Source organism: Micromonospora cathayae (genome assembly GCF_028993575.1).
GTDB classification, from domain to species: domain Bacteria; phylum Actinomycetota; class Actinomycetes; order Mycobacteriales; family Micromonosporaceae; genus Micromonospora; species Micromonospora cathayae.
Window position 1 is genome coordinate 3,354,000 of sequence record NZ_CP118615.1, and the last position, 459,956, is coordinate 3,813,955.

The 459,956-nt window shown below is 72.8% G+C and carries 390 protein-coding genes, 1 tRNA gene, 10 pseudogenes and 1 riboswitch (2 of these 402 cut by a window edge); of the genes and pseudogenes, 200 read left to right on the forward strand and 201 right to left on the reverse strand.

All coding sequences use genetic code 11. From position 1 onward, the window contains the following. Positions 1–571, forward strand: the 3' end of a protein-coding gene (locus PVK37_RS15495; protein WP_275034709.1) for a heavy metal translocating P-type ATPase. The gene continues 1,334 nt to the left of window position 1, outside the view; the window shows 571 of its 1,905 coding nt (coding positions 1,335–1,905); its start codon lies off the left edge, out of view; it ends in the stop codon at positions 569–571. A gap of 79 nt (positions 572–650) precedes the next feature. On the opposite strand, the gene PVK37_RS15500 is transcribed toward PVK37_RS15495, so the two are convergent. From PVK37_RS15500 to PVK37_RS15535, 8 genes are all read right to left on the reverse strand, one after another. Beyond that, the gene (locus PVK37_RS15500; protein WP_275034710.1) at positions 651–998 is read right to left on the reverse strand and encodes a hypothetical protein; all 348 of its coding nucleotides are present in this window, start codon (positions 996–998) and stop codon (positions 651–653) included. Positions 999–1,089: 91 nt separating this feature from the next. Next, on the reverse strand, positions 1,090–1,950 hold the full coding sequence (locus tag PVK37_RS15505; protein WP_275034711.1) for a universal stress protein: 861 nt from the start codon (positions 1,948–1,950) through the stop codon (positions 1,090–1,092). A 64-nt stretch (positions 1,951–2,014) separates the two neighbouring features. Then, entirely contained in the window at positions 2,015–4,408 is a 2,394-nt protein-coding gene (locus PVK37_RS15510) for a phosphoketolase family protein (protein ID WP_275034712.1), read from the reverse strand. A 133-nt stretch (positions 4,409–4,541) separates the two neighbouring features. Next, positions 4,542–5,372: a universal stress protein gene (locus PVK37_RS15515; protein ID WP_275034713.1), complete on the reverse strand. Its 831-nt coding sequence runs from the start codon at positions 5,370–5,372 to the stop codon at positions 4,542–4,544. 69 nt (positions 5,373–5,441) lie between these two features. After that, positions 5,442–6,290 (reverse strand): oxidoreductase, encoded by an 849-nt coding sequence (locus tag PVK37_RS15520; RefSeq protein ID WP_275034714.1) that lies wholly within the window; start codon positions 6,288–6,290, stop codon positions 5,442–5,444. Then, positions 6,287–6,847 (reverse strand): TetR/AcrR family transcriptional regulator, encoded by a 561-nt coding sequence (locus PVK37_RS15525; RefSeq protein ID WP_275034715.1) that lies wholly within the window; start codon positions 6,845–6,847, stop codon positions 6,287–6,289. The genes PVK37_RS15520 and PVK37_RS15525 overlap by 4 nt, the downstream gene beginning before the upstream one ends. A 112-nt stretch (positions 6,848–6,959) precedes the next feature. Then, positions 6,960–8,987: an endo-1,4-beta-xylanase gene (locus tag PVK37_RS15530; RefSeq protein ID WP_275034716.1), complete on the reverse strand. Its 2,028-nt coding sequence runs from the start codon at positions 8,985–8,987 to the stop codon at positions 6,960–6,962. A gap of 209 nt (positions 8,988–9,196) precedes the next feature. Next, positions 9,197–9,631, reverse strand: coding sequence for a VOC family protein (locus tag PVK37_RS15535; RefSeq protein WP_275034717.1), 435 nt, complete (start codon positions 9,629–9,631; stop codon positions 9,197–9,199). 93 nt (positions 9,632–9,724) lie between these two features. Between PVK37_RS15535 and PVK37_RS15540 the strand changes: the two genes are divergently transcribed. The 6 genes from PVK37_RS15540 to PVK37_RS15565 all read left to right on the forward strand — a co-directional run bounded on the left by PVK37_RS15540 (position 9,725) and on the right by PVK37_RS15565 (position 15,078). After that, positions 9,725–9,961 carry an HTH domain-containing protein gene (locus PVK37_RS15540; protein ID WP_275034718.1) on the forward strand — a complete coding sequence of 79 codons (237 nt, stop codon included), beginning with the start codon at positions 9,725–9,727 and terminating at the stop codon, positions 9,959–9,961. Next, the gene (locus PVK37_RS15545; RefSeq protein ID WP_275034719.1) at positions 9,961–10,530 is read left to right on the forward strand and encodes a Clp protease N-terminal domain-containing protein; all 570 of its coding nucleotides are present in this window, start codon (positions 9,961–9,963) and stop codon (positions 10,528–10,530) included. Before PVK37_RS15540 ends, PVK37_RS15545 begins: the two co-directional genes overlap by 1 nt. A gap of 114 nt (positions 10,531–10,644) precedes the next feature. Next, positions 10,645–11,649, forward strand: coding sequence for a diacylglycerol/lipid kinase family protein (locus PVK37_RS15550; protein WP_275034720.1), 1,005 nt, complete (start codon positions 10,645–10,647; stop codon positions 11,647–11,649). Then, positions 11,642–12,643: a YihY/virulence factor BrkB family protein gene (locus PVK37_RS15555; protein ID WP_275034721.1), complete on the forward strand. Its 1,002-nt coding sequence runs from the start codon at positions 11,642–11,644 to the stop codon at positions 12,641–12,643. Before PVK37_RS15550 ends, PVK37_RS15555 begins: the two co-directional genes overlap by 8 nt. A 78-nt stretch (positions 12,644–12,721) precedes the next feature. Beyond that, the gene (locus PVK37_RS15560) at positions 12,722–14,212 is read left to right on the forward strand and encodes a phosphatase PAP2 family protein (protein WP_275034722.1); all 1,491 of its coding nucleotides are present in this window, start codon (positions 12,722–12,724) and stop codon (positions 14,210–14,212) included. 68 nt (positions 14,213–14,280) lie between these two features. Beyond that, the gene (locus PVK37_RS15565) at positions 14,281–15,078 is read left to right on the forward strand and encodes an endonuclease/exonuclease/phosphatase family protein (protein WP_275034723.1); all 798 of its coding nucleotides are present in this window, start codon (positions 14,281–14,283) and stop codon (positions 15,076–15,078) included. Positions 15,079–15,093: 15 nt separating this feature from the next. Here the strand turns inward: PVK37_RS15565 and PVK37_RS15570 are convergent, their stop codons facing one another. From PVK37_RS15570 to PVK37_RS15580, 3 genes are all read right to left on the reverse strand, one after another. Then, positions 15,094–15,612, reverse strand: a complete 519-nt coding sequence (locus tag PVK37_RS15570) for a helix-turn-helix transcriptional regulator (RefSeq protein ID WP_275034724.1) — start codon at positions 15,610–15,612, stop codon at positions 15,094–15,096. 568 nt (positions 15,613–16,180) lie between these two features. Further along, positions 16,181–17,092: an alpha/beta fold hydrolase gene (locus PVK37_RS15575; RefSeq protein WP_275034725.1), complete on the reverse strand. Its 912-nt coding sequence runs from the start codon at positions 17,090–17,092 to the stop codon at positions 16,181–16,183. A gap of 10 nt (positions 17,093–17,102) precedes the next feature. Beyond that, positions 17,103–18,065, reverse strand: coding sequence for a TIGR03557 family F420-dependent LLM class oxidoreductase (locus PVK37_RS15580; protein ID WP_275034726.1), 963 nt, complete (start codon positions 18,063–18,065; stop codon positions 17,103–17,105). 248 nt (positions 18,066–18,313) lie between these two features. Between PVK37_RS15580 and PVK37_RS15585 the strand changes: the two genes are divergently transcribed. The 4 genes from PVK37_RS15585 (at position 18,314) to PVK37_RS15600 (ending at position 23,077) form a co-directional block, all read left to right on the forward strand. Continuing rightward, positions 18,314–19,684 carry a cellulase family glycosylhydrolase gene (locus PVK37_RS15585; RefSeq protein WP_275034727.1) on the forward strand — a complete coding sequence of 457 codons (1,371 nt, stop codon included), beginning with the start codon at positions 18,314–18,316 and terminating at the stop codon, positions 19,682–19,684. Positions 19,685–19,797: 113 nt separating this feature from the next. After that, positions 19,798–21,294: a hypothetical protein gene (locus PVK37_RS15590; RefSeq protein WP_275034728.1), complete on the forward strand. Its 1,497-nt coding sequence runs from the start codon at positions 19,798–19,800 to the stop codon at positions 21,292–21,294. After that, positions 21,284–21,985, forward strand: coding sequence for an NUDIX hydrolase (locus PVK37_RS15595; RefSeq protein WP_275034729.1), 702 nt, complete (start codon positions 21,284–21,286; stop codon positions 21,983–21,985). The genes PVK37_RS15590 and PVK37_RS15595 overlap by 11 nt, the downstream gene beginning before the upstream one ends. Before the next feature lie 123 nt (positions 21,986–22,108). After that, on the forward strand, positions 22,109–23,077 hold the full coding sequence (locus PVK37_RS15600; protein WP_275034730.1) for a sporulation protein: 969 nt from the start codon (positions 22,109–22,111) through the stop codon (positions 23,075–23,077). A gap of 132 nt (positions 23,078–23,209) precedes the next feature. Here PVK37_RS15600 and PVK37_RS15605 read toward each other — a convergent pair whose 3' ends face one another. After that, positions 23,210–23,605: a hypothetical protein gene (locus PVK37_RS15605; protein ID WP_275034731.1), complete on the reverse strand. Its 396-nt coding sequence runs from the start codon at positions 23,603–23,605 to the stop codon at positions 23,210–23,212. Positions 23,606–23,988: 383 nt separating this feature from the next. Here PVK37_RS15605 and PVK37_RS15610 point away from each other — a divergent pair, with 383 nt between their 5' ends. Beyond that, complete coding sequence (locus tag PVK37_RS15610) at positions 23,989–24,393, forward strand: hypothetical protein (protein WP_275034732.1); 405 nt, start codon at positions 23,989–23,991, stop codon at positions 24,391–24,393. Between the two features lie 153 nt (positions 24,394–24,546). Here the strand turns inward: PVK37_RS15610 and PVK37_RS15615 are convergent, their stop codons facing one another. Both PVK37_RS15615 and PVK37_RS15620 read right to left on the reverse strand, forming a co-directional pair. Beyond that, positions 24,547–26,772, reverse strand: coding sequence for a HelD family protein (locus PVK37_RS15615; protein WP_275035133.1), 2,226 nt, complete (start codon positions 26,770–26,772; stop codon positions 24,547–24,549). A gap of 271 nt (positions 26,773–27,043) precedes the next feature. Continuing rightward, the gene (locus PVK37_RS15620) at positions 27,044–28,198 is read right to left on the reverse strand and encodes a LolA family protein (protein WP_275034733.1); all 1,155 of its coding nucleotides are present in this window, start codon (positions 28,196–28,198) and stop codon (positions 27,044–27,046) included. A gap of 96 nt (positions 28,199–28,294) precedes the next feature. Here PVK37_RS15620 and PVK37_RS15625 point away from each other — a divergent pair, with 96 nt between their 5' ends. Beyond that, positions 28,295–28,984 (forward strand): response regulator transcription factor, encoded by a 690-nt coding sequence (locus PVK37_RS15625; RefSeq protein WP_275034734.1) that lies wholly within the window; start codon positions 28,295–28,297, stop codon positions 28,982–28,984. Between the two features lie 34 nt (positions 28,985–29,018). After that, positions 29,019–30,647 carry an ATP-binding protein gene (locus PVK37_RS15630; protein ID WP_275035134.1) on the forward strand — a complete coding sequence of 543 codons (1,629 nt, stop codon included), beginning with the start codon at positions 29,019–29,021 and terminating at the stop codon, positions 30,645–30,647. A 978-nt stretch (positions 30,648–31,625) separates the two neighbouring features. Here PVK37_RS15630 and PVK37_RS31900 read toward each other — a convergent pair. After that, positions 31,626–32,558, reverse strand: a pseudogene (locus tag PVK37_RS31900) (tetratricopeptide repeat protein); the annotation flags it as partial. A gap of 57 nt (positions 32,559–32,615) precedes the next feature. Continuing rightward, the gene (locus PVK37_RS15640) at positions 32,616–33,089 is read right to left on the reverse strand and encodes a MarR family winged helix-turn-helix transcriptional regulator (protein ID WP_275035135.1); all 474 of its coding nucleotides are present in this window, start codon (positions 33,087–33,089) and stop codon (positions 32,616–32,618) included. A gap of 50 nt (positions 33,090–33,139) precedes the next feature. Between PVK37_RS15640 and PVK37_RS15645 the strand changes: the two genes are divergently transcribed. Both PVK37_RS15645 and PVK37_RS15650 read left to right on the forward strand, forming a co-directional pair. Further along, positions 33,140–33,661: a VOC family protein gene (locus PVK37_RS15645; protein WP_275034736.1), complete on the forward strand. Its 522-nt coding sequence runs from the start codon at positions 33,140–33,142 to the stop codon at positions 33,659–33,661. 163 nt (positions 33,662–33,824) lie between these two features. Next, positions 33,825–34,814 carry a hypothetical protein gene (locus PVK37_RS15650; RefSeq protein WP_275034737.1) on the forward strand — a complete coding sequence of 330 codons (990 nt, stop codon included), beginning with the start codon at positions 33,825–33,827 and terminating at the stop codon, positions 34,812–34,814. A 55-nt stretch (positions 34,815–34,869) separates the two neighbouring features. Here the strand turns inward: PVK37_RS15650 and PVK37_RS15655 are convergent. The 4 genes and pseudogenes from PVK37_RS15655 to PVK37_RS15670 form a co-directional block, all read right to left on the reverse strand. Beyond that, positions 34,870–35,295 (reverse strand): annotated as a pseudogene (locus PVK37_RS15655) (potassium channel family protein); the annotation flags it as partial. A gap of 107 nt (positions 35,296–35,402) precedes the next feature. Beyond that, positions 35,403–35,588 (reverse strand): DUF4236 domain-containing protein, encoded by a 186-nt coding sequence (locus PVK37_RS15660; protein ID WP_275034738.1) that lies wholly within the window; start codon positions 35,586–35,588, stop codon positions 35,403–35,405. 114 nt (positions 35,589–35,702) lie between these two features. Continuing rightward, positions 35,703–36,158, reverse strand: coding sequence for an RrF2 family transcriptional regulator (locus PVK37_RS15665; RefSeq protein WP_275034739.1), 456 nt, complete (start codon positions 36,156–36,158; stop codon positions 35,703–35,705). Between the two features lie 7 nt (positions 36,159–36,165). After that, a complete protein-coding gene (locus PVK37_RS15670) occupies positions 36,166–37,050 on the reverse strand; it encodes a helix-turn-helix transcriptional regulator (RefSeq protein WP_423791044.1) in 885 nt (294 codons plus the stop codon). 192 nt (positions 37,051–37,242) lie between these two features. Here PVK37_RS15670 and PVK37_RS15675 point away from each other — a divergent pair, with 192 nt between their 5' ends. Beyond that, on the forward strand, positions 37,243–38,019 hold the full coding sequence (locus tag PVK37_RS15675) for a glucose 1-dehydrogenase (RefSeq protein WP_275034741.1): 777 nt from the start codon (positions 37,243–37,245) through the stop codon (positions 38,017–38,019). Between the two features lie 130 nt (positions 38,020–38,149). Here the strand turns inward: PVK37_RS15675 and PVK37_RS15680 are convergent, their stop codons facing one another. Further along, entirely contained in the window at positions 38,150–38,581 is a 432-nt protein-coding gene (locus tag PVK37_RS15680; RefSeq protein WP_007457244.1) for an SsgA family sporulation/cell division regulator, read from the reverse strand. 329 nt (positions 38,582–38,910) lie between these two features. Here PVK37_RS15680 and PVK37_RS15685 point away from each other — a divergent pair, with 329 nt between their 5' ends. Then, a complete protein-coding gene (locus PVK37_RS15685) occupies positions 38,911–39,420 on the forward strand; it encodes a TIGR02611 family protein (RefSeq protein WP_275034744.1) in 510 nt (169 codons plus the stop codon). A gap of 49 nt (positions 39,421–39,469) precedes the next feature. Continuing rightward, positions 39,470–39,541: transfer RNA gene (locus PVK37_RS15690), tRNA-Val, on the forward strand. 76 nt (positions 39,542–39,617) lie between these two features. Here PVK37_RS15690 and PVK37_RS15695 read toward each other — a convergent pair. The 4 genes from PVK37_RS15695 to PVK37_RS15710 all read right to left on the reverse strand — a co-directional run bounded on the left by PVK37_RS15695 (position 39,618) and on the right by PVK37_RS15710 (position 43,145). Further along, positions 39,618–40,838, reverse strand: coding sequence for a tyrosine-type recombinase/integrase (locus PVK37_RS15695; protein WP_275034745.1), 1,221 nt, complete (start codon positions 40,836–40,838; stop codon positions 39,618–39,620). Then, a complete protein-coding gene (locus tag PVK37_RS15700; protein WP_275034746.1) occupies positions 40,838–41,035 on the reverse strand; it encodes an excisionase family DNA-binding protein in 198 nt (65 codons plus the stop codon). The genes PVK37_RS15695 and PVK37_RS15700 overlap by 1 nt, the downstream gene beginning before the upstream one ends. After that, the gene (locus PVK37_RS15705) at positions 41,032–42,588 is read right to left on the reverse strand and encodes a replication initiator (protein WP_275034748.1); all 1,557 of its coding nucleotides are present in this window, start codon (positions 42,586–42,588) and stop codon (positions 41,032–41,034) included. Before PVK37_RS15705 ends, PVK37_RS15700 begins: the two co-directional genes overlap by 4 nt. Positions 42,589–43,001: 413 nt before the next feature. Further along, complete coding sequence (locus tag PVK37_RS15710; protein WP_275034749.1) at positions 43,002–43,145, reverse strand: hypothetical protein; 144 nt, start codon at positions 43,143–43,145, stop codon at positions 43,002–43,004. Between the two features lie 2,016 nt (positions 43,146–45,161). On the opposite strand from PVK37_RS15710, the gene PVK37_RS15715 reads away from it, so the two are divergent. From PVK37_RS15715 to PVK37_RS15735, 5 genes are all read left to right on the forward strand, one after another. Continuing rightward, positions 45,162–46,277, forward strand: coding sequence for a helix-turn-helix domain-containing protein (locus PVK37_RS15715; RefSeq protein WP_275034750.1), 1,116 nt, complete (start codon positions 45,162–45,164; stop codon positions 46,275–46,277). Positions 46,278–46,448: 171 nt separating this feature from the next. After that, on the forward strand, positions 46,449–46,613 hold the full coding sequence (locus tag PVK37_RS15720; protein ID WP_275034752.1) for a hypothetical protein: 165 nt from the start codon (positions 46,449–46,451) through the stop codon (positions 46,611–46,613). Next, positions 46,600–47,802, forward strand: coding sequence for a helix-turn-helix domain-containing protein (locus tag PVK37_RS15725; RefSeq protein WP_275034753.1), 1,203 nt, complete (start codon positions 46,600–46,602; stop codon positions 47,800–47,802). Before PVK37_RS15720 ends, PVK37_RS15725 begins: the two co-directional genes overlap by 14 nt. Before the next feature lie 3 nt (positions 47,803–47,805). Beyond that, the gene (locus tag PVK37_RS15730; protein ID WP_275034754.1) at positions 47,806–48,036 is read left to right on the forward strand and encodes a hypothetical protein; all 231 of its coding nucleotides are present in this window, start codon (positions 47,806–47,808) and stop codon (positions 48,034–48,036) included. 417 nt (positions 48,037–48,453) lie between these two features. Continuing rightward, positions 48,454–48,912, forward strand: coding sequence for a hypothetical protein (locus tag PVK37_RS15735; protein WP_275034755.1), 459 nt, complete (start codon positions 48,454–48,456; stop codon positions 48,910–48,912). Between the two features lie 61 nt (positions 48,913–48,973). On the opposite strand, the gene PVK37_RS15740 is transcribed toward PVK37_RS15735, so the two are convergent. Beyond that, entirely contained in the window at positions 48,974–49,732 is a 759-nt protein-coding gene (locus PVK37_RS15740) for a helix-turn-helix domain-containing protein (protein ID WP_275034756.1), read from the reverse strand. Positions 49,733–49,874: 142 nt separating this feature from the next. On the opposite strand from PVK37_RS15740, the gene PVK37_RS15745 reads away from it, so the two are divergent. Continuing rightward, positions 49,875–51,140 (forward strand): helix-turn-helix domain-containing protein, encoded by a 1,266-nt coding sequence (locus PVK37_RS15745; protein ID WP_275034757.1) that lies wholly within the window; start codon positions 49,875–49,877, stop codon positions 51,138–51,140. Positions 51,141–51,169: 29 nt separating this feature from the next. Here the strand turns inward: PVK37_RS15745 and PVK37_RS15750 are convergent, their stop codons facing one another. Together PVK37_RS15750 and rox are read right to left on the reverse strand one after the other, a co-directional pair. Then, positions 51,170–51,793: a hypothetical protein gene (locus PVK37_RS15750; protein WP_275034758.1), complete on the reverse strand. Its 624-nt coding sequence runs from the start codon at positions 51,791–51,793 to the stop codon at positions 51,170–51,172. Positions 51,794–51,802: 9 nt separating this feature from the next. Then, on the reverse strand, positions 51,803–53,245 hold the full coding sequence (gene rox, locus PVK37_RS15755; RefSeq protein WP_275034759.1) for a rifampin monooxygenase: 1,443 nt from the start codon (positions 53,243–53,245) through the stop codon (positions 51,803–51,805). A 340-nt stretch (positions 53,246–53,585) separates the two neighbouring features. On the opposite strand from rox, the gene PVK37_RS15760 reads away from it, so the two are divergent. The 3 genes from PVK37_RS15760 (at position 53,586) to PVK37_RS15770 (ending at position 55,318) form a co-directional block, all read left to right on the forward strand. Then, positions 53,586–53,927: a DUF6204 family protein gene (locus PVK37_RS15760; protein ID WP_275034760.1), complete on the forward strand. Its 342-nt coding sequence runs from the start codon at positions 53,586–53,588 to the stop codon at positions 53,925–53,927. A 56-nt stretch (positions 53,928–53,983) separates the two neighbouring features. Beyond that, entirely contained in the window at positions 53,984–54,622 is a 639-nt protein-coding gene (locus PVK37_RS15765; RefSeq protein WP_275034761.1) for a class I SAM-dependent DNA methyltransferase, read from the forward strand. 108 nt (positions 54,623–54,730) lie between these two features. Beyond that, positions 54,731–55,318: a hypothetical protein gene (locus PVK37_RS15770; RefSeq protein ID WP_275034762.1), complete on the forward strand. Its 588-nt coding sequence runs from the start codon at positions 54,731–54,733 to the stop codon at positions 55,316–55,318. 42 nt (positions 55,319–55,360) lie between these two features. On the opposite strand, the gene PVK37_RS15775 is transcribed toward PVK37_RS15770, so the two are convergent. Continuing rightward, entirely contained in the window at positions 55,361–55,627 is a 267-nt protein-coding gene (locus PVK37_RS15775; RefSeq protein WP_275034763.1) for a helix-turn-helix domain-containing protein, read from the reverse strand. Positions 55,628–55,718: 91 nt separating this feature from the next. On the opposite strand from PVK37_RS15775, the gene map reads away from it, so the two are divergent. After that, positions 55,719–56,537, forward strand: a complete 819-nt coding sequence (map, locus tag PVK37_RS15780; RefSeq protein WP_275034764.1) for a type I methionyl aminopeptidase — start codon at positions 55,719–55,721, stop codon at positions 56,535–56,537. Between the two features lie 33 nt (positions 56,538–56,570). On the opposite strand, the gene PVK37_RS15785 is transcribed toward map, so the two are convergent. Genes PVK37_RS15785 through PVK37_RS15810 form a run of 6 tightly spaced genes read right to left on the reverse strand, consistent with a single transcriptional unit; the run spans position 56,571 to position 64,193 of the window. Next, entirely contained in the window at positions 56,571–57,449 is an 879-nt protein-coding gene (locus PVK37_RS15785; RefSeq protein ID WP_275034765.1) for an amidohydrolase family protein, read from the reverse strand. Further along, positions 57,442–58,758 carry an amylo-alpha-1,6-glucosidase gene (locus PVK37_RS15790; RefSeq protein ID WP_275034766.1) on the reverse strand — a complete coding sequence of 439 codons (1,317 nt, stop codon included), beginning with the start codon at positions 58,756–58,758 and terminating at the stop codon, positions 57,442–57,444. Before PVK37_RS15790 ends, PVK37_RS15785 begins: the two co-directional genes overlap by 8 nt. Then, the gene (locus PVK37_RS15795) at positions 58,721–59,776 is read right to left on the reverse strand and encodes an aldo/keto reductase (protein ID WP_275034767.1); all 1,056 of its coding nucleotides are present in this window, start codon (positions 59,774–59,776) and stop codon (positions 58,721–58,723) included. The genes PVK37_RS15790 and PVK37_RS15795 overlap by 38 nt, the downstream gene beginning before the upstream one ends. Continuing rightward, positions 59,766–60,548, reverse strand: coding sequence for an RraA family protein (locus PVK37_RS15800; protein WP_275034768.1), 783 nt, complete (start codon positions 60,546–60,548; stop codon positions 59,766–59,768). The genes PVK37_RS15795 and PVK37_RS15800 overlap by 11 nt, the downstream gene beginning before the upstream one ends. Beyond that, on the reverse strand, positions 60,538–62,520 hold the full coding sequence (locus PVK37_RS15805; protein ID WP_275034769.1) for a DUF8034 domain-containing protein: 1,983 nt from the start codon (positions 62,518–62,520) through the stop codon (positions 60,538–60,540). Before PVK37_RS15805 ends, PVK37_RS15800 begins: the two co-directional genes overlap by 11 nt. Next, the gene (locus tag PVK37_RS15810; protein ID WP_275034770.1) at positions 62,517–64,193 is read right to left on the reverse strand and encodes an alpha/beta fold hydrolase; all 1,677 of its coding nucleotides are present in this window, start codon (positions 64,191–64,193) and stop codon (positions 62,517–62,519) included. The genes PVK37_RS15805 and PVK37_RS15810 overlap by 4 nt, the downstream gene beginning before the upstream one ends. Positions 64,194–64,279: 86 nt before the next feature. Here PVK37_RS15810 and PVK37_RS15815 point away from each other — a divergent pair, with 86 nt between their 5' ends. From PVK37_RS15815 to PVK37_RS15845, 7 genes are read left to right on the forward strand one after another with little or no spacing between them, the layout of a single operon-like run. After that, on the forward strand, positions 64,280–65,233 hold the full coding sequence (locus tag PVK37_RS15815) for an ABC transporter permease (protein WP_275034771.1): 954 nt from the start codon (positions 64,280–64,282) through the stop codon (positions 65,231–65,233). Beyond that, positions 65,220–66,167 carry a carbohydrate ABC transporter permease gene (locus PVK37_RS15820; RefSeq protein WP_275034772.1) on the forward strand — a complete coding sequence of 316 codons (948 nt, stop codon included), beginning with the start codon at positions 65,220–65,222 and terminating at the stop codon, positions 66,165–66,167. The genes PVK37_RS15815 and PVK37_RS15820 overlap by 14 nt, the downstream gene beginning before the upstream one ends. Positions 66,168–66,203: 36 nt before the next feature. After that, entirely contained in the window at positions 66,204–67,685 is a 1,482-nt protein-coding gene (locus PVK37_RS15825; RefSeq protein WP_275034773.1) for an ABC transporter substrate-binding protein, read from the forward strand. 4 nt (positions 67,686–67,689) lie between these two features. After that, positions 67,690–68,844: an FGGY family carbohydrate kinase gene (locus PVK37_RS15830; protein ID WP_275034774.1), complete on the forward strand. Its 1,155-nt coding sequence runs from the start codon at positions 67,690–67,692 to the stop codon at positions 68,842–68,844. Next, a complete protein-coding gene (locus PVK37_RS15835; RefSeq protein WP_275034775.1) occupies positions 68,837–69,589 on the forward strand; it encodes an HpcH/HpaI aldolase family protein in 753 nt (250 codons plus the stop codon). The genes PVK37_RS15830 and PVK37_RS15835 overlap by 8 nt, the downstream gene beginning before the upstream one ends. After that, entirely contained in the window at positions 69,586–70,887 is a 1,302-nt protein-coding gene (locus PVK37_RS15840; RefSeq protein WP_275034776.1) for a sialidase family protein, read from the forward strand. The genes PVK37_RS15835 and PVK37_RS15840 overlap by 4 nt, the downstream gene beginning before the upstream one ends. Continuing rightward, positions 70,880–73,438 (forward strand): hypothetical protein, encoded by a 2,559-nt coding sequence (locus PVK37_RS15845; protein WP_275034777.1) that lies wholly within the window; start codon positions 70,880–70,882, stop codon positions 73,436–73,438. Before PVK37_RS15840 ends, PVK37_RS15845 begins: the two co-directional genes overlap by 8 nt. 62 nt (positions 73,439–73,500) lie before the next feature. On the opposite strand, the gene PVK37_RS15850 is transcribed toward PVK37_RS15845, so the two are convergent. The 3 genes from PVK37_RS15850 to PVK37_RS15860 form a co-directional block, all read right to left on the reverse strand. Then, on the reverse strand, positions 73,501–75,024 hold the full coding sequence (locus PVK37_RS15850) for a S8 family peptidase (RefSeq protein ID WP_275034778.1): 1,524 nt from the start codon (positions 75,022–75,024) through the stop codon (positions 73,501–73,503). Between the two features lie 113 nt (positions 75,025–75,137). Further along, positions 75,138–76,646, reverse strand: a complete 1,509-nt coding sequence (locus tag PVK37_RS15855) for a SulP family inorganic anion transporter (RefSeq protein WP_275034779.1) — start codon at positions 76,644–76,646, stop codon at positions 75,138–75,140. 231 nt (positions 76,647–76,877) lie between these two features. Beyond that, complete coding sequence (locus tag PVK37_RS15860; RefSeq protein ID WP_275034780.1) at positions 76,878–77,288, reverse strand: hypothetical protein; 411 nt, start codon at positions 77,286–77,288, stop codon at positions 76,878–76,880. A 257-nt stretch (positions 77,289–77,545) separates the two neighbouring features. Here PVK37_RS15860 and PVK37_RS15865 point away from each other — a divergent pair, with 257 nt between their 5' ends. Continuing rightward, a complete protein-coding gene (locus tag PVK37_RS15865) occupies positions 77,546–78,472 on the forward strand; it encodes a bile acid:sodium symporter family protein (protein ID WP_275034781.1) in 927 nt (308 codons plus the stop codon). Between the two features lie 71 nt (positions 78,473–78,543). Here the strand turns inward: PVK37_RS15865 and PVK37_RS15870 are convergent, their stop codons facing one another. Beyond that, positions 78,544–80,169, reverse strand: coding sequence for a class I SAM-dependent methyltransferase (locus tag PVK37_RS15870; RefSeq protein WP_275034782.1), 1,626 nt, complete (start codon positions 80,167–80,169; stop codon positions 78,544–78,546). 187 nt (positions 80,170–80,356) lie between these two features. Between PVK37_RS15870 and PVK37_RS15875 the strand changes: the two genes are divergently transcribed. The 3 genes from PVK37_RS15875 (at position 80,357) to PVK37_RS15885 (ending at position 83,579) form a co-directional block, all read left to right on the forward strand. Further along, positions 80,357–81,649: a DUF1800 domain-containing protein gene (locus PVK37_RS15875; protein WP_275034783.1), complete on the forward strand. Its 1,293-nt coding sequence runs from the start codon at positions 80,357–80,359 to the stop codon at positions 81,647–81,649. 16 nt (positions 81,650–81,665) lie between these two features. Then, positions 81,666–82,904 (forward strand): DUF1501 domain-containing protein, encoded by a 1,239-nt coding sequence (locus PVK37_RS15880; RefSeq protein ID WP_275034784.1) that lies wholly within the window; start codon positions 81,666–81,668, stop codon positions 82,902–82,904. 102 nt (positions 82,905–83,006) lie between these two features. Further along, entirely contained in the window at positions 83,007–83,579 is a 573-nt protein-coding gene (locus tag PVK37_RS15885; RefSeq protein ID WP_275034785.1) for a DUF2087 domain-containing protein, read from the forward strand. Between the two features lie 97 nt (positions 83,580–83,676). Here the strand turns inward: PVK37_RS15885 and PVK37_RS15890 are convergent, their stop codons facing one another. After that, entirely contained in the window at positions 83,677–84,051 is a 375-nt protein-coding gene (locus PVK37_RS15890; protein WP_275034786.1) for a DoxX family protein, read from the reverse strand. A 208-nt stretch (positions 84,052–84,259) separates the two neighbouring features. After that, positions 84,260–84,913 carry a dihydrofolate reductase family protein gene (locus PVK37_RS15895; RefSeq protein WP_275034787.1) on the reverse strand — a complete coding sequence of 218 codons (654 nt, stop codon included), beginning with the start codon at positions 84,911–84,913 and terminating at the stop codon, positions 84,260–84,262. A gap of 253 nt (positions 84,914–85,166) precedes the next feature. Here PVK37_RS15895 and PVK37_RS15900 point away from each other — a divergent pair, with 253 nt between their 5' ends. Then, positions 85,167–85,607: a protein-tyrosine phosphatase family protein gene (locus tag PVK37_RS15900; RefSeq protein ID WP_275034788.1), complete on the forward strand. Its 441-nt coding sequence runs from the start codon at positions 85,167–85,169 to the stop codon at positions 85,605–85,607. Here PVK37_RS15900 and PVK37_RS15905 read toward each other — a convergent pair. Next, positions 85,582–86,823 (reverse strand): MFS transporter, encoded by a 1,242-nt coding sequence (locus PVK37_RS15905; protein ID WP_275034789.1) that lies wholly within the window; start codon positions 86,821–86,823, stop codon positions 85,582–85,584. The two genes, PVK37_RS15900 and PVK37_RS15905, sit on opposite strands and share 26 nt — an antisense overlap. A gap of 135 nt (positions 86,824–86,958) precedes the next feature. On the opposite strand from PVK37_RS15905, the gene PVK37_RS15910 reads away from it, so the two are divergent. Beyond that, positions 86,959–87,513: a type II toxin-antitoxin system PemK/MazF family toxin gene (locus tag PVK37_RS15910; protein ID WP_275034790.1), complete on the forward strand. Its 555-nt coding sequence runs from the start codon at positions 86,959–86,961 to the stop codon at positions 87,511–87,513. Positions 87,514–87,626: 113 nt separating this feature from the next. Here the strand turns inward: PVK37_RS15910 and PVK37_RS15915 are convergent, their stop codons facing one another. Next, a complete protein-coding gene (locus PVK37_RS15915; RefSeq protein WP_275034791.1) occupies positions 87,627–88,142 on the reverse strand; it encodes a 2'-5' RNA ligase family protein in 516 nt (171 codons plus the stop codon). A gap of 23 nt (positions 88,143–88,165) precedes the next feature. Then, on the reverse strand, positions 88,166–89,215 hold the full coding sequence (locus tag PVK37_RS15920; protein WP_275034792.1) for an NAD(P)-dependent alcohol dehydrogenase: 1,050 nt from the start codon (positions 89,213–89,215) through the stop codon (positions 88,166–88,168). Between the two features lie 221 nt (positions 89,216–89,436). Here PVK37_RS15920 and PVK37_RS15925 point away from each other — a divergent pair, with 221 nt between their 5' ends. After that, a complete protein-coding gene (locus PVK37_RS15925) occupies positions 89,437–89,778 on the forward strand; it encodes an SCP2 sterol-binding domain-containing protein (RefSeq protein WP_275035136.1) in 342 nt (113 codons plus the stop codon). Further along, complete coding sequence (locus tag PVK37_RS15930) at positions 89,775–91,844, forward strand: amylo-alpha-1,6-glucosidase (protein WP_275034793.1); 2,070 nt, start codon at positions 89,775–89,777, stop codon at positions 91,842–91,844. Before PVK37_RS15925 ends, PVK37_RS15930 begins: the two co-directional genes overlap by 4 nt. 75 nt (positions 91,845–91,919) lie before the next feature. Here PVK37_RS15930 and PVK37_RS15935 read toward each other — a convergent pair. From PVK37_RS15935 to PVK37_RS15945, 3 genes and pseudogenes are all read right to left on the reverse strand, one after another. Further along, a pseudogene (locus PVK37_RS15935) lies at positions 91,920–92,468 on the reverse strand (Pr6Pr family membrane protein); the annotation flags it as partial. A gap of 31 nt (positions 92,469–92,499) precedes the next feature. Further along, entirely contained in the window at positions 92,500–92,964 is a 465-nt protein-coding gene (locus tag PVK37_RS15940) for a DUF427 domain-containing protein (RefSeq protein ID WP_275034794.1), read from the reverse strand. 122 nt (positions 92,965–93,086) lie between these two features. Beyond that, complete coding sequence (locus tag PVK37_RS15945) at positions 93,087–94,043, reverse strand: hypothetical protein (RefSeq protein ID WP_275034795.1); 957 nt, start codon at positions 94,041–94,043, stop codon at positions 93,087–93,089. Between the two features lie 338 nt (positions 94,044–94,381). On the opposite strand from PVK37_RS15945, the gene PVK37_RS15950 reads away from it, so the two are divergent. After that, positions 94,382–94,645: a hypothetical protein gene (locus PVK37_RS15950; RefSeq protein WP_275034796.1), complete on the forward strand. Its 264-nt coding sequence runs from the start codon at positions 94,382–94,384 to the stop codon at positions 94,643–94,645. Positions 94,646–94,760: 115 nt separating this feature from the next. On the opposite strand, the gene PVK37_RS15955 is transcribed toward PVK37_RS15950, so the two are convergent. Then, entirely contained in the window at positions 94,761–95,270 is a 510-nt protein-coding gene (locus PVK37_RS15955) for a DinB family protein (RefSeq protein WP_275034797.1), read from the reverse strand. 151 nt (positions 95,271–95,421) lie between these two features. Between PVK37_RS15955 and PVK37_RS15960 the strand changes: the two genes are divergently transcribed. Then, on the forward strand, positions 95,422–96,321 hold the full coding sequence (locus PVK37_RS15960) for a DUF72 domain-containing protein (protein ID WP_275034798.1): 900 nt from the start codon (positions 95,422–95,424) through the stop codon (positions 96,319–96,321). Positions 96,322–96,367: 46 nt separating this feature from the next. On the opposite strand, the gene PVK37_RS15965 is transcribed toward PVK37_RS15960, so the two are convergent. The 5 genes and pseudogenes from PVK37_RS15965 to PVK37_RS15985 form a co-directional block, all read right to left on the reverse strand. Next, on the reverse strand, positions 96,368–97,597 hold the full coding sequence (locus PVK37_RS15965; protein ID WP_275034799.1) for a cytochrome P450: 1,230 nt from the start codon (positions 97,595–97,597) through the stop codon (positions 96,368–96,370). A gap of 48 nt (positions 97,598–97,645) precedes the next feature. Further along, positions 97,646–98,041 carry a hypothetical protein gene (locus PVK37_RS15970; RefSeq protein WP_275034800.1) on the reverse strand — a complete coding sequence of 132 codons (396 nt, stop codon included), beginning with the start codon at positions 98,039–98,041 and terminating at the stop codon, positions 97,646–97,648. Between the two features lie 139 nt (positions 98,042–98,180). Then, on the reverse strand, positions 98,181–98,819 hold the full coding sequence (locus tag PVK37_RS15975) for a hypothetical protein (RefSeq protein WP_275034801.1): 639 nt from the start codon (positions 98,817–98,819) through the stop codon (positions 98,181–98,183). A 100-nt stretch (positions 98,820–98,919) separates the two neighbouring features. Next, on the reverse strand, positions 98,920–100,137 hold the full coding sequence (locus PVK37_RS15980; protein WP_275034802.1) for a glycosyltransferase: 1,218 nt from the start codon (positions 100,135–100,137) through the stop codon (positions 98,920–98,922). A 273-nt stretch (positions 100,138–100,410) separates the two neighbouring features. Beyond that, positions 100,411–100,602, reverse strand: a pseudogene (locus tag PVK37_RS15985) (globin domain-containing protein); the annotation flags it as partial. A gap of 160 nt (positions 100,603–100,762) precedes the next feature. On the opposite strand from PVK37_RS15985, the gene PVK37_RS15990 reads away from it, so the two are divergent. Further along, positions 100,763–101,209 (forward strand): RrF2 family transcriptional regulator, encoded by a 447-nt coding sequence (locus tag PVK37_RS15990; protein WP_275034803.1) that lies wholly within the window; start codon positions 100,763–100,765, stop codon positions 101,207–101,209. Positions 101,210–101,374: 165 nt separating this feature from the next. On the opposite strand, the gene PVK37_RS15995 is transcribed toward PVK37_RS15990, so the two are convergent. After that, positions 101,375–102,631 (reverse strand): SGNH/GDSL hydrolase family protein, encoded by a 1,257-nt coding sequence (locus PVK37_RS15995; protein ID WP_275034804.1) that lies wholly within the window; start codon positions 102,629–102,631, stop codon positions 101,375–101,377. A 315-nt stretch (positions 102,632–102,946) separates the two neighbouring features. Here PVK37_RS15995 and PVK37_RS16000 point away from each other — a divergent pair, with 315 nt between their 5' ends. The 4 genes and pseudogenes from PVK37_RS16000 to PVK37_RS31705 form a co-directional block, all read left to right on the forward strand. Continuing rightward, positions 102,947–105,106 carry a DNA gyrase/topoisomerase IV subunit B gene (locus PVK37_RS16000; RefSeq protein ID WP_423791045.1) on the forward strand — a complete coding sequence of 720 codons (2,160 nt, stop codon included), beginning with the start codon at positions 102,947–102,949 and terminating at the stop codon, positions 105,104–105,106. Positions 105,107–105,162: 56 nt separating this feature from the next. Then, positions 105,163–105,570, forward strand: a pseudogene (locus PVK37_RS31695) (DNA gyrase subunit A); the annotation flags it as partial. Positions 105,571–105,582: 12 nt separating this feature from the next. Continuing rightward, positions 105,583–106,464 (forward strand): annotated as a pseudogene (locus PVK37_RS31700) (LAGLIDADG family homing endonuclease); the annotation flags it as partial. 393 nt (positions 106,465–106,857) lie between these two features. Next, positions 106,858–108,939, forward strand: a pseudogene (locus PVK37_RS31705) (DNA gyrase subunit A); the annotation flags it as partial. Positions 108,940–109,062: 123 nt separating this feature from the next. Here the strand turns inward: PVK37_RS31705 and PVK37_RS16010 are convergent. Then, on the reverse strand, positions 109,063–110,394 hold the full coding sequence (locus PVK37_RS16010; protein WP_275034806.1) for a uracil-xanthine permease family protein: 1,332 nt from the start codon (positions 110,392–110,394) through the stop codon (positions 109,063–109,065). Positions 110,395–110,524: 130 nt separating this feature from the next. After that, positions 110,525–111,133 (reverse strand): alpha-ketoglutarate-dependent dioxygenase AlkB, encoded by a 609-nt coding sequence (locus PVK37_RS16015; RefSeq protein WP_423791083.1) that lies wholly within the window; start codon positions 111,131–111,133, stop codon positions 110,525–110,527. 195 nt (positions 111,134–111,328) lie between these two features. Here PVK37_RS16015 and PVK37_RS16020 point away from each other — a divergent pair, with 195 nt between their 5' ends. From PVK37_RS16020 to PVK37_RS16040, 5 genes are all read left to right on the forward strand, one after another. Next, positions 111,329–112,669 carry an acyltransferase family protein gene (locus PVK37_RS16020; RefSeq protein WP_275034808.1) on the forward strand — a complete coding sequence of 447 codons (1,341 nt, stop codon included), beginning with the start codon at positions 111,329–111,331 and terminating at the stop codon, positions 112,667–112,669. A gap of 10 nt (positions 112,670–112,679) precedes the next feature. Continuing rightward, positions 112,680–113,153, forward strand: coding sequence for a hypothetical protein (locus tag PVK37_RS16025; protein WP_275034809.1), 474 nt, complete (start codon positions 112,680–112,682; stop codon positions 113,151–113,153). Between the two features lie 147 nt (positions 113,154–113,300). Next, the gene (locus PVK37_RS16030) at positions 113,301–114,113 is read left to right on the forward strand and encodes a hypothetical protein (RefSeq protein ID WP_275034810.1); all 813 of its coding nucleotides are present in this window, start codon (positions 113,301–113,303) and stop codon (positions 114,111–114,113) included. A 321-nt stretch (positions 114,114–114,434) separates the two neighbouring features. Further along, positions 114,435–114,577: riboswitch (cyclic di-AMP (ydaO/yuaA leader) on the forward strand. A 225-nt stretch (positions 114,578–114,802) separates the two neighbouring features. Continuing rightward, positions 114,803–115,651 (forward strand): C39 family peptidase, encoded by an 849-nt coding sequence (locus PVK37_RS16035; protein ID WP_275034811.1) that lies wholly within the window; start codon positions 114,803–114,805, stop codon positions 115,649–115,651. Positions 115,652–115,811: 160 nt separating this feature from the next. Then, positions 115,812–116,156, forward strand: a complete 345-nt coding sequence (locus tag PVK37_RS16040) for a hypothetical protein (protein ID WP_275034812.1) — start codon at positions 115,812–115,814, stop codon at positions 116,154–116,156. A 117-nt stretch (positions 116,157–116,273) separates the two neighbouring features. On the opposite strand, the gene PVK37_RS16045 is transcribed toward PVK37_RS16040, so the two are convergent. From PVK37_RS16045 to PVK37_RS16060, 4 genes are all read right to left on the reverse strand, one after another. Next, positions 116,274–117,965, reverse strand: a complete 1,692-nt coding sequence (locus tag PVK37_RS16045) for a CDP-glycerol glycerophosphotransferase family protein (RefSeq protein ID WP_275034813.1) — start codon at positions 117,963–117,965, stop codon at positions 116,274–116,276. Between the two features lie 33 nt (positions 117,966–117,998). Further along, positions 117,999–119,513, reverse strand: coding sequence for a bifunctional cytidylyltransferase/SDR family oxidoreductase (locus PVK37_RS16050; RefSeq protein ID WP_275034814.1), 1,515 nt, complete (start codon positions 119,511–119,513; stop codon positions 117,999–118,001). 157 nt (positions 119,514–119,670) lie between these two features. Next, positions 119,671–120,489 carry an ABC transporter ATP-binding protein gene (locus PVK37_RS16055; RefSeq protein ID WP_275034815.1) on the reverse strand — a complete coding sequence of 273 codons (819 nt, stop codon included), beginning with the start codon at positions 120,487–120,489 and terminating at the stop codon, positions 119,671–119,673. Continuing rightward, a complete protein-coding gene (locus PVK37_RS16060) occupies positions 120,482–121,378 on the reverse strand; it encodes an ABC transporter permease (RefSeq protein WP_275034816.1) in 897 nt (298 codons plus the stop codon). Before PVK37_RS16060 ends, PVK37_RS16055 begins: the two co-directional genes overlap by 8 nt. Positions 121,379–121,569: 191 nt before the next feature. Between PVK37_RS16060 and PVK37_RS16065 the strand changes: the two genes are divergently transcribed. The 4 genes from PVK37_RS16065 to PVK37_RS16080 all read left to right on the forward strand — a co-directional run bounded on the left by PVK37_RS16065 (position 121,570) and on the right by PVK37_RS16080 (position 127,136). After that, a complete protein-coding gene (locus PVK37_RS16065) occupies positions 121,570–122,205 on the forward strand; it encodes a TetR/AcrR family transcriptional regulator (protein WP_275034817.1) in 636 nt (211 codons plus the stop codon). Between the two features lie 85 nt (positions 122,206–122,290). After that, the gene (locus PVK37_RS16070; RefSeq protein ID WP_275034818.1) at positions 122,291–123,400 is read left to right on the forward strand and encodes a DegT/DnrJ/EryC1/StrS family aminotransferase; all 1,110 of its coding nucleotides are present in this window, start codon (positions 122,291–122,293) and stop codon (positions 123,398–123,400) included. Further along, on the forward strand, positions 123,397–124,434 hold the full coding sequence (locus PVK37_RS16075) for a Gfo/Idh/MocA family protein (RefSeq protein WP_275034819.1): 1,038 nt from the start codon (positions 123,397–123,399) through the stop codon (positions 124,432–124,434). Before PVK37_RS16070 ends, PVK37_RS16075 begins: the two co-directional genes overlap by 4 nt. Before the next feature lie 89 nt (positions 124,435–124,523). Next, positions 124,524–127,136, forward strand: coding sequence for a glycosyltransferase family 4 protein (locus tag PVK37_RS16080; protein WP_275034820.1), 2,613 nt, complete (start codon positions 124,524–124,526; stop codon positions 127,134–127,136). 81 nt (positions 127,137–127,217) lie between these two features. Here the strand turns inward: PVK37_RS16080 and PVK37_RS16085 are convergent, their stop codons facing one another. The 8 genes from PVK37_RS16085 to PVK37_RS16120 form a co-directional block, all read right to left on the reverse strand. Continuing rightward, positions 127,218–127,850 carry a hypothetical protein gene (locus PVK37_RS16085; RefSeq protein ID WP_275034821.1) on the reverse strand — a complete coding sequence of 211 codons (633 nt, stop codon included), beginning with the start codon at positions 127,848–127,850 and terminating at the stop codon, positions 127,218–127,220. Further along, on the reverse strand, positions 127,847–129,238 hold the full coding sequence (locus tag PVK37_RS16090; RefSeq protein ID WP_275034822.1) for a glycosyltransferase: 1,392 nt from the start codon (positions 129,236–129,238) through the stop codon (positions 127,847–127,849). The genes PVK37_RS16085 and PVK37_RS16090 overlap by 4 nt, the downstream gene beginning before the upstream one ends. 29 nt (positions 129,239–129,267) lie before the next feature. Beyond that, a complete protein-coding gene (locus PVK37_RS16095) occupies positions 129,268–129,816 on the reverse strand; it encodes a hypothetical protein (RefSeq protein ID WP_275034823.1) in 549 nt (182 codons plus the stop codon). Next, positions 129,816–131,048, reverse strand: coding sequence for a glycosyltransferase (locus tag PVK37_RS16100; RefSeq protein ID WP_275034824.1), 1,233 nt, complete (start codon positions 131,046–131,048; stop codon positions 129,816–129,818). The genes PVK37_RS16095 and PVK37_RS16100 overlap by 1 nt, the downstream gene beginning before the upstream one ends. A 123-nt stretch (positions 131,049–131,171) precedes the next feature. Continuing rightward, positions 131,172–132,260 carry a non-hydrolyzing UDP-N-acetylglucosamine 2-epimerase gene (gene wecB / locus PVK37_RS16105; RefSeq protein WP_275034825.1) on the reverse strand — a complete coding sequence of 363 codons (1,089 nt, stop codon included), beginning with the start codon at positions 132,258–132,260 and terminating at the stop codon, positions 131,172–131,174. Positions 132,261–132,442: 182 nt separating this feature from the next. Further along, positions 132,443–133,210, reverse strand: a complete 768-nt coding sequence (locus PVK37_RS16110; RefSeq protein WP_275034826.1) for a hypothetical protein — start codon at positions 133,208–133,210, stop codon at positions 132,443–132,445. Positions 133,211–133,225: 15 nt separating this feature from the next. Next, the gene (locus PVK37_RS16115) at positions 133,226–133,867 is read right to left on the reverse strand and encodes a class I SAM-dependent methyltransferase (RefSeq protein WP_275034828.1); all 642 of its coding nucleotides are present in this window, start codon (positions 133,865–133,867) and stop codon (positions 133,226–133,228) included. Positions 133,868–133,989: 122 nt separating this feature from the next. Continuing rightward, complete coding sequence (locus PVK37_RS16120) at positions 133,990–135,153, reverse strand: acyltransferase (RefSeq protein WP_275034829.1); 1,164 nt, start codon at positions 135,151–135,153, stop codon at positions 133,990–133,992. 242 nt (positions 135,154–135,395) lie between these two features. Here PVK37_RS16120 and PVK37_RS16125 point away from each other — a divergent pair, with 242 nt between their 5' ends. From PVK37_RS16125 to PVK37_RS16140, 4 genes are all read left to right on the forward strand, one after another. Beyond that, positions 135,396–136,967 carry a glycosyltransferase family 4 protein gene (locus tag PVK37_RS16125; protein ID WP_275034830.1) on the forward strand — a complete coding sequence of 524 codons (1,572 nt, stop codon included), beginning with the start codon at positions 135,396–135,398 and terminating at the stop codon, positions 136,965–136,967. Between the two features lie 179 nt (positions 136,968–137,146). Beyond that, the gene (locus tag PVK37_RS16130; RefSeq protein ID WP_275034831.1) at positions 137,147–138,721 is read left to right on the forward strand and encodes a glycosyltransferase family 4 protein; all 1,575 of its coding nucleotides are present in this window, start codon (positions 137,147–137,149) and stop codon (positions 138,719–138,721) included. Then, on the forward strand, positions 138,718–140,274 hold the full coding sequence (locus tag PVK37_RS16135; RefSeq protein ID WP_275034832.1) for a glycosyltransferase family 2 protein: 1,557 nt from the start codon (positions 138,718–138,720) through the stop codon (positions 140,272–140,274). The genes PVK37_RS16130 and PVK37_RS16135 overlap by 4 nt, the downstream gene beginning before the upstream one ends. Before the next feature lie 5 nt (positions 140,275–140,279). Then, positions 140,280–141,563, forward strand: coding sequence for a nucleotide sugar dehydrogenase (locus PVK37_RS16140; protein ID WP_275034833.1), 1,284 nt, complete (start codon positions 140,280–140,282; stop codon positions 141,561–141,563). An 81-nt stretch (positions 141,564–141,644) separates the two neighbouring features. Here the strand turns inward: PVK37_RS16140 and PVK37_RS16145 are convergent, their stop codons facing one another. Further along, positions 141,645–142,187, reverse strand: coding sequence for an acyltransferase (locus tag PVK37_RS16145; protein WP_275034834.1), 543 nt, complete (start codon positions 142,185–142,187; stop codon positions 141,645–141,647). Positions 142,188–142,445: 258 nt separating this feature from the next. Between PVK37_RS16145 and PVK37_RS16150 the strand changes: the two genes are divergently transcribed. Together PVK37_RS16150 and PVK37_RS16155 are read left to right on the forward strand one after the other, a co-directional pair. Beyond that, positions 142,446–143,102 carry a response regulator transcription factor gene (locus PVK37_RS16150; protein WP_275034835.1) on the forward strand — a complete coding sequence of 219 codons (657 nt, stop codon included), beginning with the start codon at positions 142,446–142,448 and terminating at the stop codon, positions 143,100–143,102. Between the two features lie 7 nt (positions 143,103–143,109). Then, positions 143,110–144,480, forward strand: coding sequence for a sensor histidine kinase (locus tag PVK37_RS16155; protein WP_275034836.1), 1,371 nt, complete (start codon positions 143,110–143,112; stop codon positions 144,478–144,480). A gap of 6 nt (positions 144,481–144,486) precedes the next feature. Here PVK37_RS16155 and PVK37_RS16160 read toward each other — a convergent pair whose 3' ends face one another. From PVK37_RS16160 to PVK37_RS16170, 3 genes are all read right to left on the reverse strand, one after another. Then, the gene (locus PVK37_RS16160; RefSeq protein WP_275034837.1) at positions 144,487–145,452 is read right to left on the reverse strand and encodes a TAXI family TRAP transporter solute-binding subunit; all 966 of its coding nucleotides are present in this window, start codon (positions 145,450–145,452) and stop codon (positions 144,487–144,489) included. 51 nt (positions 145,453–145,503) lie between these two features. Continuing rightward, complete coding sequence (locus PVK37_RS16165) at positions 145,504–146,172, reverse strand: hypothetical protein (RefSeq protein ID WP_275034838.1); 669 nt, start codon at positions 146,170–146,172, stop codon at positions 145,504–145,506. Between the two features lie 223 nt (positions 146,173–146,395). Further along, complete coding sequence (locus PVK37_RS16170; protein WP_275034839.1) at positions 146,396–148,456, reverse strand: cellulase family glycosylhydrolase; 2,061 nt, start codon at positions 148,454–148,456, stop codon at positions 146,396–146,398. 889 nt (positions 148,457–149,345) lie between these two features. Between PVK37_RS16170 and PVK37_RS16175 the strand changes: the two genes are divergently transcribed. Continuing rightward, the gene (locus PVK37_RS16175; protein WP_480212896.1) at positions 149,346–151,772 is read left to right on the forward strand and encodes a non-reducing end alpha-L-arabinofuranosidase family hydrolase; all 2,427 of its coding nucleotides are present in this window, start codon (positions 149,346–149,348) and stop codon (positions 151,770–151,772) included. Between the two features lie 117 nt (positions 151,773–151,889). Here the strand turns inward: PVK37_RS16175 and yaaA are convergent, their stop codons facing one another. Both yaaA and PVK37_RS16185 read right to left on the reverse strand, forming a co-directional pair. After that, positions 151,890–152,684 (reverse strand): peroxide stress protein YaaA, encoded by a 795-nt coding sequence (gene yaaA, locus PVK37_RS16180; protein ID WP_275035137.1) that lies wholly within the window; start codon positions 152,682–152,684, stop codon positions 151,890–151,892. 60 nt (positions 152,685–152,744) lie between these two features. After that, positions 152,745–154,475 carry a hypothetical protein gene (locus PVK37_RS16185; RefSeq protein WP_275034841.1) on the reverse strand — a complete coding sequence of 577 codons (1,731 nt, stop codon included), beginning with the start codon at positions 154,473–154,475 and terminating at the stop codon, positions 152,745–152,747. A 188-nt stretch (positions 154,476–154,663) separates the two neighbouring features. Between PVK37_RS16185 and PVK37_RS16190 the strand changes: the two genes are divergently transcribed. Together PVK37_RS16190 and PVK37_RS16195 are read left to right on the forward strand one after the other, a co-directional pair. Next, positions 154,664–155,656 (forward strand): App1 family protein, encoded by a 993-nt coding sequence (locus PVK37_RS16190; protein ID WP_341483448.1) that lies wholly within the window; start codon positions 154,664–154,666, stop codon positions 155,654–155,656. Positions 155,657–155,743: 87 nt separating this feature from the next. Next, the gene (locus PVK37_RS16195; RefSeq protein ID WP_275034843.1) at positions 155,744–157,798 is read left to right on the forward strand and encodes a family 10 glycosylhydrolase; all 2,055 of its coding nucleotides are present in this window, start codon (positions 155,744–155,746) and stop codon (positions 157,796–157,798) included. Between the two features lie 111 nt (positions 157,799–157,909). Here PVK37_RS16195 and PVK37_RS16200 read toward each other — a convergent pair whose 3' ends face one another. From PVK37_RS16200 to PVK37_RS16220, 5 genes are all read right to left on the reverse strand, one after another. Continuing rightward, complete coding sequence (locus PVK37_RS16200; protein WP_275034844.1) at positions 157,910–158,893, reverse strand: hypothetical protein; 984 nt, start codon at positions 158,891–158,893, stop codon at positions 157,910–157,912. Then, a complete protein-coding gene (locus tag PVK37_RS16205) occupies positions 158,893–159,378 on the reverse strand; it encodes a peptidase inhibitor family I36 protein (protein ID WP_275034845.1) in 486 nt (161 codons plus the stop codon). Before PVK37_RS16205 ends, PVK37_RS16200 begins: the two co-directional genes overlap by 1 nt. 111 nt (positions 159,379–159,489) lie before the next feature. Next, a complete protein-coding gene (locus tag PVK37_RS16210) occupies positions 159,490–160,515 on the reverse strand; it encodes an AraC-like ligand-binding domain-containing protein (RefSeq protein ID WP_275034847.1) in 1,026 nt (341 codons plus the stop codon). Positions 160,516–161,216: 701 nt separating this feature from the next. Next, positions 161,217–163,319 carry a 1,4-alpha-glucan branching protein GlgB gene (gene glgB, locus PVK37_RS16215; protein ID WP_275034848.1) on the reverse strand — a complete coding sequence of 701 codons (2,103 nt, stop codon included), beginning with the start codon at positions 163,317–163,319 and terminating at the stop codon, positions 161,217–161,219. Next, positions 163,307–165,400, reverse strand: a complete 2,094-nt coding sequence (locus PVK37_RS16220) for an alpha-1,4-glucan--maltose-1-phosphate maltosyltransferase (protein WP_275034850.1) — start codon at positions 165,398–165,400, stop codon at positions 163,307–163,309. The genes glgB and PVK37_RS16220 overlap by 13 nt, the downstream gene beginning before the upstream one ends. A gap of 80 nt (positions 165,401–165,480) precedes the next feature. Between PVK37_RS16220 and PVK37_RS16225 the strand changes: the two genes are divergently transcribed. Further along, positions 165,481–165,666 carry a hypothetical protein gene (locus PVK37_RS16225; protein WP_275034852.1) on the forward strand — a complete coding sequence of 62 codons (186 nt, stop codon included), beginning with the start codon at positions 165,481–165,483 and terminating at the stop codon, positions 165,664–165,666. Positions 165,667–165,683: 17 nt separating this feature from the next. On the opposite strand, the gene PVK37_RS16230 is transcribed toward PVK37_RS16225, so the two are convergent. Beyond that, positions 165,684–166,232, reverse strand: coding sequence for a hypothetical protein (locus PVK37_RS16230; protein WP_275034854.1), 549 nt, complete (start codon positions 166,230–166,232; stop codon positions 165,684–165,686). A 74-nt stretch (positions 166,233–166,306) separates the two neighbouring features. Continuing rightward, the gene (locus PVK37_RS16235; protein WP_275034855.1) at positions 166,307–166,534 is read right to left on the reverse strand and encodes a winged helix-turn-helix domain-containing protein; all 228 of its coding nucleotides are present in this window, start codon (positions 166,532–166,534) and stop codon (positions 166,307–166,309) included. A 195-nt stretch (positions 166,535–166,729) separates the two neighbouring features. Here PVK37_RS16235 and PVK37_RS16240 point away from each other — a divergent pair, with 195 nt between their 5' ends. From PVK37_RS16240 to PVK37_RS16255, 4 genes and pseudogenes are all read left to right on the forward strand, one after another. Continuing rightward, the gene (locus PVK37_RS16240; RefSeq protein WP_275034856.1) at positions 166,730–166,954 is read left to right on the forward strand and encodes a hypothetical protein; all 225 of its coding nucleotides are present in this window, start codon (positions 166,730–166,732) and stop codon (positions 166,952–166,954) included. A 70-nt stretch (positions 166,955–167,024) separates the two neighbouring features. Further along, positions 167,025–167,105, forward strand: a pseudogene (locus PVK37_RS16245) (hypothetical protein); the annotation flags it as partial. Positions 167,106–167,340: 235 nt separating this feature from the next. Beyond that, positions 167,341–168,162: a hypothetical protein gene (locus tag PVK37_RS16250; protein WP_275034857.1), complete on the forward strand. Its 822-nt coding sequence runs from the start codon at positions 167,341–167,343 to the stop codon at positions 168,160–168,162. A gap of 183 nt (positions 168,163–168,345) precedes the next feature. Then, positions 168,346–171,624, forward strand: a complete 3,279-nt coding sequence (locus tag PVK37_RS16255) for an NACHT domain-containing protein (RefSeq protein ID WP_275034859.1) — start codon at positions 168,346–168,348, stop codon at positions 171,622–171,624. A gap of 32 nt (positions 171,625–171,656) precedes the next feature. Here the strand turns inward: PVK37_RS16255 and glgA are convergent, their stop codons facing one another. Beyond that, positions 171,657–172,859: a glycogen synthase gene (gene glgA, locus PVK37_RS16260; RefSeq protein ID WP_275034861.1), complete on the reverse strand. Its 1,203-nt coding sequence runs from the start codon at positions 172,857–172,859 to the stop codon at positions 171,657–171,659. 96 nt (positions 172,860–172,955) lie between these two features. Here glgA and glgC point away from each other — a divergent pair, with 96 nt between their 5' ends. From glgC to wecB (PVK37_RS16275), 3 genes are all read left to right on the forward strand, one after another. Beyond that, positions 172,956–174,188 carry a glucose-1-phosphate adenylyltransferase gene (gene glgC, locus PVK37_RS16265; protein WP_275034863.1) on the forward strand — a complete coding sequence of 411 codons (1,233 nt, stop codon included), beginning with the start codon at positions 172,956–172,958 and terminating at the stop codon, positions 174,186–174,188. 67 nt (positions 174,189–174,255) lie between these two features. Next, complete coding sequence (pgm, locus tag PVK37_RS16270) at positions 174,256–175,899, forward strand: phosphoglucomutase (alpha-D-glucose-1,6-bisphosphate-dependent) (RefSeq protein WP_275034864.1); 1,644 nt, start codon at positions 174,256–174,258, stop codon at positions 175,897–175,899. A gap of 81 nt (positions 175,900–175,980) precedes the next feature. Next, positions 175,981–177,105: a non-hydrolyzing UDP-N-acetylglucosamine 2-epimerase gene (gene wecB, locus PVK37_RS16275; protein ID WP_275034865.1), complete on the forward strand. Its 1,125-nt coding sequence runs from the start codon at positions 175,981–175,983 to the stop codon at positions 177,103–177,105. A gap of 181 nt (positions 177,106–177,286) precedes the next feature. Here wecB (PVK37_RS16275) and PVK37_RS16280 read toward each other — a convergent pair whose 3' ends face one another. Further along, a complete protein-coding gene (locus PVK37_RS16280; RefSeq protein WP_275034866.1) occupies positions 177,287–180,391 on the reverse strand; it encodes a M14 family metallopeptidase in 3,105 nt (1,034 codons plus the stop codon). Positions 180,392–180,689: 298 nt separating this feature from the next. On the opposite strand from PVK37_RS16280, the gene PVK37_RS16285 reads away from it, so the two are divergent. Together PVK37_RS16285 and PVK37_RS16290 are read left to right on the forward strand one after the other, a co-directional pair. Next, complete coding sequence (locus PVK37_RS16285) at positions 180,690–181,988, forward strand: glycosyltransferase (protein WP_275034867.1); 1,299 nt, start codon at positions 180,690–180,692, stop codon at positions 181,986–181,988. An 87-nt stretch (positions 181,989–182,075) separates the two neighbouring features. Continuing rightward, positions 182,076–182,615 (forward strand): acyltransferase, encoded by a 540-nt coding sequence (locus PVK37_RS16290; RefSeq protein ID WP_275034869.1) that lies wholly within the window; start codon positions 182,076–182,078, stop codon positions 182,613–182,615. A 128-nt stretch (positions 182,616–182,743) separates the two neighbouring features. On the opposite strand, the gene PVK37_RS16295 is transcribed toward PVK37_RS16290, so the two are convergent. Next, positions 182,744–184,252, reverse strand: coding sequence for a hypothetical protein (locus PVK37_RS16295; RefSeq protein ID WP_275034870.1), 1,509 nt, complete (start codon positions 184,250–184,252; stop codon positions 182,744–182,746). Between the two features lie 206 nt (positions 184,253–184,458). Between PVK37_RS16295 and PVK37_RS16300 the strand changes: the two genes are divergently transcribed. From PVK37_RS16300 to PVK37_RS16320, 5 genes are all read left to right on the forward strand, one after another. After that, on the forward strand, positions 184,459–185,415 hold the full coding sequence (locus tag PVK37_RS16300; RefSeq protein WP_275034871.1) for an NAD-dependent epimerase/dehydratase family protein: 957 nt from the start codon (positions 184,459–184,461) through the stop codon (positions 185,413–185,415). A gap of 125 nt (positions 185,416–185,540) precedes the next feature. Then, complete coding sequence (locus tag PVK37_RS16305) at positions 185,541–186,824, forward strand: lipopolysaccharide biosynthesis protein (protein WP_275034872.1); 1,284 nt, start codon at positions 185,541–185,543, stop codon at positions 186,822–186,824. A 91-nt stretch (positions 186,825–186,915) separates the two neighbouring features. Then, on the forward strand, positions 186,916–187,926 hold the full coding sequence (locus PVK37_RS16310) for a glycosyltransferase (RefSeq protein WP_275034873.1): 1,011 nt from the start codon (positions 186,916–186,918) through the stop codon (positions 187,924–187,926). 20 nt (positions 187,927–187,946) lie between these two features. Beyond that, a complete protein-coding gene (locus PVK37_RS16315; protein WP_275034874.1) occupies positions 187,947–189,200 on the forward strand; it encodes a glycosyltransferase family 4 protein in 1,254 nt (417 codons plus the stop codon). Next, positions 189,197–190,492 (forward strand): glycosyltransferase, encoded by a 1,296-nt coding sequence (locus PVK37_RS16320; protein WP_275034875.1) that lies wholly within the window; start codon positions 189,197–189,199, stop codon positions 190,490–190,492. Before PVK37_RS16315 ends, PVK37_RS16320 begins: the two co-directional genes overlap by 4 nt. A gap of 126 nt (positions 190,493–190,618) precedes the next feature. On the opposite strand, the gene PVK37_RS16325 is transcribed toward PVK37_RS16320, so the two are convergent. The 3 genes from PVK37_RS16325 to PVK37_RS16335 form a co-directional block, all read right to left on the reverse strand. Further along, complete coding sequence (locus tag PVK37_RS16325; RefSeq protein ID WP_275034876.1) at positions 190,619–192,085, reverse strand: O-antigen ligase family protein; 1,467 nt, start codon at positions 192,083–192,085, stop codon at positions 190,619–190,621. Between the two features lie 88 nt (positions 192,086–192,173). Beyond that, a complete protein-coding gene (locus PVK37_RS16330) occupies positions 192,174–193,157 on the reverse strand; it encodes a dTDP-4-dehydrorhamnose reductase family protein (RefSeq protein WP_275034877.1) in 984 nt (327 codons plus the stop codon). Then, complete coding sequence (locus PVK37_RS16335) at positions 193,154–194,197, reverse strand: polysaccharide biosynthesis protein (RefSeq protein WP_275034878.1); 1,044 nt, start codon at positions 194,195–194,197, stop codon at positions 193,154–193,156. Before PVK37_RS16335 ends, PVK37_RS16330 begins: the two co-directional genes overlap by 4 nt. Before the next feature lie 288 nt (positions 194,198–194,485). On the opposite strand from PVK37_RS16335, the gene PVK37_RS16340 reads away from it, so the two are divergent. From PVK37_RS16340 to PVK37_RS16350, 3 genes are all read left to right on the forward strand, one after another. Then, entirely contained in the window at positions 194,486–195,229 is a 744-nt protein-coding gene (locus PVK37_RS16340) for a sugar transferase (RefSeq protein WP_275034879.1), read from the forward strand. Then, a complete protein-coding gene (locus tag PVK37_RS16345) occupies positions 195,226–196,194 on the forward strand; it encodes an NAD-dependent epimerase/dehydratase family protein (protein ID WP_275034880.1) in 969 nt (322 codons plus the stop codon). Before PVK37_RS16340 ends, PVK37_RS16345 begins: the two co-directional genes overlap by 4 nt. A 76-nt stretch (positions 196,195–196,270) precedes the next feature. Beyond that, complete coding sequence (locus PVK37_RS16350) at positions 196,271–197,545, forward strand: glycosyltransferase family 4 protein (RefSeq protein ID WP_275034881.1); 1,275 nt, start codon at positions 196,271–196,273, stop codon at positions 197,543–197,545. Here the strand turns inward: PVK37_RS16350 and PVK37_RS16355 are convergent. Then, positions 197,508–197,942 carry a hypothetical protein gene (locus tag PVK37_RS16355; RefSeq protein WP_275034882.1) on the reverse strand — a complete coding sequence of 145 codons (435 nt, stop codon included), beginning with the start codon at positions 197,940–197,942 and terminating at the stop codon, positions 197,508–197,510. The genes PVK37_RS16350 and PVK37_RS16355 overlap by 38 nt on opposite strands. A gap of 114 nt (positions 197,943–198,056) precedes the next feature. Here PVK37_RS16355 and PVK37_RS16360 point away from each other — a divergent pair, with 114 nt between their 5' ends. Beyond that, on the forward strand, positions 198,057–199,319 hold the full coding sequence (locus tag PVK37_RS16360) for a nucleotide sugar dehydrogenase (RefSeq protein WP_275034883.1): 1,263 nt from the start codon (positions 198,057–198,059) through the stop codon (positions 199,317–199,319). 105 nt (positions 199,320–199,424) lie between these two features. On the opposite strand, the gene PVK37_RS16365 is transcribed toward PVK37_RS16360, so the two are convergent. After that, the gene (locus tag PVK37_RS16365; RefSeq protein WP_341483436.1) at positions 199,425–200,615 is read right to left on the reverse strand and encodes a DegT/DnrJ/EryC1/StrS family aminotransferase; all 1,191 of its coding nucleotides are present in this window, start codon (positions 200,613–200,615) and stop codon (positions 199,425–199,427) included. Between the two features lie 193 nt (positions 200,616–200,808). Here PVK37_RS16365 and PVK37_RS16370 point away from each other — a divergent pair, with 193 nt between their 5' ends. After that, the gene (locus PVK37_RS16370; protein WP_275034884.1) at positions 200,809–201,765 is read left to right on the forward strand and encodes a DUF389 domain-containing protein; all 957 of its coding nucleotides are present in this window, start codon (positions 200,809–200,811) and stop codon (positions 201,763–201,765) included. A gap of 96 nt (positions 201,766–201,861) precedes the next feature. Here PVK37_RS16370 and PVK37_RS16375 read toward each other — a convergent pair whose 3' ends face one another. Further along, on the reverse strand, positions 201,862–204,282 hold the full coding sequence (locus PVK37_RS16375; protein ID WP_275034885.1) for a Tex family protein: 2,421 nt from the start codon (positions 204,280–204,282) through the stop codon (positions 201,862–201,864). A gap of 92 nt (positions 204,283–204,374) precedes the next feature. Between PVK37_RS16375 and PVK37_RS16380 the strand changes: the two genes are divergently transcribed. The 6 genes from PVK37_RS16380 to PVK37_RS16405 all read left to right on the forward strand — a co-directional run bounded on the left by PVK37_RS16380 (position 204,375) and on the right by PVK37_RS16405 (position 212,178). Next, complete coding sequence (locus tag PVK37_RS16380; RefSeq protein WP_275034886.1) at positions 204,375–205,886, forward strand: deoxyguanosinetriphosphate triphosphohydrolase family protein; 1,512 nt, start codon at positions 204,375–204,377, stop codon at positions 205,884–205,886. 435 nt (positions 205,887–206,321) lie between these two features. Further along, positions 206,322–207,776 (forward strand): O-antigen ligase family protein, encoded by a 1,455-nt coding sequence (locus tag PVK37_RS16385; protein ID WP_275034887.1) that lies wholly within the window; start codon positions 206,322–206,324, stop codon positions 207,774–207,776. After that, entirely contained in the window at positions 207,770–209,272 is a 1,503-nt protein-coding gene (locus PVK37_RS16390; RefSeq protein WP_275034888.1) for an oligosaccharide flippase family protein, read from the forward strand. Before PVK37_RS16385 ends, PVK37_RS16390 begins: the two co-directional genes overlap by 7 nt. A gap of 4 nt (positions 209,273–209,276) precedes the next feature. Next, positions 209,277–210,383 carry a glycosyltransferase family protein gene (locus PVK37_RS16395; RefSeq protein ID WP_275034889.1) on the forward strand — a complete coding sequence of 369 codons (1,107 nt, stop codon included), beginning with the start codon at positions 209,277–209,279 and terminating at the stop codon, positions 210,381–210,383. A 194-nt stretch (positions 210,384–210,577) separates the two neighbouring features. Beyond that, positions 210,578–211,507 (forward strand): methionyl-tRNA formyltransferase, encoded by a 930-nt coding sequence (locus PVK37_RS16400; RefSeq protein WP_275034890.1) that lies wholly within the window; start codon positions 210,578–210,580, stop codon positions 211,505–211,507. Then, complete coding sequence (locus tag PVK37_RS16405; RefSeq protein WP_275034892.1) at positions 211,504–212,178, forward strand: PIG-L deacetylase family protein; 675 nt, start codon at positions 211,504–211,506, stop codon at positions 212,176–212,178. The genes PVK37_RS16400 and PVK37_RS16405 overlap by 4 nt, the downstream gene beginning before the upstream one ends. A gap of 13 nt (positions 212,179–212,191) precedes the next feature. Here the strand turns inward: PVK37_RS16405 and PVK37_RS16410 are convergent, their stop codons facing one another. The 8 genes from PVK37_RS16410 to PVK37_RS16445 form a co-directional block, all read right to left on the reverse strand. Continuing rightward, on the reverse strand, positions 212,192–213,328 hold the full coding sequence (locus PVK37_RS16410; RefSeq protein WP_275034894.1) for an MBL fold metallo-hydrolase: 1,137 nt from the start codon (positions 213,326–213,328) through the stop codon (positions 212,192–212,194). A 206-nt stretch (positions 213,329–213,534) separates the two neighbouring features. Beyond that, on the reverse strand, positions 213,535–214,548 hold the full coding sequence (locus PVK37_RS16415; RefSeq protein WP_275034895.1) for a serine hydrolase: 1,014 nt from the start codon (positions 214,546–214,548) through the stop codon (positions 213,535–213,537). Between the two features lie 39 nt (positions 214,549–214,587). Beyond that, the gene (locus tag PVK37_RS16420) at positions 214,588–215,565 is read right to left on the reverse strand and encodes an SDR family NAD(P)-dependent oxidoreductase (protein WP_275034896.1); all 978 of its coding nucleotides are present in this window, start codon (positions 215,563–215,565) and stop codon (positions 214,588–214,590) included. After that, positions 215,562–216,746, reverse strand: a complete 1,185-nt coding sequence (locus tag PVK37_RS16425) for a zinc-dependent alcohol dehydrogenase (protein ID WP_275034897.1) — start codon at positions 216,744–216,746, stop codon at positions 215,562–215,564. The genes PVK37_RS16420 and PVK37_RS16425 overlap by 4 nt, the downstream gene beginning before the upstream one ends. A gap of 75 nt (positions 216,747–216,821) precedes the next feature. Further along, positions 216,822–217,262: a hypothetical protein gene (locus PVK37_RS16430; protein ID WP_275034898.1), complete on the reverse strand. Its 441-nt coding sequence runs from the start codon at positions 217,260–217,262 to the stop codon at positions 216,822–216,824. A 280-nt stretch (positions 217,263–217,542) separates the two neighbouring features. After that, the gene (locus PVK37_RS16435) at positions 217,543–218,304 is read right to left on the reverse strand and encodes a succinate dehydrogenase/fumarate reductase iron-sulfur subunit (RefSeq protein ID WP_275034899.1); all 762 of its coding nucleotides are present in this window, start codon (positions 218,302–218,304) and stop codon (positions 217,543–217,545) included. Beyond that, positions 218,301–220,238, reverse strand: coding sequence for a fumarate reductase/succinate dehydrogenase flavoprotein subunit (locus tag PVK37_RS16440; RefSeq protein ID WP_275034900.1), 1,938 nt, complete (start codon positions 220,236–220,238; stop codon positions 218,301–218,303). Before PVK37_RS16440 ends, PVK37_RS16435 begins: the two co-directional genes overlap by 4 nt. Before the next feature lies 1 nt (position 220,239). Next, the gene (locus PVK37_RS16445; RefSeq protein ID WP_423791084.1) at positions 220,240–220,971 is read right to left on the reverse strand and encodes a succinate dehydrogenase cytochrome b subunit; all 732 of its coding nucleotides are present in this window, start codon (positions 220,969–220,971) and stop codon (positions 220,240–220,242) included. A 29-nt stretch (positions 220,972–221,000) separates the two neighbouring features. Between PVK37_RS16445 and PVK37_RS16450 the strand changes: the two genes are divergently transcribed. Further along, positions 221,001–221,936 (forward strand): LysR family transcriptional regulator, encoded by a 936-nt coding sequence (locus PVK37_RS16450; protein WP_275034902.1) that lies wholly within the window; start codon positions 221,001–221,003, stop codon positions 221,934–221,936. Positions 221,937–222,086: 150 nt separating this feature from the next. Next, the gene (locus tag PVK37_RS16455; protein ID WP_275034903.1) at positions 222,087–223,445 is read left to right on the forward strand and encodes an FAD-dependent oxidoreductase; all 1,359 of its coding nucleotides are present in this window, start codon (positions 222,087–222,089) and stop codon (positions 223,443–223,445) included. Here PVK37_RS16455 and hrpA read toward each other — a convergent pair. Beyond that, complete coding sequence (gene hrpA / locus PVK37_RS16460; protein ID WP_423791046.1) at positions 223,412–227,449, reverse strand: ATP-dependent RNA helicase HrpA; 4,038 nt, start codon at positions 227,447–227,449, stop codon at positions 223,412–223,414. The two genes, PVK37_RS16455 and hrpA, sit on opposite strands and share 34 nt — an antisense overlap. Positions 227,450–227,790: 341 nt before the next feature. Between hrpA and PVK37_RS16465 the strand changes: the two genes are divergently transcribed. Then, the gene (locus PVK37_RS16465) at positions 227,791–228,216 is read left to right on the forward strand and encodes a cytidine/deoxycytidylate deaminase family protein (RefSeq protein ID WP_275034904.1); all 426 of its coding nucleotides are present in this window, start codon (positions 227,791–227,793) and stop codon (positions 228,214–228,216) included. A 49-nt stretch (positions 228,217–228,265) separates the two neighbouring features. Continuing rightward, entirely contained in the window at positions 228,266–230,209 is a 1,944-nt protein-coding gene (locus PVK37_RS16470) for a multicopper oxidase family protein (protein WP_275034905.1), read from the forward strand. A gap of 161 nt (positions 230,210–230,370) precedes the next feature. Here PVK37_RS16470 and PVK37_RS16475 read toward each other — a convergent pair whose 3' ends face one another. From PVK37_RS16475 to trmB, 3 genes are all read right to left on the reverse strand, one after another. Further along, positions 230,371–231,015: a hypothetical protein gene (locus PVK37_RS16475; RefSeq protein WP_275034906.1), complete on the reverse strand. Its 645-nt coding sequence runs from the start codon at positions 231,013–231,015 to the stop codon at positions 230,371–230,373. Positions 231,016–231,150: 135 nt separating this feature from the next. Beyond that, positions 231,151–233,655, reverse strand: a complete 2,505-nt coding sequence (locus tag PVK37_RS16480; protein ID WP_275034907.1) for a DEAD/DEAH box helicase — start codon at positions 233,653–233,655, stop codon at positions 231,151–231,153. A gap of 181 nt (positions 233,656–233,836) precedes the next feature. Continuing rightward, positions 233,837–234,559, reverse strand: a complete 723-nt coding sequence (trmB, locus tag PVK37_RS16485) for a tRNA (guanosine(46)-N7)-methyltransferase TrmB (protein WP_275034908.1) — start codon at positions 234,557–234,559, stop codon at positions 233,837–233,839. A gap of 144 nt (positions 234,560–234,703) precedes the next feature. Here trmB and PVK37_RS16490 point away from each other — a divergent pair, with 144 nt between their 5' ends. Next, positions 234,704–235,267 carry a hypothetical protein gene (locus PVK37_RS16490; protein WP_275034909.1) on the forward strand — a complete coding sequence of 188 codons (564 nt, stop codon included), beginning with the start codon at positions 234,704–234,706 and terminating at the stop codon, positions 235,265–235,267. A gap of 9 nt (positions 235,268–235,276) precedes the next feature. Beyond that, entirely contained in the window at positions 235,277–235,969 is a 693-nt protein-coding gene (locus tag PVK37_RS16495; RefSeq protein ID WP_275034910.1) for a class F sortase, read from the forward strand. Between the two features lie 10 nt (positions 235,970–235,979). Here PVK37_RS16495 and PVK37_RS16500 read toward each other — a convergent pair whose 3' ends face one another. The 4 genes from PVK37_RS16500 to PVK37_RS16515 form a co-directional block, all read right to left on the reverse strand. After that, complete coding sequence (locus PVK37_RS16500) at positions 235,980–236,300, reverse strand: antibiotic biosynthesis monooxygenase family protein (protein WP_275034911.1); 321 nt, start codon at positions 236,298–236,300, stop codon at positions 235,980–235,982. A gap of 137 nt (positions 236,301–236,437) precedes the next feature. Beyond that, positions 236,438–236,638 carry a flavin reductase gene (locus tag PVK37_RS16505; RefSeq protein ID WP_275034912.1) on the reverse strand — a complete coding sequence of 67 codons (201 nt, stop codon included), beginning with the start codon at positions 236,636–236,638 and terminating at the stop codon, positions 236,438–236,440. Positions 236,639–236,795: 157 nt separating this feature from the next. Then, on the reverse strand, positions 236,796–237,149 hold the full coding sequence (locus PVK37_RS16510; protein ID WP_275034913.1) for a hypothetical protein: 354 nt from the start codon (positions 237,147–237,149) through the stop codon (positions 236,796–236,798). Then, positions 237,146–237,583, reverse strand: a complete 438-nt coding sequence (locus tag PVK37_RS16515) for a hypothetical protein (RefSeq protein WP_275034914.1) — start codon at positions 237,581–237,583, stop codon at positions 237,146–237,148. Before PVK37_RS16515 ends, PVK37_RS16510 begins: the two co-directional genes overlap by 4 nt. Positions 237,584–237,676: 93 nt before the next feature. Between PVK37_RS16515 and PVK37_RS16520 the strand changes: the two genes are divergently transcribed. Both PVK37_RS16520 and PVK37_RS16525 read left to right on the forward strand, forming a co-directional pair. Next, complete coding sequence (locus PVK37_RS16520) at positions 237,677–238,444, forward strand: Scr1 family TA system antitoxin-like transcriptional regulator (RefSeq protein ID WP_275034915.1); 768 nt, start codon at positions 237,677–237,679, stop codon at positions 238,442–238,444. Further along, entirely contained in the window at positions 238,441–238,623 is a 183-nt protein-coding gene (locus PVK37_RS16525) for a DUF397 domain-containing protein (protein WP_275035140.1), read from the forward strand. The genes PVK37_RS16520 and PVK37_RS16525 overlap by 4 nt, the downstream gene beginning before the upstream one ends. A gap of 244 nt (positions 238,624–238,867) precedes the next feature. On the opposite strand, the gene PVK37_RS16530 is transcribed toward PVK37_RS16525, so the two are convergent. The 4 genes from PVK37_RS16530 to PVK37_RS16545 form a co-directional block, all read right to left on the reverse strand. After that, the gene (locus PVK37_RS16530; protein WP_275034916.1) at positions 238,868–239,599 is read right to left on the reverse strand and encodes a dienelactone hydrolase family protein; all 732 of its coding nucleotides are present in this window, start codon (positions 239,597–239,599) and stop codon (positions 238,868–238,870) included. A 187-nt stretch (positions 239,600–239,786) separates the two neighbouring features. After that, positions 239,787–240,416 carry a DUF899 domain-containing protein gene (locus tag PVK37_RS16535; RefSeq protein WP_275034917.1) on the reverse strand — a complete coding sequence of 210 codons (630 nt, stop codon included), beginning with the start codon at positions 240,414–240,416 and terminating at the stop codon, positions 239,787–239,789. A 55-nt stretch (positions 240,417–240,471) separates the two neighbouring features. After that, positions 240,472–241,287 carry an exodeoxyribonuclease III gene (locus PVK37_RS16540; protein ID WP_275034918.1) on the reverse strand — a complete coding sequence of 272 codons (816 nt, stop codon included), beginning with the start codon at positions 241,285–241,287 and terminating at the stop codon, positions 240,472–240,474. A gap of 134 nt (positions 241,288–241,421) precedes the next feature. Then, entirely contained in the window at positions 241,422–242,342 is a 921-nt protein-coding gene (locus PVK37_RS16545) for a proteasome assembly chaperone family protein (RefSeq protein WP_275034919.1), read from the reverse strand. Between the two features lie 455 nt (positions 242,343–242,797). On the opposite strand from PVK37_RS16545, the gene PVK37_RS16550 reads away from it, so the two are divergent. The 3 genes from PVK37_RS16550 (at position 242,798) to PVK37_RS16560 (ending at position 244,773) form a co-directional block, all read left to right on the forward strand. After that, positions 242,798–243,700 carry a peptidase M23 gene (locus tag PVK37_RS16550; RefSeq protein ID WP_275034920.1) on the forward strand — a complete coding sequence of 301 codons (903 nt, stop codon included), beginning with the start codon at positions 242,798–242,800 and terminating at the stop codon, positions 243,698–243,700. Between the two features lie 84 nt (positions 243,701–243,784). Beyond that, entirely contained in the window at positions 243,785–243,931 is a 147-nt protein-coding gene (locus tag PVK37_RS16555) for a hypothetical protein (protein WP_275034921.1), read from the forward strand. Between the two features lie 47 nt (positions 243,932–243,978). Then, positions 243,979–244,773 carry an EcsC family protein gene (locus PVK37_RS16560; RefSeq protein ID WP_275034922.1) on the forward strand — a complete coding sequence of 265 codons (795 nt, stop codon included), beginning with the start codon at positions 243,979–243,981 and terminating at the stop codon, positions 244,771–244,773. A gap of 58 nt (positions 244,774–244,831) precedes the next feature. On the opposite strand, the gene PVK37_RS16565 is transcribed toward PVK37_RS16560, so the two are convergent. Then, on the reverse strand, positions 244,832–245,695 hold the full coding sequence (locus PVK37_RS16565) for a GDSL-type esterase/lipase family protein (RefSeq protein WP_275028289.1): 864 nt from the start codon (positions 245,693–245,695) through the stop codon (positions 244,832–244,834). 73 nt (positions 245,696–245,768) lie between these two features. Continuing rightward, the gene (locus PVK37_RS16570) at positions 245,769–246,365 is read right to left on the reverse strand and encodes an antibiotic biosynthesis monooxygenase (protein ID WP_275028290.1); all 597 of its coding nucleotides are present in this window, start codon (positions 246,363–246,365) and stop codon (positions 245,769–245,771) included. Positions 246,366–246,528: 163 nt separating this feature from the next. Here PVK37_RS16570 and PVK37_RS16575 point away from each other — a divergent pair, with 163 nt between their 5' ends. From PVK37_RS16575 to PVK37_RS16585, 3 genes are read left to right on the forward strand one after another with little or no spacing between them, the layout of a single operon-like run. Next, positions 246,529–246,792, forward strand: coding sequence for a DUF6343 family protein (locus PVK37_RS16575; RefSeq protein WP_275028291.1), 264 nt, complete (start codon positions 246,529–246,531; stop codon positions 246,790–246,792). A gap of 12 nt (positions 246,793–246,804) precedes the next feature. Beyond that, positions 246,805–248,217, forward strand: coding sequence for an NADP-dependent succinic semialdehyde dehydrogenase (locus PVK37_RS16580; RefSeq protein WP_275028292.1), 1,413 nt, complete (start codon positions 246,805–246,807; stop codon positions 248,215–248,217). Positions 248,218–248,269: 52 nt separating this feature from the next. After that, positions 248,270–249,232 (forward strand): TIGR03885 family FMN-dependent LLM class oxidoreductase, encoded by a 963-nt coding sequence (locus tag PVK37_RS16585; RefSeq protein ID WP_275028294.1) that lies wholly within the window; start codon positions 248,270–248,272, stop codon positions 249,230–249,232. 64 nt (positions 249,233–249,296) lie between these two features. Here the strand turns inward: PVK37_RS16585 and PVK37_RS16590 are convergent, their stop codons facing one another. After that, a complete protein-coding gene (locus PVK37_RS16590; RefSeq protein WP_275028295.1) occupies positions 249,297–249,851 on the reverse strand; it encodes a GNAT family N-acetyltransferase in 555 nt (184 codons plus the stop codon). Between the two features lie 152 nt (positions 249,852–250,003). Here PVK37_RS16590 and PVK37_RS16595 point away from each other — a divergent pair, with 152 nt between their 5' ends. Beyond that, a complete protein-coding gene (locus PVK37_RS16595; RefSeq protein WP_275028297.1) occupies positions 250,004–251,215 on the forward strand; it encodes a snapalysin family zinc-dependent metalloprotease in 1,212 nt (403 codons plus the stop codon). 66 nt (positions 251,216–251,281) lie between these two features. Here PVK37_RS16595 and PVK37_RS16600 read toward each other — a convergent pair whose 3' ends face one another. From PVK37_RS16600 to PVK37_RS16610, 3 genes are all read right to left on the reverse strand, one after another. Next, positions 251,282–252,691 (reverse strand): glycoside hydrolase family 30 protein, encoded by a 1,410-nt coding sequence (locus PVK37_RS16600; protein WP_275028298.1) that lies wholly within the window; start codon positions 252,689–252,691, stop codon positions 251,282–251,284. Between the two features lie 293 nt (positions 252,692–252,984). Then, entirely contained in the window at positions 252,985–253,731 is a 747-nt protein-coding gene (locus PVK37_RS16605; protein ID WP_275028299.1) for a VOC family protein, read from the reverse strand. A 166-nt stretch (positions 253,732–253,897) separates the two neighbouring features. Next, a complete protein-coding gene (locus PVK37_RS16610) occupies positions 253,898–256,549 on the reverse strand; it encodes a glycoside hydrolase family 9 protein (protein WP_275028300.1) in 2,652 nt (883 codons plus the stop codon). 215 nt (positions 256,550–256,764) lie between these two features. On the opposite strand from PVK37_RS16610, the gene PVK37_RS16615 reads away from it, so the two are divergent. After that, a complete protein-coding gene (locus PVK37_RS16615; RefSeq protein WP_275028301.1) occupies positions 256,765–257,493 on the forward strand; it encodes a PP2C family protein-serine/threonine phosphatase in 729 nt (242 codons plus the stop codon). Between the two features lie 104 nt (positions 257,494–257,597). Here the strand turns inward: PVK37_RS16615 and PVK37_RS16620 are convergent, their stop codons facing one another. From PVK37_RS16620 to PVK37_RS16630, 3 genes are all read right to left on the reverse strand, one after another. Next, positions 257,598–260,276: an ATP-dependent RNA helicase gene (locus tag PVK37_RS16620; protein WP_275035141.1), complete on the reverse strand. Its 2,679-nt coding sequence runs from the start codon at positions 260,274–260,276 to the stop codon at positions 257,598–257,600. Between the two features lie 68 nt (positions 260,277–260,344). After that, positions 260,345–260,539 carry a DUF397 domain-containing protein gene (locus PVK37_RS16625; RefSeq protein ID WP_275028302.1) on the reverse strand — a complete coding sequence of 65 codons (195 nt, stop codon included), beginning with the start codon at positions 260,537–260,539 and terminating at the stop codon, positions 260,345–260,347. 39 nt (positions 260,540–260,578) lie between these two features. After that, entirely contained in the window at positions 260,579–261,421 is an 843-nt protein-coding gene (locus PVK37_RS16630) for a helix-turn-helix domain-containing protein (RefSeq protein ID WP_275028303.1), read from the reverse strand. A gap of 147 nt (positions 261,422–261,568) precedes the next feature. Between PVK37_RS16630 and PVK37_RS16635 the strand changes: the two genes are divergently transcribed. Continuing rightward, positions 261,569–262,189 (forward strand): GOLPH3/VPS74 family protein, encoded by a 621-nt coding sequence (locus tag PVK37_RS16635; protein WP_275028304.1) that lies wholly within the window; start codon positions 261,569–261,571, stop codon positions 262,187–262,189. 49 nt (positions 262,190–262,238) lie between these two features. Continuing rightward, entirely contained in the window at positions 262,239–263,780 is a 1,542-nt protein-coding gene (locus PVK37_RS16640; RefSeq protein WP_275028305.1) for an APC family permease, read from the forward strand. Between the two features lie 159 nt (positions 263,781–263,939). On the opposite strand, the gene PVK37_RS16645 is transcribed toward PVK37_RS16640, so the two are convergent. Next, positions 263,940–264,764 carry a SigB/SigF/SigG family RNA polymerase sigma factor gene (locus PVK37_RS16645; protein WP_275028306.1) on the reverse strand — a complete coding sequence of 275 codons (825 nt, stop codon included), beginning with the start codon at positions 264,762–264,764 and terminating at the stop codon, positions 263,940–263,942. Positions 264,765–265,084: 320 nt separating this feature from the next. Here PVK37_RS16645 and PVK37_RS16650 point away from each other — a divergent pair, with 320 nt between their 5' ends. Then, positions 265,085–265,771: a hypothetical protein gene (locus PVK37_RS16650; protein ID WP_275028307.1), complete on the forward strand. Its 687-nt coding sequence runs from the start codon at positions 265,085–265,087 to the stop codon at positions 265,769–265,771. 33 nt (positions 265,772–265,804) lie between these two features. Here PVK37_RS16650 and PVK37_RS16655 read toward each other — a convergent pair whose 3' ends face one another. Then, positions 265,805–267,394, reverse strand: a complete 1,590-nt coding sequence (locus PVK37_RS16655) for a phospholipase D family protein (RefSeq protein WP_275028309.1) — start codon at positions 267,392–267,394, stop codon at positions 265,805–265,807. 131 nt (positions 267,395–267,525) lie between these two features. Between PVK37_RS16655 and PVK37_RS16660 the strand changes: the two genes are divergently transcribed. Further along, the gene (locus PVK37_RS16660) at positions 267,526–267,657 is read left to right on the forward strand and encodes a hypothetical protein (protein WP_275028310.1); all 132 of its coding nucleotides are present in this window, start codon (positions 267,526–267,528) and stop codon (positions 267,655–267,657) included. Positions 267,658–267,732: 75 nt separating this feature from the next. On the opposite strand, the gene PVK37_RS16665 is transcribed toward PVK37_RS16660, so the two are convergent. Beyond that, entirely contained in the window at positions 267,733–268,719 is a 987-nt protein-coding gene (locus PVK37_RS16665; RefSeq protein ID WP_275028312.1) for a pirin family protein, read from the reverse strand. 243 nt (positions 268,720–268,962) lie between these two features. On the opposite strand from PVK37_RS16665, the gene PVK37_RS16670 reads away from it, so the two are divergent. Beyond that, positions 268,963–270,588, forward strand: coding sequence for an FAD-binding oxidoreductase (locus PVK37_RS16670; protein WP_275028313.1), 1,626 nt, complete (start codon positions 268,963–268,965; stop codon positions 270,586–270,588). A 64-nt stretch (positions 270,589–270,652) separates the two neighbouring features. Here the strand turns inward: PVK37_RS16670 and PVK37_RS16675 are convergent, their stop codons facing one another. After that, on the reverse strand, positions 270,653–272,203 hold the full coding sequence (locus PVK37_RS16675) for a multicopper oxidase family protein (RefSeq protein ID WP_275028314.1): 1,551 nt from the start codon (positions 272,201–272,203) through the stop codon (positions 270,653–270,655). 367 nt (positions 272,204–272,570) lie between these two features. Here PVK37_RS16675 and PVK37_RS16680 point away from each other — a divergent pair, with 367 nt between their 5' ends. The 3 genes from PVK37_RS16680 to PVK37_RS16690 all read left to right on the forward strand — a co-directional run bounded on the left by PVK37_RS16680 (position 272,571) and on the right by PVK37_RS16690 (position 277,706). Further along, positions 272,571–274,850: an MMPL family transporter gene (locus PVK37_RS16680; protein WP_275028315.1), complete on the forward strand. Its 2,280-nt coding sequence runs from the start codon at positions 272,571–272,573 to the stop codon at positions 274,848–274,850. A 269-nt stretch (positions 274,851–275,119) separates the two neighbouring features. Then, positions 275,120–275,443 carry a transposase gene (locus tag PVK37_RS16685; protein ID WP_423790821.1) on the forward strand — a complete coding sequence of 108 codons (324 nt, stop codon included), beginning with the start codon at positions 275,120–275,122 and terminating at the stop codon, positions 275,441–275,443. Between the two features lie 1,429 nt (positions 275,444–276,872). Continuing rightward, positions 276,873–277,706 (forward strand): AfsR/SARP family transcriptional regulator, encoded by an 834-nt coding sequence (locus PVK37_RS16690; RefSeq protein WP_275028316.1) that lies wholly within the window; start codon positions 276,873–276,875, stop codon positions 277,704–277,706. A 770-nt stretch (positions 277,707–278,476) separates the two neighbouring features. Here the strand turns inward: PVK37_RS16690 and PVK37_RS16695 are convergent. From PVK37_RS16695 to asnB (PVK37_RS16795), 21 genes are all read right to left on the reverse strand, one after another. After that, a complete protein-coding gene (locus PVK37_RS16695) occupies positions 278,477–287,902 on the reverse strand; it encodes a type I polyketide synthase (protein WP_275028317.1) in 9,426 nt (3,141 codons plus the stop codon). Positions 287,903–288,107: 205 nt separating this feature from the next. Next, positions 288,108–289,736, reverse strand: coding sequence for an FAD-dependent monooxygenase (locus tag PVK37_RS16700; RefSeq protein WP_275028319.1), 1,629 nt, complete (start codon positions 289,734–289,736; stop codon positions 288,108–288,110). A gap of 206 nt (positions 289,737–289,942) precedes the next feature. Further along, positions 289,943–290,158: a DUF5957 family protein gene (locus PVK37_RS16705; RefSeq protein ID WP_275028320.1), complete on the reverse strand. Its 216-nt coding sequence runs from the start codon at positions 290,156–290,158 to the stop codon at positions 289,943–289,945. Between the two features lie 60 nt (positions 290,159–290,218). Beyond that, positions 290,219–290,467: a DUF5988 family protein gene (locus tag PVK37_RS16710; RefSeq protein WP_275028321.1), complete on the reverse strand. Its 249-nt coding sequence runs from the start codon at positions 290,465–290,467 to the stop codon at positions 290,219–290,221. A gap of 12 nt (positions 290,468–290,479) precedes the next feature. Then, positions 290,480–292,006: a peptide MFS transporter gene (locus PVK37_RS16715; protein ID WP_275028322.1), complete on the reverse strand. Its 1,527-nt coding sequence runs from the start codon at positions 292,004–292,006 to the stop codon at positions 290,480–290,482. A gap of 7 nt (positions 292,007–292,013) precedes the next feature. Further along, entirely contained in the window at positions 292,014–293,090 is a 1,077-nt protein-coding gene (locus PVK37_RS16720) for a ketoacyl-ACP synthase III family protein (protein WP_275028324.1), read from the reverse strand. Continuing rightward, positions 293,087–294,775, reverse strand: coding sequence for an acetyl-CoA carboxylase carboxyltransferase subunit alpha (locus tag PVK37_RS16725; RefSeq protein WP_275028325.1), 1,689 nt, complete (start codon positions 294,773–294,775; stop codon positions 293,087–293,089). Before PVK37_RS16725 ends, PVK37_RS16720 begins: the two co-directional genes overlap by 4 nt. An 84-nt stretch (positions 294,776–294,859) precedes the next feature. After that, a complete protein-coding gene (locus PVK37_RS16730; protein ID WP_275028327.1) occupies positions 294,860–295,174 on the reverse strand; it encodes an antibiotic biosynthesis monooxygenase family protein in 315 nt (104 codons plus the stop codon). Continuing rightward, positions 295,171–295,503 (reverse strand): antibiotic biosynthesis monooxygenase family protein, encoded by a 333-nt coding sequence (locus PVK37_RS16735; RefSeq protein ID WP_275028329.1) that lies wholly within the window; start codon positions 295,501–295,503, stop codon positions 295,171–295,173. Before PVK37_RS16735 ends, PVK37_RS16730 begins: the two co-directional genes overlap by 4 nt. Before the next feature lie 2 nt (positions 295,504–295,505). Further along, positions 295,506–296,255 carry an SDR family NAD(P)-dependent oxidoreductase gene (locus tag PVK37_RS16740; RefSeq protein WP_275028330.1) on the reverse strand — a complete coding sequence of 250 codons (750 nt, stop codon included), beginning with the start codon at positions 296,253–296,255 and terminating at the stop codon, positions 295,506–295,508. Positions 296,256–296,283: 28 nt separating this feature from the next. After that, on the reverse strand, positions 296,284–296,742 hold the full coding sequence (locus PVK37_RS16745; protein ID WP_275028331.1) for an SRPBCC family protein: 459 nt from the start codon (positions 296,740–296,742) through the stop codon (positions 296,284–296,286). Positions 296,743–296,744: 2 nt separating this feature from the next. Further along, positions 296,745–297,002 carry an acyl carrier protein gene (locus PVK37_RS16750; RefSeq protein WP_275028333.1) on the reverse strand — a complete coding sequence of 86 codons (258 nt, stop codon included), beginning with the start codon at positions 297,000–297,002 and terminating at the stop codon, positions 296,745–296,747. A 35-nt stretch (positions 297,003–297,037) separates the two neighbouring features. After that, positions 297,038–298,255: a ketosynthase chain-length factor gene (locus tag PVK37_RS16755; protein ID WP_275028334.1), complete on the reverse strand. Its 1,218-nt coding sequence runs from the start codon at positions 298,253–298,255 to the stop codon at positions 297,038–297,040. Continuing rightward, a complete protein-coding gene (locus tag PVK37_RS16760) occupies positions 298,252–299,523 on the reverse strand; it encodes a beta-ketoacyl-[acyl-carrier-protein] synthase family protein (RefSeq protein ID WP_275028335.1) in 1,272 nt (423 codons plus the stop codon). Before PVK37_RS16760 ends, PVK37_RS16755 begins: the two co-directional genes overlap by 4 nt. After that, complete coding sequence (locus PVK37_RS16765) at positions 299,520–299,951, reverse strand: cupin domain-containing protein (protein ID WP_275028337.1); 432 nt, start codon at positions 299,949–299,951, stop codon at positions 299,520–299,522. Before PVK37_RS16765 ends, PVK37_RS16760 begins: the two co-directional genes overlap by 4 nt. Before the next feature lie 41 nt (positions 299,952–299,992). Beyond that, positions 299,993–300,316, reverse strand: a complete 324-nt coding sequence (locus tag PVK37_RS16770; RefSeq protein WP_275028338.1) for a TcmI family type II polyketide cyclase — start codon at positions 300,314–300,316, stop codon at positions 299,993–299,995. Positions 300,317–300,480: 164 nt separating this feature from the next. Then, complete coding sequence (locus PVK37_RS16775) at positions 300,481–301,356, reverse strand: NAD(P)-dependent oxidoreductase (protein ID WP_275028339.1); 876 nt, start codon at positions 301,354–301,356, stop codon at positions 300,481–300,483. Continuing rightward, a complete protein-coding gene (locus tag PVK37_RS16780) occupies positions 301,356–302,093 on the reverse strand; it encodes an SDR family NAD(P)-dependent oxidoreductase (RefSeq protein ID WP_275028340.1) in 738 nt (245 codons plus the stop codon). The genes PVK37_RS16775 and PVK37_RS16780 overlap by 1 nt, the downstream gene beginning before the upstream one ends. 74 nt (positions 302,094–302,167) lie before the next feature. After that, on the reverse strand, positions 302,168–303,082 hold the full coding sequence (locus PVK37_RS16785) for a hypothetical protein (protein ID WP_275028342.1): 915 nt from the start codon (positions 303,080–303,082) through the stop codon (positions 302,168–302,170). 41 nt (positions 303,083–303,123) lie between these two features. Then, positions 303,124–304,128, reverse strand: coding sequence for a methyltransferase (locus tag PVK37_RS16790; RefSeq protein ID WP_275028343.1), 1,005 nt, complete (start codon positions 304,126–304,128; stop codon positions 303,124–303,126). A 106-nt stretch (positions 304,129–304,234) separates the two neighbouring features. Beyond that, a complete protein-coding gene (asnB, locus tag PVK37_RS16795; protein WP_275028344.1) occupies positions 304,235–306,097 on the reverse strand; it encodes an asparagine synthase (glutamine-hydrolyzing) in 1,863 nt (620 codons plus the stop codon). 252 nt (positions 306,098–306,349) lie between these two features. On the opposite strand from asnB (PVK37_RS16795), the gene PVK37_RS16800 reads away from it, so the two are divergent. Then, on the forward strand, positions 306,350–306,817 hold the full coding sequence (locus tag PVK37_RS16800) for a DUF1772 domain-containing protein (RefSeq protein ID WP_275028345.1): 468 nt from the start codon (positions 306,350–306,352) through the stop codon (positions 306,815–306,817). After that, positions 306,814–308,355, forward strand: coding sequence for an MFS transporter (locus tag PVK37_RS16805; protein WP_275028346.1), 1,542 nt, complete (start codon positions 306,814–306,816; stop codon positions 308,353–308,355). Before PVK37_RS16800 ends, PVK37_RS16805 begins: the two co-directional genes overlap by 4 nt. 1,005 nt (positions 308,356–309,360) lie before the next feature. On the opposite strand, the gene PVK37_RS16810 is transcribed toward PVK37_RS16805, so the two are convergent. Genes PVK37_RS16810 through PVK37_RS16825 form a run of 4 tightly spaced genes read right to left on the reverse strand, consistent with a single transcriptional unit; the run spans position 309,361 to position 312,752 of the window. Beyond that, on the reverse strand, positions 309,361–310,299 hold the full coding sequence (locus tag PVK37_RS16810) for a DUF6410 domain-containing protein (RefSeq protein ID WP_275028347.1): 939 nt from the start codon (positions 310,297–310,299) through the stop codon (positions 309,361–309,363). A 43-nt stretch (positions 310,300–310,342) separates the two neighbouring features. After that, complete coding sequence (locus PVK37_RS16815; RefSeq protein WP_275028348.1) at positions 310,343–311,701, reverse strand: acetyl-CoA carboxylase biotin carboxylase subunit; 1,359 nt, start codon at positions 311,699–311,701, stop codon at positions 310,343–310,345. A gap of 41 nt (positions 311,702–311,742) precedes the next feature. After that, positions 311,743–312,234, reverse strand: coding sequence for an acetyl-CoA carboxylase biotin carboxyl carrier protein (locus tag PVK37_RS16820; RefSeq protein WP_275028349.1), 492 nt, complete (start codon positions 312,232–312,234; stop codon positions 311,743–311,745). Positions 312,235–312,284: 50 nt separating this feature from the next. Next, positions 312,285–312,752, reverse strand: coding sequence for a DUF1772 domain-containing protein (locus PVK37_RS16825; protein ID WP_275028350.1), 468 nt, complete (start codon positions 312,750–312,752; stop codon positions 312,285–312,287). 379 nt (positions 312,753–313,131) lie between these two features. Between PVK37_RS16825 and PVK37_RS16830 the strand changes: the two genes are divergently transcribed. Continuing rightward, positions 313,132–315,051 carry an acyltransferase domain-containing protein gene (locus PVK37_RS16830; RefSeq protein WP_275028351.1) on the forward strand — a complete coding sequence of 640 codons (1,920 nt, stop codon included), beginning with the start codon at positions 313,132–313,134 and terminating at the stop codon, positions 315,049–315,051. Positions 315,052–315,089: 38 nt separating this feature from the next. Further along, entirely contained in the window at positions 315,090–317,168 is a 2,079-nt protein-coding gene (locus tag PVK37_RS16835; protein ID WP_275028352.1) for a multicopper oxidase family protein, read from the forward strand. A gap of 98 nt (positions 317,169–317,266) precedes the next feature. Here PVK37_RS16835 and PVK37_RS16840 read toward each other — a convergent pair whose 3' ends face one another. Further along, the gene (locus PVK37_RS16840) at positions 317,267–319,165 is read right to left on the reverse strand and encodes a sigma-70 family RNA polymerase sigma factor (protein ID WP_275028353.1); all 1,899 of its coding nucleotides are present in this window, start codon (positions 319,163–319,165) and stop codon (positions 317,267–317,269) included. Between the two features lie 129 nt (positions 319,166–319,294). Here PVK37_RS16840 and PVK37_RS16845 point away from each other — a divergent pair, with 129 nt between their 5' ends. Next, positions 319,295–321,805, forward strand: a complete 2,511-nt coding sequence (locus PVK37_RS16845; protein WP_275028354.1) for a S8/S53 family peptidase — start codon at positions 319,295–319,297, stop codon at positions 321,803–321,805. Positions 321,806–321,922: 117 nt separating this feature from the next. Here PVK37_RS16845 and PVK37_RS16850 read toward each other — a convergent pair whose 3' ends face one another. Then, positions 321,923–322,597, reverse strand: coding sequence for a hypothetical protein (locus PVK37_RS16850; protein ID WP_275028355.1), 675 nt, complete (start codon positions 322,595–322,597; stop codon positions 321,923–321,925). 216 nt (positions 322,598–322,813) lie between these two features. Here PVK37_RS16850 and PVK37_RS16855 point away from each other — a divergent pair, with 216 nt between their 5' ends. Further along, positions 322,814–323,338 carry a DUF3592 domain-containing protein gene (locus PVK37_RS16855; protein WP_275028356.1) on the forward strand — a complete coding sequence of 175 codons (525 nt, stop codon included), beginning with the start codon at positions 322,814–322,816 and terminating at the stop codon, positions 323,336–323,338. A gap of 7 nt (positions 323,339–323,345) precedes the next feature. Here PVK37_RS16855 and PVK37_RS16860 read toward each other — a convergent pair whose 3' ends face one another. The 6 genes from PVK37_RS16860 to PVK37_RS16885 form a co-directional block, all read right to left on the reverse strand. Beyond that, positions 323,346–323,774, reverse strand: a complete 429-nt coding sequence (locus PVK37_RS16860) for a hypothetical protein (RefSeq protein WP_275028357.1) — start codon at positions 323,772–323,774, stop codon at positions 323,346–323,348. Between the two features lie 90 nt (positions 323,775–323,864). Continuing rightward, positions 323,865–325,061 (reverse strand): M24 family metallopeptidase, encoded by a 1,197-nt coding sequence (locus PVK37_RS16865; RefSeq protein ID WP_275028358.1) that lies wholly within the window; start codon positions 325,059–325,061, stop codon positions 323,865–323,867. Positions 325,062–325,071: 10 nt separating this feature from the next. After that, on the reverse strand, positions 325,072–326,121 hold the full coding sequence (locus PVK37_RS16870; RefSeq protein WP_275028359.1) for a PLP-dependent cysteine synthase family protein: 1,050 nt from the start codon (positions 326,119–326,121) through the stop codon (positions 325,072–325,074). A 95-nt stretch (positions 326,122–326,216) separates the two neighbouring features. Beyond that, complete coding sequence (asnB, locus tag PVK37_RS16875; protein WP_275028360.1) at positions 326,217–328,052, reverse strand: asparagine synthase (glutamine-hydrolyzing); 1,836 nt, start codon at positions 328,050–328,052, stop codon at positions 326,217–326,219. A 93-nt stretch (positions 328,053–328,145) separates the two neighbouring features. Continuing rightward, a complete protein-coding gene (locus tag PVK37_RS16880; protein ID WP_275028361.1) occupies positions 328,146–328,544 on the reverse strand; it encodes a SchA/CurD-like domain-containing protein in 399 nt (132 codons plus the stop codon). Between the two features lie 285 nt (positions 328,545–328,829). Then, complete coding sequence (locus PVK37_RS16885) at positions 328,830–330,413, reverse strand: multicopper oxidase family protein (protein ID WP_275028362.1); 1,584 nt, start codon at positions 330,411–330,413, stop codon at positions 328,830–328,832. Between the two features lie 154 nt (positions 330,414–330,567). Here PVK37_RS16885 and PVK37_RS16890 point away from each other — a divergent pair, with 154 nt between their 5' ends. Both PVK37_RS16890 and PVK37_RS16895 read left to right on the forward strand, forming a co-directional pair. Beyond that, positions 330,568–331,296 carry a maleate cis-trans isomerase family protein gene (locus PVK37_RS16890; RefSeq protein ID WP_275028363.1) on the forward strand — a complete coding sequence of 243 codons (729 nt, stop codon included), beginning with the start codon at positions 330,568–330,570 and terminating at the stop codon, positions 331,294–331,296. A 235-nt stretch (positions 331,297–331,531) separates the two neighbouring features. Then, on the forward strand, positions 331,532–332,632 hold the full coding sequence (locus PVK37_RS16895) for a threonine synthase (RefSeq protein ID WP_275028364.1): 1,101 nt from the start codon (positions 331,532–331,534) through the stop codon (positions 332,630–332,632). 153 nt (positions 332,633–332,785) lie between these two features. Here the strand turns inward: PVK37_RS16895 and PVK37_RS16900 are convergent, their stop codons facing one another. Then, a complete protein-coding gene (locus PVK37_RS16900; RefSeq protein WP_275028365.1) occupies positions 332,786–333,139 on the reverse strand; it encodes a DUF6059 family protein in 354 nt (117 codons plus the stop codon). Positions 333,140–333,376: 237 nt separating this feature from the next. On the opposite strand from PVK37_RS16900, the gene PVK37_RS16905 reads away from it, so the two are divergent. Further along, complete coding sequence (locus PVK37_RS16905) at positions 333,377–333,718, forward strand: PadR family transcriptional regulator (protein WP_275028366.1); 342 nt, start codon at positions 333,377–333,379, stop codon at positions 333,716–333,718. Between the two features lie 51 nt (positions 333,719–333,769). On the opposite strand, the gene PVK37_RS16910 is transcribed toward PVK37_RS16905, so the two are convergent. Further along, a complete protein-coding gene (locus PVK37_RS16910) occupies positions 333,770–334,432 on the reverse strand; it encodes a permease prefix domain 1-containing protein (RefSeq protein WP_275028367.1) in 663 nt (220 codons plus the stop codon). A 211-nt stretch (positions 334,433–334,643) separates the two neighbouring features. Here PVK37_RS16910 and PVK37_RS16915 point away from each other — a divergent pair, with 211 nt between their 5' ends. Further along, the gene (locus PVK37_RS16915) at positions 334,644–335,171 is read left to right on the forward strand and encodes a GNAT family N-acetyltransferase (RefSeq protein ID WP_275028368.1); all 528 of its coding nucleotides are present in this window, start codon (positions 334,644–334,646) and stop codon (positions 335,169–335,171) included. Positions 335,172–335,294: 123 nt separating this feature from the next. Here PVK37_RS16915 and PVK37_RS16920 read toward each other — a convergent pair whose 3' ends face one another. Beyond that, entirely contained in the window at positions 335,295–335,879 is a 585-nt protein-coding gene (locus PVK37_RS16920; protein WP_275028370.1) for a general stress protein, read from the reverse strand. Positions 335,880–335,992: 113 nt separating this feature from the next. Between PVK37_RS16920 and PVK37_RS16925 the strand changes: the two genes are divergently transcribed. Together PVK37_RS16925 and PVK37_RS16930 are read left to right on the forward strand one after the other, a co-directional pair. After that, positions 335,993–337,813 carry a glycoside hydrolase family 15 protein gene (locus PVK37_RS16925; protein ID WP_275028372.1) on the forward strand — a complete coding sequence of 607 codons (1,821 nt, stop codon included), beginning with the start codon at positions 335,993–335,995 and terminating at the stop codon, positions 337,811–337,813. Positions 337,814–337,931: 118 nt separating this feature from the next. Continuing rightward, entirely contained in the window at positions 337,932–338,711 is a 780-nt protein-coding gene (locus PVK37_RS16930; RefSeq protein ID WP_275028374.1) for a glucose 1-dehydrogenase, read from the forward strand. Between the two features lie 50 nt (positions 338,712–338,761). Here the strand turns inward: PVK37_RS16930 and PVK37_RS16935 are convergent, their stop codons facing one another. Next, positions 338,762–340,135, reverse strand: coding sequence for a glycoside hydrolase family 6 protein (locus tag PVK37_RS16935; RefSeq protein ID WP_275028376.1), 1,374 nt, complete (start codon positions 340,133–340,135; stop codon positions 338,762–338,764). Between the two features lie 151 nt (positions 340,136–340,286). On the opposite strand from PVK37_RS16935, the gene PVK37_RS16940 reads away from it, so the two are divergent. Then, positions 340,287–340,796 (forward strand): metallophosphoesterase family protein, encoded by a 510-nt coding sequence (locus PVK37_RS16940; protein WP_275028378.1) that lies wholly within the window; start codon positions 340,287–340,289, stop codon positions 340,794–340,796. A gap of 82 nt (positions 340,797–340,878) precedes the next feature. Continuing rightward, positions 340,879–341,817 carry an NAD(P)/FAD-dependent oxidoreductase gene (locus PVK37_RS16945; RefSeq protein WP_275035142.1) on the forward strand — a complete coding sequence of 313 codons (939 nt, stop codon included), beginning with the start codon at positions 340,879–340,881 and terminating at the stop codon, positions 341,815–341,817. 61 nt (positions 341,818–341,878) lie between these two features. Here PVK37_RS16945 and PVK37_RS16950 read toward each other — a convergent pair whose 3' ends face one another. Further along, on the reverse strand, positions 341,879–343,153 hold the full coding sequence (locus tag PVK37_RS16950; protein WP_341483449.1) for a cation:proton antiporter: 1,275 nt from the start codon (positions 343,151–343,153) through the stop codon (positions 341,879–341,881). A 136-nt stretch (positions 343,154–343,289) separates the two neighbouring features. Further along, the gene (locus PVK37_RS16955) at positions 343,290–345,413 is read right to left on the reverse strand and encodes an ATP-binding SpoIIE family protein phosphatase (protein WP_275028380.1); all 2,124 of its coding nucleotides are present in this window, start codon (positions 345,411–345,413) and stop codon (positions 343,290–343,292) included. 195 nt (positions 345,414–345,608) lie between these two features. On the opposite strand from PVK37_RS16955, the gene PVK37_RS16960 reads away from it, so the two are divergent. Beyond that, positions 345,609–346,457: a mechanosensitive ion channel family protein gene (locus PVK37_RS16960; RefSeq protein WP_275028381.1), complete on the forward strand. Its 849-nt coding sequence runs from the start codon at positions 345,609–345,611 to the stop codon at positions 346,455–346,457. 163 nt (positions 346,458–346,620) lie between these two features. Here PVK37_RS16960 and PVK37_RS16965 read toward each other — a convergent pair whose 3' ends face one another. Then, positions 346,621–346,977 (reverse strand): DUF6401 family natural product biosynthesis protein, encoded by a 357-nt coding sequence (locus PVK37_RS16965; protein WP_275028382.1) that lies wholly within the window; start codon positions 346,975–346,977, stop codon positions 346,621–346,623. 185 nt (positions 346,978–347,162) lie between these two features. Between PVK37_RS16965 and PVK37_RS16970 the strand changes: the two genes are divergently transcribed. Further along, the gene (locus tag PVK37_RS16970; RefSeq protein WP_275028383.1) at positions 347,163–347,615 is read left to right on the forward strand and encodes a hypothetical protein; all 453 of its coding nucleotides are present in this window, start codon (positions 347,163–347,165) and stop codon (positions 347,613–347,615) included. A gap of 146 nt (positions 347,616–347,761) precedes the next feature. On the opposite strand, the gene PVK37_RS16975 is transcribed toward PVK37_RS16970, so the two are convergent. After that, positions 347,762–347,974 carry a hypothetical protein gene (locus tag PVK37_RS16975; RefSeq protein WP_275028384.1) on the reverse strand — a complete coding sequence of 71 codons (213 nt, stop codon included), beginning with the start codon at positions 347,972–347,974 and terminating at the stop codon, positions 347,762–347,764. Between the two features lie 156 nt (positions 347,975–348,130). Here PVK37_RS16975 and PVK37_RS16980 point away from each other — a divergent pair, with 156 nt between their 5' ends. The 3 genes from PVK37_RS16980 to PVK37_RS16990 all read left to right on the forward strand — a co-directional run bounded on the left by PVK37_RS16980 (position 348,131) and on the right by PVK37_RS16990 (position 351,410). Continuing rightward, the gene (locus tag PVK37_RS16980; RefSeq protein ID WP_275028386.1) at positions 348,131–349,312 is read left to right on the forward strand and encodes an MFS transporter; all 1,182 of its coding nucleotides are present in this window, start codon (positions 348,131–348,133) and stop codon (positions 349,310–349,312) included. Positions 349,313–349,400: 88 nt separating this feature from the next. After that, entirely contained in the window at positions 349,401–350,621 is a 1,221-nt protein-coding gene (locus PVK37_RS16985) for an MFS transporter (RefSeq protein WP_275028388.1), read from the forward strand. A gap of 15 nt (positions 350,622–350,636) precedes the next feature. Then, entirely contained in the window at positions 350,637–351,410 is a 774-nt protein-coding gene (locus tag PVK37_RS16990; protein ID WP_275028389.1) for a MerR family DNA-binding transcriptional regulator, read from the forward strand. A gap of 107 nt (positions 351,411–351,517) precedes the next feature. Here the strand turns inward: PVK37_RS16990 and PVK37_RS16995 are convergent, their stop codons facing one another. The 4 genes from PVK37_RS16995 to PVK37_RS17010 form a co-directional block, all read right to left on the reverse strand. Further along, positions 351,518–351,781, reverse strand: a complete 264-nt coding sequence (locus PVK37_RS16995; protein WP_275028391.1) for a hypothetical protein — start codon at positions 351,779–351,781, stop codon at positions 351,518–351,520. Between the two features lie 122 nt (positions 351,782–351,903). Next, on the reverse strand, positions 351,904–352,365 hold the full coding sequence (locus PVK37_RS17000; RefSeq protein ID WP_275028392.1) for an SRPBCC family protein: 462 nt from the start codon (positions 352,363–352,365) through the stop codon (positions 351,904–351,906). A 52-nt stretch (positions 352,366–352,417) separates the two neighbouring features. Beyond that, positions 352,418–352,834 (reverse strand): DUF2795 domain-containing protein, encoded by a 417-nt coding sequence (locus tag PVK37_RS17005; protein ID WP_275028394.1) that lies wholly within the window; start codon positions 352,832–352,834, stop codon positions 352,418–352,420. A gap of 67 nt (positions 352,835–352,901) precedes the next feature. Further along, positions 352,902–353,882: a YihY/virulence factor BrkB family protein gene (locus PVK37_RS17010; protein ID WP_275028396.1), complete on the reverse strand. Its 981-nt coding sequence runs from the start codon at positions 353,880–353,882 to the stop codon at positions 352,902–352,904. A 147-nt stretch (positions 353,883–354,029) separates the two neighbouring features. Here PVK37_RS17010 and PVK37_RS17015 point away from each other — a divergent pair, with 147 nt between their 5' ends. Then, on the forward strand, positions 354,030–354,431 hold the full coding sequence (locus tag PVK37_RS17015; RefSeq protein ID WP_275028398.1) for a ChaB family protein: 402 nt from the start codon (positions 354,030–354,032) through the stop codon (positions 354,429–354,431). A gap of 56 nt (positions 354,432–354,487) precedes the next feature. On the opposite strand, the gene PVK37_RS17020 is transcribed toward PVK37_RS17015, so the two are convergent. Continuing rightward, a complete protein-coding gene (locus tag PVK37_RS17020; RefSeq protein ID WP_275028399.1) occupies positions 354,488–355,921 on the reverse strand; it encodes an aldehyde dehydrogenase family protein in 1,434 nt (477 codons plus the stop codon). Positions 355,922–356,005: 84 nt separating this feature from the next. On the opposite strand from PVK37_RS17020, the gene PVK37_RS17025 reads away from it, so the two are divergent. Beyond that, the gene (locus tag PVK37_RS17025; RefSeq protein WP_275028400.1) at positions 356,006–357,625 is read left to right on the forward strand and encodes a phytoene desaturase family protein; all 1,620 of its coding nucleotides are present in this window, start codon (positions 356,006–356,008) and stop codon (positions 357,623–357,625) included. A gap of 772 nt (positions 357,626–358,397) precedes the next feature. Here PVK37_RS17025 and PVK37_RS17030 read toward each other — a convergent pair. From PVK37_RS17030 to PVK37_RS17040, 3 genes and pseudogenes are all read right to left on the reverse strand, one after another. Continuing rightward, positions 358,398–359,156 (reverse strand): annotated as a pseudogene (locus tag PVK37_RS17030) (polyprenol monophosphomannose synthase); the annotation flags it as partial. Positions 359,157–359,310: 154 nt separating this feature from the next. Next, complete coding sequence (locus tag PVK37_RS17035; protein WP_275028401.1) at positions 359,311–360,312, reverse strand: SDR family oxidoreductase; 1,002 nt, start codon at positions 360,310–360,312, stop codon at positions 359,311–359,313. Continuing rightward, a complete protein-coding gene (locus tag PVK37_RS17040; RefSeq protein ID WP_341483383.1) occupies positions 360,309–360,737 on the reverse strand; it encodes an SRPBCC family protein in 429 nt (142 codons plus the stop codon). Before PVK37_RS17040 ends, PVK37_RS17035 begins: the two co-directional genes overlap by 4 nt. 200 nt (positions 360,738–360,937) lie before the next feature. Between PVK37_RS17040 and PVK37_RS17045 the strand changes: the two genes are divergently transcribed. From PVK37_RS17045 to PVK37_RS17080, 8 genes are read left to right on the forward strand one after another with little or no spacing between them, the layout of a single operon-like run. Next, positions 360,938–362,656 (forward strand): HAD-IIIA family hydrolase, encoded by a 1,719-nt coding sequence (locus PVK37_RS17045; protein WP_275028404.1) that lies wholly within the window; start codon positions 360,938–360,940, stop codon positions 362,654–362,656. Next, positions 362,653–363,627, forward strand: a complete 975-nt coding sequence (locus PVK37_RS17050; protein ID WP_275028405.1) for a glycosyltransferase family protein — start codon at positions 362,653–362,655, stop codon at positions 363,625–363,627. Before PVK37_RS17045 ends, PVK37_RS17050 begins: the two co-directional genes overlap by 4 nt. After that, the gene (locus PVK37_RS17055; protein ID WP_275028406.1) at positions 363,612–364,817 is read left to right on the forward strand and encodes a glycosyltransferase; all 1,206 of its coding nucleotides are present in this window, start codon (positions 363,612–363,614) and stop codon (positions 364,815–364,817) included. Before PVK37_RS17050 ends, PVK37_RS17055 begins: the two co-directional genes overlap by 16 nt. Continuing rightward, on the forward strand, positions 364,814–365,632 hold the full coding sequence (locus PVK37_RS17060; protein ID WP_275035143.1) for a D-sedoheptulose-7-phosphate isomerase: 819 nt from the start codon (positions 364,814–364,816) through the stop codon (positions 365,630–365,632). The genes PVK37_RS17055 and PVK37_RS17060 overlap by 4 nt, the downstream gene beginning before the upstream one ends. After that, positions 365,629–367,086, forward strand: a complete 1,458-nt coding sequence (locus PVK37_RS17065; RefSeq protein ID WP_341483384.1) for a PfkB family carbohydrate kinase — start codon at positions 365,629–365,631, stop codon at positions 367,084–367,086. Before PVK37_RS17060 ends, PVK37_RS17065 begins: the two co-directional genes overlap by 4 nt. Positions 367,087–367,097: 11 nt before the next feature. After that, positions 367,098–367,784 carry an SDR family oxidoreductase gene (locus tag PVK37_RS17070; RefSeq protein ID WP_275035144.1) on the forward strand — a complete coding sequence of 229 codons (687 nt, stop codon included), beginning with the start codon at positions 367,098–367,100 and terminating at the stop codon, positions 367,782–367,784. Next, the gene (locus tag PVK37_RS17075) at positions 367,781–368,779 is read left to right on the forward strand and encodes a glycosyltransferase family 9 protein (RefSeq protein WP_275028407.1); all 999 of its coding nucleotides are present in this window, start codon (positions 367,781–367,783) and stop codon (positions 368,777–368,779) included. The genes PVK37_RS17070 and PVK37_RS17075 overlap by 4 nt, the downstream gene beginning before the upstream one ends. Further along, positions 368,763–369,746, forward strand: a complete 984-nt coding sequence (locus PVK37_RS17080) for a DNA topoisomerase IB (protein ID WP_275028408.1) — start codon at positions 368,763–368,765, stop codon at positions 369,744–369,746. Before PVK37_RS17075 ends, PVK37_RS17080 begins: the two co-directional genes overlap by 17 nt. Before the next feature lie 241 nt (positions 369,747–369,987). Here the strand turns inward: PVK37_RS17080 and PVK37_RS17085 are convergent, their stop codons facing one another. The 5 genes from PVK37_RS17085 to PVK37_RS17105 form a co-directional block, all read right to left on the reverse strand. After that, the gene (locus PVK37_RS17085) at positions 369,988–371,034 is read right to left on the reverse strand and encodes an AraC-like ligand-binding domain-containing protein (RefSeq protein ID WP_275028410.1); all 1,047 of its coding nucleotides are present in this window, start codon (positions 371,032–371,034) and stop codon (positions 369,988–369,990) included. 286 nt (positions 371,035–371,320) lie between these two features. After that, on the reverse strand, positions 371,321–371,824 hold the full coding sequence (locus PVK37_RS17090; protein ID WP_275028412.1) for a hypothetical protein: 504 nt from the start codon (positions 371,822–371,824) through the stop codon (positions 371,321–371,323). 75 nt (positions 371,825–371,899) lie between these two features. Beyond that, positions 371,900–373,537 carry a RecQ family ATP-dependent DNA helicase gene (locus PVK37_RS17095; protein ID WP_275028413.1) on the reverse strand — a complete coding sequence of 546 codons (1,638 nt, stop codon included), beginning with the start codon at positions 373,535–373,537 and terminating at the stop codon, positions 371,900–371,902. Positions 373,538–373,681: 144 nt separating this feature from the next. Continuing rightward, positions 373,682–374,632, reverse strand: coding sequence for a TIGR03557 family F420-dependent LLM class oxidoreductase (locus PVK37_RS17100; protein ID WP_275028414.1), 951 nt, complete (start codon positions 374,630–374,632; stop codon positions 373,682–373,684). A 116-nt stretch (positions 374,633–374,748) separates the two neighbouring features. Next, entirely contained in the window at positions 374,749–374,892 is a 144-nt protein-coding gene (locus PVK37_RS17105) for a hypothetical protein (protein ID WP_275028415.1), read from the reverse strand. Positions 374,893–375,057: 165 nt separating this feature from the next. Between PVK37_RS17105 and PVK37_RS17110 the strand changes: the two genes are divergently transcribed. Beyond that, entirely contained in the window at positions 375,058–376,545 is a 1,488-nt protein-coding gene (locus PVK37_RS17110; protein WP_275028416.1) for a glycoside hydrolase family 3 protein, read from the forward strand. A gap of 273 nt (positions 376,546–376,818) precedes the next feature. Then, positions 376,819–377,106: a ribbon-helix-helix protein, CopG family gene (locus PVK37_RS17115; protein ID WP_275028417.1), complete on the forward strand. Its 288-nt coding sequence runs from the start codon at positions 376,819–376,821 to the stop codon at positions 377,104–377,106. Positions 377,107–377,117: 11 nt separating this feature from the next. Here PVK37_RS17115 and PVK37_RS17120 read toward each other — a convergent pair whose 3' ends face one another. Beyond that, positions 377,118–377,783, reverse strand: a complete 666-nt coding sequence (locus PVK37_RS17120) for a TOPRIM nucleotidyl transferase/hydrolase domain-containing protein (protein WP_275028418.1) — start codon at positions 377,781–377,783, stop codon at positions 377,118–377,120. Positions 377,784–377,959: 176 nt separating this feature from the next. Between PVK37_RS17120 and PVK37_RS17125 the strand changes: the two genes are divergently transcribed. Both PVK37_RS17125 and PVK37_RS17130 read left to right on the forward strand, forming a co-directional pair. After that, entirely contained in the window at positions 377,960–378,574 is a 615-nt protein-coding gene (locus PVK37_RS17125) for a hypothetical protein (protein WP_275028420.1), read from the forward strand. Between the two features lie 111 nt (positions 378,575–378,685). After that, complete coding sequence (locus PVK37_RS17130) at positions 378,686–379,096, forward strand: VOC family protein (protein WP_275028421.1); 411 nt, start codon at positions 378,686–378,688, stop codon at positions 379,094–379,096. Positions 379,097–379,150: 54 nt separating this feature from the next. On the opposite strand, the gene PVK37_RS17135 is transcribed toward PVK37_RS17130, so the two are convergent. Together PVK37_RS17135 and PVK37_RS17140 are read right to left on the reverse strand one after the other, a co-directional pair. Further along, on the reverse strand, positions 379,151–379,336 hold the full coding sequence (locus PVK37_RS17135; RefSeq protein WP_275028422.1) for a DUF397 domain-containing protein: 186 nt from the start codon (positions 379,334–379,336) through the stop codon (positions 379,151–379,153). Then, complete coding sequence (locus tag PVK37_RS17140) at positions 379,327–380,136, reverse strand: helix-turn-helix domain-containing protein (protein ID WP_275028423.1); 810 nt, start codon at positions 380,134–380,136, stop codon at positions 379,327–379,329. Before PVK37_RS17140 ends, PVK37_RS17135 begins: the two co-directional genes overlap by 10 nt. A gap of 239 nt (positions 380,137–380,375) precedes the next feature. Between PVK37_RS17140 and PVK37_RS17145 the strand changes: the two genes are divergently transcribed. After that, on the forward strand, positions 380,376–380,741 hold the full coding sequence (locus tag PVK37_RS17145; RefSeq protein WP_275028424.1) for a hypothetical protein: 366 nt from the start codon (positions 380,376–380,378) through the stop codon (positions 380,739–380,741). Further along, positions 380,738–380,989, forward strand: a complete 252-nt coding sequence (locus PVK37_RS17150; protein ID WP_275028425.1) for a flavin reductase — start codon at positions 380,738–380,740, stop codon at positions 380,987–380,989. The genes PVK37_RS17145 and PVK37_RS17150 overlap by 4 nt, the downstream gene beginning before the upstream one ends. A 16-nt stretch (positions 380,990–381,005) precedes the next feature. Here the strand turns inward: PVK37_RS17150 and PVK37_RS17155 are convergent, their stop codons facing one another. Beyond that, positions 381,006–381,290 carry a GNAT family N-acetyltransferase gene (locus PVK37_RS17155; RefSeq protein WP_275028427.1) on the reverse strand — a complete coding sequence of 95 codons (285 nt, stop codon included), beginning with the start codon at positions 381,288–381,290 and terminating at the stop codon, positions 381,006–381,008. Between the two features lie 15 nt (positions 381,291–381,305). Next, positions 381,306–382,514, reverse strand: coding sequence for a cysteine desulfurase-like protein (locus tag PVK37_RS17160; protein WP_275028428.1), 1,209 nt, complete (start codon positions 382,512–382,514; stop codon positions 381,306–381,308). 90 nt (positions 382,515–382,604) lie between these two features. Here PVK37_RS17160 and PVK37_RS17165 point away from each other — a divergent pair, with 90 nt between their 5' ends. The 7 genes and pseudogenes from PVK37_RS17165 (at position 382,605) to PVK37_RS17195 (ending at position 387,026) form a co-directional block, all read left to right on the forward strand. Beyond that, positions 382,605–382,967, forward strand: a complete 363-nt coding sequence (locus tag PVK37_RS17165; protein WP_275028429.1) for a hypothetical protein — start codon at positions 382,605–382,607, stop codon at positions 382,965–382,967. 82 nt (positions 382,968–383,049) lie between these two features. Then, complete coding sequence (locus PVK37_RS17170) at positions 383,050–383,871, forward strand: DUF1206 domain-containing protein (protein ID WP_275028430.1); 822 nt, start codon at positions 383,050–383,052, stop codon at positions 383,869–383,871. Positions 383,872–383,953: 82 nt separating this feature from the next. Next, positions 383,954–385,144, forward strand: a pseudogene (locus tag PVK37_RS17175) (mechanosensitive ion channel family protein); the annotation flags it as partial. Positions 385,145–385,464: 320 nt separating this feature from the next. Next, positions 385,465–385,899, forward strand: a complete 435-nt coding sequence (locus PVK37_RS17180; RefSeq protein WP_275028431.1) for a phage holin family protein — start codon at positions 385,465–385,467, stop codon at positions 385,897–385,899. Beyond that, positions 385,896–386,282 carry a DUF3618 domain-containing protein gene (locus tag PVK37_RS17185; RefSeq protein ID WP_275028432.1) on the forward strand — a complete coding sequence of 129 codons (387 nt, stop codon included), beginning with the start codon at positions 385,896–385,898 and terminating at the stop codon, positions 386,280–386,282. Before PVK37_RS17180 ends, PVK37_RS17185 begins: the two co-directional genes overlap by 4 nt. Further along, complete coding sequence (locus PVK37_RS17190; protein ID WP_275028434.1) at positions 386,279–386,551, forward strand: DUF4235 domain-containing protein; 273 nt, start codon at positions 386,279–386,281, stop codon at positions 386,549–386,551. The genes PVK37_RS17185 and PVK37_RS17190 overlap by 4 nt, the downstream gene beginning before the upstream one ends. Before the next feature lie 271 nt (positions 386,552–386,822). Beyond that, the gene (locus PVK37_RS17195) at positions 386,823–387,026 is read left to right on the forward strand and encodes a cold-shock protein (protein WP_007075740.1); all 204 of its coding nucleotides are present in this window, start codon (positions 386,823–386,825) and stop codon (positions 387,024–387,026) included. A gap of 110 nt (positions 387,027–387,136) precedes the next feature. On the opposite strand, the gene PVK37_RS17200 is transcribed toward PVK37_RS17195, so the two are convergent. Beyond that, positions 387,137–387,325: a hypothetical protein gene (locus tag PVK37_RS17200; protein ID WP_341483385.1), complete on the reverse strand. Its 189-nt coding sequence runs from the start codon at positions 387,323–387,325 to the stop codon at positions 387,137–387,139. 142 nt (positions 387,326–387,467) lie between these two features. Beyond that, positions 387,468–388,451, reverse strand: a complete 984-nt coding sequence (locus tag PVK37_RS17205; protein ID WP_275028446.1) for an aldo/keto reductase — start codon at positions 388,449–388,451, stop codon at positions 387,468–387,470. An 87-nt stretch (positions 388,452–388,538) separates the two neighbouring features. On the opposite strand from PVK37_RS17205, the gene PVK37_RS17210 reads away from it, so the two are divergent. Then, a complete protein-coding gene (locus PVK37_RS17210) occupies positions 388,539–389,345 on the forward strand; it encodes a trans-aconitate 2-methyltransferase (protein WP_275035145.1) in 807 nt (268 codons plus the stop codon). Next, the gene (locus tag PVK37_RS17215) at positions 389,342–390,367 is read left to right on the forward strand and encodes an adenosine deaminase (RefSeq protein ID WP_275028447.1); all 1,026 of its coding nucleotides are present in this window, start codon (positions 389,342–389,344) and stop codon (positions 390,365–390,367) included. The genes PVK37_RS17210 and PVK37_RS17215 overlap by 4 nt, the downstream gene beginning before the upstream one ends. A 255-nt stretch (positions 390,368–390,622) precedes the next feature. Here the strand turns inward: PVK37_RS17215 and PVK37_RS17220 are convergent, their stop codons facing one another. After that, entirely contained in the window at positions 390,623–392,023 is a 1,401-nt protein-coding gene (locus PVK37_RS17220; protein ID WP_275028448.1) for a HAMP domain-containing sensor histidine kinase, read from the reverse strand. Positions 392,024–392,043: 20 nt separating this feature from the next. Further along, positions 392,044–392,733, reverse strand: coding sequence for a response regulator transcription factor (locus PVK37_RS17225; RefSeq protein WP_275028450.1), 690 nt, complete (start codon positions 392,731–392,733; stop codon positions 392,044–392,046). Between the two features lie 73 nt (positions 392,734–392,806). Here PVK37_RS17225 and PVK37_RS17230 point away from each other — a divergent pair, with 73 nt between their 5' ends. Beyond that, the gene (locus tag PVK37_RS17230) at positions 392,807–393,730 is read left to right on the forward strand and encodes an ADP-ribosylglycohydrolase family protein (RefSeq protein WP_275028452.1); all 924 of its coding nucleotides are present in this window, start codon (positions 392,807–392,809) and stop codon (positions 393,728–393,730) included. An 81-nt stretch (positions 393,731–393,811) separates the two neighbouring features. Here PVK37_RS17230 and PVK37_RS17235 read toward each other — a convergent pair whose 3' ends face one another. Together PVK37_RS17235 and PVK37_RS17240 are read right to left on the reverse strand one after the other, a co-directional pair. Then, the gene (locus PVK37_RS17235) at positions 393,812–395,215 is read right to left on the reverse strand and encodes an RICIN domain-containing protein (protein WP_275028453.1); all 1,404 of its coding nucleotides are present in this window, start codon (positions 395,213–395,215) and stop codon (positions 393,812–393,814) included. 285 nt (positions 395,216–395,500) lie between these two features. Then, a complete protein-coding gene (locus PVK37_RS17240) occupies positions 395,501–396,349 on the reverse strand; it encodes a DUF1775 domain-containing protein (RefSeq protein ID WP_275028454.1) in 849 nt (282 codons plus the stop codon). Positions 396,350–396,624: 275 nt separating this feature from the next. On the opposite strand from PVK37_RS17240, the gene thrS reads away from it, so the two are divergent. Next, complete coding sequence (gene thrS / locus PVK37_RS17245; protein WP_275028456.1) at positions 396,625–398,634, forward strand: threonine--tRNA ligase; 2,010 nt, start codon at positions 396,625–396,627, stop codon at positions 398,632–398,634. 54 nt (positions 398,635–398,688) lie between these two features. Here thrS and PVK37_RS17250 read toward each other — a convergent pair whose 3' ends face one another. Further along, a complete protein-coding gene (locus tag PVK37_RS17250; RefSeq protein WP_423791085.1) occupies positions 398,689–399,384 on the reverse strand; it encodes a D-Ala-D-Ala carboxypeptidase family metallohydrolase in 696 nt (231 codons plus the stop codon). 303 nt (positions 399,385–399,687) lie between these two features. Between PVK37_RS17250 and PVK37_RS17255 the strand changes: the two genes are divergently transcribed. Both PVK37_RS17255 and PVK37_RS17260 read left to right on the forward strand, forming a co-directional pair. After that, on the forward strand, positions 399,688–400,206 hold the full coding sequence (locus tag PVK37_RS17255; protein WP_275035146.1) for an HIT family protein: 519 nt from the start codon (positions 399,688–399,690) through the stop codon (positions 400,204–400,206). Positions 400,207–400,364: 158 nt separating this feature from the next. Beyond that, positions 400,365–401,366 carry an aldo/keto reductase gene (locus PVK37_RS17260; protein ID WP_275035147.1) on the forward strand — a complete coding sequence of 334 codons (1,002 nt, stop codon included), beginning with the start codon at positions 400,365–400,367 and terminating at the stop codon, positions 401,364–401,366. Positions 401,367–401,491: 125 nt separating this feature from the next. Here the strand turns inward: PVK37_RS17260 and PVK37_RS17265 are convergent, their stop codons facing one another. Then, positions 401,492–403,630 (reverse strand): elongation factor G-like protein EF-G2, encoded by a 2,139-nt coding sequence (locus tag PVK37_RS17265; protein ID WP_275028458.1) that lies wholly within the window; start codon positions 403,628–403,630, stop codon positions 401,492–401,494. Between the two features lie 249 nt (positions 403,631–403,879). Between PVK37_RS17265 and pgsA the strand changes: the two genes are divergently transcribed. The 11 genes from pgsA (at position 403,880) to PVK37_RS17320 (ending at position 422,836) form a co-directional block, all read left to right on the forward strand. After that, positions 403,880–404,512, forward strand: a complete 633-nt coding sequence (gene pgsA, locus PVK37_RS17270) for a phosphatidylinositol phosphate synthase (RefSeq protein ID WP_275028460.1) — start codon at positions 403,880–403,882, stop codon at positions 404,510–404,512. Between the two features lie 7 nt (positions 404,513–404,519). Next, on the forward strand, positions 404,520–405,473 hold the full coding sequence (locus PVK37_RS17275) for a phosphatidylinositol mannoside acyltransferase (protein WP_275028461.1): 954 nt from the start codon (positions 404,520–404,522) through the stop codon (positions 405,471–405,473). A gap of 106 nt (positions 405,474–405,579) precedes the next feature. Beyond that, entirely contained in the window at positions 405,580–406,740 is a 1,161-nt protein-coding gene (locus PVK37_RS17280) for a glycosyltransferase family 4 protein (protein WP_275028462.1), read from the forward strand. A gap of 70 nt (positions 406,741–406,810) precedes the next feature. After that, the gene (locus PVK37_RS17285) at positions 406,811–407,314 is read left to right on the forward strand and encodes a hypothetical protein (RefSeq protein WP_275028463.1); all 504 of its coding nucleotides are present in this window, start codon (positions 406,811–406,813) and stop codon (positions 407,312–407,314) included. A 214-nt stretch (positions 407,315–407,528) separates the two neighbouring features. Further along, on the forward strand, positions 407,529–408,446 hold the full coding sequence (gene pdxS / locus PVK37_RS17290; protein WP_275028464.1) for a pyridoxal 5'-phosphate synthase lyase subunit PdxS: 918 nt from the start codon (positions 407,529–407,531) through the stop codon (positions 408,444–408,446). A gap of 2 nt (positions 408,447–408,448) precedes the next feature. Then, positions 408,449–409,057: a pyridoxal 5'-phosphate synthase glutaminase subunit PdxT gene (gene pdxT, locus PVK37_RS17295; protein ID WP_275035148.1), complete on the forward strand. Its 609-nt coding sequence runs from the start codon at positions 408,449–408,451 to the stop codon at positions 409,055–409,057. 289 nt (positions 409,058–409,346) lie between these two features. Beyond that, complete coding sequence (locus tag PVK37_RS17300) at positions 409,347–410,096, forward strand: YebC/PmpR family DNA-binding transcriptional regulator (protein ID WP_275028465.1); 750 nt, start codon at positions 409,347–409,349, stop codon at positions 410,094–410,096. 792 nt (positions 410,097–410,888) lie between these two features. Continuing rightward, a complete protein-coding gene (locus PVK37_RS17305; protein WP_275028466.1) occupies positions 410,889–414,230 on the forward strand; it encodes a LamG domain-containing protein in 3,342 nt (1,113 codons plus the stop codon). Between the two features lie 118 nt (positions 414,231–414,348). Further along, entirely contained in the window at positions 414,349–421,266 is a 6,918-nt protein-coding gene (locus tag PVK37_RS17310; RefSeq protein WP_275028467.1) for a polymorphic toxin-type HINT domain-containing protein, read from the forward strand. Next, entirely contained in the window at positions 421,202–421,765 is a 564-nt protein-coding gene (locus PVK37_RS17315; RefSeq protein ID WP_275028468.1) for an SUKH-3 domain-containing protein, read from the forward strand. The genes PVK37_RS17310 and PVK37_RS17315 overlap by 65 nt, the downstream gene beginning before the upstream one ends. A gap of 498 nt (positions 421,766–422,263) precedes the next feature. Beyond that, positions 422,264–422,836: a GNAT family N-acetyltransferase gene (locus PVK37_RS17320; protein WP_275028469.1), complete on the forward strand. Its 573-nt coding sequence runs from the start codon at positions 422,264–422,266 to the stop codon at positions 422,834–422,836. Positions 422,837–422,888: 52 nt separating this feature from the next. Here PVK37_RS17320 and PVK37_RS17325 read toward each other — a convergent pair whose 3' ends face one another. From PVK37_RS17325 to PVK37_RS17340, 4 genes are all read right to left on the reverse strand, one after another. Next, positions 422,889–423,725: a nitroreductase/quinone reductase family protein gene (locus tag PVK37_RS17325; protein ID WP_275028470.1), complete on the reverse strand. Its 837-nt coding sequence runs from the start codon at positions 423,723–423,725 to the stop codon at positions 422,889–422,891. Positions 423,726–424,091: 366 nt separating this feature from the next. Continuing rightward, positions 424,092–425,171, reverse strand: coding sequence for a hypothetical protein (locus PVK37_RS17330; protein ID WP_275028472.1), 1,080 nt, complete (start codon positions 425,169–425,171; stop codon positions 424,092–424,094). 5 nt (positions 425,172–425,176) lie between these two features. After that, the gene (locus PVK37_RS17335; RefSeq protein WP_275028473.1) at positions 425,177–425,764 is read right to left on the reverse strand and encodes a hypothetical protein; all 588 of its coding nucleotides are present in this window, start codon (positions 425,762–425,764) and stop codon (positions 425,177–425,179) included. 103 nt (positions 425,765–425,867) lie between these two features. Further along, positions 425,868–426,533, reverse strand: a complete 666-nt coding sequence (locus PVK37_RS17340; protein ID WP_275028475.1) for a hypothetical protein — start codon at positions 426,531–426,533, stop codon at positions 425,868–425,870. A gap of 307 nt (positions 426,534–426,840) precedes the next feature. Here PVK37_RS17340 and dnaE point away from each other — a divergent pair, with 307 nt between their 5' ends. The 8 genes from dnaE to PVK37_RS17380 all read left to right on the forward strand — a co-directional run bounded on the left by dnaE (position 426,841) and on the right by PVK37_RS17380 (position 437,157). After that, complete coding sequence (gene dnaE, locus PVK37_RS17345) at positions 426,841–430,377, forward strand: DNA polymerase III subunit alpha (RefSeq protein ID WP_275028477.1); 3,537 nt, start codon at positions 426,841–426,843, stop codon at positions 430,375–430,377. A 144-nt stretch (positions 430,378–430,521) separates the two neighbouring features. Continuing rightward, positions 430,522–431,559 carry an aminotransferase class V-fold PLP-dependent enzyme gene (locus tag PVK37_RS17350; RefSeq protein ID WP_275028478.1) on the forward strand — a complete coding sequence of 346 codons (1,038 nt, stop codon included), beginning with the start codon at positions 430,522–430,524 and terminating at the stop codon, positions 431,557–431,559. A 222-nt stretch (positions 431,560–431,781) separates the two neighbouring features. Next, on the forward strand, positions 431,782–432,579 hold the full coding sequence (locus tag PVK37_RS17355; RefSeq protein ID WP_275028479.1) for an ABC transporter ATP-binding protein: 798 nt from the start codon (positions 431,782–431,784) through the stop codon (positions 432,577–432,579). Continuing rightward, positions 432,566–433,258, forward strand: coding sequence for an ABC transporter ATP-binding protein (locus tag PVK37_RS17360; protein ID WP_275028482.1), 693 nt, complete (start codon positions 432,566–432,568; stop codon positions 433,256–433,258). Before PVK37_RS17355 ends, PVK37_RS17360 begins: the two co-directional genes overlap by 14 nt. 44 nt (positions 433,259–433,302) lie before the next feature. After that, positions 433,303–434,553, forward strand: a complete 1,251-nt coding sequence (locus PVK37_RS17365) for an ABC transporter substrate-binding protein (RefSeq protein WP_275028484.1) — start codon at positions 433,303–433,305, stop codon at positions 434,551–434,553. Between the two features lie 7 nt (positions 434,554–434,560). Beyond that, positions 434,561–435,442 (forward strand): branched-chain amino acid ABC transporter permease, encoded by an 882-nt coding sequence (locus tag PVK37_RS17370; protein WP_275028485.1) that lies wholly within the window; start codon positions 434,561–434,563, stop codon positions 435,440–435,442. Between the two features lie 5 nt (positions 435,443–435,447). Beyond that, positions 435,448–436,455, forward strand: coding sequence for a branched-chain amino acid ABC transporter permease (locus PVK37_RS17375; protein WP_423791086.1), 1,008 nt, complete (start codon positions 435,448–435,450; stop codon positions 436,453–436,455). Positions 436,456–436,533: 78 nt separating this feature from the next. Beyond that, positions 436,534–437,157, forward strand: coding sequence for a transcriptional regulator (locus tag PVK37_RS17380; RefSeq protein ID WP_275028486.1), 624 nt, complete (start codon positions 436,534–436,536; stop codon positions 437,155–437,157). Positions 437,158–437,196: 39 nt separating this feature from the next. Here PVK37_RS17380 and PVK37_RS17385 read toward each other — a convergent pair whose 3' ends face one another. Together PVK37_RS17385 and PVK37_RS17390 are read right to left on the reverse strand one after the other, a co-directional pair. Beyond that, the gene (locus PVK37_RS17385; protein ID WP_275028487.1) at positions 437,197–439,116 is read right to left on the reverse strand and encodes a helix-turn-helix domain-containing protein; all 1,920 of its coding nucleotides are present in this window, start codon (positions 439,114–439,116) and stop codon (positions 437,197–437,199) included. Positions 439,117–439,130: 14 nt separating this feature from the next. After that, entirely contained in the window at positions 439,131–439,913 is a 783-nt protein-coding gene (locus tag PVK37_RS17390; RefSeq protein WP_275028488.1) for a 3-hydroxybutyrate dehydrogenase, read from the reverse strand. A 172-nt stretch (positions 439,914–440,085) separates the two neighbouring features. Here PVK37_RS17390 and ruvC point away from each other — a divergent pair, with 172 nt between their 5' ends. The 8 genes from ruvC (at position 440,086) to PVK37_RS17430 (ending at position 449,466) form a co-directional block, all read left to right on the forward strand. Beyond that, entirely contained in the window at positions 440,086–440,613 is a 528-nt protein-coding gene (ruvC, locus tag PVK37_RS17395; RefSeq protein ID WP_275028489.1) for a crossover junction endodeoxyribonuclease RuvC, read from the forward strand. Further along, the gene (gene ruvA, locus PVK37_RS17400; protein ID WP_275028490.1) at positions 440,610–441,212 is read left to right on the forward strand and encodes a Holliday junction branch migration protein RuvA; all 603 of its coding nucleotides are present in this window, start codon (positions 440,610–440,612) and stop codon (positions 441,210–441,212) included. The genes ruvC and ruvA overlap by 4 nt, the downstream gene beginning before the upstream one ends. A gap of 43 nt (positions 441,213–441,255) precedes the next feature. Continuing rightward, positions 441,256–442,320: a Holliday junction branch migration DNA helicase RuvB gene (ruvB, locus tag PVK37_RS17405; protein WP_275028491.1), complete on the forward strand. Its 1,065-nt coding sequence runs from the start codon at positions 441,256–441,258 to the stop codon at positions 442,318–442,320. Between the two features lie 136 nt (positions 442,321–442,456). Beyond that, positions 442,457–442,801, forward strand: coding sequence for a preprotein translocase subunit YajC (yajC, locus tag PVK37_RS17410; protein WP_275028492.1), 345 nt, complete (start codon positions 442,457–442,459; stop codon positions 442,799–442,801). Positions 442,802–443,022: 221 nt separating this feature from the next. Then, complete coding sequence (secD, locus tag PVK37_RS17415) at positions 443,023–444,912, forward strand: protein translocase subunit SecD (RefSeq protein ID WP_275028493.1); 1,890 nt, start codon at positions 443,023–443,025, stop codon at positions 444,910–444,912. A 1-nt stretch (position 444,913) separates the two neighbouring features. Next, on the forward strand, positions 444,914–446,101 hold the full coding sequence (gene secF / locus PVK37_RS17420) for a protein translocase subunit SecF (RefSeq protein WP_275028494.1): 1,188 nt from the start codon (positions 444,914–444,916) through the stop codon (positions 446,099–446,101). 132 nt (positions 446,102–446,233) lie between these two features. Further along, the gene (locus PVK37_RS17425) at positions 446,234–446,800 is read left to right on the forward strand and encodes an adenine phosphoribosyltransferase (RefSeq protein WP_275028495.1); all 567 of its coding nucleotides are present in this window, start codon (positions 446,234–446,236) and stop codon (positions 446,798–446,800) included. A gap of 194 nt (positions 446,801–446,994) precedes the next feature. Then, positions 446,995–449,466 carry a RelA/SpoT family protein gene (locus PVK37_RS17430; RefSeq protein ID WP_423791087.1) on the forward strand — a complete coding sequence of 824 codons (2,472 nt, stop codon included), beginning with the start codon at positions 446,995–446,997 and terminating at the stop codon, positions 449,464–449,466. Between the two features lie 63 nt (positions 449,467–449,529). Here the strand turns inward: PVK37_RS17430 and PVK37_RS17435 are convergent, their stop codons facing one another. Continuing rightward, complete coding sequence (locus PVK37_RS17435; protein ID WP_275028498.1) at positions 449,530–450,366, reverse strand: peptidylprolyl isomerase; 837 nt, start codon at positions 450,364–450,366, stop codon at positions 449,530–449,532. Positions 450,367–450,433: 67 nt separating this feature from the next. Then, a complete protein-coding gene (locus PVK37_RS17440) occupies positions 450,434–451,318 on the reverse strand; it encodes a peptidylprolyl isomerase (protein ID WP_275028499.1) in 885 nt (294 codons plus the stop codon). A 287-nt stretch (positions 451,319–451,605) separates the two neighbouring features. On the opposite strand from PVK37_RS17440, the gene PVK37_RS17445 reads away from it, so the two are divergent. The 3 genes from PVK37_RS17445 to PVK37_RS17455 all read left to right on the forward strand — a co-directional run bounded on the left by PVK37_RS17445 (position 451,606) and on the right by PVK37_RS17455 (position 454,745). Beyond that, positions 451,606–452,322, forward strand: a complete 717-nt coding sequence (locus PVK37_RS17445) for an MBL fold metallo-hydrolase (RefSeq protein WP_275035150.1) — start codon at positions 451,606–451,608, stop codon at positions 452,320–452,322. A 76-nt stretch (positions 452,323–452,398) separates the two neighbouring features. Beyond that, positions 452,399–453,730: a histidine--tRNA ligase gene (hisS, locus tag PVK37_RS17450; protein WP_275028500.1), complete on the forward strand. Its 1,332-nt coding sequence runs from the start codon at positions 452,399–452,401 to the stop codon at positions 453,728–453,730. 73 nt (positions 453,731–453,803) lie between these two features. After that, positions 453,804–454,745: an acyl-ACP desaturase gene (locus tag PVK37_RS17455; RefSeq protein ID WP_275028501.1), complete on the forward strand. Its 942-nt coding sequence runs from the start codon at positions 453,804–453,806 to the stop codon at positions 454,743–454,745. Between the two features lie 149 nt (positions 454,746–454,894). Here the strand turns inward: PVK37_RS17455 and PVK37_RS17460 are convergent, their stop codons facing one another. Next, positions 454,895–455,413: a PaaI family thioesterase gene (locus PVK37_RS17460; protein WP_275028502.1), complete on the reverse strand. Its 519-nt coding sequence runs from the start codon at positions 455,411–455,413 to the stop codon at positions 454,895–454,897. A gap of 56 nt (positions 455,414–455,469) precedes the next feature. Between PVK37_RS17460 and PVK37_RS17465 the strand changes: the two genes are divergently transcribed. Beyond that, positions 455,470–455,946, forward strand: coding sequence for a winged helix-turn-helix transcriptional regulator (locus tag PVK37_RS17465; protein ID WP_275028503.1), 477 nt, complete (start codon positions 455,470–455,472; stop codon positions 455,944–455,946). A 63-nt stretch (positions 455,947–456,009) separates the two neighbouring features. Here the strand turns inward: PVK37_RS17465 and PVK37_RS17470 are convergent, their stop codons facing one another. Continuing rightward, positions 456,010–456,840, reverse strand: coding sequence for an SGNH/GDSL hydrolase family protein (locus PVK37_RS17470; protein WP_275028504.1), 831 nt, complete (start codon positions 456,838–456,840; stop codon positions 456,010–456,012). 247 nt (positions 456,841–457,087) lie between these two features. On the opposite strand from PVK37_RS17470, the gene PVK37_RS17475 reads away from it, so the two are divergent. Further along, the gene (locus PVK37_RS17475) at positions 457,088–458,140 is read left to right on the forward strand and encodes a S1 family peptidase (RefSeq protein WP_275028506.1); all 1,053 of its coding nucleotides are present in this window, start codon (positions 457,088–457,090) and stop codon (positions 458,138–458,140) included. A gap of 138 nt (positions 458,141–458,278) precedes the next feature. Beyond that, a complete protein-coding gene (locus PVK37_RS17480) occupies positions 458,279–459,868 on the forward strand; it encodes an MFS transporter (protein ID WP_275028507.1) in 1,590 nt (529 codons plus the stop codon). Here PVK37_RS17480 and PVK37_RS17485 read toward each other — a convergent pair. Beyond that, positions 459,837–459,956, reverse strand: the 3' end of a protein-coding gene (locus tag PVK37_RS17485) for a DUF998 domain-containing protein (RefSeq protein WP_275028508.1). Its footprint extends 573 nt past the window's final position; 120 of the gene's 693 nt are visible here — the last part of the coding sequence; its start codon lies beyond the right edge, outside the window; the stop codon is at positions 459,837–459,839. The two genes, PVK37_RS17480 and PVK37_RS17485, sit on opposite strands and share 32 nt — an antisense overlap.

The window sequence follows — 459,956 nt, forward strand, 5'->3', positions numbered from 1 at the left end:
GGAGGACCCGGTGCGGCCGGACGCCCGGCGCACCGTCGACCGGCTGCGGCAGGCCGGGCTGACCCGGGTGGTGATGGTCACCGGTGACCGGTCGGCGATCGCCGGGCAGGTCGCCCGGACGGTCGGGGTGGACGACGTGGTGGCCCAGTGCCCGCCCCGGGAGAAGGTCGAGCGGGTCCGGCAGGAGGCCCGGCGGGCGGTCACCGTGATGGTCGGCGACGGGGTGAACGACGCCCCGGCGCTGGCCGAGGCGCACGTCGGGGTGGCGATGGGCGCGACCGGGGCGCGGGCCTCGGCCGACGTGGCCGACGCGGTGCTCACCGTGGACCGGCTGGACCGGCTGGCCGACGCGGTGGAGATCGCCCGGTACGCCCGCCGGATCGCGGTGCAGAGCGCCACCGTGGGGATGGGGCTGGCGGTGCTGGCGATGCTGGTCGCGGCGGCCGGGCGGCTGCCGCCGGTGGCCGGGGCGTTTCTCCAGGAGGGCATCGACGTGGTGGTGATCCTCAACGCGTTGCGGGCGCTCGGCGGCGGGTTGGCCCGTCCGGAGGTGCCCCGCACCCCCGACTGATCACCGGTACGCCGGGCGGCACGTCGCCGAACGGGACGTGCCGCCGGGGCTGGGCCGACCGGTCAACCCGGGAGGTGGCCTACGGCCACTCGTACGGGTTGCAGTTCACCCCGCCGGTCTCGCTGGTGACGGTCACTCCGTCGGCGACGTAGCTGTAGAAGACCCGCAGGGTGCTGCGCGACGTGCAGTTCTGGAACAGGAAGCTACCAGCGGTGGTCATCGAGTAGGTGGAGCTCCCACCGGCGATGTACCGCTCGGTGATCGTCCAGGTGGTGGCGCCGGTGCTCGCGGCGTCGCAGATGAACGTGGACGCGCCGCTCTCGCAGAAGGGGGCGGGGGCGGAGGCGGCGGCGCTGCCCGGGACGGCGGCGAGCAGCCCCAGGGTGGCCAGGCCGGCGGCGGCCAGACCGGTGGTGACCTTTCGCATGCGGGTGCCCTCTCTCGGTGAATCCGGTGCGGAGACAGAGCGTATCCGTGGAATTTGCGCAGGTCGATTGAGTGAATCCCGTGAGTGGGACTCAGCGTTCCCGGACCACCGCCACCGGGCAGTGCGCGTGCTGCAGCACCTGCTGGCTGACCGAACCGAGCAGCGTGCCGCGCAGCCCGCCCCGCCCCCGGCTGCCGACCACCACCAGCTGCGCCTCCCGGCTCGCCTCCACCAGCGCGGACGCCGGGTTCCCGGGCCCCACCTGGGTGGTCACCGGCACGTTCGGGAAGCTCTCCCGCCACCGGGCCAGTTCCTCGGCCAGGGTGGTGCGTTCGGTCGCGTCGGCCTCGTCCGGGTCGAAGCCCTGCGTCCGCCACTGCGCCGCCGCCCAGGTACGGACCACGTGCAGCGGTACGCCCCGCTGCTCGGCGCGTTCCACCGCGAACCCGAGCGCCACCAGGGACAGCTCCGAGCCGTCCACCCCGACCACGATCCGCTTCCCGGTGGCGGTCGGCGCGTCGCCCCGGACCACCACGACCGGGCAGTGCGCGTGCGCGGACACCGACACCGCCGTGGAGCCGGTGAGCAGGCCGGTGAAGCCGCCGTGGCCGCGGCTGCCCAGCACCAGCAGGGCCGCCTCGGCGGAACGTTCCTGCAGGACCAGGGCGGGTGGCCCGTCGAACACCTCGCCGTGCACGGTCAGACCGGGGTGCGCGGCGGCGGCGTCGCTGGCCGCCTTGTGCACCAGTTCCTCCACCTGCCGGCGGGCCGTCTCGTCGGGCCACGCCCCGGGGGTGACGCTCGGCCCGACCCACCCGGCCACCGTCAGCCATTCGAACACGTACGCCAGCCGCACCGGCTGGCCGGTCCGGCCGGCCTCGTCCAGCGCCCAGGCCAGGGCGGTCGACGCGTCGGGGGAGCCGTCGTAGCCGACCAGGATCTCGTCGCTCATGGTTCCTGCCTCTCGTACGCGACGGTCGGGGGCGGTGGGCGCGGGCCCACCGCCCCCGACCGGGTCAGCGGTTCGTCGGGTCGGTTTCGCGGACCCAGCGCCACTCGGCGACCCGGGGGTCGTCCTCGCCGAACCGGCGGGTGTGGTCCCGGCACGCCTGCCGGGCGTCGACCATCTCCTGCCGCAGGTGCGCGGCGCGGGCGGCCAGCCCCGGCACCCGGTCGATGACGTCGATGACCAGGTGGAAGCGGTCCAGGTCGTTGAGCATCACCATGTCGAACGGCGTGGTGGTGGTGCCCTCCTCCTTGTAGCCGCGCACGTGCAGGTTGCCGTGGTTGGCGCGGCGGTAGCTGAGCCGGTGGATCAGCCACGGGTACCCGTGGTACGCGAAGATGATCGGCCGGTCCCGGGTGAAGATGGTGTCGAACTCGTTGTCCGGCAGCCCGTGCGGGTGTTCCGACGGCGGCTGGAGCCGCATCAGGTCGACCACGTTGACCACCCGGACCTTCAGCTCGGGCAGGCGCTGGCGCAGCAGGTCGGCGGCGGCCAGGGTCTCCAGGGTGGGCACGTCGCCGGCGCAGGCGAGCACCACGTCCGGCTCCGCGCCGTCGTCGGTGCTGGCCCAGTCCCAGATGCCCAGGCCGCGCCGGCAGTGCTGGACGGCCTCGTCCATGGTCAGCCAGTTCGGGGCGGGCTGCTTCCCGGCCACCACCACGTTGATGTACTGCCGGCTGCGCAGGCAGTGGTCCATGGTGGAGAGCAGGGTGTTCGCGTCCGGCGGCAGGTACACCCGGACCACTTCGGCCTTCTTGTTGACCACGTGGTCGATGAAGCCCGGGTCCTGGTGTGAGAAGCCGTTGTGGTCCTGCCGCCACACGTGGCTGGAGAGCAGGTAGTTCAGCGAGGCGACCGGCTGCCGCCACGGGATGCCCCGGGTCACCTTCAGCCATTTGGCGTGCTGGTTGACCATCGAGTCGACGATGTGGATGAACGCCTCGTAGCTGGTGAAGATGCCGTGTCGGCCGGTCAGCAGGTAGCCCTCCAGCCAGCCCTGGCACAGGTGCTCGGAGAGCACCTCCATCACCCGGCCGTCGGGGGAGAGGTGGTCGTCGCCGGGGACGGTGCGGGCCACGAACGCCCGGTCGGTGACCTCGAACGCCGCGCCGAGCCGGTTGGAGGCGACCTCGTCCGGGCCGAACAGCCGGAACGTCTGCGGGTTCGCGGTGATCACGTCCCGGACCCAGGGGCCGAGCGCTCCGGTGGCGCCCTGCACGGTCGCCCCCGGCTCGGGCACGTCCACCGCGTACGCCCGGAAGTCCGGCAGGTCCAGGTCGCGCAGCACCTGCCCGCCGTTGGTGACCGGGTTGGCGCTCATCCGCCGGTCCCCGGTCGGCGGCAGCGCGGTCAGCTCGGCCACCGGCGCGCCGGTCGCGTCGAACAGTTCCTCCGGCCGGTACGAGCGCAGCCAGCGTTCCAGTTCGGCCAGGTGCTCCGGGTTGTCGCGGATGCCGTCGACGGGCACCTGGTGGGCCCGGTACGTGCCCTCGACCTGTTTGCCGTCGACCACGCGGGGACCGGTCCAGCCCTTCGGCGTCCGCAGGATGATCATCGGCCAGCGGGGGCGGCTGACCGCCTCTCCGGAGCGGGCCCGGCGCTGGATGGCGGCGATCTCGTCGAGCGCCCGGTCCAGGGTGGCGGCGAGCGCCTGGTGCACGGTGGCCGGGTCGTCGCCTTCCACCAGGTACGGCTGGTGGCCGAAGCCGCGCATCATCGCCAGCAGGTCGTCGGTGCCGATCCGGTCCAGCACCGTCGGGTTGGCGATCTTGTAGCCGTTGAGGTGCAGGATGGGCAGCACCGCGCCGTCGCGGGCCGGGTTCAGGAAGACGTTGGACAGCCAGCTGCCCGCCAGCGGGCCGGTCTCCGCCTCACCGTCGCCGATCACGCAGGCGACCAGCAGGTCCGGGTTGTCGAACGCCGCGCCGTAGGCGTGGCTGAGCGCGTACCCCAGCTCGCCGCCCTCGTGGATGGAGCCCGGTACCTCCGGGGCCACGTGACTGGGGATGCCGCCGGGGAAGGAGAACTGCCGGAACAGCTTCGCCATGCCGGTCTCGTCCCGGCCGACCGAGTGGTACCGCTCGCTGTAGGTGCCCTCCAGCCAGGTGTTCGCCACCAGGGCCGGGCCGCCGTGGCCGGGGCCGGTGACGAAGATGGCGTTCAGGTCCCGGCCGACGATCACCCGGTTGAGGTGCGCGTAGAGCAGGTTCAGGCCGGGGCTGGTGCCCCAGTGACCGAGCAGCCGGGGCTTGACGTGCTCGACGGTGAGCGGCTCCCGTAGCAGGGGATTGTCCAACAGGTAGATCTGGCCCACCGTGAGGTAGTTCGCCGCCCGCCAGTAGGCGTCCAGTCGGCGCAGCTCGTCGTCGGTCAGCGGGCCGGGCAGCTCCAGAGCGGTGTCCATCTGCGCAAGCCTCTCGCGGGTCGGGGAATCCTGCATCCGGAACGGGAAATTCGTCCGGCGCGTTCAGCCTCGCCCACCCGCCAGGCGGGAGTCAGGGCCGTTGGTCCCGGGCCCGACGGGCGCTCCGGCCCGTTCACCGGCCGCCGTCGTCGGTGTCGACGACACCGCGGACGAAGAGCACCGGCGCGGGAGCGTGGTACAGCAGGGACTGGCTCACCGCGCCGAGCATGCCCCGCAACGGCTGGTCGCCGCGGGTACCGACCACCACCAGCCGGGCCGAGCGGGACTGCTCCACCAGCGTGTGGCCGGGGTCGCCGCGCAGCACCTCCCGCTCGACGGTGACCATGGGGAAACGCCGTCCACACCGGTCCACCGTCTCGGCGAGTTCCCGGTCGGCGCGGTCGTCGTCCGCGCCCGGCTCGACCACGCGGACCGCCCGCAGCCGGCCGTCGTGGCGGCCCGCGCAGTCCGCGGCGAAGTCCAGGGCGGACCGGGCGGTGGCCGACCCGTCCAGGCCGACCAGGACCGGCCCGGACGGCGGCGGCGCGAGCCGGGCCACCAGCGCCGGGCAGCCGGCCCGCGCGGCGACCTGCACAGCCGCCGCGTCGGCGGGTACGCAGTCCCGGCTGGACAGGCCGCCGTCGCCGACCACCACCAGGAACGCCGACTCGGAGCGGCGCAGCAGCCCGGCCACCGCCGCGCCCTCGACGAGCTGCCCGTCCACCCGCAGGTCGGGGGCGACCTCGTCGGCGACCGCGACGGCCCGCGCGATGGCCTCCTCCGCCTCGGCCCGGGGCCCGACGACGCTCGGGGCGGCCAGCGCCGCCTCCCAGTTGAAGGCGTGCAGCACGCAGAGCCGGCGACCGTGCTCGGCGGCCTCCCGGGCGGCCAACCGGACCACCGAGAGACTCTGCTCGGAGCCGCTCACCCCGACCACCACGGGCGCGTCGGCGGCTGCGCTCATCGTGGGGTCACCTCCCGCCTCGCCGTCCACCGCCGACAGTACTGGCGGGCCCGGTGGTGCCGGGGTGACTCAGCGGAACTGGAGCCGGTTGACCGCGTCGAAGACCCGCGCGCCGAACAGCCGGCGGCTGTGCACCATCACCCGGGCGGCCGCGGTGACCAGGTAGCGGGTGCGTGGGCGGCGGCTGGTCACCGCCCGTTCGATGACCCGGGCCACCGCGTCCGGCCCGGCGGCGAGCAGCGGGTTCCGGTACGACTGCGCCATGGTCCGGTCCACCGCGCCCACCAGCGCCGCGTACGGCCCGGCCGGCGCGTCGCCGGCACCGGAGGTCCCGGCGGCCACCGCCTGGAGCCGGCCGGCGGCGACCGCCCCGAACCCGGTACGGATCAGGCCCGGCTCGACGATCGCCACCTGTACGCCGAACGGGCGCACCTCCTGCCGCAGCGCGTCGGAGATCGCCTCCACCGCGTACTTGCTGGCGTGGTAGTAGCCGCCCCCGGGGAAGACCAGCCGGCCGCCCATCGAACTGACGTTGACGATCCGTCCCCGGCCGGCCCGGCGCATCCCGGGCAGCACGAGCTGGGTGAGTCGGGCCAGCCCGAACACGTTCGTCTCGAACTGGGCCCGGACCTGTTCCACCGGAACCTCCTCGACCGGGCCGTACTCGCCGTAGCCGGCGTTGTTGACCAGCACGTCGACCTGTCCGTGGGCCGCCTCGACGGTGGCGACGGCGGCGCGCATGGACGCCTCGTCGGTGACGTCCAGGGCGAGCAGCCGCGCGCCGGTGGCCGCCAGGTCGGCGATGGACTCGGTCTTGCGGGCGGTGGCGTAGACGGTCAGGTCGGGGCGGCGGGCGAGCCGTTCGACGGTGGCCCGGCCGATGCCGGACGAGGTGCCGGTGATCAGGACGGCGGTCATCGGGGGTCTCCCTGGGGGTGCAGGCCCGCGACGATCAGCGCGATGCCCTCGCGCAGCCGTCGGCGGGGCAGGTCGGGGTCGGTGAGGTCGGCTTCCAGGCCACGGGTGAGGGCCACCAGCACGTCGGCGACCAGTCCGGCGCGCGGACCGGCCGACGTGGTGAGGACCGAGGCCAGCAGGTCGGTGATCTCCCGGGTGTACGTCTCGACGAGGTCGCCGGTGAGCCGGGTGCTGGCGTCGAGCAGTTCGGCGGCGTGCGGGGAGTCCCGGTGCAGCCGGAGGGTGAGTTCGAGCTTGGCGGCGAGTACGCCGTGCAGCCGGCGGTCGAGCGGGCCGGTCGTCGTGGCGGCGGTCCGGGCCTCGGCCAGCGAGCCGGCGAAGAGGCGTTCGGCGAGTTGCCGGTACGCGTCGTCCTTGTTGCGGACGTGCAGGTAGACGGCGGGACGGGAGATGCCGGCGGCGGCGGCGATGTCGTCCATGGTGGTACGCCGGATGCCGTGCCGGGTGAAGCACTGGTAGGCGGCGTCGAGGATGACGTCCAACCGGTCCGTTGACATGCTGACATTCTGTGCGTGATCTGTCAGAGCGTCAAGGTGAGTCGGCTCACCGGGAAGCGGGAAGGGCCCCCTGCCGGACGGCAGGAGGCCCCTGGGAACCCGGTCGGGCGGCTCAGCCCACGACGCAGGGCAGCCGGTCGAGGGTGAACCCGATCGGCGGGTTGTTCGCCGAGGACCAGCTGCCGAGGAAGCCGACCTCGACCGTCCCGCCGGCGGGCAGGTTGGCGTTCCAGGACGCCGGGGTGACCGTCACCATGTCACCGTCCTGCCGGACCGAGCCGTTCCAGAGCTGGGCGACCCGCTGCCCGTCCCGGAAGAACCAGCGCAACGACCAGCCCGGGTGCGCCTGCACGCCGGTGTTGGTGATCCGGACGGTCGCCTGGAAACCGCCCGGCCACTGGTTGGTGACCGTGTACGTCACCCGGCAGGTGTCCAGCCCACTGGTCGGTGTGCTCGACGGGGTGTTCCCGGTGGGGTACGGGGAGCCGGTCTGCGACGGGGTCACCGAGGGGGTCACCGTCGGGCTCGGGGACGGCGTGGCGTCGATCCGGGTCGGGTCGACGATGCCCCAGTACGCCGGCTTGGCCTGCAACTCGGTGTCGAACAGCAGCGGGGCGTCCTTGCGGGCCACCGGGAAGGTGTCCAGCCAGGTGTCGTCGTCGGCCAGCCCCCACAGGGTCACCGAGGTCAACTCGTCGGCGTACCGGCGGTACAGGTCGAACAGGTCCCGGTACCGGTACGCCTGGGTGCGCAGCCGGTCGGCGGGCGGGGTGGGGAAGGACTCGGCCTCGTTGGTGTAGATGCTGACGTCCATCTCGGTGATCTGCTGTTCCACCCCGAGCGGCACGAACGCCTGGAGCATCGCCTCGGTCTCGGCGACCGACGGCCACTGGACGTTGACGTGCATCTGGTGCCCGACGCCGTCGACCGGCACCCCCTCGGCGCGTAGCTGGCCGACCAGGTTCCGCAGCTTGTCCCGCTTGGCCGGCACGTTGGTGTTGTAGTCGTTGAGGTACAGCTTCGCGGTCGGCGCGACCTCGCGGGCCACCCGGAACGCGGTGCGCAGGTAGTCCAGGCCGCTGATCTCGTACCAGCGGCTGCGCCGCAGCCCGTCGGCCTGGTTCTCGTCGATCACCTCGTTGGCGACGTCCCACACCCCGATCCGGTCGCCGTACCGGCTGACCACGGTGCGGACGTGCGTCTCCAGCCGGTCCAGCAGCAGGGCCTTGTCGGCCGGGTCGGCGGTCAGCGGGGTGCCGTCGGTGTCGGTGAACACCCAGGCCGGGGTCTGCTGGTGCCAGACCAGGGTGTGCCCGCGTACCGCCAGCCCGTGGTCCACCGCGAAGCCGACCTGGGTGTCGGCGTCGGTCCACCGGAAGCTGCCCTCGGTGGGCTGGGTGGCGTCCCACTTGAGCGCGTTGCCCGGGGTGACCGTGTCGAAGTGCCGGGTCAGCAGGGTCGCCTGGTCGCCGACGAGCTGCCGGTTGCCGACCGCAGCCCCGATCGGGAAGTCGTCGGCGAGCACCTCGCGCAGCGCCGGGATGTCGGTCTGCACCGGCGGGGTGGGCCGGTACGACAGCACGAAGTCGTCGATGTGCAGGTCGGCGGTGCCGCTGGCGGTCTCCACGTACGCCGACAGCCCGTCCACGTCGTGGGCGAGCACGTACGTGCCGGTGAGCTGGGTCCAGGCGTCGGCGGTGACGGCGGTGTCGCCGACCACCTGGTCGTAGGCGGAGCTGCCGTCGGCGTCGCGCTGCACGCTGAGCCGGGCCTGGCCGGGGGACTGGCCGGCGGCCAGCCGGACCCGGACCGACAGCGTGTAGCGGGTGCCCTTGGTCATCTCGTCCAGCAGGTCGACGGCGGGGCCCTGCCAGCTCGCGGTGCGGCCGGAGACGAGCAGGCTGTGCGTGCCGCCGTGGGCGGTGGCGGTGCTGACCGCGACGGTCTCCCCGCCCCGGGCCCGGAAGCCCTGGGTGGTGCCGTCCTCGAAGGTGGCCTCGCGTACCACGACGGGGTCGGCGGCGTGCGCGGGTGGGGTGGTCAGGGGGACGACGGCCGTCACGGCGGCGGTGGTGGCGAGGGCGGCCAACGCCAGCAGCGCGGGCAGCGTGCGGCGACGGCGCGTCCGGGGAGCGCGCATGGAGGGGTGTCCTTCCGGTACGGGGTGGCTGCGCGCGGCCCGTCGGTGCGGGGCGAACTCGCGGGGGTGGACCGCACGCCGGTCAGCCGGCATGAGCCCGCATGCCGGTGGTGTGGTCCCGCTCCGCGCGCGACGCCCGTGCCGGAGCGCCGCTGATCAGGATCGATGGTACGGCTGGTTGCCCGGCACCGGTGATCCGGTCGGCGGACTCAGTCCAGGCAGAACTCGTTGCCCTCGACGTCCTGCATCACCAGGCAGGACTCGTTGACGCCGTCGGCGCGCAGCAGCCGTACCCGGGTCGCGCCGAGCGCGACCAGCCGGGCGCATTCGGCTTCGAGCGCGGCGACCCGTTCCTCGCCCACCAGCCCGACGCCGACCCGTACGTCGAGGTGCACCCGGTTCTTGACGGCCTTGCCTTCGGGCACCCGCTGGAAGTACAGCCGTGGGCCGACCCCGGTGGGGTCGACGCAGGCGGACCAGGCGCCCTGCCGCTCGGGCGGCTGCGCGCGGTCGGCGTCGGCCCAGCTGGCGAAGCCGTCCGGGGGCGGCGGTGCGACGTACCCCAACGCCGCGCACCAGAACCGGGCGACCCGCCCGGGTTCCGCGCAGTCGACGGTGATCTGGAACTGCCGGACCGCTGCCATCGGCTCACCGTAGCGGCGGGTCGTTCCCCGCTCCACGGATTTCCTGTCAACCGGGGTTGACGTGAGCGGCGGTGTCAACGTACGTTGACAGGCATGAGTCAGGCGACGGAACTCGCGGCGGCGGCCGGCAGCACCGACCCCCGGGTCGGCCTGCGGGCCGTGCTCGCCCTGCGCCGGCTCCTCGAACGGCTGGAGGTGGTCCAGGTGGACAACGCCCGACGGGCGGGCTGGTCCTGGCAGGAGATCGCCGACGCGCTCGAGGTCAGCCGACAGGCGGTCCACAAGAAGCATGCCGGGCGACCGGCGGTCGAGAACTCCAGGGAGGCGTGATGTTCGAACGGTTCACCGACCGGGCCCGCGAGGTGGTCCGGCGGGCCCGGGACGAGGCCGGCGACGCGCCGGTCGACACCCCGCACCTGCTCCTGGCCATCGTCGCCGACCCCGACGCGCTGGCGACCCGGCTGCTCGCCCAGGCCGGCGTCCCCGCCGACGACCTGCGGGCCCGCATCGCCCGACAGCTCGACCGGACCGCCGTCCTCGGCGAGGCCGACGCCGCCGCGCTGCGCCAGATCGGCATCGACCTGGCCGCCATCGAGGCCCGGCTGGACGAGTCGTTCGGGCCGGGCGCGCTGCGCCGGCCGACCCCGCCACCGCGCCGACGGGGCTGGTGGCGGCGACGGCAACCGAACCACCTGTTCGCGCCCCGCTCCCGCAAGACGCTGGAACTGGCCCTGCGGGAGGCGCTGCACCTGCGGCACCGGCACATCGGCACCGAGCACCTCCTGCTCGGCCTGCTCCGCGAGGGCGACGGGACGGCGGCCCAGGTCCTCCGGGAGGCCGGCGTCGACCTGACCGACCTGCGGGGTCGGGTCGAGGAGGCGGTACGCGCGGTGACCTGACCGAACCGACAAACCGGACACCGCGTACCAGCGTCCGGCAAACCTGTTTGTGGCCTGTTCGACGGCGGTCGCCGCCGGGTCGCTGCCGGGGCCGCATTGCTGCACACTTGCGCCGTGGATGCTGGACAGGACACGCGGCACGCGGCGCGGCCGGGCGGGCTGCGATCCGCGGTGGTGGTCAACCCGGTCAAGGTCACCGACCTCGACGAACTGCGCCGCACCGTCGACGAGACCCTCGCTGCCGCCGGCTGGCCGGCCCCACTCTGGTACGAGACCAGCGTCGACGACCCCGGGCGCGGCCAGACCGAACAGGCGGTGGCCGCCGGCGTGGACGTGGTCTTCGCCTGCGGCGGCGACGGCACCGTGATGTCCTGCGTGAGCGGGCTGGTCGGCACCGAGGTGGCCCTGGCCGTGCTCCCGCAGGGCACCGGCAACCTGCTCGCCGCCAACCTCGGCCTCTCCAACGACCTGGCCGCCGGGCTGGAGGTGGCCGTCGAACGCGGTCGCCGCCGCCTCGACGTCGGCGCGGTCGACGACCACCACTTCGTGGTGATGGCCGGCATGGGCTTCGACGCCCAGATGCTCGCCGACACCTCCGAGACCACCAAGGCCCGGATCGGCTGGCCCGCGTACGTCATGGGGGCCGCCCGCCACCTGCGGGACCGGCCGATGAAGGTCGCCATCCGGATCGACGACCGGCCCCCGGTCCGGCGGCGGGTCCGCTCGGTGCTGATCGCCAACGTCGGCCGGCTCCAGGGCGGGGTCACCCTGCTCACCGAGGCCGAACCGGACGACGGTTACCTCGACGTCGCCGTGCTCACCCCGCGCACCCTGGGGCACTGGCTGGCGCTCGGCTGGGCGGTGCTGCGGCACCGCGACCGGGTACCCCGGATGGAGGTCTTCCGGGGCCGGCGCGTCGAGATCACCAGCAACCGGGCCCAGCCCCGGGAACTCGACGGCGACCTGATCGCCCCCGGCCGGAAGCTGCTCGCCGAGATCCGACCCGGGGCGCTGTGGCTCTGCGTACCCCGCCCGGCCGAGGACCCCGACCTGGCCGAGGACGCCGACGCGGTGGCGGAGCGGGGTGAACGCCTGGTCGAGGAGGCCCGCCGTGAGTAGCACCCGGATCGTCCCGGAAACCCGGTGCATGGCGGACGAGGAACTCTCCGCCGACGACGCCTGGCACACCCTGCGCCGCGAGGGCAGCTGGCATCTGCTGCGGGACGCCTTCATCCGGTTCCGCTACGGCGACGGGTTCAGCCACGCCCGCGCCTTCGCGTTCCAGCTCTGCCTGGCCGTGGTCCCGTTCATGATCGCGTTGACCGGGCTGATCAGCGAACTGGGGGTGGAGGAGGGCGGCGAGATCGTCGCCGACACCGTCCTCGCGCTCACCCCCGGTGCCAGCGAACAGATGGTCACCGAACTCCTCGACGACCGGGACCGTACCGAGAGCATCGGTGAACTGGCGCTGACCCTGGGCCTGCTCACCGGCCTGGCCGCGCTCACCTCCACCATGGCCCAGATCGAACGCGGCGCCAACCGGATCTACGGCGTCGAACGGGACCGGCCGGCACTGTGGAAGTACCTGCGCGCCGCCGTCCTCGCGGTCGTCGCCGGCCTGCCCGCGCTGGTCGGCTTCCTCATCCTGGTCGGTGGCGGCGCGGTGGGCGACTCGGTACGCGAGCACTACCGCTGGGGCCACACCATCGAGGGCGCCTGGAACCTGCTGCGCTGGCCGATCAGCCTCGCGCTGACCGTGCTCGCCGTCGCGGTGCTGTTCCGGCACACCCCCCGGCGTAAGCAACCCGGCCTGTCCTGGCTGGTCTTCGGCGCCATCATCGCCACCGTGCTGTGGTGGCTGGCCAGCCTGCTGCTCGCCGCGTACGTGGCGTTCGCCGACAACTTCGGCCAGACGTACGGCTCGCTCACCGGCATGATGGCCCTGCTGATCTGGGCGAACCTCACCGGCGTGGCGCTGTTCGGCGGGCTGGCCTTCGCCGCCCAGCTGGAGGCGGTCCGGATCGGGGTACAGGACCCGGCCCAACCCGACCTGTGGGAGCCCGAGGCCAAGCGTGAGGAGATCTACGACACCGGGGAGATGACCGCGCTGTAGACCGCCGGTTGCCGCATCGCGTGTGGCGGACCCGCCGATCGGGTAAAGCCGCACGCCAGATGGGAAAGGGAGGCAGCCGTGGCCGCGGTCAAAGAGGTTCTGCGTCGACCCCTGGGACACTTCACCGAACGGAGCCTCGCCGGCCTCGCGCTGGTGCTCGGTGCCGGGGTCGGCTTCGGGATACTGCTGGTGCTGGTCCGCAGCCAGTGGGGGCCGCTCTACGACGTCGACCACGGCATCGCCGCCTGGCTCAACGCCCAGGTCTCGCCGCACGGGCCGCTGGTCACCGTACTCAACGCGATCACCGACCTCGGTGGCCTGGCCGTCATCGGCTGGCTGGTCTCGGTCGGGGTGGTCGGCCTGCTGATCCGCAAGCAGGGCCGGCTCGCGGTCTACCTGCTGGTCACCGGGGCCGGCGCGCTGATCCTCGACCCGACGCTCAAGGCGCTGGTCGACCGGCTGCGCCCCGAGGTCGAGGTGCCGATCGGCAGTTACTCCGGGGAGAGCTTCCCCAGCGGCCACGCGCTCGGCTCCATGGTCGCGTACGGGGCGCTGCTGCTGGTGTTCCTGCCCGCCATGCGGCCCCGGTGGCGCAAGGCGGCGATCGCGGTGACCGCCACCATCGTGTTCCTGATCGGACTCACCCGGGTCGCGCTCGGCGTGCACTTCGTCTCCGACGTGCTCGGGGCCTGGCTGCTCGGCGCGGCCTGGCTCGGCGTCACCGCGTACGCCTTCCGGCTCTGGCGGCTGGAGCGGGGCCGGCCGGCCGTACCGCTGGGGGAGGGCCTGGAACCGGAGGCCGCGCACGACGTGGCGCCCGCGCCCGACGAGGAGAAACTGATCCCGCACGCCCGCGCCGGCGTGGCCGAGTTGATCATCGGCTGGGTGCTGATCCTCGGCCTGCTCTACGGCTTCGGCAGCTACGTGAGCTACCACGCCCAGGGCACCTTCTTCGCCACCCTGGACACCGCCGTGCCGAACTGGTTCGACACGCACCGCACCCCGGGGCGCGACGACTTCAGCTACTGGTGGAGCAAGGTCGGCGACACCCACGCCATCCTGCTGATCTCGCTGGTCTTCTGCCCGATCGTGCTGGCGGTCTGGCGGCGCTGGCGGCCGGTGCTGTTCGTGGCGCTGACCATGTTCGGCGAGCTGAGCCTCTTCCTGGCCAGCGCGGCGGCCGTGGACCGGCCGCGTCCGCCGATCGAGAACCTGGACGGCCCGATGCCGACCTCGTCGTTCCCGTCCGGCCACATCGCCGCCACGCTCTGCCTCTGGACCGCCATCGCGATCATCGTGTTCCCGCGCACCGACCGCTGGTGGCGCTGGGTGTTCGTGGCCCTGGCGGTGATCATGCCGGTCGGGGTGGCGGTCTCCCGGATGTACCGGGGCATGCACCACCCGACCGACTTCATGGGCGCGATCCTGCTCACCGCCTGCTGGATCGGCCTGCTCTACTGGGTGCTGCGCCCCAACGCCGACGTGGCGGAGGGCAACCGGCCGGCCATCGAGTCGGAGGACGTCGACACCCTCGACGACGAACTGGTCAAGGCGGGTCGGGTCGACTGACCGGGGCACCGACGCCGGCCTGGCACCGACGCCGGCCTGGCACCGACGCCGACCTGGGAGACGTGGCGATGCTGCGGGTGGTGACCTGGAACATCCGTACCGGCGGTCGGGACCGTGCCGGCCCCGACCGCTGGGACCGGCTGGTCCGGGTCGTCGTCGCGCAGCGGCCCGACGTGCTCGCCCTCCAGGAACTGCGCGGCTTCGACGACGGCGGGGTGGCGGACCGGTTCGCCGGGGCGGTGGGCCTGCGGGCGTACCTGGCCCGGTCCTGCTTCGGGCAGCCGGTGGCGGTACTGGTCCGGCCAGAATGGCGGGTGCTCGCCGCCGGCCCGGTACGCCGTCCGTTCCACCACGGCGCGCAGCGGGTCACCCTGGCCACCGCCGCCGGGCCGCTGACCGTGCTCAGCACCCACCTCGACCCGTACCGGGGCTGGCGACGACGGATCGAGGCTGGCTGGCTGGCCGCCGCCGTACGACGGTCCCCGGGCACGCTGGCCCTGCTGGGCGGGGACCTGAACACCCTCGAACCGGACGTCGACCACACCGCCCGGATCGCCCGGCTGCCGGCGGCGTACCGGCGGCGGCACCTGCGCCGCGACGGCCGGGCGGAGACCCGGGCGGTGGCCCGGCTGTACCGGGCCGGTCTGGTCGACCTGTTCGGCCGGGCCGGCACCGGCCCGCCCGAGACCGCACCGACCCGGCACGGCGGCGGCGTCGAGTTCTCCGGGATGCGGCTGGACTACCTGCTCGGCACCACCGCGCTGGCCGGGCTGGCTCGGGACTGCCGGGTGGTACGCGGCGGCGACACCGAGTACGCCTCGGACCACTACCCGGTCGCCGTCGACCTCGACCTCACCCCGGCCTGAGAGCCGCCGACCGGGCTACGCCGCCAGCAGATCGCTGAGCGCCGACAGGTGCTGCACCCGGTGGCGGTGCTTCCGTGCCTGCAGGATCAGGTTGGCGACGACAAGGGCCGGGTCCGCGTCCGGCACGTCGATGTCGAGATGGTGGCGGATCCACGGAGCCACCTCGCTCCAGCGGTAGAACAGCGTCCCCTCGCGGGACGGGTTGACCGGGGGCGGAAAGCCGCCGGGCCCGCGGGTGCCCGAAGCATAGCGGCGGATCGACTCCCTGCTCTGGCCGATCCGGTCCGCGATGTCGGCGAGGGTCAGCAGGTCCTGATCCAGCACGCGGGTGACCCCGAGACCCGCCGCCTCCAGGGAGCGCACGGCGGAGGCGATGGCGTCCGCCATCGTGGGTGCCTCCCGATCGAACTCGACGACTGCGAGGCTGTCCTCCATGCCGAAGGCGCCATCGTCGCAGCCCGCAGCCTGCAGCGTGGCTAGCTCGTCATCGGTGGGTTGCCGATCGAGCACGAGCGTGAAGACGTGGGATGTCACCGGCCTGCCCCTCCTTGCCGGAGTCTCTGCGACCCCTGGACACCTAATGCTTGTGGCCACTGACGAAACGGTCGATCTGCTTCGCGTGGGTGCCCGGGTCGCGCGGCGTGGACCAGATGTCCCGTGTCGAACCGCACGAACCACATCGAAGCTCACCCCAGCGGTGACCGCGGTGGACGACTTCCAGGAAGAAGCCGTTCTACTGCTCGGCGCAGGGCGTCGGCGATCTCCTTCTTCGGGTGCCGACCCCGGCTCACCATCTCGCATTCCCCACGCCGGCATCCCTCGACCTCGCCGTCGGGCCTCCGTTGGCCCCGGAGGCTGAACGGCTCAGCCGGGGATGTGGGCACGGACTGGCGGTGATGAGGTAGCACGCACGCAGGTATCACGAGTGGTGCAATAGTGCACCGCCCCTGGCATTGGGTCAGGCGGTTCGTCCGGTTGTCAGCCTTCGCCGACCGGTCAGAGCACGACGTTGACCAGGACGGTCAGCAGGATCGAGGCGAGCACCGAGAAGAGGATCATCAGCAGGCAGCCGAGGCCGCCCCCGAGCGGCCGGATCTCCGTGTTACCGATTCGCATGGGTCACCTGTTCCGGTTCAGGGGAGGGCAGCCGGGAGAGGAACGTCCGTACCGCCTCGGCCACCTGGGCCGGCGCGGTGGTGGCGACGTTGTGCGCGGCCCCGGGCACGGTCACCGAACGCGCCGCCGGGACCAGCCGGCCGACCGTGTCCCGCCACGGTCGCGGCACGATCGGGTCCCGCTCCCCGGTCACCACCAGGGTAGGGACCTCCACCCGGGCCAGGTCGGACTCGACCGCGTGACGTACCGAGTGGGTCAGCGTGGCGTGCACCCGGTGCGGCCCGGCGTCGAGGACGTCGCGGAGCAGGATCGGGGCCTGGAGTTTCGCCTCCCGGGTGGTGTCGACCAGGAACCGGCCGACCTGCCCCCACCGGGACCGGGCCGTCGGGTCACTGGTCGTCCCGGCCAGCACCAGGGCGCGCACCGCGTCCGGGTGCCGGGCGGCCAGCGCCGCCGCCACCTCCGCGCCGAACGAATGGCCCAGCACGCAGACCGGGCCGAGCCGGTACGCCGCCAGCCAGGCGGCCAGATGTCCGGCGTGCCGTACCGCGTCGTACGGCTGCGGCGGCGGGCCGCTCAACCCGAAGCCGGGCAGGTCCGGCACGTACACCGGATGGGTGTCGGCCAGCGCCACCGCCAGCGGGGTGAGGTACCGGTGCGACACGGCCAGGCCGTGCAGCAGCAGGACCGGGAGACGCCCGTCGACTGCGGCGGCGGACCGGCGGCAGTGCGTCCGGATTCCGTCCACCAGCCGCCACTCGCTGGTCAGCCCGGCGGCCGGGCGTGGCGCGGCCAGCGCCAGCCGCAACTCGGCCGGGCCGAACCGACCCGGGGCGGACGGTTCGGCGGGCCCGCCTCTGCCTGTCGAGAGGCGGCACCACCACGGCCGCGCCGTCACCTCCGCGTCCTCACAGCTGGCGCAGCCGGGGGAGCAGCTCCTCCCGGGCCCAGTCTAGGAACATCGGCTGGCTGCCCCCACCGACCTGCACGATCGCCACGTGGCTGAAGCCGGCGTCGACGAACTTCTTGAACGCGGCCACGTGCCGGTCGACGTCCGGGCCGCAGGAGATGCCCTCCGCCACGTCGTCCTCCCGGACGTACTGGCTGGCCGCCTCGAACGAGTCCGGGCCGGGCAGTTCGGCGTTCACCTTCCAGCCGAGGCCGAACCAGCGGAACTGGTCGTGCACGATCTTGCGGCACTCCGCCTCGTCGGGGCCGTAGCAGATCGCCACCTGCCCGTAGCGGGGCTGGCCCGCGCCGCCGGCGTCGTCGTACATCTCGATGATGTGCCGGTCCGGCTCGGTGGCGATGATGCCGTTGCCGTACTCGGCGGCGAGGGTGGCCGACTGCCGGCCCGAGGCGGCGATCGCCATCCGGACCGGCCGGTCCGGCCGGTCCCACACGTACGCGTCGGGCACGTCGTAGTGGTTGCCGGAGAAGGTCAGCGTCTCCCCGTTGAGCAGCGGCCGGATGATCTGCACCGCCTCCTCGAACATCTCGTGCCGCTGCTGCACGTGCGGCCAGCCGCCGACCACGTGCTCGTTGAGGTTCTCCCCGGCGCCCAGACCGAGGGTGAACCGGCCGTCGGAGAGGACGCCGATGGTGCTGGCCTTCTGCGCCACCACCGCCGGGTGGTACCGCCGGATCGGGCAGGTCACGAAGGACATCAGCTCCGCCCGGCTGGTGGCGTGCGCGACCGCGCCGAGCACCGACCAGGCGTACGGCGAGTGGCCCTGCGACTCCAGCCACGGGTAGTAGTGGTCGGAGATGACGAGCTGGTCGAAGCCGGCTGCCTCCGCGCGTACCGCGTAGTCGACCAGTTCCTTGGGACCGGCCTGCTCGCACATCAGGGTGTAGCCGACGTTGACCATCACACGTCTCCTTCTTGTCCGCGCGGATCCTCCCGGAGTACCCCGTGTGACGCGGGCCAACCGTCGACCGATTCTCTTAACCGGTTCAGGTTGCCTCCGGAGGATCCATCGGCCTACGCTGATCGCACGATCGGCCCGCGCGCCGATCGCGCGTCGACCGGAGCCGGGCGGCGGCTGTCGGGCTACAGCCGTGCCAACCTGTCGCACCCTTCACCCCCTCGGGCCGGGGGTCACTCCTGAGGAAGGCCATGAAGACACGACTCTCCGTCGTCGCCGCCACCCTGCTCACGTTCGTGGTCGGCCTGGTGGCGTTCGGCATGCAGCCGGCGCACGCCGCCGCCGGCTTCACCGTCGCCAACGGCAAGCTGTACGACGCCAACGGCAACGAGTTCGTCATGCGCGGGGTCAACCACGCGCACACCTGGTACACCCACCAGACCAGCTCGTTCGCCAACGTCAAGGCGCTCGGCGCGAACACCGTCCGGGTGGTGCTCTCCAGCGGGCAGCGCTGGACCAAGAACGACACCGCCGACGTCTCGAACGTCATCTCGCTGTGCAAGCAGAACAAGCTGATCTGCGTGCTGGAGGTGCACGACACCACCGGCTACGGCGAGCAGGCCGGCGCGGCCACCCTGGCGCAGGCGGTCGACTACTGGATCAGCGTCCAGAGCGCGCTGGCCGGCCAGGAGAAGTACGTCATCCTCAACATCGGCAACGAGCCGTACGGCAACCAGGGCTACGCCACCTGGGCGACCGACACGTCGAACGCCATCAAGCGGCTGCGTACCGCCGGCTTCGAACACACCATCATGGTGGACGCCCCGAACTGGGGTCAGGACTGGTCCTTCACCATGCGGGACAACGCCACCTCGGTCTTCGCCGCCGACCCGGCCCGGAACACCGTCTTCTCCATCCACATGTACGGCGTGTTCAACACCGCCGCCAAGATCAGTGACTACCTGGGCCGGTTCCGTACCGCCGGGCTGCCCATCGTGGTCGGCGAGTTCGGCCACAACCACTCCGACGGCGACCCGGACGAGGACGCCATCCTCTCCTACAGCCAGGCCAACGGCCTCGGCTGGCTGGGCTGGTCGTGGAGCGGCAACGGTGGCGGCGTCGAGTACCTCGACCTGGCCATCAACTTCGACCCGGCCAACCTGAGCAGCTGGGGTCAGCGGCTCTTCAACGGCGCCAACGGCATCAGGCAGACCGCCCGCGAGGCCAGCGTGTACGGCGGCACCACGCCGACCACCCCACCCACCACGCCGCCGACCACCCCGCCGGTCACCACGCCCCCGCCGACCACCCCGCCGGCCGGCAAGAGCTGCGCGGCGACGTACTCGATCGTCGGCTCCTGGCAGGGCGGCTTCCAGGGTGACGTCAAGGTGACCGCCGGCTCGGCCGCGATCAGCGGCTGGACGGTGACCTGGACGTTCACCGGCGGCCAGACCGTCACCCAGTCCTGGAACGCCACGGTGACCAGCAGCGGCTCGTCGGTCACCGCGAAGAACGTCGGCTACAACGGCAACCTCGGTGCCGGGGCCAGCACCACCTTCGGCTTCATCGGCTCCGCGTCGGGCACCAACACCGCCCCGACGCTGACCTGCACCGCCGTCTGACAGTTCGGTCCCACGACGCCGGTCGGCCAGCACAGCCGACCGGCGTCGTGCTTCTCCCTGGCGCGCCTCGGTCATCATCCACTGAGGACGTTCCGATCACTGGAGGAGCCGCCATGGACCGCTTCGACCCCGGTGCCCGCCCCACCCGGCTCGACAACCGGGATCTCGCCCGGGTCGCCGTCGTCGCCCAGTGCCTCGACAACCAGTGGGTGACCCAGGACCTGCTCACCGAGATGGTCACCCGACGCCGGTCGTTCCGGGACGTGGAGCGGCAACGCCAACGCGACGCCCGGGCCGAGTACCTACGCGCGATCCTCAACGCCGAACAGGTGGTCGTCAACCGGGCGTACTTCTTCAACAACCCGGTCGTCCACCGCGACTTCGTCGCCGACGGCCCGCAACGGGACGCGTTCCGCGCGCTGCTGGGCGAGTCCGTCATCGTCCCCTTCCTGCTGCGCGAACGCGACCCCAGCGAGGAACCGACGTTCGGTGTCGACCAGGCCGGCTGGAACGCGTGGCTGCGGGTCCTCGACGAGGTGGAGCAGGTCCGTTGCCTGCGGCTGTCCTGGCACGACGAGGAGAACGAGCGGCTCACCCAACGTCTCATGTACGCCGAGTTCCGCCGCTTCCTGCTCCAGTTGGTCGCCTTCGACCTGCCCCAGCTCGGGCGGGACCTGGGGCTGCCCGAAGCGGGCTGGCCGGTGCTCGGCGACCGGCTGCGTGACGTCACCCAGTGGGCGGCCGGGTCCGACGAGGTCACCCGCAACACCTTCTACCAGCGTTTCCTGGTGGAACCCGGCAGCAACCCGGCAGCGGGCCTGTTCCGTGCCGAGCCGCTGGTCGCCGAGCTCAAGCAACTGGTCGACCTGCGCTACAACACCACCCTCCCGGACGCCGTGGACGGGTACGCGCTCACCCCGACCGACTCGCTGCGCCGGACCGCGATGCAGGAGTACCGCCGGGAACGCGCGCCCGAGCACGACCTGGACGACCTGCTGGGGCTGGTCCGGACGCTCCGGCCACAGGTCTTCGACCTGGCCCAGCTGCCGCTCCGGCTCGACCTCACCGGACTGGAACTGCACCACGTCCGCCAGGCCCGGCGGACCGACGAGTGGCGCGCCTACGTGGTGGCCCTCCAGGGGCTGCTCGACGACCCGTTCGACTTCGTCGACCGGTCCCAGCGGGTGTACGACCGGTACGTCGCCCTGGCCCGGCGGCTGGCCGAGCTGGTCGGAACCCGGCGGGCGGCCCGGATGGACGTCTGGGATCCGACCATCCGGGTCAGCGTCGAGGTGCTGGGAGCTGTCGTCTCGGTGGTCTTCGACGGTGACCCGAGGATCGAACTGGTCGGCGAGGTGGCGACCGAGGTGGTCGCCCGGGGAGCGACCGCCGTGGTCCGGTTCGCCGTGGTCGGCCGGGACGAGCGGCGGGCCGCACGTGAGCTGAGCACCGGCATCGACGTCATGCGGGTACAACTGCACCGGGCCGGCGAGGATTGGCGGGAGCTGGTCCGGCGGTTCCAGGAGTTGGGTTTCCCGATCACCGCCGGGACCGGCCGGGACGACGAGCCGAACATCGACCGACCGCAGGGAGAAGACGGTGACCAGTAACTGGCAGCAGTACGCCGAGCTGCGGGAACGAAGGCCGGAGTACTTCGTCAACCCGCCGGACGCCGCCATCCACATCCTGTCGGAGCCCGCCGAGGTGGCGGCGGCCGAGAAGGCCAAGGCCGAGGCGCTGCGCCGCCGGGACCTGCCGGTGGAGTGGAGCCGGACCGGGGTGGTGTACCGGGACGAGTACGGCATCCTGCTGCGTGACCCGGTACGCTTCGCCGACGGCTCGCTCGGTACGTACATCCGGTCGATGCCCGGCAGCGAGGCGGACGGCGTGGTCCTGTTGCCGGTGCTCGACGGCGCGGTGGTCCTGGTGGAACACTTCCGGCACGCCCTGCGACGGTGGCAGCTCGAAGCCCCACGCGGGTTCGGCGAACGCGGTGTTCCGGCGATGGAACAGGCCGCCCGGGAGTTGCGGGAGGAACTCGGGGCGGTGCCCACCCGGCTGGTCGACCTCGGCACCCTGCACCCGGACAGCGGCACCGCCACCGACGAGGTCCGTCTCTACCTGGTGGAGATCGCCGAACTCGGCCCGTTGGACGCGCAGGAGGGCATCCGGGCCGCCCGGACCTACCCCGCCCACCAGGTCGGCGACCTGATCCGGGACGGCGTCATCACCGACGGCTTCACCATCGCGGTGTGGACCCGGGCGTGGCTGCGTGGGCTGCTGCCCACCGCGACCGGCTGACCGCCGTGCGCACCACGCCCGCGACGTCCTCCCAGGTAGTTCCCAGTGGAGGCCGATATCTTGCACAGGGTAACGGCCGGTTCCACCATGGAGAGCCGGTGCGACTTCCCGGGAGTTTGCGGCATGGTCTTCAAGAAGATGTTGAGCGCGTTCGGGGTGGGCGGGCCGAGTGTGGACACCGTCCTCGCCAACCCCAACACCCGACCCGGCCTCACCCTCGACGGTCAGGTGAACCTCGTCGGCGGCGACGCCCCGGCGAACATCGAGCAGGTCACCATCGGTCTGGTCACCCGGGTCGAGATGGAGAGCGGCGACGGCGAGTACGCCGGGGTGATGGAGTTCCACCGGATGGGCGTCAGCGGCCCGCTCCAGCTCGCCCCGAAGCAGCAGCTCGCCATCCCGTTCCAGCTGCCGGTGCCCTGGGAGACCCCGATCACCGACGTGTACGGCCAGCGGCTGCACGGCATGACGATGGGCCTGCGGACCGAGCTGGCGATCGCCCGCGCGGTCGACAAGAGTGACCTCGACCAGGTCAACGTGCATCCGCTGCCGGTGCACGAGCGGATCCTCGAGGCGTTCCAGCGGCTCGGTTTCCGGTTCAAGAACGCCGACCTGGAGCGCGGGCACATCTACGGCGTCCAGCAGACGCTGCCGTTCTACCAGGAGATCGAGTTCTTCGCCGCGCCGCAGTACGCCCACACCGTCAACGAGGTCGAACTGACCTTCGTGACCAGCCAGCAGGGCGTGGACGTGATCCTGGAGTGTGACAAGCGCGGCGGCTTCCTCACCCCCGGCCAGGACACCTTCGGTCGCTACACGGTGTCGCACGCCGACGCCGACCGGGTCGACTGGGCCCAGGTGGTCGACGGATGGCTGGGCGAGACGATCAACCGGTTCGGCGGGATGCGCGGCCACGGCTTCGCGGCACCGCACGGCCACGGGTACGGCGGTCACGGACACGGCGGCCACGGCCGTGGCGTCGGCATGGGCGGCGTGGTGGCCGGCGCGGCCCTCGGTGTGGCCGGCGGCATGGTCGCCGGTGAGCTGATCGAGGAGGCGTTCGAGGGCGACGAGGGCGACTTCGAGGAGTAGGGCCGCCGTCCCCCGGCGGAGGACGGCGGGGGACCAGGTCCCGGATCCCGTACAGGCGGTGGCCTCCGAGGAACCCCTCGGAGGCCACCGTCTTCGTTACGCCCGGTCAGCGGGGACCGGACAGCCGTTCCGTCAGCGACCGGTCATCCGCTCCGCGCCGCTGCGGAAGGCGCTGCCGGCCTTCGCCAGACCACGGCTACCCAGGTAGCCGATGGTCAGCAGGGTGATGAAGAACCACGCCTGCGGGGCACGGAAGATGTCCACCCCGGCCGCGTTCTGGCCGACCAGCTGCGACGCGGCCAGCACACCGACCACCGCAGCGACGTAGACCCAGAACTCGGTGGTACGGAACGCGTTCTTCGTTTCGGTGCCCGGTGCCAGCGCGGGCTCGCGCCGACCGTCGTGCATCGCCATGGGACGGGTGGGCGCCTCGGCCATCGCGCGGTTCGGCATGTCCTGCACCGCCCGGCCGGACATCTCCTGCGTCGGCCGGTTCTGCGGCCTGGTGCTTGCAGCCTGCGTGCTCATCTGGTCCTCCTCAGGATGCGATGAGTCCTCCACCCACGCCCCGCACCGCGTTCCGGTCACGGCACGGTCCTCGGCGGGGCACCGCCTGGCTACCCGGTGGGGGTGGGGCAGTAACGCCGATCCCCGGCCGGATAGCAGCGGATCCGGACCCGACAGCGGCACGCCATGAGGCATGCCGGATGGCGGTAGGCCATCGCAAGGTGCCGCGCCGATCGGGCCGGTGACGGCCGGTGGGGTAGCTCCTCCGTGCCGCCGCCCCCGCCGTTCGGGCGGGACGGGACCGGTGGCGCGGGTTTAGCCGCAGGCATGCCGGGGAGGCAGTCAGTTGCTGAACCCAGCGTTACCGAACCCAGCCCGTTACCGAATCTAGCGAGGTGATCGACATGCCCGAGAACAGCATGCGCGAGTCCGCCCGGCGGACCGAGGAACGCCTGCTCGCCGGCGTGTACGGCGAGGACGCGCTGGACGAGGTGAACGCGCCGCCCGCCGACGAGCGGCGGGTGCTCCAGCAGACGGACCCGGACGATCCGGCGGACGTCCCGATCGACCCGGAGGTACTGCGTGACGGCGGCCCCACCCGGGGCCAGGGGGCGGTCACCACCACCGGTGGCACGGCCGGCCCGGCGAGCGTCCGACGGGTGGCCCGGCAGCCGGAGCGGCACCCGGGCACGGTCGCCCCGACCACCACCGGGGACGCCACCACCGGCGGCCTGAGCACGCCGGCCGGCGCCAGCACCAGCGACCAGTCCAGCGCCGCCTCCCAGATCGGCGCCTTCACCGACGACTGACCCCCGGCCCGCTCCCGGCCCGCTCCCGGCTCCTCCGCCCCGTTGATCATGAAGTTGTCTGCACGACACGCCGGTACGCCGGACAACAACTTCATGGTCGACACGACGGGCGGGGGGCAGGGGGCAGGGGGGAGGGGGGAGAGGGCCGGGGGGTCAGTCAGGGGTGGGGCGGAGGATGCCTAGGCGTTGGGTGGCGCGGGTCAGGGCGACGTAGAGGTCGCTGTGGCCGCGGGGGGACTCGGCGACGATTCCGTCCGGGTCGACCAGCAGGACCGCGTCGAACTCCAGGCCCTTGGCCTGGGCCACGGTCAGCACCACCACCTGGCTCTCCAGTTCCGGGTGCTCGCCCACCGTTGCCTCCGGTAGCGCCCCGGTGACCGCCGCGCCGAGGTCGGCGACCCGCCCCGCCGGCACGATCACGCCGAGCCGGCCGGCTTCCAGCCCGGCCACCTCCCGTACCGTCGCCTCGACCAGTGCGCTGGGCAGCTGCCCGGCGGGCACCGTACGGTCCCAGGGGAGCACGCCGGTGCTGCGGACCGAGCGGGGCGGACGCAGGGTCGGGTCGATCTCGGCGAGCACGTCGGCGGCGACCGACATGATCTCGGCCGGCGTACGGTAGCTGACCGTCAGCTCCTCCAGCCGCCACCGGTCCGCCACGTACGGGGCCAGCGCCTCCCGCCAGGACGGGGTGCCGGCCAGCGCGCCGGTCTGCGCCACGTCCCCGACGATGGTCATGGACCGGCTCGGACAGCGCCGCATCAGCAGCCGCCAGCCCATCGGCGACAGCTCCTGCGCCTCGTCCACGATGACGTGCCCGAAGGCCCAGTTCCGGTCGGCGGCGGCCCGCTCGGCGGTGGTCAGCGAGTCCCCGGTCTCCTGCCGCTCCAGCAGCCGGTCGGCGTCCAGCAGGTCGGTGACGCCGAGGATCTCGCCGCCGTCGGCCTCGTCCTCGACGTCGATGGAACGGGAACCCCGCCAGATCTCCAGCACGCCCTCGGCGTACTCGCGGGCCTGCGCGCGGATCCGTTCCCGGCGGGCCGCCGCCGCCCGCTCGTCCTCGCCGAGCAGTTCGGCGGCCTCGTCCAGCAGCGGCGCGTCCGACGCCGCCCAGCCGCCCGGTTCCCGGTGCAGCAGCGCCCGCTCCGCGTCGGTCAGCATCGGCGCGGCGGTGGCGATCCGGTCCGGGTCGGCGTACAGGTCGGCGAGCAGCCGCTGCGGGGTGAGTACCGGCCAGAGCTGGTCCAGCACGGCCCGGACGCCGGGTTCCTCGCGCAGCTCCCGGCGGATCTCCGCCACGTCGGCCTCGTCGAGCAGGTTCTCCCCGCCCAGCGGGTCCGCGCCGATCCGGTCGGCCTCCTGGTCGGCGAGGGCGTGGATGATCTCGATGTCGAACAGGGCGCGGGCCAGGTTGTGCGGCCGGCCGGAACGCCGGGCCCGGTCCCGGGCGGCCCGGCAGACGTCCGGGGTGAGGGTGAGCACGTCCCGCTGCTCCAGCTCGATCCCGATCGGCTCGTCGGGCACCTGCTGCCGGTCCCGTACCGCGCCGGCCAGGACCTCCGTCATCACCAGTCGGCCCTTGAGCGCGGCGACCTGCGCCGGCTCCGCCCGGCGGGCGGTCACCCCGGGGAAGAGATCACCCGGGGTACGCAGCAGCACGCCGGTCTCCGCCAGGGTCGGCAGCACCTGGGAGATGTACCGCAGGAAGGTCGCGTTCGGGCCGACCAGCAGCACGCCCCGGGTGGAGAGTTCCCGCCGGTGGGTGTAGAGCAGGTACGCCGCCCGGTGCAGCGCCACCGCGGTCTTGCCGGTGCCCGGCCCGCCCTGCACCACCAGCGTCCCGCCCAGGTCGGCCCGGATCACCCGGTCCTGTTCGGCCTGGATGGTCTCGACGATGTCCCGCATCCGGCCGGTCCGGTTGGCGTTCAGCGCGGCCAGCAGGGACGCCTCGCCGGTCAGCTCGTCGTGGCCGGTGGGGGAGGCGCTGTCCAGGTCGAGGTTCTCGTCGTGCAGCCCGACCACCTTGCGGTCCCGGGTCCGCAGGTGCCGGCGTCGCCGTACGCCCTGCGGGTTGGCGGCGGTGGCCAGGTAGAACGGTCGGGCGGCCGGGGCGCGCCAGTCCATCAGCAACGGGTCGTAGTCGTCACCGGTGTCGAAGATGCCGATCCGGCCGATGTACCGGCGGGACCCGTCGTCGGCGTCCAGCCGGCCGAAGCACAGGCCCTGCTCGACGGCGGAGAACTGCTCGACCTGCTCGGCGTACATCCGTACGGCGGTGTCCCGCTGGGAGCGGGCCTGCATGGTGCCGCCGTCGCTGCGGAGCTCCTCGGCCAACCGGCGGGCGGCCTGGTCCCGCAGCCCGTCCAGCCGGCCGTACAGCATGGAGACGTACTCCTGCTCGTGGCCGATCTCGTCGGTGTGCTGCTGCTCGCCGGACTGCGTTGACAAGCCCTCTCCCAATTCGTTAAAATCGCGCAGAACGCCAATTCTTAATTGGCGTTCTTTTTGTGTGCCCTGAACTGAGAAAGATAGCGTGTCCCGACGGGGTCGACCAACTCCCGGAGAAAGGATTCGCGTCACCCGGACGAGGTCCCGGTGACGCGAATCGTGGTCCTGCCTGAAGTGGGTCAGCCGTTGGGCGACTGCCTGGGGATCACCGGTCAGCCGCGGCGACCTCGTAGAGCCGCTCCGGGGCGACCAGCCCGGCGAGCACCCGCCCGTCGTCGGTGAGCAGCACGCTGAACATCTTCCCGCTGAACAGCCGGCCGCTGCCCCAGTCACCGCTCACCTTCGGCAGCGAGCCCAGCAGTTGCGCCGCCTCGGCGGCCCCCTGCTCGGCGGCCCCCTGCTCCGGTGCCGCCTCGCCCGCGGGGCGCTGCGTCCCGGTCCCGGGCGTACCGGTCCGGGCGACCAGGACGGTGGCCCAGCCCTCGCCCACGGTGGTCACGTCCGGGTGGTCGTCGGCCTTCCCCGGCCGGTCGGTCTTCCCGGCCAGTCCTTCCGGCCGCTCGCCGACCGGCTTGCCCTCGTCCATCTTCACCCCGGGCGGCGGGTTGAAGGTGAACTGGTCGGCGTCCGGGCGGCTGAAGTCGACCTGGGTGAAGGCCACCTCGACCGTGGGCTCGTCCGTGCCGGCGGCGAACAGCTCGAACCGCAGCGGTACGTGCTCCTTCGCGTCCAGCGCGATCCGGACCTGGTCGACCAGGGACGCCTCGGCACGTGGCTTGAGCACCAGCTCGTACGCGTCGCGTCCGGCCACCGTCGCCGACCGGCCGACGCTGACCTCGGTGCTCGGGTCGATCGCGGCCAGCGCCCGGTCGGCGGCCTCGGCCGGGGTGACCGGCAGGTCGGCCGCCTCCTCCGGCCGCTGAGCCGCGTCGGCCGGCAGCGTGCGGTGGCTCGCCTCGTTGGTCCGGCTGTTCCAGACCCACAGGTCCGGGCCGTTGCGGATCACGTCCCGCTCGCCGAGGGTGTCCTTGAACGCGATGCGCGCCTTGTCCGGCCCCGAGTACCAGACCCGCATGGTGTGCGTGCCGGAGACCAGGGCGGTCAGGTCGTCCCGGCGCTCGGCGAGCTTGCCGACCAGCGGCGGCAGGCCGAGGTCGGCGCGCTGCACCACGGTGCCGGAGAGCCCCTCCAGCCGGGACGTCTGCAGGTCGACCAGGAGCTGGGCGGCGCTGCGCGGGGGCAGGGCCGGCTCGGCTTCGGCGGCGAACTGGCCGAGCGCCGCGCCACCGCCGATCACCGTGACCGCCGCGACCGCCGGCACCACCCAGCGCAACGCCGGACGGCTCGTCAGAACAGACATGTGCACCTCCTTGGGTATCCACTCTGCCCGATCGATGCTGAGAGGGCGCTGAGGAGGACGAACCGATCGTAGGCCCGCCGGTGGCACTCTTGACCGGTGCGACTGCTGGTGGTGGAGGACGAGACCCGGCTGGCCGGGGCGTTGCAGCGCGGGCTGGCCGCCGAGGGGTTCGCGGTGGACGTGGCCGCGACCGGCCCGGCCGGGCTGGACGCCGCCCGCTACGGCGGGTACGACGCCATGATCCTCGACGTCATGCTGCCCGGCCTCTCCGGCTACGAGGTGGTCCGGCGGCTGCGCGCCGAGGAACACTGGCTGCCGGTGCTGATGCTCTCCGCCAAGGACGGCGAGTACGACCAGGCCGACGGGCTGGACTGCGGGGCCGACGACTATCTCACCAAGCCCTTCTCGTACGTGGTGCTGCTGGCCCGGCTGCGGGCGCTGCTGCGCCGGGGCGCGCCGCAACGTCCCGTCGTGCTCACCTCCGGTGACCTCAGCCTGGACCCGGCCGGCCGCCGGGTGACCCTGGGCGACACCGAGATCGCCCTGACCGCCCGCGAGTACGCGCTGCTGGAGTACCTGATGCGCCGACCCGGCGAGGTGGTGTCCAAGACCGAACTGCTCGACCACGTCTGGGACGCCGCCGTGGAGACCGCCCCGAACGCGGTGGAGGTCTACGTCGGCTACCTCCGTCGCAAGATCGGCCGGGACCGGCTGGAGACGGTCCGGGGCGCCGGCTACCGTCTGACGGCGGGTCGGGAAGGGTCCCGGGGTGCGTCGTCCGCCTAGGAAGGGCTCCCGTCTCGCGCCGCCGACGCTCGGGCTGCGCGGCCGGTTGACCGCCCTCACCGTGCTGGGTCTGGTCGTCGGGCTGGCGGTGGGTGGGGCGGTCCTGTTCGTGGCCCTCGGGTACGTCCTGCAACGCAGCGTCGACGACGAGGCGTTCCGGACCGCCGACGCGGTCGCCCTGCTGGCCGCCGAGGACGTCCTGCCCGATCCGCTGCCGGTCGCCGCCGGTCAGGTCCGGGTGCAGGTGGTCGACCAGCAGGGCCGGGTACGCGCCGCGTCGATCGACGCCGACCGGCTGGTGCCGATGGTGCCGGTGGGGCGGATCGACCACACCGCACGGCAGCGCACCTTCGTCCGGGGCGAGCGGTTGGGGCTGCCCGGCCGGGTCCGGGTGGTGACCGTGCCGGCCGGCACGCCCGCCGAGCCGCTGACCGTACTGGTGGGCAAGTCGATGGCGGACGTCACCCACAGCGCCGAGGTGGTCCGGACCGTCCTGCTGGTCAGCTTTCCGCTGCTGGTGGTGCTTTTGGGTGGGGTGACCTGGCGGGTGGTCGGCGCCACCCTGCGCCCGGTCGAGGCGCTGCGCAGCGGTGCCGCGGAGATCACCGACCGGGCCGGCGGCGGCCGGCTGCCCGTACCGGCGTCGCACGACGAGATCCACCGGCTGGCGGTCACCCTCAACGACATGCTGGACCGGCTGGAGGCGAGCCGGGCCCGGCAACGGGCGTTCGTCGCCGACGCCGCGCACGAGCTACGCAGTCCGTTGACCAACATGCGTACCGAGCTTGAGGTCGCCGGCCGGCTCGGGGACCGTACCGACTGGCCGGCGGTGGCCCGGGACCTGCTCACCGACACGGAACGGTTGAGCCGCCTCGTCGACGACCTGTTGCTGCTGGCCCGGCTGGACGAGGCGGCCAGCGCCCGGCCCGCCGGTGTCGCCGGCCCGCCGAGCGGGGTCGACGGTGTCGCCGGCCCGGTGGTCGGGGGCGGTGTCGGCGGTCCGACGGCCGAGGGCGGTGTCGGCGGTCCGACGGCCGGGTCCGGCGGAACCGGTGGGCCGGGGGCCGGGCGGGTCCGGGTCCGCCCGACCGGGCCGGTCGAGCTGACCTCGTTGGTCCAGGCCGTCGCCGCCCGCTTCCCGACCCCGCCGGTACGGGTGCTGCCCACGCCGGAACCGGTGTGGACGGTCGGGGACGCCGACCAGTTGCACCGGGTGCTGGCGAACCTCCTCGACAACGCGGTCCGCCACTGCCGGGAGAGTGTCGTGGTCGCGGTGACCGCCGCCGGGACGACCACCACCGACCCGGCCGGTACGGCGGCCAGTGGCCCAGTCGGTACTGCGGCCACCGGCCCAGCCGGTACGGCGGCCACCGACGATGATCCGTATGCCGGCGGTCACCTGGTGACGGTGACCGACGACGGGCCGGGAATCCCGCCCGCCGACCGGGAACGGGTCTTCGACCGGTTCACCCGGCTGGACGACGCCCGGACCCGGGACGCCGGCGGGGCGGGCCTGGGGCTGGCCATCGTCCGGGAACTCGTCCGGTCGCACGGCGGCACCGTACGGCTCGGCGACGCCGGACCGGGACTGCGGGTCATGCTGCGCCTGCCGACCCTGGAACTCGGCCCGGACCCGGACCCGCCCGTCGACCCGGCGGCCTGACCGAGCCCGACCCGTCGACCCGGCGCTGACCGACCCGGCCGGCCCGCCCGGCGGGTCGAACGGGTGGCACGGCCAGGCTGGTCAGCTCCGCTTGGTGCAGACCGGTTTCGCCCGACCGACGGTGTCCGCCGAGTGGACGACCGCGACCGTGAAGCAGTAGTCGGTGTCGCGGTCGAGGCCGTAGACGATGTAGCTGGTCGAGCCGGCGGGCAGCTCCTGGAAGGCGCGCGGGTTCTGCCCCGTCCGCCCACCGGAGACGACCACCGGCCCCTCCGCGCCCGCCGGGTAGGCCCAGCTCAGGGCGACGCTGTCCCGGTTGTCGCGCAGGGTCACCCCGCTGGGTGCCGCGCCGGGCGGTGCGGTGGGCCGCTTCGTGCCGCTCGGCTCGGCGGCGGTGGGCGTACCGGGGGCTGGGGCCGGTGCCGGGTCGGCCGGATCGTCTACCTGGGCCACCCCGGCGATCACCGCGCCCGTACCGAGCAGCACCACGACCACACCCGCGACGACCAGCGGGGCGAGCCGGCGGGGCGGGTCGGCCGCTGGGCGCGGTACGTGCACCGGCAGCCGGGAACCGGCCCGTACCGGAAGGTGCGCCACCCGCCGTACGCCAGCTGACTCCTCGGGGTACGACCCGGTCAGCCCGACCACGGCGGGCGGCAGCGCGGGTTCGGCCGTCCGGGTGGTGGTGGTCGCCTCCTCGCCCGGCCGGACCACGTCGGCCTCCGGCGGCCAGAGGGTCCGGTCGTCGTCCGGACCGGTGTCGCCGTACCGTCCGCCGAAGTCGAACCGCCGCTCGTGCGCGTACGAACGGTCGGCGGTGCGGTGTCCGGGGTCCTCACCCCCCGGGTACGGGTCGACGTCAGCCGCGTACCGGTCGGCACCGGCATCGGCGGCGTATCCGGCACCGGGATCGGCGGTGTACCGGTCGGAGCCGGGGGCGTACGGGTACGGGTCGGCACCGGGGGGGTACGGGGACGGGTCGGCCGGCGGGCGGGGGTGCGGGACCGCCGTCGGGTAGGTCGTCGGGTCCGGGTGCGCCTGCCCCGCCACCGGGTACGCCGGGTCCGGGAGGTCGTGTCCGGAGGCCGGGGACGGGTGGACCGGGGAGGACTGGGCCGCAGACGGGTGGGCCGGCGGGCCGGTGGACCAGTCGTCGAGTTCCTCGTCGGCCGACGGGGTACGGGCCGCCGGCACCGTCGGCGCGTCCGGGCCGTCGTCGCAGGCGTGGTCGGGGTTGGCGGCGGCCCGCGCCAGGACGGCGACCTGGGTGGCGAGCGGATCGTCGGGGGCGAGGTACTGCCGGCACAGCTCCCGGGCCAGCGCCAGGTTGTCGTGCGCGTCGGCGAAGTGCCCGCAGTCGCGTTGCATGGCGCCGAGCCGGGCGAGCATCTTGATCCCGCTGACGTGCCCGTCGCCGTACACCTCGCGGTGCAGTTCCCAGGCGTCCTGGAGGCGTTCCCGGGCGATCGTGCACTCGCCCCGGGCGTACTCGACGGTGGCCAGGTCGGCGTGCGCGGCGAGCACCCGCAGCGACTCCGGGCCGTCCAGCGCGGTCAGCTCGATGATCACGTCCTGGTAGAGCCGCGCGGCACGGGCGTAGCTGCCGACCCGGTGCAGCACGGCGGCGAGCGTGGCGGCGGCGGCGACGGTGCGCTGGTCCGACGGGCCGTACAGCCGGGTCATCGCCGCGTACGCGAAGGCCGCCCAGCCCCGGGCGGAGTGTGGCTCGCCGAGGGTGACCAGCACCCGGGCCTGCAACCCGGCCGCGTCGGCCAGCTCGGGGGTGGCGTTCGCGGGGCGGGGGTCCGCGTCGGCCAGCGCGTCGGCGAGCAACTCCTGGGCGCCGGACAGGTCGCCGGAGGCCACGAGGTGGTGCGCCTGCGCGGTCAGTTCACCGAAGGGGGAGGACACGCCCCATCGTGCTCACTTCGCAACGGTATGTACAAGACCCGTCAGGTGGCAGTTTGGTCAGGATAGTGGTCGATCGGTGTCCAGGTGGTCCACCAGGGTTTCGCTGATCCGGCGGAGCTGGTCGACCTGGGCCGGGCTGAGCGCGTCCAGCAGGTGCCGGCGTACCCCTTCGACGTGGCCGGGCGCGGCGGCGGCCAGCGCGGCGAACCCGGCGTCGGTGAGGGCGGCGACCTGCCCCCGACGGTCGGTGGGACAGTCCCGGCGGACCACCCAGCCGGCCGTCTCCAGCCGGGCCACCGCGTGCGAGAGCCGGCTGCGCGACGATCCGCTGGCCCGCGCCAGGTCGGTCATCCGGAGTTGCCGCTGCGGGGCCTCGGAGAGCCGGACCAGGATCTCGTAGTACGCGTGCGGCATGCCGGCGTCGCGTTGCAGCTCGCGGTCGAGCGTCTCCATCAGCGCCCGGGAGGCGGTCAGGAACGCCCGCCAGGTGCGCTGCTCGTCGGGGTCCAGCCACCGGGTCATGACGCCCATCATACGGTGGATAGTTGAACGCTCAACAAAGTCGCGTTACCGTGGTCGGCATGGGAATCCACCGGCTCAACCACGCCGTACTCTTCGTCCGTGACCTCGAGCGCAGCGTCGCCTTCTACCGGGACGTGCTCGGCTTCCGTCCGGTGGCGATGACCCCGGACGGCTTCACCGGCGCGGCCTTCCTCCAGGCCCCCGGCTCGACCAACGACCACGACCTCGGGCTGTTCGCCATCGGCGCGGCGGCCGGGCCGTCCGGCGCGGGCCGCAGCACGGTCGGCCTCTACCACCTCGCCTGGGAGGTCGACACCCTCGACGAACTGGCCGCCACCGCCGAGCGGCTCACCGCGGCCGGCGCGCTGGCCGGCAGCTCCGACCACGGCACCACCAAGAGCCTGTACGCCCGCGACCCGGACGGGCTGGAGTTCGAGGTGGTCTGGCTGGTCCCCGCCGACCGGCTCGACGACGCGGCGCTGGCCGCGCGCAAGCGGATCGGCCGGCTCGACCTGGCCCGGGAACAGCAGCGCTACGGCGGGCAGACCCGCGGCGGCGTGGGCATCTCCGTCCCGGCCTGACCGGAGCGGCCGGGCCGCCGGGCGGAGCCGGGCCGCCTGACCCGGCGACGGCCCTGACCGGGCGGTCGCGTCGCCGGGTGGAGCCGGGCCGGCCGAGCCGGTGTCCGGGCCGACCGTGGGGCGGGCCGCCGGTCGGAGCCGGGTCACCTGGTACAACGACAGGATGTCCCACCACCCTTCCGACGCCGTCCTGGGCGAACTGCTCGTCCGCCACCTCGACACCTGGCTCACCGGGGCGCTGCGGCGGTCCCGCCGGGTGACGCTCGCGCTGGCGTACCCGGGGGTGGTGGGCGACAGCGCCGAGGCCGCGCTCCGCACCGTCGCGCACGCCGCCGACCGGGTACGCGGGCACCGGCTCACCGTCCTGGTGCTCGGCGTCGACCCGGACCGGCTCGGCACGGTCGGGTCCAGGTTGCCCGCCGAGGTGACCCTGCACCTCGTACCCGGTGATCCGGGCCGGCTGCCGGTGGTGCTGAAGGCGGCCGGCGCGGCCGGCGCGCCGTTGCTGACGGTGCTGTCCGACCCGACCGGCACGGACCTCACCGGCCCGACGGCCCGCGCGGTGGCCGCCGCCGGACGCTCGGCCGAGCTGCTGCTCGCCGTCGGCGCGAGCGCCCGGACCGACCTGACCTCGGCCGGGTTCCCGCTGGTCACCGAGGTCGACACAGCCTTCACCGACGGTACGTCGCCGGCCGTGTACGCCCTGGGCACCCGGTCGGACCGCAGCCTGGAGTCGTTCAAGGAGTCGCTGTGGCGGGCCGGCGCGGCCAGCGGGCTGCGGCACCGCGCCCTCGACGGGGCTGTGGCCGAGTTCACCGCCGAGCCCGACCCCGGGCCGCTGGCCGCCCTGCTCCACGCCGAGCTGGCCCGTTCTGGCCCGGCCACGGTGACCGAGCTGCGGCGGCACACGCTGACCGCGACCGGCTACCGGGCCGGCGACGCGGTCCGGGCGCTGACCGTCCTGCTGGATTCCGGGGCGGTGCGCCGCGACCCGCCGGACGGCCGGCTCGCCGGGGACGTGCTCATCGAGGCGGTGGCGGGGTCGGAGGCTGGGGCGGCTGCCCCGGAGACTGGGGTGACGGCGGGGCTGAGGGCTGAGGCGGTGGCGACCCCGGAGGCTGGGGCGGTGGCGGGGCCGGAGGCCGCTCGGTGAGCTGCTTGACCGCCAGCGACGCCCCGGTGGCGATGATCCCGATGCTGAAGACCATCTGCGCGCACACCGCGACCCGGGCGAGCTGCCCCTGGGCGTGCACGTCGCCGTAGCCGATGGTGGTCAGGGTGGCCAGCGTGAAGTACAGCGCGTCGATCCGGGTGCGCAGGTTGACGAACTGCGCCGGATCACTGATCGCGATCACGTAGTCGGCGAGGGCGAACGTCAGCACCCCGGCGACCAGCGCCACCGTCAGATGCCACACCGAGGTCGGCTCGGTGTCCTCGACGAGCTGCCGGCGCACCTCACCGGTGACCAGCCGGGCCACCCCGAGCACCAGCAGCGCGGTGCCGAGGGTACGCAACGCCAACCGTAGGCCGTTGACATCGGGCTCGACCGGCACCACGAAGTACGCCAGCAGGAGCAGCAGGGACGCCGTCACCGCCTGCCGACGTTCCCGCCGGTACGGTCGTTCGCTGCTCATGGGCCGATTGTCGACGCACACCGGACGGCACCGGAGGCGGAACCGCCGATCCGGACACGTCGAGGGGGCGCCGGCAGGTCACCGGCGCCCCCTCGAACGGTGGGTCGCTACGCGCGGGAGCGCGACTTGTCCTGCTTCCAGGACAGCGGACCGGGCAGGTCGACCCGGTGCGCCTTGGCGCGGGAGTTCCAGGACCAGCGGCCGATCTTGATGCTCCAGGAGGAGAAACCGTTCTCGGTGAAGTTGAGAATGATCGGACCGTACTTCTTCCGCTTGCGGAACATCAGGCCCATCGCGGGGCCTCCCTTCGTGACCAGCCGTCCGTGTCTGGCACCGAACATGCCCGGACGGTCGATTCACGAAACCCGGATGGTGCCGGACCGGTCGTCGCGTTGCTCCCCGAGGGGCTAGCGGGGCTCCCAGGCGTCCGGTCGGGCGGTGAGCCGCCGGACGTGCGCCGGCAGCCGGCCACCCGCCAGGTCGGCCAGGCTCACCTCGTCCACCACCTGCCGCACGGCCGCCCGGACCGCCACCCACAGCCGGGGGAGGTTCTCCGCCGCGCCCAGGTAGCGGGTCTCCTCGGGGCGCATGCCCCGGACCCCGGCCAGCGGCCCGTCCACCGCCCGCAGGATCGCCCCGACGGCGATCTCCCGGGGCGGACGGGCCAGGGTGTAGCCACCCTCGGCCCCCCGTTGGGCGCGGACGATGCCGGCCCGGCGCAGGTCGGCCAGGACGGCCTCGAGGAACTTGCGCGGCATGTCCTGCTCCGCGGCGATGGTCTGGGTGGAGAGCAGCGAGGGGTACGCGATGGCGAGGCTCAGTGCCGCCCGTACCGCGTAGTCGCCGCGAGCGGAGATCTGCACCGTGCCATCATGCCCGGTCGGTCCAATGCGGTGGCCGGGGGCGGGGGATCCGGGCCGGCGCCACCCGTCCGCCGGTGGCCCGGAAGGCTCCCGGACTCAGGCCGGCCTCCCGGCTGAAGAACCGGCCGAAGTTGGTGGGCTCCGGAAAGCCCAGGTGACGGCCGATCCCGGCGATCGGCTCGTCGGTCGCGGCCAGCAGGCGACGGGCCTGGAGCGCGACCCGCTCGTCGACGACCTGCTTGGCGCTGCGCCCGGTCACCGCCAGACAGGCCCGGGTCAGGGTACGCACCGAGCAGCCCAACCGGTCGGCGTAGTCCTCGACCCGGCGGGTACGCCGGTAGTGCCGTTCCACCTCCTGGCACAGCCGCCGGAAGGTGCGGATCTCGGTGCCGGTGGCGGGCGGGGTGGCGGTCAGCGCCAGCCGCAGCAGCAGGACGGCGAGCTGGTGCCGCAGCAGGCGCTCGCCGGCCGGGCTGCCGCGCCCGTACCGGCGGTAGTCCACCACGAGCTGGCTGACCTCGGTGACCACCGCCTCCTCGTCCTCGCCGTTGAGCTGGGTGAGAGTGGGGACGGGATCCGGCGGCAGGTCCAGCCCGTGCAGCGAGCCGGCCGCCCAGCGGACCACGTGCGCGTCCAGCGGGTCGACCCGGCGTACCGCCTGACCCGGGCGGATCCGCAGCAGGGAGCCCGGCCGGCAGGCCAGTGGCTGGAAGTCGACTTCGAGCGTGCCGTGTCCGCCGGTGACCAGGACGAGATGATCGGCCGGGACCAGGACCGGCCGCCGCCACGAAGGGTCGGTACTGAGATCACCGAGGGTGATCATGTGGATCCCGGTGGAAGATGGCGCGGGACCGGCGTCCGTCGCCTGCGTGCGGTGACCGGAAGAGACCATCACCAGCGACGGTAGCCCGGGACGCGGGCGAACGCATGTCGGCAGGCGCGGAACGGGCCGGGAGGGCTAGGCTACCGGTCGGTAGTGCCCGGTCGGTCGCGCCGCCTCTCCAGGCGTGCCGGGCGACGGGCCGACCCGGGAGGACCGCCGGCCACCGTGGCGGCCCCCGCCACCTGCGAGATGGGGGTGCCCATGACGGATCTGTTCTCGGTCGACGGCAAGACGGTCCTGGTCACCGGCGGCTCGCGGGGAATCGGGCTGATGATCGCCCGGGGCTTCGTCGCCGCCGGCGCGGACGTGATCATCTCGTCCCGGAAGGCCGAGGTCTGCCGACAGGTCGCCGACGAACTGTCCGAGATCGGGCGGTGCGTGGCGATCCCCGCCGACCTGAGCACCGACCAGGGCGCGCAGGAGTTGGCCGCCGCCGTGCGGGAGCGGACCTCCCGGCTCGACGTACTGGTCAACAACGCCGGAGCGACCTGGGGCGCACCGCTGGAGGAGTACCCGGAGAGCGCCTTCGACAAGCTCTGGGCGGTCAACGTCAAGGCGGTGTTCCGGCTCACCACCGCGCTGCTGCCCGCGCTGCGCGCGGCGGCCACCGCCGACGACCCGGCCCGCGTGATCAACATCGGGTCGGTGGACGGCATCAGGGTGCCGTCCATGGAGGTGTACGCGTACTCCGCCACGAAGGCCGCGGTGCACATGCTCACCCGCAGCCTCGCCCACCAACTGGCCGGCGAGCACGTCACGGTCAACGCGATCGCGCCCGGCCCGTTCGAGAGCAGGATGATGGCGTTCGCGCTGGACGACCCGACCACCCGGGCCGGCATCGAGCAGCAGGTCCCGCTCGGCCGCATCGGCCGCCCCGAGGACATGGCGGGCACCGCCATCTACCTGGCGTCGCGCGCCGGGGCGTACCTGACCGGCGCGGTGATCCCGGTGGACGGCGGCATCACCACGCACGGCTGAGCGGTCGCCGTCGTACCGGGCGGTGGTCTTCCGGCCCCGGCCCGGTCTTTCGTACCCGGTGGTGGTGGTCCTCCGGTCGGGTGCCGCGCGGATTCGGCAGCTCCGCGCGGCCCCCTTGGTGAGCCGTCGGTCAGCGACCGGCCAGCAGCCGGTTCACCGCCGTGTCGACGTCCAGGTGCTCGGCCTCCCGGCCGCGCGGAACGACGACGTAGGTGCGGCGCAGGAAGCGCACCAGCACGCTGCGCGGCACCTCGAACAGGGCGTTGCCGTCGGGCGACGACAGCGCCAGCGCGACGAAGTCGCCTCGTGGGGTGGCCCACGGCCACACCCGGACGTCGCCGATGCCGGCCGGCTCGTCGAGCCCGGTGACCAGCAGTTCACGGGCGAACGACCAGCTCACCGCCTCGCCGCCGGCAGACTCGGCATGAAACAGGACATGGACCGCGTACGGGTCCGCAGGGTCGTAACGCAGACTGGCGCGCACCGGCAAGGCGGTGGCGTCAGGCGCGACGAGCCTTAGCGACGTCTCGACCTCAACGGTCGTCGGTCGGATGACACTCATGGACGTTCTCCCCCCGGCACCGCTGCGGAACGCGCGTGTTCCGCTTTTCCATACTCAGGCGCTCCTGATGGCTACGCTCCGCCATACGCTGACTTCACCCAGTGGTGGGAAGGGGGTCGGAAACGCCGCTAGAATGTGAGAATTCATGTACGATATCCGGTTCTGCCCAGAAATTTCTTCCGCCCGGGATCGGGTGGTTCAGTCGTCGACTTACTCCGGTAACGTCCAGTCGTCGGTGGGGGTGACGGGCCAGAGGGACACTGGGAGGTGAGATGGTCACGAAACATTCCTCAGTGGAGCCGGTCCCGACGCCCCGGAAGCCGGGCGCGATGACTGGAAAGACCGAAAAGCGGGGGTACGGGGTGCCGGAGAACGGGCGTGGCCGCGACGGGCTGCGTGATCGCGGTGCCGAGGGCGCGGCAGGCGTACAGGTCGCCGAACGGCGGGTCCGCTGGCGGCGGCTACGGACGACGCTGGAGCTGATCCGGGCCAACCCGACCGGCCGGATCGCGCTCAAGGTCTTCATCTCGGTGGCCGGGGCCCTGGTGGTCGCCATCGGGGTGGTGCTGATCCCGCTCCCCGGCCCCGGCTGGCTGCTGGTCATCGCCGGCCTCGGCATCTGGGCCGTCGAGTTCCACTGGGCCAAGCGGCTGCTCGGCTTCACCCGACGGCACGTCCAACGCTGGACCAGATGGGCGACCACCCGGCCACTGCCGTTGCGGCTGGTGCTCGGCTCGGTCGGGCTGGTCTTCGTCGGCACCGTGGTCTGGCTGTCGCTCAAGTACAGCCTCGGCATCGACGTCGTCGCGCGGGCGCTGCACTACCTCGCCACGAACTGACCCGGATTCGCGGAGCCCGCACCCGATCAGGTAGAGTCAGCGGCGCTGAGGGCGATTAGCTCAGCGGGAGAGCGCTTCGTTCACACCGAAGAGGTCACTGGTTCGATCCCAGTATCGCCCACGCAGGTCAAAGGCCACTTCCCATCGAGGGAAGTGGCCTTTCTGCTACTCGTACAGCAGGTGAATACAGCAATACGTCAGTTGCCGAGAGAATCGCCGAGGCGTTTCAGGGCGTCCCGGGTCGCCGTGGACGTGACCTGGGTGTAGATCTCCATCGTCACGGAGAACCGGGCGTGCCGCAGGATCCGCATGGCGACCCGTGGGTGGACGTCCAGGTCGGCGAGGAGCGTGGCGCAGGTGCGCCGGGCGTCGTGGACCGTGATCGGCTTGACTCCCGCCCTATCGCACCGGGTCTGCCAGGAACGCTGGAAGTTGCGCGGCTCGATGGGTGTGCCGTAGCGGGTGGTGAAGACAAGTCCGGTCTCGTGCCATGCCTTACCGGCGGCTGCTTCGGCCTCGTCGCGTTGGTGCTGCCTGAGCTTGAGGGCGGTCAGGCAGATGTCGGGCAGGGGGAGGGTGGCGTCGGACGCCTGGGTCTTGGTGTCGCGGTGCAGGAGCTGGCCGCGTACCCGTTGAAGCTGGCGGCCGATGGTCAGCTCTCCGGCGTCCAGGTCGACGTCCTCCCACGTCAGTCCCAGGGCCTCGCCCTTTCGAAGACCGGTGACGAGGACCAGGGCGTAGGCGGCGTAGAGGGGGTCCTCGTCGGCGCGGGCCGATTCGAGGAACTTGCGGGCCTCGTCGCTCGACCAGGACTTGCCCCGGCGGCGGCGGACGGTGGCGAGGGTGACCGGTACGGCCGGGTTCTTGGTGATGAGGTCTTCGGCTTGGGCGTGGGTGAGGGCGGCCCGCAATGTGGCGCGGATGTCGCTGACCGTGCGCGTCGAGGGGACGGCCCGGCAGCAGCGGCCGACCGCGCAGCAACGGCGCTTTTCCTTGCGGCGTGCGGTGTCCTTACCCTGGGCGCAGCACTGGCAGGTACGGGCCACCTGGTTGATCCAGGTCTGCACGTCCCGCGACTGGAGCCGGTCGAGCCGCTTGGCCCCGAGGCCGGGGGCGATGTAGCGGCGGACGAACGTCTCGTAGGTGGCGTAGGTCAGGGGTGCGCGGTTCGGTTCGACGATCTCGGACAGCCAGTAGGTGAGGAAGCTGCCCACGGTCGGGACCTTGGTCGCCACCGGTCCGGCCTTGGCCTGCTGGTGCAGCTTGATCCACTTGTCGTGGACGGTTTCGCGGGTCTGGCCGTAGACGTACTTGCGGGTGCGCTTGCCGTCGGGCTTGGTGACCCAGACGTACGCGGCGAAGCCGTTGCGGTACGGGAAGATGGAGCCTTCGCCGTTGGCGCGGGTACGGGCGGGCATCAGGCGGCCTCCTGCCGGTCGACCTGGTCGCGGATGTACTCGTCGACCCATTCGGGGAGGATGCGGCGGTACTTGCCGTCCTTGATGGAGCGCAGTTCGCCGGTGGCGATCTTCATCTTGACCTTGGACAGGCCGAAGCCGAGCAAAACGGCGACCTCGGCGGGGGAGTACCAGCGCGGGGTGAGGTGTCGGGTCATGCCGCCACCTCCGACCACGTCTCGTGGGCGAGTTCTTCCCGGCCGACGCGTTGGCGTTCGCGGTGTTGGGCGGCGGCGGTGTTGGCGAGCAGGGCGTCCCCGTCGGTCAGCCAGCCGGAGCCGGTGAAGGCCAGGACGCCGACCGTGATGGTGTCGTCGTGCTCGGTGCGGCGGTAGGTGGCGCGGATGTCGCGCAGGTGGCCGAAGGTTACCGAGTAGCGGCGGGCCTTGGTGAGGAAATGGCCGCCGTAGCCGAGCATGTGCCCCCAGCGGCGCAGCCCGGCGTAGGGGTTCGGTTTGCTGTCAAGGTCGCCTTGACGCCCGCCGGTGGGGGCGGCGGTGTTGCTGGTCGGGGTGTGGGTGGGGCGGCCGAGTCGCCAGCAGGCGTCGATGAGCCGGGCGAGGTGGTCGCCTTCCGGGTCGGCGTAGGCGTCAACGGTGTCCGGGGTGAGTCGGGTGGAGCAGTGGCCGGTGACCTCGGTGGACTTGGTGGCGTACTTCGCCAGGTAGGCGGCTACCTTCCCGTCGGTCACGTCCCCGTCGCCGTTCCCGATGCGGCGTACGTCGACCTGCTCACCCCAGGCGATCGACCAGCCCTGCGGCCGGTCTGGGTGCGAAGGTGTGGTGACGGTGATCTGTTGGGCGGCGGCGTGGATGGCGGCGTCGAGGTCGTCGGCGGTGATACCGGCCGGCGGCGGGACGAGGGCGTGCCGGTCGTGGGGGTTGACGCCGTCGAGGCGGAGCAGGACGTGGAAGTGCACCGCGCCCCGACGCTGCATCTCAGCGACCTTCCCGTGCGACACCCGCACCGGAGGCACCCGACGGACCTTGCCGGAGTCAGTGACGGCCTGGACGTGACCGATGCCGCGTCGGCGGCACAGGGCGGTGAGGTGGCGTTCGATGGCCTGCTTGGTGCGCCGCCACAGCTCGCCGGAGAAGTAGTTCCAGACGGCCTGGTGGTCGTGGTCGTAGCAGTCCAGGCACAGCGGCCGACCGAGCTGCGGATCGTCGGAGTCGTGGCGGGCGAAGCATGCCACGGCCTGCCCGTGCGGGCAGGTGCCAGGGGCGCGGCGGGCGTGGCAGGGTGCCGGGCGGCAGTCGCAGCGGCGCCGTCCGGTGCAGGTGTGCCGGGGGATGTGTCGGTGGTGCACCGCCCCGAACGACGGCGCGGTCAAGGTGGCGAAGACGACCGGATGCGCGGCGATCGTGGTGGGGACGGTCTTGCCGCCGGTCAGACCGCACCGAACAACCTGGAAGGCGTCGCCCGCGTAGACCCAGGCGCAGTCGGGACACTGGGCGGCACGGCGGTTCCCGCACGCCTTATACAGCGTCCGGTCGGGCAGCTCGTCGGTGTGCCGCTCCCCGAGCATCCGGCCGGTGTCGGGTTCGACGGCGGTGAGGGTGCCGGTCAGGCGGATCGGGCGGGTGCAGCCGGCGGCGGCGCGGGTGTGCTCCAGCCAGCCGAAGAAGTCCGGCGTAGCGGCCCGGTGCAGGGCTTGGGCGTCGCGGCCGGCGGCGGGGCTGGGGCGGTGCAGGGTGAGCAGGGTGGACACGGGTTTCTCCTCAGGTGGTGGCAGGGACGGATACGAACTGCCACCGGTCGTCGGAGCGATGTCCGTTGGTGGTGTTCGTGGTGTCTCCTGGCACCGCCGGTGAGGGCGGCTAACGCCGGAGGGCGGAAGCGTGGCCGAGCCACCGACCGCCTTTCGGGGAAGTCCTTCGGTCCGGGGATCGTGGGTGTGATGCCGGGACGGGTGGGTGCCTGATCGTCGGCATCCGGCGGGTTGCCGCAGGCAGTCCCCACCCGTCGAAGTGTGCGAATCCGGGCCATCGTGGACGGCAGGAAGGCCGTGCTGGGCCGCTCAGCGGATTCCGGGACCGGCACGGCGGCCGGTGCGATCGAGAGTCGGCGGGACGTGACCCGCATCAGCGGCAGGACGGCCGCTCGGCAACTCCGAAGTCGAGGTCAGCGATCCGGCAGGAAGGCCGCGCTGGCGTGCTCGACGAAGACCACGGTAGCACCGAGCACCGACACGTCAACCCGCCGTGATCCCGCACAGGAGGCGATCCGGCCGAGCTGCCGGCCGGTGTGGGAGGACTTTCTGTACATCTATCAAGGCGGCCCTGAACGGGCCGCACGCGCCGCCGCCAGGGCGCGCGTCCGTCGCTCCGCTGGCGCTCCGACTCCGGCCACGCAACACGCCCGGCGGCTGGCGCGGAGGGCGGGTAGCCCGGTGGGCCGCCGGACGACGACAGGCCGTTTCCCGGTGGGGTGGTGGGGCCGGCAGCCGGCCGGGCCGCGCGGCCGACACCCGCGCGGCGTAGGGGAGCGCACGCCGGGTCCGTCGGCGGCTGCCGTGTCGGTGGCGGGGTGGCGGTTACTGCGCCTCCGGCGGGGGCGCTCCGGCTCCAGGATGGCCGGGGGGTCCGTCGGCGGGTGCCGAGCCGTGGGTGGTTGCGGTAGCTATCCCGTCTGCCGTCGACCCGGGCGAGCCGAGCAGACCACCGCCCGACCCGCCAGCGTCCGTACGGGCGTCAAGGCCGTGTTGACGTGGCGGGCCGGGCGGCGGCCCGCTCCACAGGAGTGCGGGTCGACGGCAGACGGGATGGCTGGAAGGTTAGTCGATCGGTCATGTTAGTTTGGCTCGCATGAATCCGGCTTGGTTCGCCCTAGCGATATCAGTTCTGAGCTTGATTGTCTCTATATTGACATGGGCGCGTGGTCGTTTGAAAGTGGAGGCCAACCTCCGGCAGATCGTTCGATCCCATCCTGACGGACGGCATTCCGAAGCAGCATTTGTGCAGGTACATAACCTCGGAAGTCCTATAAATGTGTCACACGTTTCCTTCGAATTTGTTGCCAAGGAAGCGCCTGTCGAGGGCTTCGGATGGGCACCCTACTATATCCCCCAACCGAAGGTTGGCGAGGACGTGGAGGAGCTTGCAATGAAGATGTTCCTCGCCGACAATCGATCAATTGCGCAGGGTGCGACTGAAGCATGGTTTTACGAATTGAATACGCGCGATAGAGAGTGGGCTTCTCGGCCAAGGGTTGTTCGGGCGAAAGTGACACTAACGTCAGGCAAGGTCTTCTTGACTAATCCTGCGACAATTCGAATGGGTTTCGCAAGTGATAGTGGAATAGAGTGGATAGCTGATTCACCTTAGGCGTTCCTCGGTTGCGGAGTCGTGTGTGGCGTTCGAGGTGCCCCCTACTTGAGGACTGCGAGAAGGCTAGAGATGGCACCTATGAGCGCCGCGATGCCACTGAGTAGTGCCGTCCACTCACCTATTGTTGTAGGCCCATCGCGGTCGGTTCGTCTCGTACGCCTATTCATCAGCCTGCACTTTCCTCGATGGTCGTAGTTCGGAGGGTGGCTCTGAGTCAACGGTGTCTGGGCACGGGGCAGGTGAGCGGCGACCCAGGTGGATAGACCATGCGTTGCCTCTGACCACCAAACCTTCGGCACGCCATGAAGTCTGCAAGGGCGGTATGAGGCATGCAATTTGCACGTCGACTTTTGCTGAAACCGCACCGCGGTCAAGCTGCGCTCACGGGAAGCCCTTGGGGAGTCAACTGGGTTGACGTACGAGACGAACGACGCCGGGCGCGCCGGACAGCTAAGGGGGCACCGTGCCCGGTGCGTGCCCGACGCAGCGGTCAACACCGGCTATCAGTGGTCAGTCGGCCGACCGTGAACCGGACTCTCTGTGCTTCGCGGGTCAGTCGGTAAGGCCACCGAGAGCACAGATCAACCCGATTCCCAAGCTGGCAGTCTGTCCCGGACGCACGTGGCTCTGTTGCTGTCGACAGCAACGGTGACAGCAACAGGGGCCAGACGTGGAGGGCCGGGTACGGAGGGCTACGGATCAGCGGCCGACGTCAGGGACGTGCGCGGACGCGCCCGGACGGAGCGCGCAGAGCTTACAAGCGAGGGGTCGGAGATCATCGGCCAGCCGCAGGCATCGAAGCGTCCTTGGCTTTGCGGGTGTAGCGCGGAGGTGTAGTCGAGCGAGCGCGGGGAGTTACGTGGTCGTGTGGTGCGGGTGTAGCGTCCTTTGTGGCGGCCCGTCGGGGTAGAGGCCGACGGGTCCGCCGCCCCAGCCCTCTACCTGGGAGTGCGTCGTGTCGCCTATTGCTGATCCGCGTTTCGGTGCGGAGCTTCGTCGGTTGCGTGCCGAGGCGCGGGTTTCGCTTCGTGCTCTCGCGCACGTGGTGTATCAGAGCAAGAGCCAGCTTCACGACCTGGAGGCGGGGCGTCGGCAGCCGAGTGATGATGTGGCGCAACGTTTGGACGATGCGTTGGGTGCGGGTGGTCGGCTTGTCGCGTTGGCTCGTCCGCCTGAGTTGCCGGACGACGGTGCCGACCGCATCGCCTTTGCCGTTCGTCATCCGACGCGGACTGATCCGGCTACGGTCGATGCCCTGGCGGACCTTCTGGCGAGTCAACGCCGCCTTGACGATGTTCTTGGCGCTGCCGCCGTCATGCCGGCGGTCCAGGCCAATCTTGATCTCGTCAGTCACCTGGCGAGTGAGGCGCATGATGACCTGCGTGGTCGGTTGGTGTTTCAGGCTGCGCAGTGGGCGCAGTTCGCTGGTTGGTTGGGTATCGCCGCTGGGGATCATGGCTGGTCGCGGCATTGGTTGAACCAGGCGTTGGAGTGGTCGGTCGAGAGCGGGCATGAGGCGCTGGTGGGGACGGTGTTGTCGTTCCGGGCGGATTTGGCCGGGCAGTCAGGCGACATCGGCGCGCTGCTCGGGGTGACGCGGGCGGCGTTGACCAGGCAGGGTATGTCGCCGGGGCAGTTGGCGTACGACCACTATCAACTGGCCCGCGCGTACGTCCTCGCTGGCGACGCGCAGGCGGCGGTCAGTACGGCGGTGGCGGCCGACGATCGAGCGATAGCCGCCCTGGAGTACGGGGGCGAGATGCCGCCGTGGGACTACTACCGGGACCGGGCGTTCTTCGACCTGGAGGCCGGTACCACCCGGGCCGCGCTGGGCCAGCACGAACGGGCGGTGGAGTTGTTGACCGCTGGCCTCGACGGCCTGGACGCGGACTCGGCTTCGGCCGACTGGACCGGCACATACGTGTGCCACTTGGCCGGTGCGCAACTGGCGATCGGTGAGCGCGACGGTGCGGCGCAGTCGGTGGAACGAGCGCGGTCTATCGCTGCCCGGAACCGGTCCGGCCGGTTGTCCGCTCTTGTCGGGGAGTTGGCCGTGTCCCTGGACGCATGACTGGACGTGTGCTACCTGGAGCGTGACCGTCTGATCACCCGATGCTGTGACCAGGTGGGTTCGTCCCGGTTGTCGTAGCCGGTAGTTCCGTGACCCGCCTGGAGCCGGGCGCGGCGGTGTCGGTCCTTCCCCAGCAGCATGCCGTCGCGCCCCTACCAAACGGAGGTGGGGATGAGCGACGATGCGCCGGCCGAGAGCCGAGGCGAGCAGATCCAGCAGGCGGAACGGGCAGCCGCCAGGCAACGAATCCTGGACCTTGCGGAGAAGGAACGCATACCGGTCGAGGAAACCACCCGCGCTGTTCCTGACCGGCGGTGGCGGCGTGGACAGTCCTGACCGGTTGCCGGTGGGGCGTCGGGTGGCGTACTGGCGTGGTCGGCGGAAGCTGTCGCAGCAGATGTTCGCTGACCGGCTGGGCAAGTCGAAGAGTTGGGTGGACAAGGTCGAGCGCGGTGTTCGGTCGCTGGACAAGTTGTCCACGCTTCAGGAGATCGCCGCGGTGCTGCGGGTCGATCCGGCGGTCCTGTTGGGCCGGGATGTCGAGCGGGTCGAGGTGGCCGAGCGGGCTGAGGGTGTGGAGCGGATCCGGGTGGCGTTGTCGCGGTACGAGATCCCGCTTGCCCGGCCGGCGGGCCGTCGCCCGGTGCTGCCCGTGGACCGGATGCTCCGGGAGGTGGGGTACGCGTGGACGACGTTCCAGTACGCCCGGTACCAGCAGGTGATCGATCTGGCCCCGGATCTGTTGACGGATGCGCAGCGCACCCACGCCCAGCAGCCCGGTCCGGGGCGGGTGCCGTTGGTGGAGGCGTACCGGATCGTCAGCGCGCTGCTGGTCAAGCTCGGGCAGGCGGAGCTGGCGTGGCTCGCGGTGGACCGGGCGATGCTCGCCGCGACCGGGGACAGGTTTCTGGTGGCCGCCGCAGCCGTGCAGCTCGGTCAGGTGTTACGGGTCGCCGGCCGGGTCCGGGAGGCGAAGTCGGTGATGCTCGCCGCCGCGTACCGGATCGCCCCGCCGGTGATCGAGTACGGCACCCCGCCTGAGCTGTCCCTGTGTGGAACGCTGCTCGTGCAGGCTGCTCTGGCAGCGGCACAGGGCGGGGACGATGCCACGACCGCTGAGCTGATCGGCGAAGCGGCCGGTATGGCGGCCCGGGTCGGGGACGGGCACGACTACCACCGGACCGGGTTCGGGCCGACCGCCGTCGACCTGGCCCGCACCGCCGCCGCCGTCGAACTCGGGGACGCGCGGGACGCGATCGGCTGGCACGAGAAGGCGACCGGTCGGGCCGGCTGGCGGTGGCTACCGGCCGAGCATCGAGCCGCGCATCTGGTGGACGCGGCCCGCGCCTACCTGCACGCCGATGATCCGGCCAGCGCCGCCCGGGTGTTGGTCGAGGCGGAACACACCGCACCGGCCGAGATCCGGCACCGACCGGTCGCCCGCGAGGTGCTCGCCGAGATCGCCCGCGATCCGCACGCCCCGACCAGCCTTACGCAGCTCGCCGTGACCCTCGGGGTGGGCTGACTGGTGACCGCGCCGTTCCTGTCCCTGGCACAGATCCGCAACCGGCTGATCCTCACCGCCCGTACCGTCCTCCGCCAGCACCGACCCGGACCCGACGGCCATTGCCGGACGCCGGACTGCCCGGTAGCGACCGCCGCCCGCAACGTCCTCCGTACCGCCGAGGAAGTACAGCAGCGAAGTACAGCAACCTCCCCGACCGAACCCGACCGGGACGACCCCCAGCAGGCCCGATGACCTCGGACGGCACCCGATCCGACCGGCCTGCCGACAGTTCACACCGAAGAGGTCACTGGTTCGATCCCAGTATCGCCCACCATAAATACGGCAAGCTCAAGGCCCCTCAATCGAGGGGCCTTGACTCGTTTCTGTCGACCAGTGCTGGCCCGGAGGCAGCGAGAAGGCAGCGAAGCATGCCAGCACCTGACGGTCAGATTCGGAGCACGTCGGCTGGAGCGCGGATCTCCCACCCGAAAGCGGAGCATGCGCTCTGCGGTACCTGGGCCGACGTCGAGAGTCCCCGTCCGCCGAGGTCTCCGGCCAGGTCCAGGGTCGATGGGCCTGGCTCCGGTCTCACCTGCGTGGCTCCGCCGTCGATGTAGGCGGATGTCGAAACCGGTGGACGAAGACCAGTGCAGTTCCGACACTCGGCGTGTGATCGACATTCGAGACGCCGGGGTGCGGGTCCGCGCAGGTGAGCTGGCGAGCGAGGAACTGCCGATGATCGCGGCAGAAGCGCTTGCCGAAGGGCTGGACACCCCATCGCTGCGGGAACTCGCCGGGCTCTCGGCAGGCGAGTACCGCGAGGCACGCGAGCTGTTGGACCGGGTGGTCGCCGAGTTGGGTCTGCCCGCGCTGCCGGACGAGGACCAGGCGGTCTGGGAGATGGCGGTCTTGGCTGCACGACGAATGGTGGCCGGGGCCGTCGCGCCGGTGGACGGCGCGCAAGCCATCGCGGCCTATGCCGGGTCTCTGGGGTTTCCGGAACCCCTTGCCACGTTCGCCTTCCTGGCCGACCTGTGGGAGGACAGCGCGGCCGATCGCGCTGGGCTCGAACATGACATGGTGCACGCGGCGGAGTCGATCGTGTGGGAAGCGGACGAGCTGGCGTGACCGGCGCGGCGACCGGGCAGCCACAGGCCGACCTGCCGTCGACCTGCCCCGCGAGCGGTCGCTACGTCGCCGGCGTGTTGTACCGGTCCAGCGTGGCCTTGGACGTGGAGGCGTCCTGGAAGACGAGTTCCCACGGGCCGGTGTTGACGTCCATGTCCTTGCCGAACCCGACCCACTTGCCGGCCATCCGTCGGCCCGTGGGCTCAGCCAGAAGCTGGATGGCACCGTGGTACCGGGCACCCCGGTAGTAGCCGGCCGGGTCGGTCTGCTCCACCCACGTGCCGGTGATGACTGCACCGTCCACGGTGAGGTCGAGTGACAGCGACGATGTCGCCGAGCCGGGCAGGCTTCGGACGGTCAGCCGGTCGCCGTGCTGGAGCACCACCACGAAGTGCTGCCCGGCGAAGGACTCTTCCCGACCGCTGGAGAAGTACTGGTAGCGGCTGAGCCAGACGCCCTCGTACGACCGGTAGGTGGAGGCCGGCCGGGACGTGGGCGTCGGTGTGGCCAGGCTGGACGTGGGAGACGTCAAATCGTGCCCACCGTGCTCGTCGTCGGCGACCTGGCCGTCGGGCACTGCCGCGAAGCCGAGCAGCGAGATGGGTAGGCCGGTGACGACCTCCAGCGCGCGGGCGTAGACAGGTCGCGGTGCGGCGATCGCCCCGGACTCCCACCGCTGGACGAGTCTCTTGTTGGCGTCGTTGGGTTCGCCGACCCGGTGGCCGGCGGCTTGGAGCGCGCGAGCGAAGTCGTCCTGGCTCATACGCATTCCGGTGCGGACAGCGCGCAAGGCGGTGTTCGGGGCGGTCATGACCGCCACTCTAGCGGTATGTCGTCTAGATGTCGCCGGCTAAGAGGCTGCTTTGTCGCTCTTTGAGTCGTCGCGATCGGCGACAAGTAGGCGTCATTGTGGACGCTGTGCGGCGTCGGCAGGTGCCGCCGCGTTGCCGACGGAGGTAGAGATGCAGGGTGCGGGCGACGACCCGGCGGTGAGCCGGGGAGAGCAGCTCCAGCAGGCGGAACGGGAGGCGGCGAAGCGTCGGCTGCTCGACTTGGCCGAGGCGGAGCGGATACCGGTGGAGGAGACCACCGGGCGGTACCGGACCGGCGGTGGCGTCGTGGACGACACTGATCGGCTGCCGGTGGGGCGGCGGGTGGCGTACTGGCGGGGTCGGCGGAGGTTGTCGCAGCAGTTGTTCGCCGATCGGCTCGGTAAGTCGAAGAGTTGGGTGGACAAGGTGGAGCGGGGTGTCCGGTCGCTGGACAAGCTGTCGACGCTTCAGGAGATCGCGGCGGTGTTGCGGATCGATCCGGCGGTCCTGGTGGGTCGGGGCGTGCCGCCGGTCGAGGTGTCCGAACGTGCTGAGGGTGTGGAGCGGATCCGGGCCGCGTTGTCCCGGTACGAGATTCCGCTTGCCCGGCCGGCGGGCCGTCGGCCGGTGCTGCCCGTGGACCGGATGCTCCGGGAGGTGGGGTATGCGTGGACGACGTTCCAGCGTGCCCGGTACCAGCAGGTGATCGACCTGGCCCCGGATTTGCTCACCGATGCCCACCGCACCCACGCCCAGCAGCCCGGTCCCGGGCGGGTGCCGTTGGTGGAGGCGTACCGGATCGTCGCTGCGCTGCTGGTGAAGCTCGGGCAGGCGGAGCTGGCGTGGCTGGCGGTGGACCGGGCGATGCTCGCCGCGACCGGGGACCGGGCTCTGGTGGCCGCCGCAGCCGTGCAACTCGGCCAGGTGCTGCGCGCCGCCGGCCGGGTCCGGGAGGCGAAGTCGGTGCTGCTCGCCGCCGCGTACCGGATCGCCCCGCCGGTGATCGAGTACGGCACCCCGGCCGAGCTGTCCCTGTGCGGCACCCTGCTCATCCAGGCCGCCCTGGCGGCGGCACAGGGCGGGGACGAACCGGCTGCCGTTGAGCTGATCGACGAAGCGGCCGGTATGGCGGCCCGGGTCGGGGACGGCCACGACTACCACCGGACCGGGTTCGGCCCGACAGCCGTGGACCTGGCCCGCACCGCCGCAGCCGTCGAATGCTGCGACGCCCGGGACGCGATCGGCTGGCACGAGAAGGCCACCGGGCGGGCCGGCTGGCGGTGGCTACCGGCCGAGCATCGGGCCGCGCACCTGGTGGACGCGGCCCGTGCCTACCTGTACGCCGACAGTCACACCCAAGAGGTCACCACCCCGGCTGCACGAGCCGCAGGGCGATGCCTGTACGGATCTGCTTGACCAAGCCCTCCTCGACCGGCACAGGCGTTTCAGCTCGGCGGCGGGATGTTCGACGTCCGGACAGGCATCGACACGTCGCGTGGCCAGTCTCCCAGGTGCGGGAACTGTCGAAGGTAGCGCTCGCATCCCGTGACGAAGTCACCTTGTTCAGGTGGCAGGCGGGTCGTCATGACGACGTCGCGTGGGACGGTCCCGCCGGGCCGCAGCATCCGAATCTGTTCGTCGATGAACGTCCCGCCCCCGAGTTCGGCGGCGGCCAGCGCCAGGGCCGTTGCGACGACAACGCTCACACACGTGCGATAGGGGCTGAAGACGGCCTCGACCTCGCCACCGGTCTCCGGAGCGTGGTCGATGACCATCAGCCGGACGCCGTCGTGGTAACCGGCGATGTCGATTTCATAGTGGATGGCGGCGGGTGAACCGTCGGTGTCGCGGGCAATAGGGTCACCGATGGTGGTGGACATCAGTTCGGCTCCATGAAGGTGCCGGCCGGCGGCGACGCGGCGTCCCCGTTCGTATCGGCGGTCGACGGCAACGTCCAGTTCGGGTGCCACCTCGACGCCGACAAGATCCGCCAGAGTGCTCCGTGCGGCGATCAGCACGGCGGCGAGCGGGATGGCTCTCGGCAACGACGCCTCAAGGTCGATCGACACGCAGAGACTCTAGATCTGTTGGTTGGGCTGGCCGAACCAGCGGGTGAGGTGGGCGTCCAGGTCCAGCTGATCGTCGCCGATCCAGGCGACGTGTCCGTCGGGGCGTAGCAGGAGGCCCGGCACGTCCAGTGCGTCGGTGGGATCAGCGAGGTGGTCGACCCGGTCCGACCAGCCGCCGACGGTCAGCCGTCCGGTACGGTCCAGCAGCAGGCCACGGCCGCGATGCAGCAGACCGTACAGGCGGCCCGGTGCCACGTCGAGGTCGCGCAGGCGGCGGCCGAGCAGGTCGGGGCCAGGTCCGAGGTCGTACCGGACGCCGATCCCGGTGATCTTCTCGATCAGGTGGCGGTTCACCTCGTCGAGGTCCATCAGTTCGGTGAGCAGCCTGCGTACGGCCTGTGGGCCCGGTTCGGTGGACGTGAGTTCCAGCTGGGCGCGGGTGTTGTCCAGCACGTCCGCGGCGACCGGGCGACGTTCGGCCTGGTAGGTGTCCAGCAGGGTGTCCGGTGCCCAGCCGTGCACCTGTGCGGCCAGCTTCCAGCCGAGGTTGACGGCGTCCTGTACGCCCAGGTTGAGGCCCTGCCCACCGATGGGTGGATGGATGTGGGCGGCGTCGCCGGCCAGCAGCACCCGCCCGACCCGGTACCGGTCGGCCAGCCGGGTGGCGTCCCCGAAGCGCGACAACCAGCGCGGGGAGTGCACACCGAAGTCGGTTCCGGCGATGGCCCGCAGCTGGTGCCGGAAGTCCTCGATGGTGGGCGGTTCCGCACGGTCGCTGACCCCAACGGCCGGGACGACGACGCGATAGGCCCCGCCGCCGAACGGCTGGAGGCTGAACCGTTTGTCGGTCGCGCGGATCTCGGCCACCCGGGCGGCGATCTCCTCCGGCGGCACACCCACTTTCATCTCGCCCATCAGCGTCTCGGTCCGCGCGGGTTCGCCGGGGAAGCCGACGCCGAGCACTTTGCGTACCGTACTGCGTCCGCCGTCGCAGCCGACCAGATATCGCGAGCGCAGCTGTTCCCCGTCGGCCAGTTCGACGGTCACCCCGTCGTCGTCCTGGTCGAGACCGGCCACCGTACGACCGTGCCGCACCTGTGCACCCAGTTCGATCGCATGTTCTTCGAGCAGGTGGACGAGGACCGGTTGCGGGATGCCCAGCAGATAGGCGTGCGCGGTGTCCAGGTTCTGGGGTGCGGGTTTGTCGATGGCGGCGAAGAAGCCACCGGCCGGACGTCGTCTGCCGCGTTCGAGAATCCGTTCCAGCAGCCCGCGCATGGCCATCAGTTCGATGCTGCGAATGTGCAGGCCGACGATGCGGACGAACGACACCGGTTCGGTTTCCCGCTCCAGGACGAGTACCCGCACATCGTGCAGCCGCAGTTCGGCGGCGAGCATCGCACCGGTCGGTCCGCAACCGGCAATGATCACGTCGTACGACAGAGAGCGCATGAGTGTTGCCTTTCGGGAGTGCCCTGTTGGTGGGGCGCTCCCGGCGACGGTTACGTCAGCCGCCCGGCCGTGACGGGAAGGGGGAGCGCCCACGTCGATACCGCGTTCATGGGTCTCACCTCCTCGGCCGGTGTCACGGTCGGCCGCAAACTACCGGGGGTCGTTCCGTCCGGTCCACCGGTTATCGACGGGGTGAACGGCAGCGTGGGTCCGCGCCGGTGGGCCGGTTCCGTCCGCCACAGAAAACCACCCCGCGTTTCCGGGTGCTCTCGATAGGGTGTCGCCCACAGTGCTGTGTCGACCACGCCGGGGGTCCGGCCAGAATCGGAGGTCCCTGCTCATGGCCGGTAAGTCGTATCAGGTCATCGTGCGCGGCAAGTTCCCGCCGTTGGACGACAGGCAACGGGCCGATCTGCTCGCCAGGGCCGACGATCACGACGTGTACCAGGCGAGGTTCACCGAGGAGGGCACCCTGACCTACGAGCGGTCCCTGCTCGGGTTCACCTTCCGTTGCCTGGTCCCGGCCACCGAGGAGGACGGCGAATCCGTCGTGACCGGTAGGGCGGAGGCGCTCGCCGGGGCGGCCGTCCGCGGGCTCGGTGCCGACTACCGCGACCTCACGTCGGTGGCGACCGACCTGGACAGCATCAAGATCCGTCGCCGGGGACACCCAACCGGGTGACGGTCGGGACAGGCCCGCACACCGGTCGCCCGGCCGGCGTCGTTATCGTGCGGCGCATGGCTGTTCCCGGTTGGCTCGACGACACCCGGACCTCGTACGACACGGTGGCGGTCAGCTACGCCGACCTGCTGCGCGACGCGCTCGCCGCCGAACCGTTCCAGCGGGGCATCCTCGCGCTCTTCGCCGAGCTGGTACGGGCTCAGGGGCCGGGCGTGGTCGCCGACGTGGGGTGCGGTCCGGGCCGGATCACCGGGTACCTGGACGGCCTCGGCCTGGACGTGTTGGGTGTCGACCTTTCACCCGGGATGATCGGGGTGGCCCGGCGGGACCATCCCGGCCTGCGGTTCGAGGTGGGCTCGATGACCCGGCTCGACCTGGCCGACGACTCGCTGACCGGCCTGCTGGCCTGGTTCTCCCTGATCCACGTCCCCGACGACGAGGTACCGGGGGTCCTCGCCGAGTTCCGGCGGGTGCTGCGGCCGGGTGGTGTGGTGCTGCTCGGGTTCCACGCCGGTGACGGCAGTCGACTGAAGACCGAGGGTTACGGCGGTCACCCGATGCACGTCCACGTGCATCGCCGCCGGCCGGAGCGGGTCGCGGCCTGGCTGGAGGCCGCCGGGTTCACCGTCGAGGCCGAGCTGACACACCGGCCGGCCCCCGACGTCGAGGGTGGTTTCGTCTTCGCCCATCGCTGAGCCGGGGGTGGCCGGGTCCGCGACTGCCGACCCGGCCGGCACCGGAATCCGGACGCCTGAACGGCCTGCGGTGTGTGAGTATGGCGGCCGTCCCGAAGGAGGTGGATCATGCTCGGCCCGGACGTGCGGGTGCCGGACCGGCTGCGGCACGCCGTGTTCGTGGCGAGGCCGTTGACCGTGGACGTGGCGACCCTGGACTATGCCGCCTACCTGGCCAGCCCGGATGTCATCCGGGTGCACAGCGACGGCCGGTGGCCCACCGACGGGTTCACCCTGCGGCGGGAACTCGAGCAGGTGGCGAAGCACCAGGCCGACCACGAGGCCCGCCGTGCCTTCACCTTCCTCCTCCTCGACTCTTGCGAGGAGGAAGCGCTCGGTTGCCTCTACCTGAACCCGCTCCACGAGTACCTGGGCCGGGTCCGGGCTGAACCCCGGACGGTGTGCGGCTTCCCGCCGGAATCCGCGATGGTCACCTTCTGGCTTCGACAGGATCGACAGGACGCCGCACTGGCGGAGGCGGTGGCGGGAGCCGTGAACGACTGGCTGGTCGACGACTGGCCGATCACCGCGCATCTGTTCCGGATCCTGCCGGACGAGTGGACGTCCCGTACGGCGCTGGAGCGACTCCCGCTGCGGCGGGTCGATCTGTCGCTGCCCGGGGAGCATCGTCCGTACCTGTGGTACCAGCCGCGCTAGCCGTCGTTCCGGGGGCGCTACCGGCCCGGTGGCACCGGGACGCTAGGACGCCTGGCGGACGGGCATGTCGGCCAGCCAGACGTCGGCCAGGTCGGCGAGGGGGACGTCGAGGGCCTGGCTGAGGCAGACCACGGTGCCGAACGCCGGTGCGGGCAGCCGGCCCGCCTCGATCTTGCGCAGCGTCTCGGGGGAGATGCCGGCCGCCAGGGCCACCTGGACCAGGCTGCGACCGGCCCGCGCCGCCCGGAGGGCGGCTCCGAGGCGCTGGCCGGCGGCGATCTGTTCGGCGGTGAGTGGTTGGCGGACCATGCCAGCAGGATAGCCCTCCGGCGTCCCCCGACCGGGCGTGGTATAAAAATGCCGGTATAAAAATACCGACACCGGGGAGAGGGAGGCCGTCGTGATCGAGCTCAAGTCCGCCGAGGAGGTCGACCGGATGGCGGTGACCGGCCAGTTCGTCGGCGAGCTGCTCGCCGAGCTGAGCGGGGTCGCCGCGGTCGGCGTCAACCTGATGGACCTCGAACACCACGCCCGCCGCCGGATCGCCGAACGCGGGGCCGAATCCTGCTACTGGGACTACGCTCCCTCGTTCGGTCGCGGGCCGTTCCGCAACGTGCTGTGCCTGTCGGTCAACGACGCGGTGCTGCACGGCCTGCCGCACGACTACGTGCTGCGCGACGGCGACCTGCTCAGCATCGACATGGCGGTCGGCATCGACGGCTGGGTCGCCGACTCGGCGGTCTCCGTGATCGTCGGCACCCCCGACCCGGAGGACCTGAAACTGATCGAGGCCACCGAGGTCGCCCTGGAGGCCGGCATCGCCGCCGCCCGACCCGGTGGCCGGCTCGGCGACGTCTCCGCCGCGATCGGCGAGGTCGCCCACTCCTACGGCTACCGCGTCAACGGCGAGTTCGGCGGCCACGGCATCGGCCGCACCATGCACGAGGCCCCGCACGTCGCCAACGACGGTCGTCCCCGCCGTGGCCTGAAACTGCATCCCGGCCTCACCATCGCCATCGAGCCCTGGTTCTGCCGCTCCACCGACCGGATCAGGTTCGACGCCGACGGCTGGACGATCCGCTCCGCCGACGGCTCCCGTACCGCCCACTCCGAACACACCGTCGCCGTGACGGAATCCGGCCCCCGGGTCCTGACCCGCCGCCCCACCCACGGCGTCACCCCGGCCGAACCCACCGGAAAGCCCGCCACCACGTCCTGACCAACCGTCACCCCGCCCGCTCGCCAGGACGGCTCATCCCGGTGCCGTCCCCGGGACTCCGGTGAGGTCCAGTCGCGGGTAGCAGCGGGCGGCCGACCGCCCGGCGAGATCAGCCGGTGCGGACGTGGCGGTGAACCCGCAGGCCCGGATCGCCCGGTCGATCGACTCGGACCAGGTGCCGGCCTGCCGGCAGACCGGCCAGTCACTGCCCAGCATCAGGTGCGCCGGGCCGAAGGTGTCGACCACCCGGGCCGCCGCCCGGTCGGTTTCCGCCCGGCCGCGATCCCGGTCCATGGTCAACAGCCCGGACACCTTGACGCCCACGGAGGACCGTACGGCCAGCCGGCCCGCGGCCCGTTCCCAGGTCGGCAGATCCGGTGACCTGGCGCCCGGGAAGCCGGCGAGGTGGTCGAGGACCACGTGCAGCGACGGTTCGGCACGGACGACGTCGGCGACGTCCGGGAGGAGCTCCACACCCACGTTGAATTCCCAGGTGAGCCGGTGGGTGGCGAGGGCTCCGGCCAGCGCGAGACGTTCGCTGCGGTCGAGTGCGGCGAACCGGCGGGCCGAGGTACGGATGCCGAGGAGCCGCTCGGAGCCGGGCAGGTCCAGGAGGCTGTCGACGGTCCTGCCCGGTGGTAGGTCGCCGACGACGCCGACGACGAGCGGGTCGTGCGCCGCGAGCCGGAGGTGCTCCGCGGTCTCGGTGCCGTCCGGGCCCCGGTCGGCCTCCACCAGGATCACCGCGACCTGCCGGAAGGGCGGAACGGGTGACCGGGCGGCGACCGCCTCCCGCAGGTCGCCGGGCGAGTACGGCCGTCGTAGCTCACCACTGAGCCACGGGTAGCCGAGCGCCGGGTTCCACAGGTGGGTGTGGGTGTCGAGGAGGAGGCCCGGTAGCTGGTCAGGCACGGGGAGACCCACCGGCCGGCGGGGCGTGGCCGGAGCCGGTGTCGCCTGACGGCCGGCTGAGCCGGGTGGGGTCGTGTCCGGTGGCGAGATCGGACGACAGCCGGGTGGCGAGCAGGTTCCAGCTGACGAAGTGCGGGTGGGCTAGGGGTCGGCCGGTTTCGGCGTCGTAGTACTCGTGGATCGCCCCGGTCCGTGCGAGGTCCCGGGTGAAGGTGGCCCGGAGATCGTCGGCGAGGGCGGTGGCTTCGGTGCGGTACCCGTAGCGGGCGAGACCGTACGCGGTGAGCGCGGTGTTCAGTCCCCACACCGGCCCCTGCCAGTTGGAGGGGTTCGCCATCACCTGGTTGTTGTAGAAGCGCTGGTCCGCCGGCGTCGAGCGGAGACCGTACCGGCTGCGGAAGCGCCGTTCGTCGAGTACGTGCCCGGTCACCAGCCGGTCGGCCCGTCGTTGGTCGGCGACGCCGGTCCAGAGCGGGAACAGGTTCGCCCAGGTCTGGGTGAGCAGCGGCACCTCCCAGGTGATCTCCTGGAAGGTCTTCCAGCGGTGCGGGGTCAGGTCCAGGTGGAAGTAGGTGCCCTGCGCCTCGTCCCACATGAAGGTGTTGATCGAGGCCCGCAGGGCGTCGGCCCGCTCGTGCCAGGTGTCCGCCCCGGGCGCGTCCACGAGTTCCGCCAACAGTCCCATCGCCACCAGTTCGCGGTAGTGGAAGCAGTTGACGTCGACCAGGGCGACGGTGTCCCCACCCCGGCCGTAGAGCGCGGGGTCGTTGTCGATGCCGGTCCCCGAGTCGCGGACCCAGCGGTAGAGGCCGCGCCGGCCGAGGGTGTGCCGGTCCCACCAGTCCCGTAGCCGCAGCAGGTCGGGCCACAGTTCGGCAGCCAGGTCGGGCCGGGCGAGCCGGGTGCACAGGGACACCGTCCAGGCGGCGTGGATCGGCTGCCCGACGTGCCGGAAGTCGGCCGACCCGTCCGGGTCTATCCGGGACGGCGGTCGGCCGTCGTCGGCGAGCCGTTCGAGCAGGTTGCGCAGCGAACCCACCTCGTGCGCGGTGAGGCTCGCCGGGAGGGCCATGCCCAGGAAGTAGGTGTCCCAGGTCCAGAGGGAGTGGTACTCGGCGCCCGGGACGAGATAGGGGTGCGGCAGGGCCGGCGAGGTCCGGCCCAGCGCGTCGACCAGCCCCTGGTAGTAGCTGTCGATCGTGGGTGTCACCGCCGCCGGGTGGTCGGTGCCCGGCAGGGCCCGGGGGTCGGGCGAGGTGCGAAGGTACCCCTCAAGGTCGTAGACCGTGGGGTGGAAGTCCGTGGTCATCGGGTTGCCGTTCGTCGCGGGGCCGGGTGGTCGCGGCCAGGGGTGGGTGCAGCGGTACGGGGGCGTCCTCGGGGAGCAGGCCGCGCGCCGTGAGGGCGGTCCAGAAGTCGGGGGGAATCGGTCGGCTCAGCGCCTCCACCATGGCGGTCACCTCGTCCGGTGACCGGACGCCGACGACGGTCGTACCGACGGCGGGGTGGCCCGACGCGAACTGGGCGGCGGCGGACCGCAGTTCGACGTCGTGGTCGTGGCAGACCTCGGCGAGTCGGCGGACCCGGTCGACGATGTCGGCCGGGGCCTTCCGGTAGTTGTAGAAGCCATCGGGGTCGCCGGTGGCGAGGATTCCGGAGTTGAACACGCCGGCGGCGATGATGCGGGTGCCCCGGTCGAGGGCTCTGGGCAGCAGCTCACCCAGGGCCGACTGGTCCAGCAACGTGTACCGGCCGGCGAGCAGGACGTAGTCCAGTTCGAGCCGCTCGACGAGGCGGAGGGCCAGGTCGACGTGGTTGCAGCCGACACCGATCGCCCCGACCACGCCTTCGGCCCGCAGTTCCCGCAGCCCTTGGTAGCCGGTGGTGGCGGCCAGGTCCTCGTGGGTCTCCGGGTCGTGCAGCAGGGCGACGTCGACGAACGTGGTCCGCAGCCGACGAAGGGACGCCTCGACCGATTCCCGGATCTCCCGGACCGACCAGCCCCGGTGCACCCTGCCGGGCCGCATCGACAGGCTGTCCGGATCGTCGAGGTCGACGTCCGGTAGCTCGTCCACGAGGGTGCCGACCTTGGTGGACAGCACGAGCGGCGCAGATCCGGTACGCCCCGCGAGGTAGCCGCCGATGCGGTGCTCGCTCAGCCCGTCGCCGTAGCCGGGCGCGGTGTCGACGTAGCGGATGCCGGAGCGCACCGCCCGCTCGATCGTCTCGGCGGCGGTCCGCGCCGACACGGGGGAGTACAGCCGGCCGAACGCGGCGGTGCCGATGCCCACCGCGGGCAGCCGTACCGGCGTCGGTTCAGGGTTCACGGTGGAGTCCGTCCCGGCTGGCCTCGAACTCCCGTCGGGTCGTCTCGGTGAGCGGGTAGTAGTCGCGCAGGCGGCCCCCGGCGCGGATCCGGTCCCGGCTGAACGCCTCCCACTCCTCGTGCTCGGCGGCCTGCGTGGCGACCGTGTCGGCGAGCCGGGCCGGGACCACGACGACCCCGTCGTCGTCGGCGACGATGATGTCGCCGGGCAGCACGAGGACCCCGCCGACCTGGACCGGGACGTGGTACCCCCAGGGGAACAGCTCGTCCTGGGAGGCGTAGTGCGGGGTCGAGCCGGTACACCAGATCGGGACCTGGCTGACCTTGAGCCGTGGGGTGTCGCGCACCCGGCCGTCGACGACGATCCCGGTGCCGCCCTGGTTGCGGAAGGACGCGACCAGGATCTCGCCGAGGCACCCGGAGCGGCGGGCCGCGTTCGCCTGGACCACCAGGAAGTCGGCCGGCGCGACGTCGTCGAAGACCCGCCAGAGGGCGGAGTGGCGTTCGACGTACTCCTGGGAGGCGCCGCTGACGATGTCCTCGCGTTGCGGCAGCAGCAGCAGGGTCCGGGCCACCCCGACGGTGTGCGGAACGGCCGTCAGCGGTTCGGGGCCCTCGATCCAGGTCCGTCGGATGCCGAGTTTGTGCAGGATGGCGCAGGCGGTCGCCGCGGAGATGGTGGCGAAGCGGTCCAGCAGCGCCGGGTCGGGCCTGGCGGGCGGCTCGCCCACCACGGGTAGCGGCCAGCCGAAGTCGGGAGTGTCAGTGGTCATCGGTGCCTGCCGATCGGGGGTGCGCCGCCGTCCGGTCGAGCGGCCGGTAGGTGGGGTGGGCGGCGTGGCGGTCGAGGTACAGCGTCAGGCGGACGTCGGCTCCCGGGGCGAGCACGACGTCCAGCGTGCCGGCCGCCACGTCCCGGTGGTGCCGGGAGGCCGGCGAGGTCGGGGCGAACTGGTCGGCGAGCCGGCCGGGCCAGGAGTCCACCGTGGACCAGGTCGCGGCGGCGATGACGTGTTCGCCGAGCGCCCCGCCGACGACGGTGACCTCGCGGGAGCCGGCCAGTGAGGTGTTCACCAGCTGGAGGTCGATCTCGTCGGCGGTGATCCGGGTGACCAGGGCCGCCACGTCGGGCGGGAGTCCGGGGGTCCCGTCCGGCCGGAAGTACCTGACCTGGGTCTGCAGGACGCCACCGTTGTAGATCACCTGCGGTCCGCCGCAGCAGAGCTGCAACAGCACCTCGGTCAGGACCGGGTTGAGGGCCTGGTAGTGCCACTCGGTCATGGCACGGGGATCGGTGGTGTCGGCCTCGATGAGGTCCAGGCGGCGGGAGAGGACGCTCAGGGCACCGGCGAGCGCGGCCTGCGGGTAGCCCGGGTTCTCGCCGTCGAGATAGGCCAGCCACGGTTCGCAGTGGCCGTCCTCACCCTTGTTCCGGAACAGCCGGAACTCCCGGGGGTCCGACGAGCTGGCCTGCCGTACCTGCCGGAGCCGCCGCCGGTCGTGGTCGTCCTGACTGACGTTCCACAGCGCGGTCAGCAGGTCGAGGTGGGGCGGCTGGTAGTCGAAGTGTCCGCCGTCGGTGTAGCGGACCGGCGCGAGGATCGTCGGCGCGTGCGGGTCGAGGCCGTGCCGCCGGACCAGTTCCGCTCTCATGTCGGGATGGATCCGGTCCGGGGTGGCCTCGACGGCCTGGTCCAGGCAGAAGTCGAGCTGGCGGCGGGCGAACTCCAGGTAGCCCCGGTCGGGGGCGACGAGATGACAGTTGATCGCCGCGATCAGGGCGGCGCTGCCGACGCTCTCCAGGCCGTGCGGGAACGACCAGCCGTAGTGTCCGCCGTACCACCGGCCGTCCATGAGTTCGCCGACGGTGCCGTGCGGGCCGACGTTGTCGGGGACGACACCGCCGTTCGCGGCGGCCCGTTCGACCCAGCCGTCGGTGTACCGCAGCATCCAGTCCCGGAACGTCTCGTCGCCGGTCATCAGGTAGGCGTTCAACGCCAGGGTGGTCGCGCCGAGGCTGACCACCGCGTCGCCGCGTCCCATCCGGTGTTCCATCTCCGCGCCGAGGCGGAGTTGCCGGGCCTCGTCGGCGAGCAGCGTCTCGTAGCTGTCGATGCCGGGCAGCCAGGTGATGGGCAGGCCGTACCGGTCCATGCTGCGCGTCCAGGGGTACCTGGCCGGCTGCTCGTCGCGGAGGCCGTAGCGGGGGCCGCCCGACCCGGTGTGGATGGCGCGCATCATGTTGCGGGCCGGATCGTAGTTGCCGGGTGGGCCGCCCAGGTACAGCCGGGCGAACCGGGCGGCCCGGTCGGCGAACAGCGGGTCCTGCGGCGACGCCAGGCAGACTCCGTAGAAGAGCAGGTTGCCCTCGCCCTGGTGGAACCAGTCGTAGCCGATCTCGTACTCGTCGTGCAGCCGGCCCAGGCCCTCGAGCATCCGGGTGGTGCCGGTCCAGTGTCGCTTGGCCGCGTCGAGCAGGTCGGTGGAGCCGGAGATGGTGGCGAGCACCGGCCAGTTGAAGAAGATCTCGTAGAAGTCGTCCACCGCGTCGCGGGAGCTGAGGTAGCCGGGGTTGTCGAAGCGGACGCGCCCGTCGGCCTCGGTGCACCGGTCCCGGAACAGCCGCCACGCGCGGTCGAGTTCGTCGAGCAGTTTGCGCTGGAGCACCGCCCAGCCGGGAAAGGCGCCGCCGCTGGGCGCGGCCGAGATGCGGGTTCTCGCGGTGGCCGGTGGGGAGGTGGTCATCGTCGTCCGCCCTTCGCGGCCCCGGTGGGCGGCAGGTGGGTGTCGACCCAGTCGAGCATGCGTCGGGTGGCGTCCGCACTGAAGGTGTGTCCGACCTTCGCCAGTTGGACGTGCAGCAACTCCTGGCCCCGGCCGGTCTCGTCGTAGAGCGGCCGGAGCCACTCCTCGAGCCGCCGTACGTCCTCGGAGGGGGCGACGTGGTCCAGTTGCCCGGAGACCAGCAGCAGCGGGCGGGTGGCCAGGTGCCGGCCGCGTTCCGCCGTCAGGGAGGCCTTCTCGACGCGCGGTTTGCCGCGGTACTTCCCGTACTCGCGGATGCGGGTGGGGAAGCAGATCGGCATCAGGGCCACCACGCAGCGTACGCGTTCGTCGCCGGAGGTCGTCAGCATGGCCTGGAGCCCGCCCCAGGACTGACCGACGACGGCGATCCGGTCGGGGTCGATGCCCTCCGGGAGGTCGAGGACGGCGTCGATGATGCTCGGCGCCTGGGTCCACGCGGTCTCCAGGACGTCCTCACCCTTGCCGCCCAGGCTGTCGCCGACGAGGCGGGCGGCGTCCTCCCACTCCCGCTTGCGTCCGCCGTGGCCCGGGTTCTCCACGACGAGGACGTGGTGACCGCGGTTGATGAGGGCGGTGGTGAGGCTCGGCATCTCGCGGTTCTCGGGAACACCCGGCGGAAGTGCCTGGGTCCGTGGGGCGCGATGCCCACCGAAGAGGACGACGAGGCTGGACGACGGCGTGTCCGGCGGCTGGGTCAGCAGGGTGGCCGGGATCGGGTCGTGACCGGGGAACGGGATGTGCACGTCCCGGAGGAACGGCCAGGGCACCCACGGTGAGGCGGGACCGTCGGCGACGAAGTGGGAGACGTCCCGGACCACCTGCGTGACGGAGTGCGCGGCGATGATCGACGCCAACTCCGGGGTGGAGCCCTGGGGGAGGGTCAGCACGTACTCGCCGGACTTCGGCACGCCGCTCGACCTGGTCCGGCTGATCAGCCCGATCGACGCCCCCCGGGCGCGGGCCGTCGCCAACGCCCGGCCGGCGTCGGTGCCGAGCTGGCCGTCGTCGCCGAAGAGCAGGACCACCGAGTCCGGGGGGAGGGCGCTGGCGGCGACGTCCCAGTGGCGGGGCTTGTTCGACCAGCTGGCCCGGACGCCGAGCCCTTTCAGTTCGGCGGCGAGCAGCTCGGCGCCCACCTCGGTGTCCGGTTCCGTCCAGACCTCCACCGCCGCGGCGTGCCGGATGGCCGCGCCGAGCATCGGCAGGTAGTCGTCGGCGACGAACTGGGCGGCTGCCTGGATGTCCTGCTCGGCGGGACCGTGGGACCGTCCCGGGGCGTCCAGGGCCCGGTCGTTGGCGAGGCTCAGCCGCAGCGCGGGGTAGCCCTCGAAGCCGACGTGCTGGGCGAACCGGGTCAGGGTCGCCTGGGCGACGCCGCACTTGGCGGCGAACTCCACGATCGACATGCCGATCGCGTCCGACGGGCCCGAGATGATCGCCTCGCCCACCCTGCGCTCGGCGGGCGACAGGTTCGGAAGATAGGCGTGGATGCGATCGATCGCACCGCTTCTTCGCCCTGGTTGGGGCACTTGACTGATGAGCACGGCTCTGAGAATAATTCTTCCGCCCACCCGGAAGCAACTTTCATCCTGAGCTTGGGAAGAAACTTTCATCGACCGACCCGCCCCGAGATCCCCTGCCTTCACGACGGCCTCTGCCGGGGGGAGCGGAGCACCACAGCAAAGTAGGTGAACGAGCCGTGCGAACAAGGACTGACGCCCAGCGGGCGTCGCGCCGGTCGCGCCGGCGACAGGCGGTGCGACGGGAGCTGCTGTACCTCGCGCTCTGCGCCCCCGGACTGGTCGCCTTGATCCTCTTCAACTACGTCCCGCTTTTCGGGGTGGTGCTCGCCTTCAAGAACTTCCGTCCCCGGCGGGGGATCTGGGGCAGCGAGAACGTCGGCTTCGACAACTTCGCCTACCTGTTCGCCGGGGACGCCTGGCGGATCACCCGCAACACCGTCGCCATGAACGCGCTGTTCATCGTCGCCACCCTGGTGGTGGCGCTGACCCTGGCGATCCTGATCAACGAGCTGCGGGACCGGTCACCCCTGCTGACCAAGGTGACACAGTCCGCGATGTTCCTGCCGTTCGTGCTGTCCTGGGTCGTCGTCGCACACCTGGCGACCGCGTTCCTCGACGCCCGCAGCGGCCTGCTCAACCAACTGCTCGACCTCGTCTCGCTGCCGGCCGTCAACTGGTACGCCGAACCCTCGTACTGGCCGGCCATCCTCACCTCGGTCGACCTGTGGAAGGGCGTCGGCTTCTGGGTGATCGTGTACCTGGCCGGCATTCTGGCGATCAACCCGTCGCTCTACGAGGCGGCGAGCCTCGACGGGGCCTCCCGCTGGCAGCAGACCCGCCGGATCACGCTGCCGCTGATCCTGCCGTTGATCACCATCAACGTCCTGCTCTCGGTGAGCAAGGTGTTCAACGCCGACTTCGGGCTGTTCTTCCAGGTCACCCAGAACAGCCCGGCGCTCTACCCGACCACCGACGTCATCGACACCTATGTCTACCGGGCGCTGACCACCACCGGCGACGTGGGCATGGCCGCCGCGGCCGGGCTCTACCAGGCCGTCGTCGGGCTGGTGCTGGTGGTCGGGGCCAACTGGTACGTGCGGAGGAGAAGTGCCGACAATGCTCTCTTCTGACGTCACCGACACCCGGGACACCACCACCGGCACCGCCGCCGCCCTGTCGGCACGGTCCGGACGACCGGCTCCACGGTCGGCGTCAGCCGTCCTGCTCCGGCTGGTGATGGCGGCGGTCGCCGCGGCCTTCATCGTCCCGCTGCTCGTCATGCTGTCCGCGTCGTTCTCCGAGGAACGGCAGCTCAACGAGCACGGGTACGCGCTCTGGCCCAGGGGCTTCACCCTGGACGCCTACCGGTTCGTGCTGGAGAACTCGGAACAACTGGTCCGCAGCTACGCGGTGTCCGTCGTGGTGACCACCGTCGGCACGACGGCGTCGCTGCTGATCATGTCGCTGATGGCGTTCGCGTTGTCCCGACCCGACTTCCGGCTAGCCAAGCCGCTGGCGTTCCTGGTCCTGTTCACGATGATCTTCAACGGTGGACTGGTGCCGCTGTACATCGTCATCACCCGGTACTACCAGCTCCAGGACACCATCTGGGTGCTGATCCTGCCGTACCTGGTCGCGCCCTGGTACGTCCTGCTCCTGCGCACCTACTTCAAGGGCCTGCCCGCCGACCTGTTCGACGCGGCCCGGATCGACGGCGCCGGTGAACTCCGGACGTTCTGGTCGATCGTTCTGCCGCTGTCGAAACCCGCCCTCGGCGCGGTCGGACTGTTCGTCATCCTCCAGTACTGGAACGACTGGTGGCTGGGACTGCTCTACATCCAGGACCGCTCGCTCATGCCGGTGCAGCTGCTGCTCTACCGGGTCGGCTCCAGTATCGACTTCGCCCTCGCCAACCCCGCCCTGGCCGGCCAGGCCGGTGACATCCCGGTGCAGTCGGCGCGGGCGGCCATCGCGATGTTGGCGATCGGCCCGATCGTCCTCGCCTTCTTCTTCCTCCAGAAATTCCTGATCAAGGGAATCACCCTTGGCGGCGTCAAGGACTGACCGACACCCCGCCACCACCGAAGGGACGCACAACCCATGGCAAAGATCAGCAGACGGTCCTTCCTGACCGCCACCGGTGCCACCGCCGGCGCGCTACTCGGCGGCTCCTTCCTCTCCGGCTGCTCCTCCGACGACGAGAAGTCCGGCGGAGCCGCGACGTTGACCTACAGCTTCATGGCCACCCGGGAACTGCCCGACGTCGGACTCATCCAGCAGACCCTGAACGACCTGCTCCGGCAGAAGGGCGCCACGTACTCCGTCCGACTGAACCCGCTCCAGGACTACAACAAGGTGATGGGGCTCAAGGTGGCCTCCGGCGACCCCGGAGACCTCTACTTCACCGCGCCCTGGTCCAACCCGTACGCCACCAACGCCTCCAGCGGCAACCTGCTGGCCCTCGACGACCTGCTGAGCCGGCACGCCCCCAAGCTCCAGGCCAGCATGTCCGCCGACACCTGGAACGCCGCCCGGGTCAAGGGCAAGCTGTACGGCGTCATCAACCAGCAGCGCTTCCCGAAGATGTGGGGATACCAGGCGAAGAAGGAGGTCGTCGAACAGCTCGGCCTGGACCCGTCGACGATCTCGTCGTACGCCGAACTCGAGCCCTACCTGGCCCGGGTCAAGCAGGCCGGGAAGCTGCTGCCGTGGTCCACGTCGAACGGCGGCCACGGCGCGCTGTTCCACCCGGAGATCCACGGCTACGACCCGATCGCCACCACGCTCGGACTCGCCGTCCGCTACGACGATTCGGCCCTGACCGCGCTGTCCTGGTTCGACACGCCCGAGTTCGAGGAGGCCGTGCGGACCGCCCGCCGGTGGAACGAGCGGGGGTACACCGAACCCACCCCGCCCACCCCGAACGACATGCAGGTGCGGTGGAACGCCGGCCGGACCGCCTTCGCCGACGCGCAGTACCTTCCCACCAACCCGCAGTACACCGACTTCCCCACCATCGGCGCCACCTTCGTCACGACGCCGCTGCTCAACACCGACGGGGTGCTGGCCACCCTGACCGGAATCAACGCCGACGCGCCGCACGCGGTGGAGGCGATGTCGTTCCTGGAGGCGCTCAACACCGACCAGGACATCTACCGCACCATCTGCTTCGGCATCGAGGGCACGCACTACCAGGCCAGCGCCACCGATCCGCAGGTCCTGGAAGCCGGCCCCAAGCAGGCCGCCTGGAACCCGAACACCGACTGGGTCTTCGGCAACCAGTTCAACGCGCCGTACCGGAACCAGGAGGACGCCACCGCCAAGCGGTGGGAGCGGGAACGCGAGCTGAACGCCACCGCCGTGCCGTCGAAGGCCATCGGCTTCTCGCTCGCCACCGACAGCATCCGCACCGAGGTCGCGGCGGTCACCGCCGCCATCCAGGAACACGCCAACCTGGCGATGATCGGGCAACTGAAGGCCGACGTGGCGCTGTCGAACCTCCGTACCGCCCTGGACCGGGCCGGCATGCCCCGGGTGCTGGCGGCCGCCCAGCAGCAATTGTCCGAGTTCAAGAACTCCTGAGTCGATGCCGTCACCCGACCCCGACACCCTGCTGGTCGACGTCGGCACCACCCGGGTCAAGGCAGCGGTCGTCCGCCGGGACACCCTGCTGACGCTGCCCGCCCACCGCACCGACCACCACTTCGACGTCCAGCGGTCCGGGCTCCGGACGACCTGGAGCGTCGACTCCGTCCGACGTGGCCTCGACGAGGTCGTCGAGCGGTCCACCGCCCGGCACGGCCCGTCGCCCGAACTGAGACTCAGCGCCCACATGCGCGGCTTCGCCATCGACACACCGGCCACCGGGTACCTCACCTGGCAGGACCGCCGCTGCCTGGAAACCGGCGGCGACGGCCGGACGGCGTACCAGCGGCTGGCCGCCGGGCTGCCCCGGGAGGCGTTCGCGCGCACCGGCACCCGGCTCCGGCCGGACTCGCCGCTCGCCAACGCCTACCAGGTCGCCCTGACCGCCGACCGGCCGCTGCGCGGACGGTTCCACACCCTGGGGAGCCTCATCCTGGAACACCTGACCGGGGAACACGTCACGCACGTGACGCTCGCCGCCGCGACCGGGCTGTACGACCTGGTACGCGACGAGTGGAGTCCGGAACTGCTCCACTTCACCGGACTGGACGGTCTGACCTTCCCGCAGGTCACCCACGACCTGCTGCCGGTCGGGGTCGCGGCGCGGACCGGGATGCGCGTCCACCCCGAACTCGGCGACAACCAGGCCGCCGTGCACGGGGCGGGCGCGGACGACGGCAGCACCGTCGTCGTCTCCGTCGGCACGGCCGGACTGGTCAGCCGGGTGTCAGCCGCACCGGCCCCGGCCCCCGGCGTCGAGGTCCGCCCGTACCTCGGGGCCAGCTACCTGCACGTCGTGTCGGGGCTTCCGGGCGGTTCCGCGACCGGCCCGGACCGGGCGGACGAGGCGGCTGCCCGTCCGTTCGCGGACGCCGTCGACCTGCTGGACCCGGCCCACGACGCGCGGCGGATCGTCGCCACCGGCGGGGCGGTCGACGCCACCCCCGGCTTCGCCGCCGCCCTGGGACGCCTGACCGGCCTGCCGACGACGGTGGACCCGACCCACGACCACTCCCTGCTCGGACTGGCGCGACTCGCCCGACCGGCGACGTTCCGGCCACCCGGGACCGGATCCCGGGCGCTGGTCCATGGCTGACCGTCGACCGCCGGCGTTCGGCACGCTGGTCGCGGAGTTCGCCGGCTCCGCCCTGCCAGCGTTGTTGCACAGCGCGGGACTCCGGTTCGCGGTGGTCGACTGCGAACACGGATCCTTCGACCCCGGCCAGGTGACCACCACGATCGCGGCCGCCCGCACCGACTTCGACGTCTACGTCCGGACCCCGGTCACCGACCGGAGCCGGGTGCTGGGCTTCCTCGACGCCGGAGCGGCCGGGATCGTCGCCCCGATGATCTCGACCCGGGCCGACTGCGAACGACTCGTCGAACACACGAAGTACCCGCCCCTCGGCCGCCGGGGGGTGAGCACCTTCCGGGCCCACACCGGGTTCAGCCGGGTCGACCCGGCCAGCTACCTCGAACACGCCAACCGTACGGTGCGCTGCTTCGGCCAGATCGAGACGGCGCGCGGTCTGGCGCTGGTGGACACGATCGCCTCGGTGCCCGGCCTCGACGGCCTGGTCCTCGGGCCGAACGACCTGCTCGCCGACCTCGGGGCACCCGGCCGGTACGACCATCCGGTGCTCGCCGAGGCCGTCGCGGCCCTCGCCGCCGCCGGTCGTGACCACGGCCTGACGGTGGGCGTCATGACCTCCGACCGTGGGCTGCTGACCACCGCCCTGGCGCACGGCTTCCACTGGATCGCCTGGTCGAGCGACTCCGCCCTGCTGCACCGGGCGGCGCGTGACGCGCACGCGTTCCTGGCAACGAAAGGTGCCCCATGACCGTCCCCGAACCGCTGACCGCCGAAGACCTGGACCACGCCGCGCGGCAGGCGCTGCGCGAACCGACGGTGGTCGCCGGACCGGCGTTGGCGCGCTACCCGACCGCCTTCGACTACGGCATGGCCCTCGGCATCGACGCGACCCGGGGCGGACGACTGTGGGCGGCGTCGATCGCGGGCGGCGACGACCACCGTGCCTTCGTCGTCCTGCGGCGCAGCGACGACGGGGGCGGCACCTGGTCGGACCCGGTCACCCTGGTCGACCCGGACGACCCGGACGACCCGGACGACCCGGACGACCCGCTGCGGCGGCGCAGCCTGGTCGGCGCGGTGTGGGTCGACCCCGCCAACCGGCTCTGGCTCTTCTTCGACCAGGCGGTCACCTACTTCGACGGGCGCGCCGGACTGTGGTGCATGGTGTCGCCCGACGCCGACGCCGACACCCTCACCTGGTCCGCGCCGCGCCGGATCGACGACGGCGCGCCGCTCAACAAGCCGGTCGTCCTCGACGACGGGACCTGGCTGCTGGCCGGATCACTCTGGGACCGCAGCCGGATCGAGACCCCTGCCCGCACGCCGCGCGAGTCGTGGCCGAGAAACCCCTACGCCGACAGCTTCCACGAACTCGACAGCCGGCGCGGCGTCACGGTGCTGCGCAGCCGCGACGACGGGGCGACCTGGCGGCGTCTCGCCACGGTGCGCTTCACGCCCCCCGACTACGACGAGCCCCGCCTGGTGCAACGACGCGACCGGACCCTCTGGATGACGGCCCGGGTGGCCAGCGGTGGCCTCGCCGAGTCGTACTCCCACGACGGCGGCGCGAGCTGGACACCGCCCCGACCCTCGCCGGTCATCCGCCAACCCAACTCCCGGCACGCGCTGCAGCGGTTGCGCAGTGGTGCCCTGCTCCTGGTCAAGAACGGCACCGAACTCGACCGGGCGGCCCCCGGGCACGGCCGCCACCAGCTCACCGCGTTCCTCTCCCGGGACGACGGCGTCACCTGGACGTCGGGCCTGCTGATCGACGCCCGCTCCAAGGTGGCGTACCCCGACGTCGCGCAGCTCCCCGACGGGGACGTCTGCGTGTCCTACGACTACAACCGCAGCACCCACGGCCACTTCCTGCTGGTCCGGCTCACCGAGGCGGACATCGCCGCCGGTCGGCCCGACCGCATCCACCGCACCGTCATCTCCCGGGCCGATCCCGACGCGCTGGCCCGTCGCCTGCGGCGGGAGGCCCTGGCCGACGGGGAACCACCACACCCGTCCCCCGCGAGGAAGGACCACCACCATGCCTGACTTCGACCTGAAACGCCGCACGCTGTTGCAGGCCGCCGGTGCCGCGGCAGCCGTCGGCACCGTCACCGGAACCATCGCCGGCACCGGACCGGCGCACGCCGCGGCACCGGTGGCCGCGCCGGCCAGCGAGCCCACCGAGCCACCGCGCTCCCGGGTCTCCATCTCGCACGTCACCGAGTCGGTCGACGACGGCTCCTCGATGGTGGTCGTCGGCGAGGGCTTCTCCTCCTCGTCCGAGGTGTGGCTGTTCAAGCTGCCCAAGGACACCAAGGACGCCGCGAAGGCGAGCCTCGGCCAGCCGAGCGCGCTGCCCGCCCGGCCGCCGACCGGCGCGGTCAAGGCGGCCATCGTGAACGGGACGCGTCCGCAGGCCCTGATCGTGGGCCACATCGGCTACCCGACGCCCGCCGCCGACCTGAGTGTCTTCCCCACCGCCGTGTGGGTCCGCGACGGCGACGACTGGTCGCCGCCCTACGTCGTCAACCGGGCCGGCATCTTCTTCCTGGAGACCGACCTGGTCGTACCGGGAGAGACCATCCGGGTCTTCGGCCGCAACCTGCTGCCGAACTACGTCTTCCGGGGCACGGACTACGACTACCCGATCGCGCTGCGGAAGGTCGGTGGCGGTGCCGTCCACTGGGCGCAGCTCTACGACGGGGAAGGCCAGACCCGGCCGAACTACAAGCCGTACGTGGCGCAGATCCGGATGCCCGAGGACCTGCCGGACGGGGAGTACGACCTCAGCCTGCACGGCCGGTTCGGGCTGGCGGACGGCTGGAGCAACGCGGTCCGGCTCCTGGTCCGGGCGAAGCGGACCCTGGTCAACCGGCTGGCCCGGCACGACCTCACCGACCAGGTCGGCGCGCCGGGCGGCCGGCCCCGGACCGAGGTCGTCAAGATCTCCGAGGGCGCGAGCTACGACGACAACTGGCGTCGCATCCAGGACCGGCTGGACGCGGTGGGGCGGCGGGGCGGCGGCATCGTCCGGCTGCCCAGCGGACCGATCGCGATCGGCCGTACCCTGCGGGTCCCCGACGGGGTGGTGCTCGAGGGCAGTGGGCGCGGCGCGACCCGGCTCACCACCCCGCTCGACGTGCCGTTCCAGGGCACCTTCCCGGTCGGCAACCTGTTCCCGTCGCCGGCCTTCCGCCGGGGCTTCGCCGGCGACTACACCCCGTACTGGGCCCCGCACCAGCCGCTGGTCTGGCTGGAGGGCGGCTCCGGCGTCTCCGACCTCGCCATCCAGGCCGGATCGCGGAACTTCACCGCCGTGCTGATCGGCAACTCCGACCCGGAGAAGGTGCTGGCGGACGCCTTCGTCAAGCGCGTCGACATCACGGTGCGGACCACGACGTACGCGTTCCAGAGCGGCTTCTCGCCGACCAACGGCGGCATCCACGTGGTGAGCCCGACCGCCCGGCTGGTGATCTCCGACTGTGTCGTCGATGCCCACGAGCCGATCTCGATGTACGCCGGCCGGCACGCGCACCACCACGCGATGATCGTCCGCAACTCGTTCTCCTCGCATCAGCGGCAGGACTCGAACATCGGGATGATCATGGGTTGGTCCGACTCGGTGTTCGAGGACAACGAGCTGTACTCCGGTGGCCGTGGCCTGATCTCCCAGATGAACATGACCCGGGTCTACCTCTGCGGCAACCGGATCCACGAGATCGGTGGCCGGGGCAACGCCAGCGAGGTGCTGATGGCCGAGGCCGGCGACGTGGGCGAGGAGGTGACGGTGACCGGGGCGACCGGTACCACCGTCCGGACCAGCTCCGCCCTGCCGGCGGGCGCGGCCCGGGCGACCTCGACCGAGCTCTACGCGTGGGTCGCCGAGGGGCGCGGCTTCGGCCAGTACCGCCGGATCGTCGACAACGACGGCAACGGCACCCTGACCCTGGACCGGCCCTGGCGTACCGTGCCCGACACCACCTCGAAGATCGACATCATCTTCAGCCCGGCGGTCAACAACCTGTGGCTCAACAACGTGTACAGCAACGGGCGGGGTTACCTGCAACCCTTCTACGGGGGTGGCTTCGACAACGTCATCGCCGGCAACGAACTGCGCAGCGCCGGTGGGCTCAGCATCTGGTCCGGCTTCAAGAAGACCGGCTTCGCGCGCCGCTCGGTGGGCGCGTACAACCTCATCTACAACAACATGCTCACCGGCTCGGACGCGCTGAACCTGTACGGCGGTGACGCCGGCACCGAGGACGTGCCCGGCGGGCTGTTCGCGAACACCGTACGGCGTAACCAGCTCTGGTCCCGTGGCTCGGCCACCCAGACCAACCAGTACTACAACATCTGGTTCTCCCGGCGGGACCAGGCGGACCCCGAACTCGAGGGCTCGATCAACCTGCGCCGCTGCGACTCCACCGTGGTCGAGGCGAACTACATCTTCCAGGACCGCAACGGCGTGCTCGCCCGGGGCGGGAAGAACAACGTGGTCCGCTACAACCGGATGGACCGGGTGGAGAACCGGATCCTGCGTCAGGAGGACCCGCGGGGGCTCGTCGCCACCGCGCCGCCGTTCGAGAACCCCTACTAGCCGGACCGTCAGGTCGGCGCCGGTACCGGCGCCGACCTGATCCGGGATGCCGGGCGGACGGCTCAGGTGGGCGGCACGTACAGCATCCGGCCGGTGGTGTTGGGCCGGGTGTTGAAGACGACGCCCGGGGTGGCGTCGGCGAGCACCCGGGCGTGCACCTGCGCCGGCGTCCAGGTCGGGTGCGCGGCGAGGATCAGCGCGGCGGCCCCGGCGACGTGCGGTGCCGCCATCGAGGTACCGGACTTCGTGGCCCACGCGGTGTCGGTGTCGTACCCGGCGGAGACGATGCTCTGGCCGGGCGCGAACAGGTCCACGCACGGACCCTGGTTGCTCAGCCAGGCGGCACCGTCGTCCGGCCAGGTCGACCCGACGGTGAGTACCGCCGGGATGAACGCGGGCGTCTTCACGCAGGCGTCCCCGCCGTCGTTGCCGGCGGACGCGACCACGGTGACCCCCGAGTTGATCAGCCCGGTGGTGGCCGCCTCGTACGCGCCGGGGTTGAGTGTGGTCGAGTTGCCGAAGCTCATGTTCGCCACGGCGGGGTGCTGGGCGTTCGCGGTCACCCAGTCGATCGCCTGGGTGGTGGTGGCGATGTCACCGGTGGCGTCGCACGCCCAGACCCGTACCGCGACCAGCGTGACGTTCTTCGCCACCCCGTACGTGCCGCCGCCCAGGGTGCCGGCGACGTGGCTGCCGTGGCCGTAGCAGTCGTCGGCGGTGCCGCCGTCCACCACGTCGACGCCGTTGACCACCCGGCCGCCGAAGTCCTGGTGGGTGAAGCGGATGCCGGAGTCGATGACGTACGCGTGCACGCCCTGCCCACCGCCGGACGGGTAGCTGAACGAGCCGTCCAGCGGCAGGGCGGCCTGGTCCACCCGGTCCAGGCCCCAGGACGGCGGGTTCGGCTGGGTGCCCAGCACGGTGACCGGTGCGGTGCCGCTGTCGGTGGTGGCCGGGGCGCTGCCGGGGGTGGCCGGGGCGTCGAGCCGGATCCGGCGGTTCTGTTCCACGAAGGCCACGGACCCGTCGGTGGCGATGCGCCGGGCCGCCGCCTCGTCGGCCCGGATGGTGAAACCGCGCAGCGCGGCACTGTACTGGTGACCCACGGTCGCCCCGTACCGGTGGGCGACGGCCCGCGCGGTTCGGTCCACCGCGTCCCGGGCCGCCTGCCGGGCCGACGCGGACAGGGCGCCGGCCGGCACCCGGCCGTTCCGGGTCAGGATGCTGGTGTCCCGCAGGACGACGCTGTCCCTGAGTACGACGATGTAGCTGCCCGGGATCGCGGTCGGCTGGTCGGCACCGAGGATGGTGACCGACCCGTCTACGGCTGCCGGGCCGGTCGCGCCGGCCGGTGCGGCGACGCCGGCCAGCGACGTCGTGCCGGCCAGCGACGTCGTGCCGGCCAGCGACGTCGTGCCGGCCAGCGACGCCGCTCCGGTCGCGCCGACCAGCGACGCTGTGCCGGTCGCGCCGGCCGGTGCGGCGACGCCGGCCAGCGATGCCGCCGTGGCCGTGACGGCCAGCGCGAGCGCGCCGAGCCGCCGCGAGGTGGCGTACCGGTGTGAACTGACCTGCGGTGTCCGCATCGCTGCCCTCCCGGTCGGTCCCCGTTGCGGTCCCCGTCGTTCCGCAGCGACACGAGGTATCGACCGATAGCGATGTTATGTGCTGTGGGCCGGACTGGCTGTCCCGGCCGGGCTCACTCGGTGGCCTCGACCGTGCGGGGCTGGTCGTCCCCGGCCGGACGCGGGGCCACGACGTGCACGGACACCCCCGTGTTGCTGTTGTGCGTCTCGATCCAGGTGTCCAGCGCCGTCCGGCAGGCATGGTCGACGTGGCGCAGGCCGCTCAGGTCGAGCCGTACGGTCCGGTCGGCGGGCAGCCCGTTCAGCGTGGTGAGAATGGTGGGCAGCCGCAGGAAGGTGGCGTTGCCGGTGATCGCGACGTCGATCGGGCCGGCCCCGGCGTCCCGGACGGTGACCCGCACGTGCGACGTCTCCCAGGCGGTCTTGACCACCGCCAGGCCCAGACCGACCAGCACCCCGGTGAACATGTCCGTGGTGAGGATGGCCGTCGCCGTCACCACCAGCACCACCACCTCGCCCCGGTGTCCCCGCCAGAGCTCCGGCAGGGCCCGCAGCGGCAGCAGCTTGAATCCGGCGTACACCAGCACGGCGGCCAGCGCCGGCAGCGGCATCAGCCCGATCAGGCCGGGCGCGGCGGCGGCGAACAGCAGCAGCCACAGGCCGTGCAGCACCCGGGACGCCTTGGTCCGCGCCCCGGCCCGTACGTTGGCGGAACTGCGGACGATGACCGCGGTCATCGGCAGGGCGCCGAGCAGGCCGCAGATGGCGTTGCCGGTGCCCTGGGCCACGAGTTCCTTGTCGAAGTCGGTACGCGGGCCCTGGTGCAGCCGGTCCACCGCCGCCGCGCTGAACAGGCTTTCCGCCGAGGCGACCAGGGTGAACGTGGCGATGGTGGCGAGCACACCGAGGTCGACCAATTCCCCCCAGTGCCCGAGGGAGGGCTGCATCGCCGCCAGCACCCCCTCCACCTGGATGGTGTCGACCGGCAGCCCGAACGCGGCGGTCACCCCGGCGGCCAGCACGACGGCGACCAGCGCGCCGGGGACGGTCCGCAGCCGACCGGGCAACGCGTCCCAGGCCACCATCACCACGATGGTCGACACGCCCACGGCGAGCGAGACCCGGGCCGGGTGGGAGACGACGATCCCGTTCAGCAGCCCCGGCAGCCCGGTGAACTTCCCGGTGCCGGAGTGCGGCACGGCGGCACCGGCCAGCACGTAGAGCTGCCCGGCGATGAGCAGCAGGCCGATGCCGGCGAGCATGCCCTGCACCACGGACACGGTGATGGCGCGGAACCAGCGGCCCAGCCGCAGCAGCCCCAGACCGACCTGGACCAGCCCGGCGACCAGGACGATCGTGCCGAGCCCGGCCAGCCCGTACCGGTCCACGGCCTCGGCGACCAGCACGGTCAGGCCGGCGGCCGGGCCGCTGACCTGGAGGCTGCTGCCGGGCATGAGTCCCACCACCAGACCACCGACGATGCCGGTGACCAGGCCCAGTTCGGCCGGTACGCCGGAGGCGACGGCGATGCCGACGCAGAGCGGCAACGCCACGAGGAAGACGACGACGGAGGCGGACAGGTCGGCCCGCAGCGCACGCCAGGGCGGGGCGGAAGACATCATGATTCACATCCGGGGGGAAGGCGGGGAGAACGGACCCGGTCACCGCCGCCCGCCGGCTGCCCGGCGGACCACCGGCGTCGACCGGGGGTGCGGGGCAGCGGCGGGCGGCCGGTGGCGACCGGAAGTGACAGTCGGGTGGGCGGGTACCGCCCGGTCGATGGTGGGGACGTCGTCAGCCGACGGCCGTACGGCACGGGGCGGCGGTCGGGACCGGCCCCCGGCGTACGTCGCTCAGCAGCGCAGGACGCTCAGCCGTACCGGACGGGCTCCGTCGCCGACGCTCGCGCCACCGTCCACGGTCGAGGTGCTCCGGCGGATGGCCCCGTCGGGCGGCGTCGGCCCGAGCTGGGGCACCGGGCTGCGCCGGTCGGTGCCCTGGTTGCCCCGTCCGGAGCGGGCGACCGACCCGCACGCCTTGGCGTCGAAGCCCGTGGTCACGATGGGTTTCGGGCGCTGCCCGTCGGGCCCGGCCAGGGCGCTCACGGCGCGGTACGGGACGGAGGTGAACGCCGGGACGCCGGCCGGGGCGGACGCGGGCGGCGGCCCGGCGGTGGCGGCGAGCGGGACCCGGCAGACCAGGCCGACGTGCAGCAGGATGGCCCAGGCGAGCAGCGGGGCGAGGACGACGAGTCTGCGCGGCACCGCTCACCCCCAGGCCGGTACGTCTACCCACGCGGGCCGCGTGGGTATACCGGGATCAACCCGTGGCGCGGGGGGTCGGTTACGCCTGTTCCGGCAGGTAGGGGATCTACGGGCCGGTCGGAAGGTGGGGTACGGGTCGGCCGGTCGGCGCGCGTCCGGCCGGCTGCTCCACTGAGCACGCCGCGAGATGACCGGCCGTCGACGGCGGTGTGATGATTCCACGCAATCAACTGACGTCGATCAAGGGTGTGGTCGTCATGAGTTCCGGACTGTCGATCGCACTCTTCCCGGTCGCGTTGGGCATCGTCATGCTCGGGATCGGGCTCAGTCTCACCACCGAGGACTTCCGCCGGGTGCTCCGGCATCCCCGGGTGGTGGCGATCTGCCTCGGCTGCCAGATGCTGGTGCTGCCGGCGATCGCCCTGGGGCTGGTGGTCGCCTTCGACCTGCGTCCGGAACTGGCGGTCGGCATGATGCTGCTCGCCGCCTCACCGGGCGGCAGCACCGCCGGCCTATACAGCCACCTCTTCAAGGGCAACGTGGCGCTGAACGTCTCGCTGACCGCGGTGAACTCGGTGCTGGCCCTGTTCACCCTGCCGGTGATCGTGAACCTGGCGGTGGCCGGTTTCGTCGGCTCGGACGACTCGATCGGGCTCCAGTTCGGCAAGGTGCTCCAGGTCTTCGCCCTGGTGCTGATCCCGATCGCGATCGGGATGTTCGTCCGGTCCCGGTACACCGCCTTCGCGCTCCGGATGGAACGCCCGGTCAAGATCCTGTCCGTGGTGGTCCTGGTCGTGATGATCGTCGGGGCGCTCACCGGCATCAAGGACGACGTCCTCGACACCCTCGGCGAGATCATCCTCATCGTCCTGGTCTTCAACGTGATCAGCCTGGCGATCGGGTACCTAGCGCCGCGCCTGCTGCGGATCGGGCACCGTGAGTCGGTCGCCTCCTCGTTCGAGATCGGCCTGCACAACGCCACCCTGGCCATCACCGTCGGGATGAGCCCGGCGCTGCTGGACAACAGCACCATGGCGATGCCGTCGGTGGTCTACGGCACCCTGATGTTCTTCACCGCCGCCGCGTTCGGCCTGGTCGCCGCCCGCCGGGCCCCGGCCGGCCCCGAGACGCCGGCCGCCGCTCCCGGTCCGGCCGGCCGGACCACCCGGCACCCCGCCGGATGAGCTGACCAGCCGAACCCCGGTGCCCCGGGGGACGGGCATCCGATGCTCCCCGAACCGGGCGACTCGCGGCCTCAGGTGTTGACCGGGCGGCGGGCGACCAGCAGCACGTGCGTGACCGGCCAGTCCAGCGGTGCGCCGGTCACCGTGCTGAGGGCGGCGACCGGGGCGAGCCGGTTGGTGACGATCCACTCGTTGCGGAACGGCCCGCTCGCCGGGTCGACCTCGAAACCGACGTCGGCGAGGAGCGCCTTCCAGTCGGCCCACTCCAGGCCGCAGAACTGCTCCTGGGTCTCGGACAGCCAGTTGTCGGGGTAGTCCTTGCGGGTGAGGAAGTCCATCGCCGCGCCCAGCGGCAGCTCGACGACCGCTCCGTCCGGGCCGTCCCCCGGGCTGTCCGGGCCGTCCACCGGGCCGACCGCGCCCTGCGCCGCGCCGACCGCGCCGTCCACCGGGCCGGCTGCGCTGTCCAGCGGGCGGTACGGGAAGGGGAAGCGGTAGTCGACCGCGAACTGGTCCAACCGGGCCCGGGTCGACAGCCCCCGCACGTGCCCGGCCACCTCGGCGGGCGTCAGGGACGCCAGGTCGGTGCGCGGCCGGGCCGGGTTCGCGCCGTCCGTCGTCGCCAGGCGCAACCGTACCGGCCGGTCCCGGCCGTCCGGCCCGCACACGTCACTGTTGATCCACACCCCGCCCGGCACCGTGTGGTCGTAGATGGCCTGCACGAACCGGCGCAGGGACGACATCCGGTCGCCGTACGACCAGATCTCGTGGGTGAGCGCGAAGGTCATCGTGGTGTCCACCGAGCGGGGCGCGAACACCGCGCCGCCGAGCACGTTGCGCCGGTAGAAGAAGACATTCGGGTTGCTGAACACCCCCTGCGCCTTCTTGTGCACGCACTCCTCGAACAGCTGGCGGGCCACCTCGACGCCGATCAGGTCGCTCTCCCGCAGGGCCGGATCCCGGTCGGCCAGCTCCAGCACGGCCCCCGCGCCGCAGCCGATGTCGACGATCCGGCCCGGCCGGACGTGTTCCCGTACCGCGTCCCACTTGCGCTGCGCGGCGTCGGTGAACGCCTCGGCGTACGTGCGGTAGTCGCGGGTGGCGGTCAGGCCGCCCTCGTCGCCGACCACCGGGTCGTTGACCACCGACCGGACCAGCTCGTCGAGCCGGTAGCGGGCGTACACGTCGAGGGTGGCCGGATGGGCGAGGTCCCGCCACGACGGGTCACCGTCGGCCAGCCGTAGCAGGACGTCCCACGGCCGGGCCGGCGTCGGCTCGACGTCCGCCTCCACCCCGGCGATCCGGAAGCCCAACCGCTCGTACATCGCGGCCACCTCCGGGGTGGAACAGGCGATCACGGTGTCCGCCGGGGTCAGCTCCAACCCGGTGGCCGCCGCCACGGTCTTGACGGTGACCTCGGCGAACCGGTCGGTCGGGGTGGTGTCGAAGATCGGCACCACCACCGAACGGAGCCCGGCGAGCACGCTGAAGCGTTCGATCGCCGCCTCCCGCCGGTGGTAGGGGACCGGGTTACGCCGGGTGTTCTCGTGGTTGGCGGAGGTGACCGCCCAGACCACGGTGACCTCACCACCGTCGGTCGGGCCGCCGTCACGCTGGGCCGCCAGCCGGCTCAGGTACTCGGCCTGGAACCGGGTCAGCAGGTGGTGGCGGCCGGGAAAGAGCAGGTAGCGGGGCATGCCACGTTCCTAGCCGATGCCCGCCGGGCGGCGCGCGGCAGGGTGCCAGAAGACTGATCGGACGGTCAGGACGGCCCGGTCGGGAGACGACGGACCGCGGACCGGGTCCGGGGCGTCCACCAGCTTTCGCCGGATCCGCACCGGGGACTTACCGTCCTCGTACACGGTGCGGCTAGCGTCAGGCCACATGACTGAGCGGGAAGCGGTGGCGCACCTGCTGCGCCGGGCGACGTTCGGGCCGACCGCCGACGAGGTGGACGACGCGGAACGGGTCGGGGTACGCGCCACCCTCGACCGGCTGCTGGCCCCGACCGGCCCCGACCGGACACCCGGGTTGCCGGACCTCGGCCCGGACCCGTACGCGGGACTGACCCGGTCCTCGACCCGGGAGCAACGCCAGCAGGCCAACCAGCGGCGCCGCGCACAGGTACGCGCGCTGACCTGGTGGTGGCTGGACCGGATGGTCACCAGCACCGACCAGGCCGGCGAGAAGCTACTGTTCTTCTGGCACGGCCACTGGGCGACCAGCGAACGGAAGGTCCGCTCGGCGACCCTGATGCTCCGCCACCTGGAAACGCTGCGCCGGTACGGGCGCGGGCCGCTGCCGCCGCTGGTCGACGCGATGGTCCGGGACCCGGCGCTGATCCTGTGGCTGGACGGGCAACGCAACACCCGCAAGGCCCCCAACGAGAACCTGGCCCGGGAACTGATGGAGCTGTTCACGCTCGGCCACGGCAACGGCTACACCGAGGACGACGTGCGGGAGGGCGCGCGGGCGCTCACCGGCTGGACGGTGGACCGCCGCACCGGCGCGGTCCGGTTCGAGCCCCGCCGGCACGACGCCGGCCCGAAGACCATCCTCGGCCAGCGGGCCGACTTCGACGCCGCGTCGTACGCGGGACTGCTCGCCGGACGGCCGGAGACCGCACGGCACGTCGCCGGCCGGCTCTGGTTCCGGTACGCCGGCCCGGACGTGCCACCACCGGCCGACCTGGCCGGCCCGGACACGGTGACCACGCTGCGCCGGATCCTCACCGCGCCGGCCTTCGCGCAGACCCGGGACACCCTGGTCAAACAGCCGGTCGAGTGGCTGGTCGGGGCGGCCCGTCAGCTCGGGGTACGCCCGTCGGGCCTGCCCGAGCAGGAGCGACGCCGGCTGCTCGCCGGGCTGGCCGCGCTGGACCAGGTGCCGCTGCGCCCGCCGAGCGTCGGCGGCTGGCCGGCCGGTACCGCCTGGCTGACCACCGCGTCCCTCCAGGCCCGACTGCGGACCGCCGACGCGCTGGCCGGGGCGGCGGCGCGGACGGTGCTGGCGACGCTGACCGCCGCGCCGCCGGCGGGCCGGCCGGACGCGCTGGCCCGGCTGCTCGTGGTCGACCGGTGGAGCGAACGCACCCGGGCCGCGCTGACCCCGCTGACCGGCGAGCCGCGCAAGCTGATCGCGGCCGGCCTGGTCAGCCCCGAGTACGCGGTCTACTGACCGGAGGAGACGACGAATGGACACCCTGACCCGACGGCGGTTCCTGGTGGCGAGCGGGGTGGTCGGCGCGACCGCCCTGGCGGCCGGGGCCACCGCCCACCGCCTGGACGACCTGTTCGCCACCGCCGGGGACCGCGACCCGCAGGCCCGTACGCTGGTGCTGATCACCCTGTACGGGGGTAACGACGGCCTGAACACGGTGATCCCGTACGCCGACCCGGCCTACCACGACGCCCGCCCCGAGTTGGCGTACCCGGAGGACGCGGTGCGGAAGCTGGACGACCGGGTGGGCCTCAACCCGGCCCTGGCCGGCCTGCACCGGTTGCACGACGCGGGCCGGCTCGCCGTGGTCCGGGGCGTGGGTTACCCGCAACCGGACCGCAGCCACTTCCGTTCGATGGACATCTGGCACACCGCCGAACCGGAACGTCCCGGCACCACCGGCTGGCTCGGCCGGTGGCTGGACCGGGCCGGTGGCGACCCGCGGCTGGCGGTCTCCTTCGAGCCGGCGCTGCCGCCGCTGCTGGCCGGGGAACGCAGCGCGGGCGCGGCGGTGCCGGTGACCGGACGGCGGACGGTCCGGGGGCTGCCGGAGTCCACACTGGCCGGGTTCGCCGCCACCGCCGGGGAGGACACCCCGGCCCGGGCCCGCGCGGCGGCCTGCTTCGCCGACCTGCGCGCGGTCGACGCGATGGTCCAGGGGGTCCGCGACGACGACGCGGCCGGGGAGGAGCCGGACGGCGAGCCGGAACCGGCCACCGCGACCGGTGGCGCGGGCACCCCGCTCGACGCCCAGTTGGACCTGGTCGCCCGGTGCGTCGAGGCGCGCGTCGCCACCCGGGTCTTCTCGGTCTCGCTGGGCGGCTTCGACACCCACGCCGACGAGAAGCGGCTCCAGGAGGTCCTGCTCGGGCAGGTGGACCGCGCGGTGAGTGGCTTCGTCGACCGGATGGCGGGTACCGAAGCCGGCCGGCAGGTGGTGGTGGTCGTCTACTCGGAGTTCGGCCGACGGGTCCGGGCTAACGGCTCCGACGGCACCGACCACGGCACCGCCTCGGACGTCCTGCTGCTGGGCTCCGGTGTGCGCGGCGGCCGGTACGGCGAGCCGCCCAGCCTCACCGACCTCGACGGCGGCGACCTGAGGTTCACCACCGACTTCCGGGACGTCTACGCCACCCTGCTGGAGCGGGTCCTGGACACCGATCCGGGCGCGGTGCTCGGCGGCTGGCGCGGCCGGCTCACCGGCCCGCTCTGACCCGACCGTTCCGCTCTGACGCGAGCCTGTCCCCGGCCCCGGCCGTGCCGGTGACCGCCGAAATCGGTTGATCCGGGCGGCCGGGCGGGAAGTAATGGGGGCATGACTCCTGAGACGGTGGTACGACTGCTGGCCGAGCCGGACCGGATGCGGGTACTCGGCGCGGTGGCTCTCGGGGCGGAGACGCCCGACGCGGTGGCGGCGGCGTCCGGCCTGCCGGCGCGGACCGTGTCGGTGGCGCTGCACCGGCTCCGGGAGCACGGGCTGGTGGTCGCCGAGGGCGGCGCGCTCCGGGTCGACCACGGCGCGCTGCGCGAGCTGGCCCGCGCGACACCGTCCACGGTCGCCCCGGACACCCCCGACGCCGGGCTGCGGCCGTTCGTGCGCGGCGACCGGCTGGTCAGCGTCCCGGCTCAGCTCAGCCGACGGGAGGCGGTCCTGCGGCACGTCGCCGAACGGGCCTTCGAGCCGGGTGCCGACTACTCCGAGCCGGCCGTCAACGACCGGCTGCGGGCCTGGTGCGACGGGGGCGGGGTCGACCACGTCACGATCCGCCGGTACCTGATCGACCTGGGGATCCTCTCCCGGACGGGCGGGGTCTACCGGCTCGGACCGGAGCCGTCCGGCGCGCCGGGCCCGGCGGAGCGGTACGTCCGGGCGATGGGCCTGGACTGAGCACGCGCCCCGACGACCCGCCCCGGCCGACGCGGTCGCGCCGTCCGCGACGAGCCCGCGCTCGTGCCGGGGACGCCCGCGCTCGTGCCGGGGTGGCTCAGAAGGCGTACGGGCCGAAGCGGCCCCAGGCCACCACGACCAGCAGCGCGACCAGCAGCAGGTTCCGCAGTACCGGCCCGACCTCGCGGCGCAGGGCGTGGGTGACGACCGCGCCGACCATGATGATCAGCAGGCCGACGGCGGCCAGTGGCACCAGCACCGGGGCGATGTGGAGCGCGCCGGGGAGGATCAGCCCGATCGCGGCCAGTACCTCCAGCGCACCGATGAGCTTGATCAGCCCGGCGGGGAAGGGCGCCAGCGCCTCCATGCCGGAGGTGAGCAGCTGCTCCTTCGGGCGGGCCAGCTTGAGGCCGCCGATGACGGCGAAGACGACGGCGAGCAGACCGGCGATGGCCCACAGGGCGACGTTCATGTCCGGGCCTTCCGCGGGAGCCATTCGAGATCGTGGATCAGCACGCGGAACGGTAACAGATCTTGACGGTGGTCGGGGCCCGCCGCGGTGCGGCCTGACGCGGTGGGCTTCACGGTCGTCAGGGCCTGACGCGGTGGGGCGCGGCGGTCGGTCCGCCGGCCGGGAACACGACCGGCGGCAAACCGGGCCGCACCCCACCGGGACGCGGTCAGGCGGTGGCGAGCCGCCGCTGCTGCTCCTCCTCGCTCGGCTCGGCCAGCGCGAACGAACCGATCTCGATCTCGCCGGTCGGCTGGTAGGTGACGATGAACGTGCCCGACGGCGAGATCCGCGTCGAGGCGACCTCGAACCGCCGGGGCAGGGTGCCGTCGCCGAAGAGACGCTTGCCGGCACCCACCACCACCGGGAAGACCATCAGCCGGAACTCGTCCACCAGGTCGTGCCGGAGCAGCGTCTGGATGAGGTTGCTGCTGCCGTGCACCTGGATCTCCGGCCCGTCCCCGCGCTTCAGTTCGGCGATCCGGGCCGGGGCGTCGCCGCCGAAGACGGTGGCCGGCCCCCAGGCCGGGTTCCGCAGGGTGGTCGAGGCGACGTACTTGTGGGCGGCGTTCAGCGCGTCGGCACCCGGGTCGTCCCGCACGTTCGGCCAGTGCGACGCGAAGATCTCGTACGTGCGCCGGCCGAGCAGCAGGTCGAAGGGCTGACCCATGATCTCGCCCATGGTCTCGCCGACCGCGTCGTCGAACAGGTTGACGATCCACCCGCCCTGGTGGAAGTCACCGGACGGATCCTCCTGCGGCCCGCCGGGTGACTGCATCACCCCGTCCAGCGTGAGGAACGCGTTGACGACAAGTTTTCTCATGAAATGTCCCTTCATGGGGCAGGCTGACGGCTCGGCCCGACGGGGCGACGCCGGGGGTGGAAGACGCCGGTCCGCCGGGCCGGGCCCTCACCCTCGGTACCTAACGAGCCCCGTCGGCGACCGGTCGCGGGTGGTCCCGGCCCTGGTAGCAGCCCGGGTGGCGACGGCTCGGCGGCGCGGGCCCGCCGTGACGGACAGTGCCCGGCGTGCCGGGGGCCACCGGCTGGAGGAAACCGCCCCTACCATCGGCGTCATGGGTACGTCATCGTGGGAGCCGACCACGCCCGGGGTGCTGCGCCTACCCTCGGGCCGCCTGGTCCGGGGACGCGGCCTGCGGGCCGGACCGCCGGCCGGGCCACCGCCGACCCTCGGGGTCTACCTGCTCGGCGCGCCGCCACCCGCCGTCGACTGGGAGAGCCGGTGGCTGCCCTGGCCGGACTTCCGGCTCCCCCGGGACCGGACGGCCGTCGCGCCGCTGCTGCGCGAGGTCTGGGCGCGGGCCGTGTCCGAGCGGGTCGAGTTGGCCTGCGCCGGTGGTCGGGGTCGCACCGGCACCGCCCTGGCCTGCCTCGCCGTCGTCGACGGGGTGCCGGCGGCCGAAGCGGTCGACTACGTGCGGCGGCACTACCATCCGCACGCCGTCGAGACGCCCTGGCAGAAGCGGTACGTCAGGCGGTTCCGTCCGGCACCGTGACGGCGGGTCCCGACGGCCGCCCCGGCGACCGCCCCGTAGACCGGCCCGTCGACCGGGGCCGCGTCCGGCCGGTCAGCAGCGGCTCGGCCAGTACGACCAGCAGCGCCACCACGGTGAGCAGCCCACCCACCGTGAAGGCCCCCCGTACGCCGAGCGGGGCCAGCAGCACCCCGCCGAGCAGCGCGCCGAGCGCGACGCCCACGTTGAACGCGGCGGAGTTGGCGGCGAAGGCGAGTTCGGTGCGCCCCGGCGCGACCTGGAGCATCCGGCCCTGGGTCACCAGGAAGACCGGGGCGGCCGAGCAGCCCAGCAGGGCCAGCAGCCCTACCACCACGACCTGCCCGGTGGCGAAACCGCCCAGCCCGAGCAGAGCGACCGCCTGCACCCCGACCGGCACCACCAGCGTGGCGTACGGGAACCGGTCCAGCAGGTGACCGGCCAGGCCCACCCCGGCGATCCCGGCCAGCCCGAACACGAACAGCAGCGGCCCCACCGTCTCGTCGGCGAAGCCGGTGACCCCGGTCAGCAGCCGGACCAGGTAGGTGAACCCGGCGAACATGCCGGTCATCGAGACGGCGGTCACCAGCAGCGTCACCACGAACCGGCCGGTGTGCGGGGCGGACCCGTACGCGCCGTGGCTCTCCTCCGGCCGGCTGGTCGGCAGCAGCCCGGCCACCACCACCAACGCGGCGACCGCGAGGGCGGCCAGCGCCAGGAACGGTGCCCGCCACCCGGCCTGCTGCCCCAGCCAGGTGCCGGCCGGCACCCCGAGCACGGTCGCCAGCGAACCGCCGACCGACATCACGGCGACCACCCGGCCCCGGACCCGGGGCGCGAACAGCCCCACCGCGACCGGGGCGGTCACCGCCCAGAACAGCGCCTGCGCCAGCGCGGTCGCCACCCGGGCGGCGAGCAGCACCCGGTAGTCGACCGCGACCACCGCGACCAGAGTGGACAGCACCAGGACCGCCAGCACGCCGGTGAGCGTGTACCGGCGGGGCAGGTTCCGGGTGACCTGCGCGAGCGGCAGCGAGACGACGGCCACGGTGAGGCCGTAGCCGGTGACCAGGTAACCCACCCAGGGCAGCGGGACGGCCAGGTCCGCCGACATCAGCGGGAGCAGGCCGATCGGCAGGTTCTCGGTGGTGTTGAAGGCGAACGCGGACGCCGCGAGCGCCAGCAGCACGGTGACCCGCCGCCAGGTGGGGGAGGACATCCGTCGACGTTCCTTTCGCGTCGGTGGTGCGGACCCAGATCAAGGACCCGCGGCTCGCCGGGCCGGCCCCCGGACCGGCGCGACCACACCGACCGGGGCCGGGCGGGGGACCGGTACAGCCGTTACGCTACCGGCGTGGCGGGTCTGTTGCGGGGCATGGCGGAGCGGGTCGGTCGGGTCGTCCGGGGCGGTGGCGTCGGCCGGTCGACCCCCACCGGACGCGGCGCAGCGGCCGGTACCCCGGCCGTACCCGGTGGGGCCGCCGGCACCCCGGCGCAGATCCCCGCGCAGGTGGCCCGGCGGCGGCAGGTGGCCGCGCTGCGCCGCCGCGAGCTGACCTACGCCCCGGAGCTGGACGGTCGGGCCGACCCGGGCGAGATCGTCTGGACCTGGGTGTCCTACGAGGACGATCCCCGGCAGGGCAAGGACCGGCCGGTGCTGGTGGTGGGACGCTCCAGCCGTACCCTCTTCGGTCTGATGCTGTCCAGCCAGGCCGACCGGGACGGCCAGCGGCACTGGTTCCCGCTCGGCGCGGGCGCGTGGGACGGCGGCAACCGACCGAGCTGGGTCCGGCTCGACCGGGTGCTCACCATGCGGGAGGACGGCATCCGCCGGGAGGGCGCGGTGCTGGACCGGGCCCGGTTCGACCGGGTCGCCGAGGTGCTGCGGGCCCGGTACGACTGGCGGTGACGCGCCCCGCTCGTACCGGGCCGACGCCCGCTACGACCGGCGGTGGACGGCCGGGGCGGCGGTGGACGGCCGGGACAGCGGTGAACGGCCGGGACAGCGGTGAACGGCCAGGGTCAGGGCAGTGACCGGGCGATGCCCCGGGCATGGTCGGTGACCGCCGCCCCGACCACCCGGGCCTCGATCGGCAGCACCTCCAGGCACCGGCGCACGGCGGCGGCCATCAGCGCGTTGGGCACCCGCATGGAGAGCGTGCAGTGCGGCACCCAGCGCCCCGGCTGGTAGTGCTCGGACAGCCCCACCCCGGCCCGGATCAGCCGGTCGTGCACCTGCGCGTGGTGGGCGAGCAGCTCCGGCGTCGGGGTCGGGCCGAGCCACAGCACCCGGCCGACGAACTGCCCGGCGTACCGGAACGACAGCGGCAACGGCGCGGCCACCGTCATCCCCGCCAGCGCCCCGGCCACCAGGTCCGGGTCCAGCCGGGGGGCCACCGCCAGCGACAGGTGCGGCCGGTGCCGCTGGTCCAGCAGGTACCGCAGGCTCTGCACCCCCTCGGCCTCCAGCGCGTCCCAGAGCACCCGGATCCGTCGGGTGGCGGCGGTGTCGAGATACAGCTCCAGCGCGGCGACCACCGGCCCACCCTAGGGCCGTGCGGTCAGGGCACGATCACCGCCCGGCCGGCCACCTTCCCCTCCTGCAACAGGTGGTACGCGTGCACCGCCTCGTCCAGCCCGAACGTGGTGATCTTCGGCCGGACCAGTCCCCGCGCGCCCAGGTCCAGCACCTCCACCAGCTCCGGCCGGCTGCCCCAGTAGGTGGTCTGGATGCTCACCTCGTACGGCACGGAGAAGAACGACACCGGCAGGGTGCCGCCCCCGATCCCGACGATGGTCAGGTCGCCGACGGTACGGGCGCTGGCCACGCCGAGCTTCAGGGTGGCGTCCGCGCCGACGAAGTCGAGCACCACGTCCGCGCCCCGCCCGTGCGGGGTGGCCGCCCGGATCCGGTCCACCGCGTCCCCGCCCGGGGTGAGGGTCAGGTCCGCCCCGCACTCCCGGCCCAGGGCGAGCGCCTCCTCACGGGTGTCCACCGCGATCACCCGGGCCGCCGTGGTGGCCTTGAGGATCTGCACCCCGACGTGCCCCAGACCGCCCACCCCGATCACCAGGGCGGTGCTGCCCGGGGGCAGCTTGGCCCAGGAACGCCGGACCGCGTGGTACGGGGTGAGCCCGGCATCGGTCAGCGGCGCGGCCTGCACCGGGTCCAGCCCCTCCGGCAGCGGCAGCACGTGCCGGGCGGCCGGGACCAGCAGGTACTCGGCCATTCCCCCGTCCATCCCCAGGCCACCGCCGCCGCCCGGCACCGGCGCGCCGGCCGGGTTCTCGCAGTACGTGTCGACACCCACCCGGCAGCGGGCGCAGGTGCCGCAGCCCCACGGCCCGTACACCGCGACCGGCTGCCCCACCTCCAGGCCGGTCACCCCGGCACCGAGGGCGTGCACCCAGCCGGCGTTCTCGTGGCCGAGCGTGAACGGCGGGTTCCACGGCACCGCCCCCGCCTCGAAGTCGTGCATCAGGTGCAGGTCGGAGTGGCAGGCCCCGGCCGCCCCGATCCGTACCACCACCTGCCCGGGGCCGGGGGTCGGTTCGTCGACCTCGACCAGCTCCGGTTCGGTCTTCCAGTCCCGCAGTCGCAGTGCACGCATGGTCGTCGCCTTCCTCGTCCGCCTCGGCTCCCGGCCCCGCCGAGTCCGTCTTGACTCCCGGCCCCGCCGACTACCCGGCTCGGGCGGGAACTCACCCGGCCGGATCTCACCCGGGTCGGGTGAGCCGGTCTCACCCGGGCGGATGCGACCGTGCGGGCGTGGACGCGTGTGAGAGGGCCGCCGGGGCGGCCACCCCGGCGAAGGACTACCTGGCGCACCGGATGGCCGGCCGGCACCCGGACCTGCCGGAGACGACGGCGGGGACGATCCGCCTGGACATGACCGAGGACGGGTGTACCGACCACTGGTACCTCACCCTCGCCGACCAGCACGTCCGGGTGACCCGCTCTGCGGAGGACGCCGAGCTGGTCATCCGGGCCGACCGGCAGGTCTTCGACGAACTGGCCACCGGCCAGGCCCGGATCGGTGCCACCCTGATGCGCAACGACCTCACCGTGCAGGGACAGCTGCCGCTGCTGATGTCGCTGCGCCGGTTGTTCCCGGGGCCGGCGGACGCCCGGCATCCCCGGGACGTGGCGCGCGGCGGAGGTGACCGCCGGTGAGGGAGGAACGCGTCCACGTCATGGTCGGCAACATCTTCGCGGTCAGCGACGCCGAGGGCGACATGGAGCACGACCCGCACCGCCCGGTGGGGTTGTTCTCCTTCGACACCCGGTTCCTGTCCCGCTGGGTGCTCACCATCGACGGCGAGCGCTTCCACGCGCTCTCCCGGGACGACATGAGCTACTTCGAGACCCGGTTCCTGCTGGTGCCCGGCACCGCGAGCCACTACGTGGACGCCGACGTCTCGGTGCTGCGGCACCGGTCGCTCGACGACAGCTTCAACGAGCGGATCACCGTGCTGAACCACTCGTCCGAGCCGGCCGCCTTCGTGGTCCGGCTGGAGATCGGCACCGACTTCGCCGACACCGCCGAGATCTCCGCGCCCCGACGCCGGCCGATCGAGATCACCGCACGGCCGGAGCAGCGCGAACTGCGCATGCGGTACGAGCGGAAGCGGTTCTCCCGGGAGACCGTGGTCCGCACCACCCAGCCGGCCGAGATCGACCGTACCGGGCTGACCTTCCGGATCGAGATCGAGCCGAACGGGGCGTGGGCCACCGACGTGCACGTGGAGATGCTGCTGCGCACCGGGGCCGGCCGGGACATGCGGACCGACCTCGAGGCGCACCGCCAGAAGATCCGCGAGGACATGCGGGAGGACCTGGCCCGGTTCCTGGACCGGGCGCCGACGCTGGTCGCCGAACGGTCGACGGTGTGCACCGCGTACCGGCGCAGCCTGCTCGACCTGGCCGCGCTACGGTACACGCCGCTGTCGTACACCGCCGCCGTGCCGGTGGCCGGGATGCCCTGGTCGATGACCCTGTACGGCCGGGACGCCCTGATCACCGCGATCCAGACGCTGCCGTTCGTGCCGGAGTTCAGCCCGGCCGTGCTGCGGATGCTGGCGCTGGCCCAGGGCGGTCAGCTCGACGACTTCCACGAGGAGGAACCGGGCAAGATCCTCGCCGGGGTCCGGTACGGCGAACGCGGCGCGTTCGGCGAGGACCCGACCACGATCTACTACGGCGCGGCCGACACCACCCCGCTGTTCGTGATCCTGCTCGACGAGTACGAGCGCTGGTCCGGTGACGCCGCCCTGATCCGGGAGCTGCGCCACCCGGCCCGGATGGCGTTGGACTGGCTCGACGAGTACGGCGACCCGCTCGGCGACGGCTACCTGCGCTACCAGCGCCGCAACACCGACAGCGGACTGGTCGACCAGTGCTGGAAGAACTCCGGGGAGGCGATCGTCGGCCAGGACGGCCGGGAACCCGGCTTCCCCCGGGCCACCTGCGAACTCCAGGGGTACGCGTACGACGCGAAGCTGCGCGGCGCCCGGCTGGCCCGCGAGTTCTGGAACGATCCGGCGTACGCCCGTCGGCTGGAACGCGAGGCGGAGCAGCTGCGGGAACGCTTCAACCGGGACTTCTGGCTGCCGCACCGGCAGGCGTACGCGCTGGCCCTCGGCCCCGACGGCGAGCCGGTCGACGCGATCGCCTCGAACCTGGGGCATTTGCTCTGGAGCGGCATCGTCGACGCGGACCGGGCCGACGCGGTGGTCGGGCACCTGCTCGGGCCGGAACTCTTCACCGGCTGGGGGATCCGCACCCTGGGCCGCCGGCAGCGCCGGTACAACCCGGTCGGGGCGCACGTCGGCGCGGTCTGGCCGTTCGACAACGCGCTGGCCGCCGCCGGCCTGCGCCGGTACCGGTTCGACGCCGAGGCGGCCCGGGTCGCCGAGGGCGTGCTCGACATGGCCGTGCACTTCGACGGCCGGCTGCCCGAGCTGATCGCCGGGTACGACCGGCAGGTGACGAAGTATCCGGTGCCGCTGCCCGCCGGGGGCTCCCCGCAGGCGTGGTCGGCCGGGGCGGCGCTGATGATGCTGAGCACCCTGCTCGGGCTGCGCCCCTGCGCCGGGAACCTGCTGGTCGACCCGGCGCTACCGGAGGGGTTCGGCCGGGTCGAGTTGCTGGACATCCCCGGCCGGTGGGGTCACGCCGACGCCTACGGGCGGGACCGGGCGGCGGTGCCCGTCGGCGGTCCGGCCCGGTCGCCGCGCTGACCGCCGGGCCAACGCCCGGTCGAGGCCGACGAAAGCCAGCCCGAGCAGCCAGAACGCGACCGCGAAGGCGAGCGCGCTGACCGCCACCCCGTCGTACCCGAGCTGCCCCGCGTCCACGAACGGGTACGGGTACGCGTCCACCACCAACCCCCGGACCAGGGCGAACGCCAGGTAGGCCAGCGGGAAGGCCAGCCACCAGACGGCGTACCGGGGGCGCAGCCGGCCCCGGACGTCGAACAGGACCCAGTCCGCCAGCGCCAACAGCGGCACGACCGTGTGCAGCAACTGGTTGCCCACCGCGTCGGCGGGGGACCGGTCGGGCTGGGCCATGGCGAACGGGCTCGCCGGGTTCGCCAGCACCAGGTGGTACACCACGGCGGTGATGGTGACGTAGAGGGTGACCGCGCCCCGGAGCACCGGCGGCGGATCGGGCCGACCGCGCCAGACACGCCATCCGGCGTACCCGGCGAGCAGCCCGACCGCGACGTTGCTCTGGATGGTGAAGTACGGCAACAGGCCGGTCACCGTGGCCGGGCCGGCGGCGGTGAGCAGTATCCCGGCGAGCACGGCGCCCACCACCAGCAGCCGCAGCAGCACCGCCAGGTGTCGACGCCGCAGAGTCATCAGGGCACGCTAACAGCCGCCCCGCCGACCGTCACCAGCCGAAGGTGCCCGGCCCGCCCTTGAACGGGCCGACGATGTCACCGGTGATCCAGCCACCGTAGAAGTCACCGGGCTGGGCGACGACCCGCTCGCCGTCGACCCGGCACTCGTCCACCCGACCCGGGTAGAACGCCACCGCGCCGGCCAGCTCCGCGTACGCCCCGGTCGGGTGGTCGTACGACCAGGCCGCCTCGGGGACCCGGTCGGAACCGACCACCAGGTCCCAGTACCGCGCCTCGCCCTTCCACTCGCACCACGACCGGCGGACGGTGGGTTCCAGCCCGACGTCGTCGGCCACCGCGTCCCGGGGGACGTAGTAGACCGGCGGATGGGAGGTCTCCAGGACCCGCCAGCAGTGGACGCTGTCGACCACCGTCACGCCGGCGTGCCGGACCGTCACCCGGCGGGTCGTCCGTTCCAGCCGGGGCGGACGCGGATAGTCCCAGACCGACTCCATCCCCGTACGTTATCCCGCCCACCGGTCCGGCAGCCGGTGCCCGGTCGACCGCCGGGGCCCGACCCGACCCCGGTGGAACAGGCCGGGGCTGGACCGTCGGCCTCGCCCAGGAGGCCGTGCCGTCAGGATCGGCGGGTGGGGCCGGCCCGGACCTCCGCTGCGGCCCTGGCCGCCGGATCGGTCGGGGGCGGGTCGGTCGGGCCTCCGGGGTGCTCCGTCGGCACCGGCGGCAGCTGGACGTCCGGTACCGGCGGCAGCTGGACGTCCGGTACCGGAGGGGGCGGGGCGTCCGGTACCGGAGGTGGCGGGGCGTCCGGTACCGGCGGCGCGACGGTCGGGGTCGGTGGTGCCACCGACGGGTGCGGCGGGTGGTCCGGTCGTCCGCTCGGCCGGGGGCCGGGGGTGCCGGTGGGATCGCCGTGGTCGGTGGTCGGGGTACCGCCCGGGACCGCCGGGGGAGCCGACGCCTCCCGTTCCACCGCGGCGCAGTACCCGTCGACCCGCTCCCGGCCGCCGGCCCCGGCGACCAGCCGCCGACCGGCCGGGCTGCGCAACACCCGGTCCCGCTCGTCCGGACCGGCCGTCCGGTACGTCCGGCACAGCTCGGTCAGGGCCGGTGCCGGCGTCCACCCGTCCACCCCGCCGGTCGGCGGGGTGCCCTGCGGGTCCCGGTCGCCGGGCCCGGTCGGCCCGTGGGTCGACGTGGCGGTCGGTCCGTCGGTCGGCACCGGAACCGGCGGGCGCAGCGGACCGGGGAGAACCCCCTGCACGGCGGCGAGCGCCACCCCGCCGGTGGCGGTGAGGGCCACCGCGGCGACCGCCGTCCGCACCGTCAACCGGGCGAGGAGACCCCGGCGTGCCGGGCGGTCCCGCCGGTGCCCGGCCGGGTCGCGCCGCGCGGTGCGGAACGCGCGTACCGCGGCGGGTTCCCCGGCGAGCTCGTGGGGCAGCGGGGCGGCACGCACCGCGCCGAGCAGCCGGACCAGCCGCTCGGAGGCGCCGGTGGAGCCGTCGGTCGATCCGTCGAGCAGCCGCTCGACGGTCTCCCGGTCCATCTGGTGCTGGCGGTGTGGGTTCATCTCGTCCCCATCAGCGCCACCGGACCGCGCGCCGTCACATCCCGACCGGCCGTCCCGCCGCGCCGTCACACCCCGACCGGCCGTCCCGCCGCGCCGCCACACCACGACCGGCCGTACCGTCGTACCCCGACCGGCCGTACCGTTCCGGACGGCCGAGCGGTACGGTCGGGACGGCCGACCGGTCGATCGTCCGCCTGACCTCCGGAACCGACCGGAGGTCATCCGTCGGGTCACCGGCAGACCGGACGGATCGGTACCCGAAGGTCCAACCGGGGCGGTACCGGTCGACGGACCGATGGATGAGGCGTCACGGTCAGCGACAGGAGACGATGGGTGTCATGAAGGTGCTTTTCCTCGGTGGTCCCTGGCACAACGAACGTCATGAGGTGACGCCCAGCCGATCCGCTTCCGCCCTGCGGTCGCTCCCGGTCAGCTTCACCGTGCCCCTCCCGCCGGAGCAGACCGCTCCGGCCGATCACGGCCTGACCCCCCTGCCCGGTCCGGGCGGGCACGTCACCTACACCCGCCGCTACGCGCGGGCCAACGGCGAGCGTCTGCCGGTGTACGTCGCACCCGGCTACCAGGGCCCGCCCCGGGCCTGACCCGCGTCACCGCCGGGCGGTGGCCAGGGCCCGCGGGCCCCGGTCACCGCCCGCTCATGTCAGCACCGCCACCGGTCCAGGTCCGGTGTTGCCGGTCCGCCGTGGTCCGGGCCCCTCAGCCCATCGTCTTCGCGCCGTCCAACGACTCCCGGATGATGTCGGCGTGCCCGGCGTGCTGGGCGGTCTCGGCGATGACGTGCAGCAGCACCCGACGGACCGACCAGCGCGCGCCCGGCGTGAACCAGGGCGCGGCCGGCAACGCGTGGGAGGCGTCGAGGTCGAGGGTCGCCACCAGGTCGTCGGTGCGCCGGGCCACCCGTTCGTACGCCGCCAGCAGGTCGGCGAGGGTCTCGCCGGGCAGCATCCGGAACTGGTCCGCCCAGGCGGCCGGGTCGCCCTCGGCCATCGCCGAGGTGCCCTCGACCGCGAAGCTCAGCCACCGCTGCTCGACTCCGGCGACGTGTTTGACCAGGCCGCCCAGGCACAGCTCGCTGACCGTGGTGCGGCGGGCGGCCTGCTCGTCGGTGAGCCCCCGCGTCGTCTGCCGCAGGAATCCCCGGTGCAGGGCCAGGGACTCGAGCAGGTCGGCGCGTTCACCGGTGGGGTGGGCCTCGGTCGTGGTCACGGCACTGTCCTCTCCGGAGGGTTCGATGCGGACACGCTACGACCGGCCACCGACACTTTCCGGTACCACCAGGGGCCTCCGGGGTCACCGTCGCACCCGCTGTCCGTCGTTCCCGGTTGCCGAACGGCCGGTCCGGGAGTGAACTGTTCTCATGGGTGTGATCAAGGTGGGCACGTCGTCCTGGGCGGACCAGATGCTGCTGCGCTCCGGCTGGTACCCCCGGTCGGTGCGGACGCCGGCGCAACGGCTCGCCCACTACGCCGGGCGGTTCGGTCTGGTCGAGGTGGACACCTCCTTCTACGCGGTGCCGGCCCCGGAGACCGCCGAGGGGTGGGCGGCGGCCAGCCCGGCCGGATTCACCTTCGACGTCAAGGCGTTCAGCCTCTTCACCAGCCACCCGACCCCGGTGACCATGCTGCCCCGGGACCTGCGCCCGGCCGACGCCACCGGCCGGGTGACCCGGCGGGACCTGCCCCGGGAGGCGTACGACGAACTGTGGGCGCGGTTCCGGGCGGCGCTCGCGCCGATCGCCGCCGCCGACCGCGCGGGGGCGGTGCTGTTGCAGTTCCCGCCGTGGTTCGCCCACGGTGACGCGGCGAAGCGGCGGATCGCCGACGTCGCCGAGCGCTGCCGGCCGTGGCGGGTCGGGGTCGAGCTGCGGCACCACTCCTGGTTCACCGACGCGACCGTGCTGGACACATTGGACTTCCTCCGCCGGCACGACCTCACCTACGTGTGCGTCGACATGCCCCAGGGCCATGCCTCCTCGGTCCCGCCGATCCTCACCAGCACCACGCCCGGGCTGGCGATGATCCGGTTCCACGGGCACAGCGACGCCTGGGAGAGCGGTGACAAGCAGGAGCGGTTCCGGTACGCGTACGGGGAGCGGGAGCTGGCGCACTGGGCGGAACTCCTCACCGAGCTGGCCGGCGAGGTGGACGAGCTGCACGTCCTGATGAACAACTGCTGCGGCGACCAGGCCCAGCGGGACGCCGCCCGGCTGGCCGGGTTGCTCGGGGTGACGGCCCACCGGCCCGCCGCCGTCCGCTGATCCCGGCGTCCCCGCCGTGGCCGGCAGTCGGGGGGTCCGGGGCCGGTCAGCGCGGTGGCCGTACCGTCATCAGCACGCCGCTGCGCGGCCGGGTCGGGACCCGGTGCAGCGGGATGGTCAGGTCCTGCGCGGGCAGGGTGTGGTCGAGGCGGGCCAGCCGCACAGCGAGGGCACGGAGCAGGGCCACGGTGATCATCTCCCCGGGGCAGCGGTGTCCGGTCGCCGGGTCGCCACCGCCCTGCGGCAACAGCTCGTACGGGTCGATCTCCCGGCCGACGAAGCGTTCCGGGTCGAACCGGTACGGGTCCCGCCAGAACCGGTCGTCGTGGTGCTGGCCGTAGATGTCGAGCAGCACCATCGTCCCGGCCGGGATGGGTTCGCCCTGCCACTCCAGGTCCCGTGCCGCCGTGCCGCCGACGAACGGGGCGAACGGGTAGAACCGGCGGACCTCGTGCGCGAACGCCTCGGCGTACCCGGGGTCACCGGCGCGGAGCTGTTCCCGCTGCCACGGCCACTGGTGCAGGGCGTGCCCGGCGAACGCGACGTACCAGCTCACCGCCACCGTCGGGCGCAGGATGTTGAGCAGTTCCACGGCGGCGGTGGGTCCGTCCAGGGCGGTGCCGTCGGCGTCGTGGTGCCGGGCCACCGCGTCCACCGCCGAACCGGCCGGGGCGTCCCGCCGGTCGACCAGCCCGGCCAGCCACGCCTCCCGACGGCGCCGGGCCCGGCGGGCCCGCCAGTGCCGCGGACCGACGGTGCCGAACCCGTCCACCAGGGCGACCAGGTCCGCCGCCAGGTCCGGCACCTCGGCCGGGGCGACCGGCACCCCGGCCCACCCGCACACCGCCCGGGTGAGCACCCGCGCGGTCTCGTCGAACAACACCACGGGGGAGCGGGCCGCCCACTGCGGCACCGCCTCGTCCCAGGCCGCCTCGGCGCGTTCGACCAGCCCGTCGATGCCACCGGCGTCGGTCAGCAGGGCCAGGAACATCGCCTTGCGGACCCGGTGGGCCCGGCCGTCGAGGGTGTGCACCGCGCCGTTGCCGAACAGGGTGCTCCGGACCGGTTCGGGGAGCGCGCCGTGCCGCCGTACGTTGCGCTCGTCGTAGAAGAACCGGGCCGCCGCCGGGCCGCGCAGCGCCACCGCGGGTCGGCCGAGGAGCCGGGTCGGTACGACGTCCGCCCCGACCCGCCGTCGCCGGTTCGGCAGCCAGGCGTACCCCTCGAGGGCGAGCGGCACGGTGTTGTCCAGACGGAGAGCAGGGTGGAACGCCATGCGTTCCACGTGCCCGTTCGTCCCGTTCCCGAAACGTGTTCGCCCCGGTCAGCGGCCCGGTGGCCGGGTCTCCGGATGCATGCCGGTCGCCTCCTCGAGCGCGTTGTCGGGCAGGTCACCGCCGGCGGTGTCGTCCGGGAAGGTCCGCCGCGCGGGCGCGGGGTCCGGCGGCGCGCCCGGACCCGCCACCGGGGGACGGCCCGGCTCGACCGGGCCGAACCCGTGCCGGCCGGCGGGGCGGGACTCCCCGGTCGGCTCGCCGGCCCGCCGCTCGCCGCGCCGACCCGGCGGTACGGCGGTGTCCTCGCTGCCCTCGTCCATCGGCGAGTCCTCGCCGGCCCCCCAGGGCGGTTCACCCTGGTACTGGCCGGTGGTGCCCCACGGTCCCGGCTGCTGCGGCCCGCCCCGCTCGACGTCCCGTTCCGGTCGCTCCTGCCCCGTCATGATCACCTCACTGGTCGTCGGACCTCCGCCGGCCGTCGCCGGCACCTCCGCGCGGCACGCGACGGCATGCGACGGCCCGCGACGGCCCGCGACCGTACGGGTGCCGGTCGCGGGCCGCAGGTCGTCGCGGCCTCCGCCGTCAGCGGTGGGCCATGACGCGGTGCATCCGCCCGTGGCCGTTGCCGGCTGCGAGCATCCCCACGCCCATTCCCCTGGCACCGTTCATCATGCCGCCGGCCCGGCCGAGGACCCCTCGGAGCACCTGGCCGGGTTTCTGCTGCTCCCCGGCGTAGCTGGTCACCACGATCAGCGCGCCGGTGATGGCCGGGACGGCCCACTGGAGCACCCTCATCTGCCGCTGTGAGGCGGCGACCTCCCGGGGTGTGTCGGGCCGGGGCTCGGTGACCCCGGCGACCGGCGGGTGGCCGGCCTTCTCCAGCCGCATCCCGAGCATCTTGCTGTAGCCGGTCACCGCCAGCGCGGCGACCGTCAGCACGGTCTTGACCGCGCTCATCCGGCCGACGCCCCGTTGGGTGAGCACCCGGGGGCTCTCGGTCACCAGTTCGCCGACCGCTCCGGCCAGGTGGGCCCCGATCGCCGCCGCGTTGACCGGCGTCCACCGGGCCCAGCCCGCCGAGGCCGTCGGCAGCCGTTCGGTGTCGTCCCTGATCTGCGCCGCCGCCCCGTTGACACCGGTGGCTCCCATCAACGAGCCGCCGAACCAGGCCGCCAGGCCCAGATCGTGCATCGAGCGCAGTACGGTGTGCCGTTCGGACATCTGATCCCCTTCCGCCGTGTGGGCGGTGCGGCATACCCCGCCCCTGAGCGGCTATTCGTGCCCACGCCCGACCGATCGCGCCAGCGGGGCGCCGAAGGGGTCAGGCCACCGCCTGCGCCGAATGGTGCATCGCGGTCAGCGACGCGTAGACCGCGCCGAGCTGCTGGGCGGCCCGCTGCCAGGAGTAGCCGCTGCGGATCCGGTCCAGCGCCGCGGTGGCGTACGAGAAACGGCGCACGTTGTCGCGGAGCAGCCGGCGGATCGCGGTGCCCAGCGCCCTGGGGTCCCGGGCCGGGACGAGGTCACCGGTGAGCCCGTCGACCACCGACTCGGCGACGCCGCCGACGGTGGTGCCGACCACGGGCACCCCGCAGGCCATCCCCTCCAGCGGGGTCAGGTGCGCCGGCTCGTGCCACGGCGCGGCGACCAGCACGTCGGCCGAGCGGTACCAGCGGCCCAGCTCCTCGCGGGGCACCGCGCCGAGCAGGCGGACCCGGTCGGCGACCCGGCAGGCGGTGGCGAGCGCCGTCAACCGGCGGGCGAAGCCGTCGGTGGGGAGCCGGTCGGCGGGGGGACCACCGATCACCACGCACTCGGCCTCCGGCACCCCGGGCAGCGCCCGGACCAGGTCCGGGAGGCCGTCGTGGGCGACCAGCCGGCCGACGGTGAGGATCCGGGGCCGGGCGGGGTCGCGGGGCGCGACGGGTCCGTCCGGCCGGAACAGCTCCTGGTTGACCCCGCCGGGCACCAGGGTCATCCGGGACCGGGGCACCCCCATCCGGAGCAGCTCCCCGACCTCGGTCTGGCCCTGCACGACCACCCGGTCGACGGCCCGGCCGATGGCCCGCTCGTATCCGATCCGGCCCGGTGGGCTGGTGTCGCGGTTCCCCTCCTGGCGGCGGGCCACCGTGCCGAGGCCGTGGTACGTCTGCACCACCGGCACCCCGGTCCGCCGTCCGGCGTGCAGGGTGGCCAGGCCGGACGTCCAGTAGTGCGCGTGCGCGACGTCGGGCAGCCAGTCGTCGGCCTGCCACTGCCCGGCCAGCCAGCGCCCGAACTCGCCCATGTACGGCAGCAGCTCGTCCCGGGGTATCCGTTCGGCCGGTCCGGCGGGCACGTGGCAGACCAGGTAACCGTCCCGGGTGGAGACCGCGTCCGGCACCGTGTCGGAGTCCCGCCGGGTGTAGACCCGCACGTCGTGGCCCTCCGCGACGAGTGCGGCGGCCAGTTCCGCGACGTGCGCGTGCTGGCCGCCGGCTGTGCCGTCGGGCAGGACGGCGAGCGGGCTGGCGTGTTCCGAGATCAGCGCGATCCGCATGGTTCCTCCTCCATCAGCCGGTCCCGTCGTTCGGGAGACGGTCGTCCGTGATCCGTCACCCGTGTCCGCGCGCCGGGTCGGCGGCCCCCGCATGGGCAGGTCCCTACCCTCAGCCATCCGGCCTAACCAACTCGCCGCCGACTTCCCGCCGGCCGGTCGGTCACCGGTCGTCGCGCAACATGCCCGGACCGAAGACCTCGTACGCGATCCGGTCGGCCGGTACGCCCCGGCGCAGCAGCCCGCCGCGTACCTGGTTCATGAACGGCACCCGCCGTACACGCCCACGGCACCGGCGAGGGCGGCCCGCTGCCGGCCGGTCGCCTGGTTGCCCCGGTTGAACAGGTCGAGCAGCTCCGGGTGGGCGGCGAACATGCGCTGGTAGAACCGGCCGGTGATCTCCTCGCCGTGCGCCTGGACGGCGGGCAGGGTGGCCTTGACCACCGCGGTCGATGACTCCGTGAGCACGGTGTACTCCTCTGCAGACGGTCGGACCCGTCCAGCAAACAGGTAACCGAAATACCTCTTCAGGGTCGAAAGTCCCGGTTCCCGGGTCGCCGGAATCACATCCGTCCCAGGTCGCGGCGGTCATGGTGATGGCCGGGTCACCCTGGCTAGGGTCGGTGCCGTGAAGCTGAACCGGTCCACCGACATGGCGCTGCGGATCGCCATGCTGGCCCTGGCGTCCGCGGACCGGACGACGGTCGACGAACTGGCCGCCCGGCTCGCCCTGCCCCGCAACCACGTCGCGAAGGTCGTCCAGCGGCTCCAGCGGCTGGGCGTGCTGGTCACCATCCGGGGCCGGGCCGGGGGAGTGGTGTTCGCCGAGGAGGCGGCGGCGCTCACCGTCGGCGCGGTGGTCCGGGCGTTCGAGGGCGACGACGAGGTGGTGGACTGCGACCGGCCGGCCTGCCCGCTGCGCAGCGCGTGCACGCTGCGCGGGGAGCTGCGTCGCGCCCAGCGCGCCTTCCTGGACGTACTCGACCAGGTCCGGCTCGGTGACCTGGTCAGCGGCCCGGCCAGCCCGATGCTGCTCGCCCTCGGTGCGGTGCGGAAGGGCCCCGTCCCCGGGTAGCGGACCCGGCGGCCCGGGGCATGGCGGAAGACGACGGAACCCCGCCCGGGACGGGCGGGGTTCCGGTGGACCAGCTCACGGAGCTGTTCGGTCGGCGTCCGGGTCGCTCCTACCGCGAAGCGACACGAACGGCACGTCGGATGGTCCTGGTGGGTGGGGCGGTGGTCAGGAGACCCGGACCGTGCCGTCCGACCCCCGTACGCAGGCCACGTCCCGGCTGCCGGTGCTGGCCGCCCCGGTCAGGCACTGCCCGAGCACCTGGTGCCCAGCCGCGTTCGGGTGCCACGACTCCTGGCAGGTCTGGAAGTAGGTGCCGCAGGTGTTGGCGATCTTCTGGATGGCGATCTTGTCCTTGCCGGCGAGGCTGGTCACGAAGACCCCGGTGGGACCGTCCTGGAGCCGGATCGGGGTGGCCAGGGAGCCCGACGGGCTGGTCGGCTGCTCGCACAGCCGGGCGCCGTCGAAGGCCCGCTGCACGTTCAGGTAGACCAGGTCCGCGCCGGGGAACTCGACGGCCAGCGCGTCCCGGGCCGACTTGACCAGGGTGCCGAGGCCCGCCGAGAACCGGTGGCCCGGGGCCAGGCTGGCCCGGTGGATCGGGCAGCCGGCGGCGTACCGCTCCGCGCCCAGGTCGCGGAACTTGTCCCGGTCGTCGGCCCGGCCGTCCTCCTCGTGGAAGGTCGGGTACAGGTCGAGCGGCAGCGGGTTGGTGTAGTCCTGGAAGACCACCCGGTGCTGGCCGTCGGCGTCGATCTGGGCGAGCGTGGTGAGGATCTGCCGCACGGCGGTGGTGGTCTCGCCGATCGCCGCCGAGAGCTGCGCCCCGGTGGCCAGGTCCGCGTCGCTGCACGGCTCCTGCGGGACCGGCCCGCCGAGGTACGCCCAGAACTCCCACCAGCCGGTCCAGGCGTCGGCGATGAACCGGTTGGCGCACTTCTCGGCGACCGAGCCGAAGGTGAACGAGCTGTTGTTCGAGCCGAGGCCGATCAGCACCAGGTCGATGTCGTGGGTCCGGCCGACCGCGCGGAGCTGGTCGAGCTGGGCGGCCACCTGGCGGCCCTTGGTCCGGCTGGCCGAGGCGGCGGTGATGTCGTACGGCTGCCCACCGGAGCAGGCCAGGTTGAACCGGTCCTGGATGCCGGGCAGGCTGGCCCGGTGCAGCGAGGCGTTGGCCGAGCGGTGGCAGAAGAACGCGTTGGCGTTCGGCGCGGACCAGCCGGGGAAGCCCTGGGCCACCCCGTTGACGTCCACCACCGGGGTGTACGCGCCGGCGCCCTCACCGCTGATGAAGCTGTCGCCGAGCGCCACCGCGGCGGTGGGCAGCGCGGCCGTCGCCGGAGCCGGTGGCGCGACCGCTGCGGTGAGCCCGGCCGAGGCCACGGCCAGCGCCGCGGCGAACGCGGCGCGACGGAACACGGACATCGGTTCCTCCATCCATTGATGGAAATGTGAGAGATTCTTTCGAGAGCGCGATCAGATCACGCCCGTCTTCCGGGCGTCAACGGCTCGTAACAATTTCCATCGATTAAGCGCGGGGTCGGACCGGCTGGTCGGGCCGGTCGGGCCGGTGCCCGGCGAGCGCGTCGCCCAGCTCACGACCGGTCTGTGAGGGGCCGCTCCGCGCGGGGCGGCGGCGACGTGTCGGTCCGCCCGGCTAGGCTCGCTGCGGCGCGCCGCCCACCGGCGATCTTCGCCGGGGGTGGCCCCGCACCGCCGAGACCTGGGAGTACGACCAAGTTGACCGCAGAGCTTGAGCCTCTCTACGGGGCCGACGACCTCACCCACCTGGAGGGGCTGGACGCCGTCCGCAAGCGCCCCGGCATGTACATCGGCTCCACCGACAGCCGTGGCGTGGGTCACCTCGTCAACGAGATCCTCGACAACTCCACCGACGAGGGGGTCGCCGGGCACGCCACCCGGATCGACGTCGTCCTGCACGCCGACGGGTCGGTGCAGGTCGACGACGACGGCCGGGGCATCCCGACCGACGTGCACGCCAAGTCCGGCATCTCCGGCGTCGAGCTGGTGCTGACCCGGCTGCACGCCGGCGGCAAGTTCGGCGGCTCCGGGTACAAGACCTCCGGCGGCCTGCACGGGGTGGGCGCGTCGGCGGTCAACGCCCTCTCCCGGCGCTTCGACGTCACCGTCCGGCGCGGCGGCAAGGTCCACGCGATGTCGTTCCGGCACGGGGTGCCCGGGGTCTTCGACGGCGACGGCCCGGACGCCCCGTTCACCCCCGGCCCCGGCCTCCAGGTGGTCGGCGCGATGAAGCGCGGCCAGCGCACCGGCACCTCCATCCGGTACTGGTACGACCCCCGCTACTTCGAGACCGGGGCCCGGCTGGACGTCGACGCGGTCCGCACCAAGCTGCGCAACACCGCCTTCCTGGTGCCCGGGGTCGACTACCGGCTCCGCGACGAGACCGGGACGGGACGCCCGGCGGACGGCGCGGACGAGGCGGGCCGGGCGGCGGACGGTGCGGACGGGACGGACGGGACCGGGGACGGGACCGGGGACGGGACCGGGCCCACCGCGCCGGCCGAGGAGCGGTTCCACTACCCGAACGGGCTCACCGACATGGTGGAGTTCCTCGCCCCGGCCGGCGACCGGCCGGTCTCCGGCACCCTGCTGGTCACCGGCGAGGGCAGCTACCGGGAGAACGCCGCCGACGCGCACGGCGTCATGCAGTCCAACGTGCAGCGGCGCGCCGAGATCGAGGTGGCGTTCCGCTGGGGCACCGGCTACGACCGCACCGTCGAGTGCTTCACCAACACCATCCGCAACGCGCACGGCGGTACCCACCGCAAGGGCTTCGAGCGGGCCCTGGCGCGTACCCTCGCCGACGCCGTCCGCGCCACCCGCGGCCTGCTGAAGGCCAAGGAGGACCCACCCACCCTGGACGACGTCCTGGAGGGGATGACCGCGGTGGTGCACGTCCGCATCCCCGAGCCGCAGTTCACCTCGCAGACCAAGGACGAACTCTCCACCGCCGGCATCACCAAGGTCATCCAGTCCCTGGTGGAGCAGCACCTGAAGGCGTGGCTGGACGACCGGCGGACGAAGGCCGAGGCGCGGACCGTCCTCCAGAAGATCGTCGACGCGGCCCGGGTCCGGCTGACCCAGAAGCAGCAGAAGGACGCCGCCCGGCGCAAGACCGCCCTGGAGGGCGCGGCGATGCCGGCCAAGCTGGTGGACTGCCGCTCCACCGGGTTGGACCGCAGCGAGCTGTTCATCGTGGAGGGCGACAGCGCGCTCGGGTCGAGCCGACTGGCCCGGGTCGCCGAGTACCAGGCCCTGCTGCCCATCCGGGGCAAGATCCTCAACGTGCAGAAGGCCAACCTCCAGCAGGTGCTGGACAATGCCGAGTGCGCCGCGATCGTGCAGGTGCTCGGGGCCGGCTCCGGGCGTACCTTCGACCTGTCGGCGCTGCGGTACGGCCGCGTCCTGATCATGGCGGACGCCGACGTGGACGGCGCGCACATCCGGACCCTGCTGATCACGCTCTTCGCCCGGTACATGCGTCCGCTGATCGAGGCGGGCCGGCTCTACGCCGCCATGCCGCCACTGCACAAGATCACCACGAAGGGCCGGAACCCGCAGACCGTCTACACCTACACCCAGGCCGAGATGGAGGCGACCATCCGGAAGCTGGAGAAGGCCGGCAAGCAGATCGTCACCCCGGTGCCCCGGTTCAAGGGTCTCGGTGAGATGGACGCCGACGAGCTGTGGGAGACCACCATGAACCCGGCCACCCGGGCGGTGCGCCGGATCACCCTCGACGACGTGGACGCCGCCGAGCGGATCCTCGACCTGCTGATGGGGGAGAAGGTCGAGCCGCGCCGCAACTGGCTGATCGAGTCCGCCGACCGGGTCGACCGCGAGGCGATCGACGCATGAGGACCCGCGACCGGCACCGCACGACCACGGGCCCGTTGGAAAGGGAACGCTGAACCATGGCACGCCGCAAGAACACCGGCCCCCGCGCCGACCTGGCCTCCTTCGACCAGGCTGGCGCGCGGGTCTTCGACAACCCGCTGGTCACCGAGGTCTCCGACTCCTACCTGGAGTACGCCTTCTCGGTCATCCACTCCCGGGCGCTGCCCGACGCCCGCGACGGCCTCAAGCCGGTGCACCGGCGCATCCTCTATTCCATGCACGAGTCCGGCTTCCGGCCGGACCGGGCGCACGTCAAGTCGGCCCGGGTGGTCGGCGACGTGATGGGCCGGTACCACCCGCACGGCGACACGGCCATCTACGACGCGCTGGTCCGGCTGGCCCAGGACTTCTCCCTCAACGTCCCACTCATCGACGGACACGGGAACTTCGGGAGTCCGGACGACGGCCCGGCCGCGGCCCGCTACTGCCTCACCGGTGACACCCGGATTCGGTTGGTCGACGGCACCAGTCCTCGGCTGGCGGACCTTGTGGATCTGCCGCCGGACAGCGAGGCTGACGCCGACTTCGAGGTCCTCGACAAGGACGGCAAGGCCGTCCGGGTCGACCGGGTCTTCAACTCCGGGGTCCACCCGACGATCAGGATCGAGACGGAGACCGGATTCTCGCTCCGAGGCAGCGAGAACCATCTGGTCCTCTGCCTGGAGTCACCGATGGGCGTGCCACTTTTCCAGTGGCGGCGGCTTGACGAGATCACCACCGGCACGGTGGTGTGTATCGCCCGTAACGCCTGGTCGCAGGTCGTGCCGACCGCGCGGGAGTACATGCTGGGCCTCCTCGGTGGAGCCTGGGCGTCGGAAGGGTTCGCCAGCGAGTCCCGGGCGGGATTCAGCAACACCGACGACCACTTCTTTGACGAGGTTCTGCACGCGTACGACCAGGTCGTCGGCGGTCGACGGTACGTCAATGACCGGCAGACACGCCGTGACCGAAAGCGCATCCGGGACATTGACGTGCAGGAGTCCTCCGGAGGGATGGACGCGTTCCGGGCGAGTCCGTTGGCCGAGTTCATCGGTCACCAGGCGCGGGACAAGTTCGTACCGCAGTTCGTCTGGGGCGGGGGATGGGGGGTGAAGCGGGCCTTCCTGATGGCCCTGTTCGAGGGCGACGGCGGGGTTCGCGTGGCGAATGGCAGCTTCACCATTCAGTACACCAGCTACAGCGATCGGTTGAGTCGGGAGGTGCAGGAACTCCTCGCGGAGTTCGGGGTCGTCGCCTGTCGTCGGCAGTACACGCGTCCCAGCGGCTCGGTCGAGCACCGTCTGGTCGTCTCGGGGCTTCGCAACATCAAGGCGTTCGCCACGCGGGTGGGCTTTCTGCGCACGAAACAGTCGATGCTGGCGGAGACGCTGAAACATGCGCCGCTGCGCGCGCACCGGCTGAGCAAGGACCGCGTTCCGTTCGTCGCCGAGTACGTCCGTGGCGCGCTCGACTTCGACCGTCGGGGCAGTGGCCGTAAGTGGCTGACCCAACACAACTTCGACCGCGTCGAGCGGTGGGAGACCGAGCGTCTGCGTATCATCGACCGGATCAAGGACACCGAGATACTGGCGACAATTCTGCCGATCATGGACTCGGGGTACCGGTTCGAGCAGGTGACCAGCGTCGAGGAAGGCGAGCGCGCCGAGGTGTACTCGGTACGGGTACAGTCCTCCGATCACTCCTTCCTCGCCGGTGGTTTCGTCAACCACAACACCGAGGCCCGGCTCTCCCGGGAGGCGGTGCTCCTCGTCGGTGAGCTGGGCGAGGACACCGTCGACGTCGAGCCGAACTACGACGGCTCGCTCACCCAGCCCACCGTGCTGCCGGCCGCCTTCCCGAACCTGCTGGTCAACGGCGCGTCCGGGATCGCGGTCGGGATGGCGACCAACATGATCCCGCACAACCTCGGCGAGGTCGTCCAGGCCGCCCGCTGGCTGATCCGGTACCCGGACGCCACCCTCGACAAGCTGATGGAGTTCGTCCCCGGGCCGGACCTGCCCACCGGTGGCCTGCTGCTCGGCCTGGACGAGGTCCGCCGGGCGTACGAGACCGGCCGGGGCGTGGTCCGGATGCGCGGCAAGGTGGAGATCGGCCCGGTCGAGGGCAGCCGGGGCCGGCAGGCGATCACCGTCGTCGAGCTGCCGTACGGGGTGGGCGCGGAGAAGGTCATCGCGGCGATCACCAACGAGGTGACCAAGACCAAGCGGCTCACCGGCATCGCCGACGTCAAGGACCTCACCGACCGGGAGAGCGGCACCCGGCTGGTCGTCGAGTGCAAGGTCGGCGTCAACCCGCAGGCCCTGCTGGCCGACCTGTACCGGCTCACCCCGCTGGAGCAGTCCTTCGGCGTGAACAACCTGGTCCTGGTGGACGGGCAGCCGCAGACCCTCGGGCTGAAGGCGCTGCTGGAGGTCTTCCTCGCCCACCGGTACGAGGTGGTGACCCGGCGCAGCGCGTACCGCCGCCGCAAGCGCGAGGAACGGCTGCACCTGGTCGACGGTCTGCTGATCGCCCTGCTCGACATCGACAAGGTGGTGCGGCTGATCCGGGCCGCCGAGGACGCGCAGGACGCCAAGGACGGCCTGATGCGCCGGTTCAGGCTCTCCGAGATCCAGGCCACCTACATCCTCGACACCCCGCTGCGCCGGCTCACCAAGTACGACCGGATCGAGCTGGAGGCCGAGCAGGAGAAGCTGCGCGGCGAGATCGCCGAGCTGTCCCGCATCCTCGACGACGAGAAGGTGCTGAAGAAGCTGGTCTCCGACGAGCTGGCCGCCGTCGCGAAGCAGTCCGCCACCCCGCGCCGCACCACCCTGGTCGACGGTGACCTCAAGGAGGTGCTGGCCGCGTCGGTGCCGGCCGGGCCGCTGGAGGTCGCCGACGACCCGTGCCAGGTGATCCTCTCCGCCACCGGGCTGATCGCCCGGACCGCGGCCGAGTCGGAGGAGGCCGTCGAGGGGCGCGGCCGGCGCGGCCGGGTCAAGCACGACGCGGTACGCGCGCTCGTGCACTCCACCGCCCGGGGCCGGGTGCTGCTGGTGACCAGCGCCGGCCGGGCGTTCAAGGTGGACGTGCTGCCGCTGCCGGTGCTGCCCGAGCAGACCGGCACGGTCTCGGTCAGCGGGGGGATGTCCGCCGCCGAACTGGTGCCACTGGAGTCGGGGGAGACGGTGGTCGGCCTGGCCCCGCTCGGCCCGACCGTCGAGGGCTCGCCCGGCCTGGCCCTGGGCACCCGGCAGGGTGTGGTCAAGGTCTGCGCCCCGGAGTGGCCGGTACGCTCCGACGAGTTCGAGGTGATCAGCCTCCGCGACGGTGACGAGGTGGTCGGGGCGACCTGGCTGACCGACGGCGCGGAGACGCTGGCCTTCGTCTCCTCCGAGGCGTCGCTGCTGCGGTTCCCGGCGACCCTGGTCCGCCCGCAGGGCGTCAAGGGCGGCGGGATGGCCGGCATCAACCTGCCGGCCGGCGCGCGGGTGGTGTTCTTCGGCGCGGTCCGTACCGACGACCCGGAGCACGGCGCGCCGATGGTGGTCACCTCCACCGGGGCCACGGTGAAGGTGACGCCGTTCGAGGCGTACCCGGCGAAGGGCCGGTCGACCGGCGGGGTGCGCGCGCAGCGCTTCCTCAAGGGTGAGACGGACCTGGTGGTGGCCTGGGTGGGTCCGCGTCCGGTCGGCTGCACCGCCACCGGCGACCCGGTGGACCTGCCCGCCGAGGATCCCCGCCGCGACGGCTCCGGTTTCGCCGTCCTCCTCGGCCCCACCCTCCTAGGCCACCACCTCTCCCGCGCCTAACCCCCCCCACCCCCCCACCCGGGTCCCCCCCCGGGCCCCCGGCCCCACCGCCCCCGGGGCCCGCCCCGTTGATCATGAAGTTGTTGTCCGCGACACGCCGTGCGCGCGACAACAACTTCATGATCAACGCGACGGATCGGGTGGGGGTGGGGTGCGGAGGCGGGTGATGGTGCGGAGGGTGTGGTACGTGAGCAGGGCGGCGGCGGTGCCCAGGGCGATGCCGTTGAAGGACAGGTCCCCGGCGGTCAGGGTGTAGTCGGCCGCGCCGATGATCACCGCGACGGCGGCGGTGAACAGGTTGACCGGGTCGTGGAAGTCGACCCGGCTCTCGATCCAGATCCGGGCGCCCAGGACGGCGATCAGCCCGTACAGGACGGTGGTCGCGCCACCGAGCACCCCGGCCGGCACGGTCAGGATCAGCGCGCCGAACTTCGGGCTGAGCCCGAGCAGCACCGCCGCCACGCCGGCCACCCAGTACGCGGCCGTCGAGTAGACCCGGGTCGCCGCCATCACGCCGATGTTCTCCGCGTACGTGGTGGTGCCGGAGCCGCCGCCGGACCCGGCCAGCACGGTTGCCAGGCCGTCGCCGAGGAACGCCCGACCCAGGCTCCGGTCCAGGTTGCGGCCGGTCATCGCGGCCACCGCCTTGACGTGCCCGGCGTTCTCCGCGACCAGGACCAGGATCACCGGGATGACCAGGATCGCCGCGCGCAGACTGAAGCTCGGGGTGTGGAACTCCGGCAGCCCCACCCAGGCGGCCTCGCGCAGCCGGGTCAGGGTCGCCGGGTCCAACCCGCCGGTGACGGCGGCGAACAACCAGCCGACCACCACGCCGAGCAGGATGGACAGTCGGCCGAGGAAACCCCGGAAGGCCACCGTGGCGAGCAGGATCGCGGCCAGCGTGACCACCGCGACCAGCGGCTGGGCCTTGACGCCCGTACCGCTGCCGTTGCCGTCCCAGGCCACCGGGGCCAGGTTCAGCCCGATCAGCGCGACGATCGCGCCGGTCACCACCGGCGGCATCAGCGCGTCGATCCAGCGCGCCCCGGCCACCTGGACCACCAGCCCGACCAGCGCCAACGCCACCCCCGCGACGACGATGCCACCCAACGCCGGGCCGATGTCGCCGCCGGCCTTCGCGGCCAGCACCGGCGCGATGAAGGCGAACGACGAGCCCAGGTACGACGGCAGCCGGTTGCCGGTGATCAGCAGGAAGAGCAGCGTGCCCAGCCCGGAGAAGAACAGCGTGGTGGCCGGCGGGAAACCGGTGATCAACGGCACCGTGAAGGTGGCCCCGAACATCGCCACCACGTGCTGTACGCCGACGCCCACCGTACGCGGCCAGGACAGCCGCTCCCCGGGGTCGACCACGTCGCCGGGGCGTACGGTGCGGCCGTCGCCGTGTAGCCGCCACGGCGACCAGCGCGACGGTGTCTCGGTGGGTGACTGGGTCATGGCGCTGCCCTTCGCGTCGGGAGACCGGCGGGGACGGCGGACGACCCTGCACGTTTCTAGCAGAGTGCCGCCGACGCGGGTGGACGGCCCGGCGGCATCCCGCAGACGTGAGTGGGCGGCCCGGCGGGGGTCAGGCGACGCCGGCGGGGCGGAACTGGACGCTGACGCGGGGCCCGACCGGGCGGCTGGTCTTCGGCACGGCGTGTTCCCAGGTGCGCTGGCAGGAGCCACCCATCACCACCAGGTCGCCGTGCCCGAGCGGGAACCGCAGCCCGGCCCCGCCGCCGCGCGGACGCAGCAGCAACGGGCGCGGTGACCCGAACGAGACGATCGCCACCATCGTGTCGACCCGCCCGCCCCGGCCCAGCGTGTCCCCGTGCCAGGCCACGCTGTCCCGGCCGGAGCGGTACAGGCACATTCCGGCGGTGACGAACTCCTCACCCGGTTCGGCGGCGTAGTGCCGGTTGAGCGCGACACGGGCCTGCGTCAGCACCGGGTGGGGCAGCGGCCGCCCGGCGGCGTACCAACAGAGCAGCCGGGGCACGTCCACGTCGGCGTCGTACATCCGGCGGCGCTCGGCCCGCCACGGCACCTCGTGCAGCAGCGTGACCAGCACCGGGTCGGAGCCGCGTACCCAGCCGGGCAGGTGGTCGACCCAGGCCCCGTGGCTCAGCTGGTGCCGGCGTACCCGGCCGGCGAGCGGCCCGAGGGTGCTGCCCTCCTCGGCCAGGTCCAGCATCGACGGCTGGTACGCCACGTCTCCCACGTCGCCGATCCTACGCCGCTGTCGAACACCCGTACGAGTGGCGGTCGGGGTAGGGTGCCCGGCGGGCGGCACCCGTGCCGCTCCGGGCGACCACCCCTCCGGCGTACGCCGGCCGACCGACGGGAGAGACCGTATGCCGATCCGCGAGCCGTACCCGCGGGCGGTGTCATGACCAGCCTGGCCCCGGCGGCCGGGGTGGACCGGTCGTTGCACCGGCTGCCCTCGCTGACCGGTCTGCGGTGGATCGCGGCGATGCTGGTCTTCGGCTTCCACGTCGGGACGATGCGGATCATCGTCGAACCGGGCCACAAGGCGGTGGTGGACCAACTGTTCACCCTGGGCCTGTCCGGGGTGCAGTTCTTCTACATCCTCAGTGGTTTCGTGCTGGTCTGGTCGGCCCGACCGCAGGACACGAAGTGGGGGTTCTGGCGGCGGCGGCTGGCCAAGATCTATCCCAACCACGTGGTGCTCTGGGCGCTGGTGCTGCTGGTCGGGCTCTGGTTCGCCGACCCGTTCAACGGCTCGGCCGCGATGCAGAACCTCTTCCTGATCCAGGCGTGGAACCCCACCCCCGGCTACTTCTACAGCGTCAACACGGTGAGCTGGTCGCTCTCCTGCGAGCTGTTCTTCTACCTCTGCCTGCCGTTCGCGCTGCCGGTGATCCGCCGGATGCGGCCCTGGGCGCTGTGGGCCGTGGTGGTCGCGGTGCCGCTGGTCATCCTGGCGCTCTGGCCGGGGCAGCTGCTGGTGCCGGAGCAGGACCGCTGGTGGTTCACCCAGGTCTTCCCGCTGGTGCGCTCCACCGAGTTCTGGATGGGGGTCGCCGCCGCCGAGCTGATGCGGCGCGGGCACTGGCGCGGGCCGGGTCTGCCGCTGGCCAGCCTGATCTTCGTGGTGACGTGGCTGGTCGCCGGCGAGTGGATCCGCGCGGAGTTCTGGGCGGCGCTGCTCTCCGTCGCGTACATCCTGATCATCACCTCGGCGGCGCGGGCCGACGTGCGCGGCCTGCCCTCGCCGTGGCGGTCGCGGCCGATGGTCTGGCTCGGTGAGGTCTCGTTCGCGTTCTACCTGGTGCACGTGTTCGTGATGATCACCGTGTTGCGGCTCACCGGCCACCACGGCGTCGGGTTCACCGGCTGGACGGGTCTGCTGGTCGTGGTCGGGTTCCTGCTGGTGAACCTGCTGCTGGCCTGGCTGCTGTACCGCTGGGTGGAGACCCCGATGATGCGTCTGCTGGCTCCCGCCCGGAAGCGGTCCGCCCCACCGGGTGCGCCGTCGACGCCGGCCGGCGGCACCGACCGGCCCCGGCAGTCCACACCGGCTCCCGGGTCGGCGCCGGAGCCGGCGGCGTCGGCATCCGGGCCCGGGTCGGAGGTAGCGGTATCGGCCCCCGGGGCGGGGGCAGGAGTGGCGGTACCGCGGCTCGCGGTGCCGTCCGCCCGGCGGCCCGGCAACGGGACGGATCCCGACACGCGCGGCATCGATGCGGGTACCCGACGTTCGGGGTAATCTGCTTTTCGTGCCCCCTGTCGCGTTCGACCGCCCCCGGTGGTGGTTGGCGCGCTGGGTGTCCCGGGTGTTCACCAGCCTGGCCGTGACGGTGGCCCTCGCGCTGAGCGGCGGCGCGCTGGCCGGCAACCTGTCGGCCTGGTCCGAGCCGGTTCCCGGCTCCGTCGACCGGTTGGTGGTGTTCGACCCCACCGTGTTCGGCCCCACCGCGTTCGACTCCACCGCGTTCGACTCCACCGCGTTCGACCCCAGCATGTTCGACCCCACCGCGCTCCGCGCACCCGCCGACCCGGCGTCGAGCGCCGGGGCGGGCTGGTCGACCACCCTGGACGACACGGACCGCACGGCGGTGCCGGTCCGGTTCCCCGCCGGGCCGGGCGATGCCGCGCCGGACGGGGGAGCCACCGTCGGCGTCGCCCCGGTCCGGCCGCTGGTCGGTACGCCGGCGGGTGCCGTCGGCTCGCGGGCGCCACCACCGTGCTGAGCCGTCCACCCCGGTGACCTGCCCGGGGGCGGGACGACCTGACGAACCTCACCCCGTACGCGCCCCGTGCCCGGCGTCCCCCGAGACGCCCCGCGCCCGGATGCCGGTACGGCCCCCGCCCGCTTCCTGTTCCGTGAGGTGCCGACGATGGACGTCGTTCTCTACGAGTTCCTGATCGATGTGCCCCGGGCGGCTGCCATCTGGTCCGCCCTGCTCCTGCTCGCCCTGACCGTGCTGACCGTCCTGGTGGCCCGCCCCGAACGGGAACCCACCCCGGCCGCACCCTCACCCCTTCCGGCCGGCCCGGACGCGGCGGCCGGTGGGCCCGCCGGCCCGGAGGCGGCGGCCGGTGATCCGGTCGGGCCGGATCTGGCGGACCTGCGCCGGTACGCCGAGGAGGTGGCCGTGGCGGCGGCCGGTGCGGCGCAGACGGCGCGTCGTCGCCGGGCGGACTGGCTGACCGCTCAGGAAGAGGTGGAGACGGCCTGGCAGGCGTACGACGAGGCGGAGAGCGCCGCCCGTCGGTTCGCCGGTGCCGCCGCCCTGCCCCTCCTGGCCACCCCGCACACCCCTGCCGAGTACGCGGCCCGGGAACGTTACCTGCACCGGGCCGCGATGGCGGCGTACTGGCGGGGTGACCTGTCGGTGCGGCAACTCAGCGACGTCTTCGCCCGGCGGCACGGCTGGGATCCGCGGTTGCACCCGGTGGTCCAGGAGGCCGTGCTGCACCGGGTGGTCCGTGACCTGCGTCGGGCGGACTACCGGGTGGCCGCCGAGCGGGAGCGGGTGGCCTGGCAGGACGCCGAGGTGGCGGCCACTGCGGCGCGCAGCCTGGCCGAGGAGGCGTACGTGGCCGCGGAGCGCCTGCGGGCGGCGGTCCGTCCGGTGCCGGTGGCGACGCGGCGGATGACCGGCACGGTCCGCACCGTCACCCGCTGGCGTCCGGCCCGGGTGGGCTGAACACCTGCCCCGGTGGCCCGGGAACCTGGTCGCGTGACCGGATCGTGACATGATCCGGGCGGCCGTCGGGCCGGTGGGGTCTTCGGGGTCGGTTGTCCGGTCTGGGGCCACCCGGCCCGGACCGATTCCGCCGACAAACGACCGGTTCTCGCCCGACGATTCCCCGGTAACTGGTCGTCCCATTGAGCGACGACAGTTCGACAACGTGCCGCGCTGACCGGCTCGGGATGATGTTCTGGCTGCTCAGCAGGGTTGGCAGTGGAGTGCTCAATCAGTAATGTCGGCCCGTCTGGTGCGGTAGTCGATCGCAGAGGGCGAGGCCGCGCCGACCCGCCGAATCGTGAAGTACGAACCGGGGACCCACCTGTACGTCCGGGGTGAATCCGTGGGCATCGTCCCGCGGTAGGGCGACCTTTCCCGCCCGAATCCGTCAGCTAACCCGGTAGGCGGTCGAGGAATGGAGTCGTTCGTGCCGTACCGCCCCGCCCCCCGGTACCTCCACGGTGCCGCGCTGCCACCGGCCACCCGCGTGGGACACCCGCGCTGATCCCGGCGTCCGCGCCAGGTGGCTGACCCAGCCGTCGCCCGAGCGGTCGCCGTCCCCGGCTGAGCCGGCCGGACTCCTGACGCGCGGTCTGATCCGCGTGCCGGTGCGCCGCTCTCCACCCCCGTACCGTGGAGGACCCCCCGTGAAGAAACCGATCAAGTTGCTGTCCCGCCGTTCCCGGCAGGTCGCCCTCTCGGCGGCGGTGCTGGTGGCGGCGTCCACCGCCGGTGTCCTGGTGGCCCGCCCCGACGACCCGGCCCGGCCGGACACCACCGCCGCCAGCGTCGCCGAACTGAGCCGGTCGGCCGCCGCCTCGCGGGCCCAGGAACGCCTCCCGGCCGCGCCGGCCAGCCCGTCGGTCAGCCCGTCCACCGCCGGCAGCACGCCGTCGGCCGGCGCGCCGGCCGCGTCCCCCGCCGCGCCACGGACCACCACGGCACCGGACCCGGACCTGTCGGCCAGCCCGACCCCCGCCCGCCCGCCGGCCACCAAGGTGCTCGACATCGAGTACCAGGAGCAGAGCACCTACTACTACTGTGGGCCGGCGGCCACCCGGATCGCGTTGACCGCCCGGGGGATCGTCCGCAGCCAGGACGACCTCGCCCGGCGGCTGAACACCACCGAGTTCGGCACCAACTCCGCCGAGGACACCACCCGGGTGATGAACGACCTGGTCGGGCGGGACGTCTACCAGACCCGCATGATCCCCGGTTCGGCGGCCACGGCGGCCCAGACGGACCGGCTCCGCGCCGACGTGGTCGAGACCGTGGGCAGCGGGTACGCGGTGGTGGTGAACGTCGCCGGCACGGCCACCGACGTCGCCGGCGGCTGGCACTCCTTCCCCGGCGGTCACTACGTGGCCGTGGTCGGCTACCGCGACGGCGGCCGGACCGTCAAGATCGCCGACTCGGCGAGCGCCGCCACCAGCTCGTACTGGATGAGCATCGACGCGGTGGCGGACTGGGTCGCCACCCGCGGCTACTCCGCCTGATCCGCGCACGACGATCCCGCCCTCGGCTCCTGCGGCCGCCGGGCACCGACACCCGACCGGTGCCCGGCGGCACCCCGCTGCGGTCGTACCGTCGGTAGCGCCCCGCCGGGGTCGTAGCCGTGGGCGGGGGCGCTGGCGTCGGCCGCCTACACTGCCCGCCATGCCCGCCGACCGACCGGACAGCGCCGGCCGCGAACGCTTCGCCGGGGTACGCGGGGTCGTGTCGCGGCATCGTGCCCCCATCCTGCGTACCCTCGCCGGGCTGGCCCTCGGGCTGGCGGCGCTGTTCCATGTCGTCGGTGACGGGGTTCCGCCCAGCCCGGACCCGGGATGGCGGGGCTGGGCCGTCGACCACCTGCACACCCTGGTCTGGCTGGTGCTGGCCGTCGCCTGCTGGCTCGCCGCGTCCCCCCGGCCGGCGGGACGTCGGTGGGCGTCCCGGGTCAGCCTGCTCGCGTTGGCGCTGTACGTGACGTTCCGACTGGTCCTGCACGGGGTGGTCTGAGAGCAGGCCCACCGGACGCGGCCCACCATAGGCGCGGGTCGACCGGACGCGGCCCACCGTGACCCGCGGGCCCATCGTGGGTGAGGGCCGGTCGGGGGTGCGGCCGGTCGGTGGTCGTCAGTGCGTGGGGGCGGCGACCGGGCCGGTGGGCTGCTCCGGGACGGTGGGTGACGCCGTCAGGTGCGCCCGCGCCGCCGACAGGAACCCCTCGGCGTACGACTCGACCGGGAAGTCACCGAGGTAGTGCGTCCGCATCGCCCACCGCGCCCCGGCCAGCGGGTCGGTGCCGAGCAGCCGGTCCAGTACCTCGTCCACGTCGGCCAGGTCCCGCCGCAGCACGTAACCGGAGCGGGCCAGCGGGAACCGCTCGGTGAACCGGTCGCCGTCGGCGCCCATGTCGGTCACCGCGTACGGCTTGCCGGAGTAGAGGTAGTCGGAGATCACTCCGGACACGTCGGAGACCAGCGCGTCGGAGCGGTTGACGCAGTCGACCAGGCTCATCGCCCGGCTGGCGTCGGCCCCCCAGACGTGCTGCCGTCCGGTGCGGGACCGGTCCGCGGCGAGCAGTTCCTCCACCCGGGCGAGCTGCCGGGCCGACTCCGGGTTCTGCGCGGTGTACGGGTGGGCCCGCAGGATCACCGTCGCGCCCCGGGCCAGCAGCCGGTCGACCAGCGTCGCGGCCACCGGCAGCGAGCAGTAGTCGGCGTCGGCGTGGTGCCCGGTCCAGGTGGGGGTGTAGAGGACGGTCGGGTTCGCCGGCAGGGTCAGTGGCGGGCGACGTACCTCGATCGCCTCCACCTGGGGGCGGCCGACGATGACGAACTTCTCCGCCGGGATCTGCACCCCGGCGCGGGCGTACCGGTCGATGGCGGCCTGACCGGCGACGAAGTTCCGGTCGAAGATGGCGGTGACCGGGTTGGCGCTGGGGGCCTTGTCGCTGTCGCCGTGGTGGATCTGGATGTGGGTGAGCTGGGTGAACCGGATGCAGTGCGCGTTCTTCGCGCCGTGGTTGACGTAGAACGCCACCTTCAGGCTCGGCACCAGCGTCTCGTCCATCGCCTTGAGGGTCGGGCAGTACACCACCGGGGCGGTGGTGGCCGCCGCGATCGGGGCCAGGAACTCCGGCTCGCGCAGCAGCACCAGGAACGGCCGGCCGATCCGCTCCAGGTAGGGCAGCCACATGGTGACCTGGTACTCGGAGCCGGGCGGGGCGGAGAAGTAGAGCAGGAACTCCGGCTGGTGCCGGCGCAGCGCGCGGGCCACCGGGCTGTTGGCCGCCGTCGACGGGCGGAACCGCCGACCGGCCAGGCGCGTCCCGACCAGCCCGGCGAGGCCGCCGACCAGCAGGCTGACCAGCAGGGCGTACCAGCTGGGCAGGGCCAGCAGCGCACCGAGCGCGACCGCGCCGAGCAGCACCGGGATGGCGGTGCCGACGTGTGCGGTGGTCAGCCCGGTGCGGACCGGCAGGTTGGCGGTCCGGATCTCCAGCCCGCCGGCGACGCGCAGCGGCCCGTCCAGCAGCACCAGGGCCAGCAGCACCAGTCCGGCGGCGGCCAGCGCCGGGTCGAAGCCGGCGTCCAGGCGGCGGGTGTACCCGATCAGGACGCCCGCCGCGACCAGCACGGACTCGGCGGCGAGGTCCGCGTCCGGGCGGACCCGGCGCTCCCACGCCCCGGCGGCCAGGGCGGCGACCGCCAGCAGCAGCCCCGGCACGGTCGCGCCGGTCAGCAGCAGGACGAGGAACGCCAGCACCGCCAGGCCCACGGTGAGGCCCCGGGCGAGCAGTTTCCGGACCAGGGTGCCACGCATGTCGCCGACGTCTCCTGACTGGTGCGGGTGGGTTCAGTTGGTGGCCGGCAGACCGGCACGGTCCGGGCCGGGCTGGGTCGGCAGCACCGGTTCGTCGGCCGTCGCCGGGACCGCCTGACCGCCGGACCGGCGGACGTCGATCACCTGGCCGGTGAGGTCGGAGAGGAGCACGTCCAGCGAGGCGCGGGCCACCGTCTCCGCCGCGAGCAGGGTGTGTTCGGGTTCCGCGCCGAACGCCCGGGTACGCATCGGGGTGGCGGTGCGTTCCGGGTTGACGCAGTTGACCCGGACGCCGAACTCGGCCCACTCGTCGGCGAGCGCCTGGGTGAGGTTGACCAGCGCGGCCTTGGTCGCCGAGTAGAGCGCGTACCGGGCCCGCCCCCGGGTGTACGAGCTGGAGGTGTAGAGCAGCAGCTGACCCTTGGTCTGTTGCAGGTACGGCAGCGCGTACCGGGCCACGGTCACCGGCCCGACGAAGTTGACCTGGAGCAGCCGGTCGATGGTGGCCTCGTCCATCTCGGCCAGCGCGCCCTTCTCCAGGATGCCGGCGGTCACCACCACGTGGTCGATCCGGCCGGTGGCCTCGTACGCGGCGGTCAGCGCGGCCCGCACGTCGGCGTCGCGTTCCACGTGGGTGCCGGTGGTGGAGCGGCTGACCGGGAAGACCTGTGCGCCGTGCCGGCGGGCCAGCTCGGTCAGCTCGTGCCCGATGCCGTAGCTGCCGCCGAAGACGACCATGGTCCGGCCGGTGAGTTCCTCGGTGTAGCGGGCCTCGTCGACCAGCCGGGGGACGCGGGCGGCGGCGAGCTGGAACAGCTTGTCGACCAGGTGCACGTCGACCGGGTGGGTGACCTTGATGTTCTCGTCCGCGCCGTCGATCACCTTGATCGGTACGTCCGGCAGGTAGCGCAACACCACCCCGCAGTCGTCGGTGGCGGCGAAGTGCGGGTCGTCGGCGGCGAGCCGGTACGCCTGCCGGATGGTGGGGGAGCGGAACGCCTGCGGGGTCTGGCCGCGCCGCAGCCGGGACCGGACCGGGATGCCGGTGATGCAGTCGTCGTCGTCGACCTCGACGATGGTGTCGGCCGAGGGGATCGCCACGTCCACCGCCGCGTACGTCCAGAGCGCGTTCACGCACTCCCGGACGATCCGCCCGCTGACCAGGGGCCGGACCGCGTCGTGGAAGAGGACGTTGCAGTCGTCCGGGCCGATCAGGTCCAGCGCCAGCCGGGTGGTGTCGCTGCGGGTGTCGCCGCCGGCGACGACCCGGCGGACCTTGCGGAAGCCGGCGGCGTCGAGGATGCGCCGGGCGTCGTCGACGTACCCCGGGGCCATCAGCACGAGGATGTCGTCGATCTCGGGGGCCGCCTCGAACACCGCCACGGTGTGCTCGATGATCGGCTTACCGGCGATCTTGACGAGCTGTTTGGGGATGCCCAGGCCGACCCGGGAGCCTGTCCCGCCGGCCAGCACCACCGCCACCGTCCGCGCGGGCCGCCACGGTGCCTCCGTCGCGGTGCCGGATCCGGTCGGGTGGTCCTGCGTCATGGTCGATCCTCACTGATCCACGTCTGGTGCTGCGGTACGGCTGGCTCCGGCGTCCGGCTGCGGCGTCCGCCGGGGTGGGGCGTCGGTACGGCCCGCGACGACCAGTGGGCGTCCGACCGGCCACGCGGTGACCGGTCGGACGCCCACTGGCGGTGCGTCAGCGGCCGGCCATGTAGTCCTCGTACGCCCGGGTCACCTCGTCGGTGGGGCCGTCCATCCGGATCACCCCGGACTCCAGCCAGATCGACCGCTCGCAGGTGTCCCGGATCGAGCCGATCGAGTGGCTGACCAGGAAGACGGTACCCGCGTCGGCGCGCAACTGGCGGATGCGCTGTTCGCTGCGGCGGCGGAACCGGGTGTCACCGGTGGCCAGCGCCTCGTCGATCAGCAGCACGTCGTGCTTCTTCGCGGCGGAGATGGAGAACCGCAGCCGGGCCTGCATGCCGGAGGAGTAGGTCCGCATCGGCAGCGAGGCGAAGTCGTCCCGGTCGTTGATGCCGGAGAAGGCGAGGATCTCCGGGGTGACCTTCTTGACCTGTTCCGGGGTCATGCCCATGGCCAGGCAGCCGAGCGCCACGTTGCGCTCGCCCGAGAGGTCGCCGAGCAGGGCGGCGTTGACGCCGAGCAGCGAGGGCTGGCCCTGGGTGTAGATCGCCCCCCGGTTGGTCGGCATCAGCCCGGCGATGGCCCGCAGCAGGGTCGACTTGCCGGAGCCGTTGCTGCCGATCAGGCCGATCGCCTCGCCCCGGTACGCGACGAAGCTGACGCCCTTGACCGCGTGCACCTCGCGCAGGGTGGGTCGCTGCTGCTGCCGGGTGACGATCCGCTTGAGGGCGGCGACCGGGGAACCCGCCCCGCCGCTGCCGGCCCCGTACACCCGGTAGATCAGGTGCGCGTTGTCCACGATCACCGTGGGGATGCGCTGCCCCACCGGCGTGGTGGTGGCACTCACCGGAACCGTGTTGAAATCAACCACGACCGTACTCCTGTTCGCCGCGCCAGAAGTAGACAAAGCCGCCCAGACCGACCAGTACCGCCCAGGCGGTCGCGAGCAGCCAGAGACGCGGCGCGGACGAGGTCAGCGGCGCGCCCTCCAGCAGCGCGTGCCGGACCAGCTCGATGTAGATCAACAGCGGGTTGAACTCCACCAGGGTGGCCAGCGCGCGGGGCAGGTTCTCGGCGAACGCCGCGACGCTGTACAGCACGCCGGAGGCGTACATCCAGGTCCGCATGACGAACGGCATGACCTGCTTCAGGTCGGTCATCTTGGCGCCCAGTCGGGCCAGGGCCAGGGCCAGCCCGACGTTGAAGATCGTCTGGAGCAGCATGGCCGGTAGCACCAGCAGCCACTCCAGGGTGATCGGCTCCCCGGTCACCAGCACGATCGCGACCAGCACGACCATGGCGGAGACCAGGTGCTGGAACTGGGTCAGGGTCACCGCGAAGGGCAGCGAGGCGCGGGGGAAGTGCAGCGCCCGGATCAGCCCGAGGTTGCCGGTGATCGCCTGGGTGCCGCCCAGCGCCACGCTCTGGGTGAAGTTGAACACGAACAGCCCGACGCAGAGGTACGCGATGAAGTTCGGGATGCCGGCCTTGGTGTTCAGGATCACGCCGAAGATCAGGTAGTACACCGCCGCGTTGGTCAGCGGGGTCAGCACCTGCCAGAGTCGGCCCAGGCGGGCCTGGCTGAACGAGGCGACCAGCTTGGCGTTCGCGTACGCCGCGATGAAGTGCCGGTAGGACCACAACTGCCGTGTGTACGCGGCGAAAGAGGGCCTCTTTCCGGCGACGCTCAGTCCGTACCGGGCGGCAAGCTGTGCCCCGGTCAGTCCTGAATCGGCGTCGGCCACCGCCGTGTTGGCCATGGTTGGGCGCTCCGATCTGTTCGGCGTTACGGGACCCGCGACGGCAGAGAGCGTGACCGGGACATGAACCGTCTTCGCTCCGTCGCTGCGTGGACCGTAGTGGAAAACACGTCGGGACGCAACCGTACCGTCGCTGCGCTACATTGTCTCATGTGACGACCGAGAAAAGGCGTGCTCCAGCGGGTGCGGCGGTGCTCCGTGGTGAGATCACCACGGCGATCCGCCGTGCCGTGATGCAGGAACTCGCGGCGGTCGGCTACGGCCGGCTCTCGATCGAGGCGGTGGCCCGGCGGGCCGGGGTCAGCAAGACCGCCATCTACCGGCGCTGGAGTTCCAAGCTGGAACTGGTGCTGGAGATCGTCTCGGCGGCGGCCGGCAAGAGCCTGCCACTGCCGGACACCGGCGACCTCCGTGGTGATCTCGAACTGCTCTTCATGATCATGGCACGTGCGTTGCGTCACCCGTTGGCCGCACAGATCATTCCCGATCTGCTCGCCGAGGCCGCACGCAACCCCCAGATCGCCCAGACGCTCCAGACCGCGCTGCGGGCCAACCAGCGCGACATCGCCGGGCAGCTGCTCGGCCGGGCGATCGCCCGTGGGGAGCTCGCCCCCGACACCGACCTCGACATCGCGGTCGACCTCATCGTCGGTCCGCTGTACTGGCGGCTGGCGGTGTCCCGGGCGCCACTGGCCGTGGAGGACCTGCCACGGATGGCGACGGCGGTCACCGCGGCCCTGGGGGTAGCATGCCAACCGGCTGGCCGGTCCGAACCGGACCTGACGTTGTCCAGTGTCGCCCCGAGTGCCGAATCCGGCCGGTCATGACCTGTCCCGTGCCCCTCATCCCGGTTGCAGCGTGACCCGTTAGCATCCCGATCCGAACGAACGCCCCGTCGACAGGAGGAAGCCCATGTCCGGGCTGAACGCAGAATTCATCCCACCAGCCCGCCCGGTAATCGGCGAGGCCGAGATCGACGCGGCGGTGCGGGTACTGCGCAGCGGACGCGTGGTGCAGGGCCCGGAGGTGGCCGCCTTCGAGGAGGAGTTCGGCGAGCTGGTCGCCGGCCGGCACTGTGTCGCGGTCAACTCCGGCACCTCGGCCCTCCAGCTCACCCTGATGGCCCTCGGGTTCGGCCCGGGTGACGAGATCATCGTCCCGTCGTTCTCCTTCGCCGCCAGCGCCAACAGCGTCCGGCTGGTCGGCGCGACGCCGGTCTTCGTCGACATCGAGCCCGGCAGTTTCTGCGTCGACCCGGCGGCGGTGGCCGCCGCGGTCACCCCGCGCACCGTCGCGATCATGCCGGTCCACCTGTACGGCCACCCCGCCGCGATGGACCGGATCATGGAGATCGCCGAGAAGCACGGCCTGGCCGTCGTCGAGGACGCCGCCCAGGCGCACGGCGCGGCGCTCAACGGCAACCCGGTGGGCGCGTTCGGCACCGCCGGCTGCTTCAGCTTCTACCCGACCAAGAACATGCACTCGCTCGAGGGCGGCATGGTCACCACCGCCGACGCCGAGCTGGCCCGTACCCTGCGGCTGCTGCGCAACCAGGGCATGGAGCAGCGGTACGCCAACGAGATCGTCGGCGCGAACATGCGGATGACCGACGTCGCCGCCGCGATCGGCCGGGTCCAGCTCCGCCAGCTCGCCGACTGGACCGAGCAGCGGCGGTCGAACGCCAAGTTCCTCGACTCCAAGATCACCTCGATGGTGACCCCGCCGGTGGCCGACAACGCCCGGCACGTCTACCACCAGTACACCGTCCGGGTGACCGGGGACCGGGACGCCGCCCAGCAGCGCCTCACCGAGCTGGGCATCGGCAACGCGGTCTACTACCCGACCCCGATCCACCGGCTCAAGCCGTACCTCACCGAGGACGGCAAGCCCGGCCCGTGGGAGCTGCCGGAGACCGAGCGGGCCGCCGCCGAGGTCGTCTCGCTGCCGGTGCACCCGTCGCTGAGCCCGGCCGACCTGGAGCGGATCGCCGAGGGCGCGAACATCGCCGGGGGTGCCCGATGAGCCAGGGACGCAAGCTGCGCGCCGGCCTGATCGGCCTCGGCGCGATGGGCCGCAACCACGGCCGGGTCCTCTCCGGCCTCGACGGCGTCGAGCTGGTCGGCATCGTCGACCCCGCCGGCGACCCGAACGGCGTGCTCCGCGCCCCGGTCGTGCCGCAGCTCGACGACCTGCTCGCGCTCGGCATCGACTACGCGGTCGTGGCCTGCCCCACCGCGCTGCACGAGCAGGTCGGTCTGGAGCTGGCCCGTAACGGCGTCTGCGCGCTGATCGAGAAGCCGCTGGCCCAGTCCGTCGAGGCGGCCAGCCGGCTGGTGGACGCCTTCGAGAGCGCCGGCCTGGTGGCCGGGGTCGGGCACATCGAGCGGTACAACCCGGCCCTGCAGAACCTGCGGACCCGGCTGGAGGCCGGCGAGCTGGGCGAGGTGTTCCAGGTGGTCACCCGACGCCAGGGGCCGTTCCCGCACCGCATCGCCGACGTCGGCGTGGTGATGGACCTCGCCACCCACGACATCGACCTCACCGCCTGGGTGACCGGCCACGACTACGCCTCGGTCTCGGCCCGCACCGTGTCGCGCAGCGGCCGGCTGCACGAGGACATGGTCGCCGTGGTCGGGCAGCTCACCGACGGCACGATGGTCAACCACCTGGTGAACTGGCTGAGCCCGCTCAAGGAGCGGTCCACCGTCATCACCGGTGACAAGGGCTGCTTCGTCGCCGACACGCTCACCGCCGACCTGACCTTCTACGCCAACGCGGCCATCGACACCGAGTGGGAGGCGCTGCGGGCCTTCCGGGGCGTCGCCGAGGGCGACATGGTCCGGTACGCCATCCCGAAGCGCGAGCCGCTGCTGGTCGAGCACGAGCGGTTCCGGGACGCGGTCGAGGGCAAGGAAAGCGACATCGTCACCCTCCGGCAGGGCCTGCGTACCGTCCAGGTGGCGGCGGCGCTGCTGCGCTCGGCGACCGACGGCAGCACGGTCGACGTCCGTCGCGGTGACCCGTCCGTCGCCACGGAGGTCGTCGTCCCGAGCTGACCGGGCGGCGGCACCCACCCGGGACGGCCGGCGCGGGCCAGGTACCCCCGGACACCAGCGTCAACCTCTCGCTACAGAAGGGACCGTGCATGGCACCGTCCGCTCGTCGACCCCGGCTCGCGGTCATCGTCGCCAACGGCATCACCGGGGACTCCCGGGTCCAGAAGATCGCCATCGCGGCGGCCCGGGACGGTTGGGACGTCACCCTGATCGGCGCCGGGGGCACCCGCGTCAAGCGGACCCGCATGGGTCCGATCGAGGTCGTCCGACTGCCGGTCCGGTCACACATGCGGCAGGAGTTGACCGGGCACCCGCTACGGCGCAAGGTCACCCAGTTCGGCATCAGCGACAAGCAGGCCCTGGCCCGTCGCCGGGCCATCCACCAGGCGTGGGTACGCCAGGTGACCGCCGAGATCGGCTGGCTCCGCGGCGACCAGCGCCAGTCCGGCGCCCGGAAGCTGCTGTCCCTGCCGCCGAGCCGGGCACTGGGCGCGGTGGTCCGGGTCCGCCGGGCCGCGCACAAGTTCCGGGAGCGGGCGTTCGGCTGGGAGCAGGCGCAGGCGAAGAACCCGAAGCCGACGGGCAACTGGCGGCGGGACTGGCCCCAGCTGCTCGACCTCGACCTGGCCTTCGGCCCGTTCATCGAGGAGCTGAAGCCGGACCTGATCCACGCCAACGACATCACGATGATCAACACGGCGGCGCTCAGCGTGGCCCGGATGCGGGCCCGTGGCGAGAAGGTCGCCTGGATCTACGACGCCCACGAGTACGTGCCGGGCGTCGACTGGCCCAAGCCGGAGATGTCCACCGCGTTCCCCGGCGTCGAACGCGAGTACATCCGCCGGGCCGACGCGGTGGTCACCGTCTCCCCGGAGATCGCCGAGCGGCTCCGGGCCGACTACAAGCTGCCCGAGCCGCCGCTGGTCGTCCGGAACACCCCGATCCGGGAGTCGGTCGGCGCGCTGTCCGACCGGCCCTCGGTCCGGGCCGCCGCCGGGGTGGGCGAGGACGTGCCGCTGCTGGTCTACTCCGGCTGGCTCTCCGCCGAACGGGGCCTCGGCACGGCCGTCAACGCCCTCACCGACCTGCCCGGGTTCCACCTGGCGATCGTCTCCGGCCGGACCAGCCCCGAGCTGGAGTTCCTGCTCAACCGCGCGGAGGAGATCGGCGTCCGGGACCGCATCCACGTGGTGCCCTATGTGGCCCAGCACGCGGTACCGGACTACCTCTCCACCGCCGACCTCGGGCTGATCTGCTCCAAGCGGACCCTCAACTACGAGCTGTCGCTGCCCACCAAGCTCGCCGAGTACCTGCACGCCGGCATCCCGGTGGTCGCCAGCGACGTCAAGACCCTCGGCGAGTTCGTCTCCCGGCACCAGGTCGGCACGGTCTTCCGCTCCGACGACCACGCCAGTTTCGTCGCCGCCGTCGGGCAGGCCATGGCCGGCCGGGACGAGCTGCGGGCCCGGATCGTCGAGCCGATCCTGCGCGAGCTGTCCTGGGAGGAGCAGAGCGCCGGGCTGATGCGGCTCTACCGGCAGGTCGCCGCGGTCGCGCCGGCCGAGCCGCGGCCCGAGGTGCCGTGGACGGTGGAGGAGCACGCCGGCCCACCGCCGGTCGACACCACCGTCGCCGACCGGCCGCTGGACGCCTGGCGGCCGCTCGGCCAGACCCGGGTACGGCTCGGGCTCGGCCCGGCCAACTACGCCGGCCAGGCGGCGGCGTTCGCGCAGGCCATCTGCCAGAGCAACCCGGACGTGTCGGCCGAGGTGGTGATGCGCAAGGGCCCCACCACGTTCGTCTTCCCGGCGGACGTCTACCTCGACCTGTCCCGGATCAACGACGTGGACTTCCAGGTCGAGCAGGTCCAGCGGATCGTCGGCCGGTACACGCACCTGGTGGTGGACGCCTTCCTGCCGGTCTTCGGCTACCTCAACGGCGACAACATCGAGGGTGACCTGCCGGCGCTGCGCCGGGCCAACATCAAGGTGGCGCTGCTCGCCCACGGCAGCGAGATCCGGCACCCCGGACGGCATCTGGAGCGGCACGAGTTCTCGCTGTTCCGGGACGCCCCCGAGGGGGTGGCCGAACGCCTCACCAAGCGGGCCGAACGCAACCGCCGGGTCGCCGAGGAGAGCGGGCTGCCGCTCTTCGTGACCACGCCGGACCTGCTGGAGGACCTGCCGACGGCGACCTGGGCACCCCAGGTGGTCGACGTGGCGAGCTGGGCCAGCGACCACCCGGTGATGGAGCGGCCCCGTCCGGTGGTGCTGCACGCGCCGTCGGCCCGGTGGACCAAGGGCACCGACCGGATCCTGCCCACCCTGCAGGAGCTGCACGACAAGCGGGCCATCGAACTGAAGCTGGTCGAGGGCGTCCCCTGGGAGGAGATGCGGGAGCTGGTCCGCACCGCCGACATCGTCCTCGACCAGTTCGCCACCGGGGCGTACGGGACCTTCGCCGTGGAGGCGATGGCGGCCGGCCGGCCGGTGGTCGCGTTCCTCAACGAGGCGATGCACGCCCGGTTCGGCGCGCACCCGCCGATCGTCAACGCCACCCCCGGTTCGTTGCGCAAGGCGATCGAGTCGCTGCTCGACGACCGGGACCGGGCGGCCGGCATCGGTGCGGCCTCCGTCCGGTACGCGCGGGACGTGCACGACGGCCGGCGTACCGCGAGTGTCTTCGAGGACTTCCTGACCTGACCGGTTCCACCCATACGAAACGGGGGCGGCCAGCGGTGACGCTGGCCGCCCCCGTCGCGTCGTGGCGCGGGAAACGACGGGTCAGAGTTCCAGACCGGTGGTGACCCGCACCGACGGGTGCAGCCGGGCCAGCCGGGCGGCCAACGTCACGGTGTACACGTCCGCCGCGACCACCAGGTCGACGGTGCCGAAGTCGATGCCGCGCAGCGCCTCGTCGAACCGGGTGGCCAGTAGCCGGGGCCGCAACGCCCGGTAGGTCGGCATGAACAGGCGCTTGTGGACCGCCCCGGAGACCTTGGTCTGGGCCCGGGAGACCACCTCGGCCGGGCGGCGCAGCGGGCGTCCCCAACGCTGCCCGGCGACCAGCCCGACGACGTTGCTGACCGCCCGGGGACCCCGGAACACCAGCGCCCGCTCCACCCGGCGGACCAGCAGCTGCTCCTCGGGACGGTCCAGGGGGTGCAGCCGGATCCGGGGGTCCAGGTCCTCTATCTCCTGCCAGTGCTCCACCCTGGACACGAAGACGTGTACGTCGTCGCCGCGCCCGGCCAGGTTCTGCACGTAGTTCACCAGCCGCAGCTGCGGTCGGTGGATCAGCGACAGCACCAGCACCCGCTTGGGGCGGCCGGTGGTCACCTCGGCGCGTGGCGCGTCGTCGACGGCGGTCACCACGGTCTCGGCCGTCTCGACCCTGTCCTCCTCGTACGAACTCACGCCGACACCACCTCCTGCTCCTCGCGGGACGCCGCTCCCGCCAGTTGACGCAGTTCCGCCTCCAGCGGGCCGAGCACCCGCTGCCGGGTGTACCGGCTGGCGTGCCGGATCGCGGCCTCCCGGGCCTCCGGGGTGAGGTCCCGGGCCGCCTTGCCCGCCGCGATCATCGTCTGCGCGATCTGTTCCGGATCGAGACTGTCGGCGTTGAACCACAACGGGTAGCCGGCCAGCACCTCGGTGGCCGCGATGCCCGGTGCGTGCACCGACACGATCGGCCGACCACTCGCCATGTACTCGAAGATCTTGCCGGAGGTGACGTACCGGGCGCCGCCGGCGAGGAAGACCAGCACGTCGCTCTCCGCGTACGCCGCCGCGACGTCGGTCTTGGCGACCGGTCCCCGGTACCGCACCCCCGAGGCCGGGTCGTCGGTCTGCCCGGCCGCCGGGTCGAGCCCGAGCCGTTCCAGCAGCTGCACGTCGCTGCCCTTGAAGAAGCCGAGGTGCCCGAAGACGTTCAGCACCGCGTCGTCCAGGTCGGGATGCTGGCGGGCCAACCGGAACGCCTCGACCAGCTCCTCCACCGGCTGGTTGTTGGTGACCGTGCCGAGGTACGAGAAACGCAGCGGTCCGGCGGCGGTGCGTGGCCCGGCACCGGGCGCGTCGTCGAGCACGGTGAGCAGGTCCGGGTCCCAGCCGTTGGGGACGACACGCATCCGGTCGGCGACCTCCGGGTACCGCTCCGCGTGCCAGCCGCGCAGCGCGTCGTTGACGAAGACCGCCCGGCTGGCGCCCCGCAGCACCCGCCGCTCCCAGGCCCACACCGGGTGGTCGTCCTCGTAGGCCGGCTCGTCGGCGAACAGGTCCAGGGTCCACGAGTCCCGGTAGTCCACCACGTACGGCACCCGCGCCAACCGGTGGAACAGCCAGGCGGCGGCGAAGGACGCGAACGGGTTGCCGGTGGCCAGCACCACGTCGAACGGCCGGCGGGCGTGCAGCCGCAGGGCCCGGCGTACGCAGGCCCAGCCCCACGAGGCGTAGTGCTCCGGGAAGATCCGCTGGCCCAGGTCGTAGATGTACCGGGCGGTCACCGGCATGGTCTGCCGGAAGCGGCTGAACCGCCGCACGTCCCGTTCCCAGACGAACTGGTTGAGCCGGGGCCGCTCGATCCGGATCCGCTCGTCCACCGTCTCGGCGAGCTTCTCGTCCACCGAGCCGATCGCCTCGTGCAGGAACTTCAGCGGGGCCGCCATGACCGTGACGTCCCAGCCCTCCGCGGCCAGGTGGTTGGCGGTGGCCCGGGCGCGGTACACGCCACTGGCACGGGACGGGGGAAAGTAGAACGACAGGTAGAGCACTCGCGGCTGTCGTCCCCGGTGTCGGCTTGTCATCAGGTTCTCCGCGATTCGGTCTGGCGCCGTCAGGCCGGCGGCGGCGTGCCGCTCGGTGCGGCGGTGTCGAGGCCGTACGAGATGTTCGGGCAGATCCGGTCCTCCAGGACCAGGCGGGCGGCCACCGGAATCGACACCGGGTCGGCGACCACCAGCAGGTCGACGCCTTCCCGGGCGATCTGGCGGCGCAGCAACCGGTGGCGGACGTCGCCCCAGAGCCGGTGGTAGACCGGAAGGAAGAGCCGGCGGTGCACCCGGCCGGCGATCCGCCGGTCGTAGGCCCGGCTGGCCCGCTGCGACCAGCCGGTGAGGCGACCCCGCCCGACGACGCGCAGCGCCGCCCGGGGGGCCCGGTGCACGATGAGCTGCTCGGCCGCGACGGGCAGGTGCGCGCGTTGCAGCCGGGCCAGCTCGACCACCCGGACCCCGGGGGCGAACCGCTGGCCCCGCCACGCGGTCAGCTCGTCGACGACGACGGTGGCCCGGCCACCGCCGGCGACCACCCGGGCGGACTCCTCGACGACCACCCGGGCCCGGTTGCCGCCGAGAGCGAGGAAGATCGTGCGCTGTGCGGCCATCAGTGTCCCTGCTCCGGAGCCGGGTCGGTGGTGACGTGGTCGGGGAACCAGGCCCGCCGGTGCGCCTGCGCCACCGCCGGATAGCCGTACCGGGCGGCCAGCTCCCGGCGGGCCAGGCCGAGGTCCATCCCGGCGGTGAACCGGTCCCGCAGCCGACGGTAACCGGCGGCCAGCGACTCCGGGTCGTCCTCCACCGGCACCAGTTCACCGGCGGCGTCCTCGATCCCGGCCAGGCTCTCCTCCGGGCCGCCGCACCGGGTGACCAGCACCGGCATGCCGGCCGCCGAGGCTTCCACGACGGTCATCCCGAACGTCTCGAACTGGCTGGGGTGTACCAGCAGGTCGTGCTCCCGCATCAGCCCCAGCGCCTGCTCGGGCGGGACGGCACCGGTGAACCGGATCGCCCCGGTCACCCCCAGTTCCGCGGCGCGGGCGGTGAGTTTCTCCTGCAACGGCCCCTCGCCGACGAAGGTCAGGGTCAGCGTCGGGTCGTCGGCCCGGCAGAGCGCGAACGCCTCCAGCAGCCGCTGCACCCCCTTGCGGGGGATCAGCCCGCCGACGAAGAGCCAACGGCGCAGCGCGGTGACCGGGGTGGCGCGCTCGGCGGCGAAGGAGACCGGGTTGGGGATGATCCGCACCCGGTCGGCGTACTCGGGGAACGCCTCGACCAGCGGGTCGCGTACCGCGCGGCCCACCGCGAACACCCCGGCGCAGCGGCGCAGCAGCTCCGCGTACATCTCGCGGGCCTCGGGCTGGGCCAGCACCGCGTCGAGGAAGGTGGCGTGCTCGGTGACGAAGACCCGGGCGTCGGGACGGGCGTTGCGCAGGGCCGCCCAGCCGCCGGGGAGCCCGACGTGGGCGTGCACCACCGGGGCGTCGATCGGCTGCCCGCCCAGGGCGGCCGAGACGGTGGCCGAGTGCCGCTGCGCGATCTCGGCGTACGACAGGCCCACCGGCAACGGCACCGGCAGGTGCAGCCGGGTGGCCCCACCTACGGTCGGGTACCCGCGCAGGGCGTGGGGGAGCAGGGCGTGGTGGGCGCGGACGATCTCGGCGTCCTCGGCTGCGGAGTGCCGGCCGGCCCACTCGTCGCACTGGTAGACCGTCACCCGCTCGTAGCCCGGGGCGGTCGCCTCGACCATGGCCTTGACGAACGCGCCCAGGAAGGGACGCTGCGTGCTCGGGTACCAGGGGGTGAGGATGGCGACGCTGCTGGGAAAGGCGGTCGTCACGCGAGTGGTTCCTCCTGAGGCGTGGCAGCAGCGGTGAATGCTACCAGTCTGACCTGTACGGACACGGCGTGCACGGTGAAGCGACGCCGGGCGGCCGCTGGTCACCCGGCGTCTGCCTGTCGTTCAGCCGAGGCGCTCCGCCAGGATCCGCACCACCCGCTCGGCGGCCCGGCCGTCACCGTACGGGGTGCCCTGCTCGCTCTGCGGCGCGGGCCGGGTGGCCGTCTCGATCCATGCCGGGCGGCCCAGCGCGTCCGGGTCCGGGACGAGCCGGTTCCAGTCGCCGGCCAGGGTCTCCACCCACTCCGTCTCCGGCCGCAGCGTGGTGCACGCCCGGCCGAGCAGGTACGCCTCCTTCTGCAGGCCGCCGGAGTCGGTGACCACACCGGCCGAGCCGAGCACCGCGGCCACCAGGCCGGCGTACCCGAGGGGCTGCCCGGTGTGCACCGCGCCCTGGTCGAGCTTCAGACCGTGCGCCTCGGCGCGGGCCTTCAGGCGCGGGTGGGCCAGCAGCGCCACCGGCACCGGCAGGTCGGCCATGGCCGCGATGATCGACGCCAGCCGGGCCGGGTCGTCGGTGTTGTCCGGCCGGTGCAGGGTGGCCAGCAGGTACGGCTGCTCCGGGTCGATGCCCTCGGGCAGCGTCGGCCGGGGGTGCTCGCCGGCCAGGACGGCGTCGCGGACCCGCAGGCAGACGTCGACCATGACGTCCCCGCTGAGCACCGCCCGGCCGGCCAGGCCCTCGTTGGCCAGGTGGCGCAGGGCCTCCTCGGTGGGGGCGAGCAGCAGGTCGGCGGCGTGGTCGGTGAGCACCCGGTTGTGCTCCTCGGGCATCCGGCGGTTGAACGACCGCAGGCCGGCCTCCAGGTGGGCCACCTTCAGGTGCTGCTTGACCGCGCTGAGCGCGCCGGCGAGCGTGGAGTTGGTGTCGCCGTAGACGAGCACCCAGTCGGGCTGCTGCTCGGCCAGGACCGGGTCGATCGCGGCGAGCACCCCGCCGGTCTGCACGCCGTGGCTGCCGGAGCCGATGCCCAGGTGCACGTCCGGGTCGGGGATGCCCAGCCCGCTGAAGAAGACGTCGGAGAGGTTGACGTCGTAGTGCTGGCCGGTGTGCACGATCACGTGCTCGTAGCCGGTGCCGGCGAACGCGGCGGCGATCGGCGCCAGCTTGACCAGCTGGGGACGGGCTCCGACAACGCTGACGACCTTCACTGACCATCTCCTGCACGTCGTGGGTTCCGGGAAGGGGCGCGGCGATGCCCCGGTCGGGCGCGCTGGGCGGGGTGCCCGTGCGCGGGCACCGGATGCCGACGGTCGGTCACGTACCCGCGGCCCCGGCGCAAGACCTTACGGTACGTCTCCGTGTCGGGGCCGGACGCCCCGCGTGCCGGGCCTCACCGGCGTCGCCGTTCGAGCACCCGGCGCAGCCCCGCCCCGGCCCGACCGGTCCGGCCGAGGACCAGCCGGCCCAGCGCCGACGCCGACGGGGACTCCAGGGCGGCCAGGCGGGCCCGCGCCCCGGCCAGGTCCCGCTCGGCCGCCCGCAGCGCCTCGTCCCGCTCGGCCAGTTCCCGGGTGAGCGCGGCGACCCGGTCGTCCAGTTCGGCGAGGCGACGGCGGGCCGGCCGGGTGACGAGGTCGCCGAGCACGTACTCGTTCGCCATCCGGAGCAGTGCGGTGGTGTGGTCGGCGGATTCCCGGGGCGAATGGTCCTCGGGGCTCAGGTAGGGACGTGGTGTGGTGACCGAGGTCACCCGCTCCACGACGAGGGCGGCGTGCACCCCACGGATCGCCACCCGGTCCAGCGGGGCGGCGGTGACGACCTGGCAGCGGGCCGCGCCGAGCGGGTCGAGCAGCCGGTGGTACGGGATCGCGGCCACCGGCCAGCCGAGCAGCAGGAGCAGCCGGGCGCCGGGGGCCAGCCGGCCCAGCAGGGGCACCAGCGCCGAGGGGTCGGTGTGGCCCGGCGGGTTGGGTCCGGTCAGGGCCAGGGCCAGCACGCCGGCACCGAGGGGTCCGTCCGGGGCGTCGAGGTCGGCCCGCCGGTACGCCACCTCCTCCGGCGCGCGCAGGTGCCGGCGCAGCCGGACCTGCTCGTGGGTGACGTCGACGATCTCCCGTACCCCGTCGAGGAGGTGGGTGTCGATCTCGTGCAGGCGCATCCGGTCCTCCCCGGGTCAGCCGGTGCGGGTGAACGCGTGGAAGCCGATCGGGCTGCCCCGGAACCGGTACGGGTGCCAGCCGTCGGCCCGGAAGCCGGCTGGCGACAGCACCGACCGGTAGCGGTCCGGCCCGCGACCCACCTGGTAGTTGCCGTACACCCGTCGCCCGGGTTCGCCCTGGTCGGAGACGACCAGCCGGCCACCGAGCCGGACCAGCGCGGCCAGGTTCCGCAGCGACGCCTGCCACTGTTCCTCGTCGAGGACGTGGAACAGCACGTCGATCGAGACGACCGCGTCGTACGGCCAGGGGCTGTGCCAGTCGGCGAGGGTCGACTCGTGGTAGCGCGGGCCACCGCCGAGCGTGCGCCCCTCGGCCAGCGCCGACGGGCTGGCGTCGATCCCGTCGACCCGGTGCCCGAAGCGGGCCAGGGCCCGGCTGAACCATCCCTTGCCGCAGCCGGCGTCGAGCAGGTACCGGGGAGCCACCGGGTCGCTGTGCTGGCCGAGCAGGTCCAGCAGGATGCCGAGCCGCCGGACGTAGAACATCTCGTTGGTGGCCTCGTCGAAGGAGACGTCGCCACCGGACCGCAGGTCGCCCTCGCGTCGGTGCCGGTCGTCCCAGTACGCCGTCGTCTCGGCGGCGGAGAGCAGTTCCATCGGTCGGTCACCGTCCTCACCGTCGACGGATGTCCCGGGTGCGCGGACGAGGGTCACGCTAGCACGTATCAGGAGTATTGCCCGATTGGCACGTTCCGTCGCTTCTCCCGGCCGTCCCCAGGTCAGAAGATGGCCCGCAGGTACGGCACCCGGGCCGCCCCCAGCGACACCGCGAACGAACCGACGGTCACCACCGCGCAGGTGACCAGGGTGACCGACAGTGACTCGCCGATCGCCAGGTCCGGGACGGCCCACTGGATCAGGGCGAGCAGCAGCAGGTGCACCAGGAACACCCCGAACGAGGCGTCGGCGAGCCGGACCAGCCAGCCGCCCACCCGTGGCGACGGCCGCAACCGGTCACCTAGGGTGTTCGCTACCAGGAAGACACAGACGGCGGCGACCGCCACCGAAGCGCCCAGGTAGCTCACCGGGAACAACGCCTGCACCACCGGCAGGTCCGGCCGGGAACCCCACCGCCAGACCCCCTCGGCCAGCAGCGCCGTGGCCAGCAGCGCGGCCAGGACAGTCCGCCAGCCGCCCAGGCGTACCCGGGCCAGTGCCCAGCCGGCCAGGAAGTACCCCACGTAGGGCCACCACATCGTCCATGCGCCCAGGTGGATCGGCCGGGGGGTGCCGTTCAGGTTCGCCACCCCGGCGATCATGAAAGCGGCGAGGATCCAGCCCATCGCCACCGCCGCGGTGATCCCGGCCCGGCGCCCGTCACCGGCGGCGAGGAAGGTCGCCAGCACCGGGGCCAGCAGGTACAATCCGGCGATCAGCCAGAGGAAGTACAGCGCGGTGTAGATCCGCCCGTCGATGAGCAATTGGGTGAGCGCCTTGCCGCTGAGCTCCTCGCCCCGCAGCAGCATCCGGACCACGACCAGGTAGATCAGGTGCCAGGCGATCAGCGCCGGGAGGATCCGGGCGAACCGCTTGCGGTAGAAGGCGGCCGGACCGTCCCGGTGGGCACGGGGCGCCAGCACCAGCGCGCCACTGATCATCACGAAGACCGGCACGGTCCAGATCGCCCCGATGTCGATGGCGGTGGCGATCCACCAGTTGCGGCTGCCCCGACGGTCGTCGTTCGCCACGTAGGTGCCCACCACGTGGATCGCCACCACGCCGCAGATCGCCCCGATACGCAGCACGTCGAGGCCGTACCGGCGGGGCGGGCGGGCGTCCGGCGTGGCCCCGGCAGAGCCGGGCTCCGGCCCGGCGGCGGTGGCAGAGCCGGGCTCCGGCCCGGCGGCGGACGGAACGACGGGGGACTGGCTGGGCAGACTCACCGGCGTGATGCTAGCCGGGATTCCGCCCGCGCCCACACGCGCTCCGGCGCGCCCGACGCGACCCCGGGGGGCCGGTGCCCGGAGCCGGCGGTGGGATACCGTGCTCGGGCGGCGGCCGACGGGCGACCGCGGCCCCCACGCACCGGTCTGCGGCGTTCCCGCCTGCCTCCGGGCGTGTGTGCTCGGCAGCGTTGTCCCGCATCGGGTGGCCGCGGGCTCGGCGGAAGGCAGAGGAGATCGGCATGGGGTTCGACGGCGGCGCAGGGGCGGCAGCCTCCCGGGGCCGGGTGGTCATGCTGGTCGACAACGGGGTCAACGGTGACTCCCGGGTGCAGAAGGCGGCCCGGTCGGCCGCCGACGCCGGGTGGGAGGTGATCCTGCTCGGCCGGGCCCCGGGCGGTGTACCGCAGACCTGGCGGCTCGGTGGCGCCGAGGTGCGCCTGCTGGCCGTCGCCGACCCGCTGTCCCGCCGCCGGCACGAGTACCGCCGGGTGTTCCGCCGGGGGCCGCTGGCGTACCCGCCCAACGGCATCGCCGCGCACCGCAAGCAGGCCGTCCGGGCCTGGGAGACCGACCTGCGGCTGCGGGCCGCGGAGCTGGATCTGACCGCCCGCTCGGGCCGCCCGGTGCCCGGCTGGCGGCGGCGGGCGCTGGCCGCCGAGAAGGTCGCCGCCTCGGTCACCGGCAAGTGGGTCTCCTTCCGGTACTGGCAGCTCACCCGGGGCCAGAAGGACCGCCGCAAGCTGGCCGGCCCGGTGGACCGGTTCTACACCTGGTTCTGGGAGACGGTCCGGGGCGACGGCGCGTGGCGGCGGCTGGAGCCCGCGCTGTGGGACTGGGAGCTGGCCTTCGGCCCGGTGGTGGACCGGCTGCGCCCCGACATCATCCACGCCAACGACTACAAGATGCTCGGTGTCGGCGCGCGGGCCACCCTCCGGCTCCGGGCCGCCGGTCACCCGGTGCAGCTGGTCTGGGACGCGCACGAGTTCCTGCCCGGGTTGAACCCGGCGCTGAGCCGGGGCCGGTGGCTGCGCGCGCAGTGCGCCCACGAGCGGGAGCACGCCCCGGTGGCGGACGCCGTGGTGACCGTCTCGGAGGCCCTCGCCGACCTGCTCCAGCGCGAACACCACCTGCCCGAGCGGCCCACCGTGGTGCTCAACGCCCCGAACGCCGGCGCGGCCGACGCCACCGACGGCGGGCCCGTGCCCGACCTGCGGGCCCTCTGCGGGATCGGGTCGGACGTGCCGCTGCTGGCCTACTCCGGCGCGGTCGCCCCGGTGCGCGGGGTGGACGTGGTGGTGGAGGCGCTGCCCGCGCTGGCGGGGGTGCACCTGGCCCTGGTGTCGCTGCCCCCGGGCCGGTCGTCCACCCCGTCGATCGACGCGCTGCTGCGCCGGGCCGGCGAGCTGGGCGTGGCCGACCGGGTGCACGTGCTGCCGTACGTGCCGCACCACCAGGTCGCCGCGTTCCTCTCCGCCGCCGACGCGGCGGTCAGCCCGCTGGTCCACCTGCCCAACCACGAGATCGCGTTGAGCAACAAGTTCTTCGAGTACTCGCACGCCCGGCTGCCGATCGTGGTCAGCGACGTACGGACGATGGCCGAGACGGTCCGCTCCACCGGCCAGGGCGAGGTGTTCCGGGCCCAGGACGCGGCCGACTTCGCCCGCGCCGCGCGGGCGGTGCTGGCCGACCCGGAGCGCTACCGGGCCGCGTACGACCGGCCGGGCCTGCTGGAGAACTGGACCTGGGAGCGGCAGGCGGAGGCGTTGGACAGGGTCTACACCCGCCTGCTGGCGCCGGCCGGGGTCGGCTGAGTCCGGACCCCGGGGACCTGTCCCGGTCGGGGAGCCCCGCGCCCGGCCGAAGCGGACCAGTCGGGCGTTACCGTAAACTCGCCGGGTCATTCTGGGAGCAGACCCCGGCAACATCGGAGAGGCGGATAATGGAGCGCGACGGTGCGTCCGCGGTCCCGGTTTCCCGTGGACGGGTTGTCATGCTGGTCGACAACGGTGTCAACGGTGACTCCCGGGTGCAGAAGACAGCACGTTCGGCCGCCGACGCCGGCTGGGACGTCGTCCTGCTGGGCCGGTCCCCGGGGAGTGTGCCGCAGACCTGGCGGCTGGGCCGCGCCGAGGTGCGGCTGCTGGCCATGCCCGACCCGTTGGCCCGCCGCCGGCACGAGTTCCGCCGGGCCTGGCTGCGCTGGCCGCTGGCGTACCCGCCGAGCGGGATCGCCGCGCACCGGCAGCAGAGCGTCAAGGCGTGGCAGGCCGACCTGACCGTCCGGGCCGCCAAGCTGGCCCTGGCCGACCCGGCGACGCCCCGGCTGGCGCTGCGCCGCCGGCTGCTGGGCGTCGAGCAGGCCGCCGCGAAGCTGACCCGTACCTGGGTCTCCGGGCGGTACTGGATGCTCACCCGGGCCCGCACCCGCCGCCGGTTCCACAACCCCTGGGACCGGGCGTACACGCTGTTCTGGCAGAAGCTCAAGGGCGACGGCGCGTGGCGGCGGCTGGAGCCGGGGCTGTGGGACTACGAACTGGCCTACGGGCCGGTCGTCGACGAGCTGGCCCCCGACCTGATCCACGCCAACGACTTCCGGATGCTCGGCGTCGCCGCCCGCGCCAAGATCCGCGCCGCGCAGCGGGGCCGCGAGATCAAGGTGGTCTGGGACGCCCACGAGTTCCTGCCCGGCCTCAAGCCCTGGCAGGACAACGCCCGCTGGCTGCCCGCCCACCGCGCCCACGAGCGGGAGTACGCCCCGTACGCCGACGCGGTGATGACCGTCTCCGACGGCCTGGCCGAGCTGCTCCAGCGGGAGCACCGGCTGGCGACCCCGCCGGACGTGGTGCTCAACGCGCCGGCCGCCGACCACGGTGAGCTGGCCCCCGACGCGCCCGCGCCCGACCTGCGCGCCCTGTGCGGCGTCGGCCCCGACGTGCCGCTGCTGGTCTACAGCGGGGCGGCGGCCCGCCAGCGTGGCCTGGACGTCATGGTCGACGCGTTGCCGCAGCTGCCCGGGGTGCACGTCGCCCTGGTGGTCAACAAGCCCGCTGGCCCGTACGTGACCGGGGTGCTGGCCCGGGCCGCGAAGCTCGGCGTCGCCGACCGGGTGCACGCCCTGCCGTACGTGGCGCACTGGCAGGTGGTGCCGTTCCTGTCCGCCGCCGACGCCGGGGTGATCCCGATCCACCACTGGCCCAACCACGAGATCGCGCTGATCACGAAGTTCTTCGAGTACTCGCACGCCCGGCTGCCGCTGGTGGTCAGCGACGTGAAGACGATGGCCGGCACGGTCCGCTCCACCGGCCAGGGCGAGGTGTTCCGGGCCGAGGACGTGGCCGACTACGTGCGGGCCGTCCGGGCGGTGCTGGCCGCCCCGGAGCGCTACCGGGCCGCGTACGACCGGCCGGGCCTGCTGGAGAGCTGGACCTGGGAGGCCCAGGCCGAGGTGCTCGACGCCGTCTACCGGCGGCTGCTGCCGGGCCGGCCCGGCCCGGTGCCGGCCGACGCGGGGCAGCCGACCACCGGGGCGGACCAGACCCGCCCGGCGGTGGGGGCCGGCACGTGACCGTCCCCGACGTGACGGTGATCACCGCCGTCTACAACACCATGCCCTACCTGACCCGCTGTCTCACCTCGGTGATGGAGCAGACCATCGGGCGGGACCGGCTGGAGGTCGTCGCGGTCGACGACGGGTCCACCGACGGCAGCGGCCGGGAGCTGGACCGGTTCGCCCGCGCGTACCCGGGCACCGTGAAGGTGATCCACCAGGCCAACTCCGGTGGTCCGGCGAACCCGAGCAACCGGGCCCTGGAGGCGGCCACCGGCCGGTACGTGTTCTTCATCGGCTCGGACGACTACCTCGGCCCGGAGGCGCTGGAACGGCTGGTCGCCGCCGCCGACCGGTGGGACGCCGACGTGGTGCTCGGCCGGATGGTCGGGGTGAACAGCCGCTACATCCACCAGGCGATCTTCGAGTCGACACAGTCGGACGTCGACCTGTTCACCTCCCCGCTGCCGTTCTCGCTGTCGAACACGAAGCTGTTCCGGCGGGAGCTGGTCGAGCGGCACAAGCTGCGCTACCCGGAGGACATGCCGGTCGGCAGCGACCAGCCGTTCACCATCGAGGCGTGCCACCGGGCCCGGCGGATCTCGGTGCTGGCCGACTACGACTACTACTTCGCGGTCCGGCGGTTCAACGCCCGCAACATCACCTACAAGAGCCGGCACCTGGAACGGCTGCACTGCGCCGAGTCGATCATGGATTTCGTGGCCGGGCTGATCGAGGCCGGTCCCCGCCGGGACGCCGTGCTGCTGCGGCACTTCTCCTGGGAGGTGGCCCGGCTGCTGGAGAACGACTTCCTGGCCCTGGACCGCCCCACCCAGGCCAGCGTCCAGGCCGGGGTACGAACGCTCACCGAGAAGTACCTCACCGACCCGATCCGGGACCAGCTCGGCATCGAGACCCGGATCCGGCTCGCCCTGGCCTGGCACGGCGAGCTGGACGACCTGCTCGCGGTGATCCGCCAGGACGCCGAGCACGGCACCCCGCCGGCGATCGTGGAGGAGGGCCGCTGGTACGCCGACTACCCCGGCTTCCGTGACCCCCGCCTCGACATCCCGGACCACTGGTTCGAGATCACCGGCCGGGCCGCCGACTGGATCGCCCGCCTCGACACCGTCTCGGTGGTCTTCGAGGGCACCCGGGCGCTGGTCGTCACCGCCCGTAGCCCCCGCCCCGACCTGCCCCACCTGGCGTCGGCGTTGAAGCTGGTCGCGGGTGAGGTGGTGGCGGAGAACACCGAACTCGTCCCGGACATCACCGGTACCACCATCCGGGCCCGCTTCCTGCTGGCCGATCTGCTGGCGGCGATCGCCCCCGGGGGTAAGCTGCGACTCATCCAGGCGCGGATCGACGCGTTCGGTACGACCGGGACGGCCCCGCTGCGGGGTCCCCGGCGGGGGGTTCCCCAGCGTGTGGTGGTCCGGCGTGGTGCCCGCCTCCACGTGCTCAGCGCCACCACCAACCACAAGGGTCAACTGATCGTCGCCGTAGCGCCTGTGACGCCACGCCGGGTGATGGCCCGCCTGCGGCGTCGGCTCCCACTAGGAGGAAAGTAGCAGTCATGAACATCTGCGTCGTCGCCCTCGGAAAGATCGGACTGCCGCTGGCCGTGCAGTTCGCGACGAAGGGGCACCGGGTGATCGGTGCCGACGTCTCCGAGCGGGTGGTCAACCTGGTCAACGACGGTGCGGTGCCGTTCCCCGGGGAAGCCGACCTGGACGTCAAGCTCAAGGAGGTCGTCGCCGCCGGTCTCTTCTCGGCGACCACCGACACCGCCGCCGCGGTCGCCGAGAGCGAGGCCGTCGTGGTGGTCGTGCCGCTGTTCGTGGACGCCGAGGGCGTACCGGACTTCGGCTGGATGGACGACGCGACCCGGTCCATCGCCCGTGGTCTGAAGCCGGGCACCCTGGTCAGCTACGAGACCACGCTGCCGGTCGGCACCACCCGCAACCGGTGGGCGCCGATGCTGGAGCAGGGTTCCGGGCTCACCGCCGGCACCGACTTCCACCTGGTGTTCAGCCCGGAGCGGGTGCTCACCGGTCGGGTCTTCGCCGACCTGCGCCGGTACCCGAAGCTGGTCGGCGGCATCGACGAGGCGTCCGCCGCGCACGGCGTCAGCTTCTACGAGTCGGTGCTCGACTTCGACGAGCGCGCCGACCTGGCCCGGCCGAACGGCGTGTGGGACCTCGGCTCCGCCGAGGCGTCCGAGATGGCGAAGCTCGCCGAGACCACCTACCGGGACGTCAACATCGGCCTGGCGAACCAGTTCGCCCGGTTCGCCGACAGCGTCGGCATCGACGTGCTCAAGGTGATCGAGGCCTGCAACAGCCAGCCGTACAGCCACATCCACGCGCCGGGCATCGCGGTCGGCGGGCACTGCATCCCGATCTACCCCCGGATGTACCTGTGGAACGACCCGGCCGCCACCGTGGTCCGCTCCGCCCGGGAGGCCAACGCGGCCATGCCGGAGTACGCCGTCGACCTGCTCGCCGCCGCGTACGGCGACCTCACCGACGTCGAGGTGCTGGTGCTCGGCGCGGCGTACCGGGGCGGGGTGAAGGAGACCGCCTTCTCCGGCGTCTTCCCGACCGTCGAGGCGCTGCGCGCCCGGGGCGCCAAGCCGTACGTGTCGGACCCGATGTACACCGCCGAGGAGCTGGTCGCGCACGGGCTGCCGGCGTACTCCGGTGAGCGGGTCACCGCCGCCGTGGTGCAGGCCGACCACGCCGAGTACCGTTCGCTCGCCGCCACCGACCTGCCCGACGTGCGGGTGCTGGTGGACGGCCGGCGGGTGACCGACCCGGCCCGCTGGCCCGACGTCCGTCGCGTCGTCATCGGCGGCTGACCCGCCACCGACCGCGAAAGAGGGGATCCCGACCGCACCTGGTCGGGATCCCCTCTGCTGTTGCGGACGGCAGGGCCGGGGTCAGCCCTGGCCGAGACCCGGCGGCGGGGTGGCCGGGTCGCGGGAGACCACCTCGCCCTTCTCGTTGACCCAGCCCTTCGGCCGGGCCGGGTTGCCGGCGACCAACTGGTACGGGGCGACGTCCCGGGTCACCACCGAACCGGCGGCGATCATCGCGTACGAGCCGACCTCGATGCCGCAGACCAGGGTGGCGTTCGCGCCGATCGACGCGCCCCGGCGTACCAGGGTCGGGGTGATCTGCCAGTCCGGGTTCTGGGCCCGGGGCCGGAAGTCGTTGGTGAACACCGCGCACGGGCCGACGAAGACCTCGTCCTCCAGGGTCACGCCCTGGTACACCGAGACGTTGTTCTGGACCTTGCACAGGTCACCGATCACCACGTTGCTGTCGACGTACACGTTCCGGCCGATCACGCAGCCGCCACCGATCCGCGCGGTGGACCGGACGTGGGCCAGGTGCCAGACCTTCGTACCGTCGCCGATGGTCGCGCCCTCCTCCACCTCGGCGGTCGGGTGCACGAAGACCTGGTCGGTTCCTTGGCTCATGGGCTGGCTCCACTCACAGTGTTCGAAGGGCGGGTGCCGCGCCGGTTCTGGGCGGCTTGTGCCGAAAACGGTAGTGTGACGCACGGTCACGGCCGGCAGGGGGAGCATAACCGTCGCCGTACCCCGCGCCGCCCACCCCACCCTGCCCCGCCCGCCCCACCCACCCCCGCTCTCCCACCCACCCCGGCGGGGTGTCGCGGCGGTGGCGGAGTCTGGCACCATTCGCTGACCGGAGGCTCAACGGCGGAGGGGGTGCGGGTGCGGGTCCTGCTGGTGGAGGACGACCGACGGGTGGCGGCGGCCCTGTCGTCCGCGTTGACCCGGCGGGGTTACCAGGTGGAACACGCGGCGACCGTGGCGGCGGCGCTGGCCGCCGCGCCGTGCGACCTGGTCCTGCTCGACCTGACCCTGCCCGACGGCGACGGCACCGAACTCTGCCGGGAGCTGCGGCGGCGCAGCGCGCAGATCGGCATCATCGCGGTCACCGCCCGGGGCGAGGAACGGGACCGGGTGCTCGGGCTGCGCCTCGGCGCGGACGACTACGTGGTGAAACCGTTCTCCATGGTCGAGTTGCAGGCGCGGATCGAGGCGGTGCTGCGCCGGGCCGTCCGCGCCGCCCCCGAGCCGGACCGGCTCGTCGCCGGTGGCCTGCGCATCGACGTGGCCGCCCGGACCGTCACCGTCGACGACCGGCCGGTCACGCTGACCCGCAAGGAGTTCGACATCCTGGTCTCGCTGGCCCGGCAGCCCGGCACCGTGGTGCCCCGCGAGCGCATCCTGCTCGACGTCTGGGGCACCACCTGGGCCGACCGGCACACCGTCGAGGTGCACGTCGGGTCGCTGCGCGGCAAGCTGGGCGACGCCCGGCTGGTGGAGACCGTACGCGGGGTCGGCTACCGGCTGCGCGGGGAGTGAGGTCCCGGTGCGCCGCCGGCTGGTGATCAGCTACCTGCTGCTGATGGCCCTGGTGCTGCTCGCACTGGAGACCCCGCTCGCGGTGACGCTGGCCAACCGGGAGACCGACCGGGTACGCGCCGACCGGCTCGCCGACGCCACCCGGTTCGCCTCGCTCGCCGGCCCGGCCCTGCGCGGCGGTGGCACCGGCCCGCTGGAGGGCGAACTCGCCAGCTACGACAGCCTGTACGACATCGGCGCGACCGTGGTGGACCGGGAACTCCGCACGGTGGCGGTCTCGGCCCGGTACCGGTCGGGGCCGGTCGCCGAGGTGGCGGTCCGGGCCGCCCTGTCCGGGCAGCAGTTCACCGGCCCGGAGTCGGTGTGGCCGTGGGTGGACGGGCCGATCGTGGTGGCGGTACCGATCAACGACGGTGGCGAGGTGCTCGGCGCGGTGGTCACCACCAGTCCCGCCGACGCGGTCCGCCGGACCGTGACCGCCTGGTGGTTGCTGCTCGCGGCGATCGGGCTGCTCGCCGTGCTGGCCTGCGTGCTGACCGCGTTCGGGCTGGCCGGTTGGGTGCTGCGCCCGGTCACCGAGCTGGACGCGGTGACCCACGAGATCGCCGAGGGGGACCGGACCGCCCGGGTGCAGCACCGGCTCGGCCCGCCGGAGCTGCGCCGGCTGGCAGCCGGCTTCAACCACATGGCCGACGTCGTCTCGGACGTGATGGACCGGCAGCGGGCCTTCGTGGCGCACGCCAGCCACCAGCTCCGCAACCCGTTGACGGCGTTGCGGCTCCGGGTGGAGGAACTCGGCCCGAGCCTCACCGACCCGGAGGGCCGTGCCGAGCACCGGCTGGCGCTGGAGGAGACCGACCGGCTGGCCCGGGTGCTCGACGCGCTGCTCACCCTGGCCCGCGCCGAGCGGGAGCAGAACCGGCTGGTGACCGTGGACGCGGTGGCGGAGGCCGCCTCCCGGGTGACCGCCTGGGAGCCGCTGGCCCGCCGCCACGCGGTCACGCTGCGGCTGGCGGCCGTCCCCGGCCCGGCGTACGCCCGGACCGTGCCCACCGCCATCGACCAGGCCCTCGACGCGCTGATCGACAACGCGGTGAAGTTCAGCGGGGCCGACGGCGAGGTGACGGTGACCGTCGAGCCGACCGGGGACGGGGTGACCCTGGCGGTGTCCGACACCGGGCCGGGGATGACCGAGAGTCAGCTGGAACAGGCCACCGAGCGGTTCTGGCGGGCCCCGGACGCGCAGAACGTGGAGGGGGCCGGGCTCGGCCTGACCATCGTGGCCGTGCTGGTGGACGCCTCCGGCGGGCGACTCAGCATGCGCCAGGCGCAGCCCCGGGGGCTGGTCGCCGAGGTGTGGTTCCCGGCCCCCGCCTGACCGCCGTCAGGGTTTGCTGGCCCGGTACCAGGCGGCGGCGCCGGGGTGCAGCGGCAGGGGAGCGGTGGCGATGGCCGACCGCACACTCATCCGCCCGGCGGCCGGATGCGCGGCGGCCAGTTCCTCCCGCCGTTCCATCAGCAACCGGGTCACCTCCCGGACCAGCGAGTCCGGCACGTCGGCGGCGACCACCAGGTAGTTCGGGTTCGCCACCGTGGTCACCGGCTCCGCCCCGTACACCGAGCTGGGGATGTCCCGGGAGACGTAGACCTCCCGGTGGTCGCGGCGCAGCGGCTCGACCCACTCGCCCAGGTCGACCAGGCGGATGCCGGTGCTGCCGGCGAGCAGTTCGATCGCCCGGACGGGCAGCCCGCCGGAGAAGAAGAACGCGTCGATCCGGCCCTCGCGCAGCGCCGACACCGAGGCGTCCAGGCCGAGCCGTTCCCGCTGTACCGCCGGGCCGTCCAGTCCGGCCACGTCGAGCAGCCGGGTCGCGGTGATCCCGGTGCCGGAACCCTCCGCGCCGACGGAGACCCGCCGGCCGCGCAGGTCCGCCACGGTGCGTACCGGCGACTCGGCGGTGGTGACCAGGTGCAGCAGGTCGTCGTAGACCCGGGCCACCGCCACCACCTGCGGGTGGGCGACGCCGGGATCGGCGGAGAGCACGTCGGCCTGGGTGAAGCCGAGTTCGGCCCCACCGGACTCGACCAGTTGGACGTTCTGCGCCGACGCGGCGGTGACCACCACGCTGGCCCGTACCCCGGGCACCTCGCGGTTGAGGATGGCGGCCAGTGACTCGCCGAAGGCGTGGTAGACGGCGGTGGGGCTGCCGGTGGCGATCCGGATCCGGACCGGCTCGGCCGGCTCGTCCCGGCAGGCGGCCACCGCCGGCAGGGCCGCGCCGAGCAGGACGGTCAGCAGCGCGAGACGCGCCGTGGGTCGCCGGCCGGGAATGGTGCGGACGCCGTTCACAGCGAGCACTCTGCGCCGCGACGCCCGCCGTCCGCAACCCGTCGCCCGTTCTCAGGCCCCCTCGGCGGCTGCCGGGCCGGGGTTCAGCATGGCGCTGTCCAGGATCCGGGTGCGGTCCGGTCCGTCGGCCACGCTGACCACGAAGCAGCCGGCCCCGGGGAGCAGCGCGGCGGGCACCTCCAGCAGGGCGGCCCCCCGGACCAGGACGGCGGCCAGTTCCCGGTCGGTGAGCCGGACCCCGAGGATGTGCCGGCGGACGTGCCGTCCGCCGGCCAGCAGCGCGGACCGCCAGGCGGCGGCGGCCAGCCGGGTACGCCACATCCGGCGGGCCGAGGACGCGCCGGCGGTCGGGGCTCCCAGCAGTTCCCGGCGGCCCTGCCGCCAGCCGGCGTCGAGCAGTCTGGCGTAGGCGGCCCGGCCCGGCTCGGGCACCCGGAGCCGGTGCACCTCGTAGCGGCGGCGCAGCCCGCCGGTGCTGACCTCGTGTTCGACGGGCACGGCCAGCCGGGTGAGGAGCTGCCGCATCCGCAGCGCGGCGTCCTCCCGGTTGAACTCGACGGTGCTGCGACAGGGGTCGCCGGAGGCCCGTCCCCGCCGGTCGGCGGGTGGTGGCGTGCAGCGCAGCAGGCAGGCGACCTCGAACGCGTCGGCCATGGTCTGCCAGTCCAGCGGCGGTGGGTGGGCTGGCGGTCGGGGCCGGTCGAGCAGGGTGGGTGCCATCGCAGACCGTGTCTCCACTCGTCGGGGGTTGTCCCCTACCGTGGACGGCCGGCGGCCCGGGGGAAACCGATCCGGGCAAGCCTTGAGCAAAATTTGCGTTCCCGGCCGGGCCGGGGCGCGCCGCGTACCGCTGTGCGCGGCGCGCCGACCGGACCGCTGCGGCGGGCCCGGACCGTCGAGGGTGGCGGGTGCCGTGGCCGGCGGTCACGGCACCCGCCGCAGGTCAGGCGGGGCTACCGGTGACCGTGGTGCCGGACTTCGTCAGTCGGTACGTGATCTTCGTGCCGCTCCAGAAGTGGAAGGTGAGGGTGACCGGGCCGTCGTTCACCTCGGCGAAGAACTCCGGCTTCAACAGGATGGTGTTCGCGCTGTAGTCGGGCTGGAAGGTGCTCCAGAACTCCTTGTAGGGGGTCCAGTTGGCCGGTCCGGCGGGGCTGCCGTCGGCGTACGTGGCCTCCATGGTGGCGAGCTGGTCACCGCGGAACTGGGTGGGGATGGCGAACGAACTGGTCGTGCCGGTGGCCGTGGCCTGGGTCGGGGGGTCGTAGGTGACGATGCTGAGCTGCCAGGGCGCGCCCTGGGAGAAGTGGGCCTCGAGGGTGGCGTTGACGCCGTAGGCGCGGTTGCCGACCAGTCGGGTCAGGGCCGTGCCGGTCAGCGTGAGGGTGGTGCCGGAGACGGTGTAGTCGGTGCCGGCGACCAGCTCGGTGCTGCCCTGCCGCAGGCCCCGGAAGGTGGTGCCGTTCAGGTTGAGCGTGAGTGACCTGCTGGTGATGTCGCCGGTACGACGCACGTGGACCTGGTCCGAGGACGCGGTGCTGGAGCGGGTGGTCCAGCTCGCCTTCAGCGTCGCGAAGACGCCAGGGTCCCGCCAGCGCAGCTCGTTGCGGTCCAGGAAGGTGCCCGCGTCCCACAGCATGGTGGTGAGTTTCCTGGTGCGGGCGTGGTGGCCGACGGCCTCGAAGTACTTGAGCATCTCGCCCCGTTCGATGATGCCGGGCCGGGTGTAGTCGTACGCGAGCAGGGCCCACTCCCCGACGATCACCGGGATGCCCCGGGCCACGAAGGTGTCGTGTGCCCGGTCGAAACTGTCGACCAGGTCCTTCTCCACGTTGGCGTCGTAGTGGGTGCCGCCGGCGATGTTGACGCTGAACGGCCACCACCCGTAGAAGTGGACCGTCGCGGCGATGTTGGGGTCGTCCAGTTGGTCGATCGTGTCCGCCAGCGCGTCCAGCCGTGGCTGTTCGGAGCTGGTGTGCAGGGTGGGCAGCACCAGCAGCCGGGTGGCGTTGGTTCCGCCGGTCCGGCGTACGACGTGCACGAACTCGGTGTTGAGTTCGTGCAGCACCTGGTCGCTCTCGGCGTCGCCGGAGGTGCCGGTGAACTGCGGCTCGTTGATGCTCTCGAACACCAGTTTCGCCGAGTGGTCGCGGAACGTCGTGGCGAGCTGGGTCCAGAGCGCGGTGTACCGGTTCATCACGGTCGTCCGGTCACCGGGATAGCCGTTGATCCACTGCCAGGAGTCGTGATGGAGGTTGATCATCACGTAGAAGCCCTCGGCGAGGGACCAGTCGACGACCTCCCGGATCCGGTTCAGCCAGGCCGCGTCGATGGTGTAGGTCGGGGCCGGGCCGTGGTGGTTGCTCCAGGTCACCGGGATCCGGATGCTGTTGTACCCCTGCGAGCGTACGTAATGCAGGTGGGCCCGGGTGGTGAGCGGGTTGCCCCAGGCGGTCTCGTCGGGGATGGCGTCGAACGTGTTGCCCAGCCCCCAGCCGGGTTGCATCGCCGCCACCGTTTCCATCGCGTTCCCCGGCGGCGGGGGCGTCGTCGGCGACACCGTGGGGGACGGGGGGAGGGTCCCGGTGCACTCGACCCCGTTGAGCGCGAACGAGGTGGGCGCGGTGTTGCTGCCCGACCAGGAGCCGTTGAAGCCGAAGGACGCCTTCGCGTTCGTGGCGATGGCCGCGTTGTAGCTGAGGTTCGTCGCGGTGTACCGACCCTCCGACGGGGTGACCGTCGCGTTCCACGCCTGGGTGACGCGCTGCCCGGACGGGAAGGTCCAGGCCAGCTTCCAGCCGTTGACGGGTGCGCCGAGGTTGGTCACGTCCACGTTGGCGGTGAAGCCACCCGGCCATTCGGCCGAGACCGTGTAGGTCACCCGGCAGCCGGCGGCCGCCTGTGCGCTGACGGCGGTCATCATGCCGGCCGTCAGCAGCGCGGCCACCGCGCCGACGACGAGGCCGACCCGCCAGCGGGCTTTTCGGATCTGCTGCCAACTCATCAGGGAACTCCTCGCCATGATGGCGTTCGTGGGGACGGGGCGACCGGCGGATCGACCGACGGGTCGCGTCGACCGGGCGGTGGTCGAAATGAGGGGGTGGACCGCGTCACGACGGCCGCCAGCGAGGTCCGCACGGCACGTCGGCGCGGTCGGGCGAAACGGGGACGTGGGATTCCGGGCCCGCCCGCGCCAGGCACGTACGCCGCGCCGACCGGCGGCGACGGTGTATCCCGGACACGTGCCCAGCTGCGTGGGCGGAACCTGGAGAGGTCGCGGAGGCTGCCCAGGGCCTCCGCCGCGAGGAGCGGCTCCCATCGGAAACTTTCCCGGGCCGGAGGCCGAAAGTTTCCGAGCGGGATGTTACCCCTTTCTGTCGACCGTCGTCAATGAAGCCCCGGGCCGGTACTCCGGCGGGGCGGGATCGTCCCCCGGGGAGAGAGCTGACGGCGGCGGCCGAAACTATCGGTCGAAACTCTCGCTTGCCAAGCCGGTGAGTCTTTGTGAACCTGGATCTATCGATCAGTGTGAACGTTCACACGACCTGTTGATCCCGTTCCCTGCGAGGTGTCCGCGCGCCCACCACTCCTCGCGGCCGGCGTGCTGGTGCCGGCCGCCCGACTGACCCGCACCCACCACCACCGCCCCACCCCGCTGGTCACGTGGCAGGTACCGACCCGTCGCCGGGCGGACCTGGCATGCGCGTCGACCCCTCCGCTGCGCCACCGACCGTGGGCTGCGGTCCGACGCCGTCGGCTGGCCGGCACCACCCCCACCCCCGAACCGCGACCGTAGGTCGCCCCGTCCCTGTTGGAGGATCGGCATGATCTCCCGGCACCGTCCCCCCAGACGCCGGCTCAAGGCCCTGTCCGTCTCCGGAGCTGTCGCGATCGTGGCAGCTCTGCTCGTGTCGTTGCTGCCCAATCTCGCGCACGCCGCCGAGAGCACCCTCGGTGCGGCGGCGGCCCAGTCCGGCCGCTACTTCGGTGCCGCCGTCGCCGCGAACAAGCTCAGCGACGGCGCGTACACCACGATCCTGAACCGCGAGTTCAACTCGGTCACGCCCGAGAACGAAATGAAGATCGACGCGACCGAGCCGCAGCAGAACAACTTCACGTTCGGCAACGCGGACCGGATCGTCAACCACGCCCTCGGCCGGGGCTGGAAGGTGCGCGGCCACACCCTGGCCTGGCACTCCCAGCAGCCCGGCTGGATGCAGGGCATGGAGGGCTCCGCACTGCGCTCGGCGATGCTGAACCACGTCACCCGGGTCGCCAGCTACTACCGGGGCAAGATCCACTCCTGGGACGTGGTGAACGAGGCGTTCGAGGACGGCAACAGCGGCGCCCGCCGCAACTCCAACCTCCAGCGCACCGGCAACGACTGGATCGAGGCGGCGTTCCGGGCCGCCCGGACCGCCGACCCGGGCGCGAAGCTCTGCTACAACGACTACAACACCGACAACTGGACCTGGGCCAAAACCCAGGCCGTCTACCGGATGGTGCAGGACTTCAAGCAGCGCGGCGTACCGATCGACTGCGTCGGCTTCCAGTCGCACTTCAACGCCGGCTCGCCGTACAACAGCAACTACCGGACCACGCTGTCCAGCTTCGCCGCGCTCGGCGTGGACGTCCAGATCACCGAGCTGGACATCGAGGGCTCCGGCACCACCCAGGCCAACACCTACCGCAACGTGGTCAACGACTGCCTCGCGGTCGCCCGGTGCAACGGCGTCACCGTCTGGGGAGTCCGGGACTGTGACTCGTGGCGCAGCTCCGGCACCCCCCTGCTGTTCGAGTGCAACGGCAACAAAAAGGCGGCGTACGACGCGACCCTGGCCGCGTTGAACAGCGCCACCCCGAACCCCACCCCGACGGCCACCACCCCGCCGCCCACCCCGGACCCCACGTCCGGGCCGATCGACACGACCGCCTGGTACGAGGTGGTCAACCGCAACAGCGGCAAGCGGCTGGACGTGTGCGGGGTTTCCACGGCGGACGGCGCCTGCGTGCAGCAGTACGCCGCGTCGGGCGGCGCGAACCAGCAGTGGCAGTTCGTGGACGCGGGCGGCGGCTACTACAAGGTGCGCGCCCGGCACTCGAACAAGGTGCTGGACGTCAGCAACCAGTCCACGGCCGACGGGGCGGCGATCCACCAGTGGACCGACCACAACGGCACCAACCAGCAGTTCCGGGTGGTCACCACGGACAACTACGTCAAGCTGATCAACCGCAACAGCAACAAGGCCGTCGAGGTGCAGGGCGCGTCCACCGCGGACGGTGGAGCGGTGGTGCAGTACGCCGACTGGAACGGCACGAACCAGCAGTGGCAGCTGGTCCGGGTCGGCGGCACCACCCCGGCGCCCACCACCCCCGCGCCCACGACCACCACCACGCCGCCGCCGTCCAGTAACTGTGATCTGCCGTCGAGCTACCGGTGGTCGTCGTCGGGTCCTCTGGCGCAGCCGAGGTCGGGTTGGGTGTCGTTGAAGGACTTCACGCACGCGCCGTACAACGGTCGGCAGTTGGTGTACGCGACCACGCATGACACGGGTACGTCGTGGGGGTCGATGAACTTCGGTCTGTTCGACAACTGGTCGCAGATGGGTTCGGCGAGTCAGAACGCGATGCCGTTCTCGGCGGTCGCGCCGTCGTTGTTCTACTTCGCGCCGAGGAACCTGTGGGTCCTCGCCTACCAGTGGGGTGGGCCGGCGTTCTCGTACCGGACGTCGACGGACCCGACCAACGTGAACAGCTGGTCGGCGCACCAGACGCTGTTCACCGGCAGCATCTCCAACTCGGGGACCGGTCCGATCGATCAGGCGTTGATCGGTGACGACCAGAACATGTACCTGTTCTTCGCCGGTGACAACGGTCGGATCTACCGGGCGAGCATGCCGATCGGGAACTTCCCGGGCAGTTTCGGGTCGAACTACACGACGATCATGACGGACACCACGAACAACCTGTTCGAGGCGGTTCAGGTGTACAAGCTCCAGGGTCAGCAGAAGTACCTGATGATCGTGGAGGCGATCGGGGCGCAGGGCCGGTACTTCCGGTCGTTCACCGCGACCAGCCTGGGTGGTACCTGGACCCCGCAGGCCGCGACCGAGAGCAACCCGTTCGCGGGGAAGGCCAACAGTGGTGCGACCTGGACCAACGACATCAGCCACGGCGAGCTGCTGCGGACCAACGCGGACCAGACCATGACCGTGAACCCCTGCAACCTGCAACTGCTGTACCAGGGCCGTGACCCCAACTCCGGTGGCGACTACGGCCGTCTGCCCTACCGTCCCGGCCTGCTCACCCTGCAGCGCTGACGGACCGGACCCACCCGGGTGCGGCAGGTCGGGACGCCAGCACCGGCACCCCACGACCTGCCGCACCCGGCGGTCTACCCCACCGGCCGGGCCGCCACCACGAGGAGCCGGTGACCGCTACAGGGCGGTGACCACCACGTCCAGCCGGCGCGGGCGACCGGCCGCGACCGGCTCCTCCGACACCGTGTACTTCAGGTCCCGCAGCGCGGTGACCAGCTCGTCCACCCGGCGCGGCCGGGCTCCGGCGGTGAGCAGGTCGCGCACCAGCCGCCCCTTGGTGGCCTTGTTGAAGTGGCTGACCACCGACCGGGTCACCACCCCGTCGACCTCCCGTTCGTGCAGCACCCGCACGGTCACCGTCCGGGCCGCCAACTCGCCCCGGGGCGTCCAGGTCGCGGCGTAGGCGGCGGAGCGCAGGTCCAGCACCGGGCCGCCGGCCGCCGCCGACTCCAGCGCCGGTGCCAGCACCCGCTTCCAGTACGCCGACAGCGTCCCCGGGCCGGGCAGGCTCACCCCGATCGGGCAGCGGTACGGCGGGATCCGGTCGGTGAGGCGTACCGCCCCCCACAGGCCGGAGGCGACCAGCACCTGCCGGCGGGCCGCCCGCAGCGCGGCCGGCGGGAGGGTGGCGAGGTCGAGCGCCTCGTACAGCACGCCGGTGTAGACGGCCGCCGCCGGTGCGGTGGCGGCGCTGCGCAGCCGCGCGTTGCGGGTCAGTTCGCCGCGCTGCCCGGCGCTGAGGTCCAGCGCGTGCAGTCCCGCGTCGCCGGGTGCGGTGGCGAGGGCGACCAGCGCGTCCAGCACCTCCTCCCGGGCCGGGTTCAGCTCGGGCAGGCTGAGCCGGGTCAGGTCGAGCCGCCGCCCGGCCCGTACGTCGGCCTTCCGTTCCGAGGGCGGCAGCAGGATGAGCATCGGGTACCCCTCGCGGGTGGTGGGACGCTGGCCGGGCGAGCGTACCGGCACCCGGGCCGCTCACCGCCAGGGGCGCACCGCCGTCGCCGGGTGGTAGATCCGGTACCCGGCGACGTCGGTGACGGTGGCGGGCACGTTCCGTTGCGCCAGCAGTTCGGTCAGCCGCCGCTCGGCGGCCGAACCGGGTCGCATGACGTACCCGGGCCGTTCGGCCCGCGCCACCGCCCGCCAGTACGCCGGATAGCGGTTCTGCCCGGGGGTGAGCCGGTCGTCGAGGACGCCGCAGAGCACCTGCTCGGCGGTGTTGAAGATCAGCCGGCCGCAGGTCCAGTAGTCGCCGTACACCTGTCGGGGGCCGGTGGCCCGCAGCGTGTCGGCGAGCCGGCGGGCCTGCCGTTCCTCGGCCCGGATGCCGGCGGTGCCGGTGGCGAAGTGCCCGGTGACCACCAGCGCGGTGACGGTCAGCGCGGCGAGCGCGGCGGTGGCGACCGCCCCGCCCAGCCGCCCGGCCGCGCCCACCGTGCCCCGCCGGGCGGCGGCCGCCGCCAGCCAGAGCGGCCAGAGCACCGCCGGCAGGGACAGTTGGAGCACCGACAGGTACCGGGCGCTGGCCAGCGGGTCGGACGCGGCGAGCGGGCTGCGCAGGTACCCGAGCAGGGTCAACGCCGCCCCGGCGACCAGGGCGAGGTGGGTGACCGGCCGGACCGGGTGGCCGACGCCGCCCCCGGGCCGGGACCCACCCGACGCGGCTGGATCGCCCGGACCGGCCGGACCCGGTCCTGGACCCCCCGGTCCTGGACCGCTGTCCGGACCGGGCCTGTCGGACGGGCCGTAGCGGGCGGCCAGGGTGGGCCTGCGCAGCGCGACCAGCGCGAGCCCGGCGGCGAGCGCGAGCAGCAGCGGATACCCCAGGCCGAACCACTCCGGCCAGCGGGCGCAGCCCTCCGGCGGGCACAGCCCGGAGGCCAGCGGCACCCCCTCGGTGAGGCCGCCGCGCAGCCGCTCGACCAGCGGCGGCGGTGGCCCGCCGAAGCCCGCGTCGACGCGGCGGAACACCGACAGCGAGTCCTGGCCGGGCGGGGCGGTGAGATTGTCGTAGATCATCGGGGCGGCGCCGACGGCGAACCCGGCCAGCAGCAGCACCGCCGCCCGACCGAGCAGTTCCCGGCGCAGCGCGACCACCAGGACCAGCCCGGCCGCCGCCAGGTACGGCACGATCAGCCAGTCCGACCAGGTCGCCACCCCGGCCAGTACCCCGAACGCGGCCACCGCCAGCCGGCGGTGGCGGACGGTCCGCTCGGCCAACCCCACCGCGAGCAGCAGCATCGCCACCACCGCCACCTTGGCCTCCGGTCGACCGCCCACCGCGGTCAGCTGGTCCCGGACCACCCGTTCCGGGCCGAGCGCCAGCAGGCCCACCACCAGCACCGCGAACCAGGGCGAGCAGATCCGCCGGGTCAGCCGGTACGTCAGCCAGACGAACACGGCGTACAGCGCGAGCAGCGGCAGCCGCAGCGCCAGCCAGGACGGCCCGGCCACCGCGATCAGCGGGACGGCCAGGTACGACTCCAGCACCCCCATGTACCGCTGGCCGTAGAGGAAGACCGGATGTGAACGACCCTGGGTGACGTGCAGCGCGACCAGGCCGAAGGTCGCCTCGTCGCTGTTCGACCCGGGCACGTCGTGCAGGATCAGCACCAGCCGGTAGCCGACCCCGACGACGGCGAGCAGCAGGGCGACCCGGGCCGGCCGGTCCAGGGCCGGCACCCACCGTCGTACGCCTGTCGCCATCGCCGAGGCCCCCGTCGCCGCCTGCGACCGGAGTGTCGCACGCGTACCGGGGCCGGGGAGGCGGATCGGCGCAGGTGGGCGTGGGGTCCGCTCGCGTGGCCGCTTTCAGGTTGGTGTGGCAGGGTGGCACCGTGTCGACCCCACCCACGGGACAACTCGCCGTCTCCACGCTGCACCGGGCCGCCCGGATCGAGGACGCCGTGCACCGGCTGGTGGAGCGTAGGCTGCGCCGGACCGGCTGGCAGACCAACATCATCGCGTACACCGGGTACGGCGCGCCGGGTTGGGTGCGGGTGATGTGCCGGGTGCTGCTGGGGCGGCCGGACCGGCGGGAGCGGGGCGGCCGGCTGGAGAAGGTGCGCGGCTGGCGCAGTTTCACCACCCTGCCGGCCAAGCAGGTCACCGTCACCATCGAGGCGGGCGGAGTACGCCAGGAGGCGGTCGCGGACCGTAGCGGCTTCGTGGACGCCGTGGTGAAGGCGGACCTGCCGCCCGGCTGGGGGTCGGTGCGGCTGAGCCTGGCCGACGCCGAGCCGGTCGAGGCGCCGGTACGGATCCTCGACCCGCAGGTCCGGTTCGGGATCCTCTCCGACATCGACGACACGGTGATGGTCACCGCGCTGCCCCGGCCGCTGCTGGCCGCCTGGAACACCTTCGTCCTCGACGAGCACGCCCGTAACGCCGTCCCCGGCATGGCGGTGCTGTACGAGCGGCTGGTGACCGCGCATCCCGGCGCGCCGGTGTTCTACCTGTCCACCGGCGCGTGGAACGTGGCGCCGACGTTGACCCGGTTCCTGTCCCGGCACCTGTACCCGGCCGGGCCGCTGCTGCTCACCGACTGGGGGCCCACCCACGACCGGTGGTTCCGTAGCGGCCGGGAACACAAGCGGGCCACCCTGGCCCGGCTGGCGCAGGAGTTCCCGGACGTGAAGTGGCTGCTGGTCGGCGACGACGGGCAGCACGACCAGGAGATCTACCGGGAGTTCGCGGCCGCCCACCCGGGCAGCGTGGCGGGGGTGGCGATCCGCCGGCTCTCGCCGACCCAGGCGGTGCTGGCCGGTACGCTGCCCGCCCCGCTGGCGGGGCACGAGTCGTCCTCGGGGCCGGTGGGGCAGAAGTGGCTCTCCGCCCCGGACGGGGCCGGGCTGTGGAAGCTGCTCCGTCAGGCCGGCCTGGTCTGATCCCGTCCGTCCTGGTCTGGTCCGGCCCGGTCTGATCCCGGCCATGGTCCGTTCGGCGAAGGATACTTGCGCGATCTCCATGCATAGATGAACATCTCCTTCATGGTGGTGTCGCGTGTCCCGAACCTGGTCCGTACCGTGCTGGTGGCGGCGCTGCTCGTCGGCGCGGTCGCGGTCGCGCCGCAGGCGTCGTCCGACCCGGCCCGCGCCGGTACGGCTCCGGCTCCGGTGGTCGGTCCGGCGGTAGCCTGCCCGGTCGACCCGGCCACGCCGAAACGGCAGCTCCGGGCGATGTGGATCGCCAGCGTCGCCAACGTGGACTGGCCCAGCCGCACCGGGCTCACCGTCGCCCAGCAGCAGGCCGAGTACCGGTCCTGGCTCGACCTGGCGGTCGGCAACCGGATGAACGCGGTGGTGGTGCAGGTCCGGCCCACCGCCGACGCGCTCTGGCCGTCACCGTACGAGCCGTGGTCGCAGTGGCTCACCGGCACCCAGGGCCGGGACCCCGGCTACGACCCGCTCGCCTTCCTGGTCGCCGAGGCGCACGCCCGCAACCTGGAGTTCCACGCCTGGTTCAACCCGTACCGGGTCGCCAACCACGCCGACCCGACCCGGCTGACCGCCAACCACCCGGCCCGGGTCAACCCGGGCTGGCTGGAAAGCTACGGCGGGCAACTCTACTACAACCCGGGCATTCCGGCGGTCCGGGTCTTCGTGCAGGACGCCATGATGGACGCGGTACGCCGCTACGACATCGACGGCGTGCACTGGGACGACTACTTCTACCCGTACCCGGTCAACGGGGTGAGCTTCCCCGACCAGGACACCTTCGCCCAGTACGGTGCCGGCTTCGCCACCGTCGCCGACTGGCGGCGACACAACGTCGACCTGCTGGTGCAGGAGATGGGCCAGAAGATCCACGCCGCGAAGCCCTGGGTGAGCTTCGGGATCAGCCCGTTCGGCATCTGGCGCAACGCCGGCACCGACCCGCTCGGCTCGCGGACCAGCGGACTCCAGTCGTACGACGCCATCCACGCCGACACCCGCAAGTGGGTGCGGCAGAACTGGATCGACTACGTCGCCCCGCAGATCTACTGGCACATCGGCCACCCGGCCGCCGACTACGCCGAACTCGTCCGCTGGTGGTCCGGGGTGACCGCCGGGACGAACGTGCAACTCGTCGTCGGGCAGGCCACCTACCGGGCCGGCGCGTCCGGTCAGGACCCGGCCTGGCAGGACGTCACCGAGCTGACCGACCACCTCACCCTCAACCGCAGCCACCCGCAGGTGGTCGGGGACATCCAGTTCAGCGCCAAGGACGTCCGGGCCAACCGGATCGGCGCGGTGGCCCGGCTGGTCGCCGACCACTACCGCCGGCCGGCGCTGCTGCCCGTACCGCCGGCCCGGGGCGGGTCCGCGCCCGGCGCACCCACCCTGACCGCCGCCACCCGCGGGTCCGGCGGGGTCAGCCTGACCTGGCAGCGTCCCGCCACCGGCAGCACCACCGGGTACGCGGTCTACCGGCTGCCCGGCGACGGCCCGGTCGACGCCTGCGCGCTGGCCGACGGCCGGCACCTGCTGGCCACCGTCCGCGCCACCGGCAGCACCGGCACGTACCGGGACGCCACGGCGGCGGCCGGCAGCACCTACCGGTACCTGGTCACCGCGCTGCACCGGCTGCACCACGAGAGCGCGCCGAGCGCCGCGCTGCTGGTGCCCGGGGACGGTAGCGGCACGTTCAGCGTGATCGTGGACAACGCGGGCAGCGGCTTCACCGCCAGCGCCGCCTGGGGCACCTCGACGTACCTGACCACCCGGTACGGCACCAACTACCGGTTCGCCAGCCCGCAGGCGGTCAGCGACGTGGCCTGGTTCAGCGCGGCCATCCCGGCCACCGGCACGTACCGGGTGGAGGTGTGGCACCCGGCCGACCCCGGCTACCACAGCGCCGTCCCGCACCTGGTGGCGACCAGCACCGGCACCGTCACCGTCAACGTCGACCAGCGCACCGGCGGCGGCCAGTGGCGCACGCTGGGCAGCTACCCGCTGGCCGCCGGCACCCGCCAGGTGGTCGGCGTGAGCCGGTGGGTCGCCGGCACCGGGTACGTGGTCGCCGACGCCGTCCGGATCACCCGCCTCTGACCGTCACCGGGACGGATCCGCCGGTGACCGGTGGACCGCGACCGCGACGACGGCCCGGTCGCCGCGCCGGGCCGGTCACCCCGCCGGGCCGCGACCGCGACGGCGGGCCGGTCACCGGGGCGCGGCGGTGGCCGGGCCCGTGCCGGCGAGGACGGCCCGCGCGCGGACGATGGCGACGTCCCGTCGCGCCACCAGCGCGGTCAGTGTCCGTCTCTCCTCCGGTGGCAGGGTGGCGACCAGCCCACGGCGGGCGGTCAGCTCCGCCGCCGGTAGGTGGACCCGCGTCGCGCATTCCCCGTCGGCCACCGCGACGGCGATCTCCCGTCGCCGCAGCTCGGCGCGGTCACCCGCCCGTACGGTGTCGTAGGCGGCCCTGATCGCGTCGCGGGCCGCCCGGGGAGTGGGGTGGGGGTGCCCCCTGCCGGCCATGCACGTCCGCCATTCCGCCAGGACCGCCAGGTAGCCGGGTGCGGTCGACGCCCGGTCTGCCAGCCGGTCGTCGACGGTCTGCGGCAGGTAGGTCAGCCGGGCCCAGGTGGTGACGTCACCGGCGAGCGCGCGCCGGCTCTCCGCCAGGCAACCCTGCTTCGGCACCACGACGTGCCGACCGGCACCGAGGTCGACCCGGACACCCAGCGTCGACGAGCCGAACAGGGCGGCCCGGTAGCGCCGCTGATCCGTCGCCGAGAGCCGGTCGTGGTACGGGTCCGACGGCGCGAGTGTCGACGGTGCGTCACCGGCATCCGACAGGTCGGGGGCGAGCCCGTAGCCGTTGGCTCTCCGGTCGGCCAGCTTGATGCTGGCAGCCTCGTCCTCGGGTACCGGCTGGGCCGGAGGGGGTGCCGGCGGTGGGGTGAATCCCTGCGCCGCCAGGCATTTCCGGGTGGCGGCCTCGACGGCGGCCTCGAGTGTGTCCTGGGTGGCCGGCCAGCTTCCCGACCGGGTCGCCAGGTCCACCACGGATACGGCGGGGGAGCCCGCCGACGCCGACGGTACGCCGACCGGGCCGGTCTGCTGCGCGGACGCGCAACCGACCAGCCCGGCGACCACCACGGCCAGCGGGAAACCTGCTGTCCAGGGCCGGCGGCGGGTCATCAGTTCGGGGTGCACCAGTGGTTGGAGCTGATCGCGTCGTTGAAGGCCGCGTCGTAGTAGGGCGCGCCGGAGAAGTTCCCGACCTGGTCGCCCCGGCTCAGGCTGTGGTACCGGCCGTGGTAGTCGGCGTCCGTCCAGAAGTAGACCGTGCACTGGGTGCCGTCGTTGCGGATCGAGCTGATGCAGTCGTTCCAGGTGCCCGGAGCCTTCGTGCAGCCGCTGCTGTTGGACAGGTACCGGTAGTTCGGGTTGTTTCCCGCCACCCGGCCGCGGGTGCCGGTGAAGCCGCCGCCGACCCAGAAGCAGGCGTAGCCGGCCGCGCCGCAGCTCGCCAGCACCCCGACCGGCTCGTCCACGCTGGCGGACTGGACGGCAGCGGACACCTCGGACCGGGGCGCGGCGCCGGCCGGGCCGGCCAGACCGCCGGCCAGCAGGACGCCCACCATGCTGACCAGCAGGGCCAGCCTCGACACTCTCCGGATCATCACCACTCCATTCGTCTTCGGTGGTCCGCCGCTACCGGTCCGTCGGTCTGGCACGGTCCTCGGCGGAGCTGACGATTCGAGTGTGGAAGGCCGCCGGGCCACTGTCGTTGACTACGGACGCAGGGTGCTTGCCGACCCGTGCACGGCGGCCGGGTACGCGAGATCCCGGTACTCTCCCGGCGGCATGCCGTAGGTGGCACGGAAGAGCCGACTGAAATGGGCGCTGTTGGTGAAGCCCCAGCGGCGGGCGATCGCGTGGACGGGACGCCCGGACAGGTGTGGGTCCGCGAGGTCGGCGCGGCAGCGTTCGAGCCGGAGTTCCCGGATCCGTCCGGCCACGGTCATGCCCTGGTCGTGGAAGAGTTTGTGCAGGTGGCGCAGGGAGATGTGGTGGGCGGCGGCGATCATGCCGGGGCCGAGTTCGGGGTCACCGAGCCGTCGCTGGAGGAAGTCGTGGATCCGGGCCTGGACCACCCGGTGCCGACTGTCGATCGGTACGGCGGCCTCGGTGTCGGTGTACTGGGCGCAGAGCGCGGTGACCAGGTCGACGGTGACGGTGGCCAACCGGAGCGCGTCGGTGGGGCGGTACCGGTCGGCGTGCCGGACCAGCGTGGTGAGGTAGCCGGCGAGCAGCGGTCCCACGCCGTGCCGGGCCGGCATCGGGGTGACGGCGAGCCGGTCGATCTGCCGGGCCGGTAGCGGCAGCCGCGGCCGGGGAATGTTGATCAGGATGTGGCGGATGACGTCGCCGTCTCCCGATCCGCCGTCGTCTCCCGAGGCCCAGCCGACCAGCGGCCGGGAACTGTCGTAGAGGACGAAGTCGTCGCCCCTGACGAGGCTCTCCCGGCCGTCGGCGGCCACCCCGAGGTTTCCGCGCAGGCTGAGCGCCAGGTGGAGCGTCTCCGGGTCGGACTGCTGGATCAGCCGCCGGTCGCGGTGGTACCTGATCGACTGGAACTCGTGCTGGATCACCTCGACCGGGCCGAGGTCGATCATCCGGCACCGGGCGTGGAAGCCGTGGTGATCGCCGTCCCGGTCGATCACCGTGGGCATCATCGACTGCCGGGTCCATTCGCGCCACCAGTCGAAACGCTCCGCAGCGGGTAGATCCTGGCTGGTGAGATCCACGAACACCATTAGCTGAGGGTAAAGCCGGGCTTTCAGGATCATTGCCTTGAATGCGACAGAAGACGGGAAGTCCGATAGCCGACAAGCCGGTCCGTGCCGTCCGGGTCGCCGCTCACGTCGACCGGCAGGTCTCCGCTACCGGGCGGACTCGTCTGTTGGTCGTTTGGGTCGCGGTAAGCTCTGGTCGGCTTTGGCTTCGGTCGTAGTGGCGTCTCGGCTCCGGCGGGCTTGGGAGCAACGTCACCGTGGTTGTCACCTCCACGTCCCAGCCATGCTCAGGGCGAATGGAGTGCAGGGATGTGTGCGGCTTGTTCGGTGGGGCCACGTGTGTCGGTAACGCAACGTGAGGCCGAAAAGTGAGCTATCGGCCTTTGCTTGCGGCGGGGCTCAGGCCGGACCCCGAGCCGGGTCTTGCACTGATATGGGGAGGACTCATCATCGCGGTGGCCGTCCTCGGGCTTTTCAAACCGTCGATTGCCATCGGGAAAAGTCGGTTCTTCCCGGCGGTGGCTCTCGTCATGGGGCTGGCACTGGTTGTGGTGTCTCTAGTCAATCTTCCTGATTGATCGTTTCGCTGGTGCTGCGAGAGCCCAGGCCGCAAACCGGGCTCCCGCAACCTGTCATGGCTGCGGCCTGCAGGTCCGGCCGGCGAGGCGAGATCGTGGTGTCGAGCGGGCACCGTTCGACACCACGATCCACGGAGACGGGAGTCAGGCGGGGCGGAGCCAGAGGGTGCCGAGCGGGGGGACCTGGAGGGCGGCCGAGGCGGGGAAGCCGTGCCACGGGACGCTCTCCGCGTGCACCTGGCCCAGGTTGCCCACCCCCGACCCGCCGTAGTGGTGCGCGTCGGTGTTGATGATCTCCGTCCAGGTGCCGCCGGCCGGTAGGCCGATCCGGTAGTCGGGCAGCGGGCGGGCCGAGAAGTTCACCACGCACACCAGGGTCGAGCCGTCCGGGGCGATCCGCACGAACGACGCGGTGTTGTTGGCGACGTCGTCCCCGGCGATCCAGCGGAAGCCGGCCGGGTCGGTGTCCTGCGCCCACAGCGCCGGGGTGGCCCGGTAGACCGCGTTCAGGTCCTTGACCAGCCGTTGCACGCCGGCCCGCGCCGGGTCGTGCAGCAGGTACCAGTCGAGGCCGCGTTCCTCGCTCCACTCCCGCTCGTCGCCCAGCTCGCAGCCCATGAACAGCAACTGCTTGCCCGGGTGCGCCCACATGTACGCCAGCAGCGCCCGCACGTTCGCCAGCTTCTGCCAGGTGTCGCCGGGCATCTTGGCGACCAGCGAACCCTTGCCGTGCACCACCTCGTCGTGGCTGATCGGCAGCACGTAGTTCTCGCTCCACGCGTACGCCAGCGAGAAGGTGAGCTGATGGTGGTGGTGCTGCCGGTAGACCGGGTCCTTCGAGGTGTAGAGCAGGGTGTCGTGCATCCAGCCCATGTTCCACTTGAAGCCGTACCCGAGCCCGCCGCCGCTGGTCGCCCGGGTCACGCCCGGCCAGGCGGTGGACTCCTCGGCGATCATCACCACCCCGGCGTGGTGCTTGTAGACGGTGGCGTTGACCTCCTGCATGAAGGCGATCGCCTCCAGGTTCTCCCGGCCGCCGTACTGGTTCGGGGCCCACTGCCCCTCACCCCGGGAGTAGTCCAGGTAGAGCATGGACGCCACCGCGTCCACCCGCAGGCCGTCCACGTGGAACTCGTCCAGCCAGTACAGCGCGTTGGCGACCAGGAAGTTGCGTACCTCCCGGCGACCGAAGTCGAACACGTACGTGCCCCAGTCGGGGTGTTCGCCCCGGCGTGGGTCGGGGTGCTCGTACAGCGGGGTGCCGTCGAAGCGCGCGAGGGCCCACTCGTCCTTCGGGAAGTGCGCCGGCACCCAGTCCAGGATGACCCCGATCCCGGCGGCGTGCAGGGTGTCGACCAGGTGCCGGAACGCGTCCGGGTCACCGAACCGGGAGGTCGGCGCGTAGTACCCGGTGACCTGGTAACCCCACGACCCGCCGAACGGGTGCTCCATCACCGGCAGGAACTCCACGTGCGTGAAACCCAGGTCGGTCACGTACGCGGTCAACTGCTCGGCCAGTTCCCGGTAGCCGAGGCCGGGCCGCCACGAGCCGAGGTGCACCTCGTACACGCTCATCGGTTCCTGGTGCGGCTGCCGCTTCGCCCGCCGCGCCAACCAGTCGGCGTCCCCCCACTGGTACGTGGAGCGGTGCACCACCGACGCGGTGGCCGGCGGCACCTCCGCGTACGCGGCCATCGGGTCGGCCTTGTCCCGCCAGTGCCCGTCCGCGCCGAGGATGCGGTACTTGTACCGCTGCCCGACGGTGACGCCCGGCACGTACAGCTCCCACACGCCGCTGGACCCGAGTGAACGCATCGGCCAGCCGTCGTCCGGGCCCCAGCCGGTGAACTCGCCGACCACCCGGACGCCCTGGGCGTTGGGCGCCCACACCGCGAACGCCACCCCGTCGCCGTGTACCCGTGCGCCGAGCGCCTCCCAGAGCCGCTCGTGGCGGCCCTCGCCGATCAGGTGCAGGTCCAGCTCACCGAGGGTGGGGAGATGCCGGTACGGGTCGTCGTGCACCGTCCCGTCCACCTCGACCCGGTAGTCGGTGACGGTGCCCGGGACGACGGCCTCGAAGACGCCCGCGTCGTGCACCCGGCGGGTCTCGTGCCGGCTCCCGTCGACCAGCAGGGTCACCTGTCCCGCGCCCCGGCGCAGGGTCCGGATGGTGGTGCGGCCGTCGGCGGGGTGCGCCCCCAGCAGGGCGTGCGGGTCGTGCGCCACACCGGCGATCAACTGGTCCATTCCACATCCTTGTCAGCGGGAGCGACCGGGGCGGTACCGCCGGAGAGGTCGTCCGGTACCGCCTCGACGGTCAGCTCGGTCGGTACGGCCGGGACGGGCGTCGGTGGCTCGGCGGGCGTGGGACGCCGCACCGTGAACACGTGTGCGGGCTGAAGATACGGGTCCAGCCGAACGGCGTTGCGCTGCCCCCACTCGTAGCTGGTGCCGGTCAACTCGTCGTGCACGGTGAACCGCTCGTGCCAGTCGAAACCGAGCGCGGGCATGTCCAGCGTGGTGTTGCCCCACTGCACGGTCCGCGAGTCGAAGGAGCAGACCACCAGCACGGTGTCCCCGGTGTCGGCGTCCCGTTTGGACCAGCACAGCAACGCCGGGTTGTCCATCTCGTGGAAGACCAGGTTGCGGAGCTGGTGCAGGGCCGGATGCTCCCGCCGGACCCGGTTCAGGGTGGCGATGAACGGGGCGAGGGACCGGCCCTGCGCCTGCGCGCCGGCCCAGTCCCGGGGCCGCAGCTCGAACTTCTCGTTGTCCAGGTACTCCTCCGCGCCGGGGCGGGCCTCGTGCTCGAAGAGTTCGTACCCGGCGTACATGCCCCAGGACGGGGAGAGCAGACTCGCCAGCACCGCCCGGATCTTGAACATCGGCGGCCCGCCGTGCTGCAACGTCTCGTGCAGGATGTCCGGGGTGTTCGGCCAGAAGTTCGGCCGCATCCAGTCCACCGAGGCGACCAGCTCTTCGCAGTACTCGCGCATCTCGGCGGGCGTGGTCCGCCAGGTGAAGTACGTGTACGACTGGGTGAAGCCGATCTTGCCGAGCCCGTGCATCATCGCCGGCCGGGTGAACGCCTCGGCCAGGAACAGCACGTCCGGGTCGACCTTCTTGACCTCGCCGATCAGCCAGTGCCAGAAGTCGACCGGCTTGGTGTGCGGGTTGTCGACCCGGAAGACCTTCACGCCCTCGCCGACCCAGTGCAGCACCACCCGCAGGATCTCGGCCCGGATGCCCTCCGGGTCGTTGTCGAAGTTCAGCGGGTAGATGTCCTGGTACTTCTTCGGCGGGTTCTCCGCGTACGCGATGGTGCCGTCGGCGCGGGTGGTGAACCACTCCGGGTGCTCGGTGACCCACGGGTGGTCCGGCGCGCACTGCAACGCCAGGTCCATCGCCACCTCCAGGCCGACGTCGGCGGCGGCGGCGACGAAGTCCCGGAAGTCCTCCGCCGTACCCAGGTCGGGGTGGATGGCGTCGTGGCCGCCCTCGGCCGCGCCGATCGCCCACGGCGAACCCACGTCGTCCGGCCCGGCGACCAGGGTGTTGTTGCGGCCCTTGCGGTTGACCCGGCCGATCGGATGGATCGGCGGCAGGTACAGCACGTCGAAGCCCATCGCCGCCACCCCGGGCAGCCGGTTCATGGCGGTGACGAAGGTGCCCGACTGCGCGGGCGCGTCGACCGTCGCCGGCACCGCCCCCTCCGAGCGCGGGAAGAACTCGTACCAGGCGGAGAAGAGCGCCCGGGGCCGGTCCACCCAGAGCGGGTACTCGTCGGCGGCGGTGACCAGCTCGCGGACCGGATGGGCCCAGAGCAGCTCGACCAGCTCCAAAGCCGGGGCCACCCGACGCGGAACCGGCAGCGTCCCGTCCCGCAGGGTCTCTGCCGCGCCGCGCACCCGCTCGCGGTCGGCGGACGGCACCGTGCCGACGGCGGCGTCCAGCACCCGCGCCCCCTCGGCCAGGTCGTTCGCCAGCTCGGCCGCGCCCTGCCCAGCGGCGATCTTCTTGGTGACGGCGTTCTGCCAGGTCAGGTACGGGTCGGCGAACGCCTCGACGGTGAACGTCCAGCGGCCCACCGCGTCCGGACGGATGGTGGCGTGCCAACGGTCCTGGCCGGGCTCGCCGGGCCGCATCCGGACCGGTGGGCGGTCCCGCCCGTCCGGGCCGCGCCAGACGACCGTGCAGCCCAGCGCGTCGTGCCCCTCCCGGTACGCGCGGGCGGACACCGGCACGACCTCGCCGACGACCGCCTTGGCGGGGTAGCGACCGCAGGCCACCGAGGGGGTGATGTCTTCGATCGGGAACCGTCCAGTCACCCCGTCAACCTACTGCGCGAGATCGCTTCGCGCGCGGGCGAGTGAGGACCGGCATCACCATTCTGTGTCCCATGTCGTTGGTGTCCCCTGAGACGGAGGGCGGGGTGGACGTGGTCGACGACGGCAGGATGCTCCGTATCGTCCGGGTGCAGAGCGCCGAGACCCCAGGGCAGCGCCTCGTCCGCCACATGCGGGGGCGGGCCAGCGCGCAGGAGACCGCGCACCTGTCCACCGACGAGCTGATGGAACTGCTGCGTGGCGAGTGACCCGGCTCCGGGCCCGCTCAGCCGATGAGGCTTCCGGTCACCGGTCCACCGGCGTCCAGGTCGGCGACCTCGACCATGCCCGCCCAGCCGCCGTCGTAGCCGAGCACCACCCGGGAGGTGGGGGTGGAACCGTGCCCGCTCTCGCGTCGCACGATGTCCCGGACCGTGGCGGCCTGGGTGGCGTCCAGCTCGACGCCGTGCCCGGTGCTGGTCACCCGGACCGTGCCGAGGGAGCCGTTCAGCACCACGCACGATCCGACGCCGTTCACCTCGACGTAGTACGTGTCGGCGTCGCACATCCCGATGAACCGGCCGACGACGCCGGGCCGCTGCGCCGGGGCGATCACCGTGCTGATCTCGTCGTCCACCGTGTAGACCTCCACCGTGTGCACGCCCGCCGGTGGCGGTTGGTTGCCGTCGTGCGTCACGACGTACGCGGCGGCCGTCGCCGCCGTCGTCACCCCGACGGCGGCGACCGCGACCAGGCCGATCAGCCACCGCCGTCGCCGGGACGTACGGGGGCGCGGATCACGGTCCGGACGGTCGGACGAGGTCCTCGAAGTCATGGGCCCACCGTATTGACCGCCCTACGCCGCCGCGTGAGTCGTCGTACTCAACACGAGCGTGACTTTCGGGCAGGCTAGGCGGGCGGTTTCGCGGCCACGAACGACCCCTTGCCCTGGTGCACCTCGATCCACCCCCGCTCGTCGAGGATCCGCAGAGCGAACCTGATGGGGGTAGGGCTGGCCCGGTACTGCTCGCACAGTTCGGCGATGGAGGGCAGCTTGTCGCCGGGGTGCAGCGTGCCGGACTGTATCGACGCGATCACGTCGGAGATGATCTGCTCGTACACGGGTTGTCTGGGCATGGCAAGGCCGCCTCTCGTCAGCCCTTCGAGCATGCCACGAACACAACATGCTGTGTGTGTTGTGTTGACTGTGTATGCAGTGCACTCTACTTTGTGGGTGAGGGCCTCTCGTCAGCAGCGGAGTCCTCGACCCCCGGGGCGGGGTGGTTCTTCCCCGTGCCACCCCGCCCTCCCGCCGGCTTCGAGGAGGCACAGATGCGTGAACGTCCCCACGACGGGCCGCCGCCCAGGGCGTACCCGGTGCCCGGGGCCAGACCGCCGCATCCCGACGGCGACCGGGTGCCCACCCCGGCCCCGCACGAGCACGCGGCCCGAGCCGACCACCCGCAGCGTGCCCCGCTGACCGGGCGGCAGTACGCCTACGGCCTGACGGTCGCGCTGCTCGTCCTGGTGCTGCTGGTGATCGGGGTGCTCCGGTGAGCTGGCGGGGGCGGCGGTGAACGAGCTGCCGGTGGGTCGTCGGGTCGCCCAGTGGCGGGTCCGTCGGAACATGACCCAGCAGCAGTTCGCCGACCGGCTCGGCAAGTCGAAGAGCTGGGTGGACAAGGTCGAACGTGGCGCGCGCCGGCTGGAACGGGTGTCCAGTCTCCGCGAGGTCGCCGACGCGCTCCGGATCGACCTGGACGTCCTGCTGCCCGACCGGCCGGGTGGGCGACCGGACCCCGTGGGCGACGGGGTGGAGCGGGTACGGGCCGCCCTGACCCGGTACCACGTGGAGGCCGCGGCCCGGCCGCCCGACCTGGCCGGGTTGGCGGTCCCGGCTGGACCACGCCCGGCAGACGTACCGGCACGCCCGGTACCCGCAGTTGCTCGCGTTGCTGCCCGGCCTGCTCGATGCTGTCCACGCCGCGCGGGCCGCCCGCCCCGGTCGGGTGGCCGAGACGTTGCTGGTCCCGCTGTACGGGCTGGCCGCCCTGGTGCTGGTCAAGGTCGGCCAGGGATCACTGGCCTGGTTGGCCGCCGACCGGGGGATGGCCGTCGCGATGGCCACGAACGACCCGACGACGGTCGCCGCCGCCACCGTGCCGCTGGCCCAGGCCCTGCGGTGCGACGACCGGCCCCGCTACGCGTTGGAGACCGCGCTCGTCGCCGCCCACCGGCTCATGCCGGCGGCAGCCGATGGCGGGCCTGCCGGCCCGGCCGGCGCTGCCCTGCTCGGGACGCTGCTGATCCAGGCCGCCCTCGCCGCCGCCGAACGCGGCGACGAGGACGGTGTACGCACGTTGCTGGACCAGGCCGCCGAGCTCCCCCGGGAGTCCGGGGCCGGTGACGGCGGGTTCGGTCCGGCGGCGGTCGGGGCCGCCCGGGTGGTGGCCGAGGCGGCCCTCGGGGATGTCGCGGCGGCGGCGGTACGGCACGAGCAGCTGATCGCCGGCGAGCGGTGGCGGTGGCTGCCGCCCGAGCACCGGGCCGCGTACCTGGTCGACGTGGCCCGTGCGTACGCCCGGGTCGACGACATGTTCCCAGCCGGCCGGGCGCTGCTGCTCGCGGAACGTACCGCCCCGGGGGAGGTGCACGACCGTCCACCGGTCCGGACCCTGGTCGCCACCGTCTCCCGGTCCCCGGCCGCCCCGCCTGCCTTCACCCGCCTGACCATCTCCTCCCACCGTCCGCCTCGTTCAAGATGAAATCGGTGCGGCACCTTGTCCGAAGCTGATTCGGGAATCTGGCTGCGGGATTCCCATGGGTCTGGTCGCGGGTCGCACAATCGATCTTGAATTGCGACAGAGACCAGGTAACGACTTGGTCATCATCCGCAATCCGAATGTTGCGGGCTGGTCCGCTACTTGTGTCGTCCTGATAATCGTGAGGTGGTGGTCACTTCCCGAACCCGGTATTGGCGTACCGCTCTGCTGAGCTGTCTTGTGGTCGGCAGTGTCGGCTTCCTCGTCTGGGCCTTCGGGGCCGGCTTGGGAAGGGCGACTGAGGTCGCGACCGTTGCCGGGCTGCTGATCGCGGTTGCGGCTCTGGTGATCGCGATCACGCAGGCGTGGCCTGCCCAGCAGCCGCCGGTGGACCGCGTCGCGGCTGCCGCCGCGCTGGCCGTCGACGTGCGAGACCAGTGGATCAGAGAAGTCGCCGCCCGGTCCGTCCACACCGAGGGCTTTATCCTGCCGGTGACCTGGACGATTGAGAGCGCGCAGTTCACCGACCCGGATCAGCCTGACCATCCGTGGCGGCGGCGCAAACAGGGCCGGCTGGACGGTGACTTCGCCAGCGCGAGCGACGAGATCGCCGAGGAGTACCGGCGGGTGACCAATCGTCGGCTGGTGGTGCTGGGGGAGCCCGGTGCGGGCAAGACCGTGATGGCGATCCTCCTGACGGTGGGCCTGCTGAACCGACGGTTCCGCGACGCGGAGTCACCGCCGCCGAGCCAGGAGGACCCGGTACCGGTGCTTTTGGCAGCATCTTCCTGGGATCCGGTCCTTGAGTCGTTCGACGACTGGGTTGTCAACGCCGTCGCCCTTTCGCACTACAACGGTGACACCCGCATACCCCGCATGCTGCTCGATTCGCGGCTGCTACTGCCCGTGGTCGACGGCCTGGACGAGGTACCGGAGCCGTCCCGCCGCGAAGCGGTCGATCGCATCAACGGTGCCATCGGAGTCTCCAGACCGATCGTGGTCACCTGCCGTGCCAACGAGTACGAGCGCGCCATTCGCGGTGGGGCACCGGTCCTGCTCCGCTCACCGGTGGTTCGCATGAAGCGGATGCAGGCTGCGGAGACCATCCGGTATCTACATCACGTGATCGATGATCCGGATCGCGAGGGCTGGCAGCGGATCTTCGAGGAACTTCGTGAGCGGTCAGCCGGCCCGCTCGCAGAGGCCCTGTCGACCCCGCTCATGGTTTCGTTGCTGGTTGCCGAGTACGGCCGGGCGGACAGCCATCCCGAGGAACTGTTCGACTCGGCCGTCCACAAGACCCGGCACACGGTGGAGAACCATCTGTTCGACAACGTGGTCGCGGCCAGGTTCGCCGACTCGCCTGCCGGACGGTACGACCCTCAGCAGGCTGCCCGATGGCTCACCTTCCTGGCGAGGTACCTGCACCAGCACCAGGAGCGTGACCTGGCCTGGTGGCGGATGAGCGAGCGGTTGATGCCCCGTCTGGCTGTACCGGCTGTCGGCATCATGTTCGGTTTGCTACTGGCCATGGTGGTGATGACGGTCACGTGGTGGTTTCCGGACGTGTACACCGAAGACAAGCAGGAGCTGTTGGCGACTTCGCTGGCTTTCGGCGGTTTGTTCGCCATTATGTCAACCTTGACCTGGTATGCGGTCCCTGCCCGTATTCCCGGCCGTTTGGTGTGGGCACCAGTCGGGGCGTGGCCTCGGGTGAGGCGTGGCCTGTTCGTTGGCTTCGCGATCGTGATGATGCCGGTGATGGCCGCTCTACTTGCTGCGACGGCGGCCCAGCCAGTGATCCATGAACTGAAATACGCGTTTGTCAGAAACGCTGTCGCGATCGGGGTGGTGGCTGCGGCCATGGGCTGCGTGCTGGGGATCGGGCTGGCCGCCGATGCCCGGTTAAGTGCTCCCTCGGAGCGGTCCAGCCTGCCCAGCCCGGGTGCCTTCCTCCGGCACGATCGCCGCTCAGCGTTGGCTGGAGCGGCTGCGGCTGCGGTGTCGGTGATGGTCGCCGTTGTACCGATGATGCTGTTGGGTGCTGCGCTCGGCGACCGGTTGGGCCACAAGGTCGCGCCCGCAACCCGCCAACCCCGACCTGACGGGGTCTTGCCCTTCGAAGTCGACCTGGGCCTGAACGGGCCTGTCGCCGTGACTTTTGTGGTCGGTTTCGGCCTCTCGATCGGTGCTTTGGTGCTGCTGACCCGGGCCTGGCCCCGTTTCCTCCTGGTTCGCGCGTACTTGGCCGTACGCGGTAGGCAGCCATGGCGACTGCCCGCATTTCTGGCCGAGGCGCGGGACCGTAACCTGCTGCGTGAGTCCGGTGGCATGTGGCAGTTCCACCACATCGGATTGCAACACCGGCTGGCCAGCAGGCCACCGGTCGAGTCGCCATCCACGCAGACGCGGGAGTCCCCGCCTCTGCGGGACCGACGGCGGCGGGCATTGCTGCCCGCCGGCACTGCCGTTGCTGTCCTGATCGCACTCGCCCCCGTCGTTCTCGATCGACCATTGAAGCCCATGCACATACCCCTGGCGGCACCGACCGAGCAGGGGCTTCGGCTTAACGGAAGCCTCCCAACAGACTCGATTGGTTGGCGGCGCGTGGTGTTGAGTCGGGACGGCACGGTCCTGGTGCGATACCGTGAGGGCCTGCTGGACATCTGGGATATCGAACCGGAGAAGGGTACGAGCACGTACAGACATGTCCGTGTGTTTCCTCGGGCCGTGGCGCTCGCTGTCTCTGGGGACAATGAGAAGGTTGCGCTGGCTGGCCCTTTCGGGGTGTACGAGTACTTCATCGCGGCTTCGGGCAAAGGCCCACGTGAGGTGAGTAATGGGGATGCGAGTGGCCTTGTGTACGGCGGCCTTGCTTACGTGGGTGAAGAACTCGCCGCGATCTTCGGCAACGTGTCCGAGCCCGGTGTGCCTATCCGTACGCTGCGGATTGATGAAACGTTCGAAAGACCAATGCCGGATCCTCTGGATGGGGTGCCCGTACTGGATCCAGAAAACCCGACCGAGGCGGAGTTCGAGAAGATCGTTGAGAGGCTTGGCCGCCATGAACGGCTGGGGCCCTTCGCGTTCAAGCCCGGTGGAACGACGAAAGAGTTCGCTGCCCTGGTGAAAGGCGGGGGTGGCAGTTCTTTCAGAATCAACATCTACTCTGGATCGGAACTGTCGAGGATTCTGACGGGCTGCCGGAGCGACGACCTTACCGCAGTATCCTACAAGGATGACTCGAGCACCCTGGTGACTGGAAGCTCCAAAGGAACGGTTCGTTTCCCTCGTTCTGATGATTGCGAAGAAGAAGCCAGTGACCCGCTCACCTCGGAGAAGATTGTCGAAGTCACCGGTGTGGCCTTCCCGAAGATCGCTGCGAAGAGCGGTGAGGATCCCGTCCTGCTGGTAGGAGAAGGCGAAGATGATGGCGGGCTTCCTGTGGTTGAGGTGTGGCGCTGATCGTCGCCGCCCGCCACGTCTGCTGAACGGGACTATGTCAGCAGCGAGCGGTACACCTGCACGGTCTGGTCGGCGATGGCGGTCCAGGAGAAGTGGTCGATGGCGCGGCGGCGGCCGGCGCTGCCGAACTCGGCCACCCGGGTCGGGTCGGCCAGGAGGGTGTTGATCGCGGTTGCCAGGTCGGCGACGAAGCGGTTCGGGTCGAGTGGGGTGCCGGAGCCGTCGGTGGCCTGCTCGATCGGGACCAGCAGGCCGGTCTCGCCGTCGGCGACCACCTCGGGGATGCCGCCGGTGGCGGTCGCCACCACCGCCGTCTCGCAGGCCATCGCCTCCAGGTTGACGATGCCCATCGGCTCGTACACCGACGGGCAGACGAAGACGGTGGCGTGCGTGAGGACCTGGATCACGTCGGGTTTGGGCAGCATCTCGGCCACCCAGACCACGCCGGAGCGGGTGGCCCGCAGCTCGTCGACGAGCCCTTCCACCTCGGCGGCGATCTCCGGGGTGTCCGGCGCGCCGGCCAGCAGCACGAGTTGGGTGTCCGCCGGGAGGGAGTGCGCGGCCCGGAGCAGGTACGGCAGGCCCTTCTGCCGGGTGATCCGGCCGACGTAGACCACGCTGGGGCGGTCCGGGTCGATGCCGAGCCGGGCCAGCACGTCGGTGCCGTGGTCGGGGGCGTACTGGACGGTGTCGATGCCGTTGTGCACCACCCGGACCTTCGCCGGGTCCACCGCCGGGTAGGCGGCCAGCACGTCCCGCATCATGCCGGCGCTGACCGCGATCACCGCGTCGGCGGCCTCGATGGCGGTCCGCTCGCACCAGGAGGAGAGCGCGTACCCGCCGCCGAGCTGCTCGGCCTTCCACGGCCGCAGCGGCTCCAGGCTGTGCACGGTCACCACGTGCGGCACCCCGTGCAGCAGCTTCGCGGTGTGCCCGGCCAGGTTGGCGTACCAGGTGTGGCTGTGCACCACGTCGGTGCCGGCGCAGCCGGCGGCCATCGCCAGGTCGACGCCCATGGTGCGCAGCGCGGCGTTCGCCCCGGCCAGTTCGGCCGGCTCCGGGTACGCGGTGACGCCCGGCTCGGTGCGCGGCGCGCCGAAGCAGTGCACCCGTACGTCGGCGAGCCGGCGCAGCTCCCGGGCCAGGTACTCGACGTGCACCCCGGCACCCCCGTACACCTCCGGCGGGTACTCCCGGGTGAGCAGGTCGACGCGCAGCGGGGCGGAGTGGCTCATGACCCCGCACCCTAGTGCACCGCACGTCCCCGCACCCGACAGAGAAACCCGACCGTACGAGTGGTGAAGTCGCACGCGGCTGGTTAGCGTCTTCACATGGCTGACAAGGTGCTCGCGATCGTCCTGGCCGGCGGGGAGGGCAAGCGCCTGATGCCGCTCACCACCGACCGGGCGAAGCCCGCCGTGCCGTTCGGCGGGATGTACCGGATGGTGGACTTCGTGCTGTCGAACCTGGCGAACGCCGGGTTCCTGAAGATCGTGGTGCTGACCCAGTACAAGTCCCACTCACTGGACCGGCACATCACCAAGACCTGGCGGATGTCGACCCTGCTCGGCAACTACGTCACCCCGGTGCCGGCGCAGCAGCGTCGCGGGCCGTGGTGGTTCGCCGGCTCGGCCGACGCGATCTACCAGAGCTTCAACCTGATCTACGACGAGCAGCCGGACTACGTCCTGGTCTTCGGTGCCGACCACATCTACCGGATGGACCCCCGGCAGATGGTGGACGCGCACATCGCCTCCGGGGCGGCGGTGACCGTCGCCGGCATCCGGCAGCCGCTGGCGATGGCCGACCAGTTCGGCGTGATCGAGGTGGGCGAGGACGGCCAGCGGATCCGCGCGTTCCGGGAGAAGCCCACCGACGCGGTCGGCCTGCCCGACGCCCCGGACCAGATCTACGCCTCGATGGGCAACTACGTCTTCACCACGAAGGCGCTGATCGAGGCGTTGGAGGGCGACGCGGAGGACAAGACCAGCAAGCACGACATGGGCGGCAGCATCATTCCGATGCTGGTCGAGCGGGGCGAGGCGAACGTCTACGACTTCCGCGACAACGATGTGCCCGGCAGCACCGACCGGGACCGTGGCTACTGGCGCGACGTGGGGACGCTGGACTCGTTCTTCGACGCCCACATGGACCTGATCAACGTGCATCCGGTGTTCAACCTGTACAACTTCGAGTGGCCGATCTACACCGGGCAGCTCACGTACCCGCCGGCGAAGTTCGTCCACCAGTGGGGGGAGCGGGTCGGCCGGGCGGTCGCCTCGATGGTGTCACCCGGGGCGGTGATCTCCGGCTCGCTGGTGGAGAACTCGATCGTGTCGCCGAAGGTGAAGGTGCACTCCTGGGCGCACGTGGACGGCGCGGTGCTGATGGAGGGTGTCGAGATCGGCCGGCACGCGGTGGTGCGCCGGGCCATCCTGGACAAGAACGTGTACGTCCCGGAGGGCGCCGAGATCGGCGTCGACCTGGAGAAGGACCGCCAGCGGTACACCGTCTCCGACAACGGCATCGTGGTGATCGGCAAGGGGCAGCGGGTCGAGGTCTGACGCGCCGCCGTCCGCCGTCCGCCGGAGCACCCGTCCGTCCGTCCCGTCTTCTCAGGAGGTTCCCGAAGTGGTTCACGCCCGCGCCGGCAAGCCGGCCGAGCCCGCCGACCTGGTCGACGTGCCCCGGCTGGTCACCGCCTACTACGCCGAGCACCCGGATCCGGCCGACCCCGCGCAGCAGGTGTCGTTCGGCACGTCCGGGCACCGGGGGTCGAGCCTGCGTAACGCCTTCAACGAGCACCACATCCTGGCCGTCACCCAGGCGCTCTGCGACTACCGGCGGGCGCAGGGCGTGGACGGGCCGCTGTTCCTGGCCCGGGACACCCACGCGCTGTCCGCCCCGGCGGCGGTGAGCGCGCTGGAGGTGCTGGCCGCCAACGACGTGACGGTGCTGGTGGACAGCCGGGACGGCTACACGCCCACGCCCGCGTTGTCGCACGCGGTGCTGACGTACAACCGGGGGCGCGACGCCGGTCTGGCCGACGGCATCGTGATCACCCCGTCGCACAACCCGCCGGACGACGGCGGGTTCAAGTACAACCCCACCAACGGCGGTCCGGCCGACACCGACGCCACCCGGTGGATCCAGGACCGGGCGAACGCGATCCTGGCCGCCGGGCTCGGCGAGGTGAAGCGGGTCCCGTACGCGCGGGCGCGGGCCGCCGACACCACCGGGACGTACGACTTCCTGGCCGGCTACGTCGACGACCTGCCGGCGGCGATCGACGTGGCGGCGATCCGGGACGCCGGGGTGCGGATCGGCGCGGACCCGCTCGGCGGGGCCAGCGTGGCGTACTGGGGGGAGATCGCCGAGCGGCACAAGCTGGACCTGACCGTGGTGAACCCGGCCGTCGACCCGACCTGGCGGTTCATGACCCTGGACACCGACGGCAAGATCCGGATGGACTGTTCGTCGCCGAACGCGATGGCCTCGCTGATCGCGGCCCGCGCCGACTTCCAGGTCTCCACCGGCAACGACGCGGACGCCGACCGGCACGGCATCGTCACCCCGGACGGCGGGTTGATGAACCCGAACCACTACCTGGCGGTGGCGATCGCCCACCTGTTCCGGACCCGTACCGCGTGGCGGCCGGACGCGGCGGTCGGCAAGACCCTGGTCTCCTCGTCCATGATCGACCGGGTGGCCGCCGACCTGGGGCGGACGCTGCTGGAGGTACCGGTCGGGTTCAAGTGGTTCGTGCCGGGGCTGCTCGACGGCACGGTCGGTTTCGGCGGCGAGGAGAGCGCCGGCGCGTCCTTCCTGCGGCGGGACGGGAGCACCTGGACCACCGACAAGGACGGCATCCTGCTCTGCCTGCTGGCGGCCGAGATCATCGCCAGCACCGGCCGGACCCCGAGTCAGCACTACACCGACCTGACCGAGCGGTTCGGCGCGCCCGCGTACGCCCGGATCGACGCCCCGGCCAGCCGGGAGGAGAAGGCGGTGCTGGGCAAGCTCTCCCCGGAGCAGGTCACCGCGACCGAGCTGGCCGGTGAGCCGATCACCGCGACGCTGACCGCCGCGCCGGGCAACGGCGCGGCGCTGGGCGGCCTGAAGGTGACCACCGCGTCCGGGTGGTTCGCCGCCCGGCCGTCCGGCACCGAGGACGTCTACAAGATCTACGCCGAGTCGTTCCAGGGCCCGGAGCACCTGACCCGGATCCAGGAGGAGGCGAAGGACCTGGTATCGGCGGTGCTCGCCGGACGATGAGCGCGGGGCCGGCCGGCGGCCCCGTCACCGGGTGGTGCCTCCCTCGTTGACCCACGGTGGGCTGACGAGGGGAGCACGGCCATGACCAGGGTGATGACCGTGGTCGGTACCCGTCCCGAGATCATCCGGTTGTCCCGGGTGATCGACCGGCTGGACCGTACGGTGGAGCACGTGCTGGTGCACACCGGGCAGAACTGGGACCCGACGCTGTCCGAGGTGTTCTTCACCGAGTTGCGGGTGCGCCGCCCGGACCGTTTCCTCGACGTCGACACGTCGTCGCTGGGCCGGACCCTCGGTGGGGTGCTGGTGGGGGTGGAGCAGGCCATCGGCGACCTGCGTCCCGACGCGCTGCTCGTGCTCGGGGACACCAACAGCGCCATCGCCGTGCTGATGGCCCGCCGGATGCGGGTGCCGGTGTACCACATGGAGGCGGGCAACCGCTGTTTCGACCTGAACGTGCCGGAGGAGACCAACCGCCGGCTGGTCGACCACGTCGCCGACTTCAACCTCGTCTACAGCGAGCACGCCCGACGCAACCTGCTGGCCGAAGGGCTGCACCCGCGTCGCATCCTGCACACCGGCTCGCCGATGCGCGAGGTGCTGGAACACCATCGGGTGGACATCGAGCGGTCCCGGATCCTGGACCAGCTCGGCCTGTTCCCGGGGGAGTACTTCCTGGTCAGCGCGCACCGCGAGGAGAACGTGGACGCCCCGGCCCGGCTGGGCCGGCTGCTGGACTGCCTGCGGGCGGTCCGGGACACCTGGGGGTTGCCGCTGCTGGTCTCCACCCACCCGCGTACCCGCAAGCGGCTGGAGGCCCTCGTCACCGACCCGACCAGCCTGGACGGCATCACCTTCCACGAGCCGTTCGGCCTGTTCGACTACGTACGCCTCCAGCTCGCCGCCCGGTGCACGCTGTCGGACAGCGGGACGATCAGCGAGGAGGCGGCCATCCTCGGGTTCCCGGCGGTGACGCTGCGCGAGTCGATCGAACGCCCCGAGGCGCTCGACGCGGGGGGCATCATCCAGACCGGCCTCGACCCGGCCGGGGTGATCGAGGCGGTCGGGGTGACGGTGGACCAGGTGGCGGCCGACGGGGTGCCCTGTCCGGACGACTACCGGGTGCCGGACACCTCCCGGCGGGTGGTCGACTTCATCCTCTCCACGGTCCGCCGACACCACGAGTGGGCCGGTATCCGGCGCTGACGTCGCCGCCGGGAACGACGATCGACCCCGTTCCGCCGAACCGGTGGTGTCCGGCGGGCCGGACCGCACCGGGACCGGCGGAACGGGGCCGATCGGAACGGGGCCGATCGGAACGGGGCCGATCGGAACGGGGCCGATCGGAACGGGGCCGATCGGAACGGGGTCGATCAGAGCGGGCGGATCAGGAGCGCGGCCGGCCCAGCAGGTGGGTCAGCGACCGGGCGACCAGGTCGTCGCGGGCCGCCGGGGCCAGCCCTTCCAGGCCGAAGCCGAGGTACACGCTGTCCTCGGTGACCGTGGCCGCGCCCTCCTCGAAGGCGCGCTGGCTGCGCGACCAGTCGGTGGTGCCGGGCAGCGAGCCGGGCGGCGGACCGGCCACCGTCCAGCCACCCAGGTCGTCCGACTCGAAGCCGGTCTCGGTGACGGTCGCGCCGTCGACGACCACCCGGGCGTCGTCGAGGAAGACACCGAGCCCCTGGGTGCTCCAGTCGGAGACGTACGAGATGGCCACCTCGACCCGCTTGCCGGCGTACGCCGACAGGTCGACGGAGAACTCCTTCCAGCCGTTGGAGGAGCCGGTGGCCGCGTGCCACTGCCCGGTGGTGCCGGTCGGGGCGCAGTCCGCGCTCTGGTAGTGCGCCAGGAACGGGTGCAGTCCGGCCACCCCGCTCTCGCAGCTGTCCCCGGTGTCGGTGCCGGTGTTGCCGTTGCGGTCCGGCAGGGTCGTCCAGGCGTCGCTGCCCACCTCGTGCGCCTCGACGATCATGAAGTCCCAGCTCGACTCGATGTCGTACGAGGCGAAGAAGCGCAGCTCACCGCTGGTGGCGGCAGTCAGGTCGACGGTCCGGGTGAGCCGCTTGTACGACTCGTCGGCCCGCCCGCTGAACAGGTACCACTCGCCGGTGCGCGGGTCGAACGGCGCGCCGCCCGGCCGTACCCAGTCCACCGCCGCCGAGGTGGCGAACTGCGGGAACTGGTCCGGCGGCAGGAAGCTCGACGTGCTGAGGAAGGACGCGGTGTGGTCCTGGTTGCCCGCCGAGCCGGGCGCGTTGAGGGTGCCGGAGAAGCCGGCGAACGCGCCCTCGGCGCCCCGCACCGGGTACGGCTGCCCGTCCGCGCTGCCGCCGTCGCTGACGTAGTTGAACGCGCCCAGCCAGTACTGCTGGAAGTCGTTCGACAGTGGCAGGCAGGACGCGTCGTCCGGGTCGGTGCATTCGGCCGGGGGCGTCGGCTGGTACGCGTACGCCCCGTCGGCGGCCTGCGCGTACAGCGCGTACTTGCCGCTGACCAGCACCTTGCCGCCCTCGTTGAGGTAGTCCCGGACGGCCAGCTCGGTCTCCGCCGCCGCCCGCGCCGCGGTGCCCGGCACCTGGCCGACCGTGCGGGGGATGACGTCGTCGCCGGTCTCCCAGACCACCGCCCGGTAGTGCGACAGCACGCCCAGCGGGTGCGGGGCCTTCCGGCCCATCACGTCGACGTCGTACACGTCGCTGCTGCGCCGGGCGGCGGTCAGCGCGGCGACCACCCCGTCGGCGTACTTGGCGCGGGTGCCCTGCTGGGTGGGGCTGAGTCCGGTGACGTCCTCGGCGGCCAGCACCAGCACCTCGCCGCCGATGTCGGTGTGCACCCGGTAGGTGAACCGCTCACTGGCGACCACGCCCCGGCCGCGCTTGGTGCCGGTGAACCAGACCTCGACCCGGTCGCCGGGTTTCGCGCCGGTGACCGTGCCGCGCAGTTCGGCGTAGTAGTCGTCGTGGGTGTCGCCGTACCGTTCGCCGCCGCGCCACTCCCGCACGCTGACGGTCTTCGGCCGGCCGCCGTCGACCGCGTAGTGCATCCGGACGTTGGTCAGCGCCCGCCGGGTGATCGCCGCGACCTGCTGGTTCCGGCCGTACGAGGTGTCGAAGGTGTCCACCACGAAGTCCGGGGTGCTCCGGCCGACCACCGACACCGGGTCGTCCGGGTCGTGGGTGGACTTCGCCACCGCCAGCGCGAACGGCAGGTTCTTCGCCACCTCGGCGGCGATCAGCTTCTCGTCGTCCGGGAAGACGAAGCCGCTGACGCAGTCCTCCGGTCGCCACTGGTCGTCCGGGTCGGACTCGGACGCCGACTGGCAGGTGGACATCTCCGGGGTGAAGCCGAGCGTGCCGTACCTGACGGTGGCGTGGCTGTCGGTGTCGCCGTTGGTGGTGTACAGCTCGGCGGAGAGGTCCGGGTCGTAGCCGGGCACCGCCGGGTGGTCGTCGTCGCCGGCCATCGCCTGGTAGATCACGTCGTCCGGGGTGGGTGTGGCGACCTGCCAGCCGACCCCGTAGAGCAGCAGCTGCGCCGCCGAGTGGTAGTTGACGAAGAACTCGAAGCCGACCCGGCGGAAGAGGTTGTCCAGGGCCCTGGTCTCCGGTTCGGAGTTCGGGGCCGGCCCCCGGTAGGTGTCGCTGGCCGGGTCCGGCGAGGAGCCCTCGTTGTCGTAGCCCCACTTGTAGGCGAAGTTGCGGTTCAGGTCGACGCCGTCGGCGGAGGTGACCTTCCCGTCGCCGTCGTTGTCCCGCAGGTTCTTGCGCCACAGCCGGTTGCCGGGGGTGAAGGTGTGGTCGTACCCGTCGGGGTTGGCGACCGGCAGGAACCACAGTTCGGTGGTGTCCACCAGCCGGGTGATCTCCCGGTCCCGCCCGTAGTTGTCCAGCATGTGGTGCATCAGCCGCCGGGTCATCTCCGGGGTGATCCATTCGCGGGCGTGCTGGCTGCTGGCGTAGAGCACCGCGGGTCGCTTCCCGTCCGGTACGTTCCGGGCGTTCTTGGTGACCTTGACGGCGAGGATCGGCTTGCCCTGGTGGGTGCGGCCGATGGTCTCCAGTTTGGTCAGCTTCGGGAAGCGGGCCACCGTGGCGGTCAGCTCGTCCCGGATGCCGCCCGGCGCGGAGTACGACCGGAACGCCGACCAGCCGGCGGCGGCCTGTTCGCGCAGGACCTGCGAGGCGGCCTTGTCCTTGACCTTCTTGACCCGCAGGCGCACCCCCTGGCTGGCCAGCCGTTCCGCCTGGCGGGTGCTGAGCACCGTCTCGACCGTGCCGGCACCCGACGTGTCGGTCGTCTGGTGGTCGTGGCCGAGGTCGACGCCGGCCGCGCGCAGCTTCTCCCGTTGGGCCGCGTCGACCGTGCCGACGTACACCTCCAGGGTGTCCCGACCGGCGGCGTCGGACGGTGGCCGCGCACCCGCCGGTGTGGTCAGGGCCAACGTGCCGACCAGGATGAACACGCTGGCGAACGCCAGGCGTCTGTGCCTCATCGCGCCCCCTTCACTTGAGGATCCGTGCCGCGAGCCTGTCGGCAGAGCAGACGCATGTCAATGCCTGGATGGTTGTCGTGGCGGTTCGGGCCCGGGGCCTGCCGAATCGGTCGACGTACTGGCAGGGTGGTACGTCTGGGCGGGTCGGGCCGGTCCGTCGAGCGTCCGGCCCGGAGGCGTATCCCGGGGTGGCCCCTGGTCGTTGGTCGGGATGTCCGGTATCGAACGCCCGCCGGTGTTACCGTCCAGCGGCCTGCCGTGGCGAGGCCGTCTTCCGACGAGGAACGAGTCGATCGACATGCGGCCCCGACTGCTCATCATCACCTACTTCTTCCCGCCGTCGGAGTCCGTCGGGGCCCGTCGACCCGGCGAGCTGGCCACCTTCGCCGTCGACCGGCAATGGGACGTACGGGTGCTGACCGCGACCACGCAGCAGCCGGAGAGCCCCGGCACCGGATTCCCGGAGCACCGGGTCGTCCGGGTCGAGCCGGTGCCGCACACCGCACAGGTCTACTCCTCGGTGCGTAGGGCCGAGGCACGGTCCCGGCTGGGCCGGCGGCAGGTGCTGACGGTACTCGGGACGGCCGGACGGGAGATCCTGATCCCGGACGCCTACGTCAACTGGGTGGTGCCGGCCGTCCGGCGGTTCCTCCGGACCCGGCAGGGGTGGCGACCTGACGTGATCATGGTGACGGGCCCGCCGGCCTCGGTCTATCTGGTGGCCGCCCGGTTGGCCCGGCGGCTGGAGGTGCCGTGGGTCGCCGACTACCGGGACCTCTGGACCGTCGGCAACGACTACTGGCCCTACGGCCGGACCCGGCTGCGTCGCCTCGTCGACCACCGGTTGGAGCGCCGGCTGCTCCGTTCGGCGGCGGTCTGCGTGACCATCTCCGAACCGCTGGCCGAGGTCATGCGCGCCACGTTCGGCATCGACACCAGGGTCGTGATGAACGGCATCGACCGGCGTCCGGCGGGCCTGCCGGCGTCGACCGACGTCGGCCTGGTGGAGTCGGCCGCCGCGACCCTCACCCTGGCCCACACCGGACGACTGAACCCCGGAAAGCGTGACCCTTCGCCCCTGCTGGACGCGGTGGCGTTGCTCGGGCCGCAGGAGGCGGAGCGGGTCCGGGTGGTCTTCGCCGGTGAGGACAACGGGGTCGCCCGGGCGGCCGTCGAGCGGGCCGGGGTGGCCGGATCGGTGACCAACCTCGGCGAGGTGTCCGCCGAGAAGTCCTGGCACCTCCAGGCCACGGCCGACGTGCTGGTCCTGGTCATGTGGAACGACCCGCAGGACGCCGGAACGGTACCCGGGAAGTTCTTCGACTACCTGAGGGCCCGGCGTCCGATCCTGATGATCGGCCATCCCCAGGGCGTCGTGGCGGACCTCATCCGGACCCGACGGGCCGGTGTCGTGCTGGCCGACCCGCCCGCGATCGCGGATCAGTTGCGGACCTGGCTCGCCGAGAAGGACCGGCTCGGCCGGCTCCCGGACCTGCCCGCGTCCAGCCTGGACGGCCTGTACCGGGAGGACCAGCTGGAGCGGTACCTGGCGCTGCTCGCCGAGGTCGCCGCCACCCGGCGGGCACCGGGGTCGTGACCCGACCCCCGGTCGATCGTTGTCTGAGATGTCCGGGTCACCGTCGGCCCGAACCGTTCCCGTCCGCCCGGTGAGTGAGGTCAGAAGGTGCCCGGAAGCGCTCGTTACCTGATCCGGAGGGTCCGGGACCAGTTGACCGCCCTGCGTGACCCGGAGGCCTTCGTCCGTTCCCTGGGAGTGAACCTGACCGGTCGGGTCAGGTTCTACGGGGTGAACCGCGCGATGTTCGGTTCGGAGCCCTGGTTGATCACCATCGGGGACAATGTGTACGTCACCTCCGGGGTGCAGTTCGTGACCCACGACGGGGGCACCCTGATCCTGCGCAAGGACCACCCGGAACTGGACTGGACGGCTCCGATCGTCATCGGCGACGACGTCTACATCGGCATGCGGTCGATGATCCTGGCGGGGGTCACCATCGGCAACCGGTGCGTCATCGGTGCCGGTTCGATCGTCACCCGCGACATCCCGGACAACACCGTGGCCGCCGGGGTGCCGGCGCGTCCGCTACGGACCACCGACGAGTACCTCGAGCGGTTGCAGGCCAAGTCGCTGGGCATCGGCCACCTGCCGGTCCAGGCCAAGCACGAGGCGATCAAGCGGATCTACGGGGTGGCGACCTCCTGAGGGCGACGTGGTCGCGCCCGCGCGCGGCGTTACGCGACCAGAGCGGCCGGACGTTCGCGACGGTCCGGCGGGCCACCGGTCCGGTGGCGGTGGCCCGGGGCCGGGCCGCGGGGGACAGGCCGGGCCGCTCACCCGGTACCTGCGGCCGGCAGGTCCCCGGCCGGCACCCGGTCGGGCTCCGCGCGCCACATGCCGTAACCGGGGGACACCGGCACGCTGTAGGGGATCCCCTCGGCGGTGACCCGTGCCGGGACCTGGAGGTTCGTCGGTCCGGCCTGGACCAGCAGCCGGTTCAGCAGTCCCGGTGCCAGCATCCGGGCATTGGCGACGGTACCGACCCGCTCGATCATCACGAAGTCGTGGGTGCCGTCGGACACGATGATCTCGGTGGCGGTCGCGGGTGGGGCCAGGTAGCGGCGGTAGGCGGTGCCGGCCACCGACTGCCCGGCCTCCAGGGTGCGCCCCCACACCAGTTGCGGGTAGTTCTTCTTGAGGCTGGAGCTGATGAACCAGCCCTTCACCGTCGTGTACCTGACCCGGATGTCGGGACGCCCGTCGCCGATCGGCAGCACCCCGACGGCGATGCCCCACAGCGGGGTGCCGTTGCTGGCTACCGACCACTGGGTCATGCTGGTCGCCGGGTATGTCCGGTCCCGCAGGGTCGCCGGGGTGAAGTCGGTCAGTCGGGTCAGGTTGTCGATGTACGCCCAGCTCGACCAGTTCAGGCCACCGGCGAGCCCGACGTTCGGCATGAACTGCCGACGGACGCCGCCGCTGGGCGCGGTCAGCGGGAAGCACTGGGTGACCCCCATGTTCAGGGTGAACCGTTGCAGGGCGGTCACCTGTTGGGCGACCAGCAGGGTGGCCTCCGACCAGCGGTACAGGTTGGAGACCCGGCACAGCGCGGGGACCTGCGGCAGGATCGTGGCGACCGGGGTGCCGATCCGCGCCCGGGCCGTGTCGATCATCCCCTGGTACGAGACGATGACGTACGACTCCGACACGAACAGTTCCCGTCCGGTCGTCCTGCCGTTCGGCACCGACCGGCCGTCGAGTTCGACGGTCACGGTGTGTGAGTGGCTGGTCGGACGAATCTGGACGTTCGCCGTCACGTTCGTGATCGGTACGGTGGTCCGGTGGGTCGCCCCGGCCACGTGGGTGAGGGGCGCCTTCGGCGCGCCGGTCGTGCCCTGCGCGATGCCTCCCACGATCGTGTAGGGGTTGCCGAACAGCAGGGTGTTGGCGTTCGGGATGGCCAGCAGGGTGTAGACCCGGGTCCCGTCGGACCACCGCGAGCCCACGTCGACGGTCGTCTTGCCGTGGTTGGCCAGGGTGATCTGGGTGCCGACGCTGTAGCCGTGGTTGCCGCCGACGTACGACCAGCCGGTGTTGATGGGGCAGTTGTCGTCCGAGGTGTTGTGCACGTTCGTGCCCAGGCCGGCGGCGACGGTCGGCCAGACCTGGGCGTCGGTGGCGGTGGAGGGCACCAGCATGACCTGCTGAAGATTGGGGTGCCAGAGGCCGACCATGCTCTCCGGGTAGGCCAGGTTGACCGGCATCAGCAGGTCGCGGGTGGCGTCGAACCGGGATCGGACGGAGATCAGGGCGTTGTTCCGGTAAACGATGATATCGGCCATGTCGGATACCTCCGACATGATTGTGTGACCGGCCGCCCCGGTCCGCTGTCGGCAAGGCGACTTCCGTGGCCGTCGGGCGGGCCCGGATCGCCGGCGCGGTGATCGATCCTTGCCTCTTTGGGGCTTTTGATCGTTATTGTCCTGTTACCGTGGCCTGGTTCCACCCGTGACGTACCGGTGATTCGGTCCACACCGAGGGGTTGTCGATGCGCATTCTGATCACCGGCGGGGCCGGCTTCATCGGCTCGAACCTGGCCCGTGCCGCGTTGGTCGAACCCGCCGTGAAAGAGGTGACCGTCCTCGACGACCTGTCGGTGGGGCTGCGGGGCAACCTCGACGGGTTGGACGTCGACCTCGTCGAGGGGTCCATCCTGGACCCGGCCGCCCTGGACGCGGCGATGGCCGGCCGGGAGGCGGTCGTGCACCTGGCGGCGCTGCCCAGCGTGCCCCGCTCGCTGCGGGACCCGGTCGCGTCCCACCACGCCAACGCGACCGGCACGCTGATGGTCCTCGAAGCGGCCCGCCGGCACGACGTGGCCCACGTGCTGGTCGCCTCCTCCTCGTCGGTGTACGGCCTGAACCCGGAACTACCCAAGGCGGAGCTGACCTGGACCCGCCCGCTGAGCCCCTACGCGGCCAGCAAGCTCGCGACCGAGGCCTACGCCCTGGCCCACCAGGCGTCGTTCGGCCTGCCGACCCTGGCCTTCCGGTTCTTCAACGTGTTCGGCCCGGGTCAGCGGCACGACCACGCCTACGCCGCCGTCATTCCCCGGTTCGTCCACGCGGCCCTGCGGGGGGAGCCGGTCGTGGTGCACGGCGACGGCACCCAGTCCCGCGACTTCACCTACGTGGGCACGGTGTGCCGGGTCATCCTCGACGCGCTCCGCCGTCGGGTGTCCCACCCGCATCCGGTCAACCTGGCCTTCGGCTCCCGGGCCAGCCTGCGCCAGGTCCTCGACGAACTCGGTGACCTGCTCGGCCGGCCCGTCGAGCGCGGGTACGCGCCGCCGCGCACCGGTGACGTCCCGCACTCCCTGTCCGACGCCACCACCCTGCGGGAACTCTTCCCGGACGTCGTACCGGTCACCCGCCGCGACGGCCTCCGGGCGACCGTCGAGTGGATGGCCGGCCGGCTGGGTGTCGACCGTGTCACGCCCCGGTGACCCGGGCCGCGAGCCGGACCGGACGGCGGCCGGACCCGACCGCCACGATCGTCCCCGCCCACCCGCCGGCCGCACCGTCGCCCGCTCGGCGGAAACCGCCGCCGGGACGGGACCGCACGGTAGCGGTGGGCATCGCCACCGCCATGGTGGCGAAGGGGCTCGGCCTGGCCGCTCCGCTGGTCATCACCCCGGTCTGCTTCCGGTACCTCGGCGACCAGCGCTACGGCCTGTGGATGGCGGTCACCGCGCTGACCGGCATGGCCTGGTTCGCCGACCTGGGACTGGGCAACGGCCTGCTCACCCGGTTGGGGCACCTCGGCGACGACCCCCGACAGCAGGCCCGGGAGATCTCCACCGCGTACGCCACGCTCGGGACGGTGGCGGCGGCGCTGCTGGCGGGGCTGGTCCTGCTCGACCCGCTGGTGCCCTGGCCCCGGTTGTTCGGGGTCACCGACCCGACCGTCGCCGCGGAGGCGTCGACGCTGGTCCTGCTCTGCTTCGGGGCGTTCGCGGTGAACATCCCGCTCTCGCTGATCCAGCGGATCCAGTACGCCCGCACCCAGATCACCCAGAGCAACGGCTGGCAGTCGACCGGGGCGCTGGCGTCCATGCTGGCGGTGCTCGGCGCCATCACCGCCGGGTGGAGCCCGCTGGCCGTCATCGCCTGCGCGGTGCTGACCGTCCCGCTGACCAACCTGGTCAACACCCTGGTCTACTTCTGGCGTCAGGCACCGGCCACCCGGCCCGGCCCGACGCTGGTGCACCGCGGCACCGCGATGGGTCTGCTCCGGTTGGGCCTGCGGTTCTTCACCCTCACCACGATGTCGTCGATCGCGCTCAACCTGGACAGTCCGCTGGTCGCGCACGTCCTCGGCCTCACGGTGGCCGCGCACTACGCCGTGGTCGGCAAGCTCTTCGGCGTCCTGTCGGTGTTCGTCGGGCTGGTCGGCATGACCATCTGGCCGGTCAGCGGGTCCGCCCTGGCCCGGGGCGAGGTGGCCTGGGTGCGCCGCAACACCCGGCGCATGGTGCTGCTGTACGGGGTGATCGTGGGGACGACCGGGCTCGCGCTGGTCGGCTACGGCCACCGGTTGCTGGAGCTGTGGGTCGGCGGGGTGGACGTGTCGGTGGTGCCGGTCGGGGTCCTCGCCGCGCTCGCGCTCTGGTCGTTCCTGGTGGCGGTCTCCTCCCCGCTGATCGTGGTGCAGAACAGCGTCGGCCTGCTCCGGCCGCAGTTCTTCGGCTGGGCGGGGTTCCTGCTGCTGGCGACCGCACTCAAGGTCTGGGGGCTGCGCCACCTCGGGCTGGTCGGCCTGCCGTTGGCCGCCTGCGTCAGCTACCTGCTCACCATGTGGCCGGCCGTGCTCGTGGGATACCGGCGCGCGTTGCGCCGACCAGCTGGACCCTGACGTCGTCCTGACGTCCTGAACCGTCACCGCGCCGACCAGGGGGCCGCCACCTGGCCGACCGTTTCGCTGCGACAGAGGTGGGAAACCTGCGATGAGAAATGAATCGATACTGATCGACACTGCCGGCGGCTGGGGCGGCGGCGCAGGCCGCCTCAAGATCGAACTCGACGCCTTCCTCGCCGAGCACCGGCCGCCGGTCCGGGTGATCGGGCGGCACCGCCGGCTCACCCCGTCGTGGCTGGTCCGGAGGGAGGCCGCCGCCAACCTGCCGGTCGCGGTCTCGTTGAGCAACGTCTCGTTCCTGCGTCCCGGTACCGAACGGCGGGTGCTGGTGCACAACGCCCTGCACTTCCTGCACGACCGGGAGCGGTGGGTGCTCAGCCGGCTGCCCCCGTCGTTCCGGGCCCAGATCCCCGTCGTCCGTGGGTCGCTGTACCAGGCCGACGTGGTCGTCGTCCCCTGTTCGGAGATGGCCCAACGGGTCGTCGACCGGCTGCCGGCGGTCCGCGACCGGCTGCTGGTGCTACCCAACCCGGTCAGCCAGGTCGGTCCGCGCATCCCCACCACCGACGTGTCGATCCTGGTACCGATCGTGTGGTCGCCGTTCAAGAACGTGGCGAGCGAACTCCGGGTACTGCTGGCCGCCCTCGACCGACGCCGGCACCGGGCCCTGGTCCGGGTCACCGCGCACCCGCGTGACCTCCCCGGCGACCTGGTGTACCACCCCCGACTGGACCTGATCGGGCCGCTACCCCACCACCGGCTCGTCGCGTACTGGCGTCGGTCGACCGCCGTCTTCTTCCCGTGCGTGCTGGAGTCCTTCGGCTATCCACTCGCCGAGGCGCGGGTGTACGGGGTGCCCGTCCTCGCGCCGGACACCCCGCAGGCGCGCGAGATCGCCGGCCCGGCGCTGGTGCCGTACCGGCTGTCCGATGTCGACAGCCTGGCCGCGGCCCTCGACGGCCTCGACCGGCCGGTGGCCCCGGAGCCGCACGCGTTCGAGCGCGGCGGGTACTTCACCCGGCTGCTGGGCCTGACCCGCGACGACCGGCGGACGGGCCGGGCGGCCCGGGTCGCGGCCGGGACGTTGCCACCCCGATGAGACCAGCGGAGGAGAGTCGGATGCCGGGCTACGTGATCGACGCCGAGGCGGGCCGGGGCGGCCCCCTGACCGGGCCACGCACCGGCCACCGGTGCCGGGTCCTGCGGGTGGTCGGCGAGCTGAACTTCGGCGGTACCGAGGCGCGTACGGCGGAACTGCTGCCCCGGCTCGTCGCCGCCGGTACCGAGGTGCACCTGGTGACCCTCGCGGACCGGGTCGGGCCCGGACCACTGGCCGGGGCGATCGTCCGGCACGGTGGCTCGGTCAGCCCACTGCCCCTGGACGTCCGGTTCCCCGCCCGGTTCCGCCGCCTGCTCCGCCTGCTCCGGCCGGACGTCGTGCACGTCGACTGCGCGAACTTCTCCGGCGTGATCCTCTGCCTCGCCGGGCTCGCCGGCGTGCCCGTCCGGGTCGCCCACTTCCGGGGAGACGACAACCAGCACCGCAACCGGCGCCAACGCGTCTGCCGCTGGATCTGGGGACGCCTGCTCCGGATGTCCGCCACGGACATCCTCGGGGTCTCACCCAGCGCGCTCACCTGCGGATACGACCCGGCCTGGCGTGACGACCCCCGCTGCCGGGTGGTCCTCAACGGGCTCGACCTCGACCGGCTCCGCACGCCCACCGGCGACGACCTGCGGGCGGTGACCGGCGCCGCACCCGGCGACCTGCTCTGTCTGACCGTGGGCCGGGCCAGCCCGGAGAAACGGCGTTGGCTGCTGCCACCGATCCTGGCGGCACTGCGCGACCGGGGCGTGTCCGCGCACGCGGTGCTGGTCGGGCCGAGGGACGACGCGGACGACGCCCGGGTGCGCGGCGCCGCTGCCGCCGCCGGGCTCGCCGACCGGGTCCACCTGCTCGGCCCGCGTGACGACGTCGGCGCGCTGCTCCGGCAGGCCGACGTGGTGGTCCACCCGTCCTGCCTGGAGGGACTGCCCGGTGGCGTGCTGGAACCGGTCGCGCTGGGGGTCGGCACGGTGGCCGCCGACCTGCCGGGGGTCCGGTTCATCAGCGAACACCTGCCGGGCGTCACCGTGGTCGCCACCGACGCCCCACCGGCGGCCTGGGCGGCGGCCGTGCTCACCGCCGCCGGGCACACCGCGACGACCGATCCCGCGGCGGCGGCGGACCGCTTCGCACGCAGCGTCTTCTCGATCGAGGAGGCGACCGCCACCCATGTGGCGATCTACCGGCGGCCGGAGGGGCCGCCCCGGAACCGGGTAGTCGGAGACAGGAGCCGGCCACGGGCCGGCTCGGAACGGTGGGACAGATGAACGATCAGACCATGGTGCTCGACACGGAACCCTGGACCCACGCCGCGGTGTGGCGGCGGGCGGACCGGCCGCGCCCGCTCCTCGTCGGGGCCTACCAGTTCCCGTACGGTGACGCCACCTCCAACCGGCTGCTGCAACTGGCCCGGTGTGCCGCCCCCGAGGGTTCCCGCACCCTGGTCGTCAACGACTGGCCGTGCGACGGATCCCTCCCGCCCCGGCGCGACGAGGTGCCGGGAATCGACCTGATCACCCTGCGGACCAGGGGCGGCAACCGGTTCACCCGGATGTCGGCCCGGCTGGCCCGTCCGGTACGCGTGCTGCGGGCGGCCCGCCGCCGGGGCGTCGGACGGGGCGACGTGTCCGTGGTGCTGCTGCCGATGGCCATGATGACCCTCGGCAACTGGGCGGTGCTGCGGTTCGCGCTGCGGTGCCCGGTGGTGGTGGACGCCAGTGAGCGGCACGACCGCCGCCAGTTCCGGCACGGGTGGCTGACCCCGTACTTCGTGCGGCACCGCTGGTCGACGTTCCTGGCGACCCGGCTCGTCGACCGGGCCACGGCGGTGTCCACCACGTTGGCCGGCTACCTGGCGGGGCACGGCCTGGACGTGCTGGTGGTGCCACCCCAGGTGGACTGCGACGAGTTCGCCGCGCCCCGTCCGCCCTCGCTCGGTGACGGGCTGCGGCTGCTGTACGCCGGCACCCCCGGTCGCAAGGACATGCTCGACGTGATCCTGCGCGGGATCAGCGAGCTCGCGCCGGCGGACCAGCGGCGGGTCACTCTCACCATCGCCGGGATCACCCGCGAGGAGGCCACCACCCGGTCCGACCTGGACGTGTCGGTGCTGGCCACGGTGTCGGCCCGGGTGACCTTCCTCGGGCGGGTGCCGCGCGGGGTCGTGCTGACCCTGCTGTCGGAGTCGCACTTCTCGATGCTGGTCCGGCCCACCGGTGGGTACGCCGCCCACGGCTTCCCGTCCAAGGTGCCGGAGAGCCTGGCCGCCGGCTGCCCGGTGCTGCTCAACCACACCAGCGACCTGGCCGCCCACGTCCAGGACGGGGTGGAGGGTCTCGTGCTCGACGGCAACGGCCCGCAGGACGTCCGGCGGGGGATCGAACGGGCCCTGGCGCTGCGGGACGAGGACTGGACGGCGATGAGCCGGGCCGCGCGGTCGCGGGCCCGCCGGTCCTTCGACCACCGGGCCTGGCGGGACCGGGTGAGCGCCTTCGTGGCCGCCGCCGACGTCAGCCCGTCAGCCGCGGACCGACCGGGCCAGCCGCGCAGTCAGGGCTGACGGTCCCCGCACACGACGGCACCGCGTCCACGGACGCGGTGCCGTCGTGTGCGGGGAGGCCGCCGCAGCGCCTCCCGCACGATGTCCTGCTCGTCGCCGGCGGGCCCGCCGCCGGTCGACCGGTGGTCACCTCGGGGCGGCGGTGCCCGCCTCCCGGGCCGGTTGCCGCTGCTCCGGGTGGGACGGCACGGCTCCGCCACCGGCGCGCGCCGCCTGCGGAACCCCGGCGGGAACCCGGTCGGCGCGGTGGGGATCCGGCAGACCGAGCAGCACCGCGGCCACGGTGGGCCAGAACACGTACGGGTAGGGCTGGCCGGTGCCGAAGATGGCCGACTCGGTGATCTGGATCAGCAGGCCGGTGAGGACGAGCCAGACCAGACCCGGGTTGACCCGGGACATCGGTGCCCGCAGCACCACCCGCAGCGCAGCCAGCACCAGCACCAGCAGCGGTACGGCACCGGCCAGGCCCAGCTCCAGCAGCATCTGCAGGTAGCTGTTGTGCACCAGGCTGACCCCGACGGCGAAGAAGTCGTTGTCGCGGGCCTGGTCGAACAGGTACAGCCCGGAACCGTACCCGAAACCCAGCGCCGGCCGGCTCTGCCACCACAGCTCGACGGCGGCCTGCCACAACTGGGTCCGGCCGTTGGACAGCTCGCCGGTCTCCGGCGCGGTGAACCGACCCACGAACTGCTGGACCCAGGACGACCCGACGATGGCCGGGAGCAGGTTGAACGCCTGGGCCAGCAGGAACACCGTGGCCCCCACCGCCACCAGGCGCCGCAGCGGGCCCATACCGTGCCGCAGGGCGATCCAGAGCCCTCCGACGAGCACCGCGATGAGCCCGGTACGGGACTCGGAGAGGACGAGGGCGAAGGCCGCCGCCAGCGCGCCGAGCAGCTGGACACGCCGCCGGGACTGCCGGTGGACCGCCCAGCCCAGCGGGATCGTCAGCGCGCAGATGGCGCTCAGCAGGTTGGGGTTGTTGTACACGCCCCGGAACCGCTCACCGGAGGAGACCGCGGCGGCGACCGTACCGTCGACGAGCCCGTAGCCGATGCTGACCACGACGGAGAGGCTGAGGACCAGGTAGACCACGTACAGGTCACCGATCACGATCGCCTGGTCGGTCCAGCGGCGCCGGACCAGCGCGTGCACCAGCCCGGCCAGCAGCACCAGCGCGACGCCCTGCTGGAAGGTGTGCGCCGGGGTGATCGACCAGACTCCGCTCACCGTGGCCACGACGGCGGTGGCCCAGAGGGCGACGACGAACGCGCCGGTCCACCGGTCGAGCCGGGTCCCCGGCCGGCCCGGCAGACAGGCCGTCCAGGCGACCAGGCAGCCGACCGCGACGTACCGGGGGTAGAAGGCGGTGTCGGCCAGCGGTGCCAGGTGGGACGCGGCGCAGACCAGCAGGACCACGGTCAGCGCCAGCAGCCGCTGCCAGCCGTCCATCCGGGCCGCGAAGTAGACCAGGGCGAGCAGCAGAACCAGACCGGCCGTGATCAACGGATCGTGCACGGCGGCGCCGGCGGTGACCGTCACCAGGACGACCGCGCCGATGAGAAGGGCCAGACGGCCCGGATGACTTGTCACGTGACGTACCTCTGCTCGGGTCGACCGGCCCTGGCCGGCGGTGCTGCTGTCCTGATTGCCGGGGCACGGCCCCGTGACCCGGGGTCGCTCAGACCCGCAGGCCCTGCCGGTCCGCGCGGGGCTCCGGGATGGTCCACCGGGCACGGGCCGCGTGCATCGCCCGGATCATGTCCGGCCAGGCCGGCGGACGGTAGCCGGTGATCTCGGCCAGCGCGTCCGCGCGCATGGACCGGTCGCAGGTGAAACCGTCGTCCGGCACCAGCTCGCCCCGCCACCCGTACACGTCGGCGACCAGTCGCAGGAGGTCGTACTTGGTGATCGGGGTCGAGGCCACGTGGTACAGCCCGGTCAGGTCCGGCCGGGGCAGCACCACCGTACGGAGCAGCCGGGCGAACTCGAGGGTCGTCACGCCGCTGTAGACGGCCCTGGTCCAGCCGCGCACCTGGCCCCGCTGGCTGAGGAACCAGTCCAGCAGGGACCGGTTCGTGGTCAGCTCGTGCCCGATGATCGACGTACGCAGGGTCAGCGCCGGGGCCGGTACCTCCCCGAGCAGTTTGGAGCGTCCGTACAGGTCGCAGGGGTCGGGGAGGTCGTCCTCGAGGTAGCCGCCGCGCCGGCCGGAGAACACGCAGTCGGTGCTCACGTGGACCAGCCGGCTGCCCAGCCGGGCGCAGGTCTCGGCCAGCAGGTGGGGGAAGAGCGCGTTGAGGGTGACCGTCGGTACGGCGTCCCGCACGTCCGGCCGCTGCTTGATGACGCCGACGCAGTTGACCACGACGTCCGGCCGGAGGTCGTCGAGGAGCTGCCGTACCGGCCCGAACCGGGTGGCGTCCACCGCCGGGGTGATCCGGGCGCGCAGGGCGGCCGGATAGAGCCCGTCCCGACCCGCGAGGCTGCGCGCGGTGGCGTGCACGTCGAGCCGTTGGTCCTCGCTCAGCTCGCGGAGGAGGGCGTGCCCCAGCATGCCGGTGGCGCCGACGACGAGGACGCTCGACGGCTTGGTGGCCTCCGGTCCCGGCGGGTGGTCCCCGCCGGCCGTCGGGTCCGGTCGGCCGCCGGTCGCGGTGCTCACGCCGGTACGCCGGTCGCGGCGAAGGTGTCGAGCTGCGCCCGTACCTCCGGCAGGGACAGCAGCAACTGCTCGATCTCCGGTACGGAGAGACGTCGGGCGTTGTGCGAGTTGAAGTCGGCGAGGTTGCCCCGCTCGACGTTGCCCTCGTCGAAGTAGAGGGAGTAGTTCAGGTCGCGGCTGTCCACCGGCACCCGGAGGAAGTCGCCGAAGTCCTCGGCCCGGGACAGGTCCTCACGACTGGCGAGGGTCTCGTACAGCTTCTCCCCGTGCCGGATGCCGAGCACGTTGAACTTGGCGGGTACCCCGAACAGGTTGCACAGTGCCGTGGCCAGGTCGCCGATGGTGCAGGCGTCGGCCTTGCGGATGAAGACGTCGCCCGGCTGGCTGTGCCGGAAGGCGTGCTCGACCAGTTCCACCGACTCCGTCAGTGACATCATGAAGCGGGTCATGCCCGGCTCCGTGACGGTCAGTGGCACCCCCCGGCGGATCTGCTCGACGAACAGCGGGATCACCGAACCCCGCGAGTACATGACGTTGCCGTAGCGCACGCAGCAGACCCGGGTCCGGGCGGTGGGGTTGTTGCGGAAGTGCGCCTGCGCCACCTTCTCCATCAGGGCCTTGGTCATGCCCATCGCGTTGACCGGGTAGACCGCCTTGTCGGTGCTCAGCAGCACCAGCGCCTCGACCCCGTGGCGCTCGCAGGCGTCCACGACGTTCGCGCTGCCCAGCACGTTGGTCCGGACGGCCTCGAGGGGGAAGAACTCGCAGGAGGGCACCTGCTTGAGCGCGGCGGCGTGGAAGACGAACTCCATGCCCCGGACGGCCTTGCCCACGCTGTCGTAGTCCCGGACGTCGCCGACGTAGTAGCGGACCCGGTCGTCGCCGAGGCGGTGCCGCATCAGGTCCTGTTTGGACTCGTCGCGGCTGAGTACCCGGATCTCCGCGGCACCCGCGTCCAGCAGCCGGGTAACCATCGTCTGTCCGAAGGATCCGGTGCCGCCGGTGATCAGGAAGCGTCTGCCCGATAGCGAGGAAACCACATGTCCTCCCGTTTATCCCGTCGGTCCACCGTCAGGGCCGACCAGCTGTCGGATCGGACCATACAGTTCTATAAGCGGCGATGTGCTTATTTGTGTCGAAGCGGACCAGATAGCCCATTGTCTGAGTAGAACTCGATCTTCCGGCCGGCGGGACGGTCGAGGGTCCGTCCGGGCGCGTCAGTCTCGCGCCGGCCACCTGCGCCACGGTGGCGGACGGAGCTGTGGCTAGTCGGGCGTTTTCGTGGTGAAGGAGGGGTATCGGGACGCTTGGCCTGATATGAGTACATCATGACTCTTCGTGCTGCTCATGCCGATCGGCTGCGGGCGGGCGCGTCCGGTGTGCCGACCGACCGGCGGGCCACCGCCCCGGACGCCGGCACCCGGCGGCGGTACGACCCCTGGAAGCGGGTCCTCGACGTGGCCGGCGCGCTGCTCGTCCTGGTCCTCGGGGCGCCGCTGCTGGCCCTGGTGGCCCTGGTGGTCCTGGTGGCGTTCGGGCGGCCGGTGCTGTTCCGGCACACCCGTCCGGGGCTGCACGGCGAACTGTTCGAGGTGGTCAAGTTCCGGACCATGCGGCACGCCGACCCGGAACGGGGGCTGGTGACCGACGCCGAACGGCTCACCCCGGTGGGGCGCTGGCTGCGGGCCAGCAGCCTCGACGAACTGCCCCAGTTCTGGAACGTGTTGCGCGGCGAGATGAGCATCGTCGGCCCCCGCCCCCACCTGGTGCGCTACCTCGCCCTCTACAGCCCCGAGCAGGCACGTCGGCACGAGGTCAGGCCGGGAATCACCGGCCTCTCCCAGGTCCGTGGGCGCAACGCGCTGGACTGGGCCGCCAAGTTCGCGTACGACGTCGAGTACGTCGACCGCCGGTCGTTCCTGTTCGACCTGAGGATCCTGCTCGCCACCGTGTGGGTGGTGCTGCTCCGCAAGGGCATCTCCGCCCCGGGCGCGGCCACCTGGCACGAGTTCACCGGCAACCCGCCCGCCCAGCCGGGGGTCGGCGGCGCGGCCACCGTGAACCGCCGATGAACCGGGTCCTGCTGCTGGGGGCCAGCGGCTTCCTGGGACGGCACATCCAGGCCGCGCTGGCCCGACACCTGACCGTCCGGTCACCCACCCGTCGGGAGTGCGACCTGGTCGGGATCGACCTGCCGGAGCTGACCTCGCTGCTCGCCCGGGAGCGACCCGACGCGGTGGTGGTCGCGGCCGGTCGCATCGTCGGCTCCGGCTACGACTTCGTCCGGGCCCACGTGGCGACCACCGCGAAACTGATCGAGGCGATGGCGGTCGCCGTACCGGACGCCCGCCTCGTCCGGCTCGGCTCGGCCGCCGAGTACGGCATCGTGCCGCACGGCGTCGTCATCGGCGAGGAACTCCCGGCCGTGCCGGTGGGGGAGTACGGGCTCAGTCACCTGGCGGCGACCCGGCTGGCGGAGCTGGCCGGCGCGGCGGGCCGGGTCGACACGACGGTGCTACGGGTGTTCAACCCGGTCGGGCCGGGAATGCCGCCGGGCAATCTGCTGCGCCGGGTGGCCGCCCTGATCAGGGCGGCGGAGACCGACGGTGGGGACGTCGCGGTGGGCCTGCACGACACGTTCCGGGACTACGTCGACGTGCGGGACGTGGCGGCGGCGGTGCTGGCCGTGCTGCGCTGCGACCGGCTCACCGAGCGGGTCTTCAACGTGGGCAGCGGGCGGGCGGTGGCGACGCGGGACATCGTCCGGTCCCTGGCCGAGGTCGCCGGCTTCACCGGACGGATCCGGGACGGGGAGTTCGCCCCGGACGCCGCCCGGTCCTCGGCGGTGCCCTGGCTGTGCGCCGGCATCGAGCGGAGCCGGGAGGTGCTCGGATGGACCCCCCGGCACGAGCTCACGGAGTCGTTGACCACCCTGTGGCGAGCGTCCGACCCGCCCGCACCGCAGCCGGCCGACCCGGCGGAACCGGTACCGCCCGGTTGCGCGGCGATCAGGGTCCCGGCCGCTAGCATCCGGTAATCCACCCCTTGCTGTGCTGCTGGTCCGACGACCGGCCGTTCCGCGTGCCCGCTGTCGACGAGGTGAGGTGAGGGGTGTGCGCATCGGACTGCTCACCCAGTGGTTCGACCCGGAGCCGGGGCCGGCCGCGCTACCGGGGATGCTGGCCCGGGCCCTGGTCCACCGGGGTCACCAGGTGCAGGTGCTCACCGGCTTCCCCAACTATCCCACCGGCAGCCTGCCGCCCGGCTACCGGATGGCGCGCCGCCTCGACGAGGTCGACGGCGGAACACGGATCCGGCGGGTGGCCCTCTACCCCAGTCACGACCGCTCCGCCGCGCGCCGGCTGGTGAACTACGGCTCGTTCGCCCTCTCCGCGCTGGTCTCCGGCACCGGCGCGCTACGGGACCTGGACGCGATCTGGGTCTACAACTCGCCGATCACCGTGGCCCTGCCGATGTGGTTCACCCGGTACGTCCACCGGGTGCCGGTCCTGCTGCACGTGCTCGACGTCTGGCCGGACAGCGCGGTGGCGACCGGGTTCCTCGGCGGTGGCCCGGTCTCCCGGCTGGCCGAACGGGGCATGGCCGCCTGGTGCGGCGGGATGTACCGCGCCGCCGCCCGGGTCGCCTACGTCTCGCCGGGCGCCGGCGAGCTGCTCGCCCGGCGGGGCGTACCCCGGGAGAAGCTCGTGCACGTTCCGGTGTGGGCGGACGAGAGGTTGCCGGCCCGCGCCGCCGACCTGCGCGGGGAACTCGGCATCCGCGCGGACCAGGTGGTCCTGGTGTACGCCGGTGCGCTCGGCGAGGCACAGGGGCTCGACTCGCTGATCGACGCCTGTGCCCGGTTCCGTGATCCCCGGCTGGTGTGTCTGGTCGCCGGTTCCGGGACGACCGAGGGCCGGCTGCGGGACCGGGTGGCGACGGCCGGCGTGACCAACGTCCGCTTCCTGGGGCAGGTGCCCCGGGACCGGATGCCCGCGTTGATGGCCACCGGGGACGCCCACTACGTGAGCCTGCGTCCGGGTGGCATGTCGGCGTACACGATGCCGAGCAAGGTACAGGCCATCCTCGCCGCCGGACGGGCCCTGCTGGTCGCCGCGGAGGGCGACGCCGCCGCGGTGGCGCGCGACAGCGGCGCCGGGATCACCGCCCGGCCCGGCGACCCCGACTCGATCGCCGAGGGCCTGCGCGAACTGTGCGACCTGGGCCGGGAGAAGCTCGACCTGCTCGGTCGGGCCGGCCGGACCCACTACGACCGGTTCTTCAGCGTCGCGACCGGGGCCGAGCGGGTCGAGCGGGCGCTGGCCGGCATGGTGGCGGCCGGTCGTCCGGTCAGGGCCAGTCGTCGCCGGCGTCGAGCCGCCGGGTGAGCAGCGTCCGCAGCGGAACCGACTCGCCGTCCCGGCCGCCGGCCCCGACCACCAGCGGCGCGGGGTGCGGGCGGGGCGTCGCCCCGAACAGCCGGGACCGCAGGCCACCGGGGACGGTCAGGAGGTAGAACCGGCCCTCGACGTCCACCGCCCGGGTCCGGGCCCGGTCGACGTACCAGCCGGTCAGGCCGGTGCGGTACCGCCCGCCGCCGGAGTAGGAGCCGGCCAGCAGCGGGGCGGGGCGCAGCCCGCGCCGGGTCGCCTCGCCGAGGAACCAGGCGACCAGTTCGGCGGCCTCCGCCTGCTCGGCGACCCGTCGCCGCTCGTCGGCCGCGGCGTGCGCCCGCACCGCCGCCTGCCGCTGCTCCCGCCAGTCCGGGCCGTCGTCCACGTCCACCCGGTCACGGTACGCCAGCGGCCCGGCCGCCGATATCGACAAAGCGGACTAATGCTGACGAAACGTACATTATCCTCGCCGGGAGAGTATGTTCCTTCTCCTTCAGGAGCCCGGGTGAGTACTGAGAAGCTGGTCGTCATCGGCCAGGGATACGTCGGTCTGCCGCTGGCCATGCGGGCCGTCGAGGCGGGCATGGAGGTGACCGGCCTGGACACCGACTCGTACCGGATCAAGCGGCTCACCACCGGCGACTCGTTCGTGGAGGACGTCCCGGCGGACCGGCTCGGCCGGGCGCTGGCCAGCGGCCGGTACCACCCCACCACCGAGTACGCCGACGCCGAGGGCTTCGACGTCTGTGCGATCACCGTCCCGACCCCCCTGCACGACGGCACCCCCGACCTCAGCTTCGTCGAGCAGGCCGGTGCCGGCATCGGCCCGTACCTGCGCCCCGGCTGCCTGGTGGTGCTGGAGTCGACCACGTACCCGGGCACCACCGAGGAACTCCTCCGCCCGCTGCTCGAATCCGCCAGCGGGCTGCGCAGCCCGGACGACTTCCACCTGGGGTACAGCCCGGAACGCATCGACCCGGGCAATCCGTCCTGGCAACTGGAGAACACCCCCAAGGTGATCTCCGGGATCGGCCCCGCCGCCCTGGCCCGTACCGACCAGTTCTACCGGCGGATCGTGGCCCGTACCGTCCCGGTGGGTTCCACCCGGGTCGCCGAACTCACCAAGCTGATCGAGAACACCTTCCGGCAGGTGAACATCGCCCTGATCAACGAGCTGGCGGTGCTCTCCCACGACCTCGACATCGACGTGTGGCAGGCCATCGAGGCCGCCGGGACGAAGCCGTTCGGGTTCATGCCGTTCCAGCCCGGACCCGGGGTCGGCGGGCACTGCCTGCCGATCGATCCCTGCTACCTCTCCTGGCAGGTCAAGCGCCGCCTCGGCCGGCAGTTCCGGTTCATCGAGCTGGCCAACGACATCAACCACGAGATGCCCGAGCACGTGACGCGACGGATCATGGCCGGCCTCAACCGGACCGGCCACGCCGTCAACGGCGCGCGGCTGCTGCTGCTCGGCCTGGCGTACAAGAAGAACACCGGTGACCTGCGCGACTCGCCGGCGGTGGACGTGGCGCAACGGCTGTGTGACCTCGGCGCGGACGTCCGGGCCGTGGAACCGTACGCCGAGCCGCACCACCTCCCGGCCGGCGTACTGATCGTGCCGCTGACCGAGCAGGAGGTACGTGCGGCGGACGCGGTGGTGGTGGTCACCGACCACGACGTCTTCGACTACGACCTGGTGGTCCGGCACGCGCGCTACGTCTTCGACGCCCGTAACCGGTGCTCCGGCCCGGTGGTGGAGCGCCTCTGACCGGCGACGCCCGCAGGGCCGACCGGTCGGTGGGAACCGGCCGGTCAGCCGCGTGCCGGCCGGTCCGCCGCCGGGTCCGCCGTGTGCCGGCAGCGTGCCGGCCGGTCAGCCGCGTGTCAGGAAGTCCTCGACGGCCGAGGTCACCCGGGCGAACTGCGCATCTGTCATGTTCGAGCCGCTGGGCAGGGTGAGCCCGTGGGTGGCGAGCCGTTCGGCGACGCCGGACAGGGTCGCCCGTGCCCCGGCGAAGACCGGTTGCAGGTGCATGGGCCGGAAGACCGGACGCGTCTCGATGCCCCGGGCGGCCAGGTGTCCCGCCAGGTCGGCGGCCTGCCAGCCGGCCACCGTCGGATCGACCACGATGCTGGTCAGCCAACGGTTGGCGCCCGGGTCGCCGTCGGCGAGCAGGCGGACACCGGCAGCGGCGGCGAAGAGCTTCGAGTAGCGCTCGTGGTGGGCCCGACGACACGCCATCATCGACTCGAGCCGGCGCAACTGGGCCCGCCCGAGCGCGGCGAGCAGATTGCTCAGCCGGTAGGTGTACCCGACGGCCCGGTGTTCGTAGTGGGCGACCGGCTCCCGGGCCTGGGTGGCGAGGTACCGGCAGTGGGCGACCAGGTCACCGTCGTCGGAGACCAGCATCCCGCCACCGGAGGTCGTTGCGATCTTGTTGCCGTTGAACGAGAGCACGGCCGCCCGTCCGAACGACCCGGCGGCCCGGCCGTCCCGGGTGGCACCCAGCGCCTCGGCGGCGTCCTCCAGCACCGGGACCCCCGCCGCCGCGCACAGCGGGAGGATCCGCGGGTAGTCCGCGCACGCCCCGAACAGGTCGACGGGCAGCACGGCGGCCACCCGCCGACCCGCCCGGCGCAGGTCGCGCAACGTCCGGTCCAGCAGCTCGGGGTCGAGGTTGCCGGAACCCGCCTCGCAGTCCACGAAGACCGGCTCGGCGCCGGTGTACGCCACCGCGTTGGCGGTGGCGACGAAGGTCAGCGTGGGGACGACCACGGCGTCCCCGGGGCGGACCCCGAGGGTCACCAGGGCCAGGTGCAGCGCGGCACTGCCGGACGTCAACGCCACGGCATGACCGACGCCGACCCGATCGGCGACCTCACGTTCGAACGCCTCGAGGTCCGGACCCGCCGGGGCGACCCAGCCGGACCGCAGGGCCCGGATCAGGTACGACTCCTCCAACGGCCCGACGTCGGGCGAGGAGAGCAGGATCCGTCCGTCCGCGCCGGAAACCGCCGGTGTCGGCCGGCCGGTCGCTCCCGGATCTGCGCCGAGTTGGCTCATCCTCGCCCTCCCGCGGGTCCGCTGATGGTGACGGAAAGGTCAACGAGGTAGCCGCGCAACGGTGATGCGCGGACCGGCGTCCGGTGCCGCCCGACGCAGGCCCGTCGCCGCGGCGGACCCGGCGCGACCGGCGGCCGGTAGAGTGCTGCGGCCGGCGGCCGGGGTGCCGCCCCGGACCGCAGGGGGACCCGCCATGCTGCACCTGAGGATCATCGTGCCGGCCGACCGTTCGACGGCGGTCGCGGACCTGCTCGCCGCCGACCCGGGCGTCGCCCACCTGGCGGTGCTGCCCGGGGCCGCCCGGCAACCGGCCGGCGACCTGATCCTCTGCGACGTGGTCCGGGAGAGCGCCGACGGCGTGCTACGTCAGCTCCAGGAACTCGGTGTGGAGGCGCACGGCGGGGTCAGCGCCGACGACGTGGAGCTGACCCTCTCCGCCGCCGCCGAGCAGGCCGCCCGGGCGGCCCCCGGGCACGCCGACGACGCCGTGGTCTGGGACGAGATCGCGGCGAAGACCGGCGAACAGACCGAACTCTCCGGTACCTACCTGGTGCTGCTCGTCGTCGCCACGATGCTCGCCGGCATCGGGGTACTGCTCGACCAGCCCATCCTCATCGTCGGCGCGATGGTGGTCGGCCCCGAGTTCGGGCCGCTCGCCGCGCTCTGCGTGGCCCTGCTGCGCCGCCGGCCCCGGATCATCGTCCGGTCGGTGCAGGCCCTGGTGGTCGGGTTCCTGACCGCGATCGTGGTCACCATCCTGAGTACCTGGGGGCTGACCGCCGCCGACCTGGTCGGCCGGGACATGCTGCTCGCCGACCGGCCACTGACCGACTTCATCTGGCGCCCCGACGCGCTCTCCTGGGTGGTCGGCCTGCTCGCCGGAGTGGCCGGCATGCTCTCGCTCACCTCGAAGAAGTCCGGCAGCCTGGTGGGCGTGCTGATCTCGGTGACCACCGTGCCGGCCGCCGCCAACGTCGCGGTCGCGTTGGCGTACGGCGTGTGGCACGAGGCGGCCGGCTCCGCGCTCCAACTCCTGATCAACCTGTGTGCGATCGTGCTCGCCGGCCTGCTCACCCTGGTCGTCCAACAGACGTGGTGGTGGCGGGTGGCCCGACGTTCCCCCGGGCCGGGCCGGGCCGGCCGCCGCTGACCTCCCCGGCCGGGCGCTGACCCTCAGGCCGGCGGGAGTATCCCCGGCCGCCGGGGAGCGCTCCGCCGGGGGAGCGCTCCGACCCAGGTGCTCCCGTCAGGCCAGGCCGGCGCGACGGAGGGCGTCGGCCATCGCCCCGGACGGCGGTGGCGGGGTGGCCCCGCCCCGGCCCTGCCGCTGCGGGTTCCCGCCCCGGGAGCCGCCCCGGTCACCGCGCGGCGTGCCGCCGCCCCTCGGTCCGCCGCCCTGACCGCTCTCCCTCGGGCCGCCGCCCCGGCCGCCGCGCTCCCGGCGACCGCCGTCGGCCGGCCCGCGACCGGCCGGCGCGGCGGAGTCGTCCTCCAGCCGCAGGGTCAGCGAGATCCGCTTACGGGGCACGTCCACGTCGAGGACCTTCACCTTCACCACGTCACCGGACTTCACCACCTCGCGCGGGTCCTTGACGAAGGTGCGGGACATCGCCGACACGTGGACCAGGCCGTCCTGGTGCACGCCGACGTCGACGAACGCGCCGAAAGCCGCCACGTTGGTGACCACGCCCTCCAGCACCATGCCCGGGGTCAGGTCGCTGATCTTCTCCACCCCGTCGACGAACGTCGCCGTCCGGAACTCCGGTCGCGGGTCGCGGCCCGGCTTCTCCAGTTCGGCGAGGATGTCGGTGACGGTGGGTAGGCCGAACGTGTCGTCGACGAAGTCGGTGGCCCGCAGCCCACGCAGGATCGTGCTCTTCCCGATCAGGGCGCGCAGGTCCTGACCGGTGTGCGCGAGGATCCGCCGCACCACCGGGTACGCCTCCGGGTGCACGCTGGACGAGTCGAGCGGGTCGGCGCCGCCGGGGATGCGCAGGAAGCCGGCACACTGCTCGAACGCCTTCGGCCCGAGCCGGGCCACCTTCTTCAGTTCGGCGCGGGTACGGAACGGCCCGTTGGCGTCCCGGTGCAGGACGATGTTCTCGGCCAGCCCGGCCCCGATGCCGGAGACCCGGGTCAGCAGCGGCGCGGAGGCGGTGTTCACGTCCACCCCGACCGCGTTCACGCAGTCCTCGACCACCGCGTCCAGCGAACGGGACAGTTTCACCTCGGACAGGTCGTGCTGGTACTGCCCGACCCCGATCGAGCGCGGATCGATCTTGACCAGCTCGGCCAGCGGGTCCTGGAGCCGGCGGGCGATCGACACCGCGCCACGCAGCGACACGTCCAGCCCGGGCAGCTCCTGCGAGGCGTACGCGGACGCCGAGTAGACCGACGCGCCGGCCTCGGAGACCACCACCTTGGTCAGCGTCAGCTCCGGGTGCCGCTTGATCAGGTCACCGGCCAGCTTGTCGGTCTCCCGGCTGGCCGTACCGTTGCCGATGGCGACCAGCTCGACGCCGTGCGCGGCGGCCAGCTTCGCCAGGGTGTCGATCGAGGCGTCCCACTGCCGGCGCGGCTCGTGCGGGTAGATCGTGTCGGTGGCGACCACCTTGCCGGTGGCGTCCACCACGGCCACCTTCACCCCGGTCCGCAGGCCCGGGTCCAGGCCCATGGTGGGCCGGGTGCCGGCCGGCGCGGCGAGCAGCAGGTCCCGCAGGTTGGTGGCGAACACCCGGACCGCCTCGTCCTCGGCCGCCTGCCACAGCCGCATCCGCAGGTCCGCGCCGAGGTGGATGAGGATCCGGGTACGCCAGGCCCAGCGCACCGTGTCGAGCAGCCACCGGTCCGCCGGTCGGCCCGCGTCGGTGATCCCGAACCGGCCGGCGACGGCCGCTTCGTACCGGGTCGGGCCGGTCACCGGGGCGTCGGAGTCGCCGTCGGCCTCCGGGTCCATGGTCAGGTCGAGGATGCCCTCCTTCTCGCCCCGGAACATCGCCAGGATCCGGTGCGAGGGCAGCTTCGGGTACGGCTCGGCGAAGTCGAAGTAGTCGGCGAACTTCGCGCCGGCGGTCTCCTGCCCCTCGCGTACCCGGGCGACCAGCCGGCCCCGCGACCACATCTGCTCGCGCAGCGTACCGATCAGGTCGGCGTCCTCGGCGAACCGCTCGATCAGGATGGCCCGCGCGCCCTCCAGCGCGGCGGCGGCGTCGGCGACCCCCCTGTCCGGGTCGACGAACCCGGCGGCCCGCTCCCGGGGGTCCTGCGTCGGGTCGGCCAGCAGGGTGTCGGCGAGCGGCTCCAGTCCGGCCTCCCGGGCGATCTGCGCCCGGGTCCGCCGCTTCGGCTTGTACGGCAGGTAGATGTCCTCCAGCCGGGCCTTCGAGTCGGCCGCCATGATCTGCGCTTCCAGGGCCTCGTCGAGCTTGCCCTGACCCCGGATCGACTCCAGGATCGCGGCCCGCCGCTCGTCCAGCTCGCGCAGGTAGCGCAGCCGCTCCTCGAGGGTGCGCAGCTGCGCGTCGTCGAGGGCGCCGGTGGCCTCCTTGCGGTAGCGGGCGACGAACGGCACGGTCGCCCCGCCGTCGAGCAGCTCCACGGCCGCGCGTACCTGACGTTCGGCGACGCCGAGTTCCTCGGCGATCCGCTGGTGCACAGACTGGGTCACGTTCTGATCCGCCTTCTCCGGTGGGTTCCGTCCTGCATTGTGCCGTCCCGGCCCGGTCCCGTCGCCCGCCGGGCTGCGCTAGCGTGGCGATCATGGAACTACCTGCGGACCCACGGGCCCGACGGCTCTTCGGTGGCAGCGCCCGCACCCTGGGCGACCTGGCGGCCAGCCCGTTCCGGGCCGACCGGGACCGGATCGTGGGCTCGCCGTTCTTCACCCGCCTCGGTGGCGTCACCCAGGTGGTCAGCCCCGGCGGCTCCGGGCTGCTGGTGCACAACCGGCTCACCCACAGCCTGAAGGTCGCCCAGGTGGCGCGGGCCATCGCCGAGCGGCTCACCGCCGACGACCGCTACCGGGACCTGCTGGAGAAGCTGGGCGGCTGCGACCCGGACGTGGTGGAGGCCGCCGCGCTGGCCCACGACCTCGGACACCCGCCGTTCGGGCACCTGGGGGAGCGGGTGCTGGACCGGCTGGCCCGGCACCGGCTCGGCCTCGCCGACGGTTTCGAGGGCAACGCCCAGTCGTACCGGATCGTCACCTCCACCGAGATCGGCGGCGCGGCGACCACCGGCCTGGACCTGACCGCGGCGGTGCGGGCGGCGATGCTGAAGTACCCGTGGACCCGCCTGGACCACCCCGACCCGCACCCGAGGCACCTCGACCCGCCACCCCGGGGCGCCGCCGCGCCGCCGGACGACCCGGACAGCGGTTCGCTGAAGTTCGGCGCGTACCGCACCGAGCTGACCGACCTGCGGCAGGCGCGGGAACCGTTCGTGGGGCGGATCGCCGACTGGCAGCAGACCGTCGAGGCGTCGATCATGGACACCGCCGACGACATCGCGTACGCCATCCACGACGTGGAGGACTTCCACCGGGTCGGCGTACTCCAGCAGGGCGCGGTGGCCGCCGAGCTGATCGCCTGGCAGCGCGAGCACGGCCACTACCGGTCGGTGACCGACGCCGCGCTGGCCAGCACCGCCCGCCGGCCGGGCGCGGCGATCGAGAAGCTCCGCCGGCAGCTGCACCGCAAGGACGGCTGGATCGCCGACGACACGGCGTTCGCCGCCGCCGTCGAACACGTCCGGGAGGAGCTGGTCGAGGGCCTGCTCGCCATGCCGTTCGACGGGTCGATCGAGGCGGAACAGTACGTCGCCCGGTTCTCCGCCCGCTGGACCACCCGGTTCGTGGACGCCATCGGGGTGGTCGAGCAGCCGTCGGTACGGTCCGGGCACGTGCGGCTCGCCCCGGCGCAGTGGCACGAGGTGCAGGTGCTCAAGTTCGTCCACCACCGCTTCGTGCTGGCCCGCCCCGACCTGGCACTGCACCAGCGCGGTCAGGCCCGGCTGCTGGGCACCCTGGTCGAGGCGCTGTGGGAGTGGCTGCTCGACCCGGAGGAGGAGTCCCGGCTGCCGCGCCGGCTGCACGACCTGGTCGAACTGGCCGAGGCGGAACTGCACCCGCGTACCCCGGACCGGTCGGCGCGGGCCCGGGGCCGGGCCATCGTCGACTTCGTCGCGCTGCTCACCGACTCGCAGGCGGTGGCGATGCTCGACGCGCTCTCCGGCCGCTCCGGCGCCCTCTGGACCGACGCCTTCGTCCTCTGACCGCGCACGCCGACCGGCCGCGCCGGGTTCGGGCGGACGCTCCGGACCGGACCGCAGCCGGAACATCCGGACGCCCGGCCCCGGTAACCCGCTGAGCCGTCGCTCGTTGGGGCTGTGAGGGACGGGGGGCCTGCCTGCCGTGGCGGGCGGGGTGGCCCGCTCCCGCCGGAGCGGGATCCGCCACGTGCCGTGCCGGTTCGACCCGGCGTCAGCCACCCACCGATGGTCGACCTTGTCCCGTCCCCGACATGGAAGTGACGGTCCCGACAGGCGATGACTGACAGGTCAGCGGGAGTGCCCCGGCGTCGTCCCGGGACCGGCGCAGCCCCTCTCCGGCACACCGCCGCCGGTCCCACCCGCGGTCCCAGCCGGCCTCCCGGTGCCGGTCCCACCCGCCGCAGCGGCACCGGGCGCGGTCTCCGGACGGTCGCGGTGGTGCTGCTGTGCGTCGTCGGGGCGCTCGGTGTCACCGCCACACCGGACCTCGGTGAAGGCAGACTCCTGTACTACCTCCTCGTTCCCCCGCTGATCCCGCCGGCCCTGCTCCTGCTCGTCCGGGACCGGGACCGGGAACGCGCCATGGTGGCTCCCACGGCGCTGTGCGTGCTGCTGGGGGTCTGGCTGCTCTGGGCTCCGCTCAGCCTGAGGTGGAGCCCGGACCAGGTGACCGGGGCCGTGAAGACGGCCCACATCACCCTTGCCCTGGCCAGCGCGTTCTGTGTCCTGGGGCTGGCCGGCGGCCGCTGGGACAGCTCCGGTGCGCTGCGGACCGGATGGCTGCTCGGGTTCGGCGTCACCAGCGCCGTCGCCGGCTGGGAGTTGACCACCCAGCGGCACCTCATCGACGGTCCCTGGATGTTGGCCGGCAACCACGCTCTCACCAGTACCTTCTACAACCCCAACAACTACGCCGCCTTCCTGCTGGCCTGCCTGCCGTATCTGGTCTGGGGAACGGTCACGGCGCGTCGGTGGGCCAGCCGGCAGGCCCATCTGGTGCTGCTGGTGGTGTGGATCGGCCTGGTGATCGCGACCAAGAGCCGGACCGGGCTGCTGGGCGGGCTGGCGGCGGCACCACTGGTGGCGGTCTGGCTGGGCAGGTCGCCAGCGCTGCGGAGAAGCCCTCTCGCGGTACAGCTGCTCTACACGGCGGTCGGCGCCGGACTGCTGCTGTGGCTGGTGGCGGGGACGCCGATCGGGCAGCGGCTGGTGCTCAGCTACCAGTCGCCCTTCCACCCGGACCGGGCCACGCTCGAGTCGGACGGGGTGCGGGTGAACCTCACCCGCCTGGGGTGGGACGCCTTCCTGGAGTCCAGGCTGCTGGGCGAGGGCGCGGGCGCGTTCGAGGTGATCGCCGGGCAGAGCGGGGTGGCGGCTCTCGGCGGTCTGGTGAACGCCCACAACGGCTTCATCGAGGTGGCCGCCGAGTTCGGTCTCCCGGTGCTGCTGCCCCTGCTCGGCGTGATCGTCGCGGCCGGATGGACCGTCTTCGCGGTCCGGGTGCCCCGGCACCTGCGCGCGGCGGCCTTCGACCTGCGCATGGTGATCCTGTTGAGCCTGACGGCGATGCTCGCCGCCAGTCTCGCCGCCAGCTCGATCCTCTCCTGGCCCTGGTGGTGGCTGCTGGTCGGCCAGCTCGCCGTCCTGAGCTGGCGGCTACAGGCCATGGGCCGGTCGACGACCGGTCAGCGGGCAGGCCGACGCCCGGTCGTTCAGCGGGCAGGCCAGCGTCCGGCCGGACGGCGGAGGGCGGAGTCCGGTGAGCGGGCGGGCCAGCGTCCGGCCGGACGGCGGAGGGCGGAGTCCGGTGAACGGGCAGACCAGCGCCCGGCCGGCCAGCGGGCGATCCCACTGCCGTACCCCTCCGCCGTAGGCAGGCCGTCGCCGTGGTGACCGTACGGCGGATCCTCCCGGCCCGGCTCGGTGCCGCCACCTTCTACCGCCACGTCTCGCACCTCGCCCTCGGCACCGCGGTGTCGCAGGTCGTGCTCGTGGTGGCATCGGTGTTGCTGGCCCGGCTCTACTCCCCACGGGAGTTCGGCGAGTTCGCGGTGATCCTCGCCGTCTCGACGGTCGTCGCCACGGCGGCCACCCTCCGCCTGGAGTTGGCGGTGCCGCTGGCGGAGGACGACCGGGAGGCCCTCGCGGTCGCCACCGCCGCCGTGTGGACCGTGCTGGCGGTGGCGGCGGCCCTGACTGCTGCCCTGGTGGCGTTCGCGTTGTGGAGCCCGGCCGGCGTCGACTCGCTCGGCGCCGGGTCGGCCGCCTGGCTGATTCCGGTGACGGTGGCGGCGGCCGGGACCGCCGCGGTGGGGCGGATGGTGCGCAGCCGGGCGGGGACGTTCGGGGTGGTGTCCCGCTCCTCGGTCAGTTCGGCGCTGGTGCAGAGCGTCGGCCAGGTCGGCGCGGGCCTGCTCGGCTGGGGTACGCCCGGCCTCGCCGGGGGGTACGTCGCCGGACGCCTCTGGTCGGCGGTGGTGCTGCTGCGCGGTACGGGTGTGCGACGCACCGACGGCCCGCTCGCCTGGATCCGCACGGTCCGCCGGTGGCGGCGTTTCTGCGTCCTGTCGACGGTGCCCGCGGTCCTGAACACGCTGGGTGTCGCCGCGATCGCACCGGTGGTGGCCCTCTGCTACGGGATGACGGTGTCCGGCCTCTTCCTCTTCGCCACCCGGATCCTGACCCTGCCGGTGGCCCTGGTCGGCCAGGGCGTCAGCGCGGTGCTGTTCCCCCGGATGGCCGAACTCGAGCGCACCGGCGGTGACCTGCGGGGCGCGGTCGGTCGGACGGTGACCGGACTCACCATGCTCTCCGTGCCCACCTTCGGGCTCGTCCTGCTGCTGGGGCCGGAGTTGTTCGGCCTCGCCTTCGGTGCGCGGTGGCGCGACGCCGGGTTGACGGCCGCCCTGCTCGCGCCCTGGCTCACCGTGTCGTTCGTGTCCAGCCCGATCAGCACCCTGATGACGGTGAAGAACCAGTTGCACCGGCTGGTCGTGCTCTCCTTCGTGGAGACGGGTCTGCGTGTCGGGGCACTGTCGTCGGGGCTGCTCGGCGGCGGTCCGTGGCTGGGGATAGCGGCGTACTCGCTGGCGGGGACCGTCATCTGCCTGTACTCGGTGCGCTGGTGTCTGCGCCTGGTGGGGTCGGGGCTGCGGGACTGGCTGCGTCCCCGTCGCCGGTACGTGCTGACCACGGCGGTGGCCTATCCGGTGCTGCTGGCGCTGAAGGGGAACCTGCCCGTGGCGGCCTACCTGGTGCTGGTGGCCCTGCTGACCGTCGGCATGGCGGGTTGGGCGGCCCACTGGCTGTACCGCAACGCGCCGGGCCGGGGCCGGTCGGTGGGACGGGAGCCCGGTGCCGGACGAGCCGAGATGTCTGTAGCGAGGTGAACGGATGAGTGTGTGTCACGGTCCGGATTCCGGTACGACCGGTACGGTCACGCCGCCGCCCGGCGTCGGGCTCGCGATCGGGCCGGCGAACTACGCCGGGCAGGCCCATCAGTGGGCCCGTGCCGCCCAGCGGGTGCTCGGGGTGCCCGCCGTCTCCTTCGCCTTCTCGGACCGGCTGCCGGTCCTGCGGTCCGGCACCTTCGGGTTCCCCGTCGACTGCCGGCTCAGGCATCCGCGCCTGAGCACCCGCTGGGGGCGGGCGGCCCAGCTGCGCCGGGTCCTCCGCGACACCACCCATCTGGCCGTGGACGGCTTCCTGGCGGTGTACCACCGCGCCGGGCGCGGCATCAGCCTGGACTTCGGGCGGCTGCGGCGCGAGGGGTTCCAGGTGGCGCTCGTCGCGCACGGCACCGAGATCCGGGACCCGGAGCACCACCTGGCCCGGTACGACTACTCGTACTACCGTGACGCCCCGGCGGACTGGGTGCGTCAGGTGGGCCAGCGGGCCCGCCGTAACCGGAGCTTCGCCGCGCAGTGCGGGGCACCGCTGTTCGTGAGCACGCCGGATCTCCTGCTGGACGTCGACGGGGCGACCTGGCTGCCGGTCTCCATCGACCCGGCCGGCTGGGTGACCCGCCGTCCCGCGTTGCGGACCACGGTTCCCACCGTCCTGCACCGACCGACCCGTACCGTTCCACCGATCAAGGGCACCCGGGTGATCGACCCGATCCTGCGGGCGCTGGATGCCCAGGGGCGGATCCGCTACCTGGCCCCCGAGGTGGTGCCACACCACACGATGCCCCGGTTGGTCGCCGAGGCGGACATCGTGGTGGACCAGATCCTGACCGGGTCGTACGGCGTGACGGCGGTGGAGGCCATGGCGGCGGGACGGCTGGTGATCGGCAACGTCGCCGCCGACACGGTGGCGGTCATGCCGGAGGAGCCGCCGATCCGGAACGCCACCCCGGAAACCTTCGCCGCCGTGCTGGCGGAGATCCTGGCGGACCCCTCCGCGTACGCCGGGCAGGCGGCCGCCGGTCCCGGATTCGTGCGCCGGTGGCACGACGGTACGGCTGCGGCCGGGGCGTTGCGCCCGTTCCTGCTGGCGTGATCCGCCGGCCCGGGACCACCCGGGGCGGGCCGGCGACCCGGCCGGCCACGCGCCGCCGGCAGCATTGTGTGGCTCTTGTCCAATTTCCACCGTTTGGTGGATATCATTCTTCCGGCCGGCGCTGCCCCGGACACCTCGCGAGGTCCGGCCCGCGCGCTGCCCCGGCGACCTCGGAAGACACGAAAGGAAACGGCGTGGCGAAACGAATCGGGTGGATCAGTTTCGACAGCATCGGACGGTCCTGCCTGGAGGCTGCGGCCGAGGCGGGCGCCGAGGTGGCCGGCATCGTCACCCTCCCCGGCCCGCCCCGCCCGGAGGTGTCCGGCATGTGCCGCTTCGACGACATCGCCGAACGGTACGGCGCGGAACTCGTCGAGGCCCGCAACCTCAACGACCCGGAGTGTGTGGCCGCGGTACGCCGTTGGGAACCGGACAGCCTCTGGGTGGTGGGCTGGTCCCAGCTGCTCCGGGACGAACTGCTCGCCGTCCCGCCCGGCGGCACCTTCGGCATGCACCCCACGTTGCTGCCCCGGCACCGGGGCCGGGCCCCGATCCCGTGGGCGATCCTCACCGGGCTGGCCCGTACCGGGGTCACCCTGTTCGAGATCCCGGACGCCACGGCCGACTCGGGCGCGATCGTGGCGCAGGCCGTGGTCGACATCGCCCCCGACGAGACCGCCACCACGCTCTACGCCAAGTGCCACCAGGCCCACGTGGACCTGGTCCGGGAGTTCTTCCCCCGGATCGCCGCGGGCGACGCGCCCCGCATCCCCCAGGACCCGACCCGGGCCAGCCACTGGCCGAAGCGGACCCCGGCCGACGGCCTGATCGACTGGGAGACCCGCGCCGGCCACCTGGACGTCTGGGTGCGCGCCCAGACTCGCCCCTACCCCGGGGCCTTCACCTGGGCCGGTCACCGACGGGTGGTGATCTGGTCGGCCCGACCCGAGCCGGGCGGTCCGCCCGCGCCCGCCGGCACCGTCGTCGGACACCACCCGCAGGGGGTGCTCGTCGCCTGCGGTGACGGACACCTGCTGGTCCGGGAGGTGTCCGTCGACGCGGGACCGGCGTCGGCCGGCCCGGCCCTGCACCCGCTGCTGCCGGTCGGGACGGTGCTGGGATGAACCGGCGGGTACTGGTCTTCGCGGCGCACCCCGACGACGAGATCCTCGGCATGGGCGGCACCATCGCCCGGCACACCGATGCCGGCGACGCGGTCCGGATCTGTTGCGTGACCGACGGCTCGTCCACCCAGTACGCGGGCAACCTGGAGATCCTGCGCCAGAAGCAGGGCGAGGCGCGCAAGGCCGCCGAGACGCTCGGTGTCAGCGACTACGTCCACCTGGACCTGCCGGACATGCGCCTGGACACGCTGCCGCACGTCGACGTCAACCGGGTGGTCGAACGGCAGATCGCCGAGTTCCAGCCGGACACCGTCTACTGTGTGCAGGCCGACGTGAACCTCGACCACCAGGCCGTCTTCCGGTCGGTGGCGGTGGCCACCCGGCCGGTGCCCCGACAGGTGGTACGTCGGGTGCTCACCTACGCGCCGACCTCCAGCACCGAGTGGACCCCGGCCCCGCAGACCTGGTGGCAGCCGAACTGGTTCGTCGACATCACCGGCACCCTCGACCGCAAGCTCGAGGCGTTCCGCCACTACCGCTCCGAGTGGCGGGACTGGCCGCACCCGCGCAACGACCGGGCACTGCGGGTGCACGCCGAACACTGGGGGACGGTGGTCGGGTACGACGCGGCCGAGCCGTTCGTCCTGATCCGTAACGTCGAGGCGGGCTGACCCGCCCGCCTGCTCAGGCGACCTGGTCCCACCAGCCGTCGACCGGCGGCGGGTCGTCCGCCACCACCCGCTCACCCGGGCGGGGCACGGCGATCCGCACGTCGTGGGCCTTCGCCTCGGCCCAGAGCCGGTTCACCGGCTCGGCCCAGTCGTGCAGGGCCAGGTTGAAGGTGGCCCAGTGCACCGGGACGAGCAGCCCGCCGCGCAGGTCCAGGTGGGCGGCGACCGCCTCCTCCGGGAACATGTGGATGTTCGGCCAGGCCCGGTCGTACGCGCCGATCTGCATCAATGTCACGTCGAACGGGCCGTGCGCCGCGCCGATCTCCGCGTACCCGTCGAAGTAGCCGGAGTCGCCGGTGTAGAAGACCCGCCGGTGCGCCCCGGCCACCACCCAGGAACCCCAGAGCGTGCCGTCGCGGCGCAGGCCCCGTCCGGAGAAGTGCTGGGCGGCGGTGGCGGTGACGGTCAGCCCGGCGACCCGGTGGCTCTCCGTCCAGTCCAGCTCGACGATCCGCTCCGCCGGCACGCCCCAGCGGTCCAGGTGCGCGCCGATGCCCAGTGGCACCAGGAACGGCGCGGTCTGGGTGTCCCGCAGGCCGCGTACCGTCGCCATGTCGAGGTGGTCGTAGTGGTCGTGGGAGATCAGGATCGCGTCCACCGGGGGCAGCTCGTCGAGGCGTACCGGCGGGGCGTGCAGCCGGCGCGGGCCGACCACCTGCGACGGGGAGCAGCGGTCGCTCCACACCGGGTCGACCAGTACCCGCCGGCCCTCGATCTCGATCAGGGCGGAGGCGTGGCCGTACCAGACGATGCCGAGTTCCCGCTCGTCGGCGGTGACCGGGTCGGGCCGTAGCAGCGGTACCGGCCGGTCGGGCCGGCGCCGCTGCTTGCCGAAGATCAGTTCCCAGAGCAGGTTCCGGCCGGACTCGGTGCTGATCATGGTGCGGGCGTCGGCGCGGTTGTGGAAGGTGCCGTCGTGGAACTGCGGCGAGCGGTGGGCCCGTTCGGCGCGGTGGCCGGTCAGCCGGCCGCCGAGCGCCGCCGGCACGTCCCGGGCCGCCCAGGCCAGACCGGCCAGGGCGGCCAGACCGACCACCCCGGCCACTTGTCCGCCCCGGAGCCGTCGGGCCCGCTCCTCGCGTTCCACCATGCCGGTTCCCCTTCCGCCGTCGCGCCGTCCCGCTGGAAACGGTAGCTCTCCGACGCGACGACCGACGCGGCGACGGCCGATCACCCACCACGACCGACGGCGGCTCACCCCGCGACGCCCCGGCCCGGCGGAGGCCGATCACCCGCGACGCCCCGGCCCGGCGGCGGTGCGCCCGCGACGCCGGCCCGGAGCCCCGCCCGCGCCGGTCAGCCGCCGTTGCTGGGCCGTTGCCGCAGCGGCTGGTGGGTCGGGCCGGTGCCGGTCAGGCCGTCCACCGCGGCGAGGAAGCTGCGACCCATCGCCGCGCGGGCCGCGACCGCCGGGTGGGTCGCCCCGTAGTTGCCCGCGTCGGTCTGCCCCGAGGAGAAGGTGGCGTACGTCAGGACCGGCGCACCGGCCCCGTCGAAGATCACCCCGGCCTCGCCCCGGGCGTCGGCGTACCAGCCGCCCTTGGTGGCGATCCGGGCCCGCTCAGCCGACGACATGTTGTGCCGGATGCCGTCGGTGTAGGCGATCGGGGCGCGCAGCTGCCGCAGCAGGAACGCGGTGGACGCGGCGGAGAGCAGGGTGCCGCCGACCAGCGCCCGGAGCAGGTTGTGCGTCTCCCGGGGGGTGCTGGTGCCCAGGTAGAACCGGTTCGGGTTCGCCACCGGCTGGACCTGGGTGTTCGGGTAGCCCTTGGCCACCAGGATGGTGTTCAGCTCGGCGGCCGGGCAGACCAGCCCGCAGAGCCGTACGGCGGTGTCGTCGGAGACGGTGAGCAGGGCGGCCAGCGCGTGTCCCAGGGTCACCGAGCTGGGGTACGCCCCGTCCAGGCTGAAGATCCCGTCCCCGCCGGGAATGACGATCGAGCTGGTGACGTCGACCTGCTGGGTGAGTGCCAGCAGTCCCCGGTCGACCTTGTCGAGCACCGCCACCGCGACGGCGATCTTGTTGACGCTGTACGCCTCCAGCTTCAGGTCGGGCTCGTCGGCGACGGCCACCACCGGCGCGCCGGTCGACCCGGCCACGCTGACGTACCCCTGCCAGCTCCCGCCGGCCTCGGTGGTCCGCTGCTGGTAGGCGGCGGCCACCGGGGCCGCCGCCTGGGCCGGGGTACTCGCGTTCGTCCGCACCACCCGCTCCTTCGCCGTGGCCGGCGCGCCGGTGCCCAGCACCGCCCCGGCCGTGGCGGCGGTACCGATGCCCAGTGCGGTCCTGCGGTTCATCCTGGCGGTCACCTGATTCTCCTCGTCCCCCGGTGTGCCGTGCTCGTCCGGTCACCCTAAGCGATGAGATCGACGCCCGTCTGTCCCGAGCCGCCGGAGCAGGGCACGGCCCGCCCGGATCGGGGCGCGGACCGCCCGGACCGGGTCCGGCCGCCAGCCGCCCCGGAGCGCCTCGCCGGTCGGGTCCGGGGCGAACACCACCCCGGCGTGCGGCGCGACCGGCCGGCGGCTCAGCCCGGCGGCCCGCACCAACGGTCCGACCAGCACGTCGTACAGGCCGGGCAGGACGGTGAAACCGAACCGCAGCACCAGGTTCGCCTTTCCCACCGGGGTTTCCCGGCGCGGCCGGTCCACGCTCGCCACGATCGCCCGCGCCACCCGTTCCGGGGTGGTGACCGGCGGTGGTGGTCGCCCGATCCGGCCGAGGTAGTTGGCCGCCTGCTGGTAGACCGGGGTGTCCACGCTGCCCGGACTGACCAGGCAGACGTGGACGCCGGGCGTGTCCCGGCACTCCTGCTGCAACACCCGGACCAGCCCGCGCAGCCCCCACTTGCTGGTGACGTAGCCGCTCATGTACGGCGCGGTGACGTGCCCGAGCACCGAACCGGTGAACACCAGCGTGCCGCCGCCGGCCGCCCGGAACCGGCGCAGTGCGGTTCGGGCCACCGCCGCCGCGCCGAGCAGGTCGGTCCGGACCACCTGGTCGAACACCTCGGCCGGCAGTTCGTCGAACCGGCCGTACGCCATCACGGCGGCGGTGTGCACCCAGACGTCGATCCGGCCGAAGCGGGCCAGCGCCGTCCGGGCCAGCGCGTCGACCGCCCCCGGGTCGGTGACGTCGGTCGGTACGGTCTCCACCGTCACCGCGCCCGCCGCCGCGACGGCCGCCGCACACTCGGCGCGTACCTCGGCCAGGGTCTGCGGGGCGCGGGCGGCGAGCACCAGGTGGTCACCGCGCGCGGCGAACGCCAGGGCCGCCGCCCGGCCGATGCCGCTCGTCGCGCCGGTGACCACCACCACCCGGGTCACGGAGCCAGCACGACCTTGACGCAGCCGTCCTCCTTCTTCTGGAACATCTCGTACGCCTTCGGCGCGTCGGCCAGCGGCAGCCGGTGGGTGCGCAGGTCCTCCACGCCCAGCGGGTCGTCGTCACCGGCCAGCAGCGGGACGATCTCGTCGGTCCAGCGGCGGACGTGGCACTGCCCCATCCGCAGCTGGATGCCCCGGTCGAACATCTCCATCAGCGGCATCGGGTCGACCTCACCGCCGTACACGCCGGAGATCGACACGGTGCCGCCGCGCCGGACGGCCTTCAGGGCGGCCTTGAGCACGACGAGCCGGTCCACGCCGGCCTTGTCGACCATCGTCTGGGCCAGCTTGTCGGGCAGCAGCCCGGCGGCGGCCTGGGCGAGCTTGCCGGAGGTGGAGCCGTGCGCCTCCATGCCGACCGCGTCGATCACCGCGTCCGGGCCGCGCCCGTCGACCAGGTCGATCAGCGCGCCGGACACGTCGTCGAGCTGGGAGACGTCGAGGGTCTCGACGCCGTGCCGGCGGGCCATCGCCAGCCGCTCCGGCACCAGGTCCAGGCCGATGACCCGGTCCGCGCCCAGGTGCCGGCCGATCCGGGCACAGAACTGCCCCACCGGGCCGAGCCCGAACACGGCGAGCGTCCCGCCGGGCGGCACGTCCGCGTACTTCACCGCCTGCCAGGCGGTGGGCAGGATGTCGGAGAGGTAGAGGTACCGTTCGTCCGCGCCGGTCTCCGGCACCTTGACCGGCCCGAACTGGGCGTGCGGCACCCGCAGGTACTCGGCCTGCCCGCCGGGCACCGAGCCGTACAGCGACGTGTAGCCGAACAGGGCCGCGCCCTTGCCCTCGGCGGTGACCTGGGTGGTCTCGCACTGCGCGTAGAGCTGCCGCTGGCACATCCAGCAGGAGCCGCAGGAGATGTTGAACGGCACCACCACCCGGTCGCCCGGCTTGAGTCGGGTCACCCCGGAGCCGACCTCCTCGACGATGCCCATCGGCTCGTGTCCGAGGATGTCGCCGGGCTTCAGGTACGGGCCGAGCACTTCGTACAGGTGCAGGTCGGAGCCGCAGATCGCGGTGGAGGTGATCCGGACGATCGCGTCGGTCGGGTCCTCGATCCGCGGGTCCGGCACCTCCTCCACCCGGACGTCCCGTTTGCCCTGCCAGGTGAGCGCCTTCATGGTCGTCGTCCCTCCTCGGTGCCGTCGACAGAGACTGCTACCCGCGTTCGGGACGTTGAACCGGGGCCGCCCGGGTCAGCAGCGGGGCAGGTCGTGCGGCGGCTGGTCGCCGGGGACCTTGGGCAGGTCGGTCCAGACGTCGGGCAGCCACCGGCCGTCGACCAGCCTGTTCCAGACCGGCCAGTTGTCGGGCTGCCCGGCGACCGGATCGTCGTCCGAGTGCGGCTGGCCGTCCCGCTCCTGGCAGACCACCCTGACCACGTCACCGTCCAGGTAGCCCTCCCGGTACCGGCTGACGGTGGACGGCCCCCGGTAGGTGTACACGCCGTTGCCGCTGTTGACGATCCTGGCCTCGACGTAGCGTCGGGTGGGCGACGGGGCGACGCCACCGGGGACGACCGGTCCGTCCGGCGGGGAGGTGGTCACCGGCGGGGGGCCGTCCGGGGGCAGCCCGCTCCCGAGGTTGCCGCCGGTGGTGATCAGGGCGACCGCGATCGCGCTCAGCGTGCTCAGCACGCCGACCACGAGTGTGGCGACGGCCTCGTCGCTGACGCGTCGGCGTGCGCCGGACGCGCCTGGTGCTGCGGCGGGCGGATCGTGCGGTTCGGGTCCTCCGCCGGGACGGGTTGGCTCAGGGGTGTCCATGCGATCCTCTTTCGCGACCTGCGAGCCGTCAACGACGTGCTACGAAGCGTAGCGAGTCGGATGCGGCTGGTGCGGTTACGGATCGCGGTGGCCTGGCCGTTCAGTGGTCCCGGCCCTGCCGGAATGCCTACAAAGGAGACGTACCGGCCCGTCAGCTGCCCGGGACGTCGCCGCGTTTCACGGTGGCGGTGAGGTAGTCGCGGTTGAGCCGGCCGATGGTGCTCAGCGGGATGCCCTTCGGGCAGACCGCCGTGCACTCGCCGGCGTTGGTGCAGCCGCCGAAACCGGCCTCGTCGTGCGCGTCGACCATGCCGACCACCCGGGTGTACCGTTCCGGCTGGCCCTGCGGCAGCAGCGAGAGCTGGGTGACCTTGGCGGCGGTGAACAGCATCCCGGAGCCGTTCGGGCAGGCGGCCACGCACGCGCCGCAGCCGATGCAGGCCGCCGAGGAGAACGCCGCGTCGGCGTCGGCCTTGGCGACCGGGGTGGCGTGCGCCTCCGGGGCGCTGCCGGTCGGCGCGGTCACGTACCCGCCGGCGGCGATGATCCGGTCGAACGCGCCCCGGTCCACCACCAGGTCCTTCACCACCGGGAAGGCGCGGGCCCGCCACGGCTCGACGTCGATGGTCGCCCCGTCGGCGAAGTGCCGCAGGTGCAGCTGGCAGGCGGTGGTGCCGCGCTGCGGTCCGTGCGGGTCGCCGTTGATCACCATGCCGCAGGCCCCGCAGATGCCCTCCCGGCAGTCGTGGTCGAAGGCGACCGGCTCCTCGCCGGCCAGGGTCAGCCGCTCGTTGAGCACGTCGAGCAGCTCCAGGAACGACATGTCCGGGGAGACGTCCTCGACCCGGTACGTGACCATCCGGCCCTTCGCCGCCGGGCCGCTCTGCCGCCAGATTCGCAGGGTCAGGTTCACTTGTAGCTCCGCTGGGTCGGCTGGACGTACTCGAAGGTCAGGTCTTCCCGGTGCAGCACCGGCGGCTGGCCGGTGCCGGTGAACTCCCAGGCCGCCACGTAGCCGAACCGCTCGTCGTCGCGTTGCGCCTCGCCGTCGGGGGTCTGGTGCTCGGCCCGGAAGTGCCCGCCGCAGGACTCCTCCCGGTGCAGGGCGTCGACGCACATCAGCTCCGCCAGCTCGAGGAAGTCGGCCACCCGGCCGGCCTTCTCCAACGCCTGGTTCAGCCCCTCCCCGTCGCCGGGTACCCGGACCCGCTGCCAGAACTGCTCGCGCAACGCCCGGATCTCGTCGATCGCCTTGCGCAGCCCGGCTTCGGTGCGTTCCATGCCGCAGTGCTCCCACATGAGCTGACCCAGCTCGCGGTGGAACGAGTCGACGGTCCGGTCCCCGTCGACCGCGAGCAGCCGGGAGATCCGGTCCCGCACCTCGGCCCGCGCCTGCACGGCGGCCGGGTGGCCGGCGTCGACCGGCGCGAACGGGCCGCCGGCCAGGTAGTTGGCGATGGTGTTGGGCAGGACGAAGTACCCGTCGGCGAGCCCCTGCATCAGCGCGGACGCGCCGAGCCGGTTCGCCCCGTGGTCGGAGAAGTTCGCCTCGCCGATCACGAACAGCCCGGGGACGGTGGACTGGAGGTCGTAGTCGACCCAGAGCCCGCCCATCGTGTAGTGCACCGCCGGGTAGATCCGCATCGGCACCCGGTACGGGTCCTCGCCGGTGATCCGCTCGTACATCTCGAAGAGGTTGCCGTACCGCGCCTCGATGGCCGGGCGGCCGAGCCGGCCGATGGCGTCGGCGAAGTCCAGGTACACGCCGAGCCCGGTCGGGCCGACCCCGCGCCCGGCGTCGCAGACGTTCTTGGCGGCCCGGGAGGCGATGTCCCGGGGGACCAGGTTGCCGAACGACGGGTACATCCGTTCCAGGTAGTAGTCCCGTTCGTCCTCGGGGATGTCGCCGGGGGCGCGGGTGTCGCCGGCCGTCGTCGGCACCCAGACCCGGCCGTCGTTGCGCAGCGACTCGCTCATCAGGGTCAGCTTCGACTGGTGCTCGCCGGAGACCGGGATGCAGGTCGGGTGGATCTGGGTGTAGCAGGGGTTGGCGAAGTACGCGCCCCGGCGGTGCGCCCGCCAGGTGGCGGTGACGTTGCACCCCTTGGCGTTGGTGGAGAGGTGGAAGACGTTGCCGTACCCGCCGGTGGCGAGCACCACCGCGTCGGCGAACTCCGTGGTGACCTCGCCGGTGACCAGGTCCCGGACCACGATGCCCCGGGCCCGGCCGTCCGCCACGATCAGCTCCAGCATCTCGTGTCGGGCGTTCATCTCCACGGTGCCCAGCCCGACCTGCCGTTCCAGGGCCTGGTACGCGCCGAGCAGCAACTGCTGCCCGGTCTGGCCCCGGGCGTAGAAGGTGCGCTGCACCTGCGCGCCGCCGAAGGACCGGGTGTCGAGCAGTCCGCCGTACTCGCGGGCGAACGGCACACCCTGCGCCACGCACTGGTCGATGATGTTCACCGACACCTCGGCCAGCCGGTGCACGTTGGACTCCCGGGACCGGAAGTCGCCGCCCTTGACGGTGTCGTAGAAGAGCCGGTGCACCGAGTCGCCGTCGTTGCGGTAGTTCTTGGCGGCGTTGATGCCGCCCTGTGCGGCGATCGAGTGGGCCCGGCGCGGGCTGTCCTGGTAGCAGTACGCCTTCACCCGGTAGCCCTGCTCGGCGAGGGTGGCGGCGGCCGAGCCGCCGGCCAGGCCGGTGCCCACCACGATCACGGTCAGCTTCCGGCGGTTGGCCGGGTTGACCAGTTTGGCGGCGAACCGGCGTCGGTCCCAGCGGGTCTCGATCGGGCCGTCGGGTGCGGTGGTGTCGGCGATCGGGTCGCCGTCGACGTACAGGTCCATGTCAGGCCACCAATCCGGTGAGTACGGCGAACGGGACCACCAGGTAGCCGGCGCAGAGCGCGACCGCGACGGCCAGCGCGACCCGGCGGGCCCGGCGCTCGCCGCGCGGGGTCTGCTGGCCGAGGCTGCGCAGCGCGCTGAACACGCCGTGCCGCAGGTGGAACCCGACGGCCACGATCGCCACGGTGTAGGCGAGGGTCACGTACCAGCGCTGCGGGGCGAAGTCGGCGACCACGTTCGCGTACGGGCGGGACGGGTCGCCGACCGGGTTCAGGGTCCCGGTGGTCAGGTCCAGGATGTGGTAGATCACGAAGAGCAGGATGATGACGCCGCCCCAGCGCATGGTCCGGGCGGCGTAGCTGCCCCGTACCGGTTTGCGGTGCGCGTACCGGACCGGGCGGGCGGCGCGGGCCCGGCGGGCCAGCACGGTGGCGGCGGCGATGTGCGCGAGCACGGCGACCAGCAGCGCGGTACGCAGCAGCCAGAGGAACCAGACGTGCGGCAGCACCGGCGCGCCGATGGTACGCAGCCACTCGGCGTAGTGGTCGAACGAGGTCTGTCCGGCGAAGACCTTCAGGTTGCCGAGCATGTGCGCGACGAGGAACAGCACCAGGACGATGCCGGTGACCGCCATGACGGCCTTGAGGCCGACGCTGGACCGCAGCGGCGACCGGTTGCTCGTGACTACCACCCGATCGACGCTAGGAGCGCCGGCACCAGTCGTCCAATGCATCGATGTCGCAGTTGCCATAGCCGTAAGCTATGAAGATGCAGTTCCATCAGCTCCGGTACTTCGTGGCGGTGGCAGAAACCCGGCATTTCACCCAAGCGGCTGATCTGGTGGGGATAACCCAACCTTCGTTGAGTAAGCAAATTCACGCTCTGGAGAACGATCTCGGCACCCCGCTGTTCGAGCGGGTACGCGGCAACATCACCCTCACCGCCGCCGGTGAGGTGCTGCTGCCGTCCGCCCGGCGGATCCTCGCCGACCTGGAGACCGCCCAGCGGGAGGTGCAGGAGCTGGTCGGGCTGCGCCGGGGCCGGGTCCGGCTCGGCGCCACCCCCAGCCTGGTCACCTCGCTCGCCCCGCCGGTGCTGCGCGGCTTCCGCGACGCCCACCCCGGCGTCGACCTGCGGGTGGAGGAGGGCGGCTCGCAGGACCTGGTCCGGGACCTGCTCCGCGGCGACCTCGACCTGGCCCTGATCATCCTGCCCGCGCACGGCACCGACCCCGGACTGCGCGCCGAGCCGATCCTGCGGGAGAGCCTGGTGGTCGCCTCCCTCGACCCGGTCCCGGCCGCCGCCGACACCGGCACCCTGCACATCACCGACCTGCGCGACCAGCCGCTGGTGATGTTCCGGCCCGGCTACGACCTGCGCGACGTCACCATCCGGGCCTGCCGGGAGGCCGGCTTCGAGCCGTCCTTCGCCGTCGAGGGCGGCGAGATGGACGCCGTGCTCAGCTTCGTCGAGTCCGGCCTGGGCATCGCCCTGGTCCCCGGCATCGTGGTCGCCCGCCGCCCCCGGATCCGGGTCACCCCGCTCGGTCCGCCGGGGATCCGCCGGACCATCGCGGTGGCCCGGCGACGCGACGCCGTCCCCACCCACGCCGGCCGGGCGCTGCGCCGGATCCTGCTCGACCAGGTACGCGCCGCCGCCGGACGGGGCGACCTGCCACCCGGCGTCGAGCCGCTCTGATCCACCCCGTCGCGGTGACGGGCGTCGGTCCCGCCGTCGCGGTGACGGGCACCGGCCCGCCCGCGCCGGAGAGACGCCGACCCGCGTCCCCGGCACCGGCTCCGCACGACGCGAGAACACGACCCGTCACCACCCGCATACGCTGCCGGTATGACCTCCCGTAGCGCCGTGGTGATCGGCGCGAGCCTGGGCGGGTTGCTGACCGCCCGCGCCCTCACCGACGCGTACGACAAGGTCACCCTGATCGACCGGGACCTGCTGCCGGACCATGCGGTGAACCGGCGCGGGGTGCCGCAGGGCCGGCAACTGCACGTGCTGCTGGTCCGGGGCCGCCGCGCCCTCGAGGAACTGCTGCCCGGCATCGGCACCGAACTGACCGCCCGGGGCGTACCCACCGTCGACCTGCACGACCAGGTCCACTGGTACAACGACGGGTACCGGATGCGGCGGGCACCGTCGTCGCTGCACGCGTACGGGCTCAGCCGACCGCTACTGGAACAGGTGGTCCGCGAACGGGTGGCCGCACTGCCCGGGGTGACCCTGGTCGACGGGTGCGAGGCCGTCGGACTCACCACCACACCCGACCGGCGGCGGGTCACCGGCGTACGGCTGCGCGACCGGGACGGCGTCGAGCGGGTACTGACCGCCGACCTGACCGTGGACGCCGGCGGCCGGGGCACCCGCAGCCCGGTGTGGCTGGCCGAGCTGGGCTACCCCACCGCGCCCGAGGAACGGGTCAAGGTCGACGTCACCTACGTGACCCGGGTCTACCGTCGGGAGCCGCACCACCTGGAGGGCCTGCTCGGGGCGTTGACCAACGCGATCCCCGGCCAGCCCCGGGGCGGCATCGTCGCACCCCAGGAGGACGACCGCTTCGCGGTGGCGATCAGCGGCGTACTGGGCGAGGAGCCACCCACGGACGACGCGGGCATGCTGAGCTTCGCCGACACCCTGCCGGCCCCGCAGATCGGCGCGCTGCTCCGCTCGGCGCAACCCCTCGGCGCGCCCGCCAAGATGCGCTTCCCGGCGAGCGTCCGACGCCGGTACGAGCGGCTGCGCCGGTTCCCGGCCGGCTACCTGGTGGTGGCCGACGCGCTGTGCAGCTTCAACCCGGTCTACGGCCAGGGCATCACGGTGGCGGCGCTGGAGGCGCTGCTGCTGCGCCGGCTGCTACGGCACGGCACGGACCAGCCCGCCCGGCCGTTCTTCCGCCAGGCGGCCCGGGTCATCGACGGCCCGTGGGCCATCTCCAGCGGCAGCGACCTGCGCTTCCCGGCGGTCACCGGGCCGCGCCCGGCCCGGGTCCGGCTGGTCAACGCGTACCTGCCCCGGCTGCACGCCGCCGCCACCCGGGACCCGGCGCTCGGGGCCGCCTTCCTACGGGTGCTGAACCTGGTCGACCCGCCGACCCGGCTGCTCGCCCCGGCGGTGCTGCTGCGGGTGCTGCGCGCCTACCACCGGGCCGGTCGTGCGGGTCAGCGGCCCTCCACCACGTCCATCGCCCGGTAGATCCGCTGCTCGGAGACCGGGTACGGGGTGCCGAGCGCCTGCGCGAACACGTTCACCCGCAACTCCTCGATCATCCAGCGGATCTCCCGGACCGCCTCCTCGTTCCGGCGGGCCGGGGAGAGCGCGGCCAGCAGGTCCCGGTACTCCTTCTGCACCACCGCGATCCGGTCCTGCTGCTGCCGGTCGCGTTGCGGGTTGCCGGTCAGCCGGTCCAGTCGCCGTTCGATCGCCGCCAGGTAGCGCAGCAGGTCGGGCAGCCGGGCGTACCCGGTCTCGGTGACGAACCCGGCGTGCACCAGGCCGGCGAGCTGGGCCTTGATGTCGGCCAGCGCGGCCACCAGGGTCAGGTCGGTGGTCCGGGTCAGCCGGCCCTGCACGGTGTGCGCGGCGGCGAGCACCTTCCGGACCCGGTCCATCACCTCGACCACGGTGTCCACCAGGTCGGCACGCACCTTGTCGCGGAGCGCGGCGAAGCCGTCGGCGTCCCAGGCCGGGCCGCCCGCCCCGGCGACCAGCCGGTCGATGGCCGCCCCGGTGGCGTCCTCGATGAGCTGCTGCACGCCGCCGTGCGGGTTGCGGCTGAGCGCCAGCTTCGCCTCGTTGGACAGCCGGCCCTGGAGGAACTTCGCCGGGTTCGCCACGGTCAGCCGTAGCAGCCGCCGGGTGCCGGCCCACATCGCCGCGGCCTGCTCGGCGGCCGAGTCGAAGACCTTCACCCCGACCGTCTGCCCCTCGTCCACCAGCGCCGGGTACGCGGTCACCCGGTACCCGGCCCGGACCTGCTCGATGGTGCGCGGCAGCGTACCGATGCTCCACTCGCGCAACCCGGTGCGGGCCACGTCCGGGGCGGCGGCGGCCACCACCTCGCGGACCTCGGCCTTGAGCCGGCGTTGCAGGGCCGGCAGGTCCTTGCCCTCGGCGACCGGCTTGTTCTCCTCGTCGAGCACCCGGAAGGTGACCCGCAGGTGGGCGGGGAGCTTCCCGGTGTCCCACGCCTCGCGGGGCACGGTCACCCCGGTCATCCGGCGCAGCACCCGGGTCAGCGCGTCCAGCAGCGGCTCCTCGCCCGGGGTGATCGCGGCGAGCGCGGCGCGGGCGAAGTCCGGCACCGGTACGAAGTTGCGGCGTACCGCCTTGGGCAGCGACCGGATCAGCGCCACCACCAGTTCCTCGCGCAGCCCCGGCACCTGCCAGTCGAAGGCGGTCGCCGGCACCTGGTTGAGCAGCGGCAGCGGGATGTCCACGGTGACCCCGTCGGTCGGGGTGCCCGGCTCGAACCGGTACGTCAGCGGCAGCGCCACCCCGTCGGAGTGCCACCGGTCCGGGTAGTCGGCCTCGTCCACCCCGCCCCGGCCGGCGTTGACCAGCAGCTCCCGGGTGAAGGTGAGCAGGTCGGGCCGGTGCCGGCGTTCGGTCTTCCACCAGGCGTCGAAGTGCCGCCCGGAGACCACGTCGGCGGGGATCCGTTCGTCGTAGAACTGGAAGATCGTCTCGTCGTCGACCAGGATGTCCCGCCGCCGGGCCCGGTGTTCCAGCTCCTCCACGTCGTCGCGCAGCTTCTGGTTGTCCCGCCAGAACTGGTGGTGGGTGGACCAGTCGCCCTCGACCAGGGCGTGCCGGATGAACAGCTCCCGGCTCAGGCCGGGGTCGATCCGGCCGAAGTTGACCTTCCGTGCGGTGACCAGCGGCAGGCCGTAGAGGGTGACCTTCTCGTACGCCAGCACCGCCGCCTGCTTCTTCTCCCAGTGCGGCTCGCTGTAGCTGCGTTTGACCAGGTGCTGGGCGAGCGGTTCGATCCACTCCGGCTCGACCCGGCCGGCGACCCGGCCCCACAGCCGGGAGGTCTCCACCAGTTCGGCGGCCATCACCCAGCGCGGCGGTTTCTTGAACAGTGCCGAGCCGGGGAACAGGGCGAACTTCGCGCCCCGCGCGCCCAGGTACTCGTGTTTCTGCGGGTCCTTCCAGCCGACGTGGGAGAGCAGGCCGGGCAGCAGGGACTGGTGCACCTTCGGGGTGTCGATCTCCTCCGGCAGTTCCGCGCCCCGGTCCCGCCGGCCACCGCCGGCCGGCTCACCGTCCCGCCGGCCGGCGTCCGTCGAAGCGTCCCGCCGGCCGGTCTCCGTCGGGGTGTCGCGCCGGCCGCGTTCCCGGCCCCCCTCGGCCGGGGTACGCAACACCTGGCGGACCTGGCTGACGATGTCCTGCCACTCGCGTACCCGCAGGTAGTTCAGGTACTCCGCCTTGCACATCCGGCGGAACGCGCTGGACGACAACGCCCGCTGCTGCTCGCGCAGGTACCGCCACAGGTTGAGGAACGTGACGAAGTCCGACTCGGCGTCGGTGAACCGGGCGTGTGCCTGGTCGGCCTGGGCCTGCTTCTCGACCGGCCGTTCGCGTGGGTCCTGGATGGACAGCGCCGCCGCGATCACCACGACCTCGGTGGCGCAGCCGTTGCGTTCCCCCTCCACCACCATCCGGGCCAGCCGGGGGTCGACCGGGAGCTGGGCCAGCCGCCGGCCCAACGGGGTGAGCCGTTTCGCCGGGTCGGTCTCGGTGGGGTCGAGCGCGCCCAGCTCGTGCAGCAGGTTCACCCCGTCGGCGATGTTGCGGCGGTCCGGCGGGTCGATGAACGGGAACGCGGCCACGTCACCCAGCCCGATCGAGGTCATCTGGAGGATGACCGAGGCCAGGTTGGTGCGCAGGATCTCCGGGTCGGTGAACTCCGGCCGGGAGGCGAAGTCCTGCTCGTCGTAGAGCCGGATGCAGATGCCGTCCGAGGTACGCCCGCAGCGTCCCTTGCGCTGGTTCGCGGACGCCTGGGAGACCGGCTCGATCGGCAACCGCTGCACCTTCAGCCGGCTGGAGTAGCGGGAGATCCGGGCGGTACCCGGGTCCACCACGTACTTGATCCCGGGCACGGTCAGCGAGGTCTCCGCGACGTTGGTGGCGAGCACCACCCGACGGCCGGTGTGCGGGGCGAACACCCGGTGCTGCTCGGCGGCGGACAGCCGGGCGTACAGCGGGAGGATCTCGGTGCCGAGCAGCGACCGCTTCTTCTGCACCAGCTTGCCCAGCGCGTCGGCGGTGTCCCGGATCTCCCGTTCGCCGCTGAGGAAGACCAGCACGTCGCCGGGCCCCTCGGCGGCCAGCTCCTCGACCGCGTCGCCGATGGCCTGGATCTGGTCCCGGACGTTCTCCTCGTCGGCCCCGTCGTCCTCGTCGGCTTCGCTGACCTCGACCAGTGGCCGGTACCGCACCTCCACCGGGTACGTGCGCCCGGACACCTCGACCACCGGCGCGGGCTTCCCGTCCGGCGCGTCCTCGGTGGGCGGTCCGGCGAAGTGCTTCGCGAACCGGTCCGTCTCGATGGTCGCCGAAGTGATGATCACCTTCAGGTCGGGTCGGCGGGGGAGGAGCTGTTTCAGGTACCCGAGGATGAAGTCGATGTTGAGGCTGCGCTCGTGCGCCTCGTCGATGATCAACGTGTCGTACTGCCGGAGCATCCGGTCGGTCTGGAGTTCGGCCAGCAGGATGCCGTCGGTCATCAGCTTGACCAGCGACCGGTCGCCCACCTGGTCGGTGAAGCGCACCTTGTAGCCGACCACGTCACCCAGCTCGGTGCCCAGTTCCTCGGCGATCCGGTCGGCCACCGTGCGGGCAGCCAGCCGGCGCGGCTGGGTGTGCCCGATCAGCCCCTGCACGCCCCGTCCCAGCTCCAGGCAGATCTTCGGCAACTGGGTGGTCTTGCCCGACCCGGTCTCCCCGGCGACGATCACCACCTGGTGGTCCCGGATCACCGCGGCGATGTCCTCGGCGCGCTCGCTGACCGGCAGCCCGGCCGGGTACGTGACCTTCGGCACGGCGGCGCGCCGGGCGGCCAGCCGCGCCTCGGCGGCGGCCACGTCGGCGGCGATCCCGGCCAGCGCGGCGTCCCGCCGGTCGGGGTCGCGCAACCGGCGTACCCCGTCCAGCCGCCGCTGGATCCGGCGCTGGTCCCGGAACATCAGGTCGGTGGTCCGTCGGTGCAGCTCACGGGCGGAACCCGTACCGGACGCGGCGGGCGCGGGACCCGTGCCGGACGGGCCGGCACCGGGCGCGGGACCCGCACCGGACGAGTCGGTACCGGGGGCGACCGGGCCGGATACGGCGGGCGCGGAAGCGGAGCCGGCACCGGATGCGGCGGAAGCGGAGGCGGGAGGAGTCTGCATGTCGTCGCCAAGAATAGGCAGCCGGCCGCCGGACCGCCCCCGGGTTACCGGGCGGGAGGGCACCGCGCGGTCGCGTTTGGTGGGCGACGGCTGCTCTCCTACCATGCAACGGCGGAACCGACGCGGGGGTGGGGGACATGGACATGCGGGACGTCGACCGGGCGTTGGTGCAGGCGGCCGGGGCGGTGGCCCGGTTGCGCTGCCGCAGTGACCGGCACACGGTGGCCGCCGCCGTCCGTACCCCCGAGGGGCGGGTGTTCACCGGGGTGAACGTCCGGCACGCCACGGGCGACACCTGCGCCGAGGTGGTGACCCTCGGTACCGCCGTCACCCAGGGCGCGACCGGGCTGGAGACGATCGTCGCGGTGGGGGACCGGGGCCGGGAGATCCTGCCGCCCTGCGAGCGGTGCCGTCGGCTGCTGCTCGACCACCACCCGCGGCTACGGGTGATCGTCGGTCCGCCGGACGACCCGCGGGTACTGCTCCTCGGCGACCTGCCGGCCGACCCGGCACCGGCCGATCTTCCCGAAAGTGCCGGTCCTGGCGTTCTGCCAGCTTCGTGAGTATTGCTCCCATTAGTCTGCCGGTGGGGAGGCGGACGAAGGGAGCAGGATGATCACCCGTAGGCGACTCCTCACCGTCGGCGCGGCCGGCGGTGCCCTGGCGGTCCTCCCGTCCGGCCGGGCCGCCGCCGCTGCGGCCCCCCTGCTCGACGCCCACCGCATCCCGAAGTACGTCACCGCGCTGCCGGTGCCCGGCGTGATGCCCCCGGATCACACCGACCGGGGGGCCGACGAGTACGTGATCGGGCTGCGCCAGTTCCGCCAGCAGATGCTGCCGCAGGGCTTCCCGGCCACCCCGGTCTGGGGCTACGGCTCGCTCGCCCACCCGGAGACGTTCGGCCACCCGGCCTGCACCATCGAGGCGCGGGTCGGCCGTCCGGTCCGGGTGACCTGGGTCAACCAGCTCGTCGACCGGCGCGGCGACTACCTGCCGCACCTGCTGCCCGTCGACCCCACCCTGCACTGGGCACGCCCCGACGGCGGGGTGGCCGGACGCGACCACATGGCCCACTCCGGCACCGTGTCGCGGCCGTACACCGGGCCGGTGCCGATGGTCGTGCACCTGCACGGCGGGCACGTCCGGGAGGAGAGCGACGGCTACCCGGAGGCCTGGTACCTGCCGGTGGCCCGGGACCTGCCCGCCGACTACGCCGCCTACGGCAGCAGCTACCGGCAGCTGCGGTCGGCCTTCGCCGAGCAGTGCGGCATCCGCTGGGCACCGGGCTCGGCGACCGCCGAGTACCCGAACGACCAGCGGGCCACCGCGCTCTGGTACCACGACCACACGATCGGCCTGACCCGGCAGAACCTGTACGTCGGCGCGGCCGGCTTCTACCTGCTCCGGGGCGGCCCGGCGGACCTGCCCGCCGGTGTGCTGCCCGGACCGGCCCTCGGCGGTCACCGCACCGACGGCCCGGGATGCGGCGGTCACGCCTCCGGCGGCCGGGCGGTCCGGGAGATCCCGCTGCTGATCCAGGACCGGACGTTCACCGTGGACGGTCGGCTGCACTACCCGGGCAGCCGCGCCGAGTACGGCGACTACTCCGGCCCGTACCGGCCGGAGAGCGACGTGCCGCCGGTGTGGAACCCGGAGGTGTTCGGCCGGGCCGTCACGGTCAACGGGGTGACCTGGCCGGTGCTGCGGGTGGAGCGGCGACGGTACCGGTTCCGGCTGCTCAACGGCAGCAACTCGCGGTTCCTGCTGCTCTCCGTCGCCACCCACCCGACGGCCCGGCCGGCCCGGCCGGTGCTGCCGCTGTGGCAGATCGGCAACGACGGCGGTTTCCTGGTCGAGCCGGTGGCCCGGGAGCAGGTGCTGCTCGGCAACGGCCAGCGGGTCGACGTGGTGCTGGACTTCACCGACGTCCCGGTCGGCACCGAGCTGTACCTGGTCAACGAGGGGCCGGACGGCCCCGCCCGGGGCGGCCGGCCCGACGCGGCCGATCCGGCGACCACCGGGCAGGTGCTGAAGTTCGTGGTCGACCCGGCGTCCGGACCGGACGTCAGCGTGCCACCGGACCAGCTCCGGCTGCCCACGCTCCGGCCGCTGGGCCGGGCCGACCGGGTCCGGCGGTTGGCGCTGTCCGACCGGATGTCGACCGTCCGGGACGGGGTGCTGGTCGCCGCCATGCTCGGTGTCGTCCGCCCGGACGGCCGGCCGGTGCCGATGCGCTGGTCGGACCCGGTGTCCGAGCGCCCGACCCTGGGCGACACCGAGATCTGGGAACTGCACAACTTCACCCGGGGCGTGCACCCGATCCACCTGCACCAGGTGCAGTTCCAGGTGGTGGGGCGCGGCCCGACCGGCGACCGGCCGCCCGAGGCGTACGAGTGGGGGTTCCAGGACACCGTCGCGGTGTTCCCCGGCGAGTTGACCCGGATCAAGGCGCGGTTCGACCTGCCGGGCCGCTACGTGTGGCACTGCCACATGCCCGAACACGAGGACAACGACATGATGCGGCCGTACCAGGTCGAGCCGGCCCGCTGGCGGTGACCGCCCCGCCCGGGGAGCGGCGGGCGGAGCGGAACCACCGGGCCGGGCCCGTCGCCGGGGACCGGGCCGACCGGGCCTGTGATCCGGGAGTGGGGCGGTCGGCCCAGCCCGTGGTGCGGGCCGGGCCGACCTGGCCCGTCGTCGGGGGCGGGTCGGCCGGGTCAGGCGGCGGTGGACCAGATGGCCCGGAAGGCGGCGGCCTCACCCGCCAGCCACTGCTCGACCTGGGCGGGCTTGACGGCCTCCGGCATCCGGTGCGCCTCGCCGCGCCGGACGTCGACCAGGACCGGCGTGGCGTGCGGCAGCACCGCGTCCATGTGCCGCGACATCAGGTGCAGGGTGGCGAGCACGGCCTCCTCGCTGGGCGCTGCCTCGTCGAAGTGCAGCCGGACCGCCTCGGCGCGACCGTCGGCGTACCGGATGCCGAAGTGGGGGTTGATCTTGACGGGCAGGTCGCCGAGCATGGCCAGCGCGTCGCGGGTCTGGGCCAGGTCGACCTCGCGCGGCTCGCCCAGCGAGCGCAGCCAACGGGTCGCGCCCGGGGTGAGCGCCTGGTAAAGCGGACGCCAGCGGGGCTTGACGATGTCGGCCACCCCGGCGAGGTGGCTGCCGCCGGTGTGGAAGGCGATGTCGGCCTTCAACGCCTTGACGAACTGACCGTGCGGGTTGAAGCCGGAGCGGCTCGCCCGCTGCTTGCGCAACCCGCCGACGAAGGTCGCCTTGGTCGGGCCGGTGCGGTCGACGTAGCGGGTGAAACCGAGCAGCGTGGCGTACGGCGCAAGTGCGGTGGTGAGGGGTGCGGACACAGTCGTCCTCCCAGGTCAGTGCCCTGATTAGTACATACATTCTAATCGACGGGTACGACATCGCCCAGGCTTTCGGACACGCAAAGAGGGCCGCCCGGACACGCTGGGCGACCCTCTTGCGGAAACGGTGTCAGGTCAGAGCTGGCCGACCTCGGTGACCCGGACGACCGCCGCCCCGACCTCGTCGGAGGCGGCCAGGTCCACCTCGGCGCTGATCCCCCAGTCGTGGTCACCGTCCGGGTCGTCCAGGATCTGCCGCACCGTCCACCGCTGCGCGCCCTGGTCGATCATCAGCAGCGCCGGCCCGCGCGCGTCCGGCCCGGTGCCGATCGAGTCGTACGTCTCGAAGTACGGCTCCAGCGCGTCCGCCCAGGCGTCGGCGTCCCAACCGTCGGCGGCGTCCAACTCGCCGAGCAGGTCCCAGCGGCGCAGCGCCGCCAACTCCACCCGACGGAACAACGCGTTACGCACCAGCACCCGGAACGCACGGGTGTTGCGGGTGACCGCCGGCGGCCGGTCGTCCAACGACGAGGCGACCTCCTCCACGTCGGACGGGTTACGCAGCCGCTCCCACTCGTCGATCAGGCTGGAGTCGACCTGGCGGACCAGCTCGCCCAGCCACTCGATCAGATCGACCAGCTCCTCGGTCTTGGCGTCCTCCGGCACCGTCTGACGCAGCGTCTTGTACGCGTCGGCCAGGTAGCGCAGCACCAGCCCCTCGGAGCGGGTGAGGGAGTAGAACTGCACGTACTCGGTGAAGGTCATCGCCCGCTCGTACATGTCACGGACCACCGACTTGGGGGAGAGCTGGTGGTCGGCCACCCACGGGTGCCCCTGCCGGTACATCTCGTACGCGGCCTCCAGCAGCTCCGCGAGGGGCTTCGGCCAGGTCACCTCGTCGAGCAGTTCCAGCCGGGCCTCGTACTCGATGCCCTCGGCCTTCATCGCGGCGACCGCCTCGCCGCGCGCCTTGAACTGCTGCGCGGAGAGCACCTGGCGCGGATCGTCCAGGATCGACTCGATCACGCTCAGCACGTCCAGCGGGTACGCCGGGGAGGCCGCGTCCAGCAGCTCGATGGCGGCCAGGGCGAGCGGCGACAGCGGCTGGTTGAGCGCGAAGTCGAGCTGGAGGTCGACGGTGAGCCGGACCCGCCGGCCGGTCTCGTCCGGCTCGGGGAGCTGCTCGACCACCCCACCGGCCAGCAGCGCCCGGTAGATCGCGATGGCCCGCCGGATGTGCCGGCGCTGGGCGGCCCGGTCCTCGTGGTTGTCGGTGAGCAGGTGCCGCATCGCCGCGAACGCGTCCCCGGGCCGGCCGATCACGTTGAGCAGCATCGAGTGGCTGACCTGGAAACTGGACGTCAGCGGCTCCGGCTCGGAGTCGACCAGCCGCTGGAAGGTCGGCTCACCCCAGCCGATCGAGCCCTCCGGCGGCTTCTTCTTCACCACCTTGCGCCGCTTCTTCGGGTCGTCGCCGGCCTTGGCGAGGGCCTTCTCGTTCTCGATCACGTGCTCGGGGGCCTGCACCACCACCCGGCCGATGGTGTCGAAGCCGGCCCGCCCGGCCCGGCCGGCGATCTGGTGGAACTCGCGGGCCTTGAGCAGCCGGGTGCGTACCCCGTCGTACTTGCTCAGCCCGGTGAACAGCACGGTCCGGATCGGCACGTTGATGCCCACGCCGAGGGTGTCCGTACCGCAGATGACCTTGAGTAGCCCGGCCTGGGCGAGGGTCTCCACCAGGCGGCGGTACTTCGGCAGCATGCCGGCGTGGTGCACGCCGATGCCGTGCCGGACCAGCCGGGACAGCGTCTTGCCGAAGCCCGAGGTGAACCGGAACCGGCCGATCGCCTCGGCGATCATGTCCTTCTCGGCCCGGGTGGCGACGTTGACGCTCATCAGCGCCTGGGCGCGTTCCAGCGCGGCGGCCTGGGTGAAGTGCACCACGTACACCGGGGCCTGCTTGGTGGTGAGCAGCTCCTCCAGCGTCTCGTGCATCGGCGTGGTCACGTACGAGAACAGCAGCGGGACCGGCCGCTCGGCCGAGCGGACGACGGCGGTCGCCCGGCCGGTGCGCCGGGACAGGTCGTCGACGAACCGGGTGGTGTCGCCGAGGGTGGCCGACATCAGCACGAACTGCGCCTGGGGCAGCTCGATCAGCGGCACCTGCCAGGCCCAGCCCCGGTCCGGCTCGGCGTAGAAGTGGAACTCGTCCATGATCACCTGGCCGACGTCGGCCCGGGTGCCCTCGCGCAGCGCCAGGTTCGCCAGGATCTCGGCGGTGCAGCAGATGATCGGGGCGTCCGCGTTGACGCTCGCGTCACCGGTCAGCATGCCCACGTTGTCCGCCCCGAAGACCTCGCAGAGCGCGAAGAACTTCTCCGACACCAGCGCCTTGATCGGCGCGGTGTAGAAGGTCGTCCGGTCGTCGGCCAGGGCCGCGAAGTGCGCCGCGATCGCCACCAGGCTCTTACCCGAGCCGGTCGGGGTATTCATGATCACGTTCGCGCCGGAGACGATCTCGATGACCGCCTCCTCCTGGTGGGGGTAGAGGTCGAGGCCGCGCTCCTTCGCCCAACCGGCGAACGCGTCGTACAGGGCATCGGGGTCGGCGCTGTCCGGCAGCGCGGCGGTGAGCGTCATAGCCGTCCTATCCTGCCCGCCGCGACCCCCCGGATGCCAGCAGGGGCCGATACCCGCCCGGACGGCCCGGCAGTGGTTCCCAGCCGTTGGTGACAGCTCAGGTGTAATCGGCTCGGCGTGTCGTGTAGCTGAACTGCCAGCAACCGGGCGGCACGTGTGAGCGCCGGCGGCTTGGGGTTTCTCAGCCGGCCTGGCGGCGGTAGACCAGGTCGGCCACCGGACGGCCGGCGATCAGGGCACGCCGCTCGAACTTGGTGACCGGGCGGTGCTCCGGCCGGGAGACGTCGCCGGGCCGGGCGTCGACCAGATCCGGGTCGGCGTCCAGGGTCTCCCGCATCGCGGCGGCGTACTCGGCCCAGTCCGTCGCGCAGTGCAGTACGCCGCCCGGGGCCAACCGGGACCGCAGCAGCGCCACGTGCCGGGGCTGGATCAACCGGCGCTTGTGGTGCCGCGCCTTCGGCCACGGGTCCGGGAAGAAGACGTGGACCGCGTCCAGCGTCCCCTCCGGCAGCCGCCGCAGCAGCGTCAACGCGTCACCGTCGGCGATCCGCACGTTGGTCAGCCCGCGCCGCTCCACCAGGGCCAGCAGGTTCGCGATTCCCGGGGTGTGCACCTCGGCCGCGAGATAGTCTCGACCCGGGTCGGCGGCGGCCATCGCGGCGGTCGCGTCACCCATCCCGGAACCGATCTCCAGCACCATCGGCGCCCGTCGGCCGAAGAGGTCGGCGGGATCCACCGGCGTCTCGTCGCCATCGGGCACCGCGAGCCCGTACCGCGGCCAGAGCCGGTCCAGCGCGTCCAGGTGCCGGCCGCTGAGCCGGCCCCGGCGGGGGTGGAAGGTACGGATCGCCGAACCCGCCCGGGGCGGGGTCGGGGCGGTCGGATCCTGGTCGACGGTGGTCACAGCGACCCGAGCGTACGCGACCACCGATCCGGCCCACGACCGGGCGGGACGTTCAGCTTCACACGACAGGCCGGCTCCACCGGTCAGGTCACACGACAGGCCGGATCCACGGGGTCCGGTCCGGCCGACGCGCCGGGAGGGGTCATGGGGTCAGGGACGCGCCGAGGCGCGGCCGGGCTGGCGGTGGGTGTGCTCACCGCCCTCGGCGTGCTGCTGGGCGCGCCGCCGGCCCACGCCGCCGACATCTACGTACAGGTCACCCCGAGCGACGTGGCGCCCGGTCACCTGGTCGGCATCCGGGCGAGCTGCCGCACCAACTACCATCCGGCCAGCGTCGAGTCGGAGGCGTTCGGCATCGTCACCGTCGAACCGCAGCACGGGTACCTCTCCGGCACCGCCACCGTGCACCCGCACACCAAACCCGGCCGGTACCGGGTCAAGCTGCTCTGCCCGGAAGGACCGAACGCCTCGACCATGCTGTACGTCAAGGCCGGGCCGGCCCCGAGCCCGACGCACCCCACCCCACCGAAGCCGGCCCCACCGCACCCGTACCCGACGCGCGGCCCGGCCACCGGGTTCGGCGGTACCGCCGGCGGCCCTGACCTCGGCGGGCTGCTGGTGCCCGGCGGCCTCGGGGTCACCGTCACCGGCCTGGTGCTGGTCATGGTGGCGACCCGGCAACGGACCCGCCGCGTCGGTCGCCGCTGAGCCCCGGCCATGGCCACCGCCCGCGCCACCGTCAGCGTCAAGCCCACCATCCCGATCCGGCGGTACCCGCCCGCGCCCCGGGACGACCGTCGTCGGTGGCGGCTGGCGCTGGCCGTCGCCCTGGTACTGCTCGGTGTGTTCGGCACCGGAGCCGGTCTCGGCCGGTCGGCGGGTCGACCCTGGCAGGGCCTGGCCGCCAGTTCGGCGCAGGCCCCGGGCGACCGGGCGGACGCGCTGTCGGCCGGCGAACCGGTGCGGCTGAGCGTGCCGGCGATCGGGGTGACCGCCCCGGTCACCCGGGTCGGCCTGGCCGCCGACGGCACCGTGGCCGTTCCGCCGCTGGAGCGGGCCGCCGAGACCGGCTGGTACGACCGGGGGCCGACCCCGGGAGAGGTCGGCCCGGCGATCATCGTCGGGCACGCGGACACCAAGTCCGGCCCGGCGGTCTTCTACGACCTGCGGAAACTGCGCCCGGGGGATCGGATCGAGGTGACCCGGGCCGACGGGTCGACGGCGGTGTTCGCGGTCTCCTCGGTGGAACGCTTCGACAAGGACAACCTGCCCGTCGAGCGGGTCTATGGCGACCGTAGCGGGCCGGGCCTGCGCCTGATCACCTGCGGCGGGCAGTTCCTCGGTGGCAGCGTCGGGTACGCCGACAACGTCATCGCCTTCGCCACCCTGCTCTCTCCGCAGCAGAGCTGACGGTCGCCGGTCAGCTCTTGCCGGTGACCTCCTGCACCACTTCGAACTCCAGCAGGTTCGCCCCGGAGGCGACCGGCCGCCGCTGCTCCCCGCCACCGTCACCGGCGTGCGCGGCCCGCGCCGGCCCGGACGCCCACGCCTGGTACGCCTCCTCGGACTCCCAACGGGTGTACACGAAGTAGCGGGTCTCGCCGGCCACCGGGCGGAGCAGCTCGAAACCGAGGAACCCCGGGGAGTTCTCGACCGCACCGGCGCGGGCGGCGAACCGGCGCTCCAGCTCCTCGCCGGCACCGGGCGGGACGTCGATCGCGTTGATCTTCACGACTGCCATGGCTTCCACCTTACGTGCGCCCATAAGGGCGGGCTCAATGTGCGGCATCTTGGCCTATCCAGGCGGGGTGAGGGCCCAGGATGCCGCATCTCGTGTTGATCAACGGGTTCGAGAGCCTGGCCGCCGGCCATCCCGCCTTACGGGCCGTGTCGGTCCCCTCCGGTCCGCTGCCGTGCCCAGGTGACGAACCGGGCGTACAGGTCGACGTCGGCGGGCAGCTCGGCCGCCGCCTCGACCAGCCGCGCACCCAGGAAGACCAGCAGCCCCACCCGGTCGTCCCGGTACCGGGCCAGCAGGCCCAGCTTGGCCGGCGAGCACGGCCACGCCGCCCCGCACACCGCACACCGCCACGCCGGCCGCGTGTAGCCGTGCCGGTCAGCAGCCCGGCGTCCATCCACGCGACGGTCGGCGGTGCGTCGTTCCCCGGCCCGGTGGTCACATGCACGCCGGTCGTCGGTCCGTTGGTCGGCTGCACGACGGTCGCCGGCCCGGTGGTCACCTGGGCGCGGGGAGCCGGTCATCCGGCCACACCTCCCGGGCCACCAGCTCCGCGTCCTTCCGGCCGAGCCGCAACCACCACAGGTACCGGGCGACCAGCAGTTCCTCGTGCACGGTGCTCACCTCACCGCGCGTCCGCCGTGCCTCGGCGGTCATCCGTACCACCGCTGCGGCCCGCTCGGCCGGTGTGGTCAACGGCAGCGCGGCCCGGAACGGTGGGCAGGGCCACCGGTCGCCGCACCCGGCGCAGTAGACCGTCGCCCAGCGGCGACTGTGCACGACGGTCGGCGCTGCCCCGTCGGGCGGGGCGTCGGCAGGACCCGACATGATCCGGCGGATCTCGGGTCTCACCAGAGCCCCCCGTGTTCCCGCCGGTGCTGCGCGAGCCCGGTCGGCTCGGCCCAGATCACGGCGCTCGCGGCGGACGCCGGCGTGAGGTCGCGTACGTACGGCAGGGAGAACGGGCCGATCGGGTTCGTCGGGTACGGCACCGGCTCGGGCTCGGGCTCCGGCTCCGGCTCCGGCTCCGCTGGCGGGGACGGTCGCGGCGGCGGAGCCGGCTCACGCCGGGGGCGCTCGGCGAGTAGCTGTACGCCGGCCGGAAGGCCGTCGCGGTCGGGGTGTTCGGGCGGCGCGGCGAGCGGTCCGAGCCGTACCGGGTTGCGGCGGTCGGGGCAACGCCACCAGGAACGCAGGCCGCAGGAACAGGCGATCCGCCAACGGCGCAGCACTGGTCGGTGTGCGGGGCCGAAGGGAACAGGGCGGGTGAGCCGTGATCGTGACATGACCCTAGGCTTGCTCACGGTTGCGGGCTGATCACACCGCGTAGACCGGTGGTCGCCGATTGGTCTGGACGTCCAGGAAGGACAGAAGACAACGTGAATCCAGTTTTTGTCACCGCGCTGGCCGAGGCAGGGCTGACCACGGAACGGTTGGCCGCGCAGGTCGGCGTCGATCCGAAGACCGCCGCCCGCTGGGCGAACCCGGGGCGCATCCCGCAGACCCGGCTCCGCGCCGAGGTCGCCACCGTGCTCGGGCGCACGATCACCGAACTCTGGCCCGAGGTGCTCAAGCGCCGCGACCCGGTGTGGTTCCGCCCCTGGGCGGACCTGGAACGCGAGGCGGTCGCCCTGCGCTGGTACGAGTTGGCCTGGGTGCCCGGCCTGCTCCAGACCGAGGCTTACGCGCGGGCCACCCTCGCGGGCGAGAACCTCACCCGGGACGAGGTCGACGACCTGGTGTCGGCCCGGATCGCGCGGCAGTCCATCCTGCATCGTGACCGGCCACCGCTGTTGGTGGTGCTGATCGACGAGCTGGTGCTGCGCCGGACGGCGGGCGGCGACCGGGCCATGATGCGCGAGCAGTGCCAGCACCTAGCCCGGTGCGCGGCGCTGCCGTCGGTGCAGGTGCACGTGGTGCCGGCGGACGTCGGCATGTACCCCGGGCACGGTGGCCAATTCATCCTTGCCGACATGCCGGACGGTACACGGGTGGCGCATGTGGACGGACAGGTCAAGGCGCAGATCATCGAGCAGCGGGCCGAAGTGGCTACCCTGGACCGCCGCTGGGCGCGTATAACCGGGGTGGCGCTTCCGATAGCGCCGTCCCTGGCCCTCATCACGGAAGCGGCGGAATCATGGAGCTGAGTGGCGCGCGGTGGCGCAAGAGCAGCCGGAGCGGCAACAACGGTGGCGCGTGCGTCGAGGTGGCGGACAATCTGCCGGGCGTGGTGCTGGTCCGGGACACCAAGGACCGCGACGGCGGGACGCTGACCTTCGCCCCGCAGGCGTGGCGGGCGTTCGTCGACGTCGCCCGGCGACCCTAGGCCCTGCCTGGTGGACGATGGGTCGCGCTCGCCACGCACGTACGGCGCGAGCGGATGTCTGCGACTCCCGGGACCGGACGCTGCCCGGGGCCGGATGACGATCCGGCTGCTCCGGGATCGGGGAGCGGTGGTGGCACGACCGTTGCTGGCTGCCTGAGGTGTGATCGGTTCGGCGTGTCGTGTACCTGAGCCACCCAGAACGCCGGTGCGACCCCGGGCGCGTCGCGGACCGTAGGTGGCGGTGTCAGTGCAGGTGTCGGGCGAAGAACCGTAGCGTGCTGTCCAGTTCGAAGGCCGGGATCTCCCCGTGCCCGCCGGGGTTGGCGTGCAGGGTCTTGTCGGTCGAGGCCAGGGCGTCGAACAGCGCCAGGCCCTGGGCGCGCGGCACCCGCTCGTCGTCCCACTGCATGAGGAACTCCACCGGGACGGTGATCCGCGCGGCCGGCTCCGCCGATGCCAGCGCACCGCCCAGACCCAGCACCGCCGCGCGGACCCGGGGTTCGGCGGCGACGAACGGAACGCCGAGCCCACACCCCAGCGACACCCCCCAGTAGCCGACCGGACCAGCACCGACGTGCTCACGCTCCTGGACGGCGTCCAGGACCACCCGCCATTCCGGGACGGTCCGGCGGGCCACCAGCGCCTGGAAGTCCGCGAGCAGCGGAGCCAACTCCTCCCCGGCTTCCACCCGCGCCTGGTTCCGGGTCGCGATCCGGTCGTACTCCTCGTCCTTCGGTCGGTCGCCGTGGCCCGGCACGTCCACCGCGACCACCGCGAAACCCCCTTCGGTCACGAAGCGGCGCGCCCGGAACATGATGCCGGGGGCCTTCTTGTGCTGGCCGCCGCCGTGTCCCATCAGGATCAGCGGGCGGGTACCGACGGCATCGTCCGGCGTCCACAGCACGCCGGGAACGTCGTCGATGGTGAACAGTTGTTCGCGGACGCCGTCGGACGACGTCTCAGAGGTGAACCGCATAGCGTTCAGAGCCTTTCGGGGTGCCTGTTGCGGGCACTCCCTAGGCCATGCGGGGGAGGGAGGCCCGACCTGTCACAGCGTTGATCGGTCTCACCTCCTCGGTTCGCGGCAGCGCACAGCGGGGCCGAACGTACCACGAACGGCCCGGTAGCGTCGTCGGCTCCGCCGGTGGTCGTGGACCGACCCGTCACCCGTACGTCGGGTGCTGCGGCCAGCCCTCCGGGGAGTCCTCCCAGTCCTGCATCCGGCCGTACGCGGTGAGGTCCATGATGCTGGCGGCGAAGACCAGCCGGTCCACGCCCCGCGCGGTGGTGCTGTAGGTGCGGTAGACGTCGTCGCCGTCGCGCAGGAACACGCTGAGCATGAACCCGTTGCCCGCACCACAGTCGTCCGAGAAGGACGTGCCGTGCGACGACACGAACGGCAGCGTCCAGCCGCGTTCGGCCTTGTACGCCTCGATCTGGGCCAGCGGCATGTTGGACACCGTCACCCAGGTGATGCCCCGCGCGGCCAGCATCGGCAGCGCGTGCCCGGGCACGTTGTCGGTGAAGGCGGTGCAGCCGGGGCAGTAGTGCTTCGGCCCCCGGTCCATGAACTGGTACACGACGAGTTCGTTCCGGCCGTCGAACAGGTCGGTCAGGGACCTGGGGCCGTCGGGCGTGTCGAACACGTACGGCTTGTCGAACCGCACCATCGGCAGCCGTCGTCGCCGCGCGGCCAGCGCGTCCTGCGCGCGGGTCACCTCCTTCTCGGCCTTGAGCAGGTCGTCGCGGGCCTGCTGCCACTGTTCGGCGGATACGATCTCCGGTTTCACCATGTCCGTCATCCTGCCCGCGGGGTACGACAGAAGTGGCGCGTTCCCCTACCGTGGGTCACTCCGCTGCGGTGGGCGGCAGGTCCACGTCCACCACGATCGGGGCGTGGTCCGACGGCCCCTTGCCCTTGCGGGCCTCCCGGTCGACGTAGGCGGCGCGCACCGCCCCGGCGAACGGTGCGGAGGCGTACACCAGGTCGATCCGCATGCCCTTGTTCTGGTGGAACATGCCGGCCCGGTAGTCCCAGTAGGTGAACGGGTGCGGCCCCTTCATCGGGGTCGGCACCACGTCGGTCAGGCCCAGGTCGCGCAGCGCGGCCAGCGCCGCCCGCTCCGCCGGGGTGACGTGCGTCGAGTACGTGAACACGGCCGGGTCCCACACGTCGGCGTCGGTGGGGGCGACGTTGAAGTCCCCGCACACCGCCAACGGCAGCCCACCGCCGGTGGCCGGCTGGCCGCCCGCCAACTCGACAGCCAGGGCGTCGCGCAGCGCGGCGAACCAGGCCAGCTTGTACGTGTAGTGCGGGTCGTCGGGGGAGCGGCCGTTCGGCACGTACACCGACCAGATTCGCAGCCCGGCGCAGGTGGCCGAGATGGCCCGCGCCTCCGGTTCGGGGAAGCCGGGCTGGCCGGGGAAGCCGACCGTGACGTCGGACAGTCCCACCCGGGACAGGATCGCCACCCCGTTCCACCGGCCGTCGCTGTGGCTGGCGACCGTGTAGCCCAGCTCGCCGACCTCGGCCACCGGGAAGGCGCCGTCGGGGCACTTGGTCTCCTGAAGGCAGACCACGTCCGGCGCGGTGCCGGCCAGCCAGTCGAGCAGCCGGGGCAGGCGGGTCTTCACCGAGTTCACGTTCCACGTCGCCACACGCATGAGGTCAGCCTGCCCCATGCCCGCCGGTCGTGCCCGTCGGCCCGCCGCTGGTCGTGTCCGGCGGCCCGGGGCACGCCTGGCCCGGCGATCCGACCCGGCCCGGCGGGCCCCACTCCCGCCGGGCGGGGGCGGGGTCAGCCGGTGGGGTTGTCGCCGGGGCGGCTCTGCTCGGCCAGGAAACGCTCCAGCTCGGCACCGAGTTCGTCGGCGGTGGGCAGTGGCCCGGCCTCCGTGGCGAGCAGGTTCTTCTCGCCCCGGCCCCGGGCGAACGCGTCGTACTGCTCCTCCAGGGCCTGGACCAGCGACGCGGCGTCCTCGGTCTGCGCCACCTGCCGGTCGATCTCCACCCGGACCACCTCGGCGGCCGAGCGGAGACTGTCGCTGGGCAGCAGCAGGCCGGTGCTGCGGGACACCGAGGAGAGCAGCACCTCGGCCGCCGCCGGGTACTCGGTCTGGGCGACGTAGTGCGGTACGTGCACGGCGAAGCCGAGGGCGTCCCGGCCGTCCTTGCCGAGCCGGTACTCCAGCAGGTGGCCGACGCTGCCGGGCACCTGCACCCGCTGCAACCACGGCTCGTAGCCGGCGATCAGGTCACGTCGGGTGGCGTGCGCGGTCACCCCGGTGGGCCGGGTGTGCGGTACCGCCATCGGGATGGCGTTGAGGCCGACGGTGAGCCGGACGTCCAGCCGGGCGGCCAGCCCGCTGACCGCCGCCACGAAACGTTCCCACTGGAGGTCCGGTTCGGGGCCGGTGAGCAGCAGGAACGGGGTCTCGTCGTCGTCGCGGAGCAGGTGCAGCTCCAGCGCGGGGTGGTCGTAGTGCTCCCAGTGGTCCTCGACGAAGGTCATCACCGGGCGGCGGGACCGGTAGTCGAAGAGCTGGTCGACGTCGAAGGTGGCGATCGGGGTGGCTTCGAGGCTGTTGAGGAGTTGCTCACGGGCCAGTCGGGTGGCGTTGCCGGCGTCGACGAAGCCGGTCAGCGCCTGGATCAGCACCGGCTGACCGAGGTCGGGCAGGTCGTCGGTGAGCTGGTACAGCTCGTGTGGGTCGAGCACCGGTCTGGACCTCCCTGGTAGGTGCGCCACGGGCCGCCGTGGGGAGACGGCACCCGGTACGGGAAACGTATTCGCCATCTTGGTGCATTCCTTCGCGGCGCGGTGGAGCGGCCGGGGGTGCCCGGGCTCGGCGGCGGACCGGCCGATGGCGGTGCCGGTTCGACCCGGAGGGCTCCGATCCTGGTCCGGACGGGTGGGCGGTCCCTCGGCCGTCCGGCCGGCGGCCTGCCCACCGACCGGTGGAGCGCATCCTGGAAGTGCTGCCGGCCCCGGTTGGCGGGGGTTTCTCCCCGGGCCGGACGCGCCGGCGGCGGCCGAGGCAAATGCCCGCCTTGCCGCGTATGGCAACAAACGCCAGCCTCGATGCCGTCCTGGCGGGTTTCGTGGGGAGAAATGTGGCGAGCGCCACAGATCACCCACGGTAATGGTGGCGGCTCTCTGCTTAGCCTCGTCGGATGCGTGACGACGACATGATCAATGAACGGACCACGCCCACCAGCCCGGATGGCCGTACGGATGAGGGAGCATCACCCGAAAGGGAAAGCACGTACGGTGAGCAACGACCTGGCGGTACCCGGCGTCGGGGCCTGCGTAACCTCACCCCGCGCACCGGCCGGGCCCGGCTGGCCCTCGCCACCGGCGCGGCCTGCTGCCTGGGCCTGGTCGCCGTCATCGAGGTCCGGGCCGCCACCCACGAACCGGCACCGCCGACCGACCGCTCCGCCAGCAGCGCCGACCTGGTGGAACGGGCCGAGGAGCAGCCCGCGTCCCGGGCCCTGGCCCGGACCCCGGCCCCCAGCGCGTCGCCCGCCCCGCCCACCGCCAGCCCGTCGCCGAGCCGGCCGGCCGCCACCACCCCCGCCCCGAAGAAGACCCCCACGAAGAAGCCCACCCCCCGCAAGCCGGTCGACCCCGCGCCGGTGGCCGGGCTGACCACCGCCCAGATGAAGAACGCCACCGTGATCGTGCGTACCGGCCGGGCCATGGGCGTGCCCCGGCGCGGCCTGGTCGTCGCGGTCGCCACCGCCATGCAGGAGAGCAACCTCTACAACCTGGCCAGCGGCGTGGTGCCCGAGTCGCAGAACCTCCCGAACCAGGGCCTCGGCTGGGACCACGACTCGGTCGGGCTGTTCCAGCAGCGCGCCAGCATGGGCTGGGGCACGGTCGAGGACCTGATGAACCCGGCGTACGCGACCCGGCAGTTCCTCACCGCCCTGCTCGCGGTGCCCGGCTGGCAGCAGATGCGGCTGACCGACGCGGCGCAGGCCGTGCAGATCTCCGGCTTCCCGGAGGCGTACGCCCAGCACGAGTCGCGGGCCACCGTCATCGTCGAGGCGATCGTGCCGTCCGGGGTGTGATCGTGCCGTCCGGGACGTAGCCGGGCGTGACGGTTGCCGGGTCGGGGTACACATGAGGGGCAACTCCACGACAGGAGGCCCCACATGTCCCCACTGATGCAGAAGCTCACCCGGTTCCTCCGCTCCCCGCAGGGGCAGCAACTGGTCGACCGGGGACGCCGTGAGCTGGCCAAGCCGGCCACCCAGCAGAAGCTGCGCGGGCTGGCGGCGAAGCTGTCCAAGCGGCGCTGACCGTCGTACCCGTCGTATCGTCCCCCCGCTTACCCCCGGAGCCTTCCGTGACCGACTCGACGCCCGTCGACGGCCAGACCCCCACCCCCGCTCCCACTCCCGTACCGGCTCCCACACCGGCTCCCGCGCCCCGTCCGCCGGCCGGTGCCCCGGCCGATCCGCCGGACGCCCCCGAGGCACCCCCGGCCAAACTGTGGGACCGGATGCGGGAGGACCCGCAGTACGCCCCGGAGCACCTCGCCCTGGAGGCGGTCCGTCGGCTCGGCCCGGAGGCGGCCCGCTGGGCCGAACGGGCCCGGGCCGAGCAGCCCGGCATCCCCGCCGAGGCCCTCGCCGACCAGGCGGTACGCCGCTTCGTCAACCGGGCCCGGCTCTCCGGGGCGGTCTCCGGGGCGGCCGGGCTGCCCGGGGCGGTGATCGACGTGGGAGTGCTCGCCTGGACCCAGGCCCGGATGGTGCTGCACGTCGCCGCCGCCTACGGGGTGGACCCCCGGCACACCGACCGGGCCACCGACCTGCTCGTCCTACAGAAGGTGCACAAGGTGGCCGAGACCGCCCGGCTGGCCCTCGGCGTGGCCGCCGGCCGGGAACGGGCCGGCGCGCTCTTCGGTGGCGGCTCGCAGCCGGCGCTCGGCCGGGTGATGATCAAGCTCGGGGTGCGGCTGGCCCAGATGGCCGGGGTGCGCGCGGCGAAGCGGGTCTTCGCCAAGGTGGTGCCGGGCGCGGCGATCGTCCTCGGTACCTGGGCCAACTCGTCGGCGACCAAGGACCTGGCCCGGCGGTCGCGGGAGCTGTACGGCCAGCACCGCTCCGGCGTGGTCCCGCCACCGCGCCAGCCCTGACGGCGACCACGGCGGCCGGCCCGGTCGGCCTGGCCCGGTCGGCGGCCGACCCGGTCGGTCAGTCGGCGTAGCCGGCGGCCGACCAGGTCACCTCGGCGAGCCGCTGCTGGCCGGCGTTGTTCGGGTGGAAGTAGTCGAGGCTGTTGACCTCGTCGAGGGTGAACCGCACCCGGTGTGCGGCCCCGCCGTCGTGCCGGCAGCGTGACCCGTACGCCCGGCAGGCCGCCACGAGCTGCTCGTTGTAGGCGTCCACCCGGTCGCGGAACGCCGCCCGGCGGGCCCGGTCGGCGGGAGCGGTGGACGTCGGGGCAGCCAGCAGGGCGGGACAGATGCCCCGCCCCCAGGCCCGGACGGCCCGCTCGTCGCGGTGCCCGATCTCCCAGAGCCGGTGCAGGTCCGGGATGCTCACCACGAGCACCCGGGCCTTCGGTCGGCCCTCGCGCAGCGTCCGCAGCGCCCGGTCGACCTGCTCCCGGAACGTCCCGACCGACGTCATCGCCTCGACGCTGCCCCGGCAGGCGTCGTTCGCGCCGATCAGCACGGTGACGTAGTCGGCCTTGTCGCGGACCGCCCGGGTGGCCTGGTCGGGCAGGGCGGACGCGCGGGCGCCCGCCGACGCGTGGTTGTACGCCCGGCCCTGGATCGCCGGATTCAGCTCGCGGAGCCGGCGGTAGTGGCTCTCCACCCGGCGTCCCTCCCCGGTGGACCAGGAGTTGCGGTGGCAGGAGGAGAGCACCAGGCAGGTACCGAAGCCGGTGGTGATCGAATCGCCGATCGCGGCCATCGCAGCCGGCGTCCCCGGGCGGGGGGATTCGCGTGGCGGCGGGGGAGTGCCGTCGCCCCCTCCGGTGCCGCCGCCCTCGCAGGCGAGCGCCACCAGCGCCGACAGGGAGGCCACCGCGGCGATCCAGCGTCGAGGCATGATGTTCCCCGTTCCACCAGCGGAGTGCGACAGCGTCGTCACTCTACGCCCCGACGGCGTGCCGGCGACACCCTCAGTGGCGGGCGCGCCAGGGTGCCGGCCGGCCGTGCAGCCACCAGCGCAGCCGGCCGGTGATCCAGGGCAGCACCAGGTACGTCATCAACGGGGTCAGGCAGACGGTGATCAGCAGGGTCCGCGCGGCCACCGGCACCCCGGGCAGGAACCGGCCGGTCAGCAGGGTGGCGGTCAGGCTCAACGGGAAGAACGCCAGCCAGATCGTCACCGCCTGCTTCCAGCGCGGCGGGGTCGGCGGAACCGCCCCGGTCAGCCCCTCGACGCTGCGTTCCGCCGGCGGGTCGAACCAGCCCTCGATACCGGTCCGCCGTTCCACCCGGGTGTGCTCGACGATGCCCTGCGCGGAGGTCAACCACCAGCGCCGCTGCGGCGACTCCTCCCACCCGCGCAGGGTCTCCGCGTCGGCGAACCGGTAGAGCATGTGCCAGTCCGACGAGCCGGGCGCGTTCTGCACCCAGCCCGCCCCGAGGAACCCCGGGAAGCCCTCCGCCAGGGCGGTGCCGGCCCGCATCCAGGCCACCATCTCGTGGGTACGGGCCGGGTCGGCGCGTCGGGCGATGGCGACGGTCACCGGTACCGGCCGGGTCGTGGTCATGCCGCCCATCCTCCGTCGTCGCTCGGCTCCCGGCCGGCTGGTGTTACGCAACCCACGGCGGTCGGCCGCCGACGGAGTACCCGGGCCCACGGCGGTCGGCCGCCGACCGGGGTACCGGGGCCGCCGCAGGTTAGCCCCGGTGCTGCCCGGGTAGTTCGCCAGGATGACGCGATCACAGCCCAAGGGTGCCCGGGGCACTGTCGGCCACGCCTACAGCGCGCTGAACCTGCGGCTGGCGCTGGCGTCGTTCGGGCTGGTCACCATGGTGCTCTTCGCCGTCCTGGCGGCCCGCGCCGGGCTGGCCTGGCTGGCCGTGCTCTGCGCGGTGTTCGCCGTGGTGGCGGTGGTCGACCTGGTCGTCATCCAGCGTCGTCGGGCCGCCCGCCGCCGGGAGGAGCCGGGCGCGCGCCACTCGCTCTTCGAGTGACAGGAGTACGAGATGTCCATCGCCACCACCAATCCCGCCACCGGTGAGGTGCTCAAGACGTACGACGCGATGTCGCCGGACCAGGTCGACGCCGCGATCGCCGGGGCGGACCGGGGGTTCGCGGAGCTGCGCGGCACCTCGATCGCGCAGCGCGGGCGGTGGCTGACCGCGGCGGCCGACCTGCTCGACGCCGAGCGGGCCGACATCGCCCGGACCATGACCACCGAGATGGGCAAGACGTACGCGTCGGCGCAGGCCGAGGCCGCCAAGTGCGCCACCGCCTGCCGGTTCTACGCCGAGCGCGCCGAGCGGTTCCTGGCCGACGAGCCGGCCGACGCGGCGGCGGTGAAGGCGACCCGGGCCTTCGTCCGGTACCAGCCGATCGGCCCGGTGCTGGCGGTGATGCCGTGGAACTTCCCGCTCTGGCAGGTGGTCCGGTTCGCCGCGCCGGCCCTGATGGCCGGCAACACCGGGCTGCTCAAGCACGCCTCCAACGTCCCGCAGACCGCCCTCTGGCTTGAGGAACTGTTCCGCCGGGCCGGCTTCCCGGAGGGGGCGTTCACCACCCTGCTGGTCGGGTCGGACGCGGTGGAGCGGATCCTCGGCGACCCACGGGTCCGGGCGGCGACCCTGACCGGCAGCGAGGCGGCCGGCCGGTCCATCGCGTCGGTCGCCGGCCGGAACCTGAAGAAGACCGTTTTGGAACTCGGTGGCAGCGACCCGTTCGTGGTGATGCCCTCGGCGGACCTGGACCGGGCCGCCGAGGTCGCCACCACCGCCCGCTGCCAGAACAACGGCCAGTCCTGCATCGCCGCGAAGCGGTTCATCGTGCACACCGACGTGTTCGACGCGTTCGCCGAGCGGTTCGTGGCGCACATGTCGGCGCTGACGGTGGGTGACCCGATGGACGCCGGCACCGACGTCGGGCCGCTGGCCAGTGAACGGGGCCGTGACGAGGTGGCCGCCCAGGTCCGGGACGCGGTGGACCGGGGCGCGCGGCTGCTCTGCGGCGGCGAGGTGCCCGACCGGGCCGGCTGGTGGTACCCGCCGACCGTGGTCACCGACCTGACGCCGCAGATGCGGATGTGGGGCGAGGAGGTGTTCGGCCCGGCCGCCGGGCTGTACCGGGTGGCGTCGTACGACGAGGCGGTCGAGGTCGCCAACGGCACCAGCTTCGGTCTCGGCGCGAACGCCTGGACCCGGGACCCGGCCGAGCAGGAACGCTTCGCCACCGACCTGGACGCCGGCAACGTCTTCGTCAACGGCATGACCACCTCGTACCCGGAGCTGCCGTTCGGCGGGGTGCGCAACTCCGGGTACGGCCGGGAGCTGTCGGCGCTGGGCATGCGCGAGTTCTGCAACGTCAAGACCGTCTGGGTGGGCGAGGGCGTGGCCACCGGCGGGGCCGGCTCGCACGCGGAGTGAGGCTTCCTCGCGGCTGATTGGTCGGGGCGGGTTCTGGGTAGTGGTCGTCGGCATGACGGTGTTCGGCGTGCACGCCTCCCACGAGCAGATCCACCCGGCCGCGCTGCTGGAGGCGGTGGTCCGGGCCGAACGGGCCGGCTTCGACGCGGCCATGTGCTCGGACCACTTCGCGCCGTGGAGCGAACGGCAGGGGCAGTCGGCCTTCGCCTGGTCCTGGCTCGGCGCGGCGTTGCAGGCAACCGGGCTGCCGCTCGGGGTGGTCAACGCCCCCGGCCAGCGGTACCACCCGGCGATCATCGCGCAGGCCATCGGCACCCTCGGCGCGATGTACCCGGGCCGGTTCTGGGCGGCGCTGGGCACCGGGGAGGCCGCCAACGAGCACATCACCGGCGACCCGTGGCCGCGCAAGGACGTCCGTAACGCCCGGCTGCGGGAGTGCGTGGACGTGATCCGGGCGCTGCTGGCCGGCGAGGAGGTCACCCACGACGGCCTGGTCCGGGTGGACCGGGCGAAGCTGTGGACCCGGCCCGAGGAGCCGCCGGCGCTGGTCGGTGCGGCGGTGAGCGTGGCGACCGCGCGCTGGTGCGCCGAGTGGGCGGACGGCCTGATCACCGTCAACGCGCCGGTGCCGCACCTGCGCGCGATGATCGACGCGTACCGGGACGCCGGCGGCCGGGGGCCGTTGAACCTCCAGGTGCACCTGAGCTGGGACCCGGACCAGGAGCGCGCCGAGCGGATCGCCTACGACCAGTGGCGCAGCAACGTGTTCGCCCCGCCGGTCTGCTGGGACCTGGAGACGGTGGAGCACTTCGACGTGGTCTCCGAGCGGGTGCCGATGGAGAAGCTGCACGAGGTGGTCAACATCTCGCACGACCTGGGCCGGCACGTCGGCTGGCTGGAGGAGTACCTCGACCTGGGCTTCGACCGGATCTTCCTGCACCACGTCGGGCAGGAGCTGGGGCCGTTCGTGGACACCTTCGGCGCGGAGGTGCTGCCCAAGCTGCGTACCCGCTGACCGCCCGGCTGGGGGCCGCGCCGGTTCAGGCCCGGCTCAGGGCGTGGCCGCGCCGCGGGCCCGGTCAGGTCGCGGTCGTCGTCGGCCGGTCCAGCCGGCGGGCGAGCACCTGGCCGGGCCACGGGTCCCGGTCGGGTCGCCGCACGGTGAACGGTTCGGTCGGGGTGAAGCCCTGCCGCTCGTAGAAGCGCACCAGCGCCCCGTCGTCACCGGCGTAGCAGTCCACCCGCAGCAGCCCCACACCGGCGGCCCCCGCCAGTTCCCCGGCATGGTCCAGCAGCCGTCCGCCGATGCCCAGTCCCGCGTACGCCCGGTCGGTGACCAGCAGGTTGACGTACAGCTCGGGTTCGTCGGCCGGGGGGATGTGGTCGGTGGCCCGGCCGACGACGAGCGCGCCCACCGGCTGCCCGGCGAGCATGGCGAGCCAGAGTCCGCCGCTGTCCGCCCAGGTGCGGGCCTGGGCGAGCCGGCGCGGGTCGGCCGAGGCGGGCGTGCTGCCCCACTGGCCGGTGCGGCCCCGGGCCGCCAGCCAGGCCATGGCGTCGTCGAGCAGCCGCAGGATGGTCCGGTCGTCCGCCGGGGTGCCCGGCTGGATGGTGAGCGCGTCGCGGTCGGCCATTCCCCGATGGTCTGCCATTTCCCCGGATCGATGTCACCCGGTTTCCTGGAGCGTATGACCGAACCACGATGGGTGGTAGGGTCGCCACGGCCCGTAAGATTGACTGACCTCGATATGGCGGCATCGCTGCCGTGGCACCCAGGGAGTGGTCGATGATCAGACGGAAACTGTCCCACGCGGCCGGAGCCGCCCTCGCGCTCGTGCTGTCCCTCACCGGCGTCCAGGCCGTAACCGGCACGCCGGCCAGCGCGGACGTGGGGGCCACGGTCCGGACCGTCTACTACGACGCCAGCCGGGCCGGCGAGTTCCGGACCAACTTCGACCAGGCCGCCGCCAACTGGAACAGCCGGGTCAGCAACGTCCGCCTGGTCGCCGGCACCCCGGCCAGCGTCACCATCTACGTCGACAGCGGCTGGCCGCGCGCCTACGTGGCCGGACTGGGCCGGGGCACCATCTACATGGGCTGGCAGGCCGTCAACCAGGGCTACCACCGGACCCGGATCGCCACCCACGAGTTCGGCCACATCCTCGGCCTGCCCGACCGGCGTACCGGCCTGTGCTCGGACCTGATGTCCGGCAGCAGCGCCCCGGTCTCCTGCACCAACGCGTACCCGAACGCCACCGAGGCCGCCCAGGTCAACTCGCTGTTCGCCGGCAGCCTCGCGGCCAGCGCCGACGTGGCCGGCACCCACGTGTGGAACGAGGAGGCCGACGGCGACGTCACGCCGCAGGTCGTCGGCGGTGTGCCGGCCACCGAGAACTACCCGTGGATGGTCTACACCTCCGGCTGCACCGGCACGCTGATCAAGGCGAACTGGGCGGTCACCGCGAAGCACTGCGGCACCCCCAGCTCGGTCCGGGTCGGCAGCGTCAACCGCAGCAGCGGTGGCGTCGTGGTCGGCGTGAGCCGGGCGGTCAACCACCCCACCATCGACGTCAAGCTGCTCCAGCTCAGCAGTTCGGTGAGCTACGCCCCGGCACCCATCCCCACCACCTCCGGCGCGGTCGGCACGGCCACCCGGATCATCGGCTGGGGCCAGACCTGCCCGGTCCGGGGCTGCGGCGGCGCGCCGACCACCGCGTACGAGCTGGACACCTCGATCGTGTCGGACAGCCGGTGCAGCGGCATCAACGCCACGTACGAGATCTGCACCAACAACACCAACGGCAACTCGGGCGCCTGCTACGGCGACTCGGGCGGCCCGCAGGTGCGCAAGATCAACGGCGTCTGGAACCTGATCGGCGCGACCAGCCGCTCGGGCAACGGCGACCCGACCTGCGCCACCGGCCCGTCCATCTACGGTGACCTGCCGTCGATCCGTACCTGGATCAACACCCAGGTCGGCGGCCTGCCCACCGCCTGACCGGACGGTGTTCGACGGGGTGCCCGGTCGGACCGGGCACCCCGTCCGCCGGTTCGGGTCGGCCGGTCAGCCCCGGCCGGGGCGGTCGCCGACCAGCGTGGTCAGGGAGCGCGGTGCCAGCGTGACCGTCGGGTGCGGACCACCCCCGGTGACGGTGCCCGGGGACTTCTCCAGGTTGTGCGTGGAGTCGGTGCGGTACGCCGTCGGCCGCCTCAGGTCGACGCTGGTGGTGACGGCCGTGTCCGTGGTGTTGATGATCTGTACGACCTCGGTGCCGTCGGCGTTGCGGTAGGCGGAGACCTTCAGGCCCTCCCGCGTGCTGTCGACCCCGATCCGGACCGCCCCGGGCCGGACGAACCGGCTGTACGCCGCGAACGCGTAGAGGCGGGACGACACCCGGTAGCTGTCGTTGGCGTCGTCCACCTGGACCAGGGCCGCCGTCGCGCCCCGGGACGAGCCGAGCCAGAAGACGAAGGCGCTGCTGTCGGCCAGCGCCAGGGTGTCGTGGATCCGTTCGGCGACGGCGAGGCCGTCGGTGCCCCTACCGCTGTCCCAGGCTTCGTTCCAGCCGTCCGTGACGCTCGACGGCGCCCACTCCGACATCCAGGTGGGTGCCGTGGTCGGCAGCTGCCGGTCCGCCGGGCTCGCGTAACCGTGCCCGGTGAACAGGTCCAGGTACCTGCGGGCCTGCGGGTCCGACTCGATCGCCTGGGCGTACGCGGCGGACTGCTGCCAGCCGAACGAGTCGCAGCAGGCCACCTTCACGCCGGCGGCGCGGGCGACGGGGCCGAGCACCTTCACGAAGTCGGCGGCCTGGGCCGGGGTGAACCGCATCGAGGCGTAGGGGGCGGTCCAGTCGGGTTCGTTGGTGAACCCGAGTTCGTCGATCCGGATGCCCTCCTGCCGGTAGAACCGGGTGTACTGCACGAGGTACCGCGCGTACGCCTCGCGCCAGTCGCCGCCGGCACAGGAGACGCCCGGCACCCCGCAGAGCGAACCGCCGTTGTTCTCGTCGCCGTTGTCCTTCATGTAGCCCGGGGCGCTCCAGGCGTCCGCGTAGAACCGGTCGATCCCGCGTTTGCGCGCCTCTTTGGTGTACCAGACCTGGCCGCCGTCCCAGCCGTCCCACCGGTACGTCGGCGGGGCCGTCGGGCCGCCGGGGTCGGTGGGCTGGATGGAGAGCATCTTGTCGTACTCGGTGGAGGCCGACGAGCCGATGCCGAGCCGCAGGATGCTCGGGGCCGCGCCGGTCCTGCTGTCGAGCAGGAGGTCGAGGACCTCCTCGCGCTTGCGCTCGGAAAGGTTGTGCACGAGCGAGGAGCGCTGGAAGGCGATGGAGTAGCCGAACCCGTCGATGGACTGGTGGGTCTCACCACGGTCGATGTCGATCCCGGGCGGGGAGCCGGCGTGGGCGGGGGTGGTCGGCAGGACGACGGCGAGCGCGATGGCGGCCACCAGGGTGGGGGAGCGGAGCACGGGACTCTCCTTCGCGGGTGCGCGCGGTGGGTGGTGACCCGACGGAACGCGACGGGACGCGACGGCGTGGCTCCGGGTCCGTCCGGTCCGGGCAGGCACCGAATTACATCGACGAAAGCTAATGAAACCGTATCGGAGGCGATATCGGGAACTCAACACCCGCCGGGCGGTCCGGACGGCGCGATCGGCAGCTCCCGCCCCTGACCAGCCCGGGTCACGATGCTCCGGAAGTTTCGGTCGCCGGCGGGGCTCCCGGCCGACGCCCCGGCCGCCGGCCGGGAACCCGGCGGCGGTCACCCGTCCCCGGCCCGGTCGGGCCGGCCCACCTGCCGGCCCAGTTCGGTGGCGGCGTCCAGGGTGTCGGCGGCCCGACGGCGCTGCGCGGCCGAGAGGGTGACCGCGCCGGCCCGGTCCAGCGCCGCCCGCGCCGCAGCCGCGTCGTCGAGCACCAGCGCGATCTCCGCCCGGTACACCAGGGCCTCCACCGCGAGCACCGGCTCCTCGAGGGCGTCCGGCCGGGCCAGCGCGCCGTCGAGGATCTTCGCCGCCTGCCGGTGGTCACCCCGCGAGTCGGCCTGGACGACCGCGTTACCCAGCGCCGTCGCCAACCGCCCGGTCGGACCGGTCGACGCCCCGGACGGTACGGACGACGGACGGGCCGAGACGCGGATCCAGTTGCCGCCGGGGTCGACGACGCTGAAACCGGTCACCCCGTCGGCGTTGTGCCGGGGCCGGGGCCGGGTCATCCGGGGCAGCCCGGCGACCAGCACCTTCCCGTACGCGGCCCGCATGCCGGCGGCCCACGCCGCGTGCAGGGCGCCGACGTCCGGGACGAGCACCAGACACGAGCCGTACGAGGTGGCCGGGTCGAAGTCGGGCATCCCGAAGAAGTGCAGGTGCAGGTCCTCGCGGCGCAGGGCGACGTACGGGTTGGGGCGGGTCTGCCGGTGGGTCACCGTGAAACCCAGGACCCGGTAGAAGCCGGTGATGTCGTCGATGGAGCGGCACGGCAGGAGCGGCACCGTCAGTTCGTCGGCCATCCACCCTGTCTAGTGGGCACGGCACCGCGTCCGCACATGGAAGTGTCCGAACGGCCGGGCCGGGGGACCGTTCGGGCGACTGTCGGGAGTGGACCTGGCGGTCGGCGGACGCGAACAGGGGCCTCCCCGTGCCGGGGAGGCCCCTGCCGGGACCGGGGAGCGCAGGTCAGGAGAGCGTGCAGGCTACTCCGTTGACCGCGATCAGACCCGGTGCCGGATTGGCGTTACCGCCGGTCAGCGCGTTGAACCCGAAGGTCACCGTGCCGCCCGGGGCGATCGTGCGGTTGTACGACTCGTTCGTCGCCGAGACGGTGGCCCCGGACTGGGTCACCTTCGCCAGCCACGCCTCGCGCACCTTCTGGTCGCCGGTGAACGCGAACCGGACCGTCCAGCCGTCGATCGCCTTCGGGCTGGTGTTGCGGATGGTCACCTGGCCGGTGAAGCCGGTTCCGCCCTGCCAGGCCCCGTAGTTGACGTACTGGGCCGAGCAGCCCGACGTCGGGATGGCCCCGGCCTCACCCTGGTCGGCGAGGAAGGACGCGATCCAGGCCAGCGCCGAGTTCCAGTTGATCGCCACCTCGTTGGTCGAGTACGAGTTGATGTCGTCGACGTAGCAGAACATCGGCTTGCACCCGGCCAGCAGCTGCTCCACGAACGGGTCCTGGAGCGCGGCGTTCGGGCCGCCCGCGATCGAGCCGGCCGGCGGCTTGGGCAGGGCCGGGTCGAGCTGGTTGCCGAAGATCCGGCTGTGCTGGTTCTCCGCCGCGTGCTCACCCCACCCGGTCACGTACGAGATGTTCAGCGCGTTGCGGCCGAGGATGTAGTCCATCGCCTGCACCGCGCCGTCCCGGTACTTCACGTCACCGGTCAGGTCGAAGGCGGTGGCCAGCACGACGGCGTTGTTGATGATGTTGCTGTTGCCGCCCCAGAAGTAGCTGCCGGCGTCGCCGGGCATCGGCAGCCCGTACGCCTGCCGGGCGATCTCGGCCAGGTACGCGTCGGCGGCGGTGGTCACCGAGGCGCGGATCCGGGTGCGCTCGGCGGTCGGCAGGCCGTTGGGCACGGTGGCCAGGTCGAGCCGGCCCAGCGCGGCCACGCTCTGCCAGCCGAAGCCGCGCGGGTCGAACACGTCCCCGGTGTGGTGCGGCGAGGCGGTCAGGTCGGCCAGGTACGCCTGCTCACCGGTGGTCAGGTACAGCTCGGCCGCCGCCCAGTAGAACTCGTCGGTGACGTTGGTGTCGTCGTACGCGCCGCCGCCGACACCGTCGGTCGGGCTGGCGTACCGGGCCGGGTTGGCCTTCGCCGCCGCGTAGGCGGTCTTCGCGGCGGTGCCGCAGCGGGCCGCGAAGGTCGCGTCGTACGGGGCGAACAGCCGCGCGCACTGGGCGGCGGTGGCGGCCAGGTTCAGCGTGGCGGCGGTGGACGCCGGGTGCAGTTCGCGCTGCTCCGGGTCCTGGTGCGGCAGCAGCGGCAGGCCGGTCCAGTTCTTGTCGTGGATCTTGTGGTGGGCCATCCCGGCGAGCGGCTTGCCGGCCGGCACCTGCATGCTCAGCAGGAACTCGAGCTCCCAGCGGGCCTCGTCGAGGATGTCCGGCGTGCCGTTGCCGCGCTCGGGCACCCGCAGCGTGCTGTCGGCCAGCTTCGCGCCGCCCTTCGCGGTGGCCGCGGTCTTGGTCCGCTCGAAGGTGCTCAGCAGCTGGTAGGTGGCGATGCCGCCGTTGACCACGTACTTGCCGTGGTCGCCCGCGTCGTACCAGCCGCCCCGCACGTCGAGGGTGTAGTCGCAGACGCCGGGCTGGCAGGGCACGTTGGTGTCGCCCTTGTTGGGGGCCACGTCGAGGTGGCCGGCCGGGCGGGCGTACTCGTCGCCGATCAGGTCGCCGTCGATGGCGATGCCGCTGCGCTGGGCGTAGAAGAACTGCAACGCGTCCGAGCGGAGCTGGTCGTAGAGCACGCCGGAGATGTCGAACGGGTGGCTGGTCTCGCCGTCGGCGACCAGGGTCAGCCCGGTGCCCGCCGTCCGGTACGACGAGAAGCCGATGCTGTGCACGTTCTGCCCGGACGCCGGGTCCACGCCGCGCGGGGTGCTGGTGCCGCTGGCCACCACCGTGCCGGCCGCGTTCTTCAGCTGCCAGGGCAGCGGGTCGGTGGCCTCGGTGACCACGGTGGCGTTCTTCGGGCCGGCGGTCAGGTAGCCGACCTGGTTGACCCGGACCCGCGGGCCGGTGTCCGGCTCGTACGGCGCGGCCGGCTCGCCGCCGCGCAGCGAGACGTTGTCCAGGCAGAAGGTCTGCGCGGTGGGGCTGCCGCCGACCTGGAAGATGATCTGCGCCCGGCTGTCGTCGGCCGGCGCGGTGAAGGTGTGTTCGGTGCGCTGCGCGGTGCCGCCGGCGGTCACCCCGACGCTGGTGTACGTGGTGTAGGGGGCGCTGCCGAGCTGGAGGACCGCGTTGACCCGCGCCCCGGGGGTGGCGGAGGCGTCGAAGGCGAGGGTGTACGACGCGCCGGCGATCAGCGGTACGCCGTCCTGCCCGATGCCGGCGTCCCACGGGTTGGCGGTGCCGGCCGCCACGGTGGTGCAGAGCTGCCCGTCGGGGTTGGTGAGGTCGCCGGTGCCGTAGGAGAACCACGGCGAGGTGCCGGCGCTGAAGTCGCCGTTCTTGATCTGCTCGGGAAGTTCGTCCTCGGCGGCGGCGGTGGGGCCGGCGGCCGGGGCGGCGGTGGCGGGGGTGACCGTGCCGAGGCCGCCGGTGAGGGCGAGGGAGGTCGCCGCGGCGAGCAGGGTGAGGCGGTGTCGACGGCGTGGGGGTGACGTCACGACGGTTCCTTCCGGGGGACGGGCTGATCGACACCTGGGAGCGCTCCCAAGTATCGACACGATGTTTCCAGGGCGTGACCTCCGTGTCAATTGATTCGCCTGGATGCGCCGTCGGCTGTCCCGGCCTGCCGACGGAGAGTGAGATTCACCGCGCCACGGCGCGGTACGGTGATCTACTAGAGACATTCCGCCCTCCTCCTGGCAGGCTGCGTCCCATGACCCTGAAGCTGCGTTCCACGGGGGCGACCGACCGTGGCCTGATCCGGAGCGGCAATCAGGACGCCTTCCACGCCGGCACCTGGCTCGTCGCCGTCGCCGACGGCATGGGCGGGATGGCGGCCGGCGACCTCGCCAGCTCCATCGCGATGCGGACCATCGCCCCGCTGGACCTGGAGACACCGGAGGACGCGCTGGTGGCGGCGCTGCGCGGCGGCATCGACCTGGCCACCGAGCGGATCCGCCGGGCGGTCGAGGAGGACCAGGAACGGCAGGGCATGGGCACCACCCTGACGGCCCTGCTCTTCGCCCGTACCGGAAGCTGCCTGGCCCTGGCCCACGTCGGCGACTCCCGCGCCTACCTGTTCCGCGAGGGGGTGCTCAAGCAGGTCACCCGGGACGACACCTTCGTGCAGATGCTCGTCGACCAGGGCCTGATCACCCCCGAGCAGGCCAGTAGCCACCCCCGCCGGGCCGTGGTCACCCAGGCGCTCCAGGGCGGCGAGGTCTCCCCGGCGTACGCCACCATGGTCCCCTGGGCGGGTGACCGCTGGCTGCTGTGCAGCGACGGCCTCTCCAACGTGGTCCGCGCGGACACCCTCGCCGAGGTCCTCGCCGGCCACCCCGACCGGGAGGACTGCGCCCGCAAACTGATCGACCTGGCGCTGCGCGCCGGCGGGCCGGACAACGTCACCGTCGTGGTCGCCGACATCGTCGCCGAGGACTGACCGGTCGGTAGCCGGCGGCGGGGCCGGGGCCGGCGGCAGCGACGGTCGCGCAGGGCGTGGGTTCGGCGGCCGGGCCGGGGCCGGGTTCAGCGGCCGGGCCGGGTTCAGCGGCGACGGGCGGTGGTGTGCCGGGTCGGCGGCGCGGTGGTCGGGTCCTCCGGCCACGGGTGCCGGGGGTAGCGCCCGCGCAGCTCCGCCCGGACCTGCGGATACCCGACCCGCCAGAACGACGCCAGGTCGGCGGTCACCGCCACCGGCCGGCCGGCCGGCGAGAGCAGGTGCAGCAGCACCGGCACCCGCCCGTCGGCGATCCGGGGCGCCCGCTGCCAGCCGAAGGTCTCCTGGAGCTTCACCGCGAGGACCGGCGCGGTCGGGTCGGCGTACTCCACCCGGGCGCGGGTGCCGCTCGGCACGGTGATCCGCTCCGGGGCCAGCTCGTCCAGCCGGCCGGCCTGCGGCCACGGCAGCAGCCGGCGCAGCGCGGCGACCACGTCGACCCGGGCCAGGTCGGCCCGGCGGCGGGCGCGGGCCAGCTCCGGGCCGAGCCAGCGGGGCGCGTCGGCCAGCAACGCCGCGTCGGTGACGTCCGGCCAGTCGTCGCCGAGCACGTGCCGGCAGAACGCCAGCCGGTCCCGCAGCGTCCGGGCCGCCGGGGACCAGCCCAACAGGGCCAGCCCCTCGGCGCGCAGCCCGGCCAGCAGGGCCGCGCCGACCGCCGCCGGGTCCGGCCGGGCCAGCGGCCGGTCCAGCAGCTCGATCGCGCCGAGCCGGGTCACCTCCCGGGCCACCACGTCCCCGTCCGACCAGGTGATCTGCTGTTCCTCGCGGAGCAGGGCCCGACCCGCCTCCCGGGCGGTCGCCTCGTCCAGCGCGGCGGCGGCCCGGATCCGGGCGGTGGGCGCGCCGGGGGAGCGGTCTGCGACCGCCACCGCCAGCCAGTCGCTCCCGGCCAGCCCCGACCCGGGCGTCAGCTCCGCGGCGGTCCCGCCCGCCATCAGGTACGTCGTGCCACCTGGCCGGCGTACCCGGGCCAGCCGCTCCGGGTGGGCCAGCCCGACGAGCAGCCCGACGGCCAGGTCGTCGGGCAACCGGTCCCGCCCGGCCCGTCGCCCGACGGGCCCGGCGCCCGTCCGGTCCCGGCCGGAGGCGTGCGGATCGTCGGGTGAGTTCGTCCGGTCCCGTCCGGTCCGCTGCCCGGCGGGCAGGGTGGTCGTGCGGTCCCGTCCGGACGGGCGCGGGTCGTCGGTAGCGGCGGTCGTCCGGTCCGGCCCGGAGCCGGGCGCGGCGGGCAGGGCGGCGCGCAGTCGGCGTACCTCGGTGCGCCAGCGGGCGGTGGCGGCCGGATCGGTGCCGGCGCGCAACCGCCGCCAGGTCGCCGCCAGGTCGTCCCCCGGGCCGGACTCCTCGCTGAGCAGGGCGACCACCTCGGCGGCCCGGTCCGCGCCGACCAGGTCCGCGCCGTCGAGCAGCGCCCGACCCAGCCGGGGGTGCGTGCCGGTCGCGGCGATGGCCCGGCCCCGCCCGGTGATCCGCCCGTCCGCGTCCACCGCGCCGAGCGTGCCGAGGGTCTGCCGGGCCACCGTCAGCGCCGCCGCCGGCGGTGGATCGGGCAGCGCGAGACCGGTGCCGTCCGGCTGCCCCCACGCGGCCAGCTCCAGCGCGAACCCGGTCAGGTCGGCGGTGGCGATCTCCGGTTCCGGCTGCGCGGCGAGCCGCTCGTGGGTGCCCTCCGACCAGCAGCGGTAGACGTGCCCGGGGGCCTCCCGCCCGGCCCGGCCGGCCCGCTGGGTCGCGGCGGCCCGGGAGACCGGGACGGTGACCAGCGCGCCCAGCCCCCGGGCCAGGTCGGTGCGGGCGACCCGGCTGAGCCCGGCGTCGACCACCACCCGGACGCCGGGCACGGTGAGGCTGCTCTCGGCGACCGCCGTCGCCAGCACCACCCGTCGCCGGTCGGCCGGGCGCAGCGCGGCGTCCTGTTCCGCGCCGCGCTGCCGCCCGTGCAGTGGCACCAGGGCGATCCGGTCGCGCAGGTCGGCCAGCCGGGCGGTGACCGCGGCGATCTCGCCCGCCCCGGGCAGGAAGACCAGCACGTCGCCGTCCCGTTCGGCCAACGCCCGCCGCACGGTGGCGGACACGTGGTCGAGCAGGGCGGGATCGACCCGGTTGCCCCGGTAACCGGTGCCCGGTCGGGGCGGCGGCGTCCAGACCCGGGTCACCGGGTGCAGGGCCGCCGCCGCCCGGACCACCGGCGCGGGCTCCCCACCGGAGCCGAGCAGGGCGGCGAACCGGTCCGCCTCGGCGGTCGCCGACATGGCCAGCAGCCACAGGTCCGGACGGAGCGCGGCGCGGGCCTCCACGGTGAAGGCGAGCGCCAGGTCGGCGTCGAGTTGCCGTTCGTGGCACTCGTCCAGCAGCACCGCCGCCACCCCGGGCAGTTCCGGATCGTGGTGCAGCCGCCGTACCAGCAGGCCGGTGGTGACCACCTCGATCCGGGTGTCCGGGCCGGTCCGCCGGTCGCCCCGGACGGCGTACCCGACCCGGTCGCCGACCCGTTCCCCGAGCAGCGCCGCCATCCGGCGCGCCGCCGCGCGGGCGGCCACCCGGCGCGGCTGGGCGATCACCACCCGCCCGGCGACCCGGTCGGCCACGGCGAGCGGGGTCAGGGTGGTCTTGCCGGTGCCCGGCGGGGCGACCAGGACGGCGCTGCCCGCCGCGTCCAGCGCCGTCGTCAGCGCCGGCAGCACCGGCCGGACCGGCAGGTCGAGGGGTACGTCGCGGAGCACGCCCCAGTCTCGCACCACCGGCTGCCCGGGGCGGCGGTGCCGGCGGGCCGTCTCCCGACCCGACCGGTTCAGCGGAGGGCGTCGATCCCGGCGACGAAGGCGTGCCACGCCGACCGGTCGAAGGCCAGCACCGGGCCGCCGCGGTCCTTGCTGTCCCGGACGGCCACCCGGGCGTCGACGCCGGCGACCTCCACGCAGTTGCCGTTGCCGCTGCTGCGCGTGCTGGTGTGCCACCGCGCACGGGCCAGGTCGGGGGCGGTCATCGTGGTTGTACCTCTCGTCTGCACTGAAGCGTGGTGCGGTCACGCAAAGTAGCGAGAAGCGTCCTCAAGACGGGTCATGGAGTCCGCCGGAGTGAGCGCCATCCGGCACAGCTTCTCGTGCACCAGGGTATACCCACGCACGTGCCCGGCACCCTCCAGTGCCAGCCCCATCGTGAGGTTGTCCAGGTAAACCACGGCGTCGTCGGCGGCGTCGGCGAAGTGCAGGATCACGTACGGCGTGCTCATCGCGGGGTGCCCGCCAGCCGTGAATGGAAGTACCTGAATGGTTACGTTCGGTAGTTGCGCTACTCGGTGGATGTGGGTCATCTGATCGGCCATCACCGGCGCGCCGCCGACCGGCCGGCGCAGCACCGCCTCGTTGAGCACCACCGACATCTGCACCGGCGCGTCCCGGTGCAGCACGCTCTGCCGGTGCAGCCGGGCGGCGACCTTGCGCTCCAGCCCGTCCTCGCCGGCGGTCAGCCGGTAGATCTCCCGGGCGTACGCCTCGGTCTGGAGCAGGCCGGGCACCACCTCGGCCTCGTACGTGCGCAGCGTCGCCGCCTCGGCCTCCAGTCCGACGTAGAACTCGAACCACTCCGGCAGGACGTCGCTGTAGTTCTGCCACCAGCCGCGCTGCTGCGCCCCCCGGGCGATCTCGATCAGCGCCTCGGCGTCGGCCCCGGTGACCTGGTACAGCGCCAGGGCCGCCCGTACGTCGCGGGGCTTGATGCCGATCTGCGCGTTCTCGATCCGGGAGAGGTTGCTCTTGGACATGTCGAGCTGCCGGGCGGCGACATCGAGGGTCATCCCGGCGCGTTCCCGCAACTGCCGGAGTTCCCGGGCGATGCGGCGGCGACGGACGGTGGGGCTGGCGGTCACGCGGGCGAGTCTGCCACGCGCTCTATCCGCAGGTCACCGGCCCCGCTTGTGCAACATCCCGAATCCGGGAGTTGCATCAGATCGATCATGAGTGCATTCTTTTCTCCGGCCTGAGATCACTGTGGACGAGCCGACCGGGAGGGACCGTTGCTCATCGCCGACGAGTTCTTCCTCATCGCCCACGACGACAGCCGAGGCCGACCCCGGCTGAACCCGACAGCCACCGGCCTCGGCCTCGCCGCCGGCCTGCTCGGCGAACTGATCCTCACCGGACGGATCACGGTCGCCGGCGGGCGGGTGTCCGTGCTGGACCGTCGTCCTCCCGGCGACGCGCTGGCCGGCACCGTGCTGGCCCAGCTCACCCGCGCGGGCCAGCACCCGGCGGTACGCACCTGGCTCGGTCTCCTGGCCCGGACGGCCGCCACCGCCGTGGGCGAACGGCTCAGCCGGACCGGGGTGATCCGCCGGCAGGAGAAACGCGGCCTGCTGCGTACCACGGTCAGCTACGTCGCCACCGACCGCAACGCGCTGGCCTGGCCCGCCACCCGGTTGCTGGCCCTGCTGGACCGCCCCCAGCCGCCCACCGTGCCGGACGCCCTGCTGATCGGGCTGGTCTCGGCCACCGGGCTGACCCGTGAGGTGCTCTGGGACGCCGACCCGCGCGCCCGGCGTCGCTTCGGGGTGCTCCTGCCGGCGCTGCCCCGGCCACTGCGGGAACTGGTCGGGCAGACCGAGGCCGCCGTCGGCGCGGCCGTGCTCCGCGGCTAGCGGCCGCCACTCCCTCCTCCGATCGGACCGTCCGTTGCTTCCCGCGCCGATGCACCCGTCCGCGACCCCCGGCCGACCGGACGACGTCCCCGAAGCGGTGGCCGCGGGTGGGCGCGGCGTCCCGTCGGTGCTCCTCTTCACGCTCTCCGCGGCGGCCCCGCTGACCGTGGCGGCCGGCGCCATGACCATCGGGTACGCGGTGACCGGGCGGACCGGGCTCGCCCCGGCCCTGCTCGCCGTCGCCCTGGTGCTCGCCCTGTTCACGGTCGGGTACGTGGCGATGTCCCACCGGATCGCGACCGTCGGCGGCTTCCACGCCCACGTCGCGCGGGGACTCGGGCGGCCGGCCGGGGTCGGCGTGGCCTGGGTCGCGCTGATCGCCCGGAACGCCCTCCAGGTCGGGCTCTACGGGCTGGTCGGCGCGGCCGGCGCGCCGCTGCTCGTGCTGTGCTTCGGGGTCGCCCCGTCCTGGTGGCTGCTGACCCTGGCCGCCTGGGCGCTGGTCGCCGTGCTGGGCGTGCTCCGGGTGGACGTCACCGGACCGGCGCTGGCCGTCCTGCTGTCGGCCCAGGTCATCGTGCTGCTCGTGTTCGACCTGGGGCAACTGCTCCGCCCGGCGGACGGCACGGTGGACCTCGCCCCGCTCTCCCCGGCGCACCTGGTCGCCCCGGGGGTCGGCGCGCTGTTCGTCGTCGCCGTCATCGGGTTCGTCGGGTTCGAGTCGGCGGTGCTGCTGCGCGAGGAGAGCCGGGACCCCCGGCGGACGGTCCCCGCCGCGACGTACCTCGCGGTGGGGACCGTCGGCGTGCTCCTCGCCTTCACCGCCTGGACGACGACGGTGGCGACCGGCCCGGACCGGGTGGTCGCCGCCGCCGGGGAGCAGGGCGTGGAGCTGCTGTTCAACCTGGCCGGGGAGCACCTCGGAGCCGGCGTGGTGCCGATCGGGCTGGCCGTCCTCACCACCTCGGTGCTCGCCGCGCTGGTCTCGCTGCACCACAGCGTCGCCCGGTACGCCTTCGCGCTGGGCCGGGAGCGGGTGCTGCCGGCGGCGTTCGGCCGGGCCACGCCCCGGACCGGCGCGCCCCGGGTGGCGTCGGCCGCGCAGAGCGTCCTCGGGTTCGTGGTGATCGCCGGGTGTGTGGTCGCCGGCGTGGACCCGGTACGGGACCTGTTCTACCGGGCCGCCGTGCTGGGCGGTCTCGGGCTGCTGCTGGCGACCACCGTGACGTCGCTGGCGGTGCTGGTCTTCTTCGTCCGGGTGCCCACCGGCGAACACCCGTGGCGGCGGATGGTCGCCCCCGGGCTGGCCACCGTTGCCCTGGTCGCGATGAGCGGGGCGGCGCTGGCCGACGTCGGCACGCTGCTCGGCGGGCCGGCGGAATCCGTGTCGCGCTGGGCGTTCCCGGCCGTGTTCCCGCTGGTGGCGCTGCTCGGCACCGGCTGGGCGCTGCGGCTGCGCGCCCGCCATCCCCGTGGGTACGCGCGTCTCGGTCTCGGTCCGGAGGGCGCGGCGGCCGAGCTGCTCGCCCCGCCCGGCGGCCCGGAGCGGCCGGTCCCGCTGTACGGGAGGTCCGGCCGGGACCGCTCCTGACCGGCGGACCGTTCCTGGCGGTGGCGAGCTGTGCCTGGCGGCGGGCCGGTCCTGACGGCGGTGGCGGGCCGGGGGCGCTCCTGAACGGGGGGGCGGGCACGACGAAGGCCGGGCCACCTCACAGGCCCGGCCTTCGTCGTACCGTGGTCAGTACATGGGTCAGTACGTGCCGTCGAGCTGCCCGCGCAGCTTGGTCAGCGCCCGGGCCAGCAGCCGGGAGACGTGCATCTGGGAGACACCGATCTGCTCGGCGATCTGCGACTGGGTCAGGTTGCCGTAGAACCGGAGGGTGAGGATCTTCTGCTCGCGCTCGTCGAGCGTGGCCAGCGCCGGCCCGAGGGCGACCCGCAGCTCGGCCAGCTCGAACTCGCCGTCCTCGCCGCCCAGCATGTCGCCCAGCTCGGTGGCCCGCTCGCCGTCGCCGGTCGGGGTGGACAGGGACACCGCGTTGTAGGCGCGGGCACCTTCCAGGCCCTCCAGGACCTCTTCCTCGGTGAGGTTGAGGTGGGTGGCGATGTCGGCGACCGTCGGGGAGCGGCCCAGCGTCTGTAGCAGCGAGCTGTTCGCGTCGGAGATCGCCAGCCGCAGCTCCTGGAGCCGCCGCGGCACCCGGATGTCCCAGGTGCGGTCGCGGAAGTGCCGCTTGAGCTCGCCGATGATGGTGGGGATGGCGTACCCGGCGAAGTCGACGCCGCGGGAGGGGTCGAACTTGTCGATCGCCTTGATCAGGCCGACGGCGGCGGTCTGGGCCAGGTCGTCGGTGGGTTCGCCACGGCCGCTGTACCGGTGGGCGAGGTGGTTGGCCAGGGGCAGCCAGGCCTCGATGGCCCGGTCCCGCAGGGCGGCCCGGGACGGGTGGCCGGCGGGCAGCGCGGCCATCGCGTTCAGCAGGTCGGCGGCGCTGTCGGTGAGGGCCCGGGGGTCGAGCTTCTCCGGGGCGGCGGGTGGTGTGGTGTCCGCCTGCGTAATCGTTGGCGCGGTCATGGGTGGTCCTCCCTGCACCTCGTCCGCGGATAAAGACATGAGGCTGTGGTTTAGCTTCAGTTAGGCCGTTCGAGACATACCTTAACCTGATCGTGCCGGCAAAAGCTAGCCGAAAGTACGATGTGCTTATCCCTCATGTTGCAACGAAACGGACAAAGCTCCCGGTAAAGCCGGCAAGGGTGGTCGGGATTGCCGATCCTGCTACCACGTCGTCACCGTGTGCTGGTCGCGGCACGCGGAGCCGCTCACTGTCGGCTTCCCGTCGTTGCTCAGCGTCACCGCAGGACGTACCGTCGGGCGCACGTCCACCCGGAGGTGCCGTGCCCGACCACGCCGCCGCGCAACTCGTCGTGCAGAGCCGCATGCTCCAGCTCGGCTGGCTGCCGGCCGACCCCGCCGCCGTCGCCGCCGCCCTGCCGGCCGGACTGCACGCCGCCCCGGGCCACCCGGTGGTGCTCACCCAGTACGTGGTGGACGACGACGCCCAGACCTCCGGGTTCGAGGCGTACTCCGTCACCGGGCTCGGGGTCGCCCTGGCCGGCCCCGACGGCCATCCGGCAGACCGAGACCGACCTGCGCATGACACGGCCGACGAACCCGCCCGCTGGTGGGCCTGGCAGCTCACCTCCAGCCCCCGGGTCCGGGACCACACCGCCGCCAGCGGCGTACCGGCCCGCCCCGGCCACACCCGGCTGACGGTCACCGGCGGAACCCTGCTCGCCGTCACCGAGGCCGACGGCGCACCGCTGATCCGGCTCCGCGTCCGGGTCGGTGACCCGGGGCACACCGTGCTGCGCGGGCGGGAACGCCAGGTGGCCCTGCGGGACGGGCGCGCCCACGACGTGCGGCACCCGTACGTGGTCGAGCCGGTCAGCCCGTTCGAGGTCGAGTCGGTGGAGTTCCTCCGCCCGGAGCACCCGGTCTGGGCGCTGCGCCCGGCGAACCCGCTGACCATCCTGCACGGCTTCTACTCACCCCGGGCCTCCTTCGCCCACCTGGGCGGCTGACCACGCCGCCCCGGGGGAGAACCGGCCGGCGGGTCACCAGCGGCCGGCCAGCCGGGCCCGCAGCGGCCGGCCGTCCGGGTCGTAGACCAGCCGGTACGCCGGCAACGCCCAGGCCCGGGTGTACCACGCCAGCCGCTCGGGCCGGTGCGGGCGGAGCCGGCCCGGTGGCCGGGGGCCGACCCGCCCCCGGTCGTACCAGTCCTGCAACGCGTCCGCGGCGGCGGTGATCGCCGCGACCGCGTCCGCCGGGTCCAGCAGATCGTCGTCCGCGCTGCCGTCGTCCGGGCGGTCCAGGTGTTCCCGCCACAGCCGCAGCCGCAGGTCCCGGGCGAAGGTCCGCGCGCCGTCGCCCAGCCCGGCCGGGTCGACCGGCGCGCGCTCGTCCCGGGTCCCGTCGAGCACCGCGCAGGACAGCTCGCTGTCGTGGGTCCACGAGCGGCGGTTGAAGTTGTCGCTGCCCACGCTGGCCCAGACGTCGTCGACCACGCAGACCTTCGCGTGCACGTAGACCGGCCCACCGTCGTGGTTCTCCACGTCGAAGACGTGCACCCGGTCGGCGGCGGCCTGCTGGCACAGCGCCAGCGCCTGCTCCCGGCCGACCATGTTCGGCGGCAGCGCCAGCCGTCCGTCCACGTCCGGGAAGCGCGGCACCACGGCGACCAGGTGCAGCTCCGGGTGCCGGCGCAGGGCACCGGCGAACAGCTCGGCCACCTCCTTGGACCAGAGGTACTGGTCCTCCACGTAGATCAGCCGGCGGGCCCGGCGGACCGCCTTGGTGTAGCCCCGGGCCACCGTCCGCTCCCCGTCCGGGGCGAACGAGTACCGCGGGCGTACCGCCGGATAGGTGCGCAGCACCTGCACGTGGTGCGGGCCGCAGGGCGGCGGGTCCGGGGGCTGCTCGGGCAGCGGGTCCGGGCGCAGGTCCGCGCCGCGCAACCGGTCCCGCAGGTACGCCATCGGGTTCTCCGAGTCCAGCGGCATCGGGTCGGTCCAGCGTTCCCGGAAGACGGTGTCCAGCGCGCCGACCACCGGCCCCCGCACCGCCAGCTGCACGTCGTGCCAGGGCGGGTGCGGGCCGTACCGGGGGGACATCTGCACCGCCTGCGGGTCGCCCCGGTGCGTCGCGTCGTCCCGCCGGCTGTGGCAGAGGTCGATCCCGCCGGCGAACGCGACGTCCCGTTCCGGGTGGCCGGGACGGCGCAGCACCACCAGCTTCTGGTGGTGCGAACCACCCCGGCGGACCCGCTGGTCGAGCAGGACCTCACCCCCGGCGGCCGAGATCGTCTCGCTGAGGTCGCGGTTCTCCGCCTCGCTGTACGCCAGCGTGTCCAGGTGGGACCGCCAGATCAGCCCCTTGACCACCACGCCGCGCTGGGCGGCCCGGGCGAAGAGCTGGGCGACCGTCGGCCCGTCGGGGCGCATCCGCTGGTCGGGGTCGCCCCGCCAGTCGGTGAAGAACAGGTGGTCGCCGGCCTCGAGCGCCTCGACCTCCCGGACCAGCCGGTCGAAGTAGGCGGCACCGTGAATTAACGGCTCGGCAAGGTTTCCGTCGGCCCAGGCGGGTAACTCCGAGATCGGGTTGGCGCGTTCCCCAGTGCTGAGGAACCAGTCCTCGACGGTCACGCTCCAGCCTCCCGGGGTCGACGACGCCCTCACCGTAGGGCCCGGATCGTCGGTCCGCACGCCGGTGGCCGTTTCGGACGTCCACCGAAGGCCATTCCGTGATCAGTCGGACACCGAGGAGGACACGCACCATGCCGGTCGAGAGGACGCACGCCCAGTCCGAGCAGCACGCCCCGCAGGCGGTGGAGAGCGAGCGCGGAGCGCTGGTGGCCGTACTGCTCATGGTGATCCTGGGCGTCGCGGGGATCTTCGCGGTCTCCTGACCGCCACCCCTGGGACACCGTACGACCCCACACGGGCGCCACCGGTCGGGAACCGGTAGCGCCCGTCCGGTCACCTCAGGAGGCCGGACCGCCGTCGGTGTGCGGAACCCGCTCGGTCGGGATCACCCCGAGCCGGCCGGCCTGGTAGTCCTCGAAGGCCTGAATGAGTTCCTCGCGCGTGTTCATCACGAACGGGCCGTACTGTGCCACCGGCTCCCGGATGGGCTGCCCGCCCATGACGTAGACGTCCATCGCCGGGGTACGGCTGTCCTGCCGCTCGTCGGCGGCGAAGCGCAGCGCGTCACCCGGCCCGTGCACGGCGAGCTGGCCGGTGTGGACCGGCCGGCGGTCGGTGCCGACCGTGCCGCGCCCACCGAGGACGTACACCAGGGCGTTGAAGTCCGGCCGCCAGGGCAGGTCCACCTGGGCGCCCGGCTGCACGGTGACGTGGGTGATGGTGATCGGGGTGTGCGTGCTGCCCGGCCCCCGGTGCCCGGCCACCTCACCGGCGATGACCCGCAGCAGCGCGCCGCCGTCGGGGGTGGTCAGCAGGGCCGACTCCTTCCCCCGGATGTCCTGGTAGCGCGGCGGGTTCATCTTCGCCACCCGGGGCAGGTTCACCCAGAGCTGGAGGCCGTGGAAGAGGCCCCCGCTGACCACCAGGTGCTCCGGCGGGGCCTCGATGTGCAACAGGCCGCTACCCGCGGTCATCCACTGGGTGTCGCCGTTGGTGATCCGGCCGCCACCGCCCTGGGAGTCCTGGTGGTCGAAGACACCGTCGATGATGTACGTGACGGTCTCGAAACCCCGGTGCGGATGCCACGGGGTTCCCTTCGGCTCGCCGGGCGCGTACTCCACCTCGCCCATCTGGTCGAGGTGCAGGAAGGGGTCCAGCTCGGTGACGGGCACCCCGGCGAAGGCCCGGCGGACCGGGAACCCCTCGCCCTCGAAACCGCTCGGCGCGGTGACCATGCGGCGGACCGGACGGAAGGCGGTGTCGCCGTCGTCCAGCCGGGGCAGGCGTGGCAGGACGAGGACGTCGTCCACGGTGATGGCGGGCATGGCACCAAATGTAGCCCCAGCCCGGGGCGTCTCCGCCCGCTCCCGGCAGCCGTCGGACCCACCCCTAGGGGTGTCGACTGCGGGTCATTTCGGCGTGACGCATGGTGGTCAGGTTGATCGACATCAGTGAACATAGTGGTTGTCCGGTTCCGCCCTGATGTACCGGTGACTAGCGATTCCGATCGCTCTCACCTTCTGTCATGCTCTGGTGACGGAAGGTGTGGCACACGACGAGGAGCGCCCATGAAACGACGCAGGCCAGGCCGGACCGGGCCGGAGATCGCCTTTCCCTGCGCCCGGGCCATGCGTTCCGACGCGGCGCGCCAGCGCGGGCTTCCCGGCGCGCGCGGGCTGCCCCGGGACGCGCCGGCCCCCGGCCCGGTCTCCTTCCTCGCCCCGACCACGCCCGGCGGTGGGCTCTTCCTCCCGGTCTGTGGCCTCGACCCGCAGACCGGCCCGTTCGGCGGTGGTCCCGGCCCGTGGAGTCCGGAAGCCGTCGCGCGCCGGCTGCGGCCCCAGTTCGACGGCCGGCTGCACCTGCCCGGCGGCGCCGGCTACGAGGCCGGCCGCTCGGCCTGGCGGCGCGACGTCGACCAGCAGCCCCTGCTGGTGGCCGAGGTCACCGACGCGGCGGACGTGGCACGGGCCGTGATCACCGCCCGCGAGTTCGAGGTACCGGTCGGCGTGCAGGCCACCGGGCACGGCACCGTACGCCCCACCGACGACGGGGTGCTGCTGAACCTGGCCCGGCTGACCTACGTCGAGATCGACCCCGAGCGGGCCACCGCCCGGGTCGGTGGTGGGGCCCGGTGGGGTGACGTCATCGCCGCCGCCGCGCGCTACGGGCTGGCCCCGATCTCCGGTTCCTCGTCCCAGGTGGGCGTCGCCGGGTACACCCTCGGTGGCGGGCTCGGCTGGTTGTCCCGCCGGTACGGCTTCGCCGCCGACAGTCTGCTGCGCGCCGAGGTGGTGACCGCCGCCGGCAACCGGCTGGTCGCCGGCCCCGACCACGACGTGGACCTGTGGTGGGCGCTGCGCGGTGGCGGCGGCAACTTCGGCGTGGTCACCGAACTGTTGCTGCGGCTGTACCCGGTGACCGAGGTCTACGGTGGGCTGGCCTACTTCCCGGCCGAGCGGGCCGGCGACATCCTGGCGTACCACCGGGACCACGCGGCCGACCTGCCGGACGAGTTCTCCAGCGTGCTGAGCCTGCTCCGGCTGCCCGACCTGCCGGCCACCCCGGAGCCGCTGCGCGGCCGGCCGGTGTTGTCGCTGCGGGTCTGCCACACCGGGTCGCCGGACCAGGGGCGGCGGGCGCTGGCCCCGCTGCTGGCGGTGGCCGGCCCGCCGCTGCTCGGCGGGTACCGTCAACTGGCCTGGCCGGCGACCGACCTGCTGGACGGCCCGCAACCGTCACCGCAGATCCTCCAGGCGCACACCGACCTGCTCCAGGGGCTCAGCGACGAACTGATCGAGGTGCTGCTGGCCGAGATCCACGGCACCGACCGGACCAGCCCGGACGAGTCACCGGTGACCGTGATCGAGTTGCGGCACGTCGGCGGGGCGCTGACCCGTCCCGGCCCTGACGACGGGCCCGCCGGACACCGGGACGCGACGTACGCGCTGCTCGCGGTGGCCCCGGACCTGCGCCCCACCGATGTGCCGGCGGCCCGGGGGTACCTGGCGTCCTTCGCCCGGCGGGTGCGGCCGTACGCGACCGGGGGAGTGCTGCTCAACTTCCTCACCGACCCGAGCCGTACCGCGGCGGCGTACCGGCCGGCGGATCTCGGGCGACTCACCGCCCTCAAGCGGGTCTACGACCCGGAGAACATCTTCCACCGCAACCACAACATCCCGCCCGGCCACTGACCGGGGCGGAGACGGCGCGACGCCGGCCCTCCGACGGGGAGGACCGGCGTCGGGGAGGGATACGTCAGCCGCCGTGCCCCTGGTGCGCGGCGTGCCCGGCACCCTGGCCGCCGTGGTCGTGGCCGCCCCCGGGGGTGCCCGCCCGCTGCCCCGGCTCGACCACCACGAACTGCCCCATCATCCCCTCGTCCTCGTGGAACAGGATGTGGCAGTGGTACATGTACGGCGTGTCCGGGTCGGCGTGGTCGGCGAACCGGGCGATGATCCGGTACTGCCGGTTCGGGTAGAGGTAGATGGTGTCCTTCCAGCCGCTGAGCTGCGGCGGCGGTTGCCGTCCGTCCACGTCGAGCACCTGGAACTGGACGTCGTGCACGTGGAAGTTGTGCTGGAGCGCCTCCTGGCTGCGCACCTCCCACACCTCCGTGGTGCCCTTGGTGACGGTGGCGTCGATCCGGTCCATGTCCATCGCGTCACCGTTGATCCGGGTGCCGGAGAAGGTGAACGACCGGGTCTGCGCCGCCTGCGCCGGGTCCAGCCGGGGCGTGTCGACCAGCGTGGCCGGCAGTTCCGGCCGTTCCGCCAGCCGGTCGGCGGCCCGCAGTTGGAGGACGTCGAAGGTGTCCTCGCCGCCGTTGAACCGCTCCTGCCAGGCGTCCGCGCCCATGTCCGGCGGGTAGCTGCGCAGCACCGGCCGCTCACCGGGGCGCACGTCGACCACGATCTCCGCCCGTTCGCCCGGCGAGAGCATCACCCGGTTCATCCGGTACGGCTGGTCGAGCAGCCCGCCGTCCGTGCCGACCAGGGCGAACTCCCGGTCGTCGGCGAAGCCGAAGTCGAAGACCCGGGCGTTGGACGCGTTCAGCACCCGCAGCCGCACCCGTTCGCTGGTCACGTCCAGGTACGGGGCGGTCGCGCCGTTGACCACGATGGTGTCACCGAGCAGGCCGACCCCGCTGAACAGCGGCGCGCCCTCCTTGAGGTTCCCGTTGCCGGCGAACCGCTTGTCCTGCACGATCACCGGCACGTCGTCCACGCCGTACCGGTTCGGCAGGTCGGCGACCGAGGTGGCCGGGTCGTCGATCAGGAACATCCCGGCGAGTCCCCGGTAGACGTGCGCGGCGGTCTCGCCGTGCGGGTGCGGGTGGTACCACAGGGTGCTGGCCGGCTGGTCCACCGTCCAGGTGGGGGACCAGCTCCTGCCGGCCGGCACCATCTGGTGCGGGCCGCCGTCCATCCGGGCCGGCAGGTGCATGCCGTGCCAGTGCACGGTGGTCTCCTCGTCCAGACCGTTGTGGACGTTCACCAGCACCTGCTCGCCCCGGGCGGCCCGCAGGGTGGGGCCGAGGTACGCGCCGTTGAAACCCCAGGTGTCGGCGGTACGGTCGCCGAAGTCGTGGCGTCCGGTCTGGGCCCGCAGCTCGAAGACCCGCCGTCCCTGCGCGTCGACGGTGGACGGTGCCAGCGGCGGCACCGGCAGCGCGTGCACGAAGTCGATCTTGCCGGCGGTGGAGACGGTCGTGGAGTTGAACATCCAGGCCACCCCCGCCACGCCGGCCGCGCACAGCAGCACGACGGCGACGGTGGCGAAGATCAGCACTCGCCGCAGCGGGCGCATGGGCAATCACCTCTGGGTGTGGAGGGGTAGGTACATCAGTAGCCTGGCTCCGTATCGACAGGGGCGTCCACCTGTCCCTCCCAACCCCAGGGAAAACGCAGGGTTCACCCTGAGCCGGGGCCGAGCCGGCGTCGCCGGCAGGTCAGGGCCGGGTCGGGACGCGCCTGGTCAGCGCGGTGCGGGCGACCCTGACCAGCACCATGCCGGCGACGCGCCGTGATCCCGGCCCGACCCTGGAATCGCCAGGACGCGGCCTCAGTCGCGACCCGAGATGTAGGCCGGCTACGGATCACCCTGTTAAGGTGGCGTATCTACAAGTAGACAAGCTATCTATCTGAGCCGTTGAGTCTCAGGAGGTCGAACGCTGATGACCGCATCTTCCGCCGCAGCTCCACCGACGCGCCGCCCGAGTGTCTTCGAACGCCTCGGCGGGTGGTCCTACCGTCGCCGGTGGATCGCCGTCGTGCTCTGGGTGCTCGTGCTGGCCGGTGTCACGGTCGCCTCCCAGGTGGTCGGCAGCGACTACCGCAACGACTTCTCGCTGCCCGGCACCGAGAGCCAGCAGTCCCTGGACCTGCTCGAGGAACGCGCCCCGGTGCAGTCCGGCGAGTCCCTCCAGATCGTCTTCGAACGGGAGGCGGGTCTGCGTGACCCGGCCGTCCAGGGGCGCGTCGAGGCGATGCTCGCCGAGGTCAAGGAGCTGCCCCACGTCGCCGGCGTGCAGAGCCCGTACGAGGGCTTCGGCATCTCCGAGCAGGGCACCATCGGGTACGCCACGGTCGCGCTGGACGGCCAGTCCGCCGACGTGCCGGCCGACGACGTACGGAAAATCATCGACGTCGCCGGCGAGGCCGAGGGCGAGGGCCTGCGGGTGGAGCTCGGCGGGGCCCCGATCCGCGCCGTCCAGGAGGGCGGCGGTGGCGGCGCCGAGTTCGCCGGCATGATCGCCGCCCTGGTCATCATGGTGATCCTGTTCGGCTCGATCGTCGCCGCCAGCCTGCCGCTGGTGATCGCGATCTTCGGGGTCGGTGCCGCGATCGGCCTGATCGGCCTCGCCTCGCACGTCGCCACCATCGCCGACTTCACCGCCCCGCTGATGATGCTGGTCGGCCTCGGCGTCGGCATCGACTACGCCCTGCTGATCTTCTCCCGCTACCGCTCCGAGCTGCTGCGCGGCGTGGACCGCCGGCAGGCCGCCATCAACGCCCAGGACACCGCCGGGCGGACGGTCTTCTTCGCCGGCTGCACGGTCATCCTGGCCCTGATGGGCCTGGTCGTGCTCGGCCTCGGCTCCCTCCAGGGCGTCGCGCTCGCCGTCGCGCTGACCGTGCTGGTCACCATGCTCGCCTCGCTCACCCTGCTGCCCGCGCTGCTGGCCATCGTCGGCGGCCGGATCGAGAAGGGCGTGCAGAAGCGGATCGCCAAGGGCAAGGCCACCGAGGGCGCGGTGTGGCGGCGCTGGGTGACCTGGGTGCAGAAGTACCGCTGGCTCAACGCCCTGGTCCCGCTGGCCGTCCTGGTCGCCCTGGCGGTCCCGGTGATCAACATGAACCTCGGCTTCGCCGACGCCGGCAACGACCCGGAGAGCACCCACAGCCGCCAGGCGTACGACCTGCTGGCCGAGGGCTTCGGGCCGGGCTTCAACGGGCCGCTGATCGTCCTCTCCGACGGCAGCCCGGAGGACGCCACCCGGGCCCAGAGCGCCATCGGGGCGACCGACGGCGTCGCCACCGCCGTACCGCCGAACACCATCGGCGAGAACCTGTCGCTGATCATCGTGCTGCCGGAGTCCAAGCCGCAGGACCAGGCGACCATGGACCTGGTCGACCGGCTGCGGGAGAACGTCCTGCCGCCGGTGGCGCAGGAGACCGGGGCGACGTACCTGATCGGCGGCAGCACCGCCGCCACGGTGGACTTCTCCGAGGCGGTGGCCGCGAAGATGCCCATCTTCGTGCTGGTCGTGGTCGGGCTCTCCATCCTGCTGCTGATCCTGGTCTTCCGGTCGCTGCTCATCCCGCTGTTCGCCTCGGTGCTCAACGTGCTCAGCGTGGGCGTGGCGCTGGGCATCATGACCCTGGTCTTCCAGGACGGCCGGCTCGGCGTCGAGCCCGGCCCGATCGAGGCGTACGTGCCGGTCATGATCTTCGCGGTGGCCTTCGGTCTCTCCATGGACTACCAGGTCTTCCTCCTCTCCCGGATGCACGAGGAGTGGGAGCGGACCAAGGACCCCACCCTGGCGATCCGCGAGGGCATCGCGACGACCGGGAAGGTGGTCACCGCGGCCGGCGCGATCATGGTGGTGGTGTTCGCCGCCTTCATGCTCAGCCCCACCCGGATGCTTGCCCAGTTCGGGCTCGGCCTGGCGGTGGCGATCCTGGCGGACGCCCTGCTGATCGGCTGCCTGATCCTGCCCGCCCTGATGCAGATCTTCGGGCGGAAGGCATGGTGGCTGCCCCGCTTCCTGGCGCGGGCGCTGCCCCGGGTCGCTCTCGAGCACAGCGGTGCCGACCGGCCTGCCGATGGTCCGGCCGACCGGGACACCGACCGGCCGACCGACGGGCCCACCGATCGGTCCACCGATCGGCCTGCTGACGGGCCCGCCGATCGGCCCGCCGACCGGGAGGCGGCGCAGGCCAGGCGGACCTGAGGCGATGACGGTCGCCGCAGGCCCCTGACCGGGGGCCTGCGGCCGGGTCCGGCCCGTCGGCGACGCACGGCGTCGCCGACGGGCCGGACCCACTGGCGGCCGGCCAGGACCGGGCTGGACGGGAAGAGCACGAGGTCAGTCAGTCGCACGCGGTTCCCCGGAGGGTCCGCGCCGCAGGTGGTCCCGCCGTTCGGCGGCGAGGACCGCGCCGGAGCGGGCGGGCGGACGGGGATGCATCGGCCGCGGGAGCACGAGAGGGAGGGATGCTGGTGGCGCCGCCCAAGAAGTATCCGGACGAGTTGCGGATCCGCGCGGTCGAGCGATGGCGGGCGTCCGATCCCCGACCCCCGATCGTGCAGCTCGCCCGGGAACTCGACGTCCACCCGGAGGCGCTGCGCACCTGGATCCGGCAGGACGAGATCGAGCGGGGTGAGCGGCCCGACCCACGGGCCGAACGGTTGTCGGAGACCGAGACGGAGGAGCTGCACCGGCTCCGGGCCGAGAACGCCGAGCTGCGCCGGATCAACGAGATCCTCACGGCGGCCAGCGCCTTCTTCGCCTCCCAACTGGACCAGCAGCGTCGGCTCCTGTGACCGGCCTGTCGCCTACCGTCTCCGACGGCACTCCCGTTGCCGGCTCCACTACGGACGCCGGTCGTTCCGCATCCAAGCTGTGGTGTCGCCCGCGGCCGGGAGCGGAACCCCCGATGGCAGGATACGGAGTGGACGTCCACCCGAACGGTCGATCATCCCTTTTGGTGGAAGAACGCACGGTCGGAGGATGGACCGCTGACGTTCCACTCGTCCGGGCTGCTCCGGAAACTGTTGGATGGCTACGCAAGAAACGCGATTCCTGGCACAACGAAGGCGCCTTACCTGTCCCTGGTTTGGGGCGGTGGGAAGCTCTCCGGCCGGGTGGGCGGAGCCGGTGCCGGTGGTGTGTCCCCTCGTCCCGCTGGGCCCCCGATGCCAGCCGTCCGGCGGGGTGACTCCACCGCCGGACGTGAGGAGGCCGGGACATCCGTCGGACACCGCCCCGCCGCCTCGGCTCCGTATGGAGGCCGATGTGCTTTTTGGGATACCTGGACCCGTTCTGAGCAGGTGATCCCTTGTCCCTGGCCTTCGCCGGTGGCTCCGCCCGGCCGGCGCGACACGCCGGGCGAAGCCCGGCGGGATGGCTGGAAAGGCTCCCACTGTCGGCCAGGCGACAGATTTCCGCCCCGGTGGCCCGCGCCCTGGGCGGCGAACGCCAGGATCGAACACTACCGATCGTATACGCCCAGGATCGGACCGTGGACCCGCTCCCGCGCCGGTCGGGTCGTCGCCGCCCGGTGCCGGGCACCGCCGCTGCAACTCCCAGCGTGCCCACATGATCAGCGCAAACGCATCCCCGGTCACTGATTTACCGTGCTGGCGCGCTCCCTGGTCGGGGGTATTCGGGGTTCGCTCGGCCTCACTCCCCGCCTGCAATTTCATTACATCCTGTGAAGCCGGCCCCAACAATGCATGGCTGCCTCGAAGGCGGCTCGAAAGCTTCTTGGATTCTGTGCATGCTTGTGCGGCACCCTGCAATGGGGCATAGTGATGAACAGAGGCATGCATCGATTAGTTGATCAGTGTGACAGGTGTTGCCGCACCTGGAAATATTTGATTCGGCAATCGATGATTCAGTCAATGGTTGACCGTCGGAGCTGGGGGGCTGCTTAGTGTCACCTTGAGTTACCTCCATGTCTCACTGAGTAACGATGGCAAGACGCGGCAGCTGGGGGGCAGCCCCGTCGCTGCGAATTCCACTGTGCGTATCGGTGCCTTGCTACTGTGCGTAGCGTCTGTTCGGGTGATGCGTGGCGGGGGGTTCGCCGCTGATGGATGTGAATTCCAAACCAATCAGCGGCGAAATGTTCCTGAAATCGTTCAGGATTCGCGCCGGCATCATCTGAATCGGGGCGCCAAGGGCGTAGAGAAGGATGTGACAGCATTGCAGATCAACGTGCTCGGTCCCTTGTCGGTTTATGTCGGCCAAATGGATATGACGCCAACGGCACCCAAACCGCGTCGGGTACTCGCGCTTCTTGCAATTTGCGCGAACCGTGTCGTCCGCAACGAACAGATCATCGAGGAGCTGTGGGAGAACAGCCCGCCCACCAGCGTCACCACTACCCTGCAGACGTACGTCTATCAATTGCGTAAGCACCTCCAGCGGGCGCTCGCACCGCAACCGGGGGTGACCCTGCCGGGTGCCGCCCCGGCCTCGGAGTTGCGGACGTTCGCCGGCGGATACATGCTCTCGCTCGCACCGGAGGCGCTCGATTCGCTGCGCTTCGAGCAACTCGTGGCCCAGGGCCGCGCGGCGCTCGAGTCCGGCCGGACCGAGGCCGCCGCCCGGATCCTCCGGGAGGCGCTGGCGCTCTGGCGGGGTCCCGCCCTGGTGGACGTCACTCCCGGGCCGATCCTCCAGGTCGAGGTGCTGCGGCTGGAGGAGATGAGCAAGAGCGCCCTGGAACTGCGCATCGAGGCGGACCTGCTGCTGGGGCGGCACCACGAGCTGCTCAGCGAGCTGGTGGGCCTCTCCGCGCGGCAGCCCACCCACGAGGGCTTCCAGGCCAAGCTGATGCTCGCGCTGTACCGGGCCGGGCGACGGTCCGAGGCGCTCGGGGTGTACCAGGGAGCCCGCAAGGCCCTGGTCGCCGAGTTGGGCGTGGACCCCTCCGGGGACCTCCAGCGCCTGCACCGGGCCATCCTGGAGGGTGACCCGAGCCTCAGCGACGCGGGACCGCCGGCCGTGGGACTGGAGTCCCTGGCCATGGCGATCCCTCGGCAGCGTCGGCTCGAACACCAGGTCGGCGCGGTGCAGTAGCCCGCTGACCGTGGCCCCGCCCCGGATCCGGGGCAGGCCGACCGAGCCCGGTCGTGGGGGGTGCGGACCCCCGGGGGGCCGGAGGTCGACCATCGACCGCCGGGACCGGGCCGTAACGTCGGACCGTCCGTGTGGCTGGTGCCGCGCACAGGGTGTGCGGCCACGAGACACCCGGACGGTCTCCCCGCGCCACGGCGGAAGCGGAGCCGCCCCCGGCGCGGTACGTCGTCGAGCACCGCCCGACCGGGGCGGCGCGGAACGACAGCACCACCCGGCGGAATCCGTCGCCGGGCCCGCGGCCGGTGAGCGGAGCACCGGCCCGATCAGACGGTTGACCGGACCGGCGGCGTACCTCCCCCGCCGGGACGGAACCGGTCCAGCACGGCCGGCCACGGACGGGACGACCCGCCGGAGCCGGCCGTCGGCGTCTCCGGCCACCCACCTCCACCCGCCTCCGACCCGGTCGGCTGTCGCGACCGTCGGTGTTCCGGCTCGGCCGGGTGGTCCGGCCGTCGGTACTTCGGCCCGGTCGGCCGTGGTGACCGTGGGTGCTCCGGCCTGGCCGGGTGGTCCTGCCGTCGGTGGTCCGGCCGTCGGGGTTCCGGCCCGCCCGGCCGGAACCTCGGTCGGAACCCAGGCCGGAACCTCGGTCGGGACCCCGGCCGGGGCGGGCGGCGCGGCCGCCGGGGCTCCGGTGCCGGTTCCCGCCCGGGACCGCGTCGGCGTCCCGACCGGAGACGGTGGCAGCGCAGCCCCGGCGGCCGGTGTGCTCACGCCTGCTCCGCCGCCAGCACCCGGTCGAGGAGGACCTCCGCGAGTTCGCCCACCCGGGGGTGGTCGAAGACGACCGTGGCGGGCAGCCGCAGCCCGGTGGCGGTCCGCAGCCGGTTCCGCAGCTCCACCGAGGCGAGCGAGTCGAACCCGAGGTCCCGGAACGTCTGCCCGTGGTCGATCCCGCCGCTGCGACCCAGCACCGAGGCGACCTCGGTGCTGAGCAGACTGACCAGCGCGTCGTGCCGCCGCTCCTGCGGAAGCTGGGCCAGCTGGTCGGCCCAGGAGGACGCCGACCCGGCCCGGGTGGTCACCCGCTCGGCGACCCGCCGGCCCGGCGGCGGTACCAGGTCCCGGAACATCCCCGGTACGCCGCCCTGCTCCGCCCGGCCCCGCAGCGCGGCCCGGTCCACCCGGACCGGCACCAGGTGCGCCTGGTCGCGCTCCAGCGCCAGATCGAACAGGGCGAGCCCTTCGGCGTTGGACAGGCCGGCCACCCCGGCCCGGCTCATCCGGGCCAGGTCGGCCTCGGCGAGGTGCCCGGTCATCCCGCTGGACTCGGCCCACAGGCCCCAGGCCAGCGAGGTGGCCGTCCGGCCGGTGGAGCGGCGCATCCGGGCCAGGCCGTCCAGGAACGCGTTCGCGGCGGCGTAGTTGCCCTGACCGGGCAGGCCGAGGGTGCCGGCGACCGACGAGAACAGCACGAACGCGTCCAGCGGCCGGTCCCGGGTCAGCTCGTGCAGGTACCAGGCCCCGTCCACCTTGGGCCGCAGCACCCGGCCGACCTGGTCGTCGGTGAGCGCCTCGACGGTGGCGTCGTCGAGCAGGCCGGCGGTGTGCAGGACGGCGGTGAGCGGGTGCGCCGCCGGTATCCCGTCGAGCACCCGGGCCAGCGCGTCGCGGTCGGCGACGTCGCACGCGGCCACGGTCACCTGCGCGCCCAGCCCGGTCAGCTCCCGCTCCAGTTCGGCCACCCCGTCGGCGTCCCGGCCGCGTCGACCGGTGAGCAGCAGGTGCCGTACCGAGTGCCGGGTGACCAGGTGCCGGGCCAGCAGTCGGCCCAGCGTGCCGGTGCCCCCGGTGATCAGGACGGTTCCCGCCGGGTCGAGCCCGCCGGGCAGGGTCAGCACGATCTTGCCGATGTGCCGGGCCTGCTGGAGGTACCGGAACGCCGCCGGGGCCCGGTCGATCGGCCAGCTGGTCACCGGCGCGGGCTCCAGCACCCCGGACTCGAAGAGGTCCACCAGGGTGGTGAACATCGCCCCGATCCGGTCCGGGTCCACGGTCAACAGGTCGAAGAACCGGTACGTCACGCCCGGATGGGCGCGGGCCACCTCGTCGGCCGCCCGGATGTCGGTCTTGCCCATCTCCACGAACCGGCCGCCGCGGGGCAGCAGCCGCAGCGACGCGTCGGTGAACTCGCCGGCCAGCGAGTTGAGCACCACGTCGACGCCCTCGCCCCGGGTGGCGTCGGCGAACCACTGCTCGAAGTCGAGGGTGCGGGAGTTGGCGATGTGGGTGTCCTCGAAACCCGCCTCGACCAGGTGGTCCCACTTGGCCGGGCTGGCGGTGGCGAAGACCTCCGCGCCCAGGTGCCGGGCCACCTGCACGGCCGCCGTGCCGACGCCACCGGTCGCGGCGTGGATCAGCACCCGCTCACCGGAGCGCAGGTCGGCCAGGTCGACCAGCCCGTACCAGGCGGTCAGGAAGACCGTCGGCACGCTGGCCGCGAGGGTGAACGTCCAGCCGGCCGGCATCCGGGTGAGCAGCCGCCGGTCGGCCACCGCGACCGGCCCGAACGCGCCGCCCGGGAACAGCCCCATCACCCGGTCGCCCGGGGCCAGGTCGGTGACGGCCGCGCCGACCTCGACCACCACGCCGGCCGCCTCGCAGCCCATGGTCGCCGCGCCCGGGTACATGTCCAGCGTGATCAGTACGTCCCGGAAGTTGAGCCCGGCGGCCCGGACCGCGACCCGCACCTCCCCGTCGCCCAGCAGCCGGTCCGTGCCGTCGCCCAGCGCGCTGTCCGTGCCGTCGGCCAGCGGCCGGTCCGCGCCGTCGCCCAGCGGCCGGTGTGACCCGTCCGACCCGTCCGGGCCGTCCGGACCGACGAGGGCCAGGTTGTCGATGGTGCCGCGCGGTTCGGCGGTCAGCCGCCAGTTCGGCGTCTCCGGCACCACCAGCGACCGCTCCCCGCCGGTACGGGCCAGCTTCGGCGCCCAGAGGGCGTCCCCCCGGACCGCCACCTGCGGCTCGCCGGTCGCGACCGCGGCCGGCACCCGCAGGTGGGACGGGGTGTCCAGGTCGACCAGGACGAACCGGTCGGGGTGTTCGGTCTGCGCGGTGCGCAGCAGCCCCCACACCGCGCTGGTCGCCGGGTCACGGACCGGCTCACCCGGGTCGGCGGCGACCGCCCGGAAGGTGGTCAGCACCAGCCGGGCGGCGTCCAGCCGGTCGTCGGCCAGCCACTGCTGGAGCAGGTCCAACGCGGCGGTCACCGACGAGTGGGTCGCCGGGACCATCTCCGGCTCGGGGGTGCCGGCGGTCGCCACCACCACGTCCGGCACCCGTGCCCCGGCGTCCAGGGCGGCCCGCAGCGCGGCCAGATCGGGGTAGGCCGTCCCGCCGACCGCGTCCAGGTCGCTGTCGCCGAGCACGGCCAGCCGGGTGGTGCCGGCGGCGGCGTCGGGTGGGGCGGTCACCTCGGTCCAGACCACCTCCAGCAGCGAGTCGCGGTGCGCCGGGGCGGCGGTGAGCTGTCCGGGCGCCGCCGGTTGCAGGGTGAGCGACTCCACCTCGGCCACCGGCGTCCCGGACCCGTCGGCCAGGGTCAGCGTCGCGCTGCGGGCCCCGGTCCGGCGGACGTGCACCCGCAGCGCGGACGCCTCGACCGCGTGCACCCGCACCCCGCTCCAGGCGAACGGCAGCGCGATCCCGGCCCGGGTGTCCCCGTCGAGCAGGCTCAGCACCAGCGGGTGCAGCGCGGCGTCGAGCAGCGCCGGGTGCAGGTGGAAGCCGACGACCGGCTGGTCGTCGGGGAGCCGTACCTCGGCCCACAGGTCGTCGCCGTCGCGCCAGGCCCGGCGCAGGCCCCGGAACGTCGGCCCGTACCGGTAGCCGGCGTCGGCGAGCCGGGGGTACGCGTCGGTGAGGTCCCAAACGGCGGCCCGGGTCGGCGGCCATTCGTCCAGGCGTACCCCCGGGGCGGCGTCGGTGCCGGTGAGGGTGCCGGTGGCGTGCCGGACCCAGGTCCGGTCGGGGTCCGCGTCCTCGGTGACCGGTCGGGAGTGGACGGTCAGGGCCCGCCGTCCCGGCCCGTCGCCGGGCGAGACGGCCACCTGGATCTCCACCCCGCCGGTGGCCGGCAGCAGCAGCGGCGCCTCCAGCACCAGGTCGTCGACCGTGTCGCAGCCGGCCCGGTCGGCGGCGTACGAGGCCAGGTCGACCAGGGCGGTGCCGGGCAGCAGCACGGTGTCCCGGACCGCGTGGTCGACCAACCACGGGTGGGTACGCCGGGACAGCGTCCCGGACAGCAGCACGCCCGCGTCCCCGGCCAGGTCGATCTCGGCGGCCAGGAACCGGTGCCCGGTGGCCGCCGGGGCCGCCCCGGTGGGCGCGACCAGCCAGTGCCGGTGCGGCTGGAACGGGTACGTCGGCAGGTCCACGGTGCCGGCCGGTGGGCGGGTCGGGTCGGCGGCCAGCCGGGGCCGGTGCCCGGTGTGGGTGTGGACGTGGGCCAGCGAGACGAGCAGCCGCGCGACGCCGCCCTCGCCCCGCTTCAGCGTGCCGGTGGTGGTGCCGGGCGCGTCGGCGGCGTCCAGGGTGTCCTGGATGCCGATGGTGAGCACCGGGTGCGGGCTGGTCTCCACGAAGTGGGTGTGCCCGGCGGCGGCCAGCGCCCGGACGGTCTCGGCGAACCGGACCGTGTTGCGCAGGTTCTGGAACCAGTAGTCGGCGTCCAGGGCGGTGGTGTCGAGCAGTCCACCGGTGTACGTGGACCAGAACGGCACCCGGGCCGGCCGGGGCCGGATCTCGCCGAGCAGGTCGGCCACCCGCTGGCGGATCGGCTCCACGTACGGGGTGTGCGAGGCGTAGTCCACGTCGATCCGGCGGGCGTTGACGTTCCGGGTCTGGAAGCTGTCGACCAGGTCCACCAGCGCGGTCGCGTCCCCGGCCACCACGGTGGAGTGCGGGCCGTTGATCGCCGCGACGTGCACCTGCCCGTCCCACGGGGACAGGTCGACCCGTTCGACCGGCAGCGGCACCGAGACCATGCCGCCGGTGCCGGCCAGGGCGGTGATCGCCTGGGAGCGGCGGGCGACGATCCGGGCGGAGTCGTCCAGGGTGAGCGCCCCGGCGACGTACGCGGCGGCGATCTCGCCCTGGCTGTGGCCGATCACCGCGTCCGGTTCGACGCCGTGCGCCCGCCAGGTCTCGGCCAGGGAGATCATCATGGCCCAGAGCACGGGCTGGATGACGTCGACCCGTTCCAGCGGCGGCGTGCCGGGTACGCCGCGCAGCACCTGGACGAGATCCCAGTCGGTGTACGGGGCGAGCGCGTCGGCGCAGGCGCGCATCTGCGCGGTGAAGGTGGGATGCCGGTCCAGCAGGCCCAGCGCCATGCCGACCCACTGCGAGCCCTGACCGGGGAAGACGAAGACGGTCTTGCCGTCCGTGGGCGTACCGGTGACCAGGTTCGGCGCGGAGCCGCCCCCGGCGAGCGCGGTGAGCGCCTCGCGGCCGTCGTCCGGGCCGGTGGCGACCACCACGGCCCGCTGTTCGAAGCGGGCCCGGGCGGTGGACAGGGTGTCCGCCACCAGGGCCGGGTCGACGTCGGGATGGTCGGTCAGGTACGTGGCCAGGTTGGCGGCCTGGTCCCGCAGGGCGGCCTGGCCGCGGGCCGACAGCGCGAACGCCACCGCCCGGTCGTCCCGGTCCGGCCCGTCGCCGGTGGCCGCGGCCAATGGGTCGGTGTGCGCCGGGAAGGCCACGTCGGCGGGGGCCTCCTCCAGGATGACGTGGGCGTTGGTGCCGCTGATCCCGAACGAGGAGACCGCGCCGCGCCGGGGGGTCTCCCCGGGCGGCCAGGCCACCGGCTCGGTGAGCAGGCTGACCGCGCCGGCCGACCAGTCCACGTGCGGGGACGGCTCGGCGGCGTGCAGGGTCGGCGGCAGCAGGTCGTGCCGGAGCGCCCCGATCATCTTGATCACACCGCCCACCCCGGCGGCGGCCTGGCTGTGGCCGATGTTCGACTTCAGCGAACCCAGTCGCAGCGGTCGGTCCGCCGGCCGGGCCCGCCCGTACGTGGCGAGCAGCGCGCCCGCCTCGATCGGGTCGCCGAGCTGGGTGCCGGTACCGTGCGCCTCGACGGCGTCCACGTCGGCGGGGGAGAGGCCGGCGTCGGTGAGGGCGTCCCGGATCAGCCGTTCCTGGGACAGCCCGTTCGGGGCGGTCAGCCCGTTGCTGGCCCCGTCGGAGTTGATCGCGCTGCCCCGGATCACCGCGAGCACCCGGTGGCCGTTGCGGCGGGCGTCGGAGAGCCGCTCCAGCAGCAGCACGCCCGCGCCCTCGGCCCAGCCGGTGCCGTCCGCGCCGGCCCCGAACGCCTTGCACCGGCCGTCCGGGGCGAGGCCGCGCTGCCGGCTGAACTCCACGAAGATGCCCGGCGAGGACATCACGCACGCCCCGCCGGCCACCGCCATCGTGCACTCGCCCCGGCGCAGCGACTGCACCGCCAGGTGGATCGCCACCAGCGACGACGAGCAGGCGGTGTCCACGGTGAACGCCGGCCCCTCGAACCCGAACACGTACGACACCCGGCCGGAGGCGACGCTGGCGGTGCTGCCGGTGAGGCGGTACCCGTCGGAGCCCGCCGAGGTCTCGTACAGCCGGGGACCGTACTCCTGGGACATCACGCCCATGAAGACACCGGTCCGGCTGCCGCGCAGCCCGGTCGGGTCGATCCCGGCGCGTTCGAACGCCTCCCAGGTGGTCTCCAGCAGCAGCCGCTGCTGCGGGTCCATCGCGGCGGCCTCGCGCGGACTGATCCCGAAGAACTCCTCGTCGAACTCGTCGGCCCGGTGCAGGAACCCACCGTGCCGGGCGTACGACTTGCCGGGCGCGCCGGGCTCGGGGTCGAACAGCCCGTCGATGTCCCAGCCCCGGTTGGTGGGGAAGTCCCCGATGGCGTCGACCCCGTCGGCGACCAGCCGCCACAGGTCCTCCGCCGAGCGGACGTCGCCGGGGTACCGGCAGCCGATCGCCACCACCGCGACCGGCTCGTCGGTCGACCCGGTGGCCGGGCCGTCGGACGTCGTGTCGGCGCGCCCGCCGACCAGTTCGTCGCGCAGGTATCCGGCCAGGGCGGCCGGGGTGGGATGGTTGAACAGCAGCCCGGAGGCGAGCCGCAGCCCGGTGGCCGCGGCGAGCCGGTTGCGCAGCTCCAGGGAGAGCACCGAGTCGAAGCCGAGGTCCTTGAACGGCAGGTCGACGCCGACCGCGCAGTCGGTGGCGTGACCGAGCACCGCGGCCGCGTTCTTGCGGACCAGGTCGAGGGTCAGCCGGGACTGTTCCGGCCCGGACAGCGCCGCCAGCCGGTCGGCCAGCGGGCCGCGGGTCAGCGCGGTCGCCGGGGCGGTGCCCGCCGGTCCGCGTGCGGCCGGGGCGGTGGGCGCGGGCAGGTTGGTGATCCAGTGCGGCTCCGGCTGGAAGGCGTACGTGGGCAGGTCGACCGGCTCTCCCGGACGGTACGCCGGGTCGGTGGTCAGCGCCGGGGCGTACCCGGTGCGGGTGTGCACCGTGGCGAGCGACAGCAGCAGCCGCTCCGGCCCGCCGTCGCCGCGCTTGAGAGTGCCGGTGGCGCTGCCGTCGGTGTCGGTGGCGGCCAGGGTGTCCTGGATGCCGACGGTGAGCACCGCGTGCGGGCTGGTCTCCACGAAGTGGGTGTGCCCGGCGGCGATCAGCGCGCGGACCGTCTCCTCGAAGCGGACGGTCTGCCGCAGGTTGCGGTACCAGTAGTCGGCGGTCAGTTCGGTGCCGTCGACCGGGCCCGGGGTGACGGTGGACCAGAACGGGATCCGTCCGGCGGTCGGCCGGACCTCGCCGACGGTGTCGTCCCAGCCCGCGCGCAGCGGCTCCACGTACGGGCTGTGCGAGGCGTAGTTGATGGGTACCGGCCGGGTGGTGAGGCCGCGCTCCCGGCAGGTCTCGGCGAGTTCGGCCAGGGCGTCCGGGTCACCGGCGACGACCGTCGAGTTGGGCCCGTTGAGCACGGCGACGTGCAGGCGTCCCGGCCATCGGGTGAGGTCGAGCTGGTCGACGCCGACCGGTACGGAGAGCATGCCCCCGCTGTCCCCGCCGCCCTCGATGGTGCGCAGGGCCTGCGCGCGGCGGGTCACCAGTCGGGCCGACTCGTCGAGGGTGAGGATGCCGGCGACGTACGCGGCGGCGATCTCGCCCTGGCTGTGGCCGACGACGGCGTCCGGTTCGACGCCGTGCGCCCGCCAGGTCTCCGCCAGCGAGATGATCATGGCCCAGAGGGCCGGCTGGACCACGTCGGTACGCTCCAGCGACGGGGCGTCCGGCGCGCCGCGCAGCACGTCGAACAGGTCCCAGTCGGTGTACGGGGCGAGCGCCTCGGCGCACCGGCGCAGCTCGGCGGTGAAGACCGGGTGCCGGTCCAGCAGGCCCGCCGCCATGCCGGCCCACTGGGGGCCCTGGCCGGGGAAGACGAAGACCACCCTGCCGGGGGTACGGGTGCCGGTGACCACCCGGGGGTGCGGTTCCCCCTCGGCCAGCGCGGTCAGGGCGGCGCGGGCCTGGTCGACGTCCCCGGCCAGCACCACGGCCCGTTCCTCGAAGCGGGTCCGGGTGGTGGCCAGGCTGTGCGCCACCGCCGCCGGTGCCAGGTCGGGGTGCGCCGCCAGGTGGCGGGCCAGCCGGGCGGCCTGGTCACGCAGCGCCGGGGCGCTGCGCGCCGACAGCGGCCACCCGGTCAGCTCGGGCGCCGTCCCGGTCAGCTCGGGCGTGTCCCCGGCCGGCTCGGGCGTCGGTCCGCCTGGCGCGGGCGTCGCACCGGTCAGCTCCGGTGCCGGGTGCGGTTCGGGGGCGGCCGGGCGGGCCGGGGCCGCGCCGAGCACCAGGTGACAGTTGGTGCCGCCGATGCCGAACGACGACACCCCGGCCAGCAGCGGCGCGTCCGGTCGGGGCCAGTCGCCCGGCTGCTGCTGCACGCGCAGCCGCCACTCGTCCAGCGCGATGGCCGGATTGGGGGATCGGTAGTTCAGGCTGGCCGGCAGGTGCCGGTGGCGCAGCGCGAGCACCGTCTTGAGCAGGCCGACCACACCGGCCGCCGCCTCCAGGTGACCGACGTTGGTCTTGGCCGAGCCGACCAGCAGCGGCGCGTCGATCGGTCGCCCGGCACCCAGTACCCGGCCCAGCGCGCCGGCCTCGACCGGGTCGCCGACCCGGGTGCCGGTGCCGTGCAGCTCGACGTACTGCACGTCGCGCGGGTCGACGCCGGCGTCGGCGTACGCCAGTCGCAGCACCTCCTCCTGCGCGGCCCGGCTGGGCACGGTGAGCCCTTCGGCGACGCCGTCGTTGTTGACCGCGCCGCCGAGGATCACCGCGTGCACCCGGTCGCCGTCGGCCAGCGCCCGGGACAGCGGCTTGAGCAGTACCGCCGCGCCGCCCTCACCGCGCACGTAGCCGTTGGCGCGGGCGTCGAAGGTGTAGCAGCGGCCGTCGGGGGAGAGCGCACCGACCCGGGCCATGCCGGTGGTGCTCTCCGGGGCCAGGATCAGGTTCACCCCGGCGGCGATGGCCAGCGCGGACTCGCCCCGGCGCAGGCTCTCGCAGGCCAGCTGCACCGACACCAGCGACGACGACTGTCCGGTGTCGACGGCCATGCTCGGGCCGGTCAGCCCGAGCTGGTGCGAGACCCGGTTGGCGAGGATGCTGCGGTGCAGGCCGGTGACGGTGTGCGGGGAGACCGCCGCCGGGCCGCCCCGGTAGGACAGGGTGGCGTAGTCGTCCCAGATCGCGCCGACGAAGACCCCGGTGCGGGTGTCCCGGACCGACGCCGGCACGATCCGGGCGTCCTCCAGCACCTCCCAGCTCAGTTCGAGCATCAGGCGCTGCTGCGGGTCCATCACCGCCGCCTCGCGGGGGCTGATGCCGAAGAACGTCGCGTCGAAGGTGCCCACCCGGTCCAGGTAGCCGGCCCGGGTCGGCTCCACCGGCGGTGCGCCCACGTCCCGCCAGCGGTCCTCGGGCGGCTCGCCGACCGCGTCGACACCGTCGCGCAGCAGCTCCCAGAAGGCGCCCGGGTCGGACGCCTTCGGCAGCCGGCAGGCCAGCCCGATGATCGCTATGGGTTCGGTCCGCCCCACGGGCGCCTCGTCCACGGTGGTGTGCGGTTCGCTCACGGTTCCCCTCCCGGGCGCGTGGTGTCGACAGCGCGTCGGTGTTCCTCCGGCCGCTGCGGCGGGGCCGACGGCGCGCGCGACGATGCGACGCGGCGTACGGCGGGCCGACGGGCGCGGTGCCGGTGACGGATGGTTGGTACGGGCTGGGCGGCGCTGCTGACCGGGGCCCCGGCGGGGCACGGGACCTGGGCGGGACCCCGGTGGCTCAGCGGTGCAGCAGCGCGCCGAGGACCCGTTCGACGGTGCTCTCGGTGGCTTCCGCGCCGGCCGGCGAGCGCCAGCAGACGAAGCCGTCCGGCCGGACCAGCACCACGCCCTCGGGGGCGACCCCGTACGCCTGCGGCCAGGAGCGGTCCTCCTCGACCAGGTCGGCGCCGACCCGGTACACGTCCACGTCGACGCCGAGGCGCTTGGCGGCGGCGGTGGCGGCGGTCCGCCACGGTTCGGCCGCCGGGCCGAGCAGCAGCACCGGACGCCGGCCGAACAGGTCCAGGGTGGAGATCCGCTCCCCGTCGCGGCGCAGCCACAGGTGCGGCGCGCGGGTGCCGGGTCGGCCGTCGAGCTGACGCGGGTCGACCAGCGTGGCGGTGCGTACCCCGCCGGGGCCGGGCGGGGCGGCGGGCACGGTGTCGCCCGGCTCGGCGACGACCGCCGGGGAGTCGTAGCCGTACCCGAAGGTCACCGTCAGGGTGTCCTGGACGGCCGCCCGCTGCTCCGGGGTGGCGAACCCGCCCCGGCTGGCCAGGCGCAGCCCGGCCTGGGTCATCACGGTCACCCCGACCGGGTGCCGTTCGGTGTCGTACGTGGACAGCAGCGCGGGGGAGGCGAGTCCGGTCAGCACGGCGTGCAGCTTCCAGGCCAGGTTGTGCGCGTCGTGGATGCCGGTGTTCGCGCCGTACCCGCCGACCGGGGGGACCACGTGCGCGGCGTCGCCGACCAGGAAGACCCGGCCGGCGTGGAACCGCTCCGCGACCAGCGCGCCCATCTCCCACGGCATGACGCTGCGCAGCCCGACCTCGAGGTCGGGTACGCCGACGGCGGCCCGGACCAGCTCGACGCAGCGTTCGTCGGTGAAGTCGTCGGGGCTCTCGCCCCGCTCCGGGTGGTAGGTGACGATCAGGGTGCCCTGGCGCAGCGAGTCGTCGTGTCCGAGGATTCCCTCGACGTGCTCGTTCTCCACCTGGCAGATGGCGAACCGCCGGCCGTTCAGCGGCCCGGACAGGTCGGCCCGGAACAGGATGCTCATCTGGTGCCGGACCACGCCCCGGCCGTGCCGGCGGATGCCGAGCCGTTCCCGGATCGGGCTGTGCGTGCCGTCCGCGGCGACCAGGTAGTCGGCCCGGATGGTGCGCTGCGCGCCGGTCTCCCGGTCCCGGACGGTGGCGGTGACGCCGTCGTCGTCCTGGGCGAGGTCGACCAGCTCCACGCCGAACCGGATGTCGCCGCCGAGTTCCCGGGCCCGGTCGAGCACCAGCGGCTCGATCCGGTCCTGCGGCAGCGAGACCAGCCGTTCGATCGGGCTGATGTCGCTGACGTCCTCCTCGTCCGGGATCCGGGACATGTGGATCTCCCGGCCGGTGAGCGACTCGACCTTGCCGTTGAGCACGTGGCCGGCGAAGCCGGCGCTCTCGGCGTAGATCGCGTCGGTGAGCCCCACCGTGCGGTACAGCTCCAGGGTGCGCGGGTACCAGCCCCAGGCCCGTGGGTGGATGGCGGTGCCCGGGTGGCGTTCGACGAGCACCGACCCGACGCCGTGCGAGGACAGGAACAGGGAGGTGGAGAGCCCCACCACCCCACCCCCGACGATCAGTACTGGTGTTGTCTCGTCGTACACGAGTGACTCCTCCCGGATCGTGGCTGGCCCAGCGTGGCAGTCCCGCTTGGAGGACGGCTCGAAGCGCGCTTGGAGATCATCTGGACGCCGGCAGGGCCGGCAGGCCGACCTGCCGGTACCGGGATCGCACCGCCGGCCACCCGGGGACACGCCGACGGGCGCCGGCCATCGTGGGGATGGCGGGCGCCCGTCGGGTGCGGAGCGGGTCAGCGGCGGGGCGGGTTGCCCCCACGCTGCCGGGACCGGTCGACGAGGACGGCGACGACCGCGCCGACGGCGGCGAGCACCAGCGGCAGGAACCGGAAGCCGGTCGGCCCGTCGTCGGAGGTGAGCAGACCGATCACGCCGATGACCTGGTCGAGCACGATGCCGGCGAAGAACCCGGCGACGAGACCGATCAACACCGCTACCAGGGTCCTCATCAGGTCTCTCCCATCCTCGACGTGTCCCGACCTATAGCCATACTACATATCGGGTCCCGGTCACTCCGCCACGTACGTGCGGTGCGACCAGGTGAACACCCGCAGGGTACGTCCGTCCTGCTCGGCGGCCTGGTCCGGATCCTCCCGGAAGTGGTCGTAGCAGTTGCCGCTGCGGACCTTCAGCGTCGCCTGCGTCCCGTCGGTGTGGCAGAGCCGGTCGGCGGTCCGGCCGGCCCGGCCCGGTCCGCCGCGTAGCACGGTGTTCGGCGCGTCGACACTGAGGACGGCGTTGGCGTCATCGGTCGGCATGGTGGACTCCGTTCAGTTCAAGGATTTCACTCCTTCGGTCGGCGACGGCGTCGTCGGCGCGACCGGGGCGGCGGGTTCGTCGGCCAGGCGTCGGGTCAGCGAGCGGGCGGCGAACGCCAGCAGCACCGCCACGGTGAGCCCGATGCCGCCGAGGATCAGGTAGAAGGTGGACTCGGCGACCACCGCGGTGAGGCCGGCGAGCTGGCCGCCGGAGGCCGCGCCGACCGCCGCGAACAGCCAGAACAGCCCGATCATCTGGCTGGAGAAGCCGGGCGGGGCGACCTGGGCGGCCAGGCTCAGCCCGACCGGCGCGACGACCAGCTCACCACAGACGATGATCAGGTAGACGGTGAGCAGCCACAGCGGCGACACCGGGGAACTCTCCGCCAGCGACGCCGCGACCGCCATGATCACGAACGACACGCCGCCGAGCAGCATGCCGGCGACGAACTTCGGCGGCACCGCCACCCGGGAGCCGAGCTTCACCCACAGCGCGGCGAAGCCCGGCGCGAGCAGCAGCAGGAACAGCGGCTGGGCGGACTGGAACCAGCTCGCCGGCACCTCGAAGCCGAACACGTCCCGGTCCACCGAGTCCTTGGCGAAGATGTTCATCAGGGCGGGGCCCTGGGCGTACATCAGCCAGAAGAACGACGAGGCGATCAGGATCCACAGGAACGCCCGCAGCCGCACCCGGTACGGCTGGATCTCCGGGCGGCGGTTCAGCCGGACCCAGTAGACGACCGGCACCCCGAGCACCATCAGACCGAGCACCATCAGCACCTGCTGGAGGGCGAGCACCCCGGAGGCCACCCCGACCACGGCGAGCACGGCCGGTACGCCGCCGTAGAGCGCCGACCGCCGCCACACCCGGGTCCGTACCTCCGGCGGGGCCGGGTTCGACGGCTTGGAGCCCACGTCGCCCAGGCCGCGCATCCCGACCACGTACTGGATCAGGCCGATCACCATGCCGAACGCGGCGATGCCGAAGCCCAGGTGCCAGTTGATCTTCTCGGCGGCGAAGCCGGTGATCAGCGGGGCCAGCAGCGCGCTGACCTGCACGCTCATGTAGAACAGCGAGAACGCCGCCTCCCGGCGCTCGGGCTGGCCCTGGTACATGTCGCCGACCATCGCCGCCATGCTCGGCTTGACCAGGCCGGTGCCGACGATGATGCAACCCAGCCCGAGGTACAGGGTCGGCTCGGCCGGCACCGACAGGAAGATGTGCCCGGCGGTGATGAAGACGCCGCCCCACAGGGTGGCCCGCCGCGCGCCGAGCACCCGGTCGGCCAGCCAGCCGCCGGGCAGCGCCGCCATGAACACCAGGGACATGTACATGCCGAACAGCGCGGCGGCGTCCACCTCGGACATGCCCATCCCGCCGTCGGCCGGGTCGGCGACCAGGAACAGCGCCAGGATGGCGAGCATGCCGTAGAAGCTGAACCGCTCCCACATGTCGACGACGAACAGGGTGCCGAACCAGCGGGGCTGGCCGAGGAAGGTCTTCTCGGTGGGTGGAATGGGTGCTGCGGTGGAGGTCATCGGCCTCTCATCCCCTTCTGGCGGTACGCGGGACACCGGCCGACCGGGTCGGCCGGTTGGCGGTGGGTGGTCGGCGGAGCATCTCGACCACGGCGCACGACCAGGTGAAGCCCGCGCCCACGCCGGCGAGCAGACACCGCTGGCCGGGTTGCAGCACGCCGGAGTCGGCGATCTGCCCCAGCCCGGCGATCTGGTCACCGGCGCCGAGGTGCCCGACCTGCCGTCCCCAGGACCAGGTGGTCCGGTCCGGGTCGATCTTGAATTTCTGGAAGAAGTGGGCGTTCAGCCGGCCCCGCCCGAGGTTCGGCAGCACGAACCAGTCGATGTCGTCGAGGGTCACCTCGGCGTCGGCCAGCGCCCGGTCGATCGCCTGGGACTGGCCCCGGTCGATCCGGTCGAGGATGCCGTCCAGGCCGCTGGCCCGGACGAAGTCCTGCCGCAGCGTCTCCACGTCCACCGTGGCGCGGGTGTGCAGCGGGACCACCCCGAACGGGTCCACCCCGCGCTGCATCTGCTCCAGACCGGCGTCGGCGACGGTGACGATGCTGCGCAGCCGGGCGAACCCGGGGCGGCGGGACACCACCATCGCGGTACCGCCGTCACCGAACACGGTGCCCGGGTCGCTGCGCCAGCGGTCGAAGGCGGGGGCGGCGAACCGGTCCCCGGTGGTGACCAGCGCGCTGGTCCGGCCCGGGTCGCCGAGCAGGTAGCTGACCGCCAGGTCCAACGCGCACAGCCCGCCGTTGGACATCTGCCGTACCTCGATCGCCGGGCAGGCGTTGCCGACCGCCTCCCGCTGCACGTACGAGGCCGGGGCCCACATGTCGTGCCCCTGGTACCAGGTGTTCGCGTGCAGGACCAGGTCGATCTCCTCCGGCCGGGCGCCGGCCTGCCGCAACGCGGTCCGCGCGGCGTGCGCGGCCAGCTCCGGCCCGGACTCGTCGGTGCTGACGCAGACCGACGACATCTCGGTACGCCACACCAGCCGGCGTTCGCAGTGCCCGGCCCGCTCGGCCTCCTCCAGGGTCATCACCGGCGGCAGCCGGCGTCCGGTGCCGACCACGTAGAGGTTGTCGACCCTCATGCCGGCCGTCCCGGGTCGGTGCCGGTGGTGCTACCGGCGTGCCGCAGCCGGTGGTGCCGCTCGGTCATCAACTGCTCGTGCGGCCGGGCCAGCAGGTCGCCCAGCACGGTGGTGAGCGCGTCGCGCAGCAGCCCGGCGGCGGTGACGGCGGAGGTGTGCGTACCGCCCTCCGGCTCGGGGATCACCGCGTCGACCACCCCCATCCGCAGCAGTTGCCGGGCGTCGACCCGCAGCGCCTGCGCGGCGCGCGGGGCCATCGCCCGGTCCCGCCAGAGGATCGCCGCGCAGCCCTCCGGGCTGATCACCGAGTAGGTGGTGTTGGCGAAGCAGAGCACCCGGTCGGCCACCCCGAGGGCGAGCGCGCCGCCGCTGCCGCCCTCACCGGTCACCACCGCGACGATCGGCACCGGCAGCTGCGACATCAGCCGAAGGTTCTCGGCGATCGCCACCGCCTGGCCGCGCTGCTCCGCGGTCACCCCCGGGTACGCGCCGGGGGTGTCGATCAGCGTGACCACCGGGATGCCGAGCTTGCCGGCCAGCCGCATCAGCCGGGCGGCCTTGCGGTACCCCTCCGGGCTGGGCATGCCGAAGTTGCGTTCGATCAGCTCGTGGGTGGTGTGCCCCTTCTGGTGCCCGATCAGCATCACCCCGGTCCCCTCCAGCACGCCGAGGCCACCGACGATGGCGGGGCACTCGCCGGCCATCCGGTCGCCGCGCAGCGGCTGGAAGTCGTCCAGCAGGTGGGCGACGTAGTCGAGGGTGGTCGGCCGGTCCGGGTGCCGGGCGAGCTGCGCGGTCTGCCACGGGTCCACGTCGGGGAGCTGGTCGTGGTCGCGGATCAGCGGGTCGCGGGGCGGGGCGAGGTCGGCCCGGCGGGTCGCGCCGAGCAGCCGGGCCAGGGTGGCGCGCAGCTCCGCCCGGGGGCGTACGTCGTCGATGAGGCCGTGCGCGAGCATGAACTCGGCGCTCTGGAAGCCCTCGGGCAGCGTCTCGCCGATGGTCTGCTCGATCACCCGGGGGCCGGTGAACCCGAGCCGGGCACCCGGTTCGGCGACGATCACGTCGGTCAGGGTGGCGAACGAGGCGGCCACCCCGGCGTACGTCGGGTCGGTGATCAGCGAGACGGTGAGGATGCCGGCCGCGTCCAGTTCGGCCAGCGCCTGGCTGGTCTTGGCCATCTGGAGCAGGGAGAGGATGCCCTCCTGCATCCGGGCGCCCCCGGAGGCGGTGACCAGCACCAGCGGCACCCGGTCGGCCAGCGCCCGTTCGGCGGCGCAGACGATCGCCTCGCCGACGGCGGTGCTCAGGCTGCCGGCCATGAACCGGAAGTCCATCACCGCCAGCACCAGCGGCCGGTCGTGCACGGTGGCCCGCACGCAGACCACCGCCTCGTCCAGGCCGGTCGTCGCCCGCGCCTCGCGCAGCCGGTCCGGGTACGGGCGGGTGTCGACGAACCCGAGCGGGTCGTCGGCCGCCGGCACGGCGGGCAGCACCTCGACCGAGCCCGGGTCGACCAGGTGGTCGATGCGCTGCCAGGCGGTCAGCGGGGAGTGGTGCCCGCAGTCCGGGCAGACCCACAGGGTGCGGGCCAGGCGCTTGCCGTAGACCAGCGACCGGCACCGGGTGCAGGCGAGCCAGTCGTCGGTGGTCCGGGCGGCACCCACCCGGGGCAGGGTGTCGGTCATCGTTCGGCCTCCCAATGCGGGCGTTCGGTGGCCGGAAGAAGCCCCCGCGGGTCTTCCGGCCACCGCTGGACGTACCGGCGGCGCTCAGAACGCCGCCGTCACCTCGAACACCTCGAAGAAGTTCGGCAGCTCACGGTCCTGGTACTGCCGCAGGGGCGAGGTGGACGGGCGGTGCGAGACGCCCTCCTCCCAGACCCGGAACGCCGCGAGGCTCTCCCACTCGCTGAGCACCACCATCCGGTGCGGGTCGGTGGTGGAACGCAGCAGCTCGTTGCCGATCAGCCCCGGCGTACCCTCCAGGTGCCGGCTGATCTGGTCGTACGCCTTGGCGACCGCGTCGACGTCGTCGGCCGGCGCGCGGTGCCAGACCATCACCCGGGCCCGACCGGCGGTGCTCACCGCAGTGCCTTCGCGGCCTCACCGGCCGGCAGCGCGAACACGACGTTCATGGTGAACATCGCCCCGCCGTGCCGGTACGGGTGCAGCTTCTTGCGGTGCTCCACGTGCTCGTCGCTGTGCTCGAACTCGCGGAACCGGGGCTCGTCCACCCAGTCGCTGATCACGTAGTAGGTGGAGTCCTGGGTGGAGTCCTTCATCAGCCACTGGCCGAGGTTGGCCGGGTGGTCGGTGATGACGCTGCCGATGGAGAGCCAGGTCTGCTCGAAGTCGGCCTCCATCCCCGGGTTGATGTCGAACCGCAGCATGACCCGGAACGTCGTGCCACTCATGATCAGATACCTCCGTCGACGGGGATTTGCGCGCCACTGACGTAGCGGGACTTGTCACTGGCCAGGAAGAGCACCACCTCGGCGACCTCGTCCACGTGGCCGAGCCGGCCGAGCGAGGTGAGCTGGGCGTACCGGGCCTCCATGGCGGCCCGCTGCTCCGCGGTGAGCCGGGCCATCTCCTCGGTGGCGATGACGCCCGGCTCGACCAGGTTGACCCGGATGCCCTGCCGGCCCAGCTCCTTGCAGAGCGACCGGGTCAGCCCGACCAGGCCGGCCTTGGCGGCGGTGTAGTGGGCCCGCATCGGGATGCCCACCTTCGCCACCCGGGAGCCGATGTTGACCACCGACGCGCCCGCGCCCATCAGCGGCAGCGCCTTCTGGATGACCAGGAAGGTGCCGGTGAGGTTGGTGTCGACGACCTGGTGCCAGTCGTCCAGCGTCAGGTCGTCGTAGCCGATGTGGCTGATCACGCCGGCGTTGTTGACCACCACGTCCAGGCTGCCCAGGCGGACCTTCACCTCGTCCAGCAGGTTGCTGATCTGCTCCGGGTCGCCGACGTCGGCGCGGACCAGGTGGTGCTGCCCCGGGGTGTCCTTCAGCTCCCGGGCCAGGCTCTCCACGGCCTCGCCCTCGGAGCGGTAGCAGGTCACCACGTTCGCCCCGGCCCGTGCCAGGGTCAGCACGATCGCCCGGCCGATCCCGCGTGTACCGCCGGTGACCAGGGCGTTCTTGCCGGCAAGTAGCTGTTCCATCAGTCCTCCAGGTAGGGGTTGCGCCGGCTCAGGAGCGGGCGACGGCGGCCTTCTCGATCCGTTCCTTGATGGCCGCCATCTGGATGGCCGAGTTCTTGAGCAGGTGCGCGGCCATCTGCTCGTCGTCGAAGGGGAGTTCCTCGCGGACGTGGAACTCCTGCTCCCAGCGCATCTCGACGCCGCCGTCCACCTCCCGGTACGCCCAGAAGATGTTCATGAACTCGAACGGGCCGGTCTCGATCCGGTGCGCCCGCACCGTCCGGGTGGCCGGGTCGGAGCTGCGCTCGGAGACCCAGGTGTTGACCTTGCCCTGCTCGTCGGGGTGCATGGTCAGCCGGAACCGGATGGTGTTGCCGTCCCGCTCCAGCACCTCCGCCGAGGCGTACTCGGTGAACAGGTCCGGCCAGTTCGGCACGTCGTTGGTCATGTCCCAGACCAGGTCCATCGGCGCGTCGATGACGACCGCGCACTCGGTCTTCTTCGCCATCGTCACGCCGCCGCGTGCAGCTGGGCGTTGACGAAGTCGATCAGCTCGCGCGGGGTACGCAGGTCGCTGATCTTCTCCTCGGGCACCGACGCCGGGAACTCCTTCTCCAGCCGGCTGACCACCTCCAGCACGGCCAGCGAGTCGTAGCCGAGGTCGGTGAACTGGGTGTCCCGGATGTCGGCGGACAGGTCGACCGAGTCGTCCACGCCCACCGTCGCGCGGATCACGCGCGTCAGGTCGTCCAGGGTCATCTCACGCATGGCAGGGCCTCCAGGTCGTTCGTGGTTGGTGGGGGTCACGAGGTGGCGCGGACCACGACGGCGGAGTTGAAGCCGCCGTGGCCCCGGCCGAGCACCAGCGCGGTACGCACCGGCGCGGTACGGGGACGCTCCCGGACGAGGTCGATGTCGCAGCCCGGGGCGAGGGTGCCGACGTTGACCGTCGGCGGGATCACGCCGTCGCGGATGGAGAGCAGCGCGGTGACCGTGTCGAGCGCGCCCGCGCCCGCGTAGATCCGGCCGGTCATCGTCTTCGGCGCGGTCACCGGCACCCCGTTCGGGCCGAAGATCGCGGTGATCGCCGCCGCCTCGGCCCGGTCCAGCTCCGGAACGCCGTACGCGTCGGCGAAGACCACGTCCACGTCACCGGGTTCGACACCGGCGTCGGCCAGCGCCAGCCGGGCCGCCTGCTCCAGCGTCGGCGGCCGGTCGCCGCCCGGACGCGGGTCGAAGGTGGCCGCGTAGCCGGCGATCTCCCCGTACACCCGGGGCGCGCCGCGCTCGCGGGCGCTGTCGGCGTCCTCGATCACCAGGATCGCGCCGCCCTCGCCCGGGACGTACCCGCCGGCCCGTACGTCGAACGGCAGGAACGCGGCGGCCGGGTCGTCGCTGGTGCTGAGGTTGTTGGTGGGGATCTGGGCGACCACGCCGGCCGGCGACATCGCCGACTCGGTGCCGCCGACCAGCACCAGCCGGTGGTCCTGGCGCAGCACCCGCCGGCCGTGGCCGATCGCGTCCAGGCCGCCGGCCTGCTCGGAGACCACCACCCCGCAGTGCCCGCGGAACTTGTGCCGGATGGAGAGCTGGCCGGTGGTCGCCGCGTAGAACCAGGCGATCGACATGTACGCGCTGACGTGCTCCGGGCCCTGGGTCCAGAGCTTCTCCAGCTCCCGCTGGCCGACCTCGACGCCGCCGGTGGCGTTCGCCGTGATCACACCCAGCTCGTACTCGGGCAGCTGGCTGGGGTCCACCTCGGCGTCCTTGATCGCCTTGTCGGCGGCGACCAGGGCCAGGTGGCTCATCGCCGAGGTCTCCACCAGCAGCCGGCTCGGCACGTGCTCGGCCGGGTCGAAGGTGGCGAGTTCACCGGCCAGTTTCACCGGGTACCTCGGGGCGTCGAACCGCTGGATGCGGTTGATGCCGCTCTTGCCGTCCAGGATGTTCGACCAGAAGGTCTCGGTGTCCATGCCGTTGGGCGCCATCACGCCCAGGCCGGTCACCACCGCTGTCTTCATGCCGGCACCGCCTCGGGGTCGACGACGAGGATCGCGCTCTGGAAACCGCCGAACCCGCTGCCCACGCTGAGCGCGGCGTCGGTCCGGTGCTCCCGCGCGACCATCGGTACGTAGTCCAGGTCGCACTCGGGGTCCCTGGTGGTCAGGTTGGCCGTGGGGGGCACCACGTTGTGCTTGACCGCGAGGGCGCAGGCGGCCACCTCGATGGAGCCGATCGCGCCCAGCGAGTGCCCCACCATCGACTTGATCGAGCTCATCGGGGTGGCGTACGCGTGCTGGCCGAGGCTGGCCTTGACGGCGGCCGTCTCGTGCCGGTCGTTCTGCTTGGTGCCCGAACCGTGCGCGTTGACGTAGTGGATGTCCTCCGGGTTGAGCCGCGCCTGGTCCATGCTCAGCCGGATCGCCTCGGCCATCTCCCGGCCGTCCGGCTTGAGGCCGGTCATGTGGAAGCCGTTGGCGCGGGTGGCGTACCCGGCGATCTCGCAGTAGATCTGCGCGCCCCGCCGGCGGGCCGACTCGGCGTTCTCCAGCACGAACATGGCCGCGCCCTCGCCGAGGATCAGGCCGCGCCGGTTGCCGTCGAAGGGCCGGCAGGCCGACTCCGGGGTGTCGTTGAAGGTGGAGGTGGCCCGGATCGCGTCGAAGCAGGCCACCGTGATCGGCGAGATCGGCGCGTCGGTGGAGCCGGCGATGACGACGTCCGCCGAACCCTCCCGGATCAGGTTGGCCGCGTAGCCGAGCGCGTCGATGCCGGAGGTGCAGCCGGACGAGACCACCGAGGTGGGCCCCTCGGCCCGGGTCGCCCAGGCCACCTCGCGGGCCAGCGAGCTGGGCGCGAAGTAGTCGTACATCTCCGGTACGGCGTACTCGTGGTCGACGATCCACTTGCGACCGCCGTCGGAGACCACGGTGTACTCGGTCTCCAGGCCCATCGTGCAGCCGACCGCGTTGCCGACGGTCACCGCGGTCCGGGTCGGGTTGAGGTCGTCCAGGGTGAGCCCGCTGTCGAGCACCGCCTCGTTGGTGGCGACCACCGCCAACTGGGCGGCCCGGTCCATCCGCCGGATCTCCTGCGGGGTCAGGCCCAGCTTCGCCGGGTCGAAGTCGATCTCGGCGGCGACCTGGCAGCGGAAGTTCGACGGGTCGAAGAAGGTGATGCGCCTGGTGGCGGTCCGGCCGGCGGTCAGCATGTCCCAGAACGCCTGGCGGCCCACGCCGCCGGGCGCCATCACGCCGATCCCGGTGACCGCTACGCGCGGAGTGCTCACAGGTGCCCTCCGACCTGGGGCGCCGGCTCGTTCTCCCGGCCGGGCAGGAACTCGGTGTCGATGTGGCCCAGCTCCGGACGGGGGGCCAGCGGGCAGAGGTGGAAGATCACCTTGGCCGGTTCCTGGCCCCGGTTCTCCACCCGGTGCTTGACGTTGATCGGCACCAGGCACGCCTCACCCGGCCCGAGGTCCACGTACTCGGTGTCGATCCGCATGGTGATCTGACCGCTCACCACGTAGATCGACTCCTCGGAGTACGGGTGGATGTGCTCGCAGACGAACTCGCCCGGCTCCAGGGTGAGCATTCCGCCGAACCCGGTCGTCGACTTCACCGTCTTCGGGCTGAGCATGATGCGGACGTCACCGCCACGCCGACGGTTCGGCGTTACGTCGCTCCACGAGACCTTCGTGGCTGACGTGGTGCTCACGTTGTTCTCCTCTCGGGCTGCGGTGCCGGCCCCGGCGACGGTCATTTGTCCGGCGTCCAGGTGTAGAACGGCTCGGCCATGGCGTCCTTGGGCTCCGCCCAGGCCGGGTCGTACGGGCTGATGAACTGCGCGAGCTTGTCGTGGATGTCCTGGTACAGCGGGTGGCTGCGGGCCTTGTACAGGTCCCGGTTGATGGACTGGTCCGCCTCGACCAGGTGGAAGTACAGGTCGTGGAAACGGAACAGCGTCCGCCGGTCCACCCCGATCATGTGGGGCAGTTCGGTGGCGTCCGATTCGGCGAAGATATTGGCGACCGACGCGGCATCCGCCGGATTCATACGGGCCACAATGAGCGTCCGGTGCACAGTGCTCTCCTTTCGGCTGATGCGGGTGATCGCCAGGAATTGCCGAGCAGGGTCGGCCAGTGATCCCGGTCTTTACTTCGGAAATGATTTCCTCGGCGGCTCGAAGGCGCTTAAAGGCCGGATGGAGCAACCACGGGCCCACCCCGGCGGCGGACCGCCCACCCTCAGGCGTCGGTACGGCCGATCAGCTCGTGCACCGCGGCGGCGTCCTGGTCGCCGTAGCCGGCGTCGATCGCCTCGGTGAAGGTGACCGCCGACCGCTCGATCACCGGCATGTCCACACCCACCTTGGCCGCCTCGGCCAGGGCCAGCCGCAGGTCCTTGTTCATCAGCCGGGTCCGGAAGGCCGCCGGCTCGTACTTCCGTTCGCGCATCAGCGCCGCCCGGAACGACATCACCTTGGAGCTGAAGCCGCTGCGCTCCACCGCCATCAGCAGCATGTCCCGGTCCAGACCGGACCGCTCGCCGTAGGCGACCGCCTCGGCCATCGAGGCGACCTGCGCGCCCAGCATGGCGTTGAAGACCAGCTTCATGGTGGCCGCCATCCCGGGCGGACCCAGGTAGACCACCTGCGGACCGAGCAGGGCCAGGATGTCCTGCACCTCGGCCAGGTCGGTCTGCGTACCGGCGGTCAGCACCCGCAGCTCGCCGTTGCGGGCCTGGTGCGGGTTGCCGACCACGCACGCCTCGATCCGCTTCACCCCGGCCCGCGCGGCCCGCTCACCGGCCTCCCGGGCGTAGGTGGGGGAGACGGTGGAGGTGTCGACGATCGGGGTGCCCGGCTTCGCCGCCGGGACCACCGCGCCGAACAGGACCTGCTCCACCGCGTCCTCGTCGGCCAGGCTGACCAGCACCACGTCCGCGTCCCGGACCGCCTCGGCCGGCGAGTCCGCCTGCCGGGCCCCCGCCGCCACCAGACCGGCCGCCTTCGCCGCCGTCCGGTTCCACACGGTCAGCTCGACGCCGCTGTCGAGCAGCCGGTGCGCCATGCCGCCGCCCATGCCGCCCAGTCCGAGGACGGCCACCTTCCGGCCGGCCATCAGATGCCGCCGTCCACGTGCAGGGTCGCCCCGGTCACGTACGCCGCCAGCGGGCTGGCCAGCAGCAGCACCGCGTTGGCGACGTCCTCGGAGGTGCCCAGGCGGCGCAGCGCGGCGTTCGACTTGATCCGCTCGTACATCTCCGGGGGCAGGCCGGCGCCCGGCTCGGTCTCGATGATGCCCGGGGAGACCTCGTTGATCCGGATGCCGCGCGGCCCGACCTCCTTGCACACCGACCGCATCCAGCCGTTGATGGCGGCCTTGCTGGCGGTGTAGTGGGCCTTGCCGGCCAGCCCGCGGGTGCTCACCGACGCGCCGACCGCGACGATCGAGCCGCCTGCGCCGAGCAGCGGCAACGCGGTGTGGGTGACCAGGTGGAAGGCGGTCAGGTTGGTGTCCAGCACCCGCCGCCACTCGGCGAGGTCGACCTGCGCGGCCGGCGCGTGGCTGTCCACCCCGGCGCTGTTGACCACGATGTCCAGCCCGCCCAGCTCGGTCCGGGCGACCTCCACGAACCGGGTCACGTCCGCCTGGTCACGCAGGTCGGCCTGGACCACGTGGTGGTTGCCGTCGGTCGCCTTCAGGTCCCGGGTGAGGCTCTCCGCCGCCTCGTGGTCGGTCCGGTAGCAGGTGACGACCGAGGCGCCCGCCCCGGCCAGGGCGGTGACGATGGCCCGTCCGATCCCCCGGGTGCCGCCGGTGACCAGGGCGCGCTTGCCGGCCAGTTGAAGATCCACGATTCCTCCGGATGTCGGGCGGCGCCGCCGGTGCACCCGACGGCGCCGCGCGTTCGATGGTGCTCAGGGATGGGTCAGACGAGCGTGACCAGGCGGTACATGCCCTCCGTCGCCCGCGCGTGGCCCGTCACCGGGTTCGTCGCGTACGAGTAGAGGAGGTACGCGCCGGCGGGCAGCTCGGTGCGGACGATGGCCTTCTGGCCGCCCGAGATCGGGGCGAGGCCGACCGGCATGGTGGTCACCGGGGACTCGGTCGGCCACTGGCCGTTCTTGATCGCCTCGAAGTACACCGCCACGTCCTCGGCGGTCGCCCCGTCCGCGAGCCGGGACAGCACCGCCTCGTTGTTGTGCCGGGTGGTGTTGACCACCAGGTGTTCCCCGGTGGCCCGCAGCTTCCGGTTGGGCAGCAGGAACGAGGCGGTGCCGTTGCGCTCCCGGTGCAGGACGTAGTCGTCCACGTCCGGGAACCGCGGCGTGCCCAGCCCGGTCACCGTCACCGGCTTCACCTGCGGCACCGCGGTGGCGCTGGTGTAGTCGAAGTTGACCAGGTGGTAGGTGCCCGGCAGCAGGAACTGCGTGAACGACACCCGCGAGTCCGGGGTGACGACCGCGCCGCCCAGGTTCTCGGCACAGGCCTCCAGCTCCCGCTCGGCGGCGGCCCGGTCGGCCGGGTCCCAGGCGGACGTGGCGGCCAGCGCGGTCAGGTACCGGTCGAGCGACACCCCGCTGCGCAGCTTGACCAGCAGCAGCGACCGGCCACCCGGCTCCGGGGTGCTGACCCGGAAGGTGACCGAGCCGCCCCGCAGCTGGCTCGGCGCGGTGAAACTGTCGGGGTGGATGACGATGTCGACCGTGGTCGGGACGGTGGTCGACACGGCGGCCTGGGCCGGCGCGGCCACCGACAGACCGGCCAGGGTGGCACCGGCGGCGGTGCCCAGCAACAGGCGACGACGGGAGATCGTCCGCCCGGAATCGGGTCTTGCGGTCAAGACTGTGCTCCTCACTGGATGGATCGGATGGTCCCGACCGGTCAGGCGGTCTTCCGCCCGATCACGGCCGAGTCGGCGTCGGTCAGCGGCACGACCGAGGTCTCGGTGAAGCCGGCCGAGCGCATCCACCCCTGGCAGTCCGCCCCGGTGTACTCGCCGCCGCCCGGGGTGACGAGCTGCATGTTCAGGCTGAGCAGCAGGTTCGCCGGCTCGCGGCGGTCGTCGTCGATCAGGGCGTCGTACACCAGGACCTGCCCACCGACCGGCAGCGCCTCGTACGCTTTGCGCAGCAGGGCGATCCGCTGCTCGTCGTTCCAGTCGTGCAGCACGTGACCGAAGATCAGCACGTCGGCGCCCGGCAGGCTGTCGTTGAAGAAGTCACCCGGGTGGAAGGTCACCCGGTCGCTCATGCCCAGCCGGTCCATGTGCTCGTCGAAGAAGGGCTGCACCGGCGGCAGGTCGAAGGTGCCGGCCTTCAGGTGCGGGTGCGCCTTGGCGATCACCGCGCTGATGTTGCCGCGCGCCCCACCGATGTCAATGAAGGACGTCACCTCGGTCCAGTCGATCTTCTCGGCGAGCGCCGGGCCGACCGCCGAGTTCGCGCCGTCCATCGCGGACATGAAGTTCCGCACCGACTCCGGCCGGGAGTAGAACTTGTTGAAGTCCCGGTCGGTGTGCGCCTGCATGTCGCCGGTCTTCAGCATCTCGGTCAGCTTGCCCCAGACGCCGTACTGCCAGGCGTGCATCCGCAGGAAGCCGCCCTGGTAGGACGGGTGCTTCGGGTCGAGCTGGTTGGCGGCGGCCGGGCTGATCGTGTAGCGGCCCTCGGCGTCCCGGTCGAGGACCTTCAGCGCGACCAGCGAGTCCAGGAAGTCCCGGGTGGACCGGGGGTGCAGGCTCAGCGCCTCGCGGATCTCCGGCTCGGTCTTGCCGCCCTCGGCGAGCACGCCGAACAGGCCCAGCTCGACGGCGCTGAGGAAGGTCTTGGCCGACCAGTAGCCCGCCGCGAGGTCGAGGATCGACAGGTCAGAGGTCTTGGTTCCCATTACGCAGGCTCCTTCGGAAGGTGTGGTGCGGGCAGGTCGGGTCGTTGCCCGAAACGCTGGCAGCCGGGCCTCGACCGGGGGTCGAAGACGGCTGGGAGGACGGCGGTCAGACGTCGACCCGGACCCGGTACAGGTCGAGCCACATGTTCAGCTGGAAGAGCATCTCCACGTGGGTCCGGGCCACCCAGGCGCGCGGGCCGGAGACCAGGGAGTCCGGGTCGGCGGCGAACGCCTTCGCGGCGGTCAGGTCGACCAGCCCGGCGATCGGCGCGTTGCGGTCGTCGACCAGGGCCAGGAGCTGGTCACAGAGCGCCTTCGCGTACGCCGAGTCCTGGGTCACCGGGTACGGCGACTTCTTGCGGTCCACGATGGACGGCGGCAGCACGTCCTTCACGGCGGCGCGCAGCAGGCTCTTCTCCCGGCCGTCGAAGCTCTTCTGCGCCCACGGCGCGGAGTAGACGTACTGCACCAGCCGGTGGTCGCAGTACGGCAGGCGCAGCGCCAGCCCGACCGACCCGGCGATCGACTCGGAGTGCGGGATCAGCGTCTCCAGCCAGTTGGTGACGTTGAGGTACCACATCTCCCGCATGCGCTTCTCCTGGCCGGTCTCACCCGGCAGCAGCGGCACCCGGCCCATCGCCTCCCGGTACCGGCCGCTGGTGTAGCCGCGCATGTCGAGCCGGTCCAGCAGCCCGGCGTCGATCAGGTCGGTGCCCATGCCGTGCTTGCCGCCACCCCAGTGGGCCATCGCGATCCACGGGAAGGTCTGCGCCTCGATCAGCGGGGGCATCGACATCCACATGGTGCCGCCGAACACCCCGTCGGCGGCGTCGCCGAGCAGCGCGAGGGGGGTGTGCTCCTGCACCGCCCGGCACAGCACGTACAGCGAGGTGTTCATGTTGCCCAGCGGGCTCGGCACGTCCTTGGCCCGCAGCGCGTTCACCGCCACAACCGGGTCGAGCAGGTCGGCGGTGTCCAGCACGATGTCGGTGTGCTCGGCGCCGATCGCGTCGACCAGCTCCTTCACGTACGGCGCGTCCGAGCTGCCCCACACCTCGTCCGGGGTGAACTCCTCGACCGACCCGAACGACACGGTGAAGGTGTGCAGCGGGCCCGCGCCGCGGGCCTTGAGCGCCTGCGCGGCCAGCGCGGTCACCCCGGAGGAGTCCAGGCCGCCGGAGAGCATCATGCCCAGCGGCACGTCCGCGGTGAGCTGCCCGCCCACCGAGTTCTCCAGCAGCTCCCGGACGGTCCGGACGGTGGTGTCCAGGTCGTCGGTGTGCTCCTGGGCGGTCAGCGCCCAGTACTGCTCCTCCCGTTGCCCGGACCGGGTGACCCGGACGACGTGCCCGGCGCGCACCTGGTGCATGCCCTTGAACACGCCGTGCCCGGGGGTGCCGGCGTAGGAGAGGATCTCCCGCAGGCCGTCCAGGTCCACCGCCGCCTCGACCAGCGGGTGGTCCAGGATCGCCTTGCGCTCGGACGCGAACACCACGCCGTGCGGGGTGGGGTGGTAGAACATCGGCTTGTTGCCCAGCCGGTCCCGGACCAGCAGCAGCTCCTCGCGGCGGACGTCCCACACCGCGAACGCGTACCCGCCGTCCAGCTTCTCCGCCAGCCCGGCGCCCCACTGCAGGTACGCGTACCCGACGACCTCGGCGTCGCCCCGGGTGCGGAACCGGTGCCCGTGCGACTCCAGTTCGGCGCGCAGCGCGGGCGCGTTGTAGACGTCCCCGTCGAAGGCGACCACGGCGAGGGTCTGCCCGTCCGCCTCGACCACGAACGGCTGTCCCCGGCCGTCCAGTTCGACCAGGGCGAGCCGGCGGTGACCGATGGCCGCGCGCGGGGACGTCCACACCCCCTCGGCGTCCGGACCCCGGTTGGCCATCGTGGCGCTCATGGCGCGCACGGTCGCCTGCGCGCGGGACAGGTCCCGCTCGTAGTCAACCCAGCCAGCGATACCCGACATGGCTCGTCTCCTCACAGTCGCGTCATTGGGCGTGCAGCGCGGCCCCGGACCGGGGCGATGTCTGACGCCGCCCGGTCGCCTGCTCGCCGTCGATGCTCAGCGGCCCGTCTCGGGTCTCCCTCGGGGCTCGGTCGAAGGCCGCGCACGCCGACCCACGTCGATGCGTGTCGAGTTCGGCTCCACGTCGGCTCGAGGCGACGCCGTGAGCATCGCTGACGGAGCCGGTGCCGGACGCGACGGAGATGCGAGCCGATGAGACAGACAATTGCCCAGGCCCTGGCGGTGGTCGCGGTCGGCGGCAGCGGGATCGTGGCGGGCGTGTTCTTCGCCGTCGCGGTGAGCGTGCTGCCGACGCTGTACACCATGCCCGCCGGGAGCTACATCACCCTGCACCGCAAGCTCGGGCAGGGGTACCACCCGTCGATGCCGCTGATCGTCAACGCGACGATGTTCGCCGACGTCGCGTTGATCTTCCTGGTCGAGGACGCGGCGACCCGGTGGCTGTTCGTCCTCGCCTCGGTGCTGGCGCTGGCCGTGCAGGGGGTGTCCCACCTCGGCAACGTCCCGATCAACAAGCGGGTGCTGCGGGTCGACCCGGACGCCGTACCTGACGACTGGGACGACCCCCGACCACAGTGGCGTCGCCTGCACCAGCTGCGCACCGCGCTGGCCCTGGCGGCCCTGACGGTGACCGCCGCGGGCGTGGTGGTGCTCCCGTGACCGCCACCACCCCGGGCACCACCCCCGACGCGGTGACCCCACCGGCCGCCGCCACCACCCCGGACGCGACGACCCCACCGGCCGCCACCACCGGGACCGCCGCCGGTTCCGCCCCGGCCGCGCCGCCGACGCGGCGGCTCGGCGCGGCGCTCACGGTGGTGCTGCTGGCCACCTTCATGACCGGCTTCGACACCACCGGCGTCAACATGGCCGTACCGTCCATCCAGGACGCGCTGGGCGCGAACTACGGCGCGATGCAGTGGGTCATCGCCGGGTACACCCTGCCGTTCGCGCTGCTGCTGGTGACCGGCGGCCGGATCGGTGACGCCTTCGGCCGGCGACGGGCGTTCCTGCTCGGTCTCGCCGGCTTCACGGCCGCCTCGGTACTGGCCGGGCTGGCCGGCGACGTGGGTTCGCTGGTCGCCGCCCGGGTGGTGCAGGGCATCGCCGCCGCCGTGATGGGCCCCCAGGTGCTCGCCGTCTTCCAGGTGCTGGTGCCGGCCGCCCGCCGCGCCCCGCTGCTGGCCGTGTACGGCCTGGTCATCGGCCTGGCCACGGTCTCCGGCCCGATGCTCGGCGGGGTGCTGATGAGCGCCGACCTGTTCGGCTGGGGCTGGCGCACCATCTTCCTGATCAACCTGCCGATCGGTCTGGTGGCCTTCCTCGGCGCGCTCGCCTGGCTGCCCGAGTCCCGCGACGAGCGGGGCCGCGGCTTCGACCTGGGCGGGGTGTTCCTGGCCGCCGCCGCGCTGCTGCTCCTGCTGCACCCGCTGATGTACGGCCGGGAACTGGGCTGGCCGTGGTGGTCCTGGCTGTGCCTGGCCGCCGCCGGTCCCGCCTTCGTGCTGCTGGTGCGGTACGAACGGGGCAAGGAACGGGCCGGCGAGTCGCCGCTGGTGGCGCTGCACCTGTTCGGGCAGCGCACGTTCACCGCCGGGGTGCTGGCGAACGTCATCGTCGCCGCGCTGATGTCCGGGTTCTTCCTGACCTTCGTGGTGTTCCTGCAGAGCGGCCTCGACTTCACCGCCGAGCGGACCGGTTGGACGGTCGCGCCGTGGGCGGTCGGCACCGCGCTCGCCTCGATGGTGGCGATCCCGCTGGCCCGCACCGCCGGCCGCACCGCCCTGGTCGTCGGCGCGGTGCTGATGACCCTGGGTATGGCCGGGCTGAACGCCATCGTGGTGACCCAGGGCGCCGAGCTGACCTCGCTGCCCATCGTGGTCAGCCTGTTCGTCGTCGGTGTCGGGATGGGCCTGGTCAGCGCGCCGATCCTGAACGTCACCCTGGCCGGCATCCCGCACGTCGACGCCGGCTCCGCCGCCGGTATCTTCTCCACCTGCAAGCAGACCGGCCAGGTGCTCGGGGTGGCGGTCACCGGCGCGGTGTTCTTCGGGCTCCTCGTCGACCAGGACACCGCCAGCCGGGACCGGTTCGTCGACGCGATGAGCTGGACCCTCGGCGTGCAGGTCCTGCTCTGCCTGCTGGTCGTCGCCCTCGTGTTCGTCCTGCCGCGGAAGGTCGACGCCGCCGCCCGCTGAGCCACCGTGCCCGTGGCCGGGGCTTTGCGTCTTGTTGGGGCCTTGCGTCCTTGCCGGGGTTGCGTCCTTGCTGGGGCGTTGCGTGCGTGGCCGGCCCGGCAGTGGCCACGGCTGAGCCACCCGTCCGCCGTCGGGGTGCCCGGTTCCACCGGCACCCCGACGACCGTCCGCACCCACATTCGGCCCGGTCGGACCCTGTCCGGGGACGGGCGAGAACGCCCGCTACCGTACGCGTTTCCGTGCGTGTCGACCCGCGAACCTCACGGTCTGTGACGCCCCGCTCGCGAAGCGATCCGCGTTCCGCTTCCTTCGCTCTGCACCCATCGGCGCACCACCCCCTCTGAGCAGCAATTACTCCTCGGCTCGGTCAGCAGCCACCGACTGCTGTCGCCCACTGTCGGTGCCTGGCGCTCATCTGGTCGCAAAAAAGGAAACGAACGGCAGTACCTCGCCACCATCCTTGGTTGCTCAGAGTGAGCCGTGCTGTGCTGGCCGGTCCGCGACGGTCGTGCTGTGCTGGCCGGTCCGCGGTGGCCGTCCTGGCTGGCCGGTCCGCGGTGGCCGTCCTGGCTGGCCGGTCCGCGGTGGCCGTCCTGGCTGGCCGGCCCGGCGGCAGCGAACGGACCCGCCCGGCCAGCGCCACCCCGACGCGTCGATTCTCGACCTCCCGGACCGCCGCACTCTCCACGTCGAACCCCAACAGCACCCCCGAGCCGCCGGCAGAACACCGCCAGCTCCCGGCCGCCGGCCAGCCCTTACCCCTACACCGCTCGTCCAGCCCTCGGCCCGCCACAGCCTGGTCTCCTCCAACCAACCCTGCCCCGTTGATCATGAAGTTGTTGTTCCCCGCACGGCGTGTCGCGGACAACAACTTCATGGTCAACGGGGCAGGTCCGGGGGTGGGGGCAGGTCCGGGCTGGGAGAGGGTGGGGATGGGGACGGTGAACGGCCGGGCACCCAGGGGAGGGGCCCGGCCGTTCGGGAAAAGGGAGGTAGCGGATCGGGTCAGTGTGAGGGGGCGACCTCCGGGTTGCGGCGGCCGGTGTTGGTGGAGCGGCGGAACGGCAGCCGGACCAGGGTGACCAGGCCGACGATCAGACCGACGAACATGATGATGCCCCACAGCGAGTCGGGCACCTGGCGGGTGCCGAGCATCGGCATGAGCAGCAGCAGGGTCAGCGCGGCCAGGCCGGGCCAACGCTGGTCGAACGGTACCGACCGCCACCGGTCCCGGCCCCGGGCGGCGGCGACGGCGAACCAGACCGCCGGGACCACCAGCAACAGGACCCAGAAGCCCGGCAGCCGGATGCCCTCGCCGAGCAGGTCCTTGGCCGGCGGGATGCTCAGCGTCAGGCCCACCCACCAGTACTCGATCACCACGAAGACGGTCAGCGCGAGCGCGGTGGCCCACATGACGCCCCGCGACCGCTCCCGGCGGAAGCCCTGCTCAAGGATGTCGATGGCGTTGAACGGGCTGAACAGCCGGGACCGCCGCCGCAGCAGCAGCATGGGCAGCGCGGCCACCTCGAGGCCGCCGTACCGCAGCACGCCGCAGAGCAGTACGCCGATCGTGGTGTAGACGGCCAGCGCCTGGTGCATGGGCGCCGAGCCGATGCCCATCGGGTAGAGCATCATCGGCAGCTGGAGCAGTGCCGACGGAATCCACGGGTTGACCCCCTGGAACCGCTCGATCCGGCCGAAGAACCAGATGACCGCGGTGTAGACGGCGGCCACCACCACGAACCAGACCGCCATCATGGCCAGGCCGGACGCGTCGAGGGCCTTGTCGATCCGGTACCAGAGGCTGCCGATCGCGATCAGCGCGTACAGGATGCGGAACCAGCTCGCCACCGTGCCGACGTCGCGGCCGATCACGAAGCGCGGTTCCCCGGGTGTCTCCGCCCGGTCCACCGCGGGGGCGGTGGCGCGTGTGTCATGGGTCATCGTCTGCGTACCTCCATCGGGTGGACCGTCGGTGCCCGCCGGGTCAGGCCGACTCGGTGCGGGCGAGCATCTGCTCGACGAGCAGGACGCTGTACTTGGCGTCGAGGAAGCGCGGGTGGGCGAGCACCTCCTGGAGGAACGGACCGGTGGTGCGTACCCCCGGACCCTCCACCAGGGTCTCGTGCAGCGCCCGGCTCATCCGGGCCACCGCCTGGTCCCGGTCCGGTGCCCACACCACGACCTTCGCCAGCAGCGAGTCGTAGTCGGGGCCGACCGACCAGCCCTGGTAGCCGTGGGTGTCGACCCGGGTGAACGGGCCACCGGGCAGGACCAGGGTGTGCAGCGGCCCGGGGGTGGGCACGAAACCACGGGCCGGGTCCTCGGCGTTGATCCGGCATTCGATGGAGACGCCCCGACGCTGCACGTCGCGCTGGGTGATCCGCAGGGGCTCACCGGCGGCCACCCGGATCTGTTCCCGGACCAGGTCGATCCCGGTGACCATCTCGGTGACCGGGTGCTCCACCTGGATCCGTGAGTTGATCTCCATGAAGTAGAACTCGCCGCCGGAGTCCACCAGGAACTCCAGCGTCCCCGCGCCGACGTACCCGATGGACCGGGCGGCCTGCGCGGACAGCTCGCACATCTGCTCGGTCAGCTCCACCGGCAGGCCCAGCGCCGGGCTCTCCTCCAGCAGCTTCTGGTGGCGGCGCTGCACCGAGCAGTTCCGCTCACCCAGGTGCACCCCGTTGCCGTACGTGTCACAGAGCACCTGCACCTCGATGTGCCGGGCCGCCTCGACGTACCGCTCCAGGTAGACCCGGCCGTCACCGAAGACGGCCTGGGCGTTCGCGCGGGCCTGCTGGTACGCCAGGGTGAAGTCCTCCGGGTTGTCGACCACGGCCATGCCCCGGCCACCGCCCCCGACCACCGGCTTGATGATCAGCGGGAAGCCGACCCGTTCGGCGGCCTCCCGGGCCTCGCCGAGGGTGGCGAGCGCGTCGCTGCCGGGCAGTACCGGCAGCCCGGCGCGGGCCATGATGGCCCGCGCCTCGGCCTTGTCGCCGAGCGGACCCATCAGATCGCCGGGCGGACCGATGAAGGTGATGCCGTTCTTCTCGCACACCTCGGCGAAGTCCGGGTCCTCGGAGAGGAACCCGTAGCCGGGGTGGATGGCGTCCGCGCCGGTGCTCAGGGCCGCCTCGATCACCGCCGGGATGTTGAGGTAGCTGCGCTTCACCGCCGGTGGACCGATGCAGACGGCCTCGTCGGCGAACCGCACCACGGCGGAGTCCGCGTCCACCGTGGAGTACACCGCCACGGTCCGGATGCCCAACTCACGGCAGGTCCGCGCCACCCGGAGCGCGATCTCACCCCGGTTGGCGATCAACACCTTGGCAAACATCGGCCGGCTCTCCTTCGTCTCGTCGTCGGGTCTGCGCGGCGTCACGACTGGTCGACGGGGGCCAGCACGATCAGGCCCTGGTCGTACTCGACGCGCCCGGCGTCGGCGACCAGCACCTCGACCACCCGGCCGGCCTGCGGCGCGGTGACCGCGTTCATCAGCTTCATCGCCTCGACGATCGCCACCTGCTGACCGGCCTCGACCAGGTCACCGACCGAGACGAACGGCGCGGCCCCGGGCTCCGGCGCGGCGTAGAAGGTGCCCACGATCGGCGCGCGGACGTGGATCAGGTCGCTGTCGGTGGCGGCCGGCGGGGCGGCCACGGTGACCTGGGTGACGGCGGCGACCGGTCCGCCGGCGGTGGTGACCGGGACCGGGTCACCGGGACGCCACTCCACCTCCAGGGAGACGTCGCCGGCCCGGACGGCCACCCGGTGCAGTCCGGGCGGTGCGCTGCTCATCAGCGCCTCGGTGGTCGCCGAGAGCAGCTTGAGCGTCCAGTCGACCTGGTCACCGGGGATCGTCTGGGTCATCGTGTCGCCTTTCGCAGGACGGACGGGGGACAGGGACGGCAGCGGGGACGTCAGAGCAGCGGGCCGACCGCGACCGCGCTGATCGCCAGGGCGGCGACGACGAGGACCGTGCGGAGCGAGTTCCAGTTGCCCCAGCGGACCCGTGGGTTGATCTCCTCGAAGTTCTCCGGCAGCCGGTCCGGGTCGAGGGTCTTCAGCCAGCGGTTGATCGGCACGTTCTTGGTCAGCGAGATGACCATCGCGCCGAGCAGCAGTACCGCGGCCAGCCCGAAACCGACCCGGGACACCGGCTGGTCCACCAGGACGGCGAGCAGCACGTCCACCACCAGCGACGTGATCATGCAGATCGGCATGAACGGGTCGAAGCGGGTCACCAGGAACTGGTGGATCGGCACGTACTGGTCGGTCGGCAGCCGGAGCAGCAGCGGCACCCCACCGAGCACGGTGATCATCAGCCCGCCGGCGGCCATCCCGGTCCCCGTCAGGGTGATCGGGACCAGGAGCTGGGTCCAGGTCATCTCGTTCTCCGCTTTCAACCCGAGGGTGGCTCGACCGCAGGAGGTCGATCTGGCTTCCGGCCATCCTCGGGTCGGCATCTCGACGCCAACTCCGGAATCGCTGGAGAACCGGCGGCAGGACGCCGTCCGCCGCAACCGGGCCGGCCGTGCCGGCGGTGGCCGGGCCGACCGCGCCGGCCGCAACCCGGCCGACCGCGCCGGCCGCGGCCCCGGAGCGGGCGCGGGTGCGGTCCGGACCCTTCCAGGTGCCTTCGAACCGTTTTCGAGACCCGCCGGCCAGTGTCGGTCCGGACTTGGACGACATCGGCGCGACCCGCTCGGACAGCCCTGCACGGTCGCCGGCGGTGGTCGGGCCCGCAGCGGGAGGAAGGTGACCGCGATGGCAGCGACTGACGCCGCGATCGTTGGGTGGGCGATCGGACCGGTGGAGCGGGACGAACCGGAGAACACCGGCCGGGCGGCCACCGTCGCGACCGTAGTCGACCGGCTCGGCCCGACGGTACGACGGGGCCGCCGCACCTCGCTCGTGCTGACCGGGGCACACCCCCCGGCCGGCTACGAGGGCGGGGTCACCTCGGCCTGCGTACCGCCGGGCGCCGCCGGGGCGACGGTGTTCGTACCCCGGCTCTGTGCGGCGCTGCACCGCGCGACGACCCTGCTGGCCCGAGCCGGGGCCGACCTCGTCCTGGTCGCGGCCGAGCTGGAGGACGAGCCGGGGCGGTGGCTGGTGGTGGCCCTGCGCCGCCTCGCCGAGTCCTGGTCCCCCGACCAGCCGCCGCTGGTCGTCGTCCGGCCCACCGACGACCTCACCGAGACCGACCGGTCCCGCTCCGGCGTGCTCCGCCCCAGCGACCTGCGTCGCGTGCTCACCGACGGCTGCCACCGCCCGAACCCGGTCGCCGACCGCCGCGCCCCGACCCCGGTCGCGCTGCCGGACAGCTCCCGGCGCGGCACCTCGATCGTCCTGCTGCCGCCGCCCGCGCCGGTACGCCCGCCCGGCGGACCGCTGCTGATCCGCTGGTCCGCCACGGACGAGCGGACCGAGCAGCGCCGCCGGCAGGCGATGGGCCGGCTCGGCCGCTTCGCCACCGACCTGTTCGGCGACGACCGGCGCCGGGCCGAGACCCTGGCCCGGCAGGCTCCCCGGCCGGCCGGGAACCTGGCCCGGCCGGCCCCGTCGCAGGCCACCACCGAGGGGGTACGCGGCGCGGTCGTCGCGGCCACCGCCACCGAGGCCGCCGACGCGCTGGACCGGCACCGGCCGGTCGCGCCGAAGGGCCGCCCGGTGGCGCTCGTCTTCCCCGGCCAGGGCGCCCAGTACCCCCGGATGGGCGCCGGCCTGTACGACCACGACCCGGTCTTCACCACCGCCCTGGACACGTTCTTCGCGCTCTGGGGCGACGGCGGGCCCAGGTTGCGCGACGAGTGGCTCTCCGCCGACCCCGACATCCCGTTCGACGACGGCTCCCGCGCCCAGCCGCTGCTGTTCGGCGTCGGGTACGCGCTCGGCGCGATGGTCCGCTCCTGGGGCGTACGCCCGGTGGCGCTGCTCGGGCACAGCGCCGGGGAGATGGTCGCCGCCACCCTCGCCGGCGCGTTCAGCCTGCCCGCCGCCGTCGCGCTGATGCGGGCCCGGGTCACCGAGGTGCTCCGCACGCCGCCGGGCGGCATGCTCGCCGTCGCGGCCACCGCCGACGAACTCCAGCCGTACCTGAGCCTCGACCCGACCGGGCAGGTCGCGGTGGCCGCTGTCAACGCCCCCCGGCAGACCATGCTCGCCGGCCCGGACGAGGCCCTGCGGGTGGTGCAGGAGAAACTCCGCGAACAGGGGTACGTCTGCCGGCTCGCCAAGGCCCGCCAGGCGTTCCACAGCCCCGCCGTCCTCGACGCGTCGCTGGCCACCCGCCCGGCCGTCGAGGCGGCCCGGCCCGGCCCGCCGGTCGACACCGTCTACTCCGCGTACACCGGCCGCAAGCTCGACGACGCCACCGCCCGCGACCCGATGTTCTGGACCACCCAGATCGCCGACCCGGTGCTGTTCTGGCCGGCGCTGGATGCGCTGTTCGGCACCGGTGACCTGCTCGTGGTGGAGGCCGGCGCGGGTCAGGGGCTGACCAACGTGGCCCGCCAGCACCGTGCGGTGCGGTCGAAGGCCAGCGACGTGGTGGGGCTGCTGCCGGCCGCGCCCGGCACCCCGGAGGCGGACCGCCGGGCCGTGCTGGCCGTCGCGGCGCGGCTCTGGACCGAGGGCCACGACCTGCGGTGGGACGCCCTCGACGGCGTCACCGCCCACCCCTGAGGACTCCTGACGACCGACCGCCCCGGAGGCTGCACGTGTTGTTCGAAAGCTATCTCAACTTCGACATCGAGGCCGCGTTGTTCCTCACCCTGCTGTGGGGGACGACGGCGGTCCTGGTGGCCCGGCGGCCACACCACCGCTCCGACAGGCGGGGCCGCCGCCGCGCCACCTTCCTGCTGGTCCTGGTCGCCATCGGCATGCTGCTGGTCGCCGGCCGGATCACCACCACGCTGCTGATGGGCAGCTTCGGCTACCTGTTCGTCGCCGACCGGGTCGCGGTGGCGCTGCCGCTGGTGATCCTGCCCGCGCTGGCGGTACTGGTGCTGTCGGTGCCCCGCTGGCGGGCCCACCGGCGGGAACCGTCGGCCGCGACCCGGCTGGCGACCTTCGCCCCGCAGGCGGTGGTGCCGTTCCAGGCCACCGCGCTCGGCGCGCTGCTCGGCTTCGTCACCGCCATCCTGGTCACCATGGGACCACCGCAGCTCGTCCCGATCCTCACCGTCTACACCGGGTACCTGACCGTGGTGGTGCTGCTCTGGCTGTGGCAGGCGTACCGGTTCCGGGTGGCGTCGAACGGCGGGCCGGTCCGCCGGTCGCTGCCGGTACGGGCGCTGCGCGCGGTCGCCGTCGCCACCGCGTTCGTGCTGGTCCTGGTGGGTGGTCTGAGCTGGGCGGCCGGCACGACCACGCTGCCCGGCCGGATCAACATGGCCGACCACGCGCACGGCGAGGCGTACTCGGCGGCCGGCCCGCACGGGGCGCACGCCGGACGCTCGGTCAGCGTCGCCGAGCTGACCGGCCCGCGCGCCGAGACCCCGGACCGGAGGTACACCCTGGTCGCCGAGGCGAAGAAGCTGCGGCTGGCCTCCGGCAAGGAGGTCGACGCGTGGCTGTTCAACGGGCAGAGCCCCGGCCCCGAGCTGCGGGTCAAGCGCGGAGAGCTGATCGAGGTCACCGTCGTCAACAAGGTGCCGGACACCAACGTGTCGGTGCACTGGCACGGCGTGGACGTCCCGAACGCCGAGGACGGCGTCGCCGGCGTCACCCAGGACGCGATCAAGCCGGGCGGCACGCACGTCTACCGGTTCCGCCCCGACGAGGTCGGCACCCACTGGTACCACTCCCACCAGCAGTCCTCGATCCAGGTGAAGAAGGGCCTGTTCGGGCCGCTGATCATCGAACCGGAGCAGACCGACCTGGCCCCCGGCACCCAGGACGTCATCGTCGCCGCGCACACCTGGTACGACGACAAGCTGCCGCTGGAGCCGCCCACCCTGTTCGGCACCATCGACCAGCTCGAACGACGGCGGATGGCCCCCGGCACCCCGGTCCGGCTCCGGCTGATCAACACCGACGGGGCGACCCACCGGTACTCGCTCACCGGCACCCCCTTCAAGGTGGTGGCGATCGACGGCAACCCGGTCAACGAACCCACCGACGTCCGGGGCGAACAGCTCGTCATCGGCGGCGGCGGCCGGTACGACGTCGAGTTCACCATGCCGACACAGCCGGTCCGCCTCACCGAGCTGCGCCGGTACGGCAGCGAGCTGCGGGTCGTCGAGGGTGGTCTGCTGCTCAGCGCCGACGGCGCCGGCGACGTCGCACCGGACAAGCCGCAGGACGCCTTCGACCCGACCACGTACGGCTCGCCGGCCCCCACCCCGTTCGGCCGGGACAGCACCTTCACCAAGACCCACTCGCTGGTCTTCGACAACGAGCTGTGGTTCTACGACGGCAAGTTCGGGGTGGTGTGGGCCAGCAACGGCAAGGCCTTCCCCGAGGCCCCGTCGATCACCGTCCGGGAGGGCGACCTGGTGAAGGTACGGTTCGCCAACCGCAGCCACTTCGACCACCCGATGCACCTGCACGGACACCACGTGCTGGTGCTCAGCCGCAACGGCAAACCGGCCACCGGCAGCCCACTGTGGCTGGACACCGTCAACGTCGAGGTGGGCGAGATCTGGGAGGTCGCCTTCAAGGCCGACAACCCGGGCCTGTGGATGGACCACTGCCACAACCTCGACCACGCCGCCGCCGGCATGATGTCGCACGTCATCTACGAGGGCGTGACCACCCCGTACGAGGTCGGCCACGACACCCCCAACGAACTGGAGTGACCCGCCCGCGACGGCCGACCCGCCGTCGGCGCTGACCACGGCCCCCGGCCCTCCCGCCGGGGGCCGTCGCGTCGTCCGGCGGCTGGGGAATCCCAGCGTCAGCCGGGTCGCAGGCAGGGGTCGGTGATCTGGTACGTCGGGCTCTGCGCGGTGCGTCCGTCCGCGGCGGTCATCCGTACCGACCAGGTCAGCGCCGACGCCCGCAGTCGTCCCACCGTCGCCTGGGCGGCCGACCCGTCCACCGTCATGGCCTGGGTCGACGTGGCGGCCCCGGCGGGCGCCCAGCGCACCTGCGCCCCGTCGACCGGGGCGCTGCCGGTGGCCCGCACCACCAGGCTGTAGGTGTCCTGGGCGCAGCGTACGTGCGCGCTCGCCGTCACCGTGAACGCCCGTACCGGCGGCGGCGTGCTGGTCGGTCGGGCCACGGTCGGCGCGGCGGCGGGCGCGGCGGTGGTGGGTACGACGGTCGTGCCCGGGGCGGTCGTCGGCGCGGGTCCCGGTCGGGTACCGGGCGCGACGGTGCCGGGGGACGCGCCGGTGCTGCCCGTCGTGCCGGGTGCCGGTGCCGTCGGGCCTGTCGTGGCCGGGGAGGTGCCGCCGTTGGTGGTGGTGACCATGGCAGTGGTCGACGCCGGTGCCGCCGCCGTCGATGTCTCCGCATCACCGATCGCCGCTCCGGACGTCGCCGCCACCTGTCCGGCCGGCTGCCCGGCGAGCGCCCAGATACCGGTCAGGGCGAGGAGCGCCAGCAGTCCGGCCGCCACCGCCATCCGTCGCCGGCGTCGCCGGACGTGGGTGGCGGCCGAGGTGACCCGGACGGGCTGGTCCCCGGAACGCGGCAGCGCCGCGCCGCCCACACCCACGGCCACGGCGATGGGCTTGGTAGCCGATCCGGTGGCCGGCTCTTCGCCCGGCGCCGGGGTAGGCTGCCCGCCCGGCTCACCGGACCGTCCGGAACCGGCTGCGCCGTCCGTGGACCCGCCGGTACCGGTCGACGTCGACGGCGCGGCGGGCACGTCGGGCGACGACCGTACCTGGACGCTACCGTCGGCCGGCCCGGCGTCGCCGTCGGCCGCAGTGGTCACCTCGGTGTTGCCGTCGGCCGGGCCGGTCACCTCGATGGTGTCGCCGGTTCCCGTGTCCTCGGGACCGCCGTCGGTGGTCGTGCCGTCGGTGCTGCCGTCGGTCGTGGTGCTGTCGGTCGTGGTGCTGTCGGTCGGGGCGGCGTCGGCCAGCCTCGACCACACCGTCCCGGAGACGACCAGGAACCCCGGAGCGGTGTACGCGGACAGCAGCGCCGCCGGGCTGAGCTGTTCCCGGCGGAGCAGCCCGCAGACCGCGCAGTGGTCGATGTGCCGGGCGACCCGCTTGCGCAGGGTGGGGGTGAGCCGGCCCTCCCAGCCGTCGACCAGACCGGCCAGGTCGGGGCAGTCCCGGGTACCGCTGCGGGCGACGAGCAACGCGCCGAGCGCCCGTTCGAGCTGCGCCCGCGCCCGGGACAGGCGGGCGTGGGCGTGTTTGGCGGGTACTCCGAGGGCCGCGCCGATGTCGACCGGGGACAGGTCGTGGCGGATCGCCAGGTGGACCACCTCGCGGTCGCCCGGGTTCAGGGCGGCCGCCGCGGTGTGGACGAGGTCGCGTACCTGCTCGGTGTTGACGTCCGTGCCCGAGTCGGCGGTGTCGGCCACCGGTTCGGCGGCCTCCTCCAGCGGCGCGGAGCGGGACCGTTCCCGCAGCTGCCGCAGGCACTCGTTGCGCACGATCGTGTAGAGCCAGGGCCGCAACCGGTCCGGGTCACGGAGCTGGTCGATGCGCCGGCTGGCGGCGAGGAACGCGTCGTGCACCGCGTCCGCGGCGGCCTCCGGTTCGCGTACCAGCACCCGGGCGTACGTGTAGAGCCGGTCGGCGTACCGCCGGTACATGCCCTCCAGGCCGGCCCGCTCGCCGCGGCGGACGGCTTCGACGAGCGCCCGGTCGTCCTGTGCCGCCGTGTCCATCCGTGACTCCCACCGCTCGTCGACCAGTCCAGTAAAGCGGAGCGAAAAACTTCTGGGGAAATCTGTTGGCATCCCGACCCGTCGGCGCTCACACCGGTGTCACTCCACCACGGACACTGAGGAGACACCGTGACACCCACCCGTTCCACCCGCCGACTGTGCACCGCCGGCCGCCGCGTCCTGACCACCGCCGTCGTGGCGGCGCTGGTCGGCGGACTCGTCGCGCCCGGCGCGGCGGACGCCGTCCCGACGGCGCCCGCCAGCCGGACCGAGGTCCCCGGCAGCACGAACGAGGAGCCGCTGGCCTTCGAGATCGACCCGAGACTGCCGGTACCCCGGCTGCCGCTCGACCCGGTGGGCCGGCTCGGCACGAACCGGGAACTCGGCGTGGTGGCCGGGCCGGACGGGTCACCCGCCGGCCTGGTGCTCGACGAGGTGATGGTGCGGACCGCCGACCAGGCCGGATTGGACGCCTTCCTGACCCGCTGGGGCGGTCAGCTGCTCGACTCGTTCCCGGCCGACGCGCAGGGCCAGGACCATCTGGTCCGAGTGGACGTCGACCGCGCCGACCCGGCGAACCTGGTCGCCGACCTGCGCGCCGCCGAGCCGGGCCAGTCCGGCCGGTACCGGGTCGGCGACGAGCGGGCGCTGCGGCTGCTCGCGTTGGCCGCCGCCGAGTGGCGGACCGGCACCGAACTGGTCCTCGACTGGCTGGTGGAGCCGGCCGGCATCGCCGACGGCAAGGTCTTCGAGGCACCCAACATCATCAACAAGAACGTCTTCGACTGGTCCTACCTGGGGTCGGGCAACCCGATGGACACCGGCGTCGCCAAGGCATGGCAACTGCTCCAGGCCAAGGGCAAGCTGACCAGGCAGGTGAAGTACCTGGTGATGGACGGCGGCTTCCAGAACAACCCGGACTTCCCGGCCAAGGTGACGCTGTACACGGCGGAGTGGGGCAAACCCAACCCCAGCAACTGCACCAACGACACGCCCTGCCCGTGGCACGCCACCGACGTGGTGCTCGCCGGAATGGCCACGGTCGACAACGGTTACGGCACCGCCGGGCCGGCCGGGCCTGTGGTCGACGAACTCGTGGCGGTCCGCAACGGCAACGACTACTGGACGAAGCTGCGCCGGCTGGAGAAGGCCGCCGAGGCGACCCGCCCGGACGTGGTGAACCTCAGCTTCGGCCGAGACGTGACCCTCGGCAAGGACCATGCCCGCACCTGGACCGACCGGCGGATGAAGCACGTCCGGGACACCGGGGCGCTGATCGTGTCGTCGTCCGGCAACAACGGCAAGAACATCGACGGCAACCCGCTCTACGTGCCCTGCGAGAGCGTCCACGTGATGTGCGTGGGCGGTGTGAACACGTGGGACGCGACGGTGTCGGACAAGTCGAACTACGGCACCAGTGACGTGGCCACCTCGGTGGAGATCTACGGCCCGATGTGCGTCCAGCTTCTCCGCGATCCGGCCCAGCCGGGCGCCAACGAGGCGGAGGCGCGGTGCGGCACCAGTTTCGCCGCGCCGTTCGTGGGTGGGGTCGCCGCCCTGGTGATGGCCGCCAACCCGAACCTGACCTCCGCCCAGGTCCGCGACATCCTCAACGAGACCGCGCACGTCGGCGAGCTGGGCTGGCATGTGACCGGCAGCCAGCGCCGGATCAACGCCCTGGCCGCGGTCGCCAAAGCGCTGGGCGTGAAGCCCTCGGTGAGCATCAGCACGCCGCACACCAAGCAGCAGTTCACCGTGGGGCAGTCGGTGGACCTGTGGGGCACGGCCACCGACTTCGGTGGCAAGGACCTGCCGCTGACCTGGACCAGCAACCTCGACGGACCGTTGGGCACCGGGTCGATGACGTTCGTGCCGTCGCTGTCGGCCGGCACCCACGTCATCACCGCCAAGGCCACCGACAGCCTCGGCCAGACCGCCTCGGCGACGGTCACCGTCACCGTGGTGGACAGCCCGGCGACCGCCGCCATCATCTCGCCGCCGGCCGGGCTCAGCCTCGTCGCGGGGCAGCCGGTCAGCCTGGTCGGCACCTCCAGCGACCCGGACACGTCCGGGCCGGTGCCGGACGCGCAGACGTCCTGGACGGTCCGGCGGGGCAACGAGGTGGTCTTCCAGAAGAGCGGCCACCAGGCCGTGCTGCCGGCGGGCACGGTCGTCCCGGGCCCGTACACGGTGACGTTCGCGGCGGGCGGAGCGGTCGTGCAGCGCGTCTTCCTGGTCACCGCGGTGCCGGCCGGGCAGACCCGACCCACCGCCACGATCACCAAGCCGGCGTCGACCCTGAAGCTGTCGACGGTCCATGCCGCGCCGCTGCCGGTCGCGTTCGCCGGGACCGGCACCGACGCCCAGGACGGCACGGTGGCCGGCACCCGCTACCGGTGGACCGCGTACGGCGACGGCGGGGTCAAGAAGGTGCTCTGCCAGGGTAGTGCGGTGCCCACCGGTGGCCCGGTCGACGACATCGTGCTTCCGAAGAGCTGCGCGAGTTTCACCGGCGAGCTGGCCCCGCTGGCCAGCGCGACCACCGTCACCACCTGGTCGGTGTGGTTGGAGGTGTTCGACTCGTCCGGGCTGGTCGGCGTCGACTCCACGCTGGTCGAGATCGAGCGGCTCACGCCCTGACCGGGCGACCGGCCCGCCCCGGTGGACGGCCGGGGGGCCGGGTGACCTGACCGGACCGCCGTCCCGTGGTCCCGCGCCGTTACGTCGGCGCGGGACCACGTCGTCTCGTCGGTCGGGTCAGCAGACCGCGCGCTGGCCCGAGTGGTGGGTGCCGATCCGGCCGATCACGGTCTCGTCGCCGAGAGCGGTGTTGGCGGCGCGGCGGATGTAGCACGAGTACCGGTGCTGGTTGATCACCTCGAGGTGGATGTGCGCGCCGCTGTCGCCGTTGACCTGGTAGCAGCTGGAGTACCGGAACCGGCCGGTCTCGCCGAGCTTGGTCCACGGGCCGACCGTCGCGCCGACGACGATGCCGCCGGGCTTGTTGTTGACGTGCATGACGTCCGCCCGGCCGATGACCTCGCCGGTCGTGGTGTCCCGCGCCTCCAGCCCGATCCGGTAGCCGCCGTCGGCGAGGTTGCCGGTCGCGCAGCCCGGCCGGACGGTGACCACCGTGACCGCCACCGGGTGCCCGGCGGCGGTCTTGCTGCCGAACGGCGAGACGACGGTGGCGCCCGGGTTGCGGTAGATGTCGACCGCCCAGTCGTTGGTGTAGCCCCAGTTGCCGAAGACGATGTGGTGGCTGGCCGGGGCGGACAGCCCGAACCGGTCCCAGGTGGACGATCCCTCGATCGGCGGGTAGACGTTGATCGTGTCGGCGGTGGCGTGCGCGCCGGCCGGGCCCGCCGGTACGACGGCGGCTCCCACCACGAGCGCGATGGTGCCGAGCAGGCGGGCGAGACGTGAACTCATCGTGCCTCCGGGGATCGGTCGGGCCACAGGGCCATGATCATCAGCGCGATGATATATCGAAGTAGATCGAGTTCGTCTCGAGCTTCGGCGGGGCCGGCCAGCAGCGCCCGTCCCAGCCGCCCGGCCGCCCAACCCGACCAGCCACCCGACCACCCACCCGCCGCCGCCGACCGGCCACCCGACCGGCCGATCGACCTGGGCGGGCAGGATGGTGGCATGGGGTGGCGGCAAGGGCGACGGCAGCGGCGGAAGAGGCGGCTGCGGAGCCGCTGGCTGCCCGGGTACTGGTTGCGTCACCCGTGGTGCAGCGCGCTGGCGCTGGCGGTCGGCACGACGGTCTTCGGGTACCTGGGTGTCGAGTCGGCCCACCACACGTACCGGCTGAACCACCACGGCGTACCGGCCGGGGCCACCGTCCGGGAGGTGAACGCCCAGGCACGGGAGGCGTACGTGGTGGTCGCCTTCACCACCGCCGACGGCCGGCAGGTACGCGCGGAGGTCACCGAATACCGCTGGCACCCCCGACCGCGGGTGGGCGACGCGGCCCGCGTGGTGTACGACCCCGCCGCCCCGGCGGACATCGTGCGCGACGCCCGGTGGGGCGACGACTACCTGGACGCCTGGTTCGCGCTCGGCCTGGCGGTGGCGCTCGGCGTCGGTGGCGGCGTGTTCCTGGTCCGCACCTGGTCGATGTGGCGGGAGAACGCCGAGGACTGGCGCGCCGGCCGGCACGTCGCCTGACCGCCGTTCACCGCCCCGCCGGGTCGGACGGCTCGACCTCCCGGGTGACGAGCGCGAAGTCGTGCGCGCACTCGACCGCTTTGGCCAGGTGCAGGGTGGTCGCCGGTGCCTGCGCCAGCGGTGGCGTCCGGACGCTGACCGTGTAGCGGGTGCACAGCACCGTGTCGTCCGGTCCCTCCTCGTCGACCCTGGTGAGGGTCGGCGGCGTGCCGGGCGACCAGTCGCCGGTGGCGGTCCAGGTGTACCGCAGCTCGAGGACACCGGTGCCGGCGTCCCCGCACGAGGACCAGGTCAGCCGGCTCACCGAACCGCCGCCGACGTTGGCCCAGGCGCTCCAGCCGGTGCCGTCGCCGCGCAGCGCCAGCCAACCCGACTCCATCACGCCGTAGTCGTAGGGGCCGGTGTCCCACCGGCCCACCAGGTTCTCGTCCCGCACGCCCGCGATGGTCGCAGCCGCGGTCCGGGCAGCGGACGGTGCCCCTGCGGTATGGAGATCCACCGACCGCAGGGGCACCGTCCCCGCACCTCAGTCCAGGACGATCAGGTCGCGGTCGAGGGTGGTGAGGAGTTGGTTGCCGGTGGCGGTCACCAGGAACGGGTCCTCCACCTGGACGGCACCGAGACCGAACTCGTAGTACGGGGTCTCGATGTTGACGACCACGCCCTCCTCCAGGTCGTCGGTGTTGCCGGGGGTGACGTTCACCCGGTCGTACAGCTCGACGCCGATGCCGTGCCCGACGTGGTTGCGCCGGTAGTGCGGCACCCCGGCCTGGTGCACCGCGTCGACGGTCAGGTCGAACAGCTCACCGCCGGTCATGCCGGGCTTGGCCTCGGCGTACGCCCGGTCGCAGCCGGCCTTCATCGCCGCGTAGTAGCGGACCAGCTTGTCCGACGGCTCACCCAGGCAGGACACCCGGGCGATGTCGGCCCAGTACCCGTCGACCACGCAGCCGACGTCGAACCAGATCGCGTCGCCCCGGCGCAGCGCCACGTTGCTGGGCCGGGTCTGCCCGGCCACCCCGCCCCGACCGATCTTGATGTGGCTGAACTTGGCCCGCGCGCCGACCCCGGCCACCGCCCGCTCGAACTCGCGGACCAGCTCCAGCTCGGTCACCCCGGGCCGGGCCAGCGCGTTCACCGCCTTGATGCCCACCTCGGCCGCCGCCGCGGCGGCGGTGATGCTGCGTACCTCCCGGGCGGTCTTGACCTTGCGGGCCCAGCGCAGCGCCTGGGACACGAAGTGGACGTCGAGGCCGGGCAGCTTCTCCCGCAGCGCGTCCGGGTAGCCGTGCCCCACCCCGTCCTCGTCCAGCCCGATCCGGGCCCCGTCGAGGCCGGCCCGGCGCAGCGTCTCCACCAGCGCGTCCAGCGGGGTCGGCACGGTCGGGGCGTCCACCGAGGTGGCGACCAGCTTCTTCTCCCGGTCGGTCAGCTCGACGCCGTCGGGCAGCTCCCGGTAGAAGATCCCGTACCCGACCGCGCCGGCGATCTCGACGGCCGCGTCGAGCGCCTGGTCGATGTCGCACCGGGACGCCACGAAGTGCGGTTTGTCCAGGGCGTCCCGGGTGACCACCGCGTACGCCTGACCGGTGTGCGGGAAGATCTCCAGGCCGACGGCGGCGACCCCGGTCAGGTAGTAGACGTTCTCGATGGTCGTGGCGACCAGACCGTCCAGGCCCTGCTCGTCCATGAACCGGGCGAGCCGTTCCAGGTTGGCGAACACCGGATCCTCCTCAGGCACTCGTGACCAGGCGGGACACCTGCTCCAGGGTCATCGCCGGCCAGGCCGGGTCCTTGGCGGCGGTGACCAGCAGCTCCGCCGTGGCCAGCGCGGCCACCTGGTCGCCCAGGCCGTGCGCGCGCAGCCACTCGTCGTCGTACGACTCGCCGAGGTAGTTGCCGCCGTCGTCCGGGGCCACCGCGACGATCCGGGACCCCGGGTGGTGGTGGGCGTGGTGCAGCGCCCCGAACACCGCCGCGCCGGCCGACTCGCCGACCAGCAGCCCCTCCCGGCGGGCCAGCAGCCGGCTGGTGGCGATGCCCTCGTGGTCGGCGACCAGGTGCACCCGGTCGACCAGTTCGGTGGTGAGGTTCTCCGGCTTCCAGGCGATGCCCAGGCCGCGCATCAGCCACGTCTCGTACGGGAAGCCGAACGCGCTCGACCCCTTGGCGTCCACCCCGACGGTCACCACGTCGGGCAGCTTCTTCTTCAACGTCTCGGCGAGGCCGCTGATGTGCCCACCGGTGCCGACCGCCGCGACCAGCGCGTCGAACTGGCCCACGTCGTCGAGGATCTCGTACGCGGTCTGCTCGGCGTGGATCTTCGGGTTGGCCGGGTTGTCGTACTGGTTGGGCCAGAACGCCCCCGGGGTGGACGCCAGCAGCTCGTGCACCCGGTTCAGCCGGGGCCGCTGGTAGCCGGTCTCGTCCGGCTCCCGGACGATCTCCAGCTCGGCGCCGAACGCGGAGACGTACTCCACCATGGACGCCGGGGCCTTCGGGTCGGTGACCAGGATGACCCGGTACCCGCGGGCGGCACCGATCAGCGCGAGTCCCTTGGCGGTGTTGCCGGAGGAGGACTCGATGATGGTGCCGCCCGGCTTGAGCCGCCCGTCGCGTTCCGCCTCCAGCACCATGGACAGCGCGGTGCGGTCCTTGACGCTGCCGGCCGGGTTGCGGGACTCCAGCTTGAGCAGGATCTCCGAGCCGTTGTCGACCCGGAGCCGGTTGAGCCGGACCACCGGGGTACGGCCGATTGTGTCCAACACACTGTCATTGATCATGTCGTACCCCTACGCCGTGAAGTCGCCGATGCGAGCGGATTGGTGTCGGTCGGTGCGGGGAGCGGTCGACGCGGGTGCCGCTCAGGTGGCGGCTGTCACAGCGCCAGCCGTACCCGGTAGTGGTGCAGCCACAGGTTGAGCTGGAGGGTCAGCTCAGCCGCGGCGCGGGCGAGCCGGTCCTTGGCCAGCCGGGGCGCGTTCTCGGCCAGGGCCCGTGCGGCCTCGACGTCGATCAGCGGCAGGACCGGCGCGTTCGGGTCGGCGAGGATCGCCCGGAACTCGTCCTGGAGCCGTTGCGCGTAGCTGGGGTGGTTGCTGACCGGCGTGGCGCTCTGCCGGCGCTTGAGCACCTCCTCCGGCAGCAGGTCGGCGACCGCCGCGCGGAGCAGGCTCTTCTCGATCCCACCGTGGTGCTGGTACGCCGCCGGGATGTTGTAGGCGTACTCGACCAGCTTGTAGTAGTTGATCGGGGCGCGGGTCTGCAGGCCGGCCGCGGCGAACACCGACGAGTCCAGCGGACCCCGGGTGAGCACCAGGTACGACACCCGACGCATGTTGCGCTGCCACTCGTCCTCGCCGGGCAGGTACTCGATCTCGCCGAGCGCCTTCTGGTACTCGTCCGCGTAGTACGCCGGCAGTTCCAGCGCGGCCAGGGTGTCCGCGTTGAGCAGGGCGGTGCCGAACCCGTTGGCCGCGCCGAACCGCTGGGCCAGGGCGATCCACGGGAAGGTGCCGGACTCCACCAGCCCCTGGTCGGTGGACCACCGGGCACCCTGGAAGAGCTGGTCGCCCGCGCCGCCGGTGAGCACGATCCGGCCGCCCTGCGCGCTGGCGTGCTGGATGAACAGGTACTGCGAGGTCTCCATGTCGTAGATCCGGGTCGGGGCGTCCTTGGCGCGCAGCATGCCCTGCCGGATGATCGGGTGCAGGATGTCGGTGGACTCCAGCTCGACCAGGTTGTGCACCGAGTCGATCCGGTCCGCGACGGCCTGCGCGTACGGCGAGTCACGGGTGTCCCGCATGACGTCCGCCTCGAACTCGCTGGCCTTGAAGTCCACCGTGTACGTGCGCAGCTTGTCACCGCTACGGCGGCGCAGCTCGGCGGCGGCCAGCGCGGCCACCGACGACGAGTCGATGCCCCCGGACAGCGTCGCCACCAGCTTGGACGTGTCCGCCGGCAGGGTCTCCCGGATGCTGTCCTCCAGCATCCGGCGGACCGTGGCGGTGGTGCTGTCCAGGTCCTCCTCGTGCGGCCGGGAGGTGAGCTTCCAGTACGTCTGCTTGCGCCAGCCGGCCCGGCTGAACCGGGCGATCTCCGCGCCCTTGACCGACTCCAGCCCCTTGAACAGCGGGCCGGGCGGCAGCGCGTGGGAGATCGCCTCCCGCAGCCCGGTGACGTCCAGCACCGCCTCCACCTCCGGGTGCGCCAGCAGCGCCTTCCGTTCGGTGGCGAAGATCAGCCCGGTGGAGGTGTGCGTGTAGTAGAGCGGCTGCTGGGCGAGCTGGTCGCGGGCCAGCACCAGCTCCTCGGTGCGGGCGTCCCAGACGACCACCGCGAACGGCCCGGCCAGCCAGGGGATGAACTCCACCCCCCACTGCTGGTACGCGGCGGAGATCAGCTCGACCGCCGGGGTCTCCGGGGCGAAGCCGCGGCCGGCGGAGCGCAGCCGCTGCCGCAGGTCCTCCAGCCCGAGCGGCGCGCCGGTCACCGCGACGACGACCGGGCTGCCGTCGACCTCGGTGACGAACGGCTGCCGGCCGACGTTGCCGTCCACGTCGAGGGTGCGGTAGCCCAGGGCGGCGCGCGGGGAGACCCACACGGCCTCGCCGTCCGGGCCGCGCTGGGCCAGCGTGGCCGTCAACATGGTGACGACGGGTCGGTCCAGGACCAGGTCCCGGGTGAAGTCGATCCAGCCAAAAACGCCAGACATGGAACTACCTTTCCGCGCTGATCGAGGTGGGGAGATGGACGGTTGCCGGCGGCGGGGGTGCCGCCGCCGGCAACCGGGACGGGTCGGGGCGGTTCAGCCCTCGACGCCGGCCGGCAGCGGGCCGGGGTAGTTCTCCTTGGTGAGCTGCGCGATGCAGCGCATGTGCGAGGCGCGGAAGTGCTGGGCGAACTTCTCCGGGCTGGTGGTGTCGCGCTTGGTCTTCAGGTACGGGGCGAGCCGGCCCTCCAGGTCGTGCACGCCGGACTGCTGGCCCATGTGGCGGCCGACGGCGGCCAGGTCGCCCTCGTAGTGGATGACCCGGACGACGATCTCGTCCTTGATGAAGACGGCGCTGCCGAGCAGCCGGCCGACCTCCTCGCCCTGCTCGTTCTTCATGATCGGCGTGCTGACCCGCCGGAAGTTGGAGAAGATCTCGGCGATCTCGTCCTCGTGTCCCGGAATGACGTCGTAGCTGATCGCGGCGTACGGCATGCTCGCGGATCCTTTCGCGTGGTGAACGGTTGAGGCGGCTGGCCTGACGGGCGGGCCCACGTTCGCCGGCTCCGCCGCTGCGCACGTTTCCACCGGCGGCTCGAAGGCCGATTGGAAAGGGCTCAAGTCAGCACGGTCGATGGCCTCGGCCGGCCGGCCGAGGGACGGGCCGGACACCCACGGTGATCCGGTGGCCGCGTGGTGGCGACCGGGCGCGCAGACGCCGACCGGCGCGCACCCGCAGGGGGTACGCGCCGGTCGGTGCAGTGGTCGTGAACGGGGGAGTCAGACCACCTGGAGGTTGCTCATCATCACCATGTCCTCGTGTTCGAGGTTGTGGCAGTGGAAGACGTACTTGCCCTGGTAGCCGGTGAACTTCGCGGCCACCTCGACGATCTGGCCGGGGAGGATGTCCACGGTGTCCTTCCAGCCGGCGTCGCGGGCCAGCGGTGCCTTGGTCATCCGGCTGAGCACCTGGAAGTGCGCCAGGTGCAGGTGCACCGGGTGGTGCACGTCGGTGACCAGCTTCCAGATCTCCACCGTGCCGAGCTTGGGTTGGGCGTCGATTCGGTTCGGGTCGAACGGTTTGCCGTTGACCGCCCAGATCTGCTTGCCCCCGGAGACGCCCTGACCGAACAGGAACTGCCGGGTCACCACGGCCTGGGACCGGTCGAGCTGCTCGAAGTCGGCCAGTTTGCCGGGCACGGTGCTGTCGTCGGTGGCGCGGGAGGCGACGTGGAACTGCATGATCGCGCCGAGCTTGCCGTTGTCCAGTTCGTTGCGCAGGGTCACCCGGGTGCCGACCTTGAACTGGGAGAAGTCGATGACCAGGTCGTACCGCTCGGCCGGGGCGATCTCGATCTTGTCGTGCCCGATCGGCGCGCCGAGCAGTCCGGCGTCGCTGCCGATCTGGACGAACGACCGGCCCTCGCCGGGCTTCGGGTCGAGGCTGAGCGCGTACCGGCGGGCGTTGGAGCCGTTGAGGACCCGGAACCGGTAGCGGGTGTTGGTGACGTCCATGGTGGGCCAGGGCGCGCCGTTGACCAGGATCACGTCGCCGAGCACCCCGTTGGAGAACTGCCCGGTCACGCCCGGGTCGTGCAGCGAGTGGTCGGATGCCGGATAGCGGAACGAGCCGTCCCCGGCGAAGGCCCGGTCGCAGATGAACAGCGGCACCTCCTTCTCGCCCTTGGGCAGCGGGAGGGCGTCCTCCTCGTCGTCGCGGACCAGGTGGAAACCGGCGAGCCCCCGGTAGACCTGGGGGCCGGTGAAGTCCATCCGGTGGTCGTGGTACCAGAGCGTGGCGGCGGGCTGGTCGAGCGGGTAGATGTAGTCCTTCGTGCCCTCGCTGGTGTTGCCGGCCTTCATGTCGTGGCCGGGCATGCTGCCGCCGTGCTGGTAGCCGCCCTTGGGGAGCAGGAAGTCGATCGGGTAGCCGTCGTGCTCCGGCGGGGTCTTCCCGCCGTGCAGGTGCACGACCACCGGCACGGACAGCTCGTTGCGGTGCCGGACGACGGTGCGCCGGCCGGCGCGCGACTCGATGGTCGGCCCGGGGAAGGTGCCGTTGTATCCCCAGATCTCGGTCTGGTGCCCGGGAATGATCTCGACCTTGGCGGCCCGTTGGGTAACCTCGTAGAAGTCGGTGGTGCCGTCGGAGTTGCTGGGTTTGAGCACCTGCGGCCGGGGCAGGGGGATCTGGAACGGCTCGGGGATGTCGATCTCGCTGGACATCTTGGAGCCGGTGCTGGAGCCGGACCGGCTGCCGAGGTTGTCGCCGATCCGGTCGCCGATCTCGGAGCATCCGGCCAGGGGGACGGCGGCTGCCGCGCCGCCGGCCAGTTGGATCAGACGTCGACGGCTCAGGGTCATGATCAGGCTCCTCACGGGGGAGACCGGCGGAGTGGGTGACCGGTCACAGCCTACTACGCTACACGTAGCCACCCTACCTAAACCGAAAGGCCGAAGGCGACTCCTCCGATCGGCGCTCGTCTGACCCTTGAGTCAGCCTGGCTACCGTCGGCCCATGCCGCAGACCCCCCACGATCCGGAGTGGACCCACCGGCTCGGTTTCCTGGTGCCCAGCGTCAACACCGTCATCGAACGGGACCTACGGCTGAGTCTGCCCGATCCGGTCAGTGCCCACGTGGCGCGGATGCCGATCACCCGGGACACCCCGGAACAACTCGCCGCGCTCGCCGACTCGGTGCCCGGGGCCGCCCGGCTGCTCGCCCACGCGGCCGTCGGCTCCATCGTCTTCGCCTGCACCAGCGGCAGCCTCTACCACGGGCTCGGCTACGACACCGCGATCACCGAACGGATCACCGAGGCGTCCGGGGTGCCGGCCTCCACCACGTCCACCGCGGCGGTGGCGGCGCTGCGCTCGCTCGGCCTGACCCGGGTGCTGCTGCTCACCCCGTACGAGCCGTGGCTGGACGACCTGGTGGTGAAGTTCCTGGGCGCGCACGGCATCGAGGTGACCGGTACCGCCGGCCCGGCCCTGCCGGATCCGCTGGACACCGCCTCGGTGCCGCCGGCGGGGATCGCCGACGCGGTCACCGACCTCGGACGCGCCGAGGGGATCTTCATCAGCTGCACCGCCTTCCGGGGCCTGGAGGCGGCCGGGATCCTGCGCGAACGCCTCGGCGTACCGGTCGTGTCCAGCAACGAGGCGACCGTCTGGGAGGGACTGCGCCTGGCCGGACGCGCCGGTGCCGCCTTCCCGTCCCAGGGGTACGCCGCCCTGCGCCGGTGAGCCGCCGCAGGTCCGGCCGGGTGGAGTACCGCCGCCGCGCCGCCACCTCGGGGTCGGCCGGGTCGATCACCTCGGGGTCGGCTGGGTCGATCACTGCCGGGTTGGGTGGGTGGATCGCCGCGCCGGCACCTCCGGGTCGGGTGGGTGGATCACCGCCTAAACTGGACGCCCCCGGCCGGCCGTCCCGTGGCGGGCCTGTCCGGCTGCTGTCCGTCCATCCAGGTCTGGGGGAGTCATGCCCACCGTTCAGAACCCGCGGCTGACCGGGCTCGTCTGCATCCGCTGCGGTCGCCGGTACGAGATCGCCGACCACTCCACCGGCTGTCCCGCCTGCCTGGCCGAGGGCACCCCGGCGAACCTGGAGTGTGCGTACGCGCCCGGTGGCCCCGGCGGGGTCGAGCAGCCCTACCTGCGGCCGGTTACCCTCGGCGAGGGCGGCACCCCGCTGCTGACCGACGTCACCGGGGCGGTTCCCGGTCTCGACGTCACGCTGAAGTGGGAGGGGGCCAACCCGACCGGCTCGCACAAGGACCGGTTCAGCGCGGTGGCGGTCAGCCGGGCGGTGCACGCCGGCTACCAGGGGATCGCCGCCGCCTCCTCCGGCAACGCCGGGGTGTCCCTGGCCACGTACTGCGGACGGGCCGGGCTGCGCTGCGAGATCGCGGTCACCGACGACACCCCCGGCCAGGTGGTGGACCTGATGCGCGACCTCGGCGCCGAGGTGGTCTCCTTCCCGCACAGCGAGCAGCGGTGGGAGCACATCGCCGGGTACCGGGACTCGACGACCATGCTCCCGGTCACGAACTTCGTCGTCCCCCCGGTGGGGAGCAGCCCGTTCGGCATCGAGGGGTACAAGCTCGTCGCCGAGGAGATCCTCACCGACCGCTCCGGCGCGGCCCCGGAGTGGGTGGTCGTGCCGGCCTCCCGGGGCGACCTGGCCTGGGGGGTGTACCTCGGTTTCCGGGAGCTGCTCGGTGCCGGCGCGGTGCCCCGGATCCTGCTGGTCGAGCCGTTCCCCCGGGTGGTGTCCGTGCTCGCCGGGGCCGACCCGTACGCCACCTTCCCCGGCACCACCCGCGCGATGCCGTCGCTGGGCGGCAACCAGCTCGCCCTGCAGGCGGTCGAGGCGGTCCGCCGTTCCCGGGGTCACGCCGAGGCGGTGGACGACGAGCGGGTGCTGGCCGAGACGCGGCGGCTCTGGCGGGCCGGTCTGCCGTTGGAGCCGAGCAGCGCGGCCGGGCTGGTCGCGGTCTCCCAGGCGCTGGCCGCCGGCACGATGACCGCCGACTCCGACGTCGTGGTACTGGCCACCGCGCACGGTCTCAAGGGCATGTGAGCCGTCCCGGCCCGGACGGGGGCTCGGCCCGGACGGTGACGGTCCCGGCGGGCGGGTGACCGCCCCGCGCCGGTGGCGGCCCTGCACTGCTGGTTGCCCTGCGCTGCTAGTCGTCCCGCGCCCGGTGGCCGTGCGGTGCGGCCGTTCGGCGGGTCAGCGGAGCTGGGACCAGAGCCGGCGTTCCACCGGGGTGGGCGGTACGTGCGGGATGAGGCGCTCCGGGTGCCCGGTCGGGGGTGCGCCCACGGGTGGCCCCGCCGGTCGGGTGGCCCCGGGTGGCCCCGCCGGGCATGCGTCTGCGGCTGGCCCGGCCGGTCGGGCTGTCGGGTCCGGGGCGGCGGTGTCCCGCGCCCTGGTCGGGGCGGGAGTGCCGGGTGCGGGGAACGCCTCCGGCGGCAGCGGCAGACCGATGAGCGCCGCGCCGAACGACCTCAGCCCGGTGAACACCTCCCGGGCCGCGCTGACGACCAGTCGCCCGCAACTGCTCAGGAACCTGTACGCGTACATCCCGCCGCCCTCGTCCGCAGGTCCGCGCGGGCGCGGCGACGGCGGTCCCGGTGCGGTGCCGACCCGGTCCCGCCGATGCGCCCGGCCGGGCCAGCATGATCGGGACGGCTCGACCCGGGGTCGAGTGACGGTGGTGGATTCCCGTCGGCGGGACGACCGCGCAGAACCCCTGATCACCGCGAATAGGGCAGCTACCTGTAGCTAGGCTACTCCAGGCCGGTCGTGTAGATTGGCTACATGAGGCCAAACGCGTTGCGGGGGCACCTCGACGCCCTGATTCTCTCCGTGCTGGAGCGGGAGTCGCTGCACGGTTACGCGATCATGGAGGCGCTCCAGGCCCGCAGCGGCGGCGCGCTCGACCTGCCCACCGGCACCCTCTACCCGGCCCTGCGGCGGCTGGAACGGGCGGGCTACGTGCAGAGCGAGTGGAGCACCGTCGGCGGTCGCAAGCGCCGGACCTACCAGCTCACCAGCACCGGCCGCCGGGCGCTGGACGCCGAGCGCTCCGAGTGGCGGGACTTCGCCGCCGTGGTGGAGGGCGTGCTTCTCCGCCCGGGAACGGCCCCCGGCCTCGCCTGAGCCGAACCTGGACGGCGGCCCCGTCCAGGTGACCCGGTCAGGTGGCCCCCGTCAGGCGGCGCTGAGGCAGTTCCGCCCGGAGACACCGATCCCGGCCAGCGGAATGCCGAGGAACACCAGCGCGCTGGGCAGCCCGGCGACGCTCATCAGCGCGTTCGGGGTGAGCGCGGTCAACAGCACCCCGAGCACGGAGAAGACCACGCAGACGGCGAAGGCGAAGACCCCGGTGACCCGGACGAGCCGACGTCGGGCGCCCAGGTAGCGCACGCCGTACCCGGCGGCCGTGACGACCAGGATGGCGGCGAGCACGGTCGCCGCGCCCATCCAGCTCACCACGTCCTCGACCAGCAGGTAGCCGGGGCTGTCGAAGCCGGCGCTGCCGGCCAGGTGCCGGGTCAACCGCCACAGCACCGGCTGCGCGGCCAGCACGAAGAAGATCAACAATGCGGTCCGTCGGCCCTGGGCCAACCCCAGTTCGGTCTGGTAGCCGGACGCGATCTCGGGGACCGCGCCGAACTCGGCCACCGCCCGCCGTTCGGCGTCGAGCCGGTCCAAGCCGGCGCTCTCGTACGCGTCCGCCGCGTCGACCAGACCGTCCCGCGCCTCGGCGAGCAGATCGGCCTTGGTCGCCCGGGGACCACGGAGGGCCTTGTCCAGCTCGGCGACGTATGCCTCGATCATGTTCATCCGGAGCAGCTCCCTCGCCGGGACCATCGCATGGCCGAGTATAGGCAGGACAGCGGCCCCGTTCTCCTCAGGGAAGGCCCGGAGATCATCCCTGACTTCCCGATCCGGGGGCACCCGAAAGCCGTACGGGGGCCACGTTTGCGCCGCTCAGGGCCATCGATGGCGGTGCCGGCCGGTCAGGTGGCGCGAGCGTAATTCGAGCGCGGGCCGACCGGGTGCCGTGTCAGACTTCCGGCTCGTGGACCACGTCGAGTTGAGCGCCGCCGATCTGCTGCTGCGCCCCTGGCAGGACGGGGACGCCCCGGCCGTGCTCGCGGCGATGCGCGATCCGCAGACGGCACAGTGGAACCCGTGGCCGCTGCCGGACCTGGCCGCGGCGGCTGCCTGGGTACGGGCCCGGGGGGACTGGTCGGCCGGCGACCACGCCTCGTTCGCCGTCACCGACCCGGCCACCGGGGAGCTGACCGGCTCGGTCTCGCTGCACCGTATCCACGGTGACGAGGCGTCCATCGGGTACTGGACGGTGCCCGCGGCGCGGGGTCGGGGCTTCGCCTCCGCCGCCGTGCGGCTGGTGACCGGGTGGGCGTTCGGCACCCTCGGGCTGTACCGGATCGAGCTGTGCCACGCGGTGGCGAACCCGGCCTCCTGCCGGGTGGCCGAGCGCGCGGGGTACCTGTGGGAGGGGACGCTGCGCCAGTCGCACCGGTACGGCGACGGGAAACGGCACGACGAGCACCTGCACGCCCGCCTCGCCGTCGACCCCTGACGCCGCCGCCGGACACCCGGCGGAGGACGGCCCGTCGGCACACCTGTCCGACCCCTGACGCCGCCGGCACACCCGTCGCGGGCCGGCGGGGGAGAACCCCGCCGGCCCGTCGGGCGGCCCCGGTCACCGGTCGGTGCGCCGGGTGGGCGTCAGGTGCATCCGGCCGAGCAGCTCCTGGGCCTGGTCGGCCAGCTGGGCGTCCACGGTGACCGCGTACTGGCCGGCCCGCAGCGAACTGGCCGAGGTGAAGTCCCGGCGACCGCCGGTCATGGCGTGCGCGATCGCGCCGAAGACGGCACCCCAGATCGCCCCGATCACCAGGCCGACCAGGATCACCGCCGCCCAGCTGCCGACCGTGAAAAGGCCGAACAGCAGGCCGATGAACAGCCCGAACCAGGCACCCGTACCGGCGCCGACCAGGGCCGCCCGTCCGGTCGTCATCCGGCCGAGCACCGTCTCCACCAGGGTGAGGTTGGTGCCGACGATGGCGGTGTGCTCCACCGGGAACCGGTTGTCCGCCAGGTGGTCCACCACCCGCTGGGCGGACGGATAGTCCGGATACGACCCGATGGTCACGGTGGGCCGGCCACCCTGTGGGCCGTTGCCGTCCCCGAACGGCGCCGGTCGACCGGCGGGACCGGACGGCATCGCGCCAGCGCCCGGCGGTCCGGGCTGCCAGGCGGCGGTCGGAGTCGAGGGTCTGGTCATGGTCGCCTCCTTCGGTCGACACCCCGCGTTCCCCGCCGGTTCGAGCGGTAACGTCACCGGGCCCGGTCCGGCGGCGCAGGTATGGGCCTCGGCCCGACCGGGTAGGCAGCCCCGTGGACAGCAGCCGGATCAGCGAGCACGGCTTCCTGGCCGACGGCGGCACCGCCGCCCTGGTCGACCGGGCCGGCAGCGTGAACTGGTGGTGCCCGTACCGGTTCGACGCGCCCTCGGTCTTCGGGCGGCTGCTCGACGACGACGCGGGGCACTGGTCGATCGCCCCGGACGGGGCGGCCGGGTGCGAACGCGCGTACCTGGACGACACGCTGGTGCTGCGTACCGTCTTCACCACCCGGCACGGCGCGGTCGCCGTCACCGACGCGCTGGCCCTGGAGCCGGGCGCCCGGGGGCACGAGATCGGTCGCCGGCCGCCCCGGATGCTGGCCCGCGTCGTGCAGGGGCTCTCCGGCACCGTCCGGATGCGACTGCACTACCGGCCCCGCTTCGAGTACGGCCGGGTGACGGCGTTCCTGACCGTCCGCGACGGCCTGGTCGAGGCGACCGCCGGCGCGGCCACCCTGCGGCTGCGCAGCGACGTGCCGGTGGAGTTCGGGGTGGGTGAGGCGACCACCCGGTTCGACGTCCGGGCCGGCGAGACGTACGGGTTCACCTGCGCCTTCACTCCCACCTACGACGGCGGCCGGCCGACCGTGCCGGCCGCCGGCCGGGTGCTGGCCGACGCCACCACCGGCTGGCGGTCCTGGGCGGACCTGCACGACTACCGGGGCCGCTACCGCGCCGAGGTGCGGCGCAGCGCGATGGTGGTGCAGGGGATGACCTACCAGCCCAGCGGGGCGGTGGTCGCGGCGGCCACCACCTCGCTGCCGGAGGAACCCGGCGGGGACCGCAACTACGACTACCGCTACGTGTGGGTCCGCGACTTCAGCCTCACCCTCCAGGCGCTGTGGCGCGCGGCCTGTCCGGACGAGGCGAACCGGCAGTTCGCCTGGGTGGCCCGCGCGATGGGCCGGATCGACGGCGAGCCCGCGCCGATCATGTACGGCGTCGAGGGCGAACGTGACCTGACCGAACACCGCCTCGACCACCTGCGCGGGTACGCCGACAGCCGGCCGGTGTTCGTCGGCAACGACGCCTGGCGGCAACGGCAGTCCGACGTGCTCGGCGAGGTGCTCGACGCGGCCTGGCTGATGCGGCACTACCTGGACCCGATGTCGGCCGAGGTGCGTACCCTGCTGCGCGCCCTGGCCGACCAGGCGGCCACCGACTGGCGACGGCCGGACGCCGGCATGTGGGAGGCCCGGGACGCCGAACGGCACTACGTCTCGTCGAAGGTGCAGTGCTGGACGGCGCTGGACCGGGCGGTGCGCTTCGGTCCGCGACTCGGTGACGCGGCGGACGTGGCCCGCTGGGCGGCGGCCCGGGACGCCGTCCGGGAGGCGGTGCTGACCCGGGGCTGGAACGACCGGCTCGGCGCGTACGCCGGGGCGTTCGACTCCGCCGACCTGGACGCCTCGGTCCTGATCATGCCGCTGGTCGGCTTTCTGCCGGCCGAGGACCCCCGGATGCGGGCCACCATGGACCTGGTCGAGCGGCGACTGTCGCACGACGGGCTGCTGCGGCGCTGGGACGGCGACCCGGCCGGTTTCGTGATCTGCTCGTTCTGGCTGGTCGGCTGCCTGGCCCTGGCCGGGGAGCAGGACCGGGCCGAGCGGCTGTTCGAGCAGCTCGTGGCGCGGGTCAACGACCTGGGGCTGTTCGCCGAGCAGATCGACCCGGTGACCGGCGAGCAACTCGGCAACTTCCCGCAGGCGTTCTCCCACATCGGACTGATCAATGCGGCCTGGCGGCTGACCGAATGCGCCGACCGGGCCCGCACCCGGGCCGTCCGGCAGCCCGCCGGGGAGCGGACCCGGTGACGCCCGGGGTGGCCCGCGACGGGCCGGTCCACGCGACACCGAGGGGCCGGCGCGCCGGGCGTCGCCCCGGGACACCGCCCGTGCCGACCGGTGCGGGTCCGACGGAAGGAGCAGGACCATGACCGGACGACTGGCCGGGAAGACCGCCCTGATCACCGGCTCGGACTCGGGGATCGGGCAGGCCACGGCGATCGAGTTCGGGCGGGAGGGTGCCGACGTGGTGGTGCACTACCTGCACGACCACGACGGGGCGAACCGGACCCGCGACCAGGTCGAGGCGGCCGGTCGGCGGGCGGTGGTGATCCAGGGCGACATCACCGACGAGCGTCAGGTGGAGTCGATGTTCGACGAGGCGGTCGCCGAGTTCGGCACCCTGGACATCCTGATGAACGACGCCGGGGTGGACGCGTCCGGCATCCCGGTGGCCGACCTGGACACCGAGACCTGGGACCGGGCGATCCGGACCAACGTCTACGGGGCGTTCTTCTGCTCGCGGCGGTTCGTCCGGCACCGTCGGGACGCCGGCGGCGGCGGGAAGATCATCAACGTCACCTCGATCCACCAGGAGGTGGCCCGGGCCGGCGGCGCGGACTACGACGCCAGCAAGGGGGCGATGCTGGAGTTCGCCAAGAGCCTGGCCCTGGAGGTCGCCCCGATGCGGATGAACGTCAACAACATCGGGCCGGGCATGGTGCTCACCCCGTTCAACCAGAAGGCCATCGACGACCCGCAGTACCTCGAGGAGCAGGTGCAGAGCATCCCGTGGAAGCGGGCCGCCGAGCCGCGGGAGATCGGCCGGCTGGCGGTCTTCCTCGCCAGCGACGAGGCCGACTATGTCACCGGCAGCACGTACTTCATGGACGGTGGGCTGATGCAGAACCAGGGCCAGGGCGCCTGACGCACCGGTGGGCCCCCGGCCGGCGCGGTCGGGGGCCCACTCTGTCGTGGTCAGGAGGAGCAGGCGGCACCGTTGAGGGTGAAGTTGGTGAACGGGGGAAGGGTGCTGCCGCTGAAGGTGCCCTGTGCGCCGAGACTGATCGTCCCGCCGGCCGGCACCGCGCCGTTGTAGGCGACGTTGCGGACCGTGAACCGGGTGCCGGACTGGCTCCACTCGCCGTTCCAGCCGTTGGTCAGCCGGACCGAGTCCCCGCCGGTGAAGGCCAGCGTCCAGCCGTTCAGCGCGGCACCGCCGTTGGTCACCCGGATCTCCGCGGTGAACCCGCCGGTCCAGGTGTTCGGCACGACGGTGACCGCGCAGCCACCGGCCGGCGGCGGGGTGGTCACCGGGGGAGTCGTCGGCGGCGGGGTGGTCACCGGCGGCGTGGTCGGCGGCGTGGTCGGCGGGGTGGTCGGTCCGGCCGCCATGGCCAGCTCGTACGCCCGCTGCGGGACGAACTGCCCGGCGGCGGCGATGCAGCCGTCGGCCTCACCGGGCAGCTTCACCCACAGGTACGCGTCGATCGCCGAGTCGCCGGTGTTCGTGGTGCTCGGGGTGCCGATGGCCCGGCCCGGCGGGTCGCACCACTCGGAACCGGCCGGCCCGTTGCCGTTGCGGCTGGTGTCGATGACCGCCTTGAGCCGGGACACCCCGGTCGCGGCGATCACCTGCTTGGCGTACGAGACGGCCTCGGACGTGGTGCGGTAGTTCGACACGTTGAGCGAGATGCCGTCGGCGCTGTTGGCGATGTCCGCGCCGTTGAGCCGGGAGGCGGCCTCGGCGGGGGTGAGCCAGGCCGAGTGCCCGGCGTCGAAGTAGACCTTGGCCTGGGCCGAGCCGGACTTGAGCTTCTTGCCGGCGTACGCCATCGACGCCTTGGTCTCGGCCTGCTGGCCGGCGTTCTGGCAGCTGGTCATCAGCGGCAGCACGTCCGGTTCGAGGACGATGGTGGCCGGTCGACCGGCCAGGCCGGCGGCGACCTGGTCCACCCACTGCCGGTACGCGGTGTGGTTGGGGGCGCCCCCACCGCTGGCCCCGCTGCAGTCCCGGTTGGGGATGTTGTAGACCACCAGGATCGGGATCTTGCCCGCCGCGGCGGCGGCCCCGACGAAGGCGTCCACCTCGCCGCGTACGGTCGAGGTGTTGGTGGTGGTGTACCAGCGGGCCTGCGGGACGTTGGCGATCCGGTCCCGGATCACCGCCGCCCGGGAGTCGCCCGGGTTGGCCGCGACCCAGCGGGCGGCGCTGGTCTGCGGGTCGACGTAGAATGCGGAGTCGGCCGCGCTGGCGGCCGGGGGCTGGAGCGCACCGACCGCGATGGTCGCCGCAGCGGCGAAGGCAGCGGTGGCGGCACCCGCCGCCACGAGCCGTGGTCTGGTCCTCATGTCTCTCCTCGATCGAAGTTTGCCCCTGGAAGCGCTCCCACGCCTCCTACACCGTACGGGGCCGGACCGCGCCAACGGAAGTCCCCGTCACCCGCAGGCAACGATCTTCTGCTATACCCGGGACGACGAGGTCCTCGTCGGGGGAGGTGCGATGCAGCTGGTGATCACGGCGGACACGCACGTACCCCACCGGGCGCGGGACCTGCCCGACCCGCTCTGGGCGGCCGTCGACGCCGCCGACGTGGTGCTGCACGCCGGGGACTGGGTCGACGTCGCGCTCCTCGACGCCGTCGAGGCCCGGGCCCGCCGGCTGGTCGCCGTGTACGGCAACAACGACGGCCCGCCCCTGCGCGCCCGACTGCCCGAGGTGGCCCGGGTCGAACTGGCCGGACTCCGGATCGCCGTGGTGCACGAGACCGGGCCGCGTACCGGCCGGGAGGCCCGCTGCGCCGCCCGGTTCCCCGACTGCGACCTGCTGGTCTTCGGTCACTCGCACATCCCCTGGGACACCGTCGCGCCGGGCGGGCTGCGCCTGCTCAACCCCGGATCGCCCACCGACCGGCGGGCCCAGCCGTACGCCACCTACCTGACCGCCCGGGTGCTGGCCGGTCGGCTCGACCGGGTCGTACTGCACCGGCTGCCCCGACGTACCGGTCCCTGACCCCGACCGGTCTCCCGGCGTGCCGGTGCGGCCCGCACCACCCACCGCATACGATCACGCGGTGACTGGGGAGCGCGCGCGGGTGATCGTGGTGGGAGCCGGTGTCGCCGGGGTGGCGTGTGCCCGGGAACTGGCCGACGCCGGCATCCCGGTGGAGATCCGGGAACGGGCCCGGGTCGCCGGGGGACGGCTCGCCAGCAAACGCTTCGACGGCCGCCCCGCCGACATCGGGGCCGCCTACCTCACCGTCGACGACCCGGACTTCGCCCGGGTCGTCGACGGCTGGCGGGCCGCCGGTCTGGCCCGCGAGTGGACCGACACCTTCGTCGCGTACGGGCCGGACGGTCGGCGCACGGTGCCCGGCCCGATGCGCTGGGCCGCCCCGCGCGGACTGCGCTCCCTGGTGACCGACCTCGCGGCGGGACTACCGGTGGTGGTCGACCGGCTGGTGCTCGGCGTGGAACCCGGCCCGGCCGTCGACGGTACGGCCTGTGACGCGGTGGTGCTCGCCATGCCCGGCCCGCAGGCGGCGCTGCTGCTCGACCCGGCGCTGGCCGCGTCGACCCGGGCGGCGCAGGCCCAGCAGTGGACGTCCACCCTGGCCGCCGTGCTGCGGTTCCCGCGCCGCACCTGGGCCGACTTCGCCGGCGCCTTCGTCAACGACCACCCCGTGCTGACCCTGGTCTGCGACGACGGGGACCGGCGCGGGGACGGCGAACCCGTGCTGGTGGCCCACACCACGGCCGAGTTCGCCGGGCGGTACCTGCTCCAGCCGACCACCGCCGCACCCGCCGTCGAACAGGCCGTCCGGGACCTGCTCGCCCTTCCCGACCCGGCCGACCTGGTGCACGTGCACCGCTGGACGTACGCCAAGCCGACCTCGGGACCGGGCGGGACGTACCACCTGGACGACGACGGGGTGGGGCTGGCCGGGGACGTCTTCGGTACGCCCCGGGTGCAGACCGCCTGGCTGTCCGGCCGGACGCTGGGCCGGGAACTGGCCGCGCGGCTGAGCGGCTGAGACTCAGGCGGGGCCGGTCCGCGGCTGCGGCTGACCGGCTGAGCGGCTGAGCGGCTGAAGCTCAGGCGGGGGCCGGCTGCGGGCGTTCGGCGGGGTCGCTGGTGCGTTGGCCGTCCCGGTCGAGGAGCTGCATGACCGGGGTGGCCGCGATCCCGTGCACCACCACCGACACGATCACCACCAAGCCGACCGTGGCCCACAGCAGGTCCGCCTGGGCAAAGTCCGCCTTGGTGGTGGCGTAGGCCAGGTAGTAGAACGAGCCGACGCCCCGGATGCCGAACGACGCGATGACCCAGTGCTCGGCCGGCCGGCCGGGCGCGCCGCGCAGGGACAGCCAGCCGAACAGCGGCCGGATCACGAAGATCAACGCTAGGCCGACCAGGGCGGCCGGCCAGGTCAACGCGCTCAGCAGGCCGCCGACCACCGCCCCGCCGAAGAGCAGGAGCAGCAGGACGGTCAGCAGCCGCTCGACCTGCTCGGCGAAGTCGTGCAGGACCGCGTGGAACTCGTGGTTCCGTTCCGCCGCGCGGATCGCCCGGGCGGCGACGAAGACGGCCAGGAAACCGTACCCGCTGACCAACTCGACCAGCCCGTACGCCAGGAAGGTCGCGGCCAGCGCGAGGAAGCCCTCGGCGTGCCGGGCCAGGCGCAGCTCGCTGGGCGCCCGGAAGAACAGCTTGCCGAGCAGCCAGCCGACCAGCCAGCCGCCGACCACCCCGGCGGCGATCTTCCAGAGCACGTCGACGGTGAACCAGCGGGCCAGCCAGTCGGCCGGGGCGAGGCTGGTGGAGGCGATGGCGATGGCCGCGTACACGAACGGGAAGGCCAGTCCGTCGTTGAGACCGGCCTCGGAGGTCAGGGCGAAGCGGACCTCGTCCTCGGAGTCCTCCACGTCGGTCGGCTCACCCACCTGCACGTCGGAGGCGAGCACCGGGTCGGTCGGGGCGAGCGCGGCGGCGAGCAGCAGCGCGGCGGCCGGCACCAGACCGGCCCACCACCAGCCGAGCAGTGCGACGGTGGCGATGCACAGCGGCATCGCGATGGCCAGCAGCCGCCAGGTGGACGACCAGCGTCGCCAGCTCAACGGCCGGTCGATCTTGAGGCCCGCGCCCATCAGCGCGACGATCACCCCGATCTCGGTGAGGTGGGTGGCGACGTCGGCGTGCGCCAACGGGTCCGGCACAGGTAGTCCGGTGGGCAACAGGAAGATCAACATACCGAGGCCGAGGAAGGCGATCGGCATGGACAACGGACGGCGTTCCAGCATCCGGGGGAGCACCCCGGCGAGCAGCGACCCGACGCCCAGTACCGCGAGCGAGACGTCCACCGGTTCCAGTTCCACGACTCCACCCTTCGCGCCGTCCGGGGCACCCGGGCAGGCGGAGAGCAACTGTGCCCAGCGGAGCCGGTGAATATGCCTTCGCGTTCACCTTCGCGGCGCGGGCGACCGGGTGGCCGGTGGTCGGTGGCGGTCAGCCGGGCGGGATGAGGATCTCGAACCAGACCGTGGAACCGCGCACCGTCGGATCCGTACCCCAGGCGTCGCTGAGCTGCTCGATCAGCCCCAGACCCCGCCCCCGGCTGCTCAGCGTGTCGGTCTGCGCCCGGGTCACGGTGCCCCGGGTGCCGGAGTCGGCGACCGACACCAGCAGCCGCTCCGGGCTGAGGTCGATCTCCACCCGGGCGGCGGTGCCGGCGTGCAGCAGGGCGTTGGTGGTCAGCTCGCTGGTGCACAGCACCGCCGCCCCGATGATCGACTCAGGCACCCGCCAGGTGGACAACTGCGCCGTCATCCAGTGCCGGACCCGGCTCGGCGCGGTCGGCTCCGCCGGCACCTCCATGCTCGCCGACCGGCTGGGCATCAGCGCGTGCTCGACCGCCAGCACGGCCACGTCGTCCTCGGTGGCCCCGGGCACCGCCCCGGTGGCGACCGCGCAGAGCGCCCGGGGATCGCCGCTGGCCGCCCCGGCGACCGCCCCGGCCAGCCCGGCCAGCCCCACCGACAGGCTCTGCCGGCGGCGCTCCACCACACCGTCGCTGAACAGCAGCAGAGTGTCCCCCGGGGTGAACGGGACGGTGCTGGTGCCGGGCCGGCAACCCAGCCCCAGCGGCGCGCCACTGGGGACGTCCAGGTACACCGCCGAGGGCTCGTCGTCCGGAGAGGCGCACCGGCGCAGCAGCGGGGCCGGATGCCCGGCGCTGGCCAGGGTGAGCTGTTCCCGGTCCGCGTCGATCACCCCGAACACCACGGTCACGAAGAGTTCGTGGGTGCCGCCCTCGGCGCCCAGGCTGGCCACCAGCCGGTCCAGCGACGCCAGCACGGCGTCCGGACGCGGATCGGTCAGGGCCAGGGCGCGCAGTGCCGCCCGTACCTGCCCCATCCGGGCCGCGGCCTGCACGTCGTGGCCGGCCACGTCGCCCAGCACCACGCCCAGCCGGCCGTCGGGCAGCAGGAACGCGTCGTAGAAGTCCCCACCGGCGGCGTTGCCGTCCACTCCCGGGTCGTACCGGGCGGCGATCCGCAGCCGGGGCAGATCCGGCAGGTGCTCCGGCAGCATGCTGCGTTGCAGCAACTGGGCGGTACCGTGCTGGGTCTCGAACCGGCGGGCCCGCTCGGCGGCCTGCCCGACCAGCTCCGCCGAGGCGGTCAGCAGCGCCCGCTCGGCGGCGGACCAGGGATGCGCCCGCTGGTAGCCGACGCTCAGCCCGCCACGCAGCACCGAGGTGCGCAGCGGCAGCGCCGCCAGGGCCCGGATCTTCTGGTCGTGCCGGTCCGCCGCCGCCTCGGCGAGGGGCTGGCCGTCCGCGGTGAAGCTGGGCACCCCGGTACGCGCGGTCACCACCAGCGGCCCGGGGGAGTCGTCCGGCGCGCGCCGCCAGAGCGGGGGGAGCCGCTCGTCGGCCTCGTCGAGCAGCTCGCCCCGGACGCGCCGGACGAGCCGCCAGCCGCCGCCGTCGTCCACCGCGAAGGCCACCCGGTCGGCGTCGAAGGAATCCAGCGTGTACCGCAGCGCGACCCGGGCCACGTCGTCCAGGGTGAGCGTGCCGGACAGGGCGGCGGCCAGCTCGCTCAGGCTCTGCAGCTGCTCGGTCACCTGGGTGGTCTCGGCCGCCACGGTCAGCACGCCCACCACCGTCCCGGCGCTGTCGCGTACCGGGGAACAGCCCCGGGTGAAGACGGCCTGCTCCACCACCCCGGAACCGTGCCGGACGATCGGCAGGATCGTCTCCCTGCCCAGCGCCGACCGGCCCTCGTGGAAGCTGCGTTCGACCAGGTCACCGATGCCCGGCAGGTGCCACACGTCGGCGAAGACCTCGGCCGCCGGGCGGCCGATCGCCGGGTGCGCCGTCCCGACCAGCTCGGCGTAGCCGTCGTTGTAGAGCAGCCGGAACTCCGCACCGAGGGTCAGCGCCATCGGCACCGGTGAGGCGAGGACGAGGTCGACGACGGCGCGTACCGCCGGGTCCCACCGCTCGATCGGCCCGAGTGGGGTGCCGGCCCACGGGTGACCGAGGACGAGCGCCGCCGTGCCGGCGGCGGAGGCCCCCGGGATCGGGGCGGGTGAAGCGGGGACGTGCCCGACCGTGCCTGGCATGTGACGCAGCCTAGCCGGCACCGTCCCGGGCTGTTCGGCTCGCGCCCCGGCCGGCGACCGCGCCGACGGCCGACGGTCCGCGTCCGACGTCCCGGCCAGGACCCCAATGTCCGGTAAAACAGCAGCTCAGCGGCGGGTTGGTGCTTCTCCGGCGGGGTATGCGGGCGGCGCAGACCAGGCGACAGGAGGGACGTCATGCAGAAAACCCTCGCGGTCAGGCAGGTCGACATCGGCACCGCCTTGACCGACATGTGGAGGTCGGTGCTGCTCTTCGTGCCGAGGGCCATCGCCTTCATCGTGATCCTCGTGGTGGGCTGGATCATCGCCCGCTTCGTACTCAAGATCGTGGACGCGGCACTGGAACGGGTGGGGTTCGACCGGGCGGTCGAACGGGGCGGAATCAAACGGGCGTTGGAACGCACCAAGTACGACGCCAGTGACATCCTGGCCCGACTGGCGTACTACGCCGTACTGCTGTTCACCCTGCAGTTCGCCTTCGGCGTGTGGGGCCCGAACGCGATCAGCAACCTGATCTCGGGGGTGGTGAGCTGGCTGCCCCGGGCGTTCATCGCGATCGTCATCGTGGTGGTGGCCGCCGCGATCGCCAACGCGGTCCGCGACCTCGTCAGCGGGGCGCTGGGCGGGCTCTCGTACGGCAAGGTCCTGGCCGACCTGACGGCGATCTTCATTCTCGCGCTCGGCGTGATCGCCGCGCTCAACCAGGTCGGTATCGCGACCACGGTGACCACGCCGGTGCTGATCGCGGTGCTCGCCACGGTGGCCGGCATCCTGATCGTCGGTGTCGGCGGTGGTCTGGTGAAGCCGATGCAGGCCCGCTGGGACCGCTGGCTGGACCGGGCCGCCGAGGAGTCCCGGGCCGTCCAGATGCAGCGGCAGGCCCAGGCCGCCGGCCGGGGCGACATGGAACGGCAGATGGCCGACCGGGGTGGCGCGCAGCGGGTCTCGCCGGGGATGAGCGGCTCGACGGCTTACCGTTCCGGCGCGGCGGGGGAGGAGACCCAGCAGTTCCGCCGCACCGAATGAGGCTTGACCGGTGATCGGGGGGAGGACGTCCGGTTCGGACGTCCTCCCCGTGCCGTGCGTCCCGCCCCGGCGGCCGACCCGGGCGGTGCCGGCTGTGGGGGTGTTGGCGGCCGGCCGACCCGGGCGGTGCCGGCTGCGGCGGCCATGGCGGCCGGCGGTGGGGTCAGGCGGGCCGGGCCGTCGGGCGGGCCAGGGCGCACACCGCCAGCAGACGGGTCAGCGGCCAGTCCGGGTCCGACCAGTCGACCGGCCCGGCCGGGGGAAGCCACCCGTGTTCCAGGGCCGCCGCGCGGACCCCCTCGGCGTACCCGGCCAGGGCCGCCAGGGTGAGCGGACGCCGGTCCCCGTCGAGACTGTCGCGGACGGCCGCGGCGTGCTGGTCGACCTGGGCGAGCAGGGCCGGATGGCGGGCGGCGGCGGCCAGCCCGGCGGTGCCGATCGACACGGTCAACGCGGCGATCGTGGCCTGCGCCGCGCCCACGGCCGTCCCGGCCGCACCCCCGCTGAACTGCGCATACATGGGGACCGAGGGTAATCGGCCCGGCCGTCGTCCGGCGTCGGCCGGTCGGTGGGTACCGCCTCGGTCAGCGGGATGAGTCGCCCCGAGATGCGTGACCTGCCCCACTTCGGGGCACTGTGCCGGCGTGCGACGTGGGAACGCGTACGAGGTGGGGACGCACGAGGTGGGAACGCAGGGAGGCACCGATGGAGCAGCGACAGGTGGACGGCCCCGACCGGCGGCACCAACGGCCGGCGGGGGTCAGCGACGACACGGTCGCTGCGCTCGGCAAGCTCAGCGAGGCCCTGGAGACCGTGGAACGGGCCCGGGGGCATCTCTACTCCCTGCACCAGCTCATCGGGCACGCCGACCTGATGCTCGACGACGCGGTCGAGAAGTTCCGCGCCGCCGGGCACGACGCCGTTGCCGACCGGATCGCCGAGGAACTGCTCGGTCGGAACGTGATCGCCGGCCGGTGGACCTTCCAGATCGTCGAGGACTTCGACGACGGGTACTACGCGCTCTTCCGTGAGCTGGACCGGGACGCCCGTACCGAACTGGTCGGCGGGCTGCGGCACCTCTACGAGGCGGAGATGAAGGAGGAACGACGGACCCGGGGCCGCCCCGGCCACGAGGCGCGTCCGGACGTCACCGGCTAGCCCCGGTACGGACGTCGGCCGGTCGACCGGTCCCGCCCGGACGTCGGCCGGTCCGGGCACGGACGGGGTCGGTGCCGGTACGGGTGTCGGCCGGTCCCGCCACGGGCCGGCGGTCGGTCCCGGTGTGGGGCGTCGGTCGGGTCGCGTCAGTCGCCGGTACGGGCGTCCGCCGGCCGCCGGCGGCCGGCGTCGTCAGCGATGATCACGGTCGCCACCATCAGCGCGACACAGAGGCTGAACAGCCAGGAGTCGTCGGTCACCAGCCAGGCGGAGACCGGAGCCTGGAGGGCGGCGAGCAGGAAGCCGAGCCATGCCAGGCGGCGTTGACGAACGGTGAGGAAGCCATTGCCCTGATGCATCCAGCCAGTCTTGCGCGCGATGCCCGGATTGCCCCTCGGCCGTTCGGCCGATTCTGAGTGGACTGTCCGGATCGCCGGGCCCGGCGCGCCGACCTTCCGGATCGGCTGTGGTACTGGGCTCGCCAGCGGTGAGCGGATCGGGCAGGATGGCCCGTCGTGTCGACCACCCCCCGGGCCTCCCTGCTGCTGCTCGCCTACCTCGCCTTCGTCAGCCTCGGTCTGCCCGACGGCCTCCTCGGGGTCGGCTGGCCCTCGATGCGGTCCGAGTTCGGCGTGCCGACCGAGGCGGTCGGGCTGGTGCTCACCGCTCTCACCACCGGCTACCTGACCTCCAGCGTGGTCGCCGGGTTCAGCATCGCCCGGCTCGGCGTCGGCCGGCTGCTGGCGCTGAGCACCGTCCTGGCGAGTCTGTCGCTCACCGGCTGGGCCCTCAGCCCCGGCCTGCTCCCGGTGATCGGCTGCGCCCTGGCGCTCGGGCTCGGCTCCGGCGCGATCGACTCCGGGCTCAACGCGTACGCCGCCGGGGCGTTCGGCCCGCGGCACATGAACTGGCTGCACGCCTTCTTCGGCCTGGGGGTGGCGCTCGGTCCGTTGATCATGACGGCGGTGATCGGCGCCGGGCTGTCCTGGCGGTGGGGGTACGGTCTGGTCGCCGCCGGCCAGCTCGCCCTCGCCACGGCCTTCGCGTTGACCGTCCGGGCCTGGCGGGACCGGGGAGCCGGCGCGCCCACCGAACCGGGCCAGGCGGTGGCCGTACCGGTCCGGGAAACCCTGCGGTTGCCGGCGGTCTGGCTCGGCGCGCTGGCCTTCCTGGTCTACGTCAGCATCGAGTTCGGCGCGGGACTCTGGGCGTTCCTGCTGCTCACCGAGGGGCGCGGGCTGGGTGCGGCGGTGGCCGGCATCTGCGTCTCCGGGTACTGGACCAGCCTGTTCCTGGGCCGGGTCGTGCAGGGGATGGCCGCGGAACGGTTCGGTAGCGCCCTGGTCCTGCGGGGCAGCCTGGTCGGGCTGGTCGTGGGTGCCGTCCTGATCGCCATCCCCGGCCCGGCCTGGCTCGCGGTGGTCGGCCTGGCGGTCGTCGGCTTCGCCGCCGCCCCGGTGTTCCCGCTGCTCACCCTCACCACCGTCGACCGGGTCGGTGTCCGGCACGTCGACCGGACCATCGGGGTGCAGATCGGCATCGCCGGGATCGGGGGCGCGGTCGGCCCGACCGCGATCGGCGTGCTGATCGCCCGTACGTCGGTGGAGGCGCTGGGGCCGGCGCTGGTCGTCCTGACGCTCGGGCTGCTCGCCCTGCACGCCGCCGCCACCCGCCGACCCGCCCCGCAGCCGGCCTGACCGGCCGGCCCCTCCAGTCACCCCTTGAGTGCGTGGGGGTGCGGCACGCGCTTGACCCCGACGCGACGTCATGGTTTCCGATGGCCGCATGAACCGTGTGTCGTCGGTGTATCTCGCCTCCTACCTGCTCTCCCTGCTCGGCAACGCCATCGCCGGCGTCGTGCTGCCGCTGCTCGTCCTGCAGATCACCGGCAGCGTGCTCGCCACCGGTGCCGTCGCGGTGGCCTCGGCGCTGCCCGCGGCCGTCGCCGGGCTGGTCATGGGCGTGGTCATTGACAAGATCAATCGACGTACCGCCTCGGTGATCACCGACGTCGTCTCGGCGCTGTCGATCGCGGCGCTGCCGCTCGTCGACGCGACCGTGGGGCTGGCGCTCGGCTGGTTCGTGCTGTTCGCGGTGATCGGGTCGTTCGGCGACGTGCCGGGGATGACAGCCCGCGAGGCGATGATCCCGGGCATCGTGCGGGCCGGGCGGATGGGCGCCGAGCGGCTGCTCGGCCTGCGCGAGTCGCTGGGCGCCGTGGTCATGCTGGTCGGCCCGGCGGCCGGGGCGGCGCTGATCGCGGTGTTCGACGGGGTGACCGTACTGTGGGTGACCGCGGCGACCTCGGCAGCGGCCGCAGCCGTCACGATGCTGATCCCGCGGGAGGCCGGTGCGATCCCGGTGGCCGAGGACGGCCCACAGCGGGTGGTGCTGCGCGACGGCTGGCACACGCTGGTCCGCTCGCCGTTCCTGCTGACCACCACGCTCATCAGCGTCGGCCTTGTGGTGGTGCTGGCCGGCTTCCAGGCGCTGGTGCTACCGGTCTACTTCACCCTGGAGCAGCGGCCCGAGATGCTCGGCCTGGTGCTCAGCTCGCTCGCCGTGGGCCTGCTGATCGGCGGCGGGACCTATGCGGCGGCGGGTGCCCGGGGGCCGCGGCGGGCCTGGTTCCTGACCGGGATGCTGATCACGATCGCCGGGTTCGGGGCGATGGCGACGCTGGCCGGGCCGTGGTTCGTGCTCGGCGCCGCGGCGCTGGTCGGGCTCGGCAACGGGCTGTTCGGCAGCCTCATGGGCGTGCTCATGGTGGAGCGGATCCCGGACGCGACGCGCGGGCGGGTGATGGGCCTGCAGAACTCGATCATCACGCTGGCCCCGGCGATCGGCATGGGCGGCACCGCGGTGCTGGTCGACCAGTCCGGGGCCCGCACCGGCGCGGTCGTCCTCGCGGTGGTCTGGCTGGTCACCGGCGTGGTCGCGCTGGGCGTACGGGCGCTGCGGGATCTGGAGCCGCACCCGGGGCCCGAGGCCGAGCTCGTACGCTGACACCGGGAGGAGCGGATGAACATCGGCGAGATCGCCCGCCTGGCCGGGGTCAGCGTGCGCACCCTGCGCCACTACCACCAGATCGGGGTGCTGCCCGAGCCCGCCCGACGGGGCAACGGCTACCGCGAGTACACCGTCGGCGACCTGGTACTGCTGCTGCGCGTCCGCCGGCTGGCCGAGCTCGGCATCCCGCTCGACGACATCCCGCCGATGCTGGCCTCCGGCGACCGGGCCGACACGGTACTCGACGAGCTGGACCGGGAGCTGGCCGCGCAGATCGAGCGGCTCACCGCCCGCCGCGAGGTGATCGCCCGGCTGCGCGCGGCCGGCGCCAGCCCGGACACCCCACCCGAGCTGGCCGGGCTGCTCGCCGGCGCCGCCGCAGCCGGTGCGGCGGACCTGCCGTCGGAGATGCTCCAGCACGACCGAGAGGTGATGCTGCTGCTGCACCACCGCCTGGACGAGAACGGCCGGGCCGCGCTGACCGGGCTGCTGCACCAGTTCACCGAGCCGGACGTGCTGGCCGCGACCACGGCGCTCACCGCACGGTTCGCCGCGCTCGAGCCGGACGCCCCGGACGCGGAGATCGACCGGTTGGTCGCCGACTACCACGTCGTGCTCGGCCACCTGACCTACGAGGGGTTCGAGGAGGTGGACCCGGGTACCGGGGCGCTGCTCACGGCGTACCAGGAAGGGTTCTTCAACGACGCCCAGCGTGACTTTCTCGCCCGGCTGGCCGCCGGGGCCGCAGGTACCGAGGTCGTGCCGTCGGCGTCGCCACCGGGCTGACCCGGACCGCCCGCCGCGCCGTCAGCAACGCGGCCAGCACGGTGATCGCCGGCACGATCGCCGCTGTCACGCCAGCGAGCTTCGGTGGTCCGGCGGGATGGCGGCTCTCAGACGTCCGGGCCGGTCCGGCCGGTGGGGGAGGGCCGGTACGCCCGCTGGTCGTCGGTCGCCTCCCGCTCGTGGTCGCCCTCGGCGGCGGCGTGCCCGTCCGCCGGCACCGGACCGTGCCCGAACGCGGACTCGTAGCCCGCGTCGTTGCCGGTCACATCGTCGGCCTGCCCGTCGACCGGGGAGGTCGCCACGGCCTTGTCCAGTTCACTGAGCGGAAGCCGCTCCTCGTCCCGCCACACGGTGGGGTCGTTGTCGGTCATGACCTCGCGGTACCCGGGCGGAATGCCGCCAAACCGACCCGGAGCGCCCACCGGGGCCAGCCCGGAGCGCGCACACGTCGACGGCCGCCGGCATGCCGGCGGCCGTCGACGATCGGAGCGGATCAGGGCGTCGGGCGGTCGACCTTGCCCCGCCAGGCGCCGGTCTCCTGACCACGTCGCTCGATGAACGACTTGAACCGCGCCAGGTCGCCCTTGGCCCGGCGGTCCACGATGCCCAGCTTGTCGCCGGCCTGCTCGACCACGCCGTGCGGCTCGAACTCGAGCTGGAGGGTGACCCGGGTGTGCGCCTCGTCGAGGCGGTGGAAGGTCACCACGCCACCGTGCTTCGTGCCGCCGGTGGAGTTCCAGGCGACCCGCTCGTCGGGCAGCTGCTCGGTGATCTGCGCGTCGAACTCGCGCTTCACCCCGGCGATCTCGACGGTCCAGTGGGTCATCGTGTCGGACAGCTGCCGGACCTCCTGGACACCCTCCATGAACTGGGGGAACTCCTCGAACTGCGTCCACTGGTCGTACGCCGTCCGGATCGGGACGTCCACGTCCACGTGCTCGGTCACGCCACCCATGTCAGGTCTCCTCCTCGTCTGCCGCTGTCGGTACGGATCGGGGGTGATCCGTTCACCAGCGCTGCGTCTCGTTGCGGTGCCCCAGTGCCGCCCACACCTCGGAGACCGTCCGGTACCGGGTGTCGGCCGGCAGGCGCTCCAGGTCGGCGATGACGTCGGCGGGCGCCTCGTTCTCCCGGGCACTGCCCAGCAGGGCCTCGCGGTCGCCGGGCAGCGCCGACAGGCCGATGAACCGGCCGAGCCGACTGCGCTGCTCCACGTCCGCGGAGCTCATCCCCTGGGGTGCGCCGGTGCGCAGGTCGCCCGCGGGCACCGTGGTCGAACCCGGCTGGTCCTCGCCGGCCGGCTCGGCCTCGCGGAACTCGTCGACCCGGGAACCGCCGACCCCCGGGCCCTGCACCAGGCCGTGGACCTCCTGGCTCATCTGCTCGTCGAGCCGAGGTCCGTGCTTGCTGCTTCCTCGTTCCATGTCCTCTGCGCTACCCGGGGGGACCGGTGGTAAACCGATGACGCCGCACCGGGCCGGGTGGCCGGGGTCACGGCTCGGCCGGGCGTTTCGGGGTGAGCACCGGCTCGTCGGGGTCCGGCACCCCCGACTGGATCACCCGGCCCCGCTGCACCTCGGCGTTGATCTGCACGCCGAGCATGAGCGCGCAGTTGGAGAGGTACAGCCAGACGAGAAACGCGATGATCGCGCCCAGGCTGCCGTACGTGACGTCGTACGAGCCGAAGTTCGACACGTACAGGCCGAAACCGAAGGAGACCAGCGCCCAGGCCAGCAGCGCCACCGTCCCGCCCACCGTGAGCCAGCGGAACCGGGGCTGCCGCACGTTCGGGGCGATCCAGAACAGCAGCGACAGCAGCACCATCAGGATCATGGCCAGCACCGGCCACTTCAGCACACTCCACGCGGTACGCGGCACGTCACCCAGCCGGAGCAGGTCACCGACCGCGTCGGTCACCGGACCGCTGACGATCAGCCCGGTCGCCACCACGGCCAGCAGCACCAGCGAGACGGCGGCCAGGCCGATCTGCAACGGCCGCAGCCGGTAGAACGGCCGACCCTCCTCGACGCCGTAGATCGCGTTCGACGCCCGGGTGAACGCGCCGATGAAACCGGAGGCTGACCAGAGCGCGCCGAGCAGACCCACGCTGAGCAGCGCCTTCACCCCTCCGCGTTGGTCCACCACGCCCTCGATCACGCCGACCACGCCGTCGTTCGCCACGACCGAGCCCGCGCCGACGTCCCGGGCCAGGTCGAGCAGGGTGTCCACGGTGCGGTCGCCGTCGGAGACCAGACCGACCAGGGCCACCACCACGACGATGGACGGGAACAGCGCGAGCACCCCGTAGTAGGTGAGGGCGGCGGCCCAGTCCGCGCAGTTGTCCTTGACGAAGTTACGGCCACTGCCCACCAGGACACCCCGCCAGGTGGACCAGCTCAACTGGCGCAGTCCGCGCGGCACCGGTAGTTCCTGTGACCGGCCGGTCGCCGTCGGCTCCGTCGTCGTTGCCATGCCCGCTCCCCGCGCCGCCGTTGACCGTGCCCGGTACCCCACCGGGGGTATCGACAAACGCGCGCGTGCTGTTTGCCGGTGCCGGCACGGGGAACGGTCGAACCGAAGCAGTCGACCACGCGTAGTCGACCACGCGAGGAGGACGAGATGCCAGGACGCGAGGTACTGCCCAGCACCGTGCGGCGCTCACCGGACAAGGCGCAGCGGACCTGGGCGAAGACGCACGACTCGGCGGTCGAGACGTACGGCGAGGGGGAGCGGGCGCACCGGACCGCCTTCGCCGCGCTCAAGCACGAGTTCGAGAAGGTGGGCGACCACTGGGAGCCGAAGGGACGCAAGGGCCCGAGCGACACCCAGGCCGCCGGGGGCGGCCCGGCCCGGCGCGCGCCGACCGCCGGCGGGGTGGACGCCAACGCCACCAAGGAGCACCTGATGGAGGTGGCGAAGAAGCTGGACGTCCGGGGCCGGTCCCGGATGACCAAGCCGGAACTGGTCAAGGCCATCCAGAAGGCCAACGACCGGAGCACCCGCCGGGCCCGTGGGGACTGACCGACGCCACCCGTCCGGGGTACCCCGCCGGGGCCCCGGACGGCGTGGCTCTCAGCTCACCAGTGGCCGCCGCCCGGCGCGGCCAGGTGCACCACCTTCGTGGTGGTGAACTCGTCGAGCAGCTCCGGGCCGTACCCGAAACCCTGGCCGCTGCCCCGGCGCGGCTGCGCGGCACCCCCCGGCGCGCCCCCGAACACCGCGTTGACCTTGACCGTGCCGACCGGCAGCTCCCGCCAGGCCCGCTGGGCGTGGCTCATCGACCCGGTCAGCACCGTGGCGGCCAGCCCGTACGGCGAACACGCCGCCCGGGTCAGCGCCTCGTCGAAGGAGTCCACCACCAGCACCGGGGCGACCGGCCCGAACGTCTCCTCACGGACCAGCGGCATCTCGTCGGTGCAGTCGGTGACCACGGTCGGCGGGTAGAACGCGCCCGACCCGTCCGGCAGGATGCCACCGGCACGCAGTCGGGCCCCCGCCGCCACCGCCGCCGTCACCTGGCCGTGCACGTGGTCCCGGTGCCGCCGGTCCACCAGCGGGCCGAGCTCGGTCTCCGGATCCTGCCCCGGACCGACCCGCATCGCCCCGGCCAGGTCCACCAACGCCGCCACCATCTCGCCGGCCACCGCCCGGTGTACGTAGATCCGCTCCACCGCCACACAGATCTGCCCGGCGTTGGCGAACGCGCCCATCGCCGCCTGTCCCGCCGCCCAGGTCGGGTCCACGTCGGCGTCGACGATCAGCGGATCACTGCCGCCGTTCTCCAGCAGCGCCTTCGCGCCGGTCCGGGCACACGCGGCGGCGATCGCCCGCCCGGTGGCGGTGGACCCGACGTGCGCCACCACGTCGACCTCCTGCCCGGCGAGCGCCGCCCCGACCGCCGCGCCCCCGGTGAGCAGGGACAGCACCCCGGCCGGCAGCGCGCTGTCGAGCGCCTTCGCCAGCAGCCAACCCGTCGCCGGCGTCCGTTCGCTCGGCTTGAACACCACCACGTTGCCGGTGACCAGGGCCGCGCCGAGCAGCCCGCAGGCGACCGCCACCGGGTCGTTCCACGGGGTGAGCACCGCGACCACGCCACGCGGCTCCGGGGCCATGAAGTCGACCGCGTCCCGGCCGCCGTGCAGGGTCCGGCCGCCACGCACCGGGGCCAGTTCGGCGTACTGGCGCAGGCTGCCGACCCCGGCGGCCACGCCGCCCCGGGCGTCCGGCAGCGGCTTGCCCATCTCGGCGGTCGTCGCCAGGGCCAGGTCCTCGGCGACCGCCGCCACCGCGTCCGCCGCCCGGTGCAGCGCCGCCGCCCGGTCCGCCGGAGCGGTCGCCGCCCAGCCGGCCGCCGCGCCCCGGGCCGCGCCGACCGCCTTGGCGACCTCGGCCTCAGTCGCCACCGGCACGGTGCTGACCGGGGTACCGTCCGCCGGGTCCGCCACGACGAACTCACCCCCCTCGCCGCCCGCGCCCCACACACCCCCGATGAGCTGCTCAACCCGGTACATGGCGCGCTGGATGCCCGGGTCCGGCCGGGACAAACGCGTTTCGCCCGGTTGTCCGGGGGGTAGCGGGACCGGATGATGTCTCCCATGCTGTCCACCGGGCCCCACACGGAGAGCACGGAGACCGCGGACGCCGTGATCGTCGGCGCCGGCCACAACGGGCTGGTCGCCGCCAACCTGCTCGCCGACGCCGGCTGGGACGTCCTGGTCCTCGAGGCGACCGGCGTGCCGGGCGGGGCGGTCCGCTCCGCCGAGGTCACCGCGCCCGGCTACCTCAGCGACCTCTACAGCTCGTTCTACCCCCTCGGGTACGCCTCGCCGGTGCTGCGCCGGCTCGCCCTCGACCAGCACGGGCTGGCCTGGCGGCACGCCCCCGACGTGCTGGCGCACCTGTTCCCGGACGGTCGGGCGGCGGTGCTCAACCGGGACCCGGACCGCACCGCCGACTCGCTGGACGCGTTCGCCCCCGGCGACGGGAAACGCTGGCTGGCGTCGTACCAGGAGTGGCAGCAGCTGTCCCGGCCGCTGCTGGACGCCCTGTTCACCCCCTTCCCGCCGGTACGCAACGGGCTGGAACTGCTCAACCGGCTGGGGCCGGCGGGCGCGTTGCGGCTGGCCCGACGACTGGTGCTGCCGGTACGCCAACTGGGTGCGGAACTCTTCGCCGGAGCGGGCGGCCCGGCCCTGCTGGCCGGCTGCGCCCTGCACACCGACCTGTCCCCCGACGACGCCGGCTCCGGGGTGTACGGCTGGCTGCTGGCCATGCTCGGCCAGCAGGTCGGCTGGCCGGTGCCGGTCGGCGGGGCCCAGCGGATCACCGACGCCCTGGTGGCCCGGCTACGGTCCCGGGGCGGCCGGATCAGCTACGGCGCGCACGTCGACCGGGTGCTGGTCGCCCGGGGGCGGGCGATGGGCGTCCGGGCGGTCGGCGGGCGGACCTGGCGGGCCCGGCGGGCGGTCCTCGCCGACGTGCCCGCCCCCGCGCTCTACCTGGACCTGGTCGGCCCGGCCTGGTTGCCGCCCCGGCTCGTCGAGGACCTGGCCCACTTCCGGTGGGACGGCTCGACGGTGAAGGTCGACTGGGCGCTGGCCGGCCCGGTGCCCTGGGCCAACCCGGAGGTGGCCGGCGCGGGAACGGTGCACCTCGCCACCGACCTGGACGGTCTGACCCGCTACTCGGCGGCGCTGGCCTGCGGGGAGGTGCCGGCGGACCCGTTCCTGCTGCTGGGGCAGATGACCACCGCCGACCCGGGCCGCTCACCGGCCGGCACCGAGTCGCTGTGGGCGTACACCCACCTGCCGTTCCGGCGGGACTGGCGGGCCGACGACGTGGCCCGGCACGTGGAGCGGATGGAGGACGTCCTGGAGCGGCACGCCCCCGGCTTCCGGGCGCTGGTGCGGGGCCGGCACGTGGCCGGCCCGGCGGACCTGGAGGAACAGAACCCGAGCCTGGTCGGTGGCGCGGTGGGCGGCGGGACGGCCGCCGCCTACCAGCAGCTCTTCCTGCGGCCGGTGCCCGGCCTGGGCCGCCCGGACACCCCGGTCGACCGGCTCTACCTGGCGAGCGCGTCGGCGAACCCGGGCGGCGGCGTGCACGGTGCCCCCGGGGCGAACGCGGCCCGCGCCGCCCTGGCCCGTAACCGGGGGCTCACCGGTGGCCTGTACGCGCGCGCGATCGGCGCGGCGCACCGCACCGTCTACCGCTGATCCCGCCGGGCCCGACCCGGTCGCGGTGACCGGCGGGTGCCGGGCCCCGGTGGCTGGTGTCCCGTCCGGCCGGTGCCGAGTCCCGGCTGGTGTCGAGTCCCGGCTGGTGCCGAGCCGCGCTGGTGTCGAGTCCGGCTGGTGCCGCCGTGCCGGCCGGGCACGGCGGCGGCCTGCCACCGGATCAGCCGTCGGTGCCCTTGGCCGACTCCACGACGGGAGCCGGTGCCGGTTCGGTCGCTGTTCCGGCCTTCGCCGTGGGCTCCGTCTTCGCCTTCGCCCTCGTCCTCGCCTTCGGGGCCGCCTTCGCCTTCGGCTTCGTCGGCCCGGCCGCCTCCGCCGTGGTCGGCTCGGCCGCCTCCGCCGTGGTCGGCTCGGCCGGGTCGGCCAGCTTGCCGCCGTTCACGTTCGCCGGCTCGGCCGGCCCGGCTGCGTTCGGCGCGACGGCGTCGGCGGCGACCGGCTCGGTCGGGCTGGGCTCGGTGCTGGCCGGCGTGGACTCGACGGTCGGGCCGGCCGTGGTGGGAGCCGGGTCCGCTTCGGTGACGACCGGGACCGTTCCGGCACCGGCCGGGGCTGCTGCGGCGGGTGCGGCGACGGCCGGGGTGGCGTCGGCTGCGGCGGGGGCGGACCCGGTGGCGACCGGAGCCGGAACGGCCGCCGTGGCGGGCTCGGTGGCCGTGGTGGGCTCGGTGGCCGTGGTGGGCTCGGTGACAGCCGGGGTGGGCTCGGTGGTGGCCGGCGGCAGCGCGGTCGGGCGGGGGCTGTCGGTGCCGATGTCACGGTGCCGGGTCCGGAGCTTGAACGGCATCAGCGCACTTTCGATCTTCGTGGCCGTGCTCATCTTCGACACACCATCCCGCCGCTCCTCGAAGCGGATCGGCACCTCCAGGATCGTGTGCCTCAACTTGGTGGCGAGGTAGTGCATCTCCACCTGGAAGCTGTACCCATTGGACTGCACCCGCTCCAGCCCGATCGCGCGCAGCGTCTCGGCCCGCCAGATCTTGAACCCGGCGGTCAGGTCGCGGATCCGGACCCGCAGCAGGGTGTGCACGTAGAGGTTCGCCCAGCCGCTGAGCGCCCGCCGGTACAGCGGCCACGCCTCGTCCAGCTCGCCACCGGGCACGTACCGGGAACCGATCACCACGCCGGAGTCGGTGGAGAGCAGCGCGCCGAGCATGCCGGGCAGCGCCTCCGGCGGGTGCGACAGGTCCGCGTCCATCTGGGCGACGTACTCGGCACCGTCGGCCAGCGCCCGGGTGATGCCGTCCACGTACGCCCGGCCCAGCCCCTCCTTGCCCGGACGGTGCACCACCCGGACCCGGTCCGGGTGCTCGATGGCGAGCTTGTCGGCGACCTCGCCGGTGCCGTCGGGGGAGTTGTCGTCGGCGACCAGAACCCGCAACCCGGGCAGGGGCAGGGCGAGGAGCCGCTGCACCAGCACCGGGAGGTTCCCCGCCTCGTTGTAGGTGGGCACCACGACCGTCAGGCGCGCGTCCCGCCACGGCGAGGGTAACTGTACGGGTTCGATCATGACGAGCATCCTCAGTTTGCCGGCAAGTGTCCCTGAAAGGGTAGCCATCCGACCGTGTCGTGCTCTCAGGGCTCCCCGGTGAGCCTTCGGTCGCACTTCCACCGTCCGGCCCGACCGACCGGTACCCAAGGTCGACCGGGGGTGGCACTGCTGGTCAGCGGTGGCGACGGCCCAGACCGCCGAGGGCGAGCGCCACCGCGCCCAGCGCGACGGCGGTGACCGCCGGCTTGTGCGTACCGACCCAGAGGGCCGCCGAGCGGTGCCGGGCCCGGTCGGTGAAGACCCCCTCGGCACCCCGGTCGTGTTCCTGGTCGCCCGGCCGGTCCAGGTTGTCCCGCCAGGTGTGCGGGTCGACCGGGGTGTCGGTCTGCTGGCTGTCGTACCCGTCGCGGGCGAGTTTCCGGTCCAGCAGGCCCGGGAAGAGGATGTTGCCGAGCCGGGCCTGCCAGGTCGGGCCGCCCACGTTCAGCTCCCGTGGCCCCCGGTCGGCGGCCCACCCGATGGCCCGCGCCGCCACCTCGGGGCTGAAGATCGGCGGTACCGGCTGCGGGTGCCGGGGCAGCCGGGTCCGCACCCAGGAGAACTGCGGGGTGTTGATCGCCGGGAGCTGCACCATCGTCAGCTTCACCCCGGGACAGTCGTGCAGCAGCTCGGCCCGGAGCGAGTCGTTGAAGCCCTGGATCGCGTGCTTGCTCGCGCAGTACGCCGACTGCAACGGGATGCCCCGGTACGCCAGCGCCGAGCCGACCTGCACGATCGTGCCCCGGCCCCGGGCCCGCATGTGGTGCAGCGCGGCGAGGGTGCCGTGCACCGTACCCAGATAGTTCACCTCGGTGACCCGGCGGAACTCGGCGGCCGGGATCTCCCAGGCCGGCGCGAAGACCGAGACCATCGCGTTGTTGATCCACACGTCCAGCCCACCCCAGTGGTGGACCACGTCGTCGGCGGCCCGCTGCACCGCCCCGGCGTCGGCCACGTCGAGCTGGTAGGTGCGTACCTCGGCCGCGCCCAGTTCCCGGCAGTCCCGTTCGGCGGCGGCCAGCCCGGCCGCGCCCCGCGCGATCAGCGCCAACCGGGCGCCCCGGCCGGCGTAGTGGCGGGCCAGCGCCCGACCGACCCCGGCGCTCGCCCCGGTGATCACCACGGTCGACGTCATCGCGGGTCCTTCTGCCGGGTGGCGATGTCGGCGAGCCGGTTCAGGGTCTCCTTGTTGCGCTGCTTGAGGACCAGGTCGTTGAGCTTGTTGCGGACCCAGCGCAGCGGGCCGGCGGCGAAGTCCTCGCCCAGCCGGACCCGGGTGCGGTCCGGACCGATCTGTTCCAGGGTGAACACCACCAGCGCCTCACCGGCCGGCCAGAGCCCGGCCCGGATGACCAGCTTGTGCGGCGGTTCGCAGGCGAGCACCGTGGAGGCGTCGGTCAGCGAGAACGGCCACGGCCCGGCCCGGTGGTGCAGTTTCGCGCCGACGGCGGGCCAGGCGTCGTCCACGTCCCGTACGTGGGCCGTGCCGACCACCCAGTCGCTGTACGTCCACCCGTCGGCGAGCACGTCGAAGACCTGCTGCGGGGGTGCCCCGATCACTTTCTCCACAATCGCCACTACGCTCCCATACCCCAGCGCGGGTGCCGGCTAACGGTGGTTAGCTTCTCCGGGCCGACGGGTAAGGTCCGACGACGCGCGGCGGCGGCACCGCCGTGGCGGCGACGTTTACTCCCGCAGGGGTCGGGAACCCGCCCGCCGTGCGAGCGGATCACCAGTCGGATCAGCGCAGGTCAGTCGGGGTGCACCCCGGTGCTGACCCGGCGGGTCCCGGGCCTGTGCCCCGGCTGGCTGTCCCCCGGCTGTTCGACGCGGTGCTGTTCGACCGGGACGGCACGCTGGTCGAGGACGTCCCGTACAACGGCGACCCGGACAAGGTACGGCCGGTGGCCGGCGCCCGGGAGGCGCTGGACCGGTTGCGTGCGGCCGGGCTGCGGCTCGGGGTGGTCACCAACCAGTCGGGCCTGGCGCGTGGCCTGTTCACCGCCGACGACATGCGCCGGGTGCACGCCCGGATCGAGGAGCTGCTCGGCCCGTTCGACACCTGGCAGGTGTGCCCGCACGACGACGGGCACGGCTGCGACTGCCGCAAACCCGACCCCGGGCTGGTCCGGCGGGCCGCCCGGGACCTCGGCACCACCCCGTCCCGCTGCGTGGTGGTGGGGGACATCGGCCGGGACGTGACCGCCGCGCTCGCCGCCGGGGCGACCGGGGTCCTGGTGCCGACCCCGGTGACCCGTACCGAGGAGGTCGCCGCCGCGCCGACCGTCGCCCGGGACCTGCCGGCGGCGGTCGCCGAGATCCTGCGCCGGCAGTCGTCGATCGTGCCGACCGCCCCCCGGCGGGCCGGGACGGTCCTGGTGGTACGGGCCGACTCGGCCGGGGACGTGCTGGTCACCGGGCCGGCGATCCGGGCGGTGGCGGCCGGCGCACGCCGGGTGGTGCTGCTCTGCGGGCCCCGGGGCCGGGCCGCCGCCGCGCTGCTGCCCGGGGTGGACGAGATCGTCGAGTGGCCGCTGCCGTGGATCGACCCGGATCCCGCCCCGGTCGACCGGGCCGGCACCGACCGGCTGCTGGCCCGACTGGCCGCCGTCGGGGCGGACGAGGCGGTGGTGTTCACCTCGTTCCACCAGTCGGCGCTGCCGCTGGCGCTGCTGCTGCGGATGGCCGGGGTCCGGCGGATCAGCGCGATCAGCGACGACTACCCGGGGGCCCTGCTGGACGTGCGGCACCGGGTGCCGGTCGGGGTGCCGGAGGCGGAGCGGGCCCTGTCCCTCGCCGCCGCCGCCGGTTTCGCCCTGCCCAGCGGGGACGAGCCGGCCCTGCGGCTGCGCCGGGACGCGCTGCTGCCGTCGCAGTCCGGCCGGTCCGGTGGTCCGGCGGTCCTGCCCGCGCCCGGCTACCTGGTGGTGCACCCGGGCTCCTCGGCGTCGGCGCGGGCCTGCCCGCCGGAGCTGGCCGCCCGGATCGTCGCCGCGCTCGCCGCCGCCGGTCACCGGGTGGTGGTCACCGGCGGCCCGGGTGAGCGTGAGCTGACCGCCCGGGTGGCCGCCGCCGGCGGCGTCGACCTGGGCGGCCGGACCGACCTGGCCGGGCTGGCCGCCGTCCTCGCCGGTGCCGCGGCGATGGTGGTCGGCAACACCGGCCCCGCCCACCTGGCCGCCGCGCTGGGCGTACCGGTGGTGAGCCTGTTCGCCCCGACGGTGCCGTTCGGGCAGTGGGGGCCGTACCGGGTGCCGACCGTGCGGCTCGGTGACGCGGGCGCGGCCTGCCGGGACACCCGGGCGGCCCGCTGTCCGGTACCCGGTCACCCCTGCCTGGCCGGCGTCGACCCCGCCGAGGTCGTCGAGGCGGTACGCCGGCTCGGTGCCCCGGGCCCGTCGGACCGGCCGGACGGACCCGGGGTGCCGGACCGGCCCGCGGTGCCGGCCCGGCTGCACGTCACCGGGGGTGGCCGGTGAACGTCCTGCTCTGGCATGTGCACGGCTCCTGGACCACCTCGTTCGTGCACGGCAAGCACCGCTACCTGGTGCCGGTCACCCCGGACCGGGGCGCGTACGGGCTGGGCCGGGCGCGCACCTACCGGTGGCCGGACAACGCCGTCGAGGTCACCCCGGACGAGCTGCGCACCGCCGACGTGGACGTGGTGATCCTCCAGCGTCCCGAGGAGTACGAGCTGGCCGGCGACTGGCTGGGTCGCCGGGTCGGCCGGGACGTGCCGGCGATCTACGTCGAGCACAACACCCCCAAGGGCGACGTGCCGAACACCCGGCACCCGATGGCCGACCGCGACGACCTGCTGGTCGCCCACGTCACCCACTTCAACGAGCTGTTCTGGGACACCGGCGGCACCCGGACCACCGTCGTCGAGCACGGCATCGTGCCGCCCGCCGCGACGTACACCGGGGAACTGGACCGGTTGGCCGTGGTGATCAACGAGCCGGTGCGCCGCTGGCGGGTCACCGGCACCGACCTGCTGCCCCGGTTCGCCGAGATCGCCCCGCTGGACGTGTTCGGCATGGGCGTGGCCGGGCTCGCCGACCGGCTGGGCCTGCCGCCGGACCGGCTGACCAGCCACGACGACGTACCGCAGGAACGGATGCACGCCGAACTGGGCCGACGGCGGGCGTACCTGCACCTGTGCCGGTGGACCTCGCTCGGGCTGAGCCTGATCGAGGCGATGAGCATCGGCATGCCGGTGGTGGTGCTGGCCACCACGGAGGCGGTGGCGGCCGTACCGCCGGACGCGGGGGTGCTCGCCACCCGGCTGGACGACCTGCTGGCGGGGGCCGGGCGGTTCGTCGCCGAGCCGGACACCGCCCGGCGGGTGGGTGACGCCGCCCGCGTGGCGGCCGGGGCCCGGTACGGCCTGGACCGATTCCTCGGCGACTGGGACCGGCTGCTGGAGGAGGAAGCATGCGCGTCGCGATGATCTCGGAGCACGCCAGCCCGCTCGCCGTCCTCGGCGGTGAGGACGCCGGCGGGCAGAACACGCACGTCGCGGAGCTGGCCGCCGCGCTCGCCGCCGCCGGCCACGAGGTACGCGTCTACACCCGCCGCGACTCGGTCGCGCTGCCGGTCACCGTCCGCGCCGACGACGGGTACCACGTGGTGCACGTGCCCGCCGGGCCGGCCGAACCGGTCGGCAAGGACACCCTGCTGCCGTACATGCCGGCGTTCGGCGAGTGGCTGGCGCGGCAGTGGCGCGCGGAGTGGACCCCCGAGGTGGCGCACGCGCACTTCTGGATGAGCGGGCTGGCCGCGCTGGCCGCCGGCCGGCGGACCGGGGTGCCGGTGGTGTTGACGTACCACGCGCTGGGGGTGGTCAAGAAACGCCACCAGGGGGACCAGGACACCAGCCCGCCGGGGCGGATCGACTACGAACGCGCCCTCGGCGTGGCCGTCGACCGGGTGATCGTGCAGAGCCGCGACGAGGTGCGGGAACTGGTCGCCACCGGGGTGCCCCGGTCCCGGATGACGGTGATCCCGTCCGGGGTGAACCTGCGGACCTTCACCCCGGTCGGGCCGGTCGCCGCCCGGGACCCCGACCGGCCCCGGGTGCTGACGGTGGGCCGGCTGGTCGAACGCAAGGGCTTCCACGAGGTGATCCGGGCGCTGCCGGCGGTACCGGACGCCGAGTGCGTGGTGGTGGGCGGCCCGCCGGCCGGCCTGGTCGACGACGACCCGCAGGCCCGCCGGCTGCGGGCGCTCGCCGCCTCCTGCGGGGTGGCCGACCGGGTACGCCTGGTCGGCGCGGTGCCCCGCGAGGAGATGGGCGCCTGGTACCGCTCGGCGGACGTGCTGGTCGCCGCGCCCTGGTACGAGCCGTTCGGACTGACCCCGCTGGAGGGGATGGCCTGCGGGGTGCCGGTGGTGGGCAGCGCGGTCGGCGGCATCGTGGACACGGTGGTGGACGGGCTGACCGGTGATCTCGTCCCGCCCCGCGACCCGGCCGCGCTCGGCGCGACGCTGCGGCGGCTGCTGGCCGACCGGGACCGCCGTTTCGCGTACGCCATGGCCGCCCTGGAGCGGGCCCGGAACCGCTACTCCTGGGAACGTACCGCCGCGCAGCTCGTCGACGTGTACGCGGCGGTGCGCCGGCCGACCCGGGTGGTCGCCTGATGGCGGCCCCGACGGTGCTGGAGGCGCACCTGGCCGACCTGGCCGTGGCCCTGCGGGAGTACCGCCGCACGGCGACCCGGCTGGCCCGGTGGGGTGACGAACTGGCCGCCACCCTCACCGGCGGCGGGCGGCTGCTGGTGGCCGGCAACGGGGGCAGCGCCGCCGAGGCCCAGCACCTCACCGCCGAGCTGGTCGGCAAGCTGCGCCACGACCGGCAGCCGCTGTCGGCGATCGCGCTGCACGCGGAGACCAGCGCGGTCACCGCGATCGGCAACGACTACGGCTACCACGAGGTCTTCGCCCGGCAGGTCCGGGCGCACGGCCGACCGGGCGACATCCTGCTGCTGCTGTCCACCAGCGGGGCGAGCGGCAACCTGCTCGAAGCGGCCCGCGCCGGCCGGGAGAGCGGGCTGCGCTGCTGGGCGATGACCGGCCCGGCCCCCAACCCGCTCGCCGACGCCTGCCACGACGTACTGGCCGTCGCCGCCCCGGACAGCCAGATCGTCCAGGAACTGCACCTGGTCTCGGTGCACGTGCTCTGCGAGCACGTCGACCGCGCGGTGCCGCTGCCGGCGGCCGACGGTCACCGGCACCGGCCGGTCACCGCCGCCCGCGCCACCCCGGCCACCGGCGTGCAGGTGCCGCTCGACGGTACGCCCGCCGACGTGGAGCTGCCGCTCGGTGGCACGGCCGCCGACGTGGATCTGCCGGTCGACGGTACGGCCGCCGACGTGGATCTGCCGGTCGACGGTACGGCCGCCGACGTGGCGGTGCCGGTCGACGGCGCGGTCGAGCCGACCCGGGGGGTGGCATGACCGGGCCGGTGGTGGTGGTCGGGGACATCCTGCTGGACCGGGACGTCGAAGGCGTGGTGAACCGGCTCTGCCCGGACTCCCCGGTGCCCGTGCTGGACGAGACCGCGCACGTGGAGCGGCCCGGTGGGGCGGGACTCGCCGCGCTGTTCGCCGCCGGGCAGGGCGTCGAGGTGGCCCTGGTGACCGCGCTGGCCGACGACCCGGCCGGGGCCCGGCTCAGCTCCCTGCTGACCGCCGCCGGGGTGCAGGTGTACGCGCTGCCCCTGGCCGGTGCCACGCCGGAGAAGATCCGGCTGCACGCCCGGGGCCGGGTGCTGCTGCGGCACGACCGGGGCGGGGCGGCGGGACCACCGGGGGAGCCGAGCGAGGCGGTGCTGCGGCTGATCGCCCGCGCGTCGGCCGTACTGGTCAGCGACTACGGCCGGGGGGTGGCCCGGCAGCCCGCGCTGCGGGCCGCGTTGGCCGCGACCGCCGCGCCGGTGGTCTGGGACCCGCACCCGCGCGGCCCGGACGCGGTGCCCGGGGTCCACCTGGCCACCCCGAACGAGGCGGAGGTCCGCGAGCTGGCCGACGCCCCGCCGGGGCCGTCCCGGCTGGCCAGCGCCACCCGGGGCGCGCAGGGGCTGCGCCAGCGGTGGCGGGCCCGCGCGGTGGCGGTCACCCTCGGGGCCGACGGCGCGCTGCTCTGCCACGCCGGATCGACCCCGCTGGTGGTGCCCGCCCCGGGCAACGCGGAGGGGGACACCTGCGGTGCCGGGGACCGGTTCGCGGCGACCGCCAGCATCGCCCTGGCCCGGGGCGCGCTGATCTCCGAGGCGGTGCAGGCCGCGGTGGCCGAGGCGTCGGCGTACGTGGCGGCCGGCGGGGTGGCGCAGGTGCTGCCGGGGCCGGTGACCACGCCGGTACCGGCGGCGTTCAGTGCCGGCGGGGAACGGATCGGCGCGGCGGCGGTCGGCGCGGTGGTCGGCGCGGTCCGGGCGGCCGGCGGCACGGTGGTCGCCACCGGCGGCTGCTTCGACCTGCTGCACGCCGGGCACGTCGCCACCCTCCAGGCCGCCCGCCAGCTCGGCGACTGCCTGGTGGTCTGCGTCAACTCCGACGCCAGCGTCACCGGTCTGAAGGGTCCGCAGCGGCCGGTGGTGCCGCAGGGCGACCGCAGCCGGATGCTGGCCGCGTTGAGCTGCGTCGACGCGGTACTGCTCTTCGACGAGGCGACCCCGCACGCGGTGCTGTCCTGGCTGCGTCCGGACATCTGGGTCAAGGGCGGCGACTACGTCACCGGCGCGGGCGACCACCCGGTGCTGCCGGAGGCCGAGATCCTGCGGCGCTGGGGCGGGCACACCGTGGTCGTGCCGTACCTGGCCGGCCGCTCCACCACCGACCTGATCGCCGCCGCCCGCGCCGCCGACCACCGGAGTACCGACGACCGCCCGACCCCGGAGGGAGCACGATGAGCAGCGGAGCCCTGGCGGACGGGTCGACCGTCCTGGTCACCGGTGGCGCGAGCGGCCTGGGGGCCGCGGTGGTCACCGCCGTCGCGCGGGCCGGCGCCCGACCGGTGGTGCTCGACCGGCAGCCGCCCGGCGACGGGGTGCCCTGGATCGAGTGCGACCTCGCCGACACCCGGGCCGCCGAGGCCGCCACCCGGGAACTGGCCGAACGCTCCGGCGGGCTGGACGCGGTGGTCACCGCAGCCGGCGTCGACGTGCCCGGCCGGCTCGCCGACGTACCCGGCGAGACCTGGGACCGGATCGTCACCGTCGACCTGCTCGCCACCGCCGCGGTCGTCCGGGCCGCCCTGCCGTACCTGGTCGCCGCCCGGGGCAGCGTGGTGACCGTCGCCTCCACCCTCGGGGTCAAGGCGGTCGGTGACGCCACCGCGTACTGCGCGGCGAAGTTCGGGGTGGTCGGCTTCACCCGTGCCCTGGCGGCGGAACTCGCCGGTGAGGTCGGGGTGACCCTGCTGATCCCGGGCGGCATGCGGACCGCCTTCTTCGACGACCGGGACGAGCGGTACCGGCCGGGACCGGACGCCGTGCTCAACGAGCCGGCCGACGTGGCCGCCGCCGTGCTGTTCGCGCTCGGCCAGCCGACCGGTTGCGCCGTCCGGGAACTGGTGGTCTGCGCCGAGCAGGAGACCTCGTACCCGTGATCCTGGTGCTGCGCGCCCTCGGCGTCGGTGACCTCGCCACCGCCGTGCCGGCGCTGCGCGCGCTGCGCGCCGGCTACCCGGACCGGGAACTGGTGCTGGCCGCTCCGCGCTGGTTGACCCCGCTGGTGGACCTGGTCGGCGGGGTGGACCGGGTGCTGCCCACCGACGGTCTGGTCCCGCTCGACCTGGCCGGTCGGCCCCCGGAACTGGCGGTCAACCTGCACGGGCGCGGCCCACGCTCGCACCGGCTGCTGCGGGCCGCCGGGCCCGGCCGGCTGCTCGCCTTCCGCTGCCCGCCCGCCGGCCACCCGGACGGACCCGACTGGGACGACACCGAACACGAGGTGCGCCGCTGGTGCCGGCTGGTGCGCTGGCACGGACTGCCGGTCGACCCCACCGATCTGGTCCTGCGGGCTCCCGCGCCGGACCGGGTACCGGTCGGGGTCACGATCGTGCACCCGGGCACGAAGGTGCCGGCCAAGCGCTGGTCCCCGAGCCGGTTCGCCGCCCTCGCCGGGGAACTGAGCCGCCGGGGGCACCGGGTGGTGGTGACCGGCTCCCCGGCCGAGCGGAACGTCGCCGAGCAGGTGGCCCGCCGGGCCGGGCTGTCCCTGACGGCGGTGCTCGCCGGCCGGACCGGCCTGACCGAGCTGGCCGCCCTCGTCGCGCACGCCCGGCTGGTGGTCAGCGGCGACACCGGCGTCGCCCACCTGGCGACCGGTTACGGCACCCCGTCGGTGGTGCTGTTCGGCCCGGTGCCGCCGGCCCGGTGGGGCCCACCGGCCGACCGCCCCCGGCACCGGGTGCTCTGGGCCGGGCCGCCGCCCACCGGCCGGCGACCGGACGGGACGGAAGGTCCGGCCTGGGCCGGGGTCGGAGTGCATCCGAGCATGGCGGCGCTCCCCGTCGACCGGGTGCTGCTCGCGGTGGACGAGGCGGAACGGGTGGAGCAGGCGGAACGGGCGGAACGGAACGACGGTGCGGTTGCGGCGTAGCGATCCCGGGCGGCCCGGGTACGGCCGCCGTCGGCGGGGCCGGGGCTGGGAGTTCGTCGACCCCTCCGGCGTGACCGTCCGCGACCCGGACCACCTGGCCCGGCTGCGGGACCTGGTGATCCCGCCGGCCTGGCGGGACGTGTGGATCTCGCCGTACCCGAACGGGCACATCCAGGCGACCGGCATCGACGCGGCCGGCCGCACCCAGTACCTCTACCACCCCGTCTGGCGGGCGAAGCAGGACGAGGCGAAGTTCGACCACGTGCTGGAGGTGGCCCGCCGGCTGCCGGTGCTGCGCGACCGGGTGGACCGGGACCTGGCCGGCCGGGGGCTGCGCCGGGACCGGGTGCTCGCCACGGTGGCCCGGCTGCTCGACATGGGCACGTTCCGGGTCGGCAGCGACCAGTACGCGGCCGGCGACGACCCGACCTTCGGGGTGGCGACCCTGCGCCCCGAGCACGCCCGGTCCCGGGGCGGCTGTGTGGTGCTGGAGTTCCCCGCCAAGGGCGGCGTCGACCAGGTACGCCGGATCGAGGACCCCGAACTGTGTCAGGTGCTGCGCAACCTGCGTCGGCGGCGGCGCGCCGTGGACCGCCTGTTCGGCTACTGGGACGGGCGGGTCTGGCGGGACGTCCGCAGCGACGAGGTCAACGGGTACCTGCGGGAGGCCAGCGGTGGGGAGATGACCGCCAAGGACTTCCGGACCTGGCACGCCACCGTGCTGGCCGCCGTCGAACTGGCCGCCGCCGGGGAACAGCGCAGCCTCACCGCCCGCCGCCGGACGGTGGCCGGGGTGATGCGGAACGTCGCCGAGCTGCTTGGCAACACGCCCACCGTGGCGCGTACCTCCTACGTGGACCCCCGGGTGGTGGAGCTGTACCACGACGGGGTGCGGGTCGCGGTACGGCCGGACGCGCCCCGCCCGGAGGCCGAACGGGCGGTGCTGGACCTGCTGACCGAAACCTGACCGTTCCCGCTCCGCCACCGGCGCGGAGGCGGGTGGGGGCCGGAGCCCGGCTCGGCGCGGAACCTCCGTCCCCACACCCACGATGACGGCCACGGCGAACCCTGCCTGCCGCGCGGGACCGGATGCCGGAGAACGCGCCGCGGCCTGGGCACCTGTCGCGCACCATGGTCGTCGCGACGCTGCCGCAACCCCCGTTGCCCGCGCCAGCCCTCTCCTCGCAGCCGGTCACCACACCGGCTGCTCAGCCGGTCAGGGGCCAGTATGCCGGTGGTCCGTTGTCTGTCGGTGCCACCGGGTTGACGCTGCGTGCCAACTCCTGCGCCTGGCGGTACGTCTGCGGGCTCATCCCGTACGCGGCGCGGAAGGCCCGGCTGAAGTGGGCCTTGTCGGTGAAACCCCAACGCCAGCCGATCGCCTGCACGGCCCGGTTGGTCAACCTCGGGTCGGCCAGGTCCCGGCGGCACCGCTCCAACCGGCGGCTCCTGATCAGCTGGGCGACCGTCTCGTCCTCGCCGGCGAACAGCCGGTGCAGCGAACGCACCGAGATGTGGTGGGCGTCGGCGACGGTCTGCGGGGTCAGCGTGGCATCGTTGAGGTGCCGGTCGATGAAGGCGTACACCTCGTGCCGCAGTGTCTGCTGCCGTACCTCCACCGGCAGCGTGGTCTCGGCGTCGAGGTGCCGGGCCAGCAGGGCCGAGACCAGGTCGAGGGTGATCCCGGCCAGCCGGGGCGCCTCGACGGCGGCGTACTGCTCGGGGTGCAGGGTGATGTGTTGGAGGTGGTGGGCCAGCAGCGCCCCCACCCCCTCCGCGCCGGACAGCTGCGCCGCGGCCAGCCGGTCCAGCTTCCGGGCCGGCAACGGCAGCAGGGACTGGGGCAGGACGACGGTCACCGAGGACGCCGGCGTCCGCCCGTCGTCCGCCCCGTTGTGCCGCACCTGGTGGGGCCGCCGGTAGTCCAGGAAGGTGAAGTTGGCGTTGCCGACGGCGGTGTCGCGGCGCAGGGCGCTGATCCGGCTGGCGCCGGTCAGCGGCAGGGCGAGTTGGTAGACGTCCGGGTCGTCCCGGCGGATCAGCTTCGGGGTGCGTCGGGCGCTCAGCGACTGGTAGCGGAAGCGCGTCAGCCGGAGTCCGTCGAGGTCGACGAAGCGGGCCGTGGCCCGGAAGCCGTCGGCGTGCTCACTGGACATGTCGGTCGGAGCCGCGGCGCGCGCGGCGAGGTCGAGCCAGAACGGCCAGCGGTCGGCGGGCGGTAGATGCCGGGTGTCCACGCTTTCCGTCGGCAGCACGTCATCACCGCTTCCTCGTCCGCATCGTCCTTCCATTGTCGAGGACGGCACCGACATCCTGGCTGTGACATGGCTGCCCGACCCGACCGGGGCCGGCGGGCACCGGTCGCCGCCGGCCCGCACCGGCGGGCCCGGCCTCCGACCAGCCGGGACGTGCGACGAGAAGCGGGACCGGCCGCCGACCAGCCGGGACACCCGCGACGGAAGGCGGGCATGGTCTCCGACCGCCTGGGACGCGCGCCGGAGGCCGGCTGACGCGTCCCAGGCGGTGGGCCGGTGGTGACCGTCAGTCGTTGAGCACCTGGGAGAGCCGGTCCCGGAACCGGCGCTCCGAGTCGCTGACCACGTCCCCGCCGATGCCGAGGATGCCGCCGGTCGAGGCGGCTCCCACCACCTGGTCGGCGATCTCCACCAACCAGTGCCGGTACGCCCCGGCCTGCCCCTCGTCCATCCGGGCGGCGAGCAGCGCGGCGGCCTGCCCGGCGCGGGCCAGTACGTCCTCGATGAGCGCCTGCGGGTCGGCCGGGGCGATCACCGGCAGCTCCTCGCCGGCCTCTGGGTCGCCCACCCGGGAGATGACCTCGCCGGCCACGGCGGCGACCAGCGGGCTCGCCGACTCCCGGCCGGCCGCGATGGTCTCCAGTCCGGCGGCGCTCTCCGCCCGGGTACGGCGGGTGCCGTCGGACTCCGCCGCGCTCGCCGCGGTCAGGACCGACTGGGGCAGGCCGACCAGCAGCCCCCACTCCTCGTCGGAGAACCCGAACCCGGTGTACGCCGGCTGTTCGATCACGGCAACGCCCCTTTCGCTTGCACTCACTCAGGCACCTCGGCGCCGTGCCGACGTCGGCTTCGGGCCGGACTCAGGCTAGACCAGCGTCAGCAACGCCTGCCCACTCACCACGGGCACGGACAGCGTCTTGTACCCGACATCGTCGAACAGAACCGTCATCCGGTCCTCCTCGTAGTTGAGCACCATGCCGGCGCCCCACTCCGGGTGGCGGACCTGGCTGTGTACGGGGAAGGGGGCGTCGTCGGCGGTCTCCGCGACGGCGACGCTGGTGCCGGCGTGGCAGTTGTCGCAGTGCCCGCAGACCTCGGTCATCTGCTCCCCGAAGTACGCCAGCAGGGTCTGCCCCCGGCAGCCGGTGGTCTCGGCGAACGCGCGCATCATGTCGGTCCGGGACCGGGTGACGGTCTGCTGCCGTTCCGCCTCGGCCAGGGCCGCCCGCGCGGCCTCCACCGGCATCGGGGCGTACCGGGGCACCCCGATCCGCTGCCGGCCCCGGGGTACGGCGGCACCGATCTGCTCCAGCAGGGCGAGATACTGGCCGAGCTTGCGGGGGCCGAGCCCGGTCAGCTCCCGCAGTTGCCGGCGGCTGACCGGTTTCGCGCGCAGCAGCGCGGCCAGCTCGTGCAACTGCCGTTCGTCCGGCAGTCCGCCGGAGAAGTAGCGTTGCAGGCCGACGTCCTCGGCCTGCCAGAGCAGCAGCACCCGGGCCGCCCCGCCGTCCCGACCGGCCCGGCCGATCTCCTGGAAGTAGCTGTCCGGCGAGTCGGGCAGCGCCATGTGCACCACCCAGGCGATGTTGGGCTTGTCGATGCCCATGCCGAACGCCGAGGTCGCCACCATGATCGGAACCTGGTCGTCGAGGAAGGCCCGGTGCAGCTCGCCGCGCGCCCCGGCCGACATGCCCCCGTGGTAGAACTGCGCCGGGTAACCGGCCCCGGTGAGCCGTTCCGCCAGCTCCTCGGCCGACCGTCGGGTGGGTACGTAGATGATGCCCGGCCGTTTGTCGTCGCGCAGCAGCGCGACCAGCCGCCGCCAGCGGTAGTCCTCGGTGGGACAGTGCGCGACCTCGAGGAAGAGGTTCGGCCGGTCCAGCCCGGAGAGCACCAGCTCCGGGTCGGTCAGCCGGAGCCGGGCGACGATGTCGTCGCGGACCGGCGGCGACGCGGTGGCGGTCAACGCCACCACCGGGGGCCGGCCCAGGCCCTCGATCAGGTGCCCCAGGGCCAGGTAGTCGGGGCGGAAGTCGTGCCCCCAGGCGGAGATGCAGTGCGCCTCGTCGATCGCCACCAGCGCCGGTTCGAGCGCGCGCACCTCGGCCAGCCGGTCCGGGTTGCTCAACTGCTCCGGCGTGATGAACAGGAACTCCGCCCGGCCGGCCCGGACGGCCGCGAGCGCCTCGGCCTGCTGGGCGGGGGTCTCGTCGGAGCTGATCCGCACCGCGCGCAGCTCGGGGCGACGCCGTTCGTTCAGCGACTCGATCTGGTCGTGCTGCAGGGCCAGCAGCGGGGAGATCACCACCGTGCAGCCGGGGATGAGGCTCGCCGGGATCTGGTAGATGGCGGACTTCCCCGCCCCGGTGGGCAGCACCACCAGCGCGTCCCGCCGCTTCATCACCGCCCGCATCGCGGCGAGCTGGTTGGGGCGCAGTTCGTCCCAACCGAAGAGGTCACGCGCCGCGCGGCGCAGGGCTGTGGTGTCCGTGGCTCGTCTCATCGGTGGCCGGGGGTACCCGGCCGGTCCGGTCAGCAAACCGCAGCCCCGCGCCGTTTCCGGCAGCCCCGCGCCGCGCTCGGCTCGCCCGCGCCGCATCCGGCAGCCCGCACGCCGCGCGTGGCGGGTCAGCGGTCGCGTGGCGGGTCAGCGTAGCCGGGGGAGCACCTCGCGCTGGTACAGGTCGAACAGTCCCGGCCAGTGCGGGCCGGTGTTCGCCACGTAGACCTCGTCGAAGCCGGCCTTGGCGTACTCCTCCAGTTTGGCCAGGTGCGCGTCGGCGTCCCGGCCGCAGACGAACGCCTCCCGCACCATCTCCGGGCGGACGAGCTGGGCAGCCTGCTCGAAGTGGCGGGGGGAGGGGAGCACCTGGGACAGCTCGCCCGGCACCCCGGCGTTCGGCCAGCGCTCGTACGCGATCCGCGCGCCCTCGTCGGCGGTGTCGGCGTACGCGGCCTTGAAACCGGCCTGGCACGGCTTGTCGCCGCCCCCGGCGTCGCGGAACCGGCGGACCAGCTCGGCGTCCGGGGAGGTGTTGACGTACCCGTCGCCGATCCGGGCGGCCAGGTCGGTGGCCTTGGGGCCGAAACCGGAGACGTACACCTTCGGTGGCTCGTCGGGGAGCGTGTACAGCCGGGCGTGCTCCACCGTGTAGTGCCGGCCCCGGTGGTTGACGAAGCCGCCCGCCCACAGTGTCCGCATCACCTCGACGGACTCCTCCAGCATCTCCAGCCGGACGTCCGCGTTGGGCCAGGCGTCACCGAGGATGTGCTCGTTGAGCGCCTCCCCGGAGCCGACCCCGAGCACGAACCGTCCGGAGTGCAGGACCGCGCTGGTCGCGGCGGCCTGGGCGAGCACCGCCGGGTGGATGCGGACGGTCGGGCAGGTGACCGCGGTGGTGACGGGCAGCCGGCAGACCTGGCTCAGCGCGCCGATCATCGACCAGACGAACGGGCTCTGGCCCTGGGCGTCTACCCAGGGGTGGTAGTGGTCGGAGATCCACAGTGCCTCGAAGCCGGCCCGTTCGGCGCCGCGCGCCTGCTCCACCAGCTCAGCCGGCGTGAACTCCTCACTGGACAGGAAATAGCCGATCCTCATCGTTCCCCCTCGCCACCGTACGGTCGCCCCGGACGTCCCGGGCCGGACCACGGAAGCGGTACCCCACCGGTGCCGCCCCATGCCGGAAACTCCCGGGGGCGCGTCCGGGAAGCGGGTCAGCGGAACATGGCGCGGATCGCGGCGATCAGGAAGACCGCGCCGACGACCAGCCCGATGATCCGGACGGCGGGGACGTCGTACCAGCTGACCTCGTCGGCGGCGCGGACGGCATCGGTGGCGAGCAGGAGCGAGACAGGCACCCTGGCACTCTCGCACGCCTCCGCGACCGCCGCCACGGTCGGCCGTTCCGCCACTCTCAGTAATAGAAAGGTTTATTGACTATTACTCGGCCCGGTGTGACCATTGGGCAGCACCGCCGGCGGCAGGGGAGTCCGCGGCAGGAGGACCGAGGGGTACGGGCACGCATGAGCGCACCGATGGGGAACCTGGCGAGCCTGGCCGCCGCCGTCCTGCAACCCGGTTTCGTCGGCACCACCCCACCCGAGTGGGTCCGCCGGTGGCTCGGCGAAGGGCTCGGCGCGGTGGTCCTGTTCGCCCGCAACGTCGTCGACCCCACCCAGGTGGCCGCGCTCACCGCCGCGCTGCGCGCCGAACGGCCGGACGTCATCGTCGCCATCGACGAGGAGGGCGGCGACGTCACCCGGATCGAATCCGGCCCCGGCAGCTCCCGCCCCGGCAACCTGGCCCTCGGCGCGGTCGACGACCCGTACCTCACCGAGGAGGTGGCCCGCGACCTCGGCGTGGAGCTGGCCGCCGCCGGGGTCACCCTGAACTACGCCCCGGACGCCGACGTCAACTCCAACCCCGACAACCCCGTCATCGGGGTACGCGCGTTCGGCGCCGACCCGGCCCTGGTCGCCCGGCACACCGCCGCCTGGGTCCGGGGTCTCCAGGCCGGCGGGGTCGCCGCCTGCGCGAAACACTTCCCCGGGCACGGCGACACCCGCGTCGACTCGCACCACGACCTGCCCCGGATCACCGCCGACCGGGCCCGGCTCGACACCGGCGAGCTGGTGCCGTTCCGGGCCGCCATCGCCGCCGGGGTGCAGGCGGTGATGACCGGACACCTGGTGGTTCCCGCCCTGGACCCGATACTGCCGGCCACCCTGAGCCGCGCGGTACTGACCGACCTGCTCCGCGACGAGCTGGGCTTCCACGGGGTCGTGGTGACCGACGCGGTGGAGATGCGCGCGGTCGCCGACACGCACGGCCTGACCGGCGCGGCGGTCCGCGCCCTGACCGCCGGGGCGGACGCGATCTGCGTCGGCGGGGAACACGCCGACGAGGCCACCGTCCGCCGGCTGCGCGACGCCATCGTCGCCGCCGTCGTCGCCGGTGACCTGCCCGAGGAGCGGCTCGCCGAGGCCGCCAAACGGGTCGGCCAACTCGCCGAGTGGACCGTCGCCGCCCGCGCCGACCGGACCCGGTACGCGGGCGCCACCGGCATCGGGTTGACCGCCGCCCGCCGCGCGCTGCGGGTGACCACCGCCGGCGTCGAACCGTTGCCCACGTTGACCGTCCCGGCGCACGTGGTGGAGTTCGCGCCACCGCGCAACATCGCCATCGGCGCGGAAACCCCGTGGGGGCTCGGCGCGCCCCTGGCCGACCTGCTCCCCGGCACCACCACCGTCCGGTACGCCGAGGCGGACGTACCCGCCGACCCGGCCGCCGGGGCCGCCGGCCGCCGGCTCGTGCTGGTGGTCCGGGACCTGCACCGGCACGACTGGATGCGCGCGGCGGTGGCCCGCGCGCTGGCCGGTCACCCGGACGCGATCGTGGTCGAACTCGGCCTGCCGGTACTGTCCGCCGGCCGGGTGCACGTCGCCACGCACGGCGCGAGCATGGCCGGCGCGCGGGCCGCCGCCGAACTTCTCACCGGCGTACCTGCCTGACCCGCCGCGCCCCACGACCTTCCGCTCACCGCGCCGTGCCGCCAGCCTGCCGGGGCGACACGTCTCCGAGCGCGAAGCGATCGAGGCGCTCTACTCATCCCAACGGATCGAGAATCACATCGGGACGCTGCTGTTGGCCGTAGCTGGCCTGGCAGAAACCGCACGGGTGATCATGTTGTTGTGCGAGCGCTTCGGGAAGGTCAACAGCTACGCCATCCTGGCGGTACGGCCGGCCACGCCCGAGGAGGTCAAGCAGTGGATGGAGGGAACGCGATGACTGCGAACCGGGATCCGAGGACGATGAGCCGGGAGGAACTGCTGGCCTACTTCGACCACGGTGGTGACCTCTCGGAGCTGCTGCGCGACGCAACCGTCGGACCCGACCTCGGGCCGGCACCGGCCCCCGAGACCATTCCGATGATCGTGACCGGTGTGCGGCTGTCCTCGGCCACCGTGCGACGGCTGGACGAACTCGCCGGCAACGACAGGGGCGGTCGGTCGGGTCTTATCCGCCAGGCGATCGACGAGTTTCTGGCCCGGCACAGCGGCGAGGCGGCCTGAACCGGCGGCGATCAGACGGTGGTGAGCACCCCGTCGAGCGGCCCGGGCAGGACGTCCCGGCGGACCGCCACCTCGACGAGTAGCCGGACGTAGCGCAGGTTCCGGCGCGAGCTGCTGCGCAGGAACCGCCACAGCTGGGCCTCGGGCGGCCGATCCCGCCAGGCCGGCTGGATCTGGAACGCGCGGAACGAGCGCAGGTCACCATGCGCGTCGAAGACCTCCTCGACACCGGTCACGCCCACCGCACGGATCAGCTCGTCCTCCAGGTCGTCGACGCAGACGTGGAACCCGAACCGCGCCAGCTCGGCACGGGTGCGGGGGGAACCAACCCCGGCCGTCTCCAGGGCTCGGCGGAAGATCTCCTTCTCCCGCAGGTCGCACAGGCCGGCGAGGCGTACCCGACTGCCCGGCGGACCCCACCGGGTGAGAAAGTTGCCGATCGCGTGCGCCCCGCCGATCGGCACGACCACCACCCGTTCCGCCGCGAGATCCCGGCCCCGACCCACCGCCGCCGTCTCCAGCGCGACCTGGTCGCTGATGCCCTCGACGAGCACCACGGCCACGGCCGACTCGGCTGCCGCCAGGGCGCGGGCCGTCGCCCGCAGCGAGGCGGCGTTGCCACCCAGCGGCCCGTCGAGCGTCCCGCCGGCCCGCTCGCGGTGGTCCGCGACAGCCATGATGATTCCCCCGGTCCGTGGTGGTGGCGGAAACTCGCCCAGCGTACCGGTGACGGAAGGAACCGCCGACCGTGATTCCTGCCGGCCGCCGGAAGACCTCGTCGTCCCCCTCGACCGGCGCTGCCCGCCGGGAGACCATGGGGCCCACGACCCGAGCCCGGCGAGGAGGTCACGCGGTGGACGATCCGGTGGCGCACCGACCCGACGACCTGGCCGGCCGGCTGGCGCGGGTGGCCGCGAACCTGCGGGCCGCGGCGGCGATGCCGGGGGAGCCGCTGATGTTCGGCGCGCAGGAGCACCGCTTCCGGCTCGGACCACCCCTGGCCGAGGAGACCGTCGTCGCTTTCGAACGACGACACCGGGTACGCCTTCCGGCCGACTACCGGGGTTTCGTCACCACGGTCGGGCACGGCGGGCCGGGCCGGTTCGGCGGGGCCGGCCCGTACTACGGCCTGCACCCGCTGGACGAGTGGGACGGATGCCTGCTGGGCCACCCTGACCCCGGCGCGCTGGCCCGGCCGTTCCCGGTCGAGCCGGGGCGGACGTACCGGGACTGGCTGTCCGAGGTGGCACCCGGTGACGACGACGAGCCGTACCTCGGCACCCTGGCCCTCGGCGACCATGGCTGCGGGTACCTGTCGCTGCTGGTGGTCAGTGGGCCGACGCGCGGCCGGGTCACCGACAACTGCCCGGGACCGCAGGGGCCGACCTTCACCGGGGACGCGGACTTCCTGTCCTGGTACGAGCGGTGGCTGGACGCCGTCCTCAGCGGTGCCCGGCACTTCCGCTGACGCACGACGCGTCGTACCAGGGAGCACGGTTCGTCGGAAAGCCCGCCGGATGTCGGCGGGTGGGTCTAGCGTCCGACGGTGAACGGTCCCGGCGGACAGAGGAGCACCGCGATGACGTCCCGACTCAACCCGTACCTGACGTTCGACGGCAACGCCCGCGAGGCGATGGAGTTCTACCGGTCGGTGTTCGGCGGCCAGCTCCAGATCAGCACTTTCGGCGAGTACGGCGTCTCCGAGCCCGCCGACGCGGACAAGGTCATGCACGCGATGCTGACCACCGACCAGGGCTACGTGCTGATGGCCTCCGACACCGCGCCCGGCATGTCGTTCGAGCCGGGCAACACCATCACGTGCAGCCTCAGCGGCGATTCCGCTGACGGGCTCGAGGAGGTCTGGGCGAAGCTGTCCGACGGTGGCACCGTCACCATGCCGTTCGAGAAGCAGATGTGGGGCGACCGGTACGGCGCGTGCGTCGACCGGTTCGGCACCCCGTGGATGGTCAACGTCGCCGAGCCGCAGTGACCGGGTCACGGAGACGGGCCGGATGCCCTCCCGTCTCCGCTGTCGGCTGATCCGTCAGGCTGTGGAACGGGCGAGGTTCACGAACGCCCGCCAGGTGGTTGGGGTGAAGACGAGGGCTGGCCCGTGGGGGTCCTTGCTGTCGCGGACGGCCACGATGTCGGGCAGGTTGTCGGCCACCTCCACGCAGTCGGTGTGTGCGCTGCGGGTGGCCTTGCGCCAGGTCGCGCTGCTCAGGTCCATGACGTCACCACTTCCTTGAGGAGTTCGAGTGACTGCCGGCGGGGCAGGGCCTCGTTACGCACCGTCTCCCACCGTGCCAACAGCGTAGCCACTGCGGGTTCCCCATCGACGACTGTCCCACTGAGCTGGTTCTCCAAACTGGCGACCCACCCGCCGTCCGTGCTGTGCACCAGCGTGAACGGTCCGGACATGCCTGAATACAGACCCACGCCGAGCGGGACGACGTGGATGCTGATGGTCGGGCGCTCGGCCATGGCCACCAGGTGCTCGACCTGCCGGGTCATCAGGCCCCGGAAGCTCTCGTCCTCGCGGTGCAGCAGGGCCTCGTCGACGACCGCGATGAGCTGGGGTGGATCTGGCTGCGCGAGGACGGCCTGCCGGTCCATCCGGGCGGCTACCCGCTTCTCCACCTCCTCATCGCTGAGCAGACCGTCGTACCGGATGACGGCGCGGGCGTAGATCTCGGTCTGGAGCAGGGCCGGGATCAGCGTGGGATGGAAGCAGCGGAGCTGCCGGGCGGTGCGCTCCGCGTCCAGCCAGGGACGGAACCACGACGGCTGCCGTTCACGTTCCATCATCCGGAGCAGGGCGATCAGCAGCCCGCCCGAGTCGAGTACCTCGTCGGCGCGGGTGAGGAACGCCCGGTCGAGGGGGCGTTGGCCCAGTTCGACGGCGGAGATCATCGATCCGGAGTAGTGCACCTGCTTGCCGAACTCCTCCTGGTTCAGCCCGGCCGCCGTCCGTAGCCGACGAAGCTGGGCCCGGATCAGGTCGGCGATGGGTTCCGTTGCGCGTTCCACACGTCCTCCACAACCTGGCGGTGAACTCCACTCGGGACCGACCGGACCGGCGGTCGCCGACGGTCGGTCCCCGGTGACAGCTCGAAAGACTTCACACCGTAGCGGACCGGTCACGAAACTCGGTGTCAGTGGACCCGCTCCCAGCCGTGCCGAGGCGGAGCGCGGTCCGCGGGGTCGCCCCCGGGCCCTTCCCCCGAACGCCGGGGGCGACCCCTTCCCGTACGGAATGGAGACGTGCCGTGGACCGCCAGCTCGTCCTCACCATCCAGCGCCGGCACGTGCCGGCCGGCACCCGGTGGACGTGTACCTGGTGCGGCCGTCCGTGGCCCTGCCCCCGGTACCGGCAGCTCCCCACCCACGGTGAGCTGTACGGCCGGATGTTTGCCCTGATGACGATGCGGCTCGGCACCGCCCTGAGCGACCTGGCCGGGCGGGACGGCCCCTTCGCGCCGTGCGTGCTGGTCCGCCGGTTCCTGTGGTTCGTGCCGCTGGACAGCCGGGATATCGACGACCTGATCGACGTCCTGACGACCGGGTGGCATCCGGGGCCACCGCACGCGGTCGCCCACGAGCAGGCCGAACAGCCGGTACGGCGGCCGGCGTGACCCGAGCCGCCCCGCACGAACCGATGCGTCCGCTCTGGCGGTGCGGGGCCTGCCGGGCGGACTGGCCGTGCGAGCCGGCCAAGCTGATCCTGCTGCACCGGTACCGGGACAACCGGACCGGTCTGTTCCTGCATTTGGCGCACCTGCTGGTGGCCGCCACGCCGCAACTCACCGAGCTGCACCGGATCACCGGGACGCAGCAGAACCTGGCCGAGCGGTTCGTCTACTGGGCCCGTCCCCGGACGTGAGCGGACGTGAACAGCCTCAGGAGGCGACCAGGTCGGCGTACTCGGGGTGCTTGTCGATGAAGGCGGCCATGAACGGGCACTGCGGCACCACCCGCGACCCGCGCCGGCGGATCTCGTCCAGGGTGCCGCGCATCAGCGCCCCGCCGACCCCCTTGCCCTGGAAGGTCGGGTCCACCTCGGTGTGCGTGAAGACCAGCACGTCCGGGCTCTGCTGCCGGTACGCGGTGAACCCGGCCAGCGCGTCGTCGACCAGGATCTCGAAGCGGCGGCGGGCCGGAGCGTCCTCGACCAGATGACTCATTCGATCATTCTCCCCTCACCGCCGGGCCAGCCGGCCCAGTTCGGCCAGCAACCGGTCGACCTCGTCGACCGTGTTGTAGTGGTAGACGCTCGCCCGGACCGCCCCGCCCCGCTCGCGCAGCCCGGTGGCGGTGAAGTACTCGTAGGCGTAGTAGTCGCCGTGGGACAGGCAGATCCCTTCCGCGCCGAGCGCGGCGGCGGTCTCGGCGGGGGCCTGGTCGGCCAGCCGGAACGACACCGTGGGGCAGCGGCCCGGCGGGGCCGGCAGCACGGTCACCCCGGGCAGCGCGGCCAGGCCGGCGAGCAGCCGGGCGAGGACCTGCTCCTCGTACGCCCGCGCGGCGGTCAGCCCGGCGCGCAACCGCTCCCGGCGGTCGCCGGTGGCGTCGGGGTCGAGGGCCGCCAGGTGGTCCACGGCGGCGGTCACCCCGGCCAGCAGCGGGAAGCTCGGCGTACCGAACTCGAACCGCTCCGGCACGGTGTCGGCGGACGGGCGGAGCTTGTCCGGCCGCAGCCCCGCCCAGCGGGCCGGGTCGGCGACCAGCGCCGCCAGGTGCGGGCCGGACCACTTGTACGCGCTGGTGACGAAGAAGTCCGCGCCGAGGGCGGGCACGTCGGTGGGGCCGTGCGGCACGGAGTGCACGCCGTCCACGCAGACCAGTGCCCCGGCCGCGTGGGCCAGCTTGGTGATCGCCCCGACGTCGGGGACCGCGCCGGTGGCGTTGCTGGCGGCGGTCACCGCGACCAGCCGGGTCCGGTCGCCGAGCAGGTCGGCGTACTGCCCGACGGGCAGGTCACCGCTGTCCGGGTCGAACTCCGCCCAGCGTACGGTCGCTCCGGCCCGCTCGGCCGCCTGCACCCAGGGCCGGACGTTCGCGTCGTGGTCCAGCCGGGAGACTACCACCTCGTCGCCGGGCCGCCAGGTCGCGCCGAGCGTCCGGGCCAGGGTGTACGTCAGGGCGGTCGCGCTCGGCCCGAGCACCACCCCCTCCGGTACGACGCCGAGCAGGTCGGCCACGGCGGACCGGGCCCCGGCGACGATCTCCAGCGAGCGGCGGCCGGGGCCGAAGGCCGGGCTGCGGTTGCCGAGAGCGGCGCGCATGGCGGCGGTGACCGCGTCCACCACCGGCGCGGCGGTCTGGGTGCCGGCGGCACCGTCGAAGTGCAGGTGACCCTCGGCGAGCGCCGGGTAGGCGGCCCGGACCCGGGTGATGTCGAACGGCATGTCCGGACCCTAGCGCGACTCCGGCCCACCATGCCCCTGCACAAGATCGCCCTGGTGCTCCGGTCGACGGTGTCTCGTACCCTTGGTGGGGTGACGAACCGACGCGCCACCATCCCCCTCGCCCCCGCCCGCCGTGCCGCCGGCCTGCTCGCCGGCCTCGCCCTCGGTGTCGCCGTGCTCGCCGGTTGCAGCTCGGAGGGCGCCTCCACCGACTGTGGCCTGGACGCCTGCACGGTCACCTTCGACCGGGGCGTGGAGGCCAGCGCCAACATCCTCGGCGTCGAGGCCAAGCTGATCGGCGCCGAAGGCGACCAGGCCACCGTCGAGGTGGCCGGTGAGCAGCTCACCCTCACCGTCGGTCAGCAGGCCGCCGAGGTCGGCGGGTTCGCGGTGACGCTGGACAGCGTCAACGACACGGAGATCAAGGTCCGGGTGGCGCGTAACGCCGGCTGATCCGGACGTACCGGCAGCTAGTTCTCGTGCGGGCGTGGTGGCCCGACGTTTGATGATCTTGGCGATCGGTGATTCTGCCGCCATGTCTCTCACCCACAGCGCCGAGGCCACCGCGTCCCGCACCGCTAACAGCAAGTGGCTGGAAACCCTCGCCCGGGTCGGCTTCATCGGCTACGGCATCGTCCACCTCCTCTTCGCCTGGCTGGCCCTCCAGATCGCCTTCGGCGGGTCCGGCCAGGACGGTGACCAGTCCGGGGCCATGCGCACCCTGGCCGACCAGCCGATGGGCAAGTTCGCCCTGGTCGCCATCGCGATCGGCCTGCTCGCCATGGCGATCTGGCAGGGCCTGGAAGCCGCCGTCGGGCACCGCGCCGAGCGCGGCAAGGAACGCGTCATGGAGCGCGTCGCCTCCGCCGGCCGGACCGTCGTCTACCTCTACTTCGCCTGGACCGCCTGGAAGGTCTTCTCGGACGCCAACTCGAACAGCGCCGACAAGCAGGAGGCGCTGACCGGTGAGCTGATGACCTCCTCCGGTGGCCGCTGGCTGGTCGGCCTGGCCGGCCTGGGGCTGGCCGCCATCGGGATCGGCCTGGTGGTCTACGGCCTGATCAAGCGCTTCGAGAAGCACCTGAAGACCGGCGAGATGAACCCGAAGACCCGCAAGCTGGCCCGCCGGCTCGGCATCGCCGGCTACGTCGCCAAGGGCGCCGCGTACGCCATCGCCGGCCTGTTGATCATCATCGCCGCGATCAACTACGACCCGGAGAAGGCGCGCGGCCTGGACGCCGCCCTGCGCACCCTGCGTGAGCAGCCGTACGGGCAGTTCCTGCTGGCTCTGATGGCGCTCGGGATCGCCGCGTTCGGCGCGTACTGCTTCCTCCAGTCCCGCTACCGCAAGGTCTGATCCTGGTCGGTTCGGGCATCGCCGGGCACTATTGGGTCTTTGTGCCCGATGATCCACCGCTCGGCGTGAGGGGGAGAAAGCAGTGCAGAGTTACCTCTGGACGGTCGTCGCCGCGCTGGCCGCGGCGGCGATCGCCCTGTTGCTGGCCGGGATCACCCACCGGCTGACCCGCCGGTTCGGCCGTCGTTCGCTGCTGATGAGCGAGCTGACCGAGCACGCGCACCGGCCGTTCCAGGTGGCCGCGACCGTGCTGGCGGTCCAGTTCGGCATCCGGTTCAGCACCGGCTACGCCGTCGGGCAGGAGTGGCGGCAGGTGGTGCTGCACCTGCTGGTGCTCGCCGTCATCGCCAGTACCGCCTGGCTGGTGGCCGCGCTGCTGGTGGTGTGCGAGGACGTGGCGCTGGCCCGGTTCCGGGTCGACGTGCCGGACAACCGGCACGCCCGCCGGGTGCGTACCCAGGTGGTGATGCTGCGCCGACTCACCATCGCGGTGATCGTGGTGCTGACCGTCGGCGTGATGCTGATGACCTTCCCGAGCGTACGGGGCATCGGGGCGGGTGTGCTGACCAGTGCCGGTGTGGTCGGTGTGGTCGCCGCGCTGGCCGCGCAGAGCCTGCTCGGCAACGTCTTCGCCGGCCTGCAACTGGCCTTCAGCGACGCGGTACGCCTCGACGACGTGGTCGTCGTGGAGGGGGAGTGGGGCCGGATCGAGGAGCTGACCCTCAGCTACGTGGTGGTCCAGATCTGGGACGACCGCCGGTTGATCCTGCCCACCTCGTACTTCACCAGCACCCCGTTCCAGAACTGGACCCGTACCCAGGCCGCCGTGCTCGGCACCGCCGAGTTCGACGTCGACTGGGCGGTACCGGTGCAGGCCATGCGCGAGGAGCTGCGCCGGCTGGTCGAGAGCACCGAGCTGTGGGACGGCCGGGTCTGCGTCCTCCAGGTCACCGACGCCACCGGCGGCAACGTCCGGGTCCGGGCCCTGGTCAGCGCGGCCAACGCGGGGAACCTGTGGGACCTGCGTTGCCTGGTCCGGGAGCACCTGGTCGGCTGGATCCGGGAACGGCGGCCCACCGCGATGCCCCGGGTGCGTACCGAACTGGGCGACGCCACCAGCAACCTGGCCTGGCAGTGGGTGCAGCCCCGCCGTCCGGCCCGGCGTGCCGGTGACGGCGCGGTGCCGGACGACGCCCGCATCTTCGGCGGCAGCGACGACGGTGACGCCCGCAGCGAAGCCTTCGTCGGCCCGGACGAACCGGTCGAGCCCCGCCCGGCCGTCGGCGAGCCCCGCCAGTCTGTCGGCGAGCCGAGGGGGGCCGTCGACGGGTCCCGGCCGTCCGTCGGTGATCCGGAGTCCGTTTCGGCCGACGCCAACGGACGGCACGGCGTGAGGTGACGTCGGCCGGTGCTGGCGCGTTGGATGAGCGGGGGCCTTCGGGTCGTCCCGGGAGGGCTTTCCGGCTCCGGGTTTGACGGGGCGGTTCCGGGGGACGTGCGGCAGGCGCGGTCCGGTCCGACTGGTCGCCCCGCGCAGGATTGATCCCTGGCGACTCAGGGCATACAGCGCGGTGATGAAGAAAGGAGGACAGCATGGCTGACGTCGCGAATCCCAGTACGTCCCGGGCCCGCAACGAGCCGTCAACCGCGGAGCTGGTGCAGCGCGCCACCGAGCAGGTTTCCCGGCTCGTCCGGGACGAGCTGGCGCTGGCCCGCGCGGAGTTGACCGAGAAGGGCAAGCACGCCGGCATCGGGGTGGGCCTCTTCGGCGGTGGTGGGGTGCTCGCTCTCTACGGGCTCGGCGCGCTGCTCACCGCCGTCGTGCTGCTGCTGGCGCTGGTGCTGCCGGCGTGGCTGGCCGCCCTGATCGTGGCCGTGGTGCTCTTCGCGCTCGCGGGGATCCTCGCCCTGATCGGCAAGAAGCAGGTCAGCCAGGCGGTCCCACCGGTGCCCCAGGCGGCGGTACGCAGCGTCCGGGCGGACGTGGACACCGTCACCGCCGCGGTCCGGGACAGGGGGCGGGCATGACGAGCAACGGGGCGAGCAACGGGACCGGCGACGTGGAGGCGCTCCGCGAGGAGATCCGGCGTACCCGGGTGGAACTGGGCGAGACCATGGAGGCGCTCGCGGCGAAGGCGGACGTGAAGGCCCGGCTGCGGGATTCGGCCGAGCAGGCCCGCGAGCGGGTACGCGAGCAGGCCGGGCAGGCCCGGGAACGGGTGCGGGAACAGGCCGCCCAGACGATGGCGCGGGTCCGGGGGCAGGCGACCTACCAGGCCGGGGCCGCGCGGGTCCAGATGTACGAGAAGAGGGAGTCGGTCCGGCGCAACCCGGTGCCCTGGGCGACGGTCACGGCCGGCGCGCTGGCCGCCGTGGTGGTGCTGTTGATCGTCCGGGGGAGGCGTCGGTGAGCAGGGGTGTGAACAAGGCCGCGTACAAGCCCGTCGGGGTGCTGCTCGGGTTGGCCGCCGGTGCGGTCGCCGGGGCGGTGTTCCGGCAGGTCTGGAAGATGACCGCGGGGGACGGGGAGGCGCCCAGCGCCACCGACGAGGACCGTGGCTGGGGCGAGGTGCTGGCCGCCGCCGCCCTCCAGGGTGCGATCTTCTCCGTGGTGCGGGCGGCGGTCGACCGGGGCGGTGCGGTCGGGGTGCGCCGGCTCACCGGTCACTGGCCCGACTGAGCGCGGAGCAGGCCCCCGTCCACCACCGGACGGGGGCCGTGCCATGTCCACCCGGATCGGTTTTCGGCGTCCGTCAGGTCACATGTAGGAGAATTTCGTCGGGTAGGCTGTGCAGAGTTTTTGCGTACGTGGTTTGCTGTTCCACGCTGTTGAGAGATGGCGTGGGTTGAGAGAAGTCTCCTTCCAAGGGGGCCGCCTCAGGCGCCGCTGCTCGAAAACGGCCAACCGGCCGCACGGCGTGCTCGGCCGCCAGTTTTAGAAGGAGATACACATGGCGCAGGGAACCGTGAAGTGGTTCAACGCAGACAAGGGCTTCGGCTTCATCACCGTCGACGGCGGGGGTGCTGACGTGTTCGTCCACTTCTCGGCGATCCAGACCAGCGGCTACCGCACGCTGGAGGAGAACCAGCGGGTGGAGTTCGAGATCGCTCAGGGCCAGAAGGGCCCGCAGGCGGAGCAGGTCCGTCCCATCTGAGCAGCACCGGTCGACTGACCCACCCCGGGTACGCCGACCCGAAGCCCCGTGTCCCACCGGGATACGGGGCTTCTACGCGTCCGCGCCCGGCGGCGGGTCCGCCCGCGGACTCAGCGGCGGGCGCGCATCCCCAGCCAGAGCGCCCCGAACCCGGCCAGCACGAGCAGCGGCCCGAGAACCGCCCAGATCCGCTGGTCGGTCAGCACACTGCCGCCGACGTACCCGAGGCCCTGCACCGTCCAGAGCGCGCCGAGCACCACGGCCAGCAGACCGAGCGTGAGCGGAAGCCACCCCTTCACCGTTTCCCCCTCCGTCGCGGTGCGGCCGGTCGGCCGCGCCCCGTCCCCGTTCACCCGTGCCTGCCGCAGGCCGCCACCGGCCCACCCGCGTTGGTCGCCACCGGTCCACCCGCACGGGCCGCCACCGGGCCATCCGCGCGGGTCACCACCGGTCGTGCACCCGGGGGCGGACCAGCTCGTCGTAGCCGGCCCGGACCTCGGCCAGCGTCGCCGGGTCCAGCGGCGGCAGGGCTGCCGCGGCGGTGTTCCCGGTGGCCTGCCCGACGTCGCGCGCCCCGGGGATCACCACGGTCACGCCCGGCTGGTCGATGACCCAGCGCAGCGCGAACTGGGCCATCGTCCGGTCCACCCCGACCAGCGGGGCGAGCCGCCGGACCGCCGCCAGCCCCAGGTCGAAGTCCACCCCGGAGAACGTCTCGCCGACGTCGAACGCCTCGCCGTGCCGGTTGTAGCTGCGGTGGTCGTCGGCGGCGAAGACGGTCGACTCGTCGTACCGGCCGGAGAGCAGGCCGCTGGCGAGCGGAACCCGCGCGATGATCCCGACCCCGGCCCCGGCGGCGGCCGGGAGCACCTCGTCGAGGGGCTTGAGCCGCAGCGCGTTGAGGATGATCTGGACGCTGGCCACCCCGGGCCGGGCGATCGCGGTGAGCGCCTGTTCGCAGGTCTCCACGCTCACCCCGTACGCGGCGATCCGGCCGGCGGCCACCAGGTCGTCGAGGGCGTCGTAGACCGCGTCGGTGTGGAAGACCGGCGTCGGCGGGCAGTGCAGCTGCACCAGGTCGAGGGTGTCCACGCCGAGGTTGGCCCGGGACCGGTCGGTCCAGGCCCGGAAGTTCTCCGCCGTGTACGCCTCGGGGGTCTGCGGCACCCGCCGGCCCATCTTGGTGGCGACCATCAGGTCCGCGTCCGGCCGCGACCGCAGGAACCGCCCGATGAGCTGTTCGCTGCGCCCGTCGCCGTAGACGTCGGCGGTGTCCAGGAAGGTGACCCCGGAATCGACGGCGGCGGCCAGCACCGCGAGGGCGTCGGTCTCGTCCACCCGGCCCCAGTCCGCGCCGAGCTGCCAGGTGCCGAGCCCGACGACGCCGACCCGGCGACCGATCCGGCCGAAGGTACGCTGCTCCATTCGGCTGAGCGTAGTGACGCGGCCGGGGGACGGCACGCCGGGTCCGACAGGTCAGCCGGACCCACGTACGGTATGGAGGTCGACAACGTGTGGGATCCGGCCAGCTACCTGCGCTTCACCGAGGAACGGTCCCGGGCGTTCCACGACCTGATGGCCCGGGTGCCGGTGGCCCGCCCCCGGACCGTGGTCGACCTCGGATGCGGCCCCGGTCACCTCACCGCCACCCTGGCCACCCGCTGGCCGGGCAGCCGGATCGTCGGCATCGACAACTCGGAGCAGATGATCGAGCGGGCCCGTCAGCAGGACGTCCCGGTCACCTTCACCGTCGGTGACCTGCACGACTGGCGGCCCGACCCGGACGTCGACGTGCTGCTGGCCAGCGCCGTGCTCCAGTGGGTGCCCGGCCACCAGCGACTGCTCACCCGCTGGGCCCGGGAACTGCCCGCCGGGGCCTGGCTGGCGGTCCAGGTACCGGCCAACTACGACGCCCCCTCCCACCGTGCCCTGTGGGCGACGGCCGAACACGGGCCGTGGCGGGCCGAACTGCTCCCGCTGCTGCGCGAGGCCCCGGTCCGCGACGCCGTCGCCTACGCCGAACTGCTGACCGGTGCCGACTGCGCGGTGGACGCCTGGGAGAGCACGTACGTGCACCTGCTGACCGCCCGGTCCGGGGCCGACCATCCGGTGTTCACCTGGCTGGAGGGAACGGCCCTGCGACCGGTCCGGGCGGCCCTCGCCGACACCGTCTGGGACCGGTTCCGGGACACGCTGAACAATCGGCTTGCCGAGGCGTACCCGGTCCGGCACGGTCGGGTGTACTTCCCGTTCCGGCGCGTCTTCTTCGTCGCCCGCACCGCCACCGGCACCGCCGCCCGCGCAGAGGAGAACCTGTGATCGACCTGCCCACCTTCATCGCCGGACTGCCCAAGGTGGAGCTGCACGTGCACCACGTCGGCTCCGCCTCGCCCCGGATCGTCGCCGAGCTGGCCGCCCGGCACGAGGGTCGCAGTCCGGTCCCGGCCGACCCGGAGGCGCTGGCGAGGTACTTCGAGTTCCGCGACTTCGCCCACTTCATCGAGATCTACCTCAGCGTGGTGGACCTGGTCCGGGACGACACCGACGTCTGGCTGCTCACCCACGAGGTGGCCCGCGAGCTGGCCCGGCAGCAGGTCCGGTACGCGGAGCTGACGGTGACCCCCTTCTCGCACGTGCACCGGGGCATCCCGGCCCCGGCGTTCTGCGAGGCGATCGAGGACGCGCGCCGGCGGGCCGAGGCGGACTTCGGCATCGTGCTGCGCTGGTGCTTCGACATCCCGGGCGAGGCCGGGCTGCCGGCCGCCGAGGAGACCCTGCGGATCGCCCTGGACCAGCGGCCGGACGGGCTGATCAGCTTCGGTCTGGGCGGCCCCGAGATCGGGGTACCCCGGCCCCAGTTCAAGCCGTACTTCGACCAGGCCCGGGCGGCCGGGCTCCGGTCCGTCCCGCACGCCGGTGAGACCACCGGCCCGCAGACCGTCTGGGACGCCCTGCGGGACCTGGGCGCGGAACGGATCGGGCACGGCATCTCCGCCGCGCAGGACCCGGAACTCCTCGCCCACCTCGCCGAGCACCGGATCCCGCTGGAGGTGTGCCCCACCTCCAACCTGCGGACCCGGGCGGTGCCGAGTCTCGAGGAGCACCCGCTCAAGCAGCTCGTGGACGCCGGGGTACCGGTCAGCATCAACTCCGACGACCCGCCGATGTTCGGGACCACCCTCAACGACGAGTACGCCGTCGCCGCCCGGCTGCTCGGGTTGGACGCCGCCGGGGTGGCCGAGCTGGCCCGCGCCGCCGTCGACGCGGCCTTCCTGCCGGACCCGGACAAGCGGCGGCTCACCGCCGAGATCGACGGGTACCTGGGGAGTGCGGCGGGCTGAGTCGCGACCACGGGGGAGGGGACGCGCGACGGGGGCAGGTGTGGGGGGACCGGACCCCCGTCGCGCGTACGGCTCCGCCGGCCCGGTGGGATGGTCCCGGGGCGTGGGCCGGTGGAACTGATGGGTTCGCGTCCCTGATCCTGCCAGCGCGACGGCCGTCCGTGGAGATCGTTAAGACCGATCTAAGGAAGACCTGCATTCCGGGAAAGCGAACCGCCGGCACGTTCCCGCCCCGGGGGCCGGGCGGGTCGGCCCTCAGTCCTCGGCGGACCGGGATCGGGGCCAGCGGCGACGGGTGCCGGTGTCCCGTTCCCGGGCCATCCGCCCGACCAGCCCGAACCGGTTGACCTGCCGGGGCGTGGCCTCCGGGTCGGCCAGCAGCATCACCACGCTCGCCCCGCCCAGCCGGGCCCGGTCGATGCTCACCGACCCGTTCGCCTGGAGGGCGACCCGGCGGGCGATGTCCAGGCCGAGCCCGGTGGAGCCCTGGTCGCTGGCCCCCCGGCGCAACGCCCGGTCCGGGTTGGCGATGCCCGGTCCGGCGTCGTCGATGCGGACCGCCACGTACCCGTCCCGGCGGGAGACCGCCACCTCGAACGCGGTGCCCTGCGGGGTGTAGCGGAACACGTTGCCGATCACCGCGTCGAGCGCGGCGGCCAGTTCCGCCCGGGGCACCGGCGCGGGGATGCGCAGCTGGGCGCCGGTCACCCGGTGCGGCCGGTTCTGGTCCCCGGCGAGGGCCGCCCAGAACACCATCCGGTCCCGGACCACCTCGCTGACGTCGCACATCGCCGGCCCGGTGTCGTGGGCGACCGCCTTACGGGTGGTCTTGATCAGGACGTCGACCTCGCCCTCCAGGGTGGCGATGGCCTGCCGGATCCGCCGGATGCTGCGCCGCCGGTCCAGCTCGTCCTCGCTGAACGAGCCGACGCTGGTGTCGTCGGAGTCCAACGACTCGGCGTCCAACCGCAGCACGGTCAGCGGGGTACGCAGCCGGTGCGACAGGTCGGCCACCAGTTCCCGCTCGTCGGTGCGGGAGACGACCAACCGGTCCGCCATCCGGTTGAAGGCGGCCCCGACCTCGGCCAGTTCACGCGGGCCGGTGGGCTCCACCCGTACCTCCAGGTCGCCGTCGCCGACCGCGAGCGCCGCCCGGACCAGCCCGCGCGCCGCGTCGGCGGCGCGGGCCGCGACCCGGTCCACCACGATCACCGCCGCCACCACCAGCGCCACGGCGACCCCGCAGAGCAGCAGCCAGGTCCGTGGGCCGCCGCCGGTCGTGGCGTCCGGCACGAAGACCTCCACCACCGCGACCTGGTCGCCGAGGACCACCGGATCCAGCCGGGCCAGCCCGCCGGGCACCTCGACCACCACCGACCGCCGGTCCGCGCCGGCGCGGGCCACGTCCGACTGCGCCGCCCGGCCGCCGGGATCACCACCGAGCCCGTGTACGACCGGACGGGTCGCCGGATCACCGCCGGTCGCCTCCACCGCCCGGGCCACCACGGCCACGTCGGTGCTGACCGCGAGGGTGCCGGTGACCAGGGCGGCCCGCCGGGCCGCGTCGGCCAGCGCCTCGTCGCGGGCCCGGTCACCCAGGGTCGACCCGAGGGGCACCAGGAAGGCCGCCGCCACCAGGGCGGTCATCCCGGCCACCAGCAGCGCCAGGCTGACCCTCAGTCCGGTGCCACCAGCCGGAACCCGACCCCCCGCACGGTGCGCAGGTAGCGCGGCTTCGCCGCGGACTCGCCCATTTTGCGGCGTAGCCAGTACAGGTGAACGTCGATGGTCTGGTCCTCGCCGACCGACGGCTGACGCCATACTTCCTCCAGGAGTTCCCGGCGGGACACTACCCGGCCCGGACGCGCGGCCAGATAGGCCAGCAGGTCGAACTCCTTGCGGGTCAGCGCCAGCGGTTCGCCGTCCAGATGGGCGCTGCGCTCACCGACGTCGACCCGCAGGCCGCCCACGGTGTGTACCACCGGCTGCACGCTGCGGCTGGCCCGACCGGCCCGGCGCAGCACCGTGGTGATCCGGGCGTCGAGGTGCGCGCCGGTGAACGGCTTGACCATGTAGTCGTCCGCACCGGCCCGCAGCAGCTTGACCACCGACTGCTCGTCGTCCCGGGCGGTGGCGATGATGATCGGTACGTCGGTGATGCCGCGCAGCATGCGCAGCGCGTCCGAGCCGTCCAGGTCGGGCAGGCCCAGATCCAGCACGACCAGGTCGGGAGTCTCCGCGGCGACCCGCCGCAGCGCCTCCAGCGCCGTGCCGACCGCGTGCACGGCGTGCCCCCGATCGGTCAGGGAACGCAGCATCGCGCCGCGGACGACATGGTCATCTTCGACCAGGAGGACGGTGGCCACCCCCAGACGGTACTTGCCCTGGCAAGCGGGTCGCGTTGCGGCGTACCCGCTGGCCGGGCAAGCTGGTCCAGCGATGTCCTTCACCCTGTACGCCGACACCCGCCTCGCGCTCGCCCGGGACAGCCTCGCCGGCCTCTCGGTCGGTGACGCGCTCGGCTCCCAGTTCTTCGTACCCGGCAACACGCCGGCCGACCTGACCGCCGGCCGGCTGCCGTCCGCACCGTGGTCGTGGACCGATGACACCGAGATGGCCTGCTCGGTGGTGCGCGCGCTGACCGACACCGACGGCATCGACCGGGACGCGTTGGCGCTGGCCTTCGCCGAGCGCTGCGAACCGTACCGGGGGTACGGGCCGGGCGCGGTGACCGTCCTGCGGCTGATCCGCACCGGTACGCCGTGGCCGGTGGCCGCTGCCGCCGCCTTCGACGGGCAGGGCTCCTGCGGCAACGGCGCGGCGATGCGGGTCGCCCCGCTGGGCGCGTACTTCGCCGACTCGACCGCCCGGGCCGCCGCCGGGGCCCGGGCGTCCGCCGAGGTGACCCACGCCCACCCGGAGGGGATCGCCGGTGCCGTCGCGGTGGCGGTGGCCGCCGCGCTGGCCGCCCGGGGTCGCCTCGACGGCCAGCCGCCGGACGCCGCCCGGCTGCTGGCCGGGGTCGCCGGGGCCCTCGATCCGACCGGCGAGGTGCACCGGGGGGTACGCCGGGCGGCCGAACTGCGGCACCGGTCCCTCGCCGAGGCGGTCGACGCGCTCGGCAACGGCTCCCGGGTCACCGCGCAGGACACGGTGGCCTTCACCCTCTGGGTGGCCGCCCGGCACCTGGCCGACTATCCGGCGGCGATCCGGGCCTGCGTCGAGGCGGGCGGGGACGTGGACACCACGGCGGCGATCACCGGCGGCATCGTGGCCGCGTACGCCGGGGTCGCCACCCCGGGGGGCGTACCGGCCGACTGGCTGGCCGCCCGCGAGCCGCTGCCGACCTGGCTCGACCACTGACCGTCGCCGTTTCGGCGATCCTGTGGGTCCCGATGCACGGGACACCACAGGATCGGCGAACCCGCCGTTATGCGGCCCGGCCTAGAACTGCGCGAAGAACCGCCACACCTCGCCCTTGGTCCAGGTGCGGGCGCCGCTGTCACCGCCGCCGTCCACCGGGCCGGGGGTGTGACCGCCGTCGAACGCGCCCCACTGCACCGGGTAGCCGGCCCGGCAACCCGAGTAGACGGTGGTGATGTGGGTCCGGCTGCCCGAGGCCGGTTCGCGCGGGCTCTGCGGGGTGCAGCCGTTGTTGCTGACGAAGCGGTCCCGCAGCGACCGGCCGGTGGCGATGTTGTCCGCGATGCCGTGGATGCCGAAGTACCCGACCGGCTGGGTGCCGCCGCTGCATCCGCTGATCGCCCCGGGTGCGCCGTAGACCGTGACGGCCCGGAAGACGGTCGGCCGGGCGCAGGCGAGGGCGTAGCTCATGGACCCGCCGTAACTGAAGCCGAGGGCGAAACGCTGCGCCGGGTTGACGCAGAGGTCGTTCTCGATCCGCCGGAGCATGTCGTCGACGAAGGTGACGTCCTCGCCACCGGAGTTGCCCCAGCCGGCGTTGAGGCCCTGCGGCGCGACCAGGATCGCGGTGTTGTTCGACTGCTCCTGCATCCCGTAGTACGACCAGGCGGCACCGTCGGTGCCACCCGAGGAGACGTCGTTGGCGGAGCCGCCCAGCCAGTGGAACGCGAACATCACCCGGTAGGGGGTGGCGTTGTTGTAGTTGGCCGGGATCCGCAGGTTGAAGCTGCGGCTCTTGCCGTTGCTCTGGATCGTGTGCGTGCCGTTGGACAGCGTCGGGGCCCTGCCGCAACCGGCGGTGCCGCTGCCCGGCGGCGGGGTGGTCGGGGGCGGGGTGGTCGGTGGGGTGCCACCGTCGACCCGGACCAGCTGCCACTGCTGGTTCGCGCCGTTGCCGTCGGAGTACTGCACGACGTTCCCGCCGTCCGCGGTGGAGGAGCCCTGCACCTCCACCACCTTGTTGCTGTTCCGGTTGATCAGGCGGACGTGGCCGCCGTCGGAGTCGGCCAGCCGGAACTGCTGGTTGGTGCCGTTGTGGTCGGCCCACTGGATGATCGCGGCCCCGTCGCCGGTCGACGCGTTGTTGACGTCGAGGACCTTGCCGGAGTGCCGGGACCTGACCCGGTAGTAGCCGCCGCCGGAGTCCACGAACTGCCACTGCTGGTTGGCCCCGTCGTTGCGGGTCCACTGGCTGATCCGGCCGCCGTCGGCCGTCGACTGGCCGTACACGTCGAGGGCCTTGCCGCTGTTGCGGTTGAGCAGGACGTACCAGGCGTTGGTGTCCACCGTCGCCGCTGCGGCGGGTGCCGCGGCCACCGCGACGAGCGTGCCGGCCGTGACGAGCGCCGCCGTCGTGGCGGCCAGCCCCGCCCGCCAGCGACGTCGTGGTGGAGAGGCGGTGCGGGCGGTACCGATGGCTTCCATGATCCGCTCCTTCGATGGGCCGCGCGATCCGAGCGGGGCGCGCGTGGGCCCGGTGAGGTGTGCCGGCGGCCGGTGGTGGCGTCAGCACGTGGTGGAGGTGCCTGTCAGCCGCAGCCCCGACGGGGGACACCCACGATCACCCCGCTGATCGCCCGGACAGATCGGGGTCGGCTCGTACGGACCGCGGCGGCGCGTCATCAGGCTCCCGGCAGCCTCACCCGCGAGCGAGAGATTAACGTCGGTAAACGTCATACGTCAAATGACTCGGCTCGGTCGCCCCGACGCTCACCCGGTGGGGTCCGGCCTGTCCGCCGGCTCCGGCCGGTCCGGGCCGGCCGGAATCTCGGGCAGCAGCCGCCGCCAGCGACTACCCAGCCAGCCACCCAGCACGCCGAACCCCAGCCCGGCCAGCAGTCCGGCGGCGAGCAGGCCGCCGCCCGCCGTCGATTCCGTGCCGGCCCCGGCCTCCGTACCGCCCGTTCCGGTCACCGCCCCGCCCTCCGGGCCGGTCCCGGCACCCGCTGCCGGCGGGGCCTCGTCGCCGGCAGCCGGTACGCCCGCCGGCGGGGCCTGGCCGCCGGTCCCGTGGTTGCCGGTGCCGTGCCCGCCGGCCGGTCGGGTGGGGCCGTCGGAGCGGGCCGGCCGCAGGGTCAGCGTTGGCCCCGGACGGGACGACCCCGCACCGGTCGGGCCGCCCCAGCGCACCACCGTGCCGTCGCTGTAGGTCTGGAGCACCTCGAAGGAGATCCGGTCGGCGGTCGGCAGCGGCCCCATGGACAGTGCCAGCCGGGCCGGTCCGTCACTCCCCGTCGCCCGGGTCCAGGTGACCGCCGAGGTGACCGTACCGACGCTGCCGCCGTGCGGCCCGGGGACCGGCCGGTCCAGGGTGCGGTAGCTGATCCGGGGCGCCCAACCCGGCACCGACATCGGATGCACCTCGGCGATCGGCGTGTCCACCGGCAGCCGGATCTCGACCTGCCGGGTCGGTACGCCGGGCCGCTCCTCGGTCACCACGAACTCCAGCCTGACCGCGTCGCCCTGGCGGGCCTCGACGGGCACGGTCCGTACCTCGGCCGCGGCCACCCCGGGCAGCCAGAGCGCCCCGGCCAACCCTGCCGTCAGCAGACCGGACAACCAGCGCGGTCTTCCGGGTCGTGGGCTGGCACCGCGCGACATCCACGTCCTCCTCCGGTCCGTGGGCCGGCCCGGTCCGCCGCCCCCTGTACGCAGTAGTTCGGGTGCGGGCGGCGAAAGGTTCAACGGCGAGGGCCGCCGACTGGGGATGATCGAAAGGTGCCGGGCACGGCGGCCGCGCATCCCTTTCCCGGTGGCGGTGGGGGAGGGGATGGCCGATAGCATCGGCGAGGGCCGTACCTCGGCCGTTACCGTGAGCTTCTGGAGGATTCATCGTGTCCGCACCCCGTACCCCCGCAGTGGCCGACCCCGTCGTCGTCGCCGCCGGGACGACGGCGGCCGACGCGGTGGCCGCAGCCGGCTTGCCCGCGTCCGGGCCGAAGGCGATCGTGGTGGTCCGCGACCCGCAGGGGAACCTGCGTGACCTGGACTGGTCCCCGGCCGAGGAGACCGTGGTCGAGCCGGTCAGCCTGGACTCGCCGGACGGGCTGAACGTGCTGCGGCACTCGACCGCGCACGTGCTCGCCCAGGCGGTGCAGGACGTCTTCCCGGACGCGAAGCTCGGCATCGGCCCGCCCATCGAGAACGGGTTCTACTACGACTTCGACGTCGACAAGCCGTTCCAGCCCGACGACCTGGCGAAGCTCGAGAAGCGGATGCAGGAGATCGTCAAGTCGGGGCAGCGGTTCCGGCGGCGGCGCTTCGGCAGCCTGGACGAGGCCAAGGCCGAGCTGACCGACGAGCCGTACAAGCTGGAGTTGATCGACGTCAAGGGTGAGGGGCTGGACTCCTCCGAGGTGATGGAGGTCGGCGGCGGAGAGCTGACCATCTACGACAACCTCGCCGCGAACGAGGACAAGGTCTGCTGGTCGGACCTGTGCCGGGGCCCGCACCTGCCGAACACCCGGCTGATCGGCGCGTTCAAGCTGATGCGCTCGGCCGCCGCGTACTGGCGGGGCAGCGAGAAGAACCCGCAGCTCCAGCGGGTCTACGGCACCGCCTGGCCGACCCGCGACGAGCTGAAGGCGTACCTGAAGCTGTTGGAGGAGGCGGCCCGCCGCGACCACCGCAAGCTCGGCGCGGACCTCGACCTGTTCAGCTTCCCCGACGAGATCGGCTCCGGCCTGCCCGTCTTCCACCCCAAGGGCGGTGTGATCAAGCGGGAGATGGAGGACTACGTCCGGGCCCGCCACATCGAGGAGGGCTTCCAGTACGTCGGGACCCCGCACATCTCGAAGGAGGGTCTGTTCCACACCTCCGGTCACCTGCCGTACTACGCCGACGGGATGTTCCCGCCCATCGAGTTCGAGGGCGCGGACTACTACCTCAAGGCGATGAACTGCCCGATGCACAACCTGATCTACCGTTCGCGCGGGCGGTCCTACCGTGAGCTGCCGATGCGGCTGTTCGAGTTCGGCTCGGTGTACCGGTACGAGAAGTCCGGTGTGATCCACGGGCTGACCCGGGTACGCGGCTTCACCCAGGACGACTCGCACTCGTACTGCACGAAGGAGCAGGCGCCGGCCGAGGTCAAGCACCTGCTGGGCTTCGTGCTCGGCCTGCTGAAGGACTTCGGCATCGACGACTTCTACCTGGAGCTGTCGACCCGTGACGAGTCCAAGCCGGAGAAGTTCGTCGGCACCGAGGAGGACTGGGCCACGGCGACCGCGGTGTTGGAGCAGTGTGCCCGGGAGACCGGGCTGGACCTGGTGCCCGACCCGGGTGGCGCGGCCTTCTACGGCCCGAAGATCTCCGTGCAGGCCAAGGACGCGATCGGTCGTACCTGGCAGATGTCGACCATCCAGTACGACTTCAACCAGCCCAAGGGCTTCGGGCTGGAGTACCAGGCGGCCGACGGCACCCGGCAGCAGCCGGTCATGATCCACTGCGCCAAGTTCGGGTCGATCGAGCGCTTCGTCGGTGTGCTCACCGAGCACTACGCGGGCGCGTTCCCGGCCTGGCTGTCGCCGGTGCAGGTGGTCGGCATCCCGATCCGCGAGGACCACACCGACTACCTGCGCTCCTTCGTCGACACGCTGCGCGCCGAGGGGATCCGGGCCCAGGTGGACGCGGGTGACGACCGGATGCAGAAGAAGATCCGTACCGCCCAGCAGCAGAAGATCCCGTTCATGGTGATCGCCGGGGACGACGACGTGGCCGCCGGCACGGTCTCGTTCCGGTACCGGGACGGCTCGCAGCGCAACGGGGTGCCGCTGGCCGAGGCGGTCGCCCACGTCACCGGGGTGGTGCGGTCCCGGACCAACGCCGGCCCGTCGGCCGCCTGACCGTACGCCGGAACGGGCCCCCGCCACCGGCGGGGGCCCGGTTCACGGTACGGCTCAGATCCCGCAGCTCGGGGCGGACCAGGAGCGGCTGGGCGAGTTGCCCAGGTGGGTGTGGTCGTTGTGGCCCGGGTAGCCGGGGCCGAGGATGTTGGTGAACCCGTGGTTGCGGGCGGTCTGGGCCATCGCGCAGAGCGAGTGCGACCCGACCAGGTCGACGCCGTCGCCGTAGAGGTGCCGGCTGTTGGACGCCCCGCCGACCGCGCTGTTGCAGGAGTAGCTGCGGAAGCCGCTGCTGATGCTGATCGGCGCGCTGCCCATCGCGCGGCGCAGGGCCTGGAGCTTCCACATCGAGACCAGCGCGTTGAACCGCGCGCTGCTGGCCGAGACCGCACCGCCGGACCAGTCGCTGTTGCACCGGTTCCACTCGGCGTAGCTGAAGTTGACCGGGGTGCAGTCGTCGTCCTGGAGGGCGTACAGCTGGTTGAAGGTCTGCGGGCCGGCGACGCCGTCGGCGGAGAGCCCGTACGCCTGCTGGAAGCGGATCAGCGCGGACCGGGTGGCCGGCCCGAACGCCCCGTCGATGGCGATGGTCGCGCCGTAGCCGGGGTAGCCGGAGATCCGGATCTGGAGCTGGCGGACGTCCTCGCCGGTCATTCCGGAGGAGAGGTTGCGACCCCAGTTGTAGCAGCCGTCGGCCTGGGCGGCGGTGCTGGTGGCGGTCACCCCGACCAGGCTGGCGACGGCGGCCATCGCCAGGGCGGTGGCGGCCCGACCGAGGCGTCGGAGGACGGAGGTACGTCGGTTCACAGTCAGCTCCCATCGACGATCATCACCATGCTCGATGGGTGGAAGTTTCATTCATAACTGTAGATGCGTCAATATCCTTCACGCTTTCTTGACCTTTCGTCCGGTGTTCCCGTCGTCACCCCTGGTGATCCGGGGTCCTGGAGCGCTGGTCGCGGGTCCGCCCGGCCGTCACGTGCTGGGTCGAGAACCGCTCGAGACCGTAGGATCGGTGGCGTGGCAGGGGCGGAGCGGCACACCGACAGCGGCATGACCGACGGCCTGGAGCGGCTCTGGACACCGCACCGGATGACCTACATCTCCGGTGGGGACCGCCCCGAGGGCGGGTACGAGAAACCCGCCGGCTGCCCGTTCTGCCGGGCCCCCGGGCTCACCCCGCAGGAGAGCCTGGTGGTGGCCCGGGGCGCGCACGTCTTCGCGGTGCTCAACCTGTACCCCTACAACCCCGGACACCTGCTGGTCTGCCCGTACCGGCACGTCGCCGACTACACCGACCTGGACCTGGCCGAGACCACCGAACTGGCCGCCTTCACCCAGACCGCGATGCGGGTGGTCCGCGAGGTCAGCAACGCCCACGGCTTCAACCTCGGCATGAACCAGGGCGGGGTGGCCGGCGCGGGCATCGCCGCCCACCTGCACCAGCACGTGGTGCCCCGGTGGGGCGGGGACGCCAACTTCATGCCGGTGATCGGGCGGACGAAGGTGCTGCCGCAACTGCTCACCGACACCCGCGACCTGCTCGCCAAGGCCTGGCCGTCCCCAACCTGACCGTCCCCCGGTACGGCGTGGGGGCCGGTGTCGCATGTGTCCCGTCTGCGGAGCCGGCCGAACACCTGCCGTCCGGACCGTGCGAATGGCAGGATCGACCGGTGACAGTGTTGACGCGGCGACTCGGCCGCAGCGGCATCGAGGTCAGCGCCCTCGGCATGGGGTGCTGGGCGATCGGCGGCCCGTGGGCGGAAGGGAACCAGCCGCTGGGCTGGGGCCCGGTCGACGACGAGGAATCCGTCCGGGCGATCCGCCACGCGCTCGACCTCGGGGTCACCCTCTTCGACACCGCCGACACGTACGGTGCCGGGCACGGCGAGCGGATCCTCGGTCGGGCCCTGGCCGGGCGACGGGACGAAGCGGTGATCGCCACCAAGTGGGGCTACACCTTCGACGAGACCACCCGCCAGGCCACCGGGCAGGACACCTCCCCCGGATACCTGCGCCGGGCGCTGGTGGACTCGCTGCGCCGGCTGCGTACCGACCGGATCGACCTCTACCAACTGCACCTCGCCGACCTGCCGGTGCCCCGGGCGGAGGCCCTGCTGGGCACCCTGGAGGACCTCGTCGCCGAAGGGCTCGTCCGGGCGTACGGCTGGAGCACCGACCGTCCCGACCGGGCCGCCGCCTACGCCCAGGCCGGCCCGGGACACACCGCCGTCCAGCACACCCTGTCCGTGCTGCGGGACGCCCCGGCCATGCTGACCGTCTGCGACAAGTACGACCTGGCCAGCGTGAACCGGGGGCCGCTCGGGATGGGGCTGCTGACCGGCAAGTACACCGCCGGCTCCACCCTGCCCCGCGACGACGTCCGGGGCGTCACCTCCGGCTGGTTGGACTGGTTCCGGGGCGGCCGTCCGGCCCCCGAGTGGCTGCGGCGGGTGGGCGCGGTCCGGACCGCCCTCACCGCCGACGGACGCACCCTCGCCCAGGGCGCGCTGGGCTGGATCTGGGCCCGCAGCGGCCGGACCGTACCCATTCCCGGCTGCCGGACGGTGGCCCAGGTGGAGGAGAACGCCGCCGCGCTGCACCGGGGACCACTGGCACCGGACCAGTTCGCCGAGGTGGAACGGGCCCTCGCCGCGCTGCGTACCGCCGCCCTCCGGGACGCCGACCGCCCGCACTGGCCGGCACCCACCCTCCCCGCCGCCCGCCCCTGACCCGGCCGCCCCGCTGCCGCCGGCCGTTGACCGGTCCCGTTGCCGCCCGGCCCGGTCGGTGCCGGGCCGTCCCGCCCCGGCCGCCCCGGACCGGTGTCCGGGGTCGGGCGGTGGGGGTGGTCCGGTCAGGGCTGGGGGGCGAGGTGCGCGGGCAGGGCGTCGTAACGGACGAAGGACCGCCGGAACGTACCGGTACCGGAGGTCAGCGAGCGCAGCTCGACCGCGTACCGAAGCAGCTCGGTGGCCGGCACCTCGGCGCGGACCAGGGTGCGCTCCAGGCCGTCCCCGTCCGGCTCGGTGCCGAGCACCCGCCCCCGCCGGCCGGACAGGTCACCGAGCACCGCGCCGACGTACTGGTCGGGAATCCGGACCACCACCTCGTCCACCGGTTCCAGCAGCGCCACCTGCCCCTTCTCGGCCGCGTCACGCAGGGCCAGCGCCCCGGCGGTGGAGAACGCGGCGTCGGAGGAGTCCACGCTGTGCGCCTTGCCGTCCACCAGCGTCACCCGCAGGTCCACCACCGGATGCCCGGCGACCAGGCCCTTCTCCAGCTGCGCCCGGACGCCCTTCTCCACCGACGGGACGTAGGTGTGCGGCACCGCGCCACCGACCACCCGGTCGACGAACTCGAAACCCGCGCCCCGGGGCAGCGGCTCCACCTCGAGGTCGCAGACCGCGTACTGGCCGTGGCCGCCGGACTGCTTGACGTGCCGTCCGTGTCCCCGGGCGGGGCCGGCGAACGTCTCCCGCAGCGGCACCCGGACCGGCTCGGTGGTCAGCTCCACCCCGCCGCCGCGTAGCCGCTCCAGCACCACGTCGGCGTGTGCCTCGCCCATGCACCAGAGCACGAGCTGGTGGGTCTCCGGGTTGCGCTCCAGCCGCAGCGTCGGGTCACCGGCGACCAGCCGGGCCAGGTTGCGGGCCAGCGCGTCCTCGTCGGAGCGGCTGGCCGCCACCACCGCCACCGGCAGCAGCGGCTCGGGCATCTCCCACGGGGCCACCAGCAACGGGTCGTCCTTGGCGGAGATGGTGTCGCCGGTCTCCGCGCTGCCCGACTTGGTGATCGCGCACAGGTCGCCGGCCACACAGAACGGCACCTCGCGCAGGGCCGCGCCGAGCGGGGAGTAGACGTGCCCGACCCGCTCGTCGGCGTCGTGGTCCGGGTGTCCCCGCTCGGCCAGGCCGTGCCCGGAGACGTGGATGGTCTGCTCCGGGCGCAGCGTGCCGGAGAAGACCCGGACCAGGGACACCCGACCGACGTGCCGGTCGACGGTGGTCTTGACCACCTCGGCGACCAGCGGACCGTCCGGATCGCAGGTCAGCGGCGGACGGGGCGAGCCGTCCACCCCGGTCACCGCCGGCAGGGCGTGCTCCGGCGGCGAGGGGAACGCCGCGGTCAGCACCTCCAGCAGCACGTCCAGCCCGACGCCGGTGGTCGCGCAGACCGGTACCACCGGATGGAAATGGCCCCGGGCGACCGCCTTCTCCAGGTCCTCGACCAGCGTGGCGGTGTCGATCTCCTCGCCGCCGAGGTAGCGGTCCATCAGGGTCTCGTCCTCGCTCTCGGCGATGACCCCCTCGATCAGCTCGTCGCGGGCCTCGCCGATGGCCGGCAGGTGCTGCGGGTCGGGCTGCCGGATGGTCGCCGGCAGCCCGGCCGAGTAGTCGAAGACCCGCCGGGTGATCAGGCCCATCAGCCCGGCCACCGAGACCCCGTCGTCGCCGAGCATCGGCAGGTAGAGCGGGACCACGTTGTCGCCGAAGACCCGCTGGCAGAGCGCCACCGCCTCGTCGAAGTCGGCGCGCGGGTGGTCCAGCCGGGAGACCGCGACCGCCCGGGGCATGTCGACCGCCGCACACTCCTCCCACAGCGCGGCGGTGGCCGCGTCCATCCCGTCGACCGCGGAGACCACGAACAGGGCCGCGTCGGCGGCGCGCAGACCGGCCCGCAGCTCACCGACGAAGTCCGCGTAACCGGGGGTGTCCAGGAGGTTGACCTTGATCCCGTTGTGGGTCAGCGGCGCGCAGGCCAGGCTCACCGAGCGCTGCTGGCGTACCGCGGCCGGGTCGTGGTCGCCGACCGTGGTGCCGTCGGCGACGGTGCCGGCCCGGCCGATCGTGCCGCTGGCCGCCAGCAGCCCCTCGACCAGGGTGGTCTTGCCGGCCCCCGAGTGGCCGACCAGCACCACGTTGCGTACCCCGCCGGGTTCGGTGGCCAGCGGCACTCCGCCGCCGGCTCCCTTCTCGTGACTCCTCTGCGCCATCGGGCGCACCTCCCTCAGCCGGTGGTGTGGTGGTGACCGCCGCGTGCGACGGGAGAGCGGCCCGGGCGTGTCCGCGGCGATATCCTCCGGTGGACTGCTGCGTACCGGGAACGTGGCGGGCGGACGGGTGAGCTGGCTCACGTCCCTGCCCCGATCAGACACCCGTTACCGATCCGACACAAGCCCACTGGCGGGTCGGGACCACCGGCGGTACCACCCGTACCGGCGGACCGTTATCGTGGGACCGCCATGGCGAAGATCTTCCAAGTGACGGCCCGAGCGGGGATGACCCGCGTCGTGGAGCCGATCGCACGCACCCTGCTCCGCGCGGGCGTCACCCCCAACGCGGTCACCGTCGCGGGCACCGTCGGGGTGCTGGTCGGCGCGCTCGGCTTCGGCGCCCGGGGCCACCTGGTGGCCGGCGCCCTCATCGTGACCGTCTTCGCGCTGACCGACCTGCTGGACGGCACCATGGCCCGGATGGGCGGCGGGTCGACCCGGTTCGGCGCGTTCCTCGACTCCAGCATGGACCGGGTCGCCGACAGCGCGGTCTTCGGCGCGGTCGCCTACTACCTCGCCAACCAGGGGGACCGGAGCGGGGTGGCCGCCGCGCTGATCTGCCTGGCCGCCGGTGGTCTCGTCTCCTACGTCAAGGCCCGCGCCGAGGGGCTGGGCATGACCTGCAACGTGGGCATCGCCGAGCGGACCGAGCGGCTGCTGATCGTCGGGGTGGGCGGGCTGCTCACCGGGACCGGGCTCGTCGGCCCGGCGTTGGTGGTGGCGCTCTGGCTGCTCGCCGCCGTCTCGATCTTCACCGTCGGGCAGCGGATGACCCACGTGTACCGGCAGGCGCAGCAGGCCCGGGCGGGCGTGTCGGGGTGACCGGCGGGTGAATCTCACCGAACTCGGCTACGTCGCCGGCTGGCGGCTGGTCCGCGCGTTGCCCGGTCCGGTCGCCGCCGCGGCCTTCCGGGCCGGCGCGGACCGGGCCCACCGCCGCCGGGGCGCCGGGACCCGCCGACTCGCCGACAACCTGCGCCGGGTGGTCGGCCCCGACCTGCCCCAACCCGAGCTGGACGACCTGGTCCGCCAGGGGCTGCGCTCCTACGCCCGGTACTGGCTGGAGGCGTTCCGGCTGCCGTCGCGCAGCCGCGAGCAGATCCTGGCCGGCTTCCGGCTGGTGCACGGCCACGACCTGCTCGCCGCCGACGTCGCCGCCGGCCGGGGCGCGGTGGTGGCGCTGCCGCACGCCGGCAACTGGGACGCCGCCGGGGCCTGGGTCGCCGCGCAGGGCTGGCCGATGACCACGGTCGCCGAACGCCTCAAACCCGAGGCGGTCTACGAGCGTTTCCTCGCCTTCCGTGAGGGGCTCGGCATGGAGATCCTGCCCACCCACGGTGGTGCGCGGCCCCCGTTCGAGATCCTGGTCGACCGGCTGCGCGCCGGCCACGTCGTTCCGCTGCTGGCCGACCGGGACCTCTCCGCCCGGGGCGTCGAGGTCACCTTCTTCGGCGGGCGGACCCGGATGCCGGCCGGCCCGGCGCTGCTCGCCCTGCGCACCGGCGCACCCCTCTACGTCGCCACGATGTGGTACGAACCGGACGCGGCGTGCGCGTCCATCGAGGGGCCACTGGAGCTGCCCGACTCCTCCAGCGGCCCGCTCGACCAGCGGGCCCGGCTGCTGACCCAGCGGATTGCCGACGGTCTGGCGGCGGGCATCGCCCGTCATCCGGAAGACTGGCACATGTTGCAGCGGATGTGGCTGGACCAGGACGGCCCGGGGAAGCCGCCGGCACGGTCGCGACGGACCATCCGGCCCCCGGCCGCCTCCGGGCCGGTCTGACGGTCCGGGAAACGGTGAGCGTGCGGAACGAGTCGGCTGGTGACCGAGCCGGAATGCGAGGAGCAGCGGAGCGGAGCCCCGCAGCCGCGAACGAAAGGCCCCAGCTGTGCGTATCGGCATCGTGTGCCCGTACTCCTTCGACGTGCCGGGGGGCGTGCAGAACCACGTCATGGACCTCGCCGAGGCGCTGATCGGCCTCGGCCACCAGGTGAGCGTCCTCGCCCCCGCCGACGAGGACGCGCCGCTGCCGGCGTACGTGGTGCCGGCCGGACGGGCGGTGCCGCTGCCGTACAACGGGTCGGTGGCCCGGATCGCGTTCGGGCCGGTCTCCACCGCCCGGGTCCGCCGGTGGATCACCCGGGGTGACTTCGACGTCCTGCACGTGCACGAGCCGCTGACCCTGAGCCTGTCGCTGCTGGCCGTGCTCTCCGCCCGGGGCCCGGTGGTGGCGACCTTCCACACCGCGATGACCCGCTCCCGGGCGCTCGCCGCCGCGCAGGGCGTGCTCCAGATCGTGCTGGAACGGATCACCGCCCGGATCGCGGTCAGCGCCCTGGCCCGCAAGGTGCAGGTCGAGCACATGGACGGCGGCGCGGTGGAGATCCCCAACGGGGTGACCGTCGCCAAGTTCGCCGGGGTCGAGCCGCTGCCCGGCTGGCCGGGGGAGTGCGGGCCGGGCAGCGGCGGCAGCATCGGTTTCCTCGGCCGGTTCACCGAACCCCGCAAGGGCTTCCCGGTGCTCCGGGACGCCTTCGTCGAGCTGGCCCGCCAGCGTCCCGGCCTGCGGCTGCTGGTCGCCGGCCCCGGTGAGCGCGACGACCTGTACGACAAGTTCCCGCGCGACCTGCGCGACCGGGTCACCTTCCTCGGCCTGGTCTCCGAGGAGGACAAGGCGCGCATGCTGCGCAGCGTGCACCTGTACGTGGCCCCGAACACCGGCGGCGAGTCGTTCGGGATGATCCTCACCGAGGCGCTGGCCGCCGGGACCACCGTCGTCGCCAGCGACCTGGACGCGTTCCGGCGGGTCCTCGACGGCGGGCGCGCCGGGCTGCTCTTCCCGACCGGGGACGCGACCGCGCTGCGGGCCGCCCTCACCGGGCTGCTCGACGACCCGGCCCGGCGGGCGGAACTGACCGCCTGCGGCGACCAGGTGGTGGCCGGTTTCGACTGGCCGGTAGTCGCCCGCCGGGTCCTGGAGGTGTACGCGGCGGCGATCGAGGCCACCGACGGGCGGGTCATCGACCAGGAGTGGGTGGGCCTGGGCTGACCGGCGACGCCGGTGTGACCCGGGTGACGACCTCGCATCCGGGCGGGACGGGAACGGGGGCAGCACTACGATGCCGGGCATGTGGTGGGTGGTGGCGGCGGCCGCGGCGGTCGTCCTGGTGTCGGCGTACCTGGTCTGGACGGCCGCCCGGGTCGAACGGCTGCACCTGCGCGCGGAGTCGGCCGCCCGGGCGCTCGACGCCCACCTGCTGCGGCGGGCGGCGGCCGCGGCGGTGCTGGCCGAGCAGCGGTACGGCGTGGAGCTCTACGCCGCCGCCCGGATCGCCCTGGACGCCGGCCCGGAGGAGCGGGAGGCCGCCGAGAACGACCTGACCCGGCAGTTGCGGGCGGTACGGCTGGACCCGACCGACCCGGCGTGCGAGGCGGTGATCGCCGCGAGCCGGCGGCTGGCGCTGGCCCGGCAGGTGCACACCGACCTGGTCCGGGACGCGCTGACCGTCCGCCGCCGGCTGCTGGTACGCCTGTTCCGGCTGGGCCGTGGGCACGACCGTCCCCGCTACTTCGACGTGGACGACCCCACCCTGGCCCTCCCGGCGGACGTCCCCGCCGGCTGACGCCGGTCCTCACGACCGCCGGTCGGGCGGTGGGTGACGACCGCCGGGTGACGGCCGCAGGGCCGGTGACGACCGCCGGGTGACGGTCGCGGTGCCGGTGACGACCGCCACAGAGCAGGCCACCCGGGGCTCGATTGGCTGTCGGACGGGCGTCCGGCCGGTCGTAACATCGGCGTGACCAGCACCCCCACCACGTGTCGAGGAGCGATCACCCGTGTCCGAATCCAGCACCCCGCCCGCCACCGCCACGTCCGTCGTCGGCACCGCCCGCGTCAAGCGCGGCATGGCCGAGATGCTCAAGGGCGGCGTGATCATGGACGTGGTCACCGCCGAGCAGGCCAAGATCGCCGAGGACGCCGGGGCGGTCGCGGTGATGGCCCTGGAACGGGTCCCGGCGGACATCCGGGCCCAGGGCGGCGTCTCCCGGATGAGCGACCCGGACATGATCGACGGAATCATCAACGCGGTCTCCATCCCGGTCATGGCCAAGGCCCGGATCGGCCACTTCGTCGAGGCGCAGATCCTCCAGTCCCTCGGCGTCGACTACGTCGACGAGTCCGAGGTGCTCACCCCGGCCGACTACGCCAACCACATCGACAAGTGGGCGTTCACCGTCCCGTTCGTCTGCGGCGCGACCAACCTCGGTGAGGCGCTGCGCCGGATCACCGAGGGCGCTGCCATGATCCGCTCCAAGGGCGAGGCCGGCACCGGTGACGTCTCCAACGCCACCACCCACATGCGGAAGATCCGGCAGGAGATCCGCCGGCTCCAGTCGCTGCCCACCGACGAGCTGTTCGTCGCGGCGAAGGAGCTTCAGGCCCCGTACGAGCTGGTCAAGGAGATCGCCGAGACCGGCAAGCTGCCCGTGGTGCTGTTCACCGCCGGCGGCATCGCCACCCCCGCCGACGCCGCGATGATGATGCAGCTCGGCGCGGAGGGCGTCTTCGTCGGCTCGGGCATCTTCAAGTCCGGCAACCCGGCCCAGCGGGCCGCCGCGATCGTCAAGGCCACCACCTTCCACGACGACCCGGACGTGCTGGCCAAGGTGTCCCGGGGTCTGGGCGAGGCGATGGTCGGCATCAACGTCGACGAGATCCCGCAGCCGCACCGGCTGGCCGAGCGGGGCTGGTGACCGTGCCGGGCGGGCCCACGATCGGGGTGCTCGCGCTCCAGGGGGACGTCCGCGAGCACGTGCACGCTCTGGCCGGCTGCGGCGCGGACGCCCGCCCGGTCCGCCGCGCCGAGGAGCTGGACGCGGTGGACGGGCTGGTCGTCCCGGGCGGCGAGTCCACCACCATCAGCAAGCTCGCCGACATCTTCGAGCTGCGCGAGCCGATCGACAAGCGGATCGCCGCCGGCATGCCGGTCTACGGCTCCTGCGCCGGCATGATCATGCTGGCCCGTGAGGTGCTCGACGGCCGTCCCGACCAGCGCGGGTTCGACGGGATCGACATGACGGTGCGGCGCAACGCGTTCGGTCGGCAGGTCGACTCGTTCGAGGCACCGGTGACCGTGACCGGCATCGAGGGGGAGCCGTTCCACGCGGTCTTCATCCGTGCCCCCTGGGTCGAGCGGGTCGGCGACGGCGTCGAGGTGCTCGGCAGGGTCACCGACGGGCCGGCCGCCGGACGGATCGTCGCCGTCCGGCAGGGCAACCTGCTGGCCACCTCGTTCCACCCGGAGCTGACCGGCGACCTGCGACTGCACGCGTACTTCGTCGACCTGGTCCGGTCCGCCGCCTGACCGGCCGTCCGGGTCCCGGGTCGGCCTCCCGCCGGCCCCGGGACCCGGCCTACCCGGGGCCCGGCCGTGGTGGTCGCGACAGCACCGATCCCGGGGCGTCGGTCCGCCCCGTGGTGGCGGTGTGACACCGAACTGGGGAACCTCGGTAGGATTGCCGGCGGTTCGGCAGGGCCATCGCCCGCCGGGGCCCTTCCCGCAGAGCCGACCGGCCGCTCACGTCGCCGGCGTCCGGGTGTGGAGGTGGTGCGGGCAGTCGACGCAGGCGTGGGTCAACAGACGGAGGTACGAGATGTCCGGCCACTCAAAGTGGGCGACCACCAAGCACAAGAAGGCCGTGATCGACGCCAAGCGCGGCAAGATGTTCGCCAAGCTGATCAAAAACGTCGAGGTGGCGGCCCGGACCGGCGGCGGCGACCCGGCCGGCAACCCGACCCTCTACGACGCCATCCAGAAGGCGAAGAAGAACTCCGTACCCAACGACAACATCGACCGGGCGGTCAAGCGCGGCTCCGGCCTGGAGGCCGGCGGCGCCGACTACCAGACGATCATGTACGAGGGGTACGGCCCGAACGGCGTCGCGCTGCTCATCGAGTGCCTGACCGACAACCGTAACCGGGCCGCGACCGAGGTCCGTACCGCGCTGACCCGTAACGGCGGCTCGTTCGCCGACGCCGGCTCGGTGTCGTACATGTTCTCCCGCAAGGGCGTGGTGATCGTGCCCAAGGCCGGCACCAACGAGGACGACGTGATGATGGCGGTCCTCGACGCCGGGGCCGAGGAGGTCAACGACCTCGGTGAGGCGTTCGAGGTGGTCTCCGAGCCGGGTGACCTGATCGCCGTCCGCACCGCCCTCCAGGACGCCGGCATCGAGTACGAGTCGGCCGAGTCCTCCCTGATCCCCAGCGTGAACGTGCCGCTGGACGAGGAGGGCGCGCGGAAGATCTTCAAGCTGATCGACGTCCTGGAGGACTGCGACGACGTGCAGAACGTCTTCGCCAATTTCGACGTCTCCGACGAGGTCATGGCGGCCGTCGGCTGACGTTCGTCCATCGTCGGCGACTCGCTTTCTCCTGCTCGACGGCGGCGGCACCAACAACGGTGCTGCCGCCGTCTTTCGCTTTCCGGCTGCTGTCGTGGGTGGAACCCACCACGACCAGCCGTCGTCATTCTGACTCTCCGCGCTCCGGCCGGCGACCGTACCGTCTCCCTGGTTGCGGCCCGCCCGCCCTGTCCGCGCCGGTAAGCCGGGGATGACCCGGTGTGACGACTCCTCGGATCTCCCCTGGTGGATCAACCTTAGCTCGCTGACTCTCCGTCGCCGATCTTGAACCCATTGACACATGCGCAGGTATTCCCTACGTTCAACCCGCTCGTGGACGGGGGAGGACGCGTGGGGCATCGCGTGGGACAGGCTGTGCCAGTTGGGCACGGGAGACGAAGTGGGCTGTCGGCGGTCGGCCGCCCGTCAGGGGACTCCGGTCGGGGCAGACCGGACGGTCCCTTTCCACACCTGGTGGCTGAGATGGGATTCGCTCTCCTCGGCACCGCTGGCGGATCCGGGATGCGTGCCGATTCCGCCACGCACGTTCGTCGCTGATTCGGCGGGATTCCCACGGGCGTAGCAGCGTCACGTTCGTTTCCGTTTCCGATCAGCGAATTGGTGTGAACTCACGAGGAGATTGTTGTGCGAAATTCCGATGGGACGCGGCGCGCCCGATGGCGGGCGTCGACCCCTGTCCCTCTGCTCGCGGCGCTGCTCGCGACGAATCTGGTGGTGCCTGTCCCGGCGACGGCTGCCTGGGCGGCAGGGGTGCCGGAAGGGGGAACCGGCGTGTCGGCCGAGGAGACGGCGCTGACCGCTGCGAAACGGTCCGGCCGGGTGGTGGAGGTCGCGGGCTCGACCTCGGAGGCGGCTCGCGTCGTCGCCACCCCGGAAGGCTCCCTCGTCCTGGAGACCTACGCCGCGCCGAGATGGGCCTCCCGACGTGACGGCACGGGCTGGCAGCAGATCGACACCGCGCTGCGTCTCGACGTCGACGGCGTCGTGCCGAACGCGACGCTGGCCGACGTCAGGTTCTCCGGCGGGGGCACTGCGCCGATGGTGTCGGTCGGGGTGGGCGGTGGCCAGGTGGCCCTGTCCTGGCCGGAGGCGTTGCCAGATCCCCGGCTGGAAGGGGACACCGCGATCTACGAGTCGGTGCGTCCGCAGGTGGACCTCCGTGTGCGGGCACTCTCCGACGGCTTCACCTGGTCGCTGGTGGTGCACTCGGCGCAGGCCGCGATGGACCCGACGCTGGAGACGTTGCGGTTCCGGCTCGACACGGTCGGCCTGACCAAGCGGGAACGGTCCGACGGCGGATTCGAGATTCTGAACGCAGCTGGTGAGCAGGTTCTGGGCGCGGGAAACGCCCTGATGTGGGATGCCTCCGGGGTAACCGCAAGACCGGGCGCGCGTGCCGCCGCACCCGAGCTACGGGAGGCGCTGGAGACCGCGCCTGAGCAGTCCCAACAGGCGGAACTGCCGGTGAACCTGGACGGTGACGACCTCGTCATCCAACCTGACCTCGACCTACTGCGCGGGGCCGGGACGGCCTACCCCGTGGTGATCGACCCTTGGACGACCATCGGCAAGACCTACTGGGGGTACGCCGGGTCGACCGGCGCCACCCGGGACGACGGGGTGGCCAGGGTGGGCCTGGACCCGGCCGGCTCCGGCACCTACCGGTCGTTCTTCCGGTTCAACCTCTCCGCCCTGTCCGGCAAGTCGATCCGCTCGGTGAAGTTCCTGACCGAGCTCACCCACTCCTTCTCCTGCAGCGCGACGCCGGTCAACCTCTGGCGCAGTGGCGACCTGCCCGGTGCCGGCAAGCGGGCCTGGCCCGGTCCCGGCCTTGCGCTCTGGCTCGAGCAACGCTCGGGCAACGCGCACAAGCCGTCCGGCAGCCTGGAGTGTGCCAACGACCCCCAGCCGGACCTGCCGATGGAGTTCTCCAGCGCGAACCTGAAGAACGACGTGACCGACCACCGGGGGGACGGCAACTACACCCTCGCCCTGTCGACCCGGCAGTCCGACGGCTCGTCGGAGACGACGAGCACCTGGTGGAAGAAGTTCGACCCGGCCCAGACCAAGCTCTCGGTCGAGTACAACACCAACCCGAACACCCCCACCGCCGCGCAGTTGGCAACCCACGCCGACTACGCGACGGCGGCCCTCGCCTGCGTCACGGGCACCGCGCGGCCGGCGGTCCGGTCCCGGTTCCCGTGGTTGAAGGCCACGGTCACCGACCCGGACGGCGGAAACGGCGGCACCCTCTCCGGGGTGTTCAGCCTGCAGAAGTGGAACGGCAGTGCCTGGGCGGCGGTGTCGGGGTGGCCGCGGACGGACGCGGGCGTGGCCCCGGGAGCGCGGGCCGAGGTGCAGTTCACCACTGAGACCGTGAACGGCGAGCAGTACCGGTGGCAGGCGCAGACCAAGGACACCCTTGGCGGTTCGTCGGGGTTGTCGCCCTGGTGTGAATTCACCGTGGACTACGCCCCGCCGTCGAACGGACCGTCGGTCACGCCCGCCGACGGCCTCTACCTGGAGTCGCCGCCGTACGGCACCAACCAGGACAAGCGTGGTGCCAAGGGCTTCTCGGGCCGCTTCACGTTCTCGGCCAACGGGGTTGCCGACGTGTACGACTACGTCTACCAGGTGTCGGGTGGTCCGCAACAGACCGTGTTGGCAGCCAGCCCTGGCGGGGCGGCGACCGTGTGGGTGACGCCCTACCGGGAGGGCGAGAACATCCTGACCGTCTGGAGTCGGGACCAGGTCGGCAACACGTCCGACCCGTACAGCTACGTCTTTCTCGTCGACGGCCCGACCGCCGAGAAGGCTGCCTGGGCGATGAACGAGGGCACCGGGACCAGCCTGGGTAATCGTATCGACGGCGCCCCTGCCGCGACGCTGCAGAACGGCCCCGCCTGGACGGACACCCGGCTGATCGGCACGCACGAGACCCGGGGCCGGGACCGGGCCGTCGACTTTGACGGCGTCGATGACCTCGCCACGACGACCGGCGCGGTGATCGACACCACACGCAGCTTCTCCGTCGCCGCCTGGGTACGCCCCGACGCGATCGTCGGATCCCACGTCGTGCTGTCCCAACCGGCCACCAACCGGAGCCCCTTCGAGCTGCAGTACTACCCGACGACCCAGAAGTGGTGTTTCGTCACGTACTCGGCCGACGCGGTGAACAGCACATCCAACACCACTCCGGCCTGTGCCAGTGCTGCGGTCCGGGTGGGCGTCTGGACCCACCTGACCGCCGTCTACGACGTGGCTGCTCCCCAGCAGTTGGCGCTCTACGTCAACGGCGTGCGGGACGGCACCGGCTCGACGGCACCGATGTGGGCCTCGACCGGCACGTTCACGATCGGCGCAGCCCGCAACGGGTCGACGACCGCCCGGTTCAACGGAGCGATCGACGACGTCCGGGTCTGGGACCGAGTCCTCGACCCGACGGTCGACATCGAACCGATCACCAGTCCGGTCCTGACCGGGCAGTGGGAGATGGAGGACTACGACGAGGAGGACCCCCGTCAGGAGGGTGATGGCTCCGGCTACCAGCGACCGGTGACCCTGACCTCCGCGCCGTCAGCTCAGTGGTCGAGCAACGGATACCAGTTCTCGTACGGTCTTGCTCTCGATGGCGTGGGCGGATCGGCGGACAGCCCGGTGCCGGTGGTCCGCAGTGACCAGTCGTTCACCGTCGCCGCGTGGGTCAAGCCGAACAGCAACGGCCATCAGGCGATCCTGGTGCAGGACGGAAGCATCCGGTCCGCCTTCTTCCTCATGCTCGACGGTCCGACCGGCAAGTGGGTGGTCACCATGCCGACTGCCGACGCGAACACGGTGACCTGGCAGGCGGCCCACTCGACGTCGCTGGCGTCGTTGCACGTGTGGACCCACCTGGCTGCCGTCTACGACGCCCAGACCCGGGAGCTGAAGCTCTACGTCAACGGGGTGCTGCACGCCACCCGTACCAACGTGACCGCCTGGCACGGCGGCTCAGCCTTCCATATCGGACGTAGCAGCGGCAGCTACTTCCTCGGTGCCACCGTCGACCGGGTCCGTACCTGGGCCGGAACGATGTCGGACAACGACATCGCCGGCCTCCACGGGGAGGTCTGACCGGCATCGTCCTCGCTGTCCGCTCCGGGTGCGGGCCCGACCGGCCGCACCCGGGGTGGATTCCGCCCACCGCCGCGCCACTCCGGCCCGGCGGCCATCCACCCCTGGGAAGGTAGTCATGAGGATCCACAGATCCGGAAGACGGCTCCGGCGCCCCGGGCCGATGCGCGGCGGCCCTCGAGGGCTCGTCGCCGCCGGCCTGGTGGCGGTGCTCGCCGGCACCCTCGCCGGCCAGGTGCCGGTAGACGCGCAGGCGGCCCCCTCTGCGGAGCGGCTGACCGCACAGCGGCACGACTCCGTGGACGGTCGTGAGGTGCAGGCCACCCGGCCCGGACCGAGCCGTACCGAGGCCGCCGCGAAGATCCGGAAACCCTCGCCCGCCTGGCCCGCGGCACACCTCACGAAGGTGACCCTGCCGGCGCAGACCCGGGCAGACGAGGGCAGCCGCGCGGCGGAACCGTTCCTCACCCGGGCGACCGGAACGCCCGTCTCGGTAGGACCGGCCCCGACCACCGGCCGGCGTGGCGGCGCGGCTACCACCGCCGCCACCGTCGCCGTCGAGGTGCTGCCCCGCTCCACCGCCGAGGCCGCCGGAGTGTCCGGACTGCTGCTGCGGCTCGCACGGGCGGACCGGGCTGCGACCGCCGCCGGCTTCCGGGTCCGCGTCGACTACGCCGCCTTCCGCACCGCGTACGGCGCGGACTGGTCCTCGCGGCTCCGGCTGGTCGCCCTGACCGACTGTGCCGTGGTCACGCCGGCCCCGCGCCGCTGCACGGTGACCGAGCTGCCGACCGACAACGACGTCCGCAGGTCGACGGTGACCGCGAACGCCCGCATCGGGACGGTCGGCACGTATGTCGCCGTGCTAGCCGGCACCTCTGGTGGGTCCGGGACGTTCGCCGAGAGCGGGCTGGCCTCCTCCTCCACCTGGAGCCACGGGGGTGCCACCGGCGGCTTCAACTGGTCGTACCCGATGCGTACGCCACCTGCGGTCGGCGGTCCGGCCCCGTCAGTCTCCCTCGGCTACTCCTCGCAGTCGGTGGACGGGCGCAACGCGGCCAGCAACAACCAGCCGTCCTGGATCGGTGAGGGATTCGACTTCTCGCCTGGCTTCGTCGAGCGCCGCTACACCCCGTGCGCCGACGACATGACCGGTGGCAGCAACAGCACCGAGACCGGTGACCTGTGCTGGGACGGCTACAACGCGGTGCTCTCGCTCGGCGGCACCTCCGTCGAGCTACTCCGGGACGCCAACGGTAAATGGCATCCGCGCCGGGAGGACGCCTCCCGGATCGAACTGCTGACCGACAGTTCCTTTGCCAACGGGGACGACAACAACGAGTACTGGAAGGTCACCACCGCCGACGGGACCCAGTACTTCTTCGGGCGGAACCGGCTGCCCGGCTGGGCCACCGGTCGCCCGACCACCAACTCGGTGCTCACCGTGCCAGTCGCCGGAAACCATGCGGACGAACCGTGTGAGAACGGCAGTTTCGCCAACTCGTTCTGCGCCCAGGCGTGGCGGTGGAACCTGGACTACGTCGTGGACGTCCACGGCAACACCATGTCGCTGTGGTGGGCCAAGGAGACCAACCGCTACGCCCGCAACCGGGCCCTGACCAGCCCGGTGCAGTACGACCGGGGCGGTCACCTGCTGCGGATCGACTACGGAAGCGACAACCGTGGCGGCTCCGAGTACGCCGCGACCGCCCCGTACGTGAAGAACACCCCCGGCCGGGTGGAGTTCGGCGTCTCCGACCGGTGCCTGAGCAACTGCGCCACGAAGAACGAGACGACCTGGCCGGACACCCCGTGGGAGCAGGAGTGCACCGCCAGCACCGCCCAGTGCTTCACCGGGTCACCGACCTTCTGGACGTCCAAGCGCCTCACCACCGTCACCACGAAGGTGTTCAAGGCGGCCACCTCCTCGTACCAGAACGTCGACTCGTGGACCCTGCGGCACACGTTCCCCGACCCCGGCGACGGCACCCGGGCGGGACTCTGGCTCGCCGGCATTACCCAGCGTGGTCTGAACGGCAGCACGATCACGCTGCCCGAGGTCACCCTCGACGGCATCCAGATGAACAACCGGGTGGACGCCACCGGCTCGGACCACTCGAAGGCGATGAACTGGTGGCGGCTCAACAAGATCGTCAACGAGACCGGTGGCGAGACGTTCGTGACCTACTCCCCCCGGGAGTGCGTCCGTGACCAGACGATGCCGGCGGACGTCGATCACAACCGGATGCGCTGCTTCCCGGTGTACTGGACACCGCAGGGCATGGAGGACCCGGTCCAGGACTGGTTCCACAAGTACGTCGTGAACGAGGTCAAGCAGTACGACCACCAGGGCGGCGGCGAACCGGTGGTCACCACGTACGAGTACCGGAACCCGTCGAACCTGGCGCTCTGGCGCTACGACGACGACGCGATCGTGCCGGCGAAGCGCAAGAGCTGGTCCCAGTGGCGCGGCTATCCCACCGTGGTCACCCGGGTCGGCGAAGGCGCCGCGCAGACCAAGACCGAGACGCTCTACTTCCGGGGCATGCACGGCGACCGGCTCAGCGGCGGGGGCACCCGTACCGTCACGGTCACCGGCCTGGAGGGTGGCGCGGTCACCGACCACGACCACTACGCGGGCATGCCGCGCGAGCAGATCACCTGGCTCGGCAGCACCGTCCTCGCAGCCACCGTCACCGACCCCTGGCGGTCGTCGGCGACCGCCAGCCGCAGTGGCGTCCCGGTGGTCGAGTCCCGGTACGTCCGACCGGCCACCGTCCGGACCCGGGTCGCCCTCGACGGTGGCGGGTGGCGGCGAACGACCTCGACGACCACCTTCGACAGCTACGGCATGCCGACGACGGTGGACGACCGCGGTGACGACGACCCGGCCGTCGCCGACGATCTCTGTACCGTTACCGAGTACGCGCGGAACACCAGCGAAGAGAACTGGCTGCTGACGCCGGTGCGGCGGACCCACGGCTGGACCGGCCAGTGTGCGACCGCCCCCACCTCCGCCGCGCAGGTCACCGCCGACACCCGGTTCCGCTTCGACAACGCCGCCTACGGCGCCGCCCCGACGAAGGGGCAGGTGACCGCCGTCGAGGAGATCAGCGACTACAACGGCGGCAGCCGGCTCTACCAGACCATGAGCACCGCCACCTACGACGTCTACGGCCGGACCCACGAGGTCACCGACGTGGCGGGGAAGAAGACCACCACCACGTACGCCCCGGCCACCGGAGGGGCGATCACCCAGGTCACCACCACCAACCCGCTCGGCTGGACCGAGGTGGTCGACATCGACCCGGCCTGGGGTGAACCGGTCAAGCGGACCGACACCAACCTCCGGGTCACCGAGACCGGGTACGACGCGCTGGGCCGGACCATCGGCGTGTGGCAGCCGAACCGCCCCCGGACCAGCTACCCCAACGATCCCTCGACCGGTGTCACCTACACCGTGTCGAAGACCGGGCCGTCGTCGATCACCACGCGGAGCCTCAACCCCCGGGCGACGTACGACACGTCGTACCAGATCGTCGACTCGCTGGGGCGGGCCCGGCAGACGCAGACCCCCGCCTACGGCGGCGGGAGGGTGCTCACCGAGACGCACTACGACTCGGCGGGCCGGGTCTGGAAGACCAACGGGCCCTACTTCCACAACGGCACGGCCGGCACCACGCCGTACTTCGGCCTGGACCTGGACGTACCCCGGCAGGTCCGGACCGTCTTCGACGCCGCCGGACGACCGACGAACGAGATCCTGCTCGGCAAGGCCGTGGAGAAGTGGCGCAGTGTCACCTCCTACCACGGCGACCACAACAAGCTGACCCCGCCAGACGGCGCGGCGGCCAGCACAGTCTGGACCGACGCGCGGGGCAACACCAGCAAGCTGTGGCAGCACCACGGCAACACGCCGACCGGCGGGTACGACGAGACGAAGTACACCTACCACCCGACCGGGCGACTGGCCGGCGTGTCCGATGCCAGCGGGAACACCTGGAGCTACGAGTACGACATCCGGGGCCGACAGATCCGGGTCGACGACCCGGACAAGGGCGAGACCGTCTTCACCTACAACACCCTCGGTGACCTGGAGACGGCCACCGACTCGCGCGGCATCACCCGGGCGTTCACCTACGACGACCTCGGCCGCCCGACCAGCGTGCGCGACGGCAGCGTCACCGGGAACCTCCGTACCTCCTGGACGTACGACTCCCCGGTGAAGGGGATCACCACGTCGGCCTCCCGCTGGGTGGGGACCAACGAGTACCGCACGGAGACCGTGACGGTCGACGCGTTGTACCAACCCACACAGAGCCGGGTCGTCATCCCGTCGGCGGAGGGTGCCCTCGCCGGCACCTACACCTTCCGAGCCGCCTACAACGTCGACGGTTCGGTGCGGACCCAGACCCTGCCGGCGGCCGGCGGCCTGGCGACCGAGACCCTGACCACCACGTACGACGCGACGTACGCGTTGCCGCAACTGCTGAGCACCAACGCGGGCGACGTCACCCACTACGTCGTGGACGCCGGCTACAGCCAGCTCTACGAGCCGAACGTCGTCACCCGGGCCACCGCCCTGACCGGGGCCAAGTCGCTGCAGACCGCGCAGTACCACGACGAGACGACCGGCCGGGTGGCCCGACGTGCCGTGATCCGCTCGGTGGCTCCGTCGTACCTCGCCAACACGGAGTTCTTCTACGACAAGGCCGGCAACGTCACGGAGATCGACGACAACCCGTTGGTCGACGGGTCGAAGCGGGACACCCAGTGTTTCACCTACGACCACCAGCGCCGGCTGACCGAGGCGTGGACCCCGGCCTCCGCCGACTGCGCCCAGGCTCCCACCGCCGCCGGGCTCGGCGGGCAGGCACCGTACTGGCAGAGCTGGGACTTCGGCACCGCGACCGACCCGAAGGGACGGGTCGGCAACCGGCTGGGCCAGACCGACCACGCCACCCCGACCGGGGACGTCACCACCACCTACACCTACCCGGCGGCCGGCGCGGACCAGCCGCACAGCCTGCTCGGGTACAGCCGGACCAGCAGCACCGGCACCACGACCGGCAGCTACGCGTACGACAGCGCGGGTAACACCACCAGCCGCCCCGGACCCCAGGGGCAGCAGACGCTCACCTGGGACCCCGAGGGGCACCTGGCCACGCTGACGGACACGGCCGGTACGAACTCGTACGTCTACGACGCGGGCGGCAACCGGCTGATCTCCCGTGACCCCACCGGCGCCACCCTGTACCTGGGGGACATGGAACTCCGGTTGCCGAACGGGAGCACCCAGGCCAACGGAACCCGCTACTACCGGTTCAACGGGGAGGTCGTCGCCCAGCGCACCATCACGGGACTGACCTGGCTGGCTGGTGACCACCACGGCACCGGCGAGATCACGGTCAGTGCGGACGCCAACCAGACGGTCACCCAGCGGCGGCACACGCCGTACGGCAGTCCCCGTGGCAGCCAGCCCACCTGGCCCAACCAGCGTGGGTTCGTCGGCGGCTACCAGGATCCGACCGGGCTGACCCACCTCGGAGCCCGCGAGTACGACCCGACGACCGGTCGGTTCGTCTCGGTGGACCCGCTGATCGACGTCGGCGACCCTCAGCAGATCCACGGGTACAGCTACGCCGGGAACAACCCGGTGACCTACAGCGACCCGGACGGGCTGATCTACACCGACTTCCTCAACCAGCCCGACCCGCACTTCGGCGGCAACGACGCGGGCAACTGCCGGGGCGGGTACCACTGCCAGGCGGTGCACGACAGCGGCGGCTACCGGGCTCCGAGGTGGAAGCCGGGTCAAGGAGCCAGCCCGGTCGAGCAGATCGTCCACGAGTCGCTCTGCACCCTGATGATCGTCTGCCGGCCGGCCCTGTTCATCTCCGACACGGCCGACCTGTACCGCGCCGCCGAGAGCGGTGACCCGGCGGCGATCGCCGGGGCACTCGCCGCCTACATACCGGTCTGTGTCGGTCCGGTGTGCAAGAAGGCCGCCGACTACATCGCTGAGCGGGTCCAGTCGATGCTGGGCAGGAGCGCCAAGGGGGCTGCCGACTCCGCGCTGAACTCGGCGTCGAGGCGGGCCGCGGACGATTCTGCCGAGCGGGCGGCGCAGCGGGCCGGTGGCCAGTACGTCGCGCCGACCAGTCCGAAGCCGCCCGCGCCGCCGCGCAAACCGGCGGGTGGGTCCGGGCCGACCACCACGAAGGCCAAGTCGAGTGGTCCGTCGTGCCGGCACAGCTTCTCACCCGACACGCGGGTGCTGCTGGCCGACGGGGGCACCAGACGGATCGACGAGGTGGACGAGGGCGACCGGGTCCTGGCGCACGATCCGGAGACCGGCCGGACCAGCGCCGAGGTCGTCACCGAGCTGCACATCAACCAGGACCGGGAACTGACCGACCTGGTGGTGCGGAACGGCGACGGCGAGTTCGTCACGTTGGAGACGACGCAGCACCACCCCTTCTGGAGCGAGAGCCGCGAGAAGTGGGTCGACGCTGGTGAGCTACGTGCGTCGGAGTGGCTGAAGACCACGACGGGAGAGCTGGTCACGGTCGCCAAGGTGCGCAACTTCCCCGGCGCCGAGACCATGCGCGACCTCACCGTCGCCAACATCCACACGTACTATGTGGTAGGCGGCAACACCCCGCTGCTCGTCCATAACTGTAACCTTGCAAACTACGCCGACAGCGTGCGCAATAAACCCGGAGTTAAATTCGCCTCGGAGTACACGTCACCTTCAGGTGCTAAGTATTACGGCCATAATAGGCATGGGCAGCAGGCGGGCGGGCCGCTAGCGGACGCGCTTGAGCGGGCGGGTCACCATGGTGGGTGCGCAGAGGTGCATTGTCTGATCCAAGCTCAGGCGGCGGAAGGCCCCGAGGCTATCAGGGGTGGAACCATGCGTACGTTGCAGACAAGGAACAATTCTATGCCGACGTCAAATACGACTGGTCATGGCGAACCAGGTCGCGCTTGCGGTCGTTGTAGTCGACTACTTGAAGATCTCGGAATCGGGTGACTTGATGATCCGCTTTGACTCACTTAGTCAGGACACGCTTAGGGCCCTTGACGCTGCTGGGTGGGGAGTGAACCGCGCCGTTGACCCAAAACAATGGGTAGAGCCTCTGGAGAGCGAAGGCTACCGGGTCCATCCATTGGCTACAGCTGTCCTGTCGGCGCTGGGGGGGCTTTCGGTTGAGCCGATCAACAGGGTGGGACCGAATTTTGCTAATGATGAGCCTTACAATTTCGATCCGCTCGCGGGCGGGTCGGGGCAGCGCGCCTTAGCTTTGGAGGTGGAGACAGTTCTCGGCGGGCAGTATTTCCCTATCGGTGAATGGCTCAGCTACTCAAGCGTATTTCTGGAAGCTAGAGGGAGAGTGGTTGCTGCTGGCATGGGATGGTTCTGGGAGGTGGGGCCAAGCTTTGAAGAGTCTTTAGAGCTAGCAGTTTGCGCGAACCGCCCGCTGCTCTGTCTATACTCTGATCCGGGCGTGGCCCCTTGGCCGCCCGCGTGATCTCTGCCCTCACCTCTGTGTCGGGCATGCGGTCTGGTGGGTGGATGGCTGAAGTTTAGGATCTGACGCCTCAGGCCGGGGAGGGGAAGTTGATTTATTACCACAAGCCTCCGGTTGGCGACTGTTCAGTCGACCTGCTGGGGAATCGGCTTCCGGTGGATCTCGTGAGGTGGTCCATAGCGGTTGTGAGGGATGAATTGGCAGATTATCAATAACACCGGTTTGTGAGGTCTGTACCCATACACAACGCCGATGTGGGTGGGTACAGACCTCCTCGTGTCTTGACCATCGGAGGGGATTCGTGGCGGTCTGGGTCTAGCGATACGGGGAGGAGGGTCTGACAGGGCTGACGAGGGCCGCTGGAACGGTCCTCTTCGTAGTCGACCACCTAGCGCAGCGCGTCGGCCGAGCCGCGCTCGCTGGCGTTCGTCACGTTGCTTCGGTGGGTGACGCGGTGGTGCAGTCCGGTGCTGCCGACGGTGGGCGTAGCCTGCCGGGGTGCTGAACCCCGACTACCCGATCCGCACCGAGCGGCTCGACCTGCGGCCGTTCACCGGGGACGACCTCGCCGCGCTGCACGCGTACCAGTCCCGGGCGGACGTGACGCGCTACCTGTACTGGGAGCCGTACGACGAGGCCGCCACCCGGGAGGCGCTGGCCCGCAAGCGGCACCGCACCGCGCTACGGAACTCCGGGGACGCGCTGAACCTGGCGGTGGTGGTCCGCGAGACCGGCGAGCTCATCGGTGACGTGCTGCTGTTCTGGGTCAGCGCGGAACACCGGCAGGGTGAGATCGGGTACGTCTTCCACCCCGATCACGGCGGGCGGGGCTACGCCACCGAGGCGGCCCGGATGATGCTGGAGATCGGCTTCGACCTGCTCGGCCTGCACCGGGTGGTCGGCCGGCTGGACGCCCGCAACACCGCCTCGGCCCGGGTGCTGGAACGCCTCGGCATGCGCCGGGAGGCGCACCTGGTCGAGAGCGAGTTCGTCAAGGGCGAGTGGTGCGACGAGCTGCTCTACGCGATGCTCGACCGGGAGTGGCAGGCGGTCCGCCCCGCCTGGCCGTGAGGGGTACGGGCTCCGGGCGGGCCGTGGCGCACCCGCCCGGAGACCGCGCCGGTCAGGGCTGCGGCATGCCGTCGAGGATCGGGATGAGCTGCTCCTCCTCGTACGTCAGGTGGTTTTCCAGCTCCGCGATCAGCCGGTCCACCTCGGGGAGCAGCACCGTGGGGTCGGGGTCCGGTCGGGTGAGCGCCGCCTGTAGCTCGGCCAGGACGGCGGCGATCCGCTCGTGCTCGGCCCGCAGCCGCTCCAGGGTCGGGGCGAGTTCCGGGTGGTCGTCCATGGCCCGGAACAGGCCGGTGTCTTCCAAGGTGTGGTGGTGGTGCAGGCCCTGGCAGACGGTCAGGCAGTTGATCCGCAACTGGGCGCCCAGGCCAGGGCCGGAGCCGGCGACCTCCCGCCGGACGATGGCGAGTTCCCGGCGGAACGCGTCGTGGATCAGGCGGAGCGCCGCCCCGAGCGAGCTGGCGGGCGGCGGGCCAACGGCGACCTGCCGGAGCGCGACGACCGGGATGACCCGGCTGGTTTTCGCCTGGTAGCCGGCGTACCCGGGTTGGGCCTCGGCGATCCGGGGGAAGACCCGGTCCCGTTCGTCGCCGGGGAGGACGGTGGCCTCGGCCTGGTACGTGAAGGTGCCGTCCTCGACGGTGACCTGCGGGTCGGCCACCAGGTTGTGGTACCAGTGCGGGTGCCGGTCCGCCCCGGCGGCCGACGCGACGACCAGCAGCCGGCCGCCCTCGTCGGGCAGGTAGGCCAGTGGGGTGGTGTGTGGGCGTCCGCTGTGGACGCCGGTGGTGGTGAGCAGCAGCAGCCGGCCGCCCTCGAACGGACCTCCGACCCGCCCGTGGTTGGCCCGGAACTCCTCGATGATGGCGTCATTGAAACTGTTCGGCAATTCCCCGTGTCCTTCGTCCGTGGGGGGCACCGACCGGGCACACCGGTCGGTGCCGGGATGCGGTCACCAGCGGGCGTCGGCCGTCGTCGCGGCAGGACGGTGCCAGCGCTGGCGCGCGGAAGGTGGTGCGGTGCGGAAGGAACGCGGGTGAGGGGTGGACCCCTCGCCGACCCGGCGGTCACGCCAGGGCCGGGAAACTCTCTCGCTGATGGCTCAGGGCCGACCCGGCAGTCACGCCCCGTACGTTAGTCGTCCGGTCCTGCTCCGGGCAATCCCGGCCGCCCGGCTCTGGTCGGCGGGCCCCCGGCCGCCCGGCCCGCGGTCGGCCGGGAGCCCGGCGGTCGCGGGCCGGTCGGCCGGCCCGGTTCAGCGGTGCACGGGTTCCCGTTGCCGGCGCGGCGGCCGGCGGTCGTGGGTACGGGACCGGCGGGCGAGGACGACCAGCAGGACGGCGACCACGAGCAGGGCCACCCCGCCGGCGATCAGCACCCAGCGGGTCCGTCCGTCGAGCAGCGCGGGCGGCCCCCAGGTGCCGCGTGCCTCGGGGAAGGTCAGGGTGCCGGTCACCTCGCGGTGGATCCGACCGCTCTCCAGGCGGACCCGGGCCTGCCAGGGACCGTTCGGCAGTTGCCGGTCCAGCGGCACCCGGACGTCCGCGGTGCCGCCGATGGCGACCGTGGTGCCGACCTGGACCGGGAACGGGCCGGCGGAGAGGCCGCCCGGCCCGTCCGACAGCCAGAGTTTCCCGCCCATGTCGAGGGCGCGTTCGCCGGTGTTGCGGACGGTGGCCCGGACCACCGGGTCACCCTCCTCGGTACGCCCGGGGACCAGTTGGCTGATCTCGAAGTCGGAGGGGGGATCACCACCGGGGCCGATGTCCAGGTATAGCCGGATGCCCACCCGGTGGATCTTCTCGACGGTCCCGGCCGGCTCACCCTTGTGGCGGGAGGCGACGGCCGCCCAGATCGCGCCGTAGCGTTCGCCGCGTGAGGCGCGGGGCGGGATGGCGACGGCGGCGCGCAGCTCGATGCTGCTTTGTGGTGGGACGAGGACGCTCGCCCGGTTCACGGTCACCCACTCGGGCAGCTCGTTGGCGTCCGGATCGGCGGCCGGGACGAACTCGTTGCCCCGGATCTCCGCGGGGCCGACGGAGAGGGCGATCTGTTGCGGGCTGCGGGAGGTGTTGGTCACCGCGAAACGCCGGGTCATCCGGGCGCCCGGGTTCAGGTGGTCGATGACGTAGACGTGGGCGCGGGGGTCGTCCGCGCGACCTGCCGTGGCCTCCAGGAGTTGGATGCCGATGCTGCCGTCGGTGGACCTGGGCGGTCGGCCGCCGCCGGTGTCCCCGCTCCCGTCTGCCGAGGCGGGGACACCGGCGGCCACGGTGCCCAGGAGGACGGTGAGTGCGCTGAGCGCCGCGTTCGTCCGGGACGGTCGTGCCGGCATCGTGCTCAGACGACGGTGTGGGTGATGGTGCCGGTGTACGTTCCGGTGACCGCCGTCAGCGGGATGGCGACCGTGAGCGACGGGTTCCAGGTCGCCGAGTTGATGCCGGATCCGCCGGTGTGGGTGAAGGCGGTCGCCCCGGTGCCGATCGCGGTGCCGTCCGGTGGCGGGGGCGGGTCACAGGGGCTCGCCTGGCCGGGCGTGAACGTGCCGTCGCCGGTGGTCGCCGTGGCGTTGCCCGAGCAGTAGTAGACGTTGGTGTTGGGAATGGCGGGGCCGGTGGTGCTGTGCGTGAAGCCGCCGGCGTTGGTGACCGTGACGGTCCAGCTGGCAGGATCGGTGGCCCGGAGGTCGTTGACCGTGACGGCACCGAGCTGACCGAACGCGTACCAGGTGGTGGGGGTGCCGGAGGGCGCCTGGGTGGTGAGGGTGGCGGTGTCCGGCACGGTGATGGTCAGCGCGCCTGCGGTGATGTCGAACGTCACCACGGTGTCGCAGGGGTCGCCTGCGGTGCAGGTGGCGGCCTGGGCCGGGGCCCCACCGAGGAGCGTGCCGGCCAGGGCGGCCGCGCCGACGATAACGGTCGCTCTCATCTGTCGCTTCATGTACGTACCGATCCTCCTCGGACGAGCGTTTCCTTACCCCTTTCACGATAGCGAGTTTTGTCCGTTATGTAGCTGTTCGGGGTTATTGGGGTCAACTGACCGAGTGGGTCACGGTGCCGGTGTACCGACCGGCGACCACCCCGGTCGGCAGGTCGATGATCAACGAGGGGTTCCACCCGACGCTGCTGAGGAAGAGCAGGTCCAGATCGGCCTGGAACGCGGTCCGGACGCTGTCCAGCGCGACGGCGTCGGCTGCGGCGCGCTGCCCCGGATGGACGGCCAGGGTGCCGGTGTTCCGGGTCGCCGGTCCGGACCAGTACCGCACCCGGCCGGCCCCGACCGTCCTCGCCGGGCCGCCTGCGCCGGTGGTGAAGGAGGTGGCGCTGACCGTGGTGGTCCAGCTGCCGCCGAGTAGCCGGTCGTCGTCCACCGCGATGCTGCCGAGGTGGCCGGTGAGTTGCCCGCCGGGGGCGGTCGCGCCGAGGTGGACCGGACCGGACGGCACCGTGACGGTCAGTCCGACCTGCCGGATGCCGGGCGCGCCGGGCGGCGGGGTCCGGCTGGTGAGGGCCGGGCCGTCCGGGCCCGGGCTGACCGGGATAGGGGTCGTCGTCGACAACGGGACCGGGGTGGCCGAGGGTGAGGCGGATGTCGTCGGCAGGGGGGCCGGGGTGCCGGCGACCAGCGTCAGGGCGACCAGCGCCGGGGTGACCGACACCAGCGCCTCGGCCCGGGAGCGGGGAACAGTGAACGGCATTCGACCTCACCGGGAGAGAAGAGAACCACCAGCCTCCATAAAGTATATAAAGGCATTTGCCTGATTCGGTGGCTATCGGCTCCGTGGTGGCCACCGCCGGTCGGGCGGCACCCCGGCGGCGGGCGTCCGGCGCGGGTCGGCCCCGGGCTCCGGCGGCGGGCGTGACGGTCCGCGGGGCCGGGCTCCGGTGGTGCGTGGCGGTCCGCTGGGCCGCCCGGTGGCAGGGCTAGGCTAGGCCGACTGCCGAAGATCAGACCGGCTGGCCGGGGGTCAGGCGGCCGAGGAACAGACCCGGGGGCGCTCACGCATGGCCGAATCGTTCGCGCATCTGCACGTGCACACGGAGTACTCGATGCTCGACGGTGCGGCCCGGCTCAAGGACCTGTTCGCCGAGGCGAGCCGGCTGGGCATGCCGGCGGTGGCGATGACCGACCACGGCAACATGCACGGCGCGCACGACTTCTACAAGCAGGCCATGGCCGCCGGCATCACCCCGGTGCTGGGCATCGAGGCGTACGTCGCCCCGGAGTCGCGGTTCCACAAGCAGCGGGTCAAGTGGGGGCGGCCGGAGCAGAAGAGCGACGACGTCTCCGGTAGCGGTGGCTACACCCACAAGACGATCTGGGCGCGGAACAAGACCGGCCTGCACAACCTCTTCACGCTCACCAGCAAGGCGTACACCGAGGGCTTCTTCGTCAAGTGGCCCCGGATGGACACCGAGCTGATCGCGCAGTACGCCGACGGGCTGATGGCCACCACCGGCTGCCCCTCCGGCGAGGTGCAGACCCGGCTGCGGCTGGGCCACGACGCGCAGGCCCTCGAGGCGGCGGCCAAGTACCAGGACATCTTCGGCCGGGAGAACTACTTCCTGGAGTTGATGGACCACGGCCTGGACATCGAGAAGCGGGTCCGGGACGGGCTGCTGGAGATCGGCAAGAAGCTCGGCATCCCGCCGGTGGTCACCAACGACTCGCACTACACCCACGAGGCCCAGGCCGAGTCGCACGACGTGCTGCTCTGCGTGCAGACCGGCAGCAACATCGCCGACCCGAACCGGTTCAAGTTCGGCGGCAGCGGCTACTTCATCAAGTCCGCCGAGGAGATGCGCGGCGTCGACGGCTCCGACATCTGGCTGGAGGGCTGCCGCAACACCCTGCTGGTCGCCGAGAAGGTCGACCCGGCCGGGATGTTCGAGTTCCACAACCTGATGCCCCGGTTCCCGGTGCCCGACGGCGAGACCGAGGAGTCCTGGTTCCGCAAGGAGACCTTCAAGGGGCTGGCCCGCCGGTTCCCCGGCGGCATCCCCGAGGGGCACGTCGTCCAGGCCGAGTACGAGCTGGGCGTCATCATCCAGATGGGCTTCCCGTCGTACTTCCTCGTGGTCGCCGACTTCATCCAGTGGGCGAAGAACCAGGGCATCGCGGTCGGTCCGGGCCGTGGTTCGGCGGCCGGCTCGCTGGTCGCGTACGCGCTGGGCATCACCGACCTGGACCCGATCCCGCACGGGCTGATCTTCGAACGGTTCCTGAACCCGGAGCGGGTCTCCATGCCGGACGTCGACATCGACTTCGACGAGCGTCGGCGCGGCGAGGTGATCAAGTACGTCACCGACAAGTGGGGTGAGGACAAGGTCGCCCAGATCGCCACCTTCGGTACGATCAAGGCGAAGGCCGCGATCAAGGACTCGGCCCGAGTGCTCGGCTACCCGTACGCGGTGGGCGACCGGATCACCAAGGCGATGCCGCCGGCGGTGATGGGCAAGGACATCCCGCTGTCCGGCATCTTCGACCCGAAGCACCCCCGCTACGCCGAGGCCGGCGAGATCCGGGGCCTGTACGAGTCCGACCCGGACGTCAAGAAGGTCATCGACACCGCCAAGGGCATCGAGGGGCTGATCCGGCAGACCGGTGTGCACGCCGCCGGCGTGATCATGTCGGCCGAGCCGATCATCGAGCACATCCCGCTGATGCGCCGGGACTCCGACGGGGTGATCATCACCCAGTTCGACTACCCGACGTGCGAGTCGCTCGGGCTGTTGAAGATGGACTTCCTCGGCCTGCGGAACCTGACGATCATCGACGACGCGGTGAAGAACATCCAGCTCAACCACGGCAAGGACCTCGACCTGCTGGGGCTGGACCTGGACGACAAGGCCGCCTACGAGCTGCTCGCCCGGGGCGACACCCTGGGCGTGTTCCAGCTCGACGGCGGGCCGATGCGGTCGCTGCTGCGGATGATGAAGCCGGACAACTTCGAGGACATCTCCGCCGTCCTGGCGCTGTACCGGCCCGGCCCGATGGGCGTCGACTCGCACACCAACTACGCGTTGCGCAAGAACGGCCTCCAGGAGATCACCCCGATCCACCCGGAGCTGGAGGAGCCGCTGCGGGAGATCCTCGCCCCCACCTACGGCCTGATCGTCTACCAGGAGCAGGTGCAACGCGCCGCGCAGATCCTCGCCGGCTACACGCTCGGCCAGGCCGACCTGCTGCGCCGGGCGATGGGCAAGAAGAAGAAGGAGATCCTCGACAAGGAGTTCATCCCGTTCCGGGACGGCTGCCGCGCCAACGGCTACTCCGACGAGGCCATCCAGAAGGTCTGGGACGTGCTGGTCCCGTTCGCCGGGTACGCCTTCAACAAGGCGCACTCCGCCGCGTACGGGCTGGTGTCGTACTGGACCGCGTACCTGAAGGCGCACTACCCGGCCGAGTACATGGCCGCCCTGCTGACCTCGGTCGGCGACGACAAGGACAAGATGGCCCTCTATCTGTCCGAGTGCCGCCGGATGCGGATCCAGGTGCTGCCGCCGGACGTGAACACCTCCGCCGGTCCGTTCACGCCGGTCGGCAAGGAGATCCGGTTCGGGCTCGGCGCGGTCCGCAACGTCGGCGCGAACGTGGTCGCCGCGATCATGCGCTGCCGGGAGGAGAAGGGCGAGTACAGCGACTTCTACGACTTCCTGTCCAAGGTCGACGCGGTGGTCTGCAACAAGAAGACCATCGAATCGCTGATCAAGGCCGGGGCGTTCGACGCGCTCAAGCACCCGCGCAAGGGGCTGCTCGCCGTACACGCCGAGGCCATCGACGCGTACGCCGACGTCAAGCGTAAGGAGGCGGTCGGCCAGTACGACCTGTTCGGGGCCGGCTTCGGCGACGCCGACGACGCCCCCAGCAGCACCACGGTGATGCCGGTGATCGGCGAGGGCGAGTGGGACAAGCGCGACAAGCTCGCCTTCGAGCGGGAGATGCTCGGCCTCTACGTCTCCGACCATCCGTTGTTCGGGCTGGAACACGTGCTCGGCGCGGCGGCCGACTGCACCATCGCCGCGCTGTCCGAGGAGGGGTCCGTCCCGGACGGCGCGGTGGTCACCCTGGCCGGCATCCTCTCCGGCGTGCAGCGCCGGGTCACCAAGCAGGGCCGGGCCTGGGCCTCGGCCACCCTGGAGGACCTGGCCGGTGGGGTGGAGGCCCTGTTCTTCCCCAACACCTACGAGGTGATCGGGCAGTACATCGCCGAGGACGCGATCGTGGTGGTGAAGGGCCGGGTGGACCGGCGCGACGACACCCCCCGGATCATGGCGATGGACATGCAGCTCCCGGACGTCACCAGCAACCCGGCGAACAAGCCGGTCACCCTGACCATCCCGGTGCACCGCTGCACGCCGCCGCTGGTCGAACGGCTCAAGGAGACGCTGGTGCTGCATCCCGGCGACACCGAGGTGCACGTCAAGCTGCTCAACGGCCCGAAGACCACCACGCTGCGGCTCGGACCGTTCCGGGTCGCCGCCACCACCGCGCTGATGGGGGACCTGAAGAGCGTCCTCGGCCCGGCCAACGTCAGCTGACCCGGGCCGGCGCCGTCCCCGGCCACCGTCAGCTGACCCCGGCCGTCCCGGCTCACCGGCGGGTGAGCGGGCGGGTGCCGCCCGGGGCCACCGTCGACGAATTGGCGGTGACCGGTCCGACCCGACGTGACTAGCGTCGAGGGCATGGAACTGGACGAGGCACGGAAGCTGTGGCAGCCGGAGCCCGGCTGGCTCAACACGGCCAGTTACGGGCTGCCGGCCGACCCCGCCTGGGAGGCGCTCCAGGACGCGCTGACCCAGTGGCGGTCGGGGCGGAACGCCTGGGAGGAGTGGAACGACGCGGCGGAGCGGTCCCGGGTCACGTTCGCCGGCCTGATCGGCGTACCGGCCCGGGACGTGGCGATCGGCAGTACGGTGTCGCAACTGCTGGCCCCGGTCGCGGCGGCGCTGCCCCCGGGGGCGACCGTGGTGGTACCGGAGGTCGAGTTCACTAGCAACCTCTTCCCCTGGCTGGTGCAGGAGCAGCGGGGCGTGCGGGTCCGTACGGTGCCGCTGGAGAGGCTGGTCGACGCGATCGACGCCGACACCGACCTGGTGGCGTTCAGCCTGGTGCAGTCCGCCGACGGCCGCGTCGCCCCGTACGACGACGTCGTGGCCGCGGCCCGCGCGCACGGCGCGTTGGTGTCGGTGGACGCCACCCAGGCCTGCGGTTGGCTGCCGTTCGACGCGGGCCGGGCCGACGCGGTGCTGGTCGGGGCGTACAAGTGGCTGACCGCGCCACGCGGCACGGCCTTCGCCTACCTGGCACCGGCGCTCCGGGAGCGGATGCGTCCGGACGCGGCCGGCTGGTCCGCCGCCGAGAGCCCGACCGACGCCTACTACGGTCCGCCGCTGCGGTTGTCCGCGGACGCCCGGCGGTTCGACATCGCCCCGGCCCTGTTCTGCTACGTCGGGGCGGCCCCCGCCCTGGAGGTGATCGCCGGGATCGGCGTGCCGGCGATCCGGGCGCACGACGTGGCCCTGGCGAACCGCTTCCTCACCGGTCTGGGCCGACCGCCGGGGGAGAGCGCGATCGTCACGGTGGACGTGCCGGACGCCCAGGAACGGCTGGACCGAGCCGGGGTCCGGGCGGCGGTCCGCGCCGGCCGGGTCCGGGCCTCCTTCCACCTGTACTCCACGGAGGAGGACGTGGACCTGGCGTTGAACGCGCTTACCGGCTGATCGCCCCCGGTGGCGTCACCACATGTCCAGGGGCCCGGACGCCCGCGCAACGGTGATCCGGGCCCGGACCGCATGGCGGTCGGGCCCGGGTCGGCGTACCCGAATGTGGTGGGCATCGACATAGTTCGACTCCGTCGCCGCGCCGTAGGTTTCCTGCACGCGACGATCCTGTGACCCCGGTCACCGCACCGGTCGTCGCCGACGACCTGCGGAGGAGTGGCGATGGCCGGGCAAGGACTCCTGTCGGTCCGCGGGCTGACCCGGGACTTCCGGGGCTTCCGAGCGGTGGACCGGGTCGACCTCGACGTCGCCGCCGGCAGCGTGCACGCCCTGGTCGGGCCGAACGGGGCCGGCAAGACCACGCTGTTCAACCTGCTCACCGGCTTCCTGCGGCCCACCGCCGGGCGGATCCTGCTCGACGGGCGGGACATCGCCGGCCTGCCGCCGGAACGCGTCGCCCGGCTCGGCGTGGCCCGGTCCTTCCAGATCACCAGCCTGTTCCCGCAGCTCTCCGCCCGCGAACACGTCGCCCTGGCGTTGCAGAGCCCGAGCGGACTGGGCTGGCGGTTCTGGCGGTCCGCCACCCTGATGCGCCGGTACACCCCCCGCGCCGACGAGCTGCTGGCCGAGGTCGGGCTCGCCGAGCTGGCCGACGCTCCCGCCGACGCCCTCGCGTACGGGCGGAAGCGGGCCCTGGAACTGGCCATCGCGCTCGCCCTCGACCCCCGGGTGCTGCTGCTCGACGAGCCGACCGCCGGAATGGGCCTGGAGGACGTCGACCGCACCGTCGAGCTGGTCGACCGGGTCCGCGCCGGCCGGACCGTGGTGCTGGTCGAGCACAACATGAGCGTGGTCGGCCGGCTCGCCGACACCGTCACCGTGCTCCAGGCCGGGAAGGTCCTCGTCGAGGGGCCGTACCAGCAGGTCCGGGCCGACGAACGCGTGATCACCGCCTACCTGGGAGCGACCGATGCCGCCACCGACGCCGTCCCGCACGGAGCCACCGATGCTGCGCGTTGACGACCTGTCCGCCTGGTACGGCGAGGCGCGGGTGCTGCGCGGGGTGAGCCTCACCGTGGCCGCCGGCGAGGTGGTCACCCTGGTCGGGCGGAACGGGGCCGGCAAGTCCACCCTGCTGCGCTGCGTGATGGGGCTGCACGCCGGCCGCAGCGGCACCGTCACCCTGGACGGTCGGGACGTCGGTCGCCTCCCGGCGCACCGCCGGGCCCGGCTCGGCCTGGGCTGGGTCCCCGACGACCGGGGCGCGTACGCCACCCTCAGCGTCACCGAGAACCTGACCCTGCCGCCCACCGTCGGCCCGGACCCGTGGCCGCTGGCCCGGGTGTACGAGGCGTTCCCCGCCCTGTACGCGCGCCGGGACTCGGCCGCCACCACCCTCTCCGGCGGCGAGCAGCAGATGCTCGCCCTGGCCCGGGTGCTGCGGATGGGGGCGCGGTTGCTGCTCTGCGACGAGCCCACCGAGGGGCTCTCGCCGCTGCTGGTGAGCCAGGTGGGCGACATTCTGCGGCAGGCCAAGGCGCACGGGGTGACCGTGCTGCTGGTCGAGCAGAACCTGCACTTCGCCACCGGCGTCGCCGACCGGCACTACCTGCTGGCCGAGGGACGCGTGGTGGAGGCGATGGAGAACTCCGAGGTGCGCTCGCGGGAACGCGAGCTGCTGTCGTACCTCGGTATCTGACCGACCGTGACCCGCGCGGCGTAGCGCGGACGAAGGGATGACCCATGCGGAGGACCGTGGGAGTGGCCGTCGTTTCGACGGCGGCGCTGCTGGTGACCGGCTGTGGCGGCGGAGGACCGCAGTCCTCCGGCGACGGGAAGCTCAGCGGCGACAGGATCGTGCTCGGGGTGCTCAACGACCAGTCCGGCGTCTACCTGGAGCTGTCCGGGAAGAACTCGGTCAAGGCGGTGGAACTGGCCATCGCCGACTTCAAGAAGAAGTACGGCGACGACGCGGTGACCACCGACATCACCGTGGAGACCGCCGACCACCAGAACAAGCCGGACATCGCCAACACAAAAGCCGCCGAGATGTACGACCGCAAGGCCGTCGACCTGATCCTCGACGTGCCCACCTCGTCGGCGGCGGAGAAGGTCGCCGACGTGGCGAAGGAGAAGAAGAAGCTCTACTTCAACATCGGCGCGGCCACCACCACGCTGACCGGCGCGAAGTGCAACAGGTACACCTTCCACTACGCCTACGACACGTACATGCTGGCCAACGGCACCGGCCGGAACACCACCGAACAGGGCGCGAAGAACTGGTACGTGCTCTACCCGAACTACCAGTTCGGGCAGGACATGGAACGCAGCTTCTCGGCCGCCATCACCGGTGCCGGTGGGAAGGTGGTCGCGAAGGACGCCGCGCCGTTCCCGAACACCAGCGGCGACTACTCGACGTACCTGCTCAAGGCTCCGACGCTGAACCCGAAGCCGGACGTGCTGGGCACCATGCAGGCCGGCGCGGAACTGGTCAACGTGGTCAAGCAGTACAACGAGTTCAAGCTCCGGGAGAAGGGCGTCGGCCTGGCGGTGGGGCTGATGTTCCTCACCGACATCCACTCGCTCACCCCGGACGCGCTGGCCGGCACCACCTACACCGACGCCTGGTACTGGAACTTCGACCAGCGCAACCGGGAGTTCGCCGACCGGTTCAAGGAGGCCACCGGCACCCGGCCCACCTTCGCGCACGCGGCCAACTACTCGGCCGCCACCCAGTACCTGGAGGCGGTGCAGGCCGCCGGCACCGACGACGCGGACACCATCGTCGACGCGCTGGAGGGCAAGACCGTCGACGACGTGTTCCTGCGCAACGGCAAGATCCGCGCCGAGGACCACCGGGTCGTGCACGACGCGTACCTGGCCCAGGTCAAGCCGGCCGCCGAGGTCACCGAGGAGTGGGACTACGTGAAGATCCTCAAGACCATCCCGGCGGCCGAGGCGTTCCGCGCCCCGTCCCCGGACTGCCGGATGTGACCCGGCCGTGACCGGCTTCCTCCAGAACACCTTCAACGGGCTGGTGAGCGGGGCGTTCTACGCCCTGCTCGCCCTCGGCCTCGCGGTCATCTTCGGCATGCTCCGGGTGGTCAACTTCGCCCACGGCGCGTTCTACATGCTCGGCGCGTTCGGCGCGTACGTGCTGCTCGCCGAGGCCGGGGTGCCGTTCTGGGCGGCCCTGGTGATCATGCCGGTCGGGCTGGGTCTGCTCGGGATGGCCCTGGAACGGGCCTTCATCCACCGGCTCACCCGGCTCGACCCGCTCTACAACTTCCTGCTCACCTTCGGGCTGACGCTGATCCTCCAGGACCTGGTCAAGCTCCGGTACGGGGTGCAGTCCAGCCCGTACGCCACCCCGGCCGAGCTGAGCGGATCGGTCGACCTCGGGCTGTTCGACTTCCCCACCTACCGGGTGTTCATCCTGGTGTTCGCGGTCGCCGTCTGCGTGGCCGCCTGGTGGCTGCTCGGGCACACCCGGGTCGGCATGGTGGTCCGGGCGGCCACCGAACGCCCCGAGCTGACCCGGGCGTTCGGTATCGACGTCGGCCGGTGGATCACGCCGGTGTTCGGGTTCGGCATCGCCCTCGCGGCCCTGGCCGGGGTGCTGGCCGCCCCGATGCGCGCGGTCAACCCGCTGATGGGCGCCGACCTGATCATCGTGGTCTTCGCGGTGGTGGTGATCGGCGGACTCGGGTCCATCTTCGGGTCGGTGGCCGCCGGCTTCGGCATCGGCCTGATCCAGGCATGGGGCGAGGCGTACCTGTCGGACTGGCCGATCCTGTCCCAGACGATCGTGTTCATCGTGATGGCCGTGGTGCTGCTCTGGCGGCCGGCCGGGCTGTTCGGCCGAGAGGAGGCACCGGCGTGACCACCCTGGTCGACGACCCCACCCCGGGCACCGCGAAGCGGCCCCCGTCCGCGTTGGCCGCCGCCGGCCGCGCCCCCCGCTGGCTGCGGTACGCGCTGCTCGCCGTCGGTCTGGCCGTGGCGTTCTGGCTGCCCAACGGGCTGTACCCGGCGGTCGCCGTGGACATCCTCTGCTGGGCGCTGTTCGCCGTCTCGGTGGACCTGCTGCTCGGCTACACCGGGCTGATGTCCTTCGGGCACGCCGCGTTCTGGGGCACCTCGGCGTACGTCACCGGGCTGGTCGCCATCCACCTCGGCCTGCCGTTCCCGGCGGCGGTGCTGCTCGGCGCGCTGGCCGCCGCCGCGCTCGCGGTGCCGATCGGGTACCTGGCGGTGAGCCGTACCGGCATCTACTTCGCCATGGTCACCCTGGCGTTCGCCCAGATGGTCTACTACATCGCCAACGAGTGGCGCTCGGTCACCCGGGGCGAGAACGGCCTCCAGGGCGTACCGAGGGACCTGTTCGGCCTGGACCTCACCGACGACTACTGGTTCTACTACGCGGCGCTGCCGATCGTGCTGCTCGGGCTGGCCGCCGCCTGGCGGATCGTGCACTCGCCGTTCGGGCGGGTGCTGGTCGGCATCCGGGACAACCCGGCCCGGGCCCGCGCGCTCGGCTACCCGGTCCGCCGGTACAAGCTCACCGCGTTCGTGCTCTCCGGGTTCCTCGCCGGGCTCGGTGGCGGCCTGTTCGCCGTCGGGCACCGGTTCGTCTCGCTGGACACCCTGCACTGGACCACCTCCGGCAAGGCGGTGATCGTGGTGGTACTCGGCGGCATCGGCACCCTGTGGGGCGGGGTGCTCGGCGCGGCCGTGCTGGTCCGGCTGGAGGACTGGCTGTCGTTCTCCGGCTTCGAGGCGATCGGCCTGGTCACCGGCGGCATCTTCGTCGTCGTCGTGCTGGTGTTCCGGCGCGGCATCTGGGGTTCGGTGGCCGCGCTCGCCGTCCGCTGGCGGACCCGCCGCCGGGAATGAGCACCCGCTGACCGCATCCGTTCCGGCCGGTCCGGGCGAACCCCCTGGTAGAGATCGTCTACCAGGGGGTGCGTGTCGGTGTCGGGCCAACGGATACCGGGCGAGGTGGCGGAGACGGCGCGCAAGCGCCTCGCCGCCGCCGCCGAGGACCTGGACAGCAACCGGGTCGCCGGGCTGCTCATGGAACTTGCCGGCCAGTCGGGGGTCGGGCCGGTGTGGGACGAGGTCTGTGTGCCGCTGCTGACCGGGCAGGCCGGCCGGAGCGCGCCGGAGGTGGCCGTCGAGCATGCCCTCTCCGAGGGCATCCGGACCGGGCTGGACGTGCTGCACCGTTCGCCCCGGGCCCCGCTGCCGCCCAGCGGGGTGCTGCTCGCCGGAGCCGAACAGGAGCACCACTGCCTGGGGCTGCACGTGCTGGCCGCCGCACTGCGGGAACAGCGGCGCGGCGCGCTGCTGCTCGGCCCGGCGCTGCCCTGGGCGGCGCTGAGCAGCGCCGTGCGCCGGGCCCGCCCGCACACCGTGATCGTCTGGTCGCAGACCCCGGTCACCGGACGCGCCTACCGCCTGGTCCGGCTGGGCCGGGACTTTCCCGCCGTCCGGGTCTTCGGCGCCGGGCCGGGCTGGATCGAGGAACTGCCCGCGCCGGCGGCCCGGCTCACCTCGCTGACGGCCGCCGCCGCCGTCTGCCAACTGCCGTCCTGACCCCGGCCGGCGGATCAGCGGTCGGTCCGGTGCACGTTCTCAGCGGGCGGGGTCGCGGAGCCGGTGCAGGCGCAGCGCGAGCTGCACCTCCAGCGCCCGCTCGGGCCGCTGCCAGTCCGCGCCGAGCAGCTGCCCGACCCGGTCCAGCCGCTGGGTGACCGTGTTGACGTGCACGTGCAACTGCTCGGCGGCCCGGGCCAGGCTCCCACCCACCCCGAAGTACGCCTCCAGCGTCCGCACCAGCGCGGTGCCCCGCCGCGCGTCGTAGTCCACCACCGGGCCGACCGTGTCGGTGAGGAACCGGGCCACGTCCCGGTCACCCCGGTCGGAGACCGCGCCCAGCAGCAGCCCGACGAAGCCCAGCTCGGCGGTGCTCGCCCCCTGCCCGGTGCGGCCCAGCGCGCCGAGCGCGGTCAGGCAGCGGTCCGCCTCCCGGAACGTGGTCGCCAGCGACGCCGGCCCGGTGGCCGGGCCGCTCGCCCCGGCGGTCACCGGCCGGCCGGTCACCCGGGACAGGTCCCGGGCCACCGCCCGCGCCGCCGTGCCGGCGTCGGAGCCCGGCAGCATCAGCACCACCCGACCGTCCCGCGCCGCGGCCAGGCCACCCCGGGTCGAGGCGTACGTGGTGGCCCAGGAGAGCACCCGCTGCCGGGCCTGCCCGGTCGCGGCGATCGCGTCGTCGCCCACCGCCACCAGCACGTGCGGGGCGTCCAGGTCCACGCCGAGCCGTCGGCCCCGGCTGCGCAGCGCCTCCGGGTCGGCGACCGGCCGGGCGATCAGGTCGTCGAGCAGCTCACCCCGGACCCGGCCCTCGGCCTCGGCGACGGTCCGCCGGAACAGCAGCAGCAGCGCGGTGACCAGGGCGGCCCGCTCCAAGATCCGCTGGTCGGCGTCGACCAGTTCGTCGTCGGAGCGCAGCACCAGCGCGCCCAGGTTCTCCGCGCCGGCCACCACCGCGGCGTACCAGAGCCGGCCCCGACGCACGCTGCGCCCCTCGGTCCGGGACGCGGCCACCGCCTCCACCATGTCGGTGCGTTCCGGCTCGTCGATCGCCCCGACCCGGGCCAGCAGCCGGCCCTCGGCGTCCAGCGCCAGCAGCGCGCCGCCGAGCACGTCGGTGACCGCCGCCGCCACGTCCTCCACCCCGCCGCCGCGCAGCACCAGCGCGGTCATCCGGTCGTGGGCCGCCGCCGCCCGCTCCACCGACGCGCTGTGCGCCCGGATGGTGGTGTTCGCCGCCGACAGTTCGGCCAGCGCGGCCCGGGTCTCGGCCAGCAGCCGGGCGGTGTCGATCGCCACCGCGGCGTGCGCGGCGAGCGAGACCAGCAGCGCCACCTCCTCCCGGGCGAACGGACGGGCGGACCGGTTCGCCGCGTACAGCACGCCGATCGAGGTGGAGCCGAGCCGCAGCGGCACCCCGAGGATCGCCACCAGGCCCTCCTCGCGTACCCCGGCGTCGATCTCCCCGGTGTGGTGGAACCGCTCGTCCTCGTCGTAGTTCGCGGTGACGTACGGGGTACCGGACTGGGCGACCAGCCCGCCCAGGCCCGCCCCCATCGGCAGCCGCAGCCGCTGGAACCGGGCGGAGACCGACCCGTCGGTGACCCGCATGTACGTGTCGCCCCGGTCGTCGTCGTTGAGCGTCATGTACGCCACGTCCGCGCCGAGCAGGTTCCGGGCCCGGTGCACGATGGCCCGCAGCACGTCGTCGGAGTCGCGCAGCCCGGCCAGGTCGCTGGCGGTGTCGTACAGCCCGGACAGTTCGGTCTCCCGCCGGCGGCGGCGTTCCAGCAGCGCCCGGACCCGCAGCGCGACCACCTTGGCCTGCTCCAGTTCGGCGATCCGGTCGGCGGGCAGGCCGGCGGAGCGGGCGGCCACCAGCGGCCCCTCGAACTCGACCGCCGCGGCCTCCCGGGCGAGCAGCTCCAGGAACTCGATCGGCGACGACATGACCGACATTGTGCGGGTCACCTCTAGTTCGCCGTCCAGCCCCCGTCGAGGGCGATGGACGAGCCGGTGATGAAGGCGGCCGGCGGCGAGCACAGGTACGCCACCAGTTCGGCGACCTCCTCCGGCTCGATCAGCCGCTTGATCGCCGCCCGGGCCAGCATGATCTTCTCGATCACCTCGTCCTCGCCGATGCCGTGCCGGGCCGCCTGGTCGGCGATCTGGCTCTCCACCAGCGCGGTCCGCACGTACGCCGGGTTGACGCAGTTGGCGGTCACCCCGTGTGCCGCCCCCTCCAACGCGACGACCTTGGAGAAGCCCTCCAGCGCGTGCTTGGCCGACACGTACGCCGACTTGTACGCCGAGGCGCGCAGCCCGTGCACCGAGGAGATGTTGACGATCCGGCCCCAACCGCGCGCGTACATGTACGGCAGCGCCTTGCGCACGATCAGGAACGGCGCCTCCACCATCACCCGATGCAGGTGGGAGAAGCGTTCGACCGGGAACTCCGGCACCGGCGCGACGTACTGGAGGCCGGCGTTGTTGACCACGATGTCCACCTCGGCGTCCAGCCGGTCCACCGCGTCCGGGTCGGCCAGGTCGACGCCCTCGGCCCGCCCGCCGGCCTCGGCGGCGACCGCCTTGGCCGCCTCGACGTTGCGGTCCACCACCTGCACCGCCGCCCCGGCGGCGGCCAGCCGCAGCGCGCACGCCCGGCCGATGCCACTGCCACCACCGGTCACCAGCGCGGTACGACCGGTGAGGTCGACCTGTACGACATGGGGGAACGCCACGGGTTCAGCCGTCATGGCGCAGAAGTTACGAGGTGTGTGGCCGACGGCACATGGTTCGCCCGCACATACTCCGTACCCCGGCTATGTGGACCTGCGGATGGGCCGGCGTGTCCCCGCGACCGGTCGTCGGAGCTGGCAAGTAGGGTGTCGAACACACGTACTGCCGGTGGCTCGGGGAGGAGGCGGCGTGCGGGTGCTGGGCGTCGACCCGGGGCTGACCCGGTGCGGGGTCGGCGTGGTCGAGGGCGTCCCCGGGCGGCCCTGCACGCTGGTCGCGTACACGGTGGTCCGCACCGACCCCGACGACGAGCTGCCGCACCGGCTGCTGCTGCTGGACCGGGCACTGACCGAGCTGGTCGCCGAGCACCGTCCGGAGAGCGTCGCGGTGGAGCGGGTGTTCAGCCAGCACAACGTCCGGACGGTGATGGGCACCGCCCAGGCCAGCGGGATCGCCGTGCTGGCCGGCGCGCGGGCCGGGCTGCCGGTGCAGACGTACACCCCCAGCGAGGTGAAGGCGGCGATCACCGGGTCGGGGGTCGCGGACAAGGCGCAGATGACCGCCATGGTGACCCGGCTGCTGCGGCTGGCCGAGCCGCCCAAGCCGGCCGATGCCGCCGACGCCCTCGCCCTGGCCATCTGCCACGTCTGGCGGGGCGGTACCCGCTCGAAGCTGGCCGCCGCCGCCGACCGGGTCCGACGAGGAGGAGCACGATGATCGCCAGCGTGCGCGGCACGGTGACCGCGACCGGCCCGGACCACGCGGTGGTGGAGGTCGGCGGGGTGGGCCTCGCCGTGCAGTGCGCCCCCGGCACCCTGGCCGAGCTGCGGGTCGGCCAGCAGGCCCGGCTCGCCACCAGCCTGGTGGTCCGGGAGGATTCGCTCACCCTGTACGGCTTCGCCGACGACGACGCCAAGGCACTGTTCGAGCTGCTCCAGACGGCCAGCGGGGTGGGGCCCCGGCTGGCCCAGGCGGTGCTCGCGGTGCACACCCCGGACGCGGTGCGCAAGGCCATCGCCAACGCCGACACCGCCGCGCTGACCCGGGTGCCCGGGATCGGCAAGAAGGGTGCCGAGCGCCTGGTGCTGGAGCTGCGGGACCGGATCGGCCCGGTCGCGGTGGGCGCCGACGGCGCGGCCGGGGTGACCACCGGGGCGTGGCCCGAGCAGGTCCGCCAGGCGCTGGTCGGGCTGGGCTGGACGGCGGGCCAGGCCGACCAGGCGGTGGCCGCCGTGGCGGAGACGATCGACGGGCCGACCCCGCCGGTGCCGGTCCTGCTCAAGCAGGCCATCCGACTCCTGGGCCGGACGAGGTGAGCGGCGTGCGGCCGGTGGGCGGCGACGTCGTGGCGGGGCCGGCATGACCGGCGACGGCCTGATCTCGGCGTACGCGCAGGACGCCGAACGGGACCTGGAGGTGAGCGTCCGGCCGAAGCGGCTGGCCGAGTTCATCGCCCAGGACCGGGTCCGCGACCAGCTCGACCTGCTGCTCCAGGGGGCGATGCGGCGCGGCTCCCCACCTGACCACATCCTGCTGTCCGGGCCGCCCGGCCTGGGTAAGACCAGCCTGGCCAACATCGTCGCCGCCGAGCTGGGCTCCGGCATCCGGGTGACCAGCGGCCCGGCCATCGAACGCTCCGGCGACCTGGCGGCGATCGTGACCAGCCTCGCCGAGGGCGACGTGCTGTTCATCGACGAGATTCACCGGATCGCCCGGCCGGCGGAGGAGCTGCTCTACAGCGCCATGGAGGACTTCCGGGTCGACGTGGTGGTCGGCAAGGGGCCGGGGGCCACCGCCATCCCGCTCGACGTGGAGCCGTTCACCCTGGTCGGCGCGACCACCCGGTCCGGTCTGCTGACCGGCCCGATGCGGGACCGGTTCGGCTTCGTCGCCCACCTGGACTTCTACTCCCCGACGGAGCTGGAGGCGCTGCTGCACCGGTCGGCCCGCATCCTCGGCGTGCCGATCACCCCCGACGGGGCCGCCGAGATCGCCGGCCGGTCCCGGGGCACCCCCCGGATCGCCAACCGGCTGCTGCGCCGGGTGCGCGACTTCGCCGAGGTCCGGGCCGACGGGGTGGTCACCGTGGAGACCGCCCGGGCCGCGCTGACCGTGTACGACGTGGACGCCCTCGGGCTGGACCGCCTCGACCGGGCGGTGCTGACCGCGCTGGTGGACACGTTCCGGGGTGGCCCGGTGGGGCTGTCGACCCTGGCGGTGGCGGTCGGCGAACAGTCGGACACGGTGGAGGAGGTCTGCGAGCCGTTCCTGGTACGGGCCGGGCTGCTGGCCCGTACGCCTCGGGGCCGGGTGGCGACCGAGGCGGCCTGGCATCATCTGGGGCGTACCCCGCCGAATGGTACATTTGGCGGCGGTACCCCTCCCGTGCCCGATCTCTTCTCCGTCGAGCCTGATCAGCCGTGATGTGAACGTGATGCATGCGGCGTTCGGCGTTCCCAGGTGCAGGGATTAGACTCGCGCCGGTCTGTACAGGACGTGAGAACACGCCTCCGCTCCGACGCCCCCCGGCGTGCCGGAGGCCAATGGGAAGGTCTTCACCGTGTTTTACGCAGCAGAGGGCGGTGGGGGAGCCGGCGGTCTGACGCCGATCCTCATGATCGCTCTGCTCTTCGGCGTCATGTACTTCATGATGATCCGCCCCCAGCAGAAGCGCCGCAAGGAAGCCGAGTCGATGCAGTCCTCGCTCGCCCCGGGCGACGAGGTGGTCACCATCGGCGGGCTCTACGGGACGGTCACCCGGGTCGACGACGACACGGTGAGCCTCGAGGTCGCCCCGGGCGTCGAGACCCGGTACGCCCGCCCGGCCGTCGCCCGCGTGGTCGCCAAGGCCGACAAGGGCGAGCCGACCGAGTCGGTCATCGAGGACACCCCGGTCAAGGAGTGACTCCGCGCGCCGGAAGGGGCTGCGCGCGGATCGAAACAAGTGGATAGTAGGTCGACGCTCGGTGTCGACCCGGGCAGGACCAGCCGGCCGGTGCACCCCGTCGCCGCGTCCTGACCGGGTCGGCACCCGACGGCGACCCGGAAAACGCGTGGCCGGGTCGGCCGGCCCGACACCCGCCGCCTACCACCAGCGGCGCGACCGCACAGGGAGACAGGACAGCCGTGGCACCACCTCAGGGACAGATGCGTCCGGGACGGCAACTCGCCGTGCTCGGCGTCATCTTCGTCGTCCTCTATCTTTTGGTGTTCTTCGCGGGCGGGGCCAGCGGTGGCTGGAAGGACCGGCTCGAGCCCAAGCTCGGCCTGGACCTGGTCGGCGGCACCCGGCTCACGCTCGAGGCGACCAACACCATCGACGGTCGTCCGCCGAGTGCGGAGAGCCTCGAAGAGGCCCGCCGGATCATCGAGAACCGGGTCAACGGGCTCGGGGTCGCCGAAGCCGAGGTGGTCACCGAGGGCAACCGGAACATCGTCATCTCGCTGCCCGGTGAGAACCGGGACCTGACCGAGGTCGGCACCGCCGCCGAACTGCGGTTCCGCAAGGTCCTCAAGGTCACCGACGGCAGCGGCGCGACCGCCACCCCGCCGTCGGCCACCCCGGCACCGTCCGGCAGCCCCGCCCCGTCCGGCAGCCCGGCCGCCTCGCCCAGCGCATCGGCGCGGGCCACCGCGTCACCGAGCGCGGGCGGTCAGGGCGGCGGTGCGCCCGCCCCCAGCGCCACCCCTGCCCCGAGCGCGTCGGCCAGCGCCGCCCCGGCCCCGAGCGCCAGCGCCGAGCCGGTGCCGCAGGGCATCGAGGAGCAGCGCAAGGCCGTCGAGCAGAAGGTCGGCGCCGCCGCCTGGCAGGCCGCCAACGGCCTCCAGGCCCCGGCCGACGTCAGCGCCGACCCGACGCTGGCCGAGCGGCTGAAGCCGTTCGGCACGCTCACCCCGCGCGAGATCGCGGTGCTGCCGGCGAACATGCAGTTCAACGTGCCGACCATCACCTGCGAGCAGCTCGACGACCGGCCGGCCGGCTCGATCAACGACGAGAAGCAGCAGGCGGTGGCCTGTGAGACCGGCGCGAAGTACCTGCTCGACGTCGCGAAGGTGCTCGGCACCGACGTCGACGACGCCAACCCGGCCCTGGACCAGACCGGCCAGTGGGTGGTCAGCCTGAACTTCACCGGTGACGGCCAGTCCAAGTGGACCGCGCTGACCCGGGAGGCGTTCAACAACGAGGGCCAGGCGTGTGACGCCTCCGCGCTCGGCCAGGACGGCAAGTGCCGGGTGGCGGTCGTGCTGGACAACAACGTGATCTCCTCGCCGGAGATCCAGGGCGTGCTCACCGGTGACTCGCAGATCACCGGCAGCTTCAACAACCGGACCGCCACCGAGCTGTCCAGCCAGCTCCGCTACGGCGCGCTGCCGGTCACCTTCGAGCCGCAGGAGCAGCAGAACGTCTCCGCCACCCTGGGTGAGAGCCACCTGCGCGCCGGTCTGCTCGCCGCCGGTATCGGCATGGCGCTGGTCATCATCTACGCGTTCTTCTACTACCGGCTGCTCGGCTCGGTGATCTTCCTGAGCCTGGTGCTGTCCGCGCTGCTGGTCTTCGGCGCGCTGGTCTACCTGGGCCGGCAGATCGGCTTCACGCTGACCCTCGCCGGCATCGCCGGCATGATCGTCTCACTCGGTGTGGCGGCGGACTCGTTCGTCATCTACTTCGAGCGGCTCAAGGACGAGATCCGCGAGGGCCGCAGCCCGCGCAGCGCGGTGCCGCGCGCCTGGGTCCGGGCCCGCCGGACGATCATCTCGGCGAACGCCATCACCATCCTGTCGGCCGTGGTGCTCTACATCGTCTCGGTCGGCGCGGTGAAGGGCTTCGCGTTCGCCCTGGGGCTGGCCACCGTGCTCGACCTGGTGGTGGTGTTCCTCTTCCGACACCCGATCATGACGATGTTCGCCCGGACCCGGGCGTTCCTGTCCCCACGGGTCAGCGGTCTGGGCCGGGTGCTCCCCGCCAAGGGCACCGAGCAGGCGTCCACCCGCAACCCGCGCGCCAAGGAGGCCTGAGATGGCAAAGAGTGGTCTGGCGAACCGGCTCTACCGGGGCGAGGCCGGTCTCGACATCGTCGGCCGCCGCAAGGTCTGGTTCACCGTCGCCGGCGTGCTGGTCCTGCTGGCGATCCTCAGCTTCGCGCTGCGCGGTTTCAGCCTGGGCATCGAGTTCAGCGGCGGTAACTCCTTCCAGGTGCCGGCCAGCGTCGGCACCCTGGAGCAGACCGAGGACAAGGTCAGGGACGCGCTGGCCGGCCCGGGTGGCGGGGCCGAGCTGGTCACCGCCCAGGAGGTCGGCGGTCCGAGCGGCGACTTCTACGAGCTGCGCACCTCGACGCTGGACGCCGGGGAGTCCGAGGCGGTGAAGCTCGCGCTCGCCGAGGACTTCGGACTCAACCCGGACCAGATCAGCGCCAACCAGGTCAGCGAGGCGTGGGGCAGCCAGGTCACCTCCCGGGCCCTGCTCGGTCTGGTGATCTTCGTGGCGCTGGTCACCCTGTACCTGATCCTGCGGTTCGAGTGGCGGATGGCCGCCGCCGCGGTCGCCTCGCTCTTCCTGAACCTGATCATCACCGCCGGCATCTACTCCGCCGTCGGCTTCGAGGTCACCCCGTCCACGGTGATCGGTTTCCTCACCATTCTCGGCTTCGCGCTGTACGACGTGGTGGTGGTCTTCGACAAGGTGCAGGAGAACACCCGGGGGATCACCGCCAGCAACAACCAGACGTACGGGGAGGCGGCCAACCTGGCCGTCAACCAGAGCCTGATGCGGTCGCTGAACACCTCGGTGGTGGCGCTGCTGCCGGTCGGTGGTCTGCTCTTCATCGGTGCCGGCCTGCTCGGCGCGGGCACCCTGAAGGACCTCGGCCTGGTGCTCTTCGTCGGTATGGCGGTGGCCTTCCTGACGTCGATCTCGCTGGCCACCCCGCTGCTGGTGCTGCTGAAGAACCAGGAGCCCCGGATCCAGGCGCACAACAAGCGCATCCTGGCCCGGCGGGGCGCGATCGCCCGGGGCGAGGTGACCCCGAAGGGCACCCCGAAGGCCGCCACCGAGGGCGACGAGCCGGTCGACCCGGAGCAGGCGGCCCTGGCCGGCGTGGCCCCGAAGGTGGGTGCCCGACCGGCCGGCAAGCGGCCGACCGGCGCCCGCGGCGGCCGGCCGGCCGGTGGCGGCGGCAGCCGTCCCGGCGGCAAGCGCCGCTGACCCGAACCGGCGGCCAGGTCCGCTGACCGCCAGGGTGGGACACACCGCCCACCCGCCGACAACCGGCATCCCGGCGTCCGCCATGCTGTGCGAGCAGCATGGCGGACGCCGCGTCGTCGAGGGGGACAAAACGTGACCGAGACCCACACCACCGGGGTACGCGGAGACAGCGGTCCGGCCGTCGCCGAACTGGTGGCCGGTCGGGTGCTCGACGTGCCGGACTTCCCGAAACCGGGCATCGTGTTCAAGGACCTGATGCCGCTGTTTGCCGACGGCGACGTGTTCCGCGAGGTGATCGACGGCATCGTGGCCCACCACGGGCGGGAGAACTTCGACGTGGTGGCCGGGATCGAGGCGCGCGGGTTCGTGGTGGCCGCCGCCATCGCGTACGCCACCGGGGTCGGGGTGGTGCCGGTCCGCAAGGCGGGGAAGCTGCCCCGGGCCACCCACACCGCCTCCTACGCCCTGGAGTACGGCGAGGCCACCCTGGAGGTGCACCAGGACGCGTTCACCGCCGGGCACCGGGTCCTGGTGGTCGACGACGTGCTGGCCACCGGCGGGACCGCCGAGGCCACCCTCGACCTGGTCGAGCGGGCCGGCGGCACGGTGGCCGGGTTCACCGTCCTGCTGGAGCTGGGTTTCCTCGGTGGCCGGGCGAAGCTCGCCCCGCGTCCCGTCCATGCCCTGCTGACCGTTTGATCCGTCGGCCTGCGGGGTGACCCGGCGCGGGCCGGCCGGGGGAGCGGCACGGGATCGACCCGGCGGGTAGCATTGCCCTTTGCTGACCGGGCGGCCGTGGGTCACCCGGCCCGGCAGGTCAGCCGTCCGGTGACGGGCGGCTCGTTTCCGGCGAACGGTGAGGGAGGCCGGTGTCCCACGATGTCGTTCCTCCGGTGGAGGGCACGGTGTACCCGACAGGCGACGCGGACAGCTCGACGACCATCGACCGTACCGGTGCCGGGGCAGTGGGTGTGCCGGGTGACGGCGTCGGCCCGGCCGGCCCCGACGGGGCGGTCCGACCGACGACCGGTGCCCCGGTGACCGGTGCCGCTCTGGCCCCCCTGGTGGATCCAGCTCCGGCCGACGAGTCCGACGCGGCCTCGGGCGGCGGGTTCCCCACCGGTCGACGGGTCCGGGCCCGCCTGGCCCGGTTCAACGCGCCCTGGCAGACCTCGCAGGTCAGCGAGGTGCTGGAGCCGCTGATCTCGTGCCACCGGGAGAACCACCCGAAGGCCGACGCCCGGCTGCTCCAGCGCGCCTTCGACATGGCCGCCCGCTGGCACTCCGGGCAGTACCGCAAGTCCGGTGACCCCTACATCACCCACCCGCTGGCGGTCGCCACCATCCTGGGCAACCTGGGCATGGACACCACCACGCTGGTGGCGGCGCTGCTGCACGACACCATCGAGGACACCGAGTACACCCTGGACCAGATGAAGACCGACTTCGGCGGCGAGGTGGCGCTGCTGGTCGACGGGGTGACCAAGCTCGACAAGGTCAAGCTCGGCGACGCCGCCAAGGCGGAGACCATCCGCAAGATGGTGGTGGCGATGGCGAAGGACCCGCGGGTGCTGGTCATCAAGCTCGCCGACCGGCTGCACAACATGCGTACGCTCTCCTTCCTGCCCGCGCCGAAGCGGGAGCAGAAGGCGAAGGAGACGCTGGAGATCCTCGCCCCGCTGGCGCACCGCCTCGGTATGAACACCATCAAGTGGGAGCTGGAGGACCTCGCCTTCGGCACCCTGTTCCCGAAGCGGTACGAGGAGATCCAGCGGCTGATCGGCGAGCACCAGCCGCAGCGGGAGGCGCTGCTGCGCCAGGTCACCCAGAAGGTGCAGACCGACCTGAAGGCCGCCAAGATCAAGGCGGAGACCACCGGCCGGCCGAAGCACCTGTACTCGATCTACCAGAAGATGATCGTGCGGGGCCGCGACTTCAACGACATCTACGACCTGGTCGGGGTACGGATCCTGGTCGACACGGTGCGGGACTGCTACGCCGCGCTGGGCGTGATCCACGCGAACTGGCAGCCGGTGCCGGGCCGGTTCAAGGACTACATCGCGATGCCCAAGTTCAACATGTACCAGTCGTTGCACACGACGGTCATCGGGCCCACCGGCAAGCCGGTCGAGATGCAGATCCGCACGTACGCGATGCACCGCACCGCCGAGTTCGGCATCGCCGCGCACTGGAAGTACAAGGAGCACAAGGGCACCCAGATCGTCGGCCCGCCCGCGCACATCGACGAGATGACCTGGCTGCGCCAACTGCTGGACTGGCAGCGGGAGGCCGCCGACCCGAGCGAGTTCCTCGACGCGCTGCGCTTCGACCTGTCCAGCCAGGAGGTGTACGTCTTCACCCCGAAGGGTGACGTCATCCCGCTGCCGACCGGGTCGACGCCGGTGGACTTCGCGTACGCGGTACACACCGAGGTCGGGCACAAGTGCATCGGGGCGCGGGTCAACGGCAAGCTGGTGCCCCTCGAATCGACGCTGTCCAACGGCGACGTGATCGAGATCTTCACCTCGAAGTCCGACACCGCCGGCCCCACCCAGGACTGGCTGGGCTTCGTCAAGAGCCCCCGGGCCCGTACCAAGATCCGCCAGTACTTCAACAAGGAACGGCGTGAGGAGGCGATCGAGGCCGGCAAGGACGCGATCGTCAAGGCGATGCGCAAGCAGGGCATGCCGTTGCAGCGGATGCTCACCCCGGACGCGCTGATGACCATCGCCCGGGACCTGCACCTGGCCGACGTCGCCTCGCTCTACGCCGCCGTCGGCGACAGCCAGGTCTCCGCGCAGTCCGTGGTGCAGAAGCTGATGGCCACGTACGGCGGCGAGGAGGGCGCGGTCGAGGACATCGCCGAGACCGCCGTGGCGACCCGTCCGCCGCGCAGCCGGGCCGCCAGCCACGACCCGGGCGTGGTGGTCCGGGGGGTCAGCGACGTCTGGATCAAGCTGGCCCGGTGCTGCACGCCGGTGCCGCCGGACACCGTCTTCGGGTTCGTCACCCGCTCCGGCGGGGTGAGCGTGCACCGGGACGACTGCGCCAACGCCGAGGACCTCAAGGCGCAGCAGGAGCGGGTGGTCGAGGTGAGCTGGAAGCTCACCAGCGCGTCGACGTTCCTGGTGGCGATCCAGGTGGAGGCCCTCGACCGGCACAAGCTGCTGGCCGACGTGACCCGGGTGCTCTCCGAGGAGCGGGTGAACATCCTCTCCGCCACGGTCACCACCACCCGGGACCGGGTGGCGGTGAGCCGGTTCAGCTTCGAGATGGCCGACCCGAAGCACCTGGGCCACCTGCTGGCCGCGGTCCGCAAGGTCGACGGTGTCTTCGACGCGTACCGGGTCACCTCGGGCGCCTGAGCAAAGCGAAAGGGGCCCGCCGGCAGCTGCCGGCGGGCCCCTTTGTCGGGTCGGGTCAGCGGATCACTTCTGGATCTCGCTCATGGTGATCTTCTTGATGATGGTCTCCGTCTTCGGGTGACCACCCCCGGCCTGCTGGGCGAACGCGTTGTCGTGCCCGGCCGCGCCGACCTTCTTCACGATGTCCATGCCCTCGGTGATCTTCCCGAGCACGGTGTAGGCCGGGTCGAGCTGCGAGTCGCCGTACACGATGAAGAACTGGCTGCCGGTGCTGCCCGGCTGCCCGGAGTTGGCCATCGCGATGACGCCCTCCGGGTACGGGGGGCGCTCGTCGGTGGGCAGGTTCTCCTCGGCGAACCGGTACTGCGGGCCGCCGGTGCCGTCGGTGTCCCGGTAGCCCTTGCCGGTGGCGCTCGGGTCACCGCACTGCAGCACCTTGAGCCCCTCGGTCACCAGCCGGTGGCACTTCGTGTTGTCGAAGAAGTTCTTGCTGGCCAGGTGGGTGAAGCTGGCCGCCGTGCAGGGCACGTCGGCGAGGTTGAGCCGGGCGGTGATCGGGCCCAGGTTGGTGTCGATGGTCATCGTCTGGGTGCCCACGTTCGGCTGCTGCGTCCCGGGCAGGCCGACGTCCTTGGTCTGCGGGGTCCGCTGCTCGGCCGGGGCCTCGTTCCACACGCAGAGGGACGTACCGGACGCGGCGGTGGTGTCGGTGGCCTTGTCGTCGTCACCGAGGCTCGCGACGAGCCACACCGTGCCGGCGACGACGAGCAGCAGGGCCGCCCCGGCTCCGACGATCGCCTGAACCTGCCGGCGCTTACGGGCCCTGGCCGCACGCTCGGCCATCTCCCGCTCGAGTCGGGCCCGCGCCGCCGCGCGCTGCCGCTCTTTCGTGGACGTCACGGTCACTCCTCGTCATGTATGTCGGCGGCCCGCTGCCGCTTCTGGTGGGTCGGGTGGGGCGCTCCGGTCAGCCGGCGCTCGGCGAGGCCGACGGCGCACCGGCCGCCGGGCTGCTCGGCGCGGGGGCCGGCTCCGGCGCCGTTGCCGGCTCGCCGACGGTGAGGCTCTGGATCACCACGTCGGTCTTCGGCTTGACCTTCGCCCCGGAACCATTGTCCACGGTCTCGAGCTTGCCGACCTTCTCGACCACGTCGAGCCCGCCGGTGACCTTCCCGATCACGGAATAGGCCGGCTGAGCCGGGTTGGCGTCCTTGAAGAAGATCAGGAACTGGCTGCCGTTGGCGCCCGGCGGGTTGGCGATCATCGCCACGGTGCCCTTCGGGTACGCGGGCGGCTGACCGGCCGCCGGGCTGGGCGACGGGGCGGCCGGGACGTTCTCGTCGTAGAACGTGTAGGTGGGGCCGCCCAGGTCGGTGCCGCTGGGGTCGCCGCAGCGCAGCGCGCCCTCGGTGGTGATCTCGTGGCAGGTGGTGTTGTCGTAGAACGACCGGCTGGCCAGGTGGGCGATGCTCGCGGCGGCGCACGGCGCGGCGGCCAGGTCCAGCTCGACGGTGATCGGGCCGCCCTGGTTGGTGGTGACCGTCATCGGCCGGGTGCCGGAGGTGGGCAGCCCCTTGGTCTCCGGGGTACCGACGTCCTTGAGGTTGGCGTTGCCCTCGGTGTTCTGCGGGGTCCACGCGCAGACGTCCGGTGCGGCCTGGTTGTCCTCCGGGTCGCGGTCGAAGCCGCCGAGGGCCCACACCGAGCCGACCACGATCAGGACGAGCACCACCGCGGCACCGACGCCGGCCTGGATCTGCCGGCGACGCTTCACCCGGGCCGCCCGGCGGGCCATCTGCCGGTCGAGCTTCTCCCGTGCCAGCTTGCGCTGCCGGTCCCTGCTGGAAGCCACCCGCGCTCCCCTTCCTCTACCCTGGTCGTCATGGCGGACGGGCGCCGGTGCGCCCCGTCGTGCGCCGGTGCGCGTTCCTGGTGCGCACGTGCGCCACGCCACACGCCCGCCAGAGTGTACGGGTACCGACTGGGAATGTGGTGTACCAGGTCGGTCACCGGGGTTTATCGTCGGCTCTCACTGCCCGCGTCGGTGGGCCCACCCGGGGTGGCCGCGCCGTGGTCATGGTGTCCGCCCGGCTAGGCTGCTGCGAGAGGTACGACACCGACGACGAAAGGGGAGCGGACGTGTTCGTGGCCGGCTTTCCCGCGGACGCCTTCGGCACCAACTGCTACGTGGTCGCCACCGCGCCGGGGGAGCAGTGCGTGGTCGTCGACCCGGGCATCGGGGTGGTCGACCGGCTCGACGCCCTGCTGGCCGAGCACCGTCTGCATCCGGCCGCCGTGCTGCTCACCCACGGCCATCTCGACCACACCTTCTCGGTCGCCCCGGTCTGCGGCGCGCGGGGCATCACCGCGTACGTCCACCCGGCCGACCTGGAGCTGCTCGCCGACCCCGGCAAGGCCCTCTCCATGGACCTCAGCCAGCTCTTCGGGGGTCGCCTGCCGTACAGCGAGCCGGAGGACGTCGCCGAGCTGACCGACGGCGCGACCCTGGCCCTGGCCGGGCTGGAGATCACCGTCGACCACGCCCCGGGCCATACCGGCGGGTCGGTGCTGTTCCGGTTGCCCGGCGCCGGCTCGCCCTTCGAGGCGGAGCAGATCTGCCTCTCCGGTGACGTGCTGTTCGCCGGCTCGATCGGCCGTACCGACCTGTGGGGCGGCAGCATGCCCGCGATGGTGACCAGCCTCCGGGAGAAGATCCTCCCGCTGGCCGACGACACCGTCGTGCTGCCCGGCCACGGCCCCGCGACCACCATCGGTCGGGAGCGCGCGAGCAACCCGTACCTCATCGAGGTCGCCGGTGACGGCGGCGCGCGCCCGGCACCCACCCGCGGCTGGTAGTACCCCGCCCGCGCGGCGCGCGGGCCTCTCGACGTCACCCGGCACGCGGCGCGTCCCGGGAGTTCAAGGAGCATCGATGAGCAAGCCCACGCCCATCTCCGGGTTCCCGGAGTGGACGCCGTCCCAGCGCATGATCGAGCAGTACGTGCTGGACCGGCTCCGCGACACCTTCGAGCTGTACGGCTTCGCCCCGCTGGAGACCCGCGCGGTGGAGCCGCTGGACCAGCTGCTGCGCAAGGGGGAGACCTCCAAGGAGGTCTACGTGATCCGCCGGCTGCACGAGGAGGAGGGCGCCGCCCCGGCCGCCGACGACACCCTCGGCCTGCACTTCGACCTGACCGTGCCGTTCGCCCGGTACGTGCTGGAGAACGCCGGGAAGCTCCAGTTCCCGTTCCGCCGCTACCAGATCCAGAAGGTGTGGCGGGGCGAGCGCCCGCAGGAGGGCCGCTACCGGGAGTTCCTCCAGGCCGACATCGACATCGTGGACCGGGACACCCTGGCCGCGCACCACGAGGCGGAGATGCCGCTGGTGATCGGGGACGCCCTGCGCGGCCTGCCGATCCCGCCGGTGACCATCCAGGTCAACAACCGCAAGGTCTGCGAGGGCTTCTACCTCGGCCTGGGGCTGACCGACCCGGAGGCGGCGCTGCGCGCGGTGGACAAGCTCGACAAGATCGGCCCGGACCGGGTGGCCGCGCTGCTCGGCGAGACCGCCGGGGCGACCGAGACCCAGGCGCGGGCCTGCCTGGACCTGGCGGCGATCTCCGCGCCGGACGCCTCGTTCGCCGCCCGGGTCCGGGCGCTCGGGGTGTCCCACCCGCTGCTGGACGAGGGGATCGAGGAGCTGACCCGGGTGGTGGAGACCGCGGCGGCGCACGCCCCCGGGCTCTGCGTGGCCGACCTGCGGATCGCCCGGGGGCTGGACTACTACACCGGCACGGTCTACGAGACCCAGTTGCAGGGCTTCGAGCGGTTCGGCTCGATCTGCTCCGGCGGCCGGTACGACAACCTGGCCAGCTCGGGGGCGAACCGGTTCCCGGGGGTGGGCATCTCGATCGGGGTGAGCCGGCTGCTGGGCCTGCTGTTCGGGGCCGACCGGCTCACCGTGTCGCGCAGCGTGCCGACCTGCGTGCTGGTGGCGGTCCCGACCGAGGAGCGGCGGGCGGAGACGGACCGGATCGCCCAGGCGTTGCGCGGGCGGGGCGTCCCGTGCGAGGTGTCGCCGACGGCCGCGAAGTTCGGCAAGCAGATCCGGTACGCCGAGCGGCGCGGCATCCCGTACGTCTGGTTCCCCGGGGTCGACGGGGCTCCGGACGAGGTGAAGGACATCCGGACGGGTGAGCAGGTCAGCGCCGCCGCGGGGGAGTGGACGCCACCCCGGGCGGACCTGAAACCGCTGGTGGGCTGAGCCGGTTACTCGCGCGTACGGGTTAGAGTCCCTACGGTGGCGTAAGTTACGCCACCGTAGGGAGAAAGAACTCGTGACCGCCAGCACCGTACTCAGCCAGACCGCGCTGCTCCTCGAACTCGAGTCCGTCGTCGAGAAGAACCTGAACCGCCACCTCGGCGTGGCGAAGGAGTGGTTCCCGCACGAGTACGTGCCGTGGAGCGAGGGACGCACCTTCGACGGCCCGCTCGGTGGCGAGGCGTGGTCGCCGCAGGACTCGACGATTCCCGAGGTGGCCCGGACGGCGCTGATCGTCAACCTGCTCACCGAGGACAACCTCCCCTCGTACCACCACCAGATCGCGACCCTGTTCGGGCCGGACGGGGCCTGGGGGACCTGGGTGGGGCGGTGGACGGCGGAGGAGGGCCGGCACGGCACCGCGATCCGCGACTACCTCACGGTGACCCGGGCGGTGGACCCGGTGGCCCTGGAGCGGGCCCGGATGGTGCACATGACGGCCGGCTACTCCAACAACCACGACGACGAGGTGCTGCACACCCTGGCGTACGTGTCGTTCCAGGAGTTGGCCACCCGGATCTCGCACCGCAACACCGGCAAGCTCACCGGCGACCCGAGATGCGAGGCGCTGCTGGCCAAGGTGGCGGCGGACGAGAACCTGCACATGGTCTTCTACCGCAACCTGCTGGCCGCCGCGTTCGAGCTGGCCCCCGGTCAGGCGATGCGCGCGGTGGCCGACGTGCTGACCGACTTCCAGATGCCCGGCGTCGGCATCGACGGTTTCGCCCGCAAGTCGGTGGCGATCGCCCTGGCCGGCATCTACGACCTGCGTCAGCACCGCGACGACGTGGTGGTCCCGGTGCTGCGGCAGTGGGACGTGTTCAACGTCTCCGGGCTGGACGCCGACGGTGAGAAGGCCCGGGAGCTGATCGCCACCCACCTCGACGACCTGGAGCGGGCGGCGTCCCGGTTCGAGGAGAAGCGCGACGCCCGCGCGGCCCGACTCGCCGCCCGCTGAGGGGGCGGGGGCGGGCTCCGGCCGGCTCTGGTAGCGGAGGGGGCCGCCGCCCGACAGCGCCGGTCGGGGACGGGCCCGACCGGCAGTGGTCCTGCCGTCGGGCCGGACCCGCCGTGCCGTCCGGTGCGGCGGCGGTCGTGCCGGCCGGGTCAGGCGGGGGAGTGGGCCAGGTCGAACAGCAGACAGCTCGACGTGGCGTGGGCGACCAGGCGGCCGGCCGCGTCGGTCAGCCGGGCCTCGGCGAGGGCGGTCCGTCGCCCGCGTTGCAGCACGGTGCCCTCGCAGCGCAGCGTGCCCGATGCCACGGTGACCGCGCGGAGGAACTTCACGTTCAGGTCGAGCGAGGTGTAGCCGACGCCGGCGGGGAGCGTGGTGTGCACGGCGCACGCGGCGGCGGTGTCGAGCAACGTCGAGATGACCCCGCCGTGCACGGTGCCCAGCGGGTTGTAGTGGAACTCCTGTGGGGTCAGCTCGACGGCCACCCAACCCTCGGCGACGTCCATCCGGGCCATGTCCATCAGGTGCATGACCGGTGGCGCGGCCAGCTCGCCAGCGATCATCGCCTGGAGCAGTTCGAGACCGCCGCGTCGGCCGACGTGGGCGGCGTTGGCGGCCGGGTCCGACCAGGAGAAGGTACGGCTGCGTGTCGGGTCCTGGGTCTGTGTCACGGACCCAGCCTGGCAGCGCGTTGCTGCGTCTGTCAACGAGACCTAGCCTGGTCGGTATGAGACCCGAGGCACTGGACTGGTCGGTGGAGAACTGCACCATCGGCCGGGCGATGGCGATCCTCGGCGAGCGGTGGACCGTGGTGGTGCTCCGCGAGGTGTTCAACGGGGTGCGCCGCTTCGACGACATGCGGGTGCGCACCGGCATCCCCCGGCAGGTGCTCACCAACCGGTTGGCCGGCCTGGTCGCCCAGGGGGTGCTGCGCCGGGAGCCGTACCGGGAACCGGGTGCGCGGGTGCGCCACGAGTACCGGCTCACCCCGATGGGCCTCGACCTGTGGCCGGTGCTGGTGGCGGTGCTCGCCTGGGGGGACCGCTACCTGGCCGACCCGGAGGGATCGCCGTTGCGCGTCCGGCACCGTGACTGCGGCGCGGAGGTACAAGTCGAGCTGCGTTGCGCTGCGGGACACGAGGTGACCGAGCCGCGTGACCTGGTGCCCCGGCCGGGCCCCGGCGCGCGCCGGCGCGCCGACTGAGGCCGGCCGCGCCACGCGGGCGGGTGCGCGGCGGTCACCGCCCACCCGCCCGGCAGGCCGTCGTCACCAGCGGAAACCGGCGGCGTACGAGACGTTCGCCAGCACCTGCTGGCCGGCGGTGTTGGGGTGGAAGTAGTCCCAGCCGGAGAGCTGGCCGAGGGTGAACGGGTAGTTGAACACCGCGTTGCCGTCGAAGTCGCAGTTGCTGCCGTACGCGGCGCACGCCTGGGCGAGCTGGGTGTTGTAGTCGATCACGCGTTGCCGGACCCGGGCCCGCCGGTCGACGTCGGCCTGCGCGGTGGAGGTCGGGTTCGCCAGCATCGACTGGCAGATGCCGAAGAGTCCCCAGGCGCTGCGCGCGCTGCCGCTGTCCTTGCCCACCGCCCAGAGCCGGTGGATGTCGGGCACGCTGATCAGCGCGACCCGGGCGTTCGGTAGGCCGGCCTTGATCCGGGCCAGGGCGGTGTCGATGTTCGCCCGGTAGGTGCTCACCGGGGTCATGCTCGACTCGGAGCTGGTGCAGGCGTCGTTCGCGCCGATCAGGACGGTCACGTAGCCGACGCCCTGGCTGACCGCGGTGCTCGCCTGTCCGGGCAGGTCGGCGGACTTCGCGCCGGTGCGCGCGTCGTTGTGGTTGCGTCCGCCGATGGCCGGGTCGACCGCGCGGATGCGCAGGTAGTGGCTGTTGACGCCGGAGTCGTCGCCGGTGCTGAACGAGCGCGAGGTGCAGTCGACGTACCACCCGCAGGCGTTGAAGCCGCGGGTGATGGAGTCGCCGAGGCTGGCCATCGACGTCGGTGGTGGGCCGGCGTCGGCGGTGGCCGGCGCGCCGAGCAGGGGGACGCTGACGGCGAGGGCGGTGAGGACGGTGAGCGCGCGACGGATGGGGGTCATCGGGGCCTCCGGATCACGGTTGCCGACGAGAAAGACACGGTGAGCAGAGCGTATAGACCATCATCTGTGTCCACAATGTTGCCGGCTGATGACGTGTCCCGTGCTGGTCAACCCGGGCAAAGGGGGTCTTGCAGATGAACTTAAATATGTGAATACTTCAGCTCACCCGATCGGTTCCCCCAGGTCGTTCGGGTGGTCCCGGGCATCGCCGAACGGTGTGCCCCCGCCCCCTCTTTGGAGGATGTACATGCGACCCACGAGGTCAATGCTCCGCCGCGCCGCGACCGTCGCCTTCGCCGGAACCCTGGTCGCCGGCTCGTTGCTCGGCGCGCCGGCCCAGGCCGCCCCCGTCTCGCCTGCCTCCCCCGACGCCGCCACCGGCCTGGCCGAGCGCCTCGGCGACCGTTCCGCCGGCGCCTACCTCGACGCCAGCGGCAAGATGGTCGTCACCGTCACCGACGCCGCCGCCGCCCGCCAGGTCACCGCCGCCGGCGCGACCGCGAAGATCGTCAAGCGGGGTGCCGCCGAACTGAAGGCCGCCACCGCCGAGCTGGACCGCTCCGCGAAGATCCCGGGCACCGCCTGGTGGACCGACCCGGTGAGCAACCAGGTCGTCGTCTCCGTCGACAGCACCGTCACCGGCGCCAAGCTGGCGAAGGTGCAGGCCGTCGCCAGCAAGCTCGGCGGCACCGTCCGCGTCGAGCAGGAGGCCGGCACGTACAGCACCCGGATCTCCGGCGGCCAGGCCATCTACGCCGGTGGCGGCGGTCGCTGCTCGCTGGGCTTCAACGTCCGCAGCGGCAGCACCTACTACTTCCTCACCGCCGGCCACTGCACCAACATCTCGTCGAGCTGGTACAGCAACTCCGCCCAGACCAACCTGCTGGGCTCCCGCGCCGGCACCAGCTTCCCGGGCAACGACTACGGCATCGTGCGGCACAACAACTCCGCCAACGCCACCGGCAACGTGTCCCTGTACAACGGCACCTTCCGCGACATCACGGGCTCCGGCAACGCGGTCGTCGGCCAGTCGGCGCAGCGCTCCGGCAGCACCACCGGCCTGCGCAGCGGCTCGGTCACCGCGACCAACGCCACGGTGAACTACGCCGAGGGCTCGGTCTCCGGCCTGATCCGCACCAACATCTGCGCCGAGCCGGGTGACTCCGGCGGCTCGCTGTTCAGCGGCGGCACCGCGCTGGGCCTGACCTCCGGGGGCAGCGGCAACTGCTCCTTCGGCGGGACCACGTTCTTCCAGCCGGTCACCGAGGCGCTCGGCGTCTACGGGGTCTCCGTCTTCTGATCCGTACCGGAGCCGGCAGCTCGACCGCTGACCGGACCCCGGTAGCTCGACGCGAAAGCGGACCGTCGGACCACCCGACGGTCCGCTTCCGCGTCCGCCGCCCAGCCGTCCGGTCCGGCAGCGGGTAGCGTCCGGCCGGTGAGCGTCTCCGCACCGAGCATCTCGGCCTGGGCCCCGCTGCGGCTGGCCGCCTTCCGTGGCCTGTGGCTGGCCGTGCTCGCCAGCAACATCGGCACCTGGATGCAGACCGTGGGCGCCCAGTGGCTGCTGGTCGACCAGCCCGGCGCGGCCACCCTGGTGGCGCTGGTGCAGACCGCGAGCATGCTCCCGGTACTACTGCTCGCCCTGCCCGCCGGGGCGCTGGCCGACACCTTCGACCGCCGCCGCCTGCTGATCGCCGTCCAAGGCTTCCTCGCCGTGGTGGGCGTACTGCTGACCGGGCTGACCGCCGCGGACCGGATGCCCCCGGCGCTGCTGCTCACCCTCACCTTCGCCATCGGGGTCGGCCAGGCGCTCACCCTGCCGGCCTGGCAGGCGGTCATCCCGGAACTCGTCCCCCGGGACCAGTTGGTGTCGGCCTCCGCGCTCGGCGCGATCAGCATCAACCTGGCCCGCTCGGTCGGGCCGGCGGTGGCCGGGGTGCTCGTCGCGCAGGCCGGCGTCGCGGTGGTCTTCGGCGTGAACGCCGTCTCCTTCGCCGTCTTCGCGCTGGCCCTGGTGCGCTGGGGGCCGGAACGCGCCGAGGACGGGCCGATGCCGGAACGGTTCACCGCCGCGCTGCGCGCCGGTGGCCGGTACGTCCGGCACTCCCCGGTGGTCCGCCGGATCCTGCTGCGCGCCGCGCTCTTCGTGGTACCGGGCAGCGCGCTCTGGGCGCTGCTGCCGCTGGTCGCCAGCCGGCGGCTCGGGCTGGGCTCCGGCGGGTACGGCATCCTGCTCGCCGCGCTCGGCCTCGGTGCGGTGGGCGGCGCGCTGGTGCTGCCCCGGATCCGTCAGGTGCTCTCCAGCAGTCAGCTACTGCTGCTGGCCGGGCTGGTCTACGCCGGATCGCTGCTGGTGCTCGCCTGGGTGCCGCACCCGGTGCCGGTCACCGTGGCGCTGGTCCCCGCCGGGCTGGCCTGGATGACCGTGATGTCCAGCGTGAACGCCGCGATGCAGCTCTTCCTCCCCGGCTGGGTCCGCGCCCGGGGGCTGTCCGTCTACCAGATGGTCTTCGCCGGCGGGCAGGCGCTCGGCGCCGTCGCCTGGGGCACCCTGGGTGAGCTGGCCGGTCTGGTCGTCGCGCTGGCCACCGCCGGCGTGGTCATGGCGGGGTGCGCGTTGACCGTACCGCTCTGGCCGCTGCGCGACACCCGGGGCGTCAACCGTGACCCGGCCGCCTACTGGCCCGAGCCGCACCTCACCCTGACCGCCCACCCGCGTACCGGCCCGGTGCTGGTCACCGTGGCGTACACGGTGCCACCCGAGCTGCAGGACGAGTTCGTCGAGGCGATGCGGGCGGTGGGCCGCTCGCGGCGGCGTACCGGGGCGATGCGCTGGGGACTGTTCCGGGCGGGCGAACGCGAACACGGGTTCGTCGAGGTGTACCAGGTGCCCTCCTGGGAGGAGCACCTGCGGCAGCACGGCGGCCGGTTGACCGGGGCCGACCAGGCGGCCGAGGAACGGGCCCGGAAGCTGGTGCAGGGCGACCCCGAGGTCACCCACCTGCTCCCGGCCGACCCGGACTGAACCCTCCGGCCCGGTGCCCACCGTCCCCGCCGTTCCTGTCGTGCCCGCAGTCCCCGCCGCGGTCGGCCCGGAGCACCAGCACGACCAG

What these genes read in the sequence shown, in the direction of transcription:
- PVK37_RS15500 (WP_275034710.1), bottom strand. Translation starts at nt 998, where the DNA reads ATGCGAAAGGTCACCACCGGTCTGGCCGCCGCCGGCCTGGCCACCCTG.
- PVK37_RS15505 (WP_275034711.1), bottom strand. Translation starts at nt 1,950, where the DNA reads ATGAGCGACGAGATCCTGGTCGGCTACGACGGCTCCCCCGACGCGTCG.
- PVK37_RS15510 (WP_275034712.1), bottom strand. Translation starts at nt 4,408, where the DNA reads ATGGACACCGCTCTGGAGCTGCCCGGCCCGCTGACCGACGACGAGCTG.
- PVK37_RS15515 (WP_275034713.1), bottom strand. Translation starts at nt 5,372, where the DNA reads ATGAGCGCAGCCGCCGACGCGCCCGTGGTGGTCGGGGTGAGCGGCTCC.
- PVK37_RS15520 (WP_275034714.1), bottom strand. Translation starts at nt 6,290, where the DNA reads ATGACCGCCGTCCTGATCACCGGCACCTCGTCCGGCATCGGCCGGGCC.
- PVK37_RS15525 (WP_275034715.1), bottom strand. Translation starts at nt 6,847, where the DNA reads ATGTCAACGGACCGGTTGGACGTCATCCTCGACGCCGCCTACCAGTGC.
- PVK37_RS15530 (WP_275034716.1), bottom strand. Translation starts at nt 8,987, where the DNA reads ATGCGCGCTCCCCGGACGCGCCGTCGCCGCACGCTGCCCGCGCTGCTG.
- PVK37_RS15535 (WP_275034717.1), bottom strand. Translation starts at nt 9,631, where the DNA reads ATGGCAGCGGTCCGGCAGTTCCAGATCACCGTCGACTGCGCGGAACCC.
- PVK37_RS15540 (WP_275034718.1), top strand. Translation starts at nt 9,725, where the DNA reads ATGAGTCAGGCGACGGAACTCGCGGCGGCGGCCGGCAGCACCGACCCC.
- PVK37_RS15545 (WP_275034719.1), top strand. Translation starts at nt 9,961, where the DNA reads ATGTTCGAACGGTTCACCGACCGGGCCCGCGAGGTGGTCCGGCGGGCC.
- PVK37_RS15565 (WP_275034723.1), top strand. Translation starts at nt 14,281, where the DNA reads ATGCTGCGGGTGGTGACCTGGAACATCCGTACCGGCGGTCGGGACCGT.
- PVK37_RS15580 (WP_275034726.1), bottom strand. Translation starts at nt 18,065, where the DNA reads ATGGTCAACGTCGGCTACACCCTGATGTGCGAGCAGGCCGGTCCCAAG.
- PVK37_RS15585 (WP_275034727.1), top strand. Translation starts at nt 18,314, where the DNA reads ATGAAGACACGACTCTCCGTCGTCGCCGCCACCCTGCTCACGTTCGTG.
- PVK37_RS15590 (WP_275034728.1), top strand. Translation starts at nt 19,798, where the DNA reads ATGGACCGCTTCGACCCCGGTGCCCGCCCCACCCGGCTCGACAACCGG.
- PVK37_RS15600 (WP_275034730.1), top strand. Translation starts at nt 22,109, where the DNA reads ATGGTCTTCAAGAAGATGTTGAGCGCGTTCGGGGTGGGCGGGCCGAGT.
- PVK37_RS15605 (WP_275034731.1), bottom strand. Translation starts at nt 23,605, where the DNA reads ATGAGCACGCAGGCTGCAAGCACCAGGCCGCAGAACCGGCCGACGCAG.
- PVK37_RS15610 (WP_275034732.1), top strand. Translation starts at nt 23,989, where the DNA reads ATGCCCGAGAACAGCATGCGCGAGTCCGCCCGGCGGACCGAGGAACGC.
- PVK37_RS15615 (WP_275035133.1), bottom strand. Translation starts at nt 26,772, where the DNA reads ATGCTGTACGGCCGGCTGGACGGGCTGCGGGACCAGGCCGCCCGCCGG.
- PVK37_RS15620 (WP_275034733.1), bottom strand. Translation starts at nt 28,198, where the DNA reads ATGTCTGTTCTGACGAGCCGTCCGGCGTTGCGCTGGGTGGTGCCGGCG.
- PVK37_RS15640 (WP_275035135.1), bottom strand. Translation starts at nt 33,089, where the DNA reads ATGGGCGTCATGACCCGGTGGCTGGACCCCGACGAGCAGCGCACCTGG.
- PVK37_RS15645 (WP_275034736.1), top strand. Translation starts at nt 33,140, where the DNA reads ATGGGAATCCACCGGCTCAACCACGCCGTACTCTTCGTCCGTGACCTC.
- PVK37_RS15650 (WP_275034737.1), top strand. Translation starts at nt 33,825, where the DNA reads ATGTCCCACCACCCTTCCGACGCCGTCCTGGGCGAACTGCTCGTCCGC.
- PVK37_RS15660 (WP_275034738.1), bottom strand. Translation starts at nt 35,588, where the DNA reads ATGGGCCTGATGTTCCGCAAGCGGAAGAAGTACGGTCCGATCATTCTC.
- PVK37_RS15670 (WP_423791044.1), bottom strand. Translation starts at nt 37,050, where the DNA reads ATGGTCTCTTCCGGTCACCGCACGCAGGCGACGGACGCCGGTCCCGCG.
- PVK37_RS15675 (WP_275034741.1), top strand. Translation starts at nt 37,243, where the DNA reads ATGACGGATCTGTTCTCGGTCGACGGCAAGACGGTCCTGGTCACCGGC.
- PVK37_RS15680 (WP_007457244.1), bottom strand. Translation starts at nt 38,581, where the DNA reads ATGAGTGTCATCCGACCGACGACCGTTGAGGTCGAGACGTCGCTAAGG.
- PVK37_RS15685 (WP_275034744.1), top strand. Translation starts at nt 38,911, where the DNA reads ATGACTGGAAAGACCGAAAAGCGGGGGTACGGGGTGCCGGAGAACGGG.
- PVK37_RS15695 (WP_275034745.1), bottom strand. Translation starts at nt 40,838, where the DNA reads ATGCCCGCCCGTACCCGCGCCAACGGCGAAGGCTCCATCTTCCCGTAC.
- PVK37_RS15700 (WP_275034746.1), bottom strand. Translation starts at nt 41,035, where the DNA reads ATGACCCGACACCTCACCCCGCGCTGGTACTCCCCCGCCGAGGTCGCC.
- PVK37_RS15710 (WP_275034749.1), bottom strand. Translation starts at nt 43,145, where the DNA reads ATGTACAGAAAGTCCTCCCACACCGGCCGGCAGCTCGGCCGGATCGCC.
- PVK37_RS15720 (WP_275034752.1), top strand. Translation starts at nt 46,449, where the DNA reads ATGAGCGACGATGCGCCGGCCGAGAGCCGAGGCGAGCAGATCCAGCAG.
- PVK37_RS15745 (WP_275034757.1), top strand. Translation starts at nt 49,875, where the DNA reads ATGCAGGGTGCGGGCGACGACCCGGCGGTGAGCCGGGGAGAGCAGCTC.
- rox (WP_275034759.1), bottom strand. Translation starts at nt 53,245, where the DNA reads ATGCGCTCTCTGTCGTACGACGTGATCATTGCCGGTTGCGGACCGACC.
- PVK37_RS15760 (WP_275034760.1), top strand. Translation starts at nt 53,586, where the DNA reads ATGGCCGGTAAGTCGTATCAGGTCATCGTGCGCGGCAAGTTCCCGCCG.
- PVK37_RS15765 (WP_275034761.1), top strand. Translation starts at nt 53,984, where the DNA reads ATGGCTGTTCCCGGTTGGCTCGACGACACCCGGACCTCGTACGACACG.
- PVK37_RS15770 (WP_275034762.1), top strand. Translation starts at nt 54,731, where the DNA reads ATGCTCGGCCCGGACGTGCGGGTGCCGGACCGGCTGCGGCACGCCGTG.
- PVK37_RS15775 (WP_275034763.1), bottom strand. Translation starts at nt 55,627, where the DNA reads ATGGTCCGCCAACCACTCACCGCCGAACAGATCGCCGCCGGCCAGCGC.
- PVK37_RS15790 (WP_275034766.1), bottom strand. Translation starts at nt 58,758, where the DNA reads ATGACCACGGACTTCCACCCCACGGTCTACGACCTTGAGGGGTACCTT.
- PVK37_RS15800 (WP_275034768.1), bottom strand. Translation starts at nt 60,548, where the DNA reads ATGACCACTGACACTCCCGACTTCGGCTGGCCGCTACCCGTGGTGGGC.
- PVK37_RS15805 (WP_275034769.1), bottom strand. Translation starts at nt 62,520, where the DNA reads ATGACCACCTCCCCACCGGCCACCGCGAGAACCCGCATCTCGGCCGCG.
- PVK37_RS15810 (WP_275034770.1), bottom strand. Translation starts at nt 64,193, where the DNA reads ATGAAAGTTTCTTCCCAAGCTCAGGATGAAAGTTGCTTCCGGGTGGGC.
- PVK37_RS15820 (WP_275034772.1), top strand. Translation starts at nt 65,220, where the DNA reads ATGCTCTCTTCTGACGTCACCGACACCCGGGACACCACCACCGGCACC.
- PVK37_RS15825 (WP_275034773.1), top strand. Translation starts at nt 66,204, where the DNA reads ATGGCAAAGATCAGCAGACGGTCCTTCCTGACCGCCACCGGTGCCACC.
- PVK37_RS15830 (WP_275034774.1), top strand. Translation starts at nt 67,690, where the DNA reads ATGCCGTCACCCGACCCCGACACCCTGCTGGTCGACGTCGGCACCACC.
- PVK37_RS15835 (WP_275034775.1), top strand. Translation starts at nt 68,837, where the DNA reads ATGGCTGACCGTCGACCGCCGGCGTTCGGCACGCTGGTCGCGGAGTTC.
- PVK37_RS15840 (WP_275034776.1), top strand. Translation starts at nt 69,586, where the DNA reads ATGACCGTCCCCGAACCGCTGACCGCCGAAGACCTGGACCACGCCGCG.
- PVK37_RS15845 (WP_275034777.1), top strand. Translation starts at nt 70,880, where the DNA reads ATGCCTGACTTCGACCTGAAACGCCGCACGCTGTTGCAGGCCGCCGGT.
- PVK37_RS15850 (WP_275034778.1), bottom strand. Translation starts at nt 75,024, where the DNA reads ATGCGGACACCGCAGGTCAGTTCACACCGGTACGCCACCTCGCGGCGG.
- PVK37_RS15855 (WP_275034779.1), bottom strand. Translation starts at nt 76,646, where the DNA reads ATGATGTCTTCCGCCCCGCCCTGGCGTGCGCTGCGGGCCGACCTGTCC.
- PVK37_RS15865 (WP_275034781.1), top strand. Translation starts at nt 77,546, where the DNA reads ATGAGTTCCGGACTGTCGATCGCACTCTTCCCGGTCGCGTTGGGCATC.
- PVK37_RS15870 (WP_275034782.1), bottom strand. Translation starts at nt 80,169, where the DNA reads ATGCCCCGCTACCTGCTCTTTCCCGGCCGCCACCACCTGCTGACCCGG.
- PVK37_RS15875 (WP_275034783.1), top strand. Translation starts at nt 80,357, where the DNA reads ATGACTGAGCGGGAAGCGGTGGCGCACCTGCTGCGCCGGGCGACGTTC.
- PVK37_RS15880 (WP_275034784.1), top strand. Translation starts at nt 81,666, where the DNA reads ATGGACACCCTGACCCGACGGCGGTTCCTGGTGGCGAGCGGGGTGGTC.
- PVK37_RS15885 (WP_275034785.1), top strand. Translation starts at nt 83,007, where the DNA reads ATGACTCCTGAGACGGTGGTACGACTGCTGGCCGAGCCGGACCGGATG.
- PVK37_RS15890 (WP_275034786.1), bottom strand. Translation starts at nt 84,051, where the DNA reads ATGAACGTCGCCCTGTGGGCCATCGCCGGTCTGCTCGCCGTCGTCTTC.
- PVK37_RS15895 (WP_275034787.1), bottom strand. Translation starts at nt 84,913, where the DNA reads ATGAGAAAACTTGTCGTCAACGCGTTCCTCACGCTGGACGGGGTGATG.
- PVK37_RS15900 (WP_275034788.1), top strand. Translation starts at nt 85,167, where the DNA reads ATGGGTACGTCATCGTGGGAGCCGACCACGCCCGGGGTGCTGCGCCTA.
- PVK37_RS15905 (WP_275034789.1), bottom strand. Translation starts at nt 86,823, where the DNA reads ATGTCCTCCCCCACCTGGCGGCGGGTCACCGTGCTGCTGGCGCTCGCG.
- PVK37_RS15920 (WP_275034792.1), bottom strand. Translation starts at nt 89,215, where the DNA reads ATGCGTGCACTGCGACTGCGGGACTGGAAGACCGAACCGGAGCTGGTC.
- PVK37_RS15925 (WP_275035136.1), top strand. Translation starts at nt 89,437, where the DNA reads ATGGCCGGCCGGCACCCGGACCTGCCGGAGACGACGGCGGGGACGATC.
- PVK37_RS15940 (WP_275034794.1), bottom strand. Translation starts at nt 92,964, where the DNA reads ATGGAGTCGGTCTGGGACTATCCGCGTCCGCCCCGGCTGGAACGGACG.
- PVK37_RS15945 (WP_275034795.1), bottom strand. Translation starts at nt 94,043, where the DNA reads ATGAACCCACACCGCCAGCACCAGATGGACCGGGAGACCGTCGAGCGG.
- PVK37_RS15950 (WP_275034796.1), top strand. Translation starts at nt 94,382, where the DNA reads ATGAAGGTGCTTTTCCTCGGTGGTCCCTGGCACAACGAACGTCATGAG.
- PVK37_RS15960 (WP_275034798.1), top strand. Translation starts at nt 95,422, where the DNA reads ATGGGTGTGATCAAGGTGGGCACGTCGTCCTGGGCGGACCAGATGCTG.
- PVK37_RS15965 (WP_275034799.1), bottom strand. Translation starts at nt 97,597, where the DNA reads ATGGCGTTCCACCCTGCTCTCCGTCTGGACAACACCGTGCCGCTCGCC.
- PVK37_RS15970 (WP_275034800.1), bottom strand. Translation starts at nt 98,041, where the DNA reads ATGACGGGGCAGGAGCGACCGGAACGGGACGTCGAGCGGGGCGGGCCG.
- PVK37_RS15975 (WP_275034801.1), bottom strand. Translation starts at nt 98,819, where the DNA reads ATGTCCGAACGGCACACCGTACTGCGCTCGATGCACGATCTGGGCCTG.
- PVK37_RS15980 (WP_275034802.1), bottom strand. Translation starts at nt 100,137, where the DNA reads ATGCGGATCGCGCTGATCTCGGAACACGCCAGCCCGCTCGCCGTCCTG.
- PVK37_RS15995 (WP_275034804.1), bottom strand. Translation starts at nt 102,631, where the DNA reads ATGTCCGTGTTCCGTCGCGCCGCGTTCGCCGCGGCGCTGGCCGTGGCC.
- PVK37_RS16010 (WP_275034806.1), bottom strand. Translation starts at nt 110,394, where the DNA reads ATGACCCAGTCACCCACCGAGACACCGTCGCGCTGGTCGCCGTGGCGG.
- PVK37_RS16015 (WP_423791083.1), bottom strand. Translation starts at nt 111,133, where the DNA reads ATGCTGGACCTGGCCGAGGAGGGCAGCACCCTCGGGCCGCTCGCCGGC.
- PVK37_RS16020 (WP_275034808.1), top strand. Translation starts at nt 111,329, where the DNA reads ATGACCAGCCTGGCCCCGGCGGCCGGGGTGGACCGGTCGTTGCACCGG.
- PVK37_RS16030 (WP_275034810.1), top strand. Translation starts at nt 113,301, where the DNA reads ATGGACGTCGTTCTCTACGAGTTCCTGATCGATGTGCCCCGGGCGGCT.
- PVK37_RS16040 (WP_275034812.1), top strand. Translation starts at nt 115,812, where the DNA reads ATGCCCGCCGACCGACCGGACAGCGCCGGCCGCGAACGCTTCGCCGGG.
- PVK37_RS16045 (WP_275034813.1), bottom strand. Translation starts at nt 117,965, where the DNA reads ATGCGTGGCACCCTGGTCCGGAAACTGCTCGCCCGGGGCCTCACCGTG.
- PVK37_RS16050 (WP_275034814.1), bottom strand. Translation starts at nt 119,513, where the DNA reads ATGACGCAGGACCACCCGACCGGATCCGGCACCGCGACGGAGGCACCG.
- PVK37_RS16060 (WP_275034816.1), bottom strand. Translation starts at nt 121,378, where the DNA reads ATGGCCAACACGGCGGTGGCCGACGCCGATTCAGGACTGACCGGGGCA.
- PVK37_RS16070 (WP_275034818.1), top strand. Translation starts at nt 122,291, where the DNA reads ATGTCCGGGCTGAACGCAGAATTCATCCCACCAGCCCGCCCGGTAATC.
- PVK37_RS16075 (WP_275034819.1), top strand. Translation starts at nt 123,397, where the DNA reads ATGAGCCAGGGACGCAAGCTGCGCGCCGGCCTGATCGGCCTCGGCGCG.
- PVK37_RS16080 (WP_275034820.1), top strand. Translation starts at nt 124,524, where the DNA reads ATGGCACCGTCCGCTCGTCGACCCCGGCTCGCGGTCATCGTCGCCAAC.
- PVK37_RS16090 (WP_275034822.1), bottom strand. Translation starts at nt 129,238, where the DNA reads ATGACAAGCCGACACCGGGGACGACAGCCGCGAGTGCTCTACCTGTCG.
- PVK37_RS16095 (WP_275034823.1), bottom strand. Translation starts at nt 129,816, where the DNA reads ATGGCCGCACAGCGCACGATCTTCCTCGCTCTCGGCGGCAACCGGGCC.
- PVK37_RS16110 (WP_275034826.1), bottom strand. Translation starts at nt 133,210, where the DNA reads ATGCGCCTGCACGAGATCGACACCCACCTCCTCGACGGGGTACGGGAG.
- PVK37_RS16115 (WP_275034828.1), bottom strand. Translation starts at nt 133,867, where the DNA reads ATGGAACTGCTCTCCGCCGCCGAGACGACGGCGTACTGGGACGACCGG.
- PVK37_RS16125 (WP_275034830.1), top strand. Translation starts at nt 135,396, where the DNA reads ATGGGGTTCGACGGCGGCGCAGGGGCGGCAGCCTCCCGGGGCCGGGTG.
- PVK37_RS16130 (WP_275034831.1), top strand. Translation starts at nt 137,147, where the DNA reads ATGCTGGTCGACAACGGTGTCAACGGTGACTCCCGGGTGCAGAAGACA.
- PVK37_RS16140 (WP_275034833.1), top strand. Translation starts at nt 140,280, where the DNA reads ATGAACATCTGCGTCGTCGCCCTCGGAAAGATCGGACTGCCGCTGGCC.
- PVK37_RS16145 (WP_275034834.1), bottom strand. Translation starts at nt 142,187, where the DNA reads ATGAGCCAAGGAACCGACCAGGTCTTCGTGCACCCGACCGCCGAGGTG.
- PVK37_RS16165 (WP_275034838.1), bottom strand. Translation starts at nt 146,172, where the DNA reads ATGGCACCCACCCTGCTCGACCGGCCCCGACCGCCAGCCCACCCACCG.
- PVK37_RS16170 (WP_275034839.1), bottom strand. Translation starts at nt 148,456, where the DNA reads ATGAGTTGGCAGCAGATCCGAAAAGCCCGCTGGCGGGTCGGCCTCGTC.
- yaaA (WP_275035137.1), bottom strand. Translation starts at nt 152,684, where the DNA reads ATGCTCATCCTGCTGCCGCCCTCGGAACGGAAGGCCGACGTACGGGCC.
- PVK37_RS16185 (WP_275034841.1), bottom strand. Translation starts at nt 154,475, where the DNA reads ATGGCGACAGGCGTACGACGGTGGGTGCCGGCCCTGGACCGGCCGGCC.
- PVK37_RS16195 (WP_275034843.1), top strand. Translation starts at nt 155,744, where the DNA reads ATGAACATCTCCTTCATGGTGGTGTCGCGTGTCCCGAACCTGGTCCGT.
- PVK37_RS16200 (WP_275034844.1), bottom strand. Translation starts at nt 158,893, where the DNA reads ATGACCCGCCGCCGGCCCTGGACAGCAGGTTTCCCGCTGGCCGTGGTG.
- PVK37_RS16205 (WP_275034845.1), bottom strand. Translation starts at nt 159,378, where the DNA reads ATGATCCGGAGAGTGTCGAGGCTGGCCCTGCTGGTCAGCATGGTGGGC.
- PVK37_RS16210 (WP_275034847.1), bottom strand. Translation starts at nt 160,515, where the DNA reads ATGGTGTTCGTGGATCTCACCAGCCAGGATCTACCCGCTGCGGAGCGT.
- glgB (WP_275034848.1), bottom strand. Translation starts at nt 163,319, where the DNA reads ATGGACCAGTTGATCGCCGGTGTGGCGCACGACCCGCACGCCCTGCTG.
- PVK37_RS16230 (WP_275034854.1), bottom strand. Translation starts at nt 166,232, where the DNA reads ATGACTTCGAGGACCTCGTCCGACCGTCCGGACCGTGATCCGCGCCCC.
- PVK37_RS16235 (WP_275034855.1), bottom strand. Translation starts at nt 166,534, where the DNA reads ATGCCCAGACAACCCGTGTACGAGCAGATCATCTCCGACGTGATCGCG.
- PVK37_RS16240 (WP_275034856.1), top strand. Translation starts at nt 166,730, where the DNA reads ATGCGTGAACGTCCCCACGACGGGCCGCCGCCCAGGGCGTACCCGGTG.
- glgA (WP_275034861.1), bottom strand. Translation starts at nt 172,859, where the DNA reads ATGAGCCACTCCGCCCCGCTGCGCGTCGACCTGCTCACCCGGGAGTAC.
- glgC (WP_275034863.1), top strand. Translation starts at nt 172,956, where the DNA reads ATGGCTGACAAGGTGCTCGCGATCGTCCTGGCCGGCGGGGAGGGCAAG.
- wecB (WP_275034865.1), top strand. Translation starts at nt 175,981, where the DNA reads ATGACCAGGGTGATGACCGTGGTCGGTACCCGTCCCGAGATCATCCGG.
- PVK37_RS16280 (WP_275034866.1), bottom strand. Translation starts at nt 180,391, where the DNA reads ATGAGGCACAGACGCCTGGCGTTCGCCAGCGTGTTCATCCTGGTCGGC.
- PVK37_RS16285 (WP_275034867.1), top strand. Translation starts at nt 180,690, where the DNA reads ATGCGGCCCCGACTGCTCATCATCACCTACTTCTTCCCGCCGTCGGAG.
- PVK37_RS16295 (WP_275034870.1), bottom strand. Translation starts at nt 184,252, where the DNA reads ATGGCCGATATCATCGTTTACCGGAACAACGCCCTGATCTCCGTCCGA.
- PVK37_RS16300 (WP_275034871.1), top strand. Translation starts at nt 184,459, where the DNA reads ATGCGCATTCTGATCACCGGCGGGGCCGGCTTCATCGGCTCGAACCTG.
- PVK37_RS16310 (WP_275034873.1), top strand. Translation starts at nt 186,916, where the DNA reads ATGAGAAATGAATCGATACTGATCGACACTGCCGGCGGCTGGGGCGGC.
- PVK37_RS16315 (WP_275034874.1), top strand. Translation starts at nt 187,947, where the DNA reads ATGCCGGGCTACGTGATCGACGCCGAGGCGGGCCGGGGCGGCCCCCTG.
- PVK37_RS16320 (WP_275034875.1), top strand. Translation starts at nt 189,197, where the DNA reads ATGAACGATCAGACCATGGTGCTCGACACGGAACCCTGGACCCACGCC.
- PVK37_RS16340 (WP_275034879.1), top strand. Translation starts at nt 194,486, where the DNA reads ATGACTCTTCGTGCTGCTCATGCCGATCGGCTGCGGGCGGGCGCGTCC.
- PVK37_RS16345 (WP_275034880.1), top strand. Translation starts at nt 195,226, where the DNA reads ATGAACCGGGTCCTGCTGCTGGGGGCCAGCGGCTTCCTGGGACGGCAC.
- PVK37_RS16365 (WP_341483436.1), bottom strand. Translation starts at nt 200,615, where the DNA reads ATGAGCCAACTCGGCGCAGATCCGGGAGCGACCGGCCGGCCGACACCG.
- PVK37_RS16370 (WP_275034884.1), top strand. Translation starts at nt 200,809, where the DNA reads ATGCTGCACCTGAGGATCATCGTGCCGGCCGACCGTTCGACGGCGGTC.
- PVK37_RS16380 (WP_275034886.1), top strand. Translation starts at nt 204,375, where the DNA reads ATGGAACTACCTGCGGACCCACGGGCCCGACGGCTCTTCGGTGGCAGC.
- PVK37_RS16395 (WP_275034889.1), top strand. Translation starts at nt 209,277, where the DNA reads ATGAGTGTGTGTCACGGTCCGGATTCCGGTACGACCGGTACGGTCACG.
- PVK37_RS16405 (WP_275034892.1), top strand. Translation starts at nt 211,504, where the DNA reads ATGAACCGGCGGGTACTGGTCTTCGCGGCGCACCCCGACGACGAGATC.
- PVK37_RS16410 (WP_275034894.1), bottom strand. Translation starts at nt 213,328, where the DNA reads ATGGTGGAACGCGAGGAGCGGGCCCGACGGCTCCGGGGCGGACAAGTG.
- PVK37_RS16425 (WP_275034897.1), bottom strand. Translation starts at nt 216,746, where the DNA reads ATGAAGGCGCTCACCTGGCAGGGCAAACGGGACGTCCGGGTGGAGGAG.
- PVK37_RS16440 (WP_275034900.1), bottom strand. Translation starts at nt 220,238, where the DNA reads ATGGACCTGTACGTCGACGGCGACCCGATCGCCGACACCACCGCACCC.
- PVK37_RS16445 (WP_423791084.1), bottom strand. Translation starts at nt 220,971, where the DNA reads ATGCATTGGACGACTGGTGCCGGCGCTCCTAGCGTCGATCGGGTGGTA.
- PVK37_RS16450 (WP_275034902.1), top strand. Translation starts at nt 221,001, where the DNA reads ATGAAGATGCAGTTCCATCAGCTCCGGTACTTCGTGGCGGTGGCAGAA.
- PVK37_RS16455 (WP_275034903.1), top strand. Translation starts at nt 222,087, where the DNA reads ATGACCTCCCGTAGCGCCGTGGTGATCGGCGCGAGCCTGGGCGGGTTG.
- hrpA (WP_423791046.1), bottom strand. Translation starts at nt 227,449, where the DNA reads ATGTTCCGGGACCAGCGCCGGATCCAGCGGCGGCTGGACGGGGTACGC.
- PVK37_RS16465 (WP_275034904.1), top strand. Translation starts at nt 227,791, where the DNA reads ATGGACATGCGGGACGTCGACCGGGCGTTGGTGCAGGCGGCCGGGGCG.
- PVK37_RS16470 (WP_275034905.1), top strand. Translation starts at nt 228,266, where the DNA reads ATGATCACCCGTAGGCGACTCCTCACCGTCGGCGCGGCCGGCGGTGCC.
- PVK37_RS16480 (WP_275034907.1), bottom strand. Translation starts at nt 233,655, where the DNA reads ATGACGCTCACCGCCGCGCTGCCGGACAGCGCCGACCCCGATGCCCTG.
- PVK37_RS16490 (WP_275034909.1), top strand. Translation starts at nt 234,704, where the DNA reads ATGGGGTCAGGGACGCGCCGAGGCGCGGCCGGGCTGGCGGTGGGTGTG.
- PVK37_RS16495 (WP_275034910.1), top strand. Translation starts at nt 235,277, where the DNA reads ATGGCCACCGCCCGCGCCACCGTCAGCGTCAAGCCCACCATCCCGATC.
- PVK37_RS16500 (WP_275034911.1), bottom strand. Translation starts at nt 236,300, where the DNA reads ATGGCAGTCGTGAAGATCAACGCGATCGACGTCCCGCCCGGTGCCGGC.
- PVK37_RS16515 (WP_275034914.1), bottom strand. Translation starts at nt 237,583, where the DNA reads ATGTCACGATCACGGCTCACCCGCCCTGTTCCCTTCGGCCCCGCACAC.
- PVK37_RS16530 (WP_275034916.1), bottom strand. Translation starts at nt 239,599, where the DNA reads ATGCGGTTCACCTCTGAGACGTCGTCCGACGGCGTCCGCGAACAACTG.
- PVK37_RS16535 (WP_275034917.1), bottom strand. Translation starts at nt 240,416, where the DNA reads ATGGTGAAACCGGAGATCGTATCCGCCGAACAGTGGCAGCAGGCCCGC.
- PVK37_RS16540 (WP_275034918.1), bottom strand. Translation starts at nt 241,287, where the DNA reads ATGCGTGTGGCGACGTGGAACGTGAACTCGGTGAAGACCCGCCTGCCC.
- PVK37_RS16550 (WP_275034920.1), top strand. Translation starts at nt 242,798, where the DNA reads ATGCGTGACGACGACATGATCAATGAACGGACCACGCCCACCAGCCCG.
- PVK37_RS16555 (WP_275034921.1), top strand. Translation starts at nt 243,785, where the DNA reads ATGTCCCCACTGATGCAGAAGCTCACCCGGTTCCTCCGCTCCCCGCAG.
- PVK37_RS16565 (WP_275028289.1), bottom strand. Translation starts at nt 245,695, where the DNA reads ATGCCTCGACGCTGGATCGCCGCGGTGGCCTCCCTGTCGGCGCTGGTG.
- PVK37_RS16570 (WP_275028290.1), bottom strand. Translation starts at nt 246,365, where the DNA reads ATGACCACGACCCGGCCGGTACCGGTGACCGTCGCCATCGCCCGACGC.
- PVK37_RS16575 (WP_275028291.1), top strand. Translation starts at nt 246,529, where the DNA reads ATGACGCGATCACAGCCCAAGGGTGCCCGGGGCACTGTCGGCCACGCC.
- PVK37_RS16580 (WP_275028292.1), top strand. Translation starts at nt 246,805, where the DNA reads ATGTCCATCGCCACCACCAATCCCGCCACCGGTGAGGTGCTCAAGACG.
- PVK37_RS16585 (WP_275028294.1), top strand. Translation starts at nt 248,270, where the DNA reads ATGACGGTGTTCGGCGTGCACGCCTCCCACGAGCAGATCCACCCGGCC.
- PVK37_RS16590 (WP_275028295.1), bottom strand. Translation starts at nt 249,851, where the DNA reads ATGGCCGACCGCGACGCGCTCACCATCCAGCCGGGCACCCCGGCGGAC.
- PVK37_RS16595 (WP_275028297.1), top strand. Translation starts at nt 250,004, where the DNA reads ATGATCAGACGGAAACTGTCCCACGCGGCCGGAGCCGCCCTCGCGCTC.
- PVK37_RS16605 (WP_275028299.1), bottom strand. Translation starts at nt 253,731, where the DNA reads ATGGCCGACGAACTGACGGTGCCGCTCCTGCCGTGCCGCTCCATCGAC.
- PVK37_RS16615 (WP_275028301.1), top strand. Translation starts at nt 256,765, where the DNA reads ATGACCCTGAAGCTGCGTTCCACGGGGGCGACCGACCGTGGCCTGATC.
- PVK37_RS16625 (WP_275028302.1), bottom strand. Translation starts at nt 260,539, where the DNA reads ATGACCGCCCCCGACCTGGCCCGTGCGCGGTGGCACACCAGCACGCGC.
- PVK37_RS16640 (WP_275028305.1), top strand. Translation starts at nt 262,239, where the DNA reads ATGCACCCGTCCGCGACCCCCGGCCGACCGGACGACGTCCCCGAAGCG.
- PVK37_RS16645 (WP_275028306.1), bottom strand. Translation starts at nt 264,764, where the DNA reads ATGACCGCGCCAACGATTACGCAGGCGGACACCACACCACCCGCCGCC.
- PVK37_RS16660 (WP_275028310.1), top strand. Translation starts at nt 267,526, where the DNA reads ATGCCGGTCGAGAGGACGCACGCCCAGTCCGAGCAGCACGCCCCGCAG.
- PVK37_RS16665 (WP_275028312.1), bottom strand. Translation starts at nt 268,719, where the DNA reads ATGCCCGCCATCACCGTGGACGACGTCCTCGTCCTGCCACGCCTGCCC.
- PVK37_RS16670 (WP_275028313.1), top strand. Translation starts at nt 268,963, where the DNA reads ATGAAACGACGCAGGCCAGGCCGGACCGGGCCGGAGATCGCCTTTCCC.
- PVK37_RS16675 (WP_275028314.1), bottom strand. Translation starts at nt 272,203, where the DNA reads ATGCGCCCGCTGCGGCGAGTGCTGATCTTCGCCACCGTCGCCGTCGTG.
- PVK37_RS16680 (WP_275028315.1), top strand. Translation starts at nt 272,571, where the DNA reads ATGACCGCATCTTCCGCCGCAGCTCCACCGACGCGCCGCCCGAGTGTC.
- PVK37_RS16690 (WP_275028316.1), top strand. Translation starts at nt 276,873, where the DNA reads ATGGATATGACGCCAACGGCACCCAAACCGCGTCGGGTACTCGCGCTT.
- PVK37_RS16705 (WP_275028320.1), bottom strand. Translation starts at nt 290,158, where the DNA reads ATGAGGACCCTGGTAGCGGTGTTGATCGGTCTCGTCGCCGGGTTCTTC.
- PVK37_RS16710 (WP_275028321.1), bottom strand. Translation starts at nt 290,467, where the DNA reads ATGCCGACCGATGACGCCAACGCCGTCCTCAGTGTCGACGCGCCGAAC.
- PVK37_RS16715 (WP_275028322.1), bottom strand. Translation starts at nt 292,006, where the DNA reads ATGACCTCCACCGCAGCACCCATTCCACCCACCGAGAAGACCTTCCTC.
- PVK37_RS16720 (WP_275028324.1), bottom strand. Translation starts at nt 293,090, where the DNA reads ATGAGGGTCGACAACCTCTACGTGGTCGGCACCGGACGCCGGCTGCCG.
- PVK37_RS16725 (WP_275028325.1), bottom strand. Translation starts at nt 294,775, where the DNA reads ATGACCGACACCCTGCCCCGGGTGGGTGCCGCCCGGACCACCGACGAC.
- PVK37_RS16735 (WP_275028329.1), bottom strand. Translation starts at nt 295,503, where the DNA reads ATGAGTGGCACGACGTTCCGGGTCATGCTGCGGTTCGACATCAACCCG.
- PVK37_RS16740 (WP_275028330.1), bottom strand. Translation starts at nt 296,255, where the DNA reads ATGGAACAGCTACTTGCCGGCAAGAACGCCCTGGTCACCGGCGGTACA.
- PVK37_RS16745 (WP_275028331.1), bottom strand. Translation starts at nt 296,742, where the DNA reads ATGGCGAAGAAGACCGAGTGCGCGGTCGTCATCGACGCGCCGATGGAC.
- PVK37_RS16750 (WP_275028333.1), bottom strand. Translation starts at nt 297,002, where the DNA reads ATGCGTGAGATGACCCTGGACGACCTGACGCGCGTGATCCGCGCGACG.
- PVK37_RS16755 (WP_275028334.1), bottom strand. Translation starts at nt 298,255, where the DNA reads ATGAAGACAGCGGTGGTGACCGGCCTGGGCGTGATGGCGCCCAACGGC.
- PVK37_RS16775 (WP_275028339.1), bottom strand. Translation starts at nt 301,356, where the DNA reads ATGGCCGGCCGGAAGGTGGCCGTCCTCGGACTGGGCGGCATGGGCGGC.
- PVK37_RS16790 (WP_275028343.1), bottom strand. Translation starts at nt 304,128, where the DNA reads ATGGGAACCAAGACCTCTGACCTGTCGATCCTCGACCTCGCGGCGGGC.
- asnB (WP_275028344.1), bottom strand. Translation starts at nt 306,097, where the DNA reads ATGTCGGGTATCGCTGGCTGGGTTGACTACGAGCGGGACCTGTCCCGC.
- PVK37_RS16800 (WP_275028345.1), top strand. Translation starts at nt 306,350, where the DNA reads ATGAGACAGACAATTGCCCAGGCCCTGGCGGTGGTCGCGGTCGGCGGC.
- PVK37_RS16810 (WP_275028347.1), bottom strand. Translation starts at nt 310,299, where the DNA reads ATGACCCATGACACACGCGCCACCGCCCCCGCGGTGGACCGGGCGGAG.
- PVK37_RS16815 (WP_275028348.1), bottom strand. Translation starts at nt 311,701, where the DNA reads ATGTTTGCCAAGGTGTTGATCGCCAACCGGGGTGAGATCGCGCTCCGG.
- PVK37_RS16820 (WP_275028349.1), bottom strand. Translation starts at nt 312,234, where the DNA reads ATGACCCAGACGATCCCCGGTGACCAGGTCGACTGGACGCTCAAGCTG.
- PVK37_RS16825 (WP_275028350.1), bottom strand. Translation starts at nt 312,752, where the DNA reads ATGACCTGGACCCAGCTCCTGGTCCCGATCACCCTGACGGGGACCGGG.
- PVK37_RS16830 (WP_275028351.1), top strand. Translation starts at nt 313,132, where the DNA reads ATGGCAGCGACTGACGCCGCGATCGTTGGGTGGGCGATCGGACCGGTG.
- PVK37_RS16840 (WP_275028353.1), bottom strand. Translation starts at nt 319,165, where the DNA reads ATGGACACGGCGGCACAGGACGACCGGGCGCTCGTCGAAGCCGTCCGC.
- PVK37_RS16850 (WP_275028355.1), bottom strand. Translation starts at nt 322,597, where the DNA reads ATGAGTTCACGTCTCGCCCGCCTGCTCGGCACCATCGCGCTCGTGGTG.
- PVK37_RS16855 (WP_275028356.1), top strand. Translation starts at nt 322,814, where the DNA reads ATGGGGTGGCGGCAAGGGCGACGGCAGCGGCGGAAGAGGCGGCTGCGG.
- PVK37_RS16870 (WP_275028359.1), bottom strand. Translation starts at nt 326,121, where the DNA reads ATGATCAATGACAGTGTGTTGGACACAATCGGCCGTACCCCGGTGGTC.
- asnB (WP_275028360.1), bottom strand. Translation starts at nt 328,052, where the DNA reads ATGTCTGGCGTTTTTGGCTGGATCGACTTCACCCGGGACCTGGTCCTG.
- PVK37_RS16880 (WP_275028361.1), bottom strand. Translation starts at nt 328,544, where the DNA reads ATGCCGTACGCCGCGATCAGCTACGACGTCATTCCGGGACACGAGGAC.
- PVK37_RS16885 (WP_275028362.1), bottom strand. Translation starts at nt 330,413, where the DNA reads ATGACCCTGAGCCGTCGACGTCTGATCCAACTGGCCGGCGGCGCGGCA.
- PVK37_RS16890 (WP_275028363.1), top strand. Translation starts at nt 330,568, where the DNA reads ATGCCGCAGACCCCCCACGATCCGGAGTGGACCCACCGGCTCGGTTTC.
- PVK37_RS16895 (WP_275028364.1), top strand. Translation starts at nt 331,532, where the DNA reads ATGCCCACCGTTCAGAACCCGCGGCTGACCGGGCTCGTCTGCATCCGC.
- PVK37_RS16900 (WP_275028365.1), bottom strand. Translation starts at nt 333,139, where the DNA reads ATGTACGCGTACAGGTTCCTGAGCAGTTGCGGGCGACTGGTCGTCAGC.
- PVK37_RS16905 (WP_275028366.1), top strand. Translation starts at nt 333,377, where the DNA reads ATGAGGCCAAACGCGTTGCGGGGGCACCTCGACGCCCTGATTCTCTCC.
- PVK37_RS16910 (WP_275028367.1), bottom strand. Translation starts at nt 334,432, where the DNA reads ATGGTCCCGGCGAGGGAGCTGCTCCGGATGAACATGATCGAGGCATAC.
- PVK37_RS16920 (WP_275028370.1), bottom strand. Translation starts at nt 335,879, where the DNA reads ATGACCAGACCCTCGACTCCGACCGCCGCCTGGCAGCCCGGACCGCCG.
- PVK37_RS16930 (WP_275028374.1), top strand. Translation starts at nt 337,932, where the DNA reads ATGACCGGACGACTGGCCGGGAAGACCGCCCTGATCACCGGCTCGGAC.
- PVK37_RS16935 (WP_275028376.1), bottom strand. Translation starts at nt 340,135, where the DNA reads ATGAGGACCAGACCACGGCTCGTGGCGGCGGGTGCCGCCACCGCTGCC.
- PVK37_RS16940 (WP_275028378.1), top strand. Translation starts at nt 340,287, where the DNA reads ATGCAGCTGGTGATCACGGCGGACACGCACGTACCCCACCGGGCGCGG.
- PVK37_RS16955 (WP_275028380.1), bottom strand. Translation starts at nt 345,413, where the DNA reads ATGCCAGGCACGGTCGGGCACGTCCCCGCTTCACCCGCCCCGATCCCG.
- PVK37_RS16960 (WP_275028381.1), top strand. Translation starts at nt 345,609, where the DNA reads ATGCAGAAAACCCTCGCGGTCAGGCAGGTCGACATCGGCACCGCCTTG.
- PVK37_RS16965 (WP_275028382.1), bottom strand. Translation starts at nt 346,977, where the DNA reads ATGTATGCGCAGTTCAGCGGGGGTGCGGCCGGGACGGCCGTGGGCGCG.
- PVK37_RS16970 (WP_275028383.1), top strand. Translation starts at nt 347,163, where the DNA reads ATGGAGCAGCGACAGGTGGACGGCCCCGACCGGCGGCACCAACGGCCG.
- PVK37_RS16975 (WP_275028384.1), bottom strand. Translation starts at nt 347,974, where the DNA reads ATGCATCAGGGCAATGGCTTCCTCACCGTTCGTCAACGCCGCCTGGCA.
- PVK37_RS16985 (WP_275028388.1), top strand. Translation starts at nt 349,401, where the DNA reads ATGAACCGTGTGTCGTCGGTGTATCTCGCCTCCTACCTGCTCTCCCTG.
- PVK37_RS16990 (WP_275028389.1), top strand. Translation starts at nt 350,637, where the DNA reads ATGAACATCGGCGAGATCGCCCGCCTGGCCGGGGTCAGCGTGCGCACC.
- PVK37_RS16995 (WP_275028391.1), bottom strand. Translation starts at nt 351,781, where the DNA reads ATGACCGACAACGACCCCACCGTGTGGCGGGACGAGGAGCGGCTTCCG.
- PVK37_RS17000 (WP_275028392.1), bottom strand. Translation starts at nt 352,365, where the DNA reads ATGGGTGGCGTGACCGAGCACGTGGACGTGGACGTCCCGATCCGGACG.
- PVK37_RS17005 (WP_275028394.1), bottom strand. Translation starts at nt 352,834, where the DNA reads ATGGAACGAGGAAGCAGCAAGCACGGACCTCGGCTCGACGAGCAGATG.
- PVK37_RS17010 (WP_275028396.1), bottom strand. Translation starts at nt 353,882, where the DNA reads ATGGCAACGACGACGGAGCCGACGGCGACCGGCCGGTCACAGGAACTA.
- PVK37_RS17015 (WP_275028398.1), top strand. Translation starts at nt 354,030, where the DNA reads ATGCCAGGACGCGAGGTACTGCCCAGCACCGTGCGGCGCTCACCGGAC.
- PVK37_RS17020 (WP_275028399.1), bottom strand. Translation starts at nt 355,921, where the DNA reads ATGTACCGGGTTGAGCAGCTCATCGGGGGTGTGTGGGGCGCGGGCGGC.
- PVK37_RS17025 (WP_275028400.1), top strand. Translation starts at nt 356,006, where the DNA reads ATGCTGTCCACCGGGCCCCACACGGAGAGCACGGAGACCGCGGACGCC.
- PVK37_RS17035 (WP_275028401.1), bottom strand. Translation starts at nt 360,312, where the DNA reads ATGACGTCGACCGTGGTGATCACCGGGGCGAGCGCCGGGGTCGGTCGG.
- PVK37_RS17055 (WP_275028406.1), top strand. Translation starts at nt 363,612, where the DNA reads ATGCGCGTCGCGATGATCTCGGAGCACGCCAGCCCGCTCGCCGTCCTC.
- PVK37_RS17065 (WP_341483384.1), top strand. Translation starts at nt 365,629, where the DNA reads ATGACCGGGCCGGTGGTGGTGGTCGGGGACATCCTGCTGGACCGGGAC.
- PVK37_RS17095 (WP_275028413.1), bottom strand. Translation starts at nt 373,537, where the DNA reads ATGAGACGAGCCACGGACACCACAGCCCTGCGCCGCGCGGCGCGTGAC.
- PVK37_RS17100 (WP_275028414.1), bottom strand. Translation starts at nt 374,632, where the DNA reads ATGAGGATCGGCTATTTCCTGTCCAGTGAGGAGTTCACGCCGGCTGAG.
- PVK37_RS17110 (WP_275028416.1), top strand. Translation starts at nt 375,058, where the DNA reads ATGAGCGCACCGATGGGGAACCTGGCGAGCCTGGCCGCCGCCGTCCTG.
- PVK37_RS17115 (WP_275028417.1), top strand. Translation starts at nt 376,819, where the DNA reads ATGACTGCGAACCGGGATCCGAGGACGATGAGCCGGGAGGAACTGCTG.
- PVK37_RS17120 (WP_275028418.1), bottom strand. Translation starts at nt 377,783, where the DNA reads ATGGCTGTCGCGGACCACCGCGAGCGGGCCGGCGGGACGCTCGACGGG.
- PVK37_RS17130 (WP_275028421.1), top strand. Translation starts at nt 378,686, where the DNA reads ATGACGTCCCGACTCAACCCGTACCTGACGTTCGACGGCAACGCCCGC.
- PVK37_RS17135 (WP_275028422.1), bottom strand. Translation starts at nt 379,336, where the DNA reads ATGGACCTGAGCAGCGCGACCTGGCGCAAGGCCACCCGCAGCGCACAC.
- PVK37_RS17155 (WP_275028427.1), bottom strand. Translation starts at nt 381,290, where the DNA reads ATGAGTCATCTGGTCGAGGACGCTCCGGCCCGCCGCCGCTTCGAGATC.
- PVK37_RS17160 (WP_275028428.1), bottom strand. Translation starts at nt 382,514, where the DNA reads ATGCCGTTCGACATCACCCGGGTCCGGGCCGCCTACCCGGCGCTCGCC.
- PVK37_RS17170 (WP_275028430.1), top strand. Translation starts at nt 383,050, where the DNA reads ATGTCTCTCACCCACAGCGCCGAGGCCACCGCGTCCCGCACCGCTAAC.
- PVK37_RS17180 (WP_275028431.1), top strand. Translation starts at nt 385,465, where the DNA reads ATGGCTGACGTCGCGAATCCCAGTACGTCCCGGGCCCGCAACGAGCCG.
- PVK37_RS17185 (WP_275028432.1), top strand. Translation starts at nt 385,896, where the DNA reads ATGACGAGCAACGGGGCGAGCAACGGGACCGGCGACGTGGAGGCGCTC.
- PVK37_RS17195 (WP_007075740.1), top strand. Translation starts at nt 386,823, where the DNA reads ATGGCGCAGGGAACCGTGAAGTGGTTCAACGCAGACAAGGGCTTCGGC.
- PVK37_RS17205 (WP_275028446.1), bottom strand. Translation starts at nt 388,451, where the DNA reads ATGGAGCAGCGTACCTTCGGCCGGATCGGTCGCCGGGTCGGCGTCGTC.
- PVK37_RS17230 (WP_275028452.1), top strand. Translation starts at nt 392,807, where the DNA reads ATGTCCTTCACCCTGTACGCCGACACCCGCCTCGCGCTCGCCCGGGAC.
- PVK37_RS17235 (WP_275028453.1), bottom strand. Translation starts at nt 395,215, where the DNA reads ATGGAAGCCATCGGTACCGCCCGCACCGCCTCTCCACCACGACGTCGC.
- PVK37_RS17250 (WP_423791085.1), bottom strand. Translation starts at nt 399,384, where the DNA reads ATGGCCGCCGTCGCCAGCCTGGTCGGGGTGACCGCCACCAGCACCGCC.
- PVK37_RS17255 (WP_275035146.1), top strand. Translation starts at nt 399,688, where the DNA reads ATGACCGACGGCCTGGAGCGGCTCTGGACACCGCACCGGATGACCTAC.
- PVK37_RS17260 (WP_275035147.1), top strand. Translation starts at nt 400,365, where the DNA reads ATGGGGTGCTGGGCGATCGGCGGCCCGTGGGCGGAAGGGAACCAGCCG.
- PVK37_RS17265 (WP_275028458.1), bottom strand. Translation starts at nt 403,630, where the DNA reads ATGGCGCAGAGGAGTCACGAGAAGGGAGCCGGCGGCGGAGTGCCGCTG.
- pgsA (WP_275028460.1), top strand. Translation starts at nt 403,880, where the DNA reads ATGGCGAAGATCTTCCAAGTGACGGCCCGAGCGGGGATGACCCGCGTC.
- PVK37_RS17285 (WP_275028463.1), top strand. Translation starts at nt 406,811, where the DNA reads ATGCCGGGCATGTGGTGGGTGGTGGCGGCGGCCGCGGCGGTCGTCCTG.
- PVK37_RS17300 (WP_275028465.1), top strand. Translation starts at nt 409,347, where the DNA reads ATGTCCGGCCACTCAAAGTGGGCGACCACCAAGCACAAGAAGGCCGTG.
- PVK37_RS17310 (WP_275028467.1), top strand. Translation starts at nt 414,349, where the DNA reads ATGAGGATCCACAGATCCGGAAGACGGCTCCGGCGCCCCGGGCCGATG.
- PVK37_RS17315 (WP_275028468.1), top strand. Translation starts at nt 421,202, where the DNA reads ATGGCGAACCAGGTCGCGCTTGCGGTCGTTGTAGTCGACTACTTGAAG.
- PVK37_RS17330 (WP_275028472.1), bottom strand. Translation starts at nt 425,171, where the DNA reads ATGCCGGCACGACCGTCCCGGACGAACGCGGCGCTCAGCGCACTCACC.
- PVK37_RS17335 (WP_275028473.1), bottom strand. Translation starts at nt 425,764, where the DNA reads ATGAGAGCGACCGTTATCGTCGGCGCGGCCGCCCTGGCCGGCACGCTC.
- PVK37_RS17340 (WP_275028475.1), bottom strand. Translation starts at nt 426,533, where the DNA reads ATGCCGTTCACTGTTCCCCGCTCCCGGGCCGAGGCGCTGGTGTCGGTC.
- dnaE (WP_275028477.1), top strand. Translation starts at nt 426,841, where the DNA reads ATGGCCGAATCGTTCGCGCATCTGCACGTGCACACGGAGTACTCGATG.
- PVK37_RS17350 (WP_275028478.1), top strand. Translation starts at nt 430,522, where the DNA reads ATGGAACTGGACGAGGCACGGAAGCTGTGGCAGCCGGAGCCCGGCTGG.
- PVK37_RS17355 (WP_275028479.1), top strand. Translation starts at nt 431,782, where the DNA reads ATGGCCGGGCAAGGACTCCTGTCGGTCCGCGGGCTGACCCGGGACTTC.
- PVK37_RS17360 (WP_275028482.1), top strand. Translation starts at nt 432,566, where the DNA reads ATGCTGCGCGTTGACGACCTGTCCGCCTGGTACGGCGAGGCGCGGGTG.
- PVK37_RS17365 (WP_275028484.1), top strand. Translation starts at nt 433,303, where the DNA reads ATGCGGAGGACCGTGGGAGTGGCCGTCGTTTCGACGGCGGCGCTGCTG.
- PVK37_RS17385 (WP_275028487.1), bottom strand. Translation starts at nt 439,116, where the DNA reads ATGTCGGTCATGTCGTCGCCGATCGAGTTCCTGGAGCTGCTCGCCCGG.
- PVK37_RS17390 (WP_275028488.1), bottom strand. Translation starts at nt 439,913, where the DNA reads ATGACGGCTGAACCCGTGGCGTTCCCCCATGTCGTACAGGTCGACCTC.
- ruvA (WP_275028490.1), top strand. Translation starts at nt 440,610, where the DNA reads ATGATCGCCAGCGTGCGCGGCACGGTGACCGCGACCGGCCCGGACCAC.
- ruvB (WP_275028491.1), top strand. Translation starts at nt 441,256, where the DNA reads ATGACCGGCGACGGCCTGATCTCGGCGTACGCGCAGGACGCCGAACGG.
- secF (WP_275028494.1), top strand. Translation starts at nt 444,914, where the DNA reads ATGGCAAAGAGTGGTCTGGCGAACCGGCTCTACCGGGGCGAGGCCGGT.
- hisS (WP_275028500.1), top strand. Translation starts at nt 452,399, where the DNA reads ATGAGCAAGCCCACGCCCATCTCCGGGTTCCCGGAGTGGACGCCGTCC.
- PVK37_RS17465 (WP_275028503.1), top strand. Translation starts at nt 455,470, where the DNA reads ATGAGACCCGAGGCACTGGACTGGTCGGTGGAGAACTGCACCATCGGC.
- PVK37_RS17470 (WP_275028504.1), bottom strand. Translation starts at nt 456,840, where the DNA reads ATGACCCCCATCCGTCGCGCGCTCACCGTCCTCACCGCCCTCGCCGTC.
- PVK37_RS17475 (WP_275028506.1), top strand. Translation starts at nt 457,088, where the DNA reads ATGCGACCCACGAGGTCAATGCTCCGCCGCGCCGCGACCGTCGCCTTC.